Raw genomic sequence first — 461,373 nt, 5'->3', positions numbered from 1 at the left:
TGCCCGTTCAATCTGTCGGTTCCGGATAAAACGCTGGTATTCCATCATTTTTCTGGAAAAAGTTACAATCACCTTTTGTTTTACGGTGGCTTTCGACTTTACTTTTACTGTTTTCCCGTTTTTCAGGTGCTTTTCTTCATAAAGCCCAAGATCGAATGCTTGATCGGCTTCAATGATCTTGTAAGCCTTGTCATTATATAAATCTTTATTTTCAGGATCCCGTTTATCGAAGGATTTCAAATCCTCAATTGTAACAGGTGTGTCAGAAGAAAGAAGCTTATAACCATAATCATTAAAAACAGCTTCTTTCAAATGGTCGGAAAGTTTCTTTACAGACTGGGTGACGATAAAAGCACGGCCGCCCATGGAATTAAAGTTCCTGATATTGAGCGAACCAAGGCCGGCATCTGCACAGTATATAAATTTCTTTTTCTGAAACATCTGTGAGAGCTTTTTTTCCAATGGGATAACGGTTGTCTGTTCATTGTCTGAGCCGGAAGTAATACACATGGACAGAGGGATGCCGTCCGTATCCATGAACAGCCCCATTTCAACAATGGGATTGGGGCGGTGTTCTTTGGATGGACCGTACTTACGCAGCCCCTTGATGGTTTCACCGGTCACTTCATCGACATAATCCTCGTCTTCCATTTCAGTCTCAAAATAATAATTCGTGCAGTCATAGAAACAGACAGAAGTATCCCTCTTAATAATGTTATTGCTTTTCTCGAAAAGATGGGAGATATATTCGTCATAATGATCTGCCATAAGATCCATGGTGCGCATGATATGCATGTAATCGAACTGAGGTTGTTCATAGTAATTTGCCATATGCTGCAGGGAGCTGAGTTTTGAATCCGGCGCAAGAATGCGGTCACAGGTAAGGAAACGGTTCACAAGGTTCGGGTCGAAGGTAATCTTTGAATCGGCTGTTAAGGAGTCAAAGAAAGAACCGATTTCCAGGCTGTGGTAAAGCTGTTGAAGAAAAAAGTAGCCAATATTAAGTTGTTTGCTGGAAGAAGCAAGCGAATCGGAAGCTTTAAGCTTTTCAGCAAAGTTGATCTTGAGTTCTAAAGAAATCTGATGATTAAGTTTAGCCTCCTCATTGAATTTGGCGACCTGCTCTTTGGCATAAGAAAGAGGGTCGTCGGTAATCTTTAGAAGATCAGAATGCCGACCGATCCGTGCAATATTTTTAGTAGTCGTTTTTTTCCCATTCCGGATACCGAGTTGAACGAAATAGGTAGGGTTTTTTGATTTCCTGTCATACCAAAGTTTCATAACACCATTATAGCATAGTTTCACGTGAAACACAACACCATACAACAAAATAATTTCAAAAATTTGACAAAAAAATGCAGGCTTTATAGGGACTGTAGCGATTTTATCTTTTTTTAAGTGTTAAAGATCCGAGTCTGTTCGCCTGATACACCGTCTGGTAAACGGCAGGGTATATAAAAATAAGAATGTTATATTGGAAGCAGCATTAAGGAAAGGAAGGACAACGATTGTGTAATGGTGATAATCAACAAAATAAGTATTGAAAATTCTGTAATTATGTACAAATTTAAAAAGAAAATAAAGAAATTAGTTGACAAGTTGTGAAAGCGTAATATAATAGAATTAAGAAAATTGAAAAAGTGCTTTTGAGGTTTTTATTTTTTACACTTGATGGAACGGGTTCCATATAATGTGACATCAAGTGTAAACCAGAAACAATTTATTTTTTTCCTTAATGTGGAACGGGTTCCATATTGAAGTAATTAAGAAGGAGGAACATTATGAAGAGCAGAAATTTAAAACAATTATTATCCGCAGTAACGATTGGGGCGATGACACTGGGATTGATGACAGGATGCTCCGGGGGCGGTTCTGAGGAGACGAAGACAGATGAAAGCGGCGCTACAGTTATTAAGTTCGGTATTCATGTAGCGAACCCGGCAGAGCAGGAGACGGTTACAAACAATATTGTAGAGGCTTTCAATAAAGAGAATGAGGGAAAGTATAAAGTAGAGTTTGAAGCTGCGGATACAGAAACTCATTCAAAGAATATGAAGCTGAAGGCAGAAGACGGAACATTGCCTCAGATTTTCTGGATTGAAGGTTCGGAGGCTCCGGAATACAGCGAGGCGGGAGTCCTGCTTGACCTGACGGAATTTCTTGATGAAAATTCAGAGATTAAGGCGGCGCTTGGCGGCATGGAAGCGGCTTTCAAGGATGACAACGGACAGTTTGGTCTTCCCTATCAGTGTAATGTGCAAGGTATCTTCTACAATAAGGAGATTTTTGATAGTGCGGCGGTAGATTATCCGACGGATGAGACCACATATGAAGAATTTATTGAGATAGTAAAAAAATTGAAGGAAAGCGGGGTGATTCCACTTGCAATAGGCAGCAAAAACAGCGCGTATGCAATGTGGGAGTTCAACGAGTTCCTTGCCAGATATGGATGGGAAGACAATATCGGAAATATTCTGGATGGAAAAGACAAGTTTAACAATGAAGAGCTGACGGCATGTTTTGAGAAGTTTCAGGGTCTTAAAGATGCAGAAGCGTTTCCGGAGAATATGGCCACAATAGAATATTTTGACGCCAAGCAGTTATTTGATGAAGGAAAAGCAGCCATGTTTGGAACAGGGCAGTGGGATTGTGCTGAATTTGATGAGAATATCGGAGATAAGATTGGCTTTTGGTGGGGGCCGAAATTTACGGACACCCAGAGTAACCAGGAAATCGTAATGAAAGTCCCGTCAGCGCCGATTGGTGTCAGCGCAAAGGCTGCAGATGATGAAAAATTAAAGGAAGGTGTGTATGAATTTCTGAAATTCTATTACGGAGAAGAGGCAGCTAAACTTTCCTATGAAGGTTCTATATTCCCGGCAACAAATTATGAAGGGGCGGCAGCGTCTGACAGTCAGTACGCTATGAACGCTATGATTGATGCGCTTGCCAACGGATGGGAAAGTCCCCAGGCGGCTCCGGATCTTACCGTGTCCTCTGCAATTCAGGAAGCTTTATATGACGGTATCTTCGGAGTACTTCAGGGAACATACCAGCCGGGAGAAGCTCTTGATAAATTGGATGCAGCTCTTGCCAACAGTAAATAGAATAGAAGCGTTCCGGCGCCGGGAAGTATTCAGCGGCGTCGGGATTCTATAAGAAACAGATGGGAAAAGGAATAAGAAAGATGGGTTAATATTTATGCATTGGTTAAGCAAAAAGAGGTATAAGATAGGCCTTATGATTCCCACATTACTTGTTTACAGTATCTTTATTATACTGCCGATTATCATAGCGGTAAGATACAGTTTTACAAAATATTCAGGAATCGGTCAGGCAAAATTTATCGGGCTTAAAAATTATGTGAGATTGTTCCAAGATGAGACGTTTTGGATTTCTTTTAAGAATACAATGGTCATGTTTGTGATGGCATTTGTGCTTTTGATGACCTTATCGTTTTTGATTGCTCTTTTGCTCAATAAGAGATTAAAGGGCGTAGATTTTTCAAAGGCTCTTATCTTTTCTCCGGCAATCATAGCGCCGATTATTGTGGGTATTATCTGGGTATATATTCTTGACCCTAATATCGGTATTATAAATAATATTCTGGACGCTGTCGGAGCAGAAGGTCTGAAGCAGAAGTGGATTGGCGGCGATACATTATCACCCTACAGCATTGCGGTTATATATTTCTGGCAGCAATTGGGATATCTCGTTACTATATTTATTGCGGGCCTGAAGATGATTCCGGGAGACGTTCTTGAGGCAGTAAAGATCGATGGCGCCAGCTCCATACAGGAAATCAGATATGTCATCATTCCGATGATGCGCACGACTATTTCCACAGTAGCGGTACTGGTCATAACAGGTGTATTTAAAATATTTGAAATTGTGCAGCAGACTACCGGCGGCGGTCCGAACCATCTGTCGGAAACGTTAGTGACCTACAGTTATTCTATGACGTTTTCCAGCGGCGATTATGGATACGGCATGTCGCTGGCAACAGTTACCTTTTTACTGTCATTGCTGATTACGGCAGTTTACAGTACGGTAACAAAAGAAAGAGAGGGATAAGCTTATGCCAAATAAGAGAAAAAAAGCAGGACAGTATATCCTGATGGTGTTGATTACGGTATTAGTGGTCTTTCCGTTTTTGTGGATGCTGGTTCTTTCCCTTAAAACAAATTCGGAGATACTGTCATCGCCCCTGTCCCTGCCGAAGACATTTAATTTCGATAATTTCAGGCATGCATTGGAGACGCTTGATTTTCCGAGGCTGTATGGAAATACATTTTTTGTGTGTATAATCTCTATGATTGCAGAACTGGTTATTACATTTTTGAGTTCCTTTGTACTTGCGAGGATGGAATTTAAGAATGAAAAACTGAGAAAGATGTTATATGGCTTTTTGATTATGGGTTTGTCTATTTCCCCTTTTATCCTGCTGTTCCCTGTATATAAAATAAATGTATTTTTTGGATTAAGAGGGAAATGGGCGTTGATTTTTCCGTATATTGCTACTTCGATTTCTTTTAATACATTGCTCCTTGTGGGGTATTTAAAATCTTTGCCTACCGAAATAGATGAAGCGGCGGTCATTGACGGATGCAGTGTATGGGATCTTATGATTAGGGTTATCCTGCCTATGACAAAGCCTGTAATTGCTACTGTGGTTATATTCAATGTTCTGTACATCTGGAATGAGTTCCCATTTGCGTCGGTTATGCTAAGAGATGTGTCAGACTATACATTATCAATGGGCGCGTCATTCTTTAAGGGGACTTACACCGTTGATTACGGCGGGATTGTGGCGTCCAGCATTATGATTATAATACCGGAATTGATATTCTATGGAATTTTCCAGAAAAATATTGTAGAGGGTATGACGGCCGGAGCAGTAAAAGGTTAGAAAGTTCATAGAGAAAATGAGATAAAGGAGAATATTTATGAGTAAGGTATCAGGATTATTTCAGGATTTAACAACAGTCAAAAAAGCAAGGAACGGAAGGCTTGCCAGTTGGGATCAGCGCGGCAAGAATCAGGATTATTGGGAGATTCCGGCCAAAGAAAGCATTGTTCTTGGGGAAGTAGAGGGACCTGGGTGTATCACCCATATCTGGATGACTTCATCTTGCCGTAAGGTAAAGGCTCCAAGTATTTTGGATCCGGTATTAAATGCATCGGCGGCTCCGGTCATGGAGATTCACCCTGCATTAGGCGTGATATGGGACGATTATGATCCGTTCTATTATAGGAAAGCATTGATTAAGATTACATGGGATGACCAGGAGACTCCAAGTGTTCTTGCGCCTTTGGGAGATTTCTTCTGTATTGGAAACTGCTACCCGGGTAATTTCAGTTCGCTTCCCTTTAATGTATCTTTAAAGCCGGAAGAGGCAGGGAGATATGGGGCGCCTTGTTCCGTATCCTGTTATTTCCCAATGCCTTTTAATAAGAAAGCAAAGATTGAAATCGTTAATGAGAATGAGCTGCCCTTTATCTTATATTTCAATATTGATTATGAGATGTATAAGGAGCCGCTGGATGAGAATACCGCTTATTTTCATTCCTGCTGGCGGCGGGAGAATCCTTGCGACGGCTGGGGTCCGGATGTCCAGACCAATTCCCCGGAAGTAAATAATGTAACCAACTTTAAGGGGGAAGGCAATTATACGGTTCTGGATGTAGAAGGTACAGGACATTATGTTGGATGCAACCTGACGGTAAAGCACTATCAGGGAAGCTGGTGGGGAGAAGGAAACGATATGTTCTTTATCGATGGAGAAGAGTACCCAAGCCTTAACGGGACCGGAACGGAGGATTATTTTAATCATGCATGGGGAATGCAGAGAAATGCGTATCCGTTCTTTGGAACCATTGTGCATGAGGGTGATACGGATGGTTTTCAGGTGTCTTATCGGTTCCATATCACAGATCCGGTACGATTTGAAAAGAGCCTTCGGGTAACGATTGAGCATGGGCATGCCAATCATCTGTCGGACGACTGGAGTTCTACCGCTTACTGGTATCAGACATTGCCGACAAAAACGGAGGTTACAATATTGCCGGTAGAGGAGAGACTTCCGAATGTACCCAAGCTTCCACAGAGAAATTTAAGAATGCCTGAACTTACGGACGAGATGAAAGCTGCAAGGGAATCATGGGAAAAACGGTGGGAAGAGTATGCTCCTGCAAGAGAAGAGCAGTTCCGGATCAAAGAAGAAAAGGCGAGACGGGAATCAAAACTTAATACGGAATTTGCAAAAAAACTCCGTGATGAATATAGATAGAAAGTAATTTGGAGGAGTTTTATGTCTAAGGAAATCATGCTGAGCAATATCGAAAGAGCCCAGCGGACAATTGATGAGAACCGAGAGTCAGTAAAAAAGGGAGCGATGCGCCAGCGGTATCATTTTATGGGGGAGACCGGATGGATTAACGATCCGAACGGCCTAATCTTTTATAAAGGAAAATACCATTTCTTTTTTCAATATAATCCTTACTATGGATTTTGGGATTATATGCACTGGGGACACGCGGTAAGCGATGATATGCTGCACTGGGAGTATCTCCCTGTCGCGCTGGCGCCCAGTGAGAAGTACGACGACCATATACGGGGAGGATGCTTTTCCGGAAGCGCTATTGAACATGATGGAAAGCTGTTCTTGATGTTCACCGGTACGACAAAAGATGGGAAAGGATTTGAGCAGACCCAGTGTATTGCTTACAGTGAAGACGGAATCCATTTTGAAAAATATGAGGGCAACCCGGTCCTGACCCCGCCGGAAGGTGTTCCTGCCCATCAGTTCAGAGACCCGAAGGTGTGGAAGCATGAAGATACTTACTATATGGTATGCGGCGCAAGCAAAAATGACAGGGCGCAGGCCCTTCTCTACCGCTCAAAGGATATGCTTCATTGGACATTTTTCAGTGTTCTGGCCCAGAGCCGGGGAGAATGGGGGTACATGTGGGAATGCCCGGACTTTTACCCGGTAGGGGATAAGTATGTATTGATGGTTTCCCCTATGGGCGCAGGAGAACGTACAGTTGTGTATATGGTCGGTGATTTTGACTATGTGACCGGGAAGTTTTGCTGCCACATCAGCGGGGAGATAGATTGGGGCTATGATTATTATGCTCCGCAGTCTTTCCTTGCACCGGACGGACGCAGGCTGATTGTGGCGTGGGCAAACAGTTGGGACTGGATGCCTTTCTGGAAGGACTGGGGGCCGACTTATAAGGAGGGCTGGTGCGGTTCATATAATATCGTAAGAGAAGTACGTTTGAGAGAGGACGGTACGTTAGCTTTTGTTCCGATAAAGGAATTAGAGATGCTTCGTATAGATATGCAAAAGCAGGAGAAACTGGTTCTGGAGTCTGGAGAAACAAAGCTGAAGGCCGGTGATGGGGTTTCGTTTGAATTAAAGTTCAGGATTGATTTGGAACATACGGATGCAGAAGCTCTTTTGCTGTATCTGCGTTGTGATGACAGCAGAAAGACTGTGTGTACCTTTGATTTTAAGCGGGGACAGATGTCGGTAAACCGCAATGACAGTGACGGATGGAGCGAAGGGATTTCTCACAGTGTTATGTATCTGAAAGGGAAGAAGGAATTGGATGTACATGTCTTTTCCGATCAGAGTTCTCTTGAAATATTTACGGATGGTTATAGTAATAATCATTCAAATAATATCTTTGCAGGAAATGATCAGACGGGGATAAGCCTGTGTGCCTGCAATGGACGGGCGACGCTTACGGGTATTGAGGCGTATGGGCTTAAGGGAGTGCAATAAATTTTTAGCAAGGCATTGTTACGGAAGGTTTCATCCGGTAGAAATAAAGTTATCGGATGAAACCTTTTGCTCCCAACATCAAATTATAGTCTCGTAGGTGAATTTTGCAGGAAAATTTGGCCCTGATAAAATTCTTGACAAAGACTGGTACTTTTATTAAACTAGAGCTACAGATTGTGGTTTCAGAGAAACTGTCCATATTTTTATTTTAATCATTTTTAGATATTCTGATTTTCAAGAAAATCGTTCCTGATTTCCAGGAGATTTCCAGATAAAGTAAGATAAAAGTAGATCAATTTATTCCTATCCATTGTCTGTATTCCTATTTTTTGCTATAGTAAGCATATAGATAGTTTCTCTGTATCAATTCATGAAAAGGAGGGACTCTATGTCAGACGGAATTGCGTATCAGAACAAAGATATCGAGTTTAAGCTTATCAGCGAGACCTTCAAGGAGAAATCGTTTGAAGCATATGGATTGAATCTGCCGAAGATTAAGGCGGTGCTTCCAACAAACCTGCCGAAGGTATCAGCCAATGAGAAGCGTATGGATCATCTTTTTTTACTGGAAGATGATACGGTTGCAATTGTGGACTATGAAGCGGAAGATAAGTTAGCGAATCGTGTGAAATATGTGAATTATATCGCGAGAGTGATGGAAAGATACATGAAGGATAGTGGAATGATTCCTGACCTTAGGATGATAGTCATTTACACAGGTGATGTAGAACATGCGGACAATGTGCTGGAGACAAAATGTTTTCGTTTGAATATGGAGCATGTTTTTGTAAGCCATCTGCCGGGTGAGGAAATTTATCAGGAGATAAAGCATAAACTTGAAAACGGGGAGAGGTTGACGGAACAGGAGTTTATGAGACTGATTATTCTCCCGCTTGCCGAAAAAGGGAAGGAAAAGAAGCAGAAGCGGGTGGAAGAGGTAGTTGAACTTGCAAAGATGATTGAGGATGAACAGGGGCAGGTCTTTGTAATTGCAGGCGTGTTGGTCTGCAGCGACAAGTTTATTGACAGGGATTATGCGAAGGGCATAAGGAGGTATTTGGGTATGACGAAGGTATTTCAGTTGTTTGAGGAGGAGAAGCAGGAGGCTGTGCTGCAGGCGGCGAAGGCGGCAGCTCAGAAAGAGAAGCAGCAGACTGCAGTTCGCATGCTTGAAGGCGGCGAAGATTTTGGAAGTATTATGATGTATACGAGACTGACTAAGGAGGAGATTGAGGAGATTCGGCAGAATATGCCCGTAATTCAGTAGGGAGTATCGTTTGCAGGAAAAGAGTGTGTAATTATAAAATGGCAAGAAAGGCTTTCGGAACATTCAGCGTGACCGGAAGCCTTTCTTTTCCATATCGACGTACACTCTGCGATAATGTGATTTTTTCATGTTGGACAACAATGGGGTATTGCTTTTTCCTATAATGTCTAGTAAAATTAGTCTAGTGCATCGTAGATTAAATAAATGGCTATGGTAAGCATTGGGTATGGCCGGTTATTTAATGGACGATGTGCAGGAATGTCAGGAGGAGTACAGATGACAGAAATTACGAATATAGCATTAGATGCCATGGGCGGGGACAACGCTCCCGCTGAGATGGTGAAAGGGGCGGTGGATGCCGTAGGGAAAGAGCCTGCTATGAAGGTGTTCCTGATCGGGCGAGAGGAGATTATTGAGAAAGAACTTGCAAAGTATCAGTTTCAAAAGTCGCAGATTGAAGTCATCCATGCTTCGGAGGTGATCGAGACGGCAGAGCCTCCTGTGAATGCAATCCGCAGGAAGAAGGATTCGTCAATCGTGGTGGGCATGAAGATGGTGAAAGCAGGAAAGGCAGATGCGTTCGTGTCGGCCGGAAGCTCCGGGGCTATCCTGGTAGGCGGGCAGACATTGGTAGGGCGGATTAAGGGCGTGGAGCGTCCGCCTCTTGCGTCGCTGATTCCCACCGAGAAAGGAGTGTCCCTGTTGCTTGACTGCGGGGCGAACGTGGATGCCAGGGCATCCCATCTTGTCCAGTTTGCAAAGATGGGTTCCATTTATATGGAACATGTCCTTGGCGTGAAGAGTCCTAAGGTAGGGATTGTGAATATCGGTGCGGAGGAAGAGAAGGGCAACGCGCTGGTGAAGGAGACCTTCCCTCTTTTAAAAGAACTGCGTGACATTCATTTTACCGGAAGCGTGGAGGCACGGGAGATCCCGCACGGTCAGGTAGACGTGGTGGTCTGCGAGGCATTTTCAGGTAATATTATCCTGAAATTATATGAAGGCGTGGGTGCAGTCCTGATCAGCAAAGTGAAGGAAGGGCTTATGTCCACTTTGAGGAGCAAGATTGGCGCGCTGTTGATTAAGCCGGCATTGAAGCAGACGTTAAAGGCGTTCGACGCCAGCGAGTACGGAGGGGCGCCGCTTCTGGGGCTTAACGGGCTGGTGGTGAAGACCCATGGCAGTGCAAAGGCGAAAGAGGTCAGCAATACGCTTCTTCAGTGCGTGACCTTTAAGAGACAGAGAATCAACGAGAAGATTAAAGAGTGTATTCAAACGGATGCAGTATCCGCTGAATAAATGAAGAACATTGATGTATCAGGAAATGAATATCAGAAAAGGAGAAGAGATGGTATGGAATTTGAAAAGTTAAAAGAGATTATAGCAGATGTTTTGAATGTGAATGCAGATGAGATTACGGAAGACACGACTTTTGTGGATGATTTGGGGGCGGATTCCCTTGACATCTTCCAGATCATTATGGGAATAGAGGAGACTTACGACATCGAGATTGACAATGAAGAGGCAGAGAAGATTGTCACAGTAGGAGATGCCGTGGAGCAGATTAAGAATGCGACAAATAACTAGGTAAGAAAAAGCCCGGTAGGGCTTTTTCGTTTTTCAGGTTTGTGAGGCGATAGAATGGGTCAGGAATTGAAGGTATTAGAAGGAAAGATAGGTTACAGGTTTCAGAATTTTGATTTACTCAGGCAGGCGATGATTCATAGCTCCTATGCAAATGAAAAGCATTTATCCAAACATGAATGCAACGAGCGTCTGGAGTTTTTGGGGGATGCCGTGCTGGAGCTGGTGTGCAGTGAATTTTTGTTCTTTGAGCATGAGCAGATGCCGGAGGGGGAGCTGACTAAGACGAGGGCGAGCATGGTGTGCGAACCGGCGCTTGCGTTCTGTGCGAAAGATCTGGAGCTAGGCAGGTATCTGCTGCTTGGGAAGGGGGAGGACGCCACCGGCGGCAGGAAACGGGATTCGATTACTTCGGACGCGCTTGAGGCGTTGATTGGAGCGATTTATATGGATGGTGGGTTTGCTAATGCGAAAGAGTTTATCCATCGTTTTATTCTGAACGATCTTGAGAATAAGACGCTCTTTTTTGATAGCAAGACTATCTTGCAGGAAATCGTGCAGGCGAATACCAAGGAGCCCATTAGCTACCATCTGGTAGGAGAGGAAGGACCGGATCATGATAAGTCTTTCCATGTGTCTGTGCAGATCGGGGATGAGGAGTACGGCGTGGGCGTCGGGCACACGAAGAAAGGGGCGGAACAGGTGGCGGCTTACCAGAGCATCTTAAAGCTGCGCAGTATGAATATAAAGTAGGTGGAGAATGTATCTAAAGAGTATTGAAGTGCAGGGCTTCAAGTCATTTGCACATAAGATTAAATTCGATTTCCATAACGGCATCACGGGAATCGTGGGACCCAACGGGAGCGGGAAGAGCAATGTTGCGGACGCGGTCCGGTGGGTCTTAGGCGAGCAGAGGGTCAAGCAGCTTAGGGGCGGCACCATGCAGGACGTCATTTTCTCGGGGACGGAGAACCGTAAGCCTTTAAGCTATGCGTCGGTGGCAATCACGCTGGACAATTCGGATCATCAGCTTTCCGTTGATTTTGAGGAAGTGACGGTGACGCGGAAACTGTACCGGTCAGGGGAGAGTGAGTACCTGATTAATGGGAGTGGATGCCGATTAAAGGATGTCAATGAGCTGTTCTATGATACAGGTATCGGCAAGGAAGGGTATTCCATCATCGGTCAGGGGCAGATTGACCGAATCTTGAGCGGAAAACCGGAGGAACGGCGGGAGCTGTTCGACGAGGCGGCGGGAATCGTGAAGTTTAAGCGGCGGAAGAATATGTCTGTGAAGAAGTTAGAGGAGGAACGCCAGAATCTTTTGCGTGTCAACGATATCCTTGCGGAGCTTGAGAAGCAGGTAGGCCCCCTTGAGCGCCAGGCGGAGACGGCAAGAGCGTATCTGAAGAAGAAGGAGGAGCTGAAAACCTACGATATCAATATGTTCCTGTTGGAGACGGAGCGTTTAGAAGAGCAGGTAAATGAGATTGCCGGAAAACTGAACCTTGCAAAGGAAGAGCTTGCAGGGGCCAGCCAGAGGTACGACGACATGAAGACGGAGTACGAGACGGTGGAGGAGCAGGTTGACGGGATTGACGGGGCAATCGAGAAGGCCAAGAGCCAGCTCAATGAGACCAATCTGTTGAAACAGCAGTTGGAGAACCAGATTGAGCTTCTGAAGGAACAGATTAACAGTATGCATATGAATGACGCCCATTATGACCAGCGTGCCAGGACCATTGCATCTGAGGTCGGGGTACGCAAAGACCAGCTTAGGGAGCTTGGACGTGAGGAGGACGAGCTAAAGAGGCAGATTGATGAGCAGACTAGGCTTGAGAATCAGGCGAAGGCGGAGTTGGTGGAGGTGCAGTCCCGGATTGCGTCCATCTCGGCTTCCATGGAGCAGCATAAGGATGAAATCATGGAGATTCTGAATAACCGGGCGTCCACGAAGGCGAAGATTCAGAAGTATGATACGATGCTGGAGCAGATTCAGGTACGCAGGGCAGGAATGAACCGCCAGATTATTGAGGCCCGGGAAGAAGAAGAGATTCAGTGCAAGAAGCTGCTGGGATATCAGCAGGAGCTTGAGGAGATTTCCGGGAAGATTATAGAGTTGTCGGAAGAGAACAGCCGGTACGAGGAGAAGATTGCTGTGCTGCAGGAGCAGCTGGCGAAACAGACGGAGCAGTTTCGGATTGGGCAGACGGCGTACCACCGGGAGGAGTCAAGGCTTGAATCTTTGAAGAATCTGACCGAGCGGTATGACGGGTATGGGAACAGCATTCGGAAGGTCATGGACTGTCGGAATCACGAAAAAGGGATTCTTGGCGTGGTTGCTGATTTAATCAAGGTGGACAAGGAGTATGAGATTGCCGTCGAGACGGCTCTGGGCGGGAATATCCAGAATATTGTGACTTCGGACGACGGGACGGCGAAGCGGATGATCGGGTTTTTGAAGAAGAACCGTTTTGGACGGGCCACATTCCTTCCGCTTACGAACATCCGGTCTTATGCAGGGAGCATCAAGGCGGAGGCTCTTCATGAGCCCGGCGTTGTGGGGACGGCAAATTCGCTGGTGAAGGTGGAGGAAAAATACCGGACGCTGGCGGATAACCTTCTGGGGAGGACGCTTGTGGTGGAACATATTGACCATGGGCTTGCCATTGCGAAGAAGTATAAACAGTCTCTTAGGATTGTTACCCTGGAGGGGGAATTGATTAATCCCGGAGGTTCCATGACAGGAGGCGCGTTCAAGAATTCCAGTAATCTGCTCAGCAGAAGGCGTGAGATGGAGGAATTTGAGCGGACGGTTAAACAGTTGAAGCGTGAGATGGACGAGGTGGAAGCGTCTTCGGACTTGCTGCGCAAGGAGCGCGCCGGTTATTATGAGAAAATGGATGAAATCAACAACAAGCTTCAGAAGGCTTATGTCATTCAGAATACGGCGAAGATGAACGCGGATCAGGCAGCGGCGAAGATCCGCAATTCCAGAGAGCTTGCGGAGAGTATGGGCGAGGAGGCTAAGAAGCTGGACGACCAGATTACGGAAATCGTGGATAATCAGGATTCTATCAATGTGGAGCTGGATACTTCCGAGAGGCTGGAACAGGAGCTTACCAAGCAGATTGAAGAGGAACAGAAGATTCTGGATGCGGGGCATGAGGAGGAAGCCGGGAAGGTGAAGCGTACGGAGGAGATTCATTTGGAGTTCGCAAGCCTGGAGCAGAAGTTCACCTTTGTTGACGAGAATGAGAACCGTATCCGGGAGGAAATCGGGAAGTTCCAGGATGAATTGAAGGAATTAGAGAAGAATAAGGGCGGTACTTCTAAGGAAATTGAGGAGAAGGAAAGGCAGATCGGTGAATTAAGGGAGACGATTGAGAACTCGGCAGAATTATTTACGGAGATTCAGGAGGAGATTGAGCGGTTCAAAAAGGAGCGGGAAGAGCTGAACCAGAAGCACAAGGATTTTCTGCAGAAGCGTGAGGATTTGTCAAAGCATATGGGAGACTTGGACAAGGAGATTTTCCGTCTGGAGAGCCAGAAGGAGAATTTTGAGTCGGCTTCGGAGAAGCAGATTAACTATATGTGGGAAGAGTATGAGATTACGCTTATCCGGGCAAAGGAGCTTAGGGATGCAAATCTTACGGATCTGGCGAAGATGAAGAAGCGGATTCAGGAATTGAAAGGGGAAATCCGGGGGCTTGGCAATGTGAACGTCAATGCCATTGAGGAGTTCAAGAATGTTTCTGACCGGTATGAGTTCCTGAAAGCCCAGCATGACGATCTGGTGGAGGCGGAGGCGACGCTGGAACAGATTATCGAGGAGCTGGATACTGCCATGCGCAAGCAGTTCCGGGAGCAGTTCGCGCGGATTGCCAGTGAATTTGACCAGGTGTTCAAGGAGTTGTTCGGCGGCGGCAAGGGTACGTTAGAGCTCATGGAGGATGAAGATATTTTGGAGGCAGGGGTGCGGATTATTGCGCAGCCGCCGGGAAAGAAGCTGCAGAATATGATGCAGCTTTCCGGAGGGGAGAAGGCGCTGACGGCGATTTCGCTTTTGTTTGCCATCCAGAACTTGAAACCGTCGCCTTTCTGCCTTCTGGATGAGATTGAGGCGGCGCTGGACGATAATAATGTAGTCCGGTTTGCAGGATATCTGCATAAGCTGACGAAGAGTACCCAGTTCATTGTGATTACCCACAGAAGGGGGACGATGACGGCGGCGGACAGGCTGTATGGGATTACGATGCAGGAGAAAGGGATTTCTACGCTGGTGTCGGTGAGCCTGCTGGAAGAGGAGTTGGATGCGTAATCGTTAGAGGGACGCATTTCCGGAAAGAGGGATATCCCACGCAGACTGAGACAACGTTCCGGCGAACTAACTGCTAACTTCGACTAAGACACTCAGGAGGGCCTTCGTGCCTAAGTCTTCGTAAGCAGTGGATTTCACCTCCACTAAGAGCGTCCCTGAATGTCTGCTTAGGGATATCCCTCTTCCCGGAAACGCTGTTTCCTCTAAGCGTCAGGGGGAGTGTTGAAGCGGGAAGAGAGTTGGAGATAGTGGGGGGATTGGCGGGGGAAGATAAGGGGATAGAGTATAGAATTTTTGATAGGTGATTTTTTGGTGATGAAAGTTTTAGGGAGTGTTGAATTATGTAGGGTGTGGATGGGGTAATTGGAGATTAGGATGCTGGTGATGATGGGGAGAATAGGAGGTTGTGATGGCTGAGGAGAAGGTTGGTTTTTTTAAGCGTTTGGTTCAGGGGCTTGGGAAGACGAGGGATAATATTGTGTCCGGGATGGACAGTATTTTTAATGGGTTTTCCCATATTGATGAGGAGTTTTATGAGGAGCTGGAGGAAGTCCTGATTATGGGGGACTTGGGGGTTAAGGCGACTTATGATATCCTGGATGATTTGAAGGCGAAGGTGAAGGCGCAGCGTATTAAGGAGCCTATGCAATGCCGGGAGCTTCTGATTGAGAGTATTAAGGAGCAGATGGACGTGGGGGAGACGGCGTATGAGTTCGAGGAGCGCACGTCTGTGGTGCTGGTGATTGGGGTAAATGGAGTCGGGAAGACGACGACCATTGGGAAGCTTGCCGGGAAGCTGAAGGCCCAGAATAAGAAGGTGGTGCTTGCGGCGGCGGATACGTTCCGCGCGGCGGCGGGAGAGCAGCTAAAGGAGTGGGCGAACCGCGCGCAGGTGGATTTGATTGGCGGGCAGGAAGGTTCCGACCCGGCTTCCGTGGTCTTTGACGCGGTGGCTTCGGCAAAGGCAAGGCATGCGGACGTGCTATTGTGCGATACGGCCGGCAGGCTTCACAATAAGAAGAATCTGATGGAAGAGTTAAGGAAAATAAACCGTATCATTGACCGGGAGTTCCCGGAGGCGTACAGGGAGACGTTGGTGGTACTGGATGCGACTACGGGGCAGAATGCGCTGCAGCAGGCGAAGGAGTTCCATGAGGTGGCGGATATTACGGGGATTGTGCTGACGAAGATGGACGGAACGGCGAAGGGCGGGATTGCTGTGGCGATTCATGCGGAGCTGGGGATTCCGGTGAAGTACATTGGCGTCGGGGAGTCCATTGATGCTCTGCAGAAGTTTGATGCGGATACCTTTGTCCGGGCGTTGTTTACGTCTGGGGAAGAAGGAGAGAATTCCTGAGTTTGTTTTAATCTTGGATGATAGGAGGAAGAAAGTATGTTTACGCTTGAAAAATTTGAACAGGCCAGCGAGCTTGTGAAGAATGTCACGAACCCGACAAAATTAGTGTACAGCGAATATCTGAGCCGGGAGACGGGCGGAAGGATTTATCTGAAACCGGAGAATATGCAGGAAACGGGCGCTTATAAGGTGCGGGGCGCTTATTATAAGATTAGTACCATGAGCGAGGAGGCGCGGGCAAAAGGGTTGATTACTGCTTCTGCGGGGAACCATGCCCAGGGCGTTGCCTACGCGGCGCAGAAATTCAGCTGTAAAGTAGTCATTGTGATGCCGACGGTGACTCCCTTGATTAAGGTGAACCGTACGAAGAATTACGGCGCGGAAGTGATCCTGCATGGGGATGTTTATGACGATGCGTGTGAGTATGCGCTGAAACTGGCGGAAGAGAAGGGGTATACCTTTGTCCATCCTTTTGACGATCCGGATATTGCCACCGGGCAGGGGACGATTGCCATGGAGATTGTGCAGGAATTGCCGACGGTAGATTATATCCTTGCGCCTGTGGGCGGAGGAGGATTGATTACGGGAGTGTCTACGCTGGCGAAAATGCTGAATCCTAAGATTCAGGTCATTGGCGTGGAGCCTTCTCAGGCGGCGAGTATGACGACGGCTTTGGCTTCCGGGGAGCCTGTCACCCTCGACAGCGCCAATACGATTGCGGACGGTACTGCGGTCAAACGGGTGGGCGAAAAGATTTTCCCATATGCGCAGGAGAATATTGACCGTATGCTGACGGTGGAGGACGACGAGCTGATTGGAGCGTTTTTGGATTTGGTGGAGAACCATAAGATGGTGGTGGAAAATTCCGGGCTTCTGACGGTCGCTGCCTTGAAGCAGCTTGACTTGAAGGGGAAGAAGGCTGTGGCGATTTTGAGCGGCGGCAATATGGATGTGATTACCATGTCTTCCATCGTACAGCATGGGCTGATTCAGCGCGACCGGATTTTCTCGGTGTCTGTACTGCTTCCGGATAAGCCGGGCGAGCTGGTAAGGGTGGCGGCTACTATTGCGGACGCACAGGGAAATGTCATTAAGCTTGAGCATAACCAGTTCGTCAGCACCAACCGGAACGCGGCTGTGGAGCTTCGTATCACTATGGAGGCGTTCGGGACGGAGCATAAGAATGAGATTATGAAGGCGTTGGAGGATGAAGGATTTCGTCCGAGGGAGATTGGGGCGAAGCTGTATTAGGATTGGCATATAGAGATGGTAAAAGAATTGAGGGAAAGTTACTTGGAAATGCTATATGCATGGCGCAATCAGCTTTAACTCAATGGGGTGAGTTTCTTACAGATAAAAATCAGGAAATTCCTGATGCAGGCGAACTGAAAAGCATAGAGGCTGGCGAGGGAGAATTTGTTAGTTTGATTCGTGCCGATATTAAAGACGGTCGTGCTGTAAAACGAACTGTCAGTATCCCGAAATGGATGGATGATAAAGTGATAGAATCTGGTTTAAGTTTGTCGAGAGTGTTGCAGAATGTATTAAAAGAGAGGTTGAATATTGGATAAACAGCAATTATTAGGAGTGTGGTTACACACTCCTTTTTATATGCACAGGGGTACGTAAGGAAATTAGCAGCTTTGGTGTACGGCACCCTGCCCGGCGGGCAGAGGAATTCTCTCTGCTCGATTTTATTGTCTATATAAGAAAATCTTAAATGATTAGATTTTTGGAAATATTTCTCTTGACAAAAAATGTATTATTGTATACAATTATACACGTTAATGGGTTAGGCTGAATGATAAGACATGACACGAAGGAGATGACATCTATGGAAAACAGAAAAGTATACCTGGACAAACACAGCAATCTACTGCAATTGGAGGAACACATGTACCCGCTGGTGGATGTGAAGAAGCCCAATGTATTTCGGAATCTGTTCCGTTATGACGAGATACCCAAGATTGCATTTAACGACCGTATCGTGCCCCATAGCATGCCAGACGAAATCTGGATTACGGACACCACGTTCCGGGACGGCCAGCAGTCGAGGGCGCCCTATAGCACCGAGCAGATTGTGAAGCTTTATGAGTATTTTCACAGGCTTGGAGGCCCCAACGGGAAGATTCGTCAGTGTGAATTTTTCTTATATAGTAAGAAGGACCGGGACGCGGTATATAAGTGCATGGAGAAAGGGTATAGGTTTCCGGAAGTCACCAGTTGGATTCGTGCCAGCAAGAAGGATTTTGAACTGGTAAAGGAAATCGGGATGAAGGAGACGGGTATCCTTGTCAGTTGTTCGGATTATCATATTTTTTATAAATTGAAGATGACCAGGCGGGAATGTATGGAGCATTATCTGTCGGTTGTGCGTGAGTGCCTGGAAACGGGCGTAAGTCCCAGATGCCATTTGGAGGATATTACCAGGTCGGATATCTATGGTTTCGTGATTCCGTTCTGTCTGGAATTGATGCGGCTTATGGAGGAATATCAGATTCCGGTCAAGATCCGTGTCTGTGATACTATGGGATATGGAGTGAACTATCCGGGCGCCGTGATACCGAGATCGATACCGGGAATTATATACGGAATCCGTGTCCATGCAGGAGTGCCAAGCGAGCTGATTGAGTTCCATGGACATAATGATTTTTATAAGGCGGTCAGCAATTCAACTACGGCATGGCTCTATGGGGCCAGTGGGGTGAACTGTTCGTTGTTTGGGATTGGAGAGCGCACGGGCAATACGCCGCTGGAAGCGATGGTGTTTGAGTATGCCCAGCTTAGGGGAACGCTGGACGGCATGGATACCACTGTAATTACGGAGCTTTCCGAGTATTATGAGAAGGAGATTGGATATAGGGTTCCGTCAAGGACGCCCTTCGTGGGCAGGAATTTTAACGTTACGCGCGCGGGCATCCATGCGGACGGGCTGTTGAAGAATGAAGAGATTTACAATGTGTTCGATACAGATAAGTTCCTAAACCGTCCTCCCCTTGTGGCTGTGTCCAATACGTCCGGGCTTGCCGGAATTGCCCACTGGATCAATACATATTTCCATTTACCGGAGGAAAAGCAGGTGGATAAGAATTCGGAGCTGGTCACTATGGTGAAGGCTTGGGTAGACAAGGAGTATGAGGAAGGGCGTGTGACGGTCCTGACTGATGAGGAACTGCTTGGAGTGATTGAGAGTGCTAGCAAGCAGTTGGGATGTGAATTGATGTGACACAAAAGAGGATAGGAGAGAAGGAAAGGAAGAAATGGAAGAGTATCAAGACCGTTCATTGCGGGGCAGGGTGTTCCGGAAGCTTAGGGAAGACATCCTGTCAGGGGTCTATCAGGAACGTGATGAACTGCGGGAGATTACCATCGGGGAGGAACTTGGGGTCAGCAGGACTCCGGTGAGGGAGGCGCTTAGGCAGCTGGAGCTTGAGGGGCTGGTGAAGATTATCCCCAACAAGGGAGCTTATGTGACCGGGATTTCCCGCAAGGATGTTGCAGATATCTATAAGATTCGCTCCATGCTGGAAGGAATGTGCGCAAGGTGGGCGACGGAGCATATTACGGGAAAACAGATTGAAGAGCTGGAGGAAGTATTGCTTTTGTCGGAGTTCCATTTGCGTAAGAAGAGCGAGGGGCAGACGGAGCAGGTGACGGAACTGGACGGAAAGTTCCATAAGATTCTGTACGAAGCCTCGAACAGCCGGATTTTGGAGCATGTGCTGTCAGATTTCCATAAATATGTGCAGATGGCGCGGGCATTGTCTGTGGGGGAGAAAAACCGGGCCAGGAAATCCATACAGGAACACCGGGAGATTCTGGAGGCAATCAAGAAGCGCGACGGGGAGCAGGCGGAGAAGCTGGCGAACCGGCATATCATGAATGTGATGAAGAATCTGCATCTGATGGAGAAGGAAGAAGCCGTCGAACCGTTATATGACGAAGAATAAGGAGGTATTTTACTATGGCAAAGATTAAGATGACAACACCAATCGTAGAGATGGATGGAGATGAGATGACCCGTATCTTGTGGAAGATGATTAAAGACCATCTGCTAGAGCCGTTTATTGAACTGAATACGGAATATTATGACCTGGGGCTTGAGCATCGGAACGAGACGGACGACCAGGTGACGATTGATTCGGCAAACGCTACGAAAAAGTATAAGGTAGCCGTGAAGTGCGCGACGATTACACCCAATGCGGCGCGTATGACGGAGTATGATTTGAAAGAAATGTGGAAGAGCCCCAACGGGACGATTCGGGCGATTTTGGATGGTACGGTCTTCCGTGCGCCGATTGTAGTTAAGGGAATCGAACCTTGTGTGAGGAACTGGAAGAAGCCGATTACCATCGCCCGGCATGCTTACGGGGATGTGTATAAGGGGTCTGAGATGAAGGTTCCGGGAGCCGGGAAGGTGGAGCTTGTGTATACGGCGAAGGATGGACAGGAGACAAGAGAACTGGTCCATGAGTTCGACGGCGCGGGGATTGTGCAGGGAATGCATAATGTCAACCAGTCTATTGAGAGTTTTGCGAGAAGTTGTTTTAACTATGCGCTGGATATTAAGCAGGATCTCTGGTTTGCGACTAAGGATACGATTTCCAAGAAGTATGACCATACGTTTAAAGATATTTTCCAGGATATTTATGACGGGGAGTATCAGGAGAAGTTCAAGGAGGCGGGAATTACATATTTCTATACCTTGATTGACGATGCCGTGGCGCGTGTGATGAAGTCTGAGGGCGGGTATATCTGGGCATGTAAGAACTATGACGGGGATGTGATGAGCGATATGGTCTCATCTGCCTTTGGCTCTCTTGCCATGATGACCTCTGTGCTGGTGTCTCCGGACGGGTATTATGAGTATGAGGCGGCCCACGGGACGGTGCAGCGGCATTATTATAAGCATCTTGAGGGGGAAGAGACGTCTACCAACTCCGTAGCGACCATATTTGCATGGACGGGAGCGCTTAGGAAACGCGGAGAGCTGGATGGGAATCAGGAATTGATAGATTTTGCGGACAGGCTTGAGAAGGCCACGGTGGATACGATTGAAGACGGGAAGATGACGAAGGATCTGGCATTGATTACGACGATTGAGAATCCGACGGTGCTGAACAGTGAGGAATTTATCAAGGCGATTGCAGTGAGGTTATCTTAGTGTGGCAGGACTTTGCTGCAATCAGCCTGTCAGGAGGTTATGCGTATGGGGCTGTATGTGAATCCTGGGAATTCAAGTTTTCGGACAGCCGTTAATTCGTTTTGAATTGGATGAATATGGACTGTGTTTTCCGGATAGCGAAGGAGCGCAGTGATGTCCAGAAGAGATATCTTGACTTCCTCAGGGGACTTTTTAAAGGCCAGGATTATGTTGAGCTTGCCTATATGACCGGAATCCTTCCGATCAAAAAGTATGGGGAACACTCGGCTATACGGAACTCAGCAAATGGTATGATGGATACTTGTTGAATGGACTGCATATTTATAATCCAAAATCTGTCGTTGATGTGATGCGGAAGAAAAAGTATAAAAGCTACAGGACCGGAACGGAGACATATGAGGCATTAAAGATGTATATCGACCGGAATTTTGACGGTTTGAAAGAAGCGGTAGCCAAGCTTCTGAATCATGTGCAATGTAAGATAGATCCTTCAACATCTCAGAATGATATGACTACATTTAAGACAAAGGATGATGTGTTGACACTGTTAGTCCATCTGGGGTATCTTGCGTATGATGAAGACAAGGAAGAAGTATTTATCCCGAATCAGGAAATTTCCATGGAATTTTTAAGGGCCATAAAAGTTGGTGGCTGGGATGGGCTTATACGTGCATTAGAGCAGTCGGAGAAGCTGCTTGAGGATTAGCCTGTTAAAATGGGTGCCGGGAAATGGTGCATTTCTGCAATATTTCCCGGCGCCCTTATTTACATTTCTTTGGAATATTTTCTGGCATAGTATGCGTAGGAGCCGCCTAATATAAGCAATGCTGCGGCAGAGCCGATGATTCCCAGTAAATCGGATTTTGCCTCGATAAGAAGGAATGGCAGGCAAATCAACACGTATACCATAATGTCAAATGTCCGGGCTTTCGCTAAGTCATGGATGGTCCTGGTACGCTCGTCGTTTAGGTCGATGACAGTCTGGCGGCTCTCTTGGGGGTATTTCTCATACTGGTAGGTGGTTCCGAAGTAGTGGACTCCGTTTAAAGCCAGCAACATGCCTGCGTAATGGATGAGAGTCAGGCATACGGCGGCTGCCTGGCTGCCGAAGATGTGGAGATTTTTCAACATAGAGGCAATGGCGTACATTGGGAGCCCTACAAGGATATATGTCTGTTTTTTCTTTTTGGTGGTCATGGCTGCCCCTCCCTTTTTTGCAAAATGTGATGGAAAGTTTATTTTCCATACGTCCAGTATAAGGGGGAAGATAGAAAATGTCAAGTTAGCTTTCCGTGTTTTTGGGACAAATTTATCTGTGAAAACCATACCATTTTTTCTATGATAATGCTATAATAAAATAGTATGATGATTTGTCAAGCTAATGGCAGGCGGATAACATCTGGCTATTGATGTGAAATAATGTGTGGATAAGCCTGCGTATGGCTGGCTTACATTCTGATAGATAGATACATAGAGAAGGGAGAACGAGATGAAGATACTGATGATTAACGGCACCATGAGGCACGGCTCAAGCTATCATATCGGAAAGATGGTGATTGAAAAGATTGCGAGGGAAGAAGATCAGGTCATTGAGTTATTTCTTCCTAAGGATATGCCGGAATACTGCCGGGGGTGCGCGGCCTGTATTATGGAGAGCGAGAAGAAGTGTCCGGATTATCTGATGTATATGAAGCGGGTGACGCGGATGATTGATGAGGCGGATCTGCTGGTGTTCACGTCTCCGGTCCATGTGCTTCATGTGACAGGGGCTTTGAAGGCCCTGTTGGATCATTACGGATACCGGTTTATGGTGCATAGGCCGGCGGAGTGCATGTTTGGCAAGCAGGCTGTTTGCATTACTACCGGGGCTGGCGGCGGGATGAGATCCACGCTCAAGGATATCAAGAGCAGCCTGTTCTTCTGGGGCGTGGCGCGGATCTATACATACGGGATTGCCGTGGCTGCGGTACGGTGGGAGGATGTGCAGATGCCGATTAAGGAGAAGATCGTAAATGATGTGGATCGGCTTGCAATGAAGCTGACCCGGGATACCGCTTCCGTGACCCCGGCGTTGAAGACGAAGATTTTGTTCTATATCATGCGGCATATGCAGCAGAACGGGAAACATCTGCCGGATGTCACTTACTGGAAGGAAAAGGGGTGGCTTGGGAAGGAGCGTCCGTGGAAGAAGGCGGCGCAGGAAAGCAGGCAGGGGAATGAATGAAAAACGGGACGTAGTAACATGTTTTACTACGTCCCTAATTCTTCCCAACGCTCATATAATACTTCTAATTCCGCTGCAATCGAAGCCTTTTCGTCCGCCAATTCCTGGCACTTCATGGAGTTGGTAAATACTTCCTCCTGCGCCATCATACGGTCAATCTCAGCATCCCGCTCCTCAAGGGTGGTGATGCGCTCCTCGGTCTTTTTCAGTTCGTTTAAGCGTTTCCGCTCCCTTGCCTGCGCCTCTTTCTGTTCCTGCCAGCTTAATTTCGATTCCGATACGGTTCCGGCAGAGGAAGAAAGCGCTTCCTCGCCTCCGGCATAAGCGGCGGTCAGTTCTTCCCGTTTTTCCAGATAATAGTCGTAATTCCCGATATAGTTGACGAAAGTGTGGTTGACCAGTTCCAGAATCCGCGTCGCCGTCTGGTTGATAAAATACCGGTCATGGGACACATAGAGCAGAGTCCCGGTATAGTCGTTCAGCGCCTTCTCAAGGATCTCCTTGGAGGTGATGTCCAGATGGTTCGTGGGCTCGTCCAGAATCAGGAAGTTCGCCCGTGAAAGCATCAGCTTCGCCAGTGAAACGCGGCCCCGCTCACCGCCGCTTAAATCCCCGATCCGTTTGAATACGTCGTCCCCTGTGAACAGGAATGCCGCCAGCATGTTGCGTATCCTGGTGTTGGTAAGCTCCGGGTAGTCGTCGGAGATTTCATCGAAAATGGTCTTTTCCATGTGGAGTACATGGTGTTCCTGGTCATAATAGCCGATTTCGACGTTGGTTCCCAAGGTGAACGTCCCTGTGTCGGCAGGTAGTACCTGGTTCAGGATTTTCAGGAGCGTAGTCTTTCCCGTCCCGTTGTCCCCGATGACGGCGATATGTTCCCCACGTTTGATTTCAAAGCTGACATCCGTGAACAATACCTGATTGGGAAAAGATTTGCCAAGGGAATCTACGGACAGCACGTCATTGCCGCTGATACGCGAGGGTTCCAATGTTAAATGGATTTCGGTATTCATTTCGGCAGGTTTTTCTATGGGCTTGATTTTTTCCAGCATTTTTTCCCGGCTTTCCGCCCGCTTGATGGACTTTTCCCGGTTAAATGAGCGCAGTTTTTCGATGACTGCCTCGTGGTGTTTGATTTCCTGCTGTTGGTTTAAGTATTCTTTGAGCCTGGCTTCCCTAAGCTGCCTTTTTTTCTCGGCGTAGGCGCTGTAGTTTCCTGTATAGACCATGAGTTTCCCAAGTTCGATTTCTAAGATTTTCGTAACGACCCGGTCCAGGAAATATCGGTCATGGGAGACGATCAGTACGGCTCCAGGGTAATTCAAAAGATAGGTCTCAAGCCATGCAATGGAGTTTAGGTCCAAGTGGTTAGTCGGCTCGTCAAGGAGCAGGATGTCTGGTTTCGTAAGCAGGAGTTTCCCCAGAGACACCCGTGTCTTCTGGCCTCCCGAGAGGGTGGCTACGGGCTTGGAGAAATCCTCTTCGCCAAAGCCAAGTCCTTTGAGGACGCCTGTAATCTCGCTTTCATAGGCGTATCCATTATCACGCTCGAAAGCGGCGGTCAGCCTGTGGTAGGTCTCCAGACGTGCGGCAAGGGCGTCCCCTTCCAGAGATTTCAGTTCCAGCTCAATCGAACGGATCTGCTGCTCCATGGCGATAATGTCTGCCTTGGCCAGTTTTACTTCTTCATAGATGTTACTGCCGCTTACCATGTCCTGATGCTGGGCGAGATAGCCCAAAGTCTTTCCTTTGGTCAGGACGATTTCCCCGCCGTCTGTGGGGAGTTCGCCGACAATCATCTTGAACAGCGTGGTCTTTCCGGCGCCGTTTGGCCCTACGAGGGCGGCTTTTTCGTGGTCTTCTATATGAAATGAACCTTCCGTGACGATGACATTTTCACCGAAGGATTTGCAAAGTCCGTGGCATGCCAGTATCATGATGTCCCTCCTTTTTTGTGTTTCCTGTCTGTGGTTTTGGCCGATCAGACGTTGTAATTGAGTAAATGAGCCTGCTTTTTTGGCAGGCTGATACCCTTTCATTATAACGAAAATTATACAAAATACAACTAAAAGTTTGACTTTAATCTAACAATTCTATATAATTGGGTATTAGAAAGGAAATGGAAGGTGAATTAAAATTGGAAGAAAGAGAAATTTCCCAGGCAGTCATACGAAGGTTGCCCAGGTATTACAGATATCTTGGTGAGTTATTGGAGAACGGGGTAGAGCGGATCTCGTCCAATGACCTGAGCAGGCGGATGAAGGTGACGGCATCCCAGATTCGTCAGGATCTTAATAATTTCGGCGGATTTGGGCAGCAGGGATATGGATATAACGTGAAGTATCTTTATACGGAGATCGGTAAGATCCTGGGCTTGGAGGAAGATCACCGTATGATTATCATAGGCGCCGGTAATCTGGGACAGGCCCTGGCGAATTATGCGGCATTCGAGAAGAGGGGATTCATCCTGAAAGGAATTTTTGATGTGAACCCAAGGCTTGCGGGCATGACGATACGGGGCGTACCGGTTCGGATGATCGAGGAGCTTGGCGAGTTTGTGAAGGACAACGAGGTAGAGATTGCGGCTCTTACCATCCCTAAGGACCGGGCGGTGGAGGTGGCGGATCTCCTGGTCGCCAACGGCGTGAGGGCAATCTGGAATTTTGCTCACACAGATTTGAACCTGCCGGAGCATGTTATCGTTGAGAATGTGCATCTGTCGGAGAGCCTGATGCAGTTGTCCTATAAAATTAACAGGTTCAATGAGGAACACAAAAAGTAATGATTGAAAGACTGTATGGAAATTGCTTTTAGAAAAAGTATTTTTCATACAGTTTGTTGATTTTACCCGCTGTATCCTGCTGCCGTTTGCGTCCGGCCGGGAAGGTATGGGGAATAAGGAGGAACATATGCGATATCTGGTGAATGGCGCTCAGATGAAGAGGGCGGATCAGTATACCATCCGGGAGGTGGGAATCCCCTCCTTAGAGTTGATGGAAAGGGCGGCGGTTTCCTGTGTGAAGGTGATGGAGGAAGAAGGGCTTGACTTGTCAAGAGCCTGTATCGTCTGCGGCTCCGGAAATAACGGAGGGGACGGGTTCGCCATAGCGCGGCTTCTTTGGCAGAAAGGATACGCCCCGCTTGTATGCTTTGTCGGTAACGCTTCCCATTGTACGGAGGAGACGAAGCGTCAGATGGAGCGGCTCTTGGAAATCGGCGGCGAGATATGCAACGAATTTAAGGATGGTGAATATAGTATCATCATAGATGCTGTTTTCGGCGTAGGGCTTAGCAGGAAAGTCGAAGGAAAATATTTTGACATTCTGGAGAAGATGAACCGGGCGGGCGGCGTGAAGTTTGCCGTCGATATGCCGTCAGGTATTTCGGCGGATACGGGAGGCGTCCTTGGGACTGCATTCCGGGCAGACCTGACGGTCACATTCCAGTTAGAAAAACTGGGGCTTGTGCTGTACCCGGGAAAAGAGTATGCGGGGAAGGTGTCGGTTACGGACATCGGAATCCATACGGAAGGACTTTCCAAGGAATCTAGGCTTATGTATCTCTGTGAAAGCGGGGATTACAGAAAGATGCTGCCTGTGCGCAAGGCGGATTCTAATAAAGGGACCTATGGGAAACTGTTGGTGATTGCCGGAAGCAAAGGGATGTCCGGCGCAGCTTTCCTGAATGCAAAGGCGGCTTATCTCTCAGGCGCGGGACTGGTGCGGATCTATACGCCAGAGGAGAACCGGGTTATCTTGCAGCAGCTTCTTCCCGAGGCGGTTATTTCTACTTATACGGAGTACCGAAAGGAGGAACTGAAAGGGCTGCTTTCCTGGGCGGATGCAATCTGTATCGGTTCGGGAATCGGGACAAAAGAGACGGCGTGCAAGCTGTTAGAGACGACGCTTCAGAAGGCGGAGGTTCCTTGTCTGGTAGATGCGGACGGATTGAACCTGTTAGCGGGGCATTGGGAAGAGATGGAGTATTCAAAGGATGTGAAAACCCTTGTGCTGACGCCCCATATGAAAGAAATGTCACGTTTGGTTCGCAGAAGCGTGGGAGAATTGAAGGAAGGCCGTATGGGTATTCTGGGAGAATTCGTTGAAAGCCAAAACTGCACCTGCGTCCTCAAGGATTCCCGTACTGTGGTTGCCTCTCCCACAGGGGGAATGTATGTCAACCGTTCTGGAAATGCTTCGATGGCGAAGGCTGGTTCCGGCGATGTACTGGCAGGTATCATAGCCGGGCTTCTGGCACAGGGCATGGACGGCCACAGGGCGTCTGTGCTTGGCGTATATCTCCACGGCAGGTCGGGGGATTATGCGCAGGCTGCGAAAGGAAGTTATAGCGTAATGGCTCAAGATCTGCTATTATATTTGAGTGAGGCATTTAAGGAGTTAGAGTTTTGAGTAAGGCATATGTGCATTTGCGAAACTGTAAGTCGGAATCAGGCATTTGGGGAACAGGAGGCAGAAAATGAAGAATTATAGCAGAGTTTGTGCAAGGATAGACCTTGATGCGATAGAATATAACATGGAGATGATGCGGCAGAATCTGGACGAAGGTGTGAAGATCCTATCCGTAATTAAATCAGACGGATACGGTCATGGCGCCTTACAGGTGGCAAAATTTCTCTCTGATAAGGAGTATATCTGGGGGTATGCGGTGGCGGCCCTGGACGAAGGGATGATTCTTAGAAGAGGCGGGATTGAGAAGCCGATCCTGGTGATGGGTTGTATTTTCCCGGAGCAGTGGGAGGAAATGCTTGCCAGCGAGATACACATGACAATCTACGACAGCGATACGGCAAGGCGGGTGTCTGACTTTGCCGTGAACATGGGGAAGAAGGCTTTCATCCATCTGAAAATTGATACGGGCATGTCAAGGCTCGGCTTTCCGGCAAAGGAGGAGAGCATCGGCAGGATTGAGGAAATCAGCCGGATGCCGAATCTGATCATCGAGGGTATGTATACCCATTTCGCAAGGGCGGATGAGACGGATAAGTCGGATGCCAGAAGGCAGCTTAGGGAATTTCTGTGGATGAAGGAGCAGCTTTCCCGCCTTGGAGTCACGGCTTCTTATTACCACTGTGCCAACAGCGCAGGCATTATCGACCTGCGGGAGGCGGATATGGATATGGTGCGGGCAGGAATCGCTACTTATGGGCTGTATCCTTCGGACGAGGTGAGAAAGGAGCTGGTTCCCCTGCGCCCGGCCATGGAGCTTGTAAGCCATGTGGTCCATGTGAAATGGGTGGACGCGGGAACGCCTGTGAGTTACGGCGGTACGTTTGTCACGGCAAAGAGGACCAGGATTGCAACGATTCCTGTGGGCTATGGAGACGGGTATCCCCGAAGCCTGTCCAACAAGGGATATGTCCTGATACATGGGAAGAAGGCGCCCATTCTTGGCCGTGTCTGCATGGATCAGTTCATGGTTGACGTAACGGAAATCGAAGGGGTGGAGTTCGGCGATCTGGTGACGCTGGTGGGGCGAAACGGCGAGGCTTTCGTCACGGTGGAACTTCTGAGCGAACTGGCCGGGAAACTGCGGTATGAGTTTATCTGTAATTTCGGCAAGCGGGTTCCCCGGGAGTTTTTGCGTCACGGGAAAGTGGTAGAGCAGATGGATTATTTTGCATAAAAGATAGAATACTTCCGATAAAAGATGGAAATACTCATCCTATACCCAAGGGGCATAGGGATTGGCTTACGGGTATATCTTTAAGAAATCGGAGTGTGGAAATTGTGCAGGTAAGACGTGGAGATATCTATTATGCAGATTTAAGTCCTGTGGTGGGTTCAGAACAGGGCGGGGTAAGACCAGTGTTAATCATACAGAATGACGTGGGCAACAGGCATAGCCCGACCGTCATCTGCGCCGCGATTACGTCGCGGATGAATAAGGCGAAGCTGCCGACCCATGTGGAGATTGACGCGAGGCGTTATCAGATTGTCAAGAATTCCGTGGTGCTTTTAGAGCAGGTGCGTACCATTGACAAGCAGCGGCTCCGGGACTTGGTCTGCCACCTGGATAAGGAAATCATGAACAGAGTTGATGAAGCTCTGAAAGTCAGTTTTGAGCTTCATACATAAGTCGCTCAAAAATAGTAAAGGAGTAAGGAACATCGGATATGGAAGAGGGCAGTTTGTTCCAACGGATGAAGCATCTGTTAAAAGGCGAGGATGAGCTTAACGAGGGAGCGCAGAAGGAAGCGGCCGGGCTCATTCACAATATCATCCGTTATTTGGATAAAGATGCGAAGGACATCATGACGCACCGGAAGCATATTGTGACGATTGACGGCGATGAGCTTCTGGAGGATGGGTTAAAGTTCATGCTGGAAGAAAATTTTTCCAGATTCCCTATTTGCAGGGGGGAGATTGATGAGATTATCGGAATCATACATTTGCGGGAGGCCATGTCTTGTTATCTGGATGAAAGCCTCCGTAAGGTTCCGTTAAAGGACCTGACGGGCTACATAAGGTCTGCGGCTTTTATCCCGGAGACTAAGAGTATTGACACGCTGTTCAAGGAAATGCAGGCGGACCAGAACCACATCCGTATCGTGCTGGATGAGTATGGGCAGACCGCAGGGCTTGTGACCATGGAGGATATTTTGGAGGAAATCGTGGGAAATATCCTTGACGAGCATGACGAGGAGGACGAGCGTATCCGAAGGCTTCAGAACGGGAATTTTCTGGTGAACGGGATGGTGGATCTGGAAGATTTGGAGGATATTCTTCCCATTGTGTTCGAGAAGGATGAGTTCGAGACGCTGAACGGTTTTTTGATTCAGCAGCTTGACCGGATTCCGGGCGAGGACGAGCAGTGTGTGGTTGATTATGAAGGATATCGTTTTACGGTTCTTTTGGTGGATAATAATACAATCCAGAGGGTTAGGATTGAAAAACGGTGGGAAGAGTGATAGAATAGTTTACATTACGAAGAGAGAGGTAGAGAATATGTCTGGACATTCAAAATTTGCGAATATTAAACATAAGAAGGAGAAGAACGACGCCGCTAAGGGGAAGATTTTCACGAAGATTGGGAAGGAACTTGCCGTTGCGGTGAAAGAGGGCGGAAGCGCAGATCCGGCGAACAATAGCCGCCTTAGGGATGTGATTGCAAAGGCGAAGGCGAATAATATGCCCAACGATACCATTGACCGCAATATTAAGCGGGCGGACAGTGATGCCAATGCTGCGAATTATGAGCATATTACATATGAGGGGTACGGGCCTAACGGGACGGCGATTATTGTGGAGACGCTGACGGATAATAAGAACCGTACTGCTTCTAACGTGAAGAATGCGTTCACCAAGGGAAACGGCAATGTGGGGACGCCGGGGTGTGTTTCTTTTATGTTCGACAAGAAGGGGCAGATCGTGGTGGACAAGGAAGAGTATGAGGGCGACTCGGATGAATTGATGATGATGGCGCTGGATGCGGGTGCGGAGGATTTCGTGGAGGAAGAGGATAGTTTCGAGATCCTGACTGCTCCGGATGATTTCAGCGCTGTCCGGGTGGCGCTTGAGGAGGCGGGAATCAAGATGGCGGCAGCAGAGGTCACGATGATTCCGCAGACTTATGTGGAACTGACGGATGAGAAGGATATTGCGGGGATTCAGAAGACGCTGGATATGCTGGATGATGATGATGATGTGCAGGATGTGTATCATAATTGGGACGAATAAGGTCGCTGTGCAGGGATTAATTCATGGCGGCGGACGGCAGTTCGGGGCTGCTGGCGAAAGTGTGACCTGTGTGACTTTTTGTATGGGTAGGTTTTTGGTGTGAAGAATGGGGTAGATACTGGAGGGGATTGTATGGAAGAGACTAGGAAGAGGCTCGAGGAGTTCTTTGATGAGATGCTTAGGAATATGAAGTATTTTAAGAAGAAGTCTTATGAGCAGATTTTTAAGGATACTTATGAGAAGTACCGGGAGTTGGTGATGGGGCTGCCGGGCTTGTGTGAAGGAGAAGAGGGAGATGGGGCGGTTGAGGAACTGGCTTCGGTGATTCCGCTGTATGCCAGGAGGAAGTTCCTCGACGTGCCGAAAAGGAAGAAGGAGCCGGCGGGGATTGATTATAATATGGCGATGGCGGTGTATGTGGTGCCGATGCTGGTGTATCAGCATGACCCTGTGAACGAGCGGATTGCCGAACGGATGGTAGAGATCTGGAATGAGGCGCAGGTGACGGGGCTTAGATTGCAGAAGTCGGATTATGAGCAGATTGCCGGAGGATTCCGGAAGGGGATGTGTTTTATTACGACGGCTGTGTGCGAATGCCAGGGGAAGCCGGATGACTGTCAGGAGCTTACCGTGCTCAGGGAATACCGGGACGGATATCTGCTGGGGACAGACGAGGGGCGTGCTATGGTGGAGGAATACTATGAGATTGCGCCGGTCCTGGTGCTTTCCATTGGGATGCAGCGGGAGCCTGAGAAGATCTATGAAGAGATTTATCGGGATTATCTGCGTCCGTGTGTGGAATATGCCAAGAATGCGGAAAATGAAAAGTGTAGGGAGTTGTATGCGGATATGGTGGGCAGCCTGAGGGAGAGGTTTGCGCCGTCGCATTTGAACTAGAAGGATAAAGGAGAGATAGGGCATTATGAGTGATTATAAGACAGAAACCAAATGTATCCAGTCGGGATATACGCCGGGGAACGGGGAACCGAGGGTGGTGCCCATTTGCCAGAGCACGACTTTTAAATATGGCTCTAGCGAGCAGATGGGGCGTCTGTTTGATTTGGAAGAATCGGGGTATTTCTATACGCGGCTCCAGAATCCTACCAATGACGCTGTGGCGGCGAAGATTTGCGATTTGGAGGGCGGCGTGGCGGCAATGCTGACTTCTTCCGGGCAGGCGGCGAATTTTTATGCGGTGATGAATATTGCGGAAAAGGGCGACCATGTGGTCTGTGCGTCTGCCGTTTATGGGGGTACTTATAACCTGTACGCCCATACAATCCGGAAGATGGGCGTGGAGGCGACGTTTGTAGACCCGGACTGTACGGAGGAGGAGCTTCACGGGGCTTTCCGGGAGAATACCAAGGCTGTGTTCGGGGAGAGTATTGCCAATCCGGCGCTGGTGGTACTGGATTTTGAGAAGTTCGCAAAGGCGGCGCACGCCCATGGCGTTCCGTTCATTGTGGACAATACGTTTGCTACGCCTGTGAATTGCCGGCCATTTGAGTGGGGGGCGGATATTGTGACCCATTCTACGACGAAATACATGGACGGCCATGCAACTTGTGTAGGGGGCGCGATTGTGGACAGCGGTAATTTTGACTGGGAGGCTTATAAAGAGAAGTTCCCGGGGCTTACGACGCCGGATGAGACGTACCATGGGATTGTGTATACGGAGCGGTTCGGGAAAGGTGCTTATATTACCAAGGCGACGGCTCAGCTTATGCGGGATTTGGGGTCTATCCAGTCTCCCCAGAATGCATTTTTGCTAAATATGGGGCTTGAGACGCTGCATCTGCGCATGGAACGGCACTGTGAAAATGCAAAGAGGGCGGCGGAATTTTTGAAGAAGCATGAGAAGGTAGCTTGGGTGAACTGTCCGTCGCTGCCGGGGGATCAGTATTATGAGCTTGCGATGAAGTATATGCCGAAAGGGACCTGCGGGGTGATTACCTTTGGGCTGAAAGGCGGAAGAGAAGCGGCTGTCCGGATGATGGACAGCTTGAAGATGATTGCCATCGTGACCCATGTTGCGGATGCGAGAAGCTGTGTACTCCATCCTGCAAGCCATACCCACAGACAGATGAATGATGAGGAGTTAATGGAGGCGGGGGTACAGCCGGATTTGATCCGATTCAGTGTGGGGATAGAGCACATTGATGATATCATAGCGGATATTACACAGGCATTGGAACAAGTATAGGGCATCCCGTGATGCATGCCCCTGACGGGGCGGGTGGACTCCGTCCATTAAGGTATAAAATATGTAAAACACTTCCATACTAATGAAAGAGAGTAAATATATGTATGGAGGTGTTTTTTTATGTCAGACGGTATACGTGAGGAGCAGAAGAGGGAAGAAATCAAGGAAATGGGAAGCGTGGATTTGGAAGGAAGCAGGAACCGGCATAAAATCAAACTGCTGACTGTGATTGGGGAGATTGAGGGGCATGAGGCCGTCTCCGGCAATGCGAAGGCGACCAAGTACGAGCATCTGCTCCCGCTGCTGGCCGAGGTGGAGGACAGCGATGAGATTGAAGGGCTTCTGATTCTTTTGAATACTCTGGGAGGAGACGTGGAGGCAGGGCTTTCCATCGCGGAGATGATTGCTTCTTTAAGCAAGCCTACGGTTTCTCTGGTGCTTGGCGGCAGCCATTCCATCGGCGGGCCTTTGGCCGTCTCTGCAAAATATTCTTTTATCGTGCCCAGCGGGACGATGATTATCCATCCGGTACGTTCAAACGGGATGTTCATCGGCATAACCCAGAGCCTGCGCAACATGATTAAGACCCAGGACCGCATCACCCGGTTTCTTGCCGACCATTCCCATATGACCCAGAAACGGATTGAAGAGCTGATGCTGAACCAGAGGGAGCTGGTGAAGGATGTGGGGACGCTTCTGGAGGGCAAAGACGCGGTACGGGAAGGATTGATTGATGAAGTGGGCGGAATGAGCGACGCATTGAATAAATTGCACGAAATGATTGACGAGTACCGCGAGAAAAAGTGTGAAAATAGGTAATGACAGTCCTTTTCAAAAATGATATACTATTATTGCATTATTTTGCCAGAATAAGGGGGAGAGTATGATGGCAGCTAAAGCAAAAAAACAGGGGAGTAAAAAAACGGCGAAAAAGAAGAACACAGAGACCAGTTTTGTAGGGACGGAGATTACCATATGGATGACCCTTGCCGTGAGTATCCTTCTGATGATCAGTAATTTTGGCTTCGGCGGCTTTGTCGGAGAGATGCTGGCTGGGATGATGGAAGATATTTTCGGGTGGGCGGCGTATGTCCTGCCGTTCGTGCTGTTCGGTTCTGTGACATTTATCATATCGAATCGGGAGAATCCCAATGCTTATGTGAAGGTGGGGGCAGTCTTGTGCCTTTTGGCTCTCGTCTGCACATTTCTTGAGCTGGTGGACAAAAAGGGCGGGCTTCTCGGCGAATTGCTGGCGGGTATCCTGACGCCGGCAATCGGGGTCGCCGGCGCCTATGTGGTGGATATTATCCTGATGATTATCTGTCTGGTAATCATCACGGGAAGGTCTGCGCTCAAGGGTGTCAAGAACCATAGCGGGAAGGTGTATGACAGAGCGAAGCAGGATGCCGTGCGCAGACGTGAGCTTGCCAAAGAACGGCGGATGATGAGTGAAAGCGAGCCGAAAGAAACGAAGACGGCGGCGAAAAAGTCCCGCAAGAGAAGCGACCGGCATGTGGAAGGAGTTTCCTTTAATACAGAGATTGCCAAGGATGTCCCGAATGTGCAGGAGTCCAAAGCAGGACAGACGGATTTCGGGCATGCAGGAATAAAGGGGAATGAGGCGAAGAAAAAGGACGAGCCGGAGAAGGCAATGGAATTTGTCATCAACCGGGGAGGCGACGGATATCCGGAAGAAGCAATGGAAGACGGCAATGATATGGCCTCGACGGAGCAGGAAGACAGCGAGGTGTCTGTAGACGTCGGCGCACCTAAGATGCGGGCAGCAAAGCCGGCAAATGAAGAGATAAATACGACTTCGGCGAAAAGCCGGAAGAAGGACGCGAAGGCAATGGATGCCGCAGATGAGACGGCGGCAGTGGCGTCTGCCATTGCTTCCGAAAATCAGAAACCTAAAAAGGCATACCGTATGCCGCCTGTTTCCCTGCTGAAAAAAGGCGTCAGGCAGAAGGGAGAATCGGATGCCAGCCTTCGGGAGACGGCGATGAAGCTGCAGCAGATATTGGAGAATTTTGGGGTCAAGGTCACTGTGACCAACGTAAGCTGCGGCCCGTCCGTCACCCGGTATGAGCTGCAGCCGGAGATGGGAGTGAAGGTCAGCAAGATTGTCGGGCTTTCGGATGATATCAAGCTGAACCTTGCCGCCGCGGATATCCGTATCGAGGCGCCGATTCCCGGAAAGGCTGCGGTTGGTATCGAAGTTCCCAACAAGGAGAATTCTCCGGTCATGTTTCGGGATCTTCTGGAGTCACCGGAATTCAAGAACAGCAGCTCGAAGATTTCATTTGCCGTGGGAAAGGATATCGGCGGAAAGGCTGTGGTATCGGATATCGGGAAGATGCCCCATGTTTTGATTGCCGGCCAGACGGGTTCCGGTAAATCTGTCTGTATCAATACATTGATTATGAGTATCCTATATAAGGCGATGCCGGATGAGGTGAAACTGATCATGATTGATCCTAAGGTGGTGGAGTTAAGCGTCTATAACGGGATTCCCCACCTGATGATACCGGTGGTGACAGACCCGAAAAAGGCTGCGGGGGCGCTGAATTGGGCGGTTGCCGAGATGGACAGGCGTTACCGGGTATTTGCAGAGTACGGTGTCCGGGATATGAAGGGATACAATGAAAAGATTGTGTCCATGCCTTCTGTGGATGGGACGGTTCAGGAACCGCTGCCCCAGATTATCGTAATCGTAGACGAGCTGGCGGATTTGATGATGACTGCCCCGGGAGAGGTGGAAGGAGCCATCTGCCGTCTGGCGCAGCTCGCGAGAGCGGCGGGAATCCATCTGGTCATTGCGACCCAGCGTCCGTCGGTCAATGTCATTACAGGGCTTATCAAGGCAAATATGCCTTCCAGGATTGCATTTTCTGTGTCACAGGGGGTAGATTCCAGGACCATTATCGATATGAACGGGGCGGAGCGGCTTCTGGGAAAGGGAGATATGCTGTTCTATCCGGCGGGTTATCTAAAGCCTGCCAGAGTGCAGGGGGCGTTTGTCTCAGACAAAGAGGTCCAGGACGTGGTAGAGTTCTTGAAGGAGCATAGTGAAGAGGTTACATACGATGAAGAAGTGGTGAACCATGTGAACACCAACCAAGGCGGCAGTATGCCGGCCGGGGGAGCCCCGCCGGAGGAGGAGGCACATGACGCCTATTTCGTAGAGGCGGGGCGGCTTATCATCGATAAGGATAAAGCATCCATTGGGATGTTACAGAGGGCATTTAAGATTGGCTTTAACCGGGCGGCGAGGATTATGGACCAGCTTGCCGAGGCAGGGGTCGTTGGACCGGAGGAAGGGACGAAACCAAGGAAGGTCCTGATGGCTTTGGAAGAGTTCGACCAGTTCATTTCCAGTAATGAAGCATGATAACATATCACAAACAGAAGAAAGGATGGGGAATGCGATGAAAACAGATATCCAGATTGCACAGGAGGCACAGATGTTCCACATTAGGGATGTGGCGAAAGCCGTAGGAATCGGCGAGGAGGAGCTTGAGTTCTATGGGAAGTATAAAGCGAAGCTCTCGGATGAGGTATGGGAGAGGATTAAGGACAGGCCGGACGGAAAGCTGGTTTTAGTGACGGCAATCAATCCCACTCCGGCAGGGGAAGGGAAGACGACGACGACTGTAGGATTGGGGCAGGCTTTGGCAAAGCTTGATAAGAAGGCAATCATTGCTCTTAGGGAACCTTCTCTTGGACCATGTTTCGGAATCAAGGGAGGAGCAGCAGGAGGCGGATATGCCCAGGTAGTGCCGATGGAAGACCTGAACCTTCATTTTACCGGGGATTTCCATGCGATTACTTCCGCAAATAATCTTCTGGCCGCGATGCTGGACAACCATATCCAGCAAGGGAACGCGCTCCAAATCGATCCGAGGCAGGTAGTCTGGAAACGCTGTCTGGATATGAACGACCGGAATTTGCGGAATATTGTCGTAGGTCTTGGAAACAAGATGGACGGCATGGTCAGGGAAGACCATTTCGTAATTACGGTGGCTTCGGAAATCATGGCAATCCTCTGTCTTGCGGAAGACATACAGGATCTGAAAAAACGTCTTGGGAAGATTATTGTGGCATATAATTTTAACGGCGACCCTGTGACGGCAGAGGAGCTAAAGGCCACAGGCGCCATGACTGCTCTTTTGAAAGATGCAATCAAGCCGAACCTGATTCAGACATTGGAGCATACGCCTGCTTTGGTCCATGGAGGGCCTTTTGCGAATATCGCCCATGGATGCAACAGTGTAAGGGCTACAAGGATGGCGCTGAAACTAAGCGATATTACCGTGACAGAGGCGGGCTTCGGCGCAGACCTTGGGGCAGAGAAGTTCTTGGATATCAAGTGCCGCAAGGCTGGCTTTCGTCCGGACGCGGTGGTACTGGTGGCGACGGTCCGCGCTTTGAAGTACAACGGCGGCGTTGCGAAGGAAGACTTGGGGAAGGAGAATCTGGATGCCCTCCAAAGGGGAATCGTGAATCTGGAAAAGCACATCGAGAATATCAAGAAATATGACGTCCCGGTAGTTGTGACGCTGAATTCCTTCGTGACGGATACGGATGCGGAGAATGAATTTATCCGTAAGTTCTGTGAGGAGAAGGGGTGTGAGTTTGCACTTTCTGAGGTATGGGAGAAGGGCGGCGAGGGTGGAATTGCCTTGGCGCAGAAGGTACTTGATACTCTGGAGCAGAAGGAGAGCCATTTCCATGTGCTGTATCCGGACGAGATGTCCCTTGAGGATAAGATTGAAACCATTGCGAAGGAGATTTACGGCGCGAGAGGGGTGGTCTACGAGCCGGCGGCGAAGAGGCAGCTTGGGAAGATTACGTCTATGGGCTTCGGAAATCTTCCGGTCTGCATGGCAAAGAACCAGTACTCACTGTCTGACGATGCGAAAAAGCTGGGACGCCCTACGGATTTTGACATTCATATTAGAGAAGTCTATGTCAGCGCCGGAGCAGGATTTGTGGTTGCGCTTACGGGAGCGATTATGACAATGCCGGGCCTGCCTAAGGTTCCGGCAGCGAACGGGATTGATGTATCAGACGATGGGAAGATCACCGGATTGTTCTAAGAAAAACCTGCCGGAATCTGTTTTGGTAACGGCAGTAAGTAGGGGGGTCTCTTGAGATGAAATGCGAGTATTGCGGATATGAGATACCGGAAGGGATGTTATACTGTGAATCGTGCGGCAGGGAAGTACGCATTGTTCCGGATTACAATCCTTTGGATGACATGCTTACTGAGCAGATAAGGGGTGCCATTAATGGCGAAGATGGTTATGAGGATTATCTTGACTATGGTCCTATAGGAGATAGGGAGGCAAGAGGAGCCGGAAGGAATACGGGACGGGGGACGAACCGTGATATGGGAGGCGGTGTGAGCCGCAGCACCGGCCGGAATGCAGGTGGAGCCGGCCGGATGACAGCCCGTGACATGGGGGCCGGCCGTAGTACGGTCCGTGACGTAGGAGGAGCCAGAAGTACCGTCAGAGATGTAGGTGGAGCCGGCCGGGGGGTTAGCCAGGACATGCGAAATGGAGCCGGCCGGAGCACAGCCCGTGACATGGGGGTCGGCCGCAGTACCAGCCGTGACATGGGCAGGGCGGGGCGGAGCACCAGCCGGGATGTGAGGGGCGGTGTAAGTCGTAACACCAGTTCCCGCCGGGTCAATGGGACGGAGAATATGTCAGAGCGCGACCGCAAGCGCAGGCAGGCGGAGCGTAAAAAGGCAAAGAAGCGCAAAAGAATGGGATGTCTGTTCGTGATTTTCCTTATGATTGCGGCGGTTGCCGGAGGCGTATTTTATCTGTATCGGAATTCCTATCAGGGAATCATAAGCAGGGGGAATCAGGCGTTAAAAGCCGGGGAACTGAATCAGGCAATCGCTTATTTTGAGCGTGGGATAAAAAAAGACGAGACGAAAAAGGACGCCTATATCGGGTTGGCGAAGGTCTACATTGCGAAAAAGGATTTGGACTGGGCGGAATCCATTTTTTTGGAGGCTGTGAAAAAGCAGCCGAAAAATGCGGATATTTATCAGGCTTATGTGGAATTCTATATGGATACGGATCAGAAGGAGAAGATTCCTCTGCTCCTTGAGGATGTGGATGGAGACGTGGCGGAACGTCTGGCAGGCTATATTGTCGCCGATCCCGGGTTTAGCCTGGATGACAGTGAGGTTTACGAGGACGTACAGGAATTGTCTTTGACGACGGAGGAGGGGTATACGATTTATTATACCGACGACGGGTCAGAGGCGACTATCCGGAGTAAGAAGTATACGGAGCCAATTCAGCTTGGGGAAGGCGTGAGCGAGATTTCTGCGCTTGCGGTTGACGAGAAAGGAGTTCCGGGCCTTCCGGTCAAGAAGTCATATACGGTGGAGCTTCCAATCGTGGACGCCCCGGCGGTGTCGCCGTCTACCGGGCAGTATAGTTCGGCGGTGCAGATTGAGATTAAGGTGCCGGAAGGGTATGAGGCTTATTATACGACCAACGGGGAAGATCCTTCTACTGCGTCCAGTAAGTATATGGGACCGATTGATATGCCGGAGGGCGAGACGCTGTTCAAGGCGATTCTTGTAAACAGTAAAGGACGTGCCAGCGGGATCACGACGAGAAATTATGTGCTGGAGACAGAGTAGGCTGTGGGTTAACTGGGAAGAATGCTTTTGGTATGCCGATACAGGCGTGTATCCTGCGCAGTCGGCAGATAGGCAGACGCCGTTTGGCATATCAGAGTGTTTATAGATTAGAAAGGAGAAAATGAAGTATGAAGTATGTATGTGATGTGTGTGGATGGGAGTACGATGAGGAAGTTGGATATCCGGAGGGAGATATCGAGCCGGGAACAAAGTGGGAGGATGTGCCGGAGGATTTTGTTTGCCCGCTGTGTATGGTAGGGAAAGATCAGTTTTCCGAGGCATAGGTTCCGAGTAGATATTTTCCGGGTAAAAAGCAAGGTATGGGAGGCGCGGCTTTCCATACCTTGCTTTTTCTGTCTATTTACGGTAATATTTCATATATGTTTTGGCTAGTGTACTGTCTGTATTGTCATATTTCTTGTATGTGTTTATTACAATGATAGAAATAGAGAAAATGATGAGGAGTCAGTGTATGAAATCTATTGTGGCAATGCTGCTTGGAGCTTTGCTGTGCGTTCAGCCTGTATCGGCAATGCAGGTGAAGGAGCCGGTTCTGTATACCCAAAGGGCATCCCATGATGCAAGTCTCTTAGGGACGGGCGGACTTGGTCCGATAATGAATACCCAAAGGGCGGGTGAAGGTACGGAAAAGAAGGAAAGTGTGCAGGAGGAGACGGAGGTACAGGAAGGGACGGAAGCACAAGGAGGGACGGAAGCACAGGGAGAGACGGATGAAGCGCAGGAAGATGAAAAAGAAGGGGCTGCGGCGCAAGGGGAGATCAGTGTACAGGAAACGGAGGAAGCACAGGAAGATGCGGGTGGTTCTGAAAGCTCTGGGACATCGGGACAGGTGGAGGTCAGCGCGCCTTCTGCGGTCCTGATGGAGTCTTCTACAGGGCAGGTGATTTTTGAGAAGGATGCGGATACGCAGCGCCCTCCGGCGAGCGTGACCAAGGTCATGACGCTTTTGTTGATTTTTGATGCGCTGGCGGATGGGAAGATTAAGCTGGAGGATTCTGTGACGACTTCGGAGTATGCGGCGTCCATGGGTGGGTCGCAGGTGTTTTTAGAGCCGGGGGAGGTGCAGACGGTGGATACGCTGATTAAGTGCATTTCCGTGGCAAGCGCTAATGACGCATGTGTGGCAATGGCAGAACATATCTGCGGCAATGAAGAGGAATTCGTGGCACAGATGAATAAAAGGGCCGAAGGCCTTGGAATGACGAACACGCATTTTATCAACTGCAACGGACTGGATGCGGACGGACACCTGACAACGGCGCGGGATATTGCGCTGATGTCAAGGGAGCTGATTACGGCATACCCCCAGATTCATGATTACTGCACCATTTGGATGGAGAATATAACTCACACGACGAAAAAGGGCTCCTCCGAATTCGGCCTGACGAACACGAATAAACTGATTCGGCAGTATGAATTTGCCACCGGGCTAAAAACCGGCTCTACCAGCAAGGCAAAGTTCTGTGTGTCGGCTACTGCAAAGAAGGATGATACGGAACTGATTGCCGTTATCATGGCGGCAGACGACAGTAAGGCGCGTGTGAGAGACGCCATTGCCCTGTGCAATTACGGATTTGGAAAATGCAACAAATATCAGGAGGACGGAACGGAACCTGTCAAGCCCGTGAAAATTGCAAGAGGTGTGAAAGGGACGGTTAAGGCGGCGCAGGAAGAGCCGTTTACATATATCGACACAACGGGGGCGGATTTGAAAGGGATGGAGCGGAAGGTCACGGCCAGCAAGAAATTACAGGCGCCAATCAAAAAAGGCGATAAAGTAGGTGTGGCGAAATATTATCTGAACGGCACAGAGGTAGGGAGCAGAGATATTGTTGCATCTGAGAGCGTGGATGCAGTCAGTTACCAGAGCGCGCTTGTAGATACGATTGAGGAATGGCTGCTGTGAGATGGATGGGGCATGCAGGAGAAGCAGATGGATGTCCCAAATAGCAAAGGGGCTGCTGCAAAATGCAAAAATTATGCAGCAGCCTCTTTTGGCGCTTGAGCCAATTATTTCCATCAATTTTTCTGGGAGTCTTTTAAATCACTATATTCCGGCTCCCCATTTTCAATGTCAATGACCCTGACTTCTTTTGCAGATTCGATGATAATTGGCGAGGAAGTCGTCGCGATAAACTGTACGTTCGGAAATACCGCCCGGAGCGCGTCGATTACGTTCACCTGCCATTTTGGATCTAAATGCATATCCAGTTCATCAATCAGTACAATACCTTTTGATTTTGTCAGCTCTTCCTTTTTGTGGGGATTCAGAAGAGCCATCCGGCATGCAATGTCTAAGACCATCCAAATTAGGGACTGGAATCCCGCGCTTAGATGCCCAAGCGGCAGGATGTTATTTCCGTTCTGGCACATAAATTCTTCAGCCTTCTTATCCAAAAAGAACCGATAGGGCTTTCCGCCGTCCATCCGGCAGGCAAAATCGGCTGCTGCATTCATGACCGTTTCATATTCTGTCGTCTTTTCCATCTTTGAACACCAGTTATACAAAAACCTCAGGTTCGTAGAATCCGACAGGGCATCCAGATAACCTACGGTTCGCTCATATTTTTTCCGGAAAATATTTTCTGTCTTTTCAAATCTCTGGGAACACGCCCTTCCCACGCCATGATAACTTAATACAGGCAGGTCTGACTCGGCCTTTTTCCCAAGACGCCGAAGGAGAGCAGAAGTTTCTTTCGGCTGAATCGAGGTTTTCGAGGCATGGATGCTGGTCCGGCTCATAATCCAGCGGACGGGGATATTTACGCCCTCGATTGCTGCGACCAGAGTGACTTCCACCGGAACGGAATAATCGCATGTGAGGGAACCGTCGTCAGACAGAGTGTATGCTTTGCTGATTTCTTCTCTGGTAAAATGTTCTGTAAAACATCCTTCGATCCCGGACAGGATTCCGGAAAGGCCTGTAGTCAGGGCGTCAAGGATTGAGGTCTTCCCTTTTCCGTTCATTCCTTTTATCAGATGGAAGCCTGGTTCAAATTCCAGACGTATCTGTTCAATTCCCCTAAAATTCGTTATCTGCGCATTGATGAAATGCATGGTACACCTCCTGGATTTTTCTGGCAGAGACCGGTTCTAATTTTTGGCAAGTGTGAACTGCTCTACCAGTTGTTTTAAATTGGCTGCCTCGGCAGAAAGTTCCTGGCTGGCTGCTGCGCTTTGTTCAGCCGTAGAGCTATTGCTTTGTACGACTGAGGAAATCTGGTTAATTCCTTCGCTGACCTGAAGGACGGCCTCGGACTGTTCGTTTGATACGGCTGAAATCTGGTCAATCGAACCGACTATAGAATGAATATTCTGTACTGCATCCAATAAAGCGTTTGCCGTATCTTCTGCAATCTTCGTGCCTTCCTGTACCGCTTCTGTGGAATTGGTAATCAGCAATGCGGTGTTCTGGGAGGCTTCTGCGGACTTGCTGGCAAGATTACGGACTTCGTCTGCCACGACGGCAAAACCTTTGCCTGCTTCGCCTGCCCGCGCAGCCTCTACAGCCGCATTCAGCGCCAGAATATTGGTCTGGAATGCAATGTCTTCGATGGTCTTAATAATTTTGCCGATTTCTTCTGAACTGGAATGAATCTTTTCCATAGCATTCATTAGTTCCTGCATCTGCTGGTTGCAGACGGAAATGCCCTTGCCTGCATGGTGCGTCTGTTCACGTACTTCCCGCGCGCTGTCTGCGGTATCTTGGACCTGATCGGAAATCTCGCCGATCTGGGCGGCAAGTTCTTCTACAGAGCTTGCCTGTTCCACGGCGCCCTGGCTCAAGCTCTGAGAGCTTGAAGATACCTGTCCGCTGGCGCTTGATACCTGTTCGGCAGAAATATTGATCTGATCGAGGATTCCGCTTAATTCTATCTTTAGGTTGCGCATGGAGCCCAGAATATTCTGGAAATCGCCTACATAGGCGTCGCGTCGCCGGGAATGGATGTCCAGATTCCGATTCGCCATCTCCCCCAGAAGATAGCCGATATCATGGATAATGGCAGACAGCCCTTCCACCAGTTCGGCGGTAGACTGTGTCAGCATCCCAGTCTCATCCCTGCTGACAGCTTTGGGAACCGGAGTTTCCAAATCTCCCTCCACTAACAGGCGCATACGTTCTGCACAGGCATTCATGGGCCGGCTGATGCTGTTGGCAAGTTTCAGCGCGACGATGATGGAAAGCAGGATGGCTAGTACCATCATTGCCAGGTTTATTGCAATGTTGAAATAAGCAGAAGAAAGATAATCTGACTGCGGGGCAACGACTGCCACGCTCCATCCGTCTGTGCCATTTACCGGTGCATAAGCCGCAAACATGCCCTTCTTATCATTCTTATATTCTCCGAAACCACTTTTTCCCTCGCGCATGGCGGCATGGATTGAGGCCAATTCTTTCAGGGAAGAGTCATTTTTGGCTTCATTTTCAATATTCTGGACAGTGATGGTATCTAATGTAGTATCTGCAATCGTGTCGCCTGTGCGGTTAATCATATATGCACGGTTATGTTCGCTGACACGGATCGACGAAACGATGTCGTTTAGGAAGGTCTCTTGGGGAACGAAGTAAACGACGCCGGCAATCGCAGAGCCCTGGATTCCGTCTTCGTAGATAGGAGCCGCTACCATAATGGAAAGCTCTCCCGTTATCTTGCTGATCAGTGGTTCTGATACATAGACATTGCCTTGCATTGCCTGGATGACGTATTCGCGGTCAGAATAGTCATTCCCATCGAAGATGCTGATGCCGTCCGGCCCAACGATGTTCCCACGCTGGAAACCGTGCATGCTGACACGTTCGTTTATGATTGCTTGCTTTTCTTCCAATGAAACAGTTTCATCAAGAAGCTGCGGGACACAGCCAGTATCCATGGCAACGTTCTTGTAGGCGGTTAGTTCTTGTTCGATGCGTTCTGACGCAAGGACTGCGGTCTCGCCCATCATCTGCTCTACGGTTGCAATGGTACTGTTGAAGTTCAGGGTAATGCTGAACGCTCCTACAACAAGCTGTGTAGCCAGGACTGTCACCATAAGGCACAGAGTGATTTTAGTCCGAATGCTTTTCATGTTTCTCTACCTCCTGGTTTCTCATAAGTAAACTATATATGATAACGCTGTATATTTATTATATGAATTTGTACTCTGGTTTGTCAACTATAAACATGGATGAAACAGTATTGTGTAAATTTTATTCTCTTTCACCATTTTTTCACAGTTTCACAATAGATTCCCCAAACTTTCCAATTATAATGACCAAAGTAAACTTTCAGCAAGGGAGAGGAAATATGAGCGATCAGAATGTATTTGAACGGGTAGAGAAGAAATACCGCATGAACCAGAAGCAGTACGATTTATTCCTTAGCGGCGCGGCAGGCAATCTCCATATGGATGAATACGGCCTGCACACCATTCGGAATATTTACTACGACACACCCAATTACGAATTGATCCGCCGTTCGATTGACAAGCCGAAATACAAGGAAAAATTCCGCCTGCGCGGTTATGGGGAAATTGAGGAAGACAGCCCCGTATTTCTGGAAATCAAGAAAAAATACTGCGGAGTGGTCTACAAACGCCGGACGCAGCTTGCCTTAATGAAAGCGCGTACATATCTGGAATCCGGGTTCATTGCGGAGAAGAAAAGCCAGATAATGAATGAAATCGATTATTTTATCCGATTTTACCATCCCAAACCGAGAGTCTACCTTGCCTACGACCGGGAGGCTTTTGTGGGAAATGAGGATGAAAACCTGCGGATTACGGTTGACCGCAATATCCGAAGCCGCAGCCACCGGCTGGAACTGACCTACGACGGGGAATGCATGCTGCTGAATCCGGGAGAGTACCTGATGGAAATCAAGGTAAATGGGGCGTACCCCCTATGGCTTGCAGACCTTTTAGGAAAGCTGGAAATCTACCCCACATCCTTTTCAAAGTACGGGGCGGTATACGCACAGGCGATGCAGAATCAAGCAGAAATGGAGGAAAAACAGATATGTTTGCAAGTGTATTAAATAATATGGAAGGCAGCCTGACTATCCAGAATGCGCTGCTGTGTACTCTGGTGTCCCTGGCATTGGGGTTTGTAATCGCATTTGTCTATGGGATGAAAGGGGCGTGCAGTAAGAATTTCATGATGACCTTGGTGTTGCTTCCTGTGTTGGTACAGATGGTCATTATGCTGGTAAATGGAAACCTTGGGACCAGCGTCGCCGTACTGGGCGCGTTCAGCCTGGTCCGTTTCCGCTCAGTCCCTGGAACGTCAAAAGAGATGGCTGTCATCTTCTTTGCTATGGCGGTAGGGCTGGCGACAGGTACAGGATTCCTAAGTTTTGCAGCCGTCATGACGCTTATGGTGGGAATCATATTCCTGGTGATGGAGAAGTCTTGTTTCGGGGAATGGAAGCAGGAGCGGAAGGATCTGCGGATCACCATTGCGGAGCATCTGGATTATACGGAGATTTTCGATGATATTTTCCAGAAATATACCAGCAAATGCTGCCTGCAAAAGGTAAAGACTACGAACCTGGGCAGCATGTATGAGTTAGATTACCATATTACGTTGAAAGACATCAGGCAGGAAAAGGAAATGCTGGATGCTATCCGCTGCAGGAACGGGAATCTGACCGTAATCTGCGGGAGGCGGGCAACCGTGCAGGATGAATTGTAATAATAGGATAGGAGCATGGCAGATGAAGGGAAAAAATAAGAAGGTTCCGGCAATGTTATTGAGCATTATGCTCATTTGTACGATGTCGGGATGCAGGCAGGAAGGAAACGGGAAAGAAGCAGAAGAAGCGGCGGATCTCTCCCGGCATGCGGCGGCCAGTACGGTGACGCTGACGGAGGGAAAATATAGTGAGGAAAAGCTTTGCGATACTTGGGATGAGAAGACGGCAGTCCATTTTATATTTGAGAATGACAGGATTTCGGCAGGGGAGAATGCCGGCGCAGATGCGGATTCGGACTCCCTGGAAGACAAAGCGGAAATAAGGGGGAATACCGTTGTCATCCGTGAAGAAGGAGACTATGTGTTTTCAGGAACGCTGGCAGACGGGCAGATTATCGTAGATGCGGATAAAGAAGAGACGGTCAGGCTGGTCTTTCAGGGTGTAGAGATTACTTGCAGTGATTCGGCGCCTGTTTACAGCAAGGGCGGCAACGTAGTGATTACGTTGGCGGAAGGCACGGAGAATACGGTCGAGGACGGCAGCGCTTATACCTTTGATGAAGAGGGAGAGGATGAGCCGGGAGCGGCAATCTTTGCCAAGGACGACCTTACATTCAATGGGAACGGCAGGCTTAAAGTGATTGGAAATTATAATCATGGAATCCAATGTAAAGATGATTTGAAATTCGTTGCCGGAACTTATATCATTTCTTCGGCAAATGACGGAATTGTCGGAAAAGACAGCGTGTCCATCCGAAACGGTGATTTTACCATAGAAAGCGGAGACGACGGGATCAAGGCAACCAATATGGAAGACTCTGATAAGGGATATGTCCTGATTGAGAACGGAACCTTCCAGATTAATGCCGCTGGGGACGGGATTCAGGCGGAGACGCTTCTTAGGGTGAATAATGGAGTGTTCGAGGTCACTACGGGAGGCGGGAGCCAGAATGCAGAGACGTTTTACGGTGGACAGGAAGGTATGGAAGGAGAAATGCCGTTTGGCGGGGGGCGAGAAAAACCGTTTGGCGGGAAATCAGGAGACGGCAGAGGAATGCAAGAGGGGAGCCAGGAAAAGCCGGAGGGAGGAATGGAGCCGCCGGAAGGAGAATTTCCAGGAAACGGAAAAGAGAACGGCACGGCGGACAATTCGGACAGCACGGAAGAATCTGTGAGCACAAAAGGTTTCAAGTCTTATGTGGAATTAGTCATCCTGAACGGAGAATTCGACATTGATTCACAGGACGACGGAATCCACAGTGACCAGAATGTTACGGTTCAGGGCGGCAAGATAACGATTTCCACGGGAGACGACGGAATCCATGCCGACAAAACATTAACGGTGGACGGCGGCAGCCTTGAAATCCTGAAAAGCTATGAAGGCCTGGAAGGATTTGACATCGTAATCAATGACGGCGATATTAATATTATTTCTTCAGACGACGGAATCAATGCGGCCGGCGATGACAGCAGTTCCCAAGAATCCGACGCCCAAATAGGGCAAAAGGGAGTATCTTCCGATGCCAGTGATACCAGGGACAGCCGGATGGAGAAGCCGTTCATGGCTGACGAAGACCAGGGTGCATCCCTAACGGTGAACGGCGGTACAATCTGCGTCAATGCCGACGGCGACGGCCTGGATGCTAACGGAGATATTGCCATAAGCGGCGGTACGGTTACGGTACACGGGCCGGCAGGCGGAGGAAACGGGACTCTTGATTATGCGGCCTCCTGTAAGATTACCGGCGGAGAATTCATCGGAATCGGAAGTATCGGCATGGCGCAGGCTCCGAGCGATGATTCCACACAGGCATCCATTGTCCTGCGCACGGAAGAGACAGTAGAAGCAGGAACGGCCATTTCCCTGAAAGACAAAGATGGGAATGTGCTCGCAGAGACAGTGACCATGAAAAAGGCACAGTGGTTCGCCCTGGCTTCCCCGAAAATAAAGGAGGGGGAAACCTATCTATTCTGTGTAGGAACAGTTGAAAAGGAAGTAATTCCGACCCAGACAGTCACACAATTTACTTTTTAAAGTAGATTCCATCCCGGAAATCTTTTGAAAATCTTGCTGTCAGGAAACGAATGTGATACAATAATCCCATCCTGAATAAAGGAACCGAGTGTACCGGTTCCGAATACGAACAGCAGATTTGGAGGACAAGATGATAAACCGGGATTGGGAAAAGTTCGGGGAGGATATCCGGAAGACCGTACAGGACGCTATCGACGCCCAGGACTTCGGGAAACTGAACCAGACGATAACGGACACGATTAACAATGCGGTAGACAGTGTATCGAGAAATATCCGCAATGCGCAGCAAAATCAACAGTGGGGCAGAGGTCCTGTGGACAGAAGATGTGGTTCACAGGATACTGTGCGTTCGGGCAAAGATGAGCCGGCTGTTGGCGGCAGGAAGGGGCGTTTCGGCCAGGGCGGTCCTTACGGCAGGAAACAGCTTCCGATTCTGTACCGCAAGCCGACCGGGGCGGGCGGGGTGCTGACCGCGGTGCTGGGGGCAGTCACAGGCGGCATGTTTTCTGCCGCAATGATTTTCTTCATTATTACGGCATTGCTGGCAGGTGCATTCGGGATTCCCGAGATTGTGGTTACGGCATTTTTCCTGATATTTGCGGTGTCGGGATTCATAGTCTGCGGGTGCGGGACGGGCGTCTGGGGACGGGTAAAGAGGTTCCGGGCTTATGTGCAGGTCCTCGGCCAGCGTGAGTATTGCAATATCCGGGAACTGGCGGACAAAGTCCATAAAAGCGTAAAATTTGTAGTCAGAGACCTTGAATATATGTTCGCGAAAGGATGGTTCCTGGAGGGGCATCTGGACGATGAGAAGACCTGCCTGATCACAAGCCATGGGATGTACCGGCAGTATCAGCAGATACAGGCGGCCAGAAAGGACAGCCAGCAGGAAGAGGCAAGACGGCAGGCGGCCAGGCAGGAAGAGGCTAAGCGCAGGCAGGCAGAAGAAAAGGTTAAGAAGGGGAAAGGAAAGGCAGAAGAGGGGAAGAGGGCAAAGCTTCCGCCGGAAGTACAGCGTATCGTCGAAGAGGGCGACGCCTATATCCGGAAGATACATGACTGTAACGACCGGATTTCCGGCGCGGAGATGTCGGCGAAGATTTCCCATATGGAGATGCTGGTGGACAAGATTTTCGACCGGGTGGAGCAAGAGCCGGATTCTGTGGACGACATCCGCAGGCTGATGGAATATTATCTGCCGACTACCGTAAAACTTCTGGAGGCATATCAGGAATTGGACGCCCAGCCTGTAGACGGCGAGAATATCCGCTCTTCCAAGCGGGAGATTGAAGCGACGCTAGATACGCTGAACATTGCCTTTGAGAAACTTCTGGACAGCCTGTTTCAGGAGACAGCCTGGGACGTGTCCTCGGATATTTCTGTGTTACATACGATGCTTGCACAGGAAGGGCTTATGGACGACGGACTGCAAAAACCTAAGTGATACAAAAAAATAGATATGACAGGAATGATTGAGGAGGGGGACATAAGAAGATGAAGAATGAATTTGAGAATTTTCAGGCGACGCCTGTGCTTACGTTGGAACCGTTTCAGGAGGAGCCAAAGCCTCAGCCGGTGAAAGAAGAGAAAGCGCCTGTGCTTAACGAAGACATTTTATCGGATGAGGAGCGGCGGGCAGTGGACGCATTTGCCGCCCAGATCGACCTGATGAACTCCAATGCGATTTTACAGTATGGAGCTGGGACGCAGAAGAAGATGGCGGATTTCTCCGAGGCGGCGCTTGAGAATGTGCGGACGAAAGATTTGGGAGAAGTGGGGGAGCTGCTGACCGGAGTGGTGAAGGAGCTGCGCAGCTTTGACGAGGAGGAAGAGAAAGGGCTCTTTGGGATTTTTAAGAAGAGTTCCGGCAGGATACAGTCCATGAAGGCGAAGTATGCGAAGGCGGAGACGAACATCAACCAGATCTGCAAGGTACTGGAATCCCATCAGGTGCAGCTTCTCAAGGATGTTGCCGTACTGGATAAGATGTACGGGCTCAACCTGACGTATTTTAAAGAATTGTCTATGTATATCCTGGCGGGGAAGAAGAAACTTTCTGAGGTGCGCGCCACGCAGCTCCCTGAGCTTCTCGATAAGGCTTCCCGGTCGGGGCTTGCGGAGGATGCCCAGGCTGCCAGGGACTTAGACGCCATGTGCAACCGGTTCGAGAAGAAAATCCATGACTTGGAGCTGACCCGTACCGTGTCCATGCAGACGGCTCCGCAGATCCGCCTGGTGCAGGGCAACGATACGTTAATGGTCGAGAAGATTCAATCTACGATTGTCAACACGATTCCCCTCTGGAAGAGTCAGATGGTGCTTGCCCTTGGCGTGGAGCATTCCGCCCAGGCAGCGGCGGCGCAGCGGGAAGTGACGGACATGACCAATGAATTGTTGCGGAAGAATGCGGACAAGCTGAAGCTGGCTGTCACGGAGACGGCGAAGGAGTCGGAACGGGGGATCGTCGAGATTGAGACGCTTAGGCATACCAACGAGACGCTGATTTCTACGCTGGATGAGGTGATGCAGATTCAGAGAGAGGGCAGGCAGAAACGTGCGGAGGCAGAGCAGGAGATGGTGCGGTTAGAGCAGGAGTTGAAGGCGAAGCTTTTGCAGGTGCATGGTTAATGGACTGGCGAACAGGAATTATTTTGAAAAAAGCCTTGATTTTACTGGGATATGGTGCTATACTTGATACAGTTACATAAGGAAATCGGCAGAAGAGTGGACGTAAGTTCACTCTTCTTTGTTGGTAAGGAGGAAAATGCCGTTGACGAAGAGAGAGAGCTATGAACAGAAGACAGAAGAGATCCTGAACCCGATTGTAGAGGAGTATGGATTTGAACTCGTGGATGTGGAGTATGTGAAGGAAGGAAGTACGTGGTATCTCCGGGCATATATTGATAAGCCAGGGGGGATCTGCATTGACGATTGCGAAGCAGTGAGCCGCAGGCTTTCGGATATCCTGGATGAGAAGGATTATATAGATGACGCGTACATTCTGGAGGTCAGCTCTCCGGGACTTGGAAGGCCCCTCAGGAAGGAGAAGGATTTCAGGAGGAGCCTGGGAGAGGAAGTGGAAGTCCGGACTTACCGCATGATAGAAAAGCAGAAGGAATTTACCGGGATTTTGAAGGAATACGATGAGAAGACGGTGACGATTGAAGAAGACGGAGGGAATGTGAGGATATTTGAGAAGAGTGATATTGCCCTGATACGCCTTGCATTTGATTTTTAGAGACTGCGCCGGACGTCCCGCATTTGATTTTAGATAGGAGGATAATACGATGAATACGGAATTGTTAGAAGCGTTGAATATATTAGAGAAGGAGAAGGAGATCAGCAAAGAGACGTTGTTGGATGCCATTGAGAATTCTTTGCTGAATGCCTGTAAGAACCATTTTGGGAAAGCCGACAATATCAGGGTGATCATGGACAGGACGACCTGCGATTACAGGCTGTTCGCAGAGAAGACCGTGGTGGAAGACGTTGAGGATAAGTTAGAGGAAATCAGCCTTGAAGATGCAAGGAATATCGACGGCAAGTATGAACTGGGGGATATTGTCCAGATTCCGATTGAGTCTAAGTCCTTTGGGCGAATTGCGACTCAGAATGCCAAGAACCTGATCCTTCAGAAAATCCGCGAAGAAGAGCGTAAGGTAGTCTATGACCAATATTTCGAGAAGGAGAAGGATATCGTCACCGGAATCGTCCAGCGTTATATTGGAAGGAACGTCAGCATCAATCTTGGGAAGGCGGACGCTATGCTGACCGAAAACGAACAGGTGAAGGGTGAGACGTTCAAGCCCACCGAGCGCGTCAAATTGTACGTGGTGGAAGTCAAGAATACCACGAAGGGGCCTAAGATCTTAGTCTCCCGTACACACCCAGAACTTGTGAAGCGCCTGTTTGAGGCGGAAGTGACCGAGGTAAAAGACGGCGTGGTAGAAATCAAGAGCATTGCTAGGGAGGCGGGAAGCCGGACGAAGATCGCGGTGTGGTCCAATGACCCGGACGTAGACCCTGTGGGCGCGTGTGTCGGCATGAACGGAAGCCGTGTCAATACCATCGTAAATGAACTGAGGGGCGAGAAGATCGATATCATTAACTGGAGCGATAATCCGGCAATCCTGATTGAGAATGCGTTAAGCCCGGCGAAGGTCATTTCCGTAATGGCAGACCCGGACGACAAGACGGCGGGCGTTATCGTCCCGGATTACCAGCTGTCCCTTGCAATCGGCAAGGAAGGGCAGAATGCAAGGCTTGCCGCAAGGCTGACCGGATATAAGATTGATATTAAGAGTGAGACGCAGGCAATCGAGTCCGGCGACCTGCCGGAGAATTATCTGGAATTGAGCGAGGGCGTATACGAGGAGGAGTACGAGGAGGCTTATGAGGAAGGATATGAGGAAGCGTACCCAGAGGACGGAGAAGAGACCGGGTATGACGAGGCGTATCCGGAGGATGTTGAAGATGCGGGGTACGGCGAAGCTTATCCGGAAGACGGCTTCAAAGGCGGCGCGCAGGAGTACCCGCAGGATGGGGATGAGGACGGCGGCCAGGACGCAGATGGTGCAGAAGAGTTTGCACAGGACGGTTATGAAGAGGAAGACGAGATTATATTTCAGGAAGTAGAGGATTAGGTGATTAATTGAGTGCAAATAAAAAAGTCCCTGTCCGCAGATGCGTAGGCTGTCAGGAGATGAAGGGAAAGAAAGAGATGATCCGGGTGATCCGGACGAAGGAGGGGGAGTTTTTGCTGGACGCCACAGGCAAGAAGAACGGAAGGGGCGCTTATATCTGCCCATCCGCCGAATGTTTCAAGAAGGCGGTTAAAAACAAGGGGCTGGAGCGTTCGTTCAAGCAGGCGATTCCTCCGGAAGTATACGAGGCATTGGAAAAGGAGATGGGATCACTTGGGACGGAGTAAGGTTTTGTCGCTCATTGGTCTGGCCACAAAAGCCGGAAAGACGGCAAGCGGGGAGTTCTGTACGGAGCGGGAAGTGAAGTCAGGGGGCGCCGCGCTGGTCATTATAGCCGATGACGCGTCTGATAATACAAAGAAGAAGTTTAGGAATATGTGTGATTTTTATCACGTGCCGATCTGTTTTTATAAAGACAAAGATACCTTGGGGCATGCAATGGGGAAACAGTTCCGGGCATCTCTTGCAATATTAGATCAGGGGTTTGCAAAGGGAATCAGAGAGAGTATGGATGCAGAAGATAACACAGTTGCATAGAGGAGGTAGTAAATATGGCGAAAATCAAAGTATACGAGTTGGCGAAGGAGCTGGGTGTCCAGAGTAAGGAGGTACTCGAGTTCCTTAGCGGAAAGAATATAGAAGTGAAGAATCATATGAGCGCGCTAGAGGAGAACGATGCCAATGTGGTAAGAAAGGGAATGGCGAAGGGCGAACAGGCTGCAAAGCCTGAGCGGGATGCGCCTAAGAAGAAGAGCATCGTACACGTCTTCCGTCCTCAGAATACCCAGAATGGCGCCAGACAGGGAAAGCGTCCGGGGGGAAGGCCGGCGCAGCCGGGGAATGGGCGTACAGCCCAGGCATCGGGAAAACCGATGCAGGTGAACAACGGCCGTCCTTCCAAGGCAGCACCGATACGTCCGGCAAATCCTGTGGCAGCGGCGGAGAAGGCACAGCCAGTGAAACGTCCTGCAAGCCCGTCTGCGGCTCCTAAGCCGGCGGAACCGGTAAAGCGTCCTGTATCACCTGTGACAGTGACGGCAACGGAGACGGGGGAGGCAGCAAAGCGTCCCACTGTTTCGATAGAGAAGGCGCAGAGCGTACCGGCGGCGGAGCGTACCGCAGAAAGGTCTGTTGACAGAAACGGGGACCGTCCTGCATCCTCAGACAGAAGGCCGGCGCAGAGACGTTCCGACCGCCCAGACCGTCCGGATCGTTTCGAGCGTCCGGAGCGCGGACAGGATAGACGCGGAGACTCCAGAGGTCAGCGTCCCCAGCGCGGGGACCGTCCGCAGGAAGGACGTGACCGCGATAGAGAGAATCGTTTCCAGGGAGGAGACCGAAACCGCGACCGGAACCGTGAACATGGGCGTGACCGTGATAGAGATGGACGCTTCCAGGGAGGGGACCGGAACCGTGACGGACGCTTCCAGGGAGGCGATCGTGATAGGGATGGACGTTTTCAAGGAGGGGACCGGAACCGTGACGGGCGCTTCCAGGGAGGCGATCGTGATAGGGATGGACGCTTTCAAGGAGGCGACCGTGATAGAGATGGACGCTTTCAGGGAGGCGATCGTGATAGGGACGGACGTTTTCAGGGAGGCGACCGTGACAGAGATCGCGACCGCGGGCAGGGACGCAGGCCCGGAGAGAGGGGCGATCGCCGCGGCGGTGATAAGAGAGGCGGCAGCTCCAGCATTCCGTCACCAGCCGTAGAAGGGCAGAAGCCGCAGCGCAGCAAGGGAAAAGGCAAGGAAGACCATAAGAAGAAGGATTACCGCCGCGAGGAGGAAGAAGACAGGAACATTAAGGGCAAGAAGAAGAACGACCAGAAGCAGCAGTTCCAGAAACCGCAGCAGCGGGAGCAGAAGGTGGAGGAAGAGATTAAGTCTATCGTGATTCCGGAAGTCCTGACAATCAAGGAGCTGTCGGATAAGATGAAGATTGTGCCTTCTGTTATTGTCAAGAAGCTGTTCATGCAAGGCAAGATCGTGACGGTGAACCAGGAGATCGACTACGAGACTGCGGAAGGAATCGCGCTGGAATTCGACGTTCTCTGTGAGAAGGAGGAGGTCGTGGACGTCATCGAGGAACTTCTCAAGGAGGATGAAGAGGATGAAAGCACCATGGAGAAACGCCCGCCGGTAGTCTGTGTCATGGGACACGTAGACCATGGTAAGACTTCCCTGCTGGATGCCATCCGGCACACCAATGTCATTGACAAAGAGGCAGGCGGCATTACCCAGCATATCGGCGCCTATGTGGTAGATGTGAACGGGGAGAAGATTACCTTCCTGGATACCCCGGGACACGAGGCGTTCACGGCAATGCGTATGCGAGGGGCGAGTTCCACGGATATTGCGATTCTGGTGGTTGCGGCGGACGACGGTGTAATGCCTCAGACCGTAGAGGCAATCAACCATGCCAAGGCGGCCGGTGTGGAGATTGTGGTTGCGGTGAATAAGATCGATAAGCCCAGCGCGAATATTGAACGCGTGAAGCAAGAATTGACCGAATATGAACTGATTCCAGAGGACTGGGGCGGAAGCACGGTATTTGTGCCGGTATCTGCCAAGACCGGGCAGGGGCTTGAGGAATTGATGGAAATGATCGTCCTCACTGCGGAAGTCCTGGAGCTGAAAGCAAATTCTAACCGCCGCGCGAGAGGACTTGTGCTAGAGGCACAGCTTGACAAGGGAAGAGGTTCGGTGGCCACTGTCCTGGTGCAGAAGGGTATCCTTCGCGTGGGCGATTCTGTTGCAGCAGGCTCGGCACACGGTAAGGTTAGAGCAATGATGGACGACAAGGGAAGGCGCGTGAAGGAGGCAGGCCCATCTATGCCGGTGGAAATCCTGGGCCTGAATGATGTGCCGAATGCTGGAGAAGTGTTCGTCGCTTGTGAGAATGATAAAGAAGCGAGAAGCTTTGCGGAGACATTTATTTCACAGAGCAAAGCGAAGCTGATTGAAGATACGAAGTCAAAACTGTCTCTGGATGACCTGTTCAGCCAGATCCAGGAAGGTAACTTAAAAGAGTTGGGAATCGTCGTGAAGGCGGATGTACAGGGTTCCGTGGAAGCTATGAAGCAGAGTCTTCTGAAACTGACCAACGAAGAGGTCGTGGTGAAAATCATCCATGGGGGCGTTGGTGCCATCAACGAATCCGATGTAAGCCTTGCGTCTGCATCCAATGCGATTATTATCGGTTTCAACGTGCGTCCGGATGCGACGGCAAAGGAGACGGCAGACAGGGAAGGCGTGGATATTCGACTGTACCGTGTCATCTACAATGCCATCGAGGATGTGGAGGCAGCCATGAAGGGCATGTTAGACCCGATTTTCGAGGAGAAGGTGCTTGGCCATGCCGAGGTGCGCCAGACCTTCAAGGCGTCAGGAGTCGGTACGATTGCCGGTTCTTATGTTCAGGATGGTACGTTCGAGAGAGATTGTTCTGTGCGCCTGACAAGGGACGGTATCGTCATCTTTGAAGGGCCTCTTGCATCCCTCAGGCGGTTTAAGGACGATGTGAAAGAAGTAAGAGCGGGATATGAGTGTGGGTTTGTGTTCGCCAACTTTAACGATATCAAAGAAGGCGACCTTGTGGAAGCATTCAAGATGGTAGAAATCCCGAGATAGGTTAGGGTGTAAGAAAATGAAAAAAAGAAGCATCAAGAATACCAGGGTCAACACTGAGGTCCAGAGGGAGCTCAGTGACATTATCAGGAATATGAAGGATCCCCGCGTCGCGCCATGGACTTCCGTGGTCGCGGCAGAGGTGGCTCCGGATCTCAAGACCTGCAAGGCGTATATCAGTGTGCTTGGCGGCAAGAAAGAGCAGGAGGACACCATTGCGGGCCTCAAAAATGCGGAAGGGTTCATTCGGCATGAGCTTGCCCGTACGCTGAATTTAAGGAATACGCCGGAAATCTGTTTTATACTGGACCAGTCTATTGAGTACGGTGTAAATATGTCTAAGAAAATTGACGAAGTAACCAGAAATATTTCAACGGAAGGGGAAGCAGATGCTGAATAAGATTCTGAACGATGCCGTGACAATCGCGATCGGCGGCCATATCCGTCCGGATGGGGACTGTGTGGGTTCCTGCATGGGATTGTACCATTATATCCGGGATAACTACAGTGATAAGAAGGTGGACGTTTATCTGGAAGAGATGCCGGATAAATTCTACTTCCTGAAAGCTACGGAATTCATCCGGCATGAGATTCCAAAGGATGAAGTGTATGACCTGTTCATCAGTCTGGACTGTGGGGACAAGGAGCGTCTTGGATTCTCCGCGCCCCTGTTTGACCAGGCGAAGAGGACTTATTGTATTGACCACCACGTCAGTAATACAGGATTTGCAGAAGATGATTATACCGTGCCCGATGCCAGTTCTACCTGTGAACTGGTCTATCAGCTCATGGAGGAGGAAAAGATTTCTCTGGAGACGGCGGAAGCCCTTTATCTGGGCATTGTGCATGATACCGGCGTGTTTCAGTATACCTGTGCTACTCCGTCTACGTTCCGGATGGCGGCAAACCTTCTGGAAAAAGGCGTGGACGGCGCAAGGCTGATTCAGGATACGTATTATGAAAAGACCTATGCCCAGAACCAGATTTTGGGTCGTACGCTGCTTGAGAGCATCCTGTTCATGGATAAGACCTGCATTGCGTCTTATGTGACAAAGAAGACCATGGATTTCTATGGAGTGAGGGTCAAGGATCTGGACGGAATCGTGAGCCAGCTTCGGGTCACGAAGGATGTTGAGGTGGCAATTTTTATGTATGAGCTGGAGACGAATGTCTTCAAAGTAAGCTTGCGCTCCAAGGAGAGGGTTGACGTGAGCAAGGTTGCAAAATACTTCGGAGGCGGCGGCCATAAGAAGGCTGCCGGGCTTACCATGGCAGGGACTTACTATGACGTGCTGAATAATTTATCGCGGCAGATTGAGGCGCAGATGCTTGGAACAAAATGAGTCAGCTGTGGGAAGCGGAGGATACATATGATACATGGGATTCTGAATGTGCAAAAGGAGAAGGGGTATACATCCCATGACGTGGTGGCAAAACTGCGTGGGATTACCAGGCAAAAGAAGATTGGCCATACAGGGACGCTGGACCCAGATGCGGTTGGAGTTTTGCCGGTGTGCCTTGGGAGGGCAACAAGGCTTTGCGACATGATTACGGACAGAGATAAGACTTACGAGACAGTCATGCTGCTGGGACGGACGACGGATACTCAGGATACCAGCGGGCAGACCCTTGAAACCGCAGATACCGCAGGTCTTGACGAATATGAAGTACAAAAGGCCATTCAGGAGTTTGTGGGAGATTATGCCCAGATACCGCCTATGTATTCGGCCCTGAAGGTGGACGGCAGGAAGCTCTATGAGCTTGCCCGTGAGGGAAAAGAAGTGGAGCGTAAGGCAAGGAATGTCCACATTTCAGAAATCGAAATCTTAAAAATTTCACTCCCAAGGGTGTATATGAGGGTGGAATGCTCGAAAGGCACCTATATTCGTACCCTGTGCCATGATATTGGAAACCGGCTTGGATGCGGCGGTTGTATGGAAGAACTGACCCGTACCCGCGTAGGAAGGTTTTTGTTGGAGGACAGCCTTACCCTCGATGAGATTGCGGGGAAATGTAAAGACAAAAGCCTCTCAGAAGCATTGATTCCGATGGATGAGATGTTTCGTGAATATGCCGGGCTGACCGTGGGCAGCAGATGGGATTCTCTGGCAAAGAACGGGAATCCTCTGCCAAAGGAGGCGTTCCTTGAGACCCCTGATCCGAGAGGGTGGAAGGAGCGGGAGATAGACAGTTATCCAGATTATATCCGTATTTATGACGAGAAGGGGCGGTTCATTGCGGTCTGCCGATGGCAGGAGAAAGAATATCGAATTGTGAAGATGTTCTATTATGTAGAGTAAAGAGGGACAGATATGCAATACATCAACAGACTGTCTGACTATGAGGGCAGGAAAGAGGCGGCAGTGACCTTCGGCAAATTTGACGGGCTGCACACCGGGCATCAGAAGCTGGTGGAGCAAGTCCAAAAGCTAGGGAAAGAGAAAGGGCTTGCCAGTATCGTGTGCGCATTTGACATGAAGCCCTTGTGGGAGCGTATCGGGAAGAAGCCGCGGATACTGATGTCGGGGAAAGAAAGGCAGAGGCAGCTTACGGGAAAGGCAGACGTTCTGGTAGAATGTCCGTTTACCCTTGCATTCAGCCAGATCCATGCGGAAGAATTTATCCGGGATATCGTATGCCGTAGATTCCATGCCCGATATGTGGTAGTAGGGACAGACTTTCAGTTTGGCTATGAAAAGCGGGGGGATATCCATATGCTCCGGCAGTTTGAGGAGGCATACGGATACCGCCTGATCGTGATAGAGAAAGAGCGGTATGAGGACCGTGTCATCAGCAGTACCTATATTAAGGAGCTACTAAGCGGGGGAGAATTAGCGCTTGCCAACCGGCTCCTGGGATATCCGTACGGAATCACTGGTCAGGTGGAGCATGGGAAAAAACTTGGGAGGACGCTTGGTTTCCCCACACTCAACGTGGCGTGGCAGGAGGATAAGCTTGTGCCGCCAAGGGGAGTTTACCTGAGCAACATCCAGGTAGACGGGAAATGGTTTCACGGAATCTCGAATGTAGGCGTGAAACCGACAGTGAGTAAAGAGGAAAGGGTATTGATAGAAAGTTTTCTGTTTGGTTACGAGGGGGATGCCTATGGGAAGGAAGTGGCCATCGATCTCCTTGCATTTCGGAGGCCGGAGCGTGTATTCGGAAGCGTTGCGGAGCTGAAAGCATGCATTGACAGGGATATTGAGTACGGAAAACATTTCTTTGCGAATGTAGAGTAAAGGAGAATACGAATGAGGATCACGACAATTTTTATGCTGCTTGGAGGACTTGGATTCTTCCTGTACGGGATGAAGATGATGAGTGAGGGACTCGAGAAAGCAGCCGGGGCAAAGATGCGCAGCATACTGGAATTCTTTACCAAGAACCGGTTTATCGGTATGATAGTGGGAATCGTATTTACCGCTATCATCCAATCTTCCAACGCGACAACTGTAATGGTCGTTAGTTTTGTGAATTCAGGGCTTATGAACCTGATGCAGGCGTCAGGTGTTATTTTAGGCGCGAATATCGGTACGACGATTACAGGGCAGCTCATTGCATTTAACCTGTCGGACATTGCGCCGTTGATTGTCATTATCGGCGTGGTGATGGTCATGTTCTGTAAAAGACAGGGAATCAAAAAGATTGGCGAAGTTATCTTAGGTTTCGGAATCCTGTTCATGGGGCTTAGCATCATGGGGGACAGCATGGAGGCGGTCAAGGAATCTCCGCAGATTATTGATTTCCTTGCTTCGCTGACCAATCCCTTTGCGGCAATCCTGACCGGGTTTGCGATTACGGCGGTGCTGCAGAGTTCCTCTGCGACCGTGGGAATCATCCTTTTGATGGTATCCCAGAACCTTCTGGAATTTGCAATCTGTCCGTTCATGATACTTGGCTGCAACATAGGTTCCTGCGTGTCTGCTCTGGTAGCGAGCCTAAGCGGCAAGAAGGACGCAAAGCGGGCGGCGCTGATTCATCTTCTGTTCAACGTGATTGGGTCTGCCGTGATGTTTTTAATCCTGCTTCTTGCCATCGATCCGTTTACAGACATGATGCTCTATATTTCCGGCGGCAACCTTGCAAGGTCGGTAGCGAATGTACATACGCTGATGAAGGTCTTTGAAGTGGCGATGCTGTTCCCATTCATGGGATGGATTGTAAAAGCGACTTACAAAATCGTGCCGGGCGAGGACGTGACGGCGGAAGACGAGTACGAACTGCCCCATATCGGGACTGGAAAAATCCTGTCTACGACGACTGCAGTGGTAAATGGAATCGCTGAGATTGAGCATATGGGACAGGTGGCGACAGAAAATTTGCGGGTCGCCATGGAGGCGCTGTGCAATCCGGACGAAGAGAAGATTAACGAAGTTTACCAGCGGGAGAAATACATTGATTTCATGAACAGCAGGATTACCGATTATCTTGTGCGGGCAAACGAGCTTGTGCTGCCCATTGCGGACGAACGGCTGATTGGCGGTTTGTTCCATGTGGTCAATGACATTGAGCGCATCGGGGACCATGCGGAGAATTTCGCGGACTCTGCGAAGACGAGGCTTGAGTGGGGAATTGATTTCAGCGACAAGGCGAAACGACAGCTTCAGGAGATGAACGAGAAGGCCGTCAAGATTCTAGAGTACGCGCTTGAGATGTTCAAGAACCGGAACTATAAGCATATGGCGGAAATCCTGCGCCTTGAGGATGAGATTGATGAGTTGGAGAAAAAGCTGCAGAATTCCCATGTAAAACGGCTGACTAAGAATAAATGTACCCCGAAAGCGGGAATGATGTTCTCGGATACGGTTTCGGGGCTGGAGCGTGTAGGAGACCATGCGACAAATATTGCATTTGCGATTCTGGAGCCTGCGGATTCCGGGGCGGACGATGACGACGACGAATAAAAATAATTCTTTACATGGGGCATGCTCTGTGCTATACTTGACAAGTGTGAGAGCCGATGTTCGGTAAATGGAAGCTCCAACCCTTACTTAATATCCGGCGTTTATTGAATTCAGAAGGAGGATAAGAATATGATTTCCAAAGAGAGGAAAGAACAGATTGTAGCAGACTATGGAAGGTCACAGGGAGATACCGGTTCACCGGAGGTACAGATTGCGATTCTGACAGCAAGAATCAACGACCTGACCGAGCATTTCAAGAACAACCCTAAGGATCATCATTCAAGAAGAGGTCTTCTTAAAATGGTCGGACAGAGAAGAGGACTGCTTGCATATCTGAAAAAGACGGATATCGAGAGATACCGTTCACTGATCGAGAGATTAGGTCTTAGAAAATAGGCATATGGAAGGGCGCAGGTCAAGTTTTTGCTGCGTCCTTCATTACAAACTGTCGGAACATGGCTGGTACTTGTATCAGCCGTATTTCGGCAGTTAATTAGTGGATGGAAGTTTTATGCCCGAGACCACTGAAAAGCATATTTTCATCCGGAAAGAAAATGTGTTTTTCAGTAGTTTCGGCAGCTTTCGCCCACAGGAGGAAATGCAGAATAAAAAAGGAGAAAATGTATGTACAAAAAATTTGAGTTGGAGTTAGCCGGGAGAAATCTCTGCGTAGATGTAGACAGGGTTGCGAAGCAGGCGAATGGAGCCGTTTTGATGCATTACGGAGAGACCACGGTGTTGTGTACGGCGACGGCTTCCGAGAAGCCAAGGGAAGGAATCGATTTCTTCCCTTTAAGTGTAGAATATAATGAGAGGCTGTATTCTGTAGGAAAGATTCCGGGTGGATTCAATAAGAGGGAAGGCAAGGCTTCCGAGAATGCAATCCTTACCTGCCGCGTGATCGACCGCCCCATGCGTCCGCTGTTCCCGAAGGATTACCGGAACGACGTGACCCTTGAAAACTTGGTGCTGTCTGTAGATCAGGACTGTTCCCCGGAGCTTACGGCGATGTTAGGGGCAGCCATTGCCACCAGCATTTCCGATATCCCCTTTGACGGGCCCATATCCACAACGCAGGTAGGTTTAGTCGAGGGAGAATTCGTGTTTAACCCTACGGCGGCACAGAAAGAAGTGTCCGACCTTGCGCTGACGGTGGCGTCTACTAAGGAGAAGGTCATTATGATTGAGGCCGGGGCCAATGAAGTTCCGGAGCAGAAGATGATTGAGGCGATTTTTGCCGCCCATGAGATGAACCAGAAGGTGATTGCATTTATCGATACCATCGTGGCAGAGTGCGGCAAGAAGAAGCATGAATATGAGAGCTGTGCGGTTCCTGAGGAATTGTTTGCGGCAATTCGGGAGATTGTACCGCCGGAGGCGATGGAAGAAGCGGTATTTACGGACGAGAAGCAGGTACGGGAGGAGAATATCCGCCAGATTACGGAGAAGCTTACGGAAGCGTTCGCCGAGAATGAGGAATGGCTTGCCCTGCTTGGCGAGGCAGTATACCAGTACCAGAAGAAGACTGTCCGCAAGATGATTCTGAAAGACCACAAGCGTCCCGACGGAAGGGCGATTGACCAGATCCGCCCGCTGGCGGCAGAGATTGATTTGATTCCACGGGTTCACGGTTCTGCTATGTTCACCCGTGGACAGACGCAGATCTGTACCATTACCACCTTGGCGCCCCTTGCGGAGGCCCAGAGATTAGATGGGCTGGATGAGGCAGAGACTTCCAAGCGCTATATGCACCATTATAATTTCCCGTCTTATTCTGTGGGTGAGACAAGACCCTCCAGAGGACCGGGACGCCGTGAGATTGGGCATGGCGCGCTGGCAGAGCGGGCGTTGATTCCGGTGCTGCCAAGCGAGACGGAGTTCCCCTATGCGATTCGTACAGTTTCTGAGACGTTTGAGTCCAATGGTTCTACATCGCAGGCAAGCATCTGCGCGTCTTCCATGTCGCTGATGACGGCGGGCGTACCGATTAAGGCTGCCGTTGCAGGTATTTCGGCAGGTTTGGTGACAGGTGAGACGGATGACGACTATCTGGTGCTTACGGATATTCAGGGGCTTGAGGATTTCTTCGGGGATATGGACTTTAAGGTAGCCGGTACTCATAAGGGAATCACGGCGATTCAGATGGATATCAAGATTCATGGTTTGACAAGGCCGATTATTGAGGAAGCGATTGCGGCGACGAAGAAGGCAAGGACTTACATCCTTGACGAGGTGATGGCGAAGACCATTGAACAGCCAAGGCCGGAGGTAGGGCCGTACGCGCCGAAGATTATCCAGATGCAGATTGACCCGCAGAAGATTGGCGACGTGGTAGGACAGCGGGGTAAGACCATCAATGCGATTATCGAGCAGACCGGCGTGAAGATTGATATTACGGACGACGGTTCTGTGTCTATCTGCGGAACCGACGCAAAGAGCATGGAAGAGGCTAAGAAGCTGATCTATATCATTGTGACCGATTTCGAGGCGGGACAAGTTCTGGAAGGAAAGGTTGTCAGCATTAAGGAGTTTGGCGCATTTATTGAATTCGCACCGGGCAAGGAAGGAATGGTACACATTTCCAAGATTGCTAAGGAGAGAGTAAGGCAGGTAGAGGATGTACTGACACTGGGAGACGAGGTGAAGGTTGTCTGCCTGGGCAAGGATAAGATGGGACGGATGTCGTTTAGTATTAAGGACGTTGCGGAGTAAAGAAAAATCCACCTTTTATAGGTGGATTTTTTTTGCGTTAGTGCTTACGGGGAGGAAGGAGATTTATTTAAACAGAATTTTATTCATAAATACAATGCCTGTACATATATTGGAATTAAGAGGTGGACAGATATGCAAAACGATAGAATATTAAAGGTTCTTCCCCGGAATGTCCGGCTGGCGGTCATAAAAGAACGGCAAAATGACGCCCACATGCAGGAATTAAGGCTTCGGGTGGGAAAACCCCTTCTTGCAATCTATGGCGGCAATGAACGGCTAATCGGGAAGGAGCGGGACGGGCCTTACATCGTCACAAGAGAAGACGTAAAGGAAATGTTGGAGTATGTCAGTAATTTTTCCTTATATGCATACGAACAGGAAATGAAGCAGGGATTTATCACAATTGAGGGAGGTCACAGAGTGGGGATGACAGGTCAGGCAATCATAGAAAACGGGAGGGTGAAGAACCTGCGCTATATCTCATCCATAAACTTACGTATGTCCCATGAAGCAATCGGGTGCGCAGATTCAGTATTCCCATACATCACTGAGGAAGGAAGGCTGTGCCATACGCTCATCGTTTCCCCGCCAGGATGCGGCAAGACAACGCTGCTTAGGGACATGATACGCCAGATTTCCGACGGAAACCGCTGGGTTAAGGGCATGGCGGTAGGTGTGGTGGATGAACGCTCGGAAATCGGCGGCTGTTACAGGGGCGTTGCCCAGAATGATTTGGGCATCCGAACCGACATCTTAGACGGCTGTCCTAAGGCGGAAGGAATGACCATGCTCATCCGCTCCATGAGCCCGGCGGTCCTGGCTGTGGACGAAATCGGTTCGGCAGAGGATGTACATGCCACCATCCACGCCATGCACTGCGGCTGTCGGCTGCTGGCGACCATCCACGCAGATTCTATGGAGGAGCTTAGGAAGAAGCCGCTGGTTGACCGCATGGTGGCTGAAAAACGGTTCGAGAGGTATATACTGCTTGGGAAACGGGAACGTGTGGGGCAGGTAAGCGGTCTGTTCGACAGCCGGGGAAGCCTTCTCTACAGCGAGACGGCGGGTGTGTCATGCTGATGAAAACCGTGGGCGGCGCCCTTGTCATCGCAGCCACTTCCATGTGGGGGCATGCCGCGGCAAAGCAGATTGGCGACGGCTACAAAGAGCTTCAATATCTGCAAAAACTCCTGTATCTGTTAAGGAGTGAAATCCAATATGCAAGGTCATATTTAGGAGAAGCATTTCTACAGATTGGACAGAAGGCGTTAAGTCCTTACAGGGAATGGCTGTTAGGGCTGTGTAAGCAGATGGAGAAAGAGCGGGACGGCACATTTGCCGGTATGTGGGAGGAGAGTACGAAGACCTTTCTGGCAGATTCCGGGCTTCCTAAGGAAGAGCTTCTGCGCCTTGCCGCCTTCGGAAACCAGCTGGGAATCGCAGACGCCGAGATGCAGGTAAAGACTCTGGATTTGTATCTGGAAGAAATCAGGCTTTCCATGGAGGAGATGCGTGAAGAAATGAGGACGAAGATAAGGTTGTGCCATTGCCTTGGGGTGATGAGCGGAATCTTTATCACTGTCCTGTTGCTATAGAGGAGGAGTACATGAGTGTGAACCTGATATTCAAAATTGCGGCTGTGGGAATTCTGGTTTCCGTGTTAAGCCAGGTTTTAAAGCACAGCGGAAGGGAAGAGCAGGCATTCCTGACGAGCCTTGCGGGGCTTTTGCTGGTGCTGTTCTGGATTGTGCCGTATATCTATGATTTGTTTGAGTCCATAAAGCGGCTGTTTTCATTATAGATTATGCGGCGGAAAATATATGACGGTAGAAAGAAGGGATTGCCATGGATATGCTGCAAATCGGGATTATGGGCGTAGCCGGGACGCTTCTCGCCGTGCAGTTTAAAAGCGGGAAATCCGAGTATGGGATTTATATTACGGTGACATTGAGCCTGATTATCTTTTTCTGCATCCTGGGGCGTCTTGGAACGATTGTAGAAGCGATGAAGGGAATCGGCAGGTTTATCGGGCTTGATCAGGCGTATGTGGGGACGCTGATTAAGATGCTGGGCATTACCTATGTGGCAGAGTTTTCGTCAGGTATCTGTAAAGATGCGGGATACCAGACGATTGCCGGCCAGATTGAAATCTTTGGGAAGCTGGCGGTGATGCTTTTGAGCCTGCCCATACTTATGACTCTGCTGAACACCATCCGGGAGTTTCTGTCATGAGGAAATGGAAACATGCCTTATTGGCGCTGGCTATGGGCGTCTTGGTGCTGCTTTCCTTTCTGCCGGTGGATGCAAAGGCATCCGAGGGAGCAGATGGCTCGGATATGATAAGCCGGTATGATTTTGATGAAATCGACAGTATGCTTGAGGAAATATTTCCCAGGGAGCAGCTAGGCTTCAAGGAAACTTTGATGGGAATCCTGTCCGGCGACTTGGATTTTTCCATTCATTTACTGGGCAGGCTGGTGGCAGACCAGTTGGGATACGCATTCAAAAGCAGCCGGGATAGTCTGATTCATATGTTGGTCATCGCACTGCTGGCCGCCTTGTTTGGCAATTTTTCCAAGGTATTTAAGAGCCGACAGATTTCCGATATCAGTTTTTATGCCCTGTACCTGCTGCTCATTGCCCTTGCAATCAGTTCCTTTGAAGCCGTGGTGGACTGGGTGCGGGGAGGAATCGAGGCGCTAGTTGCCTTTATGGGCGTGTTCTGCCCCCTGTATTTCCTTGCCGTCTCCGTAGCAAGAGGGAGTATTACTTCCGTAGCTTTCTACCATATTGTGCTGTTCCTGATTTTTTTGACGGAGGTTTTAATTCTGAACTTTCTGCTGCCCATGCTCCATATCTATATGATGGTGCGGGTCTTGAATTACCTGTCGGATGAAGACTATCTGAGCAAATTTGCAGAATTAATCGAGATGGCCGTGTCTTGGATTCTCAAGACGGTGCTTGCCTGTATTGTGGGGTTAAACGTTATCCAAGGCCTGATTAGCCCTGCAATCGACAGCGTGAAGCGAAGCGCCATTACCCGCAGCGCAGAGGCCATTCCTGGAATCGGCGATGCCATCGGCGGCATGGCGGAAGTGGCCATTGGAACAGCCGTCCTTGTAAAAAACGGAATCGGCATGGCGGGAGCAGTGATTTCGGTTGCCTTGTGTATGGTTCCTCTGGCACAAGTCGCCTGCATCGCACTTCTCTACAAACTGGCAGCCGCAGTCATACAGCCGGTCTCAGATAAGCGGATTGTGGGCTTAATTGAGACTGTGGGGGATGGGTGCAGGATGCTGCTTAGCGTGGTATTTACGACTGGATTTCTGTTTCTGCTGACGATTGTAGTGGTGGCGGCGGTCACGGGAAATGTATGAGGTGTGAGGATGTTTTCTTATTTGTATGAATGGATTATGAATCTGTCATATTACATGGTCATGGTAACGGCAGTCATGCATATCGTCCCGAACTCCGATTATAAGAGGTATATTCGGTTCTTCACCGGACTTGTGCTGGTGCTTATGCTGACAGACCCAGTCCTTGGGCTGCTGGGCGCAGGGGATTTGTGGCAGAACCTCTATGAAAGCCCGGCATACCGGGAGCAGGTGGAGAAGATGGAGCAGGCTTTGCAGGATTTTACGGGAATGTCAGAGGATTTTGAGGAGGAATCTAAGGAGAGAGACCAGGAAGATTTTGCGGGCAGTATGGGAAGCGCAGGAACAGAAGAGGATGCTGGTACGCAGATACGAGTGGATGAAATCAAAATTGGAAGATAGCAGTGGGAAGGAGGATGCATTTGGAAGAAAGAAAAAAGCAGTTGTTTACATTTTTCGGAAAGATTTCCCCAAAAAAGTTAAAAAAAGACCAGCTTCTCATTCTCGTGCTTGCAGGAATCCTGCTGCTCGTCATAGCGATTCCCACAGAAAAGAAAGGAGATGGGAAGGGGAAAACAGAAACAGGCCTTAGCCTGAGCGAAGGGAAGACGGAAACCAATCAGAACGAATACTTATATAATCTGGAGAGACGCCTGGAGTCTGCGCTTTCCCAGATGTCCGGGGCTGGGGATGTGACGGTGATGATTACGCTGAAATCTTCGGCGGAGAAGGTGGTGGAAAAAGACCTGTCAGTGGCCAATGAAGCAGTCTCAGAGTCGGACAGCCAGGGGGGCAAAAGGACGACCCAGAATGCAGAACATGGGGAGACGACCGTGTACAGCGACGGCGGACAGACAGGAGAGCCTTATGTCAGCAAAGAGTTAAGTCCTCAGATCGAGGGCGTGGTGGTCATTGCCGAGGGAGGCGCGGATTCTGTGGTCAAACAGAATATAACTGAGGCAGTTCAGGCATTATTTGGCATAGACACGCATAAGATTAGGGTAATGAAGAAGAGTTAAAATAATGTGGCAGAAGTAGGAGGAAGAACAGTGAAACAAATCGTGAAGAAAAACCAGATCATTATTGCGGCTTTGGCTGTCATGATTGCGGCGGCAGGATACCTGAATTATTCGGGGAAGATTTTCGGGGACAAGAAAGAGGCGGAGACGGCAAATGCGGATCTTGCCAACCAGGAGCTTCTGGATATCTCAGAGGAAGACTTAGCAAGCGCATCGGACGACATCGAAAGTCAGGACGGGGAAGGGTCTGACGGAAGCGTGGACGGTACGCCGGGCGAGGCGGTGCTGACAGGCGGCGAGGCAAGCGCAGTTGTGGCAGAGGCAAAAGTGGCAAGGGAACAGGTGCGGGCAAAGAATAAAGAGTCCCTGCTCGAAATCATCGACAACGAGACATTGAGCGACGCACAGAAACAGGACGCCGTGAACCAGATGGTGGCAATGACGGATTTAGCGGAAAAAGAAGCCGCAGCCGAGACCCTTCTTGCATCCAAGGGATTCAACGAAGTGGTGATAAGCCTGACGGCGGACACGGCGGACGTAGTGGTAAATGCGGCGGACCTAAGCGACGCGAACCGGGCGCAGATTGAAGACATCGTTGCGCGTAAGACCGGGGTGGCGGCGCAGAACATTGTGATTACGCCGGTAAGTACCCAAGGGAAATAAGACATTTTCAGACGTTTTCAGAACCTTTCCAGCAGAAAAACATTTACATTGAAAAAGAAGTTTATTATAATAGTCTATAGTGAAAATTTGTGGGCAGGATGTATTCTGCCCATATTACTCAGGAGGACGGACATGGCAAAGGGACAAGTTAAGAAGGCACAGGTTCAGAAGGTTCAAAAAGCGCAGGTGCAGGCTGAAAATACAATATTTGCTCTGGATATCGGAACGCGGAGCATTATCGGGATGGTCGGAGTCGTAGAAGAAGAGAAGGTCAAGATTATTGCCATTGAAAAGGTAGAACATACGGAACGGGCAATGATTGACGGACAGATTGAGAATATAGAGAAGGTAACGTCCTTAGCAAGAAAGGTGAAGGCGCGTCTGGAAGAAAAGGTGAATTTTCAGTTAAGCCGGGTCTGTGTTGCCGCGGCTGGGCGCGCCCTTAGGACGAAGCGCGCGGAGTATGAGATTAACCTGCCGGGCAAGCAGTTGATTGACGACGAGATTATCAGCCGTCTGGAGGCGGGGGCAATCAACAAGGTGGAAGAAGCCTTTGATGAGGAGAATAACGCCAAGGAGGATATGCGCCGTTTCTATCTTGTGGGATATACGGTGTGCCAGTATTATCTGGATGACTATCGGATTTCCAGCTTAAAAGACCACCGGGGACAGGATGTGAAGGTAGATTTGATTGCCACCTTCCTTCCCAGCGAGGTAGTGGAGAGTCTGTATACCACCATGAACAAGATTGGCCTTGAGGTAGTCAGCGTGACGCTGGAGCCGATTGCGGCAATTAATGCGGCGATTCCTGAGAATTTGCGGCTTTTGAATCTGGTTATGGTGGATATCGGGGCAGGTACTTCGGATATTGCCGCATGTACGGGCGGAAGCGTGACCGGTTATACCATGGCGACGGTAGCGGGGGACGAGATCACAGAGGCAGTCATGCGGGAATATCTGGTGGATTTTGGGACGGCAGAGATCATGAAGGCGCAGATTGAACAGGAAGAAGTCATAACCTTTACGGATATCTTAGGGTTCGAGCGGAAAGCGTCCAGAGAAGAAGTCATCCAGTGCATCCAGGGTACTACGGAAGTCCTGTGCAAAGAGATTGCGGCGAAGGTGCTGGAAGTAAACGGAGGCGCGCCCTCCGCATTGTTCCTTGCCGGAGGCGGAAGTAAACTGGCAGGGCTTAGGGAAGGGATTACGGCGGCTCTCCAGATGGATGCGAACCGTGTTGCCGTTGCGGGAAATAATTTCCGTATCAGCGCATTTTCCGATGAATACGACCTGAATAACCCGGAGTATGCGACGCCCCTTGGGATTACGGTGTCCTCCGGGCTGAATCTGATTAACGATAGTTTCCGCGTGACGCTGAACGGAAGGCCTGCGAAGTTATTCCGCAGCGGAAGTTTTACGGCTCTGAATCTTCTGATGATGAACGGTTATAATTTCCAGGATATTCTGGGGCGTCCGGGAACCAGCCTGCCTGTGACGGTCAACGGGAAGCGGAAGGTGTTCTATGGTACTGCGGCGCAGCCGGCGTCTCTGTTCATTAATAAGAAGGAAGGCAAGCTCTCCACGGTGATTCATGCGGGGGATTGCATTGATTTTGTTCCGGCGGTTCCAGGCATTCCGGCGGAAGCGTATCTGGGGGATATCGAGGGAGCCGAAGAATGTCTGGAAATCACGCTGAACGGAGTGTTCATGCCTTTAGAGACGCCCCTCAAGATTGGTGATATCATCCGGATACGGATGCCTAAGAAAGAAGAGGCGGAGGAAGAGGGAGCCGTGGAGGAAGAAGGAGCGGCAGATGCGAAGGAAGATAGACCTGCTGACATGGAGGAAGATGGAACGGCAGACGTAAAGGAAGACAGGTCCTCAGACGGAGCAGATGGAGAAGAGAATGCCGGGCCACTGCCTGTGACGGAAGAGAAAACTGGCATTGTGTCTGAAACGGATGAAAGGGAGAGCGGTTCCGTGGAAGATATAGATGCGGAAGAAGATATAGATGCGGAAGAAGATATAGATGCGGAAGAAGATATGGATGCGGAAGATGAGGAGGATGTGGGAAGTGCGCATATAAGTATGGCGAAGAGCCAGCCGGCTGGACAGGCTGTTACGGAGCCAGAGAGCGGGGCAAGACGGATGCAGGTTGCAGACGCTGTGGCAGAGATTAAAAACAGGGTTGAGCGAGAAGAGGAATCCTTGAAGAGGGATGCTATGCCGGAAAAAGGGCATCTGTCCCAGAACCGGACTGTGAAAAAAAGGTGGGAAGAAGATGACGGGGAGGATGGCCAGTTAGAGTTAGATTTTGGGATAGGCGGGACGCAGCCGAAGCCAGCTCCGGCAAGGACAGGGCAGACACCGATTTTGGCAGGAGGAAGGGAATCGGGAATCCCGGCGTCGGGAGCGCCAGGGACAGCCGGAATTAAACCACAGGCTTCCCGCATGGGAGGAGGAGGTACGATCCTCTTTCAGCTCAATGGTTCTCCCTTGCGGCTGCCCCGCAAAGAAAACGGGGGTTCCTATTACTTGATGGATTTGCTCCAGTATTCGGGTATCAATCTCAACAATCCGAAAGGGACGATTGAACTGATTGTAAATGGGGAGCCAGGTATGTTCCAACAGAAACTCCGTGAAGGAGATTCGATTACGATTGAAGAAAAGAAGATATAATTTTTGTTTGGGCTATGTGCATGATTTTGCATATAGCCTAAAATCGGCTATAATCAAAGTGTTATTCCACAGATGGAAACAGGGAGGCTGTTTGAGATAAAGATATCCGCAAAAAAGAGGAGGCAATATGTCAAGGACTGTAGGAATTGGCCATCAGAATTTTGAAAAATTGATAACAAATGATTACTTTTATATTGATAAAACGAAGTTCATTAAAGAATGGTGGGAAAGCGGGGATGAAGTCACACTGATTACCCGCCCAAGGCGTTTCGGAAAGACGCTGACTTTGAGCATGGTGGAGAATTTTTTTTCCGGCTCTGATGCAGGCTTTTTGCATACTGGCAGAAACAGTCTGTTTCAGGGGCTTGCGATCTGGGAGGAGGAAAAGTACCGGGGACTACAGGGAACCTGGCCAGTGATCTTTTTAAGTTTTGCAAAGGTGAAAGAAATATCCTTTCGGAATGCAAGGCAGAAGATCTGCCAGCTCATAAAGAATCTCTATAATAAATGTGATTTTCTGCTGGAAGGCAACTATTTGAATGAAGATGAAAAAAAGGCATATCGGGATATATCTGCTGACATGGACGATTATCTCGCATCGGAATCCCTGTCGAATCTTTCCGATTATCTAATGCGTTATTACGGAAAAAAGGTTATCATACTTCTGGATGAATATGATACGCCGATGCATGAAGCCTATGTAGGCGGATACTGGAATGAGATGGTTTCTTTTATCAGGAATCTGTTCAATTCCACGTTTAAGTCCAACCCTTATCTGGAACGCGCACTGATGACAGGGATCACGCGGGTCAGCAAGGAGTCTGTTTTTTCTGACCTAAACAATTTAGAGGTGGTGACTACGATCTCTGAAAAATATGAGGATTCTTTCGGCTTTACCCAGGAGGAGGTCTGGGAGGCCCTGAAAGAATATGGGCTGTATGAGCAGCGGGAGCAGGTGCGGCGCTGGTATGACGGCTTTACCTTCGGCAAAAAGCCAGACATCTATAATCCCTGGTCGATCATCAATTATCTGGACAAACGCCGTTTCTCCCCATACTGGGCCAACACCAGCAGCAACGGCCTGGTGGGGAAGCTGATCCAAGAAGGCAGCCCGGATTTGAAGATTGCCATGGAAGATCTGCTTTCCGGCAAACCGCTCCATGCACAGATTGACGAGCAGGTGGTATTTAGTATGCTGGATGCCGACGAAAATGCGGTCTGGAGCCTGCTTCTGGCAAGCGGATATCTGCGGGTAGAGCAGTTTGTGTTTTCCGACAGCGGATATCCGGAATGCAGATTAAAGCTGACCAACTGGGAAGTTACTGTGATGTTCAGGAGGATGGTGGCCCAATGGTTTAGGCGGCCGGCTTCTGCCTCTGCATATAATACATTCATCAAAGCGTTTCTGTTGGGGGATGTGGATGCTATGAATACTTATATAAACCGGGTGGCTTCCGCTTCCTTTAGTTACTTCGATACCGGCAAAAATCCTTCTGAGGAGACGGAGCCTGAACGTTTTTACCATGGTTTCGTGCTTGGGCTGATGGTTGAACTGGAGGACAAGTACAGGATCACATCCAACCGAGAGAGCGGCTTCGGAAGATATGATGTGGTGCTGGAGCCTCTCCTGCCTTCGGAAGACGCTGCGATTATCGAATTCAAGGTCTGTAACGCAAAAAAGAAGCAGTCTTTAGAGGATGCCGTAGCAGAAGCATTAGAGCAGATTGAGCGGATGCAGTACGCTGCGGACTTGGAAGCAAAAGGGATTCCGCAAGAGAGAATCCGGAAATATGGTTTTGCATTTGAAGGAAAGAAGATTTTGATCGGATAGTTTCTTCCGATGCATTAAAACCGTATCAGGAGAGCAAAATATTGGATATAAGGGTATCTTCTATAAATTTTTACGGTAACGGGAAAGGGATTTAGGCTGTGCTGCTGGAGATTGACTACTGCATATCATTAATGCAACTTCAAAAATATTCTGACACCGAGCTGTGTCAGTTATTCATATACGCAAGCCGGGATAAGAACGATATTTTCCGGGCAGACTGCACGTACCGGATGTGCATTATGGAACTCAACCGGAGGAACCATGACCGATGGCCCTATGAGATGGACGTGATTTCTTATGTCAATATTTATGACGAAGACGGGGAGCTTATCTTCGGGTACGGCAGGCAGTATCAGATGTTCATTATCCAAGGGGCCGTTTTGGTGTATGACGACGGCTGGGTTCCTTATCTGTTCAGCAGCAGGGAAGAGGATATTAGATGCATATGGAAATATTTCTGCGTGTCGCGGGAGGATAAATCGTGTTCGGAGAGGATTACGAGTTAAGGATTACGAAAGGATGGCTAATAGATAAATCAAATATTTAATTTATTTATATAGGAAATATCAATTTGAACATTCCTGATTTCGCCGGGGAAAAATGTTGCCAGCATGGCGACAAACCCCAAGATTCTGCTTCTTGACGAACCGCTGTCCAATCTGGATGCCAATCTTCGGCTAAAGATGCGGGAGGAGTTGAAAAGCCTTCAGAGGAAACTGGGGATCACGATGATTTTCGTGACCCATGACCAGGAAGAAGCGTTAAATATTGCAGACAGGATTGCAATTATGGAGAAGGGGGAACTCATACAGTACGATACGCCTATGAATATCTACCACAATCCTGCCAATGATTTTGTGCGGGGATTTTTGAAGATGGATGAACTTGTATGGGCGCAGGATGGGACTCTTATGAAGGTAATTAAGAAGATTTGAGAGAGATTGTGCTATTAGAGGCAGGAGATGTTCGGGTCTCCTGCTTTTATCTTGTTATTCCGGATTTCTTATGTTAAAATTGCAGATAAAGTGTTGTTTATGGAAGGAGTGGGAAGGGATATGGACAGTATGGATAAAAGTTTTGACATTTTTTTCTTTGATCTGGATGGGACATTGACGGAATCTTCACTGGGAATTACGAATTCGGTCATTTACGCCCTGAAAAAATTTGGAATCGAAGAGACGGACCGCACGAAGCTCTACTCCTTTATCGGGCCGCCGCTGACGGATTCTTTTGAAAAATTCTGTGGTTTTACAAAAGAACAATGTGCAGAAGCGGTCCGATATTACAGAGAATATTACCGTGAAAAGGGAATTTTTGAGAACCATGTCTACGACGGGATGGAAGAGGTGTTAAAGGAGCTTAAAAGGCGGGGGAAGACGCTGGTGGTGGCGACTTCCAAGCCGGAACCATTTGCGCGTCAGATTATCGAACATTTTGGGCTGGATCCATATTTTGACTATGTGGCAGGAATGGAACTTTCCGGCGGACGCGGCACGAAGGAAGAGGTCATCCGTTATGCGCTTTGTGCCTGTAAGATTGCGGACAAGTCCAAAGTGTTGATGGTGGGAGACCGGGAGCATGATGTGTTCGGGGCGCACGCCGCAGGAATGGAATGTCTGGGGATTCTATATGGATTTGGGACAAGGGAAGAACTTGTAAGCGCAGGTGCAGATTATATTGGAGAGACTGTGGAGGGGATTCTTAGGTTTTCATAAGAGAGAACCTTTTGGAAGAATGTCAGAAAGATTAGGAGGATGAAAAGAGTCTAATGAAGAAAACGATTTTCGTATTGCTGGATGCATGCCAGTACGAAGCCGGAACCAGAAATCTAGGATATCTTGAGCATTTGATTGATTATAAAATGGGTTCCAAATACAAGGTAAGAGGTGAGCTGCCCTCTTTATCAAGGCCTATATATGCCACGTTGCTCACCGGCCTGCCGGTCTGCGGGCATGGAATCACGTCCAATGGGACGGTCAGGACCTTACAGGGTGAGAATCTGTTTTCCATGTGCAAGGCGGCGGGAGGAGTTACGGCGGCAGCAGCATACCATTGGATGAGTGAATTGTATAATGAAGCAGCTTTTAAAAAGCATGAGGACAGAATCCGGATTCGGAAGGGCGGCATGATTGACGCGGGAATTTTTTACTGGGCAGACGATTATCCGGACTCTCATCTTTTTGCAGACGGGGAGTACCTGCGAAAGGAGTTCGACCCGGATTTCCTCTTATACCATTCTATGGGAATTGACTTTTGGGGACATCGAAAAGGGGCGGGAAGCCCGGAATATGAGAGCGCCATAGCGAATGCAGATTCGATTCTGTCCCCATTGATGGAGGTATGGCGAAAGGAAGGGTATCAGGTTGTCATTACTGCGGATCATGGGATGAATGTACTTGGAAACCACGGCGGCACGGATACTGCCCAAAGGGACGTCCCTCTGTACATTTTCAGTGATGCAGTCAAGTGCGGAAGGTTTGAGGAGGAATACATTTCACAGCTTTGCGTAGCTCCGCTTCTGTGCCGTCTGCTGGGGATACCGCCTGCCGAGAATATGGTGGGGTTGTCGGAAATTCAGTTGGCAGCAAAATAGGAAAATAATTATGTTTTTGCTTGACAAAGGGAATAGATATTGTTATGATAAAAAAACAGAACGCACTCTGTTTTTTGTATAGGAAAGAAAGAGGTGCATTATGCAAAGAGTTTATTCATTGATTGTTGACAATACCACAGGAGTCTTGAGCCGGATATCCGGGCTTTTCAGCAGACGGGGATATAGTATTGACAGTATCACTGCCGGCGTGACGGCAGATCCGAGATTTACGAGGATTACCATTGTTGCGTCAGGGGACGAGCTGATTCTTGCACAGATTGAGAAGCAGGTAAGGAAACTGGAAGACGTGGTAGAAATTAAGGTGCTGAAGCCTGAGGAGTCTGTGTACCGCGAGCTGATTATGATTAAGGTACGGGCAAATAAGGCGGAGCGGTCGGAGATTATCTCTGTGGCGGATATTTTCCGCGCTAAGATCGTGGACGTAGAGAATGATTCCCTGATGATTGAGTTGACGGGGAACCAGTCGAAGCTGGAAGCATTTTTGAACCTGTTAGACGGATATGAGATTCTGGAACTTGCCAGGACAGGGATTACCGGGCTGTCCCGCGGGAGCAAGGATGTTACATATATAGACTGAACTTGCATGCCCTGAGGGCAGGCGGGCTTTGCCCGATAAAGTATGTAAAACAGGAATTCAGCTTTCATGAGCTATTTTTCTGTTTCACAATATTATTTCAACATATTTCATTTTTTAATGTAGGAGGAATGCTAAAATGGCAAAGATTTATTACCAGGAAGATTGTAATTTATCATTACTGGAAGGAAAGACGATTGCGGTAATCGGTTACGGAAGCCAGGGACATGCCCATGCCCTGAATGCAAAGGAGTCCGGCTGCCATGTAATTATTGGCCTGTACGAGGGCAGTAAGTCCTGGGCAAAGGCCGAGGCCCAGGGATTCGAGGTCTATACGGCGGCAGAGGCGGCAAAGAAGGCTGATATTATCATGATTCTGATCAATGACGAGTTACAGGCAGCTATGTATGAGAAGGATATTGCACCGAATCTGGAAGAAGGAAACATGCTGATGTTCGCCCATGGTTTTGCGATTCATTTCGGACAGATCGTGCCTCCGGCAGGCGTGGATGTAACGATGATTGCGCCTAAGGGACCGGGACATACGGTAAGAAGCGAGTATCAGGCCGGCAAGGGTGTTCCGTGTCTGGTAGCGGTAGAGCAGGATGCTTCCGGCAAGGCTCTTGACAAGGCTTTAGCATATGCTCTGGCAATCGGCGGGGCAAGGGCAGGCGTCCTTGAGACAGATTTCCGTACGGAGACCGAGACAGACCTCTTCGGCGAGCAGGCGGTTCTGTGCGGCGGTGTCTGCGCATTGATGCAGGCAGGTTTCGAGACTCTTGTTGAGGCGGGATATGACCCGAGAAACGCTTACTTTGAGTGTATCCATGAGATGAAGTTGATTGTAGATTTGATTTACCAGTCCGGATTTGCGGGAATGAGATATTCTATCTCCAATACGGCTGAGTACGGCGATTATATTACCGGACCGAAGATTATTACAGAGGATACTAAGAAGGCGATGAAGAAGATTCTGTCCGATATCCAGGACGGAAGCTTTGCCAAGGAATGGCTGACGGAGAACAAGGTGGGAGCGCCGCATTTCCGTGCCATGAGAAGAAATGCTGCGGAGCATGAGTGCGAGAAGATCGGCGAGGAGCTTCGTAAGCTGTATAGCTGGAGCGATGAGGATAAGCTGGTTAATAATTAATACTTGCGCGGCTTAGCTAGTACACCGAATAATAAGTAACCAGCCATATAACTTGTCTGATTTTCCATCTGCGTCGTTGTCGTCAATCGGCGTAGCACCCACTACGCCTCATTTCTCCGCCTTGCATATGAAAAATCATCCTGCGTTATATGGCTAGGAACTTATTTTTCGGTGTACTAGAATGATAGGGCGCACATCCTGAATGAGTGGAAGGATGTGCGTCTTTTGAAATCTTCATTTTTATGTTAAGTATGTTCCGTTGAAGCCGATATATAGATATATAGATACCTCTGATGTGGGAAAGGAGCGGATGAATATATGGATATTGCAGGATTATCATCAGTTATGTCTATGGAAAAGTTACAGATGAATGTTGGATATGCCATGATGGCTAAAGTCATGGACGCCATGGAGATGTCAACCGAAGCGATGGCTGAGATGATGGATGCGGCGGCGCAAGTCTCAGGCGGTGCATCGATACCGGGGCTGGGAGAGAATATCGACATACTTGTCTAATGTATCGTGTCAGCATAAGAAGGTTTTGCAAGGAGCGAGACCGTACAGGGAGCGAATCTGAAGGTTATGGGAATCTTCGGGTTCGTTTTTTTAAGCATCCGAACTCGAAATTTGTAGAAAGTTGCGAACTGTTTTACTATATTCCGACAGCAAAATCCGTTACAATAGATACAGGATTATTTAAGGGGGATAAGGGAAAATGCGTGAGAAGGAGCTATCGATTTGTATCTGGATTCATCATATAGCAACACTGATTGGCATATCGGAAGGTATGTATTATCTGTTGGCGGGAAAGCAGCGATTTTGGAGAAGCTGCGGGGTATTCTTGCTCACGGTTCTTCAATCATGGGCAGGAATAAAGATTATGGCTGATTTAAAAAGGGGCAAGTCAAGGCTGGACGACAGTTACCGTAATCTGGAAAAGATAAAAAGCAGCAGGAGACAGAGACAGGGGATTTTGTGGGGGATGGCGCTGGCGTCCACATTGTTCAAGGTCTTGCCGGTGCGTTTATTGGGACAATGAAACATGCGTTCCAATGCATATTCCCTTTTACGCCCGCATAAACTACTGTAAAATCCATGAATGGCATTTTTATGAGACCGAAAAGACAGAGACAGGAAGAGGAGAGTCATCCTTTCAGGAATAAAATTGCGGAATTGTCAGAGCTGCCCAAAGACGTAGCCTTAGGCATGCCAATCCTGACCGTCACCGGGCAGATGGAGCTGTGCCTTGAGAACTACAGGGGAATTCTCGAATACACAGATTCTCTGGTGCGCATCCAGACCAGGACCGGGCAGATCCGTATTACCGGCCAAAAACTTCAGGTAGTCTATTACACCAACGATGAGATGAAAGTGACCGGCCATATACAGTCTATTGAATATCAGCGGTAATAAGGAGGTACGACATTGCTGTTAAAAACGATCCGATACATCAAAGGATACATCCGCATCCGGATTACAGGATACTCAACCGAGCGATTCTTAAATGCGTGCAGCCATAAGGGGATTGTATTGTGGGGGCTTACGCCGGTAAACCGTGCATATGAGATGAACATAGAGACAAAGGGATTCCGGCAGCTAAAACCGATTATCAGGAAGACGGGAACAAAAGTAGTGATTGTGGGGCGGTTCGGTCTTCCTTTTTTTTTACATAAATACCGCAAACGGAAATTATTTTTTGCAGGGGCTTTCCTTTCTGTGGCTCTCATATTTCTCATGTCCAGATATATCTGGAACATCGACATCCGAGGGAACCTTTCCTACACGGACGAGACGCTTCTTCGTTTCCTTGCAAGTACCGAAGTGACCAATGGGATGCCTGTGTCCGAGGTGGACTGCGCAAGGATTGTAAAAGACATCCGTAAGGAATATAATGACATTATCTGGGTTTCTGCTTCCATCAAGGGTACACGGCTGATCATACAGGTGAAGGAGAACGAGGATTCCCTTCCTGCCATGGATATGGCTGGGACGGCTGGGGCGGAGTCTGAGCTGGGGGAGGCGGGAAACGGGGAGGCTCAGGCCATGGACATTGTTGCCGACCAGGACTGCGTCATCACCCGAATCGTCCCCCGCAGCGGAATCCCAATGGTAAAGGAAGGGCAGGAGGTGAAGGCAGGGGATCTTCTGGTGTCCGGGCAGGTGCCGGTGTTAGACGACGCAGGGACCGTGATTGCCTACCAGTACCATAAGGCGGACGCAGACATTCAGGGGAGAACGTCCGTCGAATATCTGGATGAGACAGATCTGGCTTATATGGTAAAGGAATACATGGATGTTGAAAAAATAGAGTATACCCTGAAAATCGGCAGCTACTTCCTACGGTTCGGCTCAATCCGGAATTCTTATGATACATGGGAAATGAACGGGTCCGAGAAACAATTGTGCATCGGTGAGAATTTCTACCTTCCCGTTATCTGCGACAAGAGAACGGCAAGGCCCTACCGCCCTCAGGAGAAAAAATATTCAAAAAAAGAGCTTCAAAAGATATTAAGCGCAAATTTTCAGCGATATTGTAAAGATTTGGATAAAAAGGGGGTAGAAATTATTGAGAATAATGTTAAAATATACACAGGGTCAAAAAAAGCCGAGGCAAGGGGGACGCTGACTGTCCTTACGCCCATCGGGACATTGGCCCAATCTCAATTACTGGAAATCCCGGTAATCGAAGAACAGGACGAGACAGGAGAGTAGCGGATGGGATTAATGGAGGCAGTCATCGACATACCGACAGAACATGAGGCGAACGTGTTCGGCCAGTTTGATGTTTTTGCGAAGAAGATAGAACGGACGCTTCACGTAACCTTTATCGCAAGGGGCGAGAGCGTGAAGATTATGGGGGAAGCGGCGAACGTGGAGAAGGCGAAGAAAGTCCTTGTCCAGCTTGTGGGGCTGTCAAGAAGGGGCAGCACGATTCAGGAGCAGAATGTGGACTATACCCTTGCCCTTGCCATGGAGGACAGCAAGGAGAGTATCCTGGAGATTGACGCGGACATCATCTGCCATACTTTGCAGGGCAAGCCGATTAAGCCTAAGACATTGGGACAGAAAGCATACGTGGACGCGCTGCGCAGGCAGATGATTGTATTCGGCTTAGGACCGGCGGGTACGGGAAAGACCTATCTTGCCATGGCGATGGCAATCACTGCGTTCCGCAACAATGAGGTGGGAAGGATCATCCTGACGAGGCCCGCCATAGAAGCAGGTGAGAAACTGGGTTTCCTGCCCGGGGACCTGCAAAGCAAGATAGACCCCTATCTTCGTCCCTTATATGACGCGCTGTACCAGATTATGGGGGCGGAAAGTTTTCTGAAGAATTCGGAGCGGGGGCTGATTGAGGTTGCACCCCTTGCATATATGAGAGGCAGGACCCTTGATAATGCCTATATCATTCTGGATGAGGCGCAGAATACGACGCCTGCCCAGATGAAGATGTTCCTGACGAGAATCGGGTTCGGCTCAAAGGTGGCTGTGACGGGGGACACGTCACAGAAGGATCTTCCCGCCGGACAGGTATCCGGGCTTGACGTGGCGGTTTCCGTCCTCAAAAATATTGACGATATTGCAATCTGCAGCCTGACCAGTAAGGACGTGGTGCGGCACCCGCTGGTGCAAAAAATCGTGAAGGCGTACGAGGAGTACGAGAATCGCAGCCGGGGAAGAGACGGCGGCATGAAGCGGAACAGGGAAGGCAGCAGAGAGAAAAGGAGAAGATCATGACACTTTATTTTGAAGAAGAGGGAGAAATTACACTCCCCCTAAAGTGCCGCGAGATTGCAAAGAAGGTGGTAGAAACAGCCCTGGATGTGTTAAATTGCCCCTACGAGGCGCAGGTGAGCCTGCTGCTTACGATGAATGCACAGATACAGGAGATGAACCGGGAATTCCGGGGAATGGATAAGCCTACGGACGTGCTTTCTTTTCCTATGATTGAATATACGGAGCCGGGGGAGTTTGATTTTCTTGAGGAGAGGGACGACTGCTTTGACCCGGAGACGGGTGAGCTTGCGCTGGGTGACATCGTTATTTCCAAAGAAAAGGTCATTGCACAGGCGGAAGAATACGGGCATTCCCTCCTGCGGGAATTTGCGTTTCTAACCGTACATTCCGTCCTCCACCTGGCCGGGTACGACCATATGGAAGAGGCCGGGCGTCGTGCCATGGAGGCGAAGCAGGATGAAATCATGGATGTCCTGAAAATATTACGATAAGAGGGAGCATTTTATGGCTGAACGACGAAGAAAAAGAGACAAGAATTTTCTGGTCCAGGGTTCCATACTGGCGTTTGCAGGTGTGATTACCAAGATTATTGGAGCCGTTTACCGGATTCCGCTTACGAATACCGTAGGCACGGAAGGAATGGGGTACTATAACGTAGCCTTTTCCATCTATACCATTGCCCTGATGCTTACCTCTTACAGCCTTCCGCTGGCCGTCTCGAAGCTGGTGTCGGCTCGGGTGGCTGTGGGGCAGTACCGGAACGCCTTCAAGGTGTTCAAATGTGCGATGATGTTCGCAGTGGTTGCAAGCGGCGTGGTTTCGCTGGCGATTTTTTTCGGCGCTGAATTTATTGCGGATACGCTGATGTCCATGGATTTAAGCGTCTATGCCCTGCGTGTCCTTGCGCCCTGTATTTTTGTGGTAGCGCTTTTGGGGGTAATCCGAGGATTCTTTCAGGGAAATGGCTCCATGATGCCTACTGCGTTTTCTCAGGTAATCGAGCAGATTGTGAATGCGGTCGCTTCCATCGTGGGAGCTTATCTGCTTCTGAAGACGGGGATGGAGGTTGCGAAGACAAGAGGAGATGATTCCTACGGCCCGGCCTATGCGGCGGCAGGTGGCACGGTGGGAACAATCATGGGGGCGTTTGTCGCCCTGCTGTTTGTGTTCGTGGTGTTTATCGCATACTATCAGTTGTTCCGCAAGAAGATGCGCAGGGACAAAAGCAGGAAGAGAGAGAGTTACCAGAAGATTTACCGGGTGCTGTTCCTGACCATTGCGCCGGTTATTTTGAGTGCGACGGTTTACAATATCAGCGACTTTCTGGATACTGCGATTTTCAATAATATTATGGCGGCCCAAGGGTATAAGAAGACGGAGTACGCAAGCCTCATGGGTATCTTTGGGAGCCAGTTCAACACGTTAATCAACGTGCCGCTGTCTGTGGCGACGGCCCTTGCCGCGTCATTGATCCCAAGCCTGGTGGCCACAGTGCAGACAGGAAGCCGCAAGCAGGTACATAACAAGATCAATACGGCGATTCGGTTCAATATGATGATTGCAATCCCCTGTGCCGTGGGGCTTACGATTCTGGCAAAGCCTTTAATGGATCTTCTGTTCTATACGGAAGATAACACGACGGCGGCGCTGATGCTGCAGCTTGGGGCTGTCTCCGTGGTATTTTTCTGTCCGTCTACATTGACGAATTCGGTACTTCAGGGGTTGGACGATATGATGACGCCTGTGAAGAATTCTTCGATAGCGCTGGCGGTCCATGTAGTTTCTCTGCTTGTGATGCTGATTGCATTCAAATGGAACATTTACGCCGTAGTGATGAGCAGGACCGTTTTTGCGGCCACGGTCTATATGCTGAACTGCCATGCGCTGCGGGAGCGGATCGGCTATGTGCAAGAGCGGAAGCGGACGTTCATTATACCGACAGTGGCATCGGGGATCATGGGAGCAGTGGCAGTGATTGTACATTTGCTTTTCGAGCTGTTTGCGGGGACAAGGATTGCGACAATATTTGCATTGCTGGCGGCGGTTCCTGCCTATGGCATTGCGTTGGTGCTGCTTGGCGGCGTGACGGAAGAAGAGATTGAAGGGATGCCAAAGGGAGCGGCGCTTCTTACTCTTTGCCGGAAAATGCATTTATTTAGGGATGTTTATCATTAAATTGAAGTTTTGGTATAAAAAATGAAAAAATGACCGATACTGTACTTAAAAAGGAGTTGTCCTTATGAGAAATAAGTTAGGTATCGGTTTTTTTGCGGTTATGATTGTGGCGTTGATGTTGGTCACAGGAGCTTACCAGTTAAGCTACCAGAGGGCGAAGGAGCAGATGGAGGTCAAGATGCAGGCAGCACAAGAGACTCGGGCAGAGGGGAGCCAGAAGGAAGACGCTTCTTCCGTAAACCCGGACCCTGCTTCTGTCGCGGCAGACGGACAGGCGTTGAAAGAAGATTGCTATTACCTGATGGAGGTAAACGGATATGTTGTGGTCTATCTAAGCGACAAAAAGACGCCTTATGAGTATACGGATATCAAGTATGACGACCTTCCGGCGGAACTTAGGGATGAGATCCGGAATGGGAAATATGTGGAGGATGCCAAGTCTCTCTATGGGTTCCTGGAGAATTATTCCAGCTAAGGTGCAAATCATTTGTAGACTTTCGGGGGAAGATAGTGTAAGATAGGATGAAGGCAAAGACAGTTTCAAAAAAGATACGGGCAGGCGTTATCAGATGATTTCATGGATTGGGAAGCTTGTAGGATAACGCCCTATGGAGGAAGCGGCTATGGATGAACAGAAAATTGCGAGGATCAACGAATTGTACCATAAGTCAAAGTCGGAAGGGCTGACAGACGAGGAGCGCAAAGAGCAGCAGGTCTTACGGAGGGAGTATGTGGATTCGTTTAAGCGAAATCTGCGCGGTCAGTTAGACCAGATTTCGATTCAGGAAGTGGATGGTTCGATTACGAACCTGGGTGAGAAGTTTGGAATCAAAGAAGGAAATTAGGCAGAGAATCCGGCGGGAACGGGCGAGGATGGACAAAGAACGCTGGATTCAGGATACGGACAGGATTGCCGCCGCCGTAATCAGCCATCCGTGGTTTTTAAGGGAGAGGGATCTCTATATTTTTATAGATTGTAAAGGGGAGGTCGGGACAGGCAGGATCATAGCGGCGGCATTTGAAAGAGGGAAGAATGTGTGGGTTCCCCGCGTAGAGGGGGATGCCATGCTTTTTTGCCGTATACGGGGGATGGATGAGTTAAAACCCGGTACATATGGGATTTTAGAGCCCACAGGGATGGAAAGCCCCAAGGGGGAAGAGGGGCTGATGGTCATGCCGGGGGTGGCGTTTGATGAAGCCTGCCACCGTGTGGGATATGGCGGCGGCTTTTATGACAGGTATCTTGCGAAACATCGGAAGCTGCGCAGGATGGCGGTTGGTTTTGAGTTTCAGGTGTTGGATGAGGTGCCCTGTGAGGAACATGACGTATGCCCGGAGATTCTGGTTACGGAGCGAAGGGTGATTGGAGCAGCGAGTGATTGGAGTGGAGAGTATATGCAGAATGGATTACCGAAAGATCCTGTGATGATGTTAAGCGTTGTGAATACGAAGCTGAGGGATGTGTATCATACGTTGGATGATTTGTGCCTGGATATGGGCGTGGAGAAAGAGGAGATTGTAAGGAAGTTAAAAGGGATTGGTTACGAATATGACGGGGAGAGGCGGCAGTTCGTATAATGGTATCAGGTGTTTGTGCCTGATGTAATCCCTGAACCGGAGGAATTAGAAGCCATAACGTGTGAGTAAACCAGATTCTGAAAAGATATGAGAGGAGTGAGGATAGAGAGAGGTTATGGAAAGAAACATAAGTGTTATAAAAGATGTGAATGGAAATCAGATTGTAGTAATAAATGACATACGTTTTAAAGGCAGACAGAATATTGACTGGGATGAGGTTGAGCAGTATTTAAAGCTATATGTTGGAGAATTTGTAGAAATTGCTGAAAGTAAAGAAATCATATATATAGGCAATGATCTTCCAGATGAATACACAGGATCCAATTATACGGCAAAGTTGAAAGGTACTCTTGCAAAGGCGAAAGCTAATGCTGCACAAGGAATTCCTGAGATGGTTGAGATTGCCGAAAATAAGAGATTCCGGGAAAATTTGGCGAAAAAGCATGATAAAAATGCCAGATTTGGCTGGTACCGATATGATTCTCGATTTGCCCTTCCGATTTTTGATGACGATGGAGAAGTTTTGCGTTATAATGTGTTTCATGTGGAACTTGTTATAAGACATGCAATGGATGGGAAATTGTATCTATATGACATCATAAATATAAAAAAAGAAACGAGTACCCCGCTTGAACCATAGGCTGTACGGTTAAAAACTCATTTCTTATTTTTATTATATGATAGAAAGGGAAAAAAGTCAAGAGAAATGTATAACGAAATTCATTTAGATAAAATAGATATAGCTGAAGAGCCGCCGATAGAGGAACCGGCCAGACAATACTATTTCATGGCAAAATGCCGGGAGTGGGTAAAAGACTTTGAGCAAAAAAACGGCCGTTTGCCCAGTGCATGTGTAACGACCTTCGGGTGCCAGATGAATGCCCGTGATTCCGAGAAGTTAAGGGGAATCTTAAAAGAGATCGGTTATGCGGAAAGCCCGGAAGAGCAGGCGGACTTTGTCATCTATAACACCTGTACGGTCCGTGAGAATGCCAACACCCGCGTATACGGAAGGCTTGGGCAGATGAAGCCGCAAAAGAAGAAGAATCCCCATATGATGATTGGGCTTTGCGGCTGTATGATGCAGGAGCCGGAAGTGATAGAAAAGTTAAAGAAGAGCTACGGGTTTGTGGATATTATTTTCGGAACCCACAATATCTATAAGTTTGCGGAATTGGTGGCAACCCGCCTTGAGTCGGGACGGATGGTAATTGATATCTGGAAAGATACGGACAAGATTGTGGAGAATCTTCCGAACCAACGGAAATACGGGTTTAAGTCAGGGATCAATATTATGTTTGGCTGCAATAATTTTTGCAGCTATTGTATCGTTCCCTATGTGCGGGGACGGGAGCGGAGCCGGGACCCTCAGGCGATTATCCGGGAAATCAGGCGGCTTGTGGCGGACGGCGTAAGCGAAGTGATGCTCCTTGGACAGAATGTGAACTCCTATGGAAAGACGTTGGATACGCCTATGACATTTGCCGGGCTTTTGCAGGAGATTGAGAAGATTGACGGGCTTAGGAGGATAAGGTTCATGACGTCCCACCCTAAGGATCTGTCCGACGAGTTAATCGAGGTGATGGGACGTTCTAAGAAAATCTGCCGGCATCTGCATCTTCCCGTCCAGTCGGGGAGCACGGATATCCTGACGAAGATGAACCGGCGCTATACGAAGGAACAGTATCTTGAGCTGGTTAGAAAGATTCGTAAGGCTGTGCCGGACATTTCCCTGACTACGGATATTATCGTGGGATTTCCGGGAGAGACGGAAGCGGACTTTGAAGAAACCCTCGACGTGGTCAGGAAAGTGAGGTATGACAGCGCTTTTACATTTATCTACTCGAAACGGACGGGGACGCCTGCCGCCGTGATGGAGGAGCAGGTGCCAAAGGATGTGATTAAGGAGCGGTTCGATCGGCTGCTTGGCGAGGTGCAGGCGATTGCGGCAGAGACTTGTGCAGTCCATGAAGGGACGGTGCAGGAGGCGCTGGTAGAGGATATATGCAGCCACGACCCAGAGATGGTGACAGGAAGGCTTGGCAATAACCTGTTAGTGCATTTCCATGGGGGGAAGGAATTAATCGGGCAGTATGTGGATGTGGCTCTTACGGAGTGCAGAGGGTTTTATTATATTGGAGAGATGGATGCGATACGGAAAAATCCATAGATAGAATGGGGTTGTCGAGATTTCCCGACAACCCCTTAATTGTGATTTATTGTGTAACAAATGCTTTCAGTAAATGATAAGTATTCATCATGCCATCCGTATGGGAACGCTCATAATTGTGGGAAGCATATACGCCGGGACCAATCAGTCCATGGCGGATGTCATATCCGCTTTTCAGCGATGCATCCGCGTCGGAGGTATAATGTGGGTAGACGTCAACTGCATAATCAAGCTCGTACTCCTTGGCAAGTTCGACCAGTTTTGTGGTTAACTCATAATCATAAGGTCCCACAGAATCCTTCGCACAGATGGAAACCATATGCTCCGTACAATCCAGGCCGTCTCCCACGCATCCCATGTCTACGGAAAGCACTTCCTTTGTGTCAGAGGGAAGGCAGGAAGCGCCGTGCCCCACTTCTTCATAGACTGTGAACAGAAGCGTGACCTTGCGGCCCAGGGTAATCTCACCTGCCTGTACTGCCTTGGCAAGCCCCAGGAGAATGGCGGCGGAAAGCTTGTCATCCAAAAAACGGCTCTTGATATAGCCGCTGTCAGTTATGACTGTGCGTGGGTCCATTGCAATAAAGTCTCCGTTGTGGATTCCCAGCTTCTTCACTCCCTTTTTGGAATGGACGTTCTCATCCAGCAGAATCTCCATATGGTGTTCCGTCTTTTCCTTCTTCTTGTCAGCCACATGCGCCGAAGGTTCCGTATTTAGGACTACGCCTGTATAGGTCTGTCCGTCGCGGGTATGTACGGTACAATTCTCGCCGTCGCAGGTGTCCCATTGATGCCCGCCGATGGTGGTCGGGCGAAGATGCCCGTTATCCTTGATTTTCCGTACCATGGCCCCAAGCGTATCCAGATGCGCAGAGAGGACGAGCGGATTTCCGGAGCCGCCGAGAGTTACTGTTACGTTTCCTTTGTTTGAACGCTCCGGCTGGTATCCAAGGTCACGTAGTTTCCCCATTACGTGGTCTGTAATCCTTTGGGTATATCCGGAAGGACTTGGAATCGATGTAAGTGTTGATAATTGTTCTAAAATATAGTCTTTCATATAAAATCCCCCTTTTAGATTGGAAATAAAATATAGTATTTACTATAATAATCTATTTTCTGGAAAGATGCAAGACCTGTTGCGAAAAAATTCAAAAAATAGTATAATTTTCTTATCATAAGAAAGAGCAGGATACAGGACAAATGGAAACGGATATCATCACGCAGATTGACAAGCATTATCTGTCTATGACGAAGAAACAGAGGCAGGTTGCAGACTATATCAAAGAAAATATTGATACCATGTCGTTCATTACTTTGAAGGAGATGAGCAAAGAGCTGGGTATCACGGAGATTACGATTCTGAATGCATGCAAGGTTCTGGGGTATAATAGTTTTAATGAGGTAAAGTATGAGGTGCGTAAGTATATCAACGTCAATCGGAGGATGGTTTTGTACAGCCAGAATGATTATTTTAACATTACACTGCCGGAGTATGAGCTGAGCGATAAGGAACGGCTGCTGACGGAAATCTGTCTGGAAGAGAGGGGATTAATGGACGAATATGTCAGGAATTTTGACAGCCGGCAGATTATGGAGGCTGCAAGGCTTTTCCTTGAAGGTTCTAAGATTATATTATGTGGGAGGGGAATGTCATATATCCTCTGTCAGTGGCTTGCTTCAGACCTTGGGGGCGTACAGATCCCGACCATGATCACAAACCCGGAACTGAATGAAAGTGTTTTTGCAACGCTGCCTGCGATTGGCGCGGATACGCTGCTTGTGGCGATTTCCTTTCCGGATTATTATTTTATGACGGAACAGATCGCCAGATATGCGAAAAAGAAGAGGGCAAAGGTACTTAGCATCACAGACAGCCCGGAAGCGGGAGTGGTGAAGTATGCAGATATGTTCCTGACGGTCCGCAGTACGACGCGGATGTTCTTGAATACGGCATCTGCGCCCATGGCGCTGATCAATCTGCTTGTATCGGCGATAAAGATTGAAAGCGGTATTGAGGCAGGGAGCATCGGGCAGGAATTCGGGAAGCTTTTTGTCTGACCGTATAATTTGGGTAAGGAATATCATGTCTGCTATAGTAAGATAATATATGGCAAGATGTTTTTCGTAAAAATTGACAAATATTGTATTGTAAAAATATGCAACTTGTACAAAGTTGCATATTTTTTTGAATATCTATATTCAAAAACTGTAGCATTTGCTATAATAGAAAAAAGATATATGAAGTATAGACATTATTTATACTTCATCAAACCAAAAGCATAAAGGAGGCTAATTTATGAAAAAGAAATTAGTGGCAGCGCTGCTTGCGGCGACAATGGTTTTATCACTTGCGGCATGCGGCGGCAAGGATGGCGGAGGTTCCGGCGGGTCAGGAGGTTCCGGCGGCGGAGAAGAGATGTATTATAATAACTATCTCATGACAGAACCGTCCACGCTGGATTCCATCAAGGGGAATGACAATTACAGCCGTGGAATCCTGATCAATACCATGGAGCCGCTCACACGTCTTGTGGAGAAGGACGGAGAGCAGGTGAGGGAGGCCGCAGGTGCAGAGAGCTGGGAATCCAATGAGGACGGTACAGTATGGACGTTTAAGATCCGCGACAACAAGTGGTCTGACGGTCAGGAAGTAACGGCTGCAGATTACGCTTATGGTATTACACAGACCTTGAACCCGGATGCAGGTTCCCCAAACTCATTCTTTACCGCAAGCTTTATCAAGAATGGCTCCAAAGTGGTGAACGGAGAGGCTTCTGTGGAAGAGTTAGGAGTGAAGGTTGTGGATGATAAGACGTTGGAGATTACGCTGGAAGCTCCGACACCTTATTTCATGTCACTGACCGATACAAGGGCATGTTATCCGGTGCGTCAGGATTTTGCGGAGAAATACGGAGAGACTTATGGGTCAGAGGCAGAGAATTTTATTGGGAACGGACCTTTCAAGATTGACTCATGGGTACATAACTCTGAGATTACGCTGGTGAAGAACGAGAATTACTGGGATGCGGAGAATGTGAAGCTTGATAAGATTCATTATGCCATCATCAATGACGAGACGGCGGTATTTAATTCTTTTGACAGCGGACAGTTAGATACTTGTTCCACAGGTTCAGAGGAATGGGTGGGACGTTTTGAGAAAAAGGAAGGCGTAGAGAGAATCGATGCGGTTATTCCTTCCATGCGTTTTGATTTCTTTAATGTGAAGGATGAGTTGTTCAGTAACCTGAATATCCGTAAAGCATTCGTGCTGGCAGTAGACAGGGAAGACATGGCGAAGACCATTTACCAGGACATGCATATCCCGGCATACTGGTGGGTGCCGCAGGCAGTTTCTACCGGTGAGCTTGGGGATTACCGCGACCAGGTAGAGGGACCGCTTGAGAAGATGGCGAAAGAAGAGGATGCAAAGGAGCTGCTCCTGAAAGGAATGGACGAGCTTGGGCTGGGGAGCGACCCATCTAAGATTACGGTAAAATATTCTCTGAGTGCAACCACACAGTGGGCGCGTAATTATGGCGAGTATGTACAGCAGAAATATAAAGACGTCCTTGGCGTCAACATCGAACTGGATTTCAATGAATGGTCCACGTTCCAGCAGAAGACCAACAGCGGAGAATATCAGATGGGCAATATGACATGGAGTACGGACTATGACGACCCAATGTCCATGATTTCCCTGTTCACCACAGAGAATTCCAGCAATATTCCTACTAACTGGTCTAACGAGGAATTCGACTCTTTGATTGCACAGGCAGGAAAAGAGATGGATGAGGCGAAGAGAGTGGAGCTTTATGCACAGGCAGAGCAGATCCTTTTCAATGAAGGATGCAATATCTGTCCGCTTGTCAATGAAATGCAGCACATATTCCGTTACAGCTATGTGAAGAATGTAGATAAGAAGTTTACGTCAACTTCCGGAGCAAAGTACATATATATTGAAGGAAGATAGGTAGCTTTAAGAAGAGGTTGTTGGAAAATGTTGGATGTCATTTCCCGACGGCCTCTTTTTCATATCTGCCGCAGGATATCAAGAGGCAGATAGTGAGGACGTATCCTTGATCGGCCGATTTGGGGATACGGATTGAAATTTAAGAACGGAAAGGAAGAGATTATATGGCAAAATTTATCGCAAAACGTGTCGGATATATGCTGCTTACGCTGTTCATCGTTATCACGGCAACCTTCTTTCTGATGCACAGCATCCCCGGAGACCCCCTTGCGCACATGGCAAGGAACCTTCCGGAGCAGACCAGGGCGAACTATTATGAGAAATACGGGCTGGACAAGTCCACACCGGAACAGTATGTGATCTTCATGAAGAACCTGCTTACCAAGGGGGAGATGGGGGAATCCCTCCGGTATCCCGGGCGTGAGGTCACGGACACCCTGATGACCAATTCCTCCGTGTCGGCGAAGCCAGGCGGGCTGGCCCTCCTTGCGGGGCTTATCATCGGTATCCTCCTTGGGATTGTCGCCGCCCTCAATAAGAACAAATGGCCGGACTATATCGTGATGTTCATCGCGATTTTGGGTATCACGGTGCCCGTCTTCGTCCTGGCGTCGGTGCTCCAGTACATTTTCAGCGTCAAGCTGATGGTACTGCCCACCACCGGATGGGGGAGCTGGAAGAACATTGTCCTTCCGGTTGTCGTATTGAGTTTTGGCACCATTGCCACCTATGCCCGTTATGTGAAGTCTAACATGCTGGACGTGATGGGGCAGGACTACATCCTGACGGCGGAGGCCAAGGGCGTCAGCCGGTTCAACGTGGTGAAGCGGCATGTCTTAAAGAATGCGTTCCTTCCCTGTATGACCCTCCTGGTAGGGCAGGTGTCCGGGATCTTCACAGGCTCCTTCGTGGTGGAGAAGATCTTCGGCATCCCGGGTCTTGGTTTTTACTATATCAACTCAATCAATGATAGAGATTATACGATGATCATCGGGACAACGATCTTTGCGGCAGCGCTGTTCGTGTTCGTGCAGCTGGTGGTGGATATCGCCTACAGCCTGATGGACCCGAGAATCCGTGTGAAGTAGGAGGGAGAGCATATGACGGCAAATCATGTATCTGCAGGAAATGTGCCTGCGGAAAATATACCTGTGGAAAATATACCGGACGAGAAATTTAAAATCATCGGGATTGACAAGGATGCGGAAGCCCCGTCCAGGCCCCGGATCGGCTACTGGCGGGACGCATGGAGGAGGCTTAGGGAGAACAAGGTCGCGTTTGTTGCGCTGATTATCCTCCTGGTACTCATCTTCTTTATTATCTTTGGGCCTGCAATCAGCGGCTATGAATTTGAACAGATTGACTCGGACGCCATTAACAAGGGACCAAGTGCGGAGCATTGGTTCGGCACGGATGACCTGGGGAGGGACTTGTTTGCCCGTGTATGGCAGGCAGGGCGCGTGTCCATTATCATCGGTATCCTGGGCGCTGTGATTGCCAGCGTTGTGGGAAGTATTTACGGAGGCATCGCGGCATACTTTGGCGGCGCTGTGGATGATATCATGATGCGTATCGTGGAGGTGCTGTTAAGTATCCCGTACCTGATTATCGTCATCCTCATCTCCGTTATCACGGACAGCAAGAGCCTTGGGACCATGCTGGTAGCCCTGACGCTGACCGGCTGGTGCGGGATTGCAAGGCTGGTGCGGGGGCAGATGTTACAGCTCAAGTCCCAGGAGTATGTGCTTGCAGCAAATGCATTGGGGGTTGCGCCAATCAAGATTATTTTGAAGCATATGATACCGAATACCATCGGCATGATTATCGTAGCCATTACCTTTGACATCCCGGGATATATCTTTTCGGAGGCGTTCCTAAGCTATGTAGGGCTTGGAATCCAGCCGCCGTCCACCAGTTGGGGGGCGCTTGCGTCGGCGGCGCAGCAGAATTTCATGTTCTACCCGTACCAGCTTTTGTTCCCGGCGCTGATGATCGCCCTGACCATGTTGTCGTTCACCCTGCTTGGGGACGGGCTTAGGGATGCGCTGGACCCGAAATTACGTAAATAGGAGAGACGGATATGGAAAAAGAAAAAATATTAGAAGTTGACAACCTGAATGTTTCCTTCAATACATATGCCGGGGAGGTAAAGGCGGTAAGGGGCGTCAGTTTTGAGCTTGGCAAGGGGGAGACCCTTGCGTTCGTAGGGGAGTCGGGCTGCGGGAAGACGGTGACGGCGAAGTCCATCCTGCGCCTGTTAAAGCCTCCGTTTGCGGTGATTAAGCCGGAGTCCAGGATTGTCTGTAACGGGAAGGACGTATTGAAGATGGGGGAGAAGGAGCTGTGCGAGTTCCGGGGAGATGAAGTGGGTATGATCTTCCAGGACCCTATGACCTCCTTAAACCCGACCATGACCGTTGGGAAACAGATCATGGAGAGCCTGATGATCCATAAGAAGCTCAACAAGAATGCGGCGAGGGAGGAAGCCATCAACATGCTGAAGATGGTAAATATCCCAAGCCCGGAGAAACGGATTGACAACTATCCCCATGAGATGTCCGGGGGGATGCGCCAGAGGGTGATGATTGCCATTGCGCTGGCATGTAATCCCAACGTACTGATTGCGGACGAGCCGACTACGGCGCTGGATGTAACCATCCAGGCCCAGATCATGGACTTGATGATGGAGCTGAAGACGAAGATGAACACGGCGATCATCCTTGTAACCCATGACTTGGGGGTAGTGGCGAATTTTGCGGACCGTATCCAGGTGATGTACGCAGGCGAGGTGGTAGAGAGAGGGACGACGAAGGAGATCTTCAATGAAAGCAGGCATCCCTATACCTGGGCGCTGCTTCGTTCTGTGCCAAGGCTTGGGAGTGAGTCGAAGAAGGAACTGTATGCATTGGGCGGAACGCCGCCGGATCTTTTGCTGCCCCTGAACCATTGTCCGTTTGCAGACCGGTGTGAGTACTGTATGCCTATCTGTAAAGAGTGTAAGCCTAAGGAGACGGTGCTAAGCGACACCCATAAGGTGTCCTGCTGGCTGATGCATGAGAAGGCTCCTAAGGTAGAGTCGTTTTATGACAGGAGGGAGAAGTAATGGGCGAGTATATCGTAGAGGCGAAGAATCTGTGCAAATATTTTAAGGCAGGGAAGAACCAGACCCTAAAGGCAGTGGACGGCGTGAACATCCGGCTTGAGAAGGGGGAGACATTGGGGCTTGTAGGGGAGTCGGGCTGCGGGAAGACGACCTGCGGGCGTACGCTAGTGAAGCTCTATGACGCCACCAGCGGGACGGTATTGTTCGAGGGGAAGGACGTGTCGAAGCTCAAGGGGAAGGAGCTTTTGGGCTTCCGCAAAGACGCGCAGATTATCTTCCAGGACCCGTATGCATCCTTAGACCCGCGTATGACCATCGGTGAGATTATTACGGAGGGGATGAACGTGCATTTCCACCTGTCGGAGAAGGAGAAAGAGGAGAGGGTGAATGACCTGCTGCACAAGGTGGGGCTGAATGCGGAGTACGCGAACCGGTTTGCCCACGAGCTGTCCGGCGGGCAGAGGCAGCGGGTGGGGATCGCCCGCGCGCTTGCGGTGGAGCCTAAGTTCATCGTGTGCGACGAGCCGATTTCGGCGCTGGACGTGTCGATCCAGGCGCAGATTGTGAACCTGTTGATTCAGCTGCAGAGGGAGATGGGGCTGACGTACCTGTTCATCTCCCATGACCTGTCGATGGTGAAGCATATCTCGGACCGGGTGGGAGTGATGTACTTAGGCTCCATGGTGGAGCTGGCCAGCAACCATGTGCTGTATGACAAGCCCATTCATCCGTATACCCAGGCGCTGATTTCGGCGATTCCGGAGGCAGACCCGGATGAGGAGGAAGGGAAGGCAAGGGTCCACCTGGAAGGGGAGGTGCCAAGCCCCATCAATCCGCCGCCGGGATGCCGGTTCAAGGGGAGGTGCAAGTATGCGAGGGACATCTGCGACAAGGAGATGCCAGAGCTAAAGGAGGCAGAGCCGGGGCATTTCGTGGCCTGCCATATGTGCGGGAAGGAAGAGTGGTAGAATGCTGGCAAAATCATACATAGAGAAGATACTGGATTATGCGGTTTCCTGTGGGGTTGATTATGCAGAGGTATTCTTTGAGGATGTGGAACGTACCCAGTTTAATCTCGTGGACATGCAGGTCGTCAAGTGTGCCTGTGGACATGAGAGCGGTATCGGTATCCGCATGTTTCGGGGATTGGAATGTGAATATCTGTACAGCGCAGATGTGAGAGAAGAGAAGGTGTTCGGACTTTTGAAAGAACACCTGGGTTTAGGAGGCGTTTTCGGTAAGAGAACGCCTCTTTCCACAATCGTGCCTCATGGAATCGTTTTGAAGGGGATACTTCCCCGCGACATGGAGTTAAAAAAGAAGGTTTATTCATTGCAGGAAGCAATCAAGGCGGGTAAGAGTGAGGCGGACTGCGTGGTGCAGGGACGAGCCTGTTACGTGGATGCGGACCAGGGAGTGCAGATTGCTAATACGGAAGGGGTGTATGCAGAGGATCGTCGTGTGTACACCCGCGTCCGGTTTACCATGGTCGCGGCAGATGAGAAATCGGAGAGCAGACAGACTGGCTTTATCGGGCCGGGGGCAATGCAAGGACCGGAATTTCTTCACACGGAGACGTTTGTGGATCAAGCAAGGAAGGCGGCAAGAAGCGCAAAGAGGATGCTTGGGGCGCGCCCCTGTCCCGTGGGCCGTATGCCAATCATTATCGCAAATGGGTTCGGAGGCTTATTCTTTCATGAAGCGTGCGGGCATTCGCTGGAGGGAACTTCCGTGGCGAATGGATGCTCGGAATTTGCCGGGAAATTGGGAAAGAAGGTTGCGTCGGATAAGGTGACGCTGATTGACGATGGTTCCATTGTCGGGGAGTGGGGGTCTCTTGGGATTGATGATGAAGGGATTCTGACCAGGAAAAACGTGCTGATTGAGGGTGGTATTTTGAAGAACTACCTTTTAGACCGGATGGATGCGAAACGGATGGGGCTTGCGCCCACCGGCTCTTGCCGGAGAGAAAATTATCGGTTCGCACCAGTGTCACGTATGACAAATACCTATATTGCACCGGGAACGGACAAGTTCGGGGATATGGTGGAATCCATTGACAGGGGATTGTTCGTGAAGGGTATTAACGCCGGTTCTGTCGATCCCGTGACAGGGGAATTCAATTTTAACACGGGAGAGACTTACTTGATTGAGAAGGGAGAGATCACCGTGCCGCTTATGAGCGCGACGCTGATTGGGACGGGCGGGGAGATTCTGCCTAAGGTGGACATGGTGTCGGATGATTTCGCACTGGCGCAGGGGTATTGTTATGCCGGAAGCGGGCAGCTCCCTATCGGGGCTGGCCAGCCTGCGGTGCGGATTACGGAAATGACGGTAGGAGGGAAGGAACTATGACGGATGCTTTAGGATGCATAACAGAATGTCCGGACGGCTGGGGATTGCAGGATGCCAAAAAGACGGCGGAGTTTCTTTGCAGGCTAGGGAACGCCGGGTTTTCGCATGTGAGGCTTTGCGTGAATTCCCGCAGATCAGAACGCCTTGGGGTAGAGAACCAGAAGCTTAAATATCGCGAGTATGGAGAAAGTAAGATGTATATGGCGGAGGCGTCTTGGGACGGAGAATACTGCTGCGCATACGCAAGTTCCCTTGAAGATGTGGAGGAAATCATCCGGCGGCTCAGGGAATCAGCAGGGACTTTGGGGAATCGGGAATTGCCTGAGGATTTTAAGGCGAGTAAAGATTTCCGAGGAAAGCGTTGGCGCCAGATTGACCGTGAGGCAGTCGCAGAGAGCCTAAAGTGTGCGGAGCGGGAAGCCCTTGCCTGTGAGAAGGCGCATTTTGTGGAAATGTGCGAATATCGGCAGTATGAGGAGACGATGGTGCTGGTAGACGAACATTTGCATTGTCTTGCGGATGACGACGGGAATTGTACCTTTACGGTCCGGGTGGTGGCAAAGGACGGGGATTCGGTGGCCGCAGCCACGAAGTGTACCTTATTGGACGAAGCCCATCTGCCCTGCAATAAACGGTTGGCCGCACAAGGGGAGCGTGGGGAGGAGATAGAAATGGCGGGATTTCGGGAGCCTGTCTGTGAAGTGGCGAGACAGGCGGCAAAGCAGGCCAGATTCGGGCTTCATGGGGAAAAGATTTCCTCTGGCAGTTATCCCATCGTGCTGGAAAACAGTGTGATGGCGGAGCTTACAGGGCATTATCTTTCGATGTTCTATGGGGAGAATATCCGCCGCCATGCCAGCCCTCTGGCAGGAAAGGTTGGAAAGCGGGTGGGATGCGCCGCCCTTCACATGGAGGAGGACCCGTTCAGCAGCCAGGGAACCCGTAGGCGCAGGATTGATGACGAGGGAACACCTGTGGCGCGGACAGTCCTTATGAACCGCGGTGTGTTTGAAAATGTGCTGTATAACCGCAAGAGCGCTGCCGAAGGGGGAACGGAGACTACTGGGAACGGGTTTAGGCCGGATGTGACGGCAGACATTGGGACGGGAGCTACGAATGTGATCCTGTCTTCAGAGGAAGGGACATTTCCCCGAAAAGAGATGCTGAAGGCTTCGGAAGGCGGAATCTATATCAGGAAGATTGAAGGGATGTTCGCCGGGGCGGACACAGAGAGCGGGAATTTTTCCCTGCTGGCTTCCGGAAACCGAATCGTGGACGGGCAAGTGGAGAGTGCGGTGAACCAGTTTACCATTTCCGGGAATATCTGTGAGCTATGGGAAGGGATTGAGATGATTGGAGACGACCCGGCGTACCGTCTGGTGGACGGGGCGTGCGCAGTAAGCCCTTCCGTAAAAGTGGGGAGGATGATGGTGTCAGGGATGTGAGAAATGCCTTGATAGACCTTGGAACCCATGATATTATAAATGCATGTGAAATGTCATTGCAGGAAATGTATGCGGAATAATGCAGTATGAAAGGGAGTGATATGTGCAATGGGAACATACTTAAATCCCGGGAACAGCGGATTTACCGGGATTAGGAATGATACGTATGTGGATAAAAGCGGCCTGATTGGGTTGATTAATGATACGATAGAAACCCCGAGGCGGCTTACCTGTATCAGCAGGCCCCGTCGCTTTGGAAAGTCATTTGCGGCGAAAATGTTGTGTGCGTATTACGATAAGACTTGTGATTCTTCTGCATTGTTTGATGACTTGAAGATTGCGGCGGATGAGGAGACGAGGGAATCTTACCGGAAGCATTTGAATCAGTACAATGTGATTTATCTTGATATGACGAATGTGATGGGAAAATCAGGCGGACAGAATATTATTTCGTTTATACAGTCTAAAGTCACAGAAGAATTGGCAAGCATGTATACTGAGATGAAGATAGAAAATGTTTTTGATGAAACACTGATTCATGTTGTGGAACTGACGGGGACGAAGTTCGTTATGATTATCGATGAGTGGGATGCGCCGATTCGGGAAACGCCGGAAATTGAGAAAGATTATCTTGAGTTCCTGCGAATGTTGTTCAAGAGCAGCGGTACGACGGATAAGATTTTTGCAGCAGTGTATATGACGGGGATTCTTCCGATTAAAAAGGATGGTTCCCAGTCGGCGATTTCGGATTTTAAAGAATTTACGGCGGTCAAGCCCCGGAAATTCGGCGGTTATGCAGGGTTTACCGAGGATGAGGTACAGAAACTCTGCCAGGAATACGACTGTGATTTTGCGATGATGAAACAGTGGTATGACGGTTATTATTTCCGGGGAGTGGGTTCCTTATATAACCCGAATTCTGTGATGGAGGCTATCCGCAATGATGATTTCGATTCCTACTGGACGCAGACGTCGGCCGCGGAAAGCCTGATGGGGTATATCAGCCTTAATTTTGACGGTCTGTCTAAGACGGTAGCTGAGTTAATCGGCGGCGGGGAAGTGAAGGTAGATACGAAAAGATTTGCCAATGACCTTGTAACCTTCCGGAATCGGGATGATGTGCTGACGCTGTTGATTCATCTGGGGTATCTGGCTTATGATGAGACGACGGAGCGGGTGCGTATCCCGAATGAGGAGATACGGATGGAATTCAACCGGATTGTCCGGGATGTAAAGCGGGACGATACCATCAGAAGGGTCAGAGAGAGCGAACAGCTTATCTTGGATACGGTACATGGAAATGCGGAGGCTGTGGCAAGGCAGATTGAGAAGATTCATGGCGAGGAAGCGCCTCTGCATTATAACAGTGAACAGTCGCTCCGAAGTGTGATTAAGCGGGCTTATTTTAGCTACGGGGATGAGTTCCTGCTGTTTGAAGAATTGCCGGCCGGGGATGGGTACGCGGATATGATCTACTTTCCTAAGAAAGATTCGATGATGCCGGCGCTGGCCGTCGAGCTGAAATGGAACCAGACCGCCCAGGGGACAATCCGTCAGATGAAGGAGCGCAGGTATCCGGACGCCATCCGGGAATACGGCGGTGAGATTTTACTGGTCGGAATTAGTTATAATAAAGAAGCTCCTGTGGGAAAAAGGAAGCATAGCTGTGTGATCGAGAAGTTTGATTGCAAAGACTGTCGGTAGACAGCCTTTTTATGCAGTTTTGATACGAAGGAGGCTACTTTTTGGACAAGTTACATAAAAATGGGAAAAGCACTTGAATTTTTGTATCAGATTTAGTACAATTATTACCAGTTGAGGATTATTTAACAATCTATATGTTAAAGGCTTCACGAGCAATAGGACTGCGTAAACAGTTAATAAAACTTTAGGAGGAATTAATCATGGCAGTAAAAGTAGCGATCAATGGATTCGGACGTATCGGACGTCTTGCATTCAGACAGATGTTTGGGGCAGAGGGATATGAGGTTGTAGCGATCAACGACCTGACATCTCCTAAGATGCTTGCACACCTGTTAAAGTATGACTCTTCACAGGGCAGATACGCTTTATGTGACAAGGTAGAGGCAACAGAGGACTCTATCATTGTTGACGGCAAAGAGATTAAGATTTATGCAAAGGCTAACGCTGAAGAACTTCCATGGGGAGATCTGAACGTTGATGTTGTTCTGGAGTGTACAGGTTTCTACACATCTAAAGAGAAAGCTTCCGCACATGTTAAGGCAGGTGCAAGAAAAGTCGTTATCTCCGCACCGGCAGGAAATGACCTTCCTACTATCGTTTACAATGTAAATCATGACAAGCTGACAGCAGAGGATACCGTTATTTCCGCTGCTTCCTGTACAACGAACTGTCTGGCTCCGATGGCTAAGGCTTTGAATGACCTTGCAGCTATCAAGTCAGGTATTATGTGTACGATCCACGCTTACACAGGCGATCAGATGACTCTTGACGGACCGCAGAGAAAGGGTGATTTAAGAAGATCCCGTGCAGCGGCAGTGAATATCGTACCGAACAGCACAGGCGCAGCTAAGGCTATCGGCCTGGTTATCCCAGAGCTTAACGGTAAGCTGATCGGAGCTGCTCAGAGAATTCCTACACCTACCGGATCAACCACAATCCTGACAGCAGTTGTTGAGGGTGAAGTAACGGTAGATCAGATCAATGAGGCTATGAAGGCTGCATCTAACGAGTCCTTCGGATACAATACAGACGAGATCGTATCCAGTGATATCGTTGGTATGAGATATGGTTCATTGTTCGATGCTACACAGACAATGGCTCTGCCGGTTGGAGACGGAACAACAGAGGTTCAGGTCGTATCATGGTATGACAATGAGAATTCTTACACAAGCCAGATGGTAAGGACAATCAAATACTTCTCTGAATTAGCATAATTCTGGAATACCCAAAGGGTCCGGTCTGATTAAGGACCGGATTCTTTTTCGATATGCTGGGTATATTTGGAATATAGGAAAATATGCGGCATATTTTAGACGGATGACCGCAGCGTATTTTAGAAAAGAAAGGGGAAAGCTGCCCTGCAAAATATCTCACCGATATTCTGCGGCATATGGGTAGCGGACATTTTTACATGCTCAATAAAAAATCAGTAGATGATATCAATGTAAAAGGAAAAAAAGTGTTGGTAAGATGCGACTTCAACGTACCGTTGATTGACGGGAAGATTACGGACGAGAACCGTCTGGTAGCTGCGCTTCCGACGATTAAGAAGCTGATAGCAGACGGCGGGAAGATTATTCTCTGCTCACATCTTGGAAAGCCCAAGGGAGAGCCGAAACCGGAGTTATCTCTTGCACCAGTGGCAAAGCGTCTGTCTGAACTCCTTTCCCAGGAGGTAAAATTTGCGGCGGATGCAGAGGTTGTAGGTGAGAATGCAAAGGCTGCTGTGGAGGCGATGCAGGACGGAGAAGTGGTACTTCTTGAGAATACTCGTTACAGAATTGAAGAGACAAAGAACGGCGAAGCGTTCAGCAAGGATTTGGCGTCCCTTTGCGACGTATTTGTAAATGATGCGTTTGGGACCGCGCACCGTGCGCACTGCTCTAACGTGGGCGTGACACAGTTCGTTGATACTGCAGCGGTAGGTTACTTAATGCAGAAAGAGATTGATTTCCTTGGAAATGCGGTGAACAATCCAGAGAGACCGTTCGTTGCGATTCTTGGAGGAGCGAAGGTATCCAGTAAGATTTCCGTAATCGAGAACCTTCTTGACAAAGTAGATACGCTGATTATCGGCGGAGGAATGTCTTATACGTTCTCAAAGGCACAGGGCGGAAGCGTAGGCAACTCTCTTCTTGAGGATGACTACTGTGAGTATGCGCTGAATATGCTGAAAAAGGCCGAGGAGAAGGGCGTGAAGTTATTGCTTCCGGTGGATACGGTCATCGCAGATGATTTCTCCAATGACGCCAATAGCAAGATTGTAAAGGCCGGCGAGATTCCGGACGGATGGCAGGGACTTGACATCGGACCTGACACAGAGAAGATTTTCTGTGACGCGGTACAAGATGCGAAGACGGTAGTGTGGAACGGACCAATGGGATGTTTTGAAATGCCGAAATTTGCCCATGGCACGGAGGCTGTGGCAAAGGCTCTGGCAGACACGCAGGCTACGACGATCATCGGCGGCGGCGACTCTGCGGCGGCAGTGAACCAGTTAGGCTACGGCGACAAGATGACCCACATCTCAACAGGCGGCGGCGCGTCCCTCGAGTTCCTGGAAGGCAAAGAGTTACCAGGCGTAGCGGCTGCAAACGATAGGTAAAAGCTTGGCGATACCCGTAAAAAGCTTGAAAAATATTATATAAGGAGATTTTATATCATGGCAAGAAGAAAAATTATTGCAGGCAACTGGAAGATGAACAAGACTCCCAGCGAGGCGGTCGCACTGGTGGAAGAGTTAAAACCTTTAGTAGCAAACGACGAGGTTGACGTAGTTTTCTGCGTACCTGCAATCGACATTGTCCCGGTGGTTGAGGCGGCTAAGGGGACTAATATTCAGGTTGGTGCAGAGAACATGTATTTCGAGGAGAGCGGCGCTTATACAGGTGAGATTTCCCCGAACATGCTGGTAGATGCAGGCGTGAAATACGTGGTTCTCGGACATTCTGAGAGAAGAGAGTACTTTGGCGAGACCAATGAGGATGTGAATAAGAAGGTCTTGAAGGCGTTCGAGCATGGCATTACCCCAATCATGTGCTGCGGCGAGAGCTTAGAGCAGAGGGAGCAGGGCGTAACTATGGATTTCATCCGCCAGCAGGTGAAGGTTGGTTTCCAGAATGTAACGGCAGATCAGGCGAAGACGGCAGTTATCGCTTATGAGCCAATCTGGGCAATCGGAACAGGAAAGACCGCTACAACTGAGCAGGCACAGGAAGTCTGCGCAGGAATCCGCGCATGTATCGCAGAAGTATATGATGATGCGACGGCTGCAGAAATCCGTATCCAGTACGGCGGGTCTGTCAATGCGGCGACGGCTGCGGATCTGTTTGCACAGGCTGACATTGACGGAGGCCTTGTAGGCGGAGCTTCTTTGAAGGCTGACTTTGGCAAGATTGTGAACTATAAGTAGGAATGAAAGTAAGATTATAGAAAGGCTGTCTGATCAGATGTGTATCCGGTCGGACAGTCTTTTGACCGAAAGGGGGATCTTATGATTTATACAGAGATATCCGTACAGGTAGAGGGGTCTGCGAATGATGCGAGGCTTCAGGCATATATCCTGGACACTCCTCATGACGGGAGAAGCCTGAAAATTGAGAAGCGGCCGCTGATCCTGATCTGTCCGGGCGGCGGTTATGAGCGGACCAGTTACAGGGAAGGAGAGCCGACGGCGATGCATTTCCTGAACCAGGGCTACCATGCATGTGTGCTGCGTTATTCTACGGCTCCGGTTCATTTCCCGACGCCGTTATTAGAGGTAGGGCAGGCATTTAAGGTAATCCGGGAGCATCAGGATGAATGGAATGTGGATATGGAAAAGCTTGTCGTACAGGGATCTTCGGCCGGCGGCCATCTTGCCGCTTCCTACGGCGCATTCTGGAATCAGGATTTTGTGCTTGCGCCCCTTGGAGCAAAGGCAGAGGAGATGAAACCGAAAGGAATCATGCTGAGCTATCCGGTAATCACTTCCGACCCGGCGTACGCCCATATGGGAAGTTTTGAGAATCTTTTAGGGGAAGACTATGAGATGCAGGCAGAGAAGGTCTCTATTGAGAAGCAGGTGACGGAGACGATGCCGCCTTGTTTCATCTGGCACACGATGGAAGATGCCACTGTTCCTGTAGAAAATTCACTGATGCTGACGGCGGCGCTTAGGAAGGCGGGGATTCCGGCTGAGCTTCATATTTTCCCGAATGGGGAACATGGGTTAAGCCTTGCAAGTCCGGCCGTGGAGCGGGCAGACGGCTCAGGTGTCCAGATGGAGTGCGCCCAGTGGGCGGGCCTTGCGGATGCGTGGCTTGAAAGGTTATTTGCGTAGGTTTTCCGCCTGATAAATGAATGAAAAAGATGAGCAAAGGAGTATTGAGGCATGATGAACAAGAAACCAACAGTGCTGATGATTTTGGATGGTTATGGGTTGAATGAGAAGACAGAAGGAAATGCCGTTTTGGAGGGCAAGACTCCGGTCATGGACGAGCTGATGGCCAAGTGCCCGTTCGTAAAAGGAAATGCCAGCGGCCTTGCAGTCGGGCTTCCGGACGGGCAGATGGGAAATTCCGAGGTGGGACATCTGAACATGGGCGCAGGTCGTATCGTATATCAGGATCTTACCAAGATTACAAAGGCAATCCAGGATGGGGATTTCTTTGAGAACCCTGCGCTTCTTGCGGCATGTGAAAATGTAAAGAAGCATGGCAGCGCCCTCCATATGTACGGGCTTGTGTCCGACGGTGGCGTACACAGCCATAATACGCATATCTATGGGCTTCTGGAGCTGGCAAAACGTCAGGGAATTGAGAAGGTGTATGTACACTGTTTCTTAGATGGACGTGATACGCCTCCGGCATCCGGAAAAGAATATGTGGAGCAGCTTGTGGCTAAGATGGACGAGATTGGCGTGGGCGAAGTTGCGACCGTCATGGGACGTTACTATGCCATGGACCGTGATAACCGTTGGGACCGTGTGGAAAAGGCATACCGGGCTATGGTATTCGGGGAAGGCGAGACGGCGGTAAGCGGACCAGAGGGAATTCAGGCTTCCTACGACAAGGATACCACGGATGAGTTCGTACTCCCTACGGTCGTTGTGAAGGACGGCGCGCCGGTGGCCACAATTCAGGACAATGATTCCATTATCTTCTTTAATTTCCGTCCAGACCGTGCAAGGGAGATTACAAGGACGTTCTGTGACGATGGGTTTACCGGATTTGACCGGGGGAAGAGAGTCAAGACTTGTTATGTATGCTTTACAGAGTATGACGTGACCATTGAGAACAAACAGGTGGCGTTCGTCAAGGAAGAGATTACCAATACATTTGGAGCCTTTCTTGCATCCAATGGAAAGAAACAGGCGCGTATCGCCGAGACAGAGAAATATGCCCATGTGACCTTCTTCTTTAACGGCGGCGTAGAAGAGCCCAACGAGGGGGAAGACCGGATTCTCGTCAATTCTCCGAAGGTGGCGACCTATGACCTGAAACCGGAGATGAGTGCATATGAAGTATGCGATAAGCTGACAGGCGCCATCCGTTCCGGCAACTATGATGTAATCATCATTAATTTTGCAAATCCGGATATGGTAGGGCATACCGGCGTGGAGGCTGCTGCGATTAAAGCCATCGAAGCCGTGGATGAATGTGTTGGTAAGGCTGTCGAGGCAGTGAAGGAAGTGGGCGGCCAGATGTTCATCTGTGCGGACCACGGCAATGCAGAGCAGTTAATTGACGATGAGACAGGCGAGCCGTTTACGGCGCATACGACCAATCCGGTGCCGTTCATCCTGGTGAACGCAGATCCGGCTTATCGGTTGCGGGAGGGCGGATGCCTGGCAGATATTGCGCCTACGCTGATTGAGCTGATGGGCATGGAACAGCCGAAGGAAATGACTGGGAAGAGCCTTCTGGTGAAGTAAGTGATGTGGAAAAGACCTTTAAAGAAATTTTTTCTTTAGGGTCTTTTTTCAGAAACGGGCTTGGAAAAGATAGGGAGGAAACGTATGCATATTGTAATCGTGGAAGATGACGCCGTGCTCAGGCAGGAGTTAAAGCTACTTTTGGAAAATGCATTCTATCAGGTAACGGCGCTTGAAGAGTTCTCGGACGTTGCCTCTGCCGTTTTGTCCTTGGACCCGGATCTGGCGCTTCTGGACTTGAATCTCCCGGAAGAGTCTGGATTCGATATTTGCACGAAGATACGGGCAGAATCGGATACTCCGGTTATTTTTGTGACCAGCAGAACGGACTCTATGGATGAACTGACGGGAATCTTAAAAGGCGGGGATGATTATATCACGAAACCGTTCCAGGCGCCGATTCTTCTGGCAAGGATTGGGGCAGTCCTGAAAAGGACCCATCGGGAAACAAGGAGGGAACCTGTAAAATTTACCCATAAGGAAGTAGAGTTAGATATCGCCAGAGGTACGATAGGTTTTCGGGGAAAGCAGACAGAACTATCCAGAAACGAGCTGAAAATTCTGCATCTGCTGTTCCAAAGGAAGGGGGAAATCATCCCCCGGGCGGATATGATTGAGTACTTGTGGGATAACCAAGTGTTTATTGACGACAATACACTGAGCGTGAATATTACGCGTATCCGGGGAAAACTAGAAGAAATCGGGATTTCCGGCTTGATTGAGACGAAGCGGGGGATGGGGTATCGAATCTGACGTCAGGAGTGGGGAATGGAAAGGGGTATGATGTAATGAAAATAAGGGAATATTTGAGAGATAAAATACTGATTCTGACGCTGCATATGTTCTGTATGCTTCTTCTGTCAGGATTTTTACATGCCACCGGATATGAGCCCCAATATTGTTTCCTGATTCTGATATTCTGGGTTTTAATTCTGGTGTTTTGGATCGGATATGGATTTTACAGCAGAAAATATTATTTCCATACGCTTTGGGCGACCCTTGAGAAGATGGACCAGAGGTATCTTCTCGGCGAGCTGATGCCAATTTCCCACAGGCTGGAAGACGGAATCTATAGGGAAATGATCCGGATTTCCAATAAGGCTGTCATTGAGAGGATTCGGCAGATTGAGGATGAGCAGAAAGAGTACCGGGAGTATATTGAAAGCTGGGTACATGAAGTCAAGGCTCCGATTACGAGTATTGATCTGATGTGCGTTAATTGCACAGGAAGTGTCTCAGGGAATTGTGAGAGCGGCAGCGTGGCGGGGGATGCTGCCCGGCGGATTCGTCTGGAAAACCAGAAGATAGAAAATTATGTGGATATGGCATTGTATTATGCCAGGTCGGAGGACGTATATAAAGATTATGTAATCCGTGAAACAAAGTTAAGCGAGATTGCAATCGTAGTCCTGAAAAGAAACAAGCATTATCTGATACAGAATCATATGCAGGCAGAGGTAGACTGTAAAGAGTTTGCATATACGGATCAGAAATGGATTACTTTTATCCTGAATCAGCTTGTGCTGAACAGTACGAAATACCGTCGGGAGCATGGAGCCTTAATCCGGATTTATACGGAGGAATATGTGCAGAAGGCAAGCCTTGTCGGGGATTCCCAGAAGGCAAATCTTGAAGGGGAGCCTCGGATGATGCAGACAGAAGGTTGTCTGTCAAAATACAGCCACGGTGTGAGAATGGTGGTGGAAGATAATGGGATTGGGATTCAGGAAGAGGAACTTGGGCGCATCTTTGAGAAAGGATTTACAGGCAGTAATGGGCGCAAGACGGAGCGTTCCACTGGAATGGGGCTCTATCTGTGCAAGAAACTGTGTAAGAAACTGGGAATTGAGATTTATGCAAGATCCAGGGAAGGGGAGGGAACGGAAATGATTCTGGAATTTCCGGTAAGCTCTTATCTTTCTAAAATCTAAATACGCCGTTTCTCCTGCCAAGGTTAGGAGATCGTGGATCGAAAAGGATTGTATTGAGAATAAGCCAGAATGATTTTGGAGGCATAGCCCCGGCTCATATGCAGTTTCGCACCATTGAGCAGAATGATGTCGTTGTGGTGTATTGCTTTGATTTTACCAAGGGAAACGATACAGCTCTGGCTGCATTTTTCAAACCCATAGGGAGACAAAAACTTCAATTCCTTTGCCAGCGTCCCATATTTCTGATAAATCCCATGCTGTGTATGGATGGATATATGATGTCCCTGAATCTGTAAGTAATAGATATCATAAACGTGGAGTTTCGATACGGAGGTTTTCGTTTTACAGATATACTCATGGTGCAGATTCGAGTATAGTTGTAATGCATGTTCTATATTAGATATACCAAATTGGTCGATAAAAGCAGACAGATGATGTTGAAGGTTTTGGTTATTTGATAGTTCCTGCTGCCATTTTTGTAGTGCGTCCATTTTTCTTTTGTCCTTAATTATTTATCCTATAATATATAACACTTATCTCATGAAAAACTTACGTGAATTAAGCAAAATAATTATTTTTTATTATAATATTTATTTTCCAAATATGGTTTCTATCTTGCGGGTTGTGTTGTGCGAGAATTGTCGAAAAAGTGGGAAAAATGTATAATAAGAGATAAACTCACGGGAAATGAAGGGGGCGGGATAAGATGTTTATACCAGAACGATTTAAAAAGCAGATCAATACACATTTGTTGGGCAATATGCTGGATATTGATGACTATCCTCTGATTTTAGCGATTATGGGAAGGCCGGGAATGGGAAAGACAAGACAGTTGAGAATACATTTGGAACAGCTTGGGGTGGATGTTTTTTCCGTCAGTTCCGCCGAACTGGAATGTGAGAGGGAGGAGGCGTCTGCAAAACTGTTAAAGCAGCAATATATCAACGCTTCTGTGAACATCTTAAAGAAGATGCCGTCCGTACTCGTGATTGACGATATTGACACAATCCTTGGAGAGAGAGAACCCAACACAGGGATGGCCAGGCATCAGGGGGCGCTGGCATTTCTCATGCATATTTCCGACGACCCTTATTATATCGAAAATGTAGGAAATGTGAACCGAGTCCCTATTTTTTTAACCGGGAACAATTTTGAGTCTTTGTATGAACCAATGAGAAGGCCGGGAAGAACGTTAGAATTCGAGTGGGAGCCGAATCAGGAAGAAAAAATTGAAATTATTGCTTCCTGCCTTTCTAATACGGAAGATTCCAAAAGAGTGGCTGCTGAATTGGTGAATATTTATCCTAACCAGTCGATTTCCTTTTTTACGAACTTTTTTACGTCCCAAAAGTTGGAGTTATTGTCTGAGATGGCGAGTAATGCAATGCTGAAATGTATTTTGGAGAATTCCCAGTATAAAAGGCAGTTATACCAGAAGTATATTCAGGACTATAATGATATAAACTGGAAGGACGTCATGTTCATGGAGCGGGAAAGCAAGGGGGTATAGCCGTAAGGATTTACTGGCAGTATTTCCCTTGTTTCCTGTCCATAGAAAACGTACTTTTTTACGCCCAATCTTTCTTCCGGTATAAGATGGCTCCCACAGCCGTACATATCACGGACAATGTACCAAGAATCAGTAATTCTTTGATGTGAAGGCTTAACCGTTCTCCTGCAAAAATGCCTTGCATTAAATCCACGGCATGAGTCATCGGCAGACAGCCGGAGATTTTCTTCATAGTTTCAGGGAACATCTGATCCGGCATTGTGGCGCCGGACAGGAAGAGCATGACAAAATAGACCACATAACAAAGCATGTTCGTGCCTTTTAAATCCCGCCCGATTGCGGTGAGCAAAAATCCAATGGAAAACATCGCCGCTATGGAAAGCAATATTCCCACGCACACGGAAAGAAAATCTCCTTTGAGGCGTATGTGGTAAAGGAGCTTCCCGGCGATTAACAAAATAGCGATTCCGATTAGCGTCATCATGAGGTTCACCAATATCTGCGCTGATATGATACGTTTCTTTCCTGCCGGCGTAGCGTCGAACCTCTTATATATTTTTTTTTCCTTATACCCTGATAATGTCAAGGGAAGCGACATTAATCCGGTGACTCCGATTACCATCACAGCGTATGCCGGTACGGTCGCATCCATCATTCCCATATCGGCTCCTTCATAAATCGGCGCGTTTCCGAAGATGCCGCCAAAAAGCAGGAGCATGAGCACAGGAAACACAAGGGCAAAGAAAAAACAAAAAAAATCCCGTACAAACAACCGAAATTCAATATTACAGATAACCGCAAACTTTTTCATAGTATTCCCTCCATCGTAAGTCCTGTTGTTTTAGGTGCAATCATTAAATATATTTTTTCCAGTGGGCATTCTTCTTCCCATAGGTCTTTTTGCTGACTTTCGGGAATCCGACTTTTTGCGTAGTTCCGAAAATCGTTCTGGGTTCCAAAGAATTGCTGCCGTCCTTTTTCGAGATAGAGAATCTTATCGGCAAGAATCTCTACCTCGTCCAGATAGTGGGAGACCATGAGAATTGCAACGCCGCTCTTTCGGATGCTCTCAAAGCTCATCCACATGTTCTGCCGTACTTCCGGGTCAAGCCCGGTCGTTAATTTGTCTAAAATTAATAATTTGGGCCGTCCCATAAGGGATAACAAAATAGACAACCGTTGTTTTTCACCGCCGGATAATTTATGTAGGGGGGATTTCCGCTTATCGTCAAGCCCTAGCTGCGCCAGTAACAGATTCCAGTCTGCAGGCCTGTCGTAAAAACTTGCGAACAGCCTGCATAGTTCTTCGATTTTGATTTTGGATGGGTAGTCCGTTTCCTGCAGTTGAACGCCCATCTCCCGGTAGACTTCGCAGCGGTGCAGCCACGGATCTTTCCCAAAGACCCGAATCAGGCCGCAATCCGGTCTGCGTAAGCCCTCTATGCATTCTACGGTAGAGGTCTTTCCGGAGCCGTTTTGTCCGATTACGGCAAGGATTTCTCCGGGATTTACTGAAAATGAAACATTCTGGACTGCCCGTACATTTTTATATGACAGGTTCAGGTCTTCTACTTGTATGATGGTCTGTTTCATATGGTTTCCTCCTAAATTTAAAGATTACGATATGTTCTTTGCATCTATTTTAGGCAGTGGGCCTGGAATAAACAATAGGGTTTGGGGCAGTGGCAGTTCTTGATGTGCAAGAGGTCGTTTTTCATGTCCAAGATGCACGCGTCCTTAGTCTTTATTGTGCTATAATCATAAGGGAAGGAGGCATATCTATGAAAGTCGAATGTAAAATTGATCCGGATTACAAAGAGCCGTATGCAGTTCTTTATATCAAGAGAATGACCCACAAGATTGCAGAAATCATTTCCATGCTTGAGAGGGAGGAGCCGGATGCTCTGACGTTAATTGCCGCAAAAGAAAGGAAAACGTTTTTTCTGAAAGCGGAAGAGATTGCATTGGTGCGCACGGAAGGCAGGGAAATCATCTGTTATGATAAAATGAAGAACCGATATGTATTAGATAAGCCTTTATATGAATTGGAACAGATACTCGACAGCGGTTTCGTAAGGGTTTCAAAATCAGCAATTATCAATATCCGCCAGATCGACCATGTGGAGGCAGGATTTAACGGTACGATGGAGCTGGTGATGAAGAATGGCGTTACGGATTTTATTTCGAGAAATTACAGGAAATCTTTCAAGGAAAGGCTGGGGCTGAGATGAAAAAGATGGTCAGATTGGTGATAAAATATCTGTTATATGGTATTTCTTTAGGCTGTACGTTTTTCGTGATAATGTGCCTGTCCTTTTATGTGGGGGGCGGGCAGGAGTTTCTGGAGATGATTTTCCGGGATTTTGCGAGGCAGTCTCTCGGGGCTATGGCGGTAGGAATTGCATGCGGCGGGACGTCGGTCGTCTATCAATTCGACCGGTTTTCCGGATTTGGGAAAGTGCTGATACATTTTTGTGTTGGAATGGGGGTTTTTTACCCGGTTGCCGTTTCCTTGGGATGGATTCCATTCTTCCCGGACAGGATTATGGTCACAGTCTTACAATTTTTATCTTCCTGCTGTATTTTTATGGTGATTTGGTTCGGGTTCTATCTGTTCAACCGGAATGAAGTCAAACGAATCAACGAAAGGATTAAGGAGCTTCAACAGGATAAGAGATAAATCAAATGGAAGAAAGGCTTTACACCATGACTATATCAGAGAGTAACAATTAAATCACATGAAAAGGTGTAAAGTCTTTATTGAGTTATTTAGGACTTTACACCCTGGTTAGTAGGTTACGATTATGAAGTTTTAAAATTCAAGTTCTGAATAATCAATACCAAAACTTTGCAATTTTATTTTAGCAACTTTGATCTGATATTCAAGCTCTTTATTTTCTCCTGTTTCATATGCCTTGATTCTCATTAAATCAACAAATCTATTTATAGCTACTTCTTTTTGCTCTTCTAATGTCATATCCGCTGCCATCCTTTCACCGCCTTTTATTGAAACAATTATTGATTGTTACATTAATTATAGCGGATTATGTAAATGGTGTAAAGCCTTTATTGAATTGTCGAGATGTTTTGTTTAAATTGTACCCTTTGTCAAGGACATTTTAAATTTGTGTAGTGCCCAGATCTAAAGTGCTTTGATAATCGAAGAAAGGCTTTACACCACAATCACCGATTGATATAATGAAAGTACCAAAGTAAACGGCACTTTAAAAGTGAGGTGAAGGATATGCCAGGTGAAAAGGAACTAAATGTTAATCTCTTTGAAAGGTTAGATTTATTAGACCGATTAGAGAGAGTAGCAAAAAAGGAAAACTGTGAACCGGTTTTACAGGAAATTGAGTTTGAACGCAAATTAATAGAGCGAAAACTTTATCAGAACCCACCATTAAATAGTGAAAACTAAATAATCAACCGTTTATCAAGGTGTAAAGTCTTTATTGAATTATCAAGGACTTTGCACCTTTTTTATTTTCAGATTAACCAACGGACAAATCATTTGGCAGGAGAAAATATAAAGAGATATGAGTTGTATTCTCTGTCCAAGTACTTTATAATATTAACCAAGATCGAAGGTACAGCAGTTGAATGTAGTAAGAAAAGAAGATGCCTATAAAGAAACCTGACTCCGCACATTCTCCGTATGCGGACCCCGATAATCTTTCATTATTGTAAGATAACTGTAAGAAAGGGCAATACTACGCCTACCAGTAATCTGTTAAAGTAAAACTGACAATAATATCCGATTGCAGAAGGGAGAGAAGAGATATGATGAAAGATTATATCCGGGTATGTGATGTAGAAAAATATTACGGCAATGCCTCGAATGTTACGAAGGCAATCGACCGCGTCAGTTTTACGGTAGCGCAAGGGGAGTTCGTAGGAGTCATGGGTGCGTCAGGCTCCGGCAAGACGACCCTTCTGAACATGATGTCAACCATTGACCGCGTGACGGCAGGCCATATCTGGTATGGGGATACGGATATTGCGGAAATGAAAGAAGACGCCCTTGCAAAATTCCGGAAGGAGAATCTGGGGTTTGTATTTCAGGACTATAATCTTCTGGACACGCTGACCATTGAAGAGAATATCGTCCTTGCCATGACACTTCGCAAGGAATGCAAGAAGGAAATCCGGAAAAAGTGCGACGAGATGTTGAATCTTCTGGGCATTGCCGATATCCGCGGACAATTTCCCTATCAGGTATCCGGAGGGCAAAAACAGCGGTGCGCCTGCGCAAGAGCATTGGTGAACCGCCCGCGCCTGATTCTGGCAGACGAGCCCACAGGCGCCCTGGATTCCAAGTCCGCCCAGACATTGCTTGAGACGTTCACGGACATGAACCAGAAGATGCAGGCGACCATCCTGATGGTGACACACGATGCGTTTTCCGCCAGCTATTGCAGCCGGATTCTGTTCCTAAAGGACGGACGGATCTTCCATGAGCTGATGCGCGGCCAAAAGGCCAGGCGGGACTTTTTAAATGAAATACTGGACGTACTTGCCCTGACGGGAGGTGAAGTAAGCGATGCTCGTTAAACTTGCGTTCCGGAATGTAAGGCGTTCGGCAAAAGATTATTTCGTATATTTCCTCACCATGACCTTTGTGACGGCGCTGATGTTCGCATTTAACAGTCTGATATTTACCGAAGATATTGGAGAGATGTACGATATCGCCGGCGTCATGATTGCATTGGTGGGACTGGCGACGTTCTTTATCGTGCTGATTGTGGCATGGCTGATTAATTATATGGTACGGTTCATGCTTGAGAAACGGAGCCAGGAGTTTGGAATCTATCTCCTAATCGGCATGAAGAAGAAGGAAGTGGCCCATCTGTATATCCGTGAAAATGCTTTGCTGGGAGCCGGGGCGTTCCTGATCGGAATGGCTCTTGGCGTCCTTTTGCAGCAGGTAATTATGGCGATTCTTTACAGTATGATTCGGATGAAATACGATATCCATATGGAATTCAACGGCTCTTGTATCCTGATGACCGTAGGGTGTTATGCGGGATGTTACATTCTGGCGCTGTTACGCAGCGGCAGGAAATTCAGGAAGATGAATATCCGCGACCTGATGGAAGCACAGAAGAAGAACGAAGAGATCAAAGAATCCCATGAGCAGCTAAAAAAATGGCTGTTTCCGGTTTCCATCCTGTTTCTGGCAGTCTTTGGGGCGTTCATCTTCCTGGGAAGGATTCAAAGCTTCGGCGGCGTCCTGGTCTTCCTCATAGGGGTAGTCCTGGTCATCTATCTTTTCTACGTCGGCCTTTCCTCCTGGCTGGTCTGCTATGTGCGGGGACAGAAGGACGGGATCTACCGCGGGCAGAATCTTTTTCTGCTTCGGCAATTCTCGTCAAAGCTCAAGACCATGAGCTTTACCATGGGGACACTGACGGCGCTGTTTACGGTGGCATTCCTTGGATGTACGGTGGCGCTGATGTTCAGCGATTATCAGAATAAACTCCTGGAGACGAAATTCCCCTTTGACGTGCAGATTTACAGTGATGACGTGGAGGATGATTTTGCCGACGAGATTCAGGTGATTGAAGAGTCGGCAGAGATATTGGATATATTTCCTTATCATATCTATGCGGATGTTTCGGGAAAGGGTGCGAATCAGGTAAATGTATGGCTGAGTGCGCATCTGAAAGTCTTTGGAGATACGTACCGGAAGAAAGACGGAAGCCCGGATAGTAAGAAAATCGAAAAGGATTCTTCGGACGGCGCTTTTTATTGCAGGTATGATACGTATATGAAGCTGTCGGATTATAACCATCTCCGCAGCATGCTTGGGTATCAAGAGGTCCCGCTTAGGGAGGGGGAGTATCTCATCCATATTAAGGAACGCATCCGGGATGAGGCAGAGACGATGAAAGATGAGATTACCATAGAAGGGGATGAAGGAGAGCTTGTGTTCGCAGGATATTATACGGAGCCATTTTCCCAGGACGGGCATAACGGCGGGGATTATGTGATCGTCGTCCCAGATTCCGCTCTTGCGTCCCTTACGCCTTATTATGCGGAGCTTGCCGTGGATATTAAGGGGGAAGCGCCGGCGGATTTAGGGAAGAAACTGGATAGCCTGACAGATCTGGAAGACTGGGAAGATGATGAGCTGACCGGAAATCATTGCTGCGGCTCGGATACGATTGTTGTGATGGCAGTCACGAATATGGTACGGGATAACCTGATCCCTGAGATGAAGTACACGCTGTCCGCCGTGATTTTCCCATGCTTTTATATCGGCCTGGTGTTCTTGTGCGTTGCGCTGACCGTCTTATCGGTCCACCAGCTCAGCGATTCTGCAAAATATCGATTCCGTTATTCCGTACTTGGGAAATTAGGAATGAACAGGAGGGAGATTGGCATGGTTATCTTAAAACAGCTTGTGTGCTACTATCTGTGTCCGGTATTCCTTGCCTGTGCGATTGGCGGAAGTGTTTCCGTATTCATGAGCGGAAAATTCATCTTTTATACGGGAATCCATTCGGCGGTCATCTATTACTTCGGATTGACATTTCTTTTGTTCTTTGGGGTTTATGCGCTGTATTTTATCACGACCTATGTGAGTTTCCGAAGGAATGTGGACGGAGGTTTCTGATGCAGCCATGCGGTTCGTGTCATTTTTTAAGAAATGATTAATTTTTGAAGAATTATGCATATGGGATTGAAAAAGAAAGGAGGGGAATGGTATAATCAGAAAGAAATTGTGACGAGAAGGAAGAGTGGAAAAGTGGGCAAGAGAAGACGGAAGAAAAAGATGACGAATAAGAAAAAGATGATGATAATGGGAATAGCCGGCGGAACTATCCTCGTGATTGCATTGGCTTACATGGGGGCGGCTATTTTCTTTACTCGCCATTTTTTGATGAATACAGAGATTAACGGAGTTGACTTTTCCGGGAAGAGCTTAGCAGAAGCGGAGGAATACTTTAAAGGGCAGGTAGGGGAATATACCCTGACCATGAACGACATCAACGGAGGGAAAGAGACCATCAGCAGCAGTGAGATTCTTCTGGCGTATGGCAAGAACACAGAGCTTGAAGGCGTTTTAGAGGAGCAAAACGCGTTCCTGTGGCCGAAAGCATTTTTTACAGAAAATACTGCGGATATTACCTTCAATCTGTCTTACGACGAAGCGAAACTTCAGGAAAAGATTAACACGCTGGGGATTATTCAGGCCGGGCAGACCCCGGCACAGAATGCATCCCCCACGTTTGACGGGAATCAGTTTGTTGTTTCCCCGGAAGCCTATGGAGTTTCTGTGACGCCGGAGTCTTTGCAGGAGAAGGCGTCAACCTTTATCATGCATCTTATGCCGGAGATGAATCTGGCGGATGAGGGCTGCTATGAGGCTCCCCGTTTTCTCTCTGATTCCGAGGAAGTAAAGCAGGCATGCGATAAAATGAACGGATACTGCCAGGCGAGCATCACCTACAATATGGATGTCCCCGTGGTAATCGACCGGACGGTCATATCGACGTGGCTGTCCGTAGACGGAGACATGAATGTAATTGTGGATGAAAATGCGGTAAGGGCGTGGCTTGAGCAGTTTGGTGAACGGTATGATACGGTGGGGACGACCCGGACATTCACTACCCCCACGGGGAAGAGCGCCACGGTTTCCGGAGGAACCTATGGCTGGTCGATCAATGAAGATACGGAATTTCAGACAATCATGAATGCGCTGAATAATCAAGAGGTGATTGCGAAAGAACCAGAATATTATATCAGTGGAGTTGCGGCGTCACATTCCATGCCGGATTGGGGCAGCACCTACGCGGAGGTGGATTTGAGCGCCCAGCATATGTGGTATGTGGTGAACGGCTCGGTGGCTCTTGAGACGGATGTAGTGACTGGGGAGCCGATTCCGGAGAAGGTCACGCCGGAGGGCGTGTACAGTATTGTGGAGAAGAAATTGGACAAGGTGTTGGTCGGGGCGAAAGACCCGGTGACAGGAGAACCGGAGTATGAGACGCCGGTCAGTTATTGGATGCGGATTACCTGGCAGGGGGTAGGTTTCCATGACGCGACCTGGCAGAGGAATTTTGGCGGCGCGCTGAACCAGATCAGGGGCATCGGCTCCCATGGCTGCGTGAATATGCCTTTAGATAAGGCGGCGGAGCTGTACAATATGATAGAGATGGGCACGCCGGTCATTATCCACTATTAACACGGTTTGAGAGTAGGGAGAACCTTAGGGTTCTCCCTTTTTGCTGCCGGATGGATGGTTGCACTGTCAGATAAGGTATGCTATACTGTTTACCAGCGCAAAAAGCGGCTATACTATATCTTAGGAGTGTTTCTAAATTATGTCACAGATCGCAGATGAAATAAAAGAACAGATAAAAAAACGGCGTACATTCGCCATCATTTCCCATCCGGATGCCGGGAAGACTACCCTGACGGAAAAGTTCCTGCTGTACGGGGGCGCCATCAATTTAGCGGGCAGCGTCAAGGGCAAGGCGACGGCCCGCCATGCAGTGTCGGACTGGATGGAGATTGAAAAGGAGAGAGGGATCTCCGTCACCTCTTCGGTGTTGCAGTTTGGTTACAATGGATACTGCATCAACATCTTAGATACCCCGGGACATCAGGATTTCTCGGAGGATACCTACCGTACGCTGATGGCGGCGGATTCCGCCGTGATGGTAATCGACGCTTCCAAGGGCGTTGAGGCGCAGACGCGGAAGCTGTTCAAGGTATGTACCATGCGCCATATCCCGATTTTCACGTTTATCAACAAGATGGACCGGGAGGCCATGGATACCTTTGAGCTTCTGGACGACATTGAAAATGAATTGGGAATCGCCACCTGTCCGGTGAACTGGCCCATAGGCTCCGGCAAGGAATTTAAGGGAGTCTACGACCGCAACACGAAGAAGGTGGAACTGTTCTCGGATACCCACAAAGGAACGACGCAAGGGGAGGTTCGGAAGATTTCGATTGACAGCGGGGAAATCAATGAATGGGTGACGGACGTACAGCTTGCACAGTTACGGGAAGAGATTGAATTACAGGACGGCGCAGGCGCCAGATTCGATCAGGAATTGGTGAGCAAAGGAGAACTTTCCCCTGTATTTTTCGGCTCTGCGCTCACCAACTTCGGCGTGGAAACTTTTCTTCAACATTTCCTTGGCATGACCACTTCGCCTCTTCCTAGGACTTCCGACCAGGGGGCAGTAGATCCCATGGAAGAGGAAGATTTCTCTGCCTTTGTGTTCAAGATTCAGGCGAATATGAACAAGGCCCACCGTGACCGGATTGCATTCATGCGCATTTGTTCCGGCGCCTTTACGGCCGGGATGGATGTGTACCATATTCAGGGAGGAAAAAAGGTCCGGCTCTCCCAGCCTCAACAGATGATGGCAAGTGAACGTAAGATGATCGACAAAGCTTACGGAGGGGATATCATCGGCGTATTCGACCCGGGAATCTTCTCCATCGGCGATACGCTGACGGCTTCCGCGAAACGTTTTGTCTACGAGGGGATTCCCACCTTTGCCCCGGAACATTTTGCGAGAGTCCGTCAGGTAGATACCATGAAGCGTAAGCAGTTCATCAAAGGAATCAACCAGATTGCCCAGGAAGGCGCAATCCAGATTTTCCAGGAGTTCAACACAGGAATGGAAGAAATCATCGTAGGCGTGGTCGGCGTCCTGCAGTTCGACGTCCTGAAATACCGTCTGGAAAATGAGTACAACGTAGAAATCCGTCTGGACAACCTGCCTTACGAGTATATCCGCTGGATTGAAAATACGGACATTGACCTGGACAGATTGACGGGCACGTCTGATATGAAGAAGGTCAAGGATTTAAAAGGGCGTCCGCTTTTATTATTCGTCAATGAGTGGAGCATCCGCATGACTGTGGAGCGGAACGAAGGGCTTAGGCTGTCTGAATTCGGAAGATAGGCAGGAAATCCGGAAAAATTTCAAAGCCCCTACTTTGCAAAGCCTTAATAATTTGATATAATGATAAGAAGTGTATACTAGAACAGGAGGTTTCTTTAATTATGAGCAAAGAAGAGCGTAACACATATACCATACAGACCGATGAGAATCTGGGAGAAGTGAAGATTGCGGACGAAGTCGTGGCGATCATCGCCGGCCTGGCAGCCATGGAGGTAGAAGGCGTTTCCTCTATGACCGGGAACGCGACGAGGGAATTAGTCAGCAAGTTCGGGATGAAGTCCCTGTCAAAGGGCGTGAAGGTGGATGTGCTGGACGGAATCGTGACCGTTTCCCTGGTACTGAACCTGAATTACGGATACAGCATCAAAGATACGACTCAGAGAGTCCAGGAGAAGGTGAAGGCGGCTATTGAGAACATGACGGGTCTTGAGGTCGCAGACGTCAATATCCGTGTTGCCGGAGTGGACATGCCGGAGGAAGCGTAAGTGAAGAGGTCAGAGTTAAGAGAACATATCTTTAAGACGGTGTTTGGGATAGATTTCTGCCAGCCTGAGGAGATGCCGGAGCAGATAGGGTTTTATTTGGGACAGCTTGAGAATCCCAGGGAGCAGGATCTTGACTACATCCGCGGGAAGGCGCAGAAGGTGGCGGGGAAGAGGGAAGAGATCGACGCCTTGCTGAATGCCAATACCACGGGATGGAAGACCAGCCGTATGAACAAGGTGGACCTGACGATCCTCCGCCTTGCCGTGTATGAGATGAAGTGGGACGAAGACGTGCCGGTTGGCGTGGCAATCGACGAGGCTGTGGAGCTTGCCAAGAAGTACAGCAGCGACGAAGGACCGGCTTTCGTCAACGCTGTGCTTGCCAAGATCGCGAAAATCGGCCTGTGACAGGTCTTTTTGGCATAAGCACAAGCTTCTTGTGGAGGATATTTATGGCACAAAGTGTATATACAGTAAAACAGGTCAATGCTTATATTAAGAGTATGTTTACCCAGGATTATATGCTGAACCGCATCTATGTGAAGGGCGAGGTGTCGAATTTAAAGTACCACACATCAGGACATATATATTTTTCACTGAAAGATGAGTCCGGAACGATTGCCTGCGTTATGTTTGCCGGGCAGCGGGGCGGGCTCTCTTTTCGTCTGCGGGACGGGCAGCAGGTAGTGGTTCTTGGCGGGGTGAACGTATATGAGAGGAGCGGCTCCTACCAGCTCTATGCAAGGGAAATCCGTCCGGACGGAGACGGAGTCCTCTATGAGCGTTTCCAGATGTTGAAAAGAGAACTGGAAGAGATGGGGATGTTCGCCCCTGAATATAAAAAACCGATTCCAATGTATGCAAGGAAAATTGGGATAGTGACGGCGCCTACGGGGGCGGCGGTTCGTGATATCATGAATATTTCTGCCCGCAGGAATCCGTATGTCCAATTGCTTTTGTACCCGGCGCAGGTACAGGGGGAAGGCGCCAAGGAGAGTATTGTCCGTGGAATCCGGATGTTGGAGAAAGCCAAGGTGGACGTGATGATCGTCGGCCGGGGCGGCGGCTCCATCGAGGATCTGTGGGCGTTCAACGAGGAAGAGGTGGCGCGTGCGATCTTTGACTGCAGAGTTCCGGTCATCTCGGCGGTGGGGCATGAGACGGATACCACTATTGCGGACTATGTGGCGGACTTACGCGCGCCTACGCCGTCTGCGGCGGCGGAGCTTGCGGTCTATGATTACCGCCAGACACAGATGAGGCTTACAGAATATGCCCTTTCGATGAACCGTCTTTTGTCCCGGCAGGTCACGGTGAACCGTTCAAGGCTTCGGGAATGCCAGACAAGGCTTCGCTATCTCCATCCGCGCTATAAGCTTCAAGAACAGCAGCAGCGCCTGGCGGACATAGAAGATCGGCTCCGCCAGCAGATGGAAGGATGCCTTAGGGAGAACCGCCATCGTCTTGCCATCGCTATGGAGGCGATGAAGGGACTTTCGCCGATACAAAAGCTGAATCAGGGATATTCTTATGTGGAGTGTGAGGATAAGGCGGTGGTCAGGAGCATCTGTCAGGTAAGGCCTGGGGATACCCTGTCTGTCTATGTGACGGACGGCGTGATACGCGCTGTGGCAGACAAAAGCAGCCCTTATCCCAAAGGAGTATTGAAAATGCAATAAAAACAGGCAGGAGGGTAAGGAAGCATGCCGGATAAGACAGAAAAACAGGAAGGGACAAGCCTTGAGGAATTATTTACGGAGTTAGAGTCCGTCATCCGCAAGATGGAAGGAGAGAATATATCTCTGGAGGATTCCTTCCAGTTATATCACAGGGGAATGGATGCATTGAAGCAGTGCAGCGAGCGCATCGATGAAGTGGAAAAAAAGATGCTGATATTAGATGAAGAGGGTGGAACACATGAATTCTGACAATGATTTTCAGGTTCAGATGAAGCAGAAGGTACAGAAAATAGAAGGGATTCTACAGGAATACCTTCCCAGACAGAAGGGATTGCAGAGCGTCGTCATGGAGGCGATGGGCTACAGTCTGATGGCGGGGGGCAAACGGCTGCGCCCCATGCTGATGCAGGAGACATTCCTGCTCTATAACGGGACGGCAAAGTCGCTGCGCCCGTTTATGGCAGCGATCGAGATGATACATACCTATTCCCTGGTCCATGACGACCTGCCGGCAATGGATAATGACGAGTATCGGCGGGGGCGCAGGACGACCCACGTTGTTTACGGAGAAGATATGGGAATCCTGACGGGAGACGCGTTACTGAACTATGCATTCGAGACGGCTTTTAAAGCGTTTGTGACCGAACCTGAGGACAGCCTTGCCATTGGGAGGGCATTGGCAGTGCTTGGAAAGAAGTCGGGAATCTACGGGATGCTGGGCGGCCAGGTTATTGATGTGAAAGAGACGGGCAACGAGATCTCCAGGGAAGTGCTGGATACCATTTACCGGCTGAAAACAGGGGCTCTCATCGAAGCGTCCATGATGATTGGGGCAATCCTTGGAGGGGCTTCGGAGGAAGAAGTCCGTAAGGTAGAGCGGATTGCCGGGTATGTAGGGACTGCGTTCCAGATTCAGGACGACATCCTGGACGTGACCAGTACCAGGGAGGTGTTAGGGAAACCTACCCACAGTGACGAGAAGAATGAGAAGACCACATATGTTACCCTGATTGGGATTCCAGAGGCAGAAAAAGAAGTGGAGCGGTTGTCTGGCGAGGCAATCCGGCTGCTCCATGAGCTCTCCGGAGAGAATGCATTTCTGGAGCATCTGTTACTCCAACTGATCCACAGGGACAGATAGGGAGGGGACGGACGATGTTAGAGAGGATACGGAAGGAAAACGATATCAAAGCCTTGCAGCCGGAAGAACTTCAAAAGCTTGCAGAGGAGATCCGGGAGTTTCTGATTGAGAAAATCAGCAAGAGCGGAGGACATCTTGCGTCGAATCTGGGAGTCGTGGAGCTTACGATGGCGATGCATCTGGTCTTTGACCTGCCGAAAGATAAGATTATCTGGGACGTTGGCCATCAGTCCTACACCCACAAGCTCTTGACCGGGCGGAAGGAAGGATTTGACGAACTGCGCAAGTACGGAGGGATGAGCGGTTTTCCCAAGAGAAAAGAGAGCGCCTGCGACGCATTTGACACCGGGCATAGCTCCACGTCTATTTCGGCTGGCCTTGGCTATGTACAGGCCAGGGATTTAAGAGGCGAAGATTACAGCGTAATCTCTGTGATTGGGGATGGCTCCCTGACCGGGGGCATGGCGTACGAGGCGCTGAATAACGCCTCTTCCCTTGATACGAATTTCATCATTGTGCTGAACGATAATCATATGTCCATTTCTGAGAATGTGGGCGGCATGTCCAAGTATCTTGCGGGCCTTAGGACTGCGGATTTTTATACAGGCCTAAAGAAAGGGGTCACGGCTGCCCTCCATAAGGTTCCGGTGGTGGGGGATTCCATGATTCAGAAGATGCGTAAGACGAAGAGCAGTATCAAGCAGCTTGTGGTACCTGGGATGTTCTTCGAGGACATGGGAATTACCTATTTAGGCCCGATTCCAGGGCATAACATTCCCGTCCTGTGCAGGGCGCTTCGGGAAGCGCGCAGGATGGACGAGCCGGTATTGCTCCATGTCATCACAGAGAAGGGTAAGGGCTATGAACCGGCAGAGAAGCATCCGGACAAATTCCATGGAATCGGTCCGTTCCAGATTGAAACGGGAGAGCCGGAGACGGCGAAGAAGAAGGACAGTTATACAGATGTATTTGGCAAGGTACTCTGCGACGAGGCGCGCAACCGGCCGGAAATTGTGGCAATCACGGCGGCAATGGCGGACGGGACGGGGCTTTCCAGATTCCGGAACCTCTATCCCAAACGGTTTTTTGACGTGGGAATTGCGGAGGCCCACGGCGTCACCTTTGCGGCCGGTCTGGCGGCAGGAGGCGTACATCCGGTATTTGCCGTATATTCGTCGTTCTTGCAGAGGGCGTATGACCAGATGATTCACGATGTAGCTCTCCAGAACCTTCCTGTGGTCCTGGCGGTAGACCGCGCCGGTCTGGTGGGAAGCGACGGGGAGACCCATCAGGGGATTTTCGATTTGTCTTATCTGAGCAGTATCCCGAACATGACGGTCATGTCCCCGAAAAACAAATGGGAACTGGCAGACATGCTTCGATTCGCCCTTTCGTATCAGGGGCCCATTGCCCTCCGTTACCCCAGGGGAGAAGCCTATGACGGATATCAGGATTTTCGTGCGCCGGTGGCCTACGGTAAAAGCGAGATGGTGTATCAGGAATCGGAGATTGCCATCGTAAGCGTAGGGCACATGTTCGAGGCGGCGGCAGAAGTCAGAGACAGACTGAAAAGCCGGGGATACCGCTGTACTCTGGTCAACGCCCGGTTCGTGAAGCCGATTGATCAAAGCATGCTGGAGGAATTATGCAGAGACCACAGGCTGATTGCTACCATTGAAGAGAATGTGCAGACCGGAGGATTCGGGGAGCATGTGATAGAATATGTGGGCGGGAAATGCCGGGATGTGCAGGTACTGTCCCTTGCCCTGCCCGACGATTACGTGGAACACGGCAGCATACAGGCTCTCAGGGAAGAAACGGGGATTGATGTGGGGACCATGACACAGAAAATTATAAATGCCTATCAAAAGAGATAAGGATAACAGACTGCGTATGAAAGAACGTTTAGACATATTATTAGTAAAAAAGAATCTTGCCCCCTCCAGGGAGAAGGCAAAGGCAATCATTATGTCGGGCAATGTATTCGTGGATGGGCAGAGGGAAGATAAAGCCGGGGCGTCCTTTGCGGAAACCTGCGCCATTGAGGTACGCGGGCACGCCCTCCCTTATGTGAGCCGGGGCGGGCTGAAGCTTGAGAAAGCCCTCCAAAATTTTGATGTGGACGTAAAGGGAAAGGTCTGCACGGACGTAGGCGCATCGACAGGCGGGTTCACGGACTGCATGCTCCAAAACGGCGCTGTAAAGGTCTATGCCATTGACGTAGGAAGAGGGCAGCTAGACTGGAAGCTTCGGCAGGATGAACGAGTCGTCTGCATGGAGAAGACCAACATCCGTTATGTGACGCCGGAGGATATTGGCGAGCCGGTGGAGTTTTCCTCCGTTGACGTTTCGTTCATTTCCCTTTCCAAGGTACTGCCGGCCATCCACGGTTATCTGCGGGGACAGGGACAGGTGGTGGCGTTGATTAAGCCCCAGTTTGAGGCGGGGCGCGAGAAGGTGGGAAAGAAGGGCGTCGTGCGCGAGCAGAATACCCATGTAGAAGTCATCGAGGCGGTTTTCGGGTATGCCGTCGAAACGGGATTTGACGTATTAGATCTGGATTTTTCCCCCATCCGCGGACCGGAAGGAAATATTGAATATCTGGCGCATCTCAGGAAATGCGAAGGGCAGGGCAGGATTTTTGAGGCGATTGATATCCTGCAGGTCACGGAGCAGGCATTTGATATGCTGGCAAAGGAAAAGAAATGATGGAAAGATTTTTGATTGTAACGAACGATGGAAAGGATACAGAGCAGACTGTGACCAGACAGGTAGTAAAATTACTTGAGGAGGCGGGAAAGGCCTGTATTTTATGCCAGAAAGACGAGAATAAAAAGATTATCGAATCTTCCGTGCCAAAGGAAGTGGACTGTGCCGTCGTAATTGGCGGAGACGGCAGCCTGATTGAAGTGGCAAGGCTGTTCTGGGAGAAGGAAATCCCGATTCTGGGCGTCAATATGGGGACGCTCGGATATCTTACCGAGGTGGAGGTGGGCGGAATCGACGCGGCGGTCAGGCAGCTTGCGGCAGGAGACTATGTGCTGGAGAGGCGCATGATGCTGAAAGGGATATTCGAGGACGGCAGGTCAGATGTGTCCCTTAACGATATCGTGGTGTCCAGAAAAGGCGAGCTGCATATCATCCATTTCCGGTTATATGTAAACGGAGAGCTTTTGAACGATTATGAGGCCGACGGAGTGGTTCTGTCTACGCCTACGGGTTCGACGGCGTACAACTTATCTGCTGGCGGCCCTATCGTGGAACCTACGGCGTCGCTGATTGTCATTACGCCGATCTGTTCCCATGCGTTGAATACCAGAAGCATCGTCCTGTCTTCCGATGATGAAATCGTCATTGAAATCGGTCCCGGGCGCAATGGCTCCAGGGAAGAAGTGTATGTTGCGTTTGACGGGGCGGACGCCGTTTCCCTGAAGACGGGCGATAAGGTGACTGTGCGTAAGTCCAGCGCCTCCACTACGATGATTAAGCTGAGCAAGGTAAGCTTTCTGGAAACATTACGCGGGAAGATGAAAGGGAATTGACACCATGAAGGGAAATAGACATGCGAAGATCATTGAACTGATCCATAAGAATAACATCGAGACTCAGGAGGAGTTGGCGGACTATCTGCACAGGGAGGGGTTTAACGTAACCCAGGCGACGGTGTCCAGGGACATTCGGGATCTGAAGCTTACGAAGATTCCCGGGCAGAACGGGAAACAGCGGTATGTTATCCATCAGGATGAGACGTTCCTGAATGAGAAGTACATCCGGGTACTCAAAGATGGATTCGTCTCGATGGATATGGCACAGAACATCCTGGTGGTCAAAACAGTATCGGGAATGGCAATGGCGGTGTGCGCGGCAATCGACGCCATGAAGTGGGGAGAGGTCGTGGGAAGCATCGCCGGGGACGATACCATCATGTGCGCCATACGAAGCGTGGAGGATACGGCGAAGGTCATGGATAAGATTGGCAGGATAGTCTTATAGGAGGCGGTATGTTACAGAATTTACATGTGAAGAATCTTGCCTTGATTGACGAGATCGAGGTAGAGTTTGAAGATGGATTAAATATCCTGACCGGCGAGACGGGAGCGGGGAAATCTATCATTTTAGGCTCCGTGAATCTTGCCCTTGGCGGAAGATACTCGAAGGATATCCTAAGGCAGGGTGCGGATTATGGGCTGGTGGAGCTTACGTTCCTTGTGGAAAATGAACAGCAGGAACGGAAGCTAAAGGAGCTGGACATCTATCCTGAGGAGGGCGCGGTACTTTTGAGCCGGCGGCTGATGGCGGGCCGGAGCGTAAGCCGTATCAACGGAGAGACGGTGCAGATTGGGCTTTTGAAAGAAGCGGCCCAGATTTTGATTGACATCCACGGGCAGCATGAGCATCAGTCGCTGCTCTATAAGAAAAACCATCTTGGCATCGTGGACGCCTTTGCCCGGGATACGGTTGCCGAGGCAAAGAAGAAGGTCCGGGAGGCTTACAAAGAATATAAGGCATGCGAAAAAGAGTTAAAGGAAACGTCGTCGGACGCGGGCGGGCGGGCCAAGGAACTGTCCTTCCTGCAATTTGAAGCCAGGGAAATCCGGGAGGCGGATTTAAATCCGGGGGAGGACGAGGATTTGGAAGTTCTTTACCGCAGGATGGCGAACAGTAAGGAGATTGCAGAGTGCGTAAGCGAGGCTTATCTTTACACCAGCGAGGGCAATGAGAATGCAAGCGAGAGTTTAAGCCGCGCCATCCATGCCATTTCCGATATTGCAAAGTACGACGATACGGCATCGGGGCTTTATGATCAGTTGGTGGAGATTGACAGCCTGTTGAATGATTTCAACCGTGAGCTTGCGGCGTATGCAGATGAGTGTGAGTTTTCAGAGGAGGATTTCCGTGAGACGGAGAGCCGTTTGAATGAAATCAACCATCTCAAGACGAAATACGGAGATTCCATCGAGAAGATTCTTAATTACTGCGTACAGCAGGAGAAACGGATTCAGATGTTGGAGGACTACGACCAGTATATGGAAGAACTGGGGAAGAGGATGGCTGCATCGGAGGAAAAAGTGAAAAAGTATGGGAAGTCCCTGTCCACTCTCAGGAAAAAGCAGGCCAGGGTTCTTGCCAATGCAATCGAGGAGGGGCTTAGGGACTTAAACTTCGAGAATGTGCAGTTTGAGATTCAGTTTTCCCAGACGAAGGATTACACGGCAGAAGGCATAGACGAGGTGGAGTTTATGATTTCCCTGAACCCGGGACAGCCCTTAAAGCCCCTGGCTAATGTTGCCTCCGGCGGGGAGCTGTCCCGTATCATGCTGGCAATCAAGGCCGTGATGGCGAAGCGGGACGAAATCGAGACGCTGATTTTTGACGAGATTGACGTGGGAATCAGCGGGAGGACGGCGCAGAAGGTTTCCGAGAAGATGGCGGTAATCGGGAAAGGGCATCAAGTCATCTGTATCACCCATCTGGCGCAGATTGCCGCAATGGCAGACCACCATTTCCTGATTGAGAAGGCTACCCGGGGAGGCGTGACCAGAACCGAAATCCGGAAACTTGGCGCTCAGGAGTCCGTGACAGAACTGGCGCGGATTCTTGGGGGCGCAAAGATTACGGATACCGTGCTGAAAAATGCGGTGGAGATGAAAGAGCTTGCAAAGCAGACTTTCACACATTAAAAGAAAAATCTGAGTAAATTTCCGTGAACTGTCACATAATAAAGGGAGAAATCTGAATGTGAAAGTCGAGGTTTATGAAGATGAGAAAATACTGGTATCGAAGAATCCTGATTATGATTGTTACCTTTCTGATTGCCGTTGCAGGCGGGTACTATCTGATTGAATTTCAGCAGAACAGGCTGGAAGCGGAGGTCAACGCCGCGACTTCTTCGGAGAACATGGTGATTCCCGGCGGGATGCCCATTGGAATCTATCTGGAGACGGAAGGCGTGATGGTGCTGGGGACGGATTCCATCACGGCGGAGGATGGGATGGATTACGAACCGGCAGCGAACCTGGTGAAGGCAGGAGACTATATCGTCGCCCTCAACGAACAGGCGATCCATGACAAGTCGGAACTGATAGAAACCGTCAGGGATTTGGGTGATGAAGATATCATTCTGCGGGTACGGAGGGAAGAGCAGTATATGAATATCCGGATGAAGCCTGTGCGTTTAAATGCCAGGGAATGCAAGCTGGGTATTTGGGTGCGTGACAATGCCCAGGGGCTTGGAACCGTGACGTTCTTAAATACCAACAGCAGGTTCGGCGCACTGGGACATGGCATCCATGACGTGGATACCAGCGAGCTTCTGGAAATCGAAAACGGCAGAGTCTACGAGACCAGCATCCGGGACATCCAGAAGGGGGAGGACGGCGCTCCCGGCGGAATGGAAGGAATCATCGTTTACAATAACTATAATGTGCTTGGGAAAATCACCAGTAATACGGACTGCGGTATCTTCGGTACGATTGACCGGATTGACGCCCTTTTTGCAGATCAGACACCCATCGAAACGGCGGCCAGGGATGAGATCGTGGAAGGCCCTGCCGTTATCCGCTGCGCCGTGGAGGGAACGGTGAAGGACTACCAGATTCGTGTTACAAAAATCGACAAAAATACCACTGAAGTCAACAAAGGAATCGTGATTGAAGTGACGGATGACAGGCTGCTTTCCGTCACCGGGGGAATCGTGCAGGGTATGAGCGGAAGCCCGATTATTCAGAACGGGAAGCTCATCGGAGCCGTTACCCATGTGTTCGTCCATGACGCCACCAAGGGATACGGTATATTTATAGAAGATATGATGGAAAATGTCGAATAGTAAAATAATTGTCGATATAAGTCCAACTTTTACGACAGTAATTTCTTGTTTTTCCATGTGCCAGACTTTATAATCAAACTCGACAGTTTTTGATGTTAGGAAAGGAGGCATTGCGTAAAATGAGAGAGATTAACGTGGCTATAGCCGACGACAATGAAAGAATCTTGGACTTGCTTGGCGAAATCATAAGCAATGACGAGGAATTAAAGCTGGTGGGAAAGGCAAACAACGGAGAGGACATGTATCATCTGATTAAAGAAAAACAGCCCGATGTTGTTCTGCTTGACATCATCATGCCGAAAATGGACGGTCTTAGCGTAATGGAAATGGTCAGCAATGACAAAGGACTGAAGAAACATCCTGATTTTATTGTAGTTACCGCAGTGGGGCAGGAAAGAATTACAGAAGATGCCTTCAAAAAGGGTGCAAGCTATTACATCATGAAGCCATTTAATAATGAGATGGTACTCAACCGAATCAAACATGCGAATCAGGTAATTCGGCATGAACTGAACCCCCAGATTTCGGCTGGGACGGGGGCTGTGATGGACAACTGTCCGGAGCCGAATCTGGAGGGTCGGGTAACGGATATGATTCACGAAATAGGAATTCCTGCGCATATCAAAGGATACCACTATCTCAGGGATGCAATCATCATGGCGGTAGAGGATTTAGACGTCCTCAATGCCATCACAAAAGTATTGTATCCCACAGTGGCAAAAAAACATCAGACAACGGCAAGCCGGGTGGAACGGGCAATCCGCCATGCCATCGAAGTAGCGTGGAGCAGAGGAAAACTAGATACGCTGGACGACCTGTTCGGGTATACGGTCAGCAACGGAAAAGGTAAGCCGACCAACTCAGAATTCATCGCGTTGATCGCAGATACCATAAGATTAGAATATAAAAACAGATAAATACTTTTCTTCTGAGCAAAAGTAGGGTATAATAGAAACATATATGTGAGGTTTGGAGGAAAAGAGTATGAAGAAAATACTATTTGCAGCATCAGAATCAGTACCATTTATTAAAACAGGAGGGCTTGCGGATGTTGTCGGTTCCCTGCCTAAGTATTTTGATAAGGACAAATACGACGTCCGTGTCATGCTGCCGAAATACATGTGCATGAAGGAAGAATGGAAAGAAAAACTTGCCTACCATACGCATTTCTACATGGATTTGAACTGGAGGAAGCAGTATGTGGGCGTACTGACATACGAATATGAGGGAATCACATTCTATTTCATAGATAATGAGTACTATTTTAATGGATTTGCTCCCTACGGAGATATGTATGCGGATATTGAGAAGTTCGCCTTCTTCTCTAAGGCAGTCCTGAGCGCATTGCCGGTGATTGATTTCCGCCCGGACATCATCCACTGCCACGACTGGCAGACTGGCTTGATTCCGATTTATCTTGACAATTTCCGGTTCGGGACAGAATATTATCGGGGAATCAAGACAATCATGACGATACATAACCTGAAGTTCCAGGGAACCTGGGATACGAAGCGGGTGCGTGACATCACGGGGCTGCCCCAGTATTATTTTGTGCCGGACAAGTTAGAGGCCTATAAGGACGCCAACTATCTGAAGGGCGGGATTGTATATGCCGACAGAGTTACCACGGTAAGTAATTCCTATGCGGAAGAGATTAAGATGCCGTTCTACGGCGAGAAACTGGATGGGCTGATGAACGCCAAGGCGAACTGTTTATCCGGTATCGTCAACGGTATCGACTACGATGATTATAACCCTGCAACGGATCCCCATATTGAGAAGAAGTATGACATTGACAATTTCCGCAAGGAGAAGGTGAAGAACAAACTGGCGCTGCAAAGAGAACTGAACCTGACGCAGGATGCGCATACGATGATGATTGGAATTGTGTCAAGGCTCACAGACCAAAAGGGATTCGACTTGGTTGCCTACGTGATGGACGAACTGTGCCAGGATGCAATCCAGATCGTAGTTCTTGGTACAGGAGAAGAGAAGTATGAGAACATGTTCCGCCATTTCGAGTGGAAGTATCAGGGAAAGGTATCTGCCAATATCTATTATTCAGACCCGTTATCCCACAGAATCTATGCTTCCTGCGACGCATTCCTGATGCCGTCCTTGTTCGAGCCTTGCGGGCTGAGCCAGTTAATGAGTTTAAGGTACGGCACGCTTCCAATCGTAAGGGAGACGGGAGGCTTGAAGGATACGGTAGAGCCATATAACGAATATGATAAGACTGGTACAGGCTTCAGCTTCACGAACTACAATGCACATGAGATGATGGCTACCGTCCGTTATGCGGAGCGGATCTACTATGACCGGAAACGTGACTGGAATAAGATGGTAGAGCGTGCCATGAGCCAGGATTTCTCATGGGGCAATTCTGCGAAGCAGTATGAAGCGTTGTACGACAGCATGTAAGGTGTAAGAAAAGACATGAAGATTCGAGATATACTAAAGAGTGAAGAACCGCATATTTCGTTTGAGGTATTTCCTCCGAAAACAGATGCGGGATACGACAGTGTACTTACTGCCACGAAAAAGATTGCGGAGCTCAAGCCTTCCTTTATCAGTGTGACATACGGTGCAGGCGGTGGGACTAGCAAGAACACCGTCAGCATTGCCACACAGATCATAAACGATTTCGGTGTGACGAGCCTGGCACACCTGACCTGTGTATCTTCCACAAAAGAGGAGGTACACAGGGTCATAGGCCAGCTGAAGGAGAATAAGATTGAAAATATTCTGGCGCTCAGGGGAGACATTCCGGCAGAGAGCGAGTTTCCCCTGCCCAGCCATTACCGCTATGCAAGCGAGCTGATAGAGGATATCCGAAAGCAGGGAGATTTCTGTATCGGCGCTGCCTGCTATCCGGAAGGCCATGTGGAGACGGAGCATAAGAAGGATGATATCAAAAACCTCAAGCATAAGGTAGAATGCGGGGTAGATTTCCTTACAACCCAGATGTTCTTCGACAACAATATCCTTTACAATTTTCTTTACCGCATCCGTGAGAAAGGAATTACTGTCCCAGTGCTTCCGGGAATTATGCCTGTTACGAACAAGAAGCAGATTGCTAGGATCGGAGGCTTATCCGGAACCATCCTCCCGGAACGGTTCCGTGCAATCGTAGACCGGTTCGGGGACGATCCAGCAGCGATGCAGCAGGCAGGAATCGCATACGCCACCGACCAGATCATAGACCTGATTGCAAACGGCGTGAACCACATTCATGTATATTCCATGAATAAGCCGGAAGTTGCCGGTGCAATCATGCAAAACTTGTCAAAGATTATAGCAGTATAAAGTAAAGAAGGAAAACGTATGGACGAAAGAACCAAAGAGGCAGTTCGTTATTTGGGATACGGAAACCATGCGATAGATGCCCGTACACTTGCGCTGATTGCCAGTTCTTTTCAGGAATTGGAAAAAGCCGCAGGCAGACGGGTCATTTATCGCATTTTTGACGTGTCCCCGGAAGAAAACGATACCCTGTCAATCGGAACCCTAAAAATTCAAAGCCGCAATCTGAAACGGAATCTGAAAAGCTGCGAAAAAGCATATCTTCTGGGAGCTACCTTAGGGGTGGACATAGACACCATGCTCCGCCGCTATACCCTAACTGACATGGCAAGAGTCGTCATCCTTCAGGCATGCGCCGCGGCCATGTTAGAAGAATATCTGGACTGCTGCCAGGAAATCTTGCGCCGAGAGCAGGAAAAAGAAGGCTTCTACCTAAGGCCAAGATTCAGCCCTGGCTACGGCGATTTCCCCATCACTCATCAGGAGCAAATCCTTTGCATGCTGGACGCGCCAAAAAAAATCGGCTTGACCCTGACCTCCGGCAACATGCTTACCCCTACAAAATCCGTAACCGCAATCATCGGTCTGAGCAAGCTTAACATTCCCTGCCACGTACAGGGCTGTGAATCCTGCGAAAAGATAGACTGCACTTACCGACGCATATAAAGGAGCGCTATATGATACGTACACATTTAGGAAAAGACCTATTATACTTTGACGGAGGAATGGGCACCCTCCTCCAATCCAAAGGGCTTGGGCCAGGGGAACTCCCCGAGGCCTGGAACCTGACCCACCCCGACGAGATCATCGACATCCACCGCCAGTACTTTGAAGCCGGCAGCGATATCGTCCTGACCAATACATTCGGTGCAAATGCACTGAAATTCCATGACTCCCAATACCAGTTAAAGGAAATCGTAGAGGCCGGCGTCACAAATGCGAAAAAAGCCGCCGGCCTTGGCGTCCATGACAACCGGCCGTCCTATGTCGCTCTTGACGTAGGTCCTACCGGCAAGCTCTTAAAACCCATGGGTGACTTGGAATTTGAAGCCGCATACCATGCATTTCAGGAAGTCATGCGCTGGGGAGCCGCCGCTGGGGCAGACCTCATCCATATCGAAACCATGAGCGACACCTATGAAGTCAAGGCAGCAATCCTTGCCGCAAAGGAAAATACAGACCTCCCCGTCACCGTCACCATGATATTTGACGAAAAGGGGAAACTCCTGACAGGAGGAGACGTTCCGGCTGTCGTGGCAATGCTGGAAGGGCTCCGTGTGGACGCACTGGGATTAAACTGCGGTCTTGGGCCGAAACAGATGCTCCCGGTACTGAAAGAACTCATGAAGTATGCCTCAATACCTGTCATTGTAAAACCAAACGCCGGACTTCCCAAACAAAGAGGAGGAGAAGTTTACTACGATGTCAATCCGGAAGAATTTGCAAAGACCATGGAAGAAATCTTAGAGCTTGGCGTAAGCGCCATCGGCGGATGCTGCGGGACGACTCCGGAACATATCCGCGCCATGGCAGAGATGGCAGGAAGAAGGACGCCAAAGCCGAAAGAGCCGAAAGAGGATACCATCGTTTCCTCATACGGCAGGGCAGTCGTTTTGAACCAAAAACCTGTCATCATTGGCGAACGGATCAATCCCACGGGAAAAAAGAAGTTCAAACAGGCATTAAAAGACCATGATATGGACTATATTTTAAGGGAGGGCGTCACACAGCAGGACAAGGGCGCGCATATCCTGGATGTCAACGTGGGACTTCCGGATATTGACGAGGAGGCCATGATGCAGGAGGCTGTGACAGAGTTACAGAGCGTGACCAGCCTGCCGCTGCAGATTGACACCGTAAATATACGCGCCATGGAACGCGCCATGCGCATCTATAACGGGAAACCAATGATTAACTCCGTGAACGGCAAGCAGGAATCCATGGACGCCGTGTTCCCACTGGTTCAGAAATATGGCGGTGTGGTCGTGGCGCTGACCATCGACGAGGACGGAATTCCACAGACCGCAGATGGGCGGTGCCGGATTGCCGGGAAAATCATCCATGAAGCTGCAAAATACGGGATTGGGAAGAAGGATATCGTGGTAGATGTGTTGGCCATGACCATCAGCTCAGAGCCTGAGGGAGCGAAAATTACCCTTGAAGCATTGAGGAAAGTCCGTGAGACTTACGGCGTATGTACCGTGCTGGGTGTATCCAACATCTCCTTCGGGCTTCCATGCCGCCCGGTCATCAACGCCAATTTCTACACTATGGCGTTGCTAAACGGGCTGAGCGCAGGAATCGTCAATCCTTCCTCTGAAGATATGATGCGTTCCTATGATTCCTTCTGCGCCTTGATGAATTATGACCAGAACTGTGAATCCTATATCCGTAAATACGGCGCGCAGCCGGAAAAAGCTGTGCCGCAGCCTGCCGGTCCTGGGAACCTGACGTTAAAGGACGCCATCGAAAAGGGGTTAAAAGAAGAGGCGCATCACGGGGCAGTGGAACTTTTAAAGACTCTGGCGCCCCTTGATATCATCAATTGGCACCTGATTCCTGCGTTGGATGATGTGGGGAAGGGATTCGAGCAGGGTACTGTATTCCTGCCACAGCTTCTTATGAGCGCAGATGCCGCAAAGATTGCATTCGCCGTGCTGAAAGACGCTTTAGCCAAAAACGGGGATGATGTCAGGAAGAAGCAGAAAATCATTCTTGCGACCGTCAAAGGGGATATCCATGATATCGGAAAAAATATCGTGAAGGTGCTGCTTGAAAACTACAGCTTTGACGTCATCGACCTTGGAAAAGACGTTTCGCCGGAGGCAATCGTGGAATGTGCAGTAGAAGAAGACGTCAGGCTGGTGGGCCTTAGCGCACTGATGACCACGACGGTAGCCAGCATGGAGGACACCATAAAGCTTTTGAGAGAACGTAAAGCCGACTGTAAGGTGATGGTGGGAGGAGCGGTGCTGAATCAAGAGTATGCAGATATGATCGGCGCTGATTTTTACGGAAAAGACGCTATGCAGTCTGTGTATTATGCCCAGAGAATCTTGAACGAAAATTGATAAATAATTTAGGAAAGGAAGAAAAAAATGTCTTTAATATTGCCAGAAAATTATGAGCCGCGGCTTAGCGTCCGCGAGACACAGGAAGCCATCAAGTATATCCGCGACACTTTCCAGAAAGAGTTCGGGAAAGAAATGAATTTGGAGAGGATTTCGGCTCCCCTGTTCGTGGAGAAAAGCAGCGGGTTAAATGACGACTTAAACGGAATCGAGCGTCCGGTACAGTTTGATATTGCCGGCATCCCAAAAGAGACGGTGGAAGTGGTACACTCCCTGGCTAAATGGAAACGTATGGCCCTTTATGAGTATGGCTTTTTGCCGGGAGAGGGGCTTTACACCAATATGAATGCCATACGCCGGGATGAAGAGCTTGATAACCTTCACTCCTGTTATGTAGATCAGTGGGACTGGGAAAAGGTCATAACGAAAGAAGAGCGGACGGAAGAGACGCTGAAGGAAACGGTGCGTAATATTTTCAAGATTATCAAGCATATGCAGCATGAAGTCTGGTACAAATATCCGCAAGCCGCCAAGAAACTTCCGGGGGATGTGACTTTTATTACTTCCCAGGAACTGGAAGACCGTTATCCGGACAAGACGCCCAAAGAGCGGGAAAACCTGATCACGAAAGAATACGGTTGTGTATTTGTAATGAAGATCGGAGATAAGCTGTCAAGCGGCAAGCCCCACGACGGACGTGCGCCGGACTACGACGACTGGCAGCTAAACGGAGATATCCTGTTTTGGTTCGAGCATCTTAATAGCGCGCTGGAGATTTCCAGCATGGGTATCCGGGTAGACGAGAAATCACTGGAAGAGCAGCTAAAAAAAGCCGGCTGTGAGGAGCGCAAAAACCTTCCTTACCATCAAATGCTGCTTGAAGGGAAGCTGCCTTACACCATTGGCGGCGGAATCGGGCAGTCCAGGCTTTGCATGCTCCTTCTGGACCGCGCCCATGTAGGGGAAGTCCAGGCAAGCCTCTGGCCGAAAGAAATGCGGGATATCTGTAAAAAGCATAATATTTTCTTGTTGTAAGACCAGCAGAAAATTGTTTCAAATAATGAACATCATAACTGGTTGACAATTATTTAACAATCCAGTATAGTTATATCAGGTAATCATAAATCTACATATAATTTAGGAGGAACTGTCTGTATGATAAGAGGATTGGACACCACAGTCAGAAAGATCAGAAGAACCGTATTTGAGGAGGTGGCAAGGCTTGGTTTTAAAGCAGACGCCGAGACTCTGCTTGATGACATGGAAGCGATTCCATACAAGATTGTGAACGAAGATACTATGAAGTACCGTGAAAGCGTTTACCGCGCCCGCGCCGTTGTGAGAGAGCGGTTAAGGCTTGCCATGGGGCTTTCCCTCAGGCCGGAAAATAAGCCGGTCCACTTAACCAAAGGCGTGGAGGCAAGCAATATTTCCGACAAATATTATGAGCCGCCGCTTATGCAGGTCATCCCGTCCGCGTGCGAGGGATGCGAGGAGAAGGGGTATGAGGTGAGCAATGTCTGTAAGGGATGTCTGGCGCATCCTTGTATGGAGGTATGTCCCAAGGGAGCGATCTCCATGGTGAACGGCCGTTCCTACATAGATCAGTCAAAATGTATTAAGTGCGGGAAATGCAAGTCTGCATGCCCGTATGACGCAATTTCCAAGAAAGAACGTCCTTGCGCCAAAGCCTGCGGGGTGGGGGCAATCGAGACGGATCGGCATGGGCGTGCTGTGATTAATAATGAGAAATGCGTTTCCTGCGGCATGTGCATGGTAAGCTGCCCGTTCGGCGCAATTTCAGATAAATCACAGATTTTCCAGCTTGCAAGGGCGCTGTCCGAGGGCGACCAGATCATTGCCGAGATCGCGCCTGCATTTGCAGGGCAGTTCGGTGACAATATTACTCCGAGGAACTTGAAAGCCGCTCTTCAGGAGCTTGGTTTTTCTGAGTTCTATGAAGTGGCTTTAGGGGCGGATATCGGAGCCGTCGCCGAGGCGCATCACTATGTCAATAAGGTGACGACGGGAGAGCTTCCGTTCCTTTTGACCTCCTGCTGTCCCTCCTGGGCAATGCTGGCGAAAAAGTATTTCCCGGATTTAGTGGATCAGGTATCACAAGAGCTGACTCCTATGGTAGCAACTGCGCGGACGATTAAGAAGGAACACCCGAATGCAAAGGTGGTGTTTATCGGGCCATGTGCGGCGAAGAAGCTGGAAGCAATGCGCAGGACGGTCAGAAGCGACGTGGATTTTGTCATTACCTTTGAAGAACTGCAGGCAATGTTCGATGCGAAAGATATTGATTTGAGCAAATACGAAGCGGAATCCTCCTTCCACAACGCAACCGGCGCAGGACGTGGGTACGCCTATGCAGGCGGCGTGGCAAACGCCATTGAGAATTGCGTCAAGGAATATTATCCGGGCGTGGACGTTAAGATTGCCCATGCGGAAGGTTTGGCGGAATGTAAGAAAATCCTTTCTCTTGCGAAGGTGGGACGCATGAACGGATGCCTGATTGAGGGGATGGGCTGTCCCGGAGGCTGCGTCGCCGGGGCCGGAACCAATCTTCAGGTGGATAAGGCGAAGAAGAAGGTTCAGGAACTGGTTGCAGGCTCTACGCGGAAACTTCCTCCAAAGGAACTGGAAGAAATTGAATTGAGGTAGATTTTTAACGAATTTTAACGAATAAGGATATTTCCCTCTTGTCAATCTGGTACTGACAAGAGTATAATAAGATATGTAGCAGTATGTCAAAATATTGTTAAGGGAGGTGGAAAGTATGGAGTTTAAGAGTGGTTTTTGGGGTCGGTTGTTTGGTTTTAAACAGACAGAACGCAGCAAAGAACAAGTTCAGGATCAGGATTCGTCTTTGCCGGATTTGGATGTAGAGCATCCGGAGCATTCGGAACTGACGTCGTCTTTGCCGGATCTTGATTCGGAGCAGCAGCTTAAACCAGATATAAATCAACTGGTATTATCCCATGAGCATCCGTTCATCCTGTTGTTTGAGAAGTGGAGAGAACAGGTGGGATATGCGCCGCTCCCAAGTTTGCGTCTGGATTATGGCGATGAAGAGGGAACGGTAGACGAAGAACTTGAGAAAGAGCTGTCCAGGCTTCGCAGGGCGATTACGTCTGTAGCTGCCGACCGTCTTTCCCAGATTCCAAAAGAGCCGGAACCTGAGCCTCCGTCAGAAGAAGAAGAGTCCGAGGGGAAGGAAGAAGAGGCGGAGGAAGAACCGCCGTTTCAACTGGATGCACAGCCCCTTGTGTACGTTACTGCCGACCAGTTAGCCGCATGGCTGGTAGTATTCCCGCCTATTGGGGAGGGAAGAGAGCTGGATGCGGAAATGTTGGCTGCAATTTTGAGAGAAAGCGGTGTTTCTTACGGCCTGGATACAGAATTGCTGGATTCCCTGCCCAGTGCAGAAAACCGGTATTTCCATCTGTTCCTGATTGCCCGCGGCAAGGCGGTCATTCATGGAAAAGACGGTTATATTGAAGATTTCTTCCGGCGTACCGTGAAGAAAAAGTTTGAGGAAGACGAACATGGAAGAGTCGATTATTTCCATTTGAACATTGTCCAGAATGTGGAGAAGGGGCAGCCAATCTGCCAGATTATCCCGCCTGTGCCGGGAGTTCCGGGCAGGACGGTACTTGACGAGGAGATTACCTGTAAGGAAGGGAAGACGCCGGCTCTCCCTAAGGGACGTAATACCGAAGCGAGCGAGGACGGCATGCAGCTTTTGGCGGTCAAGTCAGGGCGTGTGGAATTCAGCGGACGTAGTTTCCTGGTTAAATCAGTGTTGGAAATTGGGGGAAATGTCGATTTTTCAACCGGAAATATCAATTTTGTAGGAGACGTACATATTCATGGCGACGTGGGAAGCGGTTTCTCCGTCCGGACAATCGGGAATGTCACCATTGACGGCGTGGTGGAGGCTGCCGAGATTGAGGCAGGAGGCGACTTGATTGTTGCCAAGGGAATTCTGGGGGATTCCCGGGCAATGATCCGGGCGCACCATGATGTTTACGCGAAGTATATGGAGAACTGTACCGTTCACTGCCGGGGAAGCCTGCAGACAGACTGTATCGTGAACTGCGACGTATATTGCGACGGCGAGGTGAGCGTCCGCAGCGGCAGGGGTACCATCATCGGCGGGCGGATTCGGGCGGCCCAGGGAGTGGACGCCAAGGTTGTCGGCTCAAAATCAGAGAGTGTTACTTCTATATTTCTGGGGGGACAGCCCTTTGCGGATTTCGAGAGGGAGACTCTGTTACTGAACATTAAAAAGCAGGAAGCTGAACTTGAAAGACTTGAACGCCAGCCAGACAGCCCGACGAGGACACAGCGGATGGGCAAACTCAGGTTGGATTTGTCTATTGGACGGATGAAGCTTGCACAGTTTGACAAGGAACTGAAAAAAATCAAGGAAAAACTGGAAGAGCAGGGCGGATGCAGGCTCAAGTGCAGCATCGCCTATCCGGGAATGGTACTCACCATCGGAGATTTGACGATGCCTTTGGCAAAAGAGACCAGTATGGTAGACGCTAGGCTGGTGGGCGGAGAGATATGTTTATTGTAGCTCCTGTAACTATACGAAAGGGGGATTTATTTGGATACTGTAGTACCCCAGGAGGGATTGAAAGAAATTTTTGATCAGATTACCCGGGGCGTGACGCAGCAGGCAGCCGGAATATCGCTGCGACAGGGGAATGTCAAGCCGACGGGTGAGATGTATACAGTATATACGACTTTTGAACGGGGACTCCGCACAAGCGTATCGATGTGTGCGGAGGCGTCCCTGTTTGCCCGGTTGACAAAGTATATGATGCAGGAAGATGAGATCACACATCAAGATGTGGAAGATTTTTCAAAAGAGTATTTTAATATGTTATGCGGACAGATTGCAGCTCGGCTGTATCAGGTAACGAAAGTGGCGTCCCGTTTCGGGATACCGTCGTTTCATCAGGGGCGTTATGTGCCGGAAGGGTGTGACGAGCATTTTGAGCTTGTGTATACCAGCGATGGGAATGAGAATGCAGAACTTACCTGTCTTGAGCCGGAAGAATAGCAGGCATTTTCTTTCCGCAGCAAAAATGGAATATGATAATAAGCTTTAAGAAGGAGGCATCTTATGGGAAAGCGACTCATGGTGGTGGATGATTCCCGAGTAATTGAAATGCAGATGCAGAAGCTACTGGCGGGCACAGATTATGAGATTGTAGCTTACTGTCGGGATGGAGAAGAGGCAATCGACCGGTACGGCGAGGTAGATCCGGATCTGGTGACGATGGATATTATTATGCCCGGAATTGACGGTCTGGAGACGGCTGAAGCAATTTTGAAGGACTACCCGTTTGCCAGGATTGTGATGGTATCTTCACTGGCATATGACGATACGATTAACGAAGCGGATAATATCGGTGTGAAAGCATTCGTGTACAAGCCGCTGGAACGAGAGATGTTGTTGGAGGCTTTTGAGAAAGCAATGCAGCCATAAATGAGAAGCAGGTGGAACATTGACAAACCGCCTGCTTCTCTTTATAATATTTAGGGTGTAAAAGCTGGAATGGAAACAGGAGGATATCATGCAGAAATACGGAGTAAATGAATTGCGGAAAATGTTCCTTGATTTTTTTGAAAGCAAGGAGCATCTAAAGATGAAGAGTTTTTCGCTGGTGCCGCACAACGATAAGAGCCTGCTGCTGATTAATTCAGGCATGGCGCCGCTGAAGCCTTATTTTACCGGACAGGAGATTCCGCCCAAAAGACGGGTGGCGACCTGCCAGAAGTGCATCCGCACAGGGGATATTGAGAATGTGGGGAAGACGGCGCGGCACGGCACTTTTTTTGAGATGCTGGGCAATTTTTCCTTCGGGGATTATTTTAAACGGGAATCCATCCACTGGACATGGGAATTCTTAACCGAGGTCGTGGGCCTTGACCCGGACAGGCTGTATCCGTCCGTCTATTTGGAGGACGACGAAGCGTGGGAGATTTGGAATCAAGAGATTGGGATTGCGCCGGAGCGGATTTTCCGGTTTGGGAAGGAAGACAACTTCTGGGAGCACGGCGCCGGTCCATGCGGTCCATGCTCGGAAGTATATTACGACCGCGGGGAAGCCTACGGCTGCGGGAAGCCGGACTGTACGGTAGGCTGTGACTGTGACCGCTATATGGAGATCTGGAACAATGTATTTACCCAGTTCGACAATGACGGCAAGAACCATTATATCGAACTTGAGCAGAAGAATATTGATACCGGCATGGGGCTTGAGCGTCTTGCATGTATCGTGCAGGACGTGGATTCCATGTTCGACATTGATACCATCAAGGCGCTGAGGAGCCATGTCTGCAATCTTGCGGGCGTAGAGTATGGTAAAGAAGCCGGGACGGATGTCTCTATCCGCGTGATTACGGACCATATCCGTTCCGTGACCTTTATGATTTCAGATGGAATTATGCCTTCTAATGAAGGCAGGGGCTATGTGCTGCGCCGCCTTTTGCGCCGTGCATGCCGCCATGGAAGAATTCTGGGGATTCAGGGAGAATTCCTTGTGAAGCTGGCCGGGACGGTGATTGAAGGCTCGAAAGACGGATATCCGGAACTGGAGGAGAAGAAAGAGTTTATCTTCAAAGTCGTAGCAAAGGAAGAAGAGCAGTTTGGCAAAACGATTGACCAGGGATTGTCCATTCTTGCCGACATGGAAAAAGAGATGGCTTCAAAGGGCGTCAAGGTACTGGAAGGGACAAGTGCGTTTAAGTTATACGATACCTATGGTTTCCCTCTTGACCTGACCCGTGAGATTCTGGAGGAGAAGGGTCTGTCTGTGGACGAGGAAGGTTTCCAAAAAGCCATGGATATCCAGAGAAAGACTGCGAGGGATGCAAGGGAAGTCACAAACTACATGGGGGCGGACGTAACCGTTTACGAGTCTATCGATCCGGGTATTACCACAGAGTTTGTGGGGTATGGCCAACTGGCGTGTGATTCAAAGGTGACTGTGCTTACGACGGATACGGAAATTGCCGACGCGCTTTCTGACGGCGAGAGAGGGACGGTATTCGTAGAGCAGACGCCTTTCTATGCCACCAGCGGCGGCCAGGAGGCTGACAGAGGGGTGATAACGACTGCAGGCGGAGAATTCAAGGTTGAGGACGTTGTGAAGCTCTTAGGAGGCAAATTCGGGCATATCGGGCGTGTGACAAAAGGCATGATCAAGACGGGGGATACGGTAACATTGAAGGTGGATACCGAAAACCGGGCGCTTAGCGCGAACAACCACAGCGCCACCCATTTGCTCCATAAGGCTCTGCGCATGGTCCTGGGAAACCACGTGGAACAAGCAGGTTCTTCGGTAAATGCAGACAGGCTGCGCTTTGACTTCACTCATTTTTCCGCGCTGACCCCGGAAGAACTGAGACAGGTGGAGGAAATCGTCAATGAGCAGATTCGGAATTCCCTTGCTGTGAAGGTAGAGAATATGCCGATTGAAGAGGCGAAAAAGACAGGGGCAGCGGCCCTGTTCGGCGAGAAATACGGAGACATCGTAAGAGTCGTCAGCATGGGGGACTTTTCGATTGAATTCTGCGGTGGTACCCATGTAGGCAACACCGGAGCCATCACTGCGTTTAAGATTCTGTCAGAGACAGGCGTTGCCGCCGGGGTACGCAGGATTGAGGCGCTTACCGCCAAGGGACTGATGGATTACTATAACGAGCTAGAGCAGAAGTTTTTGGACGCTGCAAAGCTAATCAAGGCTACGCCGGATAACCTGGCAGAGAAGATTGGGCATCTGGTGGGAGAGAATAAGGCTCTGCGCAGCGAAATCGAGAGCCTAAAGAGCAGGCTTGCCAAAGATGCGGCAAAAGACATCCTGAATCAGGTGAAGGACATCAAAGGCGTAAAACTCCTTGCCACAAAGGTAGAGGGCGTAGATATGAACGGGCTTCGCGACCTTGGCGACCAGCTAAAGGAAAAACTGGGGGAGGGCGTCATCGTACTTGCCTCCGGGACAGCCGGCAAAGTAAGCCTGATGGCGATGGCGACCAAAGAAGCCATGGAACGGGGGGCGCATGCCGGCAATCTGATTAAGGCGGCGGCATCCTTAGTCGGAGGAGGCGGCGGAGGACGTCCCAATATGGCACAGGCGGGAGGAAAGAACCCGGACGGGATTGGCGACGCCCTTGCAAAAGCGGCAGAGGTATTGGAAAGCCAGTTAAAATAGCACAAAAATGAAGATATTCGAGAAAAAATATTGACGTTATGGAAATATGTGTTATAATCTTATGTAGTGCAAGAAAAATACCCGATCAGTCGTATATTGCACAATATGGACTGGAGGGGAGGTTAGGTGTGAGAGTATGTCAAATGTAATCGTTAAAGAAAACGAGACGTTAGATAGCGCTTTACGCAGATTCAAAAGAAACTGTGCGAAGGCTGGTATCCAGCAGGAGATTCGTAAGAGAGAACATTACGAGAAGCCAAGCGTTAGACGTAAGAAGAAGTCAGAAGCTGCTAGAAAACGCAAATATAATTAATTGTGTGCAATGATAGAGTGTCTTAGGACACTCTATTTTTATCATATGGGAAACTTCGTCCCCTAATTTTCTTATAGGAAGGAGTAACCGCATCTTTTTTGCCGTACGGGGAGAGGCTGTTGTGAATGATTCTGTGGAGGAAGATGCATACAGGGTAGGCATGGACGCCTATGCGTCAATCGTCAGCAACGGCGATTCCTCATTAGGGACGGTGCTGTACCGGACTTCTGAGGAGTTCCAGGCAATTTACCGGAATGCGGATGTTGTGCTTGCAAAGGGGCAGGCGAATTATGAATGTCTGAGCGAAGAGAAGAAAAAGATATATTTCCTTCTTATGACGAAATGCAAGGTGATTGCGGACGATATCGGCGTCCCTGAGATGAAAATGGTCTGCAAATTAAATAGTAGTATTTAAAGGGGATAATACAAGAACCAGAAAGTGATTCGGCAGATATACTATATATTGAATGAACTGCAAACAATAAGGGAAGGTACACAATGTCTGGAATTGAGGAATCCAATTATATTCTGAATCTGGTTCACAAAATGGGTGGATACATTGACGAGAACGGGATGCTCCAACTGAAAAACGGATTCTGTGTCGGGGAACAGGTTCCTCCTCACGGAAAGTTTTTCCGTGAACTTGCCTCCTATATGGAAAAAACATATGGAGAAACCGGGCTTGCCGGATGCAGCGATAGGGAAGGGCGGATGCGCCACCAGCTTCGTATGTACATTGACAGGCATAACATTGCATATGTCCGGAAGAATTTTAAGAAAGACGGCATGACAGATGAGGAAGCGCTGATGGCATATGTCCAGACTCCTTCCTGGCAGGGCGGCCTGGGCGGCGCAAAGATGCTGCGAGAGCCGGCAAGGCTGCACAATAAATATCCTTCTGAATCAAGCTACCGGAAATATCAGAAGGGACGGGAGAATAAGAAACGGCTCACCCCGGATTTCCATTCCGAATTTATCATTGACAGGGACGGCGCCTTCGTGAGCCAGTGGAACGTCCTTGAGGAGGATAGGCAGGGAAGAGTGATCAGTGACATTGAATATTACCGGCAGAAATATCTGGCGCAGGGAGCAGAAGCATGGGAAGATGCACAGCGGCAGATTATGGATACGGAATCTTTTAATTATGCCTCGAAGAATGACAAGGCACATCAACTTCTGGATATAGAGCCGCCAGGATTGTTTGATACCAATTTAAGGAAACAGATTGGGAAAGAATGGAAGAGCCCATGCAAACATGCAAAGGCTCTAAGAGACATTAAAAACCGCTATTGCTATGGTTCGGACAAAGGGGACAGGTATTCATCCCGAAGCTCCTGATAGAGCCGGCAGACCGGAAGCCCGACCACATTATTATAATCCCCGCGGATACATTTCACATGGACGGCAAACGCACCCTGAATCCCATAGGCACCCGCTTTATCAAGCGGGTCGCCTGTCTTAACATAAGCACGGAGGTCTTCCGGGCTTACCGGGCAGAAGGTGACGTCCGTTGATTCATAGAACGTCCTGGTATGCACCTGTCCTTTTCGGGAAATGACCAGCGATACGCCTGTGTAGACCTGATGGGTGCGGTCCGCAAGCATGGACAGCATATCGTACGCCTCCGCCTGGTCGGCGGGTTTCCCTAAAATCTCATCACGGTAAACCACAATCGTGTCCGCTCCGATGATAACACAGTTTTTTTGCCCATAACGGCGGAAAACATCCTCCGCTTTCTGAAAAGCCAGCTCCATCACAATCTCGGAAGGAACCGTTTTTGTGATCGTCTCCTTTACGGAGGAGGGGATGACCTGGAATTGAAACCCAGCCTGCGTCAATAATTCTTTTCTTCTCGGAGATGCCGATGCCAGTATATATTTCATGTGAAACCCTCCCTTAATTCTTATTCGTCTTCCAACATCCTAAGCCCGGCCGTGCTCGTGACAGGAAGAGAGAAGATGATTCCCCCCGCAGGGCTGCCGGTTCCCGCCTGCTCCATGATTGCCTTCATGATTGCGTTCTTCTGTTGTCTGCGCACGACGATAAAAATCATCTCTTTTTCTTCCGCAAGAGAAATCCCAAGGAAACGCTTCGCATGTTCCGCACCGGTTCCTTTGGCGTGAATGACGGTGCCTCCCGGCGCGTCTGCGCTTCTTGCCGCATCCATGATCGTCTCGATATATCCGGAATTTGCAATTGTAACCAAAAGCTCATAATCTGTGTTCTGCAACGTGCTTTCCTCCTCTATTGAAAGTTCCTGGCCCACCGTGATGTATTGGAGCCGCTTCTTGCCTCCGACACTGCTTAACGGAACCAAAAATGCAATCCCTCTGCCGGGGACGTCGATTTTGACCTGGGCATACAAATCTTTTTTCAGCAGTTTCCATGTATCCCATGTGATAAAAGCGAAGTAAAGGGTTTTTCCCGTGGCCTCCAGCCCCAGATAATCAAGGATTGCGCTGTTGGCAGTCCCTTCCCCTAATACGGTAAGCGTCACATGGATATTATGCAGCTTAAAAAACTGTATAAATTTTTCACGCATTCCTCTGTTGGTAATAATACCAAGCATATAGACCGAATTCATTAAGCGTCCTCCTGATTTCTTTATAATTCTATAATATCATCATCTGCCAGGATATCAAGATAAGATGCCGCTTCCGTCGGAGCAATTTCATCCTTTCCTGCACGGAATTTGTAAATTGCCCCCTGAATCTGGATTGCAATCAACGGCGTCATGGCAACCATGGCGACGATTCCGAATGCATCCTGTACAATATTTCCGCCTACCGCCTGACATGCGCCCATGGCAAAAGGCAGCAGGAAGGTAGCGGTCATAGGACCGGAAGCCACCCCGCCGGAGTCGAATGCAATGGCGGTAAATATTTTCGGCACGAAGAATGACAGGCAGATTGCGATTACATATCCCGGAAGGATGAACCAAAAAATCGAGATTCCGGTCAGCACCCGTGTCATGGCAAGGCCAATGGAAACTGCAACTCCAAGAGACAGGCTGATTCCCATGGAATTGCCCGAAATGGCGCCGGAGGTGATTTCTTCTACCTGTTCCATCAATACATAGACGGCAGGCTCCGCCTTTACGATGAAATATCCAATGATCATGCCGATGGGAATCAGGATAAAGCGGTAGGGGAGGGCGGCGATGGTCTGCCCAAGATGATTCCCGGCTGGCATGAAGCCTACGTTTACCCCGGTCAGGAACAACACCAGGCCGATATAGGTATAGACGACGCCTATGATGATTTTCAGGAGAGTCTTCTTTTTGAGTTTCAGCGAAACAATCTGGAAGACGGCGAAAAATACGGCAATCGGAAGCAGTGACACTATGATTTCTTTCATGTATTCCGGAAATCCTTTTGCAAAATGACGCCACAGTTCCACGGAATCCTGGATCTCGGGAAGTTCCTTCGGCGTATAGACGGCGTCTCCCGGATGGTACAAAAGCCCAAGCAGCAGGACTGCAAGAATCGGCCCGATGGAGCAGAGGGCTACCAGCCCGAAACTATCGTCCTCTGCATGTTTGTCGCTTCGGACGGCGGCAAAACCAACACCCATGGACATGATGAAGGGAACCGTCATAGGGCCGGTGGTGACGCCTCCTGAATCGAACGCCACCGCGAGGAAATCTTTCGGGACGAAGAACGCCAATATAAATACAAGGATGTAGCATACCACCAACAATGAAGGCAGTGAGCGGGAAAAAAGCATACGCATCATGGCGACCACCAGAAAAAATCCGACGCCGAAGGCGACTGCCAGAATCAGCGCCATATTAGGGATAGAAGGGACTTGCTCGGCAAGTACCTGAAGGTCCGGTTCCGATATGGTAATCACGAATCCCAGGATAAAGCACAGGAAGAATACAATCCAGAATCTCTGGGAATTTGCCATCTTCGTGCCGACCTTTTCCCCCATAGGCGTCATGGCAAGCTCTGCCCCCAGGGTGAACAGCATCATGCCGACGACAAGGAGCACGGCTCCGAACAGGAACAAAAGCAGGATGCTAGGCGGGACGGGCGCAATGGTAAAACTCAAAAGCAGCACCAGCCCGATGATGGGCAGTACGGCTTTTAATGCCTCTTCTAATTTTTCAGCGAATTTTGTCTGGTAGAATTCCATGAAATAAGATCCTTTCTAAAAGAAACAGGTTAACAGATATATCCACTTTAACATGATTTCGGAAAGGGCTGCAACCGATTCCCGCCTTTTTAACAGGTTCTTAACGTTATTTATTTACAGTTCCCAAATGTTTCGGTATAATGTTAGGGTATCATAAAGGTCAGGCATCCGTAAGATATTGTGCGGATGTGCCGTAAACAGATGGAGGAAGAAGACATGTATATCAGTGAAATCAGGACGTCGGCGCCCACAGATGAGAGGATGCCGTTGGAGAGAAAGATGTATGAGACATTGGATAAATTAAAGATACCTTATGAGCAGGTGGATAATGACCCGGCGGCGTCTATGGAAGAGTGTGCCGCTATCGACGTGGCGATTGGGACGGAGATCCGTAAGAATGTGTTTCTGTGCAACCAGAAGAAGACTACGTTTTTCCTGTTGGTGATGCCGGCGGACAAGGCGTTTGACACGGCGGCATTCAGCAAGAAGTTAGGGGTTTCCCATATGTCGTTCGCGCCTCCAGAGAAGATGATGGAGCATTTGGGGACCACGCCGGGATCGGCAAGCGTAGCCGGGCTTCTGACGGACGAGGATGATTATGTGCAGGTGATTGTGGATAAAGAAGTGGCAGAGGCGGAGTGGTTCGGGTGTAATCCGGGGATTAATACGAGCCATTTGAAATTCCGGACCAAGGATTTGCTGAATAAGTTTTTGCCGGCGATTCACCATAGGGCTAGGATTGTGGCATTGTAAGGAATGATATTTGGACCGTACAGCCAAAAAAGGGGTGGTGTGATGAGGAAGGTTAAAAAGGAAGAGTTGGAAGGGATTTCCAAGGGGCGAAAAAGGGGAGGGGCGCTTCGAGAGTTTCTGATTGAGGATATGGATCTGTCGGGATTTGATTTTTCGGGGATGGATTTTACGTTGAGTTCTTTCCGGGGTGTGAGGCTTGAGCATGTGAATTTTCGCGGGGCCGTGATTGAGAATGCGCTTTTGGATGGGTGTTCTTTGAGGGGATCTGTTTTTCGGGACGCGGATATGAAGACGGCTTCTTTGCGGGATTGTGATATGACGGGATGCGATATCCGGGGGGCGAATCTTTTCGGGGCGGTTCTGGAACATGCAAGGCTTGACGGGATTATTTCGGACGAAGGAACGCAGTGGTTCCGGATGCATTGTCCCACAAAGGGACCGATTCTTGGATATAAGAAATGTGTGAACGACAGGCTGGTGCAGCTTTTGATTCCTGCCGATGCGAAGAGGACTTCGGCGACGCTGCCATCTTGCCGGTGCAGTAAGGCGAAGGTGCTGACCATCAAGAGTTTTGATTCGTCGGTGGAATTTGACGAGGCCTGGTCTTTGGTGGATGAGAATTTTGTCTATCGAAAAGGGCAGTGGGTGGAAGTTTTGGATTTTAATGAGGACCGGTGGATGGATTCTACGACGGGGATTCATTTCTGGATGTCCAGAGAAGAGGCGATTCGTTATTAACGGATAAAAGATAGAGATAGAACGATATAAGGAGAGTATATGAAGACAGCAGAAGATTTGAGACAATTATTAGAACGGATTGACCATAGGGGATATCCGGCATATAAGGACACGAAGGGGGCCTATCAATTTCAGAGATATATGTTATCGATTGACCATGTACAGGGAGACCCTTTTGCAGCGCCTTCCAAGTTGAGCGTGAGGGTTCCCGGAAGGGCTGCGGGATTCCCCAAGGAATTATTTGACAAGAAGCATAAACGGATTGCTTTGCAGGATATGTTGATCCGGAATTTCCATGAGCAGATTCAGCAGTATTCTTTTCAGGCAAAGGGTTCCGGAAAGAGCGGCATTATCAGCGTGACCAGATGTTCCCAGGAGATTCTGGAACGGACGGCGTGCGAACTGAATCCGTCAAGCGGAGACGTTACGGTAAGGTTCGAGGTTGGTTTCCCGGCGAACGGACGTACCATCAATGCACGGGAGCTAATGAAGATTCTGTATGATTTCCTTCCTTCCTGTGTGGAGAGGGCTCTGTATTATGGAAGGCTTGACAAAGGGAAGGTGCAGAAGGTCATGGAGTTATCGGAAGACCAGGAAGCAATCCGCAGCCAGTTAGAGCCTATGGGATTGGTGGCTTTTGTGGCCAATGGCTCGGTTCTTCCGCGGGAGTCCGGCGTGTCCCAGCGCCCTATGAAGGGGGCGGTTGCCTTTGCTTCGCCAAAATCTATGGAGGTGACGATGGAACTTCCTTATAAGGGAAAGATTCGCGGGATGGGAATCCGAAAAGGCGTGACCTTGATTGTGGGCGGCGGCTATCATGGCAAATCCACGCTCTTAAAAGCTTTGGAGACGGGCGTGTATCCCCATATTGCGGGGGATGGCAGAGAGTATGTGGTGACAGACCAGGCGGCGGTGAAGATTCGCGCGGAGGACGGAAGAAGCATCAAGCATACGGATATTTCCATGTTCATCAATGATCTGCCAAACGGCAAGGATACGGTGGCGTTCCACACAGAGGATGCCAGCGGGAGTACTTCCCAGGCGGCAAATGTAGTCGAGGGCATAGAGGCAGGCGCAAAGGTATTCCTTATTGACGAAGATACCAGCGCAACGAATTTCATGGTAAGGGATGAGCTGATGCAGAGGGTCATCCACAGGGATATGGAACCGATTACCCCGTTTATCGAGAGGGTAAGGGCGCTTTATGAGGAGTTCGGGATTTCTACCGTAATCGTGGCGGGAAGCTCCGGCGCATATTTCCAGGTGGCAGATTCTATCGTGCAGATGGATAAGTATGTGCCAAAGGAGATCACGGAAGCGGCGAAGACGGCGGCAAAGGACTACCCGCAGCTTACGCTTCCCAAGGAAGGCCCAAAGAAGCCGTCCTTTGACAGGAAGATCCGCAGCTACCCAGGGCTTAAAAGTAAAGGACGCATCAAGATTAAGACCATGGGGAGAGACGGCGTGACGCTGAACCATGAGACGATTGATTTAAGATATGTGGAGCAGTTGATGGACAGCGAGCAGCTTGCGTCCCTTGGAAATGTGGTGAAGCATCTGGAAGAAAATGTGTTCGACGGCAGAAAGACTCTCGGACAGACGATTGAGGAGCTGTGGCGGAAACTGGATTCCCAGGGCCTTGCCGCAGTGTGCGACGGCAGCTATCTCCCGGGAAATCTGGCAATGCCAAGGAAGCAGGAGATTTACGCATGCCTGAACCGATACCGCCGTCTGGGGACTTCTGGAAAATAGGAAGGGGTTTTTATATGAGAGTAATCGCAGGCAGTGCAAGAAGGTTACAACTGAAGACATTAGAGGGCATAGAGACGCGCCCTACGACCGACCGTATCAAGGAGACGTTGTTCAATATGCTAGCGCCGTATCTGTATGACTGCATCTTTCTGGATTTGTTCGCAGGAAGCGGCGGTATCGGAATCGAGGCGTTAAGCCGCGGAGCCATGGAGGCGGTGTTCGTGGAGAAGAACCCGAAGGCGATGCAGTGCGTGAAGGAGAATCTTTCCCATACCCATCTGGAGCGCAAGGGAATGACCATGACCATGGACGTTATGACGGCTCTCTACAAATTAGAGGGCGAGAAACAGTTTGACTATATTTTCATGGACCCGCCTTACGGGCAGGAACTGGAACGGCGGGTGCTGACGTACCTGTCGGAATCGAAACTGCTGGCGCCGGAGGGCGTGATTATTATAGAAGCGGCAAAAGATGCGGATTTCGGTTATGCAGAGGAATTAGGATTTACAATCATTAAGAACAAGATCTACAAGACCAACAAGCATGTATTCCTTGAGCCGGCAGGGAGGAAGGGGATATGTTAAGGGCAATCTATCCGGGGAGCTTCGACCCTGTCACCTTCGGGCATCTGGATATCATCAAAAGGTCGTCAAGGCTTGTGGATGAATTAATTGTGGGAGTCCTGAACAATAAAGCAAAAAGTCCGTTGTTTTCCGTGGAAGAACGTGTTAGAATGTTAGAGGAAGTAACGAGTGACATACCGAATATCAGAATCATCCCATTCGGGGGATTGCTGGTGGATTTTGCCCGCCGGGTGGATGCCGGCATGGTAATCCGCGGATTGAGGGCGATAACGGATTTTGAATACGAACTGCAGATGGCGCAGACGAACCATAAGTTAGAGCCGGATTTGGAGACGGCGTTTTTGACAACCAGCCTGGAGTATTCCTACCTGAGTTCTACGACGGTAAAGGAAGTGGCGGCTTTTGGCGGGGATATTTCTCAGTTTGTGCCGGAATCAGTTGCGGACAGGATTACGGAGAAGATGAAGAAAAAGGAGAGTGTAAACTAATGAGCAGCCGTATTGAACAGATTATTGAGGAAATCGAAGAGTATATTGACAGTTGTAAGTTCCAGCCGCTGTCCACTTCTAAGATTATCGTGAATAAAGACCAGATGGACGAGCTTCTTAGGGAGCTTAGGATGAAGACGCCGGACGAGATTAAGCGTTACCAGAAGATTATTGCCAACAAGGACGCTATCCTGGCGGACGCCCAGGCGAAAGCGGACAGCATGATTGAAGAAGCGCAGATTCATACCAGTGAATTGGTCAGCGAGCATGAGATTATGCAGCAGGCATACGCCCAGGCCAACGAGATCGTGACTGCGGCCACGGAGCAGGCACAGGAGATTCTGGACAACGCCACCAGCGACGCCAATGATATCCGCATCGGCGCCATGCAGTATACCGATGATCTGCTGGCGAATGCAGAGAGCATCATCGGCCATACATTAGACAGCTATACGACGAAATACGACGGACTTGTGAACTCTCTGCAAGAATGTTACGACATGGTACACAACAACCGGGCGGAGCTTGAGATCCCGGATCAGTCTGCGCGGACGCTGGAGGCAGAGTACGGCAATGCGGAGCCGGAACCAGAATTTAGCGTAGACGAGGAAGAGATGATATAATCATAAATATAAGAATAGCCATACAAGAAGACTGGTTGCCAATGCGGTAATCAGTTTTTCTGCTATATAGGGAAGGAAGGGCAGGGACGTCCCCTGAATCATGGCGCGGGTCTGGGCGGCGGCGCACCATCCGCCGAAGGAGGTCAGGGCGAGCGCCTGCATGATCTGCATGTTCCGGGACATGGGTGCATTGCAGATCATTGGAATCCCGGTGGTGATCTCCAATGAAGGCAGGAAAAAGCCAGTGAAAGCGGCAGGTTTTACGGGCAGCAGCCCCGCAAAGGAAATCAGGATGGAAAACAGGATAATATATCCGCCAATTCTGGTGATTGTCTCAAATCCATTCATGATGCAGGTATCCAGAGAACCAGAACCGTTTCCGGAGCCGTTCCCGAATCCGGGGGACTGCAAAAAAAATTTCCGGTTCCCGGTCTCTCCCTGTTTTGGTATCTGATAGAGACGCCGGAATACAAAACTCAGCATGACGGGCGCTGCCGTCAGGATTACAAGGAGCGGCAGGGTAAGCGCAGGGACTTTCAGGTTCTGCCAGATGATATAACTGACAATGAACATGGGGCTTGTATTGTTGCAGAAAGACAGCAGGTAACGCGCCTCACGCTCAGAAATCCCGTCCTTTTTCAGCAAATCCGCAGCTACCTTGCTTCCCATCGGGCAGCCGCAGAGGAATCCAATCAGAATCACGAAAGCGCCGTAAGGCGATACCCGGAAGAACCTGCAGAGGATTGGCGCAAGAATCCGTGAAATCATATTTATGGCTCCGGTATGTATCAGCAGATTCGAGATGATCAGGAATGGCAGCAATGTGGGCAGGACTGTGTGGAACCAAAGCAGTACTCCCAGGCTTGCCCCTTGGAATGCAGCCTGGGGGAAGAGGAGCATTGCGGCAAAGAAAAGGGTAACGCATAGAGTGGCCAGTAATCGTTTCATAGAAAATCCTATCTCAATTCTCTTAAAATAATTCTATGGATATGGTTGATTTTTTATGAAGGATGTAACATAATGGGAGTAGAAATTACTTTTAAGAAAAGAGAGGAAAATGAAATGGCAGTATTAGAAAATTTAGAGCCGCAGAAGGTGTTCCAGTTCTTCGAGGAGATGTGCCAGATTCCCAGGGGAACCTTCGACACGAAGCGCATTAGTGATTACTGTGTGGAGTTTGCGAAGGAGCGGGGCCTGTCTTACATTCAGGATGAGGTGAACAATGTCATCATCACGAAACCTGGGACAGAAGGTTATGAGAACAGCGAGCCGATCATCTTGCAGGGACATCTTGACATGGTATGCGAGAAGACGGCAGACTCAGACCATGATTTCACGAAGGACGGGTTGGATCTTTATGTTGAGGACGGATATCTGAAGGCGAGGAACACGACCCTTGGAAGCGATAACGGAATCGCTGTGGCGATGGCGATGGCAGTCTTAGACAGCAAGGATATTCCCCATCCGCCAATCGAGGCGTTGTTTACCGTGGATGAGGAGGACGGTATGGGAGGCGCCCATGCCATCGACCTGACGCAGCTGAAAGGGAGGAAGCTCATCAATATCGACTCTGAGGAGGAAGGCATCCTGACCACCGGATGCGCAGGGGGAATCCAGTATGAGTCTATTTTTCCTGTACGGAAGGAGAAGAAGAGCGGAAGTCTTGTGAAGTTCCGTCTCCATGGGCTTTTGGGCGGACACTCTGGTGCAGAGATTCATAAGCAGCGTGGGAATTCTAACAAGATGGTGGGACGTTTCCTTTACCGTCTGTCAAAAGAAGTCGATTTCCAGTTGGCCAGCATCAATGGCGGGACGAAGAACAATGTCATCACGCTGGATACGACGGCAGAATTTTTGGTTTCTAATGATTTAGCGTCTTTGGTGCTTGCGAAAGCAGAAGAGATGGAGAAGATCTGGAATCACGAGTTCATGGGTGAGGAGCCTGGGCTTAAAGTAGATACTTCTGTCTCCGATGTGGCAGATTTTGAAGTGTTCGACGCCGCATCCACAAAGAATATTGTCGCTTTTCTGGAGCTTTGCCCCAATGGCCTGCAAGAGTACAGCCGTAAACTGGAGGGTGTTGTGGAGACTTCCCTGAATATAGGCGTTGTGGAGACAAAAGAAGATTGTGTACGGACATCTTTCCATATCCGCAGCTCCGTAGAGACAAGGAAGCAGCAGATGAAAGAGCAGGTAGAAGCGTGTACGTTACTTACCGGAGGAGAAGGGCGGATAATCGGAGAATACCCGGCATGGCAGTATGACCCGAATTCTGAGCTTCGCCAGATTATGGTGGATACATACAAGGAACTCTATGGAAAAGAGCCTATGGTATCGGCAATCCACGCCGGTCTGGAATGCGGCCTGTTCCTTGGCAAACGCCCGGATCTTGACTGTGTTTCCTTTGGCCCGAACCTGTTAGACGTACACTCTGTCAACGAAGCCCTTGACCTTGCTTCGGCACAGAGATCTTGGGACTATCTGAAGGCAATACTGAAAAATTGTAAATAAGTAATTTCGTGAACAGGTAATGTCTTATCAAGATGGGGTTGATGGCAGAAGTATATAGCCACAACCCCATCGAATCATAAATTTCTCAGTTTTTGTTCCCAAATTTAAGAATCTAAAAAATAATTCTTGTTGTAATTTTTTTCCTATTTTGGTATAATTCAAAGTAAATAAATTCCAAATACTTCTATAAGAATGTGTAAAATATTCGCAGATATTATATAGAATATTTGTAATTTATTTTAGTAGCACTTCCATCTGTTCGTAATAAAGTTACGGTAAAAAGTGGGGTAATATGCCATGCTGAAAAAAATTACGGTAAAAAATTTCAAATGTTTTAAGAATGAAACAGTATTCGATTTACGGAAAACGAACTATAAGTTTTTGGAGCAAAATACTTGCGGAAAATTATTGAAAGGAGCGTTGCTCGTGGGAGACCACGCTTCCGGCAAGACGACAATTCTCCAGTCCATCCGATTGTTGCCTGCGCTTCTGTTCCGGCAAGGCTCATGCAATGGGATGCCATATCAATGCATTTTTTCAAAAGAGAATGATAGCGGGCTTATCTATGAATTTGATATAGACGGCCATGATTTGGTCTATTCGTTCACGTTTTCCAGAGATTCTTTTGTAGAAGAGAACCTGACGGTTGACGGACGGGCCGTGATAGAGCGTTTAGGGAAGAAGGGGAAATGGATTGCAGGGAAGGAAACCGTTCTGTGGGATATCGAAGATTCCCAGCTTTTTCTCAAGCAAGTTTCTATGAATCCGGAAATTTCCGGCAGCGAAATCCTGAGGCAATTTCTTGCTTATTTGAAGAAGACGATTTATATTGACGGCTATACCAGAAAGATTGCCGCTTTCGACGGCGAGAGCCTGTGTGCGGAAAAATATATCGAAAATTACGGAGTCGAAAAAATGAATGATTTTTTCACAGAATATCATTTTCCCTATCGCCTTAGGTACTGTAGGGAGGGTGAAGGGACGGGGCAGATTTTTTTCCGGCGGGAAGAAAACGGCGGGGAGATTCCTGCCTGCATGGAGTCCTCCGGAAACCGGACGCTGATGAATCTTCTTCCGGCGTTTTTCCGTGGGATTGAAAGCGGGGGGATGCTGCTCATTGATTCGTTCGGCGGCGGCCTGCATAACAAATTAGAAGAGCTTCTGGTCAGGCATGTCATGAAGAAAGGGGAGAAGACGCAGCTCATTTTCGCTTCCCATTCGACGAATCTTCTGTCAAACACAATTCTGCGCCCGGATCAGATTTATGCGGTAGAGACTGGGAAAGAGGAGGGGAGTAGGCTGCATCGTTTTTCCGACGAACAGCCAAGAGTTGCCCAGAATCTTGAGAAAATGTATCTAAGCGGTGTGTTCGGGGGATTACCGGCATATAGAATGGATGATTTATCCACAGTGGTAATGAAAAATGAATGATAATTCGCTGGATTATCCACATTTGTACGGATAGTTATCAACCAGAAAAGGGACAGCCCGAAAATGTTTAATGGAAATGACATTTTCGGGCTGTCCCTTTTACAGAATGAGTATTTTTTGTCAAAATAAGGCGATAAAATGTAATTGAGAAAACTGCCGGAAAATGATAAGATAGACATAAGGAGATATGATATAATCTTAGATATATTTCTTGAGCCGAACGGCCTTTGCAGTTCTGTTTTCGGAACAGTTACCCCATTTAGAAGATTAAGAATTTTATGACAGGAAGGAGAGATTGTATGTGAATGTATTGCGGAAATATTTTCCGATGCTTCGTACCCGAACACAACTATTAGAAGAGATACACGACAACGAAGAACTAAATAAAATTTTTAATAGCTGGGAGGAACAGAAACAGGAAGAATTTCTGGACTTCTGTACGGGTGCAAAAGGCATAAAGATGCTTTATGATTTTTGCGTTAAAGCAATATTAAATCCGGAAATTCATCCAGAGCGGATGGAAGAACTGATTTCGTTATTATTAGGAAAGAAAGTAAAACTCTTAAAGGTGCTTCCCAACGACAATACCCGTATTTCAGATGAGACCTCCTTATTGGTTATGGATTTTCTGGTACAGCTCGAGGATGGGAGCGTTGCAAATGTGGAAATCCAGAAAATCGGATATGCATTTCCCGGACAGAGGAGCGCTTGCTATTCGGCTGACTTGTTGTTACGGCAGTATCTTCAAGTTCGTGGACAAATGCCGAAAAAATCGTTTTCCTACCGCAAAATTTCAAATGTTTATACTATTGTTTTGTTTGAGAAAAGTCCGTCAGAATTTCATCAATTCCCAGAGCAATATCTACATAAATTCCAACAGGAGTCCGATACGGGACTTAAAATGAATCTTCTTCAGGAATTTGTCTTTGTTGCCCTTGACATTTTTAAGAAGAACCATCAGAATAGAACTATCAGGAAACGGCTTGAGGGTTGGCTTTCTTTTTTAAGCAGTGATAAACCAGAAGATATCATTGCATTGATTAAAAAGTATCCGGATTTTAAGCCAATGTATCAGCAGGTCTATGAGATTTGTCAAAATATTGAGCAGGTGATGGGAATGTTTTCAAAGGAATTGTATGAACTGGATCGGAATACGGTGTGGTATATGATTGATGAACTTAAAAAAGAGAATAAACGTTGGAAGGAAAAGGACAGACAGAATACGGAAGAAATCACACGTTTGAGAAAAGAAGTGGAAGAAATGAGGTCTGCTCTTCTGAAAGAATCGAGAGAGTTAGGGGAACAGGGCGTCTGATTTTTCATATTTAGGTAATCGAATACAGTAAAATATTTCCGAAAGAAGAGAAAAGCATAGATTTCATGCTTTTCTCTTCTTTATTTTTGCTTATAAACAGTAACTTATCCACAATGACTCCGAAAAATGGGCGATAATTCCCACTGTTTTCCACATTTACAAGGAAAGTTTTCCAACATTTTTCATATAGTGAGAGAAAAAGGCTTTTTATGCGGAATCAGAAAATCGAAAAAATGCTTCTCTACATATTCCTTCTTGCTTTCTTCACAGTTCTGGGAACGAATTACCTGAATGAAAAAGGGCAGTACTACGCCAGACAGCAGAAAACCGTCGATGACCCGGAGTTCCGCAGGGACTTTTTCTCAGACTCCATGCGTGAAAATCGGCAGTTACTATCAGAAGAGTGCAAAACTTTCCTCGATAATGTGGAAAACGATGTGAATTATCATCCAATTCCAGAGTCCATTGTGGATAAGTCCCTAAAAATTTCCTATACTGACGGATGGATGGTGGAGCGCAATTACAAGGGAAAACGGGGTCATGAAGGTACGGATATCATGGCAAACATTGATAAACGGGGGATTTATCCGGTTCTTTCCATGACGGACGGGGTCATTACCAACCTTGGATGGCTGGAAAAGGGAGGTTATCGCGTGGGAATTACTTCCAATAGTGGTATCTATTATTACTACGCTCATCTGGATTCCTACTCAAACATTGCGGAAGGGCAAAAAATCAAAGCAGGAGAGCTTCTGGGCTATATGGGGGACTCCGGATATGGGCCGGAGGGAACAAAAGGACAGTTCGCCGTTCACCTTCACGTGGGAATTTATACGGTCAAAGACGGGGCAGAAATCAGTGTCAATCCCTACCACGTCCTCCGGTTTCTGGAAGATAAGAAACTAAAGTATGAATTCGGCCAGTAAAGGATTCAGTAAACGAATTTTTTTCAACATCTTATAGAGTTACTTTCCCAGATGTGTTATACTAAATTTCATATGTATACCCCAAGGGCACACCGTAATTCATGCCCCTTGCGGGGCGGGCGGACTTCGTCCGGTAAGGTATACCCAAAGGGGCACACCGTAATTCATGCCCCTTGCGGGGCGGGCGGACTTCGTCCGGTAAGGTATACCCAAAGGGGCACACCGTAATTCATGCCCCTTGCGGGGCGGACGGACTTCGTCCGGTAAGGTATGCCTAAGGTATACTCAGAAATGGTGAGACAGGAGGAGATTCCATGAATCTGCCAGCGATATTTGAGGAAAAGATGCGGGGGCTTCTGGGCGGGGAAATGGACGCATATCTGGCATGTTATGAAGAGCCGAGATATTATGGGCTGCGCGTAAATACAGGGAAGATTTCCGTAGGAGAGTTCCGGAAAATCTGTCCCTTTGAGATTACGCCCATTCCATGGATTGAAAATGGTTTTTATTATGACGGGGAAAAGGTATCGCCTGCAAAGCATCCTTATTACTTTGCAGGATTGTACTATCTACAAGAGCCCAGCGCCATGACCCCGGCGAACCGGCTTCCTATTGAGCCCGGCGATAGAGTCTTAGATGTCTGTGCGGCCCCCGGTGGGAAAGCGACGGAACTTGGGGCAAGGCTTAGGGGAGAAGGGCTTCTGATTGCCAACGATATCAGCAGTTCCAGGGCGAAGGGGCTGTTGAAAAATATTGAAGTGTTCGGGATTGGAAATGTAGCGGTGCTATGTGAAGAACCCGGAAAGCTTGAGGCTTATTTTCCGGAATATTTCGACAAAATATTGATTGACGCGCCATGTTCCGGCGAAGGGATGTTCCGAAAGGATAAGAAGATGGTGAAAGCATGGGAAGAACACGGCCCGGAATATTTCGCCAATATCCAGAAGGGCATTATCCGCCAGGCCGCAAGGATGCTTCGGCCAGGCGGCAAGATGCTGTATTCCACGTGTACCTTCGACAGCCGTGAAAATGAACAGATTATCGAAGGGCTTAAAAAGGAGTATCCCCAATTTCGTATTCTGGACATCCGTCCCTATGAAGGTTTTTGTCCGGGAATACCAGAGGAGGCACGGTCAAAGGATGAGGAGCTTAGGAAGACCGTGCGGATATTCCCTCACAAAATGAAGGGGGAAGGGCATTATCTCGCTTTACTGCAAAAAGGAGAAGAGGATTTTCCTTCTTTTGGAGGCAATACCGGAAAGGCCGGGCAAAAGCTAAAAGCAGGAGTAAAATTACCGGAAGCGGCGGAACATTTTTTCCGTGCTATTTCATGGGAAATGGACAGGGCGCGGTTTGAATTGCGGGGGGAGCGGCTTTTCTATATGCCGGACGGGCTTTCGGATGTCCGAGGAATCCGGTTCCTGCGCACCGGGCTTTTGCTTGGGGAACTCAAGAAGAACCGGTTCGAGCCGAGCCAGGCCCTTGCCATGTGCCTGAAAAAAGAAGAATATGCAGATTCCATTGATTTTTCGGCAGATGATTCCCGGGTCTTCCGATATCTGAAGGGGGAGACGCTGGATGTTGCAGATTTGGTGAAATCCGGTGACAAGGCATGGCAGTTGGTCTGCGTAGACGGTTTTCCGCTGGGATGGGGGAAAATCTCTCAAGGAACTCTGAAAAACAAATATCTGCCGGGATGGAGGCTGTGCTGATATAGAGCCAATATGAGAATAACAAGAGAAATTGTATGGGATTGGAGGTTATGCCATGATTCGGCTGGATAAGTATCTGGCGGATATGGGAGCCGGAACCCGTCAGGAAGTGAAACGCAAGATCCGCAAAGGGCTGGTTTCGGTGAACCATAAGACGGCCGGCGCCCCTGACTTGAAAATAAGGGAAGGGGAGGATGTGGTTTCAGTGGAGGGACGGGAAATCGGATATGCCGCATATGAGTATTATATGCTGAACAAACCGGCGGGCGTGGTATCTGCCACAACTGATTCCCGGGATTTGACGGTGGTAGACCTGATACAGGAAAAACGGCGCAAGGATTTATTTCCTGTGGGGAGGCTTGACAAGGATACGGAAGGGCTGCTTCTGATTACCAACGACGGCTTGCTGGCCCATCGTCTTTTGTCTCCCCGCTGCCACGTAGATAAGACATATTATGCCAGAATCCGCGGGGCCGTCACGCAGGAGGACGTCCTTGCATTTGCAGAAGGAGTAGATATCGGAGAGGACGGGCAGGTAGAGCGGACGATGCCTGGAATCCTTGAGGTGCTTACCAGCAATGCAGAATCGGAGATTCGGCTGACCATACAGGAAGGAAAGTACCATCAGGTAAAACGCATGTTTCTGGCCGTAGGTAAGGAAGTGACCTATCTGAGACGGGAGCGGATGGGGACGCTGGTTCTGGATATGGATTTAAAGCCTGGAGAATACCGGCTGCTTACCGACGAAGAGAAGAAAGGGATCGGGGCAAGCGGTTTGGCGTAAATGGCTGGAAGCAAAGAGAAAGGAAGTTCGGAATGTTAGAGACGAAAATGCTTGAAGATATTGATGCGGTGATTTTTGATATGGATGGGACGCTGATTGATTCCATGTGGATTTGGCCTTCCATCGACGAGGACTTTTTTGAAAAATACAATTTGGTGGAACCGGAGAATTTCCATGAAAATATTGAAGGGATGAGCTATACGGAAGTTGTGCATTTTTTCCTTGAAGCATTCCCAACCCTCAAACGGACGCCTGAGCAAATCATGGATGAATGGACTGAGATGGCGCGTGACCGCTATATGAACGAGGCTCCCTTAAAGACGGGAGTGCATGGGTTTATCCTGGAAATGAAACGCCAGGGGAAAAAGATTGGAATTGCAACCAGTAATGGGCGGGCCCTTGTGGAAGATACGTTGAATGCGCTTGGGGTTTCCCAATATTTTGACGTGGTCAGGACGGCCTGTGAGGCAGGAAAGGGGAAACCTGCGCCAGACGTCTACCTTCTGGTAGCGAAGGAACTAGGCGTTTCCCCCGGCCATTGCCTGGTGTTCGAGGATGTCCCTATGGGTATCCTTGCGGGGAAAAATGCAGGGATGAAAGTGTGTGCCGTTGACGATGCATTTTCCCGTATCCAGGAGGAGAAGAAGAAAAGCCTAGCCGATTATTACATATACGATTATGATGATATCAAAAATGAAACTTATGAGGTGCTTTAGATGAATTCTGGTTTTTTACCTGTTTGCAGGCGGGAGATGGAAGAGCGGGGTTGGGAATCTGTGGATTTCGTCTATGTGTCAGGAGACGCATATGTAGACCACCCGTCTTTCGGGCATGCGATTATCACGAGAGTCCTTGAAGCCCATGGATACCGGGTGGGAATCATCCCGCAGCCGGACTGGAAGAATCCTTCAAGCATTACGGAGTTCGGGGAGCCAAGGCTTGGGTTCCTGGTGTCTGCCGGTAATATGGATTCCATGGTCAACCATTACTCTGTGTCGAAGAAACGGCGGAAAACGGATGCATTTAGCCCGGGCGGCGTGACAGGGAGACGCCCGGACTATGCCGTGGTGGTATATGGGAACCTTATCCGGCAGGTGTATAAGAAAACGCCGGTGATTCTTGGCGGAATTGAGGCGAGCCTTAGGCGGCTTGCACATTATGATTACTGGTCGGACAGGCTCAAACGCTCCGTTCTTCTGGATTCTTCGGCGGATATCATTTCCTATGGGATGGGGGAACGTTCCATTGTGGAGATCGCGGAGGCGTTAGAGAGCGGGATTGCCGTCAATGACATTACGTTTGTACCGGGTACGGTCTATAAAACGAAGAATTTGGACAGTGTGTATGACGGTATCATGCTGCCGGGATATGACGAAATGAAAGCGGACAGGCTTTCGTATGCCAGAAGTTTTTATACACAGTATTGCAATACAGACCCGTTTTCCGCCAAAAGGCTCATCGAGCCCTATGGGGAGCATCTGTTCGTGGTACAGAATATGCCTTCCATGCCTCTTAGCCAGGAGGAAATGGATTCGGTATACAGCCTTCCATATATGCGGACATACCATCCGTCCTATGAGAAGGATGGGGGCGTCCCTGCCATTGCGGAGGTGAAGTTTAGCCTTGTCAGTAACCGTGGTTGCTTCGGCGGATGTAATTTCTGTGCATTGACCTTTCATCAGGGGCGGATTCTACAGGCCAGAAGCCATGAATCTCTAATCGAAGAAGCAGAAACACTGATAAAGGAACCGGATTTTAAAGGATACATCCACGATGTAGGAGGCCCTACGGCGAATTTCCGGCATCCCTCCTGCCAGAAGCAGTTATCCCATGGAGTATGCAAGGATCGGCAATGCCTGTTTCCCAAGCCTTGCCCCAATCTGAAAGCAAGCCATCAGGATTATGTGAATCTGCTCCGGAAACTTAGGAACCTGCCTGGGGTAAAGAAAGTATTCATCCGTTCCGGAATCCGGTTCGATTATGTAATGGAAGATCCGGATGATACGTTTTTCCTTGAATTGTGCGAACACCATATAAGCGGGCAGCTAAAGGTCGCGCCGGAACATGTGTCGGACGGGGTCCTTAGGAAGATGGGAAAGCCTGCCAACCGTGTATATCAGGCTTTCGGGAAAAAATATCAGGAGCTTAATAAGAAGCTCAATAAGAAACAGTATCTTGTGCCGTATCTGATGTCTTCCCATCCCGGTTCGACGATGAGAGAAGCGGTGGAGCTGGCCGAATATATTCGTGATTTGAAATATATGCCGGAACAGGTGCAGGATTTTTACCCCACGCCTTCGACGATTTCTACCTGCATGTATTATACAGGCGTAGATCCAAGAGACATGACGCCGGTATATGTGCCTAAGAACCCTCACGAAAAAGCGCTGCAGCGGGCATTGATACAGTACCGGGATCCAAAGAATTACGATTTGGTGATGGAAGCGCTGAAATTAGCGGGAAGGCTGGATTTGGTAGGATACGATTCCCGCTGCCTGATACGTCCGAAACAGGAAAGAACCCGCGGCTTTGGAGTCCATGCCGACGCCGCCCGTGCGAAGGGCGTATGTGTGGGCGGCCCAAAAAAGAAAAAGAAGACAATCCGTAATATCCATAAGAAAAAGTGAGAAAATAGAGAATATCAAATATTATAGATGATAGCGCAAACAGGAGGTGAAGTTTCTATGAAAATCGCAGTAGTGACCGGAGCATCCTCCGGTATCGGAAGGGAATTTGCCCTACAGATTCCCAGGCTTTACAAGAACTTAGATGAAATCTGGGTGATGGCAAGAAGGACAGAGCGCCTGGAAGAACTGAAAAAACAGATTTACATCCCTGTCAGAATTTTTGACGGGGATATGCAGCGGGACTATATTTTTGAGCGGCTTAAAAAAGAGCTTGACAGGCGAAGCGCCAATATCCGTATGCTGGTCAATGCCGCAGGATACGGAAAAGTAGGTGTTTTCGGCCAGATTGATTCCCAGGAACAGTTGGGAATGATCACATTAAATTGCCAGGCTTTGACAAAAATAACTCATATCTGCTTGCCATATCTGGCAAATGGAAGTAGAATAATGAATATTGCATCGTCCGCTGCCTTCGCGCCGCAGCCTGGATTTGCCGTATACGCAGCTTCCAAGTCTTATGTATACAGCTTTTCTGCGGCCCTTAGGGAAGAACTTCGTCCGAAAGGAATCGTTGTGACTGTGGTATGCCCAGGCCCGGTAGATACGGAATTCTTCCGGCGTTCCGGGAAACTGCCGAATCCATTCAAGGATTCCGTGAAGGCAGACCCTAAACAAGTGGTCAGAATGGCGCTGTTAGATTCCGTCCGAAAGAGAAGGGTTTCCGTCTACGGCGCTGCCATGAAGTGTGCCCAAGTTGCGGCCAAAACCGTGCCAGATGCACTGACGGCCTACATTCTTGGACGGGCAAACCAGATTGGCAGGATGAATGAATTTTAAGATAAAGAAGGTAGGGCAGATGAAAATAGAAAAAGGACAGCCCGGGTATCTGAAAGCATTAAAGTCCAAATACCTGACATGGGCATTGGCGGAATTTGCAATCGTAGCAGCGGTCTTTATCCTGGGGTACGTCCAGACAAAGACCAAACAGAATCTTTTTACGATTGTGGCGGTGGTAGGCTGCCTTCCGGCGGCAAAGATGCTGGTAGAATACATCACCGTTTCTCCCCATAAGGGAATCGAACCAGAAAAATACATGGAGATTGAGGAAAAAGCGCCTCTTGTCATGCGGATTTATGATCTGTTAATTACCAGCACGGAAAAGGCGATGCCAATCGACGCGCTGGTCATATCCGGGCACGTGGTCTGTGGTTACGCAGGCAGCCCCCGCACAGACGAAGCGGCTGTGGCGAAACATATTAAGGATGTGCTGAAGGATAACCGGTACGATAAGATGACCGTCAAGATTTTCCATGATTACGCCATGTTCTTGGCTCGGGCAGAAGGACTGAATAATATTGCCGCCGTGGAACGCCCGGAGGATGACCAAAACGAAAGAAACATCCGAAATGTACTATTTAGTATTTCTATGTAGGACAGATGCGCAGTTATTTGCGTAGCAAAGATAAGGACTACTACAAAACAGGGGGAACCATGAAAGAAATCATTGTCGGAAAGAATGAAGCCGGACAGAGGCTTGACAAACTTCTGAAAAAGTATCTGAACGAAGCCCCGGCGGGTTTTCTCTACAAGATGCTCCGCAAGAAGAACATTGTACTGAACGGAAAGAAGGCGATGGGGAACGAGAAGCTGTCTCAGGGCGACAGCATCCGTCTCTATCTTGCCGATGAGACGCTTGGAAGATTTTCTTCCGGGTCGGATAAGCGCTGCACAGAAGGCGCATTTCCGGCAGCCAAGATGCCGATAGAGATTATCTATGAAGATGATGATTTGCTGCTGCTCAATAAGCCTTCTGGTATGTTGTCCCAGAAAGCAGAAAAAGATGATACTTCTGTTGTAGAACTGGTTGTTTCTTATCTGTTGGGGAAACAGGAGATTGAGGAAAAAGACCTGCTTTTGTTCAGGCCTTCCGTTTGTAACCGTTTAGACCGCAATACCAGCGGAATGATCATTGCCGGGAAGAGCCTGCCGGGTTCCCAGGCTATGGCACAGCTGCTAAAAGAGCGTACCCTTAAAAAGTACTACTTATGCGCCGTGAAAGGGCGGATCACAAAAGGGCAGCGGATTCAGGGATTTTTGAAAAAGGACGGCCGGAAGAACTTGGTACAAATCATTCCTCATCAGACGGACTTTCAAGGGGATGGAGCCCCCATTGAGACGGAGTATCTTCCGTTGGCATGGAATGAGAAGCTGACGCTTCTGAAAGTCCATCTGATTACGGGAAAGTCCCACCAGATTCGGGCGCATCTTGCCTCCATCGGGAATCCGCTGGTGGGCGACTACAAATACGGCGACCGTGGTTTCAATGACGGTTACAGGACGAGGTTCGGGATTGATTCCCAGCTCCTCCACGCATACCAGATTACCTTTCCGGCGATTGAGGGGGCGTGCGCGGCGGTTTCCGGCAAGACATTTACGGCAAAGCTGCCAGAGAAATTCCAAAGGATGATTAGGGAGACGGCATGGGAACATGGAATTCAAGAGGCCTTAGAGGTTCAACACTAGAAGAGATGGTCAACCGGACCAACGAATGGTATTTAGAGAAGGGGCTTGCGCTGATTCAGAAGATACCGACGCCCATTACGCCTGTGAAGATGGATAAGGAACACCGGCATATCACCCTTGCCTATTTTGATAAGCGCAGTACCATCGACTATATCGGCGCCGTGCAAGGGATTCCCATCTGCTTTGATGCAAAGGAATGTGTTGCAAAGACGTTTCCCTTGCAGAATATCCATGAGCATCAGGTGAAGTTTATGGAGGAGTTTGAACGCCAGGGGGGGATTGCCTTCATACTTATTTATTATTCTTCCGAAAATGTTCTCTATTATATGCGGTTTGCAGAGCTATGCAGATTCTGGAACCGGGCAAAAGAGGGAGGAAGAAAGAGTTTCCGTTTTGATGAATTGGATTCCAGATTCTTTTTGGAATTCCTCAGGGGATGTTATGTCCCTTATCTGGACGTCATGAATCTGGATTTGGAGATTCGGGATGAAGAAGACAAAACTTGACAAAATTTAGGAAAATGCTTATAATTCTATACGGTTTAATATAGTAGTATACTAAAGCAGCAGCAAAATGCATTCAGGAGGTACTATGAAAAGAGTATTACATACTCCGGAAGGAGTCCGAGATATATATAATGTAGAATGTGGAAAAAAACTTACCTTGGAAGGGCATCTGAAAAAGATTTTCCAGTTATACGGATATCATGACATCCAGCCGCCTACCTTTGAATATTTTGATGTGTTCCGGAAAGAGATTGGGACGATTCCCTCCAAAGACTTGTATAAGTTCTTTGATAAGGACGGGAATACCCTTGTCCTGCGTCCGGATTTCACACCGTCTATCGCCAGATTTTCCGCGACGCTGTTAAAGGATGTGGCTATGCCGGTACGGCTGTGCTATACGGGTAATACGTTTATCAGCCATTCCAACTATCAGGGACGGCTTCGTGAGACGACCCATATGGGCGCCGAGCTGATGGGAGACGCATCCGTGGAGGCGGATGCCGAGATGCTTGCGCTGGTCATTGAGTGTCTGCTGACCATAGGCTTAAAGGAGTTTCAGCTCAGCGTGGGAAACGTTGATTTCTTCCAGAGCCTTATAGAGGACGCATGCCTCGACGAGGACGCCGAGGAACGGGTCCGTGAACTCATCAATAACCGGAATTTTTTTGGTGTGGAAGAATTCTTAGACAGTATCCAGGTGAAACGCAGTTCCAAGGAGGCGTTTGCCGCGCTGAACGATTTGGTGGGCGGGATTGCAACGCTGACGCAGGCGAAGAATATTGCCCCCAATTCAAAGGGAGTCAAGGCAATCCGAAGACTGGAAAAAATTTACGATATTTTGAAGCTATATGGTGTAGAAAAATTTGTCACTTTTGATTTCAGTATGAGTGGTACTTATGGTTACTACTCTGGGATTATTTTCCGGGTCTATACGTTCGGTACGGGAGACGCCATAGTAAAGGGCGGCAGGTACGACCATCTGACCGAAAAATTCGGGAAGAAATCTCCGGCGATTGGATTTGCCATCGTAATCGACGAACTGATGAACGCCCTTATCCGGCAGAAGGTCCGCATCGTCTATACGAGAAAGAATACCATCATCCTGTATGACCCGGAGCGGAAACGGGAAGCGATTTCCCTTGCCAGGGATTTCAGGAGGAAGGCGAAGAATACAGAGCTGATTCGCAGGGATTTGGCCCGGGGACTGGAGGAATATGTGGCCTACGGCAATGAATATTATGCCGGGAACCTGATTTATCTGGACCGTTCCGGGGAGATTACCATGGTCAACCTTGTCACCGGCGAGCATAAAATATTGAACGGCGGCACGGAAGACGGCGGGGATAACAATAAGGACAGCAACGCAGAAAACACCACAGATAGGAGTTCATAAGACGATGAGATACCTGACATTTGCTTTGGGGAAGGGACGTCTGGCGGAACAGACGTTAAAATTATTCGAGAAGATCGGGATTACCTGCGAAGAGATGAAGGACAAGGATTCCCGCAAGCTGATTTTTGTCAATGAGCCGATGAAGCTTAAATTTTTCCTTGCCAAGGGACCGGATGTGCCGACTTACGTGGAGTATGGAGCGGCGGATATCGGCGTCGTGGGGAAGGATACGATATTGGAAGAGGGGCGCAAAGTCCATGAGGTGCTGGACTTAGGATATGGAAAGTGCAGGATGTGTGTCTGCGGGCATCCGGACGCAGAACCGCTGCTGAAACATCATGAGCTGATTCGGGTCGCCACAAAGTATCCCAATATCACCAAGGACTATTTTTACAACACGAAGCATCAGACGGTGGAAATCATTAAACTAAACGGTTCCATCGAACTGGCTCCCATCGTGGGGCTGTCGGAGGTAATTGTAGATATTGTGGAGACAGGGACGACCCTGAAAGAGAATGGCTTAGAAGTGTTGGAAGAGGTATGTCCCTTATCCGCAAGAATGATCGTCAATCCTGTGAGCATGCGGATGGAGAGCGTACGGATCAAGAATCTTCTGGTACAGCTCAGGGCGCAGCTTATTGACTAAAATAACACGGATGGGCGTTCAGAAGCCGACTCAAAAAGATAGAAAGAAGGAAGAACATGAGAATACAATATTTAGATAATACTGCAAAACAGAATCTATTAGAAAATCTCTTAAAGCGCAGCCCAAACCAGTACGGGGAATACGAGAAAGCAGTCACGGATATCCTGAACCGGGTGAAGGAAGAGGGAGATTCTGCTCTTTTTGCATATACGGAAAAATTTGACGGCGCACATATGGACGCAGGAAGTATCCGGGTCACAGAGGCAGAAATCGAAGAAGCATACCGTCTTGTTGAGCCGGGACTTCTGTCCACTATCCGCAAGGCGCTCCGCAATATTGAAGATTATCATGCCAAGCAGCGGCAGTATAGCTGGTTCGACAGCAAACCGGACGGCACGATGCTGGGGCAGAAGGTGACGCCCCTTGAGCGGGTAGGCGTGTATGTGCCGGGAGGAAAGGCGGTTTATCCCTCTTCCGTGTTAATGAATATTATTCCGGCAAAGGTCGCGGGAGTAGAGGAGATTGTTATGGTGACGCCTCCGGGAAGGGACGGGAAGGCGGCTGCAAATACGCTGGTGGCCGCAAAAGAAGCAGGAGCGGATATCATCTATAAGGCAGGCGGCGCACAGGCAATCGGGGCGTTGGCGTACGGAACCGAGAGCATTCCCAAGGTGGATAAAATCGTGGGACCGGGAAATATCTATGTGGCGTTGGCGAAAAAGGCGGTCTACGGGCATGTCAGTATTGATTCAGTAGCTGGTCCCAGCGAAATTCTGGTCATTGCGGATGAGACGGCAAATCCAAGGTTCGTGGCGGCAGACCTGTTGTCGCAGGCGGAGCATGACGAACTGGCTTCGGCAATCCTGGTAACGACCAGTAAGACTCTTGCAGAGAAGGTCTCGGAAGAAGTAGATGAATTTTTAAAGGTACTGCCAAGAAAGGAGATCATCCAGAAATCTCTGGAGCAGTACGGATATATTCTGGTAGCGGATACTATGGAGGACGCCATTGCCGTGGCAAATGACATTGCCTCTGAGCATCTGGAAATCCAGACCAAAGATCCCTATGATGTGATGATGAAGATCCGCAATGCAGGCGCGATTTTTATCGGGGAATACTCCAGCGAACCTTTGGGCGATTATTTTGCAGGCCCGAACCATATCCTCCCCACCAACGGTACGGCCAGGTTCTTTTCCCCGCTGTCTGTGGATGATTTTATCAAAAAATCCAGCATCATTGCCTATTCCAGGAGTGCGCTTCATGCGGTACATGAAGAAATCGAGCGGTTCGCGGAAGCGGAACAATTGTCTGCCCACGCAAACTCAGTCAGAGTACGTTTTTCACAGGAGGATTGAGCGTATGGAGAGAAAAGTATCCTTGAACAGGACGACGAAAGAAACGGATGTATCGGTTACGCTTAATCTTGACGGAACCGGGATAACGGAAATTGATACGGGAATCGGGTTTTTTGACCATATGCTTGACGGCTTTGCAAGGCACGGGCTGTTTGATTTAGCGGTGAAGGTCAGGGGGGATCTTCCTGTGGACTGCCACCACACCGTCGAGGATACGGGAATCGTGCTCGGCCAGGCAATCCACAAGGCTTTGGGGAAGAAAGCAGGAATCAAACGGTATGGGTATTTTATCCTGCCAATGGACGAAACCCTTGCATTGTGCGCCATTGATTTGTCAGGCAGGCCTTATCTTAAATTTGACGCAGAGTTCACGGCTATGCGTCTTGGCACGCTGGATACAGAAATGCTGCGGGAGTTCTTCTATGCCGTATCTTACGGCGGGATGATGAATCTCCATCTTCGTATTCTGGACGGTGAGAACAACCACCACAAGGCCGAGGCGCTGTTCAAGAGTTTCGGGAAAGCCCTTGACATGGCAACGCAGGAGGAGCCAAGGATAAAAGAAGCATGGACTACGAAGGGAACTTTATAAAGGAGATGAAGTGATGAGTTATAAAAGATTGATCCCCTGTATCTTCATTGCAGCGGGTAGGGCGGTAAGGTGGTTCGACGACCGTACCGTAATCGCAGAGGACGCCGTTGAGCTTGCGAAACGTTACAGCGACGGCGGCGCGGACGAACTGATCGTGTTTGACCTGTCGGACTATGCGGATGAACATGACGAGGCAATCGACCTGATGAAGCGGATGAATCGGATTATCCGGATTCCCATGGTGGCAGGGGGGAACGTGAAACGACAGGAGGATATCAAGAAAATTCTCTATGCCGGCTCCAAACGGGCGATACTGAATTTTTCCAAACAGGACAGTATCAAACTCATCGAGGACGCCGCAAAACGGTTCGGGAAAGAGAAGCTGGCAGTGTCTCTGAACGATTTCGATGCTTTGTTCAAGCACCAGCATGTGATACAGGAATATTGCAGCGAGATTATTTTCATGCACAGGCTGGATTTGAACTCTGTGGCAAATATTACGGACATTCCATGTGTCGTTGTGACGGATACCATGGAAATCCCAGAGCTTTTTAAGATTTTACAATCATCTGGAGTCAGGGGATTGTCAGGCAGGTTCGTAAGCCAGCCGGATATGGATTTTCCCTCCTTCAAAGAGCAGTGTGAACAGAAGGGCGTCCGTATGACTTCTTTTGAGAGTATGATTGAGTTCTCAGAATTCAAAACGAATGAACAAGGGCTGATTCCGGTCATCGTACAGCATTATAAGACGCAGGAAGTTTTGATGCTGGCGTATATGAACCGGGAAGCCTTCTATCAGACCGTAAAGACCGGACGTATGACTTATTTCAGCCGGAGTAGGCAGTCCCTCTGGGTCAAAGGCGAGACCAGCGGGCATTTCCAGTATGTGAAGTCCCTGACTCTGGACTGTGACAATGATACGCTTCTAGCCAAGGTAGATCAGGTGGGGGCTGCGTGCCATACCGGCAATCCTACCTGTTTCTTCCAACATCTGGCAGGAAATGACGTTGACGAGACCAACCCCCTTAGGGTGTTCGAGTCGGTGTATCAGGTGATTGCAGACAGGAAGGAACATCCTAAGGAAGGGTCATACACCAACTACCTGTTTGAGAAAGGAATCGATAAGATTCTCAAGAAAATCGGCGAGGAAGCGACGGAGGTCGTAATTGCCGCGAAGAACCCCAATGCGGAGGAAATCAAGTATGAGCTATCGGATTTCCTGTATCATGCCATGGTGCTGATGGTACTCAAAGGCGTCACATGGGATGACATTGTGAGGGAACTTGCAGATCGATAGCGATTGAGCGGCTTACAAATCCGATGGCATGAGAGAATATGTCATGGCTTTAAAAGTCATAGGAACGGCAGCGCTGGCATATATTTTCCTGAGGTGATGAACGTGAATGATTCTGAAAAAAGAAGGCAGAGACTTTTAGAGCAGACTAGGGAATTATATGGTGAGAAACGTACCATCCCAGCGGTACATCCCCGATACGGCGCGGCCTACCGTCAAATCTACAGTGATGAACAGCAGCCGATTCCGCCCAGCAGTTTTGGGATTCGATTATTTTTGTGCCTGCTGTTGTTTGCAGCCTTTGTCTCTATGGACAAGAATAAGAGCGAAGTCATGCACGTCGATAGCAGTCGAATTGTGGATGAGATTACGACGGATTTGGATGTGGTGGAAGTCTGGAAGGAGCTGTAGTTTACTACAGCTCTTTTTTGATCTATCTTACTTTGTCCCGAATATACGGTCGCCGGCATCCCCAAGCCCCGGCACGATATATTTATGCTCGTTCAGATGGTCGTCCAATGCCCCGATGTATAGCGCAACGTCGGGATGTTCTGATTTCATCCGTTCCACGCCTTCCGGCGCTGCAATGATACACAGGAAACGGATGTGTTTTACGCCTTTTTCTTTCAGCAGTTGGATTGCGGCGACCGAAGAGCCTCCGGTTGCCAGCATGGGATCTACCACGAACACTTCCCGCTCGTCGCAGTCTGCCGGAAGCTTGCAGTAGTATTCCACGGGCTTGAATGTCTCCGGGTCGCGGTACAGCCCGATGTGTCCTACCTTTGCCGCCGGTATCATCTTGAGTATCCCGTCTACCATTCCCAGCCCTGCCCGTAAAATCGGCACCACGGCAATTTTCTTCCCGCTTAGTTTCTTCCCCGTCATCTCGCAGATTGGGGTCTTGATTTTTACATCCTGTAGTTTCAGGTCCCGGGAAGCCTCATAGCACATGAGGGATGCGATCTCGCTTACGATTTCACGGAATTCTTTGGAACCTACATCTTCGCTGCGGATATAGTTAATCTTGTGCTGGATCAGCGGGTGATCCATTATCTGTACATTTGACATGTCTAAATCCTCCTTTTGCCATTATAAAGAAATCTTCTGTCTCTATCATACTACACTCTTGGAAAGTCTGCTATCAGTTTCGTGGCATTCTGTCTATAATTTTTACAAATAAATCACAGACTATTAGGAAATTGACCAGTTGATTTTATGGTTAAATACCGATATACTATAAAAACGGACATATTTCGACAAACTGCGTCTGTTCCGGGAATCCATTTTGGTTTGGATTCTACAAATGAATGAAAAAATATGACAGGAGAGATAAAAAAGTATGACGAATGTTCAGGAGTACAGAGGACATATCAGAAATTGGGAGGCGCTCTGTAAAGAGCTTGAGATTTGGACCGGACTTCCAAGGGAAGACCGGGAATTACAGATTCTTACGAAGGCTTATGAAAAATGGGGATATGACATGGCAGACCATCTGCATGGGATGTTCGCATTCGCACTGTGGGATGTAGACCGTCAGCAGCTTTTCTGCCTGCGTGACCATTTTGGGACGAAGCCGTTCTACTATTACCAGACAGAGGACGGGAAACTGCTCTATGGGACGACGATACGTAAGATTATGGAACAGCCTGGATTCGTAAAGGAATTGAACCAGGAGATGCTGCAGATTTATCTGAGCCTGACGTATGGGGCAGGAGAGGATACCTTTTTCAAAGGCGTGAAAAAACTTCTTCCCGGACGTTACCTGATATGGAAGGACGGGGAATTGAAGATTGAACGTTATTGGAAACCGGAGTTTCACCCGGACGAGAGTAAATCTTTGGAGGACTGGGCAGATGAAATCCACACAACCCTCCAGAAAATCATGCCAGAGGTAAAGACGGCAGAGGAGCATGCGGAGTCTTTCCTTTCCGGCGGCGTGGATTCTTCTTATGTGCTTGCCATGTCCGACATTAAGATGACGGATTCCTGCGGATATGACGAGGAACGCTTCGATGAGTCCCGGCTTGCCGCAGAAACGGCAAGAATCCTGGGACGGGAAAACTTGCGGCGTCGGATTACGCCGGAGGAATACTTCGACGCGGTTCCTTACGTGATGTACCATATGGAGCAGCCCTTGGGGGACGCCTCTTCGATTGTGTTTGCCCTTGCATGTAAGGCGGCGGCAGAGCATACGGAGATTTGTTATTCGGGGGAAGGCTCTGATGAATTCTTCGGCGGTTATAACATGTACCGCAATGCAGAGCGTTACGGGGAGAACTTAAAGACCTTCTATGTGGGCAACACCAATATCATGAAGGAGGACGAAAAGGCACGGATTCTCAAGAATTACTCCGAAGATGTGCTTCCGATTCATCTGGTGGAAGGAATTTACGAGGAGGCGGAAGGATTAGACCCGCTGACAAAGATGTCAGATGTGGATATCCAGATTTGGCTGGAGGGCGATATTTATCTGAATGTGGACAAGATGAGCACGGCCGCAGGGCTGGAAATCCGGATGCCTCTGACTGACCGCAGGATTTTTGACATTGCGTCGCGGATGCCTTCAAAATATAAAGTGGATAAGGAACAGAATAAGGTTGCGTTCCGGACTGCGGCGGCAAAGGTACTGCCTCAGGAAATCGCATTCCGCAAGAAGCTTGGGTTCATCGTCCCGATTCGTATCTGGATGGCGGACGAACGGTATAATCAGGATGTACGTGAAAAGTTCCACAGTGAGACGGCAGAGAAATTCTTCCATGTAGATGAGATTAATGCTATCTTTGACGAGTATGTAGGCGGGAACTCGGATAACTGGCGGAAGGTGTGGACGATTTACGCCTTTTTGGTATGGTATGAAGAGTATTTTGTGAAACGTTAAAAAATATCTGTTTTTTTGCAGCGCCTATTGGATGTGTCTGCCATTACTTTTTTGGGGATGAAGCCATAGGGATATGTAACAGTATCCCTATGGCTTCATTTTCGTTATTTTCTGTATTGTAACATTTACCTAAAATATTCACAACTATTTTATATTGCCCCATGGGAAGCATGTAACATTCCGTCATGCATTTGACAAACCTATTTTACCATAGTAAAATATATCTAAATAAGTCGAAAAAGGTATCGTTGTTCTTTAACGGCAAAAAGGGATAGAAGCATGAACACGCATAGGGAAAGCAAGTACCGCACTGGTAATGAGTATGAGTATAACTATCAGGATGATTTCGGTTATCAAGAGCCTGGCAATCCGGATATGCAGGAGTTCCCGGATTATCAGGATTCCGATTATCAGGACGGACAGGAAGAATACCTGCGGCAGCGCAAGGCACGGCAGCGCAGGCGTCTGCGCGAGGAAAAGCGGCGCAGGCGTCTACGGCGTTTAAGGATGATCCGGGCAATTATAATCGGATGTATGTTCCTTCTCCTAGCTGTCCTCGTTTTTGCGGTACGCCTGATCTTCTTCCCAGGACCCGTCCGCCGGAAAGTTACGGCAGAAGCCGGAACCCAACTGGATATCAAGGATTTCCTAAAAAAAGAGGACGTAAAAGCTGAGTTCGTGACCGATGTCTCCGAAATCAGCCTCGACCATGTAGGGGAGCATAAAATCTTATTGAAAGCCAACGGGAAGGAGAGAAAATCCCGTCTGATTATCAAGGATACCATAGCCCCCAAAGCGAAAGCCGCCGATTCCGTGGTCAATGTGGGCGGTACGCGAAAGGCCGAAGAACTGGTCACGGATATTACGGATGCCACAGACGTAACTTGCTTCTTTGAGAAAAAACCGGATTTCTCAAAGGAAGGAACCGTATCCGTCACCGTCGTCCTGACAGATGAGGGCGGAAATAAAACAGAAGTAAAGGCGAATGTACAGGTCATCGTTGATAAAGAGGCGCCCGTCATTGACGGCGTTGCACCTTTAATTGGTTTCATCGGCGAGCCGATTTCCTATAAATCAACGATTACCGTCACGGACAACTGCACGAAACAGATTGAGGCGGCTGTGGATAACAGTCAAGTCGATACGAATACAGAAGGGGTATATCCTGTCGTCTACTCGGCAATTGACGATGCCGGGAACGAGGCGGAGGCTTCAACGACCATAACCATAAAGAAAAAACCGGAGAATTATATTACTCCGGAGGAAGCCTTAGGAGAAGCAGAAGCGGTATTGAACGAGATTACGACGAAGGACATGACCTTGAAGGAAAAAGCAAGGGCAATCTACAACTGGGCCAGGACAGAGATCGGCTATGTGAATACTTCCGAAAAGGACAGTTGGACCAACGGGGCACATCAGGGCCTTACAGAACGGACCGGGGATTGTTATGTGTTTTTCGCCACGGCGAAAGCATTGCTGACTCAGGCGGGAATTCCCAATCTGGACGTGGTAAAAAGTGATACCACGGAATCCAGTCATTTTTGGAGTCTGATTGACTGCGGAGACGGATGGTATCATTTCGATACTACGCCGCGCTATGGCACAGGCGACGATTTCTTTATGAAGACGGACGCCGAGATTTTGGAGTACTCCCAGAACCATGACAACAGCCATGTGTTTGACCAAAGCTTGTATCCCGCCACGCCGACAGAAGATTCGACGATTGAATAGTAGGGAGCGGGATCAATGGGCAGAGAGGGGCACAAGGATATGACTTTAGGCGTGATTGGCGGCATGGGACCCATGGCAACTGCGTATTTTATGGAACTAATCATCCGTATGACCGATGGGACGACGGACCAGGAGCATCTTCCCATGATTATTTATCATTCCCCCGGGATTGCGGACAGGACGTCCTATATTCTGGGGAACAGCCAAGAGAATCCGGCCTTAGATATCATCCGAATCGGACGCTTGCTTGCCTTGCAGGGCGCGGCATGTATCAGTATCCCATGCATTACTGCCCACTATTTCCACAAAGAACTGTCCGAACAGATTCCAATCCCGATTATCCACGGGATACGCGAGACTGCCTTAGAGCTTCTGGAAAACCATGTGAAAAGAGCCGGTATCATGGCGACCGACGGAACGCTCCAAAGCCGCCTCTTCCAGACGCAGTTAGAAGAGGCTGGGATTGAGCCAGTCATCCCGGCTGCCGGTTTCCAGAAGATGGTGATGGAGCTGATTTATCAGGATATAAAAGCCGGTAAGCCGGTAAGGCCAAAGCATTTCCAAAGCGTGTCCGCACATCTTTGGGAGCGGGGCGCAGAGGTGATTATCCTTGGGTGTACCGAGCTTTCCCTGATTAAGAAGGAGTTTCCCATTGGCGAAGGATATTTGGACGCCATGGAACTGTTGGCACAGAGATCTATCCTGCAATGCCGCGGCAGGTTAAAGAAAGAGTATCAATGTTTGATTCGTTAAAACAGGAGTAAAGGACATGCAGAGAAATATCTTAGAATATCTGGAATGTACGGCCGGAAGGTTTCCGGATAAGATTGCATTTGCAAATGAGGCTATGGGCATGACGTTTGGGGAAGTATCCCAGGTTTCCAGAAATATCGGGACCTGTCTCTTGAAGAGGGGATATCAGAAGGAACCTGTGGTCATCTATATGCAGAAGCATCCCCACATGATTGCCGCGTTCTGGGGCGTGGTATACAGCAGCTGCTTCTACGTTCCCATAGATGAAGAGATGCCCAAGTTCCGGATATCCCTGATTTTTCAGAACCTAAAGCCCCGGGCAGTCATATGCGATGAGACCACCTGTGGGGAGATAAAGGATATCCGGGATTTTGAGGGTGAAATCCTGCTCTATGAAGAGATTGCAGAAGAACCGGAGGATTTTGGGCTGCTTGCAGCAATCCGGGACAGGGCGATTGATACCGATCCGATTTATATCGTATTCACATCCGGCTCAACAGGCGTGCCAAAGGGTGTTTTAGCGTGCCACCGGTCTGTCATTGATTACGTAGAAAATCTCACGGAGGTATTGGGGATTACGGAAGATTCCGTTCTGGCAAACCAGACGCCATTGTATTTTGACGCCTGTTTAAAAGAGTTATTTTCCAGCTTAAAATGTGGGGCGACCACCTACCTGACCCCGAAATCATTGTTTATGTTCCCGGTCAGGCTGGTGGAATTCCTGAATGAATACAAAATCAACACCGTCTGCTGGGTCGTCTCGGCGCTGACTATGATTTCGTCTATGAATACATTTGACAAGATAACGCCCAAATATCTGCACACCATTGCCTTCGGCAGCGAAGTATTCCCGGTCAGGCAGTTTCGGTTGTGGAAAAAAGCCTTGCCGGACGCCCGCTTCATCAATTTATACGGGCCTACGGAGGCAACGGGAATGAGCTGCTATTACGAAGTAGAGAGGGAGTTTGAAGAAGGAGAGAGTATTCCCATTGGACGCCCGTTCAAAAACACGGAGATCCTGCTTCTTGACGGGGATAACAAGATTCCCAAGAAGGGAGAGCCGGGAGAAATCTGTATCCGAGGCACGGCGCTGACATTGGGCTATTATAAGGATAAAGAGCGCACGGACCAGGTGTTCGTCCAGAACCCGTTGAACGACTGTTACCATGAATTAATCTACCGTACCGGAGACATTGGGAAATATAATGAATACGGGGAATTGCTTTTCCTGTCCAGAAAGGACTGCCAGATCAAACATATGGGACACCGGATTGAGCTTGGTGAGATTGAAGCCCATGTACACCAAGTGGATGGGATACACAGTGCATGTTGTATCTATGATAAGGAGAAAGAGAAGATTACCCTTTTCTACTCAGGGGTGATTGAGACAAAGGAGCTTGTGGCCAACCTTAAAAAAACGCTGCCCAGGTACATGATACCGAATCATGTCTATTCTTTGGAGACCATGCCGCTGACGGCAAATGGGAAGGTTGACCGTACAACGCTGAAACAGATGATAAAAAGCGAGAGAACAAGGAGAGAATAAGATGGATGCTTTATTGGAAATTTTAACGGGCCTGCACCCAGAGGTGGATTTTGAGGCTTGTAATACACTGGTGGACGATAGTATCATTGATTCCTTTGATATCATCTCGATTGTTTCCGAGATTAACGACGCGTATGATGTGGTAATCCCGGCAGAGGAAATCATACCGAATAATTTTAACTCCGCCAGGGCTTTGTATGAGTTAATTCTCCGTCTGGAAGACGAGTAGGCGCGCTATGCTGTTTACGTCCTACCGATTTATCGGGTTTATGGCAGCCGTATTTCTGCTGTATTACCTGCTCCCTAAGAAATGCCAATGGCCGTTCCTGCTTGCGGCAAGTTATACGTTCTACTATATTGCAAACCCATACTATCTGATTTTCATTGGCGTGACCACGGTTTCTACGTATGCGGTAAGCCTGCGGATTGATGCATGGAAGGAACGGCAGGACGCTTATCTGAAATCACACAAGGATACGCTGAACCGTGAGGAAAAGAAGGCGTATAAGGCCTCTGTGAAAGCAAAACAGTGGAGGTGGCTGCTTCTCTGCCTGGTCTTCAATCTGGGGATTCTTGCAGTATTAAAGTATACCAACTTCATGATTGCCAATCTGAACGGACTCCTTGAGGCTTTCGGGAGGGGCGGCAGGATTTCGTTCGCAGACCTTATTCTGCCCATGGGGATTTCGTTTTATACGTTCCAGACCATGGGCTACATCATTGACGTGTACCGGGGGACATGCCGGGCGGAAAAGAATCTGTTCCGGCTGGCTTTGTTCGTGTCGTTTTTTCCGCAGTTGGTGCAGGGACCTATCAGCAGGTACAACGACCTTGCAAAGTCCCTCTATGAGAGGCACGATTTTGATACAAAGACCGTATCTTACGGGTTGTACCGTATCCTTTGGGGGTATTTCAAGAAAGTTGTTGTCGCCGACCGGATTCTGGCTGCCGTGAATACAATCATAAATGACCCGGAAACCTATCAGGGCGGATTCGTGTTCGTGGGCATGCTGTTCTATGCATTAGAACTATATGCCGACTTTACCGGAGGCATAGACATTACCATCGGAATTGCCGAGACCATGGGGATTACGGTAACAGAGAACTTCTGGCGTCCTTACCTCTCTAAGAACATCAAGGAATACTGGAAACGGTGGCACATTACGATGGGAACATGGTTCACGGATTATATTTTTTATCCCATATCTGTGTGTAAGCCTATGCTGAAGCTTTCCAAGTTCTCACGGAGAAAGCTTGGCGACTTCATCGGGAAGCGGGTTCCGGTGTATCTGGCTTCCTTTGCGGTCTGGTTCACGACAGGAATCTGGCATGGGGCAAGCTGGAATTTTATCGTCTGGGGACTGATGAATTTCGTGGTAATCATGGTCTCTCAGGAATGTGAACCGCTATATGGGAAATTCCATGCCAGATTTGACGTCAAAGGGAAAAAATGGTATGGGGCTTTTGAAATTTTAAGGACTATATTCCTGATGAGCAGCCTGCGTATGTTTGACTGTTATCGGGATGTACCGCTTACATTCCGTATGTTCGGAAATATGTTCTCCCATTTCCGGCTGCAGGATTTGACCAAAGAAGCATTCTTAGGGCTTGGGCTTACGGGGGCGGACTACATCGTATTATTCATCTGCCTTGCAGTGATGGTTACAGTAAGCCTGACACAGGAGAGGAAGGGGAGTGTGCGGGATCTGATATATGCATCGCCGGAGATTTTCAGGTATGTGGTTTTCCTTATGATGGTACTGTCAGTCGTTATTTTCGGGGCATACGGAATCGGTTACGACCAGAGCCAGTTTATTTATAATCAGTTTTAGATTCATGCAATACCGTATCGTTTAGGAGGAGACAAATGCGAAGGAAGAAGATGCCTGCATGGGTTCCAAAGATTACCGTATTTTTTGCGGCGTTATTTGCCATATTATTTTTCCTGCAAAGGCTTCTGATGCCGAAATATATGACCGATATCGTAGAAGGCGCGCTGACTGCCGAGTATTATGAGGAGACCACGAATCACGAGGTGCTGTTTGTGGGGGACTGCGAGGTCTATGAAAATTTTTCGCCTATCACCCTATATCAGGAGTATGGAATCAGCAGCTACATCCGTGGTTCCGCCCAACAGCTTGCATGGCAGTCTTACTATATGCTGGAGGATACCCTTCGTTACGAAACGCCGAAAGTCGTTGTATTCAATGTGTTGGCGCTGAAATATGACGAGCCCCAGAGCGAGGCGTATAACCGCATGACGCTTGATGGGATGCGGTTTTCACGTACGAAAATAGATGCAGTCAAAGCGTCCATGACCAAAAATGAGAACCTGCTGGATTATCTGTTCCCGATTCTGCGGTATCATTCCCGTTGGCCTGAATTGTCGGCGGAAGATTTTCAATACCTGTTCCACAGGGACAAGATTTCCCACAACGGCTATTATATGCGGGTGGATGTCCGCCCCACAGAAGGATTTCCCGAACCGGACATTCTGGCAGATTACACTCTGGGCAGTTATGCCATGGGATATCTGGATCGGATGCGGGAATTATGCGAGGCTAACAATATAGCGTTAGTCCTTGTTAAGTCCCCGAGCCTGTACCCCAATTGGTACGACGAGTGGGACGCCCAGATTGCCGCATACGCCGGGGAATACGGGCTGGATTATTTTAATTATGAAAAACTTGCCGAGACGGTAGGAATCGACTATCAGACAGATACCTACGACGCCGGGCTGCACCTGAACCTTGCCGGCGCAGAGAAGCTTACCGGATATTTAGGCAAATATCTGAAAGAAGCTTACCAGCTTACAGACTACCGATACGACCCGGATTATCAGAGCGCCTATGCCAAAAAAATCCGTTTTTATGAGGAGATGGAAGCCGCCCAGCGCGAGGAACTGAGAGAGTATGGGGAAATCAGAAGTTTTTAGAATGTGAAACAAAGGAGGAAAAGTATGAAGAGCAGAAAAGGTATGTTAGCGGCAGCGCTGTTAACGGTTGTGTTATGTATCGCCGGATGCGGCAGTCCGGACAAGGAGGGAACATCCGGAGAAGTTTCGTCCGGCGGGGGATACTCCTTCACCAGTGGTTCCACGAAAATCGAGATGGGAAAAGATGCGTCGAAGATCGTGGAATCATTAGGGGACGCAGATGATTATTTCGAGTCGGAGAGCTGCGCTTTTGAAGGGCTTGATAAAGTGTATTCCTATCCTGGGTTCAAACTGAACACTTATCCTAAGGACGGCAAAGATTATGTATTATCCGTTGTGTTCATGGATGACACGGTTTCCACGGAGGAAGGCGTCAGCATTGGAAGCACGAAGGATGAAGTAACGAAAGCCTACGGGGATGCGTCGGAAGAATCCGCATCCAAGCTGGTCTACGAGGATGGGGATACGAAGATGACGATAGGGCTGAATGGAGACAGTGTTTCTTCTCTGGAAATCAGCGCTGTGGTAGAAGAGTAATCACATGGAATAAGAGTCCTGAGTATGCTGAAACACTTTTTTCCATAGAGGGAGATAAGGGTATCTTTGATGGCCTGGAAATTTCAAAACTTGATCAGGCCTGTGAAAGGGCTTTAATGCAAATAGAGAAAATATGAAACGATGCAGAGCGAAACTGGCAACTACTAGGTGACGTTTATGCCAGAAATTTGCTTTTTATGCCAGAATAATTGCTTTTTATCTGCCGTAGCTTTAATATTAAAGTTGGATTTTGAAGATGGGCAGGAGCAGGATTGGATAATGCTGCTGTGATTAATAGCGAGGAAAGAGGAGAAAACATGAGAGAGAAAAAGAGAATTCTGAGCATTTTAATTTCCTTGTGCATGGCGTTTACCATGATAACAGGAACAGCCTTAGCGGCAGATACCGCGTCGCAGACAGAGACAGAAAATGACGTCGCAGAACCGGAAACCCTGGTAGAGAATGATACCACAGAATTTCAGATTAATGTGGTCCATACGAACGATATCCATGCAAGAATTCTGGAAGATGACTGGAATCAGGTGATTGGGCTTGCGAAGGTAAAGACCTATATCGATCATGCGTCCCAGGGAAAAGATTTGTCGCTGACGCTGGATGGGGGAGATACCTTCCACGGGCAGTCTATTGCCACTCTCGTGCGGGGCGAGTCGGCTGCGGAAGTACTGGGCGCCTGCGGATATGATGCCATGACAGTTGGAAACCATGACTGGAATTATGGGAAAGACCGTCTGAAAGAACTGGAAAATATTGTAAGACAAAATGGAAGCCCCCAATTTTCCATTCTCGCAGGAAATGTAGTCAATGAAAATAAAACCATGTTTTTAGATCAGCAGTATCTTACAAAGGAAGCCAAAAAGGACGGAAAAACATTAAAAATCGGAGTATTCGGAGTGATTGACCCAGCAATTTATCATGCAACTGCCCCTGAGAATGTAGAAGGACTTGAGTTTACGGATATGGCAGTTTATGCTGGGAAAGCGGCGGCAGAACTGAAAGCACAGGGATGCCAGATCGTAGTTGGTATGGCACACTGTATCAATCCGAAAAGGCTGGCTTCTTCTGTGGATAGTGTGGACCTGTGGATTGCAGGGCACGAACATACAACGATGAACGAGACTGTTACAAGACCGGACGGCGGGACAGCCCTGGTTGTTGAGACAGGATATAATCTTTGGAATTTTGGAAATGTAGATATCATCTGTACATTGGATCAAGACGGAAATCTGGCAGAAGACATCAAAATGACAGAAAATCTGGTGGATTATGACACAGGCAAGGCTATGGATGCAGACCCGGATGTACAGGCTCTCTTAGACGGCATTACAGAAGAGCAGAAAACAGTGCTTTCCCAGCCGGTAGGCTATGCCCCGGAAGACTTGGACGGAGTATGGGAGCATATCAGAATCGGTGAGACAACCATGGGCCGGGCTATTACGGATGCATATCTTCTGGCAACCGGGGCAGACATTGCATTTGAAAATGCAGGAGGTATCCGCGATTCGATTGGAAAGGGGACGGTTACTTATCAGAATGTGCTGAATGTATCGCCTTATGGAAACTACATTGTGACAAAAGAACTAAGCGGCAAAGAAATCTTAGAGATGCTCGAGACCTCTCTGGATATCATGAAGGCAAATATAGAAGCAAATGAAAAAGGCGACTATGACGGATGGCCGGATAACAGTGGAAATATGCTGCAGGCAGGCGGGATAGAGGTGAAGTATAACTTGTCTTTGGAGAAGGGAAGCAGGATACTTGGCGCGCTCGTCCAGGGAAAAGCAATACAGGAAGACAAAACATATACGGTGGCGATGAACAATTATCTTCCAAATGACATCAGTGACTATCCCCAGTTCGATGGAAAGGCCAATCTGCATGAATACCAGGCATGTGAGGATGCTCTGGCAGCATACTTAGGCCAGCCTGAGAATGTGGTACTTGAGGGAATCAGCCGTGCGCGCCTCATAGCAGCCGATGGGAAACCGGACAACAGCGGCCAGCCGGACAACAACGAAAAACCCGGCCTTAACGGCCAGCCAGACAACAACCAAAACCCTGGCCAAGATGGAAATGATAAACAGGAGGCCAGTAAGCCGAAGCCGGCTACGCCTGCATCCACGGATACAAAAAAAGGCGTTAAGACCGGTGATGGCAAAAATATAGAGTTATACTTGCTGCTTGCGCTCATTGGAGCCGGCGGAATTGTTGTCACATTGAAAAAAGCTGCTATTAACAGTTAGATTTACAAGTTCAAAGCCAATGCTGCCGGCAGGGCCGGTTGTTTGCAGGCCAGATGGCGAAAATCATGACAAAGCCTTCTGGTCTGCTTTTCGTCTGTTAATCCACAGTAGGAACAGTGACGGGAACCGAATATCACTGGGAGCCGCTGGAACTGGAAGATTCCTATGGAAATGTGGCTGCTTAGTTGCTATAATATATTTGAGCAGAATTTGAGACAGAGAAACAGTTTGAAGATGACGGAAGGAGCGCGGAATGAGATGGCGATGAGAAAGAAGAAACTTCCGATAGGAATTGAAAATTTTGAAGAACTTAGGAAAGAAGATTTTTACTATATTGATAAAAGTGGGCTTATTGCGGAATTACTCCATAATTGGGGAGCAGTGAATTTATTTACCCGCCCCAGAAGATTTGGGAAAACGCTGAATATGAGTATGCTGGAACAATTTTTCTCACTGAATGGGGATAAGCGTATTTTTGACGGGCTGGATATTTCAAAGGAAACTGCGCTTTGCGAGGAATATATGGGAAAGTATCCGGTTGTATCCATTTCCCTGAAAGGAATTGACGCCATTAATTATGAAACGGCATTTCGTATGGGAGCCAGGGCTGTCAGGCGGGTGGCTGGGGAAGTGCAGTATCTTCTAAAGAGCGATGTGTTAAGTGAAAGTGACAAACTGGAATATCAGAGTCTTTTGGACAGCAGCATGGATGAAGCAACATTTTGTGACAGTTTGAGAATACTGTCAGAAATGTTAGAGAAGCACCATAATCAAAAGGTTATCCTGCTGATAGATGAATATGATGTCCCATTGGCAAAGGCTCATGCGAACGGATACTATGAGCAGATGATCTCCCTGATCCGAAGCCTGCTTGGAGAGGCGCTGAAGACAAACACCAGCCTGAAATTAGCAGTGCTGACCGGGTGCCTTAGGATTTCAAAGGAGAGTATCTTTACCGGGCTTAATAACCTGAAAGTGTTGACGATTGCGGATGAGCGTTTTGATGAATACTTTGGTTTTACAGATAAAGAAGTGAAAGACCTTCTGGAGTATTATGATGTAACGGATCATTATGAGGAAGTAAAGAGATGGTATGACGGATATCAGTTTGGAAATGTAGAAGTGTATTGCCCCTGGGATGTGCTGAACCATTGCGACAGGATCAGAAGCGAGCCTCATGTACAGCCGGAAAACTACTGGATCAATACCAGCAGTAATGACGCTGTGAAACGGTTTATAGAAGAATCCGCTAATTCTGTGACCAAACGGGAGATTGAGCGTCTGGTGGCAGGGGAAGTCATTACAAAGGAAATCCATCAGGAACTCACGTATGCGGAAGTATACCAGTCCATTGATCATATCTGGAGCCTTCTTTTTACCACCGGGTATCTGACCCAGCGTGGAAAATCGGAAGGCAGGCAGATGAAATTGGCGATTCCCAATCTGGAAATCCGGGATATTTTTGAGACGCAGATCATGGAATTCTTTAAGGAGAACGTCCGGGAAGACGGGGAGATGCTGAATCGTTTTTGTGATGCCTTGCAGAATGAAGATGCAGAAAATGTAGAAAAGATTTTCACGGAGTATTTAAGGAAGACTATCAGTATCCGAGATACGGCCGTAAGAACAGAGATGAAAGAAAACTTTTACCATGGAGTGTTGCTTGGGATCTTAGGAGTGAAAACCCGCTGGGGCATTTCTTCCAACCGTGAAATGGGTGAAGGTTATGCAGATATCCTTGCAGAACCGGACACCGGGGATATGGGGATTATCATAGAAGTAAAGTATGCCCATGACGGAGATTTGGACGGGGCATGTAAGGAGGCATTAAAGCAGATCAAATATACAAAGTATGAGGATGACCTTGAAGATGATGGGGTAGAGAATATCCTGAAATATGGAATTGCATGTTATAAAAAACGGTGCAGGGTCATGCTGGCAGAAAAACACATAAAATAATCGATACAAAAACCGAAAGGAAACCTATGAGAAAACTAGCCTTAAATGATGAAATATTACTAAAAATCGAAAAGCCCGCCCGCTACATCGGCGGGGAGGTCAACAGCGTCATGAAAGACACTGAAAAAGTGGACATCCGCTTCGCCATGTGTTTTCCGGACGTATATGAAATCGGCATGTCCCATCTGGGCATCCAGATTCTCTACGACATGTTCAACCGTCGGGAGGACGTATGGTGCGAACGCGTCTATTCCCCATGGGTGGATTTGGATCAAATCATGCGCAAGGAAGAGATTCCCTTATTTGCCTTAGAATCCCAAGATCCTATCCGGGAATTTGATTTCCTTGGGATTACGATTCAGTACGAGATGTGCTATACCAACATCCTCCAGATATTAGAATTGAGCCAGATCCCTCTGTCTGCCTGTGACCGGGACGATTCCGTTCCCATCGTGATCGGAGGAGGCCCGTGTACTTACAATCCGGAACCGTTGGCAGAATTTTTCGATTTGTTCTACATCGGAGACGGAGAGACGGTCTATGGGAAGCTGTTGGATGCTTATAAGGAAAACCGTAAGGGCGGCGGTTCACGGAAAGATTTTCTGGAAAAGGCGGCAGAGATCGAAGGAATCTATGTGCCTGGGTTTTATGAGGCGGCTTACAGGGAAGACGGAACCATCGAATCCTTTACTCCTGTGAACCCACATGCAAAAGCCACGATTCAAAAGCAGATGGTGAAAGATCTCACCGGTACGTATTACCCTAAGGCGCCCGTCGTCCCATTTATCAAAGTGACCCAAGACCGCATCGTCCTTGAAATCCAGAGGGGCTGCATCCGCGGATGCCGCTTCTGTCAGGCAGGGATGCTCTACCGGCCGACCCGTGAGCGGAATGTGGAAACACTGAAACAGTATGCTTATCAGATGCTTAAAAATACCGGGCATGAAGAGATTTCCCTGAGTTCTTTAAGCTCCAGCGACTACAGCCAGTTAAAAGAGCTGGTGACGTTCCTGATTGAAGAGTTCAAAGGCGACGGAATCAATATCTGCCTGCCTTCCCTGAGAATCGACGCATTTTCACTGGACGTCATGGGCAAGGTGCAGGATGTACGCAAGAGCAGCCTGACATTCGCACCGGAGGCAGGTTCCCAGCGGATGCGGGATGTAATCAACAAAGGACTGACCGAGGAAATTATTCTGGACGGCGCAGGACAGGCATTTGCAGGCGGCTGGAATAAGGTCAAGCTCTATTTTATGCTGGGGCTTCCCACCGAGACGGAGGAGGATATGAAGGAGATCCCTCGTCTTGCCGACAAGATTGCCAGAAGGTACTACGAGATTCCTAAGGAACAGCGAAACGGGAAATGCCAGATTACCACCAGTACCTCCTTCTTTATCCCAAAACCATTTACGCCGTTCCAGTGGGCGAAGATGTACAGCAACGAAGAATATATCGCAAGGGCGGCCGTCGTGAAGCATGAATTTCAGGAACAGTTGAACCGGAAGAGCCTGAAATATCACTGGCATGACGCGGAGGTGACGGTATTAGAGGGCGTCTTTGCCAGAGGCGACCGGAAGCTGTCCAAGGTTATCCAAGAAGCATATCGGCTGGGATGCCTCTACGATTCCTGGACGGAGACTTTTGACAATGAGAAATGGATGAAAGCCTTTGCAAATACTGGTGTGGATATCGGTTTTTATAATTTGCGGGAACGAGATGCAGACGAAATCTTCCCGTGGGATTTCATCGATATCGGCGTGACGAAAGATTTCCTGTACCGGGAATGGCAGCGGGCGCAAAAGGGAGAGGTAACGCCGAACTGCCGGGTAAAATGCTCCGGCTGCGGCGCCATGAAGTACAAAGGGGGTGTCTGCGTTGAAGGCAAGAATTAAATTTCGGAAATATGGCATCATGCGTTTTATCGGCCATTTGGACGTCATGCGCTTCTTCCAGAAGGCAATGCGGCGGGCGGGGATTCCGATTGCATTTACCGGAGGCTACAGTCCGCATATGATCATGTCCTTTGCACAGCCGTTGGGAGTCGGCATCACAAGCGACGGGGAATACCTGGATATTGAATTGAAGGAAGCGGTTGATTGTGCCAAGGCGGCCAGGCGGCTGAATGAAGTGATGGTGGAAGGAATAGACGTCGTAAATATGGTCCCGATACCGGAGGACAAAAAATGCAGCGGCATGACCATTGTTGCCGCCGCAAGTTACAGGGTAACGCTTTTGGAGTCTGCCAAATCTGCTGAGATTACAAAAGAAATTCCAGCCTCTTGGAAGACGAAGATTGAGGAATTCATGGGGCAGGAGAATATCGTAGTCCTAAAAAAGACGAAACGCAGCGAGACGGAAACGGATATTAAACCGATGATTTATCAGATGCAGTGGAATGTAGACGGCATTGAGCTGTTTTTGGCCGCGGGAAGTGAGCAAAATCTAAAACCAGACCTTGTAATGGGTGCGTTTATTGGATTTGTGGGAGAAGAACCAGAGCGTGTTCCTTTTCATTACCACCGGCTGGACGTATATGCAAAATGCAAGGAAGGGACAGACGGCTTTCTGCCGTTAGACAGATTCGGATTACAGGAGTATGAGAATGAGCAAAAAAGAAGTCAAGACCAATGCTATGAGAATCTTAGACCGTCAGAAGATTCCATATGAATATGAAGAATATGAATGCGGAGATTTTATTGACGGTATACAGGTGGCCGACCAGTTAGGCTACGACCATGCACTGGTCTATAAGACGTTAGTGACGACGGGGAAATCGGGACAGCATTATGTGTTCGTCATCCCCATTGAGGACGAGATCGATTTCAAAAAGGCGGCGAAAGCCGTAGGCGAGAAATCACTGGAAATGCTGCACCTGAAAGACCTGACCAAAGTGACCGGCTATGTGCGGGGCGGATGTACGGCAATCGGCATGAAGAAGCAGTATCCTACGGTTATCCAGGTGGATGCATGCGGCCTGGACTATATCCACGTAAGCGGCGGAAGGCTGGGCATACAGCTAAAATTAAGCCCCCAACACCTTAGGGAGGCGGCCGGTGCCAGTTTTGCCGATGTTATATTTAAGTAAGCCATAGCAGAAAGGATTGCCAAGAATATGAATACAGTGATATTTGACGTAGGGAACGTATTGGTGGGTTATGACTGGGAGAGTTACCTCCGTAGTTTCCATTATTCGGAAGAAATTTACCAGCGGATTGCGGACGCGGTATTTCTGAATGAAGACTGGCTGGAGGGCGACATCGGGCGAATTTCTACGGAAGAGTGGCGGAATCTTTTTATCGAAAACGCACCGGACCTGGAATCACAGATTCGGGAGGTATTCGCAGGATTTGAGGGAACCATCGTGCCTTGGTCCATAACAGAAGGGTGGATTGCCTATTTCCGGAGCCTGGGATATAAGCTGTACTATTTATCCAATTATTCTCAGGAGCTTTACCAAAGATCCAAGGATAAGCTGAAATTCCTTGATACTTTTGACGGAGGGATCTTTTCCTATCAGGTCAAATGCATCAAGCCTGACGAAAGAATCTACCGGCTTCTTCTTACGCGTTATTCTATTTGTCCAAAAGACGCCGTCTTTTACGACGATCGTCCGGAAAATGTAGAGGCTGCCGTAAGGCTGGGAATCAAAGGCATCGTATTTCATCCGGATATCCCATTGCAGATGATGGGAAAATGATGTAAGATAGAAAAGTCTGAAAAAGATACAATAATGTAGTTTGGAGGATTACATAAGAAGATGATTAAGGTCGTAAAATTTGGCGGAAGTTCACTGGCAAGCGCAGAGCAGTTCAAGAAGGCTGCAAGAATTATAAGCAAGGAAGAATCCCGCAGGTACGTGGTTCCTTCTGCCCCTGGAAAACGGACGCCAAGTGATACCAAAGTAACGGATATGTTGTACAGGTGCTATAATCTCGCCACGATGGACGACGAGTATGAGGAAGAGTTCGAGGAACAGATGACGCTGATTCGGACGCGCTACGATGAGATTATAGCAGGGCTTGGCCTTTCCATTGACTTGAGCGGGGAATTTAAGACTATCCGCACAAAGTTCAGCCAGAAGGCGGGCAGAGACTATGCCGCGTCCAGAGGGGAGTACCTGAACGGAATTCTGATGGCAGAGTATCTGGGCTTCGCCTTCATCGATGCCGCAGAGGTTATCTGCTTCGATGAGGAAGGGAATTTTGACGGCGAACGGACGAACCACCTTCTGTCCCAGCGGCTTTCTGAGATTCCCCAAGCGGTGATACCCGGATTCTACGGGGCGATGCCGGACGGAAGTGTGAAGACATTTTCCAGGGGAGGCTCCGACATCACAGGTTCCATCGTGGCCAAAGCCGTCCATGCCGACATGTATGAGAACTGGACGGACGTATCCGGTTTCTTGATTGCAGACCCGGGCGTGGTCAAGAACCCCAAAGCCATCGACGTGATTACTTACCGGGAACTCAGGGAACTTTCCTATATGGGGGCCACCGTCCTCCATGAAGACGCCATTTTCCCGGTGCGCAAGGAAGGCATTCCCATTAATATCCGCAATACCAATTCGCCGGAGGATAAGGGGACGCTGATTGTGGAAGGAACCTGCCGGAAACCCAGGTTCGTCATTACCGGTATCGCAGGAAAGAAAGATTTCGCCTCAATCACCGTGGAGAAAGCCATGATGAACACAGAAGTAGGGTTCTGCAAAAAGGTTCTGGAGGTATTCGAGGAAAATGAGATTTCCATCGAGCATATGCCCTCCGGGATTGACACCATGACCATCTTCGTCCATCAGGATGAATTTGAAGAGAAGGAGCAGAAGGTGATTGCAGGAATCCACAGGAGGGTGGAGCCGGATCTTTTGGAGCTTGAGTCGGATCTTGCCTTGATTGCCGTTGTCGGCAGGGGCATGAAGGCCACCCGTGGGACTTCCGGAAGGATCTTTTCCGCCCTTGCCCACGCCAATGTCAATGTGAAGATGATTGACCAGGGTTCCAGTGAATTGAATATTATCATCGGCGTAAGGAATCATGATTTCAACGATGCAATCAATGCAATTTATGATATCTTCGTCAATACCATGATTTAGGAAGGAGCCTCCCATGAATATTTTGTTTTTCCTGAAGCCTAAGAGCGAACTGGCTTACATCTATGATTATCACACAGTCCGTCAGGCTTTGGAGATTATGGAGTACCATAAATATTCCTCTGTGCCGATTTTAAGCAAAGGCGGGACTTACGTCGGTTCCATCACGGAGGGCGACCTTCTATGGTCCTTAAAGCACTGGAATCTTCTGAATCTCAAGGAAGCGGAAGAAATCAGCGTAATGAAGGTAGATCGGCGGCTTGACTACCAATGCGTGACCGCAAAATCTAAGATGGAGGATTTGATTGGGCGGGCGATGGAGCAGAATTTTGTGCCGGTCGTTGACGATCAGGCGCATTTTATCGGAATCATTACACGGCGGGACATTATTGAATATTGTTATAACAGGATGAAAGGATGCGAGGCGAGCCATGATCATTGATTTCCATACACATATGTTCCCGGATAAGATTGCGAAGGGGACCCTTGATTTCCTTACGGGCATCTGTAAGGTGACGCCGTTTACGGACGGCACCTGTGCCGGGCTTTGCAAATCAACGGAAGAAGCGGGGATCAGCCTTTCCGTTGCGCTTCCGGCGGTCACGAAGGTTTCCCAAGTGGAGTCTGTGAACCGTTTTGCCGCAAAGTTCCAGGAAGGATCCGTATTTTCCTTTGGCGGAATCCATCCGGATTGTGAGAATTATAAGGAGATTTTAAGACAGGTGAAAGAACTCGGGATGAAAGGAATCAAGCTCCATCCGGATTATCAGGATGCATATTTCAATGATATCCGCTATAAAAGGCTGGTGGAATATGCGTCGGAACTAGGATTGATCGTCGTGGTCCATGCGGGTGTAGACCCCAAATCTCCCGAGGATGTCCACTGTACGCCCCAGATGGCCAGGGAACTGATTCAAGACGTGAAGCCGGCGAAGCTGGTGCTTGCCCATATGGGAGGGAATGAACTCTGGGACGAGGTGGAACGCGAACTTGTGGGCATGGATGTGTATTTCGATACCGGCGTCGTGCTGGGACGGATGTCAGAGGAACAGTTCGTCAGGATGGTGAAAGGCCACGGGGCGGATAAGATTCTCTTTGCCACGGATTCCCCCTGGGCAGGGCAGAAGGAGTCTGTGGATATTCTGTCGAAGATGCCCCTAAGCCCGGAGGAGAAAAAGCAGATATTCTCCGGAAATGCATGCCGTCTGTTGGAACTATAGAAAGAATGCCCATACTATTTATTGAAACGATTATTATTGGACATTTATGTAAATTTTGTGGTAAATATAATCACAATAGAGCTTGAATTCTGGATAAAAATGTGCTATACTTTACCAGTATGCCGCACAACGAGGTTTGTAAGTTCCAGATATAGATTCCCATACAGTGATTTGGGGAGCAAGGACACCGCAGTTGGCGAGTAATGATAATAGGAGGTGCCATATGTACGCGATTATAGCAACAGGTGGTAAGCAGTACAAAGTAGCCGAAGGCGATATCATTAAAGTGGAGAAGCTTGGTGTGGAAGCCGGAGAGACTTATACCTTTGACCAGGTGCTCGCAGTCAGTGACAACGGTCTGAAGATCGGGAACCCGACTGTAGCAGGGGCAACCGTAGAGGCTTCCGTAGTAGAGAATGGAAAAGCCAGGAAAGTCATTGTCTACAAGTATAAGAGAAAAACAGGATACCACAAAAAGAACGGTCACAGACAGCAGTATACTGCGGTAAAGATCGAGAAAATTCATGTTTAATATTGGAGAACATCCATGATTCATGTAACCATTTACCAGAATGAGAATAGAGAATGTGTTGGGTTTCGGACAGAGGGACATGCCGGATACAGCGAGGAAGGTTCTGATATCGTCTGCGCTGCGGCTTCCGTGCTGGTAATCAACACGATGAATGCAATCGAACGCTATGCACAGGATCCATGTTCGGTAATCAGCAATGATGAGGCGGGGCTGATCGCCTATTATCTGGTGAACGGCTATCCTTCCAAGGATGCTGATTTGCTGCTGAATACCATGATTCTCGGTCTGGAAAATATGGCGGATGATGCGAACTATGCAGAATATATTGATTTAACATTCGAGGAGGTGTGACAACTATGATGCAATTAAACCTTCAGTTTTTCGCTCACAAGAAAGGTGTCGGTTCTACCAAGAACGGAAGAGATTCCGAGTCTAAGAGACTTGGCGCTAAGAGAGCGGACGGACAGTTTGTGAAAGCAGGGAATATCCTTTACAGACAGCGTGGGACGAAGATTCATCCAGGCGTTAATGTAGGGCGCGGCGGCGACGATACGTTATTCGCACTTGTTGACGGCGTTGTTAGATTTGAGAGAAAAGGAAGAGATAAGAAACAGGTTTCTATCTATCCGGTAGCTTAAAGCAATTGTGATTCTTAGAAGAGTGTTGCAAAAATAACTGGTTTCAGTTAGAAGGCAGCGCTCTTTTTTGCATAGGAAAGGGGGAGTTTTTATGTTTGCAGACAGGGCGAAGATTTTAATACGGTCGGGAAAAGGCGGCGACGGGCATGTCAGTTTCCGCAGAGAATTGTATGTCCCCAACGGCGGACCGGACGGCGGCGACGGCGGACGGGGCGGCGACGTGATATTTGAGGTGGACGAAGGGTTAAATACCTTGCAAGACTACCGCCACAGAAGGAAATTTGCCGCAAAGGACGGCCTTCCCGGCGGCAAGCGGCGATGCCATGGCGCAGATGCGGATGACATCGTGTTGAAGGTGCCGGAAGGGACGGTCGTGAAGGAAGCGGAGTCTGGCAAGGTCATTGCGGACATGTCCGGGGACAACCGCCGCCAGATTATCCTGAAAGGCGGACGGGGCGGCCTTGGAAACCAGCATTATGCCACCGCGACCATGCAGGTTCCCAAATATGCCCAGCCCGGACAGCCCTCCCGTGAGCTATGGGTCACGCTTGAGCTGAAAGTGATTGCGGATGTGGGGCTGGTGGGATACCCGAATGTAGGCAAATCCACCTTTCTTTCCCGTGTCACCAACGCACAGCCCAAAATTGCCAACTATCATTTTACCACCTTGAACCCGAACCTTGGAGTCGTGGATCTTCCGGAGGGGCAGGGGTTTGTCATAGCCGATATCCCTGGTCTGATTGAAGGGGCGTCTCAGGGCGTTGGCCTGGGGCATGAGTTTTTGCGCCACATCGAGCGCACGAAGCTAATGATCCATGTAGTAGACGCCGCAGGGACGGAAGGCAGAGATCCGGTGGACGATATCTATAAAATTAATGGGGAATTAGAGGCATATAATCCTGAGATTGCCAGACGCCCTCAGGTCATCGCAGCAAATAAGATCGATGCGATTTATTCGGAAGGCGAAGATCCCATCGCCCGCTTAAAGGCAGAATTTGAACCTAAGGGCATCCGGGTCTTCCCAATCTCAGGCGTGACGGGAGAGGGCATTTCCGAGCTTCTGTTTGCCGTATCGAAAGAACTGCAGGGGATGGATTCTTCTCCCGTGATTTTTGAACAGGAGTATTTTCCGGAAGAAGAGTTAATCTATGAGAACCTTCCATACACGGTGGAGGTAGAGGACGGCGTCTATGTGGTGGAAGGCCCGAAGATAGAGAAGATGCTGGGGTACACGAACCTGGATTCGGAGAAGGGATTCGCCTTTTTCCAGAAGTTCTTAAAGGATGCGGGAATTCTCGGGGAACTGGAAGCGGCCGGTATCCAGGAAGGCGATACGGTGCGGATGTACGGCCTGCAATTTGATTATTATAAGTAATTTTCTTTGCATTTTACAGGCAAATGGATTACAATGAAAGGGAGATATAAAATGACAACAAAGCAGAGAGCCTACTTGAAGGGTCTTGCGATGACGATGGATTCGATTTTTCAAATCGGGAAGAACAGTATGACGCCGGAATTCACCAAGGCGATTGACGAAGCCCTGGCGGCGCGGGAGCTTATCAAGGTCAGTGTCCTGAAAAATTGCGGGGATGACCCAAAGGCATTGGCAGAGACGATTGCAGAGCGCACCCAAGCAGATGTGGTGCAGGTAATCGGCAAGAAAATAGTCCTTTACCGGGAAGGAAAGGACAAGAATAAGAAGATTGAACTTCCCAGATAACAGCAAAATTATACGCTGAGTTTTGGAACGGAGTTGGATAGACTATGAAGATCGGTATTATGGGCGGAACCTTTGATCCGATACACAACGGGCATTTGATGCTTGGGCGGGCTGCCTTAGAAGCATTTGAACTCGACAAGGTCTGGTTCATGCCCAACGGGAATCCGCCTCATAAAGACACATCCTCGATTGAGACAGATGTAAAAGACCGTGTGGAGATGGTAAGGCTTGCCATATCCTCCTGCCGGGAGTTCCGGCTTGAGCCCTATGAGGCGAAGCGGAAGGAAGTGTCCTATTCTTATAGTACAATGGAGTATTTCAAGGGAATCTACCCGGAGGATAATTTCTACTTTATCATCGGGGCAGATTCGCTGTTTATGATTGACCAGTGGGTACATCCAGAAAGGATTTTTCCGACGTGTACTGTGCTGGCGGCTTACCGGGACGAGATTAACACCAGACAGGCGATGGAAGAGAAGATCCGCAAGCTGAATGATACTTACGGCGCGCGGATCCGGCTTTTGGTGACGCCTTTAGTCCGGGTATCCTCCCATGAGCTGCGAAAGGATGTCCGGGAAGGGCGGAGCATTGCCAGCCATGTTCCTGCGGCTGTCAACGCCTATATTCTAGAGCATCATCTTTATGTAGGAGAGAACAGCATATGAACCATAAGATCACCAAGATTCGACGGAAATTGATGACGGAGCTTGACAAGGAGCGGTATGAGCATACCCTTGGGGTCATGTACACGGCGGCGGCTCTCGCTATGTGTTATGATGCGGATATTGAGAAGGCGCTGTTGGCGGGGCTTCTGCATGACTGTGCAAAATGCCTTCCGGGAGACACCAAGATAAAGCTGTGCAAGAAGTATCATTTGAGTGTCTCGGAGGTGGAAAGGAACAATCCCAGCCTTCTTCATGCGAAACTTGGCGCATTTCTTGCAGCTAAGAAGTATCATGTGAAGGATAAAGAGATTATGAATGCCATTACGAGCCATACCACAGGATGCCCCCATATGTCGCTTTTGGATAAAATTATCTATATTGCCGATTATATGGAGCCTGGGCGTAAGGAGCTTCCCAATATGGCAGAGGTACGGAAACTGGCATTTACCGATATTGACGCCTGTCTGTACCGGATTCTTGAGGATTCCCTGGCGTATTTGAATAGTAAGAACGTACCCGTTGACCCAATGACAGAGAAAACATATCTTTATTATAAAAGCAAGAGAGAAGGAGAGGAGGTGTAGTATGGAGCAGGTAAAAGAGATGGCGCGTATTGTTTACCGTGCGCTGGAAGATAAGAAAGGGGAGGATATCTGTATCATTGATATCTCCGGGATTTCCCCGTTGGCAGACTATTTTATTATCACAAATGGTTCTAACGACAGCCAGGTGAAGGCGTTGGTGGACAATGTGGAGGAGAAGATGCACGAGGCGGGACATTCGCAGATTCAGCGGGAAGGATTGCAGACCGGGAACTGGGTGCTTCTGGATTACGGCGATGTGGTCGTCCATGTTTTTGATAAGGAAAACCGGGATTTCTATCATCTGGAGCGGATCTGGCGTGATGGGAAACGCATTGAGAGTATTGAAGAATTATAGGGGAAATCGCTAAAAGACCCTTCATAGATGAGACAGTTTTTAGATATCTGTGTTGTCTATGAAGGGTTTTTTATACGCTGAACCTGACTTTCCCCGGGATTTAACCGCAGCATTCCCGGTACAGCACTTCCTGTATCAGCTTTGGCTGAATCTCAGGATACGTCCACTGGTCGGATCTGACAGGCAGATTATCCATCAGGAGAACTTCCGCCATCTCACTGTTCAGTTTCTTCCGGAAGGTCTTAATATCCGCAAAATACAGCATCCCAAACGTCTCTTTCCCGGACTGGTTCACCCGGTTTGACCCGGTCACAGAATATGCGCATACAGGCTCAATATGGAAATCTACGGCGCCGGTCTCCTCCGAGAGTTCACGCCTGGCAGTATCCAATATCTTCTCGCGTCTTTCCCGATGCCCGCCGGGACATTCCAATGTATCTCGATCCTTATGCCGGCAGAATACCCATTTTCCTTCCGATGTTGCCACAATCACTGCAAATTTAAGCAGCCGATCCTCGATTTGCTTGTAAAATCTGACTTTCATGAAACTTCCTCCAATGGTTCTATGTAAGATTATCTTTCGTTAAAAAGGCGGAAAACCCCGATTACTTTGCCAAGAATCTGCACGTCCGACACAATAATCGGCTCCATCGTGTCATTCTCAGGCTGGAGTCGGATATATCCGTCTTCCTTATAAAATGTCTTCACAGTAGCCCCGTCCTCAATCAAGGCGACCACCATGTCGCCGTCATGGGCAGTGGAGAGCTGCTCCACAAGCACCATATCGCCGCTTAGGATTCCTGCATTCACCATGCTTTCTCCCTTTACCCTGAGCATGAACGTCTGGTTGTTCGGCATATACTCCATAGGGATCGGAAAGTAGTTCTCCACGTTCTGTTCCGCCAGTATGGGTTCCCCGGCGGCAACACGCCCTATAATCGGTACATTCACCATCTCCCGGCGCATAAAATTAAATGAATCGTCCAGAATCTCAATCGCCCTTGGCTTGGTGGGGTCACGGCGGATATAACCGTTCTTCTCAAGAGTCTCCAGATGTGAATGAACCGAAGAGGTAGACTTGAGATGAACCGCCTCACAGATATCCCGGACTGCCGGCGGAAACCCCCGTTCTAATATCTGTGATTTGATATATTCTAATATTTCCTTCTGCTTCGGACTTATCTTACCTTGTCCCATATAAAACCTCCTTTTTGTCAAATTAATTCATTCACCACAACTTCTATATTCCGTGAACGAAGGAATTCTACTTATCAAATTCATAATTCTATTTTAACACAAGACACCGGAAATAGCAAACAGATGTTTAGAAAATATGTTCGGAAATATTTTCTTTTTAAAAAAGAGGAGTATATGCTGTTTCTTATATCTATACGACAAATACCGATTTTTCCAAAAGATGTAGACAAAAAGCAACATTCGTGTTATAATAACCCATATTATCACATATTTTGAAGGTTTGGGAGTTCCTTCAATCTATAGTGTATTTAATTAGTAAGGAGGTATTTTTCTATGGCAGAAACCAAGAATTATCATGAACAGACCCGCATTGACCAGACCATCCGTCTCCGCGAAGTCTTAAAATCCCTGCCGCCTTTTGCCAAGGATTATTTTCGAGCAATTGAGCCGAAATCCTCAGCAAAGACAAGAATCAATTATGCATACGATGTCCGGATCTTTTTTCATTTCCTGATGGAGAACAATCCTGTGTACAAGGATTACTCCATTGACCAATTCCGGGTGGACGATTTAGAAAAACTGGAACCTGTGGATATTGAGGAATACATGGAATATTTAAAGGTCTATGAGCGGGAAAATGAAATGATTACCAACGGTGAAAAAGGCCTTGCCCGCAAGATGTCCGCACTTCGTAGTTTCTATAGTTACTACTATAAACATCAGATAATCACGAAGAATCCTACATTACTGGTAGACATGCCCAAGCTGCACGATAAGGCGATTATCCGGTTGGATACGGACGAGGTCGCGTCGCTTCTGGATTTTGTGGAAAATTGCGGCAGCCAGTTATCCGGACAGGCCCTTACCTATTATAATAAGACGAAAGAACGTGATTTGGCGATTCTGACATTACTTTTGGGAACCGGTATCCGTGTATCGGAATGTGTGGGCCTGGACTTGAATGATGTGGACTTTAAGAATAATGGAATCACCGTGACCCGCAAGGGCGGCAACCAGATGACCGTTTATTTCGGCGATGAAGTCGCAGAAGCGCTTTCTAACTATATAGAAGGCAGCCGCAAATCGATTACTCCCATCTCCGGCCATGAGAATGCTTTGTTCCTATCCACCCAGAAGCGCCGCATGGGCATACAGGCGATTGAAAATATGGTGAAAAAGTACGCCCGTCAGGTGACGCCCAACAAGAAAATTACGCCCCATAAGCTGCGCAGCACCTATGGTACGACTTTATATAAGGAAACCGGAGATATTTACCTTGTGGCTGACGTATTGGGCCACAAAGACGTCAATACCACGAAGAAGCACTATGCGGCAATCGACGAAGACCGGCGCAGGCGCGCGGCATCGGCTGTAAAGCTGCGGGAATGCTGAACAAAAATGAAGAGATAAAAGAGATAAACAGGAAAGGATTTAGAATAACATGAAAATGCAGCAGCTCCTAAGCTATACGCGGAAGGCAGTCGATGAGTATACGATGATACAGGAAGGCGACCATATCGCAGTCGGCATTTCCGGCGGGAAGGACAGCCTGACACTGCTCTATGCCATGCATGGCTTGAAAAGATTCTACCCCAGGCCTTTCAAATTGTCGGCGGTCACGGTGGATTTAGGCTATTCAGAATGCGATTTTTCACCTGTGACAAGGCTTTGCAGGGAACTTGACGTGCCATACCAGATTGTCAAGACGGATATCGCCCGCATTCTGTTTGAGGAACGAAAGGAAAGCAATCCCTGTTCCCTGTGCGCCAAGATGCGCAAAGGCGCCCTGAATACGGCTGTAAAAGAGATGGGCTGTAATAAGGTCGCATATGCACACCACAAGGATGATATCATCGAGACGATGCTGCTCTCCATGCTCTTTGAGGGACGGTTCTATTCTTTCTCCCCGCGCAGTTATCTGGATCGCATGGAGCTGACCGTCATCCGCCCTATGATGTTTGTGGAAGAGGCGGATGTCATTGGATTCCGGAACAGGTATGATCTTCCTGTGGTAACGAGCCGGTGTCCCATCGACGGATTTACGAAACGTCAATACGCCAAGGAACTGGTGTCACAGTTGAACCACGAACATCCCGGGGCAAAACAGCGGATGTTCACGGCAATCCTGAACGGCAGGATTGACGGCTGGCCCGAACGTATCCTACAGAAAAAAAGTAAGTAAGAAAAAGTCACAAAAGGGGCGCCGCAAAATACCGCTTAGCAGCTATTTTGCGGCGCCCCCTGACGTCCGGGCACGCTACGCCCTCCTTATCTCCTGCTTATGCACTTGCCGGACAACATGAACTTACAGCTTCTTATCCCCGTCTTTCTCTTTCAGCTCCACCAGCATCTTAATAGCGTCAGCCGTCCCCTGAATCCCCAGCTTAGAACTATTCAGGCAGAAATCGTAGCTGTCGGCAGCTCCCCACTTTTTATTGCTGTAATAATTATAATAACTTGACCGCTTCTTATCTGTCTTTAAAATCAAATCCTTTGCCTTCGCATCCGTCAAATCATAGATACGTGCAATACGACGGATACGGACGTCCAAATCTGCATAGATGAACAGCCGGACAACATTCTCATACTCCTCCAGCGCATAATCTGCGCAGCGTCCCACCAGAATACACGGTCCTTCATCAGCAATCTTCTTAATCGCGTCGAACTGTGCCAGAAATACCTTGTGATTGATAGGCATATCTGTATAGCTTCCTGAGGTATACCCCAGAGAATAGGTATCCATAACCAGAGAATACAGGAAACTATTAGTCGGCTTCTCGTCATGGGTCTCAAAAAGTTCCTGACAGCTCCCGCTTTCCTTGGCGGCGCGGTCAAGCATCTCTTTGTCATACAGCTTAATGCCAAGCTCATCGGCAACCTTATAGCCAATCTCCCTCCCTGCACTGCCATATTGTCTTCCTATTGTGATAATTGTATTTGTTTTTGCCATACGAATCACGCTCCTATAAATTGATGGTTCTATTATATAACAATTTGACGGAATTGTATATTATTTTCTAAAAATTTATTTTTTCAAGACTGCCGCCCCTGAAACGCTCTAATAATTCCTTCATATATTCCGGCAGAGGCGCATCCACTTCCAGATATTCCCCGGTTTCCGGATGAATCAGCCCCAGCGTCTTTGCATGCAAAGTCTGGCCGGTAAGCCCGGGAATCGGGCATTTCCGAGGCCCATAGACAGCATCCCCAAGCAGCGGATGGCCGATACTGGCCATGTGGACGCGAATCTGATGTGTACGCCCAGTTTCCAGCTCGCACTGGATAAAGGTGAATGCCCCGAACCTCTCCAAAACCTTATAGTGGGTCACGGCACGCTTTCCATTCTTTGCATGGACGCTCATCCGTTTTCGTTCCGTCGGATGCCTGCCAATCGGTGCATCCACAGTCCCTGAATCTGCTTTCAGGTTCCCGTGAACTACCGCCACATAGATTCTCCGTATGGAATGCTCCTTCAACTGCTCTGCAAGGCTTTGGTGCGCCTTATCATTCTTACACACCACAAGGGAGCCTGTCGTATCCATATCGATTCTGTGGACGATTCCCGGACGCAACATTCCATTGATTCCGGATAACTCCTGCCTGCAGTGATACATCAGGGCATTGACCAGAGTGCCGCTTAAATGGCCTGGAGCCGGATGTACCACCATCTGCTTAGGCTTATTGACAATAATAATGTCCGAGTCCTCGTACAAGATATTGAGGGGAATCTCCTCCGCTTCGATCTCAGGCTCCCTGGCATCCGGCACCGTAATCTCAAGGCGGTCTCCAATCAGGAGCCTGTAACTTGCTTTCACAGGCTCCCCATTCACCACAACATTCTCGGTTTTTATGAGTTTCTGCACATAGGACCTGGAACGGTCAGGCATTGCTTCAGCGAGATAACGGTCAATCCGCTCCCCCTCCTGGCTCTCTACGATGAACAATTCTTTCAAGGTCTTCCTCCTTATAGTAGAAACAGACGAGTACTGCCAACAAAAATGTAGACACCGTCACATAGATATCCGCCACATTAAAAATCGGGAAATCAATCAGTTTAAAATACAAAAAATCCACCACGTAATTCAACACAATCCGGTCTACACAATTCCCCCATGCGCCCGCCATAATAAAGACAGCACAGACGCAAAGAGGCACAAAGCGTCTCTCCATTGGAACTTTCAAAAAGAACCAGATAAATGCGATACTGATCAGGAATACACTCACGAAAAAGAAAATCATCTGATTCTGGAACAGCCCGAACGCAGCCCCCCTGTTCTCTAAATATTCCAACTGGAATACCCCGTCCCAGATAATGAACGGCGTATTCCCTTTCAAATTCTCCAAGACCAGATGTTTCGTGAACTGATCTAGAAAGACCAGCACGGAAACCGCCGTAACGGCGGCAAGGTAGTATATCTTCCTGTCTGCTTTCTTTTCCTTCACAGTAGTATTTGTTTCTGCCATATTACCCCCTATCCGGCACAATCTGCCATGCCATCCATACGGCACAGGAAATGACGCCGCCCCTCTCAAAAGTATTTTAAATATATTTTCGTACAGCGGTAAGATACCGCCCCTTTTTCGTCTCTTTCATTATCCCGTCATAAACAATACGCCCCATCTTCCGGACTGAGATGATATCCCCTTCCTTCAGGCGGTATCCGTTGCTTGTCACCAGTTTCCCGTTGACGAACACCTTCCCTCCCTCAATATAATCTGTAATCTTGCTCCTGGACAGAGGAAACGCAAGGGAAAGTACCGTATCTAACCGAATAGACGCAACGGTACCTTTGATTTCTTCATACTTTGGCTCATAATCATCCGGGAGATCCTGGCTTACGCTGACTATGACCGAAGTATGCCGGATTCTTGTCAGATGTTCCCTCACATAGTCCGCCAGCTCCTCCCTGACGAATAACAATGCATGATTGCCGTCCACCATAATATCCCCCAGTTTGCACCGTTCAATACCAAGGTTCATCACTGCACCCAGATAATCCCGATGGGTCAGTTCTTCACAGAACTTCTGGTTTTGCGGCCCAATCCTAAGAATCCGTATGGGATACTGCAAGGCATCCTTACACTGCCTAGCCGAATCCCCGCCAAATCCATCCCAATCCGGGAACGCATAAAGAGCATCAGGTAGAAAAGCAACCATCTGACGCTCTGATAGACCATACCCTCCGTAAGTCACATACTGAGATTGGAATTGATGCTTAGGCGTGGTATGCAGGATATTCAATTCGTTGAGATTGAGAAAATCACTGAACGTTACAATCCCGCGGATGTACGCCGTCCGTGAAAGCTCAATCAGCCTCTTTTGTAATAATGTCTCTTCTTTGTTCATGATTCATAAACCTAAACCTGTATCCTAGAATCTGGAACGCATGGAAGAAGCGTCGAAAGAAGTATTCAGAAGATCCTGTAAATCCCCTGATATATCGACGTTCGTAGGCGTTACCAGGAATATGTAATTCGATATCTTCTGTAGATTGCCGCTGATTGCAAAAGCAGCGCCCGAAGTAAAGTCGATAATACGCTGGGCAATCTCCAGATCCAGCCCTTCCAGATTCAAAATTACCGTACGCCCGCTTAACAGAGTCTCCGTAATCTCCCTTGCATCCTCTACAGAATTCGGCTTGATAACACAGACCTCCATACTGACGCCGCTATTCCTTCTGGACGCCGGCTGGCGCATCGGAGTTACTTTGTTATTGTTACTGCTTGGGCGAGACTGTCTGGACGTCCGTGCCGGAGGCTCATAATCATAATCGTCCTCCTCAGTGTCATAGGACTCTTCTCTTCCACGTCGGAAAAAGCCACCCCTTTTTGGCTTCTCCTCGTAATCGTCCTCATAATCGTCGTCAAAGAACTCGTCGTCCTCATAATCGTCGTCGTCACTCAGCCTCATAATATCTAAAAATTTATCTAATACTCCCATATGATAAATGCTCCTATCTTCCGTTACTAGACTCTTGCATAATCGCGTGTACCAAAGATTCCGGTTCCCACCCGGACCATGGTTGCGCCCTCTTCTACGGCAACGGAGTAATCATTCGTCATCCCCATAGACAGAACCCGCATAGTAATATTATCAACGTTTTTCTCCTTAATGTCAACAGATAATTTCCTTAACCTTTCAAAAATCACTCGATTGTCCTCCGAATTTTCGACAAACGGAGCGATTGTCATGAGTCCCTGAACCCTGATATGCGGGAATTTTGCCACTTCTTCTACGAATCCTGGAAGTTCTTCGCAAGACACGCCAAATTTGCTCTCCTCCCCCGCAACATTTACCTCAATCAGGACATTTACCGTAATCGAATGCTTTGCCGCCTCCTTCTCAATCGTCTCGGCAAGACGGATGGAATCTACGGAGTGGATCATATCCACTTTATCGATGATATATTTTACCTTATTCCGCTGTAAATGCCCAATCATATGCCAATGGATGTCTTTTGGCAGCTCCTCATACTTATCCGCAAGTTCCTGCACCTTATTCTCGCCGAATACACGGACGCCAAGGTCATAAGCCTTCCTTAGCTCGCTGACAGGCTTTGTCTTGCTCACGGCAACCAGCGTCACCTCCTTCCGTGAACGATTGGCCCGTACACACGCCGCCTGAATCTCATTTTCCACAAACGCAAGGTTTTCTTTCAGCATTTTTATCCGCCCCTTTCCAAATCCCCTTTGCTAAAACACCACATCATTTTCATCCACATCGGAGCCGTCCAAAGCGATATGGTCATAATTGGAAAGCCCATAATCGCTTCCCGACTCCACGATATAATAATCGTCGCTCTCACACAGGATATTCACCTGCTTGAACACGGCATAGCCCTTGTTGATATTGTACACTCCTTTGATACTCTCTGTTCGGTTCAGGACGCAAGTATCTGACGAATCCGGCTTCACTAGAATCGTGTCCCCGTCAAATGCATCCGTACCCAGATATGCCATTCCTGTCTCTTCGTCCCGGTCATAGATATTGACGCTTCTGAACTTAGGGGAACCGTCCTCTGTCTTCACAAGGACTCCCGTTTCCTTGCTGTTCCCACCCTGAGTCAGGTACTCTTCCGAAATCAGGTAAAATTTCTTGTCCGTAACTGCGGATTTTGGAATTTTAAGCCCGGACTCATCTTCCAAAATCAGCTCTAAATCCAGATAACGCTCCTTCGCATAGCGAATCATAGAACTGTCCATTGTCAATACGCCAAGATGCAGGTTCCCGGACTCCTGGACGGACAGCTCTGCCACCGCCGTCTCCTGGTCCTTAGAAAAACGGACGCGTACCAGCTCGATTTCCCGCATCTCATCCACCACTTCATCTGGCAGTAAGATCACTACTGTCCAGTTATCGTCTTTAATCAGTTTATAGACAGGATTCCCTGCCTTCACCTCCATATTATTCTTCAAGTCCGTCTTCTCGTAATTTTCTTTCGAAAACGTTGCCTCGGATATGTCGCTTAAAGAAGCCGTCTCGTATCCGTCCGTAGAATAGGCGATGATTCCGTCTGACGCAGCCTGATAGATATGGATACCGCTGTTCTCCTGCCCTGCCATTGCGTTAAGCTGCGCCTGACGGTTCTGGTTCGACCTGCTCTCAAGCACCGTCGTTACCGTATCCTTCAGGCTATAGACTTCACTGAAACGCTCGTCCTGAAAACCTTCGGAAAAAGCCTGCATCCGAACCAGCATCGCCGCCTGTTCCTCCGACGATAATTTTTTTGATTCCTCGGAAACAGCGTCAGAAAAATCAAGTTCCTGTTCGGACAAGGTATATACCCGGGTCTTGACCCCCACCTTGCTGCCTTCTAAGGCAAAATAGTTGACATAACCGTCGGCTTCTGCCTGCACCACCACTTCGTTGCGCAGGACAAACCCCGTATACGCATTATCCCTGAGGATAGAACCCTCCCGCACTTCATAGGCAGACACGTGGGTCCCCGTCAGATAAAGCAGGATTGTGACCACCAGATAGATGAAGATAATTCCAAAAATGGCAAGCCCAATATTCATATGTTTTTTGTTACGGTAAGCCTGTATATGGGCCAATTTTTTCTCCGCCAAATGTCAAGCCTCCTATCTGTTCGCTTCCTCCAAAGCCCCAAGGGCGGCTCCGTCCAGATAATGGAATTTCCTTCCCTGGAAGCTGCCTGTCCCTCTCATGTATTCCAATAGTTCATCCCTTAACTTCCACCAGCTTATCCCCCAGTTACAAAAAACGGCGTCCTTTTCAGGAACACGACTGAAAAGCCGCTCCACGGCGATCTCGGGGTTCAGATAGTCCAAAAACGCCGCGGCCCGTTTAAGATACGCTTCCTTCGTGCAGATGGAAACCTCCCCCTTTTCGTAAGCCTCGCAAAGGGACGTCCCTTTTGCGATATACAGGGAATGAGCCTTTACAATCTGTACCCGCAATGCAGACAAGAACTTTGCCGTCTCGACGGCATCGAAAAGTGTATCTCCCGGAAGGTTGAGGATTACATGGGCGCAGATGTCAAAATCATACGAACGTACGGCAAGCACGGCGTCAATAAATTCCGCCAGCGTATGCCCCCTGCCCATCTGCATCAATGTATGGTAATTACTGGTCTGAAGGCCAAGCTCAATCGTAATGTGGATTCCATAACGTTTCCGGATGCCCGCCAGGATTTCCAGATATTCTACAGAGATACAGTCCGGACGGGTCGAAACCGCAAGCTCCACAATATCCGGGAACTTCGCCGCCTCTTCCATATAATTGCGAAACCGGGGCAAAGGCAAGAACGTATTCGTATAGTTCTGAAAATATGCAATGAACCTGTGGGCATGATACTTCTCTTCAATGCGCTGCCGCATCTTTAGTAGCTGTTCTCTGACCGGAACCGAGGACTCCATCGCCTCAAACCCGGCGCCAAGCTCCGAGCAGAATGCACATCCTCTTCCCGTAAGCCGGTTCGGGCATCCCACCGGGAGATTCACCGAAAGCTTGTAGACTTTCTCCCCATATCTATGTTTTAAATATTCCGAATAAGGGTAATACGGCAATTTCCCATCCATTTGCCGAAAACCTCCCTCTCCTATGTATAATTCATTTTTACCCAAGACATACTAAGTTCAGCAAGACAAAAAGGAGGAACTAAGTATGAAATGGTCTGACAATACAACATTGACAATCGTAATCATAGGCGCAATCAACTGGCTCTTAGTGGGAATCTTCCGCTTCGACCTGGTAGCCTTTCTCTTTGGGAACCTGTCCTGGCTCTCCCGCATTATCTACACACTGGTAGGCTTATGCGGATTGTACCTCATCAGCATGTACGGAAGAATCCGTTCTTCCGCCGATTAGGTACGGCAAATTGCCGTTAATGAAGAGAGAGGGGTATCCAACGGATGCCCCTTTCCATTCTTCTATTCATTTGCAGAGATTCCATTAATCAAGGCAGTCATATCCTGATAAAGCAGTTCTTTCGTGTCCGCTCCCATCACAATGGAGATATAGGGACTGCCGTCAGCGGTTTCATTGAGCAGAATCAGGCAATTTCCCGCCTGATCCGTCGTTCCAGTCTTGCCGCCTACAATCGTAGCACCCACAGGAAGCTCGGCACGCCCTGACGCATAGAAATTGGTCTGGGCCCAGTCTGCCTGGCGCACCTGCCCGTCTGCACCTGTAATCTGTGCCGTATATTGCTTCGTATTAATAATATCAACAAATTCCTGATGTTTTATACATTCATTAAAAATCAGGTACAAATCATACGCAGTCGTGTAATGATTCTCATCGTGCAGTCCGTTGGAATTGACAAAATGAGTGTTCGTCGCCATCAGCCGCTGTGCTTCCTCATTCATCATCTGTGAAAAGGCGTCCGCACTTCCGGCTATGTGTACGGCGATTGCCACTGCCGTGTCATTACCCGATTCCATCATCAGGCCGTGCAGAAGATCCGAAAGGGTAAGCGTATCTCCTGCCTTTATGCCGCACGTCTTCTCATCCCATGCAAAATTGGATACATCAGCCTCTTGGGGCACCGTCACAACGGCAGATAAATCCCCCTTCTGAATGGCCACCAGGGCAGTCATGATCTTTGTGGTACTTGCCGGATACAAACGTTCATGGAGCCTGCAGGCGATGTCAACATTCTTGTCGTTCACATCGAACAGTCCTGCAGAATGAAGCGTAGAGGCGTCCAATATTCCATCCGGCAGGATATCCGCCGTGGCTGTACAGAGGGATTCCGCAAACAACGAGCCTCTGTAAATCTCTCTATTGTAGTTCTCTTCCTCATAGGCAGCCGCCACTTCCTCCGGTTTTTCGCATCCGGTCGCCAGTACCGCGCAGACGGCGGCAGCCACAATCAGACGATAAATCTTACCTGTACATCTCACGCCAATCAAGATCTCCTCTGTCAATCGCTAAAATAATCAGTTCCGCAGTGGCAAGATTACTTGCCATAGGAATATTATACATGTCGCAAAGCTGAATCACGTCGTTCACGTCTGGCTCATGGGGCTTAGGATTCGATGGTTCCCTAAGGAAAATCAGCGCGTCGATATCGTTCTGGGCAATCTGCGCCCCAAGCTGCTGCTTTCCGCCCAAAGGCCCGGCAAGGTATTTGTGTACGTTCAGGTTCGTGACTTCTTCGATCAGACGCCCGGTAGTCCCGGTCGCATACAGGTTGTGCTTGCTTAAAATCCCTCTATAAGCAATACAAAAATTCTGCATCAAAGTCTTCTTTGAATCATGAGCGATCAGTCCTATATTCATCTTCTTCACTCCTTATTGATATTTTTTCGGCTGTAACCCGACGTTTAAGACAAATCCGACTCCCATGTACAGGCTCACCAGCGATGTAAGCCCATAACTGACGAAGGGAAGCGGGACGCCCGTATTCGGAAGGATCTGCGTGGCAACTCCGATATTGATAAAACTCTGGATGCCAATCAGCCCGCCAAATCCGCAGCATACAATCTTACCCGTCAGGTTCTGCGATCGCGTCCCTATTAGAATACATTGTATCACAATCAATAACAATAAAGCAATAACTATACAGCTTCCTATGAAACCAAGTTCTTCGCCTATGATGGCAAAGATGAAGTCTGTCTGAGGCTCTGCAATGAAATTCCCGTTCTTTACGGAAGTGGTGGTATTGTTGTTAAGCCCTTTCCCCGTAAGCTGCCCAGAACCAATCGCCATGACCGCGTTGCGCTGCTGGTACGCCGTGTCGTTGGCATATTTCTCCGGCTCAATAAAGGCAAGGATACGCTGCTGCTGGTAGTCCTTCAGAAGCTTCTGGTCCGGCTGTACCACAATGCTTAAAAAAATCAACGCCGTAGGCACCAGAATCAGAAAAATCGTTCCGATGATACGGTATCGCAATCCCCCGACAAAAATCAGAAGGCAGAGGACCAACGCCGTACAGATCGTGGTGGACAAATTCGGCTCCACGACAATCAACACCAACGGAATTGCGCAGAGTACCGCATACTTGACAAGGGTAAACTTATCACTGATATCCTCCGCATGCTCCATAATGAACTTGGAAAAAAACAAAATCAACAGTATCTTGGCAAGCTCAGACGGCTGGAACGTGGTAAACCCTAAGTCAATCCATCTTCTCGCTCCGTTTACCTTTTCTCCGAAAGGGATAACAGCGGCAAGGATTGCCACGGCAAACAAATAAAGCAGCCAGTAAAAATCACAGACCCACACATAATCAATGAGGGACACGCCAAGCATCACACAGAATCCGAAAGCGACGCCGAAAATCTGTCTCGGCTGATAGACTGCTTTCGCACTCCCCACTGCCATGATCCCGATGACTGACAGCGCCAATACAAGAATCACTAAGCTGAATTTATAATCTCTTAAATGGTACGGTTTTGTAAATCTAGGTAATCTCACACTTCTTCTCCTGCAAATGTAATAACGACCTGCGTCCGGTTAATATTTACCTGAAAATCATCTTCTGTAAGCTCCATATACTTAGAGAGGGAGGTAAAAAGCTCCCGGCAGATATTGTCATAGGCATCCGGGCTACAGTGTACCCGATCGGAAATGACTAATGCCTTCACCCGGTCCCTGGCAATGGAAACCGAAGATTTCCTCAACATATCCCATCCCCCTATTCTTTCTTAAAGAGACCAGATAGTTTCGCAAAGAACCCGGTGTTGCTCGTAAGCTCCAGGAAAGGAACATCCATGCCCATAATGCGTTTACAGATATTCATGTATGCTGTGCCTGCTTTTGAGTCCATACCAATGACAGGCTCTCCCTGGTTCGTGCCAATCACCACCTGTTCGTCGTCCGGCAATGCACCGATAAGCGGAACAGACAGTATCTCTGTCACATCGTCCACCGTCATCATATCCCCCCGCTTCACCATGTCCACGCGGATACGATTGATAATGAGCTCCATCTTTTTTAGTTTTTGGCTCTCCAAAAGACCTATGATACGGTCTGCGTCACGGATTGCCGATACCTCTGGGGTTGTCACGATGATGGCGCGGTCCGCGCCTGCAATGGCGTTCATAAATCCCTGCTCGATTCCTGCCGGACAGTCCAGAAGTATGTAGTCGAACTCCTCTTTCAGCTCAGACGTTAGTTTCTTCATCTGCCCGGGGGAAATCGCCGTCTTATCCTTCGTCTGCGCAGACGGCAGAAGGTAAAGGTTCTCATATCGCTTATCCCGGATCAATGCCTGCTTTAAGCGGCAGGTTCCCTCGATGACGTCCACCAGATTGTAGACGATGAGGTTCTCAAGTCCCATGACCACATCCAGGTTACGAAGCCCCAGATCTGTGTCAATGACAACCACCTTCTTATCATGTTTCGATAACCCCGCTCCCAGATTCGCTGTTGTCGTCGTCTTGCCGACGCCGCCTTTTCCCGATGTAATTACAATAACTTCGCCCATGAATAACTTCCTCCTATAACTGGTTTGACTTCAATATCTCCGATGCGCAGCTTCTTAGGCTCCATATGGAGCGCCGCGATTACTGCGTCATAATTGCCGGAGGCGCCTGCAATCACCGTCCCGTAAATGGTTCCCGTGACCACAACGTTTTGCTTGGACGCAACGACTGCGCCCTGTTCAATATCACCGACAATTACAATGCTCGTCTCAGATTCCAAAATCTGTTTTCCTCTTAACGTACCTCTATAGAACCGGCCGTCTCTTTCATGGATCGTTTCCAGGCTTTCATCCAACATTCTTCTGTGGATTTCTTCCGTATCTGTGTCTTTCTCAATAATACATAATATCTGTATCTTGGCGGCATCCTGAATGACCTCTGCCATCAGCTGCTCCTCTTCTTTTGTGAAAGTACGGCCCTCGAATTCTACCGCCATGTCCGCATGACCGAAAAAATGTGCGGAAGACTGGAATTTCTTTTGAACCTCTGAAAGCAACTCCTCATAGGGCATATCCGAATCAAAATAAATCGTGATCCCGTATCGGTTGCTTTTAATGAGCACCGGATCTTTCACATAAACTCATCCTTTCCCTTAATCTCCTCCTGTCGTTCCAACTTTCACTTGGGCTGCTTTTCCGGTGATTAATTCATTCTCCGGAGTTATCTGATAATAGTATTCCATCACATCGCTTCCAATATCACAGGCATAATTGGAGCTGTAGCCATTAGCGATACGGACGGCAAATGCCACCTCCGGACTGTCGCTGGGCGCGAACCCTACAAAAAGCCCGTGGTCCGGATGTGTCTTACTCTGCTGTGCTGTACCTGACTTTCCAGACAGTTTTACATCACTTGCATTTATTTTTGAAAATAAATCACCATGGGAGGTAACCATGTTGCGCATTCCGGTATGGACGGCGGACCAGTAAGAATCCGGCACGTCGGAGATTGTATTATACACCTCCGGCTCATACTCTTTTATCACATCACCATCCACAGAAGTGACTTTATTTAGCAGGCTCAGATTATATACCGTGCCTTTATTGGCAATGGCCGTGACATACCGTGCAAGCTGGCTGACGGTATAGTTGTTCGTCCCCTGCCCGATAGCAGACGGCACGGAGGAATCATCGGAAATCTGCGGCTCAGACTCCGGGATCTCCAGTCCTGACGTCTCGCCTAACCCAAACTGGGTCGCATACTTCTTCAGATTCTCCAGTCCCAGATTACTGGAGTAGTATACTCCGGTGGCCGTGCCTTCCCGGTTATCCGAGTCAATCTGTGAGATACCGTTATCCTGAAGACTCATACGGTATCCCACCTCGTAGTAGTAACAGTTACAAGAATGCTGCAGCGCTCCTGCCACATTCAGCCCTCCGTGGGCGCTTGGGTAAATCCAGCAAGTCGGGTTCGGTTCTACTTTCTCATAGATTCCGCTGCAAGGCAGGTAGGTATTTACATTGATAACTCCTTCCATCAGACCGGCAATGGACACCAGGGGTTTATAAGTAGAACCGGGGGCCGTCTTCTCCTGGGTCGCATTATTATAGAATGGCCTTGCCTGGTCTGTCACCAATTTCTGGTAATAATTGGAATCCATTGCATTAGCAAGACGGTTATTGTCATATCCTGGATAGGACACACAGGCAAGTACCTTTCCGCTGTTGGTGTCCGTGACTACAATAGAACCGGTACAGGGTTCCAGCGCAAGCTGTCCCGGCGTAATCTCCAGCGTCTCAATCTTGCCTCGGACAAAATCATAGGCAGAGATGCCGCCGGAGTTCAATCCGTTATACTGCGTCTCATCAAATTCGAGGACTCCCTGTTCATAAAGCATCAGGCAGATTTGCCGCCCCGTCACAGCGCCCGCCTTCACCATATACCGGTAAATCAGTTTATTGAAACTGTTATCTGCATGGATATCCTCTAAAATATAATGAATCATTCCCTGATAAAGTTCATTGGAATCGGTATATTCTCCTTCTGTGGCTGCATATTCTTTTAACAGGGAGGTATCTACCCAGTTCTGAGAAATTGCATAGGTCAGATACGTATAGATATTGATACTCTCATCATCCCTCCATGCCTTATAGGTGGCGTCGTTGGTATCAATGGCTTCCGAGCGGATAACGCCGCCGCCAGTCAGAAGATCCGAGACGATATAAGTCAGGTATGCCTGCGTCTCTTTCGGGAAATCCCGATATGCCCTTGCCCCCGGGTCTGTCAGGATTGCAGAGATATCCTGTATCACACTCTCCTTCCTTGCGGAAAATGCAGCAAAGACCTCCTTCTCGGTGGCCCCTGCCTCTTCAGCCCCGAAGTGGTTCATATCCAGAATCTCGTTGTTGATGAACGTGTTGTACACATCCCCAATCGGGATGATGACGTCGCTACCGTCCTTTACCTGGGTACGGTCATAATCTAACGCATTCTGGATTCTTGAAAGCAGGATGCCTGCAAGTTCCTGCTCGATGATATGGTACGCCGCCTTCTGTAAATTGGCGTCAATAGACAGATATACGTCGTTCCCCGCCTTGGGGTTTTTCTGATTGATTGTCTCGATTACCTTGCCCACACTATTGACGTAAAGCTTAATCTCGCCTTTCTTTCCTTGAAGCTCGGAATCCATGGTCTTCTCAAGCCCGGACTTCCCGATGGTGTCCGTCTTGGAATACTCTTCTTTTTGTTCCTTGCTAAGCGCGTCGTATTCCTCCTGGGAAATCTGACCGATATATCCGATAATATTTGCAAAACAATAGCTGTCCTCATACCGCCGCATGGACTCCTCTTCAATATTGACTCCCTGAAGGCTGTCCAGATTCTCCATGACCACGGCGACCGTCTCATCGCTTACGTCCTCCGCAATGGTGGTAGCGATGAATTTCTGGTAACTGTTCAGAGAAATTGCGTAGCGGATATTCACCAATTTCAGAACTTCCTGCCGTTCCATGGCAGACTGGTCGATTCCGTACCCGTTCACCTCATCGGTACACAGGTAGTTAATGAGCGCCTCTGCCGAGATATTCTTCTGCTTTTCGGAAAGCTCGTCAATGGTCCGCTTCCCGTATACGTCTGCAACGAACCTGAGCCGCTGTGTCTCATTCTGTGCGACATACATATAATTGTTATTGTTGTCCAGAATAATCCCGAAATTATTGATTACCGTGTCCCCGTTGGATTCCACCATTCGGATTACACTGGATACGACTCTGTTCAGTTCTTTGTTCTTATGTTCCCGGTCATCATATTCCCCGTTGTCCTCAATGGTAACTGCATATGCCAGTTCATTATATGCCAGGAGATACCCATTGCGGTCATAGATATTGCCGCGGGTACCCTGTACCTCCTTGGTCTTCTGGATCTGAAGCTTGTAATCGTCCAGATATTCCTGCCCCTTCACGATTTGAAGGTAGAATACCCGCTGCACCAGTATTGCGGACATGACACAGAATAACAGGATAATCACGACCACCCGGGATTGAGCGATTTCTTTAAATCCGGCTTTAAACCGTTCCCATAAACTATACAAATTTGCTTGCACTCCTTTGTTCTTCTTCTTCCAGTTTCTTATTGATGTGTAATATGATTTGATAAAGCGCCAGCGTCACCAGAATGGTATACACCAGTTCTGGCAGGATAATCTCCATCAGATGGGACCAAAAAGCAAAATCCCCCTGCAACATATATAAAAAAGCGTACGTAAGCAACCCGTACAGGAAATCACTCACGCCAATCAATACGATTGGAAGCTTGATGTCATCATCATAGAACATGCGCTCGAAAGAACCGTTCACATACCCGATGACCGAATATAACAGCATATTGAATCCCAGCGCGCCGCCCCAGAATAAGTCCACCAGAAGCCCGGAGGTAAATCCTACGGACAGGCCGGCCTTCTTTCCCCGCATGAATCCGAAAGAAGACGTCGCCACAATCAGCATGTTGGGCTTGATCGTCGCAAACGCCAGATATTGGAACACGGTACTTTGGAGCAGGAAACAGGCAAGTATCACGGCAAATGTTATGAGCTTTCTCTTCATAGATCATTCTCCTTCTCCATCCTGTGCATCCTCTGGGGCTTGCGCATCCTCTGGATTCGCAGGAGCTTCCGGCTTCGCATCCTCCGGCTCCTGTTCGTTGTTCGCATCCAGCAGATTCTTCTTCGTCGTGGTAATCACCAGCACCTCCTGAAGCTTACTGAAATCCACCGCCGGAGTAATATATCCGGATCTGGTCAGGTTGTTCGCATCCACTTCAATATCGCTGACATACCCGATGAACAGCCCTTGCAGGAACCTTGGGCTTACATGGGAAGTTACCACCTGTTCTCCTGGCTCTATCTTATTATCATTGTTGGGGAGCTTTTCAAAACGCAGCCTCCCATCCGCCATCAGTTTTAAGTCGCCTCTGACCATACAGGTATCCGAAGTCGAAAGCATCATGGCGCTCACGTTGCTGGCGTCATCCACGATAGAACGTACCCGGGAATAGGTAGGACCTGCCTCGATCACAATTCCCACAAGACCGCTTCCCGCAAGTACGTTGGAATCCACCTGTACCCCGTCCCTGGTCCCTTTGTCGATGGTGAAATCTGTGAACCAGTTATTCCCGTTATTAGCGACCACATGGGCGCCAATCTTCTCATAATCAGAATAATTCTCATCCAGCTTATATAATTCCCGCAGCCGGTCCAGCTCATACTGCTCCTGTCTAAGCCGCGTGTTGTCGATGGTCAGCTCGTCTACCTTCGCCTGCAGCTTCGCATTCTCCTTCTTCATATCCTCAAGCGTCTCGAAATTATCCGACAAATCGCTCATGAACCTGCCAACATAGCTGATACCTTCCTGCATAGGAACTACCGTATAACCAGCGATAAAACGTAAGGGGCCTTTGCCGTCTGTGAACCGCTCGATTCCAAGCAGGATCACGCATAGGACCGAAATGATAATCAGCCAGTATTTACTTGAAAAAGATGATTGGTTCTTGTTCTTCATATTATCTCATCCACCTATAATTTTCGTCGAGCATGGAAAATGCAAACTTGCGCAGTTCCTTCGACTCAATAATCTTCTTCAATCCGGAGACCGCGCAGATATCCGGTTCCACGGAGGTTCGGGTCGTAATTCCCACCATCTCCTCCACATACATCTCAAGGCCTGCCGTATGCGCCACGCCGCCGGTTAAGAAAATCCCGTTCTCGTTGATTGCCTTGCGTACCTCAGGAGGTGTCCGGTCAAGGAGGGACTGGATGGCGCTGACGCACTGGAACAGCGGGTCTTTCATCGCAAGCCTTACCAGATTAATCGAAATCCCCTTGCGCATGGGAACGCCCGTAATCAGATCCCGCCCGGCAACCGTGAGCATGGCTTCTACTTCGTTGGTAAAAATCCCAAAACTCTTGCGCAGCACTTCCGCCGTATGCCTTCCAATCAGGAAGTCGTGGCTGTGCCGCACCAGATTGATGACCGACTGGTCAAAAGTTGCGCCGCCTACTTTCAGAAGACGGTTCATAACCATACCACCCCCCGCAATCACCGACAGCTCTGTAGTCTCGCCGCCGAAGTTCGCGATGAACACGCCCTTGGTGTTCTGTACGTCCAGGTTAAGCCCCACCGCGTCTGCAATCGAACGCTCCACAATATTGACCTCTTTCGCCTTTGCCGTGGAATGGATAACCAGATCGAAGAAGGCCTTCTTCTCTACCTCTGTCACATCCGTCGGGACTGCAACCACATACTCCGAACCCCGGGCGAACTGCCGGTCCTTCTTGAGCAGGTTCTGCAAAAGGAACTGCATGTCATGGAATCTGGATATGACGCCTTCCTTCATGGGAAAGACTACCTCGATATTGGAAGGCGCCTTCTCGTACATCGAAAAGGCTTCGTCCCCCACTGCAAAAATCTCCTTCTCGTTCTTCAATGCAATTACATCTTTTTCTTTCCATATGGTATCTTTCTTCTTATCGTAAACCTTAATCTCGTAGGAACCAAGATCAAGACCGTATACATTCCTCGCCATCTGACATAGATCCTTTCTAAAGCATGCCCTCTTCCCTGAAACTTACATAACAATTATTCCCAATAATGATGTGGTCTAACAGCTCAATACCAATCAAGGCTCCTGCATCCAGGATTCGTTTGGTTATCAGCATATCTTCCCGGCTCGGGGTCGGGTCGCCGCTTGGGTGGTTATGCATAATCACGATGGACACTGCATTCTTCTGTAACGCTTCTATAAAAAGCTCTCTCGGCGTGATCAGCGAGGCGTTCACCGTCCCCTTCGATACATTCGTCTCTCCGACCAGCTTTGCTTTCGTATTCAACATCAGAAGCTTCATAAGCTCCTGCTTCTCGTGACGCATGTCTTCCATATAATATCTGGCAATCGACTCCGGTTCCGCAAAACACAAGGCTTCCTGATAGGATGCCTTGGAGAGCCGCTTGGCAAGCTCGGAGATACAGGAAATCTGGATTGCCTTTACCTTCCCGATGCCCTTGATTCCCATGAGCCGCTCCATGCTGAACTGGTGCAGCCCTAAGATTCCGGTCTCCCCGGCGTGGTAGAGTATCCTTCTTGAAAGCTCCAGAGCGTTCTCGCCCTGTGTGCCGGTACGCAATAGAACCGCCAACAGCTCTTCATCACTTAAAGCATGTACCCCTCTACGTTCGCATTTCTCATAAGGGCGTTCCGTCTTTGGTATCTCCTTTATGGTATTTGACTGCTTCATCTCATCTTTGGATTCGTACGACACTCATAACAGACTCTATAAGAAACGATAAATAATGACAGCAAGAATCACGCCCACAATACTTGCAATGGTAATCTTGATGGATAGGCCAAATGTCAGCACCAGAATCCCGAAATTCAAGACAACCGGCTCCTGCAGCCCGAAGGATTGGCCGTAACCCAGCCAACTAAGCGCCGGCACTCCCTCAGCCAGCATACCGATAAAGCCTCCAAGCACAATCCCTGTCAGGATAAACAGGAACAAAGCCCAGGAATTCTTGCCTCCTGCTCCCTTCATATGTACTCCTCCTCGTTTTGTCTATCTGAAAACTCAATACATTTTACCATATTTCGGAAACGGTGTATAGGGTTATCACATTAAAAATTTCTTAAAGTGGCGGGCGGGGTGTCGAAAAGGAGGGGATTTTCGGTCATTTTCGGCGCCTTAAAAGGGACGGTATTTTTCTGCGATTGCCTGTGCAATCTTGAGTCCGTCGATTGCGGCGGATGTGATACCGCCGGCATATCCTGCTCCTTCGCCGCAAGGGTAGAGTCCCGATACCGTGCTTTGGAAGGAGGCGTCTCTTAGGATGCGCACAGGAGAGGAGGTGCGGCTTTCTACGCCGGATACCACTGCGTCCGGACGCCCATATCCTTTGAGGCGTTTCTCGAAAGAATAGATGCCTTCTTCGATGGCTTTCGCCAGTTCTTCCGGAAAGATAGACCTTACGTTGCCCCATGTGAAGCGCCCTTTCATTTGGGGAATGACTGCCCCGGGGGTTTTGGTGGGGCGGTTCTTACAAAAATCTCCAAAAAGCTGAACCGGAATGTTTCCGCTTCCAGCCTGATATGCGGCTTCTTCCAGCCTGCGCTGGAATTCCATTCCAAGGAGAGGGTCAGCATTTTGGAACGTTTCATCTGTCTTTAAGGCCTTTTGGCAGTCCTCGGGCGTGACTGTCACGACGACTGCGCTGTTGGCATTGACACCATCTCTTGCGTGGTAGCTCATGCCATTGACTGCTAAGCGCCCCTCTTCGGAGGAAGCGTTGACCACATATCCGCCGGGACACATGCAGAAGGTGTAGACTCCTCTTCCGTCCGGGAGCTTTGCCGTTAATTTGTAGGCGGCGGCCGGAAGATTGGAATCATGCCCGGATCCATATTGCGCCAAGTCAATCATTTCCTGCGGGTGTTCCATGCGGATTCCGACGGCAAATGCTTTTGCCTCCATGGGGATTTGGCTGCTTTGGAGCATGGAAAATGTATCCCGCGCGCTGTGGCCGATGGCCAGGACTGTAATCTCTGTGTTCAGGATATCCGAATCCTGTACATTTTTTTCGTCATTTTCGCAGGCCTGTCTTTGCACCTTGAGCGCAGATACGCTCTTTTTCCCTTCTTCTTGTGTAATGACAAGGTCTGTTACCTGTGTCTGGAATCTTACTTCCCCGCCATGGGCAATGATAGATTCCCGCATGTTTTTGACCACTTTTGCCAGGATATCCGTACCGATATGGGGTTTATTCTGGTACAAGATTTCTTCCGGCGCGCCGTTTTCTACAAAAATCTCTAACACTCTGCTGTTTCTTCCTTCGGGGTCGTTGACCAGTGTGTTCAGTTTTCCATCCGAGAATGTCCCTGCCCCGCCTTCGCCGAACTGGACGTTTGAGTTGGGATTTAAGACTCCCGACTTCCAGAATTCTTCCACGTCTTTCATCCTCTTTTCCACAGAGGCCCCACGTTCCAAAAGAATTGGGCGGTAGCCAAGGCGGGCAAGCTCATACCCGCAGAACAGGCCGGCAGGGCCGGTACCCACAATGACGGGACGAAACTCAAACGGTTTCGTTCCCCTTGCGTCCAGGAAATACCGCTTCTCCTGAGGATTTATTTGGATATTGGTAAGCTGCTTCTGTTTCCGGACATGCTTTTTTACTTCATTTTCATTTTTTACGGTTACATCTATGGTATAGACATAGAAAAGCTGGGGCTTTTTCCTGGCGTCTAAAGACTGCTTTTTTAGGGTGTACGAAAGAATCTCATCTTCCCTGATGTGAAGAAGCCTGCAGATCTTCGCCTGCAAATCCACCTCTGTGTGGTGGATGTCTAATTTTAGCTGACTGATTCGTATCATTCTTAGTTTCTCCTTCATGATATCCTAAAACCATGCTCTATGACGGTAAGATAGTATTTCGCAAGTGTATCCGGCGGCGTTGCCATTCTCTGGCGTACCCACCACTCTATGGTATCCGTAAAACTTCCCACCAGAAAATTTTCCAGATAAGAAACCGGTATCTCCATACTGCTCTCCTTTACCAGCCCGGCAAACATTTCCTTTAAGTAGGACTTGAAATAGTTCAGGAATAGTTCCCCGCTTTCACCCGAGAGCAGACGTATGATTTCCGCCTGGTTGTCTTTCAGATGGTACAGGATATGGGTAATCCTTGTCTTCCGTTCATTGGAAGAACCGGAAAAGTCATGGGTCGGTTCTGTCTCTAAATGGTCGGAAAATACATGCCGGAACATATCGGAACAAAGTTCATTGAGAAGCTCTTCTTTTGTGCCGAAATGTGCGTAAAATGTACTTCTTCCGATATTCGCCCGGTCTATGATTTCCTGTACCGTAATCTGGTTGAATTTCTTGTGTTCCAGCAAGGCGGAAAAAGCGTTGAAAATTGCCTGACGGGTTTTCTGCTGTCTTCTGTCCATAACCTCTCCATTCCGCCGCCTCTGAGGTTGGCGGCACAAATGCTCCTTAGATGGACATTTTATCCAAAATGTCCCGTAACATACATTTTTACGTTTCTGGTTCTTGTCTGCGAATCCATCACTCTTTATAATATTATCGAACATTATGTCAGATAACGGATATTTCATACCGCATCTTTTATTGTCAGATATCGGATACCGCTATCGGATTAAGCCAGATTGTAGAAAGGAAATTCTCATGATAAACAGATTGAGCCCCCAGAAAAAAGCCGCCGGATTCGCAATCCTGGCGGCGGCGCTCTACGCCGTGAATTCACCGGTTTCCAAACTGCTTCTTAACCATGTGCCCGCCGCCTTGCTTGCCGGGTTCTTATACCTTGGCGCAGGCATCGGTATGTTTTTTGTCGGAAAAATCCAGAATGCCGCAAACATCGGCCATGGCGAACTCCCGCTGACAAAAAAAGACCTGCCTTTTACCGTAGGAATGGTGGTTCTGGACATTGCCGCCCCTATCTGCCTGATGGCAGGGCTTGCAAATACCACAGCGGCAAACGCTTCTCTTTTAAATAATTTTGAGATTGTTGCAACATCTGTCATCGCACTGCTTCTATTTGGAGAGGCAATCCGCCCTCGTCTGTGGTGCGCAATTGCCTGTGTAACGGCGGCAAGCGCCATGCTTTCTTTCGAGGATATCAACAGTTTGACCTTTTCCTTTGGTTCTCTCCTCGTCCTCCTTGCCGCCGCCTTCTGGGGACTAGAAAACAACTGCACCCGTATGCTTTCCACAAAAAATCCCCTGCAGATTGTCACGGTCAAAGGAATCTTTTCCGGGCTGGGTTCCTTAGCCTGCGGCATTGTCATCGGGGAACGGTATTTCCAGCCGATCTATATTCTCCTTGCCATGCTGTTGGGTTTTGTGGCGTATGGGCTGAGTATTTTTTTCTATATCTATGCGCAGCGTACCTTAGGCGCCGCAAAGACAAGCGCCTATTATGCGGTCGCGCCGTTTATCGGAGCCGCCCTCTCTTTCCTGATTTTTCATGAGATGCCTTCCGGGATATTCCTTGCCGCTCTTTTGCTGATGCTATTGGGGACTTATCTGGCTTGAGCGCCATTCCATGACCTGTGCCAATATCTGCTCCATGTCAACCTTGGAAAAGTCTGTGGTATCTATAACAATCTGTTTACCGCCGACGCAAAAAGTATCGAAGCCTCTGGATTCGATTCCTTGCAGATAATCTTCAAACGAAAGGGATGCTGCCTTTAATTCCTCCAGACTATGCTCCCGTTCTTCCGGGTAACAATCGTTCAGCACATGGCCCTTATGTCTCGCAGGGCTTATGTTCCGCTCTAGGAAACGCTGATGGACGGCCATGTAATCTCCGGTCAGCGTCACGGTTAACGCGGGATACCGGTACTCTTCCAGAAGAGCCGTGATTCCCGCTTTGGAAATATGTTCAAAGTTATTTTCCAGAATGAAGGGCTGCCCTACCTTCATTAATTGCTTTGCCGCATAATAAATCATTTCCATGCCGGCGATTCCAAGATTGACTTTTTCTTTTCTTGAGTGAAATCCCACATGGTCGTATAACAGTTCTTTGACCGTGTCCTTGGAAAAGACGGGCAGATGCATCCGTTCAGACAGATATTCTGCCATGGTGGTCTTCCCCGCCGCCGGGATTCCTGTCACTAATATACAATACATGTTTCCGCCTGCCCTTTCTTGTGTGTTTTTCCTGAAGCATCGATAAAACAGAATACAATCCCATAATCAGCGCGCCGCTGATTAACAGGCCGCCGATAATATCCGTAAACCAATGTGCGCCTGAAACCAGCCTGCCGATTACCATCACTGCCATGATGATGATGGAAACCACCCTGACGATGCCGTTTATTTTTTTGTTCTTCACCAGTAAGCCGCATTCCAGCATTGCGGCGGCCATAAAACAGCACGCCAGCATGGTATGGGAAGAAGGATACGATGCTTCCAGATATCCGTCTATGAGAATCGGCCTGTAATTCACGATATATATTTCAAAAAGTATGTACACCAGAATGACCGCGGTATAGAAGACTCCAAGGGCGATGATACTTTTGTCCACTTTGAGCAGGCTTTTCCTTTGGATAAGCTGTTTAAGCCCGACGGCCGCAAAGATTCCCGCCGTAGACAGCGGGACAAATCCAAGCCAGTATGTGATAGAATACCAAAGTGTGTGGACTCCGAGAAATTCATGGATAGGCCCGTTAATTGAGGCAAAACCTACGCTTGAACTCTTAGGGCCGATGGTATGGACGTCCACGATCTGAATTAAAACCGTGAAAAGAATAAATAGTATCACCCATATTCCAGTAACAATAAAATTTCCGGTTTTCTTTTGCATCATACATTCCTCGTTTCTAGTCTTTGAATTTTTGCACTTTCTCAATTACACAAGTATGCATCTTCGTCTTCCTGTCATAGCTGATTCCTGCAAGGAGCAGATTCCCTTTATAATCTTTCAGGGCGTCTACATAGTTTCTATCCTTAATCTGGGCAATCGCACCCTTCGCTTCCCGATTCCATTTGAGTTCAATGACCACCGCAGGCTTATCCGGATGCATCTTCCGCGGAATCAGGCAAATGTCCGCAAATCCTTTCCCGCTGGGCAATTCCCGAATAATCGTATAGTACTCCCTGGCAAAATAGAACGCCAGATTGATAGTACAGCTCAGGGAATTCTCATCATTATACTGTAAAAATGAAATCTCCTTGTGGGCACGGTCAATGCCTTCTGCCACTGCCTGTCCGTCCATCTCCCATAAGGATTCCAGCAGTTTCCGGGAAGCCTCCACTGAACGGGCCACTTCCTGCCAGTCCATGGTACGGATGGCATTTTCATACTCCTGCGATACCTCTTTGTTAGGAATGCCGACAGTTCCCTGTATGCTGTTGTAGGTCAGATACCCCAGATGCACCAGCAGCGTCAGCACGTCATCCTTTGTGGCAAATGTAGTCATATCATTTTCAAAGGTCCCTGTATGGACAGGGACTTCCTCCCTGGCCAGCATCCGGACCACGGCGTGTTTCAATCCATCCATATCCATCCGGATATAGGACTTGAGCGCTTCGTAAGTCTCCGTCTGGTTCCAGTATGTCCCGAACTTATGCCTAAGCATCGCCTCTACCACGGACTTAGGGCTGTACATGTGATGGCAGACGTCCCCCTCTTTCCGATGGGTGATAAGACGATAACCGTCGTACCATGCCTTTGTCTCCTCGAAACTCATCCCATGCTCCTTACAGAGCGTCTCCACTTCATGTTCCGTGAAACCGAAGTATTCTGCAAGCCCGCCTGGGTCTGTCATGGAATACTCAGTAAACATATTCAGCGCAGAGTGTGAGCCGTATTTCTTGATAGGCAGGATTCCGGTCATGTAGGCCAGCGCTATATAATCCTTATCCTTTAGCCATGCCCGCAGGAAATCAAGGTACTTCTTCTGTGCTTCTTTGTCCTGCCGGTATTCACGGAAAAGGCAGTCCCATTCGTCAATCAGAATGATAAAAGGACATTTTGTGCTGGCGAAGATGTCCTGCATCACAAATGACAGATGGCTGCCATCTGCATCATCCGGATATGCACGCTTCAAATCCAGAATGATTCTTGACTGCAGCAGTCCAAGCATTTCGTCTGCACTGTCTGTCGCACTTAAAAATTCCTGCATATTAATCTTGATTACATCGTATTGATTCAAGTGAGCCTTGTATAATTCCGTTTGTCTAATCCCGAAATCTTGGAACAAATCAGACGAGTCTTCATCCTTGGCATAGTAGGCTGCTAACATATCCGCTGCCATAGATTTCCCAAAACGCCTTGGACGGCTGACGCAGATATATTTCTGCCGCGTATTCAGTACCGCGTTCATCTGTTCAATCAGCCCGGTCTTATCTACATAGATTGCAGAATTCAGGCTTTCACGGAACCCCTTATTCCCCGGATTGAGATAACTTCCCATACGTCTTTTCTCCCCTGTACGCTTCATTTGTTCCTCCATGAATTCTAACATAATGTTCAGTTTCAAACGACCGCCTCCACTAATATCTTATCACCTAGCCGAATCTCCTTCACACCAATCTCTTTCTTTCGGTTAAAATTGAAGCTGAGCATATATCCTTTCTTCAAGCCAAAGTGGTCAAGATATCCCGAAAGCTGCTTTTCTCCCCGCTCATTGTACGCGTTTCCCCGCCAAATCTTGAGTTCACAGATATGCTGCTCCCCACGATAGTCAATAATCAGATCCATTCTCTCCTGATTTCTGGTCTCCGACTCCACATAACAATTCCCCGTCCCATTGATAATCGGTTTCAAGAAAAGCATAAAATATCTCCTGCCCTCTTCCTCAAGAAAAACCTCTTCCCTGTCTCCATATAAATAATCGAAAGTCTCAACAAACTTTTCAAGCACCCGCCTGACATTTAAATGGCCGTCAATGATAAATTGATTCTTCTTTCGTGAACCTTCCATATAAATATCCTTATTTTGCTCTTTATAATTTGACAAAAATCGGTGATACAGACGGTTTTCAAATATCCTGTTCGCAATCCTTACCATAGAATCCTGAACTTCTATAAATCCAAACATACGGGCGTTCCTGACGACCGGGTCATCCGCATCATAGGCAATCGGCTGCCCTTGGAAGAGATAACGGGAAATGACCGCATTTAATTCCGGGTATTGATACAATTTATTCATAAGTGAATCAAACAGAGGATTATTTTCTTCTAACAGCATCTTTACAGCCGTCAAGAAACCGGCCTTCGTCCATACACTGGCATAATCTGAGAAATCTGCCGTACCCCTGATTTGTTCATCCATCAGTTTACAGAGACGCGACACCAGATAAGGATACCCGGATGTATACTCATAGAGCAAATCTGCTATTTCTGTAATATTCATCCCCGTATGGTGTTCTGCCTCATATTCTGCAAGCATTCCTGCTATTTCTTTCCTGCAAAAACTCATATCCACACGAAAATCAGCAGCAATGTTCCACGGACTATTTTCCCTATAGATATCGTCCGGATAGTGTTTCCCTCTGATACTACGCACATCATAGACCCCTGCAAGAATCACGGACTGAAACGTCCGTACTTTTCTTCTCTTCAAATAGCAGGCTCTAATCTGCGCCAGAAAATCAACAAACACCTGATTATTTCCAGCGGTATCTGCCTCGTCGATCATCAGGACAATTCTTTTTTCCGATTCCTCACACCATGCTTTCATCACTTTGAAAAGCGCCTGAAGTGAGCCACGCCGCGCTGATTGAGTGGCAAATGCAGAAAATTTCTCTTCCATTCCGTCCGGCAGCCCCGGGGCGAAATCCAACAGCTCTTCCGAAAAAGCCGCAACGAAAGACTGTTCACTTTCAAAGGCCAACGAACTCATAGCCTGAAAATCCAGGCTCACAACTTCATATTCTTCTTTGAGGTACTCCTCCAAGGCAGACAAGATAGTAGTCTTACCGTATTGTCTTGCACGGTTGATTACAAAATACTTCTCGGCGTCTATCATACTTTTTATTTCTTCCAGACGGCCGGACAAATCAACCATATAGTGAAGCCCCGGGTCACAATACCCGTCTGTGTTAAATGTTCGATTCATCATTACCCCAACCTTTAAAATCACCTCTTTTGATTAAAGTATACATGATACCTCCTCCGGCCGTCAAATAAAATCGAAACTTAACGAAGCAACTTAGCGATGGGACCGTAAAAAATATACCGTAAGCCCAAGCGTCACCACTTCCGTCACAGGAGCCGCAAGCCACACCCCTGTCATCCCCAACCAATATGGCAGAGTAAAGATACACGCGAGCAAGACTACAAATCCCCTGGACGCCGAAATCACAGCCGACTGAAACGCATGCCCCGTAGCAGTAAAATAGAAAGAAGTGACGGCATTTACGCCCGAAAAGAAAAAAGAAGTCATAAAAATAAGCATTCCTGCTCGTATCATTCCTGCCACCCTGCCGCTTCGCACGAATATCCCGCTGTACCAATCCATTCCCGCAGCCATCAGAAAGAATACTGCCATTCCCGCTAAAAAAACATACCGGTTCGTCCGTTTCCGAATAGCACAAGCCAATACCTTCTCCTTTGCTCCATAGGCAAAACTAATCAGCGGGCTTGTCCCCTGTCCGAATCCCACAATAATCATGTTGAATGCATACGCCACATATCCCACAATCGTAAAAGCCGTCACGCCGTCCGTCCCTATCTTCCTCATAATCACAAAATTATAGGCAAACATGGCAATTCCCGTAGACATCTCGCCAATAAATTCCGAACTCCCATTTAAGATAGACTGTACACAGATTTCCACGGAAAACCGGAACTTTCCCAGACGGTAAAGCCTCGTCTTCCTCACGAAAAAGTACAAGATGCACATAAGAGAAGCCACTGCAGCCAGAAGGGAAGCCAGCCCAATCCCGGCAACGCCCATATGGAACCAGTCCGCAAAGACATAATCCAGAAAAATATTCAACAGCACGTCCATGATACTGATTTTCATATAGTACTGGGGATGCCCTTCCCCGCGGATAAACATCCCAAACGAAGAATTGACCACCATCACCGGCAGCTCTAGAAGCATAATCCCATAATAATCCCGAAAATACCCGGCGACTCGCCCTTCTGCGCAAAGAACGGAAAGCATGGGTTCAAAACAGAATCCCATGACACAGCCAAGCAATGCCGAAAACACCAACGTAGTCACAATGGTCTGCCGGAACACCTGATTACTCTCATCCCTGTTCCCAGCGCCCAGAGCCATCCCGGCAATCGAAACACCTCCGATGGAAACCATTAGACCTACGCCAAGGTACAGATAGATGATCGGAAGCCCGAGATTAACCGCCGCAATCCCTTCCTTTCCCACATAGTTGCCGATGAAGAACCCGTCTGCAACAGTAACCATAGAAGTGAGAATCATGGAAATGATTGATGGTATCGAAAACTGCCAAATCATCCTTGCCGTATCCTGTTTCATCTGCTCCAAATTCATAAAAATTCCTCCTTCAATCATGTAATACCCATTCATTATAAGAAGGAACTAAAATATATACTTCTGAATTCTTGCCCTCTCCAGATGGCATTTATTTCACAGGCACACAGATATCCAGCTCCATATACAACGTCTCACTGTCTACCTCATGATAAATATCAAACAGGCTTTTCGTTGCATCCAATTCATAAGAGACTCTCGGCAGCCACACCAGAAATATGGTCTGGTACGCCGCATAAATATGTTTGGCATGCCCCTTGAAATGATATACAATACATTTCCCGCCCTGTATTTGCGCTCTATTCGTAAGCGGACAATTTTCACCGACACTCATACAGATATCATACAGACAGTGTCCGGCGCCCGTCACGGCCGGGTCGTCATAGGTCCGCTCTATAAGAAGAGTTTCCTCTGTAATAAACTCCCGGTATTTTTCGATAAATCCATCCCAATCCCTGCACAGGTTCTCATAACTCCCGAAACGTCTCTCATAGATTACATCGTAATCCGGGACAGTTTCTATGGTAATCTTGCGGCCGCAAGCTTCAAAACTTTCCACCTGCCAGTTTTCATGGTGAAAGAAGGGATGCGCCATCGAAGAAGCATAGCTCTGTCTGCGGAAATCCACAGGAGCCATGCGGTAATGCAGACGGAATGCAGAGCTAAAATTGGACGGGCTATACCCATAATCCGCGCCAATCTCCGTAATCTGGCGCCCCTGCTCCGTCTTGAGCCGAAACGCGCTCTGCTCAAGCTTCACCCTCTTAATAAACCCGTAAACACTCTCCCCCGTCTGCTCCTTAAAAAGACGGCTGAAATAAAACTTGGAGAAATGGCAATGCCCCGCCACATCTCCAAGGGTAATCTCTTCTTCAATATGTTTTAAAATATAATCAATCGCCTGATTAACAGCTTCGTTCGTAATCATGCCCAATCCTTCTTTTCGCTCTTTACTGTCAAATACCTCCGATCAGAACTTCATTTCCGCAAAATGCAAATCCATATTTACGGATACGTCCCTTCGCAATCCCTTTTGCCTCCAAAACCGCCTCATAATTTTTCTCCTCAATCTGCCTCAGGGCAGCCTTTACCGTATCCGCAAGCTCTTTTTCTTTCTTAGGCTGAAATACCTTAAATTCCAGAATAACCCCATCGTCAGTCTCGTTTAATGGCTCCATCATCACGTCATATCTTCCAAACCCGCTCTCCCTGTTAGATGTCAGCACATACCTTCCCCTAAGCTCCACCATAAGTCCCAACACGAAGCCATGGTAAAAACGTTCCGGTTCCTTTTTTGAAGGATTTTTCCCAGTATCGAAACAACTAAATACAGACTGGGATACCTCATTCATATAGTCGTTCATTGCGTCTACGTCTATAATTTCTCGCTTTCACATTGGCGAAAGACAGACTAATGACCGGATATGTCCCTTGCAGATAATGATAATTCTCGTCTTCCCAGATAGAAAGTCCTTCAAACAAATCCTGCCTTCCCGCATATTTGACCGAGAAAAACTGCTCTAACATACTCATATTCAGTGTCTTTCCAAATCTTCTGGGACGGGCAATCAACGTCACAGCATCATCGGCCTCCCACCATTCTTTTATAAAATGAGTTTTATCCACATAAAAATTATTCTTTATCCGAATATCCTCAAAATTCTGATGTCCAATACCTATCGTCCTTCCCATTTGAAAAACCTCCTACAGAATATCATTTGCCATGGCAATACCGCTGGAACGATTTTTCTCGCCGATTCTTTTCAATATATCCCCACCATAATCCGAAGGCCGGGAATCCTTTTGATCAAATGATACGCCAACAGGGTCAGCAAAAAACTGCCGGCTCCGATACAGACCACCTGTAACCAAAGTATATCACAAAAACCCAAGACCTCATACGCCAAAGCAACCAAAATCGACTGATGCAAAAGATAAATAGGGTAAGAAGCATGATTCAAATATTCTGTAACCCTTGTCTTCTCGTCCAAATATCTCTTTCCCATCACAAGCAGCGCCAAAATCGAGATCCAGCTAATAAAATTGACCCACAGATCGCCATAATAAGAAAACTGATAATACAGTCCTACAGAAATCACCGTCACAATCCCCCATAGACCTGCCAGCCATTTCCAATTATGTTCCAGCTTACCAATCACCACATCATTGCCCAGCACATAATATCCCGCCAAAAATAAAGCCAAATCCTTACCGATACTGAACCCGCCGAAATTGCCCAGATAGTACATTAGCCATACCGGAATAAATAAAAACACCACGCCTAAGACCGGCATCTTCTCTACCCGCAAAGCCGCCCTTTCATAGGGGATAAACCTAAACAACACTACAGCAAACAAGGAAATCAAAAACAGAAACAATACAAACCACAGATGCCCCGGTGTGAACCCACCGTCATATCCGCTCAGATCCGTAACATGGGTAAAAAAGTAAACCCAATGCTCCCACAAGCTCCCGGTATAATGGTAAAAAAATTTTCTTGCAAACAAACTCTGGAAGGGCACAAGCAGAAGCATCCCACAGATAAAGGGAATCAGCAATTTACGGATGCGCTGTACCACAAACTCCCTGAAAGACCTTCTCTCCAGCGCGAACCGCGCGCTCATGCCCGCTAAGACAAACAGAAGCGGCATGAACCAAGGATTCACTGCCACGATACAGGTACTCAAGATCCGGTTCTCCCCCTGCCAGATATAAAAACGCGAACCGAAATCATTCCAGATCATAAACGTATGAACCGGAAATAGCAGCAGGATCGTATAATTCCGCAGATTGTCTATATAATATTTCCGAGTTTCTGCGCTCTGCCCGTTCATCTGAAAACCTCCTTTGCAGCAGACTTAAAAGTTTCACCTCTAAAGTTCCCGGCGATACCTCAGCATATGGTATGGATGCCCGTCCTTGCAGTCCGTTTCAGGAATGACAGAAAAAACCGTAAACCCAAAGGATTCTGCCAGTTTCCTAGACGCCAGATTTTCATCTCTGGATGAATAAATAAATTCCTTTGCGTCAAACATTTCCTTACAATATTGCATCAGACAGGCCAAAATCTGCGTCCCAAAACCCTTTCCTACATAATCCGGTCCCAGACAGATCCCGGCTTCCTGATAAACAAAAGGCTCCACCTTTTCCACACCTGCAAAGCCAATAGATGTGCCGCCCTCCTTTTCATAGACCAGATAGGTATCATGGCTCTTCTGAAATTCAATCGTTTTCAGGATTCTGGCCTTGGCGTCGCTTTCACTTGTGGTAATGCTCCACATCATATACCGCGCAGTTTCCGGATGCCGCCAGACATTGGCATACATATCCTTCCAGTCAGAAAATTTTGCCTTATTAAGAATTAAATCCTTGGTTTCCAGCATATTCCTTCCCTCCGAACCACAAAAAATATTCCCTTCTACAACACAGCCGCCTTCCCCGCAAGATATCCGGTAGCCCAGGCCCATTGAAGGTTGAAACCTCCGCAGATGCCGTCCACATCCAACAATTCCCCTACAAGGTACAGTCCATCTACGCACAAAGATTCCATCGTCTGGGGGCTTATCTCCCTTGTCCGGACGCCTCCAGCGCTGACCTGCGCATTTTCAAATCCATTGGTATCCTGAACCGACAGCACGATTCCCTTGCATTTCTTTGCAACCTCCCGAATCTTCCGTTCATCCAAATCCGACACCTGCGTCTGCATCCGCACTTTTGCCTGCTCCAATATCCGCGGAATTAATTTCCGGTTAAATATCCCCGCAAGCCATTCCTCCGCCGTAAGATTCTTACGATTCCCGGCAAGCTTCACGAGCAATCCAAACACTTCCTCCTTGGAATATTCCGGCAGAAAATCTAACAAAACCTCCGAGCGCTTCTTCTCCAAAAGCCCCATGGCAAGAAAGCGGCTGATTTGAAAGACCGGAATCCCGGAAATACCATAAGCCGTAATCTGTACCTCACCACGATCCGAAAAGACCGCTTCCCCGTCAACCAGCGCCGTCACTGCGGCCTCCGTACGCACTCCCGACGCTTTTCCAAAGGGATGGTTCTTCGCCCTAAGCTGCACCAACGACGGAACGACAGAAGCCACACTATGTCCAAGAGACTTTGCGAGACGAAACCCGTTTCCATCCGAGCCAAAGACAGGAGCAGCCATCCCTCCGCAGGCAAGAATCACCCGGTCTGCCCGGAACGTGTGCTTCATCATTTTTTCGTTCCTTTGCCCATGCCCTCTTGCCTCGGGAATCAAAGCGCCTTGTTTCCCATCCTGAAAACGCTCCGTAACCCTGATACAGAATCGAGTCTGTTCCTTCACAACAGACTCTACTTTCACTCTACAGTAAATCTTGACCCCAAGGCGTTTTAATTCCAGCTCCAGAACCTCAAGCACAGCCGAGGCCTGTTCGGAACGAGGGTATGCATAATCCCCCCTCATCCGCGCCACAAGCCCCAGAGACGAAAAAAAACGAAGCGTATCTTCATATCCAAACTGCGCAAGCACACTTTTCGCAAACCCTATATCTTCACCACGGTAGCAGGATTCTACACAAGAACTCACAGCCTGACGGTTCGTCAGATTACACCGGCCATTCCCTGTTGCAAGAATCTTCCTGCCAATCCGTTCATTTTGTTCCAGAATAAAAACCTCTGCCTGCCTGTCGTTTCTCGCAGCGGCAATCGCCGCCACAATCCCTGCGGCTCCCCCGCCGATAATTCCAACTCTTCTCATGATACCCGCCTAATTACTGAACTATCATCTATCTTTAAACATCCTAATTACTATGCCCTCATAATACAACCACGCCCTCCCGCACCAGATGCTCAAGAGACATCAAGATTCCAAGCCGCCCATGATGCCAAGTCAGCCCGCCCTGAAAATATACGGCATAAGGCGGTTTGATCGGACCGTCCGCGCTCAGCTCAATGGACGACCCTTGCACAAAAGCGCCCGCCGCCATGATCACATCACTGTCATATCCAGGCATCGCCCATGGTATCGGCGTCACAAAGGAATCCACAGGAGCTGCCGCCTGAATCCCCTTGCAGAATGCAATGACCCCCTCCGGTTTTCCGAAGGTTACAGCCTGGATAATATCATGCCTGCTCTCACTGCCATTCGGCACTACGGCAAACCCAAGCTTCTCATAAATATTTGCCGCAAAAATAGCCCCCTTCAACGCGCCCGCCGTCACAGTTGGAGCAAGGAACAATCCCTGATAAAAAGACTGCATCACCCCAAGAGAAGCTCCGACTTCCTTTCCAAGTCCCGGAGAAGTCAGGCGGAAACCGCATGCCTCAATCAAATCCTTCCTTCCTGCAATATACCCACCAATGGGAGCAAGCCCGCCTCCCGGGTTCTTAATCAGCGACCCGACTACTAAATCCGCTCCAACGTCGCTGGGTTCTATGGTCTCCACAAACTCTCCATAACAATTATCCACCATACAGATGATATCCGGCCTGATATTCTTGACAAAATGAATCAACTCCCCAATCTGCCCCACAGAAAAACTAGGCCGGGTCTGATAGCCCTTGGATCTCTGAATCGTCACCATCTTCGTGTTCCCGCCAATTGCCTTACGTATCCCGTCAAAATCAAAAGTCCCGTCTGAAAGAAGCTCCACCTGCGAATAGGAAACTCCATATTCTGCAAGAGACCCCTTAGACGGACGGATACCGATAACCTCCTCAAGCGTATCATATGGCTTTCCCACAGGCGACAAAAGCTCATCGCCCGGCCTTAAATTCGCGCCAAGCGCCAGCGCCAGCGCATGGGTGCCGCAAGTAATCTGCGGGCGCACCAACGCACTTTCCGTATGGAACACAGAAGCATAAACCTCTTCCAGCGTATCCCGTCCCACGTCATTATAGCCATACCCGCTGGCATAATGGAAACACCCCTCGCTGACCTGGTTCTTCTGCATGGCGTGAATCACCTTGAGCTGGTTATACTCCGCCACATTGTCAATCGCAGCAAACCGCTTGGCAAGTCCTACTTCTACCTCTCTGCCAAAATCCAGCACCTCTCTGCGAATCCCTAATTCCTTATATAATGAAATGATATCAAAATCATAATTATCTTCTTTTGCCATAAATCCCATTCCCCTCTTCCTTATTCTTCTGGTTACAACCACGAGTCCAAAATCTTCGTCCTCACAACCGCGCACTTCGCATCAAACACAGGATTCAACGGCTGAATCTGCATAATCACCTCCGCCGCCTCCTTATACTTCTTCATATCATAAAGCAGCGACGCCCGGTTCAGCTCAAACAAAGCCTCCTCCCCCTTATCCCGAATCAAAGGCTCTAACGCCATCAACTCCCGGTACGTAGCCTCCGCATTCTGGGAACGGGCATAGACCATCAGCAAAGTATTCATTTTCTTAATAAACTTACTCCGAAATAATTTTCTCAACCCAGTTCGCCCCTTACATATCTTATCATATCACATAAGATTCTATCCTCATCATAACCATATTCATCCTTATTTATCCAGATTACCTCCCTCTCCCTCTTGAACCAGGTAATCTGCCTCTTGGCAAAATGTCTCGTATCCCGCTTCAGCCTGTAAATGGCCTCCTCAAGGCTTAGCTCCCCGTCCAGATAAGCAAATATCTCCTTATACCCAAGTCCCTGCATAGACACCATATCCCGCTTACAGCCCATATCCCGCAGAGCCGCCACCTCATCCACAAGCCCGTCTTCTAACATCCGGTCCACCCGACTGTCAATCCGCTCATACAACCGTTTCCGGTCGTCATTCAGCACAAAATAAACGAACCGGTAAGGAGACTCCTTCTGCCGCTCCCGCTCATTATGCTCCGAAATCCGCTGCCCCGTCTGGTGGTAGAACTCAAGGGCCCGGATGACCCGTTTCACATTATTCTCATGAATCTGCAAAGCCGAAGCCGGGTCCACCACCCTAAGCCGTTCATGGAGCGCCGTTTTCCCCTGCCTGCCTGCAATCTGCTCAAGCTCACGGCGATAGGAATCATCCCCGTCATTTTCCGAAAAATCAATATCATAGAGCAAAGCCTGAATATAAAATCCTGTCCCGCCAACCACAATCGGGATATGCCCCCGGGCATAAATTCCCTCCATCGCCGCCTTCGCCATCTGCTGAAAACGCACCACATGGAATTCCTCCCAGGGCTTTAACTCATCCACCAGGAAATGAGGAATTCCTTCCATCTCCTCCGGCCGTACCTTGGCAGACCCAATGTCCATATATTGATAGACCTGCATAGAATCCGCAGAAATAATCTCCCCTCCAAGCGCCTTGGCAAGCCCAATCGATGCGTCTGTCTTCCCGACAGCCGTAGGCCCGGTCAGAACTACTAATGGTTTCTTCATATTTACACAATCCTTTTAAACTTTTTCTCCAGCTCCCGCCGGCTCATGGCAATAATCGTCGGCCTTCCGTGGGGACAGTGGTAAGGATTCTCAAGCTTTAGAAGCTCGCCAATCAGCGCATCCACCTCCGCAGCCGACAATCTCATATTCCCCTTCACAGCCGCCTTACAAGACATGGACGCCACCTTCTCGTCAATCATCTCCGGCGACAGATTCCGGTTCACCTCATCCGACAGGCTGTCAAGCATCTGCAAAAGCAGCTCCTTCTTCGCAATACTGAACAGATTATCCGGAACCGCCCGGACGACAAAGGACTCCTGTCCAAATTCCTCGAACTCGAATCCGATTCTGGTAAACTGCTCCATATACCGATTCAGCAAATCCGCTTCCTGCATACTCAAATCCAGGACAATGGGCGGCGTAATCATTTGGGAAGTAAACTCCCGCGTCCGCATACTCCTAAGGGTTCTTTCATACAAGATGCGCTCATGGGCGGCATGCTGGTCAATAATATAGAGATTCTCATGGAATTCCACCAGCCAATAGGTCTCGAAAACCTGCCCAATCAAATGATATTCATCCTTGGCTTCCCTTGTCAGAAGCCTCTCTTCAAATAAATCCAACTGCCTTGGCTCATCCGGCGTTTGTCCTGGTTTTTTTGCAGCATCTTCGGCAGTTTTGGCCAGACTCTCTGCTGGTAAATCCTGCCGCGTCCCGTTCAAATTCTTCGCATATTCCACAGTTTCGCGGATACGTCCAGACTGAATCTCTGGTTGGAAAACCCCGCTTCGGTCCGTCACCTCAGCCGACGAACGCTGGCTATGGTAAGCCTCTACACGCTTCCGCATCTTCTCCATAAAATAATCCAGATTCCGTTCAGACGGGGACGGCAAAGCAGCTTTCTCCGAACGTTCCAATCCCTCAAAAGGAAGTGCAGCCCCAGAATCTTTCTTTCTGTCCGGATTCCCGCCATACCTCCTATTATCCCCAGGCTCCTTCCTAAGATTCTCTCCCGGCGCGTCCAGCTCCACATGTGGAATCAGCTCCTCCCCATGCAGTCCCTGGCTTACCGCCTCAAACACCCGGTTGTAGACCTCCTGCTGGTTATGGAAACGAATCTCCATCTTCGCCGGATGCACATTCACATCCACGCCTTCACCGTCAATCTCCATAAGAAGCGCCACGAAGGGATACTTATGCTGCATGGAAAAATCCTTATAAGCATCCTCAATCGCCTTCGACACAATCTGATTCTTCACATATCGCCCATTGATAAAATAATTCTCAAAATTCCGGTTTCCCCTTGAAACAATGGGTTTTCCAAGGAAACCCGAAATCCGCATCCCAGGCGCCTCCCACTTGGTCCGAAGCAGATTAGATGCAATATCCCGCCCATAGACATGGTAAATCACATCCCTAAGGCTTCCATTCCCCGAACTGTGCAGCTTCGACTGCCCGTTATTGATAAACTGAAAGGATATTTCCGGATGGGAAAGGGCAAGCCTTGTCATCAAATCCCCCACATGGCTCGCCTCCGTCATAGGCGTCTTCAAAAACTTCCGTCTGGCTGGAACATTATAGAACAACTGACGAATCAGAAACGTAGTTCCATCCCGCGCCCCCGTATCCTCAATATCTACCTCCATACCGCCATGAATCCGGTATCTTGTCCCAAAGGTCTGCTCCTTCGTCTTCGTCAGCAGCTCCACCTGGGCGACCGCCGCAATACTAGACAGCGCCTCCCCCCGAAATCCCAGTGTTCCAATATGGACCAAATCATCCACAGAACGAATCTTACTGGTGGAATGGCGCAAAAATGCGTTTGGAACCTCCTTACGTTCCATCCCGCACCCATTATCGGCAATCCGAATAAGCGATATCCCTCCATCCTGAATCTCCACGACAATCGCAGTCGCCCCGGCGTCAATGGCATTCTCCACCAACTCCTTAACCACAGACGCAGGACGCTCAATCACCTCTCCCGCCGCAATCTTATCAATCGTAACCGTATCCAAAACCTGTATCTTACTCATACTCTATCCCCATCGGTTCTTCAGCTTATTTTGAATCTGATACAATGTATTCAACGCATCTATCGGCGTCAGGTTCCCAAGATCCAACCCCTTTAGCTCCTCAATCACATCGTCATCCCTCACCGTATCGAACAAGGACATCTGCGCCAGATCCACCTCGTCATAATGCTTAGGCTTTGCCGCCGGCTGCTCGCTCCCATGGGACGCAATATCCTTGATCCGATCCGTAATATCCGCCTGCACCAGCTCCTCCACGATCTCCTTTGCCCGCGCAATTACAGACTCCGGAACCCCCGCAAGCCTGGCAACCTGGATTCCATAACTCTTATCCGCACCACCCTTCACAATCTTGCGTAGGAAAATGATATCGTCCCCCTTCTCCTTTACGGCGATACAGTAATTATTCACATTATGGATCTTTCCCTCAAGCTCCGTCAGCTCATGGTAATGGGTGGCAAACAATGTCTTGGCTCCCAGAAGCTTACTGTTGCTGATATGCTCAATGACGGCCCACGCGATGCTCAGCCCGTCAAAAGTACTGGTTCCACGCCCGATTTCATCCAGAATCAGAAGGCTGCGGCTGGTGGCATTCCGCAGGATATTCGCCACCTCCGTCATCTCCACCATGAACGTACTCTGCCCGCTGGCCAGATCGTCCGACGCGCCGACCCTGGTAAAAATCCGGTCCACCAGGCCGATATCCGCACTGGAAGCCGGAACAAAAGAGCCAATCTGCGCCATCAGCACAATCAAGGCAGTCTGCCGCATATATGTAGATTTTCCCGCCATATTCGGACCTGTAATCACAGAAATCCGGTTCTTTTTGTCATTCAGGAACGTATCATTAGCAATGAACATATCATTGGGAATCATCCGCTCCACCACAGGATGCCGCCCATCCTTAATGTCAATGACCCCCTTCTCATTTATCCTGGGGCGCACATATTGATTCCGCTCTGCCACCAAAGCAAAAGAAGAAAACGCATCCAACTGCGCCACAGCTTTAGCGCTTGACTGAATCCTTAATATCTGCGCGCCAATCTGATCACGCACCTCACAGAACAACTGATATTCCAACGCATACAGCTTATCCTCCGCGCCAAGAATCGTATCCTCCAATTCTTTCAGCTCCGGAATAATAAAACGCTCCGCATTCGCAAGCGTCTGCTTACGGGTATAATAATCCGGCACCAGATTCTTGAAGGAATTGGTCACTTCCAGATAATACCCGAACACTTTATTGAACCGGATCTTCAGGTTCTTGATTCCCGTTTTCTCCCGTTCGTCCGCCTCAAGTTTCGCAAGCCATTCCTTCCCGTCTGACTTCGCCAGGCGCAGCCTGTCCACTTCCTTGTCATATCCTTCCCGGATAATTCCCCCTTCCCGCATGGCAATAGGAGGTTCATCCAAAATGGCAGACTTCACCAGCCCACAGAGATCTTCAAGCGTATCCAGGCTCTCATACAGCTCCACAAGCAGCGGAGCCTTCATCTCCCGTAAAAGATACTTAATATGGGGCAGCATGGCAAGAGAATGCTCAAAGGCAATCAAATCCCTGGGATTCGCAGACTGATACGTAATCCTGCATACCAGACGCTCCAGGTCATAGATTGAAGAAAGATACTCCCGGATCTCCTCTCTGGAAATTGCATTGTCCTTGAGTTCCTCCACAGCATCCAGACGCCGCTCGATTTCCGCCCGGTCGATTAAGGGCTGCTCAATATGCTTGCGCAGCGCCCTTGCCCCCATGGCAGTCTTGGTCTTATCCAGCACCCAGAGCAGAGACCCTCTTTTCTGCTTCTCCCTGAGCGTCTCGCACAGCTCTAAATTCCGGCGGGTAGAGCTGTCAAGCAGCATATATTTCCCTGTGGCATAGACCGAGAGCTTCGTGATGTGGGACAAATCCCGCTTCTGCGTCTCGATTAGGTATTTAAGCAGCGCCCCCGCCGCAATCACGCCGCAGTCAAAATCCCCAAGGCCAAGTCCATCGAGGCCGTTTACATGAAAATGATCCAAAAGCGTCCGCTGGCAGATAGAATCGTCAAAATACCATGCATCCAGAGAATACACCGTAATACCAAGCTTTTCCTTCAACAATTCCAGATCCATGCCGCTCATGTAGAAAGCCTCGTTGCAGACCAGCTCCGACGGCATGAACTTATAAATCTCGTCAAACAGCTTCTCCGACTCCGAAATCTCTGTGACCATATATTCCCCCGTCGTCACATCCGCCACAGACAGTCCAAAACGATCTGCAATATAGACTACGCACATAATATAATTGTTCTTCGTCTCATCCAACGCCTGCACATCCAGATTCGTCCCCGGCGTCACGATACGGACCACATCCCGCTTCACTAAGCCCTTCGCGCTTGCCGCATCCTCCATCTGCTCACATATCGCCACCTTATACCCCTTAGAGACAAGGCGGTTCAGATAACCGTCCACAGCATGGAAAGGAACGCCGCACATCGGTGCGCGTTCCTCAAGCCCGCAATTCTTTCCGGTCAGCGTAATCTCAAGCTCCCGCGACGCTGTCAGGGCATCGTCAAAGAACATCTCGTAAAAATCTCCCAGTCTATAGAACAAAATGCAGTCCGGATACTCCTTCTTCGTCTCCATATATTGCTGCATCATCGGTGTTAATTCCGCCACAGTTGTACCTCTCTTATCCTTAATTTTATAATTTATACCCGCAGGGCATTCCGTAATACATGCCTCTACAGGGCGGATGGACTTCGTCCATCAATGTATACGAAAACGCCGTATTTAGACAGCTAATTACAAAATCAGCGTATTTCCATTATAGCATTACTTTTATAAATAAAAAAGATAGAATTTCATCACGCTACCGAATCTGCGCCAAAATATTCGGATCTTTTATCTTCGTATCCTCCGCAAAGAGGAGAATCTTCGACAGGATCTCCGCTGTCTTAGGGTCGTCGTCAACAAAGGGCAGGAACATCCGCCCCCGATGCTGGGAATGTACAGGCACTACGAACAACATAGAGCTCCCGATCTGATGCACCACTCCGCTGCCTAAATGCACCGAATATTGCCCAAGTTTCCCGGCGATAACCGCATGGTTTCCCTCTATCCGGACATTTTTCAGCTTGAACAGCCCCAGGTTACACTCCACGATTACCTTACGCATCTCCACAGTGGAATGGCTCGTCTCCGGGTCCACGCCTCCTACATGCGCCACGCTCACCGCCAGATCCACGTCCCGCATCACTTCACTGTATATTACATCCGGGATCTCCCATATCCGCATCCTCTCTCCTGTCTTCCTGTTGGAGAACACCACCCACTCAAGGGTCGGCGCCTCTGCGTCGCTTGGCGTAAACCAGTCCGCCATCGCATAGATACAGGCAACAATATTCTCTTTATAATAAACCTTCTGAAGTCCATCCTCATAGTCTGCGACCCATCTGCGGCTCCTAAGAGCCCCCACAGTCTTTTGGGGCTGAATCTGGTTGCCCGAAAACATCCTGGATTCACACAACTCTGACTCCTCGTCAAGCTTCAAATACAGTTCCCGGAAAACCTGCTTAAAAGCCTGCCGGATCTGCCTCTCAAACAAAACTTTCTGATATTCATGCCATTGCCCGCTTTGATATAAATCAAAAGGATGGGCAATCCACACCTGCTCCTCCGGCTCCACCGACAGCACGTTCCCCAATGCATCCACAAGTCCCTCGTCTGTCAGAAATCCCATCCGGAAAACGTCCGTATCCCCCGCTATGCGCACCACCAAAAACTCTACGATCGGACGCACCACAGGATTTGCCCCAAGCTCCCGAAGCTCCCACACCTCAAACACAGTCCGGTCTTCCATCGCCTGCTCCATCATAAGCTTCGTCCGGCTGTACTGCTCCTTTAACTTCTTATGGACCTCCTGAAATTTCTGAACCGTCTCATTCTTCTTATACTTCGCCGGTACAGACTTCAAAAGTTTGCCGTCTTTCCTGCATTTCAGCGAAGACTTGCCCCATTCATCCACAGAAACCATCAGCTCAATCTCATCCACACGCTGCCAGTCAAAATACGCAGACGACATTTCCGTAAGCTTCCCCTCCATCCGCAGAACAAGGCGGGTCACATCCGTAAAACCTGCATTCACGCTCAGATTCCGCAGCGCAATCTCTGCCGCGCGCCCCTCGCTTGCCCGGCGCTGCGCCCCGAACTGCCTGCTCTCCTTCTGGAACTTACGAATAAACTGATAGCGTTCCAAAAGCTCCCTCTCCCGCTTGGCTTTCCCCTTCGCAAGGGGAAGAAGCCCGATGCTCATCAGCAGATCCTTATTGCGCTTCGCATCAATTTCCTGCATCAGAGCCTCAAGACTGACTTTCCCAAGGGCAGCGTCCGCATACTTCCTTGCCCTGCTGTGAGCCGTACCGCTGGAAGAATACTTCGCCGCATCATAAAGCAGCTTAAAATCCTTCTCCCCGACATTACCGTAAGCCTCAAAAAACCAATGTATATCAAACGCCCCGTCCGAAAGCTCCTCAGGCGAAAGAGGCGTGTACTTCGCAATCACAGAAGTCACCTGCTCGTCAAACCTTTCGCTGGTGTGCGCCATAAAATAGTAACAAGCGCTTGAAAATCCCGGAACCTCCAGATACTCTTCCACCATAGGAATCCACTGCTGGGCATACATAGCAAGCTCCGCCAGCCGCTTCTTCGTAATATCCGTCCCTTTCATCGCCCGCTTTAGGTCCTCTGCCGTCTCCTCAGGCTCCGGCACACAGACCTTCAATAAGTGGCTCAGCACAGACCGGCGGTCCGTATCAGAAGAATAATAATGAAATCCCCGCTCCAGCGGCTCCTTCCCCAGTGCCGTCAAAATCTGAATCATATAATCGATTCCATACACCACCCGAATCTTATGTATATACTCCGAAAACGGCGTCGGCTGCTCCCCCCGTTTTAACTCCACCCCCAAGATAAGAGGAATCAGTTCCCCATATAGTTCATGGGCAAACGCCATCTTCGGCATTTCCTCCCTCACTGAATCAAAATGGTACTTCCCGTCCAAAGGCTTGATTGCCTGATATCCAAAGAATGAATTCAGCGCATACACCCGCGCCATCCTCGAAGAGACCGCCCCATTTTGCTCCACAGTGCTGACCGGCTCTAACAGGCATCCCAGATCCGAAAACAGAAACACAGCCTTATAGAACAGCCCCTTATCCCAGACGCCCCTTACGTAACACTCCACATAATCCGAAAGCTCAAGATAAACATCCTTAGAACCTCCATAAGAATACTGCTGTTTCACTTCCCGATCCGCCTGTTTCCGATAATAATCCTGCAGACAGAACCGTAACGTAAACGCACTTCCCCAGTCCACGTCCCCAGCAAGAGCAAGCCACCGTATCATATCGGCAAAGACCGGAAGCTCCGCCGTCCGCCTGGTAAACGTAATCACCTCGCCATTCCAGTGTTTATGCTGAACCGAAAAAATGTCGTTGGAAGTATCCAATACGTCAAGGAACTTCGCCACGCCACGCAGGGCAAACTCTGCCTTGCAGGAATCCGTGACAAACTGCTCCGTCAGCACGGAGAGCGCCGTAAAGACCTGGCTGGCATAAGGCAAATCCGCGAAACAATCTTGAAAAATGAGCTTCTTTCCGCCGCCGAAAACCTGCCGGTACAACTTATGGTTCTGCATATAAGCATCCCACTGTAAACGGCACTTCCCGTAAAGTGTAAGCTCCAGAAGCAGCCCTGGCGACCCAATCTCCTTTTCATAAAACTCTTCCCACATTTCCCGGAACGGATACGCATCTAAAGGCTCGGCATCCGGATCTTCATGGATATACCGGGATTTCTGCAGTTCATTTCCCAGAAGCTGGTCCGCGCCCCACGCCGTCTTATAGGAAAGGGCGGCATGCTCCCCAATCAAGCGGCCAAGTTTTTTGCATACCCGGATACACGCCTTCTCTCCATAGACAAACAATCCCTCCGCCTGGCCAACGGCCACCGTCATTGGCGGCAGAACCCATTTTCGCCCTACGTCATACAAGCCAAATCCCGGCGTATTTAAAATATCCTGCGCCGCGCTTACGCCTCCCAAAAGTTCTTCTAAAATCACCTGCTCCTTCCTGTTCGGGGCAGGCAATTCCTGCAGACAGGGAAGAATTTCCTCAAAACAGCCTTCATCCTCCTTTTTCAGGAACAATGCAAGGTCAAGGGCGCCCATCCGGCACTCCTCCGATTTCATCCCAAGAAGCCTGACAATACAGGCGGCAAGACCCTTCTTATCCTGTTTCCTAAGCAGCGCAAGCGTCCCCTTCCGTCCTTTCTTATACTTCAGGTTCTTCTCGATTGCAGCAAAATCCTCTGCCAAAAGCTCCATATCATCCGCCAGACGATAGGCCTCCTCATTGGTATATTCCTCCGCATTGTGCAAAAGCTCAAACAAGGCCTTCTTTCTCGCAGGAGACTTGGGACGGTAAAGCATAAGCCGCGCCACAGCCGCCCGGGACGCGCTGTAATAATTGTAACCTTCCCCCTGGCCCACCAGAGGGATAAAGCCTGCCGCTTCATCCAGCACTTCTTCGTCCTGCAGCATCCAGGCGATCAGGCACAGCCTGGCAGCAATCCCGGAGGGGCCCATAGATACCTGATGCCAAGGGAAGATACAGGGGGAAAGTACCAGCCCTTTCTTCGGGACTTTCTTTAAAATTTTCTTCAAAATCTGATAACACCGGGAAGCCTCCGCCCGGTTGTCAAAAAACTCCTCCACAGGAAGTTTCCTAGGTTCCGTCACCTTATCATTGCGGAAAGAATAGGAATTACTGTTCTCGTCCTTGACAAGGCTGTAAAAATATTGGTTCACATTTCCCATAAATCCCGGCATGAAACAAGCAGCCAGTTCTAAATCCTCCCAGTCGTTCAAGATTACCTCTTTTACCGCCCGCATCTTTAACCGCTCGTCTTGCAGCGAATGGACAAAATAAGAAGCCGTCATCTTCTGGTGTCTCGACCCATGGGCGATCAGGCGGCGCACTGCTTCCACAGCATTCCCTGCATCATAGAACCCTTTCGCCCACAAAGCACAGCTGATCGCCACAGAATCCTCCGAAAGAAGCTGGGCTTCACAGAAATCCCCGTCCCGCAGGCATTGACCCATCAGCCTAAGCAATTTATCGCTCATCCGCTCCACGCTCTTCTCATTAAAAATACCAATCCAGGTGGCAGCCGCGCGCTTAACCGACGAAAAACGGATCAGATTGTGCTCTTCAATGACCCCGAACAGATGCAGAAACGCCTCCGGGCGTCCGGCGTCCATGGTCTCACAGACCGCCTGTCTCGCTCCCTCCTGAAGCCTTGCCGCCAAAAGGAACTTCCCAAGAAGCTCATACATCTCCTCATTTTTACACATCACGATTCCGCGGATCAGTTCATGGCTTACCATCATCGCGTTCCCCTCTCCAAGCAGAATATCCTTTACCGCCTGACGCGCATCCTCATTTTCCCGGTCAATCTGCGCCGCCAGCATCTCGGCATAAGAAAAATACTCATTTCTTGCATGGTCGAAAATCTCCGGCGTCACATTCCCGGTGAGTACGTCCGCAAGGCTGGCTTTGTAAAAATCCAGCAGCGCATAGGCGCGCAGCAGCCGGATGCTCTGCTCCACGAAGGGGAGATAGCTTTCGGAGCGCAGGCTCCTCCTGTACCATCCCGCCGTCATCTGGTACTGGTTCATAGCATCCAACGCTTCATAAAATTCCTCCCGGCGCGAATCGGGCACACAGACTCTAACCGCACCGGTAAACTCTCCTTTGTAAAGTCCGCTAAGCGTGCCATAAGTTCCTTCTGCCAATAACTTCCGCATATAGCCGCAGGCCTCCAAAGGCATGACCGTACCATAGATTTCCGGCAGCAGCTTCTTCTCCCGCTCGGAAAGATGAGACCCCTTCTCTTTCAGGCCATATACCCATTTTTCACTTATTTTCTTCCTTGACTGATATGTAAATCCTGCCATGACTTTTCCTTTCTCAAAAAGCTGGTTTTTGACGTATTAGATTCCACCGCACAAACTACGTAATTTCCCGAACAGCCATCCTATCCAGATAACATGGTGAGGCGAATCAGCGTGAACACCAGATCTTCCTTCCACAAAATCTCCCCGTCAAGTTCCGTCAATTCTTCCTCCCCGGCGAACACACGGTAAATCCCGTCCTCAAAACACTGAAGCGTATTCTCCACAGCCTTCGCGGGATCTGCAGTTCCCCCGTTATGGACGCCGAAAGACACCTTCCCGCTTAAAGCCTGCCCTGCAATCTCCTCTCTGGTCAGGAAAGGGAGAATCTGTCCTTCGTCTTTTCTGGCATTATAATCTTTTACGCCAAGCTCTGTCAGCGCTGTCAAAAGCTCCCCCAAGGTTTCCGGCCTTTGCCCCACCTCGAAGGGAGTAGGAGCTAACTCCTTACACATCCCCTTGCCCGACTTCTTCATCCTCACATAAATGGTAAATGACATCTTCCTTCCTCCGTCCTTTTGCTATATTATAAAGTATACTCAAGGGTAAACCATAATACAAGACCTTTGGACATATCTTATCACTTGTCTATTCTGCAGCAAGATGGTCTCCTACAACACATGATAATGCGGTTTCTCTTCCCCGTACAGCCAATAGGACAGATATCCCCCAAGAAAAATCCCAAGCGCGCACAGTCCGGAAAAAATAACCATAAACGGCAGACAGATCTGACCAAACAACTGAAACGGCTGATTACTGTAATCCCACACAGCCAGATGTAGCCATTTATTGACGATAATCCCCGTCATAAATTCCATGGCCGTCACAAAAATAATGCACCGCAATATCTGCATCCACAGCGGGTCCTCCCAATGGACCATCTGCCCCTGAACCGTAAAAAAGACCATACAGATCCCGCCAAGCACAAACATAGACCAATGAGAAAATCCACGGAAAAATATTTCAAAAAAGTAGTAGAGACATCCGCCAAGTGTCCATAATAATAGATATTCGCTCAGTTTCTTCATGTAAAAACGCCCTCACTTATGTTATTCATACATAGTGTGGACGTTTTTTGCTCATATTATAGGTGGTAATTTTAAACTCCGATTTTCACTTCCTTTGTGGCAATCTTCGACGAAAAATATTGGTCATGCTCGATAAACAGCATCGTCGGCTGATACTTTAAAATCAGATTCTCCAATTGAATCCGCGTAAACAAATCCACGAAATTCATAGGCTCATCCCAAATATAAAGGTCTGCGCTCTCACACAGGCTTGCCGCCAGAAGCGTCTTCTTTTTCTGCCCGTCGGAAAACTGCGAAAGCGGCTTTTCAAACTGTTTCCTCTCGAACCCCATCTGCCATAACACGGCAAGTAAGGTGGTCATATCGATCCTGCGTTCTTCTGCCAATTCCTTTAGGCCCCCGGTGCGGAAACGGTAGTCTTGGGGGACATAGGAAACCGACAGTCCTCCCTTGACAGCCAATTCCCCACTCATATATTCCCCTTCCCCTACAAGAGTTTTTATCACGCTGGTTTTGCCGCAGCCATTCTTCCCGGAAAGCAGCACCCGTTCCCCCCTTTCCACCGTAAAAGTCACATCCTGGCATACCATCTTGTCCCCATATCCTATGCCAACCTTATCCGCCCAGACATAAGTCCCCTTCTGCCCTCCTTTGGCAAAAAGCTTCAGGTCATGCTCTTTTTCCACGTCTTTTAGAAGGGCTTTCTTCTCCTCAATTTCCCGCAAACATCTTTTTTCCAGATTCTTCTTGCGCTTTTCCATCCGCCTGGCTTTCTCCCCGATATAGCATCTGGTATCTTTCCAACGGTCTTCCTCTATGGGGTTGAACCCAATCTTCGTCTGCTCCACCTTATTCGCCCAATTTGCGGATTCCCTTGCTGATTTTTCCAAACGGCTGATTTCTTTCCTCAGCTTATGGTCTTTTTGTATCTCGAAGTTGTCCCTGTTCTTTTTATTTTCATACCAACTGCTGAAATTCCCTTTGCAGACCTCGATACTGCTGCGATTTATGGCTAAGATATGGTCTACGCATGCGTCCAGCACATCCCGCTCATGAGAAACCAGGATAAAACGCTTTTTGTGCCCCAAATATTTTTTTACGGTTTCCCGTGTCTGTTCATCCAAGTTATTCGTGGGTTCATCTAAAAGCAGGTAACTAATGTCATCAGCGAAGAGAAACGCCAGCATGATGCGAGTCCGTTCCCCCGGGCTTAGATGTTCCCACGGCTGGTATAGAATCCCTTCTTCCATTTCCAGCTCATGCAGCTCCCGGACTACCTTCCATAATTCACAATCTGGATAGCGTTCCATCAAAATATTGACTGCCTGTTCCTCCCCATCGTCCCTTTCTATGATCCCTGGGCAATATCTGACCGGATTCACATTCTGAATCTGCCCACTATACTCATAGTCCCCCTGAAGCAGCCTAAGAAACGTAGTTTTTCCTTTCCCGTTTCCCCCGACAATGCCAAGCCTCCATTCCGTGTCTATACACAAAGATACCTGCTCAAATACAGAATCACTGCTCCCTGGGTAGGAAAAACTTAAATTCTTTACTTCAATCAAAGCCATTTCAGCCCACCCCTCTTTCTACTATGTTTTATCTCTTAAAAATACTCCGGATTCATGAACGGAACCACCAGCGATACCGCCTCGCCCTGTTCATTAAGCCCCCAGTATCCGCTATAAATGCCGTCTCCCATACCGCTGGAAAAGAACGCCAGTTTATGCCCTGTCCCCGGGATCTCCCAATGCAGGAAGTCCCCGCCCTGATTCTGGACCTTGGGATGTTTCTCATAGCTGTCTGCAAAAAGCGCGGCGAAATAGTCGTCGTACTTATTCTTTCCCGGATTCTCACCTTGCCACCGCTCAAAAAATTCCCTGTATTCCGCCTCTGCCTGTAAATCCGCAAAACAGGCAAGCCCGCAGTCCACGCCGAAGAAGGTGAAAACTTTTGGTTTTCCGAAATCCTCCGCCCGGCTTCCCTTAGGCATGGCAATCTCATAGCGGACGGCCGGTTTATCGCTCAAAATAAGCCTCGCCGCCGCTACCCTAATCCCTACAATATCAGAACTGCAGACGGACAGTTCCACAGGATAACTTCCAACCGTGACTTTCCTTTCCAGCACGGTAGAATATTTCGTGCCTAGATAAGCCAGCGGGTCTGCCAATACCACCTCTCCCGTAGGAAAATCGACCTGCCCTGCCGTCACAAGAGTCATCCCGCCGTTTTCCGCAAACAGTCCCTCAAAAAATTCCATCGGATAAGTTTCCTGATTCAAAAACTTGAGGTTTTTTTCAAATGCCGCCTGTGCCGGATGCTTCACAGGCTCCCGGATTTCCTTTCCCGTCCTTGTATCCACAAAATACTTCCCTGTCTTGTCAAAACGGAATTCCAAATCACTTCCTACCGGCATGTAATATACATTTAGTACGGTTGGTTCTATATTTGCCAGGACATTGAAATCCACCACCACCATATTCTCTGCATTGTCTACGTATTCCTGCGTATCCGTGTCGCCAAATGCAATCCATCCGTTCCCATGCTCGCTGTCCTCCCGAAACAGCCACTTGAGTTTTGATGCGCCGTTTAAAATAGACTTGCTGACAATGCTGCCGCCGGCTCCCTTGATATACTCTTTAAACTCTGCTTTCTTTTCTGCCGCTTTCTTTGATTCTTTCCCTTTCTTTTTGCTAAATAATCCCATAATGTTTTCCTTCCTTTCTTTTTGTTTCTTTTTCTGCTAAGCCCATAGGTTTATGCTCATACGGCACAGATTCTGCCTGGCATATAAAAAAGCGCAAAAAAACCGCAACAAACATATTCATGCCTGATGCGGTATAACTCTAATAAATATAAGTTGCAAAAAAGCAGCCCACATTCAATAATATGCACAGACACATAAGACCTACCGGCTTATAACTGTGCGTCTCATGCTATAAACGGATACGTCTATTATACATATTGGATTTTGAATGTAAATTCTGCTTCATTTCACTTATTCTCCTTAAATTTTCTTTAATCTTAGCACCTGTATGCTTCTTTGTCAATCCATCTTCTTTATTTAATGAAAAAATCGGGAGCCTACATCCCTGAAGGGCAATTAACTTCCACACTCAATCACGATGAAAGGTATCGTCATCTCATCCTCCGTAAGCCCTGCATGTACCCCAACCAAAGCGTCCGCCTCTTCCCTCATATTGAATACCGCCAAATCGTCTACCGCCACAGCCAGATAATCTCCCAGCATATTCCTGAAATCCGGATGCTCCTCCCCGGTTCCGAATATCTGACGTTCTAAGACCTCATCCTTCGACCACAGCAAAAATTTTTCTCCAAACTCCTTGCGAAATTCACGCACAAACTGTTCCTTTTTCTCTTCACTTACAAACAGATTCAAAGCCCTCGGTTCTATGGAAGGCATACGTACCAGACACTCCATAATCTTAGGATAATCCATAATCGCCACACATTCTGAATCCATATGCCCATGGTCAGCCGTCACAATCACCAGCGTATCCTCTAACTCTGCACACAGCCTCCTGGTTTGTTCTTCCAATTCCCTTACGGTCTTCCTCGCCTCTGCCCCATAACAACCCTTCTCATGCATGGTGAAATCCGGCTCAGCCCAATAACTATAGATGTATTTCTTTCCCGGTCTTTCACATAACTCCTTTACTTGCCCGCAGATTTCCGCAAACTCCTTGGGAAATGGCTCCGCAAAGGGCGTTACTTCATAAGCCTGCCCTCCCTTTGCACGAATTTTTGACACCACGCTCTCATAGCCGCAAAAAGTCCTGGCTACATGGAAGTCAGAGGCAGGAACCTTCGTTCCTGCCTCCGTATTCAAAAAAACCGTAACATTTTTTTCAATTTGGGGAAAATAGCAATCTAGGGCTCTATGGCCTCCAATCCCCGTCTTCCTTCTTCCCGGATGCCAAATTCTTGAAGAACCGAATTGGCTAAATTGGCAATACAATGGTTATAATCCGGAAACTTCACCTTCATAACCGTCAATCCTCTTTTAAAAGGCTTGAAAAGTCATGGTAATAGCGTTCCCGTTCCTGGGGCGTAAGCCTTGCCAGCTCCCCAAGGCGCTCAATACTGATATACCCCGCCGAGAACAGAAGCTCTGTAAAATCCTTCTTGGAGAAACCGTATTCCTTCTCCCACTGACAGATTTTCTTCATCCCGTAATAATAACAGGTAAAATATCCCTGCATATTCTGATGAGCGCGCACCTGGCTTCTTGCCGTCCCCCGGTCGAATCCAAGCTCCTTCTCATAGGTCTTAACCGCCTCCTCTAAGGTAGCCCCATGATAGAACAGCATCAAATCCACATAAATCCTGACCGAAGCATGGTGGCGGCGGTACGCTACAAACAATGGGAAGAACGGGTCTTCCCCGTATATGAACTCAAAGGCGCGCTCCGTACGCAGGCACGTACCCTCCAGAACCGGGACGAGTTTCGCCCCAATCTTCACCGTCTCCGGCCTTGAATCAATCGCAGCCCGAACATACTGGACATGATGCCCCGGGTATGCTTCATGCAATGCATTGAGCTTAATCCACCCGTCCGTCACATTCTGATAGTTATAATTGTTGAGGAACATCTGCCCCCTAATGGGACGTACGGTAAAGTCCCCGCCTTCATAGCCTCCCCATGGGTAAGAATCCTTGCAGCTATCGGAAATTTCCACGCAGAGACAGCTCTCATCCTCCGGCAGGTTCACGTATTCATGGGCCAGCGCACGGGTTCTCTTTAAATATTCATTGGCTCTTTCAAACATTTCCTCCGGGCTTTGGCACGGTCCTTCGTACTTGAACAGAATCTCATTGACTTCTTCCATAGTCTTAGGCTCAGGCTCCGGGATGTTAAGCTTCTTAGCAATCGCAAATACTTCCGCCCGTGTCTTCTCAATCTCTTCCTTATGCCAGGCAAGGAGCTCATCCAGAGAAACGCCCAGCCGCTTGGATAGCAGTGTGCGGTACTCTTCTTCCTCCATCTTTACGGTAATGCTAAGGTCATCCTCCTCAGGCTCTTTCGTATCTCGCGCTTTCGCTTCTGCTTGCGTCTCCTTTGGCAATGCGTCGGCCATCTTCCCAAGGACATCCTCAAACCGCACAATCGCCGCATCCACACGGCTGCGCTGTTCTTGTGTAAATGTCGGAAAATATTCGTTGAGTTTCATCCGACACGCTTCCACAGTTGTCTTTGCGCCGGACAGGGCGGCGGCAGCCTGCCGCTGCTCTTCCTCACTCTCCTTCTTTTTGATTAATCCTAAGAAAATATCGCTGGCTTCGCAGATTTCCTCTAATTGGCTGACCATTTTCTGGCACCGCTCTTCATCCGGTTTCCGGCTCAGCCTTGATGTATTCTCAATCATCCAATGCATGTACAAAAAGCCGCCTTCCGGATGTTTACCCGCATCCTCAAGGGCGTATTCCTGGGAATCCAGAAAATCCTCGAAATGATGCCTGACTAAAGCAAACACAGCGTCCGGCTCTTCCAGAGACGCAACCCTTTCTTTCAATTCCCTGAAGCGATTCCACGCTTTCTCCATATTGGCTTCATCCGGGATAAAAAGCTTCCGCTCCTCATCCTTCCCGCCAGACAGCTCATAATGAAGGTTGGCGCAGTCGCGGTCAAGCTCCCGGTACTGTCTGCACAGTTCTGTATATTCCATAAATTAACACCTCCTGGATACATTCTACCGCTTCCTATTTCAGTTTTCAACCATTTACTTGCAGAAAGCATCCCCATTCTCTCCCACTGATATCATCTATCATAGTATTTTGCAGATTTACGTAAATTTTGCTAAACTATATGAAAAGATACACAGGAGGTTTTCTTAATTATGGCTACAATCAGAAATGAACTTGCCCGCTATGATTTCTTTGAAGTCAGCAGCACCATCGTCCCCGACCTTACGGGGAACGGATATGCCGGCGTAATCAGGGGCTGCGACCGGGGCGGGGCGGATATGGGGACGGACTCTGTATTCGGACAGACCCTCCCGGCGCTCTTACTCTCAGGCGGGGCAAACGGCGGTTTCCTGCAGCTTCCGGATGGAATCCTGAATACAAAAGAGGGTTTCACCGTTAGTTTCTACGCAAAGCTTTCTCCCTTATCCGGCTTCGGAACTGTTTTTTCCTTTGGCAGGGATTATTGTTTCTATCTTTCTGCCATGCCAAACCCGGACAATCCGGAAGAAATCCTTCTATCGCCTTGCGCGACGGGAGGCGGGCGCAGCCAAGAGCGATGCCTTGAACCATGGTTTCCGGTCCCGTCCTGCCAGTGGCTCCATATTGCCGTCTCATTTTCCGCCGGGACGCCTTCCAATATCACGCTTTCCGTTGACGGGAAAACCTGCGGCTCGTTTGAACATCCCCGGATGGGGGCCAAGGCCCTTGACCATTGTAGCGACTGCTATTTTGGATTCGGGTCTTTCGCCCCTGCCCCTATCGCGGCTGCGATTACCGATATCCGGATTTTCTCCCGGACTTTGGAGGCCCACGAGATATCGTCCCTGTTCCGGATAACTCCCCAAATGCGTCTTGCGCTGGACGCCGGACGCCTTGCCGGCTTATTTGCAAAACCGCTGGAGAAACCGATTTCCCTCCCGTCAGCCGGACAGACAGGCACAACGGTTACTTGGAAGAGCCTGACTCCCGATATCATCTCAGACAGCGGTGAATTCACCCGTCCGGCGGCTGGGAGGGAATGCCTCGTCGGCGCTTTGGAGGCTGCGCTCTCCTTTGGAGACTGCCGGATGGTGCAAGTCTTCCAGTGCCAAATCCAACCTATGCCGGAGGATTCCGTAATTGCCCGCAGGGATGCCCAAAGCGTGGTCCTTCCATTTCCGGGACATGTCACGGAAGATTTGGTCCTTCCGCTTACCGGAAATGACGGCTCTTCCTTCCACTGGTCAAGCAGCCGTCCAAAGTGGATGGACAATCAAGGGCATCTCCTGAAAAAGCCGGCAGATGCGCCGGAAAAATTGTGCATGACACTGATTTCTTCCTATGGAAATGCAGTGGTACTATGTCAAGAAAAAGTACAAGTTAAAAGTGAACTTTTCTTACAACCTTCCATTTTTTATCCAGCCAATCTTTCCATCTTATTCAATTTCTGTTCATACACATTCTCGTATTCATTTGGTGATAGATATCCACAATGACTGTGGATTCTTACCGTATTATAAAATGTCTCTATGTATTCAAATACCAATTTATAGGCATGTTCATAATTTTTTATTTTAAATCGATTCAGCCATTCTCTTTTGATCAATGCATGAAAGGATTCAATACAGGCATTATCCCATGGATACGCTTTTTTCGAATAACTTCTCTTCATTCCAATGGTTGCCTCTACATACTCCCTGCACACATACTGGATCCCCCGGTCTGTATGCAGAATTAAGGGTTTCTCCACATTCCTCCTTCTTTTTGCCTTTTCTACCGCTTTTACGACATGTTTTGCTTCTAATGTATTACTTAATACCCATGAGATGATCTTTCTCGAGTACAGATCCATAATACTCGTTAAGTATACAAAGCCCTCGTAAGTCCAGATATAAGTGATATCCGAACACCAGACTGCATCCGGTTCTTCCGGATTAAATTTTTCTTTCAGAATATTTCTCAGCCTACTGCTTAGATCCGGTTCGATTGTTGTAACGGTATAAGGTTTCACGTACTGTGCTTTGATCCCCAATTCCCTCATATAATTCCCCACTGTTTTGTCTGCTATTTTTTCTCCTTCCCTGCGCAGACATTCTGCTATTTTGGGGGCTCCATAATTCTGATGGGATTCCTGATAAATCTCAACGATCCTCTCTTTTATCTGCTCCTTTCTCTTCTCCCGGGTGGAAGGGAGGCGGTTTTTCCATGCAAGGTATCCGCTTCTTGAAACACCTAAGATCCTCAGCACACCAGAGACATTCGGCCGGCGTTTCCCCTCTTCCAGAAGCTGCTCTTCATACCGGGCAGTCTCCAGGAAGAGAGCCTCTGTCATTTTCCCAGTATGCCGATTGCTTTTTTTAAGATATCTAAAGCATCTTGTGTATCACGTAGCTCTTTACGCAGGCGTGCAAGTTCCTTTGCATCATCACTCTCAAAATTCCCCCTTCCTCTGGTTGGGACTGTCCCCTCATTTGCATCATATATCTTTCTCCAGTTAGAAAGAGCTGTCTTACTAATCCCCAGATTCTTTGCACACTTAGCAATCCCAAGCTCTGGATGTTCCTTCCAATACCTTACTGCATCATTCTTAAATTCTTCTGTATATTGTGTAGCCATGTTCATTCCTCCATCTGTTCTATTATACTTTCCTGTTGGGAATTTTCCATGTCTAACTTGTACTAATTATATTCTAACACCAATCAGGAACGCTGTATTCGCTATCTGCTGTTCCTTAACGCCGACCGGATGCTCTATAATTTCCGAAAGGCGTTCGGATTCGACACCAACGGGGCGCCGCCGCCGGGCGGCTGGGAGGAACCCTCCGGGTTATTGCGCGGGCATTCCACCGGACACTTTCTGTCTGCCCTTGCCCATGCATTTGCCTCCACCGGGGACAAGCGTTTTCACCAAAAGGCAGATTATATCATTACCGAGCTTCGGAAGCTCCAACAGGCTTCCCACGGGGAACCTGCAGATTTCCGGACGGAATGCACCCCGGGAAACGCGGTACAGTCACTTTGGAGCCGCAAGCCGGATACTTGGGGCGAAGGTTTCCTGAGCGCCTACTCTCCCGACCAGTTTGCGCTTCTGGAGGAGTTTACGCCTTATGCCACCATCTGGGCGCCTTATTATACGCTCCATAAAATCCTTGCAGGGCTTTTAGACTGCCACCGTCTGCTTGAGAGCGATGACGCCCTGTCCTGCGCCTGTGGCATCGGAAACTGGGTCTACCGCCGTCTTTTGGCAACAGACAGGGAACAGCGCGCAGCCATGTGGAAACTGTACATCGCAGGGGAGTATGGCGGGATAAATGAATCCCTTGCTGCCTTGTATGAAGCCACGGGCAACAAAGACTATCTGGAAGCCGCCAGGATGTTCGACAACCCTGTCCTGTTCGACGGGCTGATACATGGGCGCGACCCTTTAAGCGGAATCCACGCCAACCAGCACATCCCACAGATTATCGGGGCAATGGAAGTGTTCCGCGCTGCCGGCGATTACCGCTATTACCACCTGGCGAAGAATTTCTGGGAACTTACGATCAACCGGTACATGTATTCCATCGGCGGCGTGGGCAGGGGCGAGAATTTCCGGGATGCCGACATCCTTGCCAACCACATCGAGGGCGGGCGCAACTGCGAGACCTGCGCCACATATAATATGCTGAAACTGACCGGGATGCTGTACCAGTATGCCCCGGATCACAGCCCTTATATGGACTATTACGAACGTGCCTTGCTAAACCATATCGCCGCAAGCCAGAACCCAGACGCAAAAGAAGGAGCGCTTCACGGCGTCACCTATATGCTTCCCATAGGCCCCGGCGCACAGAAGGAATACAGCAACGACTATGACGACTTCACTTGCTGCCACGGAACCGGCATGGAGAACCATGTGCGGTATACGGAGCACATTTACCACCACGGGGATGACGGAAGCCTGTACTTAAACCTCTTCCTCCCGTCTGTCTACTGCTGGGAGGAAAAAGGCGTGACCCTGTCCCTTGAAGGAGACTTCCCTTCCCAGTGTTTCCGGCTGACGGTACATACAAAGACGGCGGGCAGGACGGTTTCCCTGAACCTGAAAATCCGGATTCCTTACTGGTGCCGACAGACGTTCCGGGTCTCTGACCGGATTGGGACGCTGCCAGAACCGTCGGGTGACAGCGGATATTATATGATTCACCGGACATTTGCCGATGGGGACTTTATTACCGTCTCCACTCCCTTTGCCCTTCATCTGTGTTATACCAATGACGCATACGAAGGATACCCTGCCGCAAGCCTGATGTACGGGCCTCTCGTCATGACTGCCCTGAGCCGAAGAACCGACTGGATCACACTGAACCTTCCCGCTGCTTTGGAAGATGCGTTTGAAATCCACTGGGATAAAACGCCCACGCTTTGGTATGACGATTTGGAATTCATTCCGTCTTATGCGGCGCATAACCAACCGTACCATACCTATTTTAAGATAAATCTTACTTAATTTCTATCATTTTATTTGTTGGAGGAACATAATGGAAAGAAAAATTGACTTAAAGGACATCAAACTGAACCACTACCGGCTAAAGCCGGTAGGTTCGGTGTGCTGCTAAAGCAGCCTAAAGTTGTCTCTGCTCTTTGTTATTCCTTTTATCTTTAACTTATTTCAAAGTTGTCTGTTTTTAATTTCTCTTGTAAATCTTGATTTTTAATATACTCTTTGATAATTTCATCTGTTACATTTCCACTACTTGCCACAAAGTATCCTCTTGCCCACAAATGCCGTCCCCAGAATTGCTTGTTCAATTCTTTGTATTCCATCTGCAATTTTCGGGATGTTGTTCCCTTAATATATTGTACCAGCTTACTTGCTGATAGATGCGGCGGTGCTGATACCAGCATATGGATGTGATCACTTCCTACATGCCCTGCCAGGATTTCTACCTCGTTCTTTTCGCATATGATTCGGATTAATTCTCTTGTCCGTACCGCTATCTTTCCTGTTATCACCGGTTTTCTATATTTTGTTATCCAAACCAGATGGTACTTAATATCATACGTGCAATGTGACGATTTTCTATAATTCTCCATATTCTTCACCTCACGTTTAGTATTTCTATTTTTACTTTTTTCTAAACTTGAGGTTATGGGGTTGACCTAAAGGTTTCGCCTTAAGGCGAGGGTTTTAACCCCATTATACAGACAATAAAAGACCGGTTCTGGAGCGAACGCCAGAAATTAATCAAAGACGTAGTAATCCCTTATCAGGAGAAAATCCTAAACGACGAGATTCCGGACGTTGAGAAGAGCCATGCCCTTACCAATTTCCGGATTGCCGCTAAAATGGAGGAAGGCGAGTTCTACGGGATGGTCTTTCAAGACAGCGATGCGGCAAAATGGCTGGAAGGGGTGGCCTATGCCCTATGCGTGGAGGCAGACTCGGCTCTGGAAGCCCGGGCGGACAAGGTTATCGAAAGCATTGCAAAAGCACAGCAGCCGGACGGGTATCTGGATACCTATTTCATCATCAAGGAACCTGAGCATAAGTGGCAGAACTTGCAGGAGTGCCATGAACTGTACTGCGCCGGGCATATGATGGAGGCTGGCGCAGCTTACTACGAAGCCACTGGGAAACGGACGCTTCTCGATGTGGTGGAACGTCTTGCGGATCATATCGGCAGTTTGTTCGGACCAGGCAAACGCTCAGGCATCCCCGGGCATCAGGAGATCGAAATTGGACTGATGCGCCTGTACCATACGACAGGAAAGGAAAAATACCGGGAACTGGCCCAGTACTTTATCGACGAGAGGGGCAAGGACCCGGATTTCTTCAAAAAAGAAGCCGAGCAAAGGGGATGGAAGCATTTTGACATGGATCCGCTGGATACGAAATACAACCAGAGCTTCCTTCCGGTCAGGGAACAGGAAACTGCAGAAGGCCACAGTGTCCGGGCGGTTTATATGTATACGGCGATGGCTGATATTGCCGCCGTTACGAAGGAGAAGGCGCTAACCGAGGCGTGTGAACGGCTTTGGGATAATATTACGAGAAAGCGGATGTATGTGACCGGCGGGATTGGCTCTACCGTGGACGGCGAAGCCTTTACCATTGACTATGACCTTCCCAATGATTCTGTCTACGCGGAGACTTGCGCTGCCATCGGGCTTGTATTTTTCGCAAGGAGGATGCTGAATCTTTCGGTGGACCGGAAGTATGGGGATGTGATGGAACGTGCGCTGTATAATGGGATTATCAGCGGAATGCAGATGGACGGGAAACGTTTCTTCTATGTGAATCCCCTGGAGGTGAACCAAGGCGTTTCCGGAAAACTTTACGGATACCGGCATGTTGTGGTTCCAAGGCCAGAATGGTACGCCTGCGCCTGTTGCCCTCCGAACGTGGTGCGGCTTCTCATGTCTCTTGGCGGTTATGGATGGGGCGAAGATGCCGATACCGTTTACTCCCATCTCTATTTGGGCGGGGAGGCATCTCTTGGCCATGGTACGGTAACGGTAAAAAGCATGTTTCCCTACGAAGGGGATGTGACGTATCAGATTGCCCCAAGGGAGGGAAAGGAAACATTTGCATTTGCAATCCGGATTCCTGCTTATGCGAAAAATGTAAGGATTACGCTGAACGGCAGGGAAATGAATGTGGATGGCGGGATGAAAAACGGATATTTTTACCTGAGCAGGACATGGGAAACCGGCGATAAGGTTCGCCTGGCCTTCGACCTTCCAGTCCGGCGAATCTACGCCAATACGGCAGTCCGGGCAAATGCCGGATGCGTGTGTCTGATGCGCGGGCCTTTTGTTTATTGTTTTGAGAGTATAGACAATGGAAGCGAATTATCTGCTCTGCGTATTCCTGCGGATGCGGCTATCCGCACAGAAGTGTGTGAAGAAGGGCTTTTAAAGGGGATGCCCCTTCTGAAATTAGATGGGGTGCGGATGCATGGCTCAGGGGAATTGTACTTTGAAGAACGTCCGAATGCCGAAGCTGTGACACTGACGGCGGTTCCTTATTTTGCCTGGGGCAACCGCAGTAATGGGGATATGCGGGTCTGGATGCTGGAAAAATAAATAGACTTTCAATCCCGTGGGTGGTATAATACGTCTTATCAGGACAACGCTGCATTTACAGAAGGGGTGATCAGATGGCACTGACGAATGAAGATTTATTAGCAATCTCTCAATTGCTGGATACAAAGTTGAACGCAAGATTAAAGCCGATGGAAAATGACATCAAATGATTAATATTTTGTCTGAGAACTATCTGCCGGCGGCGAAACGGTACGAGAATGCCACGGAAAAGATGGCTTCAAATTTTGAATAAACCCTTGAAACTGTATAAAGATTTTCTGAAAATGAGGGTGTCGGAAAACATCATTTCCGACACCCCTTTCGTCTGTTTTATATTCCATACGATTGAAAACACATTTGCTTTATTGTGCGTTCTGCCACTTTACTTCCGTGACATACACTCCGGGAAGATCTCCTACCACTCTTCCTTCCCGCACATATGGCAGGCCACGAAATGCCCCGGCTCTGCCTCCTTTAGCTCTGGCATCTCCTTGTCGCAGATGTCCCTCGCATACTTGCACCTCCCCTTGAACCGGCATCCCGGCGGCGGATTGATGGGGCTTGGCACCTCCCCTTCCAGGTGGACCCTTGCCTTCCCTTCCTCCTCATCCGGGTCTGCCTCCGGAATCGCTGAAATCAGCGCCTGGGTATACGGATGAATGGGCTTGTCATACAGCACATGGTTGCTGGCCAGCTCCACCATGGAGCCTAAGTACATCACTCCCACCCGGTCCGAGATATGCTTCACCATCGACAGGTCATGGGAGATGAACAGGTACGTCAGCCCCATCTCCCTCTGCAGCTGAATCAACAGGTTCACAATCTGCGCCTGGATCGACACGTCCAGCGCCGAAATCGGCTCGTCGCACACGATGAACTTAGGCTCCACCGCAAGCGCGCGGGCGATCCCCACCCGCTGCCTCTGCCCGCCGGACAGCTCGTGGGCAAACCGGTTCGCGTACTCCGCATTCAGCCCCACCTTGTGCAGCAGGTCATTCACCCTCTCCTCTTTCTCCTTCTCCGACAGGTGGAAATGCACGTTCATCCCCTCCGTAATAATCTCACCGATGGTCATACGCGGGTCTAAGGATGCATACGGGTCCTGGAAGATAATCTGCGCGTCTTTGCGGAAGCCCAAAAGCTCCTTCCCCTTGAGCTTCGACACGTCCTTCCCCTCGAACAATACCGTCCCGCTGGTGGCGTCATAGAGCTTCACTAGCGTACGCCCGCAGGTCGTCTTCCCGCAGCCCGACTCCCCTACAAGCCCCAATGTCTCCCCCTTCTCAAGCCGGATGTTCACGCCGTCCACTGCCTTTAGGGTCTGGTTCTTCCCTGCCTTAAAATATTTGCACAGATTCTTCGCCTCTACGATATACTCGCCCATTACTTCTCCCTCCTGTCATAAAACGACTCTACCTTAGGAGCCTTCTCATGCATCAGCCAGCAGGACACCTTATGGGTGTCGCTTAGCACCGTCTCCTTAGGCTTACACTCTTTACAGATAGGCATACAGTACTCACACCGGTCTGCAAACGGACAATGGTTCAGGGGCAGCAAAAGATCCGGCGGCGTTCCGCCCAATGCATACAGTTCCTTCTTCGACTCACTCCCAAGCCTTGGCACAGAACGAAGCAGCGCCCAGGTATAGGGATGCCTGCTTTCATTGAAGATCTCCTTCGTCGTCCCTCTCTCTACCACCTCGCCTGCGTACATCACCTGGATACGGTCCGCAAAATTCGCCACTACCCCTAAGTCATGGGTTACAAGGATGATCGCCGTGTTCATCTTCGTCTTCAGCTCCATCATCAAGTCCATGATCTGGGCCTGGATGGTTACATCCAGCGCCGTAGTCGGCTCGTCCGCAATCAGTACGTTGGGATTACATGCCAGCGCAATGGCAATCATCACCCTCTGGCGCATCCCCCCGGACATCTCATGGGGATAGTTGTCAATCCGTTTCTCCGGGCTTGGGATATTTACCATCTTCAGCATGTTGATGGCTTCCTCCCTCGCCGCATTCTTGTTGAGCTTCTTATGGATCATCAGGCTCTCCATGATCTGTTTCCCAACGGTCATGGTCGGGTTTAAGGAGGTCATAGGGTCCTGGAAGATCATACCCACTTCATCCCCCCGGAACTCGCACAGCTCCTTCTCCCCCATCTTCAATACGTCCTTCCCGTTACAGACAATCCTGGACTCCGGCTTAATCACCGCAAACGGAGGCTTTAACAGGCGCAGGATGGACTTCGCCGTCACCGTCTTCCCGCAGCCCGACTCCCCTACGAACGCAAGGGTCTCCCCCTTGCTCAACTCAAAACTGACGCCCCTTACCGCCTTTACCTCCCCGGCATATGTATTGAAGGAAACATTCAGGTTGTCAACTTCTAATATTTTTTCTTTTTCCATATCCGTCTCTCCTATTTACGTAATTTCGGGTCCAGCGCATCCCTAAGCCCGTCCCCAAGCAGGGTGAACGACAACATGGTCAGGGCGATCATCAGCGCCGGGAACAAAAGCTGGTACGGGTAGAACATGAAATTCTGCTGCGCCGCCGACGCAAGCGCCCCCCAACTGGTGGACGGCGGCTGGATTCCAAGCCCTACATAGCTTAGGAACGCCTCCGAAAAGATATATCCCGGGATGTCAAAGGTAATGGCTACGATAATCATGCCGATGGTATTCGGTATCATATGCTTCAAAATAATCTTGATTGGCGCAACCCCCAATGCATTTGCCGCAAGCACATACTCCTGGGACTTGAGCTGTAACATCTGCCCCCGCACCAGCCTTGCAATCCCGCACCAGCCGGTCAGCGTCAGGGCTACCAGCATGGTCCCAAGGCTCTTGCTGTCCGTGATGACGGAGATGAGGATGACGATAATCAGGTACGGGATACTTAACAGCACCTCCACGATACGCATCATGATATCATCCACGGCTCCGCCAAAGTATGCCGCGATTCCTCCGTAAATACTTCCCACAACGCTGGCAATCACAGCGCCCAGGATACCGATGATAATGGACACGCGCCCTGCCTGCCATACACGGGCAAACAAGTCCCTCCCCAGGTCATCCGTGCCGAACCAATGCTCCGCGCTTGGTCCCTTGTTAATGGCGTCCGAGTCAATCTGTTCAAATTCATAGCCGCTGATTGCAGGCCCAAAGATAATAAAGAAGATGAGTACCAGGAGGATAATCAGCGCAACAAACGCGACCTTGTTCTCCCTAAGCCTCCTCCATGCGTCCCGCCAGTAGCCGATCCGGGGCCTGGACGGGGCTTCCGCATCCTTGTCAATCCCGATGATTTTAAATTTCTCGTCCGGTATATTTTCCACAGGTATATTTTCCGCAGGCACATTTCCTGCAGATACATGATTTGCCGTCATATGCTCTCCCTCCTACTTCACACGGATTCTCGGGTCCATCAGGCTGTAGGCGATATCCACCACCAGCTGCACGAACACGAACAGCGCTGCCGCAAAGATCGTTGTCCCGATGATCATCGTATAATCTCTATCATTGATTGAGTTGATATAGTAAAAACCAAGACCCGGAATGCCGAAGATCTTCTCCACCACGAAGGAGCCTGTGAAGATCCCGGACACCTGCCCTACCAGGAGGGTCATACAGGGAAGGAACGCATTCTTTAAGACATGCCGCTTCACCACGTTGAACCGGCTGACGCCCTTCGCCTCCGCCGTCAGGATGTAGTCCTGCCCCATCACGTCTAGCATGTTAGACTTCACATAACGGGCATAGGTGGCAATGGTGCCAAAACTCAATACGACAACCGGAAGGACAATGTTCTTCCAGCTCCCCCATCCGGTGGTGGGCAGTACCATCAGCTTGACGCTGAAAATGTACTGGAGCACCGACGCCAGGACGAAGACGGGCACCGTGATACCCAAAATCGCGATGAACATCACGATATAGTCCGGCCATTTGTTCTTATTGAGGGCGGCGACAATCCCAAGGAGGATACCGATGATAAGCCCCGCAAGGAGGGCCAGCCCGCCTGGCTTCGCCGACACGGAGGAATTGGTCATCAGGGTGTCCGTGACCTCACGCCCGGGATACCGGAGGGATTCCCCCATCTCCCCCTTGGTGAGCAGGTTCTTCATGAAGATCACATACTGTTCCGGCGTGGACTTGTCCAGCCCGTATTTCTCATAATAGTTCGCCCTGGTCTGCTCCGGAAGGTTCCTTGCCATGTGCGCAAGGGGGTCTCCGGGGATGCTGTGCATCAGAAAGAAGGTTGCCGTGATAACGATGAACAGCGTAAGCAACATATATCCGACACGTTTTGCGATAAATTTTGCCATATAATCTCTTCCTTTCTCTCTGGGGACAGGGGATTTTCCATCCGGAACAGAGGTTTCTTCCCGCCTGTTCCGGATGGAAAGTACCCCGTCCCCGTTTTAATCGAGTAGGGATTCCCTACTCAACCCGCGGCCCATACGCCGCATAAGCGGCATATTTCCTCTGCATGGGCCTGCGCATAAGATACCGCCGCCTGGCTTTAGACGGCGGTATCTGCTGATTACCTATTTTCCTTCAATATACACATACTTGAACCCTGTGGTGGTCGTCTCGCGCTCATTCAAGTTCTTTGCGTAATCATAATGGAACGCAATCTTCCTCTCATTTACCAGCGGACAGATATTACATCCCTCTTCAAAAAGAACCGTCTCAGCCTGTGCATATAAATCTACTCTCTTGCTCTCGTCCATCTCCCGGCTTGCCTGCGCAATCAAATCATCAAACGTCGCGTTGGACCAGTTGGTCGGGATATTGCCGGAATTCTCTGTGGTGAACAAGGAAATCATAGACATCGGATCGTCATAGTCTGTGGTCCATACCATATTCGCCATCTGGAAATCGCCGCTGTTGGTCTTCTGCTGGAATGTAGACCACTCATTGAAATCCAGCTCAATATTAACGCCCAGAATGTCTTTGTATTTCTGCTGTACATATTCGCCATAGTTACGCGCCCACTGTGTCGTTGCGCTCAGAGAATACTTCACCGTAATCTTTGACGGGTCGCTTCCAAGTCCCAATTCTTCCATTCCTTTTAACAGAAGCTCTTTTGCATCCTCTTCCTTTGCAATCTTGGCAAGAGGTCCTTCTACCTGCTCACGGTACTCCCCGTTCTCACCGGTAGAAATGCCTTCCGGAACCCACCAATATGCCGGTACATGCAGATCCTGATAAATCGTCTTCGCCATGTCTTCTCTGTCAACCGCAAGGGCAAATGCCTTCCGAATGTTCAGGTTGCCAAACAGTTCGTCTTCAACATTGAAGAAATCAAAACGCATAGCAGGCTGCTTCGTGTCTACACGCTCCACATTCTCCTTCGCGCTGAAACGGTCTACCCACTCCTGCTCTCCTACGGAGATGTTATCAAGCGCGCCGCTCTCGAAAGAATTATATCTTGCGTTAGAATCTGTAATAATCGAGAACTTAACCTTGTCAAGCTTTACATTATCCTTGTCCCAATACTGGTCATTCTTCACCAGTGTAATCTCAGAGTTATGTGTCCAGGAATCAACCTTGAACGGCCCGTTAAACACAAGAGAGTCAAGCTCAGAGCCGTATGTCTCTCCATATTTCTCGGCAATGTCCTGACGTACCGGATAACATGCCCTTGTGTCAGTAATGGACATAAAATATGGCGTAGGAGCTTCCAGCGTAATCTCTAATGTCTTGTCATCCACGGCTTTTACACCGAGTTCTTCTACTCCCAGTTCTCCGTTCACTACCTTCTGCCCATTCTTAATAAATGGCGCCGTAAAGAATGAGTTCGGTGAACCCGCCTCCGGGTCCAGCGTCCTTGTGATCCCGTAAGCATAATCCGCCGCAGTTACATCCTCCCCGTCAGACCACTTGTTGTCGCGGATTTTGAATGTCCAGACAGTTCCGTCCTCATTGGGTTCCCAGCTCTCTGCCCCTGCTCCTTCACGCTCCTGCTCTCCGTCCTTCTCTACCAGACGTGTCAGCGGCTCCAGCGTGTTCTTGTTGATATCCCATCCATACATATCATTTCCCTTGATGGTATCCAGGGTGGAGGGCTCTGTTGCAAGAAATGTGTTGAACTCCTGTGCCTCTCCACTGCCAGAGCCTCCTTGCGAGCCTCCTGATGATCCCCCGTCACCTTTGCCGCCGCAGGCCGCAAGAGATAATGCCATCGACGCTGTCAGCAGGACTGCAACCAATTTCTTTTTCATAAATTATCCTCCTCAATTTGGATTTTTAATATATACTATTTCTATAAATAATATATATTTTTTCTATTATAGCAAATGCTACAATTTTTGAATATAGATATTCAAAAAAATATGCAACTTTGTACAAGTTGCATATTTTTACAATATAGTATTTGTTATATTTTCACTTAAAAATTCTTAAATACTGGCTTACGTCCTATAAATTCCGTATAATACCGGAAACCGCAGCTTTCTAATAGTTCAGGTACTTTCTGAAAATCATATGCCACATGCTCCGGCTTATGCGCATCTGAACCAATGGTAAGAATCTCCCCGCCAAGCTCCCGGTAACGCTTTAATACATCCCTGTGGGGATGTGCGTAAGGAAGGCCATATTTCAAACCGGCAGTATTCAATTCTATGCCTTTCCCGTGCTCAATCAGATACCGCAGTATCTCGTCGATGATATCCGCAAATCGGGCATAGGAATACTCTTCTGCCTGATGTTTCCCGTAACGCGTGACGTAATCCAGATGTCCCAGTACGTCAAAATCCTCCACCTTCCGAATATTTTCATATGTCTCGGCAAACGTCTCCTCATAGGCGTCTGCATCACTTCTGCCTTCAAAAAATTCCTTGTAATAAGGATCTTTGGCGTCAATCAGATGGACAGAGCCAATTACGAAATCAAATGGCTTCTGCCTCACATAGTTTTGGTAATACGCACCAAGATGGGGCTGCAGCCCCATCTCAACGCCGATTCGCACAGCTATCCTGTCCCGGTATCTATCCCGTATTTCCCCTATCCTTGTAAAATACGGCTCCACATCAAAGGTCCACTGATTTCCTTCACTGATATAATCCTTGTCTTCATGATCCGTGATGCACACAGCATCCAGTCCCTTTGCAGCCGCACTCTCGACCATGGCTTCCGGGCATGCTTCCGAATCCAGGGAAAATTCCGTATGCATATGGCAATCTGATAACATCTCTCACCCCTCCTTGCAATACTATCTGAAATACCTTTACTTACGAAAGAATCGTACCGCCTCCCAGCACATACCCATCATCATACAATACTAATGCCTGTCCGGGAGTTATGGCGCGCTGGGGTTCTTCAAACACACACAGAATCTCGTCTGCCCCGGCATGTTCCACGGTACACCATGCCCCCTTGTGGTTATAGCGTATCTTTGCAAAGACCCGCTTTTTCTCCGGAAGCTTTGCTGCTGACATCAGATTTACCCGATTCGCCCTTACCTGACAGGACATGGATTCTTCCTTGCTTCCCACCACAACCTCGTTGGTATCCGGGCGGATTTTCAATACAAACAAAGGGTATCCGAATGAAAGCCCTAAACCTTTGCGCTGTCCCACCGTGTAATGCACAATCCCTTTATGCCGTCCCACGACCGTACCGTCAGACAGCACAAAATTACCCGGGGCAATCCTATCCCGTACATCCTCTTCCACATTGTTTGCAATATAAGACGCATAATCCCCATCCGGTACGAAACAGATATCCTGGCTGTCAGGCTTGTCAGCCACCCGAAGCCCAATCTCTCCTGCAATCCTGCGGATTTCTTCTTTCGTATACTCTCCTACAGGCATTAATGTATGGGCAAGCTGCTCCTGTGTCAGATTATAAAGCGCATAGGTCTGATCCTTTGCCCCGGTCTTAGCGGCACGGAGTGTATACCTTCCGCCCGGAAGGCGTTCAATCCTTGCATAATGTCCGGTGGCAATGTAATCCGCCCCGATTTCAAGGCTTCTTTTCAGAAGCGACTCCCACTTTACATAGCGGTTACAGGCAATGCAGGGGTTCGGCGTTTTTCCGTTCAGATACGCATCTATGAAATAGTCAATGACATTTTTTTTAAACTCCTGCTTAAAATTCATGACATAATATGGGATTCCGAGGGACGCCGCCACCCTTCTGGCATCCTCCACGGCGCCAAGTCCGCAGCATCCGCCTTGCTCCTCAAGAACAGCCTCGTCCTCGTCCTGCCAAATCTGCATGGTGACGCCAATCACGTCATACCCCTGCTCCTTTAGGAGCCAGGCTGCCACGGAGGAATCGACTCCTCCGGACATCCCCACAACTACTTTCTTCTTTTCAATCAATATTCTTCTTCCTCTTCTTCCTCGCCTTCATGGATATCGGACTTAGGCTTTTCTAACCCTTCAATCTGAATTCCATGCTTTTGGGCATAATCCCACAGTGCGGCATGAATCGCCTCTTCTGCAAGGAGGGAACAGTGTACCTTGACCGGCGGAAGCCCGTCCAACGCTTCCATCACCGCCTTGTTCGTCACCTGCAGCGCATCATATACGGACTTTCCTTTCACCAACTCGGTTGCCATGCTGCTGGTCGCCACTGCAGCGCCGCAGCCAAAGGTTTTGAACTTTACATCCTTTATGATCTGGTCGTCGTCAATGTCCAGATATATCCGCATGATGTCTCCGCATTTTGCATTGCCCACCGTGCCGACCCCGCTGGCATTTTCAATTTCACCTACATTTCTTGGATTCTGGAAATGATCCATTACTTTTTCTGTATACATTCTATCTTCCTCCTGATTTCTGCTCTGTCTTCTCTTTTACCGGCTGCCCTCTCAATTCTTACCTTTCTTTAAGAAATCTTCGTATAACGGCGACATGTTCCTAAGCGTCCCCACGATTTCCTTCAGGGAATCCACCACATAATCAATATCTTCTTTCGTCGTCTCCTCACTCAGGGTGAGCCTTAGGGAGCCATGGGCAATCTCATGGGGAAGCCCGATAGCCAACAGCACATGGGACGGGTCCAAGGAGCCGGAAGTACACGCCGAACCGCTGGAGCCGCAGATTCCTTTCCCGTCCAGCATAATCAACAGCGACTCTCCCTCCACGAACTGAAAACTGAAATTCGCATTATTGGGAAGCCTGTCCGTCTTATGGCCATTCAGCCGGCAGTAAGGTATCTCTTCCATCACGCGCCCAATCAGATAATCCCTGAGGCTTTTTTCCTTCCCGGCCCGTTCCTCCATTGTAGCAGCGGCCCGTTTTACGGCTGTCCCAAGTCCTATGATTCCCGGGACATTCTCCGTACCCGCCCGGCGTTTCCGCTCCTGCGCCCCGCCGTGGACGAAAGAACGGATCTTCACGCCCTTACGGATATATAGGAAACCAATTCCCTTTGGCCCGTTCAGTTTATGTCCGCTGGCGCTTAACATGTCGATATGGCATTCATCGACATTGATTGGGACCTGCCCGAACGCCTGAACCGCATCCGTGTGGAAGAGAATCCCATGGTCATGGGCAATCTTTCCAATCTCCCTTATGGGCTGGATGGTTCCGATCTCGTTATTGGCAAACATCACAGAAATCAATATCGTAGAAGGACGGATGGCGCGCTCCAAATCCTCTGTTCTGATTTTCCCGTCCTCATCAACATCCAGATATGTGACTTCAAATCCTCTCTTTTCCAGATACTCTGCCGTATGCAGGATTGCATGATGTTCAATCTTTGTCGTAATGATATGGTTTCCCTTCTCCCCATATGCCTCGGCGGTGGCTTTCAGCGCCCAGTTGTCAGACTCCGAGCCTCCTGCGGTAAAATAAATCTCATTGCTTTTTGCCCCCAGCACGCCGGCAATCACATCCCGCTGCTCGCTGATGGCTTCCTTATTGCCGGATGCGAAACTGTAAACACTAGAAGGGTTCCCAAACTTTTCAGTAAAGTATGGAAGCATCGCCTCTACTACCTCCGGCGCTGTCTTCGTGGTTGCCGCATTGTCCAAATATATCAGTTTTTTCATGTCTCTTCTCCTCCGTTTCCGATTCTATCTATCCCTTCATCTATACCCAAGGGCATGCATTAGGGTGTGCCCTTGGATAAATTTTATAAATTACACTTGGGGTTCTCCAAATCGCCCCCCGGATTCACTGTCCGGCTCTCCCTGACCAGTTCGTCCAACATCATGTGGTTCACAGTCGCATTGATACTCTCGTTAATCCTCTGCCAGACATACTTGGTCACGCAGCCGTCCGCAGCCGTGCATCCCTCATCAGAGTAAAACGCCGCACATTTGACTGGTTCAAGGCTACCCTCCAACGCCCGGAGTATGTCCCCTACGGAAATGTCTGCCGCGCTCCTTGCCAGGATATAGCCGCCTGTAGCGCCCCGGATGCTGCGCACCAGCCCCGCCTTCTTCAGAAGACCAACCAACTGCTCCAGATAACGCTCCGAGATATCCTGCCTTGCCGCTATGCTGCTGATGGAAACCGGTTCTTCCTCGCTATATCTTGCAAGGTCTATCATCGCCCGGAGACCATATCTACCCTTTGTAGAAAGTTTCACTTGCTCACCTTCTTTTTAATTCCTAGCAAACTGCTAGGATATTTTCCATATGTAGGATAACACCGCTTTTTTGTTCTGTCAAGCCTTAATGTGGAATATGTTTTAATAAACAGCAGCAATGCCGGTATCGTCCGGCGTCAGGAGTTATTATGTCACGAAAACATACGATTATCAAAGGGACGTTTATCCTAACTATGACCGGGTTTGCCACTCGTTTTATGGGATTCTTCTACCGTATCTTTTTAAGCCATACGTTCGGGGAGGAGGGCGTAGGACTGTACCAGCTCGTCTTTCCAATCTATGCGCTGTGCTTTTCCCTCACCTGTGCAGGCATTGAGCTTGCCCTATCCCGCTGCATTGCCGCCCGCATGACTCATGGAAAACGAAAAGAAGCCCGGGAACTTCTGTATACCAGCCTCTTCCTTACGGTCACGGCTTCCCTCGCAGTCACACTTGTCCTGCAGAGGTATGCCTTGCCCATAGCTGAGTCCTTTCTGCATGAGCCAAGGTGCGCCGACCTGCTGATTATCCTTTCCTATGCTTTTCCTTTTGCATCGGTACACAGTTGTATCTGCGGATATTATTTCGGATTGAAACAGACTGGTATCCCAGCCGTCTCACAGTTCGTAGAGCAGACGGCAAGAATCTTGAGCGTCTATCTGCTCTACCTGTACGGAGTCCGCCATGGCATCCGCTTCGGCGTGTCCATTGCTGTGGCAGGTATGATTGCGGGGGAAATCTTCTCTTCCGTCTTCTGCCTGCGCGCCTTGCTTGGGAAACATGTCTTAACCGCCCTGTCGCGATTCCATTTCCGGGGGTGTATGAAGCACAGCCGCGAACTGTTGGCCCTCTCTGTACCCCTTACCGCAAGTCGGGTTCTCTTAAATCTGCTGCAGAGTATCGAAGCCGTATCCATACCAGTCCGGCTTCAGGCTTACGGTATGTCGCTGTCAGAATCTTTAAGTACTTACGGGGTACTTACAGGTATGGCCCTGCCCTGTATCCTGTTTCCTTCCGCCATCACAAACTCCGTGTCTACCATGCTCCTTCCCACGGTGGCGGAAATCCAGGCACAAAACCACAGGCAGGAATTATCCGCACTGGTACGCAAGGTCACGTACTCCTGCATCTTCCTTGGAAGTATTTGCTGTGTGTGTCTGCTGAGTTTTGGAAAATGGATGGGACTTATCCTGTTCCACAGCTCCATGGCTGGAGATTATATCATTACCCTTGCCTGGATGTGCCCGTTTCTTTACACCAACAATACCTTGATCAGCATGATAAACGGAATCGGGAAGGCCACTCTTTCCTTCTGTATCAACTCAGCCAGCCTGGGAATCCGGATTGTCAGTGTTTTCCTCATGATTCCTGCCTTTGGAATCATGGGATATCTGTGGGGGCTTCTGGCAAGCCAGATATGTATCTTTCTTTTCTGCCTTGCATACCTGCGGTATTATCTCCACAAGACCGTATAAATCTCCAGATGATATACCCACAGGGCATGTATTACGGTGTGCCCTGCGGGTATACCTTAATGGACGAAGTCCACCCGCCCATAGGGCATGTATTACGGTGTGCCCTATGGGTATAAAATGCAATTAATAAGTGAAATATCTGTGAAAAATATACTGATTTCATAGACATTATGCGCACTATCCATTAAAATGATATACGGGTAATCGTGTTAGATGATTGTGTAAGACAGGAGGTTTTCAACCTATATGAGTACACATAAGAAAAAAAAGAGCTGGCTAATCGCAATGTTGGTTCTGCTTCTTTTTGCCCTGTGCATATTTGTTTCCCTTTGGCTCAGACAGCAAAAGGAAATTATGGAATCCAAGGCAATGGCCGCAAAGCTGGAACCATGGGAGTTAAAGGCAGCATTTTCCGGCAAGGATACCAGCGAGGCTTCTCTGTCCCATATCCAGTGCCAAAAAGATGGCTATGTGGACGACGGTTATGTAGATATCGTAAACCAGCAATTATCCGTCATCCCCGCACATCTTCAAGATGCATTTGTGCAGGATGGATGGTCTGTCTATGTAACGAATATCAACATCGGGCAGACATACTATCCCGGACAGTTCGATATGGTCATGGCAACGACCAACTATGAGGAACACCGGATACTAATCGAAGACCGGATGGATGCCGTATACGAGTCCCCAATCCATGAAATGGGCCACTGGTTTGATCTCTATCTCGGATTCGTGTCAAATACCGAATTCTTCCAGGAAATATACAATGCGGAAAGCGCCTCTTTCATTCGGGCATACGGTACAGACTGTGTAAGGGACGAGATGGAGTTTTTTGCGGAAGGATTCTGGTATTATATCGTCAATCCCTCCACACTCAAATCCGTAAGTCCTCAATTATACTATTTTCTCCATTCCATGTATCTCTATTTCCGTATACAGAGAACTTGGTATGAGTATAACAGTATATTTGCATAAGTTACAGTCCCACAAAAAACAGTTTATATATTTGCATTCATTATAGTGTCTTCAAAAAGAGTTCCATAATAATCGGATTCACATAGCACTCCAGCAGGATTCCTACTGCGACAAAAAGAACCATGCTGACCGTCTTTGACAGGTTCCACTTCGCCTCCGGGTAGGTGAGCAGATACCACAACAGCACGATATAACCTGCCGCATAGAATACAAAATGGGGCGTCAGCGCAATCAGGCACAGAATTACGCCCTTGACCCCCATTTTCAGCACTGCAGACGTCATGACCATCCCTGCGCAAAAGCCTGTCCATGCCAGGAATCCCCCCGCAATGCCCTTTCGGATTCTGGTACATCCCAATGCGGCAACCAGCGCAAGAGGCACCGCCCTCACCCGGATGACATACCACATGTATTCCATCACGTCAATCTCTGCCTGGCTGTACTGGGTCAGAAAAAATTCACTGAAAATGCCCATACTTGCAATGTAATCCTTGGACATCATATTTGCATAAATAATTCCAATCAAAAAACCCAGCATACAAAACACGATTAGAAACTTCTTGTTTTCCTGTATCCTCACAAATGTCCCTCCCTCTGTCAAGATACTTCATTATATGCCGGGTATCCGATTATATTCTTTTATCTTTTATCTTTTCCTCTACCGCAGATACTTTGACTCATAGGCCAGAAGCGCCGCGATTGTCTTAGAATCTTCAATCTTTCCTGTGAAGATCATCTCTTTTAATTCTTCCACCGTATATGCTTTCACGTCCACATATTCGCCCTCATCCAGATGTTGATGGGAGGGAATCAGGTCTTTTGCCACATAGATTTCAATCTTTTCATTGCAGAAGGCAACCGTTGTCCGAAGCGTCAGAAGCCATTCCAGATTCTCGGAACGGTAGCCCGTCTCTTCTTCCAGCTCCCTTTTGGAACATTCAAGCCCTGGTTCATCGGGCGCATCCAGCTTTCCTGCCGGGATTTCCAAAGTCTCCCGGTCAAGTGCGTTCCGAAACTGCCGAACCATGAGAATCCGTCCGTCCTCCATCACAGGCACGACTGCCGCCGCGCCGTCATGCCCTATAAAATCCCAATCTGCCGTACTGCCGTCCGAAAACTTCATATGATCCTTATATACACTTAGGATTGCCCCTTTATAAATCAATTCTCTTCCTATCCGCTTAATTTCATCACTCATGTCTTAATATCCTCTTTACAAAACCATTTTCTTCTCAAATAAAAATAAGGAAAGCCCTAAACTCTTTCAATTCAAGACTTCCCTTAGTTTTCATATCAACCTTTTCTGCAAAACTCTACTTCGCATAGCTTGTGACTCTTGATTCACGAATCACATTGACCTTGATCTGACCAGGATATTCTAACTCATATTCAATCTGTTTCGCAATATCCCGCGCCATCAATACCATGTCTGCATCAGATACCTGCTCTGGAACTACCATAACTCGAATCTCTCTACCTGCTTGAATCGCAAAAGACTTATCAACCCCCTTGAACTGGTTGGTGATATCCTCTAATTGTTTTAACCTGTTTGTGTATGTCTCCAATGTCTCTCTTCTTGCGCCCGGTCTTGCGGCTGAAATCGTATCGGCCGCCTGCACGACACAGGCAATCAGACTTTCCGGTTCTACGTCGCCATGATGTGCTTCCACGGCGTTGATAACCGTCGCGGATTCTTTGTACTTCCTACAAAGATCCACTCCAATCTGAATATGTGACCCTTCCACATCATGATCGATAGATTTGCCGACATCGTGTAAAAGTCCGGCACGCTTGGCAATCCGGGAATCCAACCCAATCTCGCCAGCCAAAAGTCCAGCCAGCTGCGAAACCTCGATTGAATGCTTCAACGCATTCTGTCCGTAACTGGTGCGGAACTTCATACGGCCAAGCAACCGGATTAGTTCCGGATGGATTCCGTGAACCCCTACTTCCAAGGCCGCCGCCTCTCCTTCTTCTCGAATCATGGCATCTACTTCTTTCTGCGCTTTTTCAACCATCTCCTCAATTCTTGCCGGATGAATCCGTCCGTCAACAATCAGCTTCTCCAGCGCAATCCTTGCGACTTCCCTCCGGATCGGATCAAAACCGGACAATACCACCGCTTCCGGCGTATCGTCTATGATCAGCTCAACGCCCGTCATCGTCTCCAATGTACGGATATTGCGCCCCTCACGTCCAATGATCCTTCCCTTCATCTCGTCACTTGGAAGCTGTACGACCGAAATCGTAGTCTCCGCAACATGATCTGCTGCGCATCTCTGGATAGCAGTCACGACATATTCTTTTGCCTTCTTGTCTGCCTCTTCCTTCGCCTGCGCCTCTAACTCCTTAATCATCTTAGCGGTGTCATGCTTTACATCGTCTTCAACAGTTTTTAACAAATACTCTTTTGCCTGTTCGGAGGTAAGTCCTGAGATTCTTTCTAGTTCCTGTACTCTCTGGCTTCCCAGCTCTTCCACTTTCGCTTCGCGCTGTCTTAGCTGTTCTTCTTTTGCCGCAAATCCTGCCTCACGCTTTTCAATGGCATCCGCTTTCTTATCTAAAGCCTCTTCCTTGGAAAGAACGCGCTTCTCATAGCGTTGTAACTCATTCCTGCGTTCCTTAGTCTCTTTTTCAAGTTCATTCTTGTTTCTGATAGACTCTTCTTTAATCTCCAAGAGAGACTCCTTCTTTTTTGCCTCAGCCGTCTTAACCGCATCATCAATAATCTCCCTGGCTTTCGTCTCCGCATTCCCAATCTTAGAATCTGCATTCTTCTTCAGATTGGAAACTGTCAGGAAATGACTGATGGCTGCCGCTGCCACGATCAGCACAACTCCTACAGCAATTAATATTCCATTCGGCACAGGAGCACCTCCTTATTCAGTTTTCATTGTACAACTACAACACTTAAATTTTATACTGTTTTAACGAATATGTCAAGCATTCCACCGTAACATTTGAACTTCTTCACATGTTCACATGAACATATATTCAACTATATATGCACACTGCCGATAACGCCGTCTCAATAGGGTTCCGCCACCTCCATCACCCTGCGGATCTCGTCATACCGGAACCCCTTGCGCATCAGATAACCTGCCATCTTCTGCTTTTGAGCATAATCCGCGGTATCAGGTTCAAACTTCTTTTTCCTAAGAAGGGCCTCGATTGCCGACTTAGAGTCTTCCCCGTCATAGTATTCCTCCAACGCCTGCGTAGCTGTTTCCCGGTCAATCCCCTTCCGGCACAAGGCGGCATAGAGTTCTGTACGGCTCTTCCGGTTCTTTCGCCCCTCGATAAAACTACGGGCATACTCCCCGTCATTCAGATAGCCGAAAGATTTCACATAGGCAACCGCTTCTTCGGTAATTCTGTCAGGATATCCTCCCTGCAAAAGTTTTTCACGAAGCTGCGCTTCGGTCCTTCCCATATCATTCAGAAGATGTAACGCCCTTGCTTTCGCCCTTTTCAGTATTACCTTCTGAAGAATCTCCTCATAGACCTCTTTGTCCAATTCCCCTTCCGGCTCAATCTCGTATCGGGATAATTCTCCCTTATACAATACGAATGCCGGATGCTCGTCTACGTATACCTGAAACCTCGTCTTCGTTACAGGCTCTATCTTCGTAACTGTCATAATTTCCCTATACTTCCTCAGCCAAATTATCGGCATCCTCCTCGGATTCGTCCGGAAGCCCGCTTAGAACCGCATCCGGCTCCACTGACGCTTCTTCCTCCGACGCTTCTTCTGCTTTCTCCGGCTCCTTCGTCTTCGCCGATGCCTTCCTGCCGCCCTTCTTGCCTCCATCCTTAGGCATCGGCTTCACATTCTTGTCCTCCAACTGGGCATCCTCCCCAATATTATAATGGCTGCGGATTTTCTTCTCCAACTCTTCCATCACATCCGGATGCTCCTTTAGATAAGTCTTAGCATTCTCGCGTCCCTGCCCAATCTTGTCCCCATTATAAGCAAACCATGCGCCGCTCTTGCTGACCAGCTTCAACTCCACGGCAAGATCCAGAATATCTCCCTCCCGGGAAATCCCCTTCCCGAACATGATGTCAAATTCTGCCTCCTTGAACGGCGGAGCAATCTTATTCTTCACCACCTTCACCCGAGTCCGGTTTCCTACCATATCCCCGCTCTGCTTGAGCGTCTCGATCCTTCTGACATCCATACGGATTGACGCATAGAACTTGAGGGCGCGTCCTCCCGTGGTAGTCTCCGGATTGCCGAACATCACGCCTACCTTCTCACGGAGCTGGTTGATAAAGATGACCACACAGTTCGACTTACTGATTACAGGAGTCAGCTTACGAAGCGCCTGAGACATTAGCCTTGCCTGCAATCCTACATGGCTATCCCCCATATCTCCTTCAATCTCCTGCTTGGGCACCAGAGCCGCAACGGAATCCACGACGATGATGTCCATCGCGCCGGAGCGTACCATTGTCTCCGTAATCTCAAGGGCCTGATCCCCGCTGTCCGGCTGTGAAATATACAATTCGTCAATGTCAACGCCGATGTTCTTGGCATAGACCGGGTCCAGCGCATGCTCTGCATCAATGAACCCGGCAATCCCTCCCCGTTTCTGCACCTCTGCAATCATATGTAATGCGACCGTAGTCTTACCGCTGGATTCCGGTCCGTATACTTCCACGATCCTTCCTCGCGGAACGCCGCCAAGCCCTAACGCCAGGTCAAGGCTCAGCGATCCTGTAGGAATCGTCTCCACAGCCACCTGCGCCTTGGGGTCTCCAAGCTTCATGACCGTACCTTTTCCAAAATCTTTCTCAAGCTTTGCTATCGCAGCGTCTAACGCCTTCTTCTTATCTTCATTCGCCATCTTACAATCTCCTTTTCGCATAACGAACGAATGTTCGTTTTTCTGATTAATATAGTAGTATACTTGTTACAAAATGTCAACACCAAATTCGGGAAAAAACACGAAAAAATTTGGACTTATCCGGACGTACCTCTTAGAAACGGTTCAGAAAAAAGAACTTAACTGATTGTATTTAAAATACCATACTTCCACTCTCTTTGTCAACCACAGGCTTTCAAATCTCTGCACTTATAACTTCACATTAAAGCTAACCTGACAATCCAGCACAGCGCCCAGTTCAGGTCTCTTTCCCGGATATCCTCTCCTGCCACTACCTGATAAGAAGCAATTTCCTCCCCCTCAAGAATATACCGGACGCTTCCCACCACATCCCCCTTGCTCACAGGCGCCGTCAGGGAATCCTTGACTTCTGTCTTTATCTCGACCCCTTCGTCTGCCCGCAGCAGTAAGGGAATCTCCTCCTTCCCCTCCACACAGACAGGCATATATAGTTCTGTCTCATAAGGCGACTCCTCCTCCACGCCGTTTTTTACCTCCACGTCCGGCAAAACCACATCCTCCCAGACATCCCGGTACTGATAATTGGCAATCCCGTATTCCATCAGTTTCCGGGTATCCGTCCATTTATAACTCTTATTGTTAGGCCATCCGCAAGCCAAGAGCGCCACGATGAACGTCCTTCCATCCCGTTCTAACGCACCTACATAGCAGTATCCCGCATCCGACGTAAACCCGGTCTTTCCGGTCAGCGCCCCGTCCATCATATCCAGAAATGCATTGTGGTTGACACAGGAAAAACTTCGTCCCCCATCCACATCGCTGAACTGGTAATTCTTCGTCCGCGTAATCTCCAGGAATTCCTCCCGGCAGGGCGACTGCTTGATGCAATACCTCATAATTGTCGCCAGATCCCTTGCCGTCGTAGCGTGAATGCCTCCCTCGTCGCTGTCGTCCAGCCCGTTTGGCGTCACGAAATGGGTATCCTGACACCCAAGCTCCCCCGCCTTCTGGTTCATCAGCTTTGCAAATTCCTCCACCGTTCCCGAAATTCCCTCCGCAATCACCACTGCGCTGTCATTGTGGGACTCCAGCATCAGGGAATAAAGAAGATCCCTCAGATAGAACTGCTCCTGTTCTTTTACGCCCAGCTTCACTTTTGGCCTGCCCGCCGCATAAGCCGACGCCGTGACCACCTGTCCTTCCTCCTGATTTTCCAGAGCCAGGATACAGGTCATGATCTTCGTCGTACTCGCCATCGGACGTATCTCCCGCTCCTCTTTCCCAAATAAAACACGCCCGCTGTCAGCATCCATCAACACAGCCGACCGGGCGTATAACTGCTCCGGCGCCTCCTCGTTTTCCTCTGCCAGGGCCGTTATGTTTACGAACCCGGAGAGCATCAAACAAAACACGAGACTCCACACGATCATTTTCTTTTTCATCCGCCACACCACATATCGCTACATTACTGCAATATATGTGAATTTCTTCCCGCCTATTCCATATAAATCCTCTCAGCCGCGTTAAATATCCAGCTTCAGCTGCACCTCTTCCTCCGCTTCCTCCTTGAAGCTCTCCATCTGCTCTGCATTCAGGCTAGGCAGGTCGTCCACGGACTGGACGCTGAAACGCCTCAGGAATTCCTCCGTAGTCCCGAACAAAATCGGTTTCCCCGGCGCGTCCAGCCTCCCGCACTCGCACACCAGATTATACTCTACCAGCTTATTGACCGCATGATCCGATTTTACCCCGCGGATCTTCTCCACCTCAAGCTTCGTCACCGGCTGCTTGTATGCGATAATCGACAAGGTTTCAAGGAGGACGTCCGTCAGTACATACTTCTTAGGCTGCTTCGCCACACGGATCAGATACTCGTATGTCTCCTTCTTCGTACACATCTGGAATGCGTCCTCAAGCTCAATCACCCGGATTCCCCGATCCTCCGCCTCATACTTGTCCATCATCCTATGTACAATCTTGCGGGTGGTATCCTTGTCATGCCCGATTGCCGCCGCAATCTTCTCCAACTCTACGGATTCTCCCATCGTAAACAGGACCGCCTCTATAACTCCCTCTAATCTGCTAATTTCCACTTCGTCCATAATCCCTTTCCACCTCTTAACGGGCTGCCCGTCAGAACTAGCCCTAAGCAAACGCTTTCGACCGAATCATGATCTCGTCAAACGGATGCTCCTGTTCGATTGCGATGACTCCCTCTTTCATCAGCTGCAGGATTGCAAGAAAAGTCACGACAATCTGTATCTTAGACCCCTGTTTTTCCAAAAGTTCCCGGAAACCAAACCTTCTATGCCCCTTGGCATACTCCGTCACATAGCTGAGCTTATCCGGAAGCGTCACCTCTTCTTTCTCAATCTTTCCGAACTTGCTTCTTACGGGGTCGATCTTATCCGCCCGCCTTTTCATCACGTCCCGGAATATCTTATGAAGCTTAGATAACGTAAGTCCGCCCAGCAGTTCATCCAGGTTCACAGGCTCCTCATACTCCCGTACCTCGTCCGGAATCGTCGGCCTTTTGTACATAACCTGTTCCCCTTCCACCTGTCTGTCCCTCAGCTCATAAGACATATACTTATACATCTTGTATTCCAACAACTGTGCAACCAATTCCTGACGAGGGTCTTCCTCTTCCCCTTCTTCGTTCACCTCTTTGGGCAGCAGCATCCGGCACTTGATGTCTAAAAGCGTCGCCGCCATCACCAGGAACTCGCTCATGATGTTCAGATCTTCCTTTTCCATGGCTTTGATGTAGTCCATATACTGGTTCGTGATTTCCACAATCGGAATATCGTAGATATCTATCTTATTCTTATCGATTAAATGCAGCAATAAATCCAAAGGTCCTTCAAAGACCTGCAGTTTTACCGGAATCCCCATAGAACTCTCCTATCTTTTCAGTCACAACCGTATTATTATACAGGATATTTTCTGATTCCACAAGTTCCGGATGAAAATTTCTACGCTCCCTCCAGCTCTATCACAACTACCTCTGCTGGGTTCAACAGGCGGACAGCCACAGAATGTACGCCAAGCCCCTTGCTCACCACCGCTACGGCGTCCCCCACCTGATAGCATCCCCCGGAAAATTCCGGAAACAACATAAAATCCGGCGCCACTACCCCGCCGATTCCCGGGATGCGCGCTACCCCGCCGTGGTAGTGCCCGGACAGGATCAGATCCGCCCCCCAGTCACGGTAAGCCCGGATATGCGCCGGATGGTGCGCCATCAGAATCTCATAATCATCTTTCGATGTGCCGATCTTCGCCTCGATATCAGCCTTACGGAGCCGGTTCCTTGCCCGCCTTTCATATCCGCGAAGCGGTATCTCAAGCCCCGTAATCCTTACCCTGCTCTCCCCCCACTTAACGGTGACGGATTCATTTTCAAGGAAACGGATCCCTGCCTCCTCAAGACGTCTCTTATAATCCCCAAACGACCGCTTATACTTCTTAGGACGCTCCTTCATCTTCTGCTCATGGTTGCCGTTGGCATGGTACACAGGGCAGATGGACGGAAGACGGGACAAAAACTTCACCGTATGTCCGTAGGAGGATTCATCCTTCCTAAGCAGCATATCGCCGCCAATCAAAATCAGATCCGGCTTTTCCTTCGCAATCGCACGAAAAAGCGGTTCATTCTCTCTCCCATAACAATAGTTATGGAGGTCGCTTAAAAAAATAATCTTCTTTCCCTTTATCCCTGTCAGTTTCCGAGACGTCACAGTATAGCGCGCCACATGGAAAAAATGCAGTTCCCGCGCCACTTCCACCGCAGTTAACAGCATAAACGCCAATAATATTTTTGTCAATTTTTTAACCATTCTTCTCTCCTCTTCATCTTGGATAAATTATATAATTATTCCTGTCAATTTGCAAATAAATATGTTAAAATGATGATACAAATCATTATTTACAAGGGAGGTTTTTTTATGACTGTACCAGAAAGGATCTCGGCCCTTCGTTCCCTCATGGAGGAAAAAGGGTACGACGCATATTTGATTCCTACGGACGATAATCACCAGAGCGAGTATGTAGGAGAGCATTTTAAGGCTAGGGCTTTTATCACAGGATTTACCGGCTCTGCCGGAACTGCTGTCATCACGAAGAAAGAAGCTGGCCTGTGGACAGACGGCAGGTATTTTATCCAGGCGGCCAATCAGCTTGAGGGAAGCGGCGTCACACTGTTTAAGATGGGACAGCCCGACGTTCCGAAACTGGAAGACTATATCGCAGACGTGATTCCTGAGGGAGGGACGCTTGGATTTGACGGACGGGTAGTCGCCATGGGAGAAGGACAGGCGTTAAAGACGGCGCTAAAGCCTAAGAATGCCAAGATTGACTATTCGGAAGACTTAGTGGACAAGATTTGGGAAGACCGTCCGCCGTTGTCCGAGAAACCTGCATTTGCACTGGGAATCGAATATACCGGCGAAAGCACGGCCGATAAACTCACGCGCATCCGGGAAGCCATGAAGAAGGAAGGGGCGAACGTCCACATCCTTGCCGCACTGGACGATATCTGCTGGACCACCAATTTAAGAGGCGACGATATCGAGTATTTCCCGCTTCTTCTGTCCTACGCCATCATTACCATGGAAGATATGAAGCTGTATGTGGATGAAAAGAAGCTGACCGCCGAGATGAAGGAGAACCTTGCTAAGGACGATATTTCTATTCACCCCTACAATGCCGTTTATGAGGATGTCAAGAACCTAAAAGACGGGGACAGCGTGCTGGTAGACCCTTCCAGGCTGAATTATGCCCTCTATAACAACATCCCGGAAGGGGCGAAGGTTATTGAGAAGATGAACCCGGAAATCCTGATGAAGGCAATGAAGAATGAAACGGAGCTTAAAAACATCATCAATGCCCACATCAAGGACGGCGTTGCGGTTACAAAGTTCATGTACTGGCTGAAGAAGAACATCGGGAAGACAGAGATTACCGAAATCAGCGCCGCCGAGAAGCTTAACTCCTTCCGTAAGGAACAGGAGGGGTATCTGTGGGAGAGCTTTGAACCCATCTGCGGTTCCGGCGAACACGGCGCTATCGTCCACTACGCTGCGACTCCCGAGACGAATGTTCCGGTCACGACGAATGGATTATTCCTGACAGACACGGGCGGCGGATACATGGAAGGTTCCACGGACATCACAAGGACATTTGCATTTGGGGAAGTAACAGACCAGATGAAGGAGGATTTCACTACAGTACTGCTCTGTAACCTGCATCTTGCCCGCGCCGTATTCCCTCACGGGATTTCAGGCTTTAACCTGGACGCTATGGCAAGGACTCCTGCATGGGAACGGGGATTGGACTATAACCACGGCACAGGCCACGGCGTCGGCTATCTGATGAATATCCACGAGGCTCCCGCCGGTTTCCGCTGGGCAGTCCGGGATAAGGAGAAAGCTCCCCTTGAACCGGGCATGGTCATCACCAATGAACCGGGACTCTACATCGAAGGCTCTCACGGAATCCGTACTGAGAACGAGCTGGTCGTAAGGGAAGGGCAGAAGACCGAATACGGACAGTTCCTTTATTTTGAACCGATTACTTACGTTCCGATTGATTTGGATGCTGTTAATCCTGATATGATGAGACAGGAGGACAAGGAGCAGCTGAATGCTTATCACGCAAAAGTATACGAACTCATTTCCCCGCATCTGAACGAGGATGAGAAGGCCTGGCTTAAAGAGTATACGAGAGCTATCTAATTGAGTTTGAAATCGAAGATGAATAAAGTATCTTGTATATTTCATCATGCACCCTCAAAAAGGGTGCATGATTTTTTTTTGCAATCCTATTGACATTCTGAAATATCTGTGCTTTAATACTTACATGGTTAATTACTCAACTAATTAACCATGTAAGTAACCAACTAAGAACAAGGAGGATTTCTATGAAACTTAACCTTGATCAAGAAAAGCCTATATTCATCCAGATTGCTGAAGGTATCGAGGACGGGATCTTAACGGGCGCATTTCCGGAGGAAAGCCAGATACCTTCCATCACAGAATTTTCCGTTAATTATAAGATTAATCCCGCCACTGCGCTGAAAGGAATCAATCTGCTGGTGGATGAAGCAATCATATTCAAGAAGAGGGGGGTCGGCATGTTCGTAGCACAAGGAGCCGTAAGCAAACTGAAAAAGAAGAGACAGGACCAGTTCTATGACAATTACATCAACAAGCTGGTAGACGAGGCAAAGAGGCTGGGAATTACCAGCGATGAGATTATCGCAATGATAGAAAGGGGATTTGTACAATGAGCAGAATCGAAGTAACAGACGTATCCAAATCATTCAAAGACACACAGGCGCTCTCACACGTGAATCTTCATTTTGAGGAGAATACCATCTATGGGCTTCTTGGGAGGAACGGCGCCGGCAAATCCACGCTGCTTAACATCATCAACAACCGGCTGTTTGCCACCGGCGGCACAGTCAACCTTGACGGCGAGCGGCTCACCGAGAATACCGCCGCGCTCTCCCGCTGTTTTCTTGCCAATGAGAGCAACCTCTATCCAGAGGGAATGAAGGTCATGCAGGCGCTCAAGTGGAGCCGGGAATTCTACCCCGATTTTGATATGGATTATGCCCAAGGGCTTTGTAAGCAGTTTGGGCTTCCCGTAAAGAAGAAAATTAAAGATTTGTCAACCGGATACCAGTCTATTTTCCGGAATACTGTCGCCTTGTCCGTGAACGTCCCCTTTGTGTTCCTTGACGAACCTGTCCTGGGGCTTGACGCCTGCCACAGGGAGCTTTTCTACCGTATCCTCATCGAGAAATACGCCGAGCATCCCTTTACCGCCGTAATCGCGACCCATTTGATTGAAGAGACGGCGAATCTCATCGAGCACGTGGTCATAATCAAGAATGGTGAAATCATCCGGAATGAACCGCTGGAAGACCTTCTTGACAGCGGGTACTGCATCAGCGGGCCTAAGAGCCAGATCGACGCCTATATCGAGGGAAAGAAAGTCATCGGGACGGATACCCTTGGCGGGTTAAAGACCGCTTATGTGATAGGAAGCCCGGAACATAAGCTCCCGGCAGGGACGGAAACTTCCAGAATGGAACTCCAGAAACTATTCATCCGACTGACGGAAACTTCCTAGGTGAATTTGAAAGAAAGAGGTATAGAATATGAAAAAAATGATAAAATATCAATTAAAGGATCTGCTCCTTAGTTACTCTGTCTATGCGGCGGCCATGGTTCTGCTTCTGGCCGTTCTCGTGTCTGTTTCTGCTATGTATGACGATATCAATATGAGCATAAACGGAAATGGCTTCTCAAGCGTGATTTTCTGCTTTGTTTCCGGAATCGCCATATACAAAGAACACTGCCAGCTTGCAATACAGAACAGTATTTCCAGAAAGGATTTTTTCAGGAGCAGCATATACTCTCTTACAGCCCTAAGCTTCCTGTGCGCGCTGCTGGACCTGCTCCTTCGGGGAGCCGGCCGGGTCACGGAATCTGTCTCTACCGTGACCACCAATTTTGACCTGGGCAATTTTATACTCCTGTTCTATCCTAAGTTCCTCGAAAAAAGCAGTGACGCCACAGTGATGGCCGCCGGTTTTTTCCTGTCATTTTTCGTCTGCATGGTCTTTGCCATGCTGGGACTTTTGATTGCGGGGATCTATTGCAGGATCCCCAAAAAGTACCGGACTCTCTACTGCGTTTTGGTTCCGGTAATATTCTTCGGAGTGACTCCTGCATTCACGGTCATGGTTGTCTTTTCTCCGGAGGCGACGCTTCATATCGTGGAATTTCTGCTTAACATCTTTGCTTCTCTGGATATTATGGGTACTGCAAGCGGCAATCCGTTCCGCGCAATGTTTACGTTTGGGGCTGTCTCATTAATCCTGGGATATATTTGCTACCGGATTCTTAGGAAAACCGAGATGGTTTAGCCCTGTCCCCGTACCTTCGTCCCCTGGCCGTCTCTCTTCCCCATCTTGAGCCGGCTAAGGGACACTTCCCTCTCTCCGACGAGAACCCTGGCCTCCGCCCCTTCCTCAAGAAGATAAGCCTCCTCCACCTCGTCATTCTTGCGAAGCTTGATTCCCCTTACGCCAATGGCGGTCTTCTTCTTCTCCGCAACTTCCACTGCCGCAAATTTCAGGAAATACCCCTCCTTTGTCCTAAGCACCACACTTAACTCCTCGCTGATGACGCCCACGGCAATTACCATATCCTCATTCTGGAGCTTCGTCGCCGCGATTGTCCGCTTTGCTACCTGAAACTCATTCCCATCTACCTTTTTGACCATCCCCTGCTTCGTGGCAAAAAATAGCCTTGCGTAACGCATCTGCTCTGAATCACAGAGATACACGATCTCTTCCTGCGTACTGTCATAATTGCTCACATTATCAATAGGAATTCCTTTATCCCGGAATTTTCCGTAAGGCAGATCCATGATCTTGACCTGATACATCTTCCCTGTATTCGTGAACACGCAGATCTTCCCTGTATTCATACAGGAAATAATATACTTATTCTCTGCGTCCGCCGCCTCCTTATTCCTTCCATAAGTATTCCCGTCTACCGTCTTGGCATAACCGAACCTGTCCATCAGGAAGACCACTTCCTGCTCTTCCACCTTCTTCTCTTCAAAGACCGCTTCCTCGGCATTTTCCACCACGGTACGGCGTTTACGGGCAAATTCTGACCTAAGCCTGTCCAGCTCTTCCATAATGACCTCCGCCATGGAATCATAATTGTTCAGAATCTCTTCGTATCGGGCAATTTTTGCGAGCGTCTCGTCATGCTCCTTCATCAACGCCTCAATCTCAAGCCCAATCAGCTTATAAAGCCGCATTTCCAGAATCGCCGTCGCCTGCCGCTCCGTGAACCGAAGCATCGACGCCATTTTCTTGGAAATCTTCGTCTTGAACTTGATGTTATCCGTCACGCCGTTTACCAGACAAGCCTTTGCATCCTTCACGGACTGGCTGCCCCGCAGAATCTCAATGATCAGGTCGATAACATCGCAGGCCTTTATCAGTCCTTCCTGAATCTCCTTCTTATCCCGCTCCTTGTTCAGCAAATTCTGGTACTTTCTGGTGGCCATCTCGAACTGAAAATCCACATGATGCTCGATAATCTTCTTTAACCCCATGGTCTCCGGCCTGCCGCCTGCCACTGCAAGCATATTGACCCCGAAAGTGTCCTCAAGGCGGGTCTTCTTATAAAGCATATTCGTAAGATTCGTGACATCCGCCCCTTTTCTCAGCTCAATGACAATGCGGATGCCTTCTTTGGAAGATTGGTTCGAGATGTCCAGAATATCGCTGGTCTTCTTCGATTCCACCAGAGCGCAGACATCGTTCAAGAACTTCCCGATTCCCGCCCCAATCATCGTGTAAGGAATCTCCGTGATAACCAGGCGGCTCTTGCCGCCCTTCATCTCTTCAACCTCCACCTTGCCACGGATCTTAATCTTTCCGGTCCCATTTTCGTAAATGTCTAACAGGTCGTCCTTATTTACCACAATCCCGCCTGTTGGAAAATCCGGTCCCTTGATATACCGCATCAACTGCTTCGTGCTGATATCGTCATTCTTCATATAAGCCTTCACCGCGTCAATGACTTCCCCCAGGTTATGGGTCGGGATACTGGTCGCCATGCCCACCGCGATCCCTTCCGCGCCGTTGACCAGCAGGTTCGGAAGGCGTACCGGAAGGACCTCCGGCTCCTTCTCCGTCTCGTCGAAGTTCGGCACAAAGTCCACGATATCCTTGTCCAAATCCGCCAGATAAGCGTCCTGTGTCACCTTGGCAAGGCGAGCTTCCGTGTAACGCATGGCAGCCGCGCCGTCTCCCTCAATAGAGCCGAAATTCCCGTGGCCGTCAACCAGAATCATTCCCTTTTTGAATTCCTGGGCCATGACAACGAGAGCCTCGTAGATGGAGCTGTCGCCGTGGGGATGATATTTACCCATGGTATCTCCCACGATACGAGCGCACTTCCGGTAAGGGCGGTCATAGCGTATCCCTAACTCGTACATGTCATAGAGCGTGCGCCGCTGCACAGGCTTTAACCCGTCCCGCACATCCGGCAGGGCGCGGGCAACAATAACGCTCATGGCGTAATCTATATATGATTTCTTCATCACATCCGAATATTCGGTTCTGATAATCTGTGAATCCTGCATTTTATACTCCTTCTTGTTCTGGATGTATTATATATCCAGCTCAGCATCCGTCGCATTCTCATAGATAAACGTCCGCCTCGGCGGCACTTCCGTCCCCATCAGCATCTCTGTCACCCCGGACGCCATCCTGGCGTCCTCAATCTCCACCAGCTTTAAAATCCGTGTCTCAGGGTTCAGCGTCGTCTCCCACAGCTGCTCGGCATCCATCTCCCCCAAACCCTTGTACCGCTGCAAAGTAAAGGGTCCGTCATGGGTCTTGCGATATCTCTCCAGCGCCTTATCGTCATAGAGATATTCTTCCTCCCCCTTCTTAGGCATCGCCTTATAGAGGGGCGGCATGGCGATATAGACATGGCCCTCGAAAATCAGCTCCGGCATGAACCGATAGAACAGCGTCAAAAGAAGTGTGGAGATATGGGCTCCGTCCACGTCCGCATCCGCCATGATGATAATCTTGTCATACCTAAGCTTACTGATGTCGAAGTCGTTCCCGTATCCTTCCGAAAATCCGCATCCAAAGGCATTAATCATGGTCTTGATTTCCGCATTGGCAAGCACCTTGTCGATACTGGCCTTCTCCACATTCAGAATCTTCCCCCGGATCGGAAGGATTGCCTGATACATCCTGTCCCGCGCCGTTTTCGCCGAGCCCCCGGCAGAATCTCCCTCCACGATAAAAATCTCACATTTCTTGGCGTCCCGGCTCTCACAGTTGGCAAGTTTGCCGTTGCTGTCAAAGGAATACTTCTGCTTCGTCAAGAGGTTCGTCTTCGCCCGCTCCTCCGTCTTGCGGATCTTCGCCGCCTTCTCCGCACAGCCGATAACCTTCTTGAGGTTCTCAAGATTCCGGTCAAAATAGCGGATGATCTCATCATTCGTCACCTTGCTGCACGCCTTGGACGCATCCGGGTTATCAAGCTTCGTCTTAGTCTGCCCCTCAAACCTTGGATCCGGATGCTTGATTGAGACAATCGCCGTCATCCCGTTACGGACATCGGCTCCTGTAAAGTTCGTATCCTTCTCTTTCAGGATAGAAAGCTCCCTTGCATACTGGTTGATGACCGTGGTAAACGTGGTCTTGAACCCGGTCAGATGGGTCCCGCCCTCTGCATTGTAGATATTGTTGCAGAAACCAAGTACATTCTCATGGAATTCATTCACATACTGGAATGCCGCCTCCACCTCAATGCCTTCCGCTTCTCCCTTGAAATACACAGGGTCGTGGACGGTTTCCTTCTTGGAATTCAAGTCCTTGATGAACCCTAAGATCCCGTCCGGTTCATGGTAAACGATATGTTCCGCCTCGCTCCCTCGTTTGTCGTCAAAGATAATCGTAAGCGTGGGGTTCAAATATGCCGTCTCATGCATCCGGCTCTTGACCTCATCTGCCCGGAACTTCGTTTTCTCAAATATGGTATCATCCGGGAGGAAATTCACCTTCGTCCCGGTCTTTCTCGTCTTCCCAATCTTAGGCAGCAGCCCGTCCTCAAGCTCGATGACCGGCTTCCCCCTCTCATAGCGGTCATGGTGGACATAACCCTCGCGGCTGATTTCTACATCCATATAGACGGACAAGGCATTTACCACAGAAGAGCCCACGCCATGAAGCCCGCCGCTGGTCTTATAGGCTGTGTCGTCGAATTTACCCCCCGCGTGAAGCGTGGTATAGACTACCCGCGCTGCCGATACGCCTGTGGCATGCATACCCACAGGCACGCCTCTTCCGTTGTCCACAACCGTAGCTGAACCGTCTTTTTCTAATGTCACGCGTATCTCCGTACAGAAACCCGCCAGATGTTCATCCACCGCATTATCCACAATCTCATAAATCAGATGATTCAACCCCTTCGTTGAAACGCTTCCGATGTACATTCCCGGTCTTTTCCGTACCGCTTCCAGCCCTTCCAGTATGGCAATACTATCTGCATCATATGTATTCTTGTTCGCCATATTATTCAGATCCTTTCTTTGTAAATATTTCCACACCTCCCACATCTTAGCACAAAATATGGCATTGTTCAAATACATTTTATTTTATGAGCACCGTATCTAGTACGTCGGCAAGATACGTCACCGCATTGCGCATCTCATCCACCGTATTCGTCTGTGCCCCAGCCTCAATCAGGAGGGATTTCGGTTTGAAATGCATGTTATAGCGGTAGCCTTTCAGGTAAATGTGTCTGGTGAAGCCCGGATATTTTGCCATTGCGGCAAGCTGCATCTGCAGGGAAAAGGCAAGGTTATCCTGGATATACGGGTTGGCAAGGTATCCGATATTGCCGTTTGCCTTCGTCCGGCTCATCCCGTTAAAAAACATAATCTGGGCGGTCTGTTTCCCGTCAATCTCCGTTACCAGATGGGTCTGCTCCCCCACTCCGTCACGGTGAAGATCGATGACTACCTCGATGCTGGGGTTCTCGTCAAGAATCTTCTGGATTTCCGGCTCCGCCAAGTCATACGCCATGCTCCGGTCCAGTTTCCCGTCCACCATGTCGTAAACGCCTTTATGATGAATCGTCTCAATTCCATACTTATCGTTGAGAAGATCCGTCAGCAGGTTCCCCATCCCCACAATGGTGGTGCTCTCATCCCCCGGCACAGAGTCCGCGAAGGCCTCCTGAGAGTGGGTATGGTAGACCAGTACTTTCGGGCCTTTCTTTGACTGGTCAATCTTCATATTCTTTTCCAGAAGCACCTGTGCGTTCAAAAGCTCCGGGTCTGCCATAGTGCTGGAATCCACAGTGTAAAAATTCCCCAGAAGATACTCGTAGTTCATCAGTTTTTCCATAGAAGTGTCAATCTGCGGCGCGGATGCCTGAACTACCGGCGGGTCAGCCCCGTCCTTTTGTACCAGTTTCCCATTCTCGTCCACCATATTCTCGTCATTTGCCTGATTCGCAAGAATCATCTGGTAAGTCTCCCGATCCTCGATATCTGTATAGGCAGAAGATTTCCCTTCTATGTAAACGCCAAGAGGAATCAGCTCCATCGCCGTTTCCGCAATCCAGTCTATAAGTGAACCGTCGTTTCCGTTTTCCACATAAACGAATCCCGTCAGGAATGTCCGCTTGGCGTGTTCCATCAACACCCTGTTCAGTTTCGTCTGGTCTGCCTGAGCTCCCTTTTCAGACCTTTGGGGCGGTGAAATATTCATGCAGGTATAGACTGCAAGGATTCCCAATATGACAACGATTAGTATTTGGCTGACCCTCTTTCTTTGTTCCACATCATCACTCCATCTGCATCTTGCTTTCACCTGTACATAGGCCATCCGGGGGAAAACCTCCCTCTAAGCAAACGTCTGCCTTTTGCCTCCTAAAACTCTTTGGGAAGGAATTCCCTCTTTACCGCCTGCACAGGATATCAATTCCTTAACACTATATGACACCCATTTCCTGATTATGTGCATGTCCTCTTGAAAAAAGCATGTTCAGCGCCTCTGAGATGGTGTAGCTGATGCGCTTTACCGTCTCGTCAATGTCTTTCGGTGTCACGAACAGTCCGTTTAGGTGAGGGGAAATCAGCTCCTTCACCAGTTCATATTTTTCCGCCGCATTGTATCCCTGCATCACGACACCGACTCCCCGCAGCGTCTCCGAGCTCTCCAACGCCAGGATCAGGTTCTCCATGGTGTCGTTGACTATGGTAGCCGCATCTACCACCGTTGGGACGCCGATTGCCACCACCGGGATACCCACCGTATCTTTGGTGATGGCATTCCTGTGGTTTCCCACGCCGGAACCGGGATTAATGCCTGTATCCGTAATCTGGATGGTCCGGTTCAGCCGTTTCGAGCTTCTTGCAGCCAGTGCGTCCACGGCAATCATCATATCCGGCTTCGTCTCCCGGACAATCCCTTTGATAATCTCTACCGTCTCCATGCCGGTCTGCGCCATGACCCCGGGGACGATGGCGCTTACCAGATGTACGTTCTCCTCTCCCATGGCGTATTTGCCGTATTCCTTCACAATATGACGGGTAATGTTCAGGTTATCCACCACATAAGGGCCCAGCGCATCCGGAGTCACCTTGCGGTTTCCAAGTCCCACCACAAGAACCGAAAAATCCTCCTTGTCCTTCTTAATAAAGCGGGCAAGGAACTTGGCAAGCTCCCCCGAAATCTCGTCGTGGTAATCTTCGTCGGGAACCGCCATATTTGGCGCTTCCATGGTGATATAGGTTCCCACCGGCTTGCGCATGACCTTTGCGCCGTTCTCCGTCTCAATCTTAACCGTCGTCACCTTGATCTCACGCTCTTCATCGTAGTCCTCCTTCAGGGAGACGCCCTGAACCTCCACATTGTCCGATTCAAACCGCTCCTTGTCCTCAAGGGCAAGGTCCGTCCTGATACTATACTTTTCAATCATCCCTTACATCCTCACTTTATTCATAGTCTGTTACTGATTTATTGCTAGTTTTTACAATATTTTGAGAAATATGTATTGACAGAAACCATTCCTTGCCCTAAAATAAACTCGTATGTTTCGTTAGAACGTCCGTGTCCGGCTCTAACGAAGTCAGTCATCGATACGAATGAATCGAAATATAAGATATTGGAGGTGGACAAATTGGCTAATATCAAATCTGCAAAGAAGAGAATCTTAGTGAACGAAACAAAAGCTGCTAGAAATAAGGCAATCAAGTCTAAGGTAAAAACTTGCGTGAAGAAGGTCGAGGCTGCTGTTGCGAACAAAGACGCACAGGCTGCCGCAGAGGCTCTCAAAGTTGCGACTGTTGAGATTAACAAGGCAGGAAGCAAGGGCGTTTACCACAAGAATACCTGTTCAAGAAAGATTTCCCGTCTGGCAAAAGCCGTGAACGGAATCGCTTAAAGGCAGTTGCTTGAGAACGATAGATGTGAAGAAGAAAAACAGCCATACCGTCAGTGGCTGTTTTTTTGATGCATCGCCGATACTGCGAATCATTCATTATCCGCTCTAAATCGCCAAAACAGACACTAATTCTTGATAACGGTCTGTCTGATTGCGGATATCCTCTTCTGTGACCCCGTAATATAGATATACGTCCCGGTAAATTGCTTTCAGTCTCTTCATCTCTTCCTTGCTGCCGCTGTAAGAACAGGAAATCAATCCCCATCTTCTCTCCACTGCAAATTCAATCATCCCTCTTTTGGTACAGATTCTATAAAGATGAAAATCTATTGGGAACTGCCCGTCCGAAACCGCCTGGGCCGCCTCGCTGCGAAGCCTGGCCTGACGGAGCGCTTCCTCGATGGAAGCTCGGTCCCTGCCTTTGAGAGCCGGAATCTTTGCCAAACCTCCCAGCAATTCCGGCTGGTAATGTAAAATCAGGGATTCTTTCACACATTTATATTGTTCCTGATAAGAAACACTCTGTTTTGACAGCTCAGACGCATGGTATTTATTTTGCAGATAAAGTACCAGCTCGTCAAAGCTATGGGGTTCTGCTTTGATAGCTGACGCTGCCTTTGCCCTTTTCCTAAGGGCATGTCTTTGCCGTATTTTTTCTTTCAGGCTTTTCTTCTTCGCCTTTCCTGCAATAAAAACACTGGTGGGCCCGTCTGCCCCGCCGATGATGGATACGGCGGCGGCCTTCTTTTTTCTGGTTTTTCTAATCATATACGCTGCCTCCCGGAAAATAAGCCATTCCAAAGTTACACATCACTCTGGAATGGCTTACCCTTATCCCTTTAAAATTTCTCCTTATGAACCTTATCCATCGGCAGCTCGTCCAGAGAATATGCGGCCGGATGATCCTTAGGCATTCCCAATGACAGGATCGCCTCCACGCCATACTTGTCCGGAATACCAAGCAAATCCCGAATGAACACTTCCGTCGTCCTTCCGTCCGAAGCCTCCCGAAGCCTTCCCTGTACCCAGCAGCTTCCCACGCCAAGGCAGTCAGCCATCAGATGCATATTCGCCATGGCAGCCGAACAGTCCTCAGTCCAAACGTCGGTCTTCTCCGTGTCGCCTACGACAACAATCGCGCAGTCCGCATGCTCAAGCATTGCCGCGCCGACCGCCCTGCTCTTCGTAAGCTTCGCCAGCACATCCTTATCATGGACCACGATGAACTCCCACGGCTTTAAATTCTTTCCGGATGCAGACAAAAGCCCTGCCTTTAAGATCTGATCCACCTTCTCTTCCGGAACAGCTTCCCCGGTGTAAGTCCTTACGCTCCTGCGGCTTCTCATTACTTCCAATAAATCCATCTTTTCAACACCTCTTCATAATTATTCTATATTTTTCCTTTAGTATACACCAATCCTGTCGGCAAATTCAACTCTTTCTTGCCATCAAACTTTATAGGTCTTAATGCATTTTTAAGCAGAATTTTAATTTCCACATCCTTAATCGGGCTTCTTTCCATAGCAAGCAGATAATCTTCTTTATCAACCTTATTCCAATCTATCACTAGCTTTAATTCTTTTCTTAATATCAAGTCAAGCCATATACGTGTACTTCTCCCATTACCTTCTCTAAATGGATGGGCAATATTCATCTCTACATATTTTTCTACAATCTCATCGAAAGTTGATTGAGGCATATTGTCAATATTCCTCAAAGCAGCTTCCAAATACATAACAGGCGCAAATCTGAAATTGCCTTTTGCAAGATTTACAGAAGTTCCGCTGAATCATTAATCCCCAGTTTATTTTTCAGAGCCATATTATTCCTCCATAAATCTATGATAGGCATTTATCTTTAATACCCTCTCTCCTTCAGCCCGTTGACGATCCCCACATAAAACTCTCTCACATCGAAGTCCCGGATATTCTCCCGGTTCAGATCGATCATATCCCCATGGGAAATCCCCCGTCTCCCGCTGGTCGTTAGAAATGTATAATCTTCCCCCCAGGGAAAGGAACTCTCCGCAACCAGCCCATCGTTCGGGCCGTCAAAAAATTTCACCAGCTGATGGGAAAAATTGAGCGGAAACCTTCCTCCTGACGCCACATTCAGTTTGGAACCCACACTCTGATAATAAACCCCCGGCATATCCGGTACATTCTGGTTGAACCTCTGACATGCCGAAGCCGTAAGATCCGTGACTGCAGCAAGGAAATCCGGGTTCTCATCCCCTAATTTCCTAAGGGCGGCATTATAAGTATCCGCCACCTTATCCTTCGCTGCCTGAGGAATCTTCCCCAGAAGATAATCCGCAAAAATACATCCCCGGTGAGGCGTGTTAATCGTGGTCAGGGACGCGACATATTCTGCCATCCCAAGAACACTGACCGCATACCTCGAATCCAGCCCGCCCTTGGAATGTGCGATGATATTCACCTTCTGACAGCCCGTCTCGGCAATTACCTCCCTGATACGCCTGGCAAGCTCCCCGCCGCTGTCCGCAACCGAAGCCGCCGACTGATGGTTCCCATAGTAGACCGAAGCGCTATGCGCCTCTAGTTCTTTGGGAATCCTCCCCCAATAATTAAAATATTTAAAATCACGGAAGAACACCCCATGCACCATGAGGATCGGATATCTGGTCTCACACAGTCTCTCATCCTTACGCTCCTGCGCCTGCATGATCTTCCCGCTCTCAAATTCCCATTCTGCCGCCGCCATACGGATAATCTTCAGCAGCACTGCAAGATTTACAATCGGTATCCATGCGCACAGAATCCCTATTGTCCTCCATTTTACCCCAATCTGTGAGGAAGTCAGATACACACGGATGATGCCGCTAAAGAACACTGCCGCCTCCACGGCTATCACACAGGCAAGATCCGCGAACCATAACAGCTTGTCCTGCGGAAAACATACCGGCAGCATTATGGCTAAACCCACCGCCGACACACTCACAGATAACAGAAAACAGACCAGAAGCTCACAGCCATCCGCACAGATCCTAAGCCTTCTTCCCGAAATCTTCCGATGGGAAAATGCCGGGATAATATTGAGCAAAATAAACCCAAATACCAAAAGGAGCATGAAAAAAATGTTATCCTGATATAAAAACGGGATATTTGCCGTAAGACATATCCACAACGCACAACAAATCCGTCGTATGTACTTCATCATTCCACCATCCTAATCCGCGGATAATATTGGAATACCGCCTTAGCCAGAATCTTCTCTTTCTCTACATATTGATGTTCCCAAAATCTGGAATCATGGGAATGATTCCGGTTGTCCCCCATCACAAAATAGGAATCTTTTGGAACCTCATAAGGCCCAAAACTGCCTTGCGGCGCCTCTTTCAGGTAAATCTCATCAAGGGGCGTATCTGAACCGTCTATGTAGACCCGTCCATCCACAATACGAACCGTCTCTCCGGGAAGTCCGATGACCCTTTTTATGAAGACCTGGGATTCATCATCCGGGAAACGGAAGATAATAATATCCTCCCGGTCAGGCTCCTGCAAAAGATATGCCAGACGGAAGCCAATTATCCGATCCCCCGGAAGGATGGTATCCTCCATGGAACCAGACGGAATCGTGGCATTGACGATCAAGACCTTGCTGCAAAACAAAGCAAGCAGGACCGGTATCACGATCATGTCAAAACATTCTCTGGCTATTTTCTTCCATTTATTTTTCTTAGTATCCAAACACTCCGTCGATTGATTCATCATTCTCCACCCAGTCGCTCACGAGAATCATCCGGTATGTCTCCTTCGTATCACGGATAAACACCTTCTTGATTCCTGCGTTAATGATCAGCCGTTTGCACATAGAACAGCTATTGGCATTCTTGATATACTCTCCCGTATCCACCTCAATTCCGATCAGATACATGGAGCTTCCGATCATCTTATCCCTCGATGCGCTGATGATCGCATTCGCCTCGGCGTGGACGCTCCGGCAGAGTTCGTAACGCTCTCCCCGCGGCACCCCCATCTTCTTGCGGACACACTCGCCAAGATCCGTACAGTTCTTCCGCCCTCTGGGAGCGCCGACATATCCTGTGGAAATTACTTCGTCGTTTTTTACGATCACTGCTCCATAGTGCCTCCTTAGACAGGTACATCTCTGGGACACCATCTCTGCAAGATCTAGATAATAGTTCGTCTTATCTCTGCGTTCCATTTGTTCCTCCCGCTTCTTATGGTTTCTTACTCTATATTATCGCCCATCTTGAGAAAAATATCAACCCGGAAACTTCATTCCATCTCCACAATTCTGGAATATCGGCGCAGCGGATACTCTCCGTCATGCGCCCCCATCTAATCCTCTGCCTTTAAGAAATATCCCATATTGATACGGACTTCTTTCCGTTCTCTGTCACGATTGGAATAACAACATGTGTCAAACCCGATCAACTCAAATCCTTCCTTCTCGTAGAATCGGATCGCCGCCGTATTGCAGGACTGGGTCTCCAGAATCATCGCCCTTCTGCGCTCCCGAACCGCTTGTTCTTTTGCCACAGCCATAAGCCGATGCCCGATCCCCTGCCTTCTGAGATTCTCATGCACCCATAATTCCGTCACCATCAGCCGGTTGCTCCACTCCTCCGGACAAGTCTCGATACAGGCAAGCATCTGTTTTTTCCCATCCTGCTCTTTAACGATCCCCCACGCACATGCCTTCTCCCAATGAGGCTGATACAGTTTATCCGGGAAATCGTACTCCTCCGGATAATGAGATACCGGTACGTCAAAACGCTGTTTTGGCATACTGACATGGAAGCCGCTCCCATCCCTCTCTATCCGAATATCATAATATTCCTCTGCTGTGTATTTCATGGGTATCACGGTCCCTGCCCATTCTTCTTTTGGCAACGCTATAATATCCAAATCTCCTTCCATCTGCCTTCCTCCTTATCATCCGCATCATTTTGTTTCTAAGCAAAGTACCTTCCCGATTATGATTCCTTTTGAATCCACACCATCAGATCTTCCAACGTGATCCCATCAAAATATGCGTTCGTAAGCCTGTAAAATTCCATCCACATCGGCAGTGTCTTGCATTCTTTTGCCCTCTCGCAAGCATTCGTCTCACACCTAAGGCAAGCCACCGGTGCAAGATTCCCTTCCGTAAGGCGCAGGATATCCCCGACACGGATACTGCCAGGCTCTGCCGCCAGACGGTATCCGCCGCCCTTCCCCTGAAGCCCTTCAATCAACTTGTTCTTCGTCAGGACAGGGAGTATCCGCTCCAGATATTTTAGGGAGATATCCTGTCTTTTTGCCACCTCTTTCATAGGAATATAACCTTTTCCATAATTCTCTGCCAAATCGACCATCACCCTAAGTGCATATCTGCCTTTTGTTGAAATCATCATAAATTCCTCCTACTCTGCAAACAGCGGCGTAGACAGATATCGGTCTCCCGTATCAGGCAGGAGTACAACGATTGTTTTACCTTCATTTTTCGGTTGCTTCGCTAACTTGACCGCAGCAAAAACTGCGGCGCCAGATGAGATTCCTACGAGAATGCCTTCCTTCCTGCCTACGAGCCTTCCCGCCGCAAATGCATCTTCATCAGAAACTGGCAGGATTTCATCGTAAATCGCCGTATTCAGGACTTCCGGAACAAATCCCGCGCCAATCCCCTGAATCTTATGGGGGCCTGCCGCACCTGCTGAGAGCACGGCAGAAGCCGCAGGCTCAACGGCAACGATCCGGACGGCAGGATTCTTTGATTTCAGGTACTCGCCTACACCGGTTATCGTCCCGCCGGTTCCTACTCCCGCCACAAAGATATCCACCTTCCCATCCGTGTCCTCGTATATTTCAGGACCGGTCCACTCCCTGTGCGCCTTCGGATTGGCAGGATTGACGAACTGCCCCGGAAGGAAGCTTCCCGGTATCTCGCCAGCCATTTCCTCCGCTTTGGCAATTGCACCCTTCATACCTTCGGCTCCTTTGGTCAGTACCAGCTCGGCGCCATAGGCTTTCATAAGCTGGCGTCGTTCCACGGACATTGTCTCAGGCATTACGATAATGACCCGGTATCCTCTTGCTGCGGCTACAGCGGCAAGGCCGATACCTGTATTGCCGGAAGTCGGCTCGATAATGACGGAGCCAGGCCTAAGCCTTCCCGTTCTCTCGGCTTCCTCAATCATCATCTTTGCGACACGATCCTTTACAGAGCCCGCCGGATTCAAGTATTCGAGCTTCGCAAGAATTCTTGCTTTCAGACCGTAAGCCTCCTCGATATGTATCAGTTCCAGAAGTGGTGTCCTGCCAATCAACTGATCGACAGACGTATAAATATTAGACATGACGATTCCTCCTATTTTATCGCATCAAAGCCATTCTGCAAATCGGCTATGATATCATCAATATGCTCTGTACCAATGGAAAGCCGGATGGTATTGGGCTTAATTCCCTGATCTTCCAGTTCTTCTTTTGTAAGCTGGCTGTGGGTCGTGGTCGCCGGATGGATAACCAGGCTTTTCACATCGGCAACATTGGCAAGCAAAGAAAAGATTTTCAAATTGTCAATAAACTTATGTGCCTCTTCTACGCCTCCCTTAATCTCAAACGTGAAGATGGAGCCGCCTCCATCCGGGAAGTATCTCTGATACAGCTCATGGTTCGGATGATTCGGTAAGGACGGATGGTTGACCTTCTCGACTTGGGGATGATCCGCAAGAAATTCCACCACCTTCTTTGTATTCTCCCCATGGCGTTCCAGACGCAGCGACAATGTCTCGATTCCCTGCAAGAGCAGAAATGCCGCAAAAGGAGAAATCGCCGCTCCTGTGTCACGAAGCAGGATTGCACGGATATACGTTACAAATGCAGCCGGCCCCGCCGCTTTCACAAAGGATATGCCGTGATAGCTGGGATTTGGTTCTGCAATCGCCGGATATCTTCCGGAAACCGTCCAGTCGAATCTTCCGGAATCTACAATGATTCCGCCAAGAGTCGTACCGTGGCCTCCGAGAAACTTCGTAGCTGAATGAACGACGATGTCTGCCCCGTGCTCAATGGGACGGATCAGATATGGCGTACCAAAGGTATTATCTACCACCAACGGAAGGCCATGCTTATGAGCGAGTTCCGCCAATGCGTCAATGTCTGGAATATCACTGTTCGGATTGCCGAGGGTCTCGATATAAATCGCCCTAGTGTTATCCTGAATGGCTGCTTCTACCTCCGAAAGGTCATGAATGTCTACAAAGCTGGCAGTAATACCGAATGCTGGGAGCGTATGCGCCAGCAGGTTGTAGCTGCCCCCATATATGGTCTTCTGTGCGACAAAATGACCACCGTTCTGTCCCAAGGCTTCCAGCGTATATGTAATTGCCGCCGCTCCGGAGGCAAGGGCCAAGGCAGCCGCGCCGCTCTCCAACGCTGCCACCCGCTGCTCCAATACGTCCTGCGTGGAGTTCGTCAGTCTGCCGTAGATATTGCCGGCATCGGCAAGGCCAAAACGAGCCGCTGCATGGGCCGAGTCCCTGAACACATAAGAAGTAGTCGCATAGATGGGAACTGCACGGGCGTCAGTTGCCGGGTCAGGATTCTCCTGGCCTACATGTAGTTGTAATGTTTCAAATCTGTAATCAGCCATAATCGGTTCTCCTTTCATCTTTCAAATACCTACCTTTTAGGTTGGTATTATTATATTCCATATTGTACCATATGTCAATAGATGATTAATGCAGCGTTCTTTGCAGACACCGCCTCGCCGCTCATACCCAAGGGCACACCGTAATGCATGCCCCTTGGCGGGGCGGGTGGACTTCGTCCATTAAGGTATGATTTCATGCATAAAAAAGTGTCTTCGACACTTCAACCCCCTAGCCCCCATTCATGGGGGAATTAGGGGTTTCTTTTTCTTTTGTTTTCCTGCATAATAGTCTTATGAGCATACTACAAGAAATTTTTAAAGATCATTATGAAGAAATGGTTTATATCCTACATCCCCGTGACTCTGTCATCGAAAATGTTGAAAAAATGATCAACTGCGGCGCTCCCTCCTTTGGTGGCGCCATGTATGGCTGTCCACACTGCGGAAAGCTTAAGTTTGTCCCTTTCCGCTGTAAAAGCCGTTTCTGCCCCACCTGTGGCAATAAATATGCCATGGAACGCACTACCAGTATGTCCTTTAAACTGGTAAATGTCCGTCATCGCCACTGTGTTTTTACAATTGATGAGCAGCTCCGGGATTTTTTCCTCAATGACCGTTCCCTCCTCGACTGCCTTTTTCATGCCGTAAACAATGTTGTTTCACGCATGTTTTTTAAACAGAATAAGTCCATGAACTTTACTCCCGGTTTTATCATGGTCCTCCACACTTTTGGCAGGGACTTAAAATGGAACCCCCATATACACTGCCTTATTTCTGAGGGTGGTTACAGCGATAATGGTTTCTGGCGCAATACCAGACACTTCAACTATACCTATCTCCGCAATGCTTTCCTCACTGCCCTGCTCAATGAAATGGACTCCAAAATCGGCCCTTCTTTCAAAAGGGTTAAGTCACGCTGTTACCGGGATCACAAAGACGGTTTCTATGTCTATGCTAAGCCTAATAAATGTGACCCAAAAACTGCCATAAAATACATTGGACGCTATCTGGGGCGGCCTGTTATCGCCACATCCCGGATTGACAGCTATGATGGTGACTTTGTCACCTTTCACTACAACCGCCACGAAGATGACGCCTATGTGGAAGAGACCCTTCCTGTTATGGAGTTCATAGAGCGCCTGATCCGCCATATCCCGGAAAAGCATTTCAAAATGATCCGCTATGGCGGCATTTATGCACGCCACCGGGAGATTGATAAAAAACTTTATAGAATCATTTCCCGTGAAAAACACCGCATTTTCAGAAGCTTTAACCAGTGGCGCACGGCCATTCTCTCTGCTTTTGGCTATGACCCGCTGAAATGTGAATGTGGCACAACTATGCTGTTTTTAGAACTCTATTTCAACCACAAGCGCGTTTCTCTGGAAGAATTGTACGAGAAAGTCATGTCCCGTTCTCGTGGAAAAAGGTCTTCTGCATGACTTTCTTAATTCCCATTTCTGTAGTATACTCCTTTCAAAGGAGGCTGTACTTATGAACCCAAACACAGAGAAACTACGCAAAAAATATATAGATAATCCACCCGAAGGCATGACATCCGGGGACATTCGCCGCATGAGCGAGGATGACCTTCTTGATATGGATTATTTCTTAAATGAAGATGACCCATTTGACGACGATTTTGGAGAGGAAGGTTTTTATATTTTCTAAATCCTTGACCGTCTGTTTTGAATACCTGAAACACATATCTATCTAACATATGTTCGGTAAACATATGTTTTTCTTTGTGTGCCAATAGGTCGGAATTTCCTATAAAGTAAAAAACGTCCTTGACAGAATCATATAATCTGTCAAGGACAAATAAAACACTATCCACGATGCCTCCTGATTCCACAGTATGACCTATGGACTTCGCAGAGTACCTACATACGAAAGCTTACGCAGCAGTCAGCTTTTTCCGCATATTCGCAGCATACACCTCACGAACGGCATCTGCAATGATATCAAACGCCTTTTTACAGTCATTCTCAGTAACAATCAGCGGTGGTATCATACGGATCACACTAGAGCCGATGGCTGTAATCAGCAGCTTTCTGTCAAAACAGGCATGCTTGATCTCTGCACTGCTAATTCCATCCTCAAATTCCACGCCCACCAGCAATCCCTGGCCCCGCACCTCCTTGACATGGGGAAGAGTTCCAAGCATCTTCATGAAATACGCTCCCATCTTCTTCGCATTACCTGCCAGATCTTGATCCAACAGCTCTGTAACTGCTGCAAGCGACGCCGCACAGCAGACCGGATGTCCACCAAATGTCGAACCATGGGAGCCCGCTGTAAATGCCTTGGCCACTTCTGCCGTTGCACAGATCGCTCCGATGGGCATACCGCCTCCCATAGCCTTCGCCATAGAGACAATATCCGGCTTTACCCCGTAATTCATATAACTCATGACAGCGCCCGTCCTGCACCAGCCGGTCTGGACCTCGTCGAGCAGCAGCAGGATATGGTTCTCATCACAGAACTTACGGAGCCCCTTCATAAATTCCGGCGTTGCAGGATTAACTCCGCCCTCTCCCTGAACCGGTTCAATCATAATCGCAACCGTATTCTCCGTACAGGCAGCTTTGAATGCATCAAGATTGTTATATTCCGCATAGGTAAAGCCAGGCGTCATATCTCCAAACCCTGTCTGGCAGGCATTGTCTGGCTGCCCGGTCGCACTCATCGCCCCAAAAGTCCTTCCATGAAATGAGTTTGCCGCTGTAACGATATTATACTTACCGGAACCGTATTTTTCAACGCCGTACTTTCTCGCCATCTTGATCATTGCTTCATTTGCTTCTGTTCCGCTGTTCTGGAAAAAAATCTTGTCCATGCCTGTTGCAGTACAGATCTTCTCTGCAAGAAGCGCCTGCGGAACTGTATAGGGATAATTGAAGGTCTGCATGATCTGTCCTACCTGCTCGCGAACTGCCTCCACGACTGACGGATTACAGTTGCCTACTGAATTCACTGCGATTCCTGCGTAAAAATCGAGATATGCCTCGCCCTTTTCATCTCGGACGTACATATCCTTTGCGGTTTCGGCCACAAAATCGAATCTTTCATAGGTTTCAATCATGTATTTGTCAACCTTTTCTTTGATGTCCTGTGCGGTTAATCCTGTCTCTTTTAGTAACATAATATCCTCTCTCCCGTCTTGCTCTTTTTCAATTTTTAACTTACTTCAGTACAATTTAATATGAAAAAACGCCTACTCACCATCCAGGTAAATAAGCGTCTTTGCTAAAAAATATTTCAGTTGTTTAGAGCTCTCTTAAACTACTTTACTAGAATCCTATCACTTCTCTCAGCAAATATCAACCGCATATATTCATAAAAAAACGTTTTTAATTTTATAATATTTCTCTTTTTTGCACAACGACTTCAAAAATCTCGAGATGCCCGAATAGGTATAGATAACAATCCGGCACAGAACGAGAACTTTTCATATTTCATCTGCGGAAAAAATTTCGTCAATTCGTCTACTACAAAATAGAATTCATCATCATCCCATTCCTCGCCAATCAATGTTTTGTACTTCTCCAGCTCTGCCCATGTTTCAAACATTATGTCTCCAATATACAGACATCCCCCATCGCGCAATAAGGATAATATTTCTTTAATAAAACAGATCTTTTGCTCATCTGACAGATGATGCAGAGAATATGTAGCCATAATTGTATCATATCTATGATGTTTTAATTCATCAACAAGACCCTTTGAAAAATCTCCCTGGAATAGTTTTGCCTCCGGCATCTTTTCTTTTGCCAGTTCAATCATTCTTCCGGAGAAATCCTGTCCCCAAATTTGGCATCCCTGCTCATACAATTTAGTGGTCAGGGTACCAGTGCCGAACCCAATATCCAAAACGGCCTTACTTTTATTTGTCAGCACTCTGTTGTAAATTTCATTCAATATCTGCTTATATCCCGCAAACGGATAAGTGCCATCCTCGTCCGACACCCCCACACTTTTATCATATCCATCCGCCCATAAATCAAACCCTTTGTTATTAAGCATCTTAATCTCCTTTTTTCCTAATTATTCCTGCAATTCCATCTTTACAAATACTTTTTGGATGTTTCCGGATTCAGATTAAACTGCTTCTGAATTTTAAGCAAGATTGTCTGCGCCGGAACATTCATCTCTCTTAACACAGAGACCGTTCCCCTGATACCTTCTTCCCTTCCTTCCTCTCTTCCTTCTTCCCTAATCTCTGCTTCTCTCATTAACAAAGTCATATACTCCAACCTCCATTCTTTGCTTTCTTTTACCTGCGCCACCTTTTCATCAATCTCTTTCACGAAAGGATTATTACTTTCGTCTCCCCTTACATATTTTAAAAATTCTCTTACATCTTCATTCTCTGCATCCATGTAGCCTTCCGCATTGAAAAACACCTTCTTCGCCCCATCATTCAACTTCAGGCTTTTATCCTCTAAACACAGATTCTCAAATGTATACTGCGCTTTCCCTTGGTGGAACGGGTCAAAATTACAGATAAATATAACATAGCTTTCTTTCAGCTTCTTGTAATTCTCGCCTTTCTCTATGGTATTCAAATCTATCATTCCCTGATAGTAACGGCTTCTCTTCGGTAAATTCCCCTTATCTGTCGTCTGCATCTCTAAATCAAACACTCGGTTCCCATCTTCAAGATACACATCCAGACGTACACTCTTTGCATCCTTTCCAATATCAATTGCCTTCTCCTCTTCCAGATACACGATATCCTTAATCTTGGTTTGGAGAAGTCTCTCCAGAAGCATCTTACACAGTCTCTTGTCCCGCATTACCTTGGCAAATAGGAAACCATCTTTTATCTTTAGTTCTTCCCATGTCCTGATTGCTTCCTGCATCTCCATCGGTGTTCATCTCCTTTTTATTATATTACCATGTCTCACGTTTTTACTCAATCAAAATCTAATATCTTTACCCCAAATGCTGAGAGCAAAAATTTAGGGGCTATCTATTTCTCGATAACCCCTTCAATGTTTTAAATTAACAGTCTATTTGCGTTGCATATATGACTTTTATTTATGATACGGTTCTCCATTAAAAATCCGAAACCCTCTATAAATCTGCTCCAACAGAATCACCCGCATCAACTGATGCGGGAACGTCATCCTCGAAAAACTCAACGCATAATCCGACCGTTTCATCACCTCCATCCCCAGTCCAATCGACCCTCCGATGATGAACACAACATGGCTCTTTCCCTGCACGCCAAGCCCCTCAATCTTATCTGCCAATTCCTCCGACGAAATCTGATTCCCCTGTATCTCCAGCGTAATTACATACGCATCTTCCTTCACATGCTTTAATATCCGCTCCCCCTCTTTGGAACGGACAGCCATCTCCTCCGTTTCACTGGCGCGTTCCTGCGTCTTCTCATCTGCCACTTCGATAATTTCCAATTTACAATATTTCCCCAGACGCTTTACATATTCCGCAACAGCGTCTCTCAGATATTTTTCTTTTATCTTCCCCACGGTAACAAGTGTAATCCGCATATTGTCAATTCCTTCCACTTTATCCTATTTTGCCCTCTGTCAGGCAATCAGCCGCACAGCCCGTCTACCCCAACGCCACATCCAATATCATCATCAGCACAAATCCTGCCGCAAACCCAATCGTCCCAATATTACTATGCTCCCCTTCTGCAGACTCCGGCACCAATTCCTCCACGACCACATAAATCATTGCACCCGCAGCAAATGCAAGCAGATACGGCAAGACCGGAGTAATATAAGCTGCAAGCAGCGCCGTAATCCCGCCTGCAATCGGCTCTACGATTCCAGACATTGAACCATACAAGAACGCCTTACCACGTCCTTCTCCCTCATTCCTGACAGGAAGAGACACGATAAATCCCTCCGGAAGATTCTGCACAGCAATTCCAATAGCCAGCGCAAATGCCCCCGTAACCGTCACATCCGCATTGCCTGTCAGCAATCCTGCAAATACAGCCCCGCTGGAAATGCCTTCCGGTATATTGTGAATCGTAACTGCCAACACAAGCATGGTAGATTTGTTCAGCACACACCTTGGACCTTCCATTTCGTCGGAACCTACATGCATATGTGGAATCGCCCGGTCAAGCGCCAACAGGAAACCAATTCCCAGAACAAATCCGACCGCCGCCGGCACAAATGCAAACTTACCCATATGCTCCGACATATCCATGGCCGGAATCAGCAGCGACCACACAGACGCAGCAACCATAACGCCGGCCGCAAATCCCAAAAGCGCTTTCTGAATCAGAGGATTCAGCTCGTTTTTCATAAACAGCACACAAGCCGCTCCCAACGTCGTACCGATAAAAGGAATCATAAGTCCCCAGAAAATCATCATACAAATTCTCCTTTTCATACCATTTACATTATCATATCACTAAGTATACCATAAATTCAGGCTGTGTCATAGGCTCTAAAATCTTGACAATATAATTGACACATTATACATTTGTTCCTTAATTAAATTAAAATCAAAATGGGGAAAAATCATAGAAATTCGATATAGAAGAGTGTAGCCAAACAGAACCATATACGCAATATATGGAAACAACATACAAAAGAAGTTTCCAGATACCTGGAAACTTCTTTCTTACGTCTTATTAGTCCTGCGGGATGATTTCTTTTTTGTTATAAGAACCACAAGCCTTGCAAACTCTATGAGGCATCATTAACTCGCCGCATCTGCTGCACTTCACAAGATTCGGTGCGCTCATCTTCCAGTTCGCTCTTCTTTTGTCTCTTCTTCCCTTAGAAGACTTATTCTTTGGACAAATTGACATAGGTTACACCTCCTTAAAATTCTTAAACACATCACGGATAACTGACATTCTAGGGTCAAGACCTGTGTCTTCACAGCCACAAGTCCCTTCATTCAAGTTCTGACCACATACGCTGCAAATTCCCTTACAGTCTTCGCTACACAGAATTTTCGTCGGCCACCCTGCTAATAACTCGTTGTAGATCAACTGTTCTACGTCAAAGTTATATCCGTCAATATAATTTGATTCGTCTAAATCATCTGCCGTCCCAGCAGCTTCCAAATCCACGCTTACCTTCCTGCAAAAAGAAAGGGGAATCTCCACCTCCACATCCGCAAGGCAACGGTCGCACGGAATCACAGCCGTCACATTTCCCTTGCCGGAAATCTCTAACTTCTTGTCCCCTGCATACGCAATACAAAGCGACAAATCCGATTTCTTTACAAGTTTAAAACTTCCCGTCTCGCACCGGAATACATCCGTCTCCACAGGCACGGTCTGTTCTATTGTATTATGCTGTTCCGACAGAACGCTGGATAGGTCTAATATCATAGCTAAACTCCTATTCACACCTAGACTATTATATCACGTAAAACGAATTTGTCAACACCCATCTTCTAAACTTCTTATACTAATGCAACGGTTTCACGGGCGATTGCCAGTTCCTCATTGGTTGGGATTACCATAACTTTCACTTTGGAATCCGCCGTAGAGATTGTAATCTCTTCCCCGCGCTTCTTGTTCGCCTCTTCGTCCACGCTGATTCCAAGGTATCCAAGATACTTGAGTACGGAAGAACGCACGGTTCCGGAGTTCTCTCCGATTCCAGCCGTAAATGCAATCACATCCACACCGTTCATCGCAGCAACATAGCTTCCCACATATTTCGCAACACGGTATCCGAATACTTCCAAAGCAATCCTTGCCTCATTGTTGCCGGAATTAGCGCCATCTTCCAAATCACGGAAATCACTGGACAGATTGTTGGAAAGCCCAAACACGCCAGACTTCTTATTCAGCATGTTCATAAGCCCTGCAATATCCAGTCCCTCCTTCTTGGAAATGAACTCCAGAATCGCCGGGTCGATATCTCCGGAGCGGGTTCCCATCACAAGGCCCTCCAAAGGTGTCAGTCCCATAGAGGTATCCACAGACTTGCCGTTCTCTACCGCACAGATACTTGCACCGTTCCCGAGATGGCACACAATCGTCTTAACCTGATCATAAGGCTTTCCTGCAAGCTCAGCCGCTCTCTTGGAAACAAAGCTGTGGCTTGTACCGTGGAAACCGTATCTTCTGACTTTGTACTTATCATAATACTCATATGGAAGACCGTACATATAGGCCTTCTCCGGCATGGTCTGATGGAACGCGGTATCGAACACTGCAACCATTGGTGTTCCTGGCATCAGCTTTTCGCACGCATTGATACCGATTAAGTTCGCAGGATTGTGGAGCGGCGCAAGGTCGTTACAGTCCTCAATCGCCTGCTTTACTTCATCGGTGATTACTACAGAGCTTGCGAACTTCTCTCCTCCGTGTACCACGCGGTGTCCTACTGCCCCGATCTCGCCCAAGCTCTTCACAACGCCCGTATCCGCATCCGTCAGTGCATCGATTACGAACTGGATTGCCTCCGTATGTGTAGGCATAGCCTTGTCAGACTTTACCTTCTCTCCGCCTTCCGGCTGATAAGTAAGGCTTCCGTCAATCCCGATTCTCTCGCACAGTCCCTTTGCAAGAACCTGCTCAGAATCAGAATTGATTAACTGAAATTTTAAAGATGAACTTCCACAGTTGATAACTAATACATTCATTTGTTTTTCCCTCTCTTGTTATTTTTGATTTAAGCCAGATATACAAACTCATTCTAACCTTCCGCCATACACTGAACAGCCGTAATGGCTACCACTCCCTCGATATCCTGTGCGCTGCATCCACGGGACAGGTCGTTCACCGGCGCTGCGATTCCCTGTGTAAGAGGGCCATAAGCCTCTGCCTTTGCAAGTCTCTGTACCAGCTTGTACCCAATATTACCAGCGTCTAAGTCAGGGAATACCAATACGTTGGCTTTTCCAGCAACCGGGCTTCCCGGCGCCTTGGAGGCGCCAATCTCCGGCACAATCGCAGCGTCTAGCTGGAATTCGCCGTCAAGCAGCAGGCCTTCCGGCGCATTCTCCTTGGCAATGCGTGTCGCCTCTAACACCTTGTCCACATCCGCATGTTTTGCACTTCCCTTGGTAGAGTGGGAGAGCATTGCCACAACCGGCTCCTTTCCGGTCAGCGTCCGGAAAGACTCTGCGGAAGAAAGGGCGATTGCCGCTAACTTCTCTGGGTCTGGGTTCTGCTCAAGACCGGAATCTGCAAAGATAAAGGTTCCGTCCGCTCCCATATCACAATCCGGAACTACCATCACGAAGAATGCAGAAACCAGCTTGGTTCCCGGCTTCGTCTTCAAAATCTGGAGACACGGCCTTAACGTATCTGCGGTAGAGTGGCACGCACCGCTTACCATGCCGTCGGCATCCTTCATCTTCACCATCATAACGCCATAATAGAGATAGTTGGTCAGCAAAAGTTCCCTTGCATGCTCTTCTGTCATTCCCTTCTTCTGCCTTAACTCCACAAGCTTCGCAATGTAAGCGTCCGTCTTCTCGTTGGTCGCCGGATCGACAATCGTCGCGCCGCTGATGTCAAATGACCCCTTGTTCTTCGCAATCTCTTCTTCACTTCCCACAAGGACCAGGTTCGCCGTACCCTCTTTAAGCACTGCCTCGGCCGCCTCATACGTCCTGATGTCTTCAGTCTCCGGCAGCACGATCGTCTTTTTGTTTGTCTTGGCTTTTGCCTTGATTTCATCTATAAATCCCATGATTATAGACTCCTTTCCATTTATTCTCAATATTTTTATTATAATACAAAGAAACCTTACGGACAAGGTCTGTTCTTAAATCTTATGTCTATTTTTTAATACATTGCCGGACGTTAGTCCGCCCGCCCAACCATCTTTTAAAGCGCAAACACCGCGCTGACAATTGCAAAACGGATCTTTAACACTTAAAAAAAGATAAAATCGCTACAGTCCCTATAAAGCCTGCATTTTTTTGTCAAATTTTTGAAATTATTTTGTTGTATGGTGTTGTGTTTCACGTGAAACTATGCTATAATGGTGTTATGAAACTTTGGTATGACAGGAAATCAAAAAACCCTACCTATTTCGTTCAACTCGGTATCCGGAATGGGAAAAAAACGACTACTAAAAATATTGCACGGATCGGTCGGCATTCTGATCTTCTAAAGATTACCGACGACCCTCTTTCTTATGCCAAAGAGCAGGTCGCCAAATTCAATGAGGAGGCTAAACTTAATCATCAGATTTCTTTAGAACTCAAGATCAACTTTGCTGAAAAGCTTAAAGCTTCCGATTCGCTTGCTTCTTCCAGCAAACAACTTAATATTGGCTACTTTTTTCTTCAACAGCTTTACCACAGCCTGGAAATCGGTTCTTTCTTTGACTCCTTAACAGCCGATTCAAAGATTACCTTCGACCCGAACCTTGTGAACCGTTTCCTTACCTGTGACCGCATTCTTGCGCCGGATTCAAAACTCAGCTCCCTGCAGCATATGGCAAATTACTATGAACAACCTCAGTTCGATTACATGCATATCATGCGCACCATGGATCTTATGGCAGATCATTATGACGAATATATCTCCCATCTTTTCGAGAAAAGCAATAACATTATTAAGAGGGATACTTCTGTCTGTTTCTATGACTGCACGAATTATTATTTTGAGACTGAAATGGAAGACGAGGATTATGTCGATGAAGTGACCGGTGAAACCATCAAGGGGCTGCGTAAGTACGGTCCATCCAAAGAACACCGCCCCAATCCCATTGTTGAAATGGGGCTGTTCATGGATACGGACGGCATCCCTCTGTCCATGTGTATTACTTCCGGCTCAGACAATGAACAGACAACCGTTATCCCATTGGAAAAAAAGCTCTCACAGATGTTTCAGAAAAAGAAATTTATATACTGTGCAGATGCCGGCCTTGGTTCGCTCAATATCAGGAACTTTAATTCCATGGGCGGCCGTGCTTTTATCGTCACCCAGTCTGTAAAGAAACTTTCCGACCATTTGAAAGAAGCTGTTTTTAATGATTATGGTTATAAGCTTCTTTCTTCTGACACACCTGTTACAATTGAGGATTTGAAATCCTTCGATAAACGGGATCCTGAAAATAAAGATTTATATAATGACAAGGCTTACAAGATCATTGAAGCCGATCAAGCATTCGATCTTGGGCTTTATGAAGAAAAGCACCTGAAAAACGGGAAAACAGTAAAAGTAAAGTCGAAAGCCACCGTAAAACAAAAGGTGATTGTAACTTTTTCCAGAAAAATGATGGAATACCAGCGTTTTATCCGGAACCGACAGATTGAACGGGCAAAAAAACTTCTTAAGAATCTGGAGCCCGATACCTATAAAAAGGGGCCTCATGATGTCACGCGCTTCATCAAAAGAACTTCTTGTACGAAAAGTGGGGAGACTGTTACAGATTCATACGAAATAGATCAGGCTGTTATAGACAAAGAAGAAAAATATGATGGTTTTTATGCGGTAGCGACAAATCTTGATGACGATGTAAAAACCGTAATTGGGATCAGCTCGAACAGGTATAAGATTGAAGACTGCTTCCGGATCACGAAGACAAATCTTTCTGCGCGCCCTGTATACCATCAGAAGCCCCGGCGGATTGTTGCACATTTTATGATCTGTTATACATCGCTTCTGATATACCGGCTGTTAGAAACAAAATTAAACCGATATGGAACACACTTTTCTATTGAAAATATCATTGAAACCTTAAAGAACATGGAAGTAGCCAATATAGAAGATATGTGTTACATGTCAACCTACGACAATTCTAAGGTATGCACAGCCCTAAATGCAATTTGGGGGCTTGGTCTGGATAAAAAATACTATCAACCGAAAGAACTAAATAAAAAGATCAAAAAAATTTCAAAATAGTCTTTCCATACAACATCCATAATCAAAGCTAAAGAGGCGCAATCCTAGTAAAATCAAGGGATAGCGCCTCTTTAGACTTTTGCAAGTGTTAAAGATGGGATTATAATACAAAGAAACCTTACGGACAAGGTCTGTTCTTAAATCTTATGTCTATTTTTTAATACATTGCCGGACGTTAGTCCGCCCGCCCAACCATCTTTTAAAGCGCAAACACCGCGCTGACAATTGCAAAATACACACTAATCGTACTGATATCTACCAGCGTGGATATCAGCGGCGTCGCCATAATCGCCGGATCAAGCCCTACTTTTTCCGCCACAAGAGGCAGGGTACACCCCACCACCTTCGCAATAATAATCGTACACGCCATCGTAACCCCAATGGTAAATGCCATCGTGGCGTCGCCCTGCCCCATCAGCATGATACGGATACCGTTGACCACAGAAAGGATGACGCTGATACAGACAGCAATCCGAACCTCCTTCCAGATTACCTTCAAAAGGTCGGCAAACTCAATCTCTTCCACTGCAAGCCCACGAATCACAAGGGTCGAACTCTGAGAACCGCAATTTCCCCCCGTACCCGTCAACATGGGAATAAACCCCGCAAGCTGCGGCATCACCGCAAGGGCGCTCTCGTAACTGTTCATGATCATCTGGGTCACAGTCGCAGAGAGCATCAGGAACATCAGCCACGGAATACGGCTCTTCACATGCTCTAGCACGGTGGTCCCGAAATACGACTCCTCACTGGGCTGGACACCCGCCATGATACTGATATCCTCTGTCGTCTCCTCCTGCAGGACCAGCATAGCGTCATCGACGGTGACAATCCCCACCATACACATCTCACGGTCCACAATGGGCAGCGCAATCAAACCATACTTGGTGATTGTCCATGCCACGTCCTCCTGGTCATCCGTTGTATGGGCGTAGAGCATGTTCGTCTCCATGATTTCCTCAATCCGTTTCGACTCACTGGTAGTCAGAAGCTCCTTCACGTCCACCTGACCGATAAGTTTCTTCTTCTCCGTCACGTAACAGGTATAGATGGTCTCACGGTTCAGTCCCACCTGCCGGATTCTAAGAATCGCCTCAGCGACCGTCATCTCTTTGCGAAGGGCAATGTAATCCACATTCATCACGCTACCGGCGCTGTCCTCAGGATACTGCAAAAGCTGGTTAATCTGCCTGCGCTTCTCCTCGTCCGTCGCCAGCAGGAGACGGTCCACTACGTTCGCCGGCATCTCCTCCAACACGTCTACCGTATCGTCCAGATACATCTCTTCCATGACTTCCTCAAGCTCGGAGTCCGTCAAAGAATTAATCAGCAGCTCGCGCATATCGCTGTTCATATAGGTAAATGTCTCCGCCGCTTCTTCCTTCGCCAGAAGCCGGAACACCATTACCATCTGCTTCTGCCCGAATCCTTCCAGTATATCCGCCAGGTCAACCGGATACATATGGTTCTCCAACTCTTCTTTCAGCTCTTTATACTGACGCTCCCCAAGCATCTGCAAGATTCGCTCATCCGTCAATTCTTCCTTCTGCTCTTCTACCCATTCTTCGCTCATCATGTATCCCCTCCTTCCTGACATATCAGCCCGCAAATATCAAGACTGCGCCCTGCCCGTATCCGCCAACCCTTACAAAACACGTCTTTCATCCCTGATACGGCATGACCGCAAGCCTTCTCCCAACATACATTTGCATATACAACTTTAATATAGTATAATCAATTTCAGAAAGATATACAAGGAGATTCTTATGAAAATAGTCGGACTGATTACAGAGTACAACCCGTTCCACAACGGGCATTTATATCATATTGAGAAAGCAAAAGAGATTACCGGCGCAGATTCCGTCATCGTCGTCATGAGCGGGAACTACGTCCAGCGCGGCGCACCCGCCATCATGCCCAAGCATCTGCGGGCGGAAATCGCTTTGGAAGCAGGAGTGGATATCCTGATGGAACTGCCGGTCTGTTACGCCGTCGGAAGCGCAGAATATTTCGCTGCAGGAGCCATTGATTTATTTGAACGGCTCGGCTGCGTGGATTCTATCTGCTTCGGCAGCGAATGCGGCGATTACGGGCTTCTTGCAAGGGTGGCGCATATCCTTGCCGACGAGCCGGAAGGATACCGGCAGTCTTTAAAACAAGCCCTGAAAAACGGCATGTCCTTCCCCCTGGCACGCCAGAAGGCGCTTAAAGAATATTTGCAGGACGAGTCGCTTGACCTGGTTCTCGAACAGCCCAACAACATCTTAGGAATCGAGTACATCAAAGCCCTGTACCAGCGAAAAAGCCCCATGAAGTCCTACACCATCAAACGCATGGTGTCCGGCTACCATGACACGAGCCTTACGGGCTCCTACAGCTCTGCCTCCGCCATCCGCAGACTCCTAAGCTTTTCCAGCCAGTCCGTTCTCTTAGAGAAAGACGGCATGTTCGACGAGCCTTCCATGTCCGAAGTCCTAGGCCGTTTAGAGGGGCAAGTGCCGCCCTCCTGCATCCGTTTGCTGGAAGAGACGCACCACAGCCGCTACCCCGTATACCCCAACGATTTCTCTCTGTTATTAAAATACCGGCTTTTGACCGAGACAAGAGAATCTCTGACAAAATACTTAGATATTTCGGAAGACTTGGCGAACCGCATCATCAACAACGCCAACGACTTTATCTCCTTCGACCAGTTCAGCGACCAGTTAAAGACCCGGGAGATGACCCTAAGCCGCATCTGCCGCTGCCTGTTCCACATCCTGCTGAACATCCGCAAGGAAGACCTGCTGACTTACAAGGAACAGGGATACTGCCAGTATGCCCGCATCCTTGGTTTCCGCAAAGATGCACGGAGACTCTTCTCCCTACTGAAGAACAGCTCCCAAGTCCCTCTTGTGACGAAACTTACCCAGACGGGAAACCTAAGCAGCGCCGGGCTTTCTATGCTAAAAACAGATATCTTCGCCGCCAATCTCTACGAAAGTATCATCACCAATAAATATAAAATGCCATTTATCAACGAATACCAGCAGCAGATTTTAAGAATCTGATGCTGGTATTCCCTAATTGACACGCTCGATTTTGATTTACCGCGCCGCCTGTATTATCGGCGCAATGCTGTACTAATATTCCGCCTTCTTAATACATGCAATCGCTTTTGACCCTGCCCCGATATGGCAGGACACGCTTAGCGACAGCTTGTCCATATGGATATCATAGCCGGGGAACTTCGCTTCAATCTCCCCTTTCCACTCCATCGCCTCTTCCTCAGAACAGGTATACGCCGCATGGATATACATCTCTTTTCCGCTGAATCTCCCTGCCAGATCCTTCGCCGCTGCATCCAGCATCGTCTTCTTGGCCGCCTTCCATCCGCGCACCTTTGCAAATGAATCCAGCTTCTCTCCCTGAATCTGGAGTACAGGCTTTAAATTCAGCACCGTGCCGATAGCCGCTGCCGCCGGGGTGACACGCCCGCCCTTTTTCAGATATTTCAGCGTATCCACGGTAATATAAATGCTGGCTTCTAATTTCTCCCGCATCAGCACATCGTCAATCTCCTGAGCACTCATGCCCTTCTTCGCCATCTCAAGGGCGTCCAGCACAGACTGGCGCTGGGTAATGGAAATCCTCTGGTTATCTATGACATGCACCTTACCGTCATAATCCTGTGAAAGCCCAATGGCCGTCTCGCAGGAACTACTCAAACCACTGGACATAGGGATATAGACAATCTCGTCATACTCCTTCAAAATCTCGTCCCACAGGTCGATAACATCCCCCGGCGACGGCTGGGATGTGGAAATATCTGCATCCTCCGAAAGCCTCTTGTAAAACTCCTCCTGGGTCAGCGTGATATCCTCCAGATACAGTTCCCCATTAATGAAAAACGGCATCGGCAATACCCGTATCCCTAATTTTTCTGCTTCTTTCTGTGTAATTCCACTGTTACTGTCTGTCGCAACCGCTACTCTTCCCATCCTAACACCTCACCTGTCTCCTATAATGTGATAATTTCAGACACCGTATCCCTCTTCGCTACCATCATAGGGATATCCTCCCCACGGTATGGATTATCGCCGAAACTGACCTCCAGCTTCACCGTCTCATACGCCAGCTCTTCATAGTTGTTCTCCTTGCTCAGATGCCCCAGGACCACATACTGCAGCCCGTCATGCAGTATATCGCAAAGAAGCCTCCCCGACAATTCGTTGGAGAGATGCCCCTGGTCCCCCATGACCCGTTTCTTTAGCGGATAAGGATAGGGTCCCACCTCCAGCATGTGGATATCATGGTTTGCCTCCAATACCAACGCATTCAGGTTCTTGAGATTCTCCACCGTATACCCGTCATACTTTCCCAAATCTGTTGCCACAGCCACAGACTTCTCCTGATTCTCAATCCGATATCCCGAAGGCTGCCTCGCGTCATGGGAGATGGAAAAGGGACAGATTTTCATGCCGCCGATGGAAAATGGCTCGTCTGCCCTAACCTCATGGAGCAGCCCGTCTGGCATCTTTCCCAAGGAATTACAGCAGCGGATGCCTTCCAGCGTACCTTGCGTCCCATAGATGGGAACCTTATATTTCCTGCTGAACACTCCGAGTCCCTGAATGTGGTCTATATGCTCATGGGTAATCAGGATTCCGCCAAGTTCCTCTCCCGTGACGCCCAGCGTATGTAACCCCTCCTCAATCCGCTTCTTGCTGATGCCCGCATCTACCAAGAGATGCGTCCCGTCATCCCCTACATAGATACAGTTGCCGCTGCTCCCGCTGGCAATGCTGCATAGTCTCATCATTTCCTTTTGCCCTTCCTACAAATCTGCCACAATCTCGTCAAGCTGTGCCTGCGTTTCTTCAAATGTATTACTGTTGTCAATAACCCGGTCGCAATGCTTCATGAACTCATCTTTCGGAAGCTGCGCCGCAATGATGTCGTCCACCTTCTTCGCATCATAGCCTCTGGCATAGACCAACCGTTTCTTACGGATGGACGCCTCCACGTAAATGTACCAAACCTCGTCACAGATTTCGTCGTAATGCGTCTCGATCAGAAGGGCGGATTCTATGATGAACAGATTGGTATTCTTGCGCTCCTCCTTCCCAATCTTCCGGCGGATCTCTTCCGCCACCGCCGGATGGACGATTGCATTGAGTTCATTTCGCTTTGCGCTGTCGGAAAACACGATGCCAGCCAGCTTATCCCGGTCAAGCTCCCCTTTCTCATCCAGAATCTCTGTGCCGAAACTTGCGACAATCGCGTCAAAACATTTCGTTCCCTTCTTCTGGAGCTTCTTTCCTACCGCATCCGTCTGGCAGACGGTCGCTCCGTATCTATTGTTCAGGTACTCCAGTATCTGCGTCTTTCCAGCGCCCACGCCGCCTGTAATTCCTATAATCTTCATGACCTTTACACCTCTACTTCGCTTCGTACCAGTTTTCTCCCGTGTGCATATCCACTTCCAACGGCACGTCTAAAGAAACCGCCTGCTCCATCTCTTCCCTGAGGATTGCCTTCACTTCCTCAAGTTCCGGCTGATAAGCCTCAATCAGCAGCTCGTCATGGACTTGAAGCACAAGCCTTGATTTCATCTGCCGCTCTCTAAGCCTCTTGTGCACGCCAATCATCGCAATCTTGATGATATCGGCAGCCGTCCCCTGAATCGGGGCGTTCATCGCCACGCGCTCACCGAAGGAACGCTGCATAAAATTACTGGAAGCCAGCTCCGGCACAGGGCGGCGCCTTCCAAACAGTGTCACCACATACCCCATCTCCTTCGCATGCTTCACCGTGTCATCCAGAAAAGCCTTGATGCCCGGATAAGTCTTAAAATAGTCCTCAATATACTGCGCTGCCTCTTTGCGGGTGATGCTCAAATCCTGGCTCAGCCCGAAAGAACTGATTCCGTATACAATCCCGAAATTGACTGCCTTGGCATTGCGCCGCTGCTGGGAAGTCACTTCCTCGAAGGGTACATGGAACACTTGGGAAGCCGTGATTCTGTGGATGTCCTCTTCTTCCTTGTACGCTTCAATCAGGTTTTGGTCGCCGGAACAGTGGGCAAGCACCCGAAGCTCAATCTGGGAATAATCCGCATCCACGAACACATACCCATCTTCCGGGATAAATACCTTCCGGATCAGCCTTCCAAGTTCCATGCGCACCGGAATATTCTGCAGGTTCGGCTCCGTACTGCTAAGCCGCCCGGTGGCTGTAATCGTCTGGTTAAACTTGCTGCGGATTCTTCCGTCCTCACAGATATAATTGGCAAGCCCGTCCGCATACGTGGATTTCAGCTTTGAATACTGGCGGTATTCCAGAATCTTTGCAATAACCGGATAGTCCGGCGCCAGCTTCTCCAACACGTCCGCCGCCGTCGAGTAACCCGTCTTGGTTTTCTTGCCGCCGGGTATCTTCATATTCTCAAATAGGACGGCGCCTAACTGTTTCGGCGAGTTGATGTTAAATGTCTCGCCTGCGTCCTCATAGATCTCTTTTTCAAGCTCCTTGATCTTGCCGCCAAGCTGGCTCCCGTAGAACTTCAAGGCTTCCGCCTCCACCCTTACGCCGTTTTGCTCCATGTCGTAAAGCGTGAAAACCAGGGGCATCTCAATCTCGGTAAACAGCTTATCCATCTGGCATTCCTTGAGTTTTTCCCACAGGATGGCAGAAGCCGCATACGCCGTGTACGCCTGGTAACAGACTTTCACAGATTCCTTGGCCTTCTCGTCTATGATAATTTGTAACTGCTCTCTTGCAACGTCCTCATAAGTATAATTATTCTTCAGCGGATACAAAAGATACGCCGCCACCGTTGCGTCAAAGCAATTCTTTCCGTCTTCAATCTGAATATACGGGAGCGCCTCCTTTAGGTCGAACATTACGAATCTCCCTGCGCTTCCAGCCGCTTCTGACAGTTTTAAAAGAAGCCATTCCTCCGAAATCCCTTTTCCTGTCCGAATGCAATAGCTCGCATTTTTCTGAAAGCACAGGCCGATTCCACCAATCTCTGCCTGGTCGGCAAAAAGCGGAAGGACGTCCTTCTCACTGCGGAAAATGCACGCCCCCACACAGGCCGCCCCTGCCGCCTCCTCAAATATCTTCTGGGCTGTCCCTAAGTCCGAAACCTCCCGGAATCCTTCTTCTGCCTTGTCTGCCTGCGCTGTCACCTCGAACCGCGTAAGCAGGTTCTTAAACTGCAATTTCTGGAAATAAGCGTAAGCTTCTTCCGTATAAATATTGCCAAGCTTCGCCTCCTCAAGCTCATAGGGGAAATCTGCCGTCACGTTGATGGTCGCAAGCTCTTTGCTCATAACCGCCATATCCCAGTGCTCCACAAGCGCCTTGGACGCCCTTGGAGGTTTCAGCTCTGCCGCATGTTCATGGGCGTTTTCAATGGAATGGTACTCAGAGATAATCTTCGTCGCCGTCTTCTCCCCGATACTGGGAACTCCGGGAATATTGTCGGAAGAGTCGCCCATCAAAGCTTTCAGGTCGATGAACTCTGCAGGCGTCACCTGATACCGTTCTTTCACATCAGCAGCATAGTAATCCTCTACCTCGGTGCGCCCCTGCTTCGTCTTAGGGATGCGGATCTTCACATGCTCCGTCGCAAGCTGGAGAAGGTCACGGTCCCCGGAAATAACGGATACTTCCATGCCCTTCTCCTCACATCTTCTTGAGAGAGTCCCCAGAAGGTCGTCCGCCTCAAGCCCGGCGCACTCCACGGTCCGTACGCCCATGGCATGCAAGACTTCCTTAATGACCGGCACCTGCTGGCGCAGTTCCTCTGCCATCGGCTTTCTGGTTCCCTTATATTCCGCATACATCTGGTGGCGGAACGTAGGCGCATGGACATCGAAGGCCACCGTCAGATATTCCGGCTTTTCTTCTTCCAGTATCTTAAACATGATCGTCAGGAAACCATAAATGGCATTGGTGTGCAGGCCTTCCGAATTCGTCAGGTCCGGCAGCCCGTAAAATGCGCGGTTCAAAATACTATGCCCGTCTATTAACACTATCTTATTGCCCATATCAGATTCCTCCTGCTTGCCATATCGTTCAGAACACTCTACCCCGCAATCTCCTTGAGGCGCTCTATAATCGGGAGATGCTGCGTACACTGAGCTTCACATTTGCCGCATGCAATACAGTCTCCCGCCTTATCCTTCGAGATTCCCCAGTGGTATGCAATCCGCTCGTCGATTGCCTCGCGCTTCCCGGTCAGTATCATCTGGTTATATGCGTCCATATACTTAGGAATCGGAATCTCTTTTGGACATCCCTTACAGTAAGAACAGCCGGTACAAAGATTATTCAGCGCAACGCCTCTGCCTTCGTACTCCTTCACGATTAAAGCCGCCGGTTTCTCCTCTAAGTTCTCCACCGCCTTCACTGCGTCGTCAATATGTTCCTTCGTGGTACAGCCTGCCAATGTTACCGTAATCTCCTTATGGGATGCAACGAACCTAAGCGCCGCCTGAGGCACGGTCAGATCCGTCCCTTCTGTCAGATAGGCAAATGCATCTGGGTTCGCCGGAATCATCCCGCCGCCGAGAGGGTTCATAACGACGACGCCCATACCGTTTTGGTATGCCGCCTCGATTCCGCTCTGGCGGAACCGATAGTTCAGCGCATTGTAGCCGATCAGCATACCCCGGAATTTTCCTGACTCCACCACCGTCTCGATATCATCTCCCTGCATATGGGAAGAAAATACGATATTGCGGATCAGTCCCTCCCGCTTCGCATCCTCAAAAAAACCATAGATTGCATCCATGTGCTTCTCCCAGGACTTGAGGTTTAACATACACCACATATGATAGAAATCAATATAATCCGTCTTCAGCCTGTCAAGGGACATCTCAAGCCGCTTCCGGAAATCTTCCTTCGTCGGATGCTCCCCTGCATCTATTGTTCCCAGATTCGTCTTAGAAGTTACATAAACTTCACTTCTTTTTACCTGAGAAAGGGCGATTCCTGTGACGATTTCACTCTTATCCTCACAGTATGCCGGAGCCGTGTCCCAATAGTTAATTCCCTTTTCAAACGCATAAAGGGGGATCTCCGCACATTTTTCCAGCCGCCCTGCCTTAATATCCTCCTCGTCATAGCGCATCGTGCCAAGCCCGACCGCCGATACTTTCATATCCGTATTGCCATACTGCTTATAGTACATTCTCTTACCCTCCTAATATTTTCTTACCAGACCACATCGAATAAAACAAACGGACTGCCAGAATATGCCATATGATAGATATACGGCATATTTTGGCAGCCCTTTCGCTTGCAACCCCCATCTGACCGGGAATGCCCTACTCTTGCCATTTTATTGTGTCTATGTAATATTCTTTATTTATTCTAACATACTTCTATGATTTGTCAATAAGCCGCTATTCTTTGATCTCGTCAATGTCAGTCAAGTTTACGCCTAAACTGTTAAGGAGCAAATCTTGTATTTCTAAATACGATGCAAAAAGGCGCAAAACCTGAACCATTGCAGTTCCATTTCGCGCCATAGGATGCGGATGGTGGGACTTGAACCCACACGAGGTCGCCCCCGCAAGATTTTGAGTCTTGTGCGTCTGCCATTCCGCCACATCCGCTCATCATTGCCGGCAATCACCGGCAACATGGTAAATTATAACTGCTAAAGCAGCTAATGTCAATGCTTTTATTAAAAAAATTTTAGAAAGCGTCTGACGGGAACAAAGCGTCATCCAATGCCGTCATATCAGTCTGGTCGATAAAATACACGCCGTCAGAATCCGGCTTAACATTGATCGTTACTGTCGTAGGGTCGCCGTACGTAGGCGTAGCTACCTTCTCAGCCATGATTTCATACATCTTCTGGAACACCAGTTCATTGACCGCGTTCTGGTCGTTCACATCGACGTTCTCAAGCTCTGCCATCGTCGCCTCCTCTACTTCCGCCTGAAGTCCGTCAAAACCGGTGAACGGCTTTACCGTCACGTCAACCGTGTAAGCCTTGTCTCCTGCTTCCTTTGCTTCACCAACTTCATAATTCGCCTGTTTAATCATATCCAGGAATAACTGTCTGTAATTCGCGGTCAGTTCTTCAGACAGCCCAAGCTGTGAAAATCCTGCTTCTTGCATGGTGGTATCAATATTACTCTCGTAAAGCTTCTGCGCCTCTTCCTTTGTTGACTTCGTCCATTCAATGTACTTGTCAAACTCTCCCTTATAGCTTGCGTCCATGATGGACTTCGCATAAGACTGTGCGTCCTCCGCACTCATTCCTCCGCAGCCGCACAATAATGTCATTACTGCGATGAGTAATACTGCCAGCAATCCTCTTTTTTTCATGATTATTCCTCCTTCACAAAATGATGCACGGGCATCTGGCAAAATGCCTGCGCCTGTGATTGTCAGCGCCGCACTTTTGCGCTGATATTGCACATTAACTATATTACTCTTATTATTGCACAAAATCAACACTTGACATGAGAATTATTCTACAATATTTTTCTGTAATTTCGCTCCGATTTCAAAACAGTCAAAGGTGGCGAAATAATCGGCGGGAGTCTCTGCCCTGCGTATCAACTGTACCGAACCATCCTCTTTCAATAAAAGCTCCGCTGATTTCAGCTTTCCGTTATAGTTATATCCCATTGCAAAGCCATGGGCTCCGGTATCATGGATGACCAGCAAATCGCCGGTTTCAATCTTAGGGAGCATACGGTCGATTGCGAATTTGTCATTGTTCTCGCACAGAGAACCGGCGATGTCGTACTTGTGGTCGCAGGCTTTTTTCTCTTTGCCCATGACGGTGATGTGGTGGTAGGCTCCATACATTGCAGGACGCATCAGATTGACTGCGCAGGCGTCCACGCCTATGTATTCTTTGTGGGTATGCTTCTGATGGATTGCTTTTGTGACCAGGCAGCCGTACGGGCCCATCATGAAACGCCCCAGTTCCGTATAGATGGCAACATCACCCATGCCTTCCGGAACTAAGACTTCCTCGTATACCCTGCGGACCCCGTCGCCGATGACGCGGATGTCGTTGGGCTCCTGGTCGGGAGTATATGGAATCCCGATTCCGCCTGACAGGTTGATGAATTTAATATGGACGCCGGTTTCCTGTTTCAGCCTTACAGCGACTTCAAACAGTATCTTGGCGAGCATGGGATAGTATTCGTTGGTCACAGTATTGCTTGCAAGAAAAGCATGGATGCCAAACTCCTTCGCACCCTTTTCTTTCAGTATTTTAAATGCGTCGAACAACTGCTCGGTGGTCATACCGTATTTGGAGTCTCCCGGGTTGTCCATAATGTCGTTGCTGATCTTGAACAGGCCTCCGGGATTGTAACGGCAGCTAATGGTCTCAGGAATATGGCCGATAACATTTTCCAGGAAATCAATATGGGTAATATCATCCAGGTTGATGATCGCGCCCAGACGTTCGGCATAGGCAAATTCCTCTGCCGGGGTATCATTGGAAGAAAACATAATATCTTCCCCCACCGCCCCTACTGCTTCCGAAAGCATAAGCTCCGTATAGGAAGAGCAGTCGCAGCCGCAGCCGTATTCCCTCAGAATATTGATTAAGAACGGGTTCGGCGTTGCTTTGACGGCAAAATATTCTTTGTACCCTTCATTCCAGGAAAATGCTTCTTTTAATGCCTTGATATTCTTGCGGATTCCCTTTTCATCGTACAGATGGAAGGGGGTCGGATATTCTTTCACAATCTCTTCTAACTGGTCTTTTGTCACAAATGTCTTTTTCTTCATTGTTACTGATTCTCCTCTCGCATCGATAGTAATTTGATTTCGTTGGAAAGTGCGGTCTTATATAATTCTACAAAATTCTTCTGTCCGGAATACAGGCAGGTGTTCATGCTCCCCTCCCCGTATTCTCCGGTAAGGACATAACGGGAATCTGCAATAACACCGATCCGCATGCCCCGGTCCTCTCCTATGTATACCTTTGCCCGCGGAAAAGCCGTAGGCTGGTCGGTGATGATGACCACCCGCTTCATATCCATGATAAGCTCCTGCAGTTCCCCGATCAGAAGCAGCAGGTAGTTCCTGGTCAGGCTGATATAGACCTGCTCCTCTACTTTTTTCAGGATATTACGCATCTTGTCCAGGATATGCTCCGTGCCTTCAATGGTGATATATCCCTCCACATAGGTCTTCTCCGAAGGCATATGCTCCATAAGCCACTTCTTGGAATCTTCCAGTTTCCGGATACGGTTCTTACAAAATTCATCCAGCGGCACAGGGACATATTTGCGCGTATGCCCCTCCTCTACCAGATAGGCAGCGCCTTTTTCTGTCATGTTCGCCAGTGAATTATACGCATTGGACCTGGAAATGCCGGTCTGCTTCGCCACCTCGTATCCTGTCACCTTCCCCTCGGTGAGCAGGCATTGATAGATATTCGCCTCCTGACGCGTAAGCCCGAACTCCATCAGGCGTTCTGTAAATGATACTTGCTCCAATTCTTCACTCCTCATCCCCATAGTATCCCGCACCTCATAAGCCTGTAAAATATGACCTCCAAGGGCGTTCTAGTAGTTCTCACAGGGAACACTATACTGGATTTTTACGGCATATGTCAACATATTTTTACCATAATTTCTATTTTTAACCCAAAAAAGCGTCCCAAAGCCTCATTGCTGAAACTGACGGACGCTTAATCTTTTAATTATTATCTATTCCTCTACTCTATCACAGTAATCCGCATGATATTACTTGCCCCGCCCCGCTCTGCGGTCACGTTCGCCGCCGGAATCCCGGCAGTCAATACCACGATATCGCCCGCTTCCGCCATCTGCTTTGCGCATACCAGATCGATTGCGCCGTTGCAGACATCCTCCGTAGAACTGAAAGGAATCGATTTCAGCGGAATAATCCCCCAGTAAAGCTGCATCCGGCGAAGGGCGGCCTCATTAGGCGTCACGCCGATGATATCCATACGCGGCTTGAACTTAGATACCACCCTCGCAGTCACTCCCGAAACGGTAGGCGTAATGATACACCTCGCCCGTAAATTATTCGCCGTCGTCACCGCCGCATGGCACAATGCACTGGAGGTACTCTTCATATGGTGGGCCTCCGTCTTCTTCATCATCAATTCATAATCCAGATGCTGCTCCGTATCCTTCACGATATGCACCATCATGCGCAGCGCTTCCACCGGATACTTACCCTGAGCCGTCTCACCCGAAAGCATTACGGCATCCGTCCCGTCATAGACCGCATTCGCCACATCCGTCACCTCGGCCCTGGTCGGACGGGGATTGCGCATCATGGAATCCAACATCTGGGTTGCAGTGATAACCGGCTTGTAATTCTCATTACACTTCTGGATAATCAACTTTTGCAGATAAGGAACCTCCTCTGCAGGAATCTCCACGCCCAAATCTCCCCGGGCAATCATGATTCCATCCGCACAGCGGATAATCTCATCAATGTTCTTAATCCCTTCCGCATTCTCAATCTTTGCGATAATCGGGATATTAGGCGCCTTACATTCTTTGAGGAAAGCCCGGATTTCAAGGATGCACTCCGCATTGCGCACAAAAGACGCAGCGATAAAATCAATCTGCTGCTCCGCGCCAAAACGGATGTCCTCCCTGTCCTTCTCCGTAATCGCCGGGAGCCTCACTGGGACATTGGGTACATTCACCCCTTTCCGCTCGCCAAGCTCGCCTCCATTCACGACGGTACAGACAATCTCCTTGCCATTCTTCGCCTTTACTTTCAGCCCAATCAGCCCGTCGTCAATCAGAATAGTGCTTCCGACCTGGACATCGTCCACAAGACCTTCATATGTAATGGATACCTTCCCTGTATCTCCTGTCAGTTCTTCCGCCGTCAGGACAAAGGTGTCCCCTTCCTTCAGCGCGACCTTCTTCCCGTCCTTTAGGATACCCGTCCGTATCTCCGGTCCCTTGGTATCTAAAAGTATGGCAATCGGTTTCCCTTCTTCGTCGCGGATTCTTTTCAGTCTGTCCATCCGCGCCTTCTGTTCTTCATGGGTTCCATGGGAAAAGTTGAATCTGGCAATATCCATGCCTTTTTGGACCAGGCTCCTCATCAGCTCGTCATCATCGGTCCTCGGTCCAAGCGTACATATGATTTTTGTCTTCTTCATCGTTTCGTCTTCCTCCTGCTATTATGATTTGTGGCTGTCCTGACAGCAGGCGCTTTTCACTGCTGTCATTTGACATGTGTATGTGTGAACAGATGATCCTGACAGTATTCAAAATTGCCGTTACATTTGGAACAATATCTGAACTCCAGGTTCGGATCATCCAGTTCAGTCCTCTTACAGATTGCACACATATGCTTCGCGCCGTTGGCATAGTTCTGCACCGGACGCTGGGCTCTTCTTATATTCTGCTGAAATTCCTTCTTCCTCCTGCGCTGCTTAGGCGTATAAGGCCTCATGTTCCTTGAACCCAAGAAGAATATCAAAAAATTCAGAAGGGACACTACAGATTCTAACGCCGCCGCCTTATAGAAATTGCCAATCAGGGCATTTCCTCCATACGCCGGCAGAAAAGCCTGTATGATGGGGTAAATAAAATACAGCGCGTCTATCAGCGCAAGATATTTTACCTTCACAGGAATCACGAAAAATACCAAAAACTGCACATCCGGATACAGTGCGGCAAACGCAAAGAACAGAGACATGTTCAGATACCACACGGACATCGGCAAGACCATCCCCGTAAACACATACAACAGCATCGCCGCGGCCACATGGAACAGCATCCCGGAAAAGAAGTACAGGTTGAACCGGAACGCCCCCCAGGCATTCTCTAACTCCTGTCCGATCATATAATACAGATACAGCGCAAATACAATAAATACAAGGCTGCTTGACGGCGGCTGGATAATAAAGGTCACGATCCTCCAGACCTGCCCGTGCAGGATTGCCTGCGCATTCAGGCTCAGATACCGGTAATAAAATTCCGGGTTCACGATATTTAACACGAATCCTGCCGCATACAATATAATAATATAATACATGAGGTTTGGAATTGCATACCTGCCAAACTTTCTCTCCAGCTTTGAAAGCCAATTTTCCATAAGACAAACTCCTTAAATTCATTAATTTTGCAACAGATAAAGATATCTGAACATTCTCTTAACATCATTTTTATACTGTAGTAATTCTACCGTTTTACGCACTGTTTGTCAATTCTGCTATGGAACTTTACAACTTTTTTAGATTTCTATAGCATTTTCTTAATTGTTATTTTAAAAAAATTGTCGTATAATGTTACAGGCTGTAATAAGACAGCTGCAAAGGAGTGTTATTATGAGTAAAAACGAATTGTATACACTGGGCATTGACATCGGTTCAACCACTGTGAAAATCGCGATACTCGACAAGGATAACGATGTCGCCTTTTCCGATTACGAAAGGCATTATGCTAATATTCAGGAAACTTTGTCCGACCTTCTCGGGCGGGCAATCTATAAATTGGGGGGGATTTACGCCTCTCCTGTCATCACGGGTTCCGGCGGACTGACCCTTGCCAAGCACTTAGACGTCCCCTTCGTCCAGGAAGTCATCGCCGTATCCACGGCGCTTCAGGACTATGCGCCCCAGACGGACGTAGCCATCGAGCTTGGGGGCGAGGACGCGAAGATTATCTACTTTGAAGGCGGCAACGTGGAACAGCGCATGAACGGAGTCTGCGCCGGCGGCACAGGTTCCTTCATCGACCAGATGGCGTCCCTTCTCCAGACGGACGCATCGGGGCTGAACGAATATGCGAAGAACTATCAGTCACTCTACTCTATCGCCGCAAGGTGCGGGGTATTTGCCAAATCCGATATCCAGCCCTTAATCAACGACGGCGCTTCCAAAGAAGATCTTGCCGCTTCCATCTTTCAGGCGGTGGTGAACCAGACAATCAGCGGGCTTGCATGCGGCAAACCAATCCGCGGGCATGTGGCGTTCTTAGGAGGCCCCTTACACTTCCTTTCTGAATTGAAGGAAGCTTTCGTCCGTACCCTGAAACTGGATCATAAACATACCATTGCCCCGAACCATTTCCATCTGTTCGCGGCGATTGGTTCTGCCATGAATTCCAAGAAAGACCGCCAGGTTTCCCTGCAGGAAATGCAGAGCCGGTTAGAGAGCCGTATCAAGATGGAATTCGAGGTTGACCGGATGGAACCCCTGTTCACCAGCGAGGCGGATTTCCATGCATTTGAGAAACGCCACGCCAGGCATCAGGTGCCGGTCAAAGACCTGGCAAGCTATAAGGGACGTGCGTTCCTTGGAATCGACGCCGGTTCCACCACCACGAAAGCCGCCCTTGTGGGCGACGACGGGACGCTTCTGTACTCTTTCTACCACAACAACGAAGGAGACCCCTTAGGGACCACCATTACGGCTGTTAAAGATATTTACAGTAAACTGCCGGAAGGCGTGGAAATCGTCCACTCCTGTTCCACAGGTTATGGGGAGGCGCTGATCAAGTCCGCGCTCCTTCTGGATGAAGGAGAGGTGGAGACAGTCTCCCATTACTATGCCGCCTCCTATTTCGAGCCGGATGTAGACTGTATCCTGGACATCGGCGGACAGGATATGAAATGCATTAAAATCAAGAACCAGACCGTTGACAACGTACTGCTCAACGAAGCCTGTTCCTCAGGATGCGGCTCTTTCATCGAGACATTTGCCAAATCCCTGAATTACTCGGTGGAGGACTTTGCACATGAGGCTTTATTTGCCCAGAATCCCATTGACCTTGGCACACGCTGTACGGTTTTCATGAACTCGAAGGTAAAACAGGCGCAAAAAGAAGGGGCGGCGGTTGCCGATATCTCTGCGGGACTTGCCTACTCTGTCATTAAGAATGCATTGTTCAAGGTAATCAAGGTGTCCGATGCGTCCGAGCTTGGGAACCATATCGTCGTGCAGGGCGGTACGTTTTACAACAATGCCGTACTCAGGAGCTTCGAGAAGATTGCAGGCTGTGAGGCTATACGTCCGGATATCGCCGGAATCATGGGGGCTTTCGGCGCTGCTCTCATTGCCCGGGAGCGGTATATGGACTGTCAGGGCACGACCATGCTTTCTATCGAAGATATAGAAGCCCTTGAATACTCTACCACCATGGCAAAATGTAAGGGCTGTACCAACAACTGCCGCCTGACTATCAACCATTTCAGCGGCGGCAGGAAGTTCATTACAGGAAACCGCTGTGAGCGGGGACTGGGGAAGGAGAAGTCCGACAATAAGCTGCCGAACCTGTTTGAATATAAGTTCCATCGGTATTTTGACTATAAGCCTCTGGAAGGATACGAGGCGTCAAGGGGTGTGATTGGGATTCCCCGGGTTTTGAATATGTATGAGAACTATCCCTTCTGGTTTACGTTCTTCCACACCCTTGGTTTTCAGGTAGTGTTATCTCCTGCTTCGACCCGGAAGATTTATGAGCTTGGGATTGAATCTATCCCCAGTGAGTCCGAGTGTTATCCGGCGAAGCTGGCCCATGGGCATGTCCAGTGGCTAATCAACCAGGGAATACATAGGATTTTTTACCCCAGTATCCCTTATGAGCGAAAGGAATTTGAAGACGCCAATAACCACTATAACTGCCCCATCGTTACCTCCTACCCGGAGAATATCAAGAACAATATCGACGCCATCGTAAACGGCGAGGTGGACTTTATCCATCCTTTCCTGTCCCTGGAAAGTGAGGAGACGGTTTCTTATCGCCTGGTGGAAGAATTGTCCGAAAAGTTCGCTGTCCCGGCAGCAGATATCCGTTCGGCCGTACATACGGCATGGGCTGAGCTTCACGCATGTCGGGAAGATATGAAACAAAAGGGCGAGGAAACTATTGAATACCTGAAACGTACCGGCAACCGGGGCATCGTCCTTGCCGGACGCCCTTACCATATTGACCCGGAGGTGAACCATGGGATTCCGGAGCTGATTAACTCCTACAATATTGCAGTGCTGACGGAGGATTCCATTTCCCATCTCCACCCGGCAGAGCATCCTTTGAACGTGATGGACCAGTGGATGTACCACTCCCGGCTGTATGCGGCGGCAAACTATGTGAAGACTACGGATAATCTGGATTTGATTCAGTTAAATTCCTTCGGATGCGGGCTGGATGCCGTCACTACCGACCAGGTGGCTTCTATCCTGAATGATTCCGACAAGATTTACACCTCCCTGAAAATCGACGAGGTGAACAATTTAGGTGCTGCCAGGATTCGGGTGCGCTCTTTGCTTGCAGCCATCCGGGTTCGGGAGAGACGGCATGAAAAACGGACAATCCAGTCTTCTGCCGTCACGAAGGTTCCCTTCACCCAGGAGATGAAAAAGGACTACACCATCCTCTGCCCGCAGATGTCGCCCATCCATTTCGACTTGTTGGAGCCTGCTTTTGCGGCTTCCGGGTACAATATTGAGGTTCTGCCCAATGACAATAAGCAGGCTGTGGACGTGGGGCTTAAATATGTAAACAACGACGCCTGTTACCCATCCCTCATAGTCGTGGGGCAGATTATGGACGCAATCCTGTCAGGCAGGTATGACACCGACAAGATTGCGGTCATCATCAGCCAGACCGGAGGCGGATGCCGCGCTTCTAACTATATCGGGTTTATCCGAAGGGCGCTGAAGAAGGCGGGATATGAGCATATTCCGGTCATTTCCCTGAACTTGAGCGGCCTTGAGGGGAATCCTGGCTTTAAACTGACGCCCCGCCTTGTGATGCGGGGAATGTACGCAATCGTATTAGGGGATATTTTCATGAAATGCGTGTACCGTATCCGTCCCTATGAAGCCGTCAAGGGCTCTGCCGATGCCATGCATGAAAAATGGGTGAAGGTTTGCAAAGAATTCCTGTCCCAGGGATATCCTTCACGGCACAGGTTTACGCGGCTCTGTAAGGACATCATTCATGATTTTGACCAAAATATCGAACTTTTGGATGTCAAGAAGCCTCGTGTGGGCGTGGTGGGGGAGATTCTGGTGAAGTTCCTGCCTGCCGCCAACAACTATCTGGTAGAGCTTTTGGAGAGCGAAGGCGCCGAGGCTGTGGTGCCGGATCTTCTGGATTTCCTTTTGTATTGTTTCTATAACCAGAATTTTAAGGTATCCCATCTGGGCATGAAGAAGTCCAAAGCGGCTATCGGGAATCTTGGCATCAAGGCGCTCAACTGGTTCCGGGCGCCGGCAAGCAAGGCGTTCCGGGAAAGCAAACATTTTGATGCGCCGGCGGATATTCATGAGCTTGGGAAGATGGCGTCCGACATCGTGTCTCTGGGCAACCAGACCGGTGAGGGATGGTTTTTGACCGGCGAGATGTTAGAGCTGATACACAATGGCGCGCCGAATATTGTCTGTACCCAGCCCTTCGCCTGCCTTCCGAACCATGTGGTGGGCAAAGGGGTCATCAAGGAGCTCCGGCGCCGGTATCCGGAATCGAATATCGTTGCGATTGACTTTGACCCCGGGGCAAGTGAAGTGAACCAGCTGAACCGGATTAAGCTGATGCTTTCTACGGCAAATAAGAATCTGGGGGCTTGATTTGGCAGCAGTTCAGAATATAAAAAACAGCATGGCGGCCGGATTAGATTCCGGAAAGGCCATGCTGTTTTTATGAATAATGATATCTGCATGTATATACAATCAAATTTTCGCCCTCAACCTGATAGACTATCCTGTGTTCATCCGATATCCGCCTGCTCCACTTTCCGGCAAGATCATGCTTTAGCCCTTCGGGTTTTCCGATTCCATCAAACGGATTTCTCATAATATCTTTTATTAATTCGTTGATTCTTTTAGAAATCCGTTTATCTGTCTTCTGCCAATAGAGGTAATCTTCCCATGCATTGGGAGTGAAAGATACATTCATCCTTAATCCCCCACTTCAAATCTGACAAGTTTCCCTGCCTCCGCCTGTTGAATCGATTCTTTCAGCCATTGATAATTTGCCTTACTCTCTCTGATATAAAGGTTTTCCATCAAATTATCATACTGCGCCTGTGACATCAGAACAACGTTTTCATCATTTTTCCTCGTGATAATTGCAATATCAGACTCTTGTACAACCCTGTCACATACTTCTTTAAAATGATTCCTTACATTAGAAAAATTCGTTGCAATCATAATCCATCACACTCCTCTGCCTATAGTATATACAGCCTAAATGTTATTGTCAATATTCTGTACAATATTTTGTACCATTAATTCTAAGAATATCCTGCGGAGTTTCGCCAGACAGCACACTAGCAGGGTAAACTTAATATCAACATCGTTACCCTCCCTCCATGAGTTCCCGCATTTCCGATCACCAGCTCCCCTCCCTGTGCTTCCACAAATCTTTTGGCGGTATGGAGTCCAATCCCATGATGAAGCTTACTGCTCCTGCTCTGATCGCCTTGATAGAACCGCTCTGTGGCGTGTCTGATATCCTGTGCCGAAAATCCTGTCCCTTGGTCTTCAACGGTGACTGTAAAATACTCTTTTCCACCCTCCGCTTTCATTTCCAGCAAAACCTCGATCTCGCCGTCCTTAGGGCTATAGTCCATGGCATTACTTAAAATATTCTGAAATGCCCGCAGAAGCTGGTTTTTATTACACAAAACTTCTCCATACAAATCCTTTCTGTAAAAAACAATCCCAAACTGCCTTGCAGCCCCAAGAAGCCTTGCCTGTTCCGTAAATAACTCAGCAAGGCTTAAACAAGAAATCTGCGCCTCATTCACATCAGATGTTCCTTTTTGCCCCTCTTCTGCCAAAATTCCATTCAATATTGCCAGATATTCTTCCATCATAGACACACTTTGCAGGATATCCAAGTCATATTCCCGCTCTTCTTCCCCTAGATTTCCTTCCGCAAGCAGCTCCGCATTGCCCCGGATGACCGTAAGGGGCGTCTTGATATCATGGGCAAGCGCCGCAATCTGCTCTTCCCTGCCCTTTTCCAGATTCCACTGCCGATAGAGCGACTCTTTTAGCGCCTCCTTCATCTGGTTCAGAGAAGTTAAGACATCCTCTACTTCCTTTATTTCAGAATGTTCTTCCTCAAATTCCAAATCCTCATCCCGTATCCTTGCCGTAGTCTCATTCAAGACGAGCAGCCTTTTTTTCATATATCTTCCAAAATGGCGGGACGTCAAAACCGTATGGACGAGGAATAGCGCAAGAAAGCTCAGAATCAAGAGAATATCCGGGCTCGGCAGATATTTCCCCAGAAATCCGTTCCGGAACCTTGTCGCAATCTCATACTTTACAATACATATCTCCCCTGAATCACGGGACAAAAACCGGTAATACCCTCTTTTACGGGCATAAATGCTGTTCTTTCTAAAGTGTTCCCATGCCTGCTCTATTTCTTCTCCGGAAAATGTCCCATACAGCCATTTTCCGTCCGATTGGTATACCCCATATCCGCACCCCTCCGGCAATAGGTCTTCCGTAACCTTAGGGGCTTTGCATATCTCCTCTGCTGATTCACTAAGCCGCGTCTCCATATGGTTCGCCGGGAGGACTTCGCCTGTTAAATCCAGCACATACCAAACGACGAACACCAGAAACATCCAGAACAATACGCCTGCGGTGTAGAAACAGGCATATCTGAAAAACACCGATGAAATTGTTTTCTGTCTGCCCTTTACCTCCATCGATATCCAATCCCCCACACCGTCTCAATAGGTTCAAAGCCAGCCTTCTTGCCTTTTGCCCGGATATTCTTGACGTGTTCCGTAATCACAGAATTGTCGCTTTCTTTCTCATACCCAAATACATGCTCATAGATTCTGTCTTTTGAAAATACCTGCCCGCGGTTCAGCGCAAGGTATTCACAGATAGCATACTCGCTCTTGGTAAGCCCAAGCTCTTTCCCGCTATAGTATGCCTTCTTCTCCTTCAAATAGAACCGGACGCCATTTACCGACACCACATGCTTTTTCTCTCTTGTCTCTCTTCGCAGATGCGCCTTCACCCGAGCGCGTAATTCGCCGATTCCAAAGGGCTTGGTGATGTAATCATCCCCGCCGATTCCAAGCCCCCTCATGATATCCGCCTCTTTCGTCTTCGCCGTCAGGAACAAAATCGGGCAGTCCACCTTGCCCCGAATCTCCTCACACAACGTAAATCCATCCACCTTTGGCATCATGACGTCCAAAAGGATTAGCTGGTAATCCGTAAGCTTCATTTTCTTTAGTTCCAGCGGGTCACTTTGCACCGTCACCTCGTAACCTTCTTTTGCCAGTGCGTTTCGGATTAGTTTCAAGATCTGCACATCATCATCTACTGCCAATATCTTCGTCATATCGCTGCTTCCCGGTCAACTGACCTTTCCTCCTAAATCAATCCTTACTCTGCCTTCCTTCATAGGAAGGAAACCACAGGAAAATCCCGCTCCACAACAGTAGCGAGACTGCCATGCCAATCATCAGGCTTTTCGTCATATATTCTGCTGACGACGCTCCATTTCCCATCCAATATTGTAACAGATATCCGCCCCATCTGCCACCCCATGTACAGGGAAAATACTGCCACCGTCCCTCCCCAAGCCCGGTGAGGAACAGCGCGGAAATCACCAGTTCCGACGTTCCCACACACAGAGAAATACTTTTTGAAAATTCAAGGTTCAAAAACAGGTGAAGCAGGTACAAGTCCGCACCTTCCATCCAGAGCACGCACGCCAGGGCCAAGTACTGTCCCGCCGACAGCGCCGCCTTCCCTGACAGCGCCCGAAATCCTCCGGCAAATCCAAGGACCGCCAGAAGAATTGCCGCAAATCCCATACCTGACAACACGATCCATTTTGCAAGAAGCGGATTCCTCCGGTTCACCGCCACTCCAAGAAATGTCTGGAAATGCCCCTTTTCCTCCATCTCCACGGACATCGAGCAGATTCCGCTTATGATCAGAGGAAATGCGATGGACAGTACCTGTATATATCCTGATATCTTCCCCTCGTCACTCCATGCTGCAAAAGAATAATAGTAAAGAAATACCAGAATCCCCAGAACAGGAATCAGGATGTGCAGCACAGGAATCCACGTATGGCGCATTTTCCACAGCTCTCCTTGTATATTTCGGTATAATTCTCTTTTCTTTTTCTCATCCGAAAACATATCTTTTACTGTCCCTCCTTCCTCTCATACCACTTACGGCCCACCAGCCAGAATGTCAAAAACCAGAAGACAGAGGCAGCGATTCCTATCGGCAATCCTCTAAAATCCAACAATTCCGGTGTAAACGTCTGGCTGCCTGGTTCTGCCGCCAGTCCATTTGGAAGTACTTTTAAAATCATACACATCAGCCTTGCCGTAATCCCTCCCGGCAGCGACATAAAGAAGGAATGAAGCGACAGCTCCGCCGAAATCAGGATATAACTTCCCATATGGAGCAGTATCATGGGAATCGTACCTATGAGCTGTTGTAAGAACAGGCAGAACGGCACTTGCCACAGCGAAGTCACAAATAAGACCACTACCGCCAAAAACTGCTCCCCTGCCTTCGGCCGGATGCAAAATACCTGCCCTGCAATCTGCCCAAGCCCGTTACCTATGAATATCGCCGCGCCTAAGAACACAAGCAGCGAGATCCCCAAACATTGGATACCATACAATATCTTTCCGTCCCAGACTGAGCTGATTTTTACCGGGAGCGTCTGTATCCCGCGGTTTTCCATTTTCTTATCCCGGTTTCCGACAGCGGAACAAACCAGCGAGAGCATCCCCGGAAGCAGTATCATATACCACCAGTTATAACTGCTAATCGTAAAATAATCCCCCGTAAGCCACGCCGCAAGAACGACGGAAATCATCGGCATGAAAACCGGCAGTTTTCCCGTAGAAGTATGACGGTTCTTCATCCTTTCCGCAAGAAAATATTTCCGCATTTATCTCGCCTCCTTCCGTCTTCTTCCTGACGCTTCTAAAGAAATGCTCTTCTTTGCCGCAATCTCCATGAATAATTTTTCCAGACGGTCTGGCTCTGGCATCCCGCCCTGGTATCCAAGCGCGCCGTTTACGATGATCCCGATATGGTCGGCTGTCTGGGCAATCTCGCTAAGAATATGGCTGGAGACAATGACTGTGATTCCCTCTTCCGGGAATTTGCGGATCATTTCGCGAAGCTCCTGAATGCCGATGGGGTCTAATCCGTTTGTCGGCTCGTCAAGCACTAAGAGCTTCGGCCTGGAAAAAAGTGCAATTCCAATTCCAAGCCTCTGTTTCATTCCCAAAGAAAATGTACCTGCCTTTTTCTTCCCTGTGTCTTCTAAATCCACCAATTCCAGTACTTCTCGGATTCTTCCATCCGGTATGCCAAGCATCAGGCCACGTACTTTCAAGTTCTCCCATGCCGTCAGGTTCTCATATATGGGCGGCGTCTCCACCAAGGCGCCAATATCCGCAAGGTCTTTCCTGCTCCATACATGACCGTCAAAGATTATCTGCCCGTCTGTAGGACGCAGGATTCCTGTCATCATTTTTAACAGGGTAGATTTTCCTGCGCCGTTGGGCCCAAGAAGTCCATATACTTGGTTCTTTGGTACTGCAAGTGAAATCTGATTAACAGCATTATGATTACGGAATGATTTTGTGAGACACTTTGTCTCTAAGATGTTTTGATTCATGGACCTTTCCTCCTGTTTCCTGTCTGTGAATATGCTGTCTGGCCGGATACCTGACAGCATATTCACGCTCTATCAATGGACTACAAGATAAGAATAAGGCAAAATTATAAGGAAAGTATAAAGAAATCAAAAAATAAGCAGGGAGGCGCAGATTCCTGCACCTCCCCGTCAATCTGATGAAACGTTGCCGGCCTGCACAACTCTTTTACTTTCTCTCCGGCATCCGGAAGTCCGCAAGCGCCCGGTTCAGGAAATCATTGAATGGTTTCATAATCCGAAACATCCGGGCCGCATGGCCAAGAAATGCTTCCCCGTCTCCAAATTCATGATCTGCAACCGGATATTCCAGATACCAGCTTTTGAATTTCAGGAATTCTGCCTGAGGATGCTCCTGTCCATATCCGGCAGGAACCCTTTTGAGCGCCGTTCCCTGTACGGTAAAATTCTCCTTAAAATCAGGTTCGTTCAGAATCTCCTCCCACTCCCTGCCGTTCGCCGCAATAAAATCCCGCACCATCGCCGTCGCATCCTTGAACATATCCGCAAAAAGCCCGCCGCCCAAAAACGACTGCCCATCCGGCTTTATCATCAGGTAATACCCCACAGGAACCGGCAGTTTCCCTTTGGAGGAAATATGAGCGCGGAACGCCGGGTTATAAGGCGACTTATCATGGCTAAACCGCGTATCCCTCACCAGCTTAAAGGTAAGCTCCTTAGGCTCATTATGGAGAACGCTTTTGTCAAACTCTCCAATCCGCAAAATAAGTTCTTTAAGCAACAATTCAAATTCTGCATTGGCTTCCTTATATTCTGCCTTATGCGCATGATACCATTCCCGTTCATTATTTTTGCCCAAATCTGTGAGATAATCCAAAATCAACTGTGTATTCATCTTTCTTCCTCCTTACGCATTCGTCACCACAGAATAAGACGTACCATTAAGGAACTCTTCCACGAATTTTTTCAGTCTCTCCGGCGGCTCATAAGCCTTACAGAACGAAAATGCCTGAGATAAATCGTCGATTTCTTCCATAGCCTCCTTAACCTTGAGCGCAGTCTGCCCTAATGCCGCAGCCTCTGTGAAACACAACTGATTGGGCGTGAGCCTGTGGCTTAGGATTGCGTAGTTTACCCTGTCCGCACACCTGCATTTCCCCTTTCCGTATTCGCCGCAGTATTCGGAAAGGAAATCTGCCATCTTCCGCCGTACCCTCACCAGCCTCTGCCTGTATGCCTCCGGAGTAATCCCAAGGATATCCCCGGCAATCCGGCTGTCTATTTTGAACATAGTTCCTAAAATGAAAATACACCGGCTCTCGGCGTCCAAACATTGCAGCATGACATTCGTGCATGACAGTTTCAATTCCTCCGCCAAAATCGATTTTTCCACATCCTGGGTCAAATCCGGCACGTTTCGGATGTCCGCATGTTCTATGTCGTCTCCGTAAAACTCGAAACTAAGCGGGAACTTCGCAAACATATGCTTTTTGTAGTCTTTGAGGTGGTTCGCTGCAATGCGGAATACCCAGGTGGAAAAAGCGCTTTCTCCTTTGTAGGACGACAGGTGGGTCATAACCTTAATGAGGATATCCTGAGACGCATCCTCAGCATCCGGGAATGTCCCCAGCATCCGCAGGGAAAGGTTGAAGACCAACTCCTGCACACTTGACAGTACCGTTTCGAGAGACTTTTTGTCCCCTGCCACAGCCTTTTCAATCAATGCCATCAATTCTTCATTTGTCGATTTACTCATAATCTCCTCTTTTCCGGAGCACCTGTTTATATACGGAACAATGTGCCAAAATCCCTGATGTGCTCCAAATCAGAGTATTCCTACCCATCTGTCCGTCTACCCACAAGGACGATAGCAGGATGCCTCATGGGTATACCCAAGGGCACACCATAATGCATGCCCCTTGGCGGGGCGGGTGGACTTCGTCCATTAAGGTATATTGAAAATACAGAAAAATCAAGTGTTTCCAGTTATAAGGAAGTAAACTTGCCGGATATCTGCTATAGCAAAATAGAGGTTCCCAAAAAACGGCAGCCCCTCTGTCAGTCGGGGCTGCCTCCTGCCCTCTTACATAAGTCCGGGCATCTATCCCAAAATATCAGACAACCTTTTTCGTTTCGCCTTCGCCTCATCCTCACCACCTTTCCTTGATTGCTTATATCCCCGGCCTATCCTGCCTCACAAGCTGGTTCTGAAAGTAACGCAGCGCATCCAGTTCCTCAAGTCTCTTTTGCTTTCCGCCCTCCTCCATAATCTGAATGTATTTTACGCGCAGCTTCCACTTCCTCAACTGCTCAGCCTCAAACTGTTCTATCTCTTCCTTCGTAGGACCGGTAAGCTCCCCGCCGCAGCTGGTAACGGTGCAGTTCCTCACATCTCCGTTCTCATCCAAATCAAACACATAGCTCTTGCTCGCCTGATGCCCCGCCACATTACCTCCATAGGACGCCGCCACCGTATTGTCCCACCTGTCGTAATCCTCCTTCCACTGCCTGAGCTTCGCCACAATCTGTCTCGCATAAGCAGGATCGGCGTCCATTTTCTGCTGAAGCTTTTCCGGTATGAGTATCGCTATCCGTCCAGGACCGATACTTCCGTAATTTCTCTGCAGATCCCCGCGTGTCTGGGGTGGATTCTCGCCTGTAGGACGCCAACCGTTCAATGCGTCTGCGTCGGTATCTTTCTGAAAATATTTCCAAAAAGGAAAATCATTCCTCTGCCAGTTTGCCGGAGAAATGTCCGCATTTCCCACATGGGTTATGACATGATACTGTGAAAATCCGTCTGCAAAATTCGTTGCCTCTATATTTCCGGCGTTGAATAATTGGCTGACGGCTGAAACATAATCCACAGAGCCAGCCATTTTCTTTGCATAGGCTTCCCGAAAAGCATTTGCCGAGTTTTTATCCCCTATCTTGTCCAGACGTTCCTGATAAGTTTCGCCCATAAAAAGCTCGTTCGATTTTGCAGCTGCAAGCTCTGCAAAACTCATGCCTGCATTATGAGCAGCCGCCTCATTCTTCTGATACTGCCCTTCCATCCCGTATCTCTTTGATTTCCCAGTCACTCCAAACTCCATTTTCGTCCCTCCAACCGATTCTTCTAAACTATTCCATCCAAATTTTAAGTTACTCCAAATTTCCCTCATTCTTCATCATCACAGACAAGATAAATACCTTGCCCTCCACACGAAAATCCATTGCTCCTTGATATTTCTCTGCGGTACTCTTAATATTGGCAAGCCCTATCCCATGGGAATTTTTATCTGCCTTCCCTGTCACCGGGAACTCATCTTGCCCCTTTCTTGCAATCCACCCGTCGAAGCTGTTCTCCACCTTCAAAATCAGAAGATTCCCTTTCTGCAAAGAGGACAGCCGGATAAAAACCTCTGCATGCGCATCCTTTTCGCTCATCCTCCTGCACGCCTCTATCCCATTATCCAAGGCATTTCCAAGGATAACGCCAATATCATAGCTTCGGATATGAAGCTCTTGCGGAAACATCAGATGCTTTGCATCCATCCCAAACTTTGGCATCTTCCGCACCGCTTCATGGTATTTCATATTCAGCAAGGTATCCACGACCGTATTCCCGGTTTGAAAACGGACTTCCAGCTTATCAAAATTTCGGCTAAGCTCTGACAAATAAGCGTTAAGCTCTTCATTATCCTTAGCTTGATTCCCGGCAGAAAGCTGCCATATGACGGAGAGCGTATTCTTCATGTCGTGTTTCATACTGCGGATGCCGGAATAGACCCGCTCCATCTCTTCCATATGCTCCTTTAAGCTTTCTACCTGTTTCTCAAGGATGATTCTGCCGCTTTGTTCCCGGTTCCAGTAAACCATGTCCTGAAACAACTTCACCCCTTGCAGGATAGAGAGCAGCGACAAAAGCAGGATTGCCGGAAGCACTATGTTCAATACCGGATATCTTTGATACAGTGTTTTCGAGAAACCATCCTCCATTGTGACAATTATGATACGCAGCAGCAAACAAATCAACATGCCCACAGCCGCTGGAGTAAGAATGAACAGAAGCTCCGTCTTGTGAATGGCATACTCCTTTTCATGGAAATTTTCCACGATTTTTTTCAGGGGCAGGTACATAAGCAGCGCAATGGCAAGATACTCCAGAATCCACTCGCAAATCAGACCGGTATTGACTGCGATACGAAAGGCATTTTCCGACTGGATGACGCCATGTCCGAAACACCAGTTCCACACATAGAGCATCCTATCCCCCAGCCCGCCAAGCAAAATAACCGACGCATAACGGCTGATGTCTGCAATCGCCTGAAAAGCAACCACAAGAAAAACGGTAATTAAACGAAACGCCCGATAAAAACAGAGGGCAAGAACAGCCAAAATGGACAGCGCCGCCCCAAGTCTCCAGACTGCCGTCCTGTAATCCCAGATTTCCCAAAGTTCTATCTGCTCAAGCGCCATCTTCAATCCCACATACATGGCTGCCGCCCCCAGGCCGTTCAGACGCTTATTCTTCATCCTCCCCTCCAGGAAGTTTCCGTAAAAATACGGCAGACAGCATCCCTGAGACAGGTAGAGGAGAAACGGGAAAAGGATATTTAATACCTCAAACACAGGAAACACCGCCATTCTGTAAATACCACATATAAGCCTTCACGAATTCACCATACTTCTTCTTTGCCAGATACACTTCTTCGCCATTCGCAAGGGTGATGCTGTCATTGCCGTATTCTTTAATATGCGCCATATTTACAAGATACGCCCGGTGGCAGCGGTAAAATCCTTCTTCTAACTGCCCGCTCAATTCTTCCATAGAGGCATAGATTTCTATGCTTTCCCTGACTGTGTGTATCTCTACCTTCTTCCCCCGGCTCTCGATATACAAAATATCGTTCTGGTCAATTCTTAGGTTTCTGGCCTTTATAAACAGTTCTCTTTTTCCTTTCTTTCTGACCGCTTCTTTCTCCGCACGTTCAAGGACTTCTGCAAATTTCTTCTCATCCAAAGGCTTCAGCAAATATTGGAATGCATACAGGTCAAGGGCGTCGAAGACATACTCCTTAATTCCTGTAATGAATATCAGCACCGTTTTCTCCTGCTTTTCCCGCAGACGCCTTGCTGTTTCGATACCGTTCATGCCGGACATCCGGACGTCAAGGAAAACAAGATCGAACCATTCTCCTGACGCCAGCAGTTCCTCCCCTGTGGCGTAGGATTTAATCCGGCTTACAGGCTTCTGCTTTTTTATCAAGCCACATATATGCTCTCTGACCGCCCTTTCGTCATCCACTACCGCAATATCCAAAATCCATCACCTCAATTCCAACAACGGTTCTCATTTATTATATCGGCAATCCTTTCTCATTTTTCAAGCATAGGGAACGAAATAACTATTTTTCGGGAACGAAAGATTTTTTTCACTGGTGTTAGTATATAAGAGTGGACAGGAAAAGTTGAACAATCTATACTATCAAGTGAAAGAGCAAAGGAGATGAAGGGCATGGCGAAAAACCAAAAATCTTACACTCTGGAATTTAAACAGCAGATCGTGGATCTGTACAATGCCGGAGGAACCTCGTATCCAAAACTGGAGCGTGAATATGGCGTAAATCGGAGTACTATCAGCGGGTGGGTAAAGCAGCTTTCCCCAATCAAAGTATCGGGGGAGGAAACGGTTACCCTCAGGGAGTATAAGGCTCTCCAGAAAGAGAACCAGCGCCTTAAGATCGAGAATGAAATATTAAAAAAAGCGACCGCCATATTCGCAAAAGAACAATAGCCGAAATTGTGGCTTTTATCCAGAACAACCTGGCTGATTACTCTGTGTCCCAGCTTTGCAGCGCCTTGAAATTCCCAAGGGGCACCTATTACAAGGCTCTGGTCCGTGTGCCTTCAAATAAGCAAAAAGAGTATGAAGAATTCGGCCGGAAAGTGAAACAGGCATATGAGGACTCAAAACAGAGATATGGAGCTGTCAAAATATGCCGCATACTGAATGATAACGGTACATCCTGCAGCGTCAAGCGGGTGCAGAGGCATATGGCAGAGCAGGGGCTGCGCTCTGTTGTAGTAAAGAAGTACAACCACCGTGCCAATCATGGCAGCGTCCCAGATGATAAGGTAAATATTTTGCAGCGTGATTTTGAAACGGAGACCATTAACCAAAAATGGTGTACGGACATTACTTACATCCATGTGCAGAAAGAAGGATGGACTTATCTGGCGTCTGTTATGGACCTATGCAGCCGCAAGATCATCGGGTATGCCTATGGAACATCTATGACGGCGGAACTGGCAGTCCAGGCAGTAAAGAATGCGTGCCTGAATGTCGCGGATACAGAGGGGATTATCCTGCACAGCGACCTTGGGAGTCAGTACACGGGTCGGGAATTTGAAAACTACTTGGCCAGCAGGGGAATCCTGCATTCTTTCAGCCGTAAGGGGAATCCATATGACAATGCCTGTATTGAGTCATTCCATTCCGTGCTGAAAAAGGAAGAAATCTATCTCCATGACTATCAGGATTCAACGGAAGCCCGCAGAGCAATCTTTGAATACATAGAGGGCTGGTATAACCGTAAAAGAATACACAGTGCTATTGGTTATATGACACCACAACAAAAGGAGGATGAAGAACTTAAAACAGCAGCATAACCTTTCAACTTTTTTTGTCTAAAGTATTGACATAGATCCACACCTACCAAAGATAAAACCAGAAAGAGAATACCGCTTACATAATTGTTCTTACAGAACATCTTTGATGCAGAGGTTTACCCCGAACGCCTTTCCGCATTTTTATCAGAGGTTATCGGCCGTCCGCTGAAAATCAAGCGTGCGTTAGGGAATGAACACCGCCGAATCTCAGAAAAGATTTCCTCTGCACGGGTCTGCGCATACAAAGGGCATAGCAATATCCTGAAATATCACTATGCCCTTACTGCTAATGGATCCGTAACCTCTGCCCCACATAAATTAGATTGGGATTCCGTATTCCGTTTAGCTGCGCCAGCTTCTGGTATGTCGTGCCGAATCTTCTTGCAATCCCGCCCAGAGTATCCCCGCGTCTTACCACATAGTAAGCCGGCTCCACCGGATGAGTCGAACCCACAGGAATCCTTATTACCTGCCCTGCATAGATACGGTTGGGGTTCGTAATCCCGTTTAGTTGAGCCAGCGCCGGCACTGTCGTTCCATATCTGGCAGCAATACCGCCAAGCGTATCTCCGGGCTGTATCCTGTAGGTAATTGTGGGCTGCGGCGTTGGGTCAGGCTGCGGCGTCGGGTCTTCCGTTTCCTTTACTCTTACATAATGCTCCCAATCATCAGGGTTTCCATAAAATACGTCAAGATCCAGATACCCGTTATACCCCCCAAGCCTTCCCTCGGAAGTATACTGATACAACAGCGCCTTCCCCCACGCCCCAAGCCTTTCCGGCAAAGGCGCATTGGGATTATAACCCATCGGAGTCCCATAAGCATAGTAATAGGCGTTCCATAACGGATATCCCGCCTTTGCCGCACTGCTCCAATCCAGATGATTCGCCATATAATTACTCATATAAATCACCGGTTTTACCCTGGTCAGCTCAAAAACCCTGTCAAGCCACTGTTTCGACCAGGCCGCCCCGTCCGCCATATTCTGTATCTCAAAATCCAGCACCAGCATTGCCCGCCCGATGTATCCTCTAATATTTTTAACAAAATACTCGGCTTCCGCGACTGCATTTCCGCCGCCAGCGAAATGATAGACTCCCAGCTTTTTTCCAAGTTCTGCTGCCTGCCGGAAATGCTGGTCACAATACGGATTCACGTAAGTAGTCCCTTCTGTCGCTTTTATAACCACAAACTCACATGGCACTGCCGCCAGATTAATCCCTGCCTGCCATCTGCTGATGTCAATTCCATTCATACTCATAAAAAATCGCTCCCTTCACTATACATTCTATGAGGGAAGCTTACCGTAAGTTCCAAAACAAATTTAAAATACGCAGATTTCCTTTTTTGATTCCATATAAGAATATGAAAAATGATGCCAGAGCCAAAAGGTCATGTATGACTTTGGAGGATGCCGGAATCTCCAATTCCCCAATCATCTCCTCGCCCTTTTTGGGTTTCTGGCTAACAGCTCCCTATAAGGGACATCCCGCCCACAGTTTAAACAAATCGAACTGGCGCTCCCCGTACCCGCCGTTCAGGAAATGCCCGCGGCTTTGGAGGTACATTCTTCCGTCTCTGCCAAAACTGACGCCGCAGTTCGCGCCGTCTACCTTCTCTTCAAGAACTAAATATTTTCCTTGTATTTTAGAAAACTTTACACATTTCAGGTCTTCAGCGCCCGCCTGTTCCCGGGAACCCTCAAGATGCCTGCCATAACCGTCCTCCCCACTGCATGTAATGCTTCCGTTGCCGTAACAAAGGCTCTTTATGCGTGAAAGCCATCGTGCCATTACAAAACCTCATCTGTCATTCACTACCTCCATTATATTCAAAAGACATATGACCTGATCGTTGAGTGAAGCCGGAAGGCTGCGCTGCTGCAAAAAAAGACGCTGCGCTAAACTCCCATATTGAAACGAACTCCTATCCATGTTATAATTTATCCGCTGAAAAACAAGAACATAAAGGAAGGAATACATATGAGAAAAAATGCATACAGATTCTTTTTCGGCATCCTGTGCAGCGTATCACTGACCGGGTGCCATACGGTCAAAGACGCAGATCTTGAACAATCAAAACCAATGTTAACAACTTAGTAGTGGTATGGTATCAAGAGCGAGAATACAGCATTAAATTGACAGAAATATAACAAAAAGTATATTGGGTGAGATAAAAAAGGGCAGACTTCCCCCTTGGTGCTAGAAGCAAATTTTAAAAATATTTCTCTGACGCCATGGAGCATAGAACCGCGGGACATCACCACCTTTCAGAAATGATAGTTAGTGTGTTGCCTTGTTATTGTAATGATGCTTTACCTTTCTGGGAATATCACGTGGATTTGACTCTTTGCATCCTTTTTTATCCCGTACCCGATGTGATACGGCAAAACAAAAGATGTCCCGGATTATGGTAAATTTTTCGGCAGGTGTCTCAGAATCCATATATTCTGGAAGCCGACGGCTCAGGCAGCCGACGAGCTCATTTATATTTGTCATGTACCTGTGCTTATTGTTTTTCTGGTTAATGGTACGGTCGATGATCCCGTCCGTTTCCTTCTTAATAGCAAGGGTGAGGTTCGCAAGCAGAATGGAGATCCAGAATTCCTGAAGGATCGAATTTTCGGAATAACCGCGAAAGTCCGTAAGCCCTATTTTTTCCTTAATCAGCTTATAATCTTCTTCCACTGGCCATCTAAGAAAGTAGCACTGGCGGAACAGACCTTGATCCAGGCCAAAATCATTTGTGATCAGTGTTTCCAGTGTCTCGCCTGGAAGATAGAACTTTAGGACGCGGACTTTCCTGTCATCCAAAACGAGAATGTGGTCGGTGATCCCATACTGGTCTGCCGGTGCGGGAAGCGCATCAATCGCATTGTTAAATTTAGACCTGAGCCGGAAAAGATACCCTGCATGGATCGTGTCTTCGATATAAGCGATCAATTCTTTGGAAGCATATCCCCTGTCGAAGACAAACATGGTGTATAATAAGCTTGCCCGTGCTTTGTTTTTGATATTGTCCATATGTCTCATGGCAAGTGTACGCTCATCCACATGGATTGGTTCGAACTGGGCATCAAGGACGCGGTCATTGAGAACGTCAAAAGCAACACTGGCAATGGCAGTGGGAGAGCTAGCACCTCTCCCGATGCTGCCATATTGATCAAGGAGAGCTTTCCGGTTGGGAAGCGGGATCTTAGAGCCGTCAATGGCTATGATCTGCCGTCCCCATACCCCCAGAAACCGCGCGTGGAAAGGAAGGGAATCCTGGCTGCAGAGGAAATCCAGCATGCGCTCAAAAGCTTCTTTGAAAATGGAATGGCTAATTTTAGAACGCGCTTTGCTGAAAGCCTGCTGTGAGCAGCTGACAGAGGGTGCTCCCGATTTCAGTTTAAGTTCATGAAAAAAACTATCCAAGGAGGCAGAGATTGTCTTTTTAACATTGCCGAGTAAAAGTTTAACCAAAGTCCAGTAAGGAAGTTTTCCGCAGTTACGGGTATAAGCGCCTTTTTGCCTGCGCGCCCTGTCCAGGGCATTTGGGTCAAGCAAAGTGTTGCAGATAATATCGGCGAGAATCTGAATGAGTTTCATAAATGCAGCTCCTTTCAAAAATGTACTATAATCAGGGGCTGCGCCGCAAATTTTGGTTATTTTGTCAATAGTAAATCTAATGAAAATATCAGGAAATTTTTGTGCAATATTTTGAGCTCACTCTTTAGAAAAACGATACAAAAAAGCACAGGAAAATCCTGTGCCGATGATAAGATGATATAAATTTTAAAATATCAAACACTATATATTGTGGTTGCTTTAGTTAGGTTGTTAACATTGTTTTACAAATACCACATGAAATTTGGGGCAAAGCAAATCCCAAGACCTGCCCGCCCCAATTTCATTTCACATCAATGGCAAGATGTTATTTGCCTGCCATCTGCTTCTCCTGCTGCTCAATCATCTTCTTAACCATATAACCGCCAACAGAACCGTTCTGTCTGGAAGTCAGGTCTCCGTTGTACCCGTCTGTAAGCGGTACGCCCAACTCGCTTGCGACCTCATATTTGAACTTGTCTAATGCTCCCTTTGCCTCTGGTACTGCTGCTCTGTTTGATGAACTTGTCATAGTTTTCTCCTCCTTTTTGTAACTCTAACTTTTTGTTTCTTGCGTAACATTTAATTTTTGTTACGCAGATAGTATATGGAGGATTTAAATTATTACACTAGAAGTTCCTTCATAATCTGGAAGATTCTTCATCCAGTCATTTTCTGAATTTAAAAGCTCGTCCGCGGCTTCATTTGCCATCTGCAAAAGCTTCGCATCCTGGTACACATCCCCAAGGCGGAAATCCAAAAGCCCGCTCTGGCGGATGCCGAACAAGTCTCCGGGTCCCCGAAGCCTTAGATCCTCGCTGGCAATCTTGAATCCGTCGTTGGTCTTATTTAAAATAGCAAGCCGCTCCTTCGTCTCTTTTGATTTTGAACCGCTCATGAAAATGCAATAGGACTGGAACTCTCCTCTTCCGACCCTTCCCCGAAGCTGGTGGAGCTGTGCAAGACCGAAACGCTCCGCATTTTCCACCATCATGACCGTGGCGTTGGGCACGTCGATTCCTACCTCGATGACCGTGGTAGAGACAAGGACCTGAATCTCATTTTTCCCGAAGCGCTCCATGATATCGTCCTTCTCCGTCTGCCGCATCTTGCCGTGAAGATAGGAAACGGCAATCTCTTCGCCCAGTTCCTCCTGAAGCATGGATGCGTAATCAATGACATTCTCCGCCTCCATGCTCTCACTCTCCTCCACCATGGGGCAGATCACATAGCACTGTCTCCCCTGGGCTACCTGTTTCTTCATAAATGAATAAGCCGTCTTCCTGTATCCGGTATCCACCACACAGTTCTTGATAGGAAGGCGGTTCGCCGGAAGCTCATCAATCACTGAAATGTCCAGATCGCCGTACAGGATGATTGCCAGCGTCCTAGGAATCGGCGTCGCGCTCATGACCAGCACATGGGGAACGCTTCCTTTTTTGGCAAATGCTTCCCGCTGCTTTACCCCGAACCTGTGCTGCTCATCCGTCACCACAAGGGCAAGGCAGTCATAATTTACGCCGCCCTGAATCAAGGCGTGGGTGCCCACAATGATTCTGGCGTACCCGCACTCAATCCGGTCATAGGCCCTGCGCTTCTCCTTCGCCGTCATGGAACCAGTCAGAAGCTCTACCTTGATCTTGATTCCATATGTATCAAATAATCTGGTGATGGATTCATAATGCTGCCTTGCCAGCACCTCCGTCGGGGCCATCATCGCGCCCTGATACCCGTTTTGCGCAGTATTCATGAGCGCCAGCACAGCAACGATGGTCTTGCCGGACCCCACGTCGCCCTGCACCAGCCTGGACATGGCAGTCTCCCCCGCCATATCCTTCGCAATTTCATTCCATACCTTCTTCTGTGCCTCCGTCAGCCGAAAGGGAAGCCCTTGCAGAAACGCCTCCGTCTCCGGCTTCATCCCAATCACATATTCATTGGCAAGTTTCTCGTTCTTATCCTTTAACTTACGGATAGACAGGATGAATGCAAGAAATTCCTCGAACACCAGACGGTCCCTGGCATGATAAAATACTTCCTTGTCCTCCGGAAAATGGATTCCCCGCACGGCGTAATTATATTCTGCCAGCCCGTAACGCAGCCTAATCCTGCTTGGCAGAAGGTCTGACGCAAGGTCCATCCCGTCCAATGCCTGGCGCACCGCCTTCGCAACGGCGTTGTTGGTAAGTCCAGAGGTCAGCCCGTAGAGCGGCTGCAAGGTATTGAGTCTGTCCGCATACTTATCGCAGGGATAGAAAATCTCCGGATGTTCCATCACAAGCCCGTCCCGCTTCCTTACGATTCTCCCCCTAAGCGTGACCGCACCGCCCTTGGCAAAGGTACTGCGAAGGAAGGGCATCCGAAACCAGATTACCTTCATCGTTCCCGTCAGATCCTTGACATACATGGTCGTCACCTGCATCTTTGTACTTCCCGATACCTGGACTCTCCCGTAAATCGCCCCGCTGATGGTCTGGGTCCTGCCCTCCTCCGCTTCGCTTACCGGCACTGGGTCTTCGTAGATGTCATAACCTCTGGGATAATAACGAATCAGGTCGCCCACCGTACTCACACCGACCTTTTCAAATAATTTCTGCGTCTTATCCCCGATTCCTTTCAATTCTCTGATGCTCGTCTTATCAATCATGATTACCTCAACTCATTTCTTTCATTCACATTATACTGAACGAAACCTACAAACTGTCATTGGAACAAAAATAAACAGAAACGCCAGACTCTGTACGAATTCCCACAGAAATCTGGCTCAATGATTCATCTATTCTAAATCCCTCTTACTCTACCCCAAGCACATAATAGTAAATCGGCTGGCCTCCGTAATGGGCGTCCACATCCACATCCGGATAAATCCCTTCAATCTCCGCAATGAACCTCTGGGCATCCTCTTCCTTCACTTCCTCGCCATAATACAGGCTAATCAGCTCAGAATCTTCATCCACCAGCCGACCAAGCAGTTCCTTCGTCGTCTCCTCCACGCTTCTGCCAACCGCCAGGATTCCCGCATCTCCGATTCCCATGATATCGCTCTCATGAATCTCCTTATCATCAATATGGGTATCCCTGACCGCATAAGTCACCTGGCCGGACTTCACATTCTTGATTCCTTCCAGCATGGCTTCCTCATTCTCCTTCACATCGGCATCCGGCATAAAATTAATGACCGCCGTAATTCCCTGGGGAACCGTCTTCGTCGGAAGCACCACAATCTCCTTATCCTCTACCAGATCCTTCGCCTGGTTCGCCGCAAGTACGATATTCTTATTATTCGGAAGGATGAACACACAATCCGCATTCACCTGTTCAATGGCATTCAACATGTCCTCCGTACTTGGATTCATAGTCTGCCCGCCTTCAATAATATAATCCACGCCAAGCTCTTTAAAAATCTCATTGAGCCCTTCCCCGATGGAAACCGCTATAAACCCAATCGGCTTCCTCGGCCCATCGGCCTTCTTTCCGTCTTCCGGTTTCTTTGCGCCAGCCTCCTTTGCCGCCTCACTTGCCGCCAGCTTCTCGGCGTCCTTGATCAGCTTCTCCTGATGCTCCTCACGCATATTGTCAATCTTCATCCGTGATAGCTGCCCGTACGTCAAAGCCCTCTGAATCGCAAGCCCAGGGTCATTGGTATGCACATGTACCTTCACCACGTCGTCATCCGCCACACAGACAATAGAATCCCCGATGGAAGACAGATAACCCTTGAAATCCCGCTCCTGCTCATCCGAAAATTCCTTTTCTGTCAGAATAATGAACTCCGTACAGTATCCGAACTTGATATCCGCCGCTTCCTGCGCGCTGACCTTCGTGACATTGACACTCGCCTTTGGCGTAATTGCACTGTAATCCACCTCTTTCCCAAGAAATGCATCATAAGCGCCCTTAATAACCTCCAAAAGCCCCTGCCCGCCGGAATCCACAACCCCGGCTTCTTTCAATACCGGGAGCATATCAGGCGTCTTTTTAAGCACCTCCTCGGCATGCTCAATCACCGCCGGAAGAAATACTTCCAAATCATCCGTCTCCTCCGCCATCTCGGCCGCCTTCTTTGCAATGCCGCTTGCAACCGTAAGGATCGTGCCTTCCTTAGGCTTCATAACCGCCTTATACGCCGTATCCCTCGCCCTGGCACATGCCGCCGCAAGTCCCTGTACATCAATCTGTTTCTCCTCCCGGATCGACTTGGTAAACCCACGCAATAACTGAGAAAGGATCACGCCGGAATTGCCTCTGGCGCCCCGCAGGGAACCGGATGAAACCGCCTTAGCCAAATCCCTGATACCCGGATTGTTAAGAGACGTTACCTCCTTTGCCGCCGCCATAATGGTAAGGGACATATTCGTCCCCGTGTCGCCGTCCGGCACAGGAAATACGTTCAGTTCATTGATATACTCTTTCTTCGCTTCAATATTCTGCGCACCTGCCAAAAACATCTTTGCAAGCATATCCACATTTATAGTTTTCGTAGCCACTTCTCATGCTCCTCCTTAACTAATCGATGACTCTGACGCCTTCAATATAGATATTGATCTTATCCACCGGCATTCCTGAAAATCCCTCGACTTTATACTTCACATTGCTGATCAGGTTATCCGTAACGGCTGAAATACTTACTCCATATGCGACAACTATATGAAAGTCAATACTGATATGGTTCTCATCCGATATCGACACTTTGATTCCCTTCGTCAGGCTCTCCCGCCTAAGCAAATGTACCAGCCCGTCCTTCACATTCACGGCAGCCATTCCCACGATCCCGAAACACTCCACTGCGACCGTCCCGGCATACTTCGCAATCACCTCCGGATCGATCGTAACAATCCCAAGATCCGTACTCATACATCCCTTCATACCTGAATACCTCCTATCATTCTATGGATTCCCTATCTTGTTATTATACCCTGTTTTACCATATATTACAATAAAAACTCAGATTCCGTACCGAAATCTGAGTTTTAAATTAGGAACCGTATGAACAAAACCGTACACTTCCTCACACTATGCACGCTCAACTTTTCCTGACTTCAAGCAAGAAGTACAAACATACATTTTCTTTGTCGCACCGTTCTCTGTCTTCACGCGAACTGATTTTACATTGGATTTCCACATCTTCGGTGTCTTTCTATGAGAGTGGCTTACATTATTTCCAAAGTGAGCACCCTTTTCACAAATAGCACATTTAGCCATGACTGCACCTCCTAACATCCATATATAGTCTGTCCCACAGACTCACAACACTGTTATCTTACCAGATGATGGGAGGAATTGCAAGTGCTATTTGTGGTTTTTCGAGTTTTTTCTATATTTTCCAGTGTCACCGTGAAAATATTCTTATCCTCACGCCGGGCATACTGCAATTTTCCCCCATGTTTCTCCACAATCTTGCCCGCAATGGCAAGCCGTGGCTGATGCAAAGATCAAAAACCCCGGAACACTCCTTAACACCACTTCTGCCTCCCCCTTGGCCAGGGCAAATATCACCACGCCTGCATACAAAACCAACAGAGCCGCCACAGAACTGATGACATTTGCCAGCGCAAGCTGCCCGTGGTAATTCCACTGGCTGATTCCACGCATCCACACCAGATGGCTGGTCTTCCGTTCATATTCGTTGGGAATGGTGCGAAGGCTAAGCGCCACCGCCATCGCCCCTCCGATGACTGACGCCACATTCAGGACAAATGGCAGCAGCATCCGAATTTCTGTCACCGGAACCCCGTCAATGGACAATGTGACCGTACCGCTCATGCATAGAAGCACGATGAATAGTCCGATAACCATAACCACATAGATATCTTTTCTGCGAATCCTCTCCCGCAGCGCATTCTTCATAATTCCCATCATTGTCCCATACCTCCGATCTGCTCTACGAAAATCTCTTCCAGGCTCTTTTCGCTCTCACCGTTCTCCCACTCATAAACCAGCCTTCCCTTCTTCATGATGATCCCACGGTCACAGACCCTCTCGATGTCATTTAGGATATGGGAATTGATCAGAATCGTCTTCCCTTCCTTTTTTAACGCCTGAATCGTATGCATCATCTCAAGCCTCCCCATAGCGTCCAGCCCTGCCGTTGGTTCGTCCAGAATCAAAAACTCCGGATCTCCCAGAAGCGCCTGGGCAAGCGCCAGTCTTTGCAGCATTCCCTTTGAATAGTGTTTCACTTTCGTACTACTGTCCTCAAGACCTGCCCGCTGCAAAAGATTGGGGATCTCCTGTCTCAGTTGTTCCTTTGGGATTCCCTGCAGGCCTCCGTAGAACTCTAAAACCTCCCGCCCGGTAAGAAAGGGATGGAAGTAGGGCGTTTCCGGAGAATAGCCGGCCGAAACCTCCTTTGCCCTCTCCACACTTCCTCCATCTCTTGGAATCAGATTCAGGAGCATCTTGATGGTCGTCGTCTTCCCAGCCCCGTTGCTTCCTAACAGAGCAAATACCTCCCCCCGCTTTACAGAAAAACTGAGATCGTCAACCACACATTTTTTCCGATATATTTTTCTCAGATGGTTACATTTCAACATATTCTTTCCTCCTGCCTTTTGGGAGACTACCTCTGTCAGTTTCCCTATTCTTCAAAACAAAATTTGTTCATACAAATATTTTAACTGACCTAAATTAAGGCATACTAAAAAGAACCTTAAACTAACCTAAAGATATCACGGAATCTCGACTCTACATAAGAACTCATATCCAAATGGCACACCGCAACGCATACCCGTCAAACCAGAAAAAAGGGACTGCCGCAGCAATCCCTTCTCAATTCTTTTATTAAACTGGATAACTCCCATTCTTCGTATCAGCCATGGTCTGGTCGATCTTGGTCTGCTGCGCCTCCCTGTACTTAAAGAAGTCCGTAGCCACCTGGGGGAACAGTGCATAGGAAAGCACGTCCTCATCCTGCTGGCTCCATTGCCCGCACTCTTTGCGCAGGGTATCCAGCTCATCTGGAATCAGATCCGCCGGACGGCAGGTGATAACCTCCGGATTCTCTCCTAAGACCTTCTTCTTCACCTCTTCGTCGAAAGGCTTCACCGTTGCACCGTACTTACCGCTCAGGATATCCTTCGTCTCCTTGGTCGCCATCTTATAACGCTCGCCCATCAGCACATTGAATACTGCCTGCGTACCCACGATCTGAGAAGACGGGGTAACAAGCGGCGGTTCTCCAAGGTCTTTGCGCACTCTCGGCACCTCTTCTAACACGTCATAGTACTTATCTTCCGCATTCTGCTCCTTCAACTGGGAAGTCAGGTTAGACAGCATACCGCCTGGAACCTGATAAAGCAGAGTCTTGATATTCACGCCCATGTTCTTAGGGTTCAAAAGCCCGCTCTCAAGAGCCTGGTCGCGAATCGGACGGAAATGATCCGCAATCTCCGAGAGAAGCCCCTGATCAAATCCCGTATCATACGGCGTACCCTTGAACGTCTCCACCATAACTTCCGTCGCTGGCTGTGAAGTTCCAAGGGCAAAAGGTGACATCGCTGTGTCAATCACATCCACGCCTGCCTCCACTGCTTTCAGGTAAGTCATAGAAGCAACTCCGGAGGTATAATGAGTATGAAGCTGAATCGGAAGGCTGGTGGCCTCTTTTAGCGCCTCGATCATCTCCGTAGCCTTATACGGAACCAAAAGCCCTGCCATATCCTTGAGGCAGATAGACGTAGCGCCCATATCCTCAATCTTCTTCGCAATATCCACCCAATATTCCAGCGTATAAGCATCCCCCAATGTATAGGACAATGCCACCTGGGCATCCGCTTTCTCTTTCACTGCCGCCGTGACCGCCGTCTGTAGGTTACGCAGGTCGTTCAGGCAGTCAAAGATACGGATCACATCGATTCCGTTTGCCACAGATTTCTGAACAAAATATTCTACCACGTCATCCGCATAGGGACGATATCCCAGAATGTTCTGCCCACGGAACAACATCTGGAGTTTCGTGTTCTTGAACCCGTCGCGGAACTTACGAAGACGCTCCCACGGATCTTCCTTCAGGAAACGGAGAGACGCGTCGAAAGTCGCGCCGCCCCAGCACTCTACGGAATGGTATCCCACCTTATCCATCTTCTCGACGATGGGAAGCATCTGTTCTGTCGTCATACGTGTGGCGATCAGAGATTGGTGCGCGTCACGCAGAATGGTTTCTGTTATTTTAATTGGTTTTTTCTCTGCCATTTTCTATCCTCCATATTTTTAAAATACCTTGCCAAGGTCCATTTCACTTACATCACTCCGAAAATCGCCATGAAGGTTCCCGCTGCAACTGCCGTGCCGATGACACCGGCTACGTTTGGCCCCATGGCGTGCATCAACAAGAAGTTAGTCGGATCAGCCTCCGCGCCTACTTTCTGGGATACCCTTGCCGCCATCGGAACCGCAGATACGCCCGCAGAACCAATCAGAGGATTCACCTTGCCACCGGTAGCGACACACATGATTTTACCGAACAGGACGCCTGCAGCCGTACCGAACATAAACGCAATTAAACCAAGAGCTACGATTTTCAGCGTATCCCAGTTCAGGAATGCCTCCGCGCTGGTCGTTGCGCCTACGGAAGTACCAAGCAAAATAACGACGATATACATCAATGCATTACTAGCCGTCTCCGTCAACTGCCTTACCACGCCGGACTCACGGAACAAGTTCCCAAGCATCAGCATACCTACCAGCGGAGCCGTCGTAGGAAGGATCACACAGACTACAATGGTAACGATGATCGGGAACAGGATTCTCTCTAACTTCGTGACCGGCCTTAACTGCTCCATCTTGATCTTACGCTCTTTCTCTGTCGTCATCAGCTTCATAATCGGAGGCTGGATGATCGGCACCAGAGACATATAGGAATACGCAGCGACCGCAATGGGTCCCATGATCGCCGTCTGCGACAGCTTGCCCGCAAGAAAAATAGAGGTCGGCCCGTCCGCACCACCGATGATTGAAATCGCAGCAGCAGCCTTGTCCGAGAACCCCATCCACATAGCGCCTAAATACGCCGCAAAGATACCGAACTGCGCCGCCGCGCCCAGGAGAAAACTCTTGGGATTCGCAATCAGCGGCCCAAAGTCTGTCATGGCCCCTACCCCAAGGAAAATCAGGGACGGCAGGATAGACCACTCATCCAGCATATAGAAATAATACAGCAGGCCGCCCGTCCCGTTCGCAGCGTCCTCTGCATGCAGCATGATATCCGGGAAGATATTCACCAGCAGCATACCAAATGCAATCGGCACAAGGAGCAGAGGTTCAAACCCATGCCGGATTGCCAAATACAGGAAAAAACATGCAACCGCAATCATTACCAGATTTTGCCAGGTAAGACTGAAAAACGCCGTCTGATGCATGAGGTTTCCTAATGTCGTTGTTATATATTCCATCTTTTAACCTCCAGTCGTGTCAGATAACCCTAATGATTATCCTAATTTAATGTCGCAAGAACAGCGCCTGATTCAATCGCATCTCCAACTGCCACATTGATGCTTGCCACGGTTCCATCCTCTGGCGCCACAACTGGAATCTCCATCTTCATCGCTTCAATGATCACTACGGCATCGCCCCTCTTGACGCTCTGCCCGACACTTGCCTCAAGCTTGAACACCTTGCCTGCCGCTCCTGCCTTGACTTCAATAGAACCTGCTCCTGCAGGAGCCGCAGCCTTTGGCGCTGCCGGGGCTGCCTTTGGCGCTGCCGCCGCTCTTGGCGCTGCCGCCTGTGCCGGCGCTCCCGCACCGTTTTCTTCTACCGTAACATCATATACATTGCCATTCACCGTAATCGTATAATTTTTCATCTTAAATAATCCTCCTTTGGGTATTATGCTTTCCATTTATTTGCCGGGCGGCGTCTGATGCTTCTCACAAAAAATCCTCCTGCGCTGGCTTCATCCATGCCGTCCGCTTCCCTTGCCGCCGCAATCGCCGCCGCAATAACCGCAATCAGTTCCGTATCGTCCGTCTCCGGCGCCGCTTCTGGGACGCTCACAGGCGCGCTTACGGCCGGAGCGCTCACAGGCTCCTCTTTCTTCTTAGGTCCGAACAGCGTCGGGATAATCTTGAACCGGGCAATCAGGAACGAAATAAAGATCAAGACCACAAACACGGTTCCCATTCCAAGAAGGGTATTCATTCCCGCTTTCGCCAGGATCTCCTTCGTGGAATACTTCGCATCCACCGTCATAGTCTCCATGTAAGACTGCTCGTCGAAGATGAACGTAATCGTCGCTTCCCTCTCCGAAAACTTGGCGTCTGCAGATACCTTGTATCCGTCGTTCGTGACTTCGGAAGTAAATTCGCCGTGGCTTTCATACTCCCCGCATTCGTCAACAGCCGCTTCCCATGCGTTCAATGCGCCAAGGAAACTTTCTGCCGTGACCGGAATCCCTGTCTGGATCAGTTGAAAATCCAGGGTCAGCTCTTTCATATTCCGGAACTCTTTCAACATCTCTTCGTCAGCATTGGTGCAATATTGAATCATGAACTCCGTGGTCTGCTCGATAGCCGCATCGTTATACTCAGCATCCTCGGCCTTCTGGCTGCTCCCACATGCGGTAAAACAAAGCATCACAGCGACAGCACAGAGTAATAAGCTAATTTTTTTCCTCACTTTGCCTCACCTCTCTAAACCGATCCGTGTTTTTTCATCGGACGGTCTTCTCTCTTCGTGAACAACATCTCGAATGCCCCGATTACATATTTCCTTGTCTCGCCTGGCTCGATGATGGTATCCACATAGCCTCTTCTAGCAGCAGATAACGGGCTTGACTGCAATTCACGGTACTGTGCAGTTTTCTCTTTTAATGTGTCGGCGTCTGCTCCTGCATACATGATCTTGGCGGCAAGACCTGCCTCCATCATGCCAATCTCAGCCGTCGGCCATGCATACACCATGTCTGCGCCGATGGACTTACTGTTCATAGTGACATACGCGCTCCCAAACGCCTTGCCGATGACCACATTCACCTTAGGCACGGTGGCATTGGCAAATGCATAGGTAAGCTTTGCCGCCTCCCTTGCAAGGTTCTTCTCCTCATACTCACATGCCGCAAATCCAGTCACATTGGTAAGCGTCAGCACAGGGATGTTAAAAGCGTCGCAGAAATTCACGAACTCGGCCGCCTTCTTTGCGCCGTCCGCAGATAAGGAGCCGTCGAACTGAGCCGTAACTTCCGACTCTTCGTCATATACCTTAGAACGGTTCGCCACTGCTCCCAACGTCATGCCGTTCAGACGGATGAATCCTGTCACCATATCCTTTGCATAATCACGCTTCGTCTCGAAGAATACATTGTCATCTGCAATCATGGAAAGTGCGATCGAAGTATCCTCCGCCGCATTCTCAATACCCTCGCAGAGGCGGTTCAGGCTGTCCGTACATTCTTCATAAGCGCCATTCTCTTCATTGTTGCCGGGAATCATGCAGACCAGCGCGCGGATATTCGCAAGAATCTCCTCCTCGCTCCCCACTGCGTCCACAAGCCCTGCTTCTTCGCTCTGGAATTTTGCCGAAGAAGTATCAAGTTTCGATACGTTGTTGCCTGGCAGGGCATTAGGGGAGTTCACGAACAATTTCGCCTTAACAGCCTCCATGAATGTAAAGTCCGTCAACGCAGGAATCACGGATAAGCCGCCGCCGCATGTCCCAAAAATTGCCGTGATCTGCGGAATTACCCCGGAAGCCATGGTCTGCTTCATGTAAAGGTTCCCAAACGCATGCAGCGCATCCGTCGCCTCCTGAAGCCTGAGCCCCGCACAGTCCACAAGACCGATGACAGGCGCTCCCATCTTCATTGCCATATCATAGATATTCGCAATCTTCTTCGCATGCATCTCGCCCACTGCCCCGTTCAGGACAGACACATCCTGGCTGTACACATACACCAAATTCCCGTCAATTACTCCATAGCCGGTGATCACGCCGTCGGCAGGAGTCTCTTTTTCCTGCATGTTGAAATCCGTGTTCCTGGCAGTTACAGCCCCGCCGATCTCAACAAAGCTTCCTGCATCAAGTAATGATGTTACTCTCATACTTGCCGCACTCTCTGTTGCCATGTTGCCCATAGTCAAGTCCTCCATTTTCTTACATATTAAAATAGTAAAACCAAATTTTTGCCAATTATATTATATCCCTTTTGCCGGTTTCCTGCAACAATTTTCTAAAATTTTGTTAATCCTTTCACATAGAAAAAAGGAGCCTCCCCGCCCCTTTCTATGTTCCTATTATAATTTCTTGATCTTCCCATTCAACTGCGGGCATTTCTCAAGCAGAAACTCCTTCCATTCTTCAATCCCCTCGCCCGCAAGGGCTTCCTTGGGGAATCCGATCATGGCTCTCGGGCTTCCTACCATATCTTTGTCTCTCTTAACGACCAGCCCAAGCCCACGCTCTGACTCAAGCAGCCTTACGACCTGCCCGTATTCAAACGCCTTTTTTTTGATCTTGGTCACACTCTCAAAACGCTCTTCGTAGAAATCAATCTGGGCAATGACCGCATCCCCATTCTTTGCTTTCCTGCGCCGATACATCTCCTCCGCATCCCCGGCGGCGGTAGCGCGCACTGCCTTTCTCCATACCGTCCTGTTAATGAACATGGCAGCGGCTGCAAGGACCACCCACCCAGCAAGATACTTGACCAGAAAAAACAGAAGTCCCGGCAGGGTTCCCCCGCCCGGCTCCCCGTAGATGAAGATGAACACCAGCACCAGGATTCCCGCCCCCACGGAAATAAACTTCATCGTCAAGTCACTGCTGTCTGAATCATACAGCTCACAGACCGCCTCCAGCGTTTCGATTGTCTCCTCATATACTACACGGTAATTATATGCCATATATCTTTCCCTTCCATAAAAATCAATCTCCGGACAGCCTTTTATAAAAAGCGAGGGTATCGCCAAATAGCTAATTGTTAACTATCTCACGATACCCAGTCCTATCCCTTATCGGACGTAATCTGTCTGCCCGCAGGGCATACATATGTAAGAATTATTCTCCTTCAACCATTTTATCGACCTTGCCGGAGAAGACAAACATGATGACTCCACAGGCAATAATGACAACTGCAACTCCGCCGTATCCTTTGATAAAGTCTATCTTGGAAAGCCAGTTGTAGAGCATCGCGCTTCCCTGAGAAGCGAAGAAGATTGCCAGCGGCCAGATTCCAAGCAGCGTACCAAGCAGCTTCTTAGGAGCATACTTGCTGATGAAAGAATTCCCCAGAGGCGAGAAAATAACTTCGCCCACTGTCATAAATACCGCCGCAAGGACGATGATCCAGATACCTACCGGATCCTTTGTTCCGGAACCCGCAAGGATTGCTGCAAATACCATCGTCGCAGGAGTAAGCCCTAGGATAATGATTCCGAGAGCCGTCTTCTTGAACATTCCTAAATCTCCCTGAGGCCTCTGCCTTAACTTCGCCCAGATTCCAGCAAATACCGGACACAAGACGATACAGAGCAGACCATTCATAGAGTCGAACCACGCCGTCGGCATCGTAAAGGAACCGATGTTCCAGTTCGCCCATCCAAGACCTGCCTCGCTGGTAGGACCGAACTCGAAGTATACCGGATTGTATACCATGTACCAGATCAGCCAGAAAATACCGGAAAATGCTGTTACGATTAAAATTGCAATAACACGTTTCTTCTCAAGTTTCGTAAGAGGAGCCGTATCCTTTTCTGCCTTCTCAACATTCTCAACACGGTTATCAACAAGGAATGGTTTCTTTCCGGCATCGCCGAAGAACTTCATTCCAAAGATCCACCATACGCAGTCAACAAAGAGCGCGATCGCACACACAAGGAACAACACACGGTATCCGGCCACTTTTGCAAGAAGCGAAAGGAACGTCGTACCGCTGAAAGAACCGATGTTTACAAACGTATACTGCAGGCTGAATACGGTATCCAGCTCATCCTCGTCGGCAAGCGGGAATAAACGTCCGTTAATACCGGAAACGTTTCCTTTGAAGAAACCTGTACCTACAGCAACCAGAATAACCATCGCCCATACCATTCCGATTCCGTTCGCTTTCCATGCGCACAGATATCCCAGACCCATTAAGATCTCACCGATCGGAACAAGAAGACGGGGGCTGACCCAACGGTCGGCAATATATCCACCGATGATCGGCGTGATATAAGTAAGCGCCACCAGGTTCGCAGCCATTGTCGTCGCCACGGACTTATCCATCCCAAGTCCGCCCTTCACTGCCTCTGCGGCAATGAAAATCGTGAGTCCCCACTTGGCAGCGTAGTATGCGAGTCGTTCAAATGTAAAGGAAAGACAGCACACATAAAAGCCAAATGGAAAACTCTTTTTTGTTTTTCCCATAAGTTTTACCCTCCAATGATTTAATTTGCTTTCGTTTGGCAAAATATACAAACAAAAGCCTCCAATGGAATATATAATAGCATGATATGACCAAAAACACAATACAAACTTTTAAGAAAAGTTTAAGTAAATCTGGAAAATATTTTATATTTTTTTTATAATCTCCCTTACAGGTCTGCCATGCGCCCCAGGATCTGCTGGTAGAACTGCTCCTGGCCTTGCTTTTGTTCCAGCACGTCCAAGATTACTCCGTCCTTTAAAAAGAGAATCCGGCTGCAGTTGCTTGCCACCTGCGGGTCATGTGTTACCATGACGATTGTCTTTTTGTACTCCTGATAGATCCGGTTCAATGCCTCAATTACGATCTTCCCCGACTTGGAGTCCAGATTGCCCGTAGGCTCGTCCGCCAGAATCAGATCCGGCTCATTAATAAGGGCGCGGCAGATAGCGACTCTCTGCCTTTCTCCGCCGGACAATTCATAGGGATACTTCTTGGTCAGATGGTCAATCCGGAAATGCTCGGCATGCTCCCTGGCGCAGGCAAAGCACTTTTCTTCCTCCGCCTTGTCAAGAATCATGGGGAGCATGATATTTTCTTCCACGGTCAGGCTGTCCATCAGGTAAAAATCCTGAAAAACAAAACCGATTTCCCGGCGGCGGATATCCGCAAGCTCATCCATCCACAGTTCGTTTACCTTTCTGTCTTTAAAATACAGTTCGCCCTTCGTCGGACGGTCAATCAACCCCAAAAGCTTTAAAAGCGTCGTCTTTCCGCACCCGGACTTTCCCATGATTCCCACAAACTCATTTTCTTCAATCTGGAAATCCAGTCCCTTCAATACCTTGACCACACCATCCTCTGCCGTGGGAAGCTTATAATTACGCACCAGCTCTTCTGCTTTTAATATACTGCCCATACCTACACCTCGCCTACCTTTTTCTCAATCTGCCGGATATTCCATTCCGTCAAAAGCCACGCCAGGATACCGAACATTATCAGTTCACCTGCCGCCGAAGGAATCAGCATCCTAAGAAACCTCTCCTGGACATCCTCTTCATAGAGCCTTGCCCGCAGGCTTCCGTACACCAGTCCCGCGCTTAACGTTCCTGCCACAAGCGCCGTCAGGATATAGTATACTCTAATTTCACTTCTTATAAGCGCAGTCCTCTCCTGGCGCTTCATCCCCATACAGTTCAAGAACTGTGCCTTGCGGACATTTCCTTTCTTCTCCGTCATCATCTTAATTCCAAGAAGCAGTATGGAAGCGGCAAAAAACGCTCCCCCAAGAAGCGCTGCCATGGTCTTTCGCATCCTGAGTTCTGCGTCTGCGCGCTCCTTTACCTCTGTTTTCAGATAATGGCTTTTTACCTTGGTATCGTATCTATCCTCCTGCCTGTGCCGTTCTTTGAACGCCGAAAATTCCGGTTCCAGCCTCTTTAACGCCTCCTCGTCTCCATTGATCAGCACAAGCCTTGTAGGTCCCTGGTTCGGTTCCCATCCTTCCATTTGCATCTCTTCCAAGGTCTGGATCTCACCCGTGAGGGGATTCGTCACCTTCCACTCATCCCTCGCCTTCTCAAAATAGGCATCGGAAAAAACCACCAGGTTCTCCCGCTCCCCCTGACATAAGATCCCCGTCAGGCTGTCCATCTCTTCCCCAACAATCTGCCGCACATAGTAAGAAGTCACCGTCAGGGAATGGGCGAATTCAGCCGGAAAATTATCCGGGCTGTATCCCTCGCACACAGGACCGGTATAGAGTACCGGCGTTTCCATCGGCACATAGGTATCATAACGGTCGATGGGCTGCGCCTCCGTCCCCAGATCCTGCTGGTGTACAATGTAGATTTTCTCTCCCTGGCTGTCAAGCCCTAGCTCCCGCTTTTGGTAAGCCGGATTTTGCTTCTTTTTCAGCATATGGTAGGTAGACTCGGAAATCCCGATATTCTGGCTTCCGATTCCCGCTGTATCCGACTCGCTTCCCGATACCCGTACCATGGGATACACTTCCGCCTCCACTCCGTCCGTAACATTAAGCTTCTCAAGGAGGGCATCATCCTCCTTTCCTTCCCCGGCAATCAATACCAGATCATAGGGGAACAAAGCTTCCGTATCCGTTACCAGGCGCGCCGAGAAGAACTGCACCCCGAACAGGGCGATGATGCAGGTATGCAGCACGCAAAGTCCGAAAATATACCACACCGCACTCCTGGACCGATGGTAAAAGGGATGGTGCTTTAACAGCTTTGGCAGCGCGCCCTTTCTTTTTTTTCTGTGGATCAGATATCCTGCGATCCCATATCTGAGGATCAGATAAACGCCCAGAAAGCAGTTCAGTATAAATTCTACATCCTCTGCGTTCACGTTCTTCTGGTATTCCTTTAGCCCTACCGCTATCAAATAGATTCCCGCCGCCACGAACACGATGTGGAAGCGTCTGGGGATACGCTCCTTCATCATCTGGAGATCCGTAGAACTTCCCATCCGCAAACCCACGAACAGGTCATGGGTCACAAAAAACGTTGTCAGATAGATCAGCAGCATGACAGGAACCGTCTTTACGAAAAGAAGGGGTGAAAACCAACCTGCAGGGCCGCCCGCAGTTTCCCGGAACAGCGTCACAAGCGCCACTCCAAGGATACCGCCAAAAACCAAGGAAACCAGGGCGCCGATGCCAAGCTCCAGCCCCATGCAGGAATACATGGTCTTTGTACGGATTCCAAGGGTCTTGAACACACCATATTCCGGAAGCCGCTTTCTCAGGTAATAGAGGAGCAGCAAAACAAGCATCATAAGCCCCACCAGCCCCAGTTCCACCAGCCCCCGGAACAGAATCTCCCCAGCGCCTGCCGGATAACCAGCCCTATAGCTCATATCTCCTGCCTTTATCAGCGACTGCATCCCGAACCCTGCCACCACAAAAGCAAACACCAGTCCGTTACAGGTAAGAAGCACCGAATATTCTTTCAGGTTTCCCACGAAATTCTTCCAGATAACGACGAAAAACAGGCGGCTATACTTTCCCGGAAAATACAGGCGCCTTTTACGCTCTGCCTTCTCAAGCTTCTCCTTTTTCTCGTACTCGATCTTATCCCCCAGCTCCCGCTCCCAGATTTCTATCATCTTGCGTCCGATACATTCCACTCCTGAAAGCAGCATAAGGACGCCCGGATACAAAATTGCCTCAATCGCATTGGAGCAGACTGACCCAATCATATACTCCCACGCATTCACATAGGTAAATACGATTGCCATCAGAATCACGGCTACGTTTATATGCCAGTCCTTTCCCCAAAACATTGCCGCCAGATATATCACGCACATGACGGCAAAAATTAAATAGAACCCAAGGCTCGCCCACAGGCCTCCTGCATAGGACGGGTCCGGCAAAAGCCCTGCCCGCTCCACAATACTTTCCGCCCCTTCCGCCTTCAGACATAAGGCAAAAGAAATCAGATTATAGCGTTTCTCCCCTATCATAATCCACGGATAACACAATGCCGCAAAAATCAGCAGATACATGGTGAACGAAAATCGCCGCTGTATGCGTCTCTGCCGGTCGGGAATCTCCTTTTCCATCTTCCCCACTTCCTCTCCTACGCTGCTTTTAGTCGCCGCAAGCCTGCCTGCTTTACGGCACAATTGTCCTGTATTTTATTTCAGAGTACTTCCACTTTACAGGCATGTTCTTTCGTCTTTCTGCAATAGCTGATCCCGACTGCCAGAATCCTTCCGGTAAACTTTGGCGTTTCCCCAAGTTTCCCTCTAAAACGCAATTGATATCCCTTTGCTTTGATCTGTTCCACCGCATCCTTTGGCGTACTGTCTATCTTTAATTCAAGGATGATCCCATCGTTGTTCCTTTGATCCGGATAAAAGATAAAATCTACAAATCCCTCCCCCGCCTTATCTTCCCGTTCCACACGGTAATTGTTCCTCGCTGACAGATAGACAAGATTCACGACTGCCGACAATTCCGCTTCACTGTTATAAGAAAGGATGGGGGACTCTGTGTCATGGGCATACTTTAATATCTCTGCCATCGTCCGGACATCGCCTGCAAGAGTGGCTTTCACCATTCTTTCTGATTCTTTCGCCAGGCGATGAACGTATCCCAGAGAATCTTTGGACAACAGCAGCTTCTCATACTGTAACATTAGCTCCCTGTTGGGAATATAGACTTTCCCATCTTTATAAGTCAGCAGGCCATAGACCACCATGGCTGAGTAAACCTCATCCTTCGTCTCCAGATTCATTGACACTGCCGCATAATTCTGAACCTCTGCCCTCACCCCTTCTCCTGCAACCATCAGGACAAGATCGTCCTGGATTTCCTCAATATCGTTACGGATATAATAGAAAATCTCATCATACGGACCGGAGCTGGTCCAGTAACATGCCAGCTCATCGTCTGTTAATGCACAGACGACCGATCGCGGATTATAGATTCTGCTTCCTTTTCCCGTGTAATAACCATCATACCAGATACGTAAGTCCTCTCTGGTAATCTCTGGCTCTTGGGTATCCCGCAGATAGACCTCAAAAAGCCTGTCAACTTCATTTTCCAGAAACCCGAAATATTCACTGAATTTTTTCCGATTCGTCATATCGTATTCCAGAAACATATTCAATTCCGAACCACTGGAATATTTGGCGATCGGAAGCACTCCCGTCATATAGGCAAGTTCCACGTATGCCTTGTCCTTCAACAGAGCTTTCAAAAAGCGAAGATATTGCGCCCTGTCTTCCTCCGTAATAAAGGGCAGATGAAATACCGCATCCCACTCATCCATTACAAAAATAAACTTTTGGTTCGTTTTTTGGAAAATGCAGTTAAGGACATCCCATAAGGCATCTTCCATCCCAAGCCCCAGCTCCGGATATGCTTCTTTCAGATCTTGGTTGATTCCATCCTGTATACGTTCAATATACTGCATATACTCCATACTTTGCCTTGGAAAGTCCGTCTCACTGAAATCAATATAAATAACGTTATGTTGATTTAAATGTTTACGGTAATCCGGATTTTCTTTCCCATTGTTATCTCTTGCAATCCTAAGTCCGTCAAACAGTCTGTCGCTCTTGGCCGCCCTTCCAAAAAACGCATCCACCATATTCGCCATGACACTTTTTCCGAACCTTCTCGGCCTTGTGATGCAAAAATACCTGTTCGGTTTTCCGAGGGCTGCGATCAAGTCCCTGAGTAATTCTGATTTGTCAACAAAATATGGGTCTGAAACAATCCCGCAATATTTCTCATAAGAATTCCTGCTGTTCAGGAATCTCCCCATAGCCGCACACTCCTTCCGTCAGGGCTTTCCTGTTATTAAATGGGCCGCGTATATCCTTTCAGCCACTCCCGTTCTTCCTCTGTAAGGCGCGGCCCAATCTTTTCATAGACCTGCTCATGGTAATGGTTCAGCCATTCCCGCTCATCCCGGCTCATCTCCTCCGGGTCGATTCCGTCCAGATCGATGGGGGCAAATGTTATCGTCTCGAAATACATGAACTGCCCGTACTTATTCTTCACGCCTTTTCGCACCACGAATTCATTTTCGATACGGATGCCGAACTTCCCGTCCTCATAAATCCCAGGCTCGTCCGTAATGACCATTCCCTCTTCCAGCTTGTGGTGCTCGTTCTTGCTGGGGACCACATACCAGCGGAAGCCCGTAGGCGACTCATGGACATTGGCAAGATAGCCTACGCCATGCCCCGTACCGCACTGGTAATCCAAATCCAAGTCCCAAATCGGTCCTCTCGCCAGCACGTCAAGGTTATAGCCGTAGCATCCATAAAGGAAACGCGCCCGGGACAGGCGCATCATCGCCCGCACTACCGCCGTAAAGTACCGCTTCATCTGGGCATCCACAGAACCAAGCACAAACGTCCTGGTGATATCGGTAGACCCCTCGTAATAACCGCCGCCGGTATCATTTAAGAAGAACGCCCCGTGCGACAGCGTTACGTCCGACTCCTCGCTGGGAGAATAATGCATCATCGCCGCATGGTCAGCAAATGCACATAACGGCTCAAAACTGTCCCGGATATACCCCTCCTGGGCGGCGCGCAGTTCCGTAAGCTTCTCTGCGGAACTAAGCTCCGTAATCGTCTCCTTATCGTAGCGGGTCTTGACCCAGTACATGAACTTGGTGACAGCCACGCCATCCTTAATATGCGCCTCCCGAATATTCCCAAGCTCCACCTCGTTCTTCATAGCCTTCATGAGAATGGTAGGGTTCGCCGCTTCTACAATCTTGCAGGGAATGCTCTTATAGAGGGCGTAGTTCATCATCATCGGGTCGATTAACACCGTCTCGGAAACATCCAGCGTCTTGATGTCCTCATAAATTCCATTGTAAGGATGTATCCTCACCTGATTCTTTTTAAGCTCCTCATGAATGCGGCCATCCAGTTTGGAATCATCCACATAAAGCTCTACGGTATCCTTTCTCACAATCGCATAAGAAAGCAGGAGCGGGAAGAAATCAATATCGTCTCCCCGGACATTCAAAAGCCAGCAGATATCATCCAAAGATGCGATAATATGGGAATCTGCCCCGTACTCTTCCATGGCCTTGCGCACACGGAGCAATTTCGATTCCGTACTCTCGCCGGAGTATTTCTCCTCCAGGAAAAATGCCGGTTTGTCGGAAAGGGGCGGCCTCTCCTCCCAGATAGCGTCAATCAAATCAACGGAATACTCGATGCGGATCTGTTTCTTCGCCAGCTCTTCTTCATATTCCTTTCCTTCCTCCACAGAGAGTACACGTCCGTCAAAGGCGACCGTCCCGCCCTCCGGAACGCATCCGCACAAATATTCCGTAATCGACGGCGTCTCTCCCACGAACATCTTCATCAGCCGGATACCGCTGCCTTTCAGTTCATTCTCTGCCTGGAAGAAATATCTCCCGTCCGTCCACAGCCCTCCGTCGTCTCTGGTAATGACTACCGTTCCGTAAGAACCGCTGAATCCGGAAATATACTTTCTTGCCTTAAAATGTTCCCCCACATATTCACTCTGGTGAAAGTCTGCAGTCGGCACAACATAGGCGTCAATCCCTTTTTCTGCCATAAGCGACCTAAGCGCAATAATCCTTTCTGCTACGTTCATAAATGAAACCTCCTCAGATAAAAAATCGTATATGGATACTGTAACATAAATCCATACTAAAGTACAATTTTTTATCTTGAATAGGGTAAAAAATTATGCTATGATTTGCTAGAAACTCTTTGATACTTTGAAGACTAGAATGAGGTGATACCATGGCAGCACGCATCAAAAACATGACCCAGGGGAAGCCCGCTTCCCTGATCTTTGCATTCGCCCTCCCCCTAATGGTGGGCAATGTATTCCAACAACTGTATACCGTCGTAGACACTATGGTCGTAGGAAAAGCCCTCGGCGTTGCCGCCCTTGCCGCCCTTGGCGCCGCAGACTGGCTGAACTGGATGATGCTGGGAATCATCCAAGGCTTTACTCAGGGTTTTGGAATCCTGATGGCGCAGGAGTTCGGCGCCGGCAGATACGATAACCTGCGCAAGTCCATCGGAAATGCAGCCGTCCTGTCGCTGGTATCCTCCATGGTACTGCTCCTGGCCGGGCAGTTGTTGACGCGCCCGGTCTTGAACCTCTTGCAGACACCACCGGAAATCCTTGCAGATACCTTGCTGTACCTGCGCATCATGTACCTTGGCGTCCCGGTGGTCATGGCATATAACCTGCTGGCTTCGATCCTGCGCTCCCTCGGGGACGGCAAGACGCCCTTAAACGCCATGATCGTTGCCGCTCTCACCAACATTGCGCTGGATCTTCTGTTTGTGCTGGTCTTTGGGCTCGGGATTGCCGGGGCCGCCGCCGCAACCTTAATTGCCCAGATGATTTCCAGCCTGTTCTGCCTGTACCATATCCGCAAAATCGAGCTGTTAAGCTTCACACCTTCGGATTTCCGGATGACCGGCCGACAGCTCCCCTTGCGTCTGCTGATGCTTGGATTTCCCATGGCTTTCCAGAATGCCATCATTTCCGTAGGCGGTATGATCGTACAATTCGTGGTAAATGGATTCGGCGTCATCTTTATTGCCGGTTTCACCGCCACCAACAAACTGTACGGCGTATTAGAAGTCGCCGCCACCTCCTACGGCTATTCCATGGTCACATATGCCGGGCAGAATCTTGGGGCAGGAAGGACAGACCGCATCCGCAAAGGAGTAAAATCCGCAATCCTGATTGCACTTTTGACCTCTCTGGTGATTGCAATCCTGATGCTTTTTGGCGGGAAGATAATTCTTTCGTGGTTCATCTCCGGAACGCCGGAGGAATTCGAGCAGACATTGAAGATCGCCTATTCCTATCTGGCAATCATGAGCGTCTGCCTGCCGATTCTATACACCCTGCACATTACACGTTCCGCAATCCAGGGAATGGGCAATACCGTCCTCCCTCTGGTCTCCGGCATTGCGGAATTTATCATGCGTGCCGTCACAGCCATCTTCCTTCCTATGCTAATCGGGGAAAACGGTATCTTCTATGCGGAAATCATGGCGTGGACAGGGGCCACTGTCATACTGGTAATCAGTTATTTTGCAGTGATACGGAAAATGGAAAGAATGCTCCGCAGATATTGATAATTCTGCACCCGGTGCTGATTGCATAGTAACGGTTGAAATTTTTTCTACCGCAAACGCATCCTTCCAGACCGTCCCGATATATAGCGTAAATGCAAAAAATGCGGCAGCCGCAAACAGCCATTTTCCCCACACCAATCCAAACAAAGCTGTCATGACTGCCGTATAAGCGGCAGAAAGAGCGGCAATATGGATATCCTTTAAATATGCGCCCCACTTTTGGGCCAAACAGAAAAAACATCCGACATATACAAGCAGCATTGCCCAAAACACCAGCATTTGCATCCTTCCCATAGTTTGGACCGGCATTTCAGAAGAATTTAACAGCATTTGCACAAATCCATATAGGCTTATGACAAACGGGGTCAGAATGAGCGCCGACGCATGAAAGAGCGCAAGGTGTATCCTCATATCTGCCGTAAACATTACGGCTATGTTCCGGTTAAACTGATTGGGGGTCAGCTCAAGGCTCCTTACATCCTCCAGGGTATATTCCCGGTAGTTATTCTCTTCGTTTCGCTTGGGATTCAGCAGCCCCTCTTTTTCATAATATCTGATGTTCGCTTTTGTAATTCCAACTAGGTCTTCTACTTCTTTTATTTTCATGACGACTCCTCCTTCCCTCATGGGTACATACTGTAATGCTTCCCGTGTTCCTGACCCTATCTTAAAGGATAAAGTGGGTTGAATGTCAATCTATTTTATGGAAATTTTGTTGACATCACTTATTTTTTGTACTAAAATCACAGATGTAACAGTTGTAACATACAGATGTAACAGTCGTTACATCTGTATTTCTTTACTGGACAAAATCACCCACAGAGCATCCCGTAATTCATGCCCTGTGGGTATAGATAAGGAGCAAGCACAGAATGGACAACGCAGAAAAAAATCGATTTGTAAAAAGGCAGATTACGGCTGCTCTCCTGGCAGCCCTCGAAACAAAAGAATTAAAAGACATTTCCGTCAGCCAGATTGCCGCTGACGCAGGGGTGAGCCGTATCTCGTTTTACCGGAATTTTCAGAATAAAGAAGGCGTACTGCGAGCATACATGGCGCAATTAATGAACGGCCGGATAAATGGCCCAAAGCCGGACAAAACGTATCCTGAGCCGGATATTCTTGGAGAAATATTTGCCTGTCTTGTCGAATACAAGGATTTCTTCCTCCTGCTTAGAAAACGGAACCTGCTCTATCTCCTGAAAGATATCATCATGGAAATCTTAGGGCCAAAACCAGAATCTCCGAATTTCAGTGCCTATACGTCAGCGTTCCTTGCCTATGGGCTTTATGGGTGGATTGAAGAATGGTTCGCCAGAGGCATGAAGGAATCTGCATGGGAGATGAAGGAACTTCTCAAAATCGGGATTTAGGCTTACATGGCAAAGGGCATTCCCAAGACCTTTGGAAATGCCCTCATTTTCACTTATTTCTGGTTCCGGAACTGCATCGGCGTCGTATGATAAGCCTTCTTAAACATCCGATTAAAATGCTCCACATTCTGGTATCCCACCGACAGAGCAATATTCTCCACCGTCATATTACTGCTCTTTAAGAGCGCCTTCGCTTTTTTCATCCGAATCTTCTTCACCAGCTCCCCAAACGTCAAGCCAGATTTCTCCTTAATATACTTAGATATATAAGGCTTTGACAGATAAAACTTCTCCGCCAAATCATCCAGCGTAATGTCGATATAATTTGTCTGGATATAATTCAAAATCTCAATCATCCGCTCATCCTTGCACCCTTCTGCGCTCCCAATCTCCTCAATCTTATTCACAGCCACCGTCAGGGCCTCCATGGAGGACTTGATAATATCCGCGTCAATTCCCACGCCCCAGAAGGTCTTGCCGTTGCAGACAATCCCTACATAGGCGACGGCCTTGGAGGAAGAACCTCTGGTCAGGGAATGTTCCTCATAGAAACGAAGTTCATAGCTGATATTAAAATACTGCTTAATGGCATTGCTGACCGCATCCAGACGCCCATTCCCCATTGCCGTGATGACTCTTGCCTCACCGCCATGGTTGATGGTCACGTCAGCCGTAATTCCTTCCACCTGCTTAAAATGGCACTCGTCAATATGGAACACAGGCCTGGTGTTAATATAATGATCCGAGAAAATCTGATATACCCAGTCTGGCGTCAGTTCCTTGTGAGCCTTATCCGAGACATCCTTCACCAGATATCCCACCTCTTCCCGCATCTTCTGCGGCAGATTGATGCCATGGCTCTGTTTTAGGATGTAGTTCACGCCGCCCTTGCCGGACTGGCTGTTGATACGGATGACGTCGGAGTCATATCTCCTTCCCACATCCTGAGGATCAATGGGAAGATAAGGAACCGTCCATGTATCACATTCCTTCTCCTCCCTCCAAGTCATACCCTTGGCAATGGCATCCTGATGTGAGCCGGAAAATGCAGTGAACACCAAATCCCCAGCGTATGGCTGCCGTTCATACACATGCATCCTTGTCAGCCGCTCATAGGTCTCACGGATATGCTTCATGTCTGAAAAATCAAGCCCCGGGTCTACGCCATGGGAGTACATATTCATTCCCATAGTCACGATATCCACATTCCCGGTCCGCTCTCCGTTGCCGAACAGCGTCCCTTCGATACGGTCTGCCCCGGCAAGAATCCCAAGCTCCGCCGTCGCAACGCCGCATCCCCGGTCATTGTGGGGATGCAGACAGAGAATCACGTTATCCCTGTAGTCCAGATGCTTATTCACATACTCAAGCTGGCATGCAAATACATGGGGCATGGCATTCTCCACCGTGGTAGGTATATTGATGATTGCCTTGTTATCCGCCGTCGGCCTCCACACATCCAGAACCGCATTGCAGACCTCCACGGCATAATCTACCTCCGTCCCCGGAAAACTCTCCGGGCTGTACTGGAAGGTAAAATTCCCGTCTGTCTCAGATGCAAGCTCCAGCAGAAGCTTCGCCCCTTCGATGGCAATCTGTTTAATCTCTTCCTTGCTCTTTCTGAACACCTGCTCCCGCTGCGCAACCGACGTGGAGTTATACAGATGAATCACCGCATGGGGCGCGCCCTTGACCGCCTCGAACGTCTTCTTGATGATATGTTCCCGGGCCTGGGTCAATACCTGCACCGTCACATCATCCGGAATCATATTCTTCTCAATCAACGTGCGCATGAACTGATATTCCGTCTCCGAGGCCGCCGGGAATCCCACCTCAATCTCCTTGAAGCCAATGTCCACCAACATCTGGAAGAACTCCAGTTTCTCCTCCAGGCTCATTGGCTCGATTAACGCCTGATTCCCGTCACGCAGATCGACGCTGCACCAAATCGGCGGCCGATCCACATACTCCTTCTTCACCCAGTCGTAAGTAATCTCTGGAGGCATAAAATACGCTCTCTCATATTTCTGGCAATTCTTCATAACAATTATTCTCTCCTTGCATAATATTAATCAAAAATATTGTACTTTTTTAACACCCTCTTATCCTAACATAAGAACAGCAAAAAGGAAAGTGCTAATTTTAATCACTTTCCTTGATATATTTTAATCTATTTTATTTTACTCCTGAAGCGAAGACTTTTTGGTAATCGTTACCCTTTCCTCATAGCAGGCAAAAATCTTATCAAGCTCTTCCCCGTCCTGCTTTTTCGTGAACAGGCTAATGACAGGAACAATCGCCAGCCCGCCGACCATGGCAATTACGCCGGAATTAATCGAAGACTTGAAAATATATCCAAGTACCGTCCCCCATCCAGAAACGTCTACACCTCCCAGAGTCACAAATAACTGCAAAAGTGCAATCCCGCACCCCCAGACAAAGCAGACCACCACAGAAACCTTTGTAATCCCTTTCCAGTACAGACCATAAAGGAAAGGCGCCAGGAACGCGCCGGCAAGGGCTCCCCAAGACACACCCATCATCTGGGCAATAAAAGTCACTTCCGGATGTGCGTCCTTGAAAATAGCAATCACAGCAGACACCAGAATAAAGAATACGATGAAAATCCGCATGATAGACACCTGTTTCTTATCCGACATCCCCTGTTTCGCTGCCGGCTTAATGACATCCAGAGTGAACGTAGAGCTGGACGTCAGCACCAATGACGACAAGGTGGACATGGACGCCGATAACACCAGAACGATAACCACAGCAATCACGATTGACGGCAGCGTAGACAGCATGGTAGGAACAATCGTGTCAAACAACGGCTTGCCAGTCGCCTCGTTCATCACCACTTTATCGCCGTACAGACGCCCGAAACCGCCCAGAAAATAACATCCTCCCGCTACGATAATGGCAAATACCGTTGAAATCACCGTACCTTTATGTATATCCTTTTCGCTCTTGATGGCATAAAACTTCCCGACCATCTGAGGAAGCCCCCATGTACCTAGAGAAGTCAGAACCACCACAAACAGCAAGGCAAGTGGATCTGGACCAAGGAAAGCCGAATATGCGCCCTGCCATCCGGCATCCCCTGTGATTGATGCCAGCGATTTCGTCGCCTCTAAAAGCCCGCCGTTCTCAGATAAGACCGCCCCGATTACGGCACAGATTCCAAACAGCATAATAATCCCCTGAATAAAGTCATTGATTGCCGTCGCCATATATCCGCCGAAAATGACGTAAAATCCCGTGAGTACAGCCATCACTGCAATTACCATCCAATAGGGGATATCGAAGACCAAACCGAACAGGCTGGATAACCCGTTATAAAGGGACGCAGTATAAGGAATCAGGAAAATAAATACAATGACGGAAGCCGCAACTTTAAGGGGAACAGAATCAAACCGCTTTCCAAAGAAGTCCGGCATGGTCTTTGCGTCGAGGTGCTGAGTCATGACACGGGTTCTTCTTCCCAGAATATTCCAAGCCAGAAGCGAGCCGATAAATGCATTGCCAAGCCCCGCCCAGGTAGCAGACATGCCGAAATTCCATCCAAACTGTCCGGCATACCCCACGAAGATGACCGCCGAAAAGTAAGACGTTCCGAATGCAAATGCAGTCAGCCAGGGACCTACGCCTCTGCCTCCCAATACGAACCCATCTACGTCCGTTGCATGTTTCCTTGAGTAGAACCCTACATAGATCATGACGGCAAAGAATACGACCAGCATGATCAGACATAATATTTCTTTTGACATCTCTCTTTCCTCCAAATCCTATATTCTTTCTTTACTTTAAACCGTAAAACTTTAAACCGTCACGCTTTAAAGCACTAAATTTCTACTTGCTTATCTTATCACTCCTGTTTTTACATGTCAATATTTTTTATAATTATGAATAAAAAAATAGAGATAAAAAACGGATGATAATAATCTTGAAAAAAACACAATATTTTCAAATAAATTGCATTGAAACTCTTTACTCTTTTGCAAATGAATGATATCTTTATAGTGTAAATAAATAATTATGGAGGACGTTTAAAATGGCAAGAAGAAAGGTAGAAGAGAAAAATTATCCAGAATTAATTGAGTTGGCAGAGGAAAGAATCGAAGCGTTATCCGCAGAATTAAAGCAGGAAAAAGCGAACCTCAAACAATTAAAAAAAGACCAGGTTCGTTATGATGCAATGGTTGAAAAACAAAAAAAACAGGCAGAGGTACAAAAGGCTGCCGAGATGCTGGTTGCATCCGGAAAAAGCCTGGAAGAGATCGAACAATTTCTTGCAAACTAGTATCACATACCAACATTGGACAAAGCCTTTTTAGGGTATCAGAGTATCAATAAAACCTGCCTTGTATTCGTCATTATCAAGGCAGGTTTTATGCTTCATTCATCTAATTTTTATACGATTCCCTGTGCCGTCATCGCCTCTACAACCTTCTCAAAACCTGCGATATTCGCTCCTACCACATAGTTTCCCTCCGCATTGTAACGCTTCGCAGCATCCACCATATTGTGACAGATATTCACCATAATATCTTTCAGTTTCGCATCCACTTCTGCAAACGTCCAGCTCAGACGTTCACTATTCTGGGACATCTCCAGTGCAGACGTCGCCACGCCGCCGGCATTCGCCGCTTTACCCGGCGCAAATAATACGCCATGCTCCTGTAAGTACTCCGTCGCCTCCAATGTTGTCGGCATGTTCGCTCCTTCCGCTACAGCCATACATCCATTCTCTACCAGCATCTTCGCATCCTCAAGATGAAGTTCATTCTGCGTCGCACACGGAAGGGCCACATCCACCTTCACAGACCATACGCCCCGGCCTTCATGGTACTCAGAATTCGGGCGGTACTTCTTATACTCTGTCAGCCTTGCACGGTTGACTTCCTTAATCTCCTTTAACGCCTCCACATCAATTCCCTCCGGATCATATACCCATCCGTTGGAATCACTGGCTGTCACAACCTTAGCTCCTAATTCCTGTGCTTTTTTTGTTGCATAGATTGCCACGTTCCCGGAACCGGATACGGCGACCGTCTTGCCTGCCAGTTCCTTTCCATTCAGTTTCAGCATCTCCTCTGTCAGATACAGAAGCCCATAGCCGGTAGCCTCCGTCCTCGCAAGAGAACCGCCGTAGCTTAACCCCTTTCCGGTCAGTACGCCTTCATATAAGCCGCGAATCCGCTTATACTGACCAAACAGATAGCCAATCTCCCGCGCACCCGTTCCGATATCTCCCGCCGGAACATCCGTATCCGCACCAATATATTTGCAAAGTTCTGTCATAAAGCTCTGGCAGAATGCCATTACTTCTCTGTCTGACTTGCCCTTGGGATCGAAATCAGAACCACCTTTTCCGCCGCCAATCGGAAGGCCTGTCAAGGAATTCTTAAAAATCTGCTCGAATCCCAGGAACTTAATAATTCCAAGGTTCACAGACGGGTGAAGACGCAATCCTCCCTTGTATGGCCCAATCGCACTGTTAAACTGTACACGGTATCCTGTATTCACCTGAACCTGTCCCTTGTCGTCTACCCAAGGTACACGGAACTTAATCTGTCTCTCCGGCTCTACCAGTCTCTCAAGTAAGGCGTCTTTCCGGAACTTGTCTTCGTTCGCCTCTACCACCACTCTCAATGACTCCAATACTTCCTTTACTGCCTGGTGGAATTCTGGTTCAGCAGGGTTTTTCGCCACTACTTTCTCCAGGACTTCATCAACATATGACATACCTTTCTACCTCCTAAATCTAATTTTCTTCTCTATTATTTTAAATGTTTTTTATCCGGAACACAAGGTTTTTTTCATCATTTTTTTGATTTTATGCAACTTTGCTTTTGTTTTCTTTCATTTCTATTCAAATATTGTAGATTTTACACGACTCGAAACCGCTATTTCTGCAATAGAGCACACTCTAAATTTCATTTCTTAGTCTTGTCATCCATTGTTGTGAACTACAAAAATACGCCCGGCATACTGTCCCATATCATAAACAGACAGTATGTCAGGCGTACCCATTATGCAAGCTGACGGATACAATCCATCGCCAGCGTATAATCCTTCTTCACCTGCTCTAACAACGGCGCCACGTCTTCACCATACTCCTGACCATCTCTCAAACGGTCGGCAAGTTCAGCCGATGAATGATAGAGAGCCGTAATCGACAAATTCTGGCACACACCTTTCAGCGTATGCGCCGCCCGGAACGCCTCGGTCATATCTCCTGCTTCCATGGAATTCATCAGTAGCTCATAGCTCTTGTCGTTCAGCAGTTTCAGTACGAACTTCTGGATTCTCTCATCCTTCCGAAGCCTACCCAATACATCCTCGTAGTCTGCACCCATCGCCTCATAGCATTCTCTTACAGTCATTTTTATTCTCCTCCTTTCTTTCTAAGAACACGCTATTTATGATAAAAACAATAGTTATTCCTTCCGCCTCGCTTAACCTCATACAACGCCTCGTCCGCCATATGGAATAACGTATCATAACTGCCTGCGCAATCCTTCGCACACGAAATTCCCATGCTGACACTGATGTTAAACTTCTCATACCTCGTGGACAACAGACGGAAAATACGCTTCACAGGAGGCTCTATCTCATCCTTATAAGGCATGAAAATCAGGAACTCATCACCGCCCATCCGTGCAACAATGTCAACCGGTCTGGTGTTGTTCCTAAGCTTATCGGATACGAATTTCAGCACCTCGTCTCCGAACAGATGTCCATAGGTATCATTCGCCAGTTTGAAATGATCCAAATCAAATATAAGGAGAAGGAACTTCTTTTCTTCATCCTCGTTAAGCCGTGAGATAATCTGGGCTTTCGCCGCTTTATGGTTCAGAAGTCCGGTCAGGGAGTCATGGGCAGCCATCACTTCCAGATGGTTCATCTTCTCCATGTCCTCATGGATATCCACAATCTTGCCGATTGCCCCCACATACTCCGGCGGCTCCCAACTTCCCCACATGGACCGGGCAATCACCTTGCTCCACCGTTCCTGCCCGTTAATGTTCAGTACATATTTCTCCTCCACCACAGGCTCCTGAGGCGACGTCTTCTCAAGCCTGTTCAGCAGATGCTCAAAATCATTCTGCGTAAATACATCCGTGCCGAAATTATCTTTCCGGGGATTCATAATTGTCTCCGGCATATTCAGGTAATTCGCTCCCCACTCTGACAGGATCAGCATTTCCGGAGATACCGTATACTCAAACTGGATCTCTTGGGACAGCTCTGCAAAGAACTGGTATTTTACCCGCTCACGCTCCAGAAGCTTTAATGTACGGTCTGAAACATCCAGTTCTCCCTTCTCTACCATCTGCTCCACAGCATCCAGGACCTCTTCCTGCATCTTCTTGCCCTCGGAGCGCATCCGCATCTCTTCCTTGAGCGCGCCTGAGATATCCTTGAGACACTCCATAAGAGTCGGGTTAAATACGCCGCATTCGCCGTTCAGGATCATCTCAACGGCCTTGTCGTGGGAATACGCATCCTTATACACACGCTTGCTGGTCAGTGCGTCATAGACGTCCGCCAACGCCACGACCTGCGCTGCAATTGGAATCTCATCACCCTCCAAACCATCCGGATACCCTCTCCCGTCATATCTCTCATGATGCCACCTACAGATCTGGAATCCCAAGCGGATCAGCGGTTCATTTTCCCGGAACGGGATATTACTCAGAAGCCTGGCGCCTTCCGCCGCATGCTCCCGCATAATCTCATACTCCTCGTCTGTCAGCCGTCCCGGCTTATTCAGCACCTCGGACGGTATAGAAATCTTACCGATATCATGGAGCGCCGACGCATTGCAAATCAAAGAAATATCTTCCGTAGAAATCCCATACAGGTTCTTTTTAATCAGCCATTTCAGGATCAGCTCTGTCAGCATCCGGATATGTAAAACATGCAGGCCGCTCTCACCGTTACGGAACTCCACGATATTAGACAGAATCTCAATCATGAGCTTGTTGTCATTCTCTTTTTCCATAATCTGGTTTGTCACCATATGGGACAATTCTTTCTGTTTGGTAAAAAGAATGATCGTATTAATGACCCGCCGCCGCACAGTGCGCTCGTCAAACGGGCGGCTGATATAATCCTGTACCCCCAGGTCATAAGCGCGGTCCACATATGACGGGACATTCTCCGCAGAGATCATGATAACCGGAACATCCTTAATCCATCCGTTTTTATTCATAACCACCAACGTCTCAAATCCGTCCATAACCGGCATCATAATATCCAGGAGGACCAGCGCAATCTCCTGCTCCCTGTCATGCAGGATTGCCGACGCCTCCATCCCGTTTTCCGCCTCTAATATCTCATATTCATCCGAAAGCATATCCGATAACAGCGAACGGTTAATCTCCGAATCATCAACGATCAAAATCTTTTTCATTTCAAAAATATTCTTCTTTTTACTCATCGAAATCTCTTCCTCAATCTTCAGCCTTCCAATTTATTGATATAGATTTTTAATTTAAATATGTTTTCAAAAGTTTCATTAACTTCTGTATGTCGATTGGCTTCGCTACATGTTCATTCATGCCGCACTCAAGACAATGCTGGATATCCTCCGAGAACGCATCTGCCGTCATGGCAATAATCGGCAGGTTTGCATCCGGCCTGTCAAGTGAGCGCAAAGCTTTTGCCGCCTCATATCCGTTCATGACCGGCATCCGGATATCCATCAGGACCACGTCGTAATACCCCGGCTCTGACTGACTGAACTTATCTACACAGATCTTTCCGTCCTCCGCCCAGTCAACCTCAAATCCGACTTCCGTAAGAATCTCATGGGCAATCTCCCAGTTCAGCTCATTATCTTCCGCTAACAAGATATGAAGCCCCTCGAAATGCAACTGCTCCGCCTCCTGTTTCTCTTCCGGGACGCTGCCTCCCATGTACTTGCTAAGCCCAAGATAGAGATTGGACTTGAATAATGGCTTGGAGATAAATCCATGTGCCCCTGCGGCGCGGGCCTCATCTTCAATATCGCTCCAGTCATATGCGGAAATGATGAGAATCGGAAGCTCATCGCCCACAATCTTGCGAATCTCTTTGGTCGTCTCCAAACCGTTCATCCCTGGCATCTTCCAGTCTAACAGCACAACGTCATAAGCCGTATGTTTCCTATAATGCTCCTCAACCATCCGGACTGCACACTCCCCGTCCAGCGCCCATTGGGCATCCACGCCAATCTCCTTCAATGCCGACGCCGCGCTGCGGCACAAGTCCTCATTATTATCCACAACCAACAGACGCCATGGCGGCAGGATCATATCTACCTCTTCAACGGCCGCCTTCTCAAAATCCACTACAATATGGAACTCACTTCCCACGCCCTGTTTGCTCTCAACCCCGATGGTTCCTCCCATCATATCCACAATTACCTTGGTAATCGACATGCCAAGCCCAGTACCTTCTATCTTCTGTACCTTAGAGTCCTCCCTGGAAAACGTGTCAAATATCTTGTTCTGGAATTCCTGGGACATTCCGATTCCCGTATCCTTCACACGGAAATGGCAGCGTACATGGCTGCTTCCTAACGGAGAATCTTCCTGCTCCAGATACACATTAATTCTGCCATCCGTCGGCGTAAATTTAATCGCATTAGACAGAAGATTGATAAGCACCTGATTCAGGCGCACACTGTCACAGTATACATTCTCTGCCTGGATATCCCTGATAAAGATATCAAAATGCTGTCCTCGCTCCCGAATCTGAGGCTGTACGATATTCACAATACTTTCCATTGTCTCCCGCAGCGAGAGTACGTCAATATTCAGCGACAGTTTCCCACTCTCAATCTTAGACATATCCAGCACGTCATTGATCAATCCCAGCAAATGTCTGCTTGAAAGGCCAATCTTTTTTAAACAGTCCCGTACCCTGTCCGGATCTTCCACATTTGCCAGCGCAATTGCCGTCATTCCCACAATCCCGTTCATCGGAGTCCGGATATCATGACTCATGCTGGACAAAAACTCACTCTTTGCCTGACTTGCCCGGAACGCCTTCTTCTCTGCCTTCTCAAGCTCCCGCAGCTGCTGCTGTGACAAATTATAATACCGGATAAAGATAATTGCCAACGCCAGCAGAATCACACCGCATGCCGCCAACACCGTAATCTGCTGTACGCGGTTCAGCTTCATGATGACTCCATCCAGGACACCATAAGGCATGACGGACACCAGATACCAGTCCGTCCCTTCCAGAGGAGCCGCATACATATGCTGGTGGATTCCGGTCTTATCAATCATCAGCGCGGAATAATTCACGCCATGTTTAATGGAACTCTTAAACTGACTGATGTATTCCTCAGGGGTAGACGGGCTCTTATCCGAAACAGTCTCATCAATACGTGTAAAATAATTCTCACGGAAAGCATTGCCCGAACGTACCACAAACTCCCCGTCCTTGCGGATAATATGGGAATAGACCATAGTTCCGTCCCCTTCCAGGACCAGGGCATTCTCCAGATATTCCATCGGTATCCCTGCTACCACTACGTCGCTTTGCCCCCCATCTCCCATCGGGTAGGACGCATCCACCACCAAAAGAAGCAGCTTCGTCCCGTTCTCGTCATAACCGCTTGTAATAATCTTCTCTTCTATATTCAAGGTATCCTGGAATTCCTCTTCACTTAGGAATTCCACTTCTCCGCCGTAAATGGTCTCATGCCCGCCATCTTTCCGGTAGATGCCAAAATGTACGAACTCGCGGACCTCTGCGCTTAAACGCAGCTCCGCAAGCATCTCATCGCCGTAAACCGCCTCTTGCGGCGGAGTACGCTTAATCACAGCACGCACCCTTGATACCTGAAGATCGATTACAGCGTTAAATTTCTGCTGCAACTGGACGCTCATCTCAGACATATAAAGCTGGCCGACCTCATTAATCGCATCATAACTCTTTTGGCTCATTGCCGAACCAAGCCAGAGAAAAATGACGATACACAATACAACCAGCCCACACACACTGCTTATTAGAAACTTTTTTGTCTTTTTAAACATGCTTATATCCCTCTTCTTAGTTCCTATCTTCTACGGCGCGCCGTGCTTTTGGACTTCGCCTTACATAATTTTATCTCAAAATGAAAGCATAAATATCTGCATCTTACCAGATTCATTATAAACAATCCTACCTGTGAAATCAATTCCTTTCTGAAATTTCTCTGTTTCTTATCTATTTCTTATGATTTTCCCACGGTTTCACCACCACAATTCGTCACCATTATTTTAAAATGCCATTGCAATTCACGAATCATCATGATAGAATAGGTCTAGTCAAATGGATTTACTTCTATAAGGAGGAATTTTTCAAGTCATGATCCTAAAGAATTGTAACTCATGCATCGTCTATGAGCCAGGGTCCGATACGGAGATCCTGCTGAAAGCCAGGGTCAAGTGCGCAGAGGATAAGATTACGCTTCATTTTGAGGATGAGAGCGGTCTGGACGAACATATCGATCGGCTTAGGATTGATTTCTGCGACAGCCAGGTTGGTTATGTTAAGACGTTCAGCGAACTTGAAGTGAGGAAGAATACAGACCCTTACATACTGGAGCCATGGATTGCCGACTGTAAGATTCTGGAGTTGATTGAGATTCTGCAACGTCAGGAGGAACTTAGGGTACGGATGGCGAAAGAGGTGTCTTTACTATCCGAAAACCATGGTCCTTTCACCGGTGTTATCCAGAATATCAGCGTGGGCGGCGTCTACCTGACGACGAACCAACACCTGGACATAGGGGAACATATTGAATTCGAGTACAGCTTTATGAAGAAACCTCAGGAGGTGCAGGCTTCCATCTTACGCGAGACCATCATCCGGGATAATTATTTCGGTTATGGATGTCAATTTGAGAATATGCATAAGAATGCCGAGCGAGATATCCGCCAGTTTGTATACCGGCAACAGCTTAACAAGATGTGGTAATTAAAAAACTGCTTCAGGCAGTTTTTTTGTTTGCTTAAAACCAAACTTACAGGTATGGTGAAAAAAAGGGCAAAGCACAGCCTCATGCCTTCTTTGTGTGCTGTGCCTTGTCCTGATTCCCTTCTATCTAAAATATGCAACTCCCGACTCAAAGAGTTTAAGATCCTGTTCCCCGTATATATTCATTGCTACAGACCTTGCACGTCTCTCCGAGTGCGCCATCTTGCCGAATACCCGTCCGTCCGGGCTGGTAATCCCTTCAACCGCACAGTAAGAGCCATTCACATTCCACTCCTCGTCCATGGAGATATTTCCATCCGGGTCACAATACTGTGTCGCCACCTGCCCATTGGCAAATAACTTCTCAAGCCACTGCCCATTGGCTACGAAACGCCCCTCTCCATGGGACGCCGGGTTCGTATAGACGCCGCCCAGCTCCGCCTTCTGAAGCCATGGCGACTTGTTCGTCACTACCTTCGTATACACCATCTTTGAGATATGACGTCCAATGGTATTATAAGTCAGAGTCGGCGAATCTTCCTTCTGCCCTGTTATCTCTCCTCCCGGAACCAGCCCCAGTTTTACAAGAGTCTGGAAACCGTTACAGATTCCAAGCACAAGACCGTCGCGCTCATTCAGAAGCTTCTCTACGGCTTCCTTCATCTTCGCATTCTGGAACGCCGTTGCAAAAAACTTCGCAGAACCGTCCGGTTCATCTCCTGCACTGAATCCTCCTGGGAACATAATAATCTGCGACTGACCGATAGCCTTCTCAAAGACACTCACAGAGTCCAGGATATCCTCTGCATTCCTGTTCCGGAACACCCGGACTATCGTCTTCGCACCTGCCCGCTCAAATGCCTTCGCGCTGTCATACTCACAATTCGTTCCCGGAAAGACCGGAATAAAAACGGTGGGCTGTGCAATCTTATGGGTGCAGATATGGACGTCTTTCGTCTCATAAAGCCCCTTCTCAATCTTCACATCCTGCCCCTTTGCGCCCGAGTTCGTCGGAAATACCTTCTCAAGAGTTCCCTTCCATGCCGCTTCCGCTTCTGATTCGGCAATCCTGACGTCACGGTAGGAGAACGCAGCGTCATCCGTCACCTCTCCGATTACCGTATAAGTAATCCTAAGCTCCCCTACCTTTTCTGCCGGCACCTCTGCAATGATATCACCAAATGCCGGTGTAAACAAATCCCGTTCATCCACATTATGTTCAATCTTTACGCCCATCCGGTTGCCGAACGCCATCTTGCTGACTGCGGCTGCAATCCCATGCCTGTCAAGGGCATACGCAGATAAAATCCTTCCCTCACGGATATCTTGCGTAAACTTCCCGTACTGTTCCATTACCTGTCCGTAAACCGGGATATCATACTCGTCCGTCATTGTGCGCAGCCATACCAGCTTACTGCCCGCACGTTTTAACTCCGGCGTAATGACATCCTTTTCCTGCGCCACGTCTACGGCAAAAGATACCAGTGTGGGCGGTACGTCAATATCCTCAAAAGTTCCTGACATACTGTCCTTGCCTCCGATAGATGGCAGCCCAAAACCAAGCTGCGCATCATACGCACCCAGAAGTGCGGCAAACGGCTGGCTCCATCTGTGAGGGTCTTCTGTCATACGCCGGAAATACTCCTGGAACGTAAACCGGATCTTGCTGTGGTCGCCGCCCGCTGCGACAATCTTCGCCACAGATTCCGTCACGGCGTAAATTGCCCCATGATATGGGCTCCAGGTTGAAAGGTACGGATCAAAGCCATAACTCATCATCGTCACCGTATCACAGTCGCCCCCAAGCACCGGAAGCTTCGCTACCATCGCCTGCGTCTCCGTCAGCTGATACTTGCCTCCATGAGGCATGAACACAGACGACGCCCCAATAGAACCGTCGAACATCTCCACAAGCCCCTTCTGGGAACAGACATTCAAATCCCCAAGCGCCGACATCCAGCGTTCTCTTACGTCACCAACCTCTTCTCTCACAAGGATATTGTCCTTCCTGCTTGGGATATCCACCGCAACCTTCGTTTCCTGATGCGCCCCGTTTGTATCCAGAAATGCGCGGGAAAGATTCACAATCTCCTTTCCCCTCCATGACAGCACAAGCCTCGGTTCCTCTGTTACGACTGCGACACAGGTAGACTCCAGATTCTCTTCTTTCGCATATCCCATGAACTCATCCACATTTTTCGGATCCACAACCACAGCCATACGCTCCTGAGATTCTGAGATAGCGATCTCCGTGCCGTCAAGGCCTGCATACTTCTTAGGAACCTTATCCAAATCCACCCTAAGACCGTCTGCAAGCTCCCCAATCGCCACGGACACTCCGCCGGCGCCGAAATCATTACACTTCTTAATCAGTCTGCTGACTTCCTCACGGCGGAACAAACGCTGGATTTTACGTTCTGTCGGCGGATTTCCTTTCTGCACTTCGGCTCCGCAGGTCTTCGTGGATTCCTCCGTATGCACCTTTGAAGAACCGGTTGCGCCGCCGCAGCCATCCCGCCCGGTACGTCCGCCAAGCAGAATGATGATATCTCCCGGGTCGGAAGTCTCACGGATTACGGCACGTCTGGGCGCAGCCCCTAACACGGCTCCGATCTCCATGCGCTTCGCTACATAATTTGGATGGTAAATCTCCTTCACTGCTCCGGTGGCAAGCCCTATCTGGTTTCCGTAGGAGCTATAGCCATGGGCAGCCTCACGGACAAGCTTTTTCTGAGGCAGTTTCCCCTTCATGGTGTCGCCCACAGATACGGTAGGATCTGCCGCACCGGTCACACGCATCGCCTGATAGACATAGGTACGGCCTGACAACGGGTCGCGAATTGCCCCTCCAAGACAGGTTGCCGCACCTCCGAACGGCTCAATCTCCGTCGGGTGGTTATGGGTTTCATTCTTGAAGTTTACAAGCCACTCTTCCTCTGCGCCGTCTACCTTGACAGGCACAACGATACTACATGCATTGATCTCGTCAGACTCTTCCTGGTCATTAAGCTTCCCTTCCCGCTTCAGCTTACGCATCGCCATCAATGCCAGATCCATCAGACATACGAACTTGTCCTCTCTCCCTTTGAAGATCTCACTGTGATCCGCCAGATACTTCCGATAGGTCGCTTCCATCGGCTCCCTGTAATCCCCGTCTCCAAAGGATATCTCCGTAAGCTCCGTCGAAAATGTGGTGTGTCGGCAGTGGTCAGACCAATAGGTATCAAGAACACGGATTTCCGTCATGGTCGGATCTCTATCTTCCTGTCCGTTAAAATAATTCTGAATATGCAGGAAATCCTTGAAGGTCATCGCAAGCCCCAGAGAATCATATAATTCCTTTAATTGATTCTCCTCCATATCCTTAAACCCGCCGAACACTTTCACATCCTCCGGCTCGTCAAACTTAGCGACCAGCGTATCCGGCTTCTCCATCCCAGTCTCTCTGGAATCAACCGGATTGATGCAGTGTGCCTTTATCCTCTCGAATTCTTCATCTGAGATCATTGCGTCCTTTCCCTGGATCACATACGTCGTCGCCGTCTGAATCACAGGCTGCTCATCTTCCTTGATGAACTGTACACACTGAACCGCCGAATCCGCCCTCTGGTCAAACTGTCCCGGCAGGAACTCCACCGAGAACGCCCGACAGGATTCAGTCATTGGGAAATCTTCCTGATACAACATATCCACCGGAGGTTCCGCAAAGACACCCCGGCATGCTTTCTGAAACGTCTCATCCGAAATATTCTCCACGTCATAGCGGATCAGGACACGCACATTCTCTACATCCCGGATACCGAGATAACTGCTGATCTCATGCCGCAGCTCCTTCGCCTGCACTCCAAAGCCTTCTTTCTTCTCTACATACACTCGTCTTACTTTGCCCATACCTTCTCCTCCATACCTGATTTTTCTGCTGTTTTTGCCATATATCACCAGCCAACCGACTATACTAGTGTGATGAGTGATACACTACACTAGTTATTATACCATATTTTTGTATAATAGAAAATGGACTTACGCCAGATTATGAATACAATCCCTAAAGCCGCAGTCATCCCAAGAAACGTCACCCCAATCCTTATCACCATATCGGAAAAGAACCCTTCCGGGAGCATCCGTATCATATAGTCTTCACTGGGGTTAAACATCCACAGATCATTGTCGAAAAAAATCTCATGGAAAATAGTAAAACACCGTGTAAAATCTACGGTAAATGCAACGGCAAGCAGACTGCCCCAAGCAAGCCATATGAGGACTGCCCTAAGATAAGCCTTAGGGAGGAGCCTCTTAAAGTCCGCCTTCCAAAAACCCGCTCCAAGAAGCAGCAATAATGCAGCCGCGGCACACCCATTCCTAAGCCGCAATCCTCCGAGAAACAGGTCGCGTACTTCTCCCATATGAAAACGGTCCTGCTCATTAAAAAAATCCTGCTCCCTGCCGTCCACTTCCGTCACAATGGACAGCTCCTCCTCCCTTCCAATCAGATAATCCATCATATAGTCCGTCACCTTCATGACATCGTCAAGCTTCATGCCAAGCGAATCTGTAACATGATATTTCTGATATTCTTTCTCATAGAATTTATAATCCGGATCTCCATAGATCGCCAGTTGAAAACTGGTCAGAAGCATTGCAAAGATTACCAGCATCATCCCAAAACATGCCAAACAATCTGCTGCAACCTCCCTTCTGGTCCCTTCCCTTGTTATCATTCTTCCACTATCTCCTATTCCGTCTCACTCTGTTTCTTCCAGAACTCCTCCATCTGCCCCGCCACCGTATCTACAGAACAGACGCCATACTCCCTCCACTCTCTCGGGAATGTCTCCTGATACCTTCCATCGCCGAACCGCTCGTCCAACAGAAGAATCACACCCCGGTCCTCATCCGTGCGGATTACCCTCCCCGCTGACTGAAGCACCTTGTTCATACCTGGATAGAGATATGCATAATCAAATCCCCGGTATCCAAGGGCGTCAAAATAGGATTTCAGCAACTCCCTCTCCCGGCACACCTGCGGAAGCCCCGTACCGACAATCACGGCTCCGATTAACCGGTCCTGCACAAGGTCTATGCCCTCAGAAAAAATCCCGCCCATCACACAGAACCCTATCAAGCTGTTCCTGCGGGTTTCCTCGAAATTTTCAAGGAAAATCTCTCGTGCCTCCTCCGTCATATGACGGGACTGCATCACGTATTCAATCTCATCTCCCGCTTCTCCCTCCCTAAGAATTCCAAGAAATTCCTCATACACTTCCTCCATGAATTGGTAGGATGGGAAAAATGCCATATAATTCCCCGCTTTTGCTTGAGCGACACGAATCAGGTATCTTGCATACCGCCGGTACATCTCCCCGCACCGTCTGGTATACTTCGTACTGACGTCCATCCCAAGAAGAAGCCTTCTGTTCTTGGGATCAAAAGGAGATTCTGCATAAATCGCATAATCTTCCTTCGATGTACTGAGAAGCTTCCTATAATAATGGATTGGGAGAAGTGTTGCAGAAAAGAACACGGTACTGTTCCCCTTATCCAGAAATTCCTTCAGACAGTTCGCCGGATTCACGCAGAACAGGCAGAGTTTGAATCTCCCTGTATCCTCAAGTTCTGAGTAAATCATGTAATTTTCATCCAGCCTGTCATGGATATCGAGAAACATTCTTACTGTGAAATACAAATCCAGCGTCTCTTTGTGAATCTCCTCATCCCTGCACTCTTCCAAAAACCGCTCCAGCTCCGTCATAAGCGACATCAATTTCATATAAACATGTGAGACACTGTTCAATACCTGACATCCCTCACACTCTCTTTTCAGGGCAAGCAACTGCCGGTTGCATTCTTCCAGCCTTCCCGCCAGCTTTTTGTCCCTCAGCTTGACCAGTTTCTTAATCTTCAGGAAATCCTCCTTGTAAATATCGGCGCTATACATCTTCCTGCCCCGCTCCACAAGATTATGGGCTTCGTCAATCAAAAACAGATATTCCCCTTTATTCCCCTCTCCAAAAAATCTCCTTAGATGGGCATTGGGGTCAAATACATAGTTGTAGTCACAGATAACAGCATCCGCCCACTCCGATACGTCCAGGCTCATCTCATGGGGGCATACCTTCCACTTTCTCGCCTGTTCCTCTAAAATCTCCCGATTCAGTTCATCGGAAGCCGTAATCAACTCATATACTGCATCATTCACCCTATCATAATGTCCTTTTGCATAGGGACAGGCATCCGGGTTGCAATTCGTCTCCTCACAGAAACAGATCTTCTCCTTCGCCGTAAGGACAATGACCTTCATCCGCAAGCACTGTTCCCTAAGCGTCTCGAATGCCTGCCACGCAACCGTCCTGGTAATCGTCTTCGCCGTCAGATAGAATATCTTTTCTCCAAGCCCTTCCCCCACTGCTTTCACAGCCGGGAAAACGCTGGAAATCGTCTTGCCTACCCCTGTAGGAGCCTGGATAAACAGCTTCTTCTTCCGTAAAATCGTCCGGTATACGGAAGATACCAATTCCTTCTGTCCCTCCCGGTACGAAAACGGAAACTCCACCTTCTTAATCGAAGCATCCCGCTTCGATTTCCACTCAATCTGGTATCTCGCCCACTTCTCATAGCGTCCCAATATATCCAGAAACCATGCCTTCAATCCATCGAATCCATAGACACTTTGGAATCGCTTAATCTCCTCTGTCTCCAGATTGCAGTACGTCATCTGCACCCCAATCTCTTCCAGGCCATGGCTGCATGCATAGATATATGCATAACACTTGGCCTGTGCCAGATGTACTTCCACCGGTTCTTCCAGATACTCCAACTCCCTGAAAATCCCCTTAATCTCATCAATCACGATTCCTTCCGGACACCGGATCACCCCGTCTGCACGTCCCTCTACCAACAATGAAAAACCATTGCAGGCTTCCTCATGTTTGAGAGGCACCTCCGCCTGGTATTCTGCCCCCATCTTCCTTTGAATCTTCCTGTGAATCTTCCCGCCAAGCAGCATGGCATCCCGATCTGCCCCTGCTGCCCGATTGTCAATATCACCGCTCCTAAGAACAAATTCCACCAGATTCCTCACGGAAATTCTGATTAACGGCTGCTCCTTGTCCATATGCACCAATTCCATCCTCTCCACTCAGGGGTACCGCGTATGCCATGAAACACACTCCCTATCCTTTGAGTAGTATAACTCTGACTATTATACCATGGCGTTGCGGTTTACAGTGCATTTTTTTTCATCCCTTGAAACTCAACCATATCTTCCCGGTACCGGTAAGGAAGATTCTGCCTCTGGCATCTGGGATTTATACGGGATTCAATGGCAATCGTCTGGCAGAATCCCGTCCACAGCCTTGCATATTCCTCTTCTTTGTCGGAGACATTCTCAAAAACCTCTGCATCAAACTTCTCTCCCCATACCAGAACCCACTTTTTCCCTGCCTCGTGGACTGCGAACATCTTATGGTTCTTGTCATGGATCATCCAGTTCTCTACCGGGAGCCGGTCTTCAAAATGTGGCGCCAGACAGGTTAAAATCTGGTTCTTAGGCGCTATCTCAGCGTACAGGACACCATTTCTCAATTCCCGGAACCTTAGAAATCCCTTGTAGCTGTGGGCCTCTCCAAACACATTCCTGCTCAGTTCAAATACCCTCTCCACCTTGGGATGGCCGAGATGATCCATGATCTTCGTACTGTCCGGAAGACCTCTGGCGGCAAGCATCGTTCCTAAAACCGCATCTCCCTTCCCCTTATCCTCCGACATTACCGCATGGTAAATTGCCCCATATGCATGTTCTCCCAGATGCTTCTTAATCAACGCCTCCACCGCGCAAGCCTTGCGCTTTGTCTCTTCCACTTCGACATAATCGCAGAACAACTGGAAATCCAGCATGCCGCGCAGAGCAATCTCACAGTCGTCTTCTCCCTTTCCTGCTTTCCAGGCATCATAAATCCCGGAAAAAATCCCCGTTACCGTATCGTTACACACATAAACTGTTTTCATATCCACCTCTATATCAAATCACAACTTGCCTGAATTTCCATCTGCCGCGTTGGATTAGGTCATATAAATGTGTCAGTACACTAATTACAATGCCATCTCACGGCAATTTCCGAACCGTACATCGTCGAACAGCGAAATCTGGCGGTATCCCATCCCCGTCACCTCCGCAGGCAGTTTTTCCCCTGCACTCAACAGGTTCCTTGTGATATAATCCTCGTCCATCTTCGTAGGATACATCATCCTGCCGTTACAAGTGATAAAATACAGCGCCCGTTTCAGGACGACTCCAATCTTCTTTAAATCTGCAAAATCCAGCATCCCCAGCCGCCTTGCCTTCACAATCCGCACGGCCGACTTATAGCCGATACCCGGTACGCGAAGCAGCATCTTATAATCCGCCCGGTTCACCTCCACAGGGAACTCCTCCAGATGCGTTAGCGCCCAGTTACACTTGGGGTCAAACACCACATTAAAATTCGGATTCTCCTCCGACAGCAGCTCGTCTGCCTGAAAATGGTAATATCTTAACAGCCAGTCTGCCTGATACAGACGGTGTTCCCGCAAAAGCGGCGGTCCTTCTCCCGTCTTCGCAGGGAGGGCGGCGTCTTCGTTCACATGAACGAAAGCCGAATAGAATACCCGCTTTAGCTCAAACTTCTGGTATAAAGATTCTGCCACCTGTATAATCTGGAAATCCGTCTCCGGCGTCGCGCCTATAATCATCTGGGTACTCTGCCCTGCCGGGACAAACCGGGGAGCATTCCGGTATAGCTGTAGTTCCTGCTTATTCTCCGTCATCCGGTTCTGAACCAGACGCATAGGCGTCAGGATATTCTTTCTGGACTTGTGGGGCGCAAGAACTCTGAGACTCTCCGCCGTAGGAAGTTCCAGATTCACGCTCATCCTGTCTGCCAGAAATCCCGTCCGCTGGATTAGTTCCTGACTTGCGCCGGGTATGGCCTTCACATGGATATACCCTTGAAAATGGTGTTCCCGCCTTAGACGGTAAAGCGTGGCATAGAGCAATTCCATCGTATAATCCGGGCTGTGCAGGATGCCGGAGCTTAAAAACAATCCTTCAATATAATTCCTGCGATAGAATTCCATCGTAAGCATACACACCTCATCCGGCGTAAACGAAGCCCGTACCACATCATTACTCCTGCGGTTGACGCAATACTTACAGTCATAGATACACTCATTCGTAAAAAGAATCTTGAGCAGGGAGATGCATCTTCCGTCGGCCGAGAAACTGTGACAGATTCCCGAAAGTTCGCAGCTCCCGATTCCCGTCCCGTCACTCTTACGCTCTGTCCCGCTGGATGTGCATGCCACATCATACTTAGCGGCATCCGTCAGAATATTCAGTTTTTCATACATTGTCATAGATTCCTGAATTCTCATATTGTCTCCCTCATAAATGATAACAAAAAAGAACGCTTGTTCTTTTTATATTATACAAACAAGCGTTCTTTCTGTCAATATATAATTTAGCAAATCTTTCCTTCAACCGGAAACGAACACCTCATCATAACGTTTTGCTATACAAGACATACTGCCCTACACACTTGAATCCGAGTTCAGCCAAAATGTGCTTTTCTTCCTCTTTGCACAAGTATGTCATATACTTTGCCCCCAAACGTTTACACTCGCCCAGAGAAGATGTAAGCAGTTCACGGAACACTTTCTCTTGAAACACTCCGTCAGCAAATTCTATTCCGTAGATTTCAAAATATCCGTCATATCCTATCAAAAAAATCGCTGCAGCAGGAGCCGCATCCTGGTTATAAACGAAGATCACCCCATCATCAATCCTTTCAAAGATACGCTCACAGTTCCAATAGGTTTCGGGATCTGCGTGATATACAGCCCGAAACTTATGGAAGTTCTGACGGGAAACTTTTTCAACGGCCGGAACACATTTTGCCGGCACATAGCCATCAAAGAAGAAAGAATGGTTCCAAGCCTGCTCAATACATTTGAAGTCATGCGCTTGCAGAAACTCGATTGCATCACGGTTTTCACCCGCATAACCGAAATACGCAGTATAGCCGGTGAACCGGGTTCCGAGCATATCCATAAGCTCTGTTAATGCCTGATGCGTTCCGCGATTGATACAAAATCCATCCAGTTGAAGATATTTGTCCTCCGAAATCCAAAAATACGAAAGCCATCCCTCTACATTTCCATCCATACGAAACATCAATAATTCAGATGTTTCGCCTGCCACAGCACGTTTGGCGGCGTCAAGGAAATCTGCTTTTGTTTTAATGCCGTCTCCGTAAGTGGGATAGCCTGACTTTATAGGGTTCAGGGCAAGGCTATAAGCCCATTCTCCATATTTCTTTATATCTTCAGCCGTAGCTTTCATTAGCATATTCTTTCTCCTCCCCTTCGTTCAATGCCGTTTCTCATACACCTCTTTCACCACTTCCGTAATATCCCCAATCACCTCAATCAGCGTGTTCATATCCCCTTCCCGGTTTCTCTGAAATGTATGGTAGGCTCCCTGAATGCAATAGCTCAGTACAATATTCCAGACCGAGTCCCCCCTGTAATCCGGGTATTTCCGGAACACCATCTCTTTAATGCTCGTCTCAATCCGGTCCACCAGATTATTCCTTTGGCTTCCGGAGAACAATATCATCGTCAAAGCATTCTGCGACAGATACGCCAGAAACAGCTCCTTCGTAAATTCTGCCGGATTCTCCATAATATATTCGGGATGGGAAATACTGTTCGTAATCGACCGTACCACTTCATCTTCCATGCTGTCCGACAAATCATAAATATCCCTGTAATGGGCATAAAATGTAGACTTATTGATACAAGCCAGCCCGCAGAGTTCCCGAACCGTAATCTTCTCTAATGGCTTTTTCGCGCGCAGCCCGATAAACGCATTCTTAATTTCCCGCTCCGTCTTCTCAATCCGCAGATCCATATCTTTCCTCCCCCTTACAGATCTATTTCCCGACATTTTCTGCAAATCGTCGCTTATCCGCCTATCCGTCTGGATTGTCGGTAGATGCCTGCCCGGATTGCCAGTATAATAATTATAAAACAGATAAACAACTGCTGTCCATTATTTTTTACATTTCGGAGGAAACATTATGGATTTTTATGGATTTTACACAGGAAAAATATTTGACGCCTACCAGTTTCTCGGGGCTCACCCGGAAGCAGAAGGCGTTACCTTCCGCACATTTGCACCGGGAGCGGCAAGGATATCCCTAATTGGAGAATTTACCGGCTGGCAGGAATGGGAGATGCACAAAATCTACGACGGTAATTTCTGGGAATGTTATGCAAGAGACGCAGAACCCGGGATGATGTACAAGTACCGCATTTACAAACAAGACCAGTCCTATATCGACCACTGCGATCCCTATGGTTTCGGAATGGAACTCCGTCCAAACACGGCTTCCATCGTACGCGACCTTACTGCCTATCCTTTTCAGGATGTTTCCTGGATGCAGAAGCGTTCGGTCTGTAAAGACAAACCGCTGAACATCTATGAGATCCATTTCGGCTCCTTCCGAAAGCCGTCGGCAGAGGCAGACGACTGGTATACCTACCCGGAGATGGCCGAAATCCTGATTCCATATCTGAAAGAAAACGGATACAACTACGTGGAAATTATGCCCCTCAGCGAACACCCCTGCGACGAATCCTGGGGATACCAGAATACCGGATTTTTCAGTCCCACCGCCCGTTACGGCACGGCGTTTGGACTGATGGAATTCGTAGACCAGTGCCACCAAAACGACATCGGCGTAATCCTTGACTTCGTACCGGTTCATTTCGCCGTAGATGGTTACGCATTGGCAAACTACGACGGAACCGCACTCTACGAGTATCCTCACCATGACGTGGGAGTCAGTGAATGGGGAAGCTGTAATTTCATGCATTCCAGAGGTGAAGTCCGCAGTTTCCTACAGTCCGCCGCCAACTATTGGCTCACGGAATACCATATTGATGGAATCCGTATGGACGCCATCAGCCGGATCATTTACTGGCAGGGCGAGCCGGCAAGAGGCGTGAATAACACAGCCGTTGACTTTATCCGCGAGATGAACCGGGGCCTGAAAGAACTGCACCCCGCCGCCATGCTGTCTGCCGAGGACTCCACTTCCTACCCAGGCGTCACCCGTCCGGTCAATGAAGGCGGACTTGGATTCGACTACAAATGGGACATGGGGTGGATGAATGACACGCTGGATTATTTTCGTACCGGCCCAGAATACCGCCCGGAGAGCTACCACAAGCTGACTTTTTCCATGATGTACTATTATAATGACGCCTTCCTGCTGCCCCTCTCCCACGACGAAGTCGTCCACGGCAAAGCGACCATCATGCAGAAAATGCATGGAGACTATGACGAGAAATTCCCTCAGGCAAGGGCTTTCTATATGTATATGTACGCCCATCCAGGCAAGAAACTGAATTTCATGGGCAATGAATTCGGACAGCTCCGGGAATGGGACGAAAAACGGGAGCAGGACTGGGATATCCTCTCCTTTCCGATTCACGACGCCTTCCATCGGTTTATGAAAGATTTAAACCAGATCTATCTGGAACATCCGGCATTGTACGAGAAAGACTACGAGACAGAAGGTTTCCACTGGATTGACTGCCATCAGGAAGCGCGGTGTATCTATGCCTTTGAACGGATTGGGGAAAAAGAACGGATTCTGGCTGTTTTTAATTTTTCTGACCAGGAACAGGAAGAATATGAGATTGAACTAAAAGAAGCTGAAAGGCTGACCCTCTTATTGGCAAGCGATGCACAGGAATATGCCGGCACACAGCAATATGATTTAACAGACATTGAATTAAAGGACGGTAAGGCTGTCTTATCGCTGAGCGCATATTCGGCAGTTTATTATAAAATCCTATGCCCTAAGAAAATTCTGTAATATATGCCTCTTCGAGGCAGACGGTTTCTGTCCATTAAGGGATACCCACAGGGCTTCCCGTAATGCATGCCAGATACAACATTTCAGCCGTCACAAACCTGCTTAGAAAGCCGGTTTGAACGGCTGAATTCTAAAATGTACATGTTTAATGGAAATAATGCGCCCCAATCCTCATCCCGTATCCACCCTGATCGAAATACAGGCATCCGCCGATGGGATTCGCCCCTGCCAATGCATCGTTTGCCGCCTGCATGGCTGTCGCCGTATACCCGCGACTGCTTCTGACCCTGTCAAGCCAGCCGGTAGACGCCGGGCCGAACTGCCCTGCCTGATAGATCACTGCTTCGATACTGTTTGGATAAGCGCTGCTCCTTACTCGATTCATGATTACCGCACCTACTGCAACCTGACCTTCATAGGGCTGGTTTCCTGCTTCACAGAAGATAATGGACGCCATCAATTCCTGATACTGTGACTGAAGCTCTGCCGCTTCCCGTTCTGCTTTCTCCTTTGCTTCCCGTTCCGCCTTCTCTTTTGCTTCCCGTTCCCTACGCTCAACCTCCTCAATCTTCTGCCTCTGTTCTGCCTCTATCTTATCCTTCGTTGAAACCATAAGCGTATCCGGCGTAACCTGAAGGGTGTCCCGATGCATCTTCACAATCTGCTGCGCATCCCTCATATTCATTGCCAGACTGGCCTCCGGCTGCGCGGATGCCGCCTCACTGGTAAATCCCACCGTCATCAGAGAACACGCGGAAACCACTGCAATCACCGAATTAATTTTTTTGTTTTTTATCATAAATACTACCCTCCTATTGTTACAATACATGAACATTGTTTTAATAAAGTATATTCAATAATTTCAACTTTATTACAATTATTACAAATTTGTTACATGTATTGTGCAACGAAGGGTATGGTATCACAACTTCATAAGTCTGTCAACAAAATATCAACTATGGATGTAAGTCCCATAATTGCGCTTTTTTTCAAAAAAATCCTCAAAAAGGAATGTTTATCAAAACATATGTATGAATAATCCGCTCCTTAATTTGGGTTCAAACCAAGTAGATTTGGGCGGCATCAGCCTTGCGCAATCCGCTACGGCAAGCAGTTCTTCCATAGAAGTCGGATACATGGAAAATGCAACCGCCATATCCGCCGCTTCGTCGGAAAGCCGCTCCAATTCCCTAAGTCCACGGATTCCCCCGACAAATGAAAGCCTCGGGTCTGCCTTAGGATTTTGGATTCCAAACAGCGGTTCCAAAATCTTATCCTGCAAGATAGACACATCTAAATCATCCACCGGATCCCCTGTATACAGATTCTCGTGGGCCGTCAGCCGATACCATTTTCCGCCGCCGTACATTCCAATCTCACCCTTACGCCTCGGCCGGAAAACAGTGGGATTTTCTTCTATATAAAAATGCTTTCTAATGCCTTCCAGAATGTTCTCAAGCGATACCCCATCCTGCGCCCTCACGACACGGTTATAGTCAAATATCCTAAGTTCTTCTGCCGGAAACAACACCGACAGAAAGTAGTTGAACTCTTCCGTCCCGTCATACCCCAAAGATTCCTTACGGCGCTTGAGCGCCACCTTAACAGCCGATGCCGCCCGGTGATGCCCGTCTGCAATATAGACGCACCCTATATGAGAAAAAGCCTCCTTAATCCTCAAGGCTTCCTCAGAATCCGCTCCAATCTTCCACACCTGATGTAAAATACCGTCCTCCGACGTAAAATCAAAAAGCGGTTTTTCTTCCTTCGTTTTCCGGATTATCCGCTCAAGCTCTGGCAAACTGCGGTAGGCAAGAAAGATTGGCCCGGTCTGGGCGTTCATCGTATCCACATGGCGAATCCGATCCTGCTCCTTGTCTTCCTTCGTATTCTCATGCCTGCGGATCACCCCGTTAAGATAGTCGTCAACCGACGCGCATCCCACGATTCCCGTCTGACTCCTTCCTTCATAGGTCAAAGCGTACAAATAAAAACAGACTTCCTCATCTGCCACAAACGAGCCATCCCCCATCATCTCCTCAAGCGTCTGTCTTGCACGGACGTACACCTCCGGGGAATACATATCCACATCGTCCGAAAACTGCGTCTCCGGGCGATCTATCTTCAAAAATGAGAGAGGGTTGTTCTTAACAACCTCTTTCGCTTCTTTTCGGTTATACACGTCATAAGGAAGCGCGGCAATGGCAGAAACCTTGTCCTTCGCCGGACGCACACATTTAAAAGGTCGGATTACCGGCATATCATCACTCCTGTCTCCATAAAATTTGAATCCGGAACCCTACAGAAGAAAACCTTCCTGATGATTCCTCACACTATAATGCAGCCGCAGAAACTACGGCTGCACTTAGATAACAGTATAACACAAAAATCTATGAAATGCGATGAAAACTTACGCCGCACACTCTACACACTCAAAACCCGCTCCACCCTGTTTCCCAGTCTGCTCAAGATCTCATTGGAAATCGTCCCCGCACACTCTGCCACCTCACAGGCTGATATCGTTTGCTCCCCACTCTTTCCGATAAATACCGCTTCGTCCCCGGCAGACACATCCCTGATCCCTGACACATCCAGAAGCAGTTGATCCATACAAACACGTCCGATGATATCTGCCCGGTATCCATGTATCAACGCATATCCCTTATTGGACAATTCTCTCGGAATCCCATCCGCATATCCTATAGAAACGACAGCAATCTTCATCTCCCGCTTTGCTGTAAAAGAAAGTCCATATCCAGCCGGCTCTTTCGCATGAAGCTGCTTCACACAGGCAACCCTCGCTTTCAGGGACAACACAGGCTTTAGTGTTACCTCAGCCCCAATCCTGTCTCCCGGCAGACTTAGAACGCCGTAAAGCGCAATCCCAACCCGGGCATAGTCAAACCTATTAAGCTCCGGATAATTTAGGACACCATAGCTCCCTTGCAAGTGGGTCTGGAAACCACCGATTCCGTTCCTGTGAAGCGCCGACATCACGGTCTCAAATTCTGCAATCTGTTTTCTGGTAAACGCAATCTCTTCCCTGGAAATTCCATCCGGTACGCTCAGATGAGAATACACCCCTCTAATGTCCAGGTTCCCAAGTTCCCAAATTTTAAAGATATTTTCCATATCCTCACTGCGCTCCCCGAGACGGCGCATCCCTGTGTCAATTCCCACATGAACCAAAACCGGACGCCCAAAGTCGTTCAATAACCGTCCATACGGCAGATCCACTACCGTCTGTGTCAGATGATAATGCACCAAATCTTCAAACTGGCAAGGCGGCGTATATCCCAAGATCAAAATCTGTCCCGTAATCCCGGCATTCCTAAGTTCCACAGCCTCACCGGCAGACGCCACGCAAAAATCCTGAATTCCTATCTCTGCCAATGCCTGCCCGATCTGTCTCACGCCATGGCCGTATGCATTCGCCTTGACTGCCGGCATTAACGCACAGCCCTTAGGCAGAATGTTCCGAAACTCCTTCACATTATGGGCAAGATTGTCCATATTTAACTCAATCCACGCACGTCCTTTCTGTCTATCCGTATTTTTTCCTGCAACAGAACCGTTCTGTTTGAAAACCATATTTTTGCCGTAACACATACTGTCCCTCCCTGTTTCTCACGCGTTTTTCCTCCACACACTGACGACGGCACATCCTTCGTTGGTTCCCGATACCTGATACACTGCCGTATCCGGCATTTCAAGGACTCTCTCCTGCCCATTTTCCAAAGAAAGGCAGGATATCTCAATCCAATCTGCACCGTCCCGGAAAATATAAGGATACCCCCATCCCGTCTCTTTTCTCAGGAACCCGATATATTCCTCTAGCGTAATACCCCTGTCAGCCATAATCACGGAATGGGGATAGCCCACATAACGGAAATGCCAAGGCTCAATCCCAATCCCTGTAATCATTTCCTTCCCCGAGACATAGCGTTCCACAAACCCAAAATCTGCCATCCTCTCCCGAAATTTTTGGAAGATTCCAAAATTGGGGAATTTAGGACAGATAAAATCAATTTCCTCCCCATTCTCCGCCAAATCTATGGCATATCCGCTCTGATGCTCACTGTGTCCGGGTACTGCAACGAATTTTCGGGTAAATGCTTCTCCATTTTGTTTCATGGAATCATTCCATATCTCTTGCTGTTCCTGCTGCGTCCGAAATCCGCTGACTGCGGCAATTTCCTCCTTACATCCAATGTCAGCAAGCAGTCTTAGTAATGCATTTACAACCTCTTTCCTAAGCAGAACGTCCGGCTGTCCGGGAGTCGGACGCAACGTTGATCTTTTCATATCTTCCGAACTCCCACCCGTTCCTGTCTCTTTGAAAACAGACTTCATTTCCCAGATTTCCGGCTCCTTTTTTAAAGAGAAATCCGGTGTCACCAGAATCAGGCTGCCGCTGTATGTATGTTCTTTTGTCAATACAAATTTTTCCATCTTCATCTCTCCGTGTAACAGTTCAGCCTTCCGGCTTCACTGTTACCTCTCCGTCCATAATCAGGATACTTACATGAGTAAACGATCCACCACTTCACCAAACGCCATCCCCGCCTCTTTCAGCATATTGGGATATCGGCTGTGGGACGTAAAACCCGGTATGGTGTTCACCTCGTTAAAATAGATCTCCCCCTCCGGCGTAAGGAACATATCGACCCTTGCAAACCCGGTACACCTAAGCATACGATAAATCCTAAGGGCCGTCTCCTGAATCTCCTTCGCCTTCTTAGGCGTAATCCGTGCCGGAACATGGATGCTTGATGTCTTCAATGTATATTTCTCCGTGTAGTCAAAAAAACCGTCGGACAATTCAATCTCATCCACCTCGCCAATCACCAGTTCATCCGTGCCAAGTATGGCACACCCCACCTCAAACCCCTCAATCATTTCTTCCAAAATTACCGTGGAATCATGCCGGAACGCTTCCAGGATTGCCGGAATCAACTGTTCCTCACACTGCACTTTCGTAATCCCAAAAGAAGACCCGGATCGGACAGGTTTTACGAACAGAGGATACCCTATCTTCCTAGCTTTCTCACAGATTTCCTCTTTCCCTGCAGATTTACGAAAATCTCCCGCCCCATCGCTCTGCCAAAGTCCATCTGCAAAGAGACTTTCTTGTTCCTTTCCCTCTGCTTCTTCTGCCCGTTCCTGTGGAAATTCCCCGAAATACCCGATTACTGCAGACTTTGCCGCCCGAATCCCGCCCATCCGGACAATCTGATGCGCCAGCTCTTTGTCCATACATAACGCGGAGCTTAACATGCCGCATCCAATCACAGGGACGCCTATCAGTTCCAACATCCCCTGAAGCGTCCCGTCCTCTCCGTTCTTCCCGTGCAGAATCGGAAGCGCCCCGTCCAAAGAAATATTTTTTAATTCAGCTCCCTCCAGATAACAGATACCGTGAACTGTTCGGTCAACGGACGGGAATACCGGCGTACAGTCCTCCTTCGTCTGCCAGCAGTCTCTCGAAATCGCATCGACACTGCCACGATACCAGAACCATTTCCCAGTATCACGGTCAATTCCCACCAGAACCAGATGATAGTTCTCTAAATTAATATTTTGAATCACGGAACATGCCGATTGCAAAGAAACTTCATACTCAGTGGAACATCCTCCGAAGAATACGGCAATCGTCCTGCCCGTCATATCCGTCTTAGAATTACCCATTTTACTTTTTCCTCCTTGTTGGTCTTCTTATTCTTTATCATAAAAGATGTACCTTTTTTATACTTTGCTATTCCGTTGATTTTTTCCTAAGATATCATGAACAGTTATTAAGAATTTCTTGGGATATTACCTTTCGTTCTTTTTCCCCAAATATATTGAAACCTGGTATTTAATGTAATATAATTCAATTTTAGAGGGTGCTGCAGGCATCTAGTACAGACCTGTGCCGGCGTTGTTGGTGCAGCCGCCCGGACAGTAAGACCGTGCCATGATAATTTGGAGAAAGAAGGGGTTTACTTGGGAAATAGTATGGACATGGTAAATGGCTCGTTAGGAGATAAGATCATCAAATATGCGATACCGCTTGCGGTAACAGGGATTTTGCAGCAACTCTTTAATGCAGCGGATCTGGCGGTAGTCGGACATTTTTCCGGCAAGGAGGCTATGGCGGCTGTGGGAAGCAACGCGCCTGTCATCGGATTGCTGGTCAATCTTTTCGTTGGTATTTCTCTGGGGAGCAACGTTATTATCGCAAAATCTATCGGTCAGAAAGATAACGAAAATATTTCAAAAGCAGTACATACATCGGTAGTCGTAGCTTTGCTCGGGGGCGTATTCCTTACGGTTTTGGGAGAGTTTCTGGCTCCTGAGATCGTAAAAATGCTGGATGTTCCGGGAGATGTATATCCGCTGGCAGTAAAATATCTGCGGATTTATCTGGCAGGGATGCCGGTGATTCTGCTTTATAATTTTGAAGCTGCAATTTTCCGAAGCTGCGGAAACACCCAGACACCTCTGGCCGCGCTGGTAGTTTCCGGCATTCTGAATGTCGTCCTGAACCTTTTCTTTGTCGTGGGGCTTGGAATGGATGTGGACGGGGTCGCGACGGCGACGGTACTTTCTAATCTCATCAGTTCAATCATCCTATTCGCGTCATTGATGAAGACAGAACTGGCAATCCGGATCAATCCCCGAAACCTGCGGGTACATGGGCATGTACTAAGCCAGATCCTAAAGATCGGGATTCCTGCAGGCATACAGGGAATGATTTTTTCCTTCGCCAACCTGATTATCCAGTCGGCGGTCAACAGCCTTGGGACCACAATCATGGCTGCATCTTCAGCGGCTTTTAATCTGGAAGTATTTTCCTTCTACATCATGAATTCTTTCGGGCAGGCGTGTACGACATTTGTCGGCCAGAACTATGGAGCAGGAAAAGGAGACCGATGTAGGAAAGTGCTGAAGCTCTGCCTGCTGCAAAGCTTTGTGAGTACCGCAGTGTCCAGCATACTGATTCTACTGTTCAGTACTCCTTTGCTTTCTATCTTCAATACAGACCCGGATGTGATCGCGGCTGGAAGAATCCGACTGGAATACATCTTCTTTGCTTATATGTTCAGTTTTGCACAGGAGAATCTGTCAGGGTATCTGAGAGGCTTTGGCGTTTCATTCATCCCGGCAGCCTGTGCGGTGGTCGGAATCTGCGGTGTGCGGCTCACATGGATCTTCACCGTGTTCCGACAGGCGCCATCCTTCACGACGATCATGCAGGTGTACCCGCTCAGCTTGGGGATAACGGCGGCGGTTATTCTGGCTGTAACGCTGATGGTAAAACCATCGAAGAGATATTCCCAGGCCATTATATCAGACATATAATGTATCGACATATCCACTCCATCCCCTCTTCCGCTGCAGCCCGCCAATATTGCTCTGCCTACACGCTCTCCCGCCTGCAATAACTCCTCACAGCAAGAAACAAGAACAGCGGAATCTCCACCAAAGCCGCTCCAAGTACCCCATGGCAAGAATGGACAAAAACTGTCCCGCCGCGACTGCCGCCTGAGTCTGTCCAGCCGTAAACGCCGGAATCTCGAAGACTCCCCACACCGTCTGTATGGACGCCTTTAATCCCTCCACGCCAAACACCAGATCTGTAATCCCAAGGAACACTCCCATCCCGATGAAAAATGTCACTGCAAATACCATTAACGACGTCACAATCTTCGCCGCAGCCAGATTCAGCCTTCCAAACTTCGTACAGCGCAGGATACTATCTGCCCCTGTCTGGTATTCCGCTGAGAATACAGGCGAAATAATTACCACAAACGCCATCATCATCAACAGCGCATAGAGGGTCAGGTATTCAAAAGAGGATATCTCATATCCCGAAATATAGGTAAAGGGCATCTTGATATCTTTGCTCATTTCCCGGATCTTCTCCTGCTCGGCATCCGTTTTCCCTTGCCATGCCAGCCTTTCCCGATACTGTTCATAAAACCGGGACGCATCCTTTAACGCAAGATCCGCGTCTGTCATGGTATACAGGCCGACACCCTCCGGCGTCAACACAGCCGCTGCCAGATTCAGCACAGGAAGAACCGGTTCTATCCTCCTTACATATTCCTCCCTTGGCATCTCCGGCGGAAAGATCGCGCCATATTCCCGGTAACATTCCTGAAACACCGTGATTGCCTGACAAAACTCCTCCTCAGTAATCTCCCCGTTGATTCCCGCTTCCTTCTGTTTCAGGCATTCGATCGCCGCCTTTCCTTCCAATAAATGTAAATTCCCCTCTTCATCTATCTCCTCCGTTTTAACAAATGATATGGGGAAATATGCCATCACTGCCGACAAAAGTATGATCACTGCCAGCAAGACCCAAGTAGTCCTGGTCGTGATGATACGCTTCCACTCCAAATATATTAATCGTCTCATCTTTGTTTCTCCTTAATTTGTATACTACTGAATCAAATCGTTTATTTCAGATTATGCATCCTCCCCGGAACTCTCCGGAAACAGCCACAGATACAAATCTTCCATCCGGGGCTCCTCGCCCACAGAGCCGGGAATCACCGGTTTGTCAGCAAGATACCGCACCTTCACATCACCATTTTCTTCATTATAGACATTTACCACGGAAACCCTGTGTTCATACACCCCAAGCTCCCGCCCGTCCATACTTGTTGACCAGACCTTTCCCGCCACCATCCGGACAAGTTCCTCCGTCTTTCCTGTGGCAATAATCTTCCCGTCTTTCATAATCGCATTGCAGGTTGCGATATACTCAATATCCGACACAATGTGGGTAGAAATCAGCACAATCCTGTCATGGGCAAATTCCGACAAAAGGTTGCGGAACTTCACCCTCTCCCCTGGGTCTAACCCGCTGGTAGGCTCATCCAGCACCAACACCTCCGGTTCATTGAGCAGCGCCTGTGCAATCCCGACCCGCCGTTTCATGCCGCCAGATAGCCTGGATATCTTCTTGTTCCTGACTTTGGAAAGGGATACCCGCTCAAGAAGCGTCCCGATCCGTTCCTTCGTCTCTTCCTTCGTCAATCCCTTTAACGCGGCAATGTATTCCAGATAATCCTGTACACAAAATCCCGGGTAAAATCCGAATTCCTGAGGCAGATATCCGAAAATATCCCGGTAAGCCTCCTTTAACGTGCCAATCTCGATTCCGTCATACCGAATGCTCCCGGATGTGGGGCGCTGGATTCCGGCAATCATACGCATTAACGTCGTCTTCCCTGCCCCGTTGGCGCCCAGAAGTCCCCATACTCCGGGGGTAAGGGTAAGCGTCACGCCGTCAACAGCGCATTTATCCTTATATTGTTTCGTAATTCCACAAATTTCCAGTTCCATATAACCCTCCTACTTTACATGAATCTTTCTCCGACTTCCCCGCTCTCCTTCACCCACCTGCCGACTGACAGGATAAACAGCGGAAACAGGCCTGACATAAGCAGCATCCATAACCTGACATTGCCGTAAAGAACCGGCTTCATGCCATACAAGACAATGAATACAGCCCCAAGGCAGACACAGTACCCCTCACACGCACCGACTCTTCCGGCCACTTCCTCCCATCCCTCCGTATGCCTGATAATCTGCACGCATCCCGTACATGCCGCAAGCAAAGGAAAGACAAAATACACGGCAAGGCTCACGGCAGGCATGCCCGCCATACCCACTGACAGGCCTACGCAGAATACAAAAACCGCCAGGTATTCCACAGCAAGGATTATCAGCTTTGCCATAAGAAGCCTTGGAAGCGAGATTCGCGACGCCATCTCAATCTCATGCATCTGATAGCGGTACGACGTCAAAAGAAGGGGTATAGAAGCCATCACCTGCATAATCGCAAAAACCCCCAAAAGCAGAGGAATATGGCGGATACATAAGCCTTCGATATCTTTGCCCGTCGATAGATACCCTATCCCGAACATGGCAAATGCAGCCGCTCCCTGTGTCAGCCATAAATTCTTACCCATAAACCGAATCTGCCGGAGTATGAATTCAATGAATCCGATTCTTTTCTTCTTCCTCTGCATGGCCTGCATATTTCCTATCAATAGCAAGAGTTCTTCTTTATGCGTCCGGACGTCAGCGTCAATCTGTAAAGCAATTTTCAATTCTTCCTGCAGGTTTCCCCTCATACCTCACACCTCTCCTTCCATCTCACATTTCATCATCTTCAATGCTCTCCTAAGCCTGGACTGCACCGTCCGCATAGGCTGTTCCGTCACCATGGCAATCTCCCTAAGCGTCAGCTCCTGTGCAAATTTCAGGTACACAATCTCCCTCAATTCTTCCGGAAGATTCCGCACCATATACTGAAAATTCACCTGAGATTCCGATCTTGCAAATCCGGTTTCCAGAAATTCCACATCTTCCGGCAGCTCTACGGCCTTTCTCTGCCTCCACAAATCCGTACAAGTATTAGATGCCACCTTATACAAAAATCCCCGGAACTTCCCTCTGTCCCGGTACTGCGGGAAATAACGGATAACCTTGAGAAATGTCTCCTGGACTGCATCCCGTGCAGACTCCATGTCCGGCGAATGGTAGACGCAGTATCTCAGGATATCCTCGTAATACATGGACACCAGCTCTTCCCAACACGATGCATCCCCCTGCCTGAGCCGGTGCAGCAATTCATTTTCACGCGTCAAAATTCTTCCTCCTTGTGTGAGCATGCTCCTCTACGATACATAAACTGTTTATCCCTGTAACACAGGTATCAACAGAATTCCTGAGGAAATGAATACATTCGGGCGTCCCCTATGATAGATAACGTACTATAATAAGAAAATGATTTCAATCTGCAAAAAAAATAAAGCAACATCATTTTTACTTCGATGTCGCTTTATCTTTCATCTTCTATTCCATCCTGCGCTTATATCTTTGCAATGTCAACTAACGTTAATTTCCTGATATCCGTATTCTCAAGGCTTGCAATCAGCGCCTTCGCAGTGTCAATCGCCGTCAGCACATTCACTCCTGTCTCAATGGCATTCCTGCGGATTACGAATCCGTCCCGCGCCCGGTCTGCTCCCTGCTGCGGCGTGTCGATGACAAGGTCAATCTTGTGTCCCAGAATCAGATCCATAAGGTTCGGGGACTCCTGCTCAATCTTTCTGACCATGTTCGCTTTCACGCCCCCGCGCTTCAGCGCGTCCGCAGTCCCCTCTGTGGCGAAGATGCGATAGCCGATTTTCTGGAATCTACGCCCGATTTCCACCGCCTCTTCCTTATCCTCCTCCCGCACGGTGAGAATCATATTCTTGTGCTTAGGCAGACGAATCCCGGCGCCTAAGAATGCCTTATACAGCGCCTCGTCAAATGTCCAGGCAATCCCTAAGCATTCCCCCGTGGACTTCATCTCCGGCCCAAGGCTTATATCCGCCCCGCGGATTTTCTCGAAGGAGAATACCGGCATCTTTACCGCGAAATAATCCGCCTCCGGCTGCAATCCCGGCGTATACCCAAGGTCTCTTATCTTCCGTCCGATGATTACCTTTGTGGCCAGCGGCACAATCGGTATTCCCGTCACCTTACTGATATAGGGAACCGTCCGGCTGGACCTTGGGTTTACCTCTATGACGTAGACCTGCTCCCCGCACACGATGAACTGGATATTAATCAGTCCGATGACGTGCAGCGACTGTGCCAGTTTCCGTGTATAATCCTCGATGGTACGTTTCGTCTTCTCGGAAATGCTTTTCGCCGGATATACGGAAATACTGTCGCCGGAATGGATTCCCGCCCGTTCGATATGTTCCATGATACCGGGAATCAGGATGTCTTCCCCGTCGCAGACGGCATCCACTTCTATCTCCTTTCCCTGCAGATATTTGTCCACAAGAATCGGATGGTCTTGCGCAATCCGGTTAATGATTCCCATAAATTCCTCTACGTCGTGGTCATTGATGGCAATCTGCATTCCCTGTCCGCCGAGTACATAGGAGGGCCTTACCAATACCGGATAGCCGAGCCGGTTCGCCACCTCTTTTGCCTCACCGGCGGTAAATACCGTGCCGCCGCTTGGCCTTGGGATGCCGCATTTTTCCAGAATCTCATCGAATAATTCCCTGTCTTCTGCCGCGTCTACATTTTCCGCAGAAGTACCAAGGATTGGGACGCCCATCTTCATCAGAGATTCCGTCAGTTTGATTGCCGTCTGCCCGCCGAACTGGACCACCGCACCGTCCGGTTTCTCCAAATCCACGATATGCCCTACATCCTCCGGAGTCAGCGGCTCGAAATACAGCTTATCCGCAATATCAAAATCCGTGCTTACTGTTTCCGGATTGTTGTTTACGATGATAGTTTCATATCCTTCTTTAGAAAATGCCCAGGTGCAGTGTACGGAGCAGAAGTCAAACTCAATTCCCTGTCCGATCCGGATTGGCCCGGAACCGAGTACCAGAACCTTCTTTTTCCTCTCCATGTCTGTATTCTCTTTTTTGTCCCCGCTTGCCTCGTTCTCACTGCCGAACACAGAATAGTAATATGGCGTCTCCGCCGCAAATTCCGCCGCGCAGGTATCCACCATCCGGTAAGCCGCAGTAATCCCAAACCTGCGCCTCATATCACGAATCTGTCCTTCCGTCTTTCCGCTAAGCCTTGCAATCACCCCGTCCGGGAACTCCAGCCTTTTCGCCTCTCTAAGTAATTCCTCGTCTAATTCTCTATCTCCAAGCTTCTGCTCCATTTCCACGAGAACAGCAATCTTATCGATGAACCACAGGTCAATCTTCGTAATCCTGTGAATCGCCTCATAGGAAATGCCCCTGCGTACTGCCTCGGCAATCTTCCAGAGGCGGGTGTCATCCACCACCGCCAGCTCTTCCAACAGTTCTTCCTCGTCAAGATGTGAGAAATCATAGGACATCAGGCTGTCCACATGCTGCTCCAAAGAACGGATCGCCTTCATCAGCGCCCCCTCAAAATTGTCGCAAATGCTCATGACCTCCCCTGTCGCCTTCATCTGCGTGGTCAGGGTGCGCTTTGCACTGATGAATTTGTCAAAGGGCAGTCTTGGGATCTTCACCACACAGTAGTCAAGCATGGGTTCAAAACTGGCATAGGTCTTCTTCGTGACTGCATTCTTGATTTCATCCAGCGTATATCCAAGGGCGATCTTCGCCGCCACCTTGGCAATAGGATAGCCTGTCGCCTTGGATGCCAGCGCGGAAGAACGGCTGACACGGGGATTCACCTCGATTACACAGTACTCAAACGTCTCAGGATGCAATGCATACTGCACGTTACATCCTCCGGTGATATTCAATTCACTGATAATGTTAAGGGCTGATGTCCTAAGCATCTGGTATTCTTTATCCCCAAGGGTCTGTGAGGGCGCCACAACGATACTGTCTCCTGTATGTACGCCTACCGGGTCGATATTCTCCATATTGCAGACCGTGATACAGTTTCCCTTGCAATCCCGCATCACCTCATACTCAATCTCTTTCCATCCGGCGATGCACCGCTCCACCAGTACCTGTCCCACCCGGGAAAGGCGCAGCCCGTTTTCCAGAATCTCCATGAGCTTTTCCCTGGTTTGTGCAATACCGCCGCCGCTGCCTCCAAGGGTATACGCCGGGCGGAGTACGACGGGATAACCAATCTCCTCGGCAAATCTCACGCCTTCTTCCACAGATTCCACCACAAGGGACGCCGCGCATGGCTCTCCGATTCTCTCCATAGTGGTCTTAAATTCCAGACGGTCTTCCGCTTTCCGTATGGTCTCAGACGTAGTACCGATGAGGGCTACGCCCTGTTCTTTTAAAAATCCATTTTCCTCAAGCTCCATGGCAAGATTCAGCGCCGCCTGCCCGCCCAGGGTCGGAAGAACACTGTCCGGCTTCTCTTTTAAAATCAACTGCTCTACTACTTCTACGGTCAGCGGCTCAATGTACACATGGTCTGCGATATCCTTATCCGTCATAATGGTTGCCGGGTTAGAGTTAAGGAGCACTACCTCAAGCCCTTCCTCCTTCAGGGAGCGGCATGCCTGTGTACCGGCATAGTCGAACTCCGCCGCCTGCCCGATGACAATCGGACCGGAACCAATGACCAGAACCTTTTTAATTGCGTTATTCTTTGGCATAATTTACGCTCCTTTCATCATTTCCAGAAACCGGTCGAACAGATAGCCGGTATCCTGAGGGCCTGGGCAGGCCTCCGGATGGAACTGTACGGTGAAAATCTTCTTTCCCTCATAGGCAAACCCTTCATTCGTCCCGTCGTTGACGTTGACAAATGCCTCTCTTGCAACCGACGGATCCATGCTGGCAGCATCCACGGCGTAACCGTGATTCTGGGAAGAGATGTAGACACGTCCGGTCTCTAAATCCTTCACCGGATGGTTTCCGCCCCTGTGCCCGTATTTTAACTTATATGTCTTGCCGCCCTTGGCAAGTGCCATGAGCTGATGGCCAAGGCAGATGGCAAAAATCGGGATATCCGTGTCATATAGTTTCCGGATTTCTTCTATAATAGATACATTGGTCTCCGGATTCCCCGGTCCATTGGACAGCATGATCCCATCTGGATTTGACGCTATGATTTCCTCTGCGGGCGTATGGGCAGGGTAGACCCTTACTTCACAGCCACGTTGATTCAAAGAGCGGGCGATATTCTTTTTCGCGCCAAAATCCAGCAGGGCAACCTTAGGTCCGTCCCCCGGCAGTACATACTGTTCCTTACAGGTCGCCTCGGATACTGGGTCTCCAATCTGGTATCTTTTTAATTCCGGCAAAATCTCGTGTAAGTCGTAGTTCTCATTGGTAGTAATCATGCCGTTCATCGTGCCCTTCTCGCGCAGACGTTTGGTCAGGGAACGGGTATCGATTCCGGCGATTCCCGGAATATCCTGCCTGCAAAGGAAATCCGGAAGGCTTCCCTGGCAACGGAAGTTGCTGGGCATCCTTGAGATTTCCCGCACAATATAGCCGTCCGGCCATGCACGATCAGACTCCATATCCGGCGTAATACCATAATTCCCAATCAGGGGGTACGTCATCACCACGGCCTGTCCGGCATAGGAGGGGTCTGTCAATACTTCCAGATAACCTGTCATCGAAGTGTTGAACACAATCTCGCTGACCATATCCCTCGGGGAACCGATGCTTGTCCCCGTAAAGACTGTTCCGTCTTCCAATATCAGAAATGCTTTCATATGTATACCTGTTCCTTTCTTAAATTGTATATTCTTGCCCTGGCCAAGCAGAAATAGCCGTCAATTACTCCTGCGTCTCCGCAAAAAAGGCAGTATGTGCATGCACAACTGCCTTATTATACATACCATCCTCTCCGAAATGACTCTTATAACAGGTTCCGGATAGACTCTTGGACTCCTTTGTCCACTCAAAATAATTGTCTGTCAACCAACAGGTCAATGACCTGCACACGCTTTTTGCGTATTGACTTAATTATAGCAGTAACGGCTTGGCGTGTAAAGAGAATTTATTCGGATAATTATCTCCCACTTTAAGATAAAAAAGATTGTATTTTTGTATATCCATTCGGAGACGCACCCATACATAAGATAAAAATTATGATTGGTACTACAAATAGTACAAACTCCCAAAGGCTTTCAAATATTATTTTTCCTTCTTCAACCACCACATTAATTTCACTTATATAATTATTCACAACTTTTTCTTGATTATTATATTCCTCTAATTCCTCCTCCCCTTTGGGTTTACTGATTTTCTTTTTATGTTGTTTCGTAAGCCAATTAATTCCAAATTCTTTACATAAATGTTTTACCGTAACAAAGAAATCAACGTCTTCCCGCCGCTCAGTAGTGTCCGTAATTTTATTATATTTTTTAATACATTCCTGCAAGTTATCATTAGCTAAATCTCTTTTTATTGTCTTTAATTTATTAAGAGCTTCCTCCACATTGGAAATACGGACAGCATAATTAGCGCTGTTATTTATTAACGAATATGCTAACATTACAACTGATAATATTATCCCAAAATATTCAGCCAAACTCGAATCAAAAAAATCAGGAAAATATTTTGCCGTCAACGTATTAATTATTAAAAATATACTATAATATATTAAGACAAAATTAGAAACTTTTTGTTTGCGGCTCAGCCTTTTTATCATATTTGCGTAATTACTTTGAGTAGTATCAATTATTTTTTTCCATTTCTTTTTATCATAATTTCCCTTTTCTGGTTCCCCGCTTTCCATTTTTCCTCCATGTTCATTAACCCTACTTTGAAAAACTAATTTTATCATATACCATTATTCGACAGATTTCAACATTTTCATAAATCAGGCTAATATATTGTACGAAGAAAAACCGCCCCTGTACTTTCAGGAACGGCTATAAAAGTTTTCATCAAACCAATTCTGCAATCCGTGATACGCCCACGTAGATTTCAGAGATCTTATACCAAGTCTTATAATCCGTGATTCCTGTGGCGGGCAGACCAAAAACGGACTGAAATTTACTGACCGACGCGGTTGTGGCTGGACCGTAGATTCCATCAACATTTACTCTGGGGATTGCAGGGTATGCGCCGGCGATTACATTGATTTGTTCCTGAAGCTGGCGTACTTTGCTGCCGCTGGAGCCATTTTCCAGATTATATCCCGGCCAGGAAGACGGGATGCCGGAAATCGCCTCTGCAGTGTTAATGTACATGTTGTCGCCGTAGAAGTAGCGCAGGATTTCAATGGGAGAATATCCCTGGTCGCCGAGGGATTTACTGCCCCACTGGGTCATCCAATTCGGACACTGCACCTGCCTCCCGTCGCAGTATTGGGTTAAAATCGGCTGTTTCACGTTCGGCCGCGACAGATAATCCGCAAACAACTCATCCACAATCACAGATATGGTATCAAAAATATTCCTCTCTGGAATCCATTTATGGTCGAAAGCAGTAGACGAAGTAATCGTAAATTCATATCCCTGATTACGATACCATTCCGTAAACACCCGGTTCAAAGTAAACGACATAATCGCCAGCACGTTCGCCCGTATCGTATCCGCCGGCCAGGTCGCATAAATCTCACTAGACGCCACATTCTTAATATAATCCTTATACTTCACATAATAATTCCGCGCCGTAGTATCCCTTGGGCTTCCGTCATGCACAACAATATACTCCGGCACCACCACCCTGCTTAGGACAATCTCGCCCGTCTCGTTCATCGGCTTAATCTCATCCTCCGGAATCTTTGCCGGATAGGAGCCATAAAGCGTATGTGCAGGAATCACAAAAATCTCCTCCGACGGGTCTGTGGTTTCTAACGGGCTTAACGATATGTTCTGAATCGCCGTGACGGAAGACAGAATCTCCGCCCCGGCGACGCTGACCGGCTCATACCCCGGCGCTTCCACCCGCAGGGTATACTCCGAATAAGGCTGTATCTCATTGTCCACATCCAAACTATACTCCAAAGGCGGCGCATCCAGCTCAATGGTCTCCGTCTGCCCGGAGGAGTCTGTGGTCAGCTTCTCTAACTGACTGTCCGGCACTCCCGTATAAGAAATGGATATTGTCGCGTCAGCCACGGGATACGCCGTAATCTCCGACGTAAGATTCACCTTGAGTTTCCCTTTATCAGGAGTATCCTGCTGGGTCGCTTTCATAACATTCATAGCAATACCTCATAAAAGACTTTCTTGCGATTAGAATATGAGTCCGGCAAGAAATCGTTACCGATATTGTATATTTCGGGAAAATTGAATATAATATAGAGTATCGACGGTTGAGAGGAACTGTTTAGAACTGATACGGCAAGGAGCAGGTATGAAGAAAAGACGAAGAAGAAAACGGGGATGCTTACAGGCATTTGCAATGATAGGCGGGCTGTTTTGCATAGCGGTTGCATCATTTAGCATCGCCTATGGCATCGGATTCAAGCCAGACGTTGTAAAAGAGATTGAACGGGAACTGACTGCCCCCGAGGAGATTCCATTTCAGGAAGTAGTAATCCAGGAAAATGAAATCGGCCAAAAGTACTACTATCGTCAGCTAGACGAGGAAGAGAAGCTAATCTACCGTGAGATTCTGGAGGGAGTCCGTGTAAATACCGAGGAAATCTATATCCATTCCTCTGACGCGGAACGGTCCAATGAGATATTCCAGTTTATCTTAAAAGACTGCCCGGACATTTTCTGGTGTGACGGCACCATATCTGCCACCAGCTACGAAGGGGCAGAACCCTACACGGTACTCAAGCCCACATATACTTATGGCGGCGAGGCAAAAGAACAGATGAAGGCGCAGATTGAGGCGCAGGCGTTCCAATGCCTGTCTGGAATCCCGTCGGATGAATCAGACTACAATAAGATCCTGTATGTCTATGAGTATATCGTAAATACGGTGGATTACGACTTAGAAGCCCCCGACAACCAGAATATTTACAGCGTGTTCATCCATCAGCGTTCCGTCTGTGCCGGGTACTCCAAAGCGGCGCAATATCTGTTAGAGCAGCTCGGCGTGTTCTGTACCTATGTAACAGGGACAACCAGCGGCGGGCAGAACCATGCGTGGAATCTGGTGAAATGCGAGGGAGACTATTACTATATGGACGTAACCTGGGGCGACCCGGTCTTTCAGGCTTCCGAGGGGGAGGAAACCAACCAGTTCCAGTTAATCAGCTACGATTATATGCTCTGTGACGATACGGAACTTATGAAAAACCACACCCCTGACCGTGACGTTGTACTTCCGGCATGTACGGCAATGAACCGGAATTACTACATGATGAATAATATGTACTACACGTCCTACGACCCGGATCTGGTCTTGATGCGGATGAATAACGTAACCTCAAAGGGAGGGAACCCGACGGTGCTTAAATTCGCCAGCGACGCACTCTACGAAGAAGCCCATGACGACGTGTTCCAGAATGTCATGAAATCTGCCGCCCAGAACCTTGCAGACTGGTACGGGCTTACCGAAGTACGGTATCAATATATGGATGAACCGGATTTGAATAAAATTACGATTTATTGGCAGTATGATTAGTCATTCGTACCCTTGGGTATACAAATAAATGGATAGCAGGAAATGAAGAAGGACGCCGCAAAATACAGCTAATATAGCTATTTTGCAGCGCCCTCATTTGATTGCCAAAAAGAATTCCCCTTTACCCTTACTTCAGCATTCCCGCAAAATCCGCCAGCGTCTCCGAAATCTTAATCTGCTGTGGGCAGACAGCCTCACAGCTTCTGCATCCGACACATGCAGACGGCAGTTTGTCCTCCGGCACAGCCATCAGCGCCATAGGCGCGATAAACCCGCCGCCGGTAAATTTATGCTCATTATACAGCTTCAACATGGATGGAATGTCAATCCCCTGGGGACAATGAGACGTACAATAACGGCACGCCGTGCAAGGCACGCCATTTACCATTTTGTCCGCAATGCCAAGCAGTGTCTCCATCTCTTCCGGATTCAACGGCTTCTCACTCTCAAATGTATGTATATTCTTCTCAAGCTGTTCAAAGTTCGACATCCCGGATAAAGTCACCACTACATTTGGAATAGACTGCAGGAAACGGAACGCCCACGCCGGAACCTCTTCCTCAGGGCGAAGGGCGGCCAATTTCTGCGTATTCTCCTCAGAAAGGGAGGCAAGCATGCCGCCCCTAAGGGGCTCCATTACCCAGATTGGAATCTTATATTCATTCAGCAGCTCCACTTTCGCTTTCGCTTCCTGGAAATCCCAGTCTACATAATTAATCTGAAGCTGGCAAAATTCCATATCCTTCCCATAGGCTTCCAGAAAACGCTTGATGACATCGTAGCTTCCATGGGCTGAGAATCCCAGATGCCGAATCCTTCCGTTCTCCTTCTGCCTCATCAAATACTCATAGATTCCATATTTCTCATCCAGATATTCATTGATGTTCATCTCACAGACATTGTGGAACAGATAGAAGTCAAAATACGAAACCTGGCATTTCTCCAACTGCTTCTCGAAAATCTCCTCCACCTTAGGCATATTTGCAAGGTCATACCCCGGGAACTTCGACGCCAGATAAAACTTCTCTCTTGGATATTTACTTAATACCCGTCCCATCACAAGCTCAGAATTCCCACCATGATATCCCCATGCCGTGTCAAAATAGTTAATCCCCTTTTCAAACCCATACGCTACCATCTTTGCCGTTGCCGCCTCGTCGATGTTCTCATCCTTGCCGTCAACCAGCGGAAGGCGCATTGCACCCATGCCCAGCGCTGATAATTTCAAATCCTGAAACTCCTTATAAACCATAGCCTTCATCCTCCTTTAATCCCAGACCAGCCTGCCTGTCTCCATCGCTCTGTCATAACAGGAAATCTTATACTCCAGCCGTTCCATTGTGTTCTGGATTGCTTTAAGCTGAACGGTAAGCTGCTCCTTCTGCTCTAACAGAAGCGCCCGCCGGTCAGGAATGGTTACGTCCCCCTGCCGGCTCAACCGGACATACTCCGCTAACGCCGGAAGCGGCAGCCCCGCCCCGCGCATACATCCCGCAAGCTCCACCCAGCCGCAGTCCTCCTCACTATAGTCCCTGACCCCGCTTTTCGTTCTGCGTACCGGAGGGATAACCCCGACCCGTTCATAGTATCTTAATGTATCCTGTGAAATTCCATATCGTTTACTTACTTCTGAGATGGTCATAACTTTCACCTCTTCTTTTCAGTGTTTTCTCCCGTCTTTCCAGAACCTTCCAGCCACCCCTCTGCCAAAAAAGAAACCCTTCATGGCAATCCGCTAAAGACACTATACCATCTGGAGTTTACTCTAAGTCAATATATAATTTAAAAATATTTCCCAAGGCTATGTCTGCACAAACTTAAAAAAACACCCTCCGTATGTCGTTGAACATCACGAACACCATCAGCGCCATCAACACCACAATCCCAATCATATGCACATACCCTTCCTTCTCCGGCGGAACCCGTTTCCTGCGGACTGCCTCAAGGAACAAAAATACCAGCCGTCCGCCGTCCAGAGCCGGAAGAGGCAGCAGGTTCATCACGCCTAAGTTCGCCGACAGCATGATTGCAATATTCAGAAGCTCCACCAGCACGACAAAATTTCCGTAAGACCGGCTCTCCTGATAGGTGTCTTCCACCACGTCCACAATCCCCACCGGCCCGGTCAGGTTGTTGATGCTGACCTTTCCCGTGACCAGCATCTTCAGGCTCTCAAGGGTCGTGCTGACCCAGTATTTCACAGAGTAAGCCCCATACTGCACAGCCGTTAAGAAGCCCGCCTTCCGATACCCCTCGGAAGTAATACCAAGCCAGCTGTACCCCGCTTCCTCGTCTTTCTTAGGAGTCAGCGTAACCGTGTACTTTTCCCCGCCGCGGCTGTAGGTAATCTCCACGTCCTCCCCCTGATGGAACTGGTTGTATATGGAAATCTCCCGAAAGATGTGAATCCGCTTGCCCCCCATCCGCTCAATCCTGTCGCCCTCAAGAAGCCCTGCTTTTGCCGCCGGGAACCCTTCCTCCACGGCTCCAACCACAGGACGGTCATAACCAATCATCGCCGTCAGGACGATGGCAAATACAAACGCCAGTATAAAATTGAACACAGGTCCCGCCGCAATCACGGAAATCCTTGCCCACACAGATTTGTTATTAAAATTATTGGGCGAATCCGTCGCTTCCTCGTCCTCACCCATGGCGCAGAATCCACCGATTGGGAAGAGCCGAATCGCATATTTCGTCCCCTTATACTTCTTAGAGTACAGGGTCGGGCCCATTCCAAGGGCGAATTCATCTACATCAATACCATTCTTCTTTGCCAGTAAAAAATGTCCCAGTTCATGAAAGAATACGATAAAACTAAAGATTATGATTGCTAATATAATACCCAAATTATGAGTTACCTCCTACTATTGATCCTGTCATAAGTTGCCGCCTCCGTATCCAATATCTCCTGGAGAGAAGGGTTTTCAATATTCCTGTGTACCTGCATACAATCCTCAATAATCTCCACAATCTCAAGATACTTGATCTCCCGGTTCAGGAATTGGCGCACCGCCAGCTCATTTGCCGCATTAAAGACCGTCGGCAGGGTGCCACCCTTTCGTCCCGCGTCATAAGCAAGTTTCAGCCCGTAGAACGTATCCATGTCCGGCTTCTCGAATTCCAGTTTCCCAAGGCTCCAGAAATCAACCCTGTCCCCCGGAAGATACCTTCTCTTGGGATAGTACAGCGCATACTGGATCGGCAGCTTCATATCCGGCGTTCCAAGCTGCGCCATCACCGCGCCGTCCACATATTCCACCATAGAATGGATGATACTCTGAGGCTGCACCACCACCTGCACCTGGTCCACATCCACGCCGAACAGCCACTTCGCCTCTATGACTTCCAGCCCCTTGTTGACCATGGTAGAAGAATCAATGGTAATCTTCTGCCCCATCGCCCAGTTCGGATGTCTGAGGGCGTCCTCCACACGGATTTCCAGCAGATCTTCCTCCTTCTTCCCGCGGAACGGGCCGCCAGACGCCGTAAGGAGAATCTTGTGGAGCGTCTTTCGTTCATTTCCCTGCAAAGACTGGAAGATGGCGCTGTGCTCGCTGTCCACCGGGAGGATGGATACATGGTTTTCCTTTGCCAGCGGCATAATGATATGCCCCGCCGTCACCAGCGTCTCCTTATTGGCAAGGGCAATATCCTTCCCTGCCTTGATCGCCTCGATTGTGGGGCGGATCCCAATCATCCCCACAATCGCTGTCACTATTATCTCCGTTTCTTTAAGAGTTGATACCTCCAGAAGTCCGTCCATCCCGGACACTACCCTCGTATCCGTATCGGAAATCCGTGTTTTCAGCTCCTTCGCCTTCTCCTCGGACCAGACTGCCGCAAGCCGCGGACGGAACATGCGAATCTGCTCCTCCAACAGACCGATATTGCTGCCCGCTGCAATGCCGCAGACCTCAATGTCGCCATTTTCCCTGACAACCTCAAGCGTCTGCGTACCAATCGAACCTGTAGAACCTAATATGGCTATTTTCTTCATTACATCTCTCTCCCATACACTATATATATGCAGGAACCGTTCCTGTCATTATATAAAACAACCTGCTACAAATTCCCCGCCAAGAGCGTCGCCAGGTAATAGATAACCGGCGCGGTAAAAATTACACTGTCGAAACGGTCCAGGATCCCGCCATGGCCGGGAATCAGTTTCCCATAATCCTTAATCTCATGGTTGCGTTTAATCGCAGACGCCGCCAAATCACCTACCTGTGAAATAGCTCCGCCCGCAGCACAGATCACCGCATAATGCACAGGCGAGACAAAAGCTCCTCCAAAGCGGTTCACAGCAAGGGCAAACAGCGCGCCAAGCAGCGCAGCGCCCACAATCCCCCCGATTCCGCCTTCCACGGACTTCTTAGGGCTGAGCTTAGGCGCCATCTTATGCTTCCCAATCAGCACCCCCACACAGTAAGCACAGGTGTCACATCCCCACGAACTCAGGAAGATCAGCCACACTACCACACCGCCGTCTGAAAGCATGCGGGTCTGATACACATAGGAAAGCATGACCGCCACATAGAAAAAGCCAAAAAATACCGTCATAACCTGCTCCGCACGGAACTTCGGAAATGTAAATACATACACAGCCATGAGCAAAATCAGAAATAATATAGAAAGCATGGTGACATACTCCGAAGCCCTGCACCACAACAGTCCATAATAAACCAAAGCTGCCAGATACCCGGCGGCTCCCAATACCTTTCCCTGAACTCCAACTACTTTATATAATTCTGTCATGCCCACCAGGCTGATGGCTCCAAGGAATGCAAACAAAATCTCCCCGCCCAATCCAACCGTCGCCACCAACACAATCACCAGCACGATCCCGCTTAACAGCCTCGTCTTAAACATCCTGCCCCTGTTCCTCCTTTACTCCGCCGAAACGTCTGTCCCTTGCGTTATACTGCTCAATCGCCTTCATCAGCTCTTCCTTCGTGAAATCCGGCCAGTGGACGTCCGTAAAATAGAATTCCGTATACGCAAGCTGCCACATCAGGAAATTAGACAGCCTAAGCTCCCCGCTGGTCCGAATCAGCAAATCCGGATCCGGGATGCCATGGGTATCCAGATATCCCTCCAACAGCTTCTCATCAATGGACTCCGGCTCCACCTTCCCGTCCGCACAATCCCTGGCAAGCCTTCTCACTCCCCGGATAATCTCATCCCGGCTTCCATAATTAATTGCAATCTGGAAATTCAGCCCCCCGTTGTCCTTCGTGGCTTCTTCAAGCTCCCCGATTCGGCTGCGAATATCTTCATCCAGCTTAGTCACATCGCCGATTACACGGATCTTCATGTCATTCTTCGCCGCCGTTTTCAGGCAGGTCTTCATATAATTCCGCAAAAGCTTCATCAGTGCGGCAACCTCGTCTCCCGGCCTGTTCCAGTTCTCCGTGGAAAATGCATACACGGTAAGATACTTGACCCCCATACGGTAGGCGTCTTCACAAATGCGCTCCACATTCTTGCTTCCCTGGGCATGGCCGTAATTGCGCGGCATCCCTTTTGACTTCGCCCAACGGCCGTTTCCGTCTAAAATAATCGCAACATGCTGCGGTATTACCATAGCTCTTCTCCTTTCCACAAGTGCGCTGATATCTCATGCATGAACGGGGGGACAGACCCACACACAGGCTTTCGGTCTGTCCCCTCTCTCACGAAACCGTCATGACTTCCTTAAACCGTCATAACTTCCTTCGACTTATTATCCACTGCCTTATCTACTTCCTTCACAAACTTATCCGTCAGTTTTTGAAGCTCTGTCTCCATATCCTTAATCTCATCCTCCGAAACCTCCGTCCCTTTCAGCTTCTTCAGCGCGTCATTGCCGTCCCTGCGGATGTTGCGGATTGCGACCTTCGCCGCCTCTCCCTTCTTCTTGACATCCTTCACCAGCTCTTTTCTGCGCTCCTCCGTAAGCTCCGGGAACACCAGCCGGATCATGCTTCCGTCATTGGTGGGGTTGATCCCCAGATCGGAAACCTGAATCGCCTTCTCAATGACTTTCAGCATATTCTTCTCCCATGGCTGAATCTGAATCATGCGCGCCTCCGGCACAGACACATTCGCCACCTGCTGAATCGGGGAAGGCGTACCATAGTAATCCACCTTAATCTTATTCAACACATTGGGGTTGGCGCGCCCCGCCCGGATCGTCCCCAGTTCGCCATCCAGATTGGCCATGGTCTTATTCATCTTGTCCTCATACACCTTTAATCTTTCATTCATAATTGCTTCCTCCTTTATTCTGCCCAATATAAATCCCAGCTATACCGTCACCCTGGTTCCCGTAAATGTCCCTGTCATCGTCTCTACAATACTGTTCTCTTCATTCAGCCCGAACACCAGCATCGGCATCCGGTTCTCCAGGCACATAATCGAAGCCGTCAAATCCACAGCCATTAACTTTTGGTCAATCACCTCCTGGATGGAGATCTCATCATACTTCTTCGCATCCGGGTTCACCTTAGGATCGCTGTCATAGATCCCGTCGATCGCCTTCGCCAGCAGCATGGCGTCCGCCTCAATCTCAATGGCCCTAAGCACTGCCCCCGTATCCGTGGAAAAGTAAGGATGTCCGGTTCCTCCGGCAAAGAAGACGACCTTCCCCTCCTCAAGGGCTTCCACTGCCCTGTCCTTAGAGAATAACGAAGTAAAAGCGCCGCACACAAACGGGGTAAATACTTCCGTCTTCATCCCCACATAACGAAAGATATCCGATACATAGATACAGTTCATCACCGTAGCAAGCATCCCAATCTGGTCAGCCTTCACACGGTCAATCGTCTCACTGGTCCTGCCCCTCCAGAAATTGCCTCCGCCGGTCACAATCGCTACCTGGATGCCGCCGTCCACCAGTTTCTTCACCTGTCTGGCAACACCGACACAGGTCGCCTCATCAAATCCCGTCTTCTTATCACCTGCGAGAGCTTCCCCACTTAGTTTCAACAATACTCTCTTCATCCGTCCATACTCCTTATTCTATTCTTTCCATAGCGAGAATTATTTCCAAACCATTCTTGCATTCACCATGATAAATTATATCATAGGAATAAAAAAAATGGAATACACTACCGCCAACATTCTACATCATTCACAAAATTACATGCCATACGCAAAAATTGTCGAAATTGTTTAAATTCTTAATTTTCAATCTGTAATTGACAGCAATTTAACTAAGTGCTATAATGTACCATAACAATTCGTTATGGGGACATAACATTTTGTTATGATACTATTGCATACATAGGGAAAGAACCAAGCATTAGTAAAACCAATAAAAAGGAATGAGGTGCAGTTTATGAGTAGTATTAGTATTGTAATTTTGTGTACAATTCTTGCTTATATGTGTCTGCTGATCGGCGTCGGCATATATAATGCGAAGAAGAACAACAGTAGTGAAGATTTCTATCTCGGCGGCAGGAAGATGGGTGCGCTGGTCGTTGCCATGAGCGCCGAGGCAAGCGATATGTCAAGCTGGCTGTTAATGGGGCTTCCGGGAGTCGCCTATCTGACCGGCCTTGCGGACGCCTTCTGGACGGCGGCGGGCCTGGCAATCGGTACATATCTGAACTGGCTCTTTACATCCAGAAGATTAAGACGGTATTCCGAGAGAATCGGCGCAATCACAGTGCCCACATTCTTTGCCAAGAGATTCCACGATGAGAAGAACATCATCACCGCGATTTCCGCAGTGATTATCGTAATCTTCTTCGTTCCGTATGTAGCCTCCGGATTCGCGGCATGCGGTAAGCTATTCAACTCTTTGTTCGGTTTGGATTACATGACCGGAGTTATTATATTTGCAATTATTATCGTAATCTATACGATTATGGGAGGATTCACCACGGTTGCCACCAACGACCTGATCCAGAGTATCGTCATGTCCATCGCGCTTGTTTCCATCGTAACCTTTGGTGTGAGCAACGCAGGCGGCATGGGCGCTGTTATGGACAATGCAAAGTCGCTGTCCGGCTATCTCTCCCTCTCCGCAATCCATGACGCGGTGGCAGGAACGGCAATCCCCTATTCGCCGCTGACGGCAGTATCCCTTCTGGCATGGGGAATCGGGTATTTCGGTATGCCGCATATTCTGGTAAGATTTATGTCCATCGAAGATGAACAGAAATTAGTACTTTCCAGACGCGTTGCTTCAATCTGGGTAACATTTGCCATGGGCATCGCAATCTTTATCGGTATCGTTGGTCTTGCGGTAGTCAATGCCGGCGGCATGGCTCCGTTAGAGGACAGCGAACGTGTTATCATCGCACTTACGAATGAGCTAAGCCAGAACGGCGTCCTGGCGGCAGTCCTTGGCGGCGTGATCCTTGCAGGTATCCTGGCGGCTACCATGTCCACGGCAGACAGCCAGATGTTGGTTGCAGCTTCCGGCGTATCCGAGAATATCGTGCAGGATTTCCTCGGTAAGAAGCTGACAGAGAAACAGGGACTTAACATTGCCCGCGCCACGATCCTTGGCATAGCGGTAATCGCGCTGTTCTTAGCAAGAGATCCGAACTCCAGCGTATTTGGAATCGTATCCTTCGCATGGGCAGGCATGGGCGCTGCATTCGCCGGCGTTATGATTTGTGCATTGTTCTGGAAACGTACTACCCTTCAAGGCGCGCTTGCCGGTATGATTGCAGGAGGCGCAATGGTATTTATCTGGAAATACATGGTTCGTCCATTAGGCGGAATCCTCGACATCTATGAACTGCTTCCGGCATTCTTAGTGTCACTGGTTATGATTATTGTAGTGAGCTTGGCTACGAAGGCTCCTTCTCAGGAGATTATTGATGAGTTTGAGAGCGTCAACGTCAAAAAGTAACATTTCTCATACATTTACCCAAGAAAAGGGGGCTGTCATTCTGACAGCCCCTCTTCGTAAAAAACTCTTTTAACTATGTATATCTCTTCTTCAACACAGGAACCGCTTCTGCCTCCCCCTGTTCCAGCATTCCTTTTGCCTTAAACTGACGCATAATCCGGAAATACATCACCAGCAGCAATCCTGCCGCCAGTATCCATGCCACCGGGCTTGCCAGACAGATTCCAAGAAAACTTCCGAACCGGGATGCTGCGACAGCCGCCATGCTCCTTCCCACCAGCTCTGCAATCCCCGCCGTCATAGGCAGCAATCCAAAACCCATTCCCTGAATCCCATTCCGGTAAATATTGACAACCGCTAAAAACACAAAAGAAAGGGCGGCACAACGCAGGCTGATATCCACATATTCCGTAATCTCCCTTACATTTTCCGAGACAAACAACACCGTCATGGATTTTCCGCAGAAAAATACCAAAAGTCCTGTTAAAACCGCATAGACCTCTCCCATCCATGTGGCGCTCCGAAATCCCTGCCGGATTCTGTATATCTTTCCCGCCCCCATGTTCTGGGCGCAGTAGGTTGACATTGCCGTACCCAGCGCAATATAGGCCTGAGTCACAATCTGTTCAATCTTCACAGCCGCAGAATAACCGGCGACAGCCACAGAGCCGAACACATTTAATGCCGTCTGTACAACGATTGTCCCGATTGCCGTAATGGAAAACTGAAAAGCCATGGGGAACCCAATCTTCATCTGCCATTTCATCAAATTCCAGTCAGCCTTCCAATCCTCCCTGTGAAGATGAAGCTCCGGTACATATTTTATAATGTAGAACAGGCACAAAAGCCCCGATACACCCTGCGAAATCACCGTGGCATAGGCGGCGCCCGCCGCTCCCATGTGGAATACTATGATAAATACCAGATCCAGCACAATGTTCAGGAGCGCGGCAAGAATCAGAAAATACAGCGGTCTTTTGCTGTCCCCGATTGCTCTTAAAATTCCTGCCAGCAAGTTATATAACACCTGTGCAACAATCCCGCCGCAGATTACCATGATATATGCATAAGCCTGATCATACATATCCATCGGCGTATTCATCCAGTTCAGCACATCCCGCATCAGCGCCATGCTCACTGCCGTTAGCAGCACAGAAACCACCAGCGAAAGGATAGCCGCAGACGCAACCGAACGGCGCATCGCCTTATCGTTCCCTGCACCGTAGTGCTGCGCAGTCACAACGGTAAATCCCGCCGTCATCCCCATCAGGAATCCAAGAATCAGAAACGTAAGCGTCCCGCACGCTCCCACGGCAGCTAACGCCGTATTCCCCACAAACTTCCCCACAATCACTGTATCCGCCATGCTGTAGAACTGTTGGAACACATTTCCTATAAAAATGGGAATCGTAAAGTTCAGCAGAATCTTCGCCGGCTTCCCTGTTGTCATATCTCTTTCCATATTCATTCCTCCTCTATATTTTTGAATATTGCAATACGATGTAAAAAAGAAAACTTTATCCATTATATTAAATATAGAGAATGAATACAATGCATAATTTCTCCAAAAAATATCCGCATCCACACCAGAATGTGGTTGTTTTAGCTGATATTTGCCTGGAGTCTTTTCAAACCCGAGTTCCACTGCCAAGCCGCAGCCGCAGTCAGCACAAGAATCCAAGTAAGCGCCAGAACCATATTTCCCGCCAGTTCTTCCATGTTCCCGCCATTTAGCAACGCATTAACCGGAGTATAGATATAGAATTTCATCGGCTGCAGTGAGATTTCACGGTAAATAACCGTAAACAAAACCGCCGGAACAAGAATGACCAAATAGCATACCATCCAAGCCACAAATCTTGAGATTACCGGAACCACATACTGTACCGGCCTTACTAAAAAATTCGCCATGATTCCCTGCTCCACATCCTTTTGGATGTCTGTTGCAATATGCATAAACGGAAATGCATAGCCAAGCAGTACCACAAATAAATAGTAGCAAACCATATAACTCAGTTGGACGCCGCTATACTTAAGCAATGCCTTCCACAAGAAAATATACATCAACATCTGCACCGGCAGATAGACCAGTTTCAAAAACAATTCCATCGGATATTTTCTGTACATCTTCATGTAAATCCCTACTAATACCCTGTATTTATCCATTGATGCTTTCATACCGTTCCAATCCCTTTTCCCATAAAAACTGATTCGCTGCAGACCACAGCGCCATTAAAAACAAAAAACCTGCGCCCGAAATCACCAATTCTGTTGTTCCTATTGGAAAGCAGACGATTTCCGCGGAAAATGTGCTGAAAAAATAGAAGGGAAATACAAATTGAAACACATATACCAACGGCTTAGGAAGAATCGTCAGCGGGTACTTGTTAAACGATGTCAGACAGTCCGATATCTCAGAAACCGCGCTCATCTTTCCGTGCCAGAACGCAAGATAACTTGCGCACAGGCGAATTAGGGCAAGAATCAAATTGGCACCTACTACCACTAAAATCCCAAAGAAGATACCAATGACATGAAGTCCATTTCCGGCAAACAATAGAAGTACCGTAAATTCCACAAACGACAGTATAATGCCAATATAATCCACGTTTAAAAGCAGGAAACGCACCCGGGAATCCATTGGCCTTGTCAGAGTATTATCGAGAACGCCTCCATGCACATACATCCAGAATCTCGAAGCATAAGTAAAGACCGCTCCGTCCAGGCCATAAAATAATTCTGAAAATGCAAGGAATACTACGATATCTCTGTAGCCCCAGCCTTCCATAGTAAACCCTGCCTCTTGGATAATATACCAGAACAACAGATTCAACCCGAGATAAACCACCTTACTGCTCACATCCAGAATATAGTCTAAGGAATAGTATCTTAATCTTCTCCACTCGAATAGAAACATAATATTTATGATATTAAACAGTTTCTTTAAGGACATCCTCCAATACCTCCCTCACTGAAACATGCTCCATATTGAGGGATTGAATCCGATAGGCTTCTGCCAGTTCGGCAATCAGCCGGCCCGAATCCTCACCTTCCTGAATGGTAAATTCCAGCTCCTTTTCCTCTGCTTTTACAGAAGAAGCCTTCTCTAAAAGCTTTCCTGCCTTATCCCCGTGCAGAACTGCCTCGTACTTTACAATCATCTTCTGGGACTTCCCTACCTTATCCGTTACCGTTCTTGGATTGCCGTCATAGCACACCCGCCCCCCGCGAAGGATAACCGCCCTGTCGCAGACGCCCTCGATATAATCCACCTCATGAGTGATGATAAGAATCGTCCTTCCCTGCCCCTTTAATTCTGCAATCAGGTCATATAAGCCCTTCTTGGCGTTATAGTCCAAACCAATCGTTGGCTCGTCCATATAGATATACTGCGGTTCATGCAGCAGTATGGATACCAGCTCACATTTCACACGTTCGCCAAAGCTAAGCTTTCGGTACGGCTTTTCCAAAAGTCCGGCAATGTGAAGATATCCGTCCAAAAATGCCAGATTCCTTTGAAAATCTCCCTGAGAAATTCCATAAATTGCCTGAAAAAACTTCAGATTGTCAGAAACGGACAAATCTACAATAAACGAAGGCTTCTGATTAAAAATAACACTCATATTTTTTACAAGCTGCTTTCGCTTCTGAAAGGTGTCCTGCCCGTCTACCGTAATCTTCCCCTCCGACGGACGGATAACGCCGCACAGACATTTTACCAGGGTAGACTTTCCGGAACCGTTGGCGCCCAGAAGTGCAATCATCTCTCCCTTTTCAACCGTCAGGCTGATTCCATCCAAGATTCTGATTTTATTCTTTTCCTGTGTATTCCTTGACTACATGTTCAAATTGTATCATGCTTTCCCCTCTCTGCTTTACAAAGAGCAATGCTTTTATTCTTTCTTTTACCTCAATTTCGGATTGTCCTGACAATATGCTGACAGTCTCTTGAAAAGCCACAAACAGCCTGCTTTGCCTTTATCATACTTCAAATCTAAAATAATATCAACTTTTGATTTTGCCGATTTCCATCCAAAAAAGAAACTATGCTTTCCCTTCACATTTTATAAAAAATCAAGTATACTATAGATAATATCCCCCTCAGAGCGTTTCTGAATATGACAATAAATACACTAAGAAAAAGAGGTAAAGGAACATGGACAGGATACTGGTCGTAGACGACGCAGAATTAAACCGTGAACTACTATACGATATATTAAAAGACAATTACATCATCGAGACGGCGGAGGACGGAGCCGAAGCTCTGGAAAAACTCAGGAAATACCGGGGCGGCATATCCGCTCTGCTCCTGGATCTTCGGATGCCAAAGCTCGACGGCTTTGCCGTCATCGAACAGATGCGGCAAAACGGCTGGATCAAACACATCCCCGTACTCATTATCAGCAGCGAACATGCCATTGAGATTGAAAACCTCTGCTTTCATCTGGGCATATCGGATTTTATCCATAAACCTTTTGAAAGCTCTATCGTATTAAACCGGGTAAAAAATGCAATCGAATTATTTGCCTGCAAGAACCAGTTAGAGCAGACGGTAGAACAGCAGGCATTGACTCTGAAAAAGCAGGACATGATTATCCAGATGCAGGCAAAACAGTTACGGGACGCAAGGGATTTCAGGCATCTTATGATGGAATACAGCTCGGCAATCCTTGAGGTTGAGACAAAACTAAAAGTGCTGAATGCAGAATTCTCACAGGTCTATAACCGGAATCCCTTCGAGTCTATCAAAAGCAGGCTGAAATCACCAGAAAGCATTTACGAAAAATTAGAACGAAAAGGCTATCCCGTCACACTGGACAGCATCCGGGAGAATCTATCGGACGTGGCCGGGCTTCGTATCATCTGCTCTTTCCCAGATGATATCTACCGTCTGGCTGAGCTTTTCATCAAACAAGACGATATTGTCCTGGTGCGCCAGAAGGACTACATCAAAAATCCCAAGCAGAACGGCTATCGAAGCCTCCACTTGATCCTGGACGTCCCCATCTTCCTGTCCAACGGGAAAAAATACATGAAAGTAGAAGTCCAGTTCCGCACAATCGCGATGGATTTCTGGGCAAGCCTGGAACATAAGTTAAAATATAAAAGAGATGTGGGGAATACCGATGAGATTGTGAAGCAGCTCAAGATGTGCGCAGATTCTATTGAGGATTTGGATTATCAGATGCAAAAAATCCGGGATCAGATTGACCTTTCCCGTGAATAGAGGAATTCTATGCTTCCGATAGCACAGAGCAAAAAGCCTCAGCACAGCCCGCTATGCCTACGTTTTTTGCTCTGCACTCTCAAAAGCCTAGTCTGCTTTCCTGGCAGCGGCAAAATACTCATCCACAAGAACAGCCGCATCCTCTACACACTGTATGCAGCACGGAAGGGGCTGCGGGCCGTCCATGTTCTTGAGCTCCCGGCAGTAAATGGAACCGTTCTTTTCACGATATTTTGCCGCCGCCTCACGGAATTTGGCATAAGTATCCATCTTCGTTTTCCGTGGATTCTCCATATCCCCGGCGCTGTTGGCAAGGCTAATCGTCAGGAACATTCCCGTCACTGCACCGCAGGTGTCACGTAATCCTCCCATGCCAAGACCGAACCCTTCCGTAAGCCTAAAGACGTCTTCCTCTTTGACCCCCAGCTCCTCGCAATACGCACAGATTACCGCCTGGCAGCAATTATAGCCCTTCTTAAATTTCTCAACCGCTGTTTCCTTATTTGCTTTCATAATGATTCATCCCCTTTTTAAGATTCGCGCACTCGTTTCAGGTTCTCAATCCATCCTGCCTGGCAGGCGTCGCTTGGCATCCTCAGATCCCCTCTGGGAGACAATGCAACCGTCCCCACCTTAGGTCCGTCCGGCAGGCAGGAACGCTTAAACTGCTGCGTAAAAAATCGTCTCAAAAATGTTTCAAGCCATCTGTAAACCGTATCATCATCATATTCACCGTGAAATGCATATCTCGCCAGCCGATAAATCTTAGCCGGCTCATACCCAAACCTAAGGAGATAGTACAAAAAGAAATCATGAAGCTCATAAGGCCCAACTAAATCTTCCGTCTTCTGGGCAATCTCCCCGTCCTTTGGCGGTAAGAGCTCCGGGCTTACCGGAGTATCCAGCACATCATAGAGCACACATTTCAGCTCCTCATCTCCGCAGGTATCCGCATAATAATGAACCAGATGGCGCACCAATGTCTTAGGCACAGATGCATTTACCCCATACATAGACATATGATCCCCGTTGTAGGTCGCCCACCCAAGCGCCAGCTCCGACATATCCCCGGTTCCAATTACGATGCCGCCATTCTGGTTCGCCACATCCATCAGCACTTGGGTACGTTCCCGCGCCTGAGCATTCTCAAAGGTGACGCTGTGATCCCCAGGGTCATGCCCGATATCCTCAAAATGCTGGTTTACCGATATGCCAATGGGAATCTCCCGCAATGTCGCTCCCAGTTTGACCGACATCTTACAGGCATTCCGATAAGTCCGGTCCGTCGTCCCGAAACAAGGCATCGTCACAGCCGTAATCCCGCTCCGGTCAATTCCCAGCATATCAAATGCTTTTGCCGTCGCCAACAGCGCAAGCGTGGAGTCTAACCCTCCTGAAATCCCGACCACAGCGTTCTTCGCATGGGTATGGCTTAGCCGCTTTTTTAATCCCATTGCCTGAATCATAAGGATCTCTTCACAGCGTCTCTCCCTCTCCTGCCCCTCTGCCGGGACAAAAGGACTAGAGGAAATACTTCTGGTAAGGCTTGTCTCTTCTATCCGGATGTCAAACGGAATCCGTCTAAGCCGCGGCTCCTTTGCCGCCTGAAAGGTGGTATTCCTCCTTCTCTCGCTTTGCAGACGCTTCCAATCAATCTCTGAGTAGATGACGCCGTTGACAAAGCGGGTACTCTCCTTCAAGATTGTCCCATTCTCCGCAATCAGGTTATGTCCGCCGAACACCAAATCCGTCGTTGATTCTCCTTCACCCGCATTGGCATAAATATAACCACAGATGAGACGGGCCGACTGCCCTTTAATCAGCCTTCTTCGGTAAGAATCCTTCCCGACTGTCTCATCGCTTGCCGAACAGTTGGCAATGAGCAAAGCCCCTTCCCTTGCCGCCTCAACACTCGGCGGTACGAAAGACCACGCATCCTCACAGATCTCCGCAGACACCACGAGAGATTCTATGGATGATGCGGCAAACAAAAGCTCAGGGCCAAAGGGAATCATCTCCCCGTCAAACAGAATCTCACGAGCCGTCTCAGGTCCGGGGCAAAACTGGCGCATCTCATAAAACTCTCCGTAATTAGGTAAAAACGTCTTGGTCGTAAACCCTAAAATCTTCCCACGGTTGAAAGCCGCCGCCACGTTATACAGCTCCCCGCCCACAGCAATCGGGGCGCCCACAAACACCAGAGCGTCTTTCCCTGCCGTATGCTCTGCAATCCTGTGGAGTGCAAGCCGCGCACCGTCAAGCAGGACGTCCTGTGTAAAGAGGTCGCCGCAGGTATATCCCGTCACGCACAGTTCCGGGAATACCACAATCTTCGCCCCTGCACCCACAGCTTCATCAATCATGCTGCATATCCTTCCCGTGTTATAGGCAACATCCGCCACCCGTATATCCGGCGTCGCCGCCGCCACCTTCAAAAACCCATCCTTCATCTTGCCGGTTCACTCCTTATTTACTGCGTTTGATAATCTCCTTTAACTCTTCTACCGTATATTGATATGCCGTATTACAGAAATGGCACTTGACTTCTATGTCTTCCCCATCCTCAATCATCGCCTGAATCTCTTTCCTTCCGATGCTTACAACCGCCTGCTCCACCCTCTCCTTCGAGCAATTACATGAAAACTGCGTCGGCATCCGATCGGTAATCTCAAGGCCTAACCCTTCAAACAAAATCCCTAGCAGATCCTCCGGCGTATGCCCTTGGTTCAGAAGAGAAGTTACCGAAGGGACATTCTTTAAATTCTCCTCCACCCTGCATATCGTCTTCTCCTCTGCAAACGGCATCATCTGAATGATAAATCCGCCTGCACAGCGCACCGTATTATCCTTCTCCATCAGGACTCCAAGCCCCACAGAAGACGGAACCTGTTCCGAATTCGCAAAATAATAGGTCAGATCCTCTGCAATCTCACTGGATACCAGAATGGTCTGCCCTGAATAAGGTTCTTTTAATCCCATATCCTTGATTACCTGAAGAAGGCCGATCCCGACAGCCCCGCCTACATCTAATTTGCCATTCTTAGGAGGCAGCATAACATTCGGATTCCCGGCATACCCCTTTACATTGCCGTGGCTGTCCGCCGTAACCGTAAGCCCTTCAATCGGTCCATCCCCACGGATCTGCAGCGTCAGCATATCCGTATCATTCTTCATCATACTTCCCATCATCGCTCCTGCACTAAGAAGTCTCCCAAGCGCAGCCGTAGCTACAGGGCTCATGTTGTGGCGCACTCTCGCCTCCTCCACCACCCGCCTCGTCGCAGCCGCAAACGCACGGACCTGACGGTCTGCTGCAGTAGCCCTTACTATATAATCTTCCATCCTTCTATTCTTCGCCCCTTTTCCAGAATTATACACCGTTGACTCAGATTCCTGTCTGCATCGGAACAACGCTTCATCTACCAGCCTTACTTCCCATATTCTTGCGCAATCACACAGACACGCCCGCTGGTGTACATCGGAGCCTTCTTGGTATACGCGTCATATGCCGCAACATAACGAAGCCCCGCCTTCTCAATCAGAGTCTTAATCTTCTCCAACGTATATGCCTTCTGCTGGTGAACCTCCTGATATTTCCGGTAGAGTTCGGGATTCTCCTGGCTCTGAACAAATAAGGTCAACTGATACTCGTTCGTCTTATCCTCAGCTCTGTAATAATTCTCCCAGATAAAACTACATTCTTCCCGCTCCTCTGCAATCACTCGTTCACCCAAAATCTCTCGATACTTGTATTCTGTGTTAAAATCAAAGATAAATATACCTTGCGGATCGAGATAATTATTCACAAGCTTGAAGACTTCCGTTAATTCCGCATCATCTTTTAAATAATTAACCGAATCACAAACGCTGACAACCGCCTTGACCGTACCATATAACTCAAAGGACTGCATGTCCTGAAGAAGATACAAGATGTCATGACCGCTCCTGATCCGCTTCTCCATAGCAAGCTCAAGCATGGACTCAGAGTTGTCCACACCAATCATATCATATCCCTTTTTTGCCAGTAATTCCGTCATATTCCCTGTCCCGCAGCCCAGCTCAAGCACAAGGCCGTCAAAGATATCGTATTCTTTTAATATATCATGAAGATAATCCGCCCACTGTTCGTAAGGTATATTATCCATAAATGTATCATATACCTCAGCAAAACTCGTATATGCCTCCATCCTATTCTCCTTCGCCACCTGTATTCTAATAATGCACGCATTCGCGTGCATCTTTATTATATCATGGCCTGAGGGGTTTTTCAATAATGGAAAAGATTGCCTGATTTCCGCAATACCTTCCCCCTTATATACCGAAACGTCTCCTCTTCCCCGTCCCTCGCCAACATCTTGAGCAAATCATGCAGAAGCTTCGCCGTCTCCGGATGAACCATTCTCCCAAGCCTTGACGCGCCCTTCTCGTAATACTCCAAGGGATAAGAATCCTCATACTTGCTCCCACGGTAAGTCTTCGCCGCCGCAATCCTGTCAATAAACATCTCGATAACATACCTAACAGGCATCTTCATACCAATGATTCCCTCATCCGGGTCCGTACTGTAATCAATCCAGTATTCATAGTGATGACGGTTCCTCCCTTTATGATGGAGCCACGCCCTGGAATACCCGATATCCTCCCGCTCCGCATTGTTTGGGCTTCTGGTTCCCTGATAATACCTGCACCCCACCAGGAACTCCGAAGGGGAATACTTCGACAAATCATGAAGTAGCCCCTGCCGGTACAGCCCCACCTTAAAACACCCCTTCATGACCAGCAATCTGTGATGATTGATCGTCCTGAAATGCTGCCATGCTTTCATATCCCTTATTCTCCTTTCTGCCTGCCCAATGCCCTTTGTGTCCCTTTTCCTCTTTCTGCTGCCCCTATCTCCTTTGATCCCTCTTCATCAAAAACGATTACACAGCCTACATCCACCCATCTCAGGAAAGATATCTATCCAGATCACACAGCAGCGCTATGCACCAGAAATAAGACCAGAAGATGCGCCGGATAGAACATATAGAAGAAATACTTCATACTCTTCCCGCGCTCCCCGTTATACAAGGCAATCGGAATCATGGCCAATGCACCGTATCCCTGTATACTGCCATTCCACAAAAAATTCCATAATGCCCCGCACACCGTCTTAATCCACAGATTCTCCCTCAGCAAATAAAACAAGGCAATCAAAAGAATCCCCTTAAAACTATAATCCGTCCGCAGGAGATCCGCAGAAGCCATGACCAACAGAATCTCCACCGCTTTCAACGGCAGTTCCTTACTATACTTCAACAGCTCCATCAGGGCTACGCCCAGAAGCAGCGTAAAAAATACATTCTGATGGTCAAGCTCCACAACCTTGCCATAGAACGCAAGGTCATAAGGAACCTCCGAAACCAGCGCAAACCCGCCAAGCCTTATCATATATTTCCGGACATCCCGGGTGTGTACGAACCCTTCCACCAGCAGAAAGCAGAAAATCGGAAACGAAATACGCCCCACATAACGTAACGCCCACACTCCCGGGAAGAATACCGCGCCCACATGGTCAATCACCATCGTTACGATTGCGAGCCACTTGAGCTGATACGACGTCAGCCCCTTTCTTTTCACCACTTCTGTCCAATTTGTCCCCATCTTCTTCCCTGCCTGCAAACACCATAATCATCCGTTCTTTCAGAACCACATTCCTCTGATTCTTAACACACACCGGTTTATCAAGAACCCCCTCCTTCGTGGAGGCTATCATATACCACTTCTTCTTTCTCGGAAGAGCCGGCAGAGCAAAAGAATGTTCGATCCAATGCATATTATAAGCAATAAAACAGTCCTCGCCGCCTGCTGCCATCCCACTGTAATAGACGCCGATCTGCCGGCTATACACCTCTGAAGGAACCCGCCACGCACTCTCCCCGTGGTAAGATACGTCTGGAATCCCGCATCTCGCCTGATCCATCCCCCGCATCTCTTCCTTAGGCATGAACACCGGATAACGCTTCCTTACGGCAATCAGCCCCTTCACAAAATCATGAAGCTCCTTCTTCTGCTCAAGACGGCTCCAGTCCGTCCACCCGGTAGGATTATCCTGACAATACACATTGTTATTCCCTTTCTGCGTATTCCCGAATTCGTCCCCCGCAAGGATACAGGGGGTCCCTTGGGCAAGCAAAAGCAAAAAGAACGCATTTTGCACCTGCCGCTCCCTAAGACTGACGATTGCCTTCTTCCTGGTCATCCCTTCCGCCCCGCAGTTCCAGCTATAGTTATACTCCGGCCCGTCCTGATTATTCTCCCCGTTAGCTTCATTATGCTTCCTGTCATACGAAACCAGATCACAGAGAGTAAAGCCATTCTGGTTCGTAATACAGTTGAATATCCCGTCTTTCTCGGAAACGTGCCGAAGCCAATACATGACCCCTTCCACCATTCCCTCGTCCCCTTTCAGGAACCGGCGCATGACCGTCTGAAATTCAGTCCGGTGAACCATAATCTTCGTCTTCTTTAAAATCGGGTCCGCATAAATCGCCTCCATCGGCGCAATCTGCGGGTTCAGTATGAATCCGTCTATGTGGTACTCAATCATATAATATCTCAGGCATTCCTCCATCATCTGCTTCGAGACATCTTCCGTAAACGGCATCTCAAGAACCACTTCAATCCCCGCCTTGTGGCATGCCTTCACCATATCCTTCAATTCCTGGACTGCATCCCTGGACTTCGCATAAGAACTCTTAGGCGCGAACCAGTACGCCGGACCGTATCCCCAATAATTCCGGTACTGCATACACTCCTCAAAATCATAGATTGGCATGCACTGAATCTGGTTGATGCCCAGATCTGTAAGGTACGGCAGCTTCTCCACCACCCCCTGGAACGTCCCTTTGCCCTTCACCTTAGAAGACCCATGCTTCGTATACCCCCTGACATGCAGGCTATATGCGACCACGCTGTGATACGGCAGGCACAGCGGCATATCGCCCTCCCAGTCATATTCCTTATCATACAAGATTCCTCTTACTTCATGTTCCTGCACACTGCGTTCCCGGCCCCATATTTCCCTGCCGGCAATCGCCTTCGCATACGGATCGATTACGACTTTCCCCCCGATGCGGTAGTTGTATTCATATTTCGATGGTTCTATTCCCTCCAGGGCAAGATAACGAACCTCCCCAAGCTCCCGTTTCATCTCATAAACGGCATATGGTTTCTTGGCCCCGGCGCGGTAAATCAATAACTGACACTCCTTCTCCTGCGGCACCGCCACAGAAAAATTCACAATACTTCCTATCATGGTAGTTCCTAACGGTAAGGGTCGCCCCTGTATCTCCTTCATGCCTTAACTCCTCCTGCTCTCTTGCGGAACTATACAGCTATTGCTATAAAATCAGCCTCTCTACTGCCATCCGTCTACTCCATACATCTCAACATTATCCTTGTCAATCATGAACACTTCTTCAAAAATCTCCGTCTCATAGTCTTCCCCGTTCAGCATTGCGACTGCTGTCTTTGCCGCCGTCTTACCGATATTAATCGGAGACTGCGCCGCCGTTCCCGCAATCTGCCCGTCCGCTTTTTTCAGTTCCTTTTTAATGTCCGGCGAACCGTCTACCCCATAGATGACTACCGTTTTCAGGCCTGCAAGGTTCACCGCCGTCTTTGCCGCAACTGCAAGCTGGTCATTGCCGCACATAATCGCCGAGACATCCGGGTGCTTTGTAAGGATCTCCTTCGCAGCCCCCAGCGCCTTTTCAAATTCTCCGTTGGTATCTACACGCTCCACCACTTCAAACCCCTTGGGAGCCAAAGCAATCGCCTCCTCAAATCCAGTAATCCGGTCATTGATAGAATTCTGGGTCGGACATTCTAAGATTGCCACCTTCCCGCCTTCCGGACAACGCTCAATCAAATCCTCCCCGCAGATATATCCCGCCTCCACGTTATTAGAACCGATATAGGCGTCTACATAATCCATCTCCTTCACCTGAGTATCCACATTAATAATCTTCACATCCGCCTCTTTCAAGGCTTGAAGAGCAGGCGTGATTGCCTCCCAGTCCACCGGGCACAGGAAGATTGCATCGATTCCCCCCTCAATCATCTCCCGAATCTGTGCCTCCTGGTCTTCCGGGCTTGAAGCCGGGTCCCTTGTAAGAAGCTCATACCCATCTTTTTCAATCACCTCCCTGATTGCCGATTCCAACGTTATAAAATAAGGATTCTCCATATCAATCCCAGAAAAACCAAACACATATGTATCGTCTTCCTCCGCAGGCGTTTCCTTTTCCTTTGACTCATCAGACACCGCATTGTCTTCCGGCGTCCCCACGTTCTTCTTGCATGCGGACAATACGAAAAAGCATACGAGCATCAGCAATGCCCCTAACAACTTCCTTTTTCTCATCCTCTTCTTCCTCCTTTTTATCTTTTTCGCATATCCTCCTATTATTCTACAACATTTTTATGTGGCTGTGAATAGTAACTTTCAAAACCTTCTTGCATTTTCCCCTTTCCTTTGGTACAGTAAAAGTATCGAAATACAAAGGAGACAGATACTATGGATGAATACATGACAGTCGAACTGACACTTGACAACGATGAAGTCGTAAAATGTGCGATTCTTACTCTGTTTGAAGCCGCCGACAGGGAATACATAGCTTTGCTCCCCATGGACGAAGAGGGGAACACCGAAGAAGGGGACGTTTACCTCTATCGCTATGTGGAGACACCCGAAGGCGAACCGGAACTCGAGAATATCGAAGATGACGAAGAATACGAGATTGCCGCGGATGCATTTGACGAGTGGATGGACACACAGGAATTCGAGGAACTAGACGAGGAGTAACTCTTCAACAAAACGGGAAGGATTCAGGTCTTTTCCGTTTTTTTCTTTCACATAGCTGATGATGAGTCTTTCCTTCGCCCTGGTCATGGCCACATAGAACATCCGCCGCTCCTCCTCGATTTCTTCCATAAGCCTCGCTTTCCGGTAGGGCGTGTTTCCCTCATTTGCCGCGATGATGAACACCAGCCCATATTCCAATCCCTTCGCCCCATGCATCGTCATGAGCGAAACCCCGCCGGATTCCTTCGTCTGATCCCACCGCTTTGCCTTCTGCTCGGCAAGAGTTTTTTTATAATCCTCTACATGGCAGAACCATTCCTCTGCCGTCCGGTATTCTTTTGCGCTCTGCTGTATTTCATCCGCAGTCTCCATCAGCTCCTCCACAGAAACCTTATGACTTACGGCGTATTCCCTGAGGAAGCCGTCATATCCCATCCCCTTGCGGATATACTGGATTGCCGCATAAGGAGCCTTGTCCCTGAGCATTTTCATATCCCACTCAAGCTGGTCGATCCGGTCAATCATCCATGCCTTGTCACAGTAAAAATTCCGCAGAGATTCATAACTTACTTTTCCCTCCATGCTGTCCCGGCCAAGATAACGCTTCGGGCGGTTGGCGATTCGCAGCAAATATCTGCGCTGGCACCCCTCCTGAGACAAATGGAGATAACTCATCAAATCTATCCCGATAAAATGGTCGTACAAGCTGTTGATTTTCTCCTTCATAATAAACGGAACCTGCCCTTTTGCCAACGACTCCGTCAAAGCCCTTGCATCCAGACTCGTGCGGTACAAAACTGCCATTTCCTCATAGGGGATTCCCTTGTCCCTGTACTCCCGGATCGTCTCAAGGACATAATTCCCCTCTGCCGCCGGGTCGCGTACCTCCTGGACATGAATCGTCTCTCCTTTTCCCTTCTGTGACCTAATCTTCTTGTCATACCGTTCCTGATTATGGCTGATGACACGGAGCGCCCCCTTCACAATATGCACAGTAGAACGGTAGTTCACATCCAAAAGAATCCTTCTCGCCTTAGGATAGTCCCTGGCAAACTCTAACATGATTCCCGGCTTCGCACCCCGGAACCCATAGATGGACTGGTCGTCATCCCCCACCACGAACAGGTTATCCTCCGGGGCCGCAAGCATCCGCACCACGTCATACTGGGCCTGATTCACATCCTGGAATTCATCCACCAGGATATAGCCGAATTTCTCCTGCCATTTCTTTAGGATATCCGGTCTTTTCAGAAATAATTCCCGGCACATGACTAACATATCTTCAAAATCTATCTTCCTGAGTTTCTTCTTCTCACTCTCATAGAGCCGGTACAATTCCCGGAACCGGGACGCCCCGTAACGCTTCGACTCATAGGTTTCGATGTCGCGGCAGTCGTTCTTGATGTTCCCCACCTCGGCGGCAAGCTCTTTCAGAGCGTCCCGCTCATCTCCTAAGTCCCCCGCAGGCTCAAAACCAAGCTGCGCCGTAATCTGCCTAAGCAGCGCCTCCTTCTCCTCATCCGTCAGAAGATTTTCCTGATTCAGCCGGTATGCCCACTTCAGGATTCCATAATAAATCCCGTGGAAAGTGCCGAACGTCACAGGAATCCCCCGCTTCCCCATAACCTGCCAGAACCGCTCCTTCATCTCATTTGCCGCATACTTGGTAAAGGTAATGACCAGAATTTCTTCTGGCCTTACCTTATATTTTGTAATCAGATATTCAATTCTCTTTGCAATGGTAAGAGTTTTCCCGGAACCGGGACCGGCGAGAACCATACATGGCCCGTCCTTGTGGGCAACCGCCTCACTCTGTGTACGATTCAAACTCATAGATTCCCCTTATCTGCTTAACAGCTCTATCCCTTTTCGGATTCGGGCAAGCGATTCTTCTTTTCCGATGATTTCCATAATCTCCGTCGCTCCCCCCGGGGTATTCTGTTTCCCGGACACCGCGGTACGGATGGGCCACATCACAAATCCGGTCTTGTAACCCTTCTCGTCCACATAAGCTTTCAGGACCTGAAACAGTGCGTCATTACTGAAATCCTCCTGTGCCTCCAGAAGCGGCAGCACTTCGCTAAGCACCGACAGAGACTTCTCTTCATTGGTCTTCATCTTCTTGTGGCAGTACATTGCCGTATCATATTGGGGCAGCTCCTCAAAAAAGTCAATCTGCTCCCTGATATCCGGGAATACCTCAATCCTGGTCCGGACAAGCGCAGCAATCTTCCTAAGGTCATAGTCCTTTGAAACTACCTGCTGGATATACGGCTTTGCCATCTCATAGAAACGATCTTCTTCCATCGCCTTGAAATATTCGCCGTTCATCCACTTGAGCTTCACGATGTCAAATACTGCCGGGGACTTGCTCATATGACGGTAATCGAATTCCTTCACCAGTTCTTCCAGTGAGAAAATCTCCTGATTGCCCTCCGGGCACCACCCAAGCAGGGCTACATAATTGACCACGGCTTCCGTGATAAACCCCTGATCAATCAAATCTTCGTAGGAAGAGTGGCCGCACCGCTTGCTCAGCTTCTTATGGTTCTCGTCCGTAATCAGCGGACAGTGTACATAGGTCGGGACATCCCACCCAAACGCCTCATATATCTTATTGTACTTAGGCGCAGAAGACAGATACTCATTCCCCCTGACAACATGAGTAATCCCCATCAGATGGTCGTCCACCACATTCGCAAAATTATAGGTGGGATACCCGTCCGATTTGATTAATATCAAATCCTCTAGTTCCTCGTTGGGAACCGTAATCTCCCCGTAAATATCATCTGCAAACGTCGTCGTCCCTTCCGTAGGCATATTGAACCGGATAACGTAAGGCTTGCCCGCTTTCAGGTTCGCCTCCACTTCTTCCTTGCTAAGGCCGAGGCAATGCTTGTCATAGACGACAATCTCCGTCCCCCCATCCTCCGATACGCTGCTCTTTAAAGATGCAAGCCGCTCCTTGTCACAGAAACAATAATAAGCATCCCCCTGCTCGATGAGCTGCTTGGCATATTTCAAATATAACCCGGAAGCATTCCGCTCACTCTGCACATAAGGGCCAACCCCGCCGTCCTTGTCCGGGCCTTCGTCATGGACAAGCCCCGTCTGTGCAAGAGTATGGTAAATGATATCCAACGCCCCTTCTACAAAACGTTCCTGATCCGTATCCTCAATCCTGAGCATGAAGTCTCCGTCCTCATGCTTCGCAATCAGATACGCATACAGCGCAGTCCTTAAATTCCCCACATGCATCCTGCCTGTGGGGCTTGGCGCAAATCTTGTTCTAACTTTGTTCATGTCTAATCTCCTTCATCAGCTTTATTGTTATTTAGACGAATCTTCCCAATGCCGCATCTGCATTGGGAAGATTCTTATATCTATCCAAGTTCTTTCCGCAGTCGTTCCAACAGGTCATCCACCCTCTCGTGGATCACGATATCTGCCAGCCGCTCCGCATAATGGGGCGTCTCATTAACCAGAATCAACTTATCCCCTTCGTAATAATTAATCAGTTGGTTGCACAGATAAGAATTCAGGTGGGAACCCAGCACCAAAAGCACATCCGCCTTCTGAATCTCCTCAGCCGCCCTGGTGATGACGCCGTTATCCACCATCTCCCCGAACAGGCACACCCTCGGCCTTACCGGAGTCTTACAATCTTCACAGAGGGGGACTCTGACCGAATCCCGGACATACTCCATCGAATACTTCCTGCCGCAGTGAGGGCAGAAATTATTGTACACATTCCCATGAAGGTCTATGACATTACGGCACCCTGCCCTCTGGGGCAGCCCATAAATCCGTCTGGTAATGATGCACTGGAACATCTTTCTTCGCTCAAGCTCCGCCATCTCCAAAAATCCCTTTCCCGGAGGTGTTGTAAGCCGGCTGAGTATCTCGTTACGGTAGAACGCGTAGAACTGTTCCTTGCGTGTCGAATAAAATGCGCTGGAAAACATCTCTTCCATGGAGTATCCGTATTTCTGTTCTATATCGTAGGATACATCGCCATCCCGGATTGACGGATAGCCGCTCTCAAGAAGCATACCGAACCCGCTCAAAACCGTAGTATAACGGCTTTCCTTTAGTATTTTCAACAAATTACCCTCTGACATATGCTCACCTTCCTTTATAGCTAAAACGGTTCCTGTAGCTGTGTATTGCATCTATTTTCTTATATTGTACCAAATCTTAGGACATCTATCAACCTTTTCTGACATTTCGCTTCATCTGAAACGCCCCCTGACGGCCTGCTCCAAGATTTCTTTTTTCTTCATACCCTTTCTGGAAGGCACATGCCGGAAGCCGGACACCGTCTGAAACACTTTCCCCGGGACAGCCAGCATGAATACAATCCCAAGGACAATGGCAAACGCTACCTTGACCGACTCCATTCCCCGCAGGGACGCCTCCGCCAACTGGTTTGTCACCAGATAATATACGGTATGGTAAATCCCCGCTCCCGGCACTAACGGCAGGATACCGGCAACCAGAAAGATCGTAATCGGGCATTTCTTCCGGATGCTCAGCACCCGGGACAAAAATACCACGAACATTGTACCCAGAAAAGAGGCAAATGCCGCAGAAAATGTATGGGTGACGATAACATGGTACACGAGCCATCCCGCCATACCAGTAAAGCCACAGCTCAGATAAAAACGCCTGGGGACGTTGAACAGCACGGCATACCCCATTGTCCCCAGAAACGGGCATACCATATGCATCATGAACCCGTGTATCACAGCATTAACCCTCCTCCCATCCGATTGTATACGCTAAGCGTGACGCCTACTCCCACGGCGATATAGACGAATACCAGAAGCGCGTCAATCATCCGCACAGTCCCGGACAGAAAGTCGCTGTCAGCAATATCCCGGATCGCATTGACGAACGCAAGCCCCGGCACCAGCGGCATAATAGAGCCGATAATCATTCCGCCGAACTGCACATCTTGCGGCAGGGGCAGATGGCACACCCCGATTGCCAGAGCCGTGATAATGACGCCGCCCATAATATTCACGATCATTTTCGATAAGTTCTGCTTCTTCGCTGCCAGTACCCAAACATACAGAATACAGCCGATACAAAACGCCGCCATGCTCTCCAATGCAGACGCCCCAAGGAAATACCCATAGCAGCCGCTTGCTGCTCCAGCGGCAAACACCTGAAAATATCCCCTCTTTTCGGGAATCCTGTCAATCTCCTTCAGCCGTTTTCCCGCCTCCTCAATACCCACAAGCCCATCTGAAATCTCTCTGGATAATTCATTCACTTCCGCGACGATTCCAAGGTGGGAGGACGACAGCGGCACCTGCTTCACCTTCGTATAAGTCTCCTCCATGCCATTCTCCGCACTGATGAAAATGGCATGGCTAAGGATAAAAGTATCCACATATTCCACATGAAAACGCTGGCAGATTCGGGTCATGGTCTCATCCACCCGGAAAATCTCTGCGCCGTTTTTCAGAAGGATTCTCCCCGCCTCCAACGCAAGGTCTACCACCTTCTTCACATTGACCTCCGAATCCAACTGCTTTTTCAGGTAAATCTTATCCGTCAGCCTCACTCCCCCTTCATAGATCGGTTCCCGGTAATGCTCAGGATAATAGTTCGCCACGATATGGGAATTGACAAACCCACATTTTCCTAAAAATTCCAGCGTCTTCCGACGGTTGCCTGTACCTGCATACATGGTGTCACATTGGTTGCCGTAATGTTCACAGACATGGCGGAGCAGATATTTCGCATAACCCTTTCCTTGCTCCTCTTTACGGGTAACGATAGTTTTCAGTTCGCATTTTCGATTCTTCAGCAGCTCTACCACACAGACGGCACAGACGTCCCCGCCATTGACCAGGGCAAACATTTCCCCCTTGTCAAGATAGCTATTAATTACATCTTTGCAAGGATCAGCCATGAGAAGCATCTCCATATATTCATCTTTGTCTCTCCTGATTTGCTGAATCTTCATGCAAGCGCCTCCCTTAAAAATCTTTTCTCATTATAGCACCTGACCTCAAAAAATGACAGGACTTTCCGTCCATCTCTAAAAACAAGTCAGGGATGGTTCCCCTGCCCCGGCACAATCCTACTGATTAGTATATTGCCGTGGCAGGGAAATCATCCCTGATATTTTTCGCTTTTATTCCATGATTCTTCCTGCCGGACAGAAAATTTCTTCTCCGGATATGGAGTACAGTATCCCATCCAAACTATAATAATACGGGTTGTCCCCTGACACTTCCACGAACATCAGATACGGGAATCCATCGAAGGCGCCTGGTTCTATATGGCTGATGTTTGCCGGAAGGTAAACTTCTGTGACACTTTCGCCAAGTCCGGCTAATGCACCGCTTCTAATTCCAATTAAGCTCTCACTCTCCGGAATAACCAGTAAGTCATCTCTGACTACGGCCTGATCTGTGTATCCAGTGATATACCCCTCAGCATCCAGAAGGAATCCGGCGATTTCTTCCGGGAACACTGGTTCCTCGGTAATCTCCGGCATTTCCGGAACCACATTTTCTTCCGTAGTATCCGTTGGCTCTGAAATCGGCGTATCCTCTGTAATCACAGATTCTATCCATCTCATATCTTCCGAACCATCATCAAAAACTGCCGGCGGCACGGACGGTGTATCCGGAACCACAGTGAAATCCGTCGGTTCTTGGCCTCCTGCCAGTCCCAAGCCAATTTCAGGCAATACGTACGTTACTTCCGTCGTTATAAAAGAGGGTTCCGTCTCCCAGGTATTCTGCACCGGGGCAGGCTTTACTGCCTCTCCTAATCCGGCGTCAAAACCTGCCATCCCTTTTCTCATATCTGTGGCTAAAGGTTTTATATTTTCGCAGATTCTGGATAAACCTGCCTCTCGCCAAGCCGCCGCAGTACTATATTTTCCAATGCAGCTTACCGGTACGGACTCTGCCGCTTCACATCTCTGTGCATAATTTTGTACGCAGAGATACAGGATGCCAAACAGTGCAATGACCAGACACCCTCTCATTACTTCCCGCCAGGGCATAAGAATGCCCTGGGCCTTTAATTTCAAAACCGCTTCCATAAACTATTAACACCTACCTTACGGTTTCATTATAGAACCTGCTCCACATAAAAGAAAGTGGCATCACGAAACAAGATGCCACTTTCCCCGAAACCTTTTGGGTGTCTCTGTTTAATTAATATATCCGGCTTTTTTAAGCTCTTCTTCTGCCTTGGCAAGGTTTGCGTCGGACACACGCACGATCGGTCCGGTACATCCCATTCCGCTCTCTGCATAGATATTAATCTTCCACAGCGCCTTTACCGCATCCTCTAAGTCCATGACCTCGATACCGGCAATCTGAGCTGTTACGATCTCCTTAGGAGGCTCTTTCACTTCTTCTGCCGCACCTGCAGGCTTCTGGGAAGCCTTGAGGGCGTCTAAGATTTCCTTGAGCCCTGCCTTCTTCGCGGCTGCAAATTCTGCCTTTGCCACCTCGAATACCTTGCCTCTTACAAGCTGTCCCGCATAACGGATTGCATTCGCAATGACCGGAGCGCCGCTTGCCCTGGATACAATCATGACTAACTGCTCATAGCCTTCTCCGATTCCCGGACCATAGCCGTAGCCTGTCGCCTCGAAACTCCCCCCCGTATTAAAGGAAGACAGCATCTTCACCAGAATATTTCCGGTCAGGGAATCCGTAACCATAATGTCCGGAGACGCCTGAAGCACGTCGTTTCCTCTCATCACACATCCGCCGTCTGCCCTTCCGGACTCTGCAAATGCGATGTCATATCCCTTCTCCTGCAACTGTTTCAGCGCCTTCTCCGTCTGGCGCGCTCCGTCTACATTCAGGATTCCTACGGTTGGATTCTTTGTTCCACAAGCCTTTGCGGTAATGATTCCATAAATCGCATTCTTAATCATACCCTCAATACGGTCCGTACTAGAGGTCCCGGTCGTGTTTGCGATGAACATCTCTTTTGCCGTTGCCGGCGTCACACAGCGTCCTACGGTAGACACGCCGATAGGGAACGGGAAATGCATGGTAACTGCCGCATCCACTTCTCCGTTTTTCAGCATCTCTTCCATACGGTCATGGCCTTCCTCATCGTTGGCAACTTTGATGGTGGTCACGCCTTCTGCCTCTAATGTTCCGATATAGTATACGTCGATTCCGTCTTTTGCCGCTTCTACGGCTGCTTTCATGGAGTTCTCTTCCCCATGCTCGCTGCCCATACCCGTGAGAGCAACCTTCGGCCTCTTACCAAAACTTCCCGTCTCAAGGCCCTGCGCCATCTCCATAAAGGTATCGGCAATCATTCTCTCAATATTATTTGCCATCGTTACCGTCCCCCTTACTCTGCAATCAGGGAAGCTGCGAAATCCTTCATCGCCTTTGCGATCAATCCCTTTACCTCTTCCTCAGATACGCCTGCAGCAGCCTCGGCTTCTGCCTTTGTATTTGCCTGAATCACAAAGGAAACACCGTCGAACAGGTTGGTCATACGTCCAAGGAACAGACTTCCTTTTCCGATAATCATCGCTGTCTTCATCTTTCCTGCAAGGATATCCTCTCTTGCGAATCCGATGTACGGTACGCCTGACGGAATATGTCCCTGTGTCGGCGCCCATCCGGTCAGACCGTGATTGGCGCTAAAGGAAGCCAGTTCTTTTCTGTCAAGCTCGCCTCTCTTTACGGCAAGGGCTGCAATCATCTTATAGTTTGCCATCGGCACGTCGCCCGCACCTGCCGGCTTCGTGATATCCGGATTCTGCATCTCAGGAGAGAACTTGTCGATATCCGTAATTTTCAGTCCTGCTCTCTCAAGCGGGTCAGCTACAAGGCTGCCGATAACGTTCTGCGGCGCGCTTCCTGTTCCAACTGTGTGACGTCCCAGAATATCAAGGTTGATCTCCGGGTTCACTCCGTCGTTCTCAGACAGGATGACACAGAAGCCTGCAAGACAGTCCTCTAAAATCGGAAGACCCTTCTTCACATGGTCTTTTCCATTCATACCAAGTTTTGCGGTACATCCGCCGGCCGTTACTGCCACACACTTGTATGCGCCGGATTTTACCAATGCGGCTGCCTCAATGAGTGCGTGAGACGGTCCTGCACAGAATCCACGGCTGTCGGAACCAGTCGCATTATTAAGGCCTGCGATTTCTGCGGCTGCCTTTGCGAAGTTGCCGCCGCCTCTCTGGTTCATATCTCCGCATGCTTCCTCTGCACAGTCGATGACATACTCGATATCATCCTTGCTGATTCCTGCATTCCTTACTCCGTATAACAGAGCCAGTACGCTTGACGCCTTGCTCATCAGGTTCTCATGCATAACATGGGCAGACAGGTTCACATCAATATCATGGGCTCTCTTCACACAGGCTACCAGCTTGCCTGCAACATAGATTCCCTCTGCGTGCTCATCCTTTACTGCCGCTTCAATCTCGGACAGCTCTACGCCGGCCTCAATTCTTGCTACAATATCCTCGGTAATGATTGGGTCTTTCGCGAACGCATCCTTATGCGCGCTTACGAAGTCCTTGTCAATCTTAACAACCTCAAACTGGTCGCATGCCTGTACCAGAAGGATGAACTCTTCCTCCGGCATGATCTCGCCGTACTTGCCGTATCTCTCTGCGCCTTCTTTTACCTTGTCATAGTATGGAAATTCCACGCCTGCAAGATCCTCCGGCGTCGCATTGCCGATATATACCTGGTTTGGCCAGTAGTTCACACATTCCTCATAGGAACGCAAATGGCTCTCTAACTCTTTCAGATACTCAGACTCCGGATTCACGATTCTCTCTGTAGTCTGGGTCGTTCCGTTATATACCACCATCTGTGGTGTATGCGCAAGCACATAGCTGGCGCCTCTGATTACACTGTTCATTGCTTTATTTACCACCTTTCGCTAGAAAAAGGGCAGACCCACGGTGGGTCACCATTGAGTCCGCCCCTCTCAAATCCTATCTCTTATAAATACTTGCAGAATTCGTCTCTGATAGAACTCATCTCGCTAACGATATCGTCAACGTCAAGTACCATCTCCATCATACTTACCTGCTCATCATAAACAGCTTCGTCGAATTCTTCCTTCATCTCTGGTTCACATACGTGATATACCGTGAGTCCAAGCTGGACCCCTGTCAATGGACCTGCGAATGTCGGGTCGCCTGCTGTTACGGTCTCAGCTGCAAGACCTGCAGCTTCGCCTTCTGCTGCACCAAGAACTACTACTAAGTTCTCTGCACCATACTCGTCAGCAAAATCCTTAACCCTCTTCTGATTCTCTAAGTCCATTGCGCCTGCGCTCGTTCAGACGAAACATTCCGTTGATGAAAATACTACTTCTGCACCGGCAGTCTGTACGCACTCAGCGATTGCCGGTCCCGGAATTCCATCACGGTCTCCGATAATTATTGCTTTTTTCCCTTCTAAAATAGCCATAATTATGCTTTCTCCTTTCTTGTGTGGTAAAAAACATTTTATGATAAAGAATTATATCGATTAGATATACTTCTGAATCATCGCCTCGATGCTCTCTGGTGTTGCCTCTTCCTTCACAACCTCTTCTACCTTCTGTCCATCCTTGTAAATCGCCATTACAGGAAGCCCAAGAATCTTCTGTCCGATTGCCAGGCGGCGAGCCTTTGTTGTGTTAAGAGACGTAAATTTCATCTTATCCCCATATGTCTCAGCGAACTCATGTACCTTCGGCATCAAAGCCTGGCATGGTACGCAACCGTCACCATAGAAATCTACGAATACATATCCTTCTGCCTCCAGAACCTCAGTCTGGAATGTATTCTTATCTACATCTATCATTTCTATCATCCTCCTTTATTAATATTATGATATCAAAACTACCTCCCCGCTTTAGAAGTAGTCAGACATGCTTCTTTCTACCTGAACAGCTGCGATTGCTCCGTCAGCCGCTGCAGTTACTACCTGCCTCAGGCTCTTGATACGCACATCACCTGCAGCGTATACGCCCGGGATATTGGTGTGCATATCTTCGTCTGTCTTGATATATCCACGCTCGTCCATGTCAATGATTCCCTCAAAGATCTTGGAATTCGGGATGGTTCCGATGAATCCGAACAGACCGAACATTCCGTCGTCCTCGTCTGCCGTAACCTTTGTAATCTCGCCTGTCTTCACGTTCTTAACCGTCATCTCAGACAGAATCTCGTCTCCGCCAAGCTCTTCTACAACTGAATCCCACATAAACTCAAGCTTTGGATTCTTGAACGCCTTCTCCTGGATAGACTTCGCGGCACGAAGCTCATTCCTTCTGTGGATCAGGGTTACTTTCCTTGCGAACTTCGTCAGGTACATCGCTTCCTCAACGGCTGAGTCGCCGCCGCCTACTACGTATACCTCAAAGTCCTCGAAGAAGTTAGCGTCGCAGGTAGCACAGTAGGATACGCCCTTGCCCATGTACTCTGCCTCGCCCTTACAGCCGATTGGCCTTGCGTGGGCGCCTGTAGCGATGATTACATTTCTTCCCTGATACTCAGCCTTTGCGCTCTTTAACACCTTAACTTCTCCCTCAAGGGACACTTCCGTAATCGTGTCGGATACGCGCTCAGCGCCGAATTTTGCTGCCTGCTCTGTCATTCTTGCAATCAGAGACGGTCCTGACTCACCCTCAACAGTCTGTCCAGGATAGTTCTCAATCTCATCTGTGATAGCAATCTGTCCGCCGTCCTGTCCCTTCTCGATAATCAATACGGAAAGGCGGCTTCTGCCTGCGTACAGTCCCGCTGCCAGACCTGCAGGGCCCGCGCCCAGGACAATTACGTCATAAATTTTGCTCATAACGAAACTTCTCCTTTTTATAGTGGTATAGTGTGTAATTCTTTTTTACCACTATACCACTTATTCAATTAAAATAAAATACAATCTACGCGGACAAATTTCTAATCTGTCCAAATTTTGGAACCTAGTCGAAGATTGTCTGTCCGTCAACCTCTGTCTCAAGGGCAACTAATGCCTTCTCAACAATCTTACGACGGAGGCTCTTCTCCTCATCTTTATCCAATGCAGGATTTCCAAGAGGATGTGGAATTGCGATAGCCGGAACGATTCTGTTCGCGCCAACTGTCATAGAAATAGGAGTTACTGTACAGATATGTACAACAGGGATTCCTGCTCTCTCTACTTCTTTTACCATCGTTGCACCGCAACGAGTACAGGTACCTCATGTGGAGGTGAGGATTACTGCGTCTACACCGTCGTTCTTGAGCTTCTGAGAGAACTCAGCAGCGAAAGCCTTGGATGATGCAACGGCTGTACCATTACCTGTCGTTGTGTAGAACAGGTGATGCAGCTCCCCAATCTTTCCTTCCTTCTCCATATCACGAAGTACATCGACCGGCAATACACGGTCAGAGTCCTCATTCGCATAAACCGGATCATATCCGCCGTGTGCTGTCTCGTATGTCTCTTCTGTCAGATCCATAACGCCTGCGATATCATACTCGCCGTAGTGTGAAGCGCTGGAGCTCTCAATGTGGTCCGGATTGCCCTTTGGAACGATACCACCGGAAGTAACAAGCGCGATCTTCGCATGTGCAAGATCCTTAACTGCCGGATTCGGGTCAACTCTGTCGAAATCAGGCATCGGGAACTCTGTCTCAAACGGCTTGTCAGCAAGCTTCTTGATGAGCATCTTAACTGCACGCTGTGATCCTCTCTCCTTCTCGAAGAAGTTCACACGAACACCGTTCGGGATATATCCCTCTTCTGAAGAAGCGCCAATCGCCTCGCCTCTACCAACCTTAACAGCTAACGGAGCCAGCTTCTTAACAGCGTCTCTCATACCTGCCGCACTATTCTTCGTAGATACAATATAAACCTGAGTCTTGAACATGTCAGCTCCCGGGTTCTCAACATACATACCCGTAACAGCCGGGATTCCAAGCTCTTCCTGAACTGCTGCCGCGATTGTACCGCAGGCAACACCGTAACGTCCGGCATTGAATGCAGGACCTGCCACGAATACATCCGGAGCCTGCTCTTTCACCATAGCAAGGATGTCTGCCTTTGCCTTCTCAAGATTTTCATTGAAATAAGAGTCGCCACAAACGATTGTAGCAACAATCTCAGCGTCCTCGCCGAACTGCTGTGTCAGCGCCTGACCTGGTCCGACAATCTCTCCAACACGAAGCTCTGCCGGATAATCTGCTTTCTCTTCTCCACCAATCTGTGCAAAGAACTGATTGATGTAATGAACTACTTTTAATTTAGCCATGTTCTTATCCTCCCTTCTTATCTCGCACTCAGCTTATTGAAACCAGTCTCATTGGTCGCACCTGTAAGTACCTGAAGCTCAACTTCAAGAGATCCGTCCTCACGAAGCGTCTCCTCACTTGCACCTGCAATCTTTGTTACATAATCCAGAGTTCCAATTACCTTGTCAAGTTTTGGCAGGATAATTACCTGGTTCGCATTACCGCCTGTTACTACTGCGTCTGCCGCCGGATCGGAGTCAGCCAAGGACTGAGACTTTCCGTCGCGTCCTGCGTACTCGTCTGTAATGATAACAGTCTTAACGCCTTCCGCCTCGATCTTCTTGCAGTTCATGATCAGGTCAGTATCCGGATTACCGAATCCTTCCTGAGAAACGATAACGCCGTCAAGGTCTAACATCTTACATAACTTCGCCGTCCAGTCAGAAGAACGCTGCTTGTCAGCCAGATATACGTTCTCATTGGTAATAATATGGCAAACGAAGTTAAAGGTCTTTCCGTGCTGCTCGAACATATCGTGAACAACCGGATTGTTCAAATGAACATAAGTTGGGTTCTTATCACATGCGGATACACAGTTACCGGATACGATAGCGCCGTCCATAATCTCTGTCGGGCTCATGATCGTCGGAACGATCTTCTTCGCATCTACGCCGTATACATATGTATCATGCAGCAAGCCCTGGCTCTGAAGCATCTGTACGTATGCAACTCTCGGAAGGTTCGGATACTTCTCCATACCTTCTTTGATCGTACATGTCTCATATACCTTCGTCTCATCCGGAGTAAGCTCGCGCGCCAGTTCCCCAAGATACACAGCAACCCTGAAGCCTGCGAAACGTACAGCCTTCTCATAATCATGCTGCTTAATGCCATCTACCGGCTCACATACCATAACCAGATTCAGTGTCTTGGAAAACGGTGTGTAGTCAGCTCCCGGACCTGTCATATCGATGATACCTTCCTGGAAACCTACGATCTTACCAGCCGTAACAACAGCCATACCCTTCAGCGCATAGGTCTTGCCTTCGCCTACGGTATCAACCTTAGCGATTACGCCCGGGAAGATTCCGCCTCTTCCTTCCACCTTAACTCTTGGCTCGATGACGTCCTTAACCGGTGTGATTCTCACAGACTCACCTGGCTTTGCGATATCAAAAGATACGCTCTTAATCTTCTCGTCTTCGAGAGCAACCGCTTTTACGGCCTCTTCGGATACATAAAGGATACCGTCTTCAATCTTAGACTCAGCCGCAAACTGAATATCCTTAATGTAAATGTGTCCCATTTCTAATCTCACTTTTGGTTCCCTCCTTAGAATATTGATATTATTGTTCAAAGCTTATGCGCTTCTACAACCTTTATTTAAGACTACCAGACATCCGCAGATGCCAGTCCACTCTCCAGCAATGTCCAGTCAATCAACTGAAAATCGTCATATACCGATTCTTCATACAAGTCAGACTTGAAGATGAACTTCCGGCACGCTTGTATGGCGTTCTCAATCAACTTGACAGACCCTTCGTCAACCTCCCCCTTTCCCTCTGATATCATAATGGATTTATATGGCGTCTCATTGGGCTTCACGCTTCCGGATAACGGATGCGATAACAATCTGTGCCCCTCGTGAATCCTGTCTCTTACTTCCCTAAGAATCTCTTCATAGGAAATATCCCGGTATATAATATGGTGCGTCTCTTTAAGCTTGTCCAAAACCAGAGGATTATTGGTAATGACCATGTAATCTTTGCTTCCCATCTGCTTTTCTCCCTTGCTGTCATGCGGCGAATGCTGCACGCCGGATAAATCCCATCCGCCTAAAATCATGCGGCGCTGCCAGCCCTTTCGGTATGCTTTGTAAAAAAAAGGCGATTTGAACACAATCATGTGTGCAATCGCCCTTTCTGTCTTTTGCCCTGATAACATATCAATTCATTTCAAGAAATTTATCATACAGCACAAGATTCAGAATGTGGTACATTCCCTAGTCCTTTTGCCTGAAAGTTTCGCCTGAAACAGATTCACTGCCTTCTCAGGTTTGCCTCTTCGGCGGCCGTAATTCCGGCTCTCTCTTAGGAAATATCAACCCACTCTCATATTCTTTTTTCGCTTATTCATACTATTACTTATAGACAACTCATATATTGTTCATTGTCTATACCTATAATACCCCATTGTTAAAACTTTTGCAACCTTTAAATTCAAAATATCCAAATTTGTACATAATATACAATATTCCATCCCATTTATTGTCCTATTTTTACAATAATCCTTCCTATTACCAAAAACGCCGTGCAGGAATCACCCTTCCTGCACGGCGCTTTTATCCGTTATTTAATTTTTACCGCAATGCCCGCTATTTCTTACGGTTCTTGAAAAAGTCATTATGTACCTGCTTAATCACTCCGCTTAACGCGAACAATGCAAGGATATTCGGGATAACCATCAAGGAGTTGAACGTATCCTGCATCGTCCATACCAGCTCTACCTCTGCCAGTGAGCCAAGGAATACGCATACGGCAACGATTACAGAATAAACCTTAACCGCTTTCGACCCGAACAGATACTTAATATTCGCCTGGCCAAAGAAGTACCATCCAAGGATTGTAGAAAATGCGAAGAAGAACATACAGATTGCAATGAAGATGTCTCCTCCCTTTCCATACAATGAAGAGAACGCATACTGGCTAAGCTCTGCTCCAGTCTTCCCTGACGGAATGGAATGTGTCGTAATGATTACCAGCGCAGTAAGGTTCAGGATAACGAATGTATCAATAAATACACCGATCATAGCCACGAATCCCTGCTCTACCGGATGGTTAACCTTCGCAACCGCGTGTGCGTGAGGCGTAGACCCCATACCAGCTTCATTGGAGAACAATCCGCGCGCTACACCCTTGGTAAGAGCCAGCTTCACGGTCGCGCCTGCAGCGCCGCCGACAATAGAGGAAGGTGCAAACGCGCCTACAACGATTGCATGTAATGCATACGGGATCTCCTTAAAGTTAAAAATAATTACGATTAAAGAACCAATGATGTAGAAAGCAGCCATAACCGGAACGATCAGCTCCGTAATCTTGGCAATACGTCCTGTACCGCCTAAGAATACGAACAGCGCAAGTACTGCAAGAACAGCGCCCATAATCCACTGCGGAAGTCCGAATGCAGTATTGAACGCTGCCGCGATGGAGTTAGACTGTACGGCATTCCCCATAAAGCCAAGGGCAAGGGTGATAAGAACGGCGAAAATACCTGCCAACGCCTTTCCAAACGTTCCTGAAAATGCTGCGCGGATATAGTAAACAGGACCTCCTGTTACTTCTCCGTCATCGCCCACCTGTTTGTACTTCTGGGCCATGATTGCCTCGGCATAAATCGTCGCCATTCCAAGGAACGCCGCAATCCACATCCAGAAGATTGCCCCAGGGCCGCCTACCGCAAGCGCCGTAGCCGCTCCGGCGATATTACCTGTACCTACCTGAGCTGCAATGGCCGTTGCAAGAGCCTGGAAAGATGACATTCCGTCTGCGCCTGCTTTGTCGCCTTTCTTGAACATCCCGCCGAAGGTCCTGCGCATTCCTTCGCCAAAACCTTTGACCTGAATGAATCCAAGGCTTACCGTAAACCAGATACCGCCGCCGAGAAGCGCCGCGATCAGGATGTAGTTGGACAGATAACTGCCTAATGTTGAGAAAATATTATTCAACATCGCTTCCATTTACAAATTCCCCCTTTGTATAGATAAATTGAATATAAGTTATTCATCCCTCCTATCATACCATTAAAAAATGTTTTATTCAATATGCTGTTATTTTTTTCACATTTTTTGTCTATTTTGTACAGATATTGTATGTGCATGTCCAATTTTGCCAAAAAAAGCAGGCGGTAATCCTTGATTTTCCGCCTGTTTTTTTCACCACTTTGTTTCCTGGAACATAATTTTTGGTCATATTGCTAAATTTTAATTTTATTTTCATATTCTTTTTATTTTTGTTTCAAAAATGCGCCTACTTTTTTATCCTCGCTCCGGATATGGTTCACCAACAGGGCAATATGCATATTCAAGTTCCCCAAATCCCCCAGGGACGGACCCGCCGCCGGAATTGCAGACACGATCTGCTTTAACTTCTTTTTGTATTCCTCATGGAACACCTTGTGGGGCGCCCTGTTGGGATATCCTCCCGCCTGCTGAAGCTGCTCCTCATGGGCGAAATGCCGGTCAACATAGTTGGTCAGAAACTTAATCGCCGGTTCCATCGCAGTCCTTCCCTGTCCCTTGTGGCAGGAATCCAAAAGCTCGTTCACTGCACGGAACAGTTCCTTATGCTCCTGGTCGATGATTGCATTCCCTGTTTCCAGATCCTTTGTTAATTCGTACCTCATCATTATTTTCCTTTCTCAAATCTCAATTTATTCTATCTCATTTTATTCTCAGACGCATCTATACATGAATCTCCGCTTTCATCCCCAGTACATCCTGATTCTTATCAAGCAGCGGGCGAATCACATCTTTCAGGTACGCCTCCGCCTGAAGCGGGGCGCGTCCCACATATTTCGCCGGGTCCATCGTCTCCTTCAATTCATCCAATGTCAGGTTGAACGCCGGGTCTTCTGCGATCAGCTCAAGCAGGTTGTTGTCCAATCCCTTCTCTTTCACGTTCTGTCCGGCCTTCATGGACAGCTCCCGGATACGCTCGTGAAGCTCCTGACGGTCGCCTCCTGCCTTCACGGCGTCCATCATAATATTCTCCGTCGCCATGAACGGCAGTTCCGACATCAGCCGCTTCTCGATTACCTTAGGGTATACTACCAGTCCGTCCACCACATTCAGGCACAAATCGAGAATCCCGTCAATCGCAAGAAACCCTTCCGGTATGCTGAGCCGTTTATTTGCCGAGTCGTCCAGCGTCCGCTCAAACCACTGGGTTGCAGAAGTTACCGCCGGGTTCAGCGCATCAATCATCACGTATCTGGACAGAGACGCAATCCGTTCGCTGCGCATGGGATTCCGTTTATACGCCATAGCCGACGACCCAATCTGGGACGGCTCGAAGGGTTCCTCCACCTCTTTCAAATGCTGCAAAAGCCGGATATCGTTGGAGAACTTATGGGCGCTTGCCGCAATCCCTGCAAGCACATTCAATGCTCTCGTATCCACTTTACGGGAATAGGTTTGTCCCGATACCGGGTAACACGCCTCAAACCCCATCTTCTTCGCAATCATCGGATCTATCTTGTCAATCGTCTCCTGATTTCCCTCGAACAACTCCAGAAAGCTCGCCTGAGTACCCGTAGTCCCTTTGGATCCAAGAAGTTTAAGCGTCCCCTTCACATATTCCAAATCCTCTAAGTCCATGGCAAACTCCTGTATCCACAGAGTCGCCCGTTTTCCCACAGTGGTCGGCTGCGCAGGCTGGAAATGGGTAAAGGCCAGGGTCGGCAAATCCTTATACTCCTTTGCGAACTTTGCAAGCTTCGCAATCACATTCACCAGCTTTCTTCTTACAATCTCCAACGCCTCCGACATCACGATGATATCCGTATTATCCCCTACGTAGCAGGAAGTCGCCCCCAGATGGATGATTCCCTTCGCCTTCGGGCATTGCCGGCCATAGGCATACACATGGGACATGACGTCATGGCGGACGATTTTCTCCCGCTCCCTGGCCACATCATAATTAATATCCTCCGCATGGCTTTTCAATTCCTCGATTTGCTCCTCCGTAATCGGAAGCCCCAGTTCCTTTTCCGTCTCCGCAAGCGCAATCCACAATTTCCTCCACGTCCGGAACTTCTTGTCCGGTGAAAAGACATACTGCATTTCCTTGCTTGCATATCGCTCCGAAAGCGGGCTCATATACTTATCTCGGCTCATATCCTTCTTCTCCTTTTTCTTCTTTTCTATTTATTATATTTCCGCCTTTTCGCCTAACTCTTATCAATCCGGCGGTATTCCTTCCTCCACTGCTCAAACAGCTCTTCCGGGATGTCAATATCAATTCCTCTCTGAATCTCCCGGATTTCCTCCTTCATGGCAGAATCCATATTCAGAAAAACCGAGTTGCCCGACAGCATCTTCACATACTGATCCCCCGGCAGCGCCTTATAACAGCAGTAAAGATATGTCCGAAGCAGCTCCATATCCCCACAGATACGGTATGCCTCCAGATACACCTTCGCCGCCTCCTCATACAGGAAACGTCTGCCGTAAGCCGCCCCAAGGCTTGCATAGACCCTTCCGTAAAACAACTTGCTGATGGAATTGTCCCACTCCCGGTTAATGATAGACTGGTAGACCAGAATTGCCGTCTCATACTCCCCGCTTTTCTGCAGGCTGTCCGCCTTATACTTCATCCGCTCCACATCCTTTAAATTCTGGAGATGCTCTAAAATTCCCTGAATCTTATTGATATCCCCGGTGGCATAGATGGTGGACTCCCTTAAAATGGTCAGCACAAACTGCTCCATAGCGCCGTTCTGCCTCAATTCCTCCCTAAGCTGCTCCGCCAGTTTCGGAAGCTCCAGCTCCTTGTCAATCCAGTTGCACAACTGCCGGTTCACCATGGTATAGTCGATGAGATAAAGATTATTGCAGATATAATAGCACAATTCCTCAATGGTATAGATTCTCATATGGATTCTGGCTATCTCGTAGGGCTGCCTCGCCCGTTTCCTATGACATAGAATTAAACTGCCCATTGATTCCTCCTAAATGAATGGTCTTCTCCACCTGAAATCCCGTGGACGGAAAAAACTCTCCGAAGCCTACGTCTTTGAACGTAAGCCGGCAGGTACGCTCATCCATGAACAATACCTCGATCTGAATCCGCAGGGAATAATCCCTTCTGTTGGGAAGCCCCTCCAGAGACACCGTCTCCACCTGCAGCTCTTCCCCGGCCAGGGTCTCCACATGGATTTCAATGTCCGACGTATCCTCCAGAATCACCTCCCACTGCCCGTCCGCTTCATACCAGTGGGTTCCCCAGGACACGATGGGATACCATCCCTCCTGCCCGTTCACACGCATGCGCAGACAGATCTGCTCCGTCATCTTCGTATCGTCCAGATACACCGGTCCTTCGTGGTATTCCAGATGCCGCCGCATGGACGTATAACATGCGCCTCTGCTGTACAGGTTATTGCCGATAAATGCACGCCGCCCATTACACAGCACCTTCAAGGAATTGGGATACCAGTTATTCTCAAACCCTTCCCCCGTCAGATACACCGACGAGACTACTTTTTTCTCAAACACACTCTGGATGAATCGTTTGAACCGGTCGTCCGCCGCCTTCGCCTGATCTTTTACCTTCTCTTTCTCTTTGTTCAAAAGAGTATAGATGGCGGCAAGCTCATTCATCTGGGCGCTCGCCACCTCCTCAACGGTGACGAACATGTCCCGGTCCTTCACCCCCACGGCATTCAGCCTCCGCAGCATATACGCCCGGATTTCCTGGGCGTCGCAGTAGAACAGGGCAGACTCATACTGCCACAGTTCCTTGGGCTGATAGAACATATACTGGCAGAAACTCTCCTTGTAGTCCTGGACACAGACACAGTCCTTCGCCACGCCAAGACGCTGGCCGATTCCTTTGAGCATCTTAGACATATCAATATTCGTAAACGGGACGGAAAATGTAATAAAAGCGATATCCTCGAATCCCTCCAGAGTCATACGGATGAACTTGGCCAGCAGCCAGACCGCATCCCGCTTCTTAGAACCGATTTTCACCTTTTCCCGGCGCACGGCCTTCTCGAACAGGTCGTTCACCATGGTTCCTTCCTGAAGGGATGCAAGACGCTTCGCCTCCATGCCGAACACCCATCGTTCCCGGTAATATCCCAATATCAGGGGAATCTGAAAATTATCCGCAGCAGCTCCCATCGTCTCCGGCTCTTCCTTCGTCTCGTCATAATAGCTGATCTGACAATTCTTCTCATTCAGGTCGTATCCCAGGATTCCGCCTTTTCTCATCATTATCCCCTCCCCTCTTCACACATGCCTGATGAATCTTGAAACGCTTCATCACCTACTCTTCACACACATCTCGGACGAACCGCGAACCGCCATGCCCTAATGAATCTTGAACAGACGCTTCGCCATGATCTCCTCTTCCTCGTATTCCATCATCGCCTTTCGTCTCGCCGCACTCGCCATGGTCGCCATGCTGTTCAGACGTCCATACTTGCCTGATTCCTTGATTTCCCTCTCATTCTTCAAGACTTCTTTCTCCGTGATAATATCCTCTTTTCCCTTGGTCTCTATAAAATAATAACTGATGGACTCGTCGCTGTACAGCACGAACTGCCTTACATACAGATTCTCATAGACCGGCATCATCACCTCATTCTGGTATCCAAGCTCGTCCCGGTTCCCATGCTTCATCTTATAGTACAGGGTCACACGGCTTCCCGGTCTTGCCTGATAAGAAATCATCACCTTGTCATACAACTGCAATTCCCGGAGCCACTCCTCCTTATATTGCAGATAATACGGAAAGACGATCTGCTTCTCGCACATCTCCCGGAGCACCTGATGGAGCACCACCTCCAAAGCCGCCGTGTAATCATGGCTGGAAAAATATTTCAGCAGCGCAAT

The 461,373-nt window shown here is 48.6% G+C and carries 423 protein-coding genes, 1 tRNA gene, 5 pseudogenes and 1 riboswitch (2 of these 430 running past the window's edge); of the genes and pseudogenes, 209 read left to right on the top strand and 220 right to left on the bottom strand.

What is annotated here, in order from left to right; translation table 11 throughout:
* Window positions 1-1,281, bottom strand: partial view of an IS1634 family transposase gene (locus AC6I3O_RS13790; protein WP_290451298.1) — the 5' portion only. It extends 582 nt beyond the left edge of the window; the window shows 1,281 of its 1,863 coding nt (coding positions 1-1,281); its start codon is at window positions 1,279-1,281; its stop codon lies beyond the left edge, outside the window.
* A gap of 500 nt (window positions 1,282-1,781) precedes the next feature.
* On the opposite strand from AC6I3O_RS13790, the gene AC6I3O_RS13785 reads away from it, so the two are divergent.
* From AC6I3O_RS13785 to AC6I3O_RS13700, 18 genes are all read left to right on the top strand, one after another.
* A complete protein-coding gene (locus AC6I3O_RS13785) occupies window positions 1,782-3,107 on the top strand; it encodes an ABC transporter substrate-binding protein (protein ID WP_497851391.1) in 1,326 nt (441 codons plus the stop codon).
* Window positions 3,108-3,240: 133 nt separating this feature from the next.
* Window positions 3,241-4,074: a carbohydrate ABC transporter permease gene (locus AC6I3O_RS13780; protein WP_497851390.1), complete on the top strand. Its 834-nt coding sequence runs from the start codon at window positions 3,241-3,243 to the stop codon at window positions 4,072-4,074.
* Window positions 4,075-4,078: 4 nt separating this feature from the next.
* Window positions 4,079-4,909: a carbohydrate ABC transporter permease gene (locus AC6I3O_RS13775; RefSeq protein WP_497851389.1), complete on the top strand. Its 831-nt coding sequence runs from the start codon at window positions 4,079-4,081 to the stop codon at window positions 4,907-4,909.
* A gap of 37 nt (window positions 4,910-4,946) precedes the next feature.
* On the top strand, window positions 4,947-6,290 hold the full coding sequence (locus AC6I3O_RS13770; RefSeq protein ID WP_497851388.1) for a DUF2961 domain-containing protein: 1,344 nt from the start codon (window positions 4,947-4,949) through the stop codon (window positions 6,288-6,290).
* Between the two features lie 21 nt (window positions 6,291-6,311).
* Window positions 6,312-7,793: a glycoside hydrolase family 32 protein gene (locus AC6I3O_RS13765; RefSeq protein WP_497851387.1), complete on the top strand. Its 1,482-nt coding sequence runs from the start codon at window positions 6,312-6,314 to the stop codon at window positions 7,791-7,793.
* 388 nt (window positions 7,794-8,181) lie between these two features.
* Complete coding sequence (locus tag AC6I3O_RS13760) at window positions 8,182-9,060, top strand: hypothetical protein (protein WP_497851386.1); 879 nt, start codon at window positions 8,182-8,184, stop codon at window positions 9,058-9,060.
* A gap of 276 nt (window positions 9,061-9,336) precedes the next feature.
* Complete coding sequence (gene plsX / locus AC6I3O_RS13755) at window positions 9,337-10,359, top strand: phosphate acyltransferase PlsX (RefSeq protein WP_497851385.1); 1,023 nt, start codon at window positions 9,337-9,339, stop codon at window positions 10,357-10,359.
* Between the two features lie 54 nt (window positions 10,360-10,413).
* Complete coding sequence (gene acpP, locus AC6I3O_RS13750; RefSeq protein ID WP_016217183.1) at window positions 10,414-10,647, top strand: acyl carrier protein; 234 nt, start codon at window positions 10,414-10,416, stop codon at window positions 10,645-10,647.
* A 54-nt stretch (window positions 10,648-10,701) separates the two neighbouring features.
* Window positions 10,702-11,397 carry a ribonuclease III gene (rnc, locus tag AC6I3O_RS13745; protein ID WP_497851384.1) on the top strand — a complete coding sequence of 232 codons (696 nt, stop codon included), beginning with the start codon at window positions 10,702-10,704 and terminating at the stop codon, window positions 11,395-11,397.
* A gap of 7 nt (window positions 11,398-11,404) precedes the next feature.
* Window positions 11,405-14,965 carry a chromosome segregation protein SMC gene (gene smc / locus AC6I3O_RS13740; protein ID WP_497851383.1) on the top strand — a complete coding sequence of 1,187 codons (3,561 nt, stop codon included), beginning with the start codon at window positions 11,405-11,407 and terminating at the stop codon, window positions 14,963-14,965.
* A gap of 409 nt (window positions 14,966-15,374) precedes the next feature.
* On the top strand, window positions 15,375-16,322 hold the full coding sequence (gene ftsY, locus AC6I3O_RS13735; RefSeq protein ID WP_497851382.1) for a signal recognition particle-docking protein FtsY: 948 nt from the start codon (window positions 15,375-15,377) through the stop codon (window positions 16,320-16,322).
* A gap of 36 nt (window positions 16,323-16,358) precedes the next feature.
* On the top strand, window positions 16,359-17,573 hold the full coding sequence (gene ilvA, locus AC6I3O_RS13730) for a threonine ammonia-lyase (RefSeq protein WP_497851381.1): 1,215 nt from the start codon (window positions 16,359-16,361) through the stop codon (window positions 17,571-17,573).
* Between the two features lie 2 nt (window positions 17,574-17,575).
* Window positions 17,576-17,893: a hypothetical protein gene (locus tag AC6I3O_RS13725; protein ID WP_497851380.1), complete on the top strand. Its 318-nt coding sequence runs from the start codon at window positions 17,576-17,578 to the stop codon at window positions 17,891-17,893.
* 263 nt (window positions 17,894-18,156) lie between these two features.
* Window positions 18,157-19,548 carry a hydroxymethylglutaryl-CoA lyase-like TIM-barrel protein gene (locus tag AC6I3O_RS13720; RefSeq protein WP_497851379.1) on the top strand — a complete coding sequence of 464 codons (1,392 nt, stop codon included), beginning with the start codon at window positions 18,157-18,159 and terminating at the stop codon, window positions 19,546-19,548.
* A gap of 34 nt (window positions 19,549-19,582) precedes the next feature.
* Window positions 19,583-20,272: a GntR family transcriptional regulator gene (locus AC6I3O_RS13715; RefSeq protein WP_497851378.1), complete on the top strand. Its 690-nt coding sequence runs from the start codon at window positions 19,583-19,585 to the stop codon at window positions 20,270-20,272.
* Between the two features lie 14 nt (window positions 20,273-20,286).
* Window positions 20,287-21,486, top strand: coding sequence for an NADP-dependent isocitrate dehydrogenase (locus tag AC6I3O_RS13710; RefSeq protein ID WP_497851377.1), 1,200 nt, complete (start codon window positions 20,287-20,289; stop codon window positions 21,484-21,486).
* A gap of 101 nt (window positions 21,487-21,587) precedes the next feature.
* The gene (locus AC6I3O_RS13705; RefSeq protein ID WP_497851376.1) at window positions 21,588-21,794 is read left to right on the top strand and encodes a hypothetical protein; all 207 of its coding nucleotides are present in this window, start codon (window positions 21,588-21,590) and stop codon (window positions 21,792-21,794) included.
* Window positions 21,791-22,192: a hypothetical protein gene (locus AC6I3O_RS13700; protein WP_497851375.1), complete on the top strand. Its 402-nt coding sequence runs from the start codon at window positions 21,791-21,793 to the stop codon at window positions 22,190-22,192. Before AC6I3O_RS13705 ends, AC6I3O_RS13700 begins: the two co-directional genes overlap by 4 nt.
* Before the next feature lie 59 nt (window positions 22,193-22,251).
* On the opposite strand, the gene AC6I3O_RS13695 is transcribed toward AC6I3O_RS13700, so the two are convergent.
* A complete protein-coding gene (locus tag AC6I3O_RS13695) occupies window positions 22,252-22,683 on the bottom strand; it encodes a hypothetical protein (protein ID WP_497851374.1) in 432 nt (143 codons plus the stop codon).
* A 292-nt stretch (window positions 22,684-22,975) separates the two neighbouring features.
* Between AC6I3O_RS13695 and AC6I3O_RS13690 the strand changes: the two genes are divergently transcribed.
* Complete coding sequence (locus AC6I3O_RS13690; RefSeq protein ID WP_497851373.1) at window positions 22,976-23,710, top strand: flavodoxin family protein; 735 nt, start codon at window positions 22,976-22,978, stop codon at window positions 23,708-23,710.
* 26 nt (window positions 23,711-23,736) lie between these two features.
* On the opposite strand, the gene AC6I3O_RS13685 is transcribed toward AC6I3O_RS13690, so the two are convergent.
* The gene (locus AC6I3O_RS13685; RefSeq protein WP_497851372.1) at window positions 23,737-25,650 is read right to left on the bottom strand and encodes an ABC-F family ATP-binding cassette domain-containing protein; all 1,914 of its coding nucleotides are present in this window, start codon (window positions 25,648-25,650) and stop codon (window positions 23,737-23,739) included.
* A gap of 200 nt (window positions 25,651-25,850) precedes the next feature.
* Here AC6I3O_RS13685 and AC6I3O_RS13680 point away from each other — a divergent pair, with 200 nt between their 5' ends.
* The 14 genes from AC6I3O_RS13680 to AC6I3O_RS13615 all read left to right on the top strand — a co-directional run bounded on the left by AC6I3O_RS13680 (window position 25,851) and on the right by AC6I3O_RS13615 (window position 42,210).
* On the top strand, window positions 25,851-26,495 hold the full coding sequence (locus AC6I3O_RS13680; RefSeq protein WP_497851371.1) for a redox-sensing transcriptional repressor Rex: 645 nt from the start codon (window positions 25,851-25,853) through the stop codon (window positions 26,493-26,495).
* Between the two features lie 127 nt (window positions 26,496-26,622).
* Complete coding sequence (locus tag AC6I3O_RS13675) at window positions 26,623-28,122, top strand: NAD(P)H-hydrate dehydratase (RefSeq protein ID WP_497851370.1); 1,500 nt, start codon at window positions 26,623-26,625, stop codon at window positions 28,120-28,122.
* Window positions 28,123-28,189: 67 nt separating this feature from the next.
* Complete coding sequence (gene alr / locus AC6I3O_RS13670) at window positions 28,190-29,356, top strand: alanine racemase (protein WP_497851369.1); 1,167 nt, start codon at window positions 28,190-28,192, stop codon at window positions 29,354-29,356.
* 104 nt (window positions 29,357-29,460) lie between these two features.
* Entirely contained in the window at window positions 29,461-29,808 is a 348-nt protein-coding gene (locus tag AC6I3O_RS13665) for a type II toxin-antitoxin system PemK/MazF family toxin (RefSeq protein WP_159751138.1), read from the top strand.
* 38 nt (window positions 29,809-29,846) lie between these two features.
* The gene (locus AC6I3O_RS13660) at window positions 29,847-30,641 is read left to right on the top strand and encodes a hemolysin family protein (protein ID WP_497851368.1); all 795 of its coding nucleotides are present in this window, start codon (window positions 29,847-29,849) and stop codon (window positions 30,639-30,641) included.
* 37 nt (window positions 30,642-30,678) lie between these two features.
* Window positions 30,679-31,410, top strand: a complete 732-nt coding sequence (locus tag AC6I3O_RS13655) for a YebC/PmpR family DNA-binding transcriptional regulator (RefSeq protein WP_497851367.1) — start codon at window positions 30,679-30,681, stop codon at window positions 31,408-31,410.
* A gap of 132 nt (window positions 31,411-31,542) precedes the next feature.
* Window positions 31,543-32,307, top strand: a complete 765-nt coding sequence (locus tag AC6I3O_RS13650; protein WP_497851366.1) for a CFI-box-CTERM domain-containing protein — start codon at window positions 31,543-31,545, stop codon at window positions 32,305-32,307.
* Window positions 32,308-32,332: 25 nt separating this feature from the next.
* Window positions 32,333-33,613: an O-acetylhomoserine aminocarboxypropyltransferase/cysteine synthase family protein gene (locus AC6I3O_RS13645; RefSeq protein WP_497851365.1), complete on the top strand. Its 1,281-nt coding sequence runs from the start codon at window positions 32,333-32,335 to the stop codon at window positions 33,611-33,613.
* A gap of 120 nt (window positions 33,614-33,733) precedes the next feature.
* Window positions 33,734-34,432 carry a ClpP family protease gene (locus AC6I3O_RS13640; protein ID WP_497851364.1) on the top strand — a complete coding sequence of 233 codons (699 nt, stop codon included), beginning with the start codon at window positions 33,734-33,736 and terminating at the stop codon, window positions 34,430-34,432.
* A 67-nt stretch (window positions 34,433-34,499) separates the two neighbouring features.
* A complete protein-coding gene (locus tag AC6I3O_RS13635; protein ID WP_497853478.1) occupies window positions 34,500-37,004 on the top strand; it encodes an FtsK/SpoIIIE family DNA translocase in 2,505 nt (834 codons plus the stop codon).
* Between the two features lie 37 nt (window positions 37,005-37,041).
* The gene (locus AC6I3O_RS13630; RefSeq protein ID WP_497851363.1) at window positions 37,042-38,712 is read left to right on the top strand and encodes a formate--tetrahydrofolate ligase; all 1,671 of its coding nucleotides are present in this window, start codon (window positions 37,042-37,044) and stop codon (window positions 38,710-38,712) included.
* 56 nt (window positions 38,713-38,768) lie between these two features.
* Window positions 38,769-40,283 (top strand): chitobiase/beta-hexosaminidase C-terminal domain-containing protein, encoded by a 1,515-nt coding sequence (locus AC6I3O_RS13625; protein WP_497851362.1) that lies wholly within the window; start codon window positions 38,769-38,771, stop codon window positions 40,281-40,283.
* Between the two features lie 128 nt (window positions 40,284-40,411).
* On the top strand, window positions 40,412-40,567 hold the full coding sequence (locus tag AC6I3O_RS13620) for a rubredoxin (protein ID WP_497851361.1): 156 nt from the start codon (window positions 40,412-40,414) through the stop codon (window positions 40,565-40,567).
* A 188-nt stretch (window positions 40,568-40,755) separates the two neighbouring features.
* The gene (locus tag AC6I3O_RS13615) at window positions 40,756-42,210 is read left to right on the top strand and encodes a D-alanyl-D-alanine carboxypeptidase family protein (RefSeq protein ID WP_497851360.1); all 1,455 of its coding nucleotides are present in this window, start codon (window positions 40,756-40,758) and stop codon (window positions 42,208-42,210) included.
* A gap of 113 nt (window positions 42,211-42,323) precedes the next feature.
* On the opposite strand, the gene AC6I3O_RS13610 is transcribed toward AC6I3O_RS13615, so the two are convergent.
* Entirely contained in the window at window positions 42,324-43,361 is a 1,038-nt protein-coding gene (locus AC6I3O_RS13610) for an AAA family ATPase (protein ID WP_497851359.1), read from the bottom strand.
* 36 nt (window positions 43,362-43,397) lie between these two features.
* A complete protein-coding gene (locus AC6I3O_RS13605) occupies window positions 43,398-45,371 on the bottom strand; it encodes a methyl-accepting chemotaxis protein (RefSeq protein ID WP_497851358.1) in 1,974 nt (657 codons plus the stop codon).
* Window positions 45,372-45,589: 218 nt separating this feature from the next.
* Between AC6I3O_RS13605 and AC6I3O_RS13600 the strand changes: the two genes are divergently transcribed.
* The 46 genes and pseudogenes from AC6I3O_RS13600 (at window position 45,590) to miaB (ending at window position 88,522) form a co-directional block, all read left to right on the top strand.
* On the top strand, window positions 45,590-46,318 hold the full coding sequence (locus AC6I3O_RS13600) for a polyphosphate polymerase domain-containing protein (protein ID WP_497851357.1): 729 nt from the start codon (window positions 45,590-45,592) through the stop codon (window positions 46,316-46,318).
* Window positions 46,300-46,974 carry a DUF4956 domain-containing protein gene (locus tag AC6I3O_RS13595; RefSeq protein WP_497851356.1) on the top strand — a complete coding sequence of 225 codons (675 nt, stop codon included), beginning with the start codon at window positions 46,300-46,302 and terminating at the stop codon, window positions 46,972-46,974. Before AC6I3O_RS13600 ends, AC6I3O_RS13595 begins: the two co-directional genes overlap by 19 nt.
* 22 nt (window positions 46,975-46,996) lie before the next feature.
* Window positions 46,997-49,009 (top strand): carbohydrate-binding domain-containing protein, encoded by a 2,013-nt coding sequence (locus AC6I3O_RS13590; protein WP_497851355.1) that lies wholly within the window; start codon window positions 46,997-46,999, stop codon window positions 49,007-49,009.
* Between the two features lie 130 nt (window positions 49,010-49,139).
* The gene (locus tag AC6I3O_RS13585) at window positions 49,140-50,453 is read left to right on the top strand and encodes a 5-bromo-4-chloroindolyl phosphate hydrolysis family protein (RefSeq protein WP_497851354.1); all 1,314 of its coding nucleotides are present in this window, start codon (window positions 49,140-49,142) and stop codon (window positions 50,451-50,453) included.
* A 50-nt stretch (window positions 50,454-50,503) separates the two neighbouring features.
* A complete protein-coding gene (locus AC6I3O_RS13580; protein ID WP_497851353.1) occupies window positions 50,504-51,637 on the top strand; it encodes a toxic anion resistance protein in 1,134 nt (377 codons plus the stop codon).
* A 142-nt stretch (window positions 51,638-51,779) separates the two neighbouring features.
* Entirely contained in the window at window positions 51,780-52,247 is a 468-nt protein-coding gene (gene rimP, locus AC6I3O_RS13575; protein ID WP_497851352.1) for a ribosome maturation factor RimP, read from the top strand.
* 49 nt (window positions 52,248-52,296) lie between these two features.
* The gene (gene nusA, locus AC6I3O_RS13570; RefSeq protein ID WP_497851351.1) at window positions 52,297-53,652 is read left to right on the top strand and encodes a transcription termination factor NusA; all 1,356 of its coding nucleotides are present in this window, start codon (window positions 52,297-52,299) and stop codon (window positions 53,650-53,652) included.
* A 59-nt stretch (window positions 53,653-53,711) separates the two neighbouring features.
* The gene (rnpM, locus tag AC6I3O_RS13565) at window positions 53,712-53,939 is read left to right on the top strand and encodes an RNase P modulator RnpM (RefSeq protein ID WP_497853477.1); all 228 of its coding nucleotides are present in this window, start codon (window positions 53,712-53,714) and stop codon (window positions 53,937-53,939) included.
* Window positions 53,926-54,249, top strand: a complete 324-nt coding sequence (locus AC6I3O_RS13560; RefSeq protein WP_497851350.1) for a L7Ae/L30e/S12e/Gadd45 family ribosomal protein — start codon at window positions 53,926-53,928, stop codon at window positions 54,247-54,249. The genes rnpM and AC6I3O_RS13560 overlap by 14 nt, the downstream gene beginning before the upstream one ends.
* Window positions 54,250-54,263: 14 nt before the next feature.
* Window positions 54,264-57,344 (top strand): translation initiation factor IF-2, encoded by a 3,081-nt coding sequence (gene infB / locus AC6I3O_RS13555; protein ID WP_497851349.1) that lies wholly within the window; start codon window positions 54,264-54,266, stop codon window positions 57,342-57,344.
* Between the two features lie 16 nt (window positions 57,345-57,360).
* Window positions 57,361-57,741 carry a 30S ribosome-binding factor RbfA gene (gene rbfA / locus AC6I3O_RS13550; RefSeq protein ID WP_497851348.1) on the top strand — a complete coding sequence of 127 codons (381 nt, stop codon included), beginning with the start codon at window positions 57,361-57,363 and terminating at the stop codon, window positions 57,739-57,741.
* Window positions 57,731-58,684, top strand: a complete 954-nt coding sequence (locus tag AC6I3O_RS13545) for a DHH family phosphoesterase (protein WP_497851347.1) — start codon at window positions 57,731-57,733, stop codon at window positions 58,682-58,684. Before rbfA ends, AC6I3O_RS13545 begins: the two co-directional genes overlap by 11 nt.
* A 27-nt stretch (window positions 58,685-58,711) precedes the next feature.
* Window positions 58,712-59,641, top strand: a complete 930-nt coding sequence (gene truB, locus AC6I3O_RS13540; RefSeq protein ID WP_497851346.1) for a tRNA pseudouridine(55) synthase TruB — start codon at window positions 58,712-58,714, stop codon at window positions 59,639-59,641.
* A gap of 12 nt (window positions 59,642-59,653) precedes the next feature.
* Window positions 59,654-60,580, top strand: coding sequence for a riboflavin biosynthesis protein RibF (gene ribF / locus AC6I3O_RS13535; RefSeq protein ID WP_497851345.1), 927 nt, complete (start codon window positions 59,654-59,656; stop codon window positions 60,578-60,580).
* 12 nt (window positions 60,581-60,592) lie between these two features.
* On the top strand, window positions 60,593-62,245 hold the full coding sequence (locus AC6I3O_RS13530) for a Na/Pi cotransporter family protein (RefSeq protein ID WP_497851344.1): 1,653 nt from the start codon (window positions 60,593-60,595) through the stop codon (window positions 62,243-62,245).
* A 129-nt stretch (window positions 62,246-62,374) separates the two neighbouring features.
* Window positions 62,375-62,641 (top strand): 30S ribosomal protein S15, encoded by a 267-nt coding sequence (gene rpsO / locus AC6I3O_RS13525; RefSeq protein WP_497851343.1) that lies wholly within the window; start codon window positions 62,375-62,377, stop codon window positions 62,639-62,641.
* A gap of 228 nt (window positions 62,642-62,869) precedes the next feature.
* Window positions 62,870-64,957 (top strand): polyribonucleotide nucleotidyltransferase, encoded by a 2,088-nt coding sequence (locus AC6I3O_RS13520; RefSeq protein WP_497851342.1) that lies wholly within the window; start codon window positions 62,870-62,872, stop codon window positions 64,955-64,957.
* Between the two features lie 132 nt (window positions 64,958-65,089).
* Entirely contained in the window at window positions 65,090-66,037 is a 948-nt protein-coding gene (gene spoIIIAA / locus AC6I3O_RS13515; protein WP_497851341.1) for a stage III sporulation protein AA, read from the top strand.
* Window positions 66,031-66,552: a stage III sporulation protein AB gene (locus tag AC6I3O_RS13510; RefSeq protein ID WP_497851340.1), complete on the top strand. Its 522-nt coding sequence runs from the start codon at window positions 66,031-66,033 to the stop codon at window positions 66,550-66,552. Before spoIIIAA ends, AC6I3O_RS13510 begins: the two co-directional genes overlap by 7 nt.
* A gap of 11 nt (window positions 66,553-66,563) precedes the next feature.
* Entirely contained in the window at window positions 66,564-66,758 is a 195-nt protein-coding gene (spoIIIAC, locus tag AC6I3O_RS13505) for a stage III sporulation protein AC (protein ID WP_491867653.1), read from the top strand.
* Window positions 66,759-66,802: 44 nt separating this feature from the next.
* Window positions 66,803-67,189, top strand: coding sequence for a stage III sporulation protein AD (gene spoIIIAD / locus AC6I3O_RS13500; protein ID WP_497851339.1), 387 nt, complete (start codon window positions 66,803-66,805; stop codon window positions 67,187-67,189).
* Window positions 67,186-68,334 (top strand): stage III sporulation protein AE, encoded by a 1,149-nt coding sequence (locus tag AC6I3O_RS13495; RefSeq protein WP_497851338.1) that lies wholly within the window; start codon window positions 67,186-67,188, stop codon window positions 68,332-68,334. The genes spoIIIAD and AC6I3O_RS13495 overlap by 4 nt, the downstream gene beginning before the upstream one ends.
* Window positions 68,335-68,343: 9 nt before the next feature.
* Complete coding sequence (locus tag AC6I3O_RS13490; RefSeq protein ID WP_497851337.1) at window positions 68,344-68,733, top strand: stage III sporulation protein AF; 390 nt, start codon at window positions 68,344-68,346, stop codon at window positions 68,731-68,733.
* 14 nt (window positions 68,734-68,747) lie between these two features.
* Window positions 68,748-69,350 (top strand): SpoIIIAG-related protein, encoded by a 603-nt coding sequence (locus tag AC6I3O_RS13485; protein ID WP_497853476.1) that lies wholly within the window; start codon window positions 68,748-68,750, stop codon window positions 69,348-69,350.
* A gap of 30 nt (window positions 69,351-69,380) precedes the next feature.
* Window positions 69,381-70,013, top strand: a complete 633-nt coding sequence (locus AC6I3O_RS13480) for a SpoIIIAH-like family protein (protein ID WP_497851336.1) — start codon at window positions 69,381-69,383, stop codon at window positions 70,011-70,013.
* A gap of 132 nt (window positions 70,014-70,145) precedes the next feature.
* Complete coding sequence (locus AC6I3O_RS13475) at window positions 70,146-72,692, top strand: cell division protein FtsA (protein WP_497851335.1); 2,547 nt, start codon at window positions 70,146-70,148, stop codon at window positions 72,690-72,692.
* 127 nt (window positions 72,693-72,819) lie between these two features.
* Window positions 72,820-74,523, top strand: a complete 1,704-nt coding sequence (locus AC6I3O_RS13470) for an AAA family ATPase (RefSeq protein ID WP_497851334.1) — start codon at window positions 72,820-72,822, stop codon at window positions 74,521-74,523.
* Between the two features lie 98 nt (window positions 74,524-74,621).
* A complete protein-coding gene (locus AC6I3O_RS13465) occupies window positions 74,622-75,029 on the top strand; it encodes a hypothetical protein (protein ID WP_497851333.1) in 408 nt (135 codons plus the stop codon).
* A 105-nt stretch (window positions 75,030-75,134) separates the two neighbouring features.
* On the top strand, window positions 75,135-75,458 hold the full coding sequence (locus AC6I3O_RS13460) for a hypothetical protein (protein ID WP_497851332.1): 324 nt from the start codon (window positions 75,135-75,137) through the stop codon (window positions 75,456-75,458).
* Window positions 75,459-75,587: 129 nt separating this feature from the next.
* The gene (locus AC6I3O_RS13455; RefSeq protein ID WP_497853475.1) at window positions 75,588-76,238 is read left to right on the top strand and encodes an HAD family hydrolase; all 651 of its coding nucleotides are present in this window, start codon (window positions 75,588-75,590) and stop codon (window positions 76,236-76,238) included.
* Window positions 76,239-76,291: 53 nt separating this feature from the next.
* On the top strand, window positions 76,292-77,116 hold the full coding sequence (locus AC6I3O_RS13450; RefSeq protein ID WP_497851331.1) for an alkaline phosphatase family protein: 825 nt from the start codon (window positions 76,292-76,294) through the stop codon (window positions 77,114-77,116).
* A gap of 100 nt (window positions 77,117-77,216) precedes the next feature.
* The gene (gene ilvN / locus AC6I3O_RS13445; RefSeq protein ID WP_497851330.1) at window positions 77,217-77,714 is read left to right on the top strand and encodes an acetolactate synthase small subunit; all 498 of its coding nucleotides are present in this window, start codon (window positions 77,217-77,219) and stop codon (window positions 77,712-77,714) included.
* A gap of 136 nt (window positions 77,715-77,850) precedes the next feature.
* Window positions 77,851-78,861 carry a ketol-acid reductoisomerase gene (ilvC, locus tag AC6I3O_RS13440; protein WP_172490560.1) on the top strand — a complete coding sequence of 337 codons (1,011 nt, stop codon included), beginning with the start codon at window positions 77,851-77,853 and terminating at the stop codon, window positions 78,859-78,861.
* A 318-nt stretch (window positions 78,862-79,179) separates the two neighbouring features.
* The gene (locus AC6I3O_RS13435) at window positions 79,180-79,377 is read left to right on the top strand and encodes a YjfB family protein (protein WP_497851329.1); all 198 of its coding nucleotides are present in this window, start codon (window positions 79,180-79,182) and stop codon (window positions 79,375-79,377) included.
* 199 nt (window positions 79,378-79,576) lie between these two features.
* Window positions 79,577-79,900, top strand: a complete 324-nt coding sequence (locus tag AC6I3O_RS13430; RefSeq protein WP_497851328.1) for a hypothetical protein — start codon at window positions 79,577-79,579, stop codon at window positions 79,898-79,900.
* 71 nt (window positions 79,901-79,971) lie between these two features.
* Window positions 79,972-80,271: a sporulation protein YqfC gene (gene yqfC, locus AC6I3O_RS13425; RefSeq protein WP_497851327.1), complete on the top strand. Its 300-nt coding sequence runs from the start codon at window positions 79,972-79,974 to the stop codon at window positions 80,269-80,271.
* A gap of 15 nt (window positions 80,272-80,286) precedes the next feature.
* Window positions 80,287-81,573 (top strand): sporulation protein YqfD, encoded by a 1,287-nt coding sequence (locus AC6I3O_RS13420; protein ID WP_497851326.1) that lies wholly within the window; start codon window positions 80,287-80,289, stop codon window positions 81,571-81,573.
* Window positions 81,574-81,576: 3 nt separating this feature from the next.
* Window positions 81,577-82,599, top strand: coding sequence for a PhoH family protein (locus AC6I3O_RS13415; RefSeq protein ID WP_497851325.1), 1,023 nt, complete (start codon window positions 81,577-81,579; stop codon window positions 82,597-82,599).
* The gene (ybeY, locus tag AC6I3O_RS13410) at window positions 82,596-83,090 is read left to right on the top strand and encodes an rRNA maturation RNase YbeY (protein ID WP_497851324.1); all 495 of its coding nucleotides are present in this window, start codon (window positions 82,596-82,598) and stop codon (window positions 83,088-83,090) included. The genes AC6I3O_RS13415 and ybeY overlap by 4 nt, the downstream gene beginning before the upstream one ends.
* Window positions 83,091-83,103: 13 nt before the next feature.
* Complete coding sequence (locus AC6I3O_RS13405) at window positions 83,104-84,774, top strand: putative polysaccharide biosynthesis protein (protein ID WP_497851323.1); 1,671 nt, start codon at window positions 83,104-83,106, stop codon at window positions 84,772-84,774.
* A 64-nt stretch (window positions 84,775-84,838) separates the two neighbouring features.
* Window positions 84,839-85,249, top strand: a complete 411-nt coding sequence (locus tag AC6I3O_RS13400) for a hypothetical protein (protein ID WP_497851322.1) — start codon at window positions 84,839-84,841, stop codon at window positions 85,247-85,249.
* A gap of 148 nt (window positions 85,250-85,397) precedes the next feature.
* The gene (locus AC6I3O_RS13395; RefSeq protein WP_497851321.1) at window positions 85,398-85,619 is read left to right on the top strand and encodes a DUF896 domain-containing protein; all 222 of its coding nucleotides are present in this window, start codon (window positions 85,398-85,400) and stop codon (window positions 85,617-85,619) included.
* A pseudogene (locus AC6I3O_RS13390) lies at window positions 85,567-86,067 on the top strand (5-formyltetrahydrofolate cyclo-ligase); the annotation flags it as partial. The gene AC6I3O_RS13395 and the pseudogene AC6I3O_RS13390, both read left to right, overlap by 53 nt.
* Before the next feature lie 102 nt (window positions 86,068-86,169).
* Complete coding sequence (locus AC6I3O_RS13385) at window positions 86,170-86,352, top strand: DUF4250 domain-containing protein (RefSeq protein ID WP_497853474.1); 183 nt, start codon at window positions 86,170-86,172, stop codon at window positions 86,350-86,352.
* Window positions 86,353-86,467: 115 nt separating this feature from the next.
* Window positions 86,468-86,992, top strand: a complete 525-nt coding sequence (locus tag AC6I3O_RS13380) for a hypothetical protein (protein WP_497851320.1) — start codon at window positions 86,468-86,470, stop codon at window positions 86,990-86,992.
* Window positions 86,993-87,058: 66 nt separating this feature from the next.
* The gene (gene miaB, locus AC6I3O_RS13375; RefSeq protein WP_497851319.1) at window positions 87,059-88,522 is read left to right on the top strand and encodes a tRNA (N6-isopentenyl adenosine(37)-C2)-methylthiotransferase MiaB; all 1,464 of its coding nucleotides are present in this window, start codon (window positions 87,059-87,061) and stop codon (window positions 88,520-88,522) included.
* A gap of 46 nt (window positions 88,523-88,568) precedes the next feature.
* Here the strand turns inward: miaB and AC6I3O_RS13370 are convergent, their stop codons facing one another.
* On the bottom strand, window positions 88,569-89,579 hold the full coding sequence (locus tag AC6I3O_RS13370; protein WP_497851318.1) for a M42 family metallopeptidase: 1,011 nt from the start codon (window positions 89,577-89,579) through the stop codon (window positions 88,569-88,571).
* Between the two features lie 143 nt (window positions 89,580-89,722).
* Here AC6I3O_RS13370 and AC6I3O_RS13365 point away from each other — a divergent pair, with 143 nt between their 5' ends.
* From AC6I3O_RS13365 to AC6I3O_RS13290, 16 genes are all read left to right on the top strand, one after another.
* Window positions 89,723-90,580 carry a MurR/RpiR family transcriptional regulator gene (locus AC6I3O_RS13365; RefSeq protein WP_497851317.1) on the top strand — a complete coding sequence of 286 codons (858 nt, stop codon included), beginning with the start codon at window positions 89,723-89,725 and terminating at the stop codon, window positions 90,578-90,580.
* A 238-nt stretch (window positions 90,581-90,818) separates the two neighbouring features.
* Window positions 90,819-92,492 (top strand): peptide ABC transporter substrate-binding protein, encoded by a 1,674-nt coding sequence (locus tag AC6I3O_RS13360; RefSeq protein WP_497851316.1) that lies wholly within the window; start codon window positions 90,819-90,821, stop codon window positions 92,490-92,492.
* Between the two features lie 164 nt (window positions 92,493-92,656).
* A complete protein-coding gene (locus AC6I3O_RS13355; RefSeq protein WP_497851175.1) occupies window positions 92,657-93,580 on the top strand; it encodes an ABC transporter permease in 924 nt (307 codons plus the stop codon).
* Window positions 93,581-93,592: 12 nt separating this feature from the next.
* Window positions 93,593-94,561, top strand: a complete 969-nt coding sequence (locus AC6I3O_RS13350) for an ABC transporter permease (protein ID WP_497851176.1) — start codon at window positions 93,593-93,595, stop codon at window positions 94,559-94,561.
* Between the two features lie 11 nt (window positions 94,562-94,572).
* Window positions 94,573-95,595 (top strand): ABC transporter ATP-binding protein, encoded by a 1,023-nt coding sequence (locus AC6I3O_RS13345; protein ID WP_497851315.1) that lies wholly within the window; start codon window positions 94,573-94,575, stop codon window positions 95,593-95,595.
* Window positions 95,595-96,563 (top strand): ABC transporter ATP-binding protein, encoded by a 969-nt coding sequence (locus AC6I3O_RS13340; RefSeq protein WP_497851178.1) that lies wholly within the window; start codon window positions 95,595-95,597, stop codon window positions 96,561-96,563. The genes AC6I3O_RS13345 and AC6I3O_RS13340 overlap by 1 nt, the downstream gene beginning before the upstream one ends.
* Before the next feature lies 1 nt (window position 96,564).
* Window positions 96,565-97,950, top strand: a complete 1,386-nt coding sequence (locus tag AC6I3O_RS13335; RefSeq protein WP_497851314.1) for a TldD/PmbA family protein — start codon at window positions 96,565-96,567, stop codon at window positions 97,948-97,950.
* The gene (locus tag AC6I3O_RS13330) at window positions 97,947-99,395 is read left to right on the top strand and encodes a TldD/PmbA family protein (protein ID WP_497851313.1); all 1,449 of its coding nucleotides are present in this window, start codon (window positions 97,947-97,949) and stop codon (window positions 99,393-99,395) included. Before AC6I3O_RS13335 ends, AC6I3O_RS13330 begins: the two co-directional genes overlap by 4 nt.
* 108 nt (window positions 99,396-99,503) lie before the next feature.
* The gene (locus tag AC6I3O_RS13325) at window positions 99,504-101,099 is read left to right on the top strand and encodes an AAA family ATPase (RefSeq protein ID WP_497851312.1); all 1,596 of its coding nucleotides are present in this window, start codon (window positions 99,504-99,506) and stop codon (window positions 101,097-101,099) included.
* A 200-nt stretch (window positions 101,100-101,299) separates the two neighbouring features.
* Complete coding sequence (gene gap / locus AC6I3O_RS13320) at window positions 101,300-102,313, top strand: type I glyceraldehyde-3-phosphate dehydrogenase (protein WP_497851311.1); 1,014 nt, start codon at window positions 101,300-101,302, stop codon at window positions 102,311-102,313.
* 197 nt (window positions 102,314-102,510) lie between these two features.
* The gene (locus AC6I3O_RS13315; RefSeq protein ID WP_497851310.1) at window positions 102,511-103,704 is read left to right on the top strand and encodes a phosphoglycerate kinase; all 1,194 of its coding nucleotides are present in this window, start codon (window positions 102,511-102,513) and stop codon (window positions 103,702-103,704) included.
* A 57-nt stretch (window positions 103,705-103,761) separates the two neighbouring features.
* On the top strand, window positions 103,762-104,511 hold the full coding sequence (gene tpiA, locus AC6I3O_RS13310; protein WP_491869803.1) for a triose-phosphate isomerase: 750 nt from the start codon (window positions 103,762-103,764) through the stop codon (window positions 104,509-104,511).
* Between the two features lie 81 nt (window positions 104,512-104,592).
* Complete coding sequence (locus tag AC6I3O_RS13305; protein ID WP_497851309.1) at window positions 104,593-105,420, top strand: alpha/beta hydrolase; 828 nt, start codon at window positions 104,593-104,595, stop codon at window positions 105,418-105,420.
* Window positions 105,421-105,474: 54 nt separating this feature from the next.
* Window positions 105,475-107,013, top strand: a complete 1,539-nt coding sequence (gene gpmI / locus AC6I3O_RS13300) for a 2,3-bisphosphoglycerate-independent phosphoglycerate mutase (RefSeq protein ID WP_497853473.1) — start codon at window positions 105,475-105,477, stop codon at window positions 107,011-107,013.
* Window positions 107,014-107,097: 84 nt separating this feature from the next.
* On the top strand, window positions 107,098-107,766 hold the full coding sequence (locus AC6I3O_RS13295) for a response regulator transcription factor (RefSeq protein ID WP_497851308.1): 669 nt from the start codon (window positions 107,098-107,100) through the stop codon (window positions 107,764-107,766).
* Window positions 107,767-107,801: 35 nt separating this feature from the next.
* Window positions 107,802-108,944 carry a sensor histidine kinase gene (locus AC6I3O_RS13290; RefSeq protein WP_497851307.1) on the top strand — a complete coding sequence of 381 codons (1,143 nt, stop codon included), beginning with the start codon at window positions 107,802-107,804 and terminating at the stop codon, window positions 108,942-108,944.
* 23 nt (window positions 108,945-108,967) lie between these two features.
* On the opposite strand, the gene AC6I3O_RS13285 is transcribed toward AC6I3O_RS13290, so the two are convergent.
* A complete protein-coding gene (locus AC6I3O_RS13285) occupies window positions 108,968-109,435 on the bottom strand; it encodes a LytR/AlgR family response regulator transcription factor (protein WP_497851306.1) in 468 nt (155 codons plus the stop codon).
* Window positions 109,436-109,650: 215 nt separating this feature from the next.
* Here AC6I3O_RS13285 and AC6I3O_RS13280 point away from each other — a divergent pair, with 215 nt between their 5' ends.
* Complete coding sequence (locus AC6I3O_RS13280) at window positions 109,651-110,454, top strand: AAA family ATPase (protein WP_497851305.1); 804 nt, start codon at window positions 109,651-109,653, stop codon at window positions 110,452-110,454.
* A gap of 58 nt (window positions 110,455-110,512) precedes the next feature.
* On the opposite strand, the gene AC6I3O_RS13275 is transcribed toward AC6I3O_RS13280, so the two are convergent.
* Entirely contained in the window at window positions 110,513-111,265 is a 753-nt protein-coding gene (locus AC6I3O_RS13275; RefSeq protein ID WP_497851304.1) for an ABC transporter permease, read from the bottom strand.
* Window positions 111,262-112,047 carry an ABC transporter ATP-binding protein gene (locus tag AC6I3O_RS13270; protein ID WP_497851303.1) on the bottom strand — a complete coding sequence of 262 codons (786 nt, stop codon included), beginning with the start codon at window positions 112,045-112,047 and terminating at the stop codon, window positions 111,262-111,264. Before AC6I3O_RS13270 ends, AC6I3O_RS13275 begins: the two co-directional genes overlap by 4 nt.
* 188 nt (window positions 112,048-112,235) lie before the next feature.
* On the opposite strand from AC6I3O_RS13270, the gene AC6I3O_RS13265 reads away from it, so the two are divergent.
* Both AC6I3O_RS13265 and AC6I3O_RS13260 read left to right on the top strand, forming a co-directional pair.
* The gene (locus tag AC6I3O_RS13265; protein WP_497851302.1) at window positions 112,236-112,685 is read left to right on the top strand and encodes a LytTR family DNA-binding domain-containing protein; all 450 of its coding nucleotides are present in this window, start codon (window positions 112,236-112,238) and stop codon (window positions 112,683-112,685) included.
* The gene (locus tag AC6I3O_RS13260) at window positions 112,682-113,134 is read left to right on the top strand and encodes a DUF3021 domain-containing protein (protein WP_497851301.1); all 453 of its coding nucleotides are present in this window, start codon (window positions 112,682-112,684) and stop codon (window positions 113,132-113,134) included. The genes AC6I3O_RS13265 and AC6I3O_RS13260 overlap by 4 nt, the downstream gene beginning before the upstream one ends.
* A 132-nt stretch (window positions 113,135-113,266) precedes the next feature.
* On the opposite strand, the gene AC6I3O_RS13255 is transcribed toward AC6I3O_RS13260, so the two are convergent.
* On the bottom strand, window positions 113,267-113,443 hold the full coding sequence (locus AC6I3O_RS13255) for a hypothetical protein (protein ID WP_497851300.1): 177 nt from the start codon (window positions 113,441-113,443) through the stop codon (window positions 113,267-113,269).
* A gap of 255 nt (window positions 113,444-113,698) precedes the next feature.
* Between AC6I3O_RS13255 and AC6I3O_RS13250 the strand changes: the two genes are divergently transcribed.
* The 30 genes from AC6I3O_RS13250 (at window position 113,699) to AC6I3O_RS13105 (ending at window position 146,776) form a co-directional block, all read left to right on the top strand.
* A complete protein-coding gene (locus tag AC6I3O_RS13250; protein ID WP_497851299.1) occupies window positions 113,699-113,875 on the top strand; it encodes a hypothetical protein in 177 nt (58 codons plus the stop codon).
* Window positions 113,876-114,240: 365 nt separating this feature from the next.
* Window positions 114,241-115,008, top strand: a complete 768-nt coding sequence (locus AC6I3O_RS13245; RefSeq protein ID WP_497853472.1) for an ABC transporter ATP-binding protein — start codon at window positions 114,241-114,243, stop codon at window positions 115,006-115,008.
* Entirely contained in the window at window positions 114,998-117,073 is a 2,076-nt protein-coding gene (locus AC6I3O_RS13240) for an ABC transporter permease (RefSeq protein ID WP_497851298.1), read from the top strand. Before AC6I3O_RS13245 ends, AC6I3O_RS13240 begins: the two co-directional genes overlap by 11 nt.
* Window positions 117,074-117,133: 60 nt before the next feature.
* Window positions 117,134-118,645, top strand: a complete 1,512-nt coding sequence (locus tag AC6I3O_RS13235; RefSeq protein ID WP_497851297.1) for a L,D-transpeptidase family protein — start codon at window positions 117,134-117,136, stop codon at window positions 118,643-118,645.
* Window positions 118,646-118,784: 139 nt separating this feature from the next.
* Window positions 118,785-120,386, top strand: coding sequence for a peptide chain release factor 3 (locus AC6I3O_RS13230; protein ID WP_497851296.1), 1,602 nt, complete (start codon window positions 118,785-118,787; stop codon window positions 120,384-120,386).
* 101 nt (window positions 120,387-120,487) lie between these two features.
* Complete coding sequence (locus AC6I3O_RS13225; protein ID WP_159751336.1) at window positions 120,488-120,871, top strand: Asp23/Gls24 family envelope stress response protein; 384 nt, start codon at window positions 120,488-120,490, stop codon at window positions 120,869-120,871.
* Window positions 120,872-121,279: a transcription antitermination factor NusB gene (nusB, locus tag AC6I3O_RS13220; protein ID WP_497851295.1), complete on the top strand. Its 408-nt coding sequence runs from the start codon at window positions 120,872-120,874 to the stop codon at window positions 121,277-121,279.
* A 44-nt stretch (window positions 121,280-121,323) separates the two neighbouring features.
* Entirely contained in the window at window positions 121,324-122,550 is a 1,227-nt protein-coding gene (gene xseA / locus AC6I3O_RS13215; RefSeq protein ID WP_497851294.1) for an exodeoxyribonuclease VII large subunit, read from the top strand.
* A 24-nt stretch (window positions 122,551-122,574) separates the two neighbouring features.
* A complete protein-coding gene (gene xseB / locus AC6I3O_RS13210) occupies window positions 122,575-122,799 on the top strand; it encodes an exodeoxyribonuclease VII small subunit (RefSeq protein ID WP_497851293.1) in 225 nt (74 codons plus the stop codon).
* Window positions 122,789-123,691: a polyprenyl synthetase family protein gene (locus AC6I3O_RS13205; RefSeq protein WP_497851292.1), complete on the top strand. Its 903-nt coding sequence runs from the start codon at window positions 122,789-122,791 to the stop codon at window positions 123,689-123,691. Before xseB ends, AC6I3O_RS13205 begins: the two co-directional genes overlap by 11 nt.
* A gap of 14 nt (window positions 123,692-123,705) precedes the next feature.
* A complete protein-coding gene (gene dxs, locus AC6I3O_RS13200) occupies window positions 123,706-125,568 on the top strand; it encodes a 1-deoxy-D-xylulose-5-phosphate synthase (protein WP_497851291.1) in 1,863 nt (620 codons plus the stop codon).
* Window positions 125,569-125,584: 16 nt separating this feature from the next.
* Complete coding sequence (locus tag AC6I3O_RS13195) at window positions 125,585-126,400, top strand: TlyA family RNA methyltransferase (protein ID WP_497851290.1); 816 nt, start codon at window positions 125,585-125,587, stop codon at window positions 126,398-126,400.
* Window positions 126,400-127,233 carry an NAD(+)/NADH kinase gene (locus AC6I3O_RS13190; protein WP_497853471.1) on the top strand — a complete coding sequence of 278 codons (834 nt, stop codon included), beginning with the start codon at window positions 126,400-126,402 and terminating at the stop codon, window positions 127,231-127,233. The genes AC6I3O_RS13195 and AC6I3O_RS13190 overlap by 1 nt, the downstream gene beginning before the upstream one ends.
* Before the next feature lie 4 nt (window positions 127,234-127,237).
* Window positions 127,238-127,684, top strand: coding sequence for an arginine repressor (argR, locus tag AC6I3O_RS13185; protein WP_497851289.1), 447 nt, complete (start codon window positions 127,238-127,240; stop codon window positions 127,682-127,684).
* An 8-nt stretch (window positions 127,685-127,692) separates the two neighbouring features.
* Entirely contained in the window at window positions 127,693-129,372 is a 1,680-nt protein-coding gene (gene recN, locus AC6I3O_RS13180; protein ID WP_497851288.1) for a DNA repair protein RecN, read from the top strand.
* Window positions 129,373-129,452: 80 nt separating this feature from the next.
* Window positions 129,453-130,517 (top strand): SpoIVB peptidase, encoded by a 1,065-nt coding sequence (gene spoIVB, locus AC6I3O_RS13175; RefSeq protein ID WP_497853470.1) that lies wholly within the window; start codon window positions 129,453-129,455, stop codon window positions 130,515-130,517.
* Between the two features lie 119 nt (window positions 130,518-130,636).
* Window positions 130,637-131,434: a sporulation transcription factor Spo0A gene (gene spo0A / locus AC6I3O_RS13170; protein WP_497851287.1), complete on the top strand. Its 798-nt coding sequence runs from the start codon at window positions 130,637-130,639 to the stop codon at window positions 131,432-131,434.
* A 67-nt stretch (window positions 131,435-131,501) separates the two neighbouring features.
* On the top strand, window positions 131,502-132,938 hold the full coding sequence (gene glgA / locus AC6I3O_RS13165; protein ID WP_497851286.1) for a glycogen synthase GlgA: 1,437 nt from the start codon (window positions 131,502-131,504) through the stop codon (window positions 132,936-132,938).
* A 15-nt stretch (window positions 132,939-132,953) separates the two neighbouring features.
* A complete protein-coding gene (gene metF, locus AC6I3O_RS13160) occupies window positions 132,954-133,823 on the top strand; it encodes a methylenetetrahydrofolate reductase [NAD(P)H] (RefSeq protein WP_497851285.1) in 870 nt (289 codons plus the stop codon).
* Between the two features lie 18 nt (window positions 133,824-133,841).
* Complete coding sequence (locus tag AC6I3O_RS13155; RefSeq protein ID WP_497851284.1) at window positions 133,842-134,486, top strand: Vitamin B12 dependent methionine synthase activation subunit; 645 nt, start codon at window positions 133,842-133,844, stop codon at window positions 134,484-134,486.
* Window positions 134,487-134,497: 11 nt separating this feature from the next.
* Window positions 134,498-136,891: a homocysteine S-methyltransferase family protein gene (locus AC6I3O_RS13150; RefSeq protein ID WP_497851283.1), complete on the top strand. Its 2,394-nt coding sequence runs from the start codon at window positions 134,498-134,500 to the stop codon at window positions 136,889-136,891.
* Window positions 136,892-136,918: 27 nt separating this feature from the next.
* On the top strand, window positions 136,919-137,926 hold the full coding sequence (asnA, locus tag AC6I3O_RS13145) for an aspartate--ammonia ligase (protein ID WP_497851282.1): 1,008 nt from the start codon (window positions 136,919-136,921) through the stop codon (window positions 137,924-137,926).
* Between the two features lie 120 nt (window positions 137,927-138,046).
* Complete coding sequence (locus AC6I3O_RS13140; RefSeq protein WP_497851281.1) at window positions 138,047-139,558, top strand: 4Fe-4S dicluster domain-containing protein; 1,512 nt, start codon at window positions 138,047-138,049, stop codon at window positions 139,556-139,558.
* Window positions 139,559-139,673: 115 nt separating this feature from the next.
* Window positions 139,674-141,479 carry a flagellar assembly protein A gene (locus tag AC6I3O_RS13135; RefSeq protein WP_497851280.1) on the top strand — a complete coding sequence of 602 codons (1,806 nt, stop codon included), beginning with the start codon at window positions 139,674-139,676 and terminating at the stop codon, window positions 141,477-141,479.
* Between the two features lie 30 nt (window positions 141,480-141,509).
* Window positions 141,510-141,968 (top strand): chemotaxis protein CheX, encoded by a 459-nt coding sequence (locus tag AC6I3O_RS13130; RefSeq protein ID WP_497851279.1) that lies wholly within the window; start codon window positions 141,510-141,512, stop codon window positions 141,966-141,968.
* A gap of 63 nt (window positions 141,969-142,031) precedes the next feature.
* Window positions 142,032-142,397, top strand: coding sequence for a response regulator (locus AC6I3O_RS13125; RefSeq protein ID WP_497851278.1), 366 nt, complete (start codon window positions 142,032-142,034; stop codon window positions 142,395-142,397).
* A gap of 88 nt (window positions 142,398-142,485) precedes the next feature.
* Complete coding sequence (gene alaS / locus AC6I3O_RS13120; RefSeq protein WP_497851277.1) at window positions 142,486-145,125, top strand: alanine--tRNA ligase; 2,640 nt, start codon at window positions 142,486-142,488, stop codon at window positions 145,123-145,125.
* Between the two features lie 136 nt (window positions 145,126-145,261).
* The gene (gene rpsU / locus AC6I3O_RS13115; protein WP_004054229.1) at window positions 145,262-145,438 is read left to right on the top strand and encodes a 30S ribosomal protein S21; all 177 of its coding nucleotides are present in this window, start codon (window positions 145,262-145,264) and stop codon (window positions 145,436-145,438) included.
* Between the two features lie 34 nt (window positions 145,439-145,472).
* Window positions 145,473-145,853 carry an ARMT1-like domain-containing protein gene (locus AC6I3O_RS13110; RefSeq protein WP_497853469.1) on the top strand — a complete coding sequence of 127 codons (381 nt, stop codon included), beginning with the start codon at window positions 145,473-145,475 and terminating at the stop codon, window positions 145,851-145,853.
* 83 nt (window positions 145,854-145,936) lie between these two features.
* The gene (locus AC6I3O_RS13105) at window positions 145,937-146,776 is read left to right on the top strand and encodes a DUF3114 domain-containing protein (RefSeq protein ID WP_497851276.1); all 840 of its coding nucleotides are present in this window, start codon (window positions 145,937-145,939) and stop codon (window positions 146,774-146,776) included.
* On the opposite strand, the gene AC6I3O_RS13100 is transcribed toward AC6I3O_RS13105, so the two are convergent.
* The 3 genes from AC6I3O_RS13100 to AC6I3O_RS13090 are packed head-to-tail and all read right to left on the bottom strand — an operon-like array spanning window position 146,731 to window position 149,575.
* Window positions 146,731-147,321: a Maf family protein gene (locus AC6I3O_RS13100; protein WP_497851275.1), complete on the bottom strand. Its 591-nt coding sequence runs from the start codon at window positions 147,319-147,321 to the stop codon at window positions 146,731-146,733. The genes AC6I3O_RS13105 and AC6I3O_RS13100 overlap by 46 nt on opposite strands.
* 20 nt (window positions 147,322-147,341) lie before the next feature.
* On the bottom strand, window positions 147,342-148,022 hold the full coding sequence (locus tag AC6I3O_RS13095) for a P-II family nitrogen regulator (RefSeq protein ID WP_497851274.1): 681 nt from the start codon (window positions 148,020-148,022) through the stop codon (window positions 147,342-147,344).
* Window positions 148,023-148,042: 20 nt separating this feature from the next.
* The gene (locus AC6I3O_RS13090) at window positions 148,043-149,575 is read right to left on the bottom strand and encodes a DUF1538 domain-containing protein (protein WP_497851273.1); all 1,533 of its coding nucleotides are present in this window, start codon (window positions 149,573-149,575) and stop codon (window positions 148,043-148,045) included.
* A 216-nt stretch (window positions 149,576-149,791) separates the two neighbouring features.
* Between AC6I3O_RS13090 and AC6I3O_RS13085 the strand changes: the two genes are divergently transcribed.
* The 6 genes from AC6I3O_RS13085 to AC6I3O_RS13060 are packed head-to-tail and all read left to right on the top strand — an operon-like array spanning window position 149,792 to window position 154,513.
* Entirely contained in the window at window positions 149,792-150,328 is a 537-nt protein-coding gene (locus tag AC6I3O_RS13085; protein ID WP_497851272.1) for a prolyl-tRNA synthetase associated domain-containing protein, read from the top strand.
* Between the two features lie 42 nt (window positions 150,329-150,370).
* The gene (locus tag AC6I3O_RS13080) at window positions 150,371-151,066 is read left to right on the top strand and encodes a pentapeptide repeat-containing protein (protein ID WP_497851271.1); all 696 of its coding nucleotides are present in this window, start codon (window positions 150,371-150,373) and stop codon (window positions 151,064-151,066) included.
* Window positions 151,067-151,105: 39 nt separating this feature from the next.
* Window positions 151,106-152,818 carry an ABC-ATPase domain-containing protein gene (locus AC6I3O_RS13075; protein WP_497851270.1) on the top strand — a complete coding sequence of 571 codons (1,713 nt, stop codon included), beginning with the start codon at window positions 151,106-151,108 and terminating at the stop codon, window positions 152,816-152,818.
* 14 nt (window positions 152,819-152,832) lie between these two features.
* Window positions 152,833-153,402, top strand: a complete 570-nt coding sequence (gene rsmD, locus AC6I3O_RS13070; protein ID WP_497851269.1) for a 16S rRNA (guanine(966)-N(2))-methyltransferase RsmD — start codon at window positions 152,833-152,835, stop codon at window positions 153,400-153,402.
* Window positions 153,396-153,890: a pantetheine-phosphate adenylyltransferase gene (coaD, locus tag AC6I3O_RS13065; protein ID WP_497851268.1), complete on the top strand. Its 495-nt coding sequence runs from the start codon at window positions 153,396-153,398 to the stop codon at window positions 153,888-153,890. Before rsmD ends, coaD begins: the two co-directional genes overlap by 7 nt.
* On the top strand, window positions 153,890-154,513 hold the full coding sequence (locus AC6I3O_RS13060) for an ATPase (protein ID WP_497851267.1): 624 nt from the start codon (window positions 153,890-153,892) through the stop codon (window positions 154,511-154,513). Before coaD ends, AC6I3O_RS13060 begins: the two co-directional genes overlap by 1 nt.
* Here the strand turns inward: AC6I3O_RS13060 and AC6I3O_RS13055 are convergent, their stop codons facing one another.
* Entirely contained in the window at window positions 154,514-155,461 is a 948-nt protein-coding gene (locus AC6I3O_RS13055) for a nucleoside recognition domain-containing protein (RefSeq protein WP_497851266.1), read from the bottom strand.
* Between the two features lie 114 nt (window positions 155,462-155,575).
* On the opposite strand from AC6I3O_RS13055, the gene AC6I3O_RS13050 reads away from it, so the two are divergent.
* The 18 genes from AC6I3O_RS13050 (at window position 155,576) to AC6I3O_RS12965 (ending at window position 174,539) form a co-directional block, all read left to right on the top strand.
* Entirely contained in the window at window positions 155,576-157,024 is a 1,449-nt protein-coding gene (locus tag AC6I3O_RS13050; RefSeq protein WP_497853468.1) for an aminoacyl-histidine dipeptidase, read from the top strand.
* A gap of 297 nt (window positions 157,025-157,321) precedes the next feature.
* Complete coding sequence (locus AC6I3O_RS13045; RefSeq protein WP_497851265.1) at window positions 157,322-158,455, top strand: AAA family ATPase; 1,134 nt, start codon at window positions 157,322-157,324, stop codon at window positions 158,453-158,455.
* Between the two features lie 301 nt (window positions 158,456-158,756).
* The gene (locus AC6I3O_RS13040; RefSeq protein WP_497851264.1) at window positions 158,757-159,770 is read left to right on the top strand and encodes a PD-(D/E)XK nuclease family transposase; all 1,014 of its coding nucleotides are present in this window, start codon (window positions 158,757-158,759) and stop codon (window positions 159,768-159,770) included.
* Between the two features lie 209 nt (window positions 159,771-159,979).
* A complete protein-coding gene (locus tag AC6I3O_RS13035) occupies window positions 159,980-160,696 on the top strand; it encodes a M23 family metallopeptidase (protein WP_497851263.1) in 717 nt (238 codons plus the stop codon).
* Between the two features lie 314 nt (window positions 160,697-161,010).
* On the top strand, window positions 161,011-162,408 hold the full coding sequence (locus tag AC6I3O_RS13030; RefSeq protein ID WP_497851262.1) for an RsmF rRNA methyltransferase first C-terminal domain-containing protein: 1,398 nt from the start codon (window positions 161,011-161,013) through the stop codon (window positions 162,406-162,408).
* A gap of 55 nt (window positions 162,409-162,463) precedes the next feature.
* Complete coding sequence (locus AC6I3O_RS13025) at window positions 162,464-163,192, top strand: pseudouridine synthase (RefSeq protein WP_497851261.1); 729 nt, start codon at window positions 162,464-162,466, stop codon at window positions 163,190-163,192.
* 32 nt (window positions 163,193-163,224) lie between these two features.
* Window positions 163,225-163,908 (top strand): HAD family hydrolase, encoded by a 684-nt coding sequence (locus AC6I3O_RS13020; RefSeq protein ID WP_497851260.1) that lies wholly within the window; start codon window positions 163,225-163,227, stop codon window positions 163,906-163,908.
* Window positions 163,909-165,819 carry a YgiQ family radical SAM protein gene (locus AC6I3O_RS13015; protein WP_497851259.1) on the top strand — a complete coding sequence of 637 codons (1,911 nt, stop codon included), beginning with the start codon at window positions 163,909-163,911 and terminating at the stop codon, window positions 165,817-165,819.
* Between the two features lie 57 nt (window positions 165,820-165,876).
* Window positions 165,877-166,656 carry an SDR family NAD(P)-dependent oxidoreductase gene (locus AC6I3O_RS13010; protein WP_497851258.1) on the top strand — a complete coding sequence of 260 codons (780 nt, stop codon included), beginning with the start codon at window positions 165,877-165,879 and terminating at the stop codon, window positions 166,654-166,656.
* Window positions 166,646-167,251 carry a hypothetical protein gene (locus AC6I3O_RS13005; protein ID WP_497851257.1) on the top strand — a complete coding sequence of 202 codons (606 nt, stop codon included), beginning with the start codon at window positions 166,646-166,648 and terminating at the stop codon, window positions 167,249-167,251. The genes AC6I3O_RS13010 and AC6I3O_RS13005 overlap by 11 nt, the downstream gene beginning before the upstream one ends.
* 59 nt (window positions 167,252-167,310) lie before the next feature.
* Window positions 167,311-168,342, top strand: coding sequence for an RluA family pseudouridine synthase (locus AC6I3O_RS13000; protein ID WP_497851256.1), 1,032 nt, complete (start codon window positions 167,311-167,313; stop codon window positions 168,340-168,342).
* The gene (locus tag AC6I3O_RS12995) at window positions 168,300-168,848 is read left to right on the top strand and encodes a Holliday junction resolvase RecU (protein ID WP_497851255.1); all 549 of its coding nucleotides are present in this window, start codon (window positions 168,300-168,302) and stop codon (window positions 168,846-168,848) included. Before AC6I3O_RS13000 ends, AC6I3O_RS12995 begins: the two co-directional genes overlap by 43 nt.
* An 85-nt stretch (window positions 168,849-168,933) precedes the next feature.
* Window positions 168,934-170,241, top strand: coding sequence for an ATP phosphoribosyltransferase regulatory subunit (gene hisZ, locus AC6I3O_RS12990; protein WP_497851254.1), 1,308 nt, complete (start codon window positions 168,934-168,936; stop codon window positions 170,239-170,241).
* A 4-nt stretch (window positions 170,242-170,245) separates the two neighbouring features.
* The gene (gene hisG, locus AC6I3O_RS12985) at window positions 170,246-170,887 is read left to right on the top strand and encodes an ATP phosphoribosyltransferase (protein ID WP_497851253.1); all 642 of its coding nucleotides are present in this window, start codon (window positions 170,246-170,248) and stop codon (window positions 170,885-170,887) included.
* Window positions 170,888-170,943: 56 nt separating this feature from the next.
* On the top strand, window positions 170,944-172,242 hold the full coding sequence (gene hisD, locus AC6I3O_RS12980) for a histidinol dehydrogenase (protein WP_497851252.1): 1,299 nt from the start codon (window positions 170,944-170,946) through the stop codon (window positions 172,240-172,242).
* A gap of 4 nt (window positions 172,243-172,246) precedes the next feature.
* A complete protein-coding gene (gene hisB / locus AC6I3O_RS12975) occupies window positions 172,247-172,834 on the top strand; it encodes an imidazoleglycerol-phosphate dehydratase HisB (RefSeq protein ID WP_497851251.1) in 588 nt (195 codons plus the stop codon).
* Between the two features lie 13 nt (window positions 172,835-172,847).
* Window positions 172,848-174,131, top strand: a complete 1,284-nt coding sequence (gene hisIE / locus AC6I3O_RS12970; RefSeq protein WP_497851250.1) for a bifunctional phosphoribosyl-AMP cyclohydrolase/phosphoribosyl-ATP diphosphatase HisIE — start codon at window positions 172,848-172,850, stop codon at window positions 174,129-174,131.
* Between the two features lie 102 nt (window positions 174,132-174,233).
* Window positions 174,234-174,539, top strand: coding sequence for a hypothetical protein (locus AC6I3O_RS12965; protein WP_497851249.1), 306 nt, complete (start codon window positions 174,234-174,236; stop codon window positions 174,537-174,539).
* Window positions 174,540-174,566: 27 nt separating this feature from the next.
* On the opposite strand, the gene upp is transcribed toward AC6I3O_RS12965, so the two are convergent.
* Window positions 174,567-175,196 carry a uracil phosphoribosyltransferase gene (upp, locus tag AC6I3O_RS12960; RefSeq protein ID WP_497851248.1) on the bottom strand — a complete coding sequence of 210 codons (630 nt, stop codon included), beginning with the start codon at window positions 175,194-175,196 and terminating at the stop codon, window positions 174,567-174,569.
* A 271-nt stretch (window positions 175,197-175,467) separates the two neighbouring features.
* Here upp and asnB point away from each other — a divergent pair, with 271 nt between their 5' ends.
* The 25 genes from asnB (at window position 175,468) to rsfS (ending at window position 199,528) form a co-directional block, all read left to right on the top strand.
* Complete coding sequence (asnB, locus tag AC6I3O_RS12955) at window positions 175,468-177,006, top strand: asparagine synthase (glutamine-hydrolyzing) (protein ID WP_497851247.1); 1,539 nt, start codon at window positions 175,468-175,470, stop codon at window positions 177,004-177,006.
* 279 nt (window positions 177,007-177,285) lie between these two features.
* The gene (locus AC6I3O_RS12950; protein ID WP_497851246.1) at window positions 177,286-178,737 is read left to right on the top strand and encodes a transglutaminase domain-containing protein; all 1,452 of its coding nucleotides are present in this window, start codon (window positions 177,286-177,288) and stop codon (window positions 178,735-178,737) included.
* 15 nt (window positions 178,738-178,752) lie between these two features.
* Window positions 178,753-179,490: a cysteate racemase gene (gene cuyB, locus AC6I3O_RS12945; protein ID WP_497851245.1), complete on the top strand. Its 738-nt coding sequence runs from the start codon at window positions 178,753-178,755 to the stop codon at window positions 179,488-179,490.
* A 16-nt stretch (window positions 179,491-179,506) separates the two neighbouring features.
* Entirely contained in the window at window positions 179,507-181,036 is a 1,530-nt protein-coding gene (locus AC6I3O_RS12940) for an amino acid adenylation domain-containing protein (protein ID WP_497851244.1), read from the top strand.
* 1 nt (window position 181,037) lies between these two features.
* Entirely contained in the window at window positions 181,038-181,265 is a 228-nt protein-coding gene (locus tag AC6I3O_RS12935) for an acyl carrier protein (protein ID WP_497851243.1), read from the top strand.
* Between the two features lie 7 nt (window positions 181,266-181,272).
* Window positions 181,273-182,868: an MBOAT family O-acyltransferase gene (locus tag AC6I3O_RS12930; protein ID WP_497851242.1), complete on the top strand. Its 1,596-nt coding sequence runs from the start codon at window positions 181,273-181,275 to the stop codon at window positions 182,866-182,868.
* Between the two features lie 35 nt (window positions 182,869-182,903).
* Window positions 182,904-183,971 (top strand): SGNH/GDSL hydrolase family protein, encoded by a 1,068-nt coding sequence (locus AC6I3O_RS12925; RefSeq protein ID WP_497851241.1) that lies wholly within the window; start codon window positions 182,904-182,906, stop codon window positions 183,969-183,971.
* A 24-nt stretch (window positions 183,972-183,995) separates the two neighbouring features.
* Entirely contained in the window at window positions 183,996-184,508 is a 513-nt protein-coding gene (locus tag AC6I3O_RS12920; RefSeq protein ID WP_497851240.1) for a hypothetical protein, read from the top strand.
* 317 nt (window positions 184,509-184,825) lie between these two features.
* Entirely contained in the window at window positions 184,826-186,769 is a 1,944-nt protein-coding gene (locus AC6I3O_RS12915) for a bifunctional metallophosphatase/5'-nucleotidase (RefSeq protein WP_497851239.1), read from the top strand.
* A gap of 258 nt (window positions 186,770-187,027) precedes the next feature.
* Window positions 187,028-188,728 (top strand): AAA family ATPase, encoded by a 1,701-nt coding sequence (locus AC6I3O_RS12910; RefSeq protein WP_497853467.1) that lies wholly within the window; start codon window positions 187,028-187,030, stop codon window positions 188,726-188,728.
* A gap of 26 nt (window positions 188,729-188,754) precedes the next feature.
* Window positions 188,755-190,620, top strand: a complete 1,866-nt coding sequence (locus tag AC6I3O_RS12905) for a TIGR03960 family B12-binding radical SAM protein (RefSeq protein ID WP_497851238.1) — start codon at window positions 188,755-188,757, stop codon at window positions 190,618-190,620.
* Window positions 190,604-191,395 (top strand): TIGR03936 family radical SAM-associated protein, encoded by a 792-nt coding sequence (locus AC6I3O_RS12900; protein ID WP_497851237.1) that lies wholly within the window; start codon window positions 190,604-190,606, stop codon window positions 191,393-191,395. The genes AC6I3O_RS12905 and AC6I3O_RS12900 overlap by 17 nt, the downstream gene beginning before the upstream one ends.
* Window positions 191,331-191,813, top strand: coding sequence for a Cys-tRNA(Pro) deacylase (ybaK, locus tag AC6I3O_RS12895; RefSeq protein ID WP_497851236.1), 483 nt, complete (start codon window positions 191,331-191,333; stop codon window positions 191,811-191,813). Before AC6I3O_RS12900 ends, ybaK begins: the two co-directional genes overlap by 65 nt.
* 27 nt (window positions 191,814-191,840) lie before the next feature.
* Window positions 191,841-192,425, top strand: a complete 585-nt coding sequence (locus tag AC6I3O_RS12890) for an HAD family hydrolase (protein WP_497851235.1) — start codon at window positions 191,841-191,843, stop codon at window positions 192,423-192,425.
* Window positions 192,426-192,485: 60 nt separating this feature from the next.
* Window positions 192,486-193,817: an aspartate kinase gene (locus AC6I3O_RS12885; RefSeq protein ID WP_497851234.1), complete on the top strand. Its 1,332-nt coding sequence runs from the start codon at window positions 192,486-192,488 to the stop codon at window positions 193,815-193,817.
* A 13-nt stretch (window positions 193,818-193,830) separates the two neighbouring features.
* Window positions 193,831-194,256 carry a CBS domain-containing protein gene (locus AC6I3O_RS12880; protein WP_497851233.1) on the top strand — a complete coding sequence of 142 codons (426 nt, stop codon included), beginning with the start codon at window positions 193,831-193,833 and terminating at the stop codon, window positions 194,254-194,256.
* Window positions 194,246-195,034: an amidohydrolase family protein gene (locus AC6I3O_RS12875; RefSeq protein WP_497851232.1), complete on the top strand. Its 789-nt coding sequence runs from the start codon at window positions 194,246-194,248 to the stop codon at window positions 195,032-195,034. The genes AC6I3O_RS12880 and AC6I3O_RS12875 overlap by 11 nt, the downstream gene beginning before the upstream one ends.
* A gap of 223 nt (window positions 195,035-195,257) precedes the next feature.
* The gene (gene rplU, locus AC6I3O_RS12870) at window positions 195,258-195,566 is read left to right on the top strand and encodes a 50S ribosomal protein L21 (protein ID WP_497851231.1); all 309 of its coding nucleotides are present in this window, start codon (window positions 195,258-195,260) and stop codon (window positions 195,564-195,566) included.
* Window positions 195,567-195,581: 15 nt separating this feature from the next.
* On the top strand, window positions 195,582-195,917 hold the full coding sequence (locus tag AC6I3O_RS12865) for a ribosomal-processing cysteine protease Prp (protein ID WP_497851230.1): 336 nt from the start codon (window positions 195,582-195,584) through the stop codon (window positions 195,915-195,917).
* A gap of 5 nt (window positions 195,918-195,922) precedes the next feature.
* Window positions 195,923-196,204 carry a 50S ribosomal protein L27 gene (gene rpmA, locus AC6I3O_RS12860; RefSeq protein WP_159751269.1) on the top strand — a complete coding sequence of 94 codons (282 nt, stop codon included), beginning with the start codon at window positions 195,923-195,925 and terminating at the stop codon, window positions 196,202-196,204.
* A gap of 91 nt (window positions 196,205-196,295) precedes the next feature.
* On the top strand, window positions 196,296-197,579 hold the full coding sequence (gene obgE / locus AC6I3O_RS12855; protein ID WP_497851229.1) for a GTPase ObgE: 1,284 nt from the start codon (window positions 196,296-196,298) through the stop codon (window positions 197,577-197,579).
* A 51-nt stretch (window positions 197,580-197,630) separates the two neighbouring features.
* Window positions 197,631-197,924, top strand: a complete 294-nt coding sequence (yhbY, locus tag AC6I3O_RS12850; protein ID WP_497851228.1) for a ribosome assembly RNA-binding protein YhbY — start codon at window positions 197,631-197,633, stop codon at window positions 197,922-197,924.
* A gap of 44 nt (window positions 197,925-197,968) precedes the next feature.
* Window positions 197,969-198,589 (top strand): nicotinate-nucleotide adenylyltransferase, encoded by a 621-nt coding sequence (nadD, locus tag AC6I3O_RS12845; protein WP_497851227.1) that lies wholly within the window; start codon window positions 197,969-197,971, stop codon window positions 198,587-198,589.
* Entirely contained in the window at window positions 198,586-199,173 is a 588-nt protein-coding gene (gene yqeK, locus AC6I3O_RS12840) for a bis(5'-nucleosyl)-tetraphosphatase (symmetrical) YqeK (protein ID WP_497851226.1), read from the top strand. Before nadD ends, yqeK begins: the two co-directional genes overlap by 4 nt.
* A gap of 1 nt (window position 199,174) precedes the next feature.
* Window positions 199,175-199,528 carry a ribosome silencing factor gene (rsfS, locus tag AC6I3O_RS12835; RefSeq protein ID WP_497851225.1) on the top strand — a complete coding sequence of 118 codons (354 nt, stop codon included), beginning with the start codon at window positions 199,175-199,177 and terminating at the stop codon, window positions 199,526-199,528.
* A 100-nt stretch (window positions 199,529-199,628) separates the two neighbouring features.
* Here rsfS and AC6I3O_RS12830 read toward each other — a convergent pair whose 3' ends face one another.
* On the bottom strand, window positions 199,629-200,072 hold the full coding sequence (locus AC6I3O_RS12830; RefSeq protein ID WP_497851224.1) for an NUDIX hydrolase: 444 nt from the start codon (window positions 200,070-200,072) through the stop codon (window positions 199,629-199,631).
* A 29-nt stretch (window positions 200,073-200,101) separates the two neighbouring features.
* On the bottom strand, window positions 200,102-200,725 hold the full coding sequence (lexA, locus tag AC6I3O_RS12825; protein ID WP_497851223.1) for a transcriptional repressor LexA: 624 nt from the start codon (window positions 200,723-200,725) through the stop codon (window positions 200,102-200,104).
* 333 nt (window positions 200,726-201,058) lie between these two features.
* On the opposite strand from lexA, the gene AC6I3O_RS12820 reads away from it, so the two are divergent.
* Window positions 201,059-202,117, top strand: coding sequence for a tyrosine-type recombinase/integrase (locus AC6I3O_RS12820; protein ID WP_497851222.1), 1,059 nt, complete (start codon window positions 201,059-201,061; stop codon window positions 202,115-202,117).
* Window positions 202,118-202,166: 49 nt separating this feature from the next.
* The gene (locus AC6I3O_RS12815) at window positions 202,167-202,907 is read left to right on the top strand and encodes a tRNA 2-thiocytidine biosynthesis TtcA family protein (RefSeq protein WP_497851221.1); all 741 of its coding nucleotides are present in this window, start codon (window positions 202,167-202,169) and stop codon (window positions 202,905-202,907) included.
* Window positions 202,908-203,030: 123 nt separating this feature from the next.
* Here the strand turns inward: AC6I3O_RS12815 and AC6I3O_RS12810 are convergent, their stop codons facing one another.
* From AC6I3O_RS12810 to mnmL, 8 genes are all read right to left on the bottom strand, one after another.
* Complete coding sequence (locus AC6I3O_RS12810) at window positions 203,031-203,675, bottom strand: cytidylate kinase-like family protein (protein ID WP_497851220.1); 645 nt, start codon at window positions 203,673-203,675, stop codon at window positions 203,031-203,033.
* A gap of 67 nt (window positions 203,676-203,742) precedes the next feature.
* On the bottom strand, window positions 203,743-204,678 hold the full coding sequence (locus tag AC6I3O_RS12805; protein WP_497851219.1) for an RluA family pseudouridine synthase: 936 nt from the start codon (window positions 204,676-204,678) through the stop codon (window positions 203,743-203,745).
* Complete coding sequence (gene lspA, locus AC6I3O_RS12800) at window positions 204,632-205,189, bottom strand: signal peptidase II (RefSeq protein WP_497851218.1); 558 nt, start codon at window positions 205,187-205,189, stop codon at window positions 204,632-204,634. The genes AC6I3O_RS12805 and lspA overlap by 47 nt, the downstream gene beginning before the upstream one ends.
* 76 nt (window positions 205,190-205,265) lie before the next feature.
* On the bottom strand, window positions 205,266-206,072 hold the full coding sequence (locus AC6I3O_RS12795; protein ID WP_497851217.1) for a YlmH family RNA-binding protein: 807 nt from the start codon (window positions 206,070-206,072) through the stop codon (window positions 205,266-205,268).
* Window positions 206,073-206,096: 24 nt separating this feature from the next.
* Window positions 206,097-206,666, bottom strand: coding sequence for a cell division protein SepF (locus AC6I3O_RS12790; protein WP_497851216.1), 570 nt, complete (start codon window positions 206,664-206,666; stop codon window positions 206,097-206,099).
* A 26-nt stretch (window positions 206,667-206,692) separates the two neighbouring features.
* Window positions 206,693-207,388: a YggS family pyridoxal phosphate-dependent enzyme gene (locus AC6I3O_RS12785; RefSeq protein ID WP_497851215.1), complete on the bottom strand. Its 696-nt coding sequence runs from the start codon at window positions 207,386-207,388 to the stop codon at window positions 206,693-206,695.
* 30 nt (window positions 207,389-207,418) lie between these two features.
* A complete protein-coding gene (locus tag AC6I3O_RS12780; protein WP_497851214.1) occupies window positions 207,419-208,795 on the bottom strand; it encodes a biotin/lipoyl attachment domain-containing protein in 1,377 nt (458 codons plus the stop codon).
* 12 nt (window positions 208,796-208,807) lie between these two features.
* Window positions 208,808-209,767, bottom strand: a complete 960-nt coding sequence (mnmL, locus tag AC6I3O_RS12775) for a tRNA modification radical SAM protein MnmL/YtqA (protein ID WP_497851213.1) — start codon at window positions 209,765-209,767, stop codon at window positions 208,808-208,810.
* An 85-nt stretch (window positions 209,768-209,852) separates the two neighbouring features.
* On the opposite strand from mnmL, the gene AC6I3O_RS12770 reads away from it, so the two are divergent.
* The gene (locus AC6I3O_RS12770) at window positions 209,853-210,056 is read left to right on the top strand and encodes a DUF378 domain-containing protein (protein WP_497851212.1); all 204 of its coding nucleotides are present in this window, start codon (window positions 209,853-209,855) and stop codon (window positions 210,054-210,056) included.
* Window positions 210,057-210,118: 62 nt separating this feature from the next.
* On the opposite strand, the gene AC6I3O_RS12765 is transcribed toward AC6I3O_RS12770, so the two are convergent.
* The 14 genes from AC6I3O_RS12765 to AC6I3O_RS12700 form a co-directional block, all read right to left on the bottom strand.
* Entirely contained in the window at window positions 210,119-211,093 is a 975-nt protein-coding gene (locus AC6I3O_RS12765; RefSeq protein WP_497851211.1) for a D-alanyl-D-alanine carboxypeptidase family protein, read from the bottom strand.
* Window positions 211,077-211,472 carry a methylglyoxal synthase gene (mgsA, locus tag AC6I3O_RS12760; protein ID WP_159751249.1) on the bottom strand — a complete coding sequence of 132 codons (396 nt, stop codon included), beginning with the start codon at window positions 211,470-211,472 and terminating at the stop codon, window positions 211,077-211,079. The genes AC6I3O_RS12765 and mgsA overlap by 17 nt, the downstream gene beginning before the upstream one ends.
* Window positions 211,473-211,484: 12 nt before the next feature.
* Window positions 211,485-212,609, bottom strand: a complete 1,125-nt coding sequence (locus AC6I3O_RS12755) for an FtsW/RodA/SpoVE family cell cycle protein (protein WP_497851210.1) — start codon at window positions 212,607-212,609, stop codon at window positions 211,485-211,487.
* Window positions 212,606-212,818 carry a cell division topological specificity factor MinE gene (locus tag AC6I3O_RS12750; protein WP_497851209.1) on the bottom strand — a complete coding sequence of 71 codons (213 nt, stop codon included), beginning with the start codon at window positions 212,816-212,818 and terminating at the stop codon, window positions 212,606-212,608. Before AC6I3O_RS12750 ends, AC6I3O_RS12755 begins: the two co-directional genes overlap by 4 nt.
* Before the next feature lie 11 nt (window positions 212,819-212,829).
* Window positions 212,830-213,621 carry a septum site-determining protein MinD gene (minD, locus tag AC6I3O_RS12745; RefSeq protein ID WP_497851208.1) on the bottom strand — a complete coding sequence of 264 codons (792 nt, stop codon included), beginning with the start codon at window positions 213,619-213,621 and terminating at the stop codon, window positions 212,830-212,832.
* On the bottom strand, window positions 213,603-214,193 hold the full coding sequence (locus AC6I3O_RS12740; protein ID WP_497851207.1) for a septum site-determining protein MinC: 591 nt from the start codon (window positions 214,191-214,193) through the stop codon (window positions 213,603-213,605). The genes minD and AC6I3O_RS12740 overlap by 19 nt, the downstream gene beginning before the upstream one ends.
* An 18-nt stretch (window positions 214,194-214,211) precedes the next feature.
* Window positions 214,212-217,148, bottom strand: coding sequence for a penicillin-binding transpeptidase domain-containing protein (locus AC6I3O_RS12735; protein WP_497851206.1), 2,937 nt, complete (start codon window positions 217,146-217,148; stop codon window positions 214,212-214,214).
* On the bottom strand, window positions 217,141-217,659 hold the full coding sequence (gene mreD, locus AC6I3O_RS12730) for a rod shape-determining protein MreD (RefSeq protein ID WP_497851205.1): 519 nt from the start codon (window positions 217,657-217,659) through the stop codon (window positions 217,141-217,143). The genes AC6I3O_RS12735 and mreD overlap by 8 nt, the downstream gene beginning before the upstream one ends.
* A gap of 3 nt (window positions 217,660-217,662) precedes the next feature.
* Window positions 217,663-218,613, bottom strand: a complete 951-nt coding sequence (gene mreC / locus AC6I3O_RS12725; protein ID WP_497851204.1) for a rod shape-determining protein MreC — start codon at window positions 218,611-218,613, stop codon at window positions 217,663-217,665.
* 1 nt (window position 218,614) lies between these two features.
* Window positions 218,615-219,637, bottom strand: a complete 1,023-nt coding sequence (locus AC6I3O_RS12720) for a rod shape-determining protein (RefSeq protein WP_497851203.1) — start codon at window positions 219,635-219,637, stop codon at window positions 218,615-218,617.
* Between the two features lie 16 nt (window positions 219,638-219,653).
* On the bottom strand, window positions 219,654-220,346 hold the full coding sequence (radC, locus tag AC6I3O_RS12715) for a RadC family protein (protein WP_497853466.1): 693 nt from the start codon (window positions 220,344-220,346) through the stop codon (window positions 219,654-219,656).
* A gap of 36 nt (window positions 220,347-220,382) precedes the next feature.
* Window positions 220,383-220,643: a DUF4321 domain-containing protein gene (locus AC6I3O_RS12710; RefSeq protein ID WP_497851202.1), complete on the bottom strand. Its 261-nt coding sequence runs from the start codon at window positions 220,641-220,643 to the stop codon at window positions 220,383-220,385.
* Between the two features lie 147 nt (window positions 220,644-220,790).
* On the bottom strand, window positions 220,791-222,473 hold the full coding sequence (locus tag AC6I3O_RS12705; RefSeq protein WP_497851201.1) for an NAD(P)/FAD-dependent oxidoreductase: 1,683 nt from the start codon (window positions 222,471-222,473) through the stop codon (window positions 220,791-220,793).
* Window positions 222,474-222,487: 14 nt separating this feature from the next.
* Window positions 222,488-223,048, bottom strand: a complete 561-nt coding sequence (locus AC6I3O_RS12700) for a TetR/AcrR family transcriptional regulator (protein ID WP_497851200.1) — start codon at window positions 223,046-223,048, stop codon at window positions 222,488-222,490.
* A gap of 238 nt (window positions 223,049-223,286) precedes the next feature.
* Here AC6I3O_RS12700 and AC6I3O_RS12695 point away from each other — a divergent pair, with 238 nt between their 5' ends.
* Window positions 223,287-224,156 (top strand): DMT family transporter, encoded by an 870-nt coding sequence (locus AC6I3O_RS12695; RefSeq protein ID WP_497851199.1) that lies wholly within the window; start codon window positions 223,287-223,289, stop codon window positions 224,154-224,156.
* On the opposite strand, the gene AC6I3O_RS12690 is transcribed toward AC6I3O_RS12695, so the two are convergent.
* From AC6I3O_RS12690 to AC6I3O_RS12580, 23 genes and pseudogenes are all read right to left on the bottom strand, one after another.
* Window positions 224,133-224,753: a P-loop nucleotide/nucleoside kinase family protein gene (locus tag AC6I3O_RS12690; RefSeq protein ID WP_497851198.1), complete on the bottom strand. Its 621-nt coding sequence runs from the start codon at window positions 224,751-224,753 to the stop codon at window positions 224,133-224,135. The genes AC6I3O_RS12695 and AC6I3O_RS12690 overlap by 24 nt on opposite strands.
* Entirely contained in the window at window positions 224,686-225,432 is a 747-nt protein-coding gene (locus AC6I3O_RS12685; RefSeq protein WP_497851197.1) for a phosphatase PAP2 family protein, read from the bottom strand. The genes AC6I3O_RS12690 and AC6I3O_RS12685 overlap by 68 nt, the downstream gene beginning before the upstream one ends.
* 13 nt (window positions 225,433-225,445) lie before the next feature.
* A complete protein-coding gene (locus AC6I3O_RS12680; protein WP_497853465.1) occupies window positions 225,446-227,041 on the bottom strand; it encodes an AAA family ATPase in 1,596 nt (531 codons plus the stop codon).
* A 62-nt stretch (window positions 227,042-227,103) separates the two neighbouring features.
* Window positions 227,104-228,690 (bottom strand): AAA-like domain-containing protein, encoded by a 1,587-nt coding sequence (locus AC6I3O_RS12675; RefSeq protein WP_497851196.1) that lies wholly within the window; start codon window positions 228,688-228,690, stop codon window positions 227,104-227,106.
* A gap of 90 nt (window positions 228,691-228,780) precedes the next feature.
* The gene (locus tag AC6I3O_RS12670) at window positions 228,781-230,088 is read right to left on the bottom strand and encodes an MATE family efflux transporter (protein WP_497851195.1); all 1,308 of its coding nucleotides are present in this window, start codon (window positions 230,086-230,088) and stop codon (window positions 228,781-228,783) included.
* A gap of 91 nt (window positions 230,089-230,179) precedes the next feature.
* Complete coding sequence (locus tag AC6I3O_RS12665) at window positions 230,180-231,016, bottom strand: AraC family transcriptional regulator (RefSeq protein WP_497851194.1); 837 nt, start codon at window positions 231,014-231,016, stop codon at window positions 230,180-230,182.
* A 28-nt stretch (window positions 231,017-231,044) separates the two neighbouring features.
* Window positions 231,045-231,464: pseudogene (locus tag AC6I3O_RS12660) on the bottom strand (PD-(D/E)XK nuclease domain-containing protein); the annotation flags it as partial.
* Window positions 231,433-231,780: an AAA family ATPase gene (locus AC6I3O_RS12655; protein ID WP_497851193.1), complete on the bottom strand. Its 348-nt coding sequence runs from the start codon at window positions 231,778-231,780 to the stop codon at window positions 231,433-231,435. The gene AC6I3O_RS12655 and the pseudogene AC6I3O_RS12660, both read right to left, overlap by 32 nt.
* A 71-nt stretch (window positions 231,781-231,851) precedes the next feature.
* Window positions 231,852-232,922 carry an acyltransferase family protein gene (locus AC6I3O_RS12650; RefSeq protein WP_497851192.1) on the bottom strand — a complete coding sequence of 357 codons (1,071 nt, stop codon included), beginning with the start codon at window positions 232,920-232,922 and terminating at the stop codon, window positions 231,852-231,854.
* A 39-nt stretch (window positions 232,923-232,961) separates the two neighbouring features.
* Entirely contained in the window at window positions 232,962-233,471 is a 510-nt protein-coding gene (locus tag AC6I3O_RS12645; protein WP_497851191.1) for a GNAT family N-acetyltransferase, read from the bottom strand.
* A 35-nt stretch (window positions 233,472-233,506) separates the two neighbouring features.
* A complete protein-coding gene (locus AC6I3O_RS12640) occupies window positions 233,507-234,820 on the bottom strand; it encodes a BaiN/RdsA family NAD(P)/FAD-dependent oxidoreductase (protein WP_497851190.1) in 1,314 nt (437 codons plus the stop codon).
* A gap of 58 nt (window positions 234,821-234,878) precedes the next feature.
* The gene (locus AC6I3O_RS12635) at window positions 234,879-236,183 is read right to left on the bottom strand and encodes a methionine gamma-lyase family protein (protein ID WP_497853464.1); all 1,305 of its coding nucleotides are present in this window, start codon (window positions 236,181-236,183) and stop codon (window positions 234,879-234,881) included.
* A gap of 32 nt (window positions 236,184-236,215) precedes the next feature.
* Window positions 236,216-236,506, bottom strand: coding sequence for a hypothetical protein (locus AC6I3O_RS12630; protein ID WP_497851189.1), 291 nt, complete (start codon window positions 236,504-236,506; stop codon window positions 236,216-236,218).
* A complete protein-coding gene (gene miaA / locus AC6I3O_RS12625; protein ID WP_497851188.1) occupies window positions 236,503-237,444 on the bottom strand; it encodes a tRNA (adenosine(37)-N6)-dimethylallyltransferase MiaA in 942 nt (313 codons plus the stop codon). Before miaA ends, AC6I3O_RS12630 begins: the two co-directional genes overlap by 4 nt.
* A 2-nt stretch (window positions 237,445-237,446) precedes the next feature.
* Window positions 237,447-239,477, bottom strand: coding sequence for a DNA mismatch repair endonuclease MutL (gene mutL / locus AC6I3O_RS12620; RefSeq protein ID WP_497851187.1), 2,031 nt, complete (start codon window positions 239,475-239,477; stop codon window positions 237,447-237,449).
* A gap of 3 nt (window positions 239,478-239,480) precedes the next feature.
* Window positions 239,481-242,132: a DNA mismatch repair protein MutS gene (gene mutS, locus AC6I3O_RS12615; protein ID WP_497851186.1), complete on the bottom strand. Its 2,652-nt coding sequence runs from the start codon at window positions 242,130-242,132 to the stop codon at window positions 239,481-239,483.
* A 193-nt stretch (window positions 242,133-242,325) separates the two neighbouring features.
* The gene (locus AC6I3O_RS12610; RefSeq protein ID WP_497851185.1) at window positions 242,326-247,470 is read right to left on the bottom strand and encodes a DUF4132 domain-containing protein; all 5,145 of its coding nucleotides are present in this window, start codon (window positions 247,468-247,470) and stop codon (window positions 242,326-242,328) included.
* Between the two features lie 80 nt (window positions 247,471-247,550).
* Window positions 247,551-247,967, bottom strand: a complete 417-nt coding sequence (locus AC6I3O_RS12605) for a hypothetical protein (protein WP_497851184.1) — start codon at window positions 247,965-247,967, stop codon at window positions 247,551-247,553.
* A gap of 111 nt (window positions 247,968-248,078) precedes the next feature.
* Complete coding sequence (locus tag AC6I3O_RS12600) at window positions 248,079-248,495, bottom strand: putative ABC transporter permease (RefSeq protein WP_497851183.1); 417 nt, start codon at window positions 248,493-248,495, stop codon at window positions 248,079-248,081.
* Between the two features lie 71 nt (window positions 248,496-248,566).
* The gene (abc-f, locus tag AC6I3O_RS12595; protein WP_497851182.1) at window positions 248,567-250,066 is read right to left on the bottom strand and encodes a ribosomal protection-like ABC-F family protein; all 1,500 of its coding nucleotides are present in this window, start codon (window positions 250,064-250,066) and stop codon (window positions 248,567-248,569) included.
* Window positions 250,067-250,101: 35 nt separating this feature from the next.
* Window positions 250,102-251,202 carry an immunity protein Imm33 domain-containing protein gene (locus AC6I3O_RS12590; protein WP_497851181.1) on the bottom strand — a complete coding sequence of 367 codons (1,101 nt, stop codon included), beginning with the start codon at window positions 251,200-251,202 and terminating at the stop codon, window positions 250,102-250,104.
* 396 nt (window positions 251,203-251,598) lie between these two features.
* On the bottom strand, window positions 251,599-252,408 hold the full coding sequence (locus tag AC6I3O_RS12585) for an alkaline phosphatase family protein (RefSeq protein WP_497853463.1): 810 nt from the start codon (window positions 252,406-252,408) through the stop codon (window positions 251,599-251,601).
* A 100-nt stretch (window positions 252,409-252,508) separates the two neighbouring features.
* Window positions 252,509-254,182, bottom strand: a complete 1,674-nt coding sequence (locus AC6I3O_RS12580; RefSeq protein WP_497851180.1) for a DUF885 family protein — start codon at window positions 254,180-254,182, stop codon at window positions 252,509-252,511.
* A 171-nt stretch (window positions 254,183-254,353) separates the two neighbouring features.
* Between AC6I3O_RS12580 and AC6I3O_RS12575 the strand changes: the two genes are divergently transcribed.
* Window positions 254,354-255,676 carry an immunoglobulin-like domain-containing protein gene (locus AC6I3O_RS12575; protein ID WP_497851179.1) on the top strand — a complete coding sequence of 441 codons (1,323 nt, stop codon included), beginning with the start codon at window positions 254,354-254,356 and terminating at the stop codon, window positions 255,674-255,676.
* On the opposite strand, the gene AC6I3O_RS12570 is transcribed toward AC6I3O_RS12575, so the two are convergent.
* Both AC6I3O_RS12570 and AC6I3O_RS12565 read right to left on the bottom strand, forming a co-directional pair.
* Entirely contained in the window at window positions 255,595-256,512 is a 918-nt protein-coding gene (locus AC6I3O_RS12570; protein WP_016220921.1) for an IS3 family transposase, read from the bottom strand. The genes AC6I3O_RS12575 and AC6I3O_RS12570 overlap by 82 nt on opposite strands.
* Complete coding sequence (locus tag AC6I3O_RS12565) at window positions 256,509-256,796, bottom strand: transposase (protein ID WP_016220920.1); 288 nt, start codon at window positions 256,794-256,796, stop codon at window positions 256,509-256,511. Before AC6I3O_RS12565 ends, AC6I3O_RS12570 begins: the two co-directional genes overlap by 4 nt.
* 90 nt (window positions 256,797-256,886) lie before the next feature.
* Here AC6I3O_RS12565 and AC6I3O_RS12560 point away from each other — a divergent pair.
* Together AC6I3O_RS12560 and AC6I3O_RS12555 are read left to right on the top strand one after the other, a co-directional pair.
* Window positions 256,887-258,074: pseudogene (locus tag AC6I3O_RS12560) on the top strand (beta-L-arabinofuranosidase domain-containing protein); the annotation flags it as partial.
* Window positions 258,063-258,668 carry a hypothetical protein gene (locus AC6I3O_RS12555; RefSeq protein ID WP_497853462.1) on the top strand — a complete coding sequence of 202 codons (606 nt, stop codon included), beginning with the start codon at window positions 258,063-258,065 and terminating at the stop codon, window positions 258,666-258,668. The pseudogene AC6I3O_RS12560 and the gene AC6I3O_RS12555, both read left to right, overlap by 12 nt.
* Before the next feature lie 152 nt (window positions 258,669-258,820).
* On the opposite strand, the gene tnpA is transcribed toward AC6I3O_RS12555, so the two are convergent.
* Window positions 258,821-259,255: an IS200/IS605 family transposase gene (gene tnpA, locus AC6I3O_RS12550; RefSeq protein WP_300512659.1), complete on the bottom strand. Its 435-nt coding sequence runs from the start codon at window positions 259,253-259,255 to the stop codon at window positions 258,821-258,823.
* Between the two features lie 102 nt (window positions 259,256-259,357).
* Between tnpA and AC6I3O_RS12545 the strand changes: the two genes are divergently transcribed.
* Entirely contained in the window at window positions 259,358-261,247 is a 1,890-nt protein-coding gene (locus AC6I3O_RS12545) for a glycoside hydrolase family 127 protein (RefSeq protein WP_497853461.1), read from the top strand.
* A gap of 415 nt (window positions 261,248-261,662) precedes the next feature.
* Here AC6I3O_RS12545 and AC6I3O_RS12540 read toward each other — a convergent pair whose 3' ends face one another.
* The 10 genes from AC6I3O_RS12540 to AC6I3O_RS12495 form a co-directional block, all read right to left on the bottom strand.
* On the bottom strand, window positions 261,663-262,631 hold the full coding sequence (locus tag AC6I3O_RS12540) for an ABC transporter ATP-binding protein (protein ID WP_497851178.1): 969 nt from the start codon (window positions 262,629-262,631) through the stop codon (window positions 261,663-261,665).
* Window positions 262,631-263,653 (bottom strand): ABC transporter ATP-binding protein, encoded by a 1,023-nt coding sequence (locus AC6I3O_RS12535; protein ID WP_497851177.1) that lies wholly within the window; start codon window positions 263,651-263,653, stop codon window positions 262,631-262,633. Before AC6I3O_RS12535 ends, AC6I3O_RS12540 begins: the two co-directional genes overlap by 1 nt.
* A gap of 11 nt (window positions 263,654-263,664) precedes the next feature.
* Window positions 263,665-264,633, bottom strand: coding sequence for an ABC transporter permease (locus tag AC6I3O_RS12530; protein ID WP_497851176.1), 969 nt, complete (start codon window positions 264,631-264,633; stop codon window positions 263,665-263,667).
* A 12-nt stretch (window positions 264,634-264,645) separates the two neighbouring features.
* Complete coding sequence (locus AC6I3O_RS12525; RefSeq protein WP_497851175.1) at window positions 264,646-265,569, bottom strand: ABC transporter permease; 924 nt, start codon at window positions 265,567-265,569, stop codon at window positions 264,646-264,648.
* Window positions 265,570-265,791: 222 nt separating this feature from the next.
* Complete coding sequence (locus AC6I3O_RS12520) at window positions 265,792-267,471, bottom strand: peptide ABC transporter substrate-binding protein (RefSeq protein ID WP_497851174.1); 1,680 nt, start codon at window positions 267,469-267,471, stop codon at window positions 265,792-265,794.
* A gap of 167 nt (window positions 267,472-267,638) precedes the next feature.
* Window positions 267,639-268,439, bottom strand: coding sequence for a histidinol-phosphatase HisJ family protein (locus tag AC6I3O_RS12515; protein ID WP_497851173.1), 801 nt, complete (start codon window positions 268,437-268,439; stop codon window positions 267,639-267,641).
* A 40-nt stretch (window positions 268,440-268,479) separates the two neighbouring features.
* Window positions 268,480-269,571, bottom strand: coding sequence for a tRNA 2-thiouridine(34) synthase MnmA (gene mnmA / locus AC6I3O_RS12510; RefSeq protein ID WP_497853460.1), 1,092 nt, complete (start codon window positions 269,569-269,571; stop codon window positions 268,480-268,482).
* Window positions 269,571-270,014 carry a Fe-S cluster assembly scaffold protein NifU gene (gene nifU / locus AC6I3O_RS12505; RefSeq protein ID WP_497851172.1) on the bottom strand — a complete coding sequence of 148 codons (444 nt, stop codon included), beginning with the start codon at window positions 270,012-270,014 and terminating at the stop codon, window positions 269,571-269,573. Before nifU ends, mnmA begins: the two co-directional genes overlap by 1 nt.
* Window positions 270,015-270,065: 51 nt before the next feature.
* On the bottom strand, window positions 270,066-271,250 hold the full coding sequence (gene nifS / locus AC6I3O_RS12500) for a cysteine desulfurase NifS (RefSeq protein ID WP_497851171.1): 1,185 nt from the start codon (window positions 271,248-271,250) through the stop codon (window positions 270,066-270,068).
* Window positions 271,251-271,333: 83 nt separating this feature from the next.
* Complete coding sequence (locus tag AC6I3O_RS12495) at window positions 271,334-271,792, bottom strand: RrF2 family transcriptional regulator (protein WP_497851170.1); 459 nt, start codon at window positions 271,790-271,792, stop codon at window positions 271,334-271,336.
* Between the two features lie 149 nt (window positions 271,793-271,941).
* Here AC6I3O_RS12495 and AC6I3O_RS12490 point away from each other — a divergent pair, with 149 nt between their 5' ends.
* Together AC6I3O_RS12490 and AC6I3O_RS12485 are read left to right on the top strand one after the other, a co-directional pair.
* Window positions 271,942-273,267 (top strand): oligosaccharide flippase family protein, encoded by a 1,326-nt coding sequence (locus AC6I3O_RS12490; RefSeq protein WP_497851169.1) that lies wholly within the window; start codon window positions 271,942-271,944, stop codon window positions 273,265-273,267.
* A gap of 246 nt (window positions 273,268-273,513) precedes the next feature.
* A complete protein-coding gene (locus AC6I3O_RS12485) occupies window positions 273,514-274,245 on the top strand; it encodes an anthrax toxin lethal factor-related metalloendopeptidase (RefSeq protein WP_497851168.1) in 732 nt (243 codons plus the stop codon).
* A gap of 40 nt (window positions 274,246-274,285) precedes the next feature.
* On the opposite strand, the gene AC6I3O_RS12480 is transcribed toward AC6I3O_RS12485, so the two are convergent.
* The 9 genes from AC6I3O_RS12480 to AC6I3O_RS12440 all read right to left on the bottom strand — a co-directional run bounded on the left by AC6I3O_RS12480 (window position 274,286) and on the right by AC6I3O_RS12440 (window position 282,934).
* Window positions 274,286-274,825 carry a stage II sporulation protein M gene (locus tag AC6I3O_RS12480; RefSeq protein WP_497851167.1) on the bottom strand — a complete coding sequence of 180 codons (540 nt, stop codon included), beginning with the start codon at window positions 274,823-274,825 and terminating at the stop codon, window positions 274,286-274,288.
* Between the two features lie 78 nt (window positions 274,826-274,903).
* Window positions 274,904-275,443: an NUDIX domain-containing protein gene (locus tag AC6I3O_RS12475; RefSeq protein ID WP_497851166.1), complete on the bottom strand. Its 540-nt coding sequence runs from the start codon at window positions 275,441-275,443 to the stop codon at window positions 274,904-274,906.
* 115 nt (window positions 275,444-275,558) lie between these two features.
* The gene (gene rny / locus AC6I3O_RS12470; RefSeq protein WP_497851165.1) at window positions 275,559-277,112 is read right to left on the bottom strand and encodes a ribonuclease Y; all 1,554 of its coding nucleotides are present in this window, start codon (window positions 277,110-277,112) and stop codon (window positions 275,559-275,561) included.
* Between the two features lie 161 nt (window positions 277,113-277,273).
* Window positions 277,274-277,885 carry a regulatory protein RecX gene (locus AC6I3O_RS12465; protein ID WP_497851164.1) on the bottom strand — a complete coding sequence of 204 codons (612 nt, stop codon included), beginning with the start codon at window positions 277,883-277,885 and terminating at the stop codon, window positions 277,274-277,276.
* Window positions 277,886-277,892: 7 nt separating this feature from the next.
* On the bottom strand, window positions 277,893-279,095 hold the full coding sequence (gene recA / locus AC6I3O_RS12460) for a recombinase RecA (RefSeq protein ID WP_497851163.1): 1,203 nt from the start codon (window positions 279,093-279,095) through the stop codon (window positions 277,893-277,895).
* A gap of 236 nt (window positions 279,096-279,331) precedes the next feature.
* Window positions 279,332-280,537: a D-alanyl-D-alanine carboxypeptidase family protein gene (locus AC6I3O_RS12455; RefSeq protein WP_497851162.1), complete on the bottom strand. Its 1,206-nt coding sequence runs from the start codon at window positions 280,535-280,537 to the stop codon at window positions 279,332-279,334.
* 81 nt (window positions 280,538-280,618) lie between these two features.
* On the bottom strand, window positions 280,619-281,197 hold the full coding sequence (gene scpB / locus AC6I3O_RS12450; RefSeq protein ID WP_497851161.1) for an SMC-Scp complex subunit ScpB: 579 nt from the start codon (window positions 281,195-281,197) through the stop codon (window positions 280,619-280,621).
* 43 nt (window positions 281,198-281,240) lie between these two features.
* A complete protein-coding gene (locus tag AC6I3O_RS12445) occupies window positions 281,241-281,990 on the bottom strand; it encodes a segregation and condensation protein A (protein WP_497851160.1) in 750 nt (249 codons plus the stop codon).
* 80 nt (window positions 281,991-282,070) lie between these two features.
* Window positions 282,071-282,934, bottom strand: a complete 864-nt coding sequence (locus tag AC6I3O_RS12440; RefSeq protein ID WP_497851159.1) for a metallophosphoesterase — start codon at window positions 282,932-282,934, stop codon at window positions 282,071-282,073.
* A 108-nt stretch (window positions 282,935-283,042) separates the two neighbouring features.
* Between AC6I3O_RS12440 and AC6I3O_RS12435 the strand changes: the two genes are divergently transcribed.
* The 4 genes from AC6I3O_RS12435 (at window position 283,043) to AC6I3O_RS12420 (ending at window position 287,031) form a co-directional block, all read left to right on the top strand.
* On the top strand, window positions 283,043-284,830 hold the full coding sequence (locus tag AC6I3O_RS12435; RefSeq protein WP_497851158.1) for an aminopeptidase P family protein: 1,788 nt from the start codon (window positions 283,043-283,045) through the stop codon (window positions 284,828-284,830).
* A gap of 185 nt (window positions 284,831-285,015) precedes the next feature.
* Window positions 285,016-285,384, top strand: coding sequence for a GntR family transcriptional regulator (locus AC6I3O_RS12430; protein WP_497851157.1), 369 nt, complete (start codon window positions 285,016-285,018; stop codon window positions 285,382-285,384).
* Window positions 285,381-286,232, top strand: a complete 852-nt coding sequence (locus tag AC6I3O_RS12425) for an ATP-binding cassette domain-containing protein (RefSeq protein ID WP_497851156.1) — start codon at window positions 285,381-285,383, stop codon at window positions 286,230-286,232. The genes AC6I3O_RS12430 and AC6I3O_RS12425 overlap by 4 nt, the downstream gene beginning before the upstream one ends.
* Before the next feature lie 28 nt (window positions 286,233-286,260).
* Entirely contained in the window at window positions 286,261-287,031 is a 771-nt protein-coding gene (locus AC6I3O_RS12420; RefSeq protein WP_497851155.1) for a hypothetical protein, read from the top strand.
* Here AC6I3O_RS12420 and AC6I3O_RS12415 read toward each other — a convergent pair.
* The 4 genes from AC6I3O_RS12415 to gpr form a co-directional block, all read right to left on the bottom strand.
* Complete coding sequence (locus AC6I3O_RS12415) at window positions 287,028-289,274, bottom strand: DNA gyrase/topoisomerase IV subunit A (RefSeq protein ID WP_497851154.1); 2,247 nt, start codon at window positions 289,272-289,274, stop codon at window positions 287,028-287,030. The genes AC6I3O_RS12420 and AC6I3O_RS12415 overlap by 4 nt on opposite strands.
* 27 nt (window positions 289,275-289,301) lie before the next feature.
* Entirely contained in the window at window positions 289,302-291,224 is a 1,923-nt protein-coding gene (locus AC6I3O_RS12410; protein ID WP_497851153.1) for a DNA gyrase/topoisomerase IV subunit B, read from the bottom strand.
* A 79-nt stretch (window positions 291,225-291,303) separates the two neighbouring features.
* On the bottom strand, window positions 291,304-292,545 hold the full coding sequence (spoIIP, locus tag AC6I3O_RS12405; RefSeq protein WP_497851152.1) for a stage II sporulation protein P: 1,242 nt from the start codon (window positions 292,543-292,545) through the stop codon (window positions 291,304-291,306).
* Between the two features lie 106 nt (window positions 292,546-292,651).
* Window positions 292,652-293,641 carry a GPR endopeptidase gene (gpr, locus tag AC6I3O_RS12400; RefSeq protein ID WP_497851151.1) on the bottom strand — a complete coding sequence of 330 codons (990 nt, stop codon included), beginning with the start codon at window positions 293,639-293,641 and terminating at the stop codon, window positions 292,652-292,654.
* A 201-nt stretch (window positions 293,642-293,842) separates the two neighbouring features.
* On the opposite strand from gpr, the gene rpsT reads away from it, so the two are divergent.
* On the top strand, window positions 293,843-294,106 hold the full coding sequence (rpsT, locus tag AC6I3O_RS12395) for a 30S ribosomal protein S20 (RefSeq protein ID WP_497851150.1): 264 nt from the start codon (window positions 293,843-293,845) through the stop codon (window positions 294,104-294,106).
* Between the two features lie 105 nt (window positions 294,107-294,211).
* Here rpsT and AC6I3O_RS12390 read toward each other — a convergent pair whose 3' ends face one another.
* The 10 genes and pseudogenes from AC6I3O_RS12390 to AC6I3O_RS12345 all read right to left on the bottom strand — a co-directional run bounded on the left by AC6I3O_RS12390 (window position 294,212) and on the right by AC6I3O_RS12345 (window position 301,726).
* Window positions 294,212-294,874 (bottom strand): hypothetical protein, encoded by a 663-nt coding sequence (locus AC6I3O_RS12390; protein WP_497851149.1) that lies wholly within the window; start codon window positions 294,872-294,874, stop codon window positions 294,212-294,214.
* Between the two features lie 71 nt (window positions 294,875-294,945).
* Window positions 294,946-295,470, bottom strand: a complete 525-nt coding sequence (locus AC6I3O_RS12385) for a nitroreductase family protein (protein ID WP_497851148.1) — start codon at window positions 295,468-295,470, stop codon at window positions 294,946-294,948.
* 101 nt (window positions 295,471-295,571) lie between these two features.
* Window positions 295,572-295,883 (bottom strand): annotated as a pseudogene (locus AC6I3O_RS12380) (Fic family protein); the annotation flags it as partial.
* Between the two features lie 80 nt (window positions 295,884-295,963).
* Window positions 295,964-297,286: an esterase/lipase family protein gene (locus AC6I3O_RS12375; RefSeq protein WP_497851147.1), complete on the bottom strand. Its 1,323-nt coding sequence runs from the start codon at window positions 297,284-297,286 to the stop codon at window positions 295,964-295,966.
* On the bottom strand, window positions 297,283-297,837 hold the full coding sequence (lepB, locus tag AC6I3O_RS12370; protein WP_497851146.1) for a signal peptidase I: 555 nt from the start codon (window positions 297,835-297,837) through the stop codon (window positions 297,283-297,285). The genes AC6I3O_RS12375 and lepB overlap by 4 nt, the downstream gene beginning before the upstream one ends.
* Entirely contained in the window at window positions 297,806-298,294 is a 489-nt protein-coding gene (locus AC6I3O_RS12365) for a deoxycytidylate deaminase (RefSeq protein ID WP_497851145.1), read from the bottom strand. Before AC6I3O_RS12365 ends, lepB begins: the two co-directional genes overlap by 32 nt.
* Window positions 298,295-298,431: 137 nt before the next feature.
* Window positions 298,432-299,013, bottom strand: coding sequence for a GNAT family N-acetyltransferase (locus AC6I3O_RS12360; protein WP_497851144.1), 582 nt, complete (start codon window positions 299,011-299,013; stop codon window positions 298,432-298,434).
* A gap of 56 nt (window positions 299,014-299,069) precedes the next feature.
* Window positions 299,070-299,489 (bottom strand): RrF2 family transcriptional regulator, encoded by a 420-nt coding sequence (locus AC6I3O_RS12355; RefSeq protein WP_497851143.1) that lies wholly within the window; start codon window positions 299,487-299,489, stop codon window positions 299,070-299,072.
* Window positions 299,490-299,498: 9 nt separating this feature from the next.
* Window positions 299,499-300,431, bottom strand: a complete 933-nt coding sequence (gene cysK, locus AC6I3O_RS12350; RefSeq protein ID WP_497851142.1) for a cysteine synthase A — start codon at window positions 300,429-300,431, stop codon at window positions 299,499-299,501.
* An 11-nt stretch (window positions 300,432-300,442) separates the two neighbouring features.
* Window positions 300,443-301,726 (bottom strand): O-acetylhomoserine aminocarboxypropyltransferase/cysteine synthase family protein, encoded by a 1,284-nt coding sequence (locus AC6I3O_RS12345; RefSeq protein WP_497851141.1) that lies wholly within the window; start codon window positions 301,724-301,726, stop codon window positions 300,443-300,445.
* A gap of 293 nt (window positions 301,727-302,019) precedes the next feature.
* Between AC6I3O_RS12345 and AC6I3O_RS12340 the strand changes: the two genes are divergently transcribed.
* Both AC6I3O_RS12340 and AC6I3O_RS12335 read left to right on the top strand, forming a co-directional pair.
* The gene (locus AC6I3O_RS12340; protein WP_497851140.1) at window positions 302,020-303,168 is read left to right on the top strand and encodes an IS91 family transposase; all 1,149 of its coding nucleotides are present in this window, start codon (window positions 302,020-302,022) and stop codon (window positions 303,166-303,168) included.
* A gap of 52 nt (window positions 303,169-303,220) precedes the next feature.
* A complete protein-coding gene (locus AC6I3O_RS12335; RefSeq protein WP_168354808.1) occupies window positions 303,221-303,397 on the top strand; it encodes a hypothetical protein in 177 nt (58 codons plus the stop codon).
* Between the two features lie 226 nt (window positions 303,398-303,623).
* Here the strand turns inward: AC6I3O_RS12335 and AC6I3O_RS12330 are convergent, their stop codons facing one another.
* The 9 genes from AC6I3O_RS12330 to pta form a co-directional block, all read right to left on the bottom strand.
* Window positions 303,624-304,871: an aspartate aminotransferase family protein gene (locus AC6I3O_RS12330; protein ID WP_497851139.1), complete on the bottom strand. Its 1,248-nt coding sequence runs from the start codon at window positions 304,869-304,871 to the stop codon at window positions 303,624-303,626.
* Between the two features lie 245 nt (window positions 304,872-305,116).
* On the bottom strand, window positions 305,117-305,752 hold the full coding sequence (locus AC6I3O_RS12325; protein WP_497851138.1) for a class I SAM-dependent methyltransferase: 636 nt from the start codon (window positions 305,750-305,752) through the stop codon (window positions 305,117-305,119).
* A 41-nt stretch (window positions 305,753-305,793) separates the two neighbouring features.
* Complete coding sequence (locus AC6I3O_RS12320; RefSeq protein ID WP_497851137.1) at window positions 305,794-306,597, bottom strand: Rpn family recombination-promoting nuclease/putative transposase; 804 nt, start codon at window positions 306,595-306,597, stop codon at window positions 305,794-305,796.
* 168 nt (window positions 306,598-306,765) lie between these two features.
* Entirely contained in the window at window positions 306,766-307,245 is a 480-nt protein-coding gene (gene rlmH, locus AC6I3O_RS12315) for a 23S rRNA (pseudouridine(1915)-N(3))-methyltransferase RlmH (RefSeq protein ID WP_497851136.1), read from the bottom strand.
* 64 nt (window positions 307,246-307,309) lie between these two features.
* The gene (locus AC6I3O_RS12310) at window positions 307,310-308,086 is read right to left on the bottom strand and encodes a ZIP family metal transporter (protein ID WP_497851135.1); all 777 of its coding nucleotides are present in this window, start codon (window positions 308,084-308,086) and stop codon (window positions 307,310-307,312) included.
* A gap of 262 nt (window positions 308,087-308,348) precedes the next feature.
* On the bottom strand, window positions 308,349-308,528 hold the full coding sequence (rpmF, locus tag AC6I3O_RS12305) for a 50S ribosomal protein L32 (protein ID WP_159751116.1): 180 nt from the start codon (window positions 308,526-308,528) through the stop codon (window positions 308,349-308,351).
* A gap of 3 nt (window positions 308,529-308,531) precedes the next feature.
* Window positions 308,532-309,059, bottom strand: coding sequence for a YceD family protein (locus AC6I3O_RS12300; protein ID WP_497851134.1), 528 nt, complete (start codon window positions 309,057-309,059; stop codon window positions 308,532-308,534).
* Between the two features lie 74 nt (window positions 309,060-309,133).
* The gene (locus tag AC6I3O_RS12295; protein ID WP_497851133.1) at window positions 309,134-310,324 is read right to left on the bottom strand and encodes an acetate kinase; all 1,191 of its coding nucleotides are present in this window, start codon (window positions 310,322-310,324) and stop codon (window positions 309,134-309,136) included.
* A 53-nt stretch (window positions 310,325-310,377) separates the two neighbouring features.
* A complete protein-coding gene (gene pta / locus AC6I3O_RS12290; RefSeq protein ID WP_497851132.1) occupies window positions 310,378-311,379 on the bottom strand; it encodes a phosphate acetyltransferase in 1,002 nt (333 codons plus the stop codon).
* Window positions 311,380-311,681: 302 nt separating this feature from the next.
* Here pta and AC6I3O_RS12285 point away from each other — a divergent pair, with 302 nt between their 5' ends.
* Window positions 311,682-313,544 (top strand): IS1634 family transposase, encoded by a 1,863-nt coding sequence (locus AC6I3O_RS12285; protein ID WP_290451298.1) that lies wholly within the window; start codon window positions 311,682-311,684, stop codon window positions 313,542-313,544.
* 199 nt (window positions 313,545-313,743) lie between these two features.
* Here AC6I3O_RS12285 and mgtE read toward each other — a convergent pair whose 3' ends face one another.
* Window positions 313,744-315,081, bottom strand: coding sequence for a magnesium transporter (gene mgtE, locus AC6I3O_RS12280; protein ID WP_497853459.1), 1,338 nt, complete (start codon window positions 315,079-315,081; stop codon window positions 313,744-313,746).
* Between the two features lie 229 nt (window positions 315,082-315,310).
* Here mgtE and AC6I3O_RS12275 point away from each other — a divergent pair, with 229 nt between their 5' ends.
* A complete protein-coding gene (locus tag AC6I3O_RS12275; RefSeq protein WP_497851131.1) occupies window positions 315,311-316,594 on the top strand; it encodes a nucleotidyltransferase in 1,284 nt (427 codons plus the stop codon).
* A gap of 72 nt (window positions 316,595-316,666) precedes the next feature.
* Here AC6I3O_RS12275 and AC6I3O_RS12270 read toward each other — a convergent pair whose 3' ends face one another.
* The 11 genes from AC6I3O_RS12270 to AC6I3O_RS12220 form a co-directional block, all read right to left on the bottom strand.
* A complete protein-coding gene (locus AC6I3O_RS12270; protein WP_497851130.1) occupies window positions 316,667-317,524 on the bottom strand; it encodes a DegV family protein in 858 nt (285 codons plus the stop codon).
* Between the two features lie 20 nt (window positions 317,525-317,544).
* Window positions 317,545-318,342 carry an MBL fold metallo-hydrolase gene (locus AC6I3O_RS12265; RefSeq protein ID WP_497853458.1) on the bottom strand — a complete coding sequence of 266 codons (798 nt, stop codon included), beginning with the start codon at window positions 318,340-318,342 and terminating at the stop codon, window positions 317,545-317,547.
* An 18-nt stretch (window positions 318,343-318,360) separates the two neighbouring features.
* Window positions 318,361-318,951: a dephospho-CoA kinase gene (gene coaE, locus AC6I3O_RS12260; RefSeq protein WP_497851129.1), complete on the bottom strand. Its 591-nt coding sequence runs from the start codon at window positions 318,949-318,951 to the stop codon at window positions 318,361-318,363.
* A 13-nt stretch (window positions 318,952-318,964) separates the two neighbouring features.
* On the bottom strand, window positions 318,965-321,580 hold the full coding sequence (polA, locus tag AC6I3O_RS12255) for a DNA polymerase I (RefSeq protein WP_497851128.1): 2,616 nt from the start codon (window positions 321,578-321,580) through the stop codon (window positions 318,965-318,967).
* 38 nt (window positions 321,581-321,618) lie between these two features.
* Window positions 321,619-322,725: an aldo/keto reductase gene (locus tag AC6I3O_RS12250; RefSeq protein WP_497851127.1), complete on the bottom strand. Its 1,107-nt coding sequence runs from the start codon at window positions 322,723-322,725 to the stop codon at window positions 321,619-321,621.
* Between the two features lie 344 nt (window positions 322,726-323,069).
* Window positions 323,070-323,152, bottom strand: a tRNA-Leu gene (locus AC6I3O_RS12245).
* Between the two features lie 82 nt (window positions 323,153-323,234).
* Window positions 323,235-323,873 carry a hypothetical protein gene (locus tag AC6I3O_RS12240; protein WP_497851126.1) on the bottom strand — a complete coding sequence of 213 codons (639 nt, stop codon included), beginning with the start codon at window positions 323,871-323,873 and terminating at the stop codon, window positions 323,235-323,237.
* 144 nt (window positions 323,874-324,017) lie between these two features.
* Window positions 324,018-325,301 carry a diaminopimelate decarboxylase family protein gene (locus tag AC6I3O_RS12235; protein WP_497851125.1) on the bottom strand — a complete coding sequence of 428 codons (1,284 nt, stop codon included), beginning with the start codon at window positions 325,299-325,301 and terminating at the stop codon, window positions 324,018-324,020.
* A 2-nt stretch (window positions 325,302-325,303) separates the two neighbouring features.
* Window positions 325,304-326,035, bottom strand: a complete 732-nt coding sequence (locus AC6I3O_RS12230) for a TrmB family transcriptional regulator (RefSeq protein WP_497851124.1) — start codon at window positions 326,033-326,035, stop codon at window positions 325,304-325,306.
* A 200-nt stretch (window positions 326,036-326,235) separates the two neighbouring features.
* Entirely contained in the window at window positions 326,236-327,672 is a 1,437-nt protein-coding gene (gene pyk / locus AC6I3O_RS12225) for a pyruvate kinase (protein ID WP_497851123.1), read from the bottom strand.
* A gap of 65 nt (window positions 327,673-327,737) precedes the next feature.
* Window positions 327,738-328,613, bottom strand: a complete 876-nt coding sequence (locus tag AC6I3O_RS12220) for a rhomboid family intramembrane serine protease (protein WP_497851122.1) — start codon at window positions 328,611-328,613, stop codon at window positions 327,738-327,740.
* Between the two features lie 232 nt (window positions 328,614-328,845).
* Here AC6I3O_RS12220 and AC6I3O_RS12215 point away from each other — a divergent pair, with 232 nt between their 5' ends.
* Window positions 328,846-333,090 carry an acyl-CoA dehydratase activase-related protein gene (locus AC6I3O_RS12215; RefSeq protein WP_497851121.1) on the top strand — a complete coding sequence of 1,415 codons (4,245 nt, stop codon included), beginning with the start codon at window positions 328,846-328,848 and terminating at the stop codon, window positions 333,088-333,090.
* A gap of 70 nt (window positions 333,091-333,160) precedes the next feature.
* Here AC6I3O_RS12215 and AC6I3O_RS12210 read toward each other — a convergent pair whose 3' ends face one another.
* From AC6I3O_RS12210 to AC6I3O_RS12155, 12 genes are all read right to left on the bottom strand, one after another.
* Entirely contained in the window at window positions 333,161-333,418 is a 258-nt protein-coding gene (locus AC6I3O_RS12210) for a Txe/YoeB family addiction module toxin (protein ID WP_497851120.1), read from the bottom strand.
* 2 nt (window positions 333,419-333,420) lie between these two features.
* On the bottom strand, window positions 333,421-333,672 hold the full coding sequence (locus AC6I3O_RS12205) for a type II toxin-antitoxin system Phd/YefM family antitoxin (RefSeq protein ID WP_497851119.1): 252 nt from the start codon (window positions 333,670-333,672) through the stop codon (window positions 333,421-333,423).
* Window positions 333,673-333,791: 119 nt separating this feature from the next.
* Entirely contained in the window at window positions 333,792-335,189 is a 1,398-nt protein-coding gene (locus tag AC6I3O_RS12200; RefSeq protein WP_497851118.1) for a sensor histidine kinase, read from the bottom strand.
* Window positions 335,180-335,839: a response regulator transcription factor gene (locus tag AC6I3O_RS12195; RefSeq protein WP_497851117.1), complete on the bottom strand. Its 660-nt coding sequence runs from the start codon at window positions 335,837-335,839 to the stop codon at window positions 335,180-335,182. Before AC6I3O_RS12195 ends, AC6I3O_RS12200 begins: the two co-directional genes overlap by 10 nt.
* 37 nt (window positions 335,840-335,876) lie before the next feature.
* Entirely contained in the window at window positions 335,877-336,650 is a 774-nt protein-coding gene (locus AC6I3O_RS12190; RefSeq protein ID WP_497851116.1) for a lantibiotic immunity ABC transporter MutG family permease subunit, read from the bottom strand.
* Between the two features lie 5 nt (window positions 336,651-336,655).
* Window positions 336,656-337,420, bottom strand: a complete 765-nt coding sequence (locus tag AC6I3O_RS12185) for a lantibiotic immunity ABC transporter MutE/EpiE family permease subunit (RefSeq protein ID WP_497851115.1) — start codon at window positions 337,418-337,420, stop codon at window positions 336,656-336,658.
* Complete coding sequence (locus AC6I3O_RS12180) at window positions 337,421-338,158, bottom strand: lantibiotic protection ABC transporter ATP-binding protein (RefSeq protein WP_497851114.1); 738 nt, start codon at window positions 338,156-338,158, stop codon at window positions 337,421-337,423.
* Between the two features lie 205 nt (window positions 338,159-338,363).
* On the bottom strand, window positions 338,364-339,050 hold the full coding sequence (locus tag AC6I3O_RS12175) for a DUF2461 domain-containing protein (RefSeq protein WP_497851113.1): 687 nt from the start codon (window positions 339,048-339,050) through the stop codon (window positions 338,364-338,366).
* A 12-nt stretch (window positions 339,051-339,062) separates the two neighbouring features.
* Window positions 339,063-339,911, bottom strand: a complete 849-nt coding sequence (locus AC6I3O_RS12170; RefSeq protein WP_497851112.1) for an RNA polymerase sigma factor — start codon at window positions 339,909-339,911, stop codon at window positions 339,063-339,065.
* A 415-nt stretch (window positions 339,912-340,326) separates the two neighbouring features.
* Entirely contained in the window at window positions 340,327-341,250 is a 924-nt protein-coding gene (locus AC6I3O_RS12165; protein ID WP_497851111.1) for a hypothetical protein, read from the bottom strand.
* 49 nt (window positions 341,251-341,299) lie between these two features.
* Complete coding sequence (locus tag AC6I3O_RS12160; protein WP_497851110.1) at window positions 341,300-342,673, bottom strand: sensor histidine kinase; 1,374 nt, start codon at window positions 342,671-342,673, stop codon at window positions 341,300-341,302.
* 88 nt (window positions 342,674-342,761) lie between these two features.
* Entirely contained in the window at window positions 342,762-343,460 is a 699-nt protein-coding gene (locus tag AC6I3O_RS12155) for a LytR/AlgR family response regulator transcription factor (protein ID WP_497851109.1), read from the bottom strand.
* Between the two features lie 195 nt (window positions 343,461-343,655).
* On the opposite strand from AC6I3O_RS12155, the gene AC6I3O_RS12150 reads away from it, so the two are divergent.
* Together AC6I3O_RS12150 and AC6I3O_RS12145 are read left to right on the top strand one after the other, a co-directional pair.
* On the top strand, window positions 343,656-343,934 hold the full coding sequence (locus AC6I3O_RS12150) for a transposase (protein WP_497849288.1): 279 nt from the start codon (window positions 343,656-343,658) through the stop codon (window positions 343,932-343,934).
* Window positions 343,935-343,942: 8 nt separating this feature from the next.
* On the top strand, window positions 343,943-344,809 hold the full coding sequence (locus AC6I3O_RS12145) for an IS3 family transposase (RefSeq protein WP_497849287.1): 867 nt from the start codon (window positions 343,943-343,945) through the stop codon (window positions 344,807-344,809).
* A gap of 286 nt (window positions 344,810-345,095) precedes the next feature.
* Here the strand turns inward: AC6I3O_RS12145 and AC6I3O_RS12140 are convergent, their stop codons facing one another.
* The 21 genes from AC6I3O_RS12140 to AC6I3O_RS12040 form a co-directional block, all read right to left on the bottom strand.
* The gene (locus tag AC6I3O_RS12140) at window positions 345,096-346,070 is read right to left on the bottom strand and encodes a LysM peptidoglycan-binding domain-containing protein (protein ID WP_497851108.1); all 975 of its coding nucleotides are present in this window, start codon (window positions 346,068-346,070) and stop codon (window positions 345,096-345,098) included.
* A gap of 214 nt (window positions 346,071-346,284) precedes the next feature.
* Window positions 346,285-346,602, bottom strand: coding sequence for an RNA ligase family protein (locus AC6I3O_RS12135; RefSeq protein ID WP_497851107.1), 318 nt, complete (start codon window positions 346,600-346,602; stop codon window positions 346,285-346,287).
* A 489-nt stretch (window positions 346,603-347,091) separates the two neighbouring features.
* Window positions 347,092-348,399: an IS4 family transposase gene (locus AC6I3O_RS12130; protein WP_497850542.1), complete on the bottom strand. Its 1,308-nt coding sequence runs from the start codon at window positions 348,397-348,399 to the stop codon at window positions 347,092-347,094.
* Window positions 348,400-348,724: 325 nt separating this feature from the next.
* A complete protein-coding gene (locus AC6I3O_RS12125) occupies window positions 348,725-348,928 on the bottom strand; it encodes an alpha/beta-type small acid-soluble spore protein (protein WP_497851106.1) in 204 nt (67 codons plus the stop codon).
* 84 nt (window positions 348,929-349,012) lie between these two features.
* Entirely contained in the window at window positions 349,013-351,043 is a 2,031-nt protein-coding gene (gene recG, locus AC6I3O_RS12120) for an ATP-dependent DNA helicase RecG (RefSeq protein ID WP_497851105.1), read from the bottom strand.
* 145 nt (window positions 351,044-351,188) lie between these two features.
* Window positions 351,189-352,883: a DAK2 domain-containing protein gene (locus AC6I3O_RS12115; protein WP_497851104.1), complete on the bottom strand. Its 1,695-nt coding sequence runs from the start codon at window positions 352,881-352,883 to the stop codon at window positions 351,189-351,191.
* Window positions 352,884-352,902: 19 nt separating this feature from the next.
* On the bottom strand, window positions 352,903-353,262 hold the full coding sequence (locus AC6I3O_RS12110) for an Asp23/Gls24 family envelope stress response protein (RefSeq protein WP_497851103.1): 360 nt from the start codon (window positions 353,260-353,262) through the stop codon (window positions 352,903-352,905).
* A gap of 147 nt (window positions 353,263-353,409) precedes the next feature.
* Window positions 353,410-353,598, bottom strand: coding sequence for a 50S ribosomal protein L28 (gene rpmB / locus AC6I3O_RS12105; protein ID WP_159751519.1), 189 nt, complete (start codon window positions 353,596-353,598; stop codon window positions 353,410-353,412).
* A 150-nt stretch (window positions 353,599-353,748) separates the two neighbouring features.
* Window positions 353,749-354,255, bottom strand: a complete 507-nt coding sequence (locus AC6I3O_RS12100) for a hypothetical protein (protein ID WP_497851102.1) — start codon at window positions 354,253-354,255, stop codon at window positions 353,749-353,751.
* Window positions 354,252-354,929: an ABC transporter ATP-binding protein gene (locus AC6I3O_RS12095; RefSeq protein ID WP_497851101.1), complete on the bottom strand. Its 678-nt coding sequence runs from the start codon at window positions 354,927-354,929 to the stop codon at window positions 354,252-354,254. Before AC6I3O_RS12095 ends, AC6I3O_RS12100 begins: the two co-directional genes overlap by 4 nt.
* A gap of 247 nt (window positions 354,930-355,176) precedes the next feature.
* Window positions 355,177-356,586, bottom strand: a complete 1,410-nt coding sequence (locus AC6I3O_RS12090) for an oxaloacetate decarboxylase subunit alpha (protein ID WP_497851100.1) — start codon at window positions 356,584-356,586, stop codon at window positions 355,177-355,179.
* A 47-nt stretch (window positions 356,587-356,633) separates the two neighbouring features.
* Window positions 356,634-357,785 (bottom strand): sodium ion-translocating decarboxylase subunit beta, encoded by a 1,152-nt coding sequence (locus AC6I3O_RS12085; protein ID WP_497851099.1) that lies wholly within the window; start codon window positions 357,783-357,785, stop codon window positions 356,634-356,636.
* A gap of 41 nt (window positions 357,786-357,826) precedes the next feature.
* Window positions 357,827-358,198 (bottom strand): biotin/lipoyl-containing protein, encoded by a 372-nt coding sequence (locus AC6I3O_RS12080; protein WP_497851098.1) that lies wholly within the window; start codon window positions 358,196-358,198, stop codon window positions 357,827-357,829.
* 23 nt (window positions 358,199-358,221) lie between these two features.
* Window positions 358,222-359,010 carry an OadG family transporter subunit gene (locus AC6I3O_RS12075; RefSeq protein WP_497851097.1) on the bottom strand — a complete coding sequence of 263 codons (789 nt, stop codon included), beginning with the start codon at window positions 359,008-359,010 and terminating at the stop codon, window positions 358,222-358,224.
* A gap of 14 nt (window positions 359,011-359,024) precedes the next feature.
* Window positions 359,025-360,464: an acyl-CoA carboxylase subunit beta gene (locus AC6I3O_RS12070; RefSeq protein ID WP_497851096.1), complete on the bottom strand. Its 1,440-nt coding sequence runs from the start codon at window positions 360,462-360,464 to the stop codon at window positions 359,025-359,027.
* Between the two features lie 159 nt (window positions 360,465-360,623).
* Complete coding sequence (locus tag AC6I3O_RS12065; protein WP_497851095.1) at window positions 360,624-361,232, bottom strand: hypothetical protein; 609 nt, start codon at window positions 361,230-361,232, stop codon at window positions 360,624-360,626.
* Between the two features lie 154 nt (window positions 361,233-361,386).
* Window positions 361,387-362,736, bottom strand: coding sequence for a peptide MFS transporter (locus tag AC6I3O_RS12060; protein WP_497851094.1), 1,350 nt, complete (start codon window positions 362,734-362,736; stop codon window positions 361,387-361,389).
* A 167-nt stretch (window positions 362,737-362,903) separates the two neighbouring features.
* Window positions 362,904-363,653: an ABC transporter ATP-binding protein gene (locus AC6I3O_RS12055; RefSeq protein ID WP_497851093.1), complete on the bottom strand. Its 750-nt coding sequence runs from the start codon at window positions 363,651-363,653 to the stop codon at window positions 362,904-362,906.
* A 2-nt stretch (window positions 363,654-363,655) separates the two neighbouring features.
* Window positions 363,656-366,379, bottom strand: coding sequence for an FtsX-like permease family protein (locus AC6I3O_RS12050; RefSeq protein WP_497851092.1), 2,724 nt, complete (start codon window positions 366,377-366,379; stop codon window positions 363,656-363,658).
* Window positions 366,380-366,396: 17 nt separating this feature from the next.
* A complete protein-coding gene (locus AC6I3O_RS12045; protein WP_497851091.1) occupies window positions 366,397-368,028 on the bottom strand; it encodes an AAA family ATPase in 1,632 nt (543 codons plus the stop codon).
* A 35-nt stretch (window positions 368,029-368,063) separates the two neighbouring features.
* Window positions 368,064-369,851: an aminopeptidase P family protein gene (locus AC6I3O_RS12040; protein ID WP_497851090.1), complete on the bottom strand. Its 1,788-nt coding sequence runs from the start codon at window positions 369,849-369,851 to the stop codon at window positions 368,064-368,066.
* Window positions 369,852-370,003: 152 nt separating this feature from the next.
* On the opposite strand from AC6I3O_RS12040, the pseudogene AC6I3O_RS12035 reads away from it, so the two are divergent.
* Window positions 370,004-371,344: pseudogene (locus tag AC6I3O_RS12035) on the top strand (MATE family efflux transporter); the annotation flags it as partial.
* Here the strand turns inward: AC6I3O_RS12035 and AC6I3O_RS12030 are convergent.
* Complete coding sequence (locus AC6I3O_RS12030; protein WP_497851089.1) at window positions 371,243-371,971, bottom strand: MerR family transcriptional regulator; 729 nt, start codon at window positions 371,969-371,971, stop codon at window positions 371,243-371,245. The pseudogene AC6I3O_RS12035 and the gene AC6I3O_RS12030 overlap by 102 nt on opposite strands.
* 266 nt (window positions 371,972-372,237) lie before the next feature.
* Here AC6I3O_RS12030 and AC6I3O_RS12025 point away from each other — a divergent pair, with 266 nt between their 5' ends.
* Entirely contained in the window at window positions 372,238-372,738 is a 501-nt protein-coding gene (locus AC6I3O_RS12025) for a TetR/AcrR family transcriptional regulator (protein WP_497851088.1), read from the top strand.
* A 53-nt stretch (window positions 372,739-372,791) separates the two neighbouring features.
* On the opposite strand, the gene AC6I3O_RS12020 is transcribed toward AC6I3O_RS12025, so the two are convergent.
* Entirely contained in the window at window positions 372,792-374,780 is a 1,989-nt protein-coding gene (locus AC6I3O_RS12020) for a 2-isopropylmalate synthase (RefSeq protein ID WP_497851087.1), read from the bottom strand.
* Window positions 374,781-374,918: 138 nt separating this feature from the next.
* Entirely contained in the window at window positions 374,919-376,505 is a 1,587-nt protein-coding gene (locus tag AC6I3O_RS12015) for a sodium:solute symporter family protein (RefSeq protein ID WP_497851086.1), read from the bottom strand.
* A 284-nt stretch (window positions 376,506-376,789) separates the two neighbouring features.
* On the opposite strand from AC6I3O_RS12015, the gene AC6I3O_RS12010 reads away from it, so the two are divergent.
* On the top strand, window positions 376,790-377,038 hold the full coding sequence (locus AC6I3O_RS12010) for a hypothetical protein (RefSeq protein WP_497851085.1): 249 nt from the start codon (window positions 376,790-376,792) through the stop codon (window positions 377,036-377,038).
* Window positions 377,039-377,148: 110 nt separating this feature from the next.
* Here the strand turns inward: AC6I3O_RS12010 and gdhA are convergent, their stop codons facing one another.
* The 4 genes from gdhA to AC6I3O_RS11990 all read right to left on the bottom strand — a co-directional run bounded on the left by gdhA (window position 377,149) and on the right by AC6I3O_RS11990 (window position 383,774).
* Window positions 377,149-378,483, bottom strand: a complete 1,335-nt coding sequence (gene gdhA, locus AC6I3O_RS12005) for an NADP-specific glutamate dehydrogenase (RefSeq protein ID WP_497851084.1) — start codon at window positions 378,481-378,483, stop codon at window positions 377,149-377,151.
* 287 nt (window positions 378,484-378,770) lie between these two features.
* Window positions 378,771-379,124, bottom strand: coding sequence for an Hpt domain-containing protein (locus AC6I3O_RS12000; RefSeq protein WP_497851083.1), 354 nt, complete (start codon window positions 379,122-379,124; stop codon window positions 378,771-378,773).
* Between the two features lie 32 nt (window positions 379,125-379,156).
* Window positions 379,157-381,184 (bottom strand): bifunctional diguanylate cyclase/phosphohydrolase, encoded by a 2,028-nt coding sequence (locus tag AC6I3O_RS11995; protein ID WP_497851082.1) that lies wholly within the window; start codon window positions 381,182-381,184, stop codon window positions 379,157-379,159.
* 49 nt (window positions 381,185-381,233) lie between these two features.
* Window positions 381,234-383,774, bottom strand: coding sequence for a hybrid sensor histidine kinase/response regulator (locus AC6I3O_RS11990; RefSeq protein WP_497851081.1), 2,541 nt, complete (start codon window positions 383,772-383,774; stop codon window positions 381,234-381,236).
* 313 nt (window positions 383,775-384,087) lie between these two features.
* On the opposite strand from AC6I3O_RS11990, the gene AC6I3O_RS11985 reads away from it, so the two are divergent.
* Window positions 384,088-384,699, top strand: a complete 612-nt coding sequence (locus AC6I3O_RS11985) for a PilZ domain-containing protein (protein ID WP_497851080.1) — start codon at window positions 384,088-384,090, stop codon at window positions 384,697-384,699.
* A 123-nt stretch (window positions 384,700-384,822) separates the two neighbouring features.
* On the opposite strand, the gene AC6I3O_RS11980 is transcribed toward AC6I3O_RS11985, so the two are convergent.
* From AC6I3O_RS11980 to AC6I3O_RS11950, 7 genes are all read right to left on the bottom strand, one after another.
* The gene (locus AC6I3O_RS11980) at window positions 384,823-388,590 is read right to left on the bottom strand and encodes a phosphoribosylformylglycinamidine synthase (RefSeq protein ID WP_497851079.1); all 3,768 of its coding nucleotides are present in this window, start codon (window positions 388,588-388,590) and stop codon (window positions 384,823-384,825) included.
* 89 nt (window positions 388,591-388,679) lie between these two features.
* Complete coding sequence (locus AC6I3O_RS11975) at window positions 388,680-389,417, bottom strand: TIGR01906 family membrane protein (protein ID WP_497851078.1); 738 nt, start codon at window positions 389,415-389,417, stop codon at window positions 388,680-388,682.
* Between the two features lie 14 nt (window positions 389,418-389,431).
* Complete coding sequence (locus AC6I3O_RS11970; protein ID WP_497851077.1) at window positions 389,432-391,810, bottom strand: ATP-dependent DNA helicase; 2,379 nt, start codon at window positions 391,808-391,810, stop codon at window positions 389,432-389,434.
* A gap of 107 nt (window positions 391,811-391,917) precedes the next feature.
* Complete coding sequence (locus AC6I3O_RS11965; RefSeq protein WP_497851076.1) at window positions 391,918-392,703, bottom strand: TIGR03915 family putative DNA repair protein; 786 nt, start codon at window positions 392,701-392,703, stop codon at window positions 391,918-391,920.
* 84 nt (window positions 392,704-392,787) lie between these two features.
* Entirely contained in the window at window positions 392,788-394,107 is a 1,320-nt protein-coding gene (locus tag AC6I3O_RS11960; protein WP_497851075.1) for a putative DNA modification/repair radical SAM protein, read from the bottom strand.
* 124 nt (window positions 394,108-394,231) lie between these two features.
* Window positions 394,232-395,080, bottom strand: a complete 849-nt coding sequence (locus AC6I3O_RS11955; protein WP_497851074.1) for a hypothetical protein — start codon at window positions 395,078-395,080, stop codon at window positions 394,232-394,234.
* A 21-nt stretch (window positions 395,081-395,101) separates the two neighbouring features.
* Window positions 395,102-395,644 (bottom strand): TetR/AcrR family transcriptional regulator, encoded by a 543-nt coding sequence (locus tag AC6I3O_RS11950; protein WP_497851073.1) that lies wholly within the window; start codon window positions 395,642-395,644, stop codon window positions 395,102-395,104.
* 169 nt (window positions 395,645-395,813) lie between these two features.
* Here AC6I3O_RS11950 and glgB point away from each other — a divergent pair, with 169 nt between their 5' ends.
* Window positions 395,814-397,619, top strand: coding sequence for a 1,4-alpha-glucan branching protein GlgB (gene glgB / locus AC6I3O_RS11945; RefSeq protein ID WP_497851072.1), 1,806 nt, complete (start codon window positions 395,814-395,816; stop codon window positions 397,617-397,619).
* Between the two features lie 145 nt (window positions 397,620-397,764).
* Here glgB and AC6I3O_RS11940 read toward each other — a convergent pair whose 3' ends face one another.
* The 5 genes from AC6I3O_RS11940 to AC6I3O_RS11920 form a co-directional block, all read right to left on the bottom strand.
* Window positions 397,765-398,418: a cell wall hydrolase gene (locus AC6I3O_RS11940; protein WP_497851071.1), complete on the bottom strand. Its 654-nt coding sequence runs from the start codon at window positions 398,416-398,418 to the stop codon at window positions 397,765-397,767.
* A gap of 219 nt (window positions 398,419-398,637) precedes the next feature.
* Window positions 398,638-399,879 (bottom strand): DUF1015 domain-containing protein, encoded by a 1,242-nt coding sequence (locus tag AC6I3O_RS11935; RefSeq protein ID WP_497851070.1) that lies wholly within the window; start codon window positions 399,877-399,879, stop codon window positions 398,638-398,640.
* Window positions 399,880-400,043: 164 nt separating this feature from the next.
* Window positions 400,044-401,228 (bottom strand): serine racemase VanT catalytic subunit, encoded by a 1,185-nt coding sequence (gene vanT, locus AC6I3O_RS11930; RefSeq protein ID WP_497851069.1) that lies wholly within the window; start codon window positions 401,226-401,228, stop codon window positions 400,044-400,046.
* Window positions 401,229-401,246: 18 nt separating this feature from the next.
* A complete protein-coding gene (locus tag AC6I3O_RS11925; RefSeq protein ID WP_497851068.1) occupies window positions 401,247-402,071 on the bottom strand; it encodes a D-alanyl-D-alanine carboxypeptidase family protein in 825 nt (274 codons plus the stop codon).
* A gap of 69 nt (window positions 402,072-402,140) precedes the next feature.
* Window positions 402,141-403,286, bottom strand: a complete 1,146-nt coding sequence (locus AC6I3O_RS11920) for a D-alanine--D-alanine ligase family protein (protein WP_497853457.1) — start codon at window positions 403,284-403,286, stop codon at window positions 402,141-402,143.
* 318 nt (window positions 403,287-403,604) lie between these two features.
* On the opposite strand from AC6I3O_RS11920, the gene AC6I3O_RS11915 reads away from it, so the two are divergent.
* A complete protein-coding gene (locus tag AC6I3O_RS11915; RefSeq protein WP_497851067.1) occupies window positions 403,605-404,963 on the top strand; it encodes an MATE family efflux transporter in 1,359 nt (452 codons plus the stop codon).
* A gap of 87 nt (window positions 404,964-405,050) precedes the next feature.
* Here AC6I3O_RS11915 and AC6I3O_RS11910 read toward each other — a convergent pair whose 3' ends face one another.
* The 8 genes from AC6I3O_RS11910 to AC6I3O_RS11875 all read right to left on the bottom strand — a co-directional run bounded on the left by AC6I3O_RS11910 (window position 405,051) and on the right by AC6I3O_RS11875 (window position 415,224).
* Entirely contained in the window at window positions 405,051-406,022 is a 972-nt protein-coding gene (locus AC6I3O_RS11910) for an ABC transporter permease subunit (RefSeq protein ID WP_497851066.1), read from the bottom strand.
* A 51-nt stretch (window positions 406,023-406,073) separates the two neighbouring features.
* Entirely contained in the window at window positions 406,074-406,955 is an 882-nt protein-coding gene (locus tag AC6I3O_RS11905) for an ABC transporter ATP-binding protein (protein ID WP_497851065.1), read from the bottom strand.
* Window positions 406,956-406,969: 14 nt separating this feature from the next.
* Window positions 406,970-407,749, bottom strand: a complete 780-nt coding sequence (locus tag AC6I3O_RS11900; protein WP_497851064.1) for a hypothetical protein — start codon at window positions 407,747-407,749, stop codon at window positions 406,970-406,972.
* Window positions 407,750-407,752: 3 nt separating this feature from the next.
* Window positions 407,753-408,265 carry an RNA polymerase sigma factor gene (locus AC6I3O_RS11895; RefSeq protein WP_497851063.1) on the bottom strand — a complete coding sequence of 171 codons (513 nt, stop codon included), beginning with the start codon at window positions 408,263-408,265 and terminating at the stop codon, window positions 407,753-407,755.
* Window positions 408,266-408,489: 224 nt separating this feature from the next.
* Complete coding sequence (carB, locus tag AC6I3O_RS11890; RefSeq protein ID WP_497851062.1) at window positions 408,490-411,708, bottom strand: carbamoyl-phosphate synthase large subunit; 3,219 nt, start codon at window positions 411,706-411,708, stop codon at window positions 408,490-408,492.
* Window positions 411,709-411,711: 3 nt separating this feature from the next.
* Window positions 411,712-412,779, bottom strand: coding sequence for a carbamoyl phosphate synthase small subunit (locus tag AC6I3O_RS11885; protein ID WP_497851061.1), 1,068 nt, complete (start codon window positions 412,777-412,779; stop codon window positions 411,712-411,714).
* A gap of 311 nt (window positions 412,780-413,090) precedes the next feature.
* The gene (locus AC6I3O_RS11880; RefSeq protein ID WP_497851060.1) at window positions 413,091-413,807 is read right to left on the bottom strand and encodes an SLATT domain-containing protein; all 717 of its coding nucleotides are present in this window, start codon (window positions 413,805-413,807) and stop codon (window positions 413,091-413,093) included.
* A gap of 151 nt (window positions 413,808-413,958) precedes the next feature.
* On the bottom strand, window positions 413,959-415,224 hold the full coding sequence (locus tag AC6I3O_RS11875; protein WP_497851059.1) for a peptidoglycan-binding protein: 1,266 nt from the start codon (window positions 415,222-415,224) through the stop codon (window positions 413,959-413,961).
* A 151-nt stretch (window positions 415,225-415,375) separates the two neighbouring features.
* On the opposite strand from AC6I3O_RS11875, the gene AC6I3O_RS11870 reads away from it, so the two are divergent.
* The gene (locus tag AC6I3O_RS11870; protein WP_497851058.1) at window positions 415,376-416,599 is read left to right on the top strand and encodes a transglutaminase domain-containing protein; all 1,224 of its coding nucleotides are present in this window, start codon (window positions 415,376-415,378) and stop codon (window positions 416,597-416,599) included.
* A gap of 127 nt (window positions 416,600-416,726) precedes the next feature.
* Here the strand turns inward: AC6I3O_RS11870 and AC6I3O_RS11865 are convergent, their stop codons facing one another.
* The 8 genes from AC6I3O_RS11865 to pyrH all read right to left on the bottom strand — a co-directional run bounded on the left by AC6I3O_RS11865 (window position 416,727) and on the right by pyrH (window position 423,583).
* Entirely contained in the window at window positions 416,727-417,851 is a 1,125-nt protein-coding gene (locus AC6I3O_RS11865; RefSeq protein ID WP_497851057.1) for an aldo/keto reductase, read from the bottom strand.
* 15 nt (window positions 417,852-417,866) lie between these two features.
* Window positions 417,867-418,241: a MerR family transcriptional regulator gene (locus AC6I3O_RS11860; protein ID WP_497851056.1), complete on the bottom strand. Its 375-nt coding sequence runs from the start codon at window positions 418,239-418,241 to the stop codon at window positions 417,867-417,869.
* Window positions 418,242-418,416: 175 nt separating this feature from the next.
* On the bottom strand, window positions 418,417-419,448 hold the full coding sequence (gene rseP / locus AC6I3O_RS11855) for an RIP metalloprotease RseP (protein WP_497851055.1): 1,032 nt from the start codon (window positions 419,446-419,448) through the stop codon (window positions 418,417-418,419).
* Between the two features lie 8 nt (window positions 419,449-419,456).
* The gene (locus AC6I3O_RS11850) at window positions 419,457-420,599 is read right to left on the bottom strand and encodes a 1-deoxy-D-xylulose-5-phosphate reductoisomerase (RefSeq protein WP_497851054.1); all 1,143 of its coding nucleotides are present in this window, start codon (window positions 420,597-420,599) and stop codon (window positions 419,457-419,459) included.
* Between the two features lie 65 nt (window positions 420,600-420,664).
* Window positions 420,665-421,471, bottom strand: a complete 807-nt coding sequence (locus AC6I3O_RS11845; protein WP_497851053.1) for a phosphatidate cytidylyltransferase — start codon at window positions 421,469-421,471, stop codon at window positions 420,665-420,667.
* Entirely contained in the window at window positions 421,464-422,186 is a 723-nt protein-coding gene (uppS, locus tag AC6I3O_RS11840) for an undecaprenyl pyrophosphate synthase (protein ID WP_497851052.1), read from the bottom strand. Before uppS ends, AC6I3O_RS11845 begins: the two co-directional genes overlap by 8 nt.
* A gap of 110 nt (window positions 422,187-422,296) precedes the next feature.
* Window positions 422,297-422,848, bottom strand: coding sequence for a ribosome recycling factor (gene frr, locus AC6I3O_RS11835; RefSeq protein WP_497851051.1), 552 nt, complete (start codon window positions 422,846-422,848; stop codon window positions 422,297-422,299).
* 39 nt (window positions 422,849-422,887) lie between these two features.
* Window positions 422,888-423,583, bottom strand: coding sequence for a UMP kinase (pyrH, locus tag AC6I3O_RS11830; protein ID WP_497851050.1), 696 nt, complete (start codon window positions 423,581-423,583; stop codon window positions 422,888-422,890).
* 337 nt (window positions 423,584-423,920) lie between these two features.
* Here pyrH and AC6I3O_RS11825 point away from each other — a divergent pair, with 337 nt between their 5' ends.
* A complete protein-coding gene (locus tag AC6I3O_RS11825; RefSeq protein ID WP_497851049.1) occupies window positions 423,921-425,447 on the top strand; it encodes a sodium/proline symporter in 1,527 nt (508 codons plus the stop codon).
* Window positions 425,448-425,520: 73 nt separating this feature from the next.
* Here the strand turns inward: AC6I3O_RS11825 and AC6I3O_RS11820 are convergent, their stop codons facing one another.
* The 5 genes from AC6I3O_RS11820 to AC6I3O_RS11800 all read right to left on the bottom strand — a co-directional run bounded on the left by AC6I3O_RS11820 (window position 425,521) and on the right by AC6I3O_RS11800 (window position 429,407).
* The gene (locus AC6I3O_RS11820) at window positions 425,521-426,909 is read right to left on the bottom strand and encodes an MATE family efflux transporter (protein ID WP_497851048.1); all 1,389 of its coding nucleotides are present in this window, start codon (window positions 426,907-426,909) and stop codon (window positions 425,521-425,523) included.
* Window positions 426,910-427,049: 140 nt separating this feature from the next.
* Window positions 427,050-427,625, bottom strand: coding sequence for a hypothetical protein (locus AC6I3O_RS11815; RefSeq protein ID WP_497851047.1), 576 nt, complete (start codon window positions 427,623-427,625; stop codon window positions 427,050-427,052).
* Window positions 427,606-428,400 carry an ABC-2 family transporter protein gene (locus tag AC6I3O_RS11810; RefSeq protein WP_497851046.1) on the bottom strand — a complete coding sequence of 265 codons (795 nt, stop codon included), beginning with the start codon at window positions 428,398-428,400 and terminating at the stop codon, window positions 427,606-427,608. The genes AC6I3O_RS11815 and AC6I3O_RS11810 overlap by 20 nt, the downstream gene beginning before the upstream one ends.
* Window positions 428,378-429,247 carry an ATP-binding cassette domain-containing protein gene (locus AC6I3O_RS11805; RefSeq protein WP_497851045.1) on the bottom strand — a complete coding sequence of 290 codons (870 nt, stop codon included), beginning with the start codon at window positions 429,245-429,247 and terminating at the stop codon, window positions 428,378-428,380. The genes AC6I3O_RS11810 and AC6I3O_RS11805 overlap by 23 nt, the downstream gene beginning before the upstream one ends.
* Window positions 429,248-429,257: 10 nt before the next feature.
* Window positions 429,258-429,407: a hypothetical protein gene (locus AC6I3O_RS11800; RefSeq protein ID WP_497851044.1), complete on the bottom strand. Its 150-nt coding sequence runs from the start codon at window positions 429,405-429,407 to the stop codon at window positions 429,258-429,260.
* 196 nt (window positions 429,408-429,603) lie between these two features.
* On the opposite strand from AC6I3O_RS11800, the gene AC6I3O_RS11795 reads away from it, so the two are divergent.
* Entirely contained in the window at window positions 429,604-430,674 is a 1,071-nt protein-coding gene (locus AC6I3O_RS11795) for a RelA/SpoT-related domain-containing protein (RefSeq protein WP_497851043.1), read from the top strand.
* 87 nt (window positions 430,675-430,761) lie between these two features.
* On the opposite strand, the gene AC6I3O_RS11790 is transcribed toward AC6I3O_RS11795, so the two are convergent.
* From AC6I3O_RS11790 to AC6I3O_RS11755, 8 genes are all read right to left on the bottom strand, one after another.
* Window positions 430,762-431,187, bottom strand: coding sequence for a C-GCAxxG-C-C family protein (locus AC6I3O_RS11790; RefSeq protein WP_497851042.1), 426 nt, complete (start codon window positions 431,185-431,187; stop codon window positions 430,762-430,764).
* Window positions 431,188-431,204: 17 nt separating this feature from the next.
* Complete coding sequence (locus AC6I3O_RS11785; RefSeq protein ID WP_497851041.1) at window positions 431,205-433,124, bottom strand: NAD(+) synthase; 1,920 nt, start codon at window positions 433,122-433,124, stop codon at window positions 431,205-431,207.
* A gap of 16 nt (window positions 433,125-433,140) precedes the next feature.
* Window positions 433,141-434,016, bottom strand: a complete 876-nt coding sequence (gene hslO / locus AC6I3O_RS11780; protein WP_497851040.1) for an Hsp33 family molecular chaperone HslO — start codon at window positions 434,014-434,016, stop codon at window positions 433,141-433,143.
* A gap of 86 nt (window positions 434,017-434,102) precedes the next feature.
* Window positions 434,103-434,912 (bottom strand): class I SAM-dependent DNA methyltransferase, encoded by an 810-nt coding sequence (locus AC6I3O_RS11775; RefSeq protein ID WP_497851039.1) that lies wholly within the window; start codon window positions 434,910-434,912, stop codon window positions 434,103-434,105.
* Window positions 434,913-434,941: 29 nt separating this feature from the next.
* Window positions 434,942-435,499, bottom strand: coding sequence for a DUF5662 family protein (locus AC6I3O_RS11770; protein WP_497851038.1), 558 nt, complete (start codon window positions 435,497-435,499; stop codon window positions 434,942-434,944).
* A gap of 143 nt (window positions 435,500-435,642) precedes the next feature.
* Window positions 435,643-436,317 carry a TraX family protein gene (locus AC6I3O_RS11765; RefSeq protein ID WP_497851037.1) on the bottom strand — a complete coding sequence of 225 codons (675 nt, stop codon included), beginning with the start codon at window positions 436,315-436,317 and terminating at the stop codon, window positions 435,643-435,645.
* The gene (locus AC6I3O_RS11760) at window positions 436,229-438,013 is read right to left on the bottom strand and encodes an alpha-amylase family glycosyl hydrolase (RefSeq protein ID WP_497851036.1); all 1,785 of its coding nucleotides are present in this window, start codon (window positions 438,011-438,013) and stop codon (window positions 436,229-436,231) included. The genes AC6I3O_RS11765 and AC6I3O_RS11760 overlap by 89 nt, the downstream gene beginning before the upstream one ends.
* A gap of 60 nt (window positions 438,014-438,073) precedes the next feature.
* Complete coding sequence (locus tag AC6I3O_RS11755; RefSeq protein ID WP_497851035.1) at window positions 438,074-439,081, bottom strand: sugar ABC transporter substrate-binding protein; 1,008 nt, start codon at window positions 439,079-439,081, stop codon at window positions 438,074-438,076.
* A 153-nt stretch (window positions 439,082-439,234) separates the two neighbouring features.
* Here AC6I3O_RS11755 and AC6I3O_RS11750 point away from each other — a divergent pair, with 153 nt between their 5' ends.
* Window positions 439,235-439,522, top strand: coding sequence for a DUF1292 domain-containing protein (locus AC6I3O_RS11750; RefSeq protein ID WP_497851034.1), 288 nt, complete (start codon window positions 439,235-439,237; stop codon window positions 439,520-439,522).
* On the opposite strand, the gene AC6I3O_RS11745 is transcribed toward AC6I3O_RS11750, so the two are convergent.
* From AC6I3O_RS11745 to AC6I3O_RS11650, 20 genes are all read right to left on the bottom strand, one after another.
* On the bottom strand, window positions 439,508-441,355 hold the full coding sequence (locus AC6I3O_RS11745) for an ATP-dependent helicase (RefSeq protein WP_497851033.1): 1,848 nt from the start codon (window positions 441,353-441,355) through the stop codon (window positions 439,508-439,510). The two genes, AC6I3O_RS11750 and AC6I3O_RS11745, sit on opposite strands and share 15 nt — an antisense overlap.
* Window positions 441,356-441,364: 9 nt before the next feature.
* Window positions 441,365-442,825, bottom strand: coding sequence for a glutamate--tRNA ligase (gene gltX / locus AC6I3O_RS11740; RefSeq protein WP_497851032.1), 1,461 nt, complete (start codon window positions 442,823-442,825; stop codon window positions 441,365-441,367).
* An 80-nt stretch (window positions 442,826-442,905) separates the two neighbouring features.
* Window positions 442,906-443,643, bottom strand: a complete 738-nt coding sequence (locus tag AC6I3O_RS11735; protein ID WP_497851031.1) for an SIR2 family NAD-dependent protein deacylase — start codon at window positions 443,641-443,643, stop codon at window positions 442,906-442,908.
* A gap of 111 nt (window positions 443,644-443,754) precedes the next feature.
* Window positions 443,755-444,270 carry a threonine/serine exporter family protein gene (locus AC6I3O_RS11730; protein ID WP_497851030.1) on the bottom strand — a complete coding sequence of 172 codons (516 nt, stop codon included), beginning with the start codon at window positions 444,268-444,270 and terminating at the stop codon, window positions 443,755-443,757.
* A complete protein-coding gene (locus tag AC6I3O_RS11725; protein WP_497851029.1) occupies window positions 444,267-445,499 on the bottom strand; it encodes a GNAT family N-acetyltransferase in 1,233 nt (410 codons plus the stop codon). The genes AC6I3O_RS11730 and AC6I3O_RS11725 overlap by 4 nt, the downstream gene beginning before the upstream one ends.
* 171 nt (window positions 445,500-445,670) lie before the next feature.
* Complete coding sequence (locus tag AC6I3O_RS11720) at window positions 445,671-446,591, bottom strand: hypothetical protein (RefSeq protein WP_497851028.1); 921 nt, start codon at window positions 446,589-446,591, stop codon at window positions 445,671-445,673.
* 111 nt (window positions 446,592-446,702) lie between these two features.
* Window positions 446,703-447,857 carry a glycine/sarcosine/betaine reductase complex component C subunit alpha gene (gene grdD, locus AC6I3O_RS11715; protein ID WP_497851027.1) on the bottom strand — a complete coding sequence of 385 codons (1,155 nt, stop codon included), beginning with the start codon at window positions 447,855-447,857 and terminating at the stop codon, window positions 446,703-446,705.
* 14 nt (window positions 447,858-447,871) lie between these two features.
* On the bottom strand, window positions 447,872-449,410 hold the full coding sequence (gene grdC / locus AC6I3O_RS11710; protein WP_497851026.1) for a glycine/sarcosine/betaine reductase complex component C subunit beta: 1,539 nt from the start codon (window positions 449,408-449,410) through the stop codon (window positions 447,872-447,874).
* 83 nt (window positions 449,411-449,493) lie between these two features.
* Window positions 449,494-449,967 carry a glycine/sarcosine/betaine reductase complex selenoprotein A gene (gene grdA / locus AC6I3O_RS11705; RefSeq protein ID WP_081643923.1) on the bottom strand — a complete coding sequence of 158 codons (474 nt, stop codon included), beginning with the start codon at window positions 449,965-449,967 and terminating at the stop codon, window positions 449,494-449,496.
* 60 nt (window positions 449,968-450,027) lie between these two features.
* Window positions 450,028-450,345: a thioredoxin TrxA gene (trxA, locus tag AC6I3O_RS11700; RefSeq protein WP_016216959.1), complete on the bottom strand. Its 318-nt coding sequence runs from the start codon at window positions 450,343-450,345 to the stop codon at window positions 450,028-450,030.
* Between the two features lie 51 nt (window positions 450,346-450,396).
* Complete coding sequence (trxB, locus tag AC6I3O_RS11695) at window positions 450,397-451,341, bottom strand: thioredoxin-disulfide reductase (RefSeq protein ID WP_497851025.1); 945 nt, start codon at window positions 451,339-451,341, stop codon at window positions 450,397-450,399.
* Between the two features lie 124 nt (window positions 451,342-451,465).
* Window positions 451,466-452,776, bottom strand: coding sequence for a glycine reductase complex selenoprotein B (grdB, locus tag AC6I3O_RS11690; protein ID WP_497851024.1), 1,311 nt, complete (start codon window positions 452,774-452,776; stop codon window positions 451,466-451,468).
* Between the two features lie 17 nt (window positions 452,777-452,793).
* Entirely contained in the window at window positions 452,794-454,074 is a 1,281-nt protein-coding gene (locus AC6I3O_RS11685; protein WP_016216956.1) for a glycine/sarcosine/betaine reductase component B subunit, read from the bottom strand.
* A gap of 71 nt (window positions 454,075-454,145) precedes the next feature.
* On the bottom strand, window positions 454,146-454,661 hold the full coding sequence (locus tag AC6I3O_RS11680; RefSeq protein ID WP_497851023.1) for a GrdX family protein: 516 nt from the start codon (window positions 454,659-454,661) through the stop codon (window positions 454,146-454,148).
* A gap of 88 nt (window positions 454,662-454,749) precedes the next feature.
* Window positions 454,750-454,859: riboswitch (glycine riboswitch) on the bottom strand.
* Between the two features lie 271 nt (window positions 454,860-455,130).
* The gene (locus AC6I3O_RS11675; RefSeq protein WP_497851022.1) at window positions 455,131-456,492 is read right to left on the bottom strand and encodes an alanine/glycine:cation symporter family protein; all 1,362 of its coding nucleotides are present in this window, start codon (window positions 456,490-456,492) and stop codon (window positions 455,131-455,133) included.
* Window positions 456,493-456,758: 266 nt separating this feature from the next.
* A complete protein-coding gene (locus tag AC6I3O_RS11670) occupies window positions 456,759-457,157 on the bottom strand; it encodes a bacteriohemerythrin (RefSeq protein ID WP_497851021.1) in 399 nt (132 codons plus the stop codon).
* Between the two features lie 58 nt (window positions 457,158-457,215).
* On the bottom strand, window positions 457,216-458,649 hold the full coding sequence (gene purB, locus AC6I3O_RS11665) for an adenylosuccinate lyase (RefSeq protein WP_497851020.1): 1,434 nt from the start codon (window positions 458,647-458,649) through the stop codon (window positions 457,216-457,218).
* 53 nt (window positions 458,650-458,702) lie between these two features.
* The gene (locus AC6I3O_RS11660; protein WP_497851019.1) at window positions 458,703-459,473 is read right to left on the bottom strand and encodes a hypothetical protein; all 771 of its coding nucleotides are present in this window, start codon (window positions 459,471-459,473) and stop codon (window positions 458,703-458,705) included.
* A complete protein-coding gene (locus AC6I3O_RS11655) occupies window positions 459,448-460,749 on the bottom strand; it encodes a DUF5716 family protein (RefSeq protein WP_497853456.1) in 1,302 nt (433 codons plus the stop codon). Before AC6I3O_RS11655 ends, AC6I3O_RS11660 begins: the two co-directional genes overlap by 26 nt.
* Before the next feature lie 99 nt (window positions 460,750-460,848).
* Window positions 460,849-461,373: the end of a DUF5717 family protein gene (locus AC6I3O_RS11650; protein ID WP_497851018.1), read on the bottom strand. Its footprint extends 2,778 nt past the window's final position; only the last 525 of its 3,303 coding nucleotides appear in the window; its start codon lies off the right edge, out of view — the gene reads right to left on this strand; it ends in the stop codon at window positions 460,849-460,851.

The organism is Sporofaciens sp. St.21A7, from assembly GCF_059728535.1.
Note: the sequence above shows the minus strand (reverse complement) of the source record. Positions and strands in the feature narration are given on the sequence as shown.

Bases quoted from the DNA above. Each gene is read 5' to 3' on its own strand.
- AC6I3O_RS13785 (WP_497851391.1), top strand. From the start codon at position 1,782: ATGAAGAGCAGAAATTTAAAACAATTATTATCCGCAGTAACGATTGGG.
- AC6I3O_RS13780 (WP_497851390.1), top strand. From the start codon at position 3,241: ATGATTCCCACATTACTTGTTTACAGTATCTTTATTATACTGCCGATT.
- AC6I3O_RS13775 (WP_497851389.1), top strand. From the start codon at position 4,079: ATGCCAAATAAGAGAAAAAAAGCAGGACAGTATATCCTGATGGTGTTG.
- AC6I3O_RS13770 (WP_497851388.1), top strand. From the start codon at position 4,947: ATGAGTAAGGTATCAGGATTATTTCAGGATTTAACAACAGTCAAAAAA.
- AC6I3O_RS13765 (WP_497851387.1), top strand. From the start codon at position 6,312: ATGTCTAAGGAAATCATGCTGAGCAATATCGAAAGAGCCCAGCGGACA.
- AC6I3O_RS13760 (WP_497851386.1), top strand. From the start codon at position 8,182: ATGTCAGACGGAATTGCGTATCAGAACAAAGATATCGAGTTTAAGCTT.
- plsX (WP_497851385.1), top strand. From the start codon at position 9,337: ATGACAGAAATTACGAATATAGCATTAGATGCCATGGGCGGGGACAAC.
- acpP (WP_016217183.1), top strand. From the start codon at position 10,414: ATGGAATTTGAAAAGTTAAAAGAGATTATAGCAGATGTTTTGAATGTG.
- rnc (WP_497851384.1), top strand. From the start codon at position 10,702: ATGGGTCAGGAATTGAAGGTATTAGAAGGAAAGATAGGTTACAGGTTT.
- smc (WP_497851383.1), top strand. From the start codon at position 11,405: ATGTATCTAAAGAGTATTGAAGTGCAGGGCTTCAAGTCATTTGCACAT.
- ftsY (WP_497851382.1), top strand. From the start codon at position 15,375: ATGGCTGAGGAGAAGGTTGGTTTTTTTAAGCGTTTGGTTCAGGGGCTT.
- ilvA (WP_497851381.1), top strand. From the start codon at position 16,359: ATGTTTACGCTTGAAAAATTTGAACAGGCCAGCGAGCTTGTGAAGAAT.
- AC6I3O_RS13720 (WP_497851379.1), top strand. From the start codon at position 18,157: ATGGAAAACAGAAAAGTATACCTGGACAAACACAGCAATCTACTGCAA.
- AC6I3O_RS13715 (WP_497851378.1), top strand. From the start codon at position 19,583: ATGGAAGAGTATCAAGACCGTTCATTGCGGGGCAGGGTGTTCCGGAAG.
- AC6I3O_RS13710 (WP_497851377.1), top strand. From the start codon at position 20,287: ATGGCAAAGATTAAGATGACAACACCAATCGTAGAGATGGATGGAGAT.
- AC6I3O_RS13695 (WP_497851374.1), bottom strand. From the start codon at position 22,683: ATGACCACCAAAAAGAAAAAACAGACATATATCCTTGTAGGGCTCCCA.
- AC6I3O_RS13690 (WP_497851373.1), top strand. From the start codon at position 22,976: ATGAAGATACTGATGATTAACGGCACCATGAGGCACGGCTCAAGCTAT.
- AC6I3O_RS13685 (WP_497851372.1), bottom strand. From the start codon at position 25,650: ATGATACTGGCATGCCACGGACTTTGCAAATCCTTCGGTGAAAATGTC.
- AC6I3O_RS13675 (WP_497851370.1), top strand. From the start codon at position 26,623: ATGCGATATCTGGTGAATGGCGCTCAGATGAAGAGGGCGGATCAGTAT.
- alr (WP_497851369.1), top strand. From the start codon at position 28,190: ATGAAGAATTATAGCAGAGTTTGTGCAAGGATAGACCTTGATGCGATA.
- AC6I3O_RS13660 (WP_497851368.1), top strand. From the start codon at position 29,847: ATGGAAGAGGGCAGTTTGTTCCAACGGATGAAGCATCTGTTAAAAGGC.
- AC6I3O_RS13655 (WP_497851367.1), top strand. From the start codon at position 30,679: ATGTCTGGACATTCAAAATTTGCGAATATTAAACATAAGAAGGAGAAG.
- AC6I3O_RS13650 (WP_497851366.1), top strand. From the start codon at position 31,543: ATGGAAGAGACTAGGAAGAGGCTCGAGGAGTTCTTTGATGAGATGCTT.
- AC6I3O_RS13645 (WP_497851365.1), top strand. From the start codon at position 32,333: ATGAGTGATTATAAGACAGAAACCAAATGTATCCAGTCGGGATATACG.
- AC6I3O_RS13640 (WP_497851364.1), top strand. From the start codon at position 33,734: ATGTCAGACGGTATACGTGAGGAGCAGAAGAGGGAAGAAATCAAGGAA.
- AC6I3O_RS13635 (WP_497853478.1), top strand. From the start codon at position 34,500: ATGGCAGCTAAAGCAAAAAAACAGGGGAGTAAAAAAACGGCGAAAAAG.
- AC6I3O_RS13630 (WP_497851363.1), top strand. From the start codon at position 37,042: ATGAAAACAGATATCCAGATTGCACAGGAGGCACAGATGTTCCACATT.
- AC6I3O_RS13625 (WP_497851362.1), top strand. From the start codon at position 38,769: ATGAAATGCGAGTATTGCGGATATGAGATACCGGAAGGGATGTTATAC.
- AC6I3O_RS13620 (WP_497851361.1), top strand. From the start codon at position 40,412: ATGAAGTATGTATGTGATGTGTGTGGATGGGAGTACGATGAGGAAGTT.
- AC6I3O_RS13615 (WP_497851360.1), top strand. From the start codon at position 40,756: ATGAAATCTATTGTGGCAATGCTGCTTGGAGCTTTGCTGTGCGTTCAG.
- AC6I3O_RS13610 (WP_497851359.1), bottom strand. From the start codon at position 43,361: ATGCATTTCATCAATGCGCAGATAACGAATTTTAGGGGAATTGAACAG.
- AC6I3O_RS13605 (WP_497851358.1), bottom strand. From the start codon at position 45,371: ATGAAAAGCATTCGGACTAAAATCACTCTGTGCCTTATGGTGACAGTC.
- AC6I3O_RS13600 (WP_497851357.1), top strand. From the start codon at position 45,590: ATGAGCGATCAGAATGTATTTGAACGGGTAGAGAAGAAATACCGCATG.
- AC6I3O_RS13595 (WP_497851356.1), top strand. From the start codon at position 46,300: ATGTTTGCAAGTGTATTAAATAATATGGAAGGCAGCCTGACTATCCAG.
- AC6I3O_RS13590 (WP_497851355.1), top strand. From the start codon at position 46,997: ATGAAGGGAAAAAATAAGAAGGTTCCGGCAATGTTATTGAGCATTATG.
- AC6I3O_RS13585 (WP_497851354.1), top strand. From the start codon at position 49,140: ATGATAAACCGGGATTGGGAAAAGTTCGGGGAGGATATCCGGAAGACC.
- AC6I3O_RS13580 (WP_497851353.1), top strand. From the start codon at position 50,504: ATGAAGAATGAATTTGAGAATTTTCAGGCGACGCCTGTGCTTACGTTG.
- nusA (WP_497851351.1), top strand. From the start codon at position 52,297: ATGAATACGGAATTGTTAGAAGCGTTGAATATATTAGAGAAGGAGAAG.
- rnpM (WP_497853477.1), top strand. From the start codon at position 53,712: ATGAAGGGAAAGAAAGAGATGATCCGGGTGATCCGGACGAAGGAGGGG.
- infB (WP_497851349.1), top strand. From the start codon at position 54,264: ATGGCGAAAATCAAAGTATACGAGTTGGCGAAGGAGCTGGGTGTCCAG.
- rbfA (WP_497851348.1), top strand. From the start codon at position 57,361: ATGAAAAAAAGAAGCATCAAGAATACCAGGGTCAACACTGAGGTCCAG.
- AC6I3O_RS13545 (WP_497851347.1), top strand. From the start codon at position 57,731: ATGCTGAATAAGATTCTGAACGATGCCGTGACAATCGCGATCGGCGGC.
- truB (WP_497851346.1), top strand. From the start codon at position 58,712: ATGATACATGGGATTCTGAATGTGCAAAAGGAGAAGGGGTATACATCC.
- ribF (WP_497851345.1), top strand. From the start codon at position 59,654: ATGCAATACATCAACAGACTGTCTGACTATGAGGGCAGGAAAGAGGCG.
- AC6I3O_RS13530 (WP_497851344.1), top strand. From the start codon at position 60,593: ATGAGGATCACGACAATTTTTATGCTGCTTGGAGGACTTGGATTCTTC.
- rpsO (WP_497851343.1), top strand. From the start codon at position 62,375: ATGATTTCCAAAGAGAGGAAAGAACAGATTGTAGCAGACTATGGAAGG.
- AC6I3O_RS13520 (WP_497851342.1), top strand. From the start codon at position 62,870: ATGTACAAAAAATTTGAGTTGGAGTTAGCCGGGAGAAATCTCTGCGTA.
- spoIIIAA (WP_497851341.1), top strand. From the start codon at position 65,090: ATGCAAAACGATAGAATATTAAAGGTTCTTCCCCGGAATGTCCGGCTG.
- AC6I3O_RS13510 (WP_497851340.1), top strand. From the start codon at position 66,031: ATGCTGATGAAAACCGTGGGCGGCGCCCTTGTCATCGCAGCCACTTCC.
- spoIIIAC (WP_491867653.1), top strand. From the start codon at position 66,564: ATGAGTGTGAACCTGATATTCAAAATTGCGGCTGTGGGAATTCTGGTT.
- spoIIIAD (WP_497851339.1), top strand. From the start codon at position 66,803: ATGGATATGCTGCAAATCGGGATTATGGGCGTAGCCGGGACGCTTCTC.
- AC6I3O_RS13495 (WP_497851338.1), top strand. From the start codon at position 67,186: ATGAGGAAATGGAAACATGCCTTATTGGCGCTGGCTATGGGCGTCTTG.
- AC6I3O_RS13490 (WP_497851337.1), top strand. From the start codon at position 68,344: ATGTTTTCTTATTTGTATGAATGGATTATGAATCTGTCATATTACATG.
- AC6I3O_RS13485 (WP_497853476.1), top strand. From the start codon at position 68,748: ATGCATTTGGAAGAAAGAAAAAAGCAGTTGTTTACATTTTTCGGAAAG.
- AC6I3O_RS13475 (WP_497851335.1), top strand. From the start codon at position 70,146: ATGGCAAAGGGACAAGTTAAGAAGGCACAGGTTCAGAAGGTTCAAAAA.
- AC6I3O_RS13470 (WP_497851334.1), top strand. From the start codon at position 72,820: ATGTCAAGGACTGTAGGAATTGGCCATCAGAATTTTGAAAAATTGATA.
- AC6I3O_RS13460 (WP_497851332.1), top strand. From the start codon at position 75,135: ATGGCGACAAACCCCAAGATTCTGCTTCTTGACGAACCGCTGTCCAAT.
- AC6I3O_RS13455 (WP_497853475.1), top strand. From the start codon at position 75,588: ATGGATAAAAGTTTTGACATTTTTTTCTTTGATCTGGATGGGACATTG.
- AC6I3O_RS13450 (WP_497851331.1), top strand. From the start codon at position 76,292: ATGAAGAAAACGATTTTCGTATTGCTGGATGCATGCCAGTACGAAGCC.
- ilvN (WP_497851330.1), top strand. From the start codon at position 77,217: ATGCAAAGAGTTTATTCATTGATTGTTGACAATACCACAGGAGTCTTG.
- ilvC (WP_172490560.1), top strand. From the start codon at position 77,851: ATGGCAAAGATTTATTACCAGGAAGATTGTAATTTATCATTACTGGAA.
- AC6I3O_RS13435 (WP_497851329.1), top strand. From the start codon at position 79,180: ATGGATATTGCAGGATTATCATCAGTTATGTCTATGGAAAAGTTACAG.
- AC6I3O_RS13430 (WP_497851328.1), top strand. From the start codon at position 79,577: ATGCGTGAGAAGGAGCTATCGATTTGTATCTGGATTCATCATATAGCA.
- yqfC (WP_497851327.1), top strand. From the start codon at position 79,972: ATGAGACCGAAAAGACAGAGACAGGAAGAGGAGAGTCATCCTTTCAGG.
- AC6I3O_RS13415 (WP_497851325.1), top strand. From the start codon at position 81,577: ATGGGATTAATGGAGGCAGTCATCGACATACCGACAGAACATGAGGCG.
- ybeY (WP_497851324.1), top strand. From the start codon at position 82,596: ATGACACTTTATTTTGAAGAAGAGGGAGAAATTACACTCCCCCTAAAG.
- AC6I3O_RS13405 (WP_497851323.1), top strand. From the start codon at position 83,104: ATGGCTGAACGACGAAGAAAAAGAGACAAGAATTTTCTGGTCCAGGGT.
- AC6I3O_RS13400 (WP_497851322.1), top strand. From the start codon at position 84,839: ATGAGAAATAAGTTAGGTATCGGTTTTTTTGCGGTTATGATTGTGGCG.
- AC6I3O_RS13395 (WP_497851321.1), top strand. From the start codon at position 85,398: ATGGATGAACAGAAAATTGCGAGGATCAACGAATTGTACCATAAGTCA.
- AC6I3O_RS13385 (WP_497853474.1), top strand. From the start codon at position 86,170: ATGCAGAATGGATTACCGAAAGATCCTGTGATGATGTTAAGCGTTGTG.
- AC6I3O_RS13380 (WP_497851320.1), top strand. From the start codon at position 86,468: ATGGAAAGAAACATAAGTGTTATAAAAGATGTGAATGGAAATCAGATT.
- miaB (WP_497851319.1), top strand. From the start codon at position 87,059: ATGTATAACGAAATTCATTTAGATAAAATAGATATAGCTGAAGAGCCG.
- AC6I3O_RS13370 (WP_497851318.1), bottom strand. From the start codon at position 89,579: ATGAAAGACTATATTTTAGAACAATTATCAACACTTACATCGATTCCA.
- AC6I3O_RS13365 (WP_497851317.1), top strand. From the start codon at position 89,723: ATGGAAACGGATATCATCACGCAGATTGACAAGCATTATCTGTCTATG.
- AC6I3O_RS13360 (WP_497851316.1), top strand. From the start codon at position 90,819: ATGAAAAAGAAATTAGTGGCAGCGCTGCTTGCGGCGACAATGGTTTTA.
- AC6I3O_RS13355 (WP_497851175.1), top strand. From the start codon at position 92,657: ATGGCAAAATTTATCGCAAAACGTGTCGGATATATGCTGCTTACGCTG.
- AC6I3O_RS13350 (WP_497851176.1), top strand. From the start codon at position 93,593: ATGACGGCAAATCATGTATCTGCAGGAAATGTGCCTGCGGAAAATATA.
- AC6I3O_RS13345 (WP_497851315.1), top strand. From the start codon at position 94,573: ATGGAAAAAGAAAAAATATTAGAAGTTGACAACCTGAATGTTTCCTTC.
- AC6I3O_RS13340 (WP_497851178.1), top strand. From the start codon at position 95,595: ATGGGCGAGTATATCGTAGAGGCGAAGAATCTGTGCAAATATTTTAAG.
- AC6I3O_RS13335 (WP_497851314.1), top strand. From the start codon at position 96,565: ATGCTGGCAAAATCATACATAGAGAAGATACTGGATTATGCGGTTTCC.
- AC6I3O_RS13330 (WP_497851313.1), top strand. From the start codon at position 97,947: ATGACGGATGCTTTAGGATGCATAACAGAATGTCCGGACGGCTGGGGA.
- AC6I3O_RS13325 (WP_497851312.1), top strand. From the start codon at position 99,504: ATGGGAACATACTTAAATCCCGGGAACAGCGGATTTACCGGGATTAGG.
- gap (WP_497851311.1), top strand. From the start codon at position 101,300: ATGGCAGTAAAAGTAGCGATCAATGGATTCGGACGTATCGGACGTCTT.
- AC6I3O_RS13315 (WP_497851310.1), top strand. From the start codon at position 102,511: ATGCTCAATAAAAAATCAGTAGATGATATCAATGTAAAAGGAAAAAAA.
- tpiA (WP_491869803.1), top strand. From the start codon at position 103,762: ATGGCAAGAAGAAAAATTATTGCAGGCAACTGGAAGATGAACAAGACT.
- AC6I3O_RS13305 (WP_497851309.1), top strand. From the start codon at position 104,593: ATGATTTATACAGAGATATCCGTACAGGTAGAGGGGTCTGCGAATGAT.
- gpmI (WP_497853473.1), top strand. From the start codon at position 105,475: ATGAACAAGAAACCAACAGTGCTGATGATTTTGGATGGTTATGGGTTG.
- AC6I3O_RS13295 (WP_497851308.1), top strand. From the start codon at position 107,098: ATGCATATTGTAATCGTGGAAGATGACGCCGTGCTCAGGCAGGAGTTA.
- AC6I3O_RS13290 (WP_497851307.1), top strand. From the start codon at position 107,802: ATGAAAATAAGGGAATATTTGAGAGATAAAATACTGATTCTGACGCTG.
- AC6I3O_RS13285 (WP_497851306.1), bottom strand. From the start codon at position 109,435: ATGGACGCACTACAAAAATGGCAGCAGGAACTATCAAATAACCAAAAC.
- AC6I3O_RS13280 (WP_497851305.1), top strand. From the start codon at position 109,651: ATGTTTATACCAGAACGATTTAAAAAGCAGATCAATACACATTTGTTG.
- AC6I3O_RS13275 (WP_497851304.1), bottom strand. From the start codon at position 111,265: ATGAAAAAGTTTGCGGTTATCTGTAATATTGAATTTCGGTTGTTTGTA.
- AC6I3O_RS13270 (WP_497851303.1), bottom strand. From the start codon at position 112,047: ATGAAACAGACCATCATACAAGTAGAAGACCTGAACCTGTCATATAAA.
- AC6I3O_RS13265 (WP_497851302.1), top strand. From the start codon at position 112,236: ATGAAAGTCGAATGTAAAATTGATCCGGATTACAAAGAGCCGTATGCA.
- AC6I3O_RS13260 (WP_497851301.1), top strand. From the start codon at position 112,682: ATGAAAAAGATGGTCAGATTGGTGATAAAATATCTGTTATATGGTATT.
- AC6I3O_RS13255 (WP_497851300.1), bottom strand. From the start codon at position 113,443: ATGGCAGCGGATATGACATTAGAAGAGCAAAAAGAAGTAGCTATAAAT.
- AC6I3O_RS13250 (WP_497851299.1), top strand. From the start codon at position 113,699: ATGCCAGGTGAAAAGGAACTAAATGTTAATCTCTTTGAAAGGTTAGAT.
- AC6I3O_RS13245 (WP_497853472.1), top strand. From the start codon at position 114,241: ATGAAAGATTATATCCGGGTATGTGATGTAGAAAAATATTACGGCAAT.
- AC6I3O_RS13240 (WP_497851298.1), top strand. From the start codon at position 114,998: ATGCTCGTTAAACTTGCGTTCCGGAATGTAAGGCGTTCGGCAAAAGAT.
- AC6I3O_RS13235 (WP_497851297.1), top strand. From the start codon at position 117,134: ATGGGATTGAAAAAGAAAGGAGGGGAATGGTATAATCAGAAAGAAATT.
- AC6I3O_RS13230 (WP_497851296.1), top strand. From the start codon at position 118,785: ATGTCACAGATCGCAGATGAAATAAAAGAACAGATAAAAAAACGGCGT.
- AC6I3O_RS13225 (WP_159751336.1), top strand. From the start codon at position 120,488: ATGAGCAAAGAAGAGCGTAACACATATACCATACAGACCGATGAGAAT.
- xseA (WP_497851294.1), top strand. From the start codon at position 121,324: ATGGCACAAAGTGTATATACAGTAAAACAGGTCAATGCTTATATTAAG.
- xseB (WP_497851293.1), top strand. From the start codon at position 122,575: ATGCCGGATAAGACAGAAAAACAGGAAGGGACAAGCCTTGAGGAATTA.
- AC6I3O_RS13205 (WP_497851292.1), top strand. From the start codon at position 122,789: ATGAATTCTGACAATGATTTTCAGGTTCAGATGAAGCAGAAGGTACAG.
- dxs (WP_497851291.1), top strand. From the start codon at position 123,706: ATGTTAGAGAGGATACGGAAGGAAAACGATATCAAAGCCTTGCAGCCG.
- AC6I3O_RS13195 (WP_497851290.1), top strand. From the start codon at position 125,585: ATGAAAGAACGTTTAGACATATTATTAGTAAAAAAGAATCTTGCCCCC.
- AC6I3O_RS13190 (WP_497853471.1), top strand. From the start codon at position 126,400: ATGGAAAGATTTTTGATTGTAACGAACGATGGAAAGGATACAGAGCAG.
- argR (WP_497851289.1), top strand. From the start codon at position 127,238: ATGAAGGGAAATAGACATGCGAAGATCATTGAACTGATCCATAAGAAT.
- recN (WP_497851288.1), top strand. From the start codon at position 127,693: ATGTTACAGAATTTACATGTGAAGAATCTTGCCTTGATTGACGAGATC.
- spoIVB (WP_497853470.1), top strand. From the start codon at position 129,453: ATGAGAAAATACTGGTATCGAAGAATCCTGATTATGATTGTTACCTTT.
- spo0A (WP_497851287.1), top strand. From the start codon at position 130,637: ATGAGAGAGATTAACGTGGCTATAGCCGACGACAATGAAAGAATCTTG.
- glgA (WP_497851286.1), top strand. From the start codon at position 131,502: ATGAAGAAAATACTATTTGCAGCATCAGAATCAGTACCATTTATTAAA.
- metF (WP_497851285.1), top strand. From the start codon at position 132,954: ATGAAGATTCGAGATATACTAAAGAGTGAAGAACCGCATATTTCGTTT.
- AC6I3O_RS13155 (WP_497851284.1), top strand. From the start codon at position 133,842: ATGGACGAAAGAACCAAAGAGGCAGTTCGTTATTTGGGATACGGAAAC.
- AC6I3O_RS13150 (WP_497851283.1), top strand. From the start codon at position 134,498: ATGATACGTACACATTTAGGAAAAGACCTATTATACTTTGACGGAGGA.
- asnA (WP_497851282.1), top strand. From the start codon at position 136,919: ATGTCTTTAATATTGCCAGAAAATTATGAGCCGCGGCTTAGCGTCCGC.
- AC6I3O_RS13140 (WP_497851281.1), top strand. From the start codon at position 138,047: ATGATAAGAGGATTGGACACCACAGTCAGAAAGATCAGAAGAACCGTA.
- AC6I3O_RS13135 (WP_497851280.1), top strand. From the start codon at position 139,674: ATGGAGTTTAAGAGTGGTTTTTGGGGTCGGTTGTTTGGTTTTAAACAG.
- AC6I3O_RS13125 (WP_497851278.1), top strand. From the start codon at position 142,032: ATGGGAAAGCGACTCATGGTGGTGGATGATTCCCGAGTAATTGAAATG.
- alaS (WP_497851277.1), top strand. From the start codon at position 142,486: ATGCAGAAATACGGAGTAAATGAATTGCGGAAAATGTTCCTTGATTTT.
- rpsU (WP_004054229.1), top strand. From the start codon at position 145,262: ATGTCAAATGTAATCGTTAAAGAAAACGAGACGTTAGATAGCGCTTTA.
- AC6I3O_RS13105 (WP_497851276.1), top strand. From the start codon at position 145,937: ATGTCTGGAATTGAGGAATCCAATTATATTCTGAATCTGGTTCACAAA.
- AC6I3O_RS13100 (WP_497851275.1), bottom strand. From the start codon at position 147,321: ATGAAATATATACTGGCATCGGCATCTCCGAGAAGAAAAGAATTATTG.
- AC6I3O_RS13095 (WP_497851274.1), bottom strand. From the start codon at position 148,022: ATGAATTCGGTCTATATGCTTGGTATTATTACCAACAGAGGAATGCGT.
- AC6I3O_RS13090 (WP_497851273.1), bottom strand. From the start codon at position 149,575: ATGGAATTCTACCAGACAAAATTCGCTGAAAAATTAGAAGAGGCATTA.
- AC6I3O_RS13085 (WP_497851272.1), top strand. From the start codon at position 149,792: ATGTATATCAGTGAAATCAGGACGTCGGCGCCCACAGATGAGAGGATG.
- AC6I3O_RS13080 (WP_497851271.1), top strand. From the start codon at position 150,371: ATGAGGAAGGTTAAAAAGGAAGAGTTGGAAGGGATTTCCAAGGGGCGA.
- AC6I3O_RS13075 (WP_497851270.1), top strand. From the start codon at position 151,106: ATGAAGACAGCAGAAGATTTGAGACAATTATTAGAACGGATTGACCAT.
- rsmD (WP_497851269.1), top strand. From the start codon at position 152,833: ATGAGAGTAATCGCAGGCAGTGCAAGAAGGTTACAACTGAAGACATTA.
- coaD (WP_497851268.1), top strand. From the start codon at position 153,396: ATGTTAAGGGCAATCTATCCGGGGAGCTTCGACCCTGTCACCTTCGGG.
- AC6I3O_RS13060 (WP_497851267.1), top strand. From the start codon at position 153,890: ATGAGCAGCCGTATTGAACAGATTATTGAGGAAATCGAAGAGTATATT.
- AC6I3O_RS13055 (WP_497851266.1), bottom strand. From the start codon at position 155,461: ATGAAACGATTACTGGCCACTCTATGCGTTACCCTTTTCTTTGCCGCA.
- AC6I3O_RS13050 (WP_497853468.1), top strand. From the start codon at position 155,576: ATGGCAGTATTAGAAAATTTAGAGCCGCAGAAGGTGTTCCAGTTCTTC.
- AC6I3O_RS13045 (WP_497851265.1), top strand. From the start codon at position 157,322: ATGCTGAAAAAAATTACGGTAAAAAATTTCAAATGTTTTAAGAATGAA.
- AC6I3O_RS13035 (WP_497851263.1), top strand. From the start codon at position 159,980: ATGCGGAATCAGAAAATCGAAAAAATGCTTCTCTACATATTCCTTCTT.
- AC6I3O_RS13030 (WP_497851262.1), top strand. From the start codon at position 161,011: ATGAATCTGCCAGCGATATTTGAGGAAAAGATGCGGGGGCTTCTGGGC.
- AC6I3O_RS13025 (WP_497851261.1), top strand. From the start codon at position 162,464: ATGATTCGGCTGGATAAGTATCTGGCGGATATGGGAGCCGGAACCCGT.
- AC6I3O_RS13020 (WP_497851260.1), top strand. From the start codon at position 163,225: ATGTTAGAGACGAAAATGCTTGAAGATATTGATGCGGTGATTTTTGAT.
- AC6I3O_RS13015 (WP_497851259.1), top strand. From the start codon at position 163,909: ATGAATTCTGGTTTTTTACCTGTTTGCAGGCGGGAGATGGAAGAGCGG.
- AC6I3O_RS13010 (WP_497851258.1), top strand. From the start codon at position 165,877: ATGAAAATCGCAGTAGTGACCGGAGCATCCTCCGGTATCGGAAGGGAA.
- AC6I3O_RS13005 (WP_497851257.1), top strand. From the start codon at position 166,646: ATGAATTTTAAGATAAAGAAGGTAGGGCAGATGAAAATAGAAAAAGGA.
- AC6I3O_RS13000 (WP_497851256.1), top strand. From the start codon at position 167,311: ATGAAAGAAATCATTGTCGGAAAGAATGAAGCCGGACAGAGGCTTGAC.
- AC6I3O_RS12995 (WP_497851255.1), top strand. From the start codon at position 168,300: ATGGGAACATGGAATTCAAGAGGCCTTAGAGGTTCAACACTAGAAGAG.
- hisZ (WP_497851254.1), top strand. From the start codon at position 168,934: ATGAAAAGAGTATTACATACTCCGGAAGGAGTCCGAGATATATATAAT.
- hisG (WP_497851253.1), top strand. From the start codon at position 170,246: ATGAGATACCTGACATTTGCTTTGGGGAAGGGACGTCTGGCGGAACAG.
- hisD (WP_497851252.1), top strand. From the start codon at position 170,944: ATGAGAATACAATATTTAGATAATACTGCAAAACAGAATCTATTAGAA.
- hisB (WP_497851251.1), top strand. From the start codon at position 172,247: ATGGAGAGAAAAGTATCCTTGAACAGGACGACGAAAGAAACGGATGTA.
- hisIE (WP_497851250.1), top strand. From the start codon at position 172,848: ATGAGTTATAAAAGATTGATCCCCTGTATCTTCATTGCAGCGGGTAGG.
- upp (WP_497851248.1), bottom strand. From the start codon at position 175,196: ATGTCAAATGTACAGATAATGGATCACCCGCTGATCCAGCACAAGATT.
- asnB (WP_497851247.1), top strand. From the start codon at position 175,468: ATGACGAATGTTCAGGAGTACAGAGGACATATCAGAAATTGGGAGGCG.
- AC6I3O_RS12950 (WP_497851246.1), top strand. From the start codon at position 177,286: ATGAACACGCATAGGGAAAGCAAGTACCGCACTGGTAATGAGTATGAG.
- cuyB (WP_497851245.1), top strand. From the start codon at position 178,753: ATGGGCAGAGAGGGGCACAAGGATATGACTTTAGGCGTGATTGGCGGC.
- AC6I3O_RS12940 (WP_497851244.1), top strand. From the start codon at position 179,507: ATGCAGAGAAATATCTTAGAATATCTGGAATGTACGGCCGGAAGGTTT.
- AC6I3O_RS12935 (WP_497851243.1), top strand. From the start codon at position 181,038: ATGGATGCTTTATTGGAAATTTTAACGGGCCTGCACCCAGAGGTGGAT.
- AC6I3O_RS12930 (WP_497851242.1), top strand. From the start codon at position 181,273: ATGCTGTTTACGTCCTACCGATTTATCGGGTTTATGGCAGCCGTATTT.
- AC6I3O_RS12925 (WP_497851241.1), top strand. From the start codon at position 182,904: ATGCGAAGGAAGAAGATGCCTGCATGGGTTCCAAAGATTACCGTATTT.
- AC6I3O_RS12920 (WP_497851240.1), top strand. From the start codon at position 183,996: ATGAAGAGCAGAAAAGGTATGTTAGCGGCAGCGCTGTTAACGGTTGTG.
- AC6I3O_RS12915 (WP_497851239.1), top strand. From the start codon at position 184,826: ATGAGAGAGAAAAAGAGAATTCTGAGCATTTTAATTTCCTTGTGCATG.
- AC6I3O_RS12910 (WP_497853467.1), top strand. From the start codon at position 187,028: ATGGCGATGAGAAAGAAGAAACTTCCGATAGGAATTGAAAATTTTGAA.
- AC6I3O_RS12905 (WP_497851238.1), top strand. From the start codon at position 188,755: ATGAGAAAACTAGCCTTAAATGATGAAATATTACTAAAAATCGAAAAG.
- ybaK (WP_497851236.1), top strand. From the start codon at position 191,331: ATGAGCAAAAAAGAAGTCAAGACCAATGCTATGAGAATCTTAGACCGT.
- AC6I3O_RS12890 (WP_497851235.1), top strand. From the start codon at position 191,841: ATGAATACAGTGATATTTGACGTAGGGAACGTATTGGTGGGTTATGAC.
- AC6I3O_RS12885 (WP_497851234.1), top strand. From the start codon at position 192,486: ATGATTAAGGTCGTAAAATTTGGCGGAAGTTCACTGGCAAGCGCAGAG.
- AC6I3O_RS12880 (WP_497851233.1), top strand. From the start codon at position 193,831: ATGAATATTTTGTTTTTCCTGAAGCCTAAGAGCGAACTGGCTTACATC.
- AC6I3O_RS12875 (WP_497851232.1), top strand. From the start codon at position 194,246: ATGATCATTGATTTCCATACACATATGTTCCCGGATAAGATTGCGAAG.
- rplU (WP_497851231.1), top strand. From the start codon at position 195,258: ATGTACGCGATTATAGCAACAGGTGGTAAGCAGTACAAAGTAGCCGAA.
- AC6I3O_RS12865 (WP_497851230.1), top strand. From the start codon at position 195,582: ATGATTCATGTAACCATTTACCAGAATGAGAATAGAGAATGTGTTGGG.
- rpmA (WP_159751269.1), top strand. From the start codon at position 195,923: ATGATGCAATTAAACCTTCAGTTTTTCGCTCACAAGAAAGGTGTCGGT.
- obgE (WP_497851229.1), top strand. From the start codon at position 196,296: ATGTTTGCAGACAGGGCGAAGATTTTAATACGGTCGGGAAAAGGCGGC.
- yhbY (WP_497851228.1), top strand. From the start codon at position 197,631: ATGACAACAAAGCAGAGAGCCTACTTGAAGGGTCTTGCGATGACGATG.
- nadD (WP_497851227.1), top strand. From the start codon at position 197,969: ATGAAGATCGGTATTATGGGCGGAACCTTTGATCCGATACACAACGGG.
- yqeK (WP_497851226.1), top strand. From the start codon at position 198,586: ATGAACCATAAGATCACCAAGATTCGACGGAAATTGATGACGGAGCTT.
- rsfS (WP_497851225.1), top strand. From the start codon at position 199,175: ATGGAGCAGGTAAAAGAGATGGCGCGTATTGTTTACCGTGCGCTGGAA.
- AC6I3O_RS12830 (WP_497851224.1), bottom strand. From the start codon at position 200,072: ATGAAAGTCAGATTTTACAAGCAAATCGAGGATCGGCTGCTTAAATTT.
- lexA (WP_497851223.1), bottom strand. From the start codon at position 200,725: ATGGGACAAGGTAAGATAAGTCCGAAGCAGAAGGAAATATTAGAATAT.
- AC6I3O_RS12820 (WP_497851222.1), top strand. From the start codon at position 201,059: ATGGCAGAAACCAAGAATTATCATGAACAGACCCGCATTGACCAGACC.
- AC6I3O_RS12815 (WP_497851221.1), top strand. From the start codon at position 202,167: ATGAAAATGCAGCAGCTCCTAAGCTATACGCGGAAGGCAGTCGATGAG.
- AC6I3O_RS12810 (WP_497851220.1), bottom strand. From the start codon at position 203,675: ATGGCAAAAACAAATACAATTATCACAATAGGAAGACAATATGGCAGT.
- lspA (WP_497851218.1), bottom strand. From the start codon at position 205,189: ATGGCAGAAACAAATACTACTGTGAAGGAAAAGAAAGCAGACAGGAAG.
- AC6I3O_RS12795 (WP_497851217.1), bottom strand. From the start codon at position 206,072: ATGAACAAAGAAGAGACATTATTACAAAAGAGGCTGATTGAGCTTTCA.
- AC6I3O_RS12790 (WP_497851216.1), bottom strand. From the start codon at position 206,666: ATGGGAGTATTAGATAAATTTTTAGATATTATGAGGCTGAGTGACGAC.
- AC6I3O_RS12785 (WP_497851215.1), bottom strand. From the start codon at position 207,388: ATGCTGAAAGAAAACCTTGCGTTTGTGGAAAATGAGATTCAGGCGGCG.
- mnmL (WP_497851213.1), bottom strand. From the start codon at position 209,767: ATGGATGGGAAATTGCCGTATTACCCTTATTCGGAATATTTAAAACAT.
- AC6I3O_RS12770 (WP_497851212.1), top strand. From the start codon at position 209,853: ATGAAATGGTCTGACAATACAACATTGACAATCGTAATCATAGGCGCA.
- mgsA (WP_159751249.1), bottom strand. From the start codon at position 211,472: ATGAATATAGGACTGATCGCTCATGATTCAAAGAAGACTTTGATGCAG.
- AC6I3O_RS12750 (WP_497851209.1), bottom strand. From the start codon at position 212,818: ATGTTGAGGAAATCTTCGGTTTCCATTGCCAGGGACCGGGTGAAGGCA.
- minD (WP_497851208.1), bottom strand. From the start codon at position 213,621: ATGGGCGAAGTTATTGTAATTACATCGGGAAAAGGCGGCGTCGGCAAG.
- mreD (WP_497851205.1), bottom strand. From the start codon at position 217,659: ATGAAGAGAAAGCTCATAACATTTGCCGTGATACTTGCCTGTTTCCTG.
- mreC (WP_497851204.1), bottom strand. From the start codon at position 218,613: ATGAAGAACAAGAACCAATCATCTTTTTCAAGTAAATACTGGCTGATT.
- AC6I3O_RS12720 (WP_497851203.1), bottom strand. From the start codon at position 219,637: ATGGCGAGGAATGTATACGGTCTTGATCTTGGTTCCTACGAGATTAAG.
- radC (WP_497853466.1), bottom strand. From the start codon at position 220,346: ATGAAGCAGTCAAATACCATAAAGGAGATACCAAAGACGGAACGCCCT.
- AC6I3O_RS12710 (WP_497851202.1), bottom strand. From the start codon at position 220,643: ATGAAGGGAGCAGGAGGCAAGAATTCCTGGGCTTTGTTCCTGTTTATC.
- AC6I3O_RS12705 (WP_497851201.1), bottom strand. From the start codon at position 222,473: ATGATACGAATCAGTCAGCTAAAATTAGACATCCACCACACAGAGGTG.
- AC6I3O_RS12700 (WP_497851200.1), bottom strand. From the start codon at position 223,048: ATGGACAGAAGACAGCAGAAAACCCGTCAGGCAATTTTCAACGCTTTT.
- AC6I3O_RS12695 (WP_497851199.1), top strand. From the start codon at position 223,287: ATGATAAACAGATTGAGCCCCCAGAAAAAAGCCGCCGGATTCGCAATC.
- AC6I3O_RS12690 (WP_497851198.1), bottom strand. From the start codon at position 224,753: ATGTATTGTATATTAGTGACAGGAATCCCGGCGGCGGGGAAGACCACC.
- AC6I3O_RS12685 (WP_497851197.1), bottom strand. From the start codon at position 225,432: ATGATGCAAAAGAAAACCGGAAATTTTATTGTTACTGGAATATGGGTG.
- AC6I3O_RS12680 (WP_497853465.1), bottom strand. From the start codon at position 227,041: ATGGGAAGTTATCTCAATCCGGGGAATAAGGGGTTCCGTGAAAGCCTG.
- AC6I3O_RS12675 (WP_497851196.1), bottom strand. From the start codon at position 228,690: ATGATGAATCGAACATTTAACACAGACGGGTATTGTGACCCGGGGCTT.
- AC6I3O_RS12670 (WP_497851195.1), bottom strand. From the start codon at position 230,088: ATGAATTTGGAGCAGATGAAACAGGATACGGCAAGGATGATTTGGCAG.
- AC6I3O_RS12665 (WP_497851194.1), bottom strand. From the start codon at position 231,016: ATGATTACGAACGAAGCTGTTAATCAGGCGATTGATTATATTTTAAAA.
- AC6I3O_RS12655 (WP_497851193.1), bottom strand. From the start codon at position 231,780: ATGGGAAGGACGATAGGTATTGGACATCAGAATTTTGAGGATATTCGG.
- AC6I3O_RS12650 (WP_497851192.1), bottom strand. From the start codon at position 232,922: ATGAACGGGCAGAGCGCAGAAACTCGGAAATATTATATAGACAATCTG.
- AC6I3O_RS12645 (WP_497851191.1), bottom strand. From the start codon at position 233,471: ATGCTGGAAACCAAGGATTTAATTCTTAATAAGGCAAAATTTTCTGAC.
- AC6I3O_RS12640 (WP_497851190.1), bottom strand. From the start codon at position 234,820: ATGAGAAGAGTTGGAATTATCGGCGGGGGAGCCGCAGGGATTGTGGCG.
- AC6I3O_RS12635 (WP_497853464.1), bottom strand. From the start codon at position 236,183: ATGGCAAAAGAAGATAATTATGATTTTGATATCATTTCATTATATAAG.
- miaA (WP_497851188.1), bottom strand. From the start codon at position 237,444: ATGAAGAAACCATTAGTAGTTCTGACCGGGCCTACGGCTGTCGGGAAG.
- mutL (WP_497851187.1), bottom strand. From the start codon at position 239,477: ATGAGTAAGATACAGGTTTTGGATACGGTTACGATTGATAAGATTGCG.
- AC6I3O_RS12610 (WP_497851185.1), bottom strand. From the start codon at position 247,470: ATGGCAGGATTTACATATCAGTCAAGGAAGAAAATAAGTGAAAAATGG.
- AC6I3O_RS12605 (WP_497851184.1), bottom strand. From the start codon at position 247,967: ATGTCATTTACCATTTATGTGAGGATGAAGAAGTCGGGCAAGGGGATG.
- AC6I3O_RS12600 (WP_497851183.1), bottom strand. From the start codon at position 248,495: ATGAAGAAACTGAGCGAATATCTATTATTATGGACACTTGGCGGATGT.
- abc-f (WP_497851182.1), bottom strand. From the start codon at position 250,066: ATGGCTTTGATTGAAGTAAAGAATTTAAGTTTTTCCTACCCAGGGAGC.
- AC6I3O_RS12590 (WP_497851181.1), bottom strand. From the start codon at position 251,202: ATGGGATTATTTAGCAAAAAGAAAGGGAAAGAATCAAAGAAAGCGGCA.
- AC6I3O_RS12580 (WP_497851180.1), bottom strand. From the start codon at position 254,182: ATGGAATATACAGAACTGTGCAGACAGTACCGGGAGCTTGACCGCGAC.
- AC6I3O_RS12575 (WP_497851179.1), top strand. From the start codon at position 254,354: ATGGCTACAATCAGAAATGAACTTGCCCGCTATGATTTCTTTGAAGTC.
- AC6I3O_RS12570 (WP_016220921.1), bottom strand. From the start codon at position 256,512: ATGACAGAGGCTCTCTTCCTGGAGACTGCCCGGTATGAAGAGCAGCTT.
- AC6I3O_RS12565 (WP_016220920.1), bottom strand. From the start codon at position 256,796: ATGGCTACACAATATACAGAAGAATTTAAGAATGATGCAGTAAGGTAT.
- AC6I3O_RS12555 (WP_497853462.1), top strand. From the start codon at position 258,063: ATGGAGAACCATGTGCGGTATACGGAGCACATTTACCACCACGGGGAT.
- tnpA (WP_300512659.1), bottom strand. From the start codon at position 259,255: ATGGAGAATTATAGAAAATCGTCACATTGCACGTATGATATTAAGTAC.
- AC6I3O_RS12540 (WP_497851178.1), bottom strand. From the start codon at position 262,631: ATGGGCGAGTATATCGTAGAGGCGAAGAATCTGTGCAAATATTTTAAG.
- AC6I3O_RS12535 (WP_497851177.1), bottom strand. From the start codon at position 263,653: ATGGAAAAAGAAAAAATATTAGAAGTTGACAACCTGAATGTTTCCTTC.
- AC6I3O_RS12530 (WP_497851176.1), bottom strand. From the start codon at position 264,633: ATGACGGCAAATCATGTATCTGCAGGAAATGTGCCTGCGGAAAATATA.
- AC6I3O_RS12525 (WP_497851175.1), bottom strand. From the start codon at position 265,569: ATGGCAAAATTTATCGCAAAACGTGTCGGATATATGTTGCTTACGCTG.
- AC6I3O_RS12520 (WP_497851174.1), bottom strand. From the start codon at position 267,471: ATGAAAAAGAAATTGGTTGCAGTCCTGCTGACAGCGTCGATGGCATTA.
- AC6I3O_RS12515 (WP_497851173.1), bottom strand. From the start codon at position 268,439: ATGTTATCAGATTGCCATATGCATACGGAATTTTCCCTGGATTCGGAA.
- nifU (WP_497851172.1), bottom strand. From the start codon at position 270,014: ATGTATACAGAAAAAGTAATGGATCATTTCCAGAATCCAAGAAATGTA.
- nifS (WP_497851171.1), bottom strand. From the start codon at position 271,250: ATGAAAAAACTGATATATTTGGACAATGCGGCAACCACGAAGACAGCG.
- AC6I3O_RS12490 (WP_497851169.1), top strand. From the start codon at position 271,942: ATGTCACGAAAACATACGATTATCAAAGGGACGTTTATCCTAACTATG.
- AC6I3O_RS12485 (WP_497851168.1), top strand. From the start codon at position 273,514: ATGAGTACACATAAGAAAAAAAAGAGCTGGCTAATCGCAATGTTGGTT.
- AC6I3O_RS12475 (WP_497851166.1), bottom strand. From the start codon at position 275,443: ATGAGTGATGAAATTAAGCGGATAGGAAGAGAATTGATTTATAAAGGG.
- AC6I3O_RS12465 (WP_497851164.1), bottom strand. From the start codon at position 277,885: ATGACAGTTACGAAGATAGAGCCTGTAACGAAGACGAGGTTTCAGGTA.
- recA (WP_497851163.1), bottom strand. From the start codon at position 279,095: ATGGCGAATGAAGATAAGAAGAAGGCGTTAGACGCTGCGATAGCAAAG.
- AC6I3O_RS12455 (WP_497851162.1), bottom strand. From the start codon at position 280,537: ATGAAAAAGAAAATGATCGTGTGGAGTCTCGTGTTTTGTTTGATGCTC.
- scpB (WP_497851161.1), bottom strand. From the start codon at position 281,197: ATGGACGAAGTGGAAATTAGCAGATTAGAGGGAGTTATAGAGGCGGTC.
- AC6I3O_RS12445 (WP_497851160.1), bottom strand. From the start codon at position 281,990: ATGGGGATTCCGGTAAAACTGCAGGTCTTTGAAGGACCTTTGGATTTA.
- AC6I3O_RS12440 (WP_497851159.1), bottom strand. From the start codon at position 282,934: ATGGTTAAAAAATTGACAAAAATATTATTGGCGTTTATGCTGTTAACT.
- AC6I3O_RS12435 (WP_497851158.1), top strand. From the start codon at position 283,043: ATGACTGTACCAGAAAGGATCTCGGCCCTTCGTTCCCTCATGGAGGAA.
- AC6I3O_RS12430 (WP_497851157.1), top strand. From the start codon at position 285,016: ATGAAACTTAACCTTGATCAAGAAAAGCCTATATTCATCCAGATTGCT.
- AC6I3O_RS12425 (WP_497851156.1), top strand. From the start codon at position 285,381: ATGAGCAGAATCGAAGTAACAGACGTATCCAAATCATTCAAAGACACA.
- AC6I3O_RS12420 (WP_497851155.1), top strand. From the start codon at position 286,261: ATGAAAAAAATGATAAAATATCAATTAAAGGATCTGCTCCTTAGTTAC.
- AC6I3O_RS12415 (WP_497851154.1), bottom strand. From the start codon at position 289,274: ATGCAGGATTCACAGATTATCAGAACCGAATATTCGGATGTGATGAAG.
- AC6I3O_RS12410 (WP_497851153.1), bottom strand. From the start codon at position 291,224: ATGGCGAACAAGAATACATATGATGCAGATAGTATTGCCATACTGGAA.
- spoIIP (WP_497851152.1), bottom strand. From the start codon at position 292,545: ATGGCCTATGTACAGGTGAAAGCAAGATGCAGATGGAGTGATGATGTG.
- gpr (WP_497851151.1), bottom strand. From the start codon at position 293,641: ATGATTGAAAAGTATAGTATCAGGACGGACCTTGCCCTTGAGGACAAG.
- AC6I3O_RS12390 (WP_497851149.1), bottom strand. From the start codon at position 294,874: ATGATTAGAAAAACCAGAAAAAAGAAGGCCGCCGCCGTATCCATCATC.
- AC6I3O_RS12385 (WP_497851148.1), bottom strand. From the start codon at position 295,470: ATGGATTTATTGGAAGTAATGAGAAGCCGCAGGAGCGTAAGGACTTAC.
- AC6I3O_RS12375 (WP_497851147.1), bottom strand. From the start codon at position 297,286: ATGATGAAGTACATACGACGGATTTGTTGTGCGTTGTGGATATGTCTT.
- lepB (WP_497851146.1), bottom strand. From the start codon at position 297,837: ATGAATCAATCGACGGAGTGTTTGGATACTAAGAAAAATAAATGGAAG.
- AC6I3O_RS12365 (WP_497851145.1), bottom strand. From the start codon at position 298,294: ATGGAACGCAGAGATAAGACGAACTATTATCTAGATCTTGCAGAGATG.
- AC6I3O_RS12360 (WP_497851144.1), bottom strand. From the start codon at position 299,013: ATGGAAGGAGATTTGGATATTATAGCGTTGCCAAAAGAAGAATGGGCA.
- AC6I3O_RS12355 (WP_497851143.1), bottom strand. From the start codon at position 299,489: ATGATGATTTCAACAAAAGGCAGATATGCACTTAGGGTGATGGTCGAT.
- cysK (WP_497851142.1), bottom strand. From the start codon at position 300,431: ATGTCTAATATTTATACGTCTGTCGATCAGTTGATTGGCAGGACACCA.
- AC6I3O_RS12345 (WP_497851141.1), bottom strand. From the start codon at position 301,726: ATGGCTGATTACAGATTTGAAACATTACAACTACATGTAGGCCAGGAG.
- AC6I3O_RS12340 (WP_497851140.1), top strand. From the start codon at position 302,020: ATGAGCATACTACAAGAAATTTTTAAAGATCATTATGAAGAAATGGTT.
- AC6I3O_RS12335 (WP_168354808.1), top strand. From the start codon at position 303,221: ATGAACCCAAACACAGAGAAACTACGCAAAAAATATATAGATAATCCA.
- AC6I3O_RS12330 (WP_497851139.1), bottom strand. From the start codon at position 304,871: ATGTTACTAAAAGAGACAGGATTAACCGCACAGGACATCAAAGAAAAG.
- AC6I3O_RS12325 (WP_497851138.1), bottom strand. From the start codon at position 305,752: ATGCTTAATAACAAAGGGTTTGATTTATGGGCGGATGGATATGATAAA.
- AC6I3O_RS12320 (WP_497851137.1), bottom strand. From the start codon at position 306,597: ATGGAGATGCAGGAAGCAATCAGGACATGGGAAGAACTAAAGATAAAA.
- rlmH (WP_497851136.1), bottom strand. From the start codon at position 307,245: ATGCGGATTACACTTGTTACCGTGGGGAAGATAAAAGAAAAATATCTG.
- AC6I3O_RS12310 (WP_497851135.1), bottom strand. From the start codon at position 308,086: ATGATGATTTTCTGGGGACTTATGATTCCTTTTATCGGTACGACGTTG.
- rpmF (WP_159751116.1), bottom strand. From the start codon at position 308,528: ATGTCAATTTGTCCAAAGAATAAGTCTTCTAAGGGAAGAAGAGACAAA.
- AC6I3O_RS12300 (WP_497851134.1), bottom strand. From the start codon at position 309,059: ATGATATTAGACCTATCCAGCGTTCTGTCGGAACAGCATAATACAATA.
- AC6I3O_RS12295 (WP_497851133.1), bottom strand. From the start codon at position 310,324: ATGAATGTATTAGTTATCAACTGTGGAAGTTCATCTTTAAAATTTCAG.
- pta (WP_497851132.1), bottom strand. From the start codon at position 311,379: ATGGGATTTATAGATGAAATCAAGGCAAAAGCCAAGACAAACAAAAAG.
- AC6I3O_RS12285 (WP_290451298.1), top strand. From the start codon at position 311,682: ATGAAACTTTGGTATGACAGGAAATCAAAAAACCCTACCTATTTCGTT.
- AC6I3O_RS12275 (WP_497851131.1), top strand. From the start codon at position 315,311: ATGAAAATAGTCGGACTGATTACAGAGTACAACCCGTTCCACAACGGG.
- AC6I3O_RS12270 (WP_497851130.1), bottom strand. From the start codon at position 317,524: ATGGGAAGAGTAGCGGTTGCGACAGACAGTAACAGTGGAATTACACAG.
- AC6I3O_RS12265 (WP_497853458.1), bottom strand. From the start codon at position 318,342: ATGAGACTATGCAGCATTGCCAGCGGGAGCAGCGGCAACTGTATCTAT.
- coaE (WP_497851129.1), bottom strand. From the start codon at position 318,951: ATGAAGATTATAGGAATTACAGGCGGCGTGGGCGCTGGAAAGACGCAG.
- polA (WP_497851128.1), bottom strand. From the start codon at position 321,580: ATGGGCAATAAGATAGTGTTAATAGACGGGCATAGTATTTTGAACCGC.
- AC6I3O_RS12250 (WP_497851127.1), bottom strand. From the start codon at position 322,725: ATGTACTATAAGCAGTATGGCAATACGGATATGAAAGTATCGGCGGTC.
- AC6I3O_RS12240 (WP_497851126.1), bottom strand. From the start codon at position 323,873: ATGAAAAAAAGAGGATTGCTGGCAGTATTACTCATCGCAGTAATGACA.
- AC6I3O_RS12235 (WP_497851125.1), bottom strand. From the start codon at position 325,301: ATGAAGAAAAAGACATTTGTGACAAAAGACCAGTTAGAAGAGATTGTG.
- AC6I3O_RS12230 (WP_497851124.1), bottom strand. From the start codon at position 326,035: ATGGGGATGAGGAGTGAAGAATTGGAGCAAGTATCATTTACAGAACGC.
- pyk (WP_497851123.1), bottom strand. From the start codon at position 327,672: ATGAAGAAGACAAAAATCATATGTACGCTTGGACCGAGGACCGATGAT.
- AC6I3O_RS12220 (WP_497851122.1), bottom strand. From the start codon at position 328,613: ATGGAAAATTGGCTTTCAAAGCTGGAGAGAAAGTTTGGCAGGTATGCA.
- AC6I3O_RS12215 (WP_497851121.1), top strand. From the start codon at position 328,846: ATGAGTAAAAACGAATTGTATACACTGGGCATTGACATCGGTTCAACC.
- AC6I3O_RS12210 (WP_497851120.1), bottom strand. From the start codon at position 333,418: ATGAATGTATCTTTCACTCCCAATGCATGGGAAGATTACCTCTATTGG.
- AC6I3O_RS12205 (WP_497851119.1), bottom strand. From the start codon at position 333,672: ATGATTGCAACGAATTTTTCTAATGTAAGGAATCATTTTAAAGAAGTA.
- AC6I3O_RS12200 (WP_497851118.1), bottom strand. From the start codon at position 335,189: ATGGAGGTAAAGGGCAGACAGAAAACAATTTCATCGGTGTTTTTCAGA.
- AC6I3O_RS12195 (WP_497851117.1), bottom strand. From the start codon at position 335,839: ATGACGAAGATATTGGCAGTAGATGATGATGTGCAGATCTTGAAACTA.
- AC6I3O_RS12190 (WP_497851116.1), bottom strand. From the start codon at position 336,650: ATGTTTTCGGATGAGAAAAAGAAAAGAGAATTATACCGAAATATACAA.
- AC6I3O_RS12185 (WP_497851115.1), bottom strand. From the start codon at position 337,420: ATGCGGAAATATTTTCTTGCGGAAAGGATGAAGAACCGTCATACTTCT.
- AC6I3O_RS12180 (WP_497851114.1), bottom strand. From the start codon at position 338,158: ATGAATCAAAACATCTTAGAGACAAAGTGTCTCACAAAATCATTCCGT.
- AC6I3O_RS12175 (WP_497851113.1), bottom strand. From the start codon at position 339,050: ATGAATACACAGTTGATTTTGGATTATCTCACAGATTTGGGCAAAAAT.
- AC6I3O_RS12170 (WP_497851112.1), bottom strand. From the start codon at position 339,911: ATGAGTAAATCGACAAATGAAGAATTGATGGCATTGATTGAAAAGGCT.
- AC6I3O_RS12165 (WP_497851111.1), bottom strand. From the start codon at position 341,250: ATGGAGTTTGGAGTGACTGGGAAATCAAAGAGATACGGGATGGAAGGG.
- AC6I3O_RS12160 (WP_497851110.1), bottom strand. From the start codon at position 342,673: ATGAAGAATAAGCGTCTGAACGGCCTGGGGGCGGCAGCCATGTATGTG.
- AC6I3O_RS12150 (WP_497849288.1), top strand. From the start codon at position 343,656: ATGGCGAAAAACCAAAAATCTTACACTCTGGAATTTAAACAGCAGATC.
- AC6I3O_RS12140 (WP_497851108.1), bottom strand. From the start codon at position 346,070: ATGAGTATGAATGGAATTGACATCAGCAGATGGCAGGCAGGGATTAAT.
- AC6I3O_RS12135 (WP_497851107.1), bottom strand. From the start codon at position 346,602: ATGGCACGATGGCTTTCACGCATAAAGAGCCTTTGTTACGGCAACGGA.
- AC6I3O_RS12130 (WP_497850542.1), bottom strand. From the start codon at position 348,399: ATGAAACTCATTCAGATTCTCGCCGATATTATCTGCAACACTTTGCTT.
- AC6I3O_RS12125 (WP_497851106.1), bottom strand. From the start codon at position 348,928: ATGACAAGTTCATCAAACAGAGCAGCAGTACCAGAGGCAAAGGGAGCA.
- recG (WP_497851105.1), bottom strand. From the start codon at position 351,043: ATGATTGATAAGACGAGCATCAGAGAATTGAAAGGAATCGGGGATAAG.
- AC6I3O_RS12110 (WP_497851103.1), bottom strand. From the start codon at position 353,262: ATGAAGGGATGTATGAGTACGGATCTTGGGATTGTTACGATCGATCCG.
- rpmB (WP_159751519.1), bottom strand. From the start codon at position 353,598: ATGGCTAAATGTGCTATTTGTGAAAAGGGTGCTCACTTTGGAAATAAT.
- AC6I3O_RS12100 (WP_497851102.1), bottom strand. From the start codon at position 354,255: ATGATGGGAATTATGAAGAATGCGCTGCGGGAGAGGATTCGCAGAAAA.
- AC6I3O_RS12095 (WP_497851101.1), bottom strand. From the start codon at position 354,929: ATGTTGAAATGTAACCATCTGAGAAAAATATATCGGAAAAAATGTGTG.
- AC6I3O_RS12090 (WP_497851100.1), bottom strand. From the start codon at position 356,586: ATGGCAGAGAAAAAACCAATTAAAATAACAGAAACCATTCTGCGTGAC.
- AC6I3O_RS12085 (WP_497851099.1), bottom strand. From the start codon at position 357,785: ATGGAATATATAACAACGACATTAGGAAACCTCATGCATCAGACGGCG.
- AC6I3O_RS12080 (WP_497851098.1), bottom strand. From the start codon at position 358,198: ATGAAAAATTATACGATTACGGTGAATGGCAATGTATATGATGTTACG.
- AC6I3O_RS12070 (WP_497851096.1), bottom strand. From the start codon at position 360,464: ATGGGCAACATGGCAACAGAGAGTGCGGCAAGTATGAGAGTAACATCA.
- AC6I3O_RS12065 (WP_497851095.1), bottom strand. From the start codon at position 361,232: ATGGCATATAATTACCGTGTAGTATATGAGGAGACAATCGAAACGCTG.
- AC6I3O_RS12060 (WP_497851094.1), bottom strand. From the start codon at position 362,736: ATGGGAAAAACAAAAAAGAGTTTTCCATTTGGCTTTTATGTGTGCTGT.
- AC6I3O_RS12055 (WP_497851093.1), bottom strand. From the start codon at position 363,653: ATGGGCAGTATATTAAAAGCAGAAGAGCTGGTGCGTAATTATAAGCTT.
- AC6I3O_RS12045 (WP_497851091.1), bottom strand. From the start codon at position 368,028: ATGGGGAGATTCCTGAACAGCAGGAATTCTTATGAGAAATATTGCGGG.
- AC6I3O_RS12040 (WP_497851090.1), bottom strand. From the start codon at position 369,851: ATGAACGTAGCAGAAAGGATTATTGCGCTTAGGTCGCTTATGGCAGAA.
- AC6I3O_RS12030 (WP_497851089.1), bottom strand. From the start codon at position 371,971: ATGAAAATAAAAGAAGTAGAAGACCTAGTTGGAATTACAAAAGCGAAC.
- AC6I3O_RS12025 (WP_497851088.1), top strand. From the start codon at position 372,238: ATGGACAACGCAGAAAAAAATCGATTTGTAAAAAGGCAGATTACGGCT.
- AC6I3O_RS12020 (WP_497851087.1), bottom strand. From the start codon at position 374,780: ATGAAGAATTGCCAGAAATATGAGAGAGCGTATTTTATGCCTCCAGAG.
- AC6I3O_RS12015 (WP_497851086.1), bottom strand. From the start codon at position 376,505: ATGTCAAAAGAAATATTATGTCTGATCATGCTGGTCGTATTCTTTGCC.
- AC6I3O_RS12010 (WP_497851085.1), top strand. From the start codon at position 376,790: ATGGCAAGAAGAAAGGTAGAAGAGAAAAATTATCCAGAATTAATTGAG.
- gdhA (WP_497851084.1), bottom strand. From the start codon at position 378,483: ATGTCATATGTTGATGAAGTCCTGGAGAAAGTAGTGGCGAAAAACCCT.
- AC6I3O_RS12000 (WP_497851083.1), bottom strand. From the start codon at position 379,124: ATGACTGTAAGAGAATGCTATGAGGCGATGGGTGCAGACTACGAGGAT.
- AC6I3O_RS11995 (WP_497851082.1), bottom strand. From the start codon at position 381,184: ATGAGTAAAAAGAAGAATATTTTTGAAATGAAAAAGATTTTGATCGTT.
- AC6I3O_RS11990 (WP_497851081.1), bottom strand. From the start codon at position 383,774: ATGTTTAAAAAGACAAAAAAGTTTCTAATAAGCAGTGTGTGTGGGCTG.
- AC6I3O_RS11985 (WP_497851080.1), top strand. From the start codon at position 384,088: ATGATCCTAAAGAATTGTAACTCATGCATCGTCTATGAGCCAGGGTCC.
- AC6I3O_RS11980 (WP_497851079.1), bottom strand. From the start codon at position 388,590: ATGGGCAAAGTAAGACGAGTGTATGTAGAGAAGAAAGAAGGCTTTGGA.
- AC6I3O_RS11975 (WP_497851078.1), bottom strand. From the start codon at position 389,417: ATGATAACAAGGGAAGGGACCAGAAGGGAGGTTGCAGCAGATTGTTTG.
- AC6I3O_RS11970 (WP_497851077.1), bottom strand. From the start codon at position 391,810: ATGGACAAGGAGCAGCCGTTAATCAGAATTTCCGTGAGGAATCTGGTG.
- AC6I3O_RS11965 (WP_497851076.1), bottom strand. From the start codon at position 392,703: ATGAAAACAGTTTATGTGTGTAACGATACGGTAACGGGGATTTTTTCC.
- AC6I3O_RS11960 (WP_497851075.1), bottom strand. From the start codon at position 394,107: ATGAGAATTCAGGAATCTATGACAATGTATGAAAAACTGAATATTCTG.
- AC6I3O_RS11955 (WP_497851074.1), bottom strand. From the start codon at position 395,080: ATGCTAATGAAAGCTACGGCTGAAGATATAAAGAAATATGGAGAATGG.
- AC6I3O_RS11950 (WP_497851073.1), bottom strand. From the start codon at position 395,644: ATGGATCTGCGGATTGAGAAGACGGAGCGGGAAATTAAGAATGCGTTT.
- glgB (WP_497851072.1), top strand. From the start codon at position 395,814: ATGGATTTTTATGGATTTTACACAGGAAAAATATTTGACGCCTACCAG.
- AC6I3O_RS11940 (WP_497851071.1), bottom strand. From the start codon at position 398,418: ATGATAAAAAACAAAAAAATTAATTCGGTGATTGCAGTGGTTTCCGCG.
- AC6I3O_RS11935 (WP_497851070.1), bottom strand. From the start codon at position 399,879: ATGCCGGTAATCCGACCTTTTAAATGTGTGCGTCCGGCGAAGGACAAG.
- vanT (WP_497851069.1), bottom strand. From the start codon at position 401,228: ATGTGTTACGGCAAAAATATGGTTTTCAAACAGAACGGTTCTGTTGCA.
- AC6I3O_RS11925 (WP_497851068.1), bottom strand. From the start codon at position 402,071: ATGGAAAAATTTGTATTGACAAAAGAACATACATACAGCGGCAGCCTG.
- AC6I3O_RS11920 (WP_497853457.1), bottom strand. From the start codon at position 403,286: ATGACGGGCAGGACGATTGCCGTATTCTTCGGAGGATGTTCCACTGAG.
- AC6I3O_RS11910 (WP_497851066.1), bottom strand. From the start codon at position 406,022: ATGAGACGATTAATATATTTGGAGTGGAAGCGTATCATCACGACCAGG.
- AC6I3O_RS11905 (WP_497851065.1), bottom strand. From the start codon at position 406,955: ATGGAACTGGAAATTTGTGGAATTACGAAACAATATAAGGATAAATGC.
- AC6I3O_RS11900 (WP_497851064.1), bottom strand. From the start codon at position 407,749: ATGAGGGGAAACCTGCAGGAAGAATTGAAAATTGCTTTACAGATTGAC.
- carB (WP_497851062.1), bottom strand. From the start codon at position 411,708: ATGCCAAAGAATAACGCAATTAAAAAGGTTCTGGTCATTGGTTCCGGT.
- AC6I3O_RS11885 (WP_497851061.1), bottom strand. From the start codon at position 412,779: ATGAAAGCATTTCTGATATTGGAAGACGGAACAGTCTTTACGGGGACA.
- AC6I3O_RS11880 (WP_497851060.1), bottom strand. From the start codon at position 413,807: ATGGAAAGCGGGGAACCAGAAAAGGGAAATTATGATAAAAAGAAATGG.
- AC6I3O_RS11875 (WP_497851059.1), bottom strand. From the start codon at position 415,224: ATGAATGTTATGAAAGCGACCCAGCAGGATACTCCTGATAAAGGGAAA.
- AC6I3O_RS11870 (WP_497851058.1), top strand. From the start codon at position 415,376: ATGAAGAAAAGACGAAGAAGAAAACGGGGATGCTTACAGGCATTTGCA.
- AC6I3O_RS11865 (WP_497851057.1), bottom strand. From the start codon at position 417,851: ATGGTTTATAAGGAGTTTCAGGATTTGAAATTATCAGCGCTGGGCATG.
- AC6I3O_RS11860 (WP_497851056.1), bottom strand. From the start codon at position 418,241: ATGACCATCTCAGAAGTAAGTAAACGATATGGAATTTCACAGGATACA.
- AC6I3O_RS11850 (WP_497851054.1), bottom strand. From the start codon at position 420,599: ATGAAGAAAATAGCCATATTAGGTTCTACAGGTTCGATTGGTACGCAG.
- AC6I3O_RS11845 (WP_497851053.1), bottom strand. From the start codon at position 421,471: ATGTTTAAGACGAGGCTGTTAAGCGGGATCGTGCTGGTGATTGTGTTG.
- uppS (WP_497851052.1), bottom strand. From the start codon at position 422,186: ATGGTAATACCGCAGCATGTTGCGATTATTTTAGACGGAAACGGCCGT.
- frr (WP_497851051.1), bottom strand. From the start codon at position 422,848: ATGAATGAAAGATTAAAGGTGTATGAGGACAAGATGAATAAGACCATG.
- pyrH (WP_497851050.1), bottom strand. From the start codon at position 423,583: ATGAAGAGAGTATTGTTGAAACTAAGTGGGGAAGCTCTCGCAGGTGAT.
- AC6I3O_RS11825 (WP_497851049.1), top strand. From the start codon at position 423,921: ATGAGTAGTATTAGTATTGTAATTTTGTGTACAATTCTTGCTTATATG.
- AC6I3O_RS11820 (WP_497851048.1), bottom strand. From the start codon at position 426,909: ATGGAAAGAGATATGACAACAGGGAAGCCGGCGAAGATTCTGCTGAAC.
- AC6I3O_RS11815 (WP_497851047.1), bottom strand. From the start codon at position 427,625: ATGAAAGCATCAATGGATAAATACAGGGTATTAGTAGGGATTTACATG.
- AC6I3O_RS11810 (WP_497851046.1), bottom strand. From the start codon at position 428,400: ATGTCCTTAAAGAAACTGTTTAATATCATAAATATTATGTTTCTATTC.
- AC6I3O_RS11795 (WP_497851043.1), top strand. From the start codon at position 429,604: ATGGACAGGATACTGGTCGTAGACGACGCAGAATTAAACCGTGAACTA.
- AC6I3O_RS11790 (WP_497851042.1), bottom strand. From the start codon at position 431,187: ATGAAAGCAAATAAGGAAACAGCGGTTGAGAAATTTAAGAAGGGCTAT.
- AC6I3O_RS11785 (WP_497851041.1), bottom strand. From the start codon at position 433,124: ATGAAGGATGGGTTTTTGAAGGTGGCGGCGGCGACGCCGGATATACGG.
- hslO (WP_497851040.1), bottom strand. From the start codon at position 434,016: ATGGAAGATTATATAGTAAGGGCTACTGCAGCAGACCGTCAGGTCCGT.
- AC6I3O_RS11775 (WP_497851039.1), bottom strand. From the start codon at position 434,912: ATGCACGCGAATGCGTGCATTATTAGAATACAGGTGGCGAAGGAGAAT.
- AC6I3O_RS11770 (WP_497851038.1), bottom strand. From the start codon at position 435,499: ATGAAAGCATGGCAGCATTTCAGGACGATCAATCATCACAGATTGCTG.
- AC6I3O_RS11765 (WP_497851037.1), bottom strand. From the start codon at position 436,317: ATGGGGACAAATTGGACAGAAGTGGTGAAAAGAAAGGGGCTGACGTCG.
- AC6I3O_RS11760 (WP_497851036.1), bottom strand. From the start codon at position 438,013: ATGAAGGAGATACAGGGGCGACCCTTACCGTTAGGAACTACCATGATA.
- AC6I3O_RS11755 (WP_497851035.1), bottom strand. From the start codon at position 439,081: ATGAGAAAAAGGAAGTTGTTAGGGGCATTGCTGATGCTCGTATGCTTT.
- AC6I3O_RS11750 (WP_497851034.1), top strand. From the start codon at position 439,235: ATGGATGAATACATGACAGTCGAACTGACACTTGACAACGATGAAGTC.
- AC6I3O_RS11745 (WP_497851033.1), bottom strand. From the start codon at position 441,355: ATGAGTTTGAATCGTACACAGAGTGAGGCGGTTGCCCACAAGGACGGG.
- gltX (WP_497851032.1), bottom strand. From the start codon at position 442,825: ATGAACAAAGTTAGAACAAGATTTGCGCCAAGCCCCACAGGCAGGATG.
- AC6I3O_RS11735 (WP_497851031.1), bottom strand. From the start codon at position 443,643: ATGTCAGAGGGTAATTTGTTGAAAATACTAAAGGAAAGCCGTTATACT.
- AC6I3O_RS11725 (WP_497851029.1), bottom strand. From the start codon at position 445,499: ATGAAGATTCAGCAAATCAGGAGAGACAAAGATGAATATATGGAGATG.
- AC6I3O_RS11720 (WP_497851028.1), bottom strand. From the start codon at position 446,591: ATGGAAGCGGTTTTGAAATTAAAGGCCCAGGGCATTCTTATGCCCTGG.
- grdD (WP_497851027.1), bottom strand. From the start codon at position 447,857: ATGGCAAATAATATTGAGAGAATGATTGCCGATACCTTTATGGAGATG.
- grdC (WP_497851026.1), bottom strand. From the start codon at position 449,410: ATGAACAGTGTAATCAGAGGCGCCAGCTATGTGCTTGCGCATACACCA.
- trxA (WP_016216959.1), bottom strand. From the start codon at position 450,345: ATGATAGATGTAGATAAGAATACATTCCAGACTGAGGTTCTGGAGGCA.
- trxB (WP_497851025.1), bottom strand. From the start codon at position 451,341: ATGAGCAAAATTTATGACGTAATTGTCCTGGGCGCGGGCCCTGCAGGT.
- AC6I3O_RS11680 (WP_497851023.1), bottom strand. From the start codon at position 454,661: ATGATTGTGTTCAAATCGCCTTTTTTTTACAAAGCATACCGAAAGGGC.
- AC6I3O_RS11675 (WP_497851022.1), bottom strand. From the start codon at position 456,492: ATGGAAGCGATGTTGAATAATATTTTCTCAACATTAGGCAGTTATCTG.
- AC6I3O_RS11670 (WP_497851021.1), bottom strand. From the start codon at position 457,157: ATGAGGTACGAATTAACAAAGGATCTGGAAACAGGGAATGCAATCATC.
- purB (WP_497851020.1), bottom strand. From the start codon at position 458,649: ATGAGCCGAGATAAGTATATGAGCCCGCTTTCGGAGCGATATGCAAGC.
- AC6I3O_RS11660 (WP_497851019.1), bottom strand. From the start codon at position 459,473: ATGGGCAGTTTAATTCTATGTCATAGGAAACGGGCGAGGCAGCCCTAC.
- AC6I3O_RS11655 (WP_497853456.1), bottom strand. From the start codon at position 460,749: ATGAGAAAAGGCGGAATCCTGGGATACGACCTGAATGAGAAGAATTGT.